Genomic DNA, 447,282 nt, shown 5'->3' on the forward strand with positions numbered 1-447,282 from the left:
AAAAAAGACCGGCCGCGCTTCGTTCAGGGAAAGGTGATCAGCCCTTCTCCATCGCATTTTCGATCAGGGTCGCCGTGCGGCTGGGGCCCAGGTCGTGGGCGACGGCGCTGCGGAACTGGCCGTCCGGCCCCATCAGATAGACGGTCAGGCCGTGATTCATGGTGTAGCCCTCGCCCTCGCCGACCTTCTGATAGAAGGCGCGGTACTCCCTGGCGACCTGGGCCACCTGTTCCGGCGTGCCGGTCAGGCCGATGACGCCATCCGGGAAGCCGTCCGAGGACAGATAGTCCTTCAGCATCTGCGGCGTGTCGCGCTCGGGGTCGATGCTGATGAAGACGATCTGCAGATCCCTGGCCTTGTCGCCCATCCGCTCCTGCACGGCGTTCAGCACGCCAAGCGTCGTGGGGCAGTAATCGGGGCAGTAGGTGAAGCCGAAGAAGACCAGGCTCCACTTGCCTTCCAGAATTGACTGATCGACGACCTGGCCGTCCTGATCGGTCAGGGTGAAGGGACCGCCGACCAGAGGCTGGCCCGTCGCGGCGTCCGTCGTCTGGGCCGCCTGCTGGCGACCGCCGACCACCACCATGGTGATCAGGCCCAGCGCCAGGGCGATGACCGCGCAGGCGGCGGCGAACAGGATCACGGGACGGCGGGGCATGGCGTCTCCTCGGCGGAAGGGTCATTCGGCAGGCGCGACACGGCGAACCGTGCAGCCGCCCTGCGCCCGGTCTATAGAAGAGGGGTGAGCCCTACAGAAGCCCCCATTCCGCCGCACGTCCAGCCGCCCGCCTCGCCGCACCTCCTGGCCCTAGCGGGAGGCGAGCTGGCCGGCCTGCCGGAGCTGCCTCGACGCGGACGCGGCCTGTCGCTGCGCACCCTGATCGTGCTGCGCTGGCTGGCGGTGATCGGCCAGACCTCGGCGATCCTGACGGCCTATTTCGCCCTGCATTTCCCTCTGCCCCTGTGGGAATGCCTGACCGTGATCGGCGCCGGCGTGGCGATGAACCTGGCCACCATGGCGCGGGCGCGGCGCATCGACGGCAGTCTGCCGGACGGGCCGAGAACCGCCGCCCAGCTCGGCTTCGACATCCTGCAGCTGGCCACCCTGCTGGCCCTGACCGGGGGGCTGGCCAACCCCTTCTGCCTGCTGCTGGTGGCGCCGGTGACCATCGCGGCGGCCGCCCTGCCTGCGCGCCAGGCGGTGATCCTGGGCGTCATGGCCCTGATCGCCGTGGGCTTCCTGTTCTCCTGGTCCCTGCCCTTGCCGTGGCGGCTGCACGAACATCTGGAGCTGCCGGGCCTCTATCGTCTGGGGCTGGGACTGGCGCTGGTGACGGGGGTGCTGTTCACCGCCGGCTACGCCTGGAAGGTGGCCGCCGACGCCGACAAGCTGGAGCTGGCCCTCGCCACCACCCAGGACGTTCTGCAGCGCGAGCAGAGACTGGCGGCCCTGGGCGGCCTGGCCGCCGCCGCCGCCCATGAACTGGGCACGCCGCTGGCCACCATCCAGGTCGTCGCCAAGGAGATGCTGCGCGACGCTCCCGCCGACAGTCCGGCCGCCGAGGACGCCGCCCTGATCCTGCAACAAGCGGAACGCTGCCGGGCCATTCTCAAGCAGCTGTCGGCCCAGCCCGAAGAGGGCGACCCCCTGTTCGCCGACATCGACCTGAAGGCCCTGCTGGAAGAGGTGGCCGAGCCGCACCGGGGCTTCGACCTGGACTTCGAGATCGCCGTCAAGGCGCCGCCCGGACACCCCGTGCCGCGGGTCCGCCGCCTGCCCGAGATCGTCCACGGCCTGTCCACCCTGGTCGAGAACGCCGCCGACTTCGCCGCCCGCAAGGTGCGGCTGACCGCCGTGGTCGACGCCGGCTGGATCGAGATCGACATCCTGGACGACGGCCCCGGCTTCGCCTCCGAGATTCTGCCGCGCCTGGGCGAGCCCTATGTGACCAGCCGCCCCCAGGCCAAGGCCCGCCGCGCCCTGGCCGCCCAGATCGCCGCCGCCTCGCGCCCCGCCCGGCGCGGCCGCCGCGCGGCGCCGCCCCCGATCACCGCCCCCATCGCCCCCAGCCAGGGCGGCATGGGCCTGGGCTTCTTCATCGCCCGCACGCTGCTGGAACGCACCGGCGCCAAGGTCTCGGTCGGGTCCGGAGACGGCGAGAAGGGCCAGCCCAAGGGCGCCCGCGTCTCCATCCGCTGGCCGCGACAGGCGCTGGAGGCGCCGGTTTCCGCCATGGAGTCCGGTGGAACCTGATGTCGCAGCCTTCGGCTTCGCCCTTGACCCTGCGCCCATGACGCACGACCTGAACCGCAGGAGAACCGCATGTCCGACCTCGAACCCCAAGTCGCCGCTCAAGTCGCCGCCCTCGACGACAAATCCCTGTTGCTGCTGGATGACGACCAGGCGCTGCGCACCCGTCTGGGGCGGGCGCTGGAATCCCGCGGGTTCGCCGTCACCGTCGCCGGCTCGGTGGCCGAGGCGAACGACGCCCTGCGCCAGGCGGTCCCGGCCTTCGCCGTGCTGGACATGCGGCTGGAGGACGGCAACGGCCTGAAGGTGGTCGAGATGATCCGCGAGCGGCGCGAGGACGCCCGCATCGTCATGCTGACCGGCTACGGCGCCATCGCCACGGCCGTCGCGGCGGTCAAGGCCGGGGCCGTCGACTATCTCCAGAAGCCCGCCGACGCCGACGACGTGGTCAAGGCCCTGCTGTCCACCGGCGAGGCGCCCGAGCCGCCGGAAAACCCCATGTCGGCCGACCGGGTGCGCTGGGAGCATATCCAGCGCGTCTATGAGCTGTGCGACCACAACGTCTCCGAGACGGCCCGTCGCCTGGGCATGCACCGCCGCACCCTGCAACGCATCCTGGCCAAACGCGCGCCGCGATAGGCTGCGCCTATCGCTTCATTGTGGGGCGCTATGCTCGCGACGCGGTCGCTCGCGACTTGAGCGCATTGTTCTTCTCCTTCTCCCCTTGTGAAAGAAGGCGCTACTCCCGCATCGTCCGGAGCGCGCCCAGGCGGGCGAAGGCTAGGGTCAGGGCCTTGCGGCGCGCCGGGGCGAGGGGCGTCGTCGGCGCCTCGCGCACCACCGCCCCGCCGAAGCCGTCAGCGACGATCAGACCCGGTTCGTCGGGCAGGACGCCCTCAGGAAACTCCGGCGCCACGGCGAAATAGAAGGCGTCGCAGAAGGGGCCGTACTCATGCCACTTCCGGTCGACGCGATAGTCGTCGATCCCCGACTTCACCTCGCAGATGACGATGTCCCCCTTCGGCCCCAGGGCCATGACGTCGGCGCGCCGTCCATTGGGCAGGCAGACCTCCAGCAGGGGCGCATACCCCATGTCCGCCATCAGCCGGGCGGCCCCGCGCGTGACGGACAGGGTCGTTTCGGGGCGGCTGAAGACCAGTTCGAGGTGAAGCGCGGCGGCGGGCATTCGCCTTTATGTTCCGCCTATGTTCCTATCGCAAGCGCTGCCGGTTCAGACGCCACTGATCCCGCGTCTGGCCCCACAGATTGACGGCGTGCTCATGGAAGGGCGGCGGCATGACGGCCGGTCCGCGATTGGTCGAGCCCAGCCGTTCCGCCACCTTCTCCGACGCCCGGTTGTCCGGGTCGATGCAATGGATGACGTCCGCCCAGTCCAGCACGTCGCAGGCGTAGTCCATGGTCGCGACGGCGGCCTCGATCGCATAGCCCTTGCCCGTGGCGTCGGGGTGCAGGCTCCAGCCCACCTCGCGGCCCGGCCAATCATAGGGATGCAGCGGCCCGATGCGGCCCATCCACAGGCCGGTCGCCTTTTCGATCACCGAAAACATGCCCTCGCCATGCAAGGCCCACATGCCCGCGACCGAGGCGATGGTCCGCCAGACCTGATGCTTCGACTGCGGCCCGCCGATGAAACGCGTCGTGTCCGGGTCGGCCTGAAACTCGGCCCAGCGTGGAAAATCATCCAGCGTCGGCGGACGCAGGAACAGACGCTCGGTCTCCAGCGTCGGACCGAGAGGCGAAGCAGGGCGTTCGATCACAACAGATACTCGCGTTCCAGGGTGTAGACGCTGCCGTCGCCGGTCAGGACGCTGGAATAGAGGCCGAAGCGATCCACGCGGATCGGCGGCGACTTCAACAGGTTGTGCCCCGCGATCCAGGCGCCGATACGGTCCGGGTTCGCCTGGGGCTTCAGATAGGCCAGGGTGACGTGCGGGCGGTATTCGCGCTTTTCAGGCGGGACGCCCGCCCGTTCGCCCGCCGCGCGGCAACGCCCGGCCAGGACGTTCAGCGGCTCCGACCGGTCCAGCCCGGCCCACAGGGTGTGGCTGCGATGGGCGTCGCCGAAGGCGCCGACGCCGTTCAGGGTGACTTCGAACGCCCCTCCGCCCTCGGCGCGGGTCAGTTCCGACGCCAGATCGTCGGCCGTGCGCTCGGACGCCTCGCCATAGAAGGCCAGGGTGACGTGCAGGGCGTCCAGTGGCCGCCAGCGGGCGCCCGGCAGGCCGGACTGGCGCCGCGCCAGGGTCTCGGCGACGTCCTCGGGAATGGCGATGGCGGTGAACAGGCGCAACATGCGACCCTTGGTAGCGGGCGGAACCGGCGGCCGGAAGTCCGGTTTTTCTTGCATGGACGTCTCCGCGTCCCGATATTTGAGCCACGGGTCGGGATATTTCCGGCCACATGGGAGACTTCTTTCGCGATGAGCGATTTCAACAACGGCTATGCGCGCCCGCTTCCGCAGTCGGCGGACATGTCCGTCGACGCCGGCCTGCGCGCCTTCATGCTGGGCGTCTACAACAAGCTGGCGATCGGCCTGGTCGTCGCCGGCGCCCTGGCCTACGTCACCGGCAACGTTCCTGCGGTGCAGCAACTGCTGTTCGCCCGCATGCCGGACGGTCGCGTCGGCCTGACCATGCTGGGCATGATCATCCAGTTCTCGCCGCTGGTCATGCTGTTCGGCTCCATGTTCTTCATGAAGAACCCGACGGCACGGGGCGTGAATATGCTCTACTGGGCCGTGGTCGCCACCATCGGCGCCGGTCTGGGCGTGCTGTTCCTGCGCTATACGGGCGGTTCGCTGGCCTCGACCTTCTTCGTCACGGCCGCCGCCTTCGCGGGTCTGAGCCTGGTCGGCTACACGACCAAGAAGGACCTGAGCGGCATGGGCACCTTCCTGATCATGGGCGTGATCGGCCTGATCATCGCCTCGATCGTCAACATGTTCATGCAATCGGGCGTGATGTATCTGGTGATCTCGGGCGCGGGCGTGCTGATCTTCTCGGGTCTGATCGCCTATGACACCCAGCGCCTGAAGATGACCTACTACGCGCTCGGCGGCGACAAGAACGCCATGGGCGTGGCCACGGGCTTCGGCGCCCTGAGCCTGTTCATCAACTTCATCAACCTGTTCCAGTTCCTGCTGGCCTTCATGGGCAGCCGCGAATAGGGGCTTTCCAGGTGCGCGACGGCCGTGACGCGGTCACGGCCGGCTTGAGCGCTGGGCCTCAAGCAGCTCGAAGGGCGGCAGGCCAAGAAAAAACGAGGCTCCGACGGCGACGTCGGGGCCTTTTTCTTTGCCTCAATGACGACCGGCAAACCCGGCGCCGCCCTACTCCACCACCGTGAAGCGCCGGCTGTCGAAGACGCGCAGCACCTGGGCGAGGTCGCGGCCGCGCTTCAGCACATGGCCGCCCTCGCCGATCACCGCCCACTGCCCCTGTTTCAGGCGCAGCGCCGGGCGCTTCTCGATGCGGTAGAGCGGCGCGTCGCCGTGGCGACGAAAGACGGCGAACTCGGCGTGGTCCCTGCCTCCGGCCATGGCGTAGTCCCGCCATTCGCCCGCCGCCACCATCCGTCCATAGATCCGCAGCATCTGGTCCAGCTCGCGGCGGTCGAAGAAGACCGGCCCCGACGGGGAAGCGCCTTGCGGCTGCGCGTTCGAACTGTCGACGTCGAAGCTCATGGCTTCAACTTAGGCCGCCTGCGGAGAAACGCCAGCTTCGCAGATTGAGCCCGAGCCGAGGTCTGGGCGCTTGTCACCCGCCGCGCGCCCGTCCAAAAGGCGGATCAAGTTCTAGATACGGAGACGAACCCATGGCGACGAGCGAAGGCTGGGACATGCCCACCGGAGACCTCATGAAGGGCAAGAAGGGCCTGATCATGGGGGTGGCCAACTCCAACTCCATCGCCTGGGGCATCGCCTCGCAGCTGGCCGCCCAGGGCGCCGAGCTGGCCTTCACCTATCTGGGCGAGGGTCTTGAGCGCCGCGTGCGCCCGCTGGCCGAAAGCGTCGGCGCCAAGCTGCTGATCCAGGCCGACGTCACCGACGACGCCTCCATGGACGCCGCCTTCGCCGAGCTGGAGAAGGAATTCGGCACGATCGACTTCGTCGTCCACTCGGTGGCCTTCGCCAACAAGGACGAGCTGAAGGGCTCCTTCGTCGACAACACCACCCGCGACAGCTTCCTGCTGGCCATGAACATCTCGGCCTTCAGCTTCGTCGACGTGGCCAAGCGCTCGGCCAAGCTGATGCCCAACGGCGGCTCGATGATCACCCTGACCTACCTCGGGTCCGAGCGGGTCATTCCGAACTACAACACCATGGGCGTGGCCAAGGCCGCCCTGGAAGCGGCGACCCGCTACATCGCGCGCGACCTGGGGCCGAAGGGCATCCGCGTCAACGCCATCTCGGCAGGCGCCATGCGCACCCTGTCGCTGGCGGGCATTTCGGGCGGGCGCGGCCTGCACTCCAAGTCGGCGCAGTTCTCGCTGATCAAGGAAGAGACCTCGATGGAAGGCGTCGCCGGCGCCGCCCTGTGGCTGTGCTCGGACCTGGGCCGCTCGACGACGGGCGAGGTCGTCCACGTCGACGCCGGTTTCCACGCCGTCGGCCTGCCGGACGACATGGAAGGCTGAGTCCTCAGCGGACCGCAGCGCCCCGGCAGCAGGCCTCGATGTTATTGCCGTCGGGGTCCAGCACGAAGGCCCCGTAATAGTCCCCGGCCCCTTCGCGGGGGCCGGGCGCGCCGTTGTCGCGGCCGCCCGCCGCCAGGGCGGCCCGATGGAAGGCCTCGACCATGGCCTTGTCCCGCGCGACGAAGGCGACGTGCATCTGGTTCAACCCAGCGCGCGAACCCTCGACCCAATAGGACGGCCGCGTGGTCCCGATCCACAGATAGGGAATGGGCTGTTCGGCGCTGTGGCCGAACAGGAAGGACTCCGGCGAATTGCTGGCGGTCTGCAGACCCAGAGCCTCCGCCACGGCGTCATAGAAGCGGCGGGCCGCCGTCAGGTCCGAAACGATGATCCCGGTGTGGTCCAACATGACGACTCAAACGACGCCAGCACGGCGCCGTTCCCCTTTGCGAAGCGTTGCGGCGCAGCCTAAGCCATAGGGCATGAGCTCGTCCCGCCTGCCGCCTTCTCCCAGCATTGTGGCCGCCAGCTTCTCGGCCGCCGCCGTGGCGACCGTCGTCGGCTTCGGCGGCACGGTCGCCCTGGTGGTGCAGGCCGGCCAGGCCATGGGGGCGACGCCCGCCCAGATCATCTCCATGGTCACCGCCCTGTGCCTGGGCATCGGCCTGCCCGGCGCGGTGCTGAGCTGGCGGCTGAAGATGCCGGTCGTGCTGGCCTGGTCGACGCCGGGCGCGGCCCTGCTGGCCGCCTCGACGCTCGGCCTCGGCTGGTCGACGGCCGTCGGCGCCTTCGTGATCGCCGGGCTGATGATGGTGCTGACCGGCTTGGTCCCCGCTCTGGGGCGGCTGGCCGAGCGCATTCCGGCGGCCGTCGCCTCGGCCATGCTGGCGGGGGTGCTGCTGCCCTTCTGCCTCAAGCTGTTCCTGGTGTTTCCGACCGATCTGACGCTGGCGGCGGGCCTGCTGCTGGTCTTTCTGGTCATGCGCAGGCTGGCGCCCGCCTGGTCCCTGCCCGCCGTTCTGGTCGCCGCCTTCGCCGTCCTGGCGCTGCGCGGCCAGGTCGCCCTGCCCGAAGGCGCCGGCCTGTTCGGCGCCCTGTCGCCGGTCATGCCCGCCTTCGACTGGAAGGCGGCGGTCAGTCTGGCCCTGCCGCTGTATCTGGTGACGCTGGCGTCGCAGAACCTGCCCGGTCTGGTGGTGCTGAGGGCCGCCGGCTACGCCCCGCCCGCCGGAAAGCTGATCTTCTGGGGCGGGCTGACCAGCACGCTTCTGGCCCCCTTCGGAGCGCACGGCGTCAATCTGGCCGCCATCACCGCCGCCATCTGCACCGGGCCTGACGCCCACCCCGACGCCGCCAGACGCTGGACCGTGGGGGTGATCTATGGCCTGTTCTATCTGGTCGTCGCCCTGTTCGCGGCGCCGCTGGCGGGTCTGTTCATCGCCATGCCGACCGGCGCGCTTGCCGCCATTACCGGCCTGGCCCTGATCGCGCCCCTGACCGGATCGCTGGGCGCCATGATGGTCGAGGTCAAGGATCGCGAGGCCGCCGTCCTGACCTTCGCCGCCACGGCGTCGGGCGTGGCCCTGTTCGGGGTCGGTTCGGCCTTCTGGGGCCTGGCGGTCGGCTTCCTGGCCCTGGCGGCGCGGCGCTGGATTCCCTCGCGCGGCTGAGCCGCTTCGCCGCCTTTTACATTTCGCGCCCTTTACGGCCCGAGCGGGGCCGTGGCAGCCTCCGTTCTGGCCGACTGGCGGCCGTCAGAGCGAGGCGATCATGGCGCACAAGTTCGAAGTCTATCAGGACAAGGCGGGCGAGTTCCGCGTCCGATTCAAGTACAACTCCGAGATCATCTTCTCGACCGAAGGCTATTCCGACAAGTCCGGCGCCAAGCGCGCCATCGAGTCGATCAAGAAATACGTGCCGGACGCTCCGACCGAAGAGATCTGAGCCTGCGCGGGGGTGCGGCGCATCGCCCGCCCCCGCAACTCTCGCCTTACGGCCGCGCCGGGATGTTCAGACCCCGCTGCACGGCCGGGCGCGCTAGGCCGCGCGCCAGCCAGGCCGCGACGTGCGTGAAGTCGGCGTAGCCGACCAGTTCGCCCGCGCCATAGTGTTCGACCAGATTGCGCACCCAACCCAGAATGGCGATGTCGGCGATGGTGTAGTCGTCGCCCATGATCCAGGCGCGATCTTTCAGCCGCCCTTCCAGCACGCCCAGCAGACGTCGTGATTCCGCGACGTAGCGATCGCGCGGGCGTTTGTCCTCGAACTCGCGGCCCGCATATTTGTGGAAGAAGCCGACCTGGCCGAACATCGGGCCGATGGCCGCCATCTGGAAGAAGACCCACTGCAGGGTCTCATAGCGCGCCGCCGGATCGGTCGGCAGGAACCGCCCCGCCTTTTCGGCCAGATAGACCAGGATGGAGCCGGATTCGAACAGGGGCAGCGGCTTCCCGCCGGGCCCGTCCGGATCGATAATGGCCGGGATCTTGCCGTTGGGATTCAGCGACAGGAACTCCGGCGTCCAGGTCTCGTCCTTGCTGATGTCGACCAGATGGACCTCATAGGGCAGGCCCAGCTCCTCCAGCAGGATGGAGACTTTCACCCCATTGGGAGTCGGCAGGGAATAGAGCTGAAGCCGATCTGGATGCTGCGGCGGAAACTGGCGGGTGACGGGAAAGGCGGACAGATCGGCCATGGAGCGCTCCAACAAGAGGTGTCCCGCTCATGTTGGAGGCGTCGCCGCCATCCGCAACCGCCCATGCGGCGAATGTCCGTGCGTCAGTCTTCGTCGCGTTCGCTGACTTCGGTCGGGCGGACGATGCGCAGCCAGCCCTCGCTGATGTGCAGCTCGGGCGCCGCCTCGCGGGTGAAGGGCAGGTACCAGGTCGGACCGCCCTCGGCCGGGGCGATCTCCAGCATGTCGTCGGCGCCGAAGTTCTGGACCGACTTCACCTTGCCCAGCACCACGTCGGCCGGATCGCGCCCCTCCAGACCGATCAGGTCGGTCAGGTAGAACTCGTCTTCGTCAGGCTCAGGCAAGGCGTCGCGGGTGACGAACAGCTTCTGGCCGCGTCGGGCGTCGGCCTCTTCCTTCGTCGCGATCTCCTTGACCCGCGCCACCACCCCGGCCTTGTCCGGTCGCGCCGAAAGCAGGGTCAGCACCGGCTTGCCGTCGGCGCCGAGCAGCGGCGAATAGCCGACCAGGGCCATGGCGTCGGCGGTATAGGCGCTGATCCGCACCTCGCCCTTCACGCCGAAGGCGCCGCCGATCTGGCCGACCAGAATCAGTCTGTCTTCGCTGCTCATGGCCGGGCTCCGTTTGCCGATGCGATGGGTCCAGATAGCAGAAAAGCAGCGCCCCGGAAGGACGCTGCTTTCCCGTCTCAACCGGCCGGGGCCGGATGAACAATAAGGCTTAGGCCTGCTCTTCGGTCGCCTCGGCGGCGACTTCAGCAGCGGGGGCTTCTTCAGCCGGAGCTTCTTCCACGGCCGGAGCGGCGGCGGCGGCGGCGGCGGCTTCAGCGGCCTCGGCCTTGGCGGCGGCTTCGGCTTCCAGGCGGTCGGCTTCGCGCTGGGCGCGCTCGGCGGCGCGTTCCTGGGCCTTCTTGCCCGGCTCGGCCTTCTTGGGGTTGTTGCCCTGGACCCACTTGACCTTCTGGCCCAGGGTCTCGTCCTGCGACAGGAAGCGAGCGACGCGGTCGGTCGGCTGGGCGCCCTTGGCCAGCCATTCGCCGATGCGCTCGACCTTCAGGACGACGCGCGGCTGGGCGCTGTCCTTCGGCAGCATCGGGTTGTAGCTGCCGACGCGCTCGATGAACTTGCCGTCGCGCGGGCTGTGCGAGTCAGCGATGACGATGTGGTAGTAGGGGCGCTTCTTGGCACCGCCGCGGGCCAGACGAATCTTCAGCATTTTCAGTCTCTTTCTAGAAGGTCGTTATTTCTTTTTGGGGAAGCCCGGCAGACCCGGAAGGCCCCCCGGAAGTTGTCCGCCGCCCAGGCCCGCAAGGCGGTCCTGAATGGCTTTCATTTCATCGGCCGAAGGTTCCGGCATCTTGCCGCCGCCCAGGGCCTTCAGGCGGTTCATGTCGGGACCGCCCCCGAGTCCACCAGCCCCCATGCCGGGCAGGCCGCCCATCATGGAGGCCATCTTCTGCAGGTTCTTGCCGCCGCCCTTGGACAGCGACTTGACCATGTCGGCCATCTGCCGGTGCTGTTTCAGCAGGCGGTTGATGTCCTGAACCTCGACGCCTGCGCCCTTGGCCACGCGCTTCTTGCGGCTGGCGTTCAGCAGGTCCGGCTTCTTGCGCTCGGCCTTGGTCATGGAGTTGATGACGGCCAGCTGACGGTCGATCATCTTGTCCGAGACGTTGTTCTCGGCCATCTGGTTCTTCAGCTTGGCCACGCCGGGCAACAGGCCCATGATGCCCTGAAGACCGCCCATCTTCTTCATCTGGTTCAGTTGGCCCGCCAGATCGTCCAGATCGAACTGACCCTTGGCCAGCTTGCGGGCCATCTTCTCGGCCTTGGCCTGGTCCAGCTCGCCCGCGGCCTTCTCGACCAGGGCGACGATGTCCCCCTGCCCCAGGATGCGGCCGGCGACGCGGCGGGCGTCGAAGACGTCCAGCGCATCGACCTTTTCGCCCGCGCCCAGATATTTGATCGGCAGGCCGGTGACGGCCCGCATCGACAGCATGGCGCCGCCGCGCCCGTCGCCGTCGGCGCGGGTCAGGATCAGGCCGGTCAGCGGCAGGCGCTCGTGGAAGGCGCTAGCGGTGCGCACCGCGTCCTGACCCGTCAGGCTGTCGGCGACCAGCAGGGTCTCAACCGGTTTGGCGATCTGGGCGACCTCGGCCACCTCATTCATCAGCCCTTCGTCCAGGGTGATGCGGCCGGCGGTGTCGAGGATCAGGACGTCGAAGCCCTGCAGCTTGGCCGACTGAAGCGCGCGGCGGGTGATCTGGACCGCGCTCTCGCCCGCCACGATGGGCAGGGTCGCGACCTCGATCTGCTGGCCCAGGGTCGCCAGCTGCTCCATGGCCGCCGGACGACGCGTGTCCAGCGAGGCCATCATGACCTTCTTCTTGTCGAACTTCGACAGACGCAGGGCCAGCTTGGCCGAGGTCGTCGTCTTGCCCGAGCCCTGCAGACCGGCCATCAGCACGACGGCGGGCGGGGTCGCATTGGTGTTCAGCGGAACAGGCTCTTCGCCGCCCAGCATGTCGACCAGGCCGTCATAGACGATCTTGACCACCTGATCGGCGGGCTTGACCGCGCGGATGACTTCTTCGCCGGTCGCAGCCGTCTTGGCGCGAGCGATGAAGTCCTTGACCACCGGCAAGGCGACGTCGGCCTCGAGCAGGGCGACGCGGACCTCGCGCAGGGCCTCCTCGACATCCTTTTCGGACAGGGCGCCGCGGCCGGTGATCCGGTCGAAGACGCCTGTCAGCCGCTCGTTCAGAGCCTCGAACATTCAAACCCTTTCATGCGCCTGGGCCTTCGCCTCCGTGAGAAACGCCCATAGACGGCGACCTCTGCGAACGATCACGTCGACAGAGGCCCTCTCCCGCCTCGTCCTGAAGAAAATCAGGGGTCGTGCGGGTGGAGGCGCAGGTTCAATTGCGCCGGAAGTCGCGGCTTATGGCGGAAAAGCAAGGCGATGTCGACTCCGTTTCTCCGTCGAAACGCCACCACACAAAGGGTTTCTGCGTTGCCCCATGGACTGGCGCGCTCGGATTCCGCTGATACGGTTCCGCTTCCGGCCTCCCCGCTGAGAGACATCCATGACCCAGACTTCCGAATTTCCTCACGACCGCCTCCGCGCGGAGGTCCGGCTTCTGGGCGCCTTGCTGGGCGAGGTGATCCGCGACGAGGGCGGACAGGCTCTCTACGACCGCATCGAAGCGGTGCGCCAGGCGTCGGTCGCCTATCACCGCGACCCGGCCTCGGACGACGCCTCTGAGCTGGAGCGTCTGCTGGGCGAGCTGTCGCTGGATCAGGCCATCGGCCTGACGCACGGTTTCGCCGCCTTCTCCCTGCTGGCCAATGTCGCCGAGGACCGAGCAGGCAAGCGCCGCGCCCAGGCGCAGGCCGAGGCCGGCCAACGGGCCGACACGCCCGAGGGCGTGCTCAAGCGTCTGGCCGACGCGGGCGTCGGTCTGGACGCCGTGCGCGACCTGCTGGCCCAGGCCCTGATTTCGCCGGTGCTGACCGCCCATCCGTCCGAGGTGCGCCGCAAGAGCGTGCTGGACCGCACGGCGACGGTCGGCGAACTGCTGGACGGCTGCGACCGCGACGGCGTGGCCTGCGACCCGGAGGCGCTAAAGGCGGCCCTGCGCCGCCAGATCGTCATCCTGTGGGCCACGCGGCTGACCCGCGCCTCGGCCCTGGTGGTGCAGGACGAAATCGACACCGTGGTCGACTGGCTGCAGCGCATCTTCCTGCACGTCGCCCCGGCCCAGTTGGCCGAGTGGCGCAAGCTGCTGGACGCGCCGGACCTGGCGCCCTTCCTGCGCATCGGCTCCTGGGTCGGCGGCGACCGCGACGGCAACCCCAACGTCGACGCCGACACCTTGCGCGCCGCCTTCCGCAGCCAGGCCCGCGCCGCGCTCGGCTTCTATCTGGACGAGGTGCACGCCCTGGGCGCCGAGCTTAGCCTGTCCATCGACCTGACCCGCGTCACCCCGGAACTAGCCGCATTAGCGCAAGGGTCCGGCGACGCCTCCATCCAGCGCGCGGACGAGCCCTATCGCCTGGCGCTCAGCCAGATCTACGCCCGCCTGTCGGCGGCATATCCCGCCCTGACCGACGAGCCGGCGCCTCGCCCCGCCCGCTTCGACGCCCCGGCCTATGACGGCCCCGACGCCTTCCGCGCCGATCTGAACATCCTGCACGACAGTCTGGTGCGGACCCACGGCGCCGTCTTCGCCGACGACCGGCTGGCGCGGCTGATCACGGCGGCGGACGTATTCGGCTTCCACATGGCGACGTTGGACCTGCGCCAGAACTCGGACGTGCATCAGCGCGTGGTCGCCGACCTGCTGAAGGTCGCGGGCGTCTGCCCCGACTACGCCGCCCTGGACGAGGCCGAACGGCTGGCCGTGCTGGCGCGCGAACTGTCCAGCCCCCGCCCCCTGTTCTCGCCCTACGCCGACTATGCGGCCGAGACGCTGAAGGAGCGCGCCATCCTTGAGGCCGCCGCCGAGGCCCTTTCGACCTTCGGCCCGCAGGCGATCCGCACCCACATCGTGTCCAAGACCGACGCCGCCTCGGACATGCTCGAGGTCTATCTGCTGCTCAAGGAAGTCGGCCTCTACGACCCCGCCAAGCCTTCCGCCTGCCCCATCCAGGCCGCGCCCCTGTTCGAGACCATCGACGACCTGCGCGCCGCCCGCGCCACGCTGGAGCGCGTCCTCGCCGAGCCTTCCGCCCGCGCCGTGGCCGAGGCGCGCGGGGTGCAGGAGGTGATGATCGGCTATTCCGACTCAAACAAGGACGGCTCCTACCTGACCTCGGGCTGGGAGCTGCACGAGGCCTCGCGCGCCCTGCTGGACGTCACGCGCGCCGCAGGGGTGCGGCTGCAGCTGTTCCACGGGCGGGGCGGCGCTGTGGGGCGTGGCGGCGGATCCAGCTTCTCGGCCGTGCTGGGCCAGCCCGCCGGCACCGTCGCGGGCCGCATCCGCGTCACCGAACAGGGCGAGGTCATCGCCAACAAGTACGGCGAACCGGAGGTGGCCCAGCGCAACCTCGACGCCCTGACCTGCGGGACGCTTCTGGCCTCTCTCGGGCCGCAGTCCGACGCGGGTTACAGCGCCCAGCACGGCGAGACGGCCGCGCGCCTGTCGGCCGCCTCGATGCAGGCCTATCGCGCCCTAGTCTATGACACGCCCGGCTTCGTCGACTATTTCCGCGCCGCCACTCCGATCGCCGAGATCGCCGACCTGAAGATCGGCTCGCGCCCGGCCAGCCGCACCGCCTCGCCCGCCATCGAGGACCTGCGCGCCATTCCCTGGGTGTTCAGCTGGTCGCAGTCGCGGGTCATGCTGCCCGGCTGGTACGGCTTCGGCGCGGCGGTCCAGGGCGAGGACCCCGCCGAGCTGCGCGCCATGGCTGAGACCTGGCCCTTCTTCCGCACCGTGGTGCAGAACATGGAGATGGTGATGGCCAAGGCCGACATGGCCATCGCCCGCCGCTACGCCGGCCTGGTCCCCGACCCCGCCCTGGCCGAACGCATCTACGCCGCCATCCGCGCCGAGTGGGACCGCACCGTGGCCGCCGTCCTGTCGATCACCGGCCAGGACGCCCTGCTGGGCGGGCAGCCCGAGCTCAGCCGCCTGATCCGCCAGCGGATGCCCTATGTCGAGCCGTTGAACCATGTGCAGATCGAGCTAATCCGCCGCCGCCGGGCGGGCGACGACGACCCGCGCGTCAGCAACGGCATCCTCCTGGCCATCAACGGCGTGGCGGCGGGCCTTCGAAACAGCGGCTGATCACAGCCACCGCGTCCGCTTGAAGGTGATGTAGAGACCGATGCAGATGGCGACGATCAAGGCCAGCACGGCCGGATAGCCATAGGTCCAGCGCAGCTCGGGCATGTGCTCGAAATTCATGCCGTAGATGCCCGCCACCGCCGTCGGCGTGGCCAGGATGGCGGCCCAGGCGGCCAGCTTGCGGGTGATGACGCCTTGGCGCTGCTGCTCCAGCAGGTTCGACACCTCGAACACCGAGGCCAGGATGTCGCGCAGGGCCGCCGCCCGGCTGGCGACGCGACGCACATGGTCGGCCACATCGCGGAAATAGGGCCGCACCTCGCGGTCGATGCAGGGCAGGTCCAGCGACTGCAGCTTGACGCAGACCTCCTCCATCGGCCCCAGAACCCGGCTGAATTTCACCAGTTCGCGGCGCAGCTGGAACAGGCGGGTGATGTCGTCACGCGCCAGGAAGCTGTCCAGCGCGACCTGCTCCATCTCCAGCACCTTGTCCTCAACGGCGTCGATGATCGGGATGTAGCCGTCGACGATGAAGTCCAGCACCCCGTGCAAGATGAAGTCCGGCCCGTGCTTCAGCTGATGCGGCGAGGCCTCCAGCTGGGCGCGCAACTGGGTGTGGGCGCGCGCCGATCCGTGGCGGATGGTGATGACGTAGTTGGGTCCGACGAAGACGTGGGTCTCGCCGTACAGGATGCGGTCGCCCTTGGCCTGGGCCGTGCGGGCGACGATGAACAGCTCGGAGCCATAGACTTCCAGCTTGGGGATCTGATGCGCCGTCAGGGCGTCCTCGACCGCCAGGGGGTGCAGATGGAAGCGTCGGACCAGGACGTCGAACTCCTCGTCCGACGGCTCATGCAGGCCGATCCAGAGATACTCCCCCTCGCCCAGGGCCAGGCCCTGATCCGTCAGCGGCGCCGCGCGCACCCGCTTGCCGTCCTTGTAGACATAGGAGGCGACGACGCTCATGGGCTCTCCTTCCTGGTGGGCCGCGATCAGAAGGCTCCGCCTTGGCTGCTTCGCGCCGCCCTTCGGGTCTCAACCCGACGCGGCCCGTGACACTTCCAAGCCTTAGCATGGACGCGGTCGCCGTCGAGGCCTCCCCCTCCTTCGTCATCCTCGGGTCAAGCCCCGGCAACGAAAAGGGCTCGGCAAGTCACCCCGCCGAGCCCCTTCCAGCTTTATCACCTAACGGGCCTCAAGCAGCCCGAAGGGCGGTAGGCCCACTTAAGAAGTCGGGAAGCCACGCACCTTCAGCAGGGCCGCCACGTCCGGGTTGCGGCCGCGGAACTGGCGATAGGCGTCGCCGCGATCCGTGGTGTTGCCCGGCGCCAGCATGATCGACTTGAAGCGGCCGGCGATATCGGGATTGAAGACGTCGCCCGACTCCTCGAAGTAGGCCCAGGTGTCGGCGTCCATCGTCTCCGACCACAGGTAGGAATAGTAGCCGGCCGAATAGGCGTCGGAGGTGAACAGGTGGTTGAACTGCGGCAGGCGGTGCCGCATCACCATCTCCTTGGGCATGCCGAAGCGCGCCAGCGAAGCCTTTTCGAAGCCGTCGATGTCGGTCGGCGGCGTCGCCTGGGTGTGCAGGTCCATGTCGACTAGGGCCGACGACAGATAGCTGACGGTCGCATAGCCCTGGTTGAAGGTCTGCGACGCCTCGATCTTGTCGACCAGGGCCTGCGGCATCGGCTGGCCCGTCTCGACGTGCTTCATGTAGCCGTCCAGGATCGGCCGGGTCAGCACCCAGTGCTCGTGCACCTGAGACGGATATTCCACGAAGTCGCGCGGCGTGTTGCCGAACGACGGATAGGTCACGTTCGAGCTGAAATAGTGCAGGGCGTGGCCGAACTCGTGGAACAGGGTCTCGGCGTCGTCCAGCGAGATCAGCAGGGGCTGGCCTTCGGGCGCCTTGACGAAGTTGTTGTTGTTCGAGGCCAGGATCGGCTGGGCCCCCGTCAGGGCCGAGAACGACCGATAGGTGGTCATCCAGGCGCCCGAGCGCTTGCCCGGACGGGCGAAGTCGTCGGCGTAGTAGAGGCCGATCAGCTTGCCGGTGGCCTTGTCGGTGACCTCATAGGTGGTCACGTCCGGCTCGAAGGTCGAGACTTGGCCCTTGGGCAGTTGCTTGAAGACGAAGCCGTACAGGCGCTCGGCCATGTAGAAGGAGGCCGCGCGCACGGCGTGCAGCTCGAAATAGGGCTTCAGCTCGTTCTGATCGAGGTCGTACTTCGCCTTACGGACCTTCTCGGCGAAATACAGATAGTCCCACGGCTCGATGTCGTGGCCGGCGATCGCCTTCATGTCGGCGACTTCCTCGGCGACGCGGGCCTTGGCCGGGGCCCAGACGCGCTGCATCAGGTCCATGGCTGCGGCCGGGGTCTTGGCCATGGTGTCCTGCATCCGCCATTCGGCGTGGTTCTTGAACCCCAGCAGCTTGGCGCGCTGGTCGCGCAGGGCGACGATGCGGACGATGGTCGCCTTGGTGTCGTTGGCGTCGCCGTTGTCGCCGCGCATGACGAATTTGCGCCAGACCTGTTCGCGCAGGGCGCGGTCGTCGGCGAAGGTCAGGAACGGATCGACGCTGGAGCGGGTGTTGAGGATGGCCCAGCCCTGGACATTGCGCGAACGCGCCGCGGCGGCTGCGGCGGCCTTGTTCGAGTCCGGCAGTCCCTTCAGGCCGGCTTCGTCCGCGATCACCGTCCAGGTGTTCTCGTCGGCCACGACCTTCTGGCCGAAGCTGGTGAAGGCGTTGGACAGTTCGGTGTTGATGCGGCCCAGTTCGGCCTTGCCTGCGGCGTCCAGGGCGGCGCCGTTGCGCACGAAGCGGTCGCGGCTGCGCTCGGCGAGACGCGTCTGCTGGGCGTTCAGGCCGTCGTTGTCGGCGCCGTCGGCCACAGCCTTGATGCGCTGGAACAGCTTGTCGTTGAAGGTGATCTCGTCGGACGCCGCCGACAGGATCGGCGACAGCTCGGTCTCGAGCACGTCCCACTCGTCGCCGCCGATGTTCGACGTCATGACGCTGAAGATGTTCATCGCGCGATCCAGAGGCTCGCCGACCAGCTCCATCGCCGCCAGGGTGTTGGCGAAGGTCGGGGCCTCGGGGTTGTTTGCGATCGCGGCCACGTCGGCGCGTTGCAGCTCGATGCCTTCCAGGATGGCTTCGCGCATCTTGGGCGCCGTCACCTTGTCCCACGGCGGCACGCCGTCATAGGGGCCGGTCCAGGGCTGCAGCAGTTCGGCGCGCGGCGCGCTGGCCGGCAGGACCGCGCGGGCGATGCGGGCCTCATCGGCGGTCGTCAGGGCGGCGACGGCGCCGCTCACGGCGTTCTCCACGGCCCCGGCCGAGGCGCAGCCCGACAGGGCGAAGAGGCTCGCGCCCCCGATGAGAAGATGGCGTCTGTGCATCCAGGTCTCCCAACCATTGCTGTTTCGCACGTCCTTCGGCGCAAGGGCCTCTGACGTCGCATAAATCCGGTTTAGTCCTAAGTATTGGACGACGAAACCCCGCGAGGCTAAAGGCCGCTGCATGGCGATAGGCGTTTTCGACTCCGGCGTGGGGGGCCTGACGGTCCACCGCGAACTCACGACCCGCTTTCCGACGCGGGACTTCATCTATCTGGGCGATCAGGCCCACGCCCCTTACGGCGGGCGCGGCGGCGAGGACATCGTCGCGCTGACCCGCGCCGGGTGCGAGCGCCTGTTCGAGGCCGGCGCCTCGGTGGTGATCCTGGCCTGCAACACCGCCTCGGCCATCGCCCTTCGCCGCCTGCAGCAGACCTGGATTCCGGGGATGCGCGAAAAACTGGGCCGGCCGGTCAACATCCTGGGCATCATCGTCCCCACCATCGAGGCCGCCACCGGCCTGCCCTGGTCGTTCGAGGCCGAGCGCGAAAGCCGCCTGGAGGGCGAGAAGAAGGAGGCGATCGACATCACCGGCGTCTTCTGCACCGCCGCCACCGCCATGAGCCGCGTCTATGAGATCGAGATCGACAAGCGCCGCGACGACCTGGCCGTCTTCACCGAAGCCTGCCCCGGCCTGGCGGGCCTGATCGAACTGGGCGCTCCGGCCGAAGAGCTGAAGGTGGTGGTCGACGACCACGTCGACGCCCTGCGCCGCCGCATCGGCCGCCACCCGGACAAGGCCATCCTGGGCTGCACCCACTATGAGATCGTGGCCGACCTGTTCGCCCAGGCCCTGCCGCCCGGCGTCCAGGTCATCAGCCAGCCCGCCGCCGTGGCCGATTCGCTGGAGCGTTATTTCGACCGCCATCCGGAATACGACCTGGGCGCGTCGGCGCGCCGCGACTTCCTGACCACCGGAACGCCCGGTCCGCAGTCGGACCTGGTCGCCCAGTTCTGGGGCGCGCCCCTGACGTTCGATCAGGCCTAGCCGCAACTCGGTCGCCATAGGGAGCGAGACCTACGGCTCCGCCCGCGCCCCGGTCCGACGCTGGCCGAAAGTCGGCGCCCGCTCCTTCTGCTGCGCCCAATAGGCCGGACCGTCGTCAGGCTTGAACATGGTGCGCGGCACGCCGTTGCCGTCCACCACGGCGAAGGTGTTGGTCGACGCCTGATAGAAGAGGGTGTCCCCGTTCGGCCGTTTGACCGTTTCGGTCCCGCGCGGCGCGTTGTCGGTGAAGGCCCTCACCTTCTGCAGATAGTCGTCGGCCGACCGGGCTCCGAAGGCCGCGCCGTTCCGTTCATACAGGCGCTGCACCTTGGCGTCGGCGGTCTCGCGGCGGTTGGCGGTGACCGTCGGCCTGGCCGGCTCGGGCGGCGAGACGTCGGCCTCTGCCGACGCCGCCGTCGCTGACAGGCCGACCGGCTCGGCCGCGCCCCTCTCCCGCGTCTCGACCGCCGAGCCGCCGTTGTCGCATCCGACCAGAACCACAACCGTCGCGGCCAGCGCCGCCGTCACTCGCATCCGCATGAAAATTCCTCCCGAACACCCAGAGAACACAGTTAGGCACAAGATTTTTGTTCCGACAATGTTCCATTTACATCGCCGTCAGCGAGGCGGCTTTGTCTCGACGCCGTCACGCGGCGCGGCTACAGATTCCGCCATGACCGCACTCTCGCTTTCCGGCCGCAAGGTCCTGCTGATCATCGGCGGCGGCATCGCCGCCTATAAGGCGCTGGAGCTGATCCGCCTGCTCAGGAAGGCGGACGCCGAGGTGATGACCGTCCTGACCAAGGCCGGCGCCGAGTTCGTCACCCCCATGTCCTTGGCGGCCCTGACCGGCCACCCGGTGCGGCAGGACCTGTTCATGCCGGAAGACGAGACCGCCATGGGCCATATCGAGCTGTCGCGCTGGGCCGACCTGGTGGTGGTGGCGCCCGCCACGGCCGGGCTGATCGCCAAGGCGGCCAACGGCATGGCCGACGACCTGGCGTCGACCACGCTTCTGGCCACGGACAAGAAGGTGCTGCTGGCCCCGGCGATGAACGTGCGGATGTGGCTGCATCCCGCCGTCCAGGCCAATGTCGAGCGGCTGAAGGGTTTCGACGGCTTTCACGGCATGGCCGTGGTCGGGCCGGACGACGGGATCATGGCCTGCGGCGAGTTCGGGCCGGGCCGCATGGCCGAGCCGCCGATCATCCTCGACGCGATCACGCGCCTTCTGGCCGGCCCCGACGGACGCCCGCTGACAGGCCGGACCGCCGTCGTCACCGCCGGGCCGACGTTCGAGCCGATCGACCCGGTGCGCGGCCTGACCAACCGCTCCAGCGGCAAGCAGGGCTACGCCGTCGCCGCCGCCCTGGCTGATCTGGGGGCCAAGGTGACCCTGATCTCCGGCCCCGTGGCGCTGGATGCGCCGGTCGGCGTCAACCGCGTCTGGGTCGAGGCCGCCACCGAGATGAAGGCCGCCGTCGAGGCGCATCTTCCCGCCGACATCGCCGTGATGAGCGCCGCCGTGGCCGACTGGCGCGTCGACGGCGTGGCCTCGGGCAAGATCAAGAAGGCGCCGGGCGGCCCGCCGTCCCTGGCCCTGATCGAGAACCCCGACATCCTGGCCGGCGTCTCCGCCCCCGGTCCGCGCCGCCCTAAACTGGTGGTCGGCTTCGCCGCCGAGACCAGCGACCTGGAAGCGAACGCCCGCGCCAAGCTGTCGAAGAAGGGCTGCGACTGGATCATCGGCAATGACGTCTCGGACGAGGTCTTCGGCTCGGACGGCAACGCCGTGACCCTGTTCACCCAGGGCGGCGCCGAACCCTGGCCCCGCCAGTCCAAGACCGAGGTGGCGCGCAAGCTGGCCCTGCGCATCGCCGATCACTTCAAGGCTTAAGAGAGACCCTCCCCGTCATGACCACCGTCCGCGTCGAACGCCTGCCCCACGCCGAAGGCCTGCCCCTGCCGGCCTATGAGACTCCCGGCTCGGCCGGCATGGACCTGCGCGCCGCCATCGCCGAGGGCGAGAGCGTGGTGCTGGAGCCCGGCCAGCGCCGGCTGATCCCTACGGGGCTGAAGATCGCCCTGGAGCCCGGCTATGAGGCCCAGGTGCGTCCGCGCTCGGGCCTGGCGCTGAAACACGGCATCTCGGCGCCCAATTCGCCGGGCACCATCGACAGCGACTATCGCGGCGAGGTCGGGGTCATCCTGATCAACCACGGCGAGCTGCCGTTCGAGATCAAGCGGGGCGACCGCATCGCTCAAATGGTCATCGCCCGCTACGAGCAGGCCCGCATGGTCGAGGTCGAGGCCGTGGACGAAACCACGCGCGGCGCCGGGGGATTCGGCTCAACCGGACGTTGATGAAACCATCACTTTCGCACCTGTAGATAATCATCTAGCGTCGCCGTCATGAACACGCTGGACCAGCTCGTCTATTGCAGCCGCTCGCGACTGGCCCCGGACGACGGACGGGCTGCGGTTCTCGACATCGTGCATGTCGCGGCGTTCCTGAACGCGCGCAACGGCATCACAGGCGCGCTGACCTTGCAGGACGGAGTGTTCGTCCAGCTTCTCGAAGGCTCGCCCAGCGCGCTGGACATCCTCATGCTGCATCTGCATTTCGACGAGCGGCATGAGGACATCGAGATCGTGGCGCGCGGCCGCATCGAGCGACGCGCCTTCCCCGCCTGGGGCATGACGGCTCCAACGCCAGGCCCATGCGGCGTGCTCAGCCGCCTGATCGCGGAGCGGTCCGACGACCTGACCGCCTGGCGCGGCGCCATGAGCGCCCTGCTGGCCGAACCGGCCTGACAGCGCTCAAATCACGCTCAGCAGCGAGCCGCCGCGCGGCGAGCGATAGCGCTGGGGCGCGCAAGCGCCCCCAGCATCATGCCTGACGGAAGCCCAGCACGTCCTGCATGTCGTAGAGGCCCGGGCGACGGTTGCGCACCCAGGCGGCGGCGGCCACGGCGCCCTTGGCGAACAGGCTGCGGTCCATGGCGGAATGCGACAGGGTCAGCATCTCGTCTTCCGAAGCGAACATGACGGTGTGCTCGCCGATCACCCCGCCGGCGCGCAGGGAGGCGAAACCGATCTTGCCCGGCTCCCGGGCGCCGGTGATGCCGTCATAGGGGGCGCTGCGCACCTCCTCCAGATCGCGGCCCCGACCGTTGGCGGCCGCCTCGCCCAGCATCAGGGCCGTGCCCGAGGGAGCGTCGACCTTGCGCCGGTGATGGGTCTCCAGCACCTCGATGTCCCAGTCGCGGGCGTCCAGCCGCAGGGCTGCGTGCTCGACCAGGCCGATCAGGATGTTCACCCCCAGCGAGAAGTTGCCGCTCATGACGATGGCGATCCTGTCGGCCGCCGCCTCGATCTCGGCCTCCTGCTCCGGCGTCAGGCCGGTGGAGCCGATGACCAGGGCCGGCCCGCCCGCCTCGGCGCAGGCGCGCGCCAGAGCCACCGAGGCCTCGGGCGTCGAGAAGTCGATGATGACGTCGCACAGCTTCAGGTCGACGGTCTCGCCGCGATCGAAACGGGCGGCGACCACCACGTCCTCGCGGGCGTCCAGGACTTGCGAAACGGCGCGGCCCATGCGGCCCCGGGCGCCGGAGATGCCGGCGTGGAAGATGTCGCTCACGCGGTCTCTTTCGGATTATCGGCGTCGCCGCCCAGGATGTCGGCCCAGAAACGCTTAGCCTTGCCGGCGAAGCTGGTGTTGCGCGGGGTCTGGGTCTCGCCCAGCGACGCCGCCAGTTCGGTCAGCAGCTCCTTCTGGCGCGCGGTCAGTTCGGTCGGCGTCTCGACGAACAGTTCGACCACCAGGTCGCCGCGACCGCGACCGTTCAGGTGCGGCATGCCCTTGCCCTTGATGCGGACGGTCTTGCCGGTCTGGGCGCCGGCGGGCACCTCGACCGGGGCCTTGCACTTTCCGTCGCAGGCGTCGGAGATCAGGCAGGGGGCGTCCACGACGCCGCCCAGGGCCGCCACCGTCATCGGCACCGGCACCGTGACCAGCAGGTCCAGGTTGTCGCGTTCGAACAGCTCATGGGGCTGCACCGACAGGAAGACATAGAGGTCGCCGCGCGGCCCGCCGCGCTGTCCCGCCTCGCCCTCGCCCGACAGGCGGATGCGCGAACCGTCGTCGACGCCCGCCGGAACCTTGAGGCTGAGCTTGCGGGTCTTGCGGACCTGGCCGTGGCCCCGGCAGGTGGTGCAGGGGTCGGCGATCATCTCGCCCGAGCCGCCGCAGCGGGGGCAGGTGCGCTCGACCTGGAAGAAGCCGTTGGCCTGGCGCACGCGCCCGGCGCCGCCGCAGGTGTTGCAGATGGTCGGCTTGGTGCCCGCCTTGGCGCCCGAGCCGTCGCAGACCTCGCAGGACATCAGGGTCGGGATGGCGATCTCGACCTCGGCGCCCTGATAGGCCTGCTCCAGGGTGATCTCGAGATCGTAGCGCAGGTCCGAGCCGCGGCGCGGCCCGTGGTTCTGGCGTCCGCCGCCCCCCCGGCCGCCGAAGGCGTCGCCGAAGGCGTCGCCGAAGACCTGGGAGAAGATGTCGTTGATGTCGTGGAAACCGGCGCCGCCCTGGCCGAAGGGATTGCCCCCGCCCGCGCCGCCGCCGTTCACGCCCGCATGGCCGAAACGATCATAGGCCGCGCGCTTCTGATCGTCGGACAGGACGGTATAGGCCTCGGAGATCTCCTTGAAACGGGCCACGGACTCTTCGGAGCCGCCGTTGCGGTCCGGGTGGTGCTCCATCGCCAGCTTGCGATAGGCGCTCTTGAGCGCGGCCGCATCGACCGTCCGCTCGACCCCCAGAATCTCGTAATAGTCACGTTGCGCCATCAGGCGTTCGTCCTCTTACTTCCCGCCGCTTCAGGCCTCTCTTGCAGCGGAGGCGCTCCGTTCGCGGATGACCGACGGCCTGCCTGATGACATGGGCGCCCGGTCGAATGATGCAAGTTTCATGAAACGGCCCCGCCTGCCGTCTGGCAAGCGGGGCCGAACATCCGTCCGACGCCGGTTCAGGCGTCCTTCTTCTCGTCCGTGTCCGAGACTTCCTCGAACTCGGCGTCGACCACGCCGTCGTCGGCCGGTTGGCCTTCGGCGCCGTCGGCGTCGCCCTGCTGGGCGGCGTACATCGCCTCGCCCAGCTTCATCGAAGCCTGAGCCAGGTTGTTGGTCTTCTCGCGGATGGCCTCGGGCTCCGTGCCTTCACGGGCCGACTTCAGGTCGTCCAGAGCCGACTGGATAGTCGTCTTGGTCGCCTCGTCGATCTTGTCGCCGTGCTCGGACAAGGCCTTCTCGGTCGAGTGGATCAGGCTGTCGGCGCCGTTCTGGGCCTCGACCAGTTCCTTGCGGGCCTTGTCGGCCGCGGCGTTGGCCTCGGCTTCCTTGACCATCTTGTCGATATCCGCGTCCGACAGGCCGCCGTTGGCCTGAATGCGGATCGACTGCTCCTTGTTGGTCGCCTTGTCCTTGGCGGTGACGTGGACGATGCCGTTGGCGTCGATGTCGAAGGCGACCTCGATCTGCGGCATGCCGCGCGGCGCCGGCGGAATGCCCATCAGGTCGAACTGACCCAGGACCTTGTTGTCGGCGGCCATCGGGCGCTCGCCCTGGAAGACGCGGATCGTCACGGCCGACTGATTGTCGTCAGCGGTCGAGAAGGTCTGGGCCTTCTTGGTCGGGATGGTGGTGTTGCGCTCGATCAGCGGGGTGAACACGCCGCCCAGGGTCTCGATGCCCAGGGTCAGCGGGGTCACGTCCAGAAGCAGCACGTCCTTGACGTCGCCTTGCAGCACGCCCGCCTGAACGGCGGCGCCCAGGGCCACGACCTCGTCCGGGTTCACGCCCTTGTGCGGCTCCTTGCCGAAGAATTTCTTCACGGCTTCCTGCACGGCGGGCATGCGGGTCATGCCGCCGACCAGGACCACTTCATCGATGTCCGCCGCCTTCAGGCCGGCGTCGGCCAGGGCCTTCTTGCACGGCTCGATGGTGCGGGCGACCAGGTCCTCGACCAGGGCTTCCAGCTTGGCGCGCGACAGCTTGATGTTCAGGTGCAGCGGGCCCGACTGGTTCATGGTGATGAACGGCAGGTTGACCTCGTACTGGGTCGTCGAGGACAGCTCCTTCTTGGCCTTTTCGGCCTCTTCCTTCAGGCGCTGCAGGGCCAGCTTGTCCTGGCGCAGGTCGACGCCCTGCTCCTTCTTGAACTCGTCGGCCAGGTAGTCGACCAGACGCAGGTCGAAGTCCTCGCCGCCCAGGAAGGTGTCGCCGTTGGTCGACTTCACCTCGAAGACGCCGTCGCCGATCTCCAGGATGGAGACGTCGAAGGTGCCGCCGCCCAGGTCATAGACGGCGATCTTCTGACCGTCGTTCTTCTCCAGGCCATAGGCCAGGGCCGCCGCGGTCGGCTCGTTGATGATGCGCAGGACTTCCAGACCGGCGATCTTGCCGGCGTCCTTGGTCGCCTGACGCTGGGCGTCGTTGAAATAGGCGGGAACGGTGATGACGGCCTGGGTGACCTTGTCGCCCAGATAGGCCTCGGCGGCCTCCTTCATCTTGCCCAGGGTGAAGGCCGAGACCTGCTGGGGCGAATAGTCCTTGCCGTGGGCCTGGACCCAGGCGTCGCCGGTCGGACCCTTGACGATCTCGAAGGGCACCATGCCCTTGTCCTTGGCCACCACCGGGTCGTCATAGTTGCGGCCGATCAGGCGCTTGATGGCGAAGAAGGTGTTGGCGGGGTTGGTCACCGCCTGACGGCGCGCCGGCTGGCCGACGAGGATTTCGCCGCCGTCCTGAATGGCGACCACCGACGGGGTGGTGCGGGCGCCTTCGGCGTTTTCGATGACCTTGGGGTTCTTGCCGTCCATGACGGCGACGCACGAGTTGGTCGTGCCGAGGTCGATGCCGATGATCTTGGCCATGGGCTTGTCTTTTTCACTCCTTGCGGCGGGCGATGCGGCGGCCTCGTAACATCAAGCGCCGCGCGTGACCGCCCCCAGTTGGGCTTTTGAGATTGTGCCTCGCCGGACGACGCCCGGTTCGGCGGTGGATGGGGTCGGCGGACAAACCCCTAACGAAAAGGGGGTTATCGCCGGATTGGCTCGGATATGGGAAAGACCGCAGGGGCTGCAAGGCCTTCCGCCCGGTTCCGCACCGATTCCGCGCCTTATGGCGGACAAGACGGCGCGGCGCCGCTAAATTCGGCCGATGTTCCCGCCAAACGATCCGCAAGCGTCCAAAGAAAGACCGAGGGAAGCGCCGACGGCCCTGCCCGGCTTTCGCCTGTGGCCCGGCCTGCTGGACGGCGCAGAACAGGCCGCATTGCTGGCCGAGGTGCGGCAAGGGCTGGAGACGGCGCCCCTCTATCGCCCGCTCACCCCGGGCGGGCGGCCCTTTTCGGTGCGGATGAGCAACTTCGGCGCCCTGGGCTGGGTGTCGGACCGTCAGGGCTATCGCTACCAGCCGACCCACCCGGCGACCGGCGCGCCGTGGCCCGCCATTCCGGCCCGCTTGTTGAGCCTGTGGGACGCCCTGACCGGCTGGCCGAGCCCGCCCGACGCCTGCCTGATCAACCTCTATCAGGGCGAGGCGAAGATGGGCCTGCATCAGGACAGGGACGAGCGCGACCTGACGGCGCCCGTGCTGTCGATCTCCCTGGGCGACACGGCGGTGTTCCGCATCGGCCCGGCCGAAGGCGGCGCGACCGCCAGCGTGCGCCTGGCCTCCGGCGACGTCTGCGCCCTGACCGGCCCGGCGCGGCTGGCGCGCCACGGGATCGACCGGCTGCTGACCGGTTCGTCGCGGCTGCTGCCCGGCGGCGGGCGGGTCAACCTGACGCTGCGGGTCGCGGGCTGACGAGGGCCGGTTGGCCGGAAAGACTCGACGGGACGGGGAAAGCCGAGGCACTGTCGTCGCTTCCACAGCGCCGACCCGGAGACCCGAGATGACCCTGATCACCCGGCCCGAGGGCCTGAGCCTCGACCAGATCGCCCCCAGCCGCCGTAACCTGGGCGTGGCGACGGCGGGCGGGCTGTTCTTCGCCGCCTACGCCCCCGCCGCCCTCAGCCAGTCGGCCCAGCCCATCGCCACCGACGCGGCGGGCCTGATCGCGCAGGATGCTGCCTATCCGGCGCCCGACGGCTTCGCCCTGCCCGCCTATGTCGCCCGGCCCGAAGGCGCCGGCCCCTTCCCCATCGTCATCGTCGTGTCCGAGATCTTCGGCGTGCACGAATACATCCGCGACGTCTGCCGCCGTCTGGCCAAGGCGGGTTATGCGGCGATCGCGCCCGCCTTCTTCGTCCGCGTCCAGGATCCCGCCCCGCTCAGCGACATGCAGGCGATCCAGCGCATCGTCGCCGCCGCCGGCTACGACCAGGTGATGGGCGACATCGGCGCTACGCTGGACTGGATCGGCGCCCAGTCCTGGGCCAAGGCCGACAAGGTCGGGATCACCGGCTTCTGCTGGGGCGGCAAGGTGGTGTGGCAGGCCATGGCCCGCTTCCCGACGCTGGCCGCCGGGGTCGCCTGGTACGGCCGCCTGTCCCCCGCCGCCAACGCCACCGAAGAACAGAAGACGGCGGGCCGCCCCTGGCCCATCGACCTGGCGGGCGAACTGAAGGCGCCGGTGCTGGGTCTTTACGGCGGCCAGGACGGCGGCATTCCCAATGATACGGTCAAGGCGATGACCGACGCCCTGGCCGCGGCGGGCCGTACCGACAGCCAGATCATCCTCTATGACGACGCCCCGCACGGCTTCCACGCCGACTATCGCGCCTCCTACCGCGAGGCGGACGCGAAGGACGGCTGGCGGCGGCTGCTCGAACTGTTCGGCTTGAGATTGAAGAGCTGACCTCTCCACCCGCTCACCCCGGCGGACGCCGGGGCCCCGTCCTTTGGCCGCAATCGCGGTGCGGGAAGCTCTCACTGGATCCCGGCGCCCGCCGGGATGAGCGGTCATATAGGCCAATAGAAAACGGCCCGACGCGTCTGCGCCGGGCCGTCGTCGTTTCAGCGCGCGAAAGCCTCAGGCCTTGGCGTCGAAATTCCCGCCGGTCGTGCTGGGGTCGGCATAGGCGCCGCCGGCCGCCGGGCCCGAGCCCTTGGCCGCGACCACCACCATGGCCGCGCGCACGGTGCGGCCGAACAGGGCGTAGCCCGGCTGCAGCGTCTGGATGACGGCGCCGCCCGGCACGGTGTCCGACGGCTGCTCCATCATCGCCTGATGCAGGTGCGGGTCGAAGGGGTCGCCCGGCGCCGGATCGACGCGGGTCAGGCCGTTGGCCTCGAAGGCCGACAGCAGGGACTTCTGCGTCAGCTCCAGCCCCGTGACCATGGCCGCCGCCGGACCGTCCGCATCCTTAGGCGCCGCCGCGAGGCCGCGCTCCAGGGTGTCGGCCACGCCCAGAAGATCCTTGGCGAAGCGCTGGATAGCGTAGGCGCGGGCGTCATTCTGCTGCGTCTCGGCGCGGCGCTTGACGTTCTCGGCCTCGGCCACGGCCCGCAGGGCGCGGTCCTTCCACTGGTCGCGCTCGGCGATCAGGGCGTCGACGACGGCGTTTTCATCGCCTTCAGGCGCACCCTCGCCCTCGTGGATGTCCTGCTCGAGTTGGTCCCGGGTCTCGTCGTTGATGTCGTTCACGTCTCTTGTCCGTCCAGAATCCGGCCCAGCACCCGGGCGGTATAGTCCACCAACGGTATGACACGGGCGTAGTTCAACCGCGCGGGCCCGATGACGCCGATGGCGCCCAGCACCCGCTGCCGGCCCGACATATAGGGCGCCGCGATCACGGCGGAACCCGAAAGCGAAAAGAGTCGCGTTTCCGCGCCGATATAGATGCGCACGCCCTGGGCCGCGCCGACGTCGTCCAGCAGGCCGATCAGCTGTTCCTTCTGCTCCAGATCGTCGAACAGGACGCGCACCCGCTCCAGATCCTCGGCCGCGCGGGCGTCCTGCAACAGATTGCCGCGCCCGCGCACGATCAGGTTGCGATCGTGACCCGCGCCGCCCGCGCCTCCGCTCCAGGCCGCCAACCCGTCCTCGACCAGGCGCGCCGCAGCGGCGTCCAGATCGCGCCGTGCGGCCTCCATCTCGGCCCTCATCTCGTGCCGGGCCTCGGCCAGCGGACGCCCTTTCAGCCGGGCGCTGAGGAAGTTCGACGCCTCCTGCAGGGTCGAGGGCGTCACGCCGGGCGCCAGGTTCATCAGCCGGTTCTCGACCACCCCGTCGTCGGCGACCAGCACCGCCAGCGCCTGCCCCCCGCCTAGAGCCACGAACTCGACATGACGCACCCCCGCCTCGCGCACCGGGCTGGCGACGATGCCCGCCCCGCCCGCCAGACCCGACAGCAGGGACGAGGCGGCATCCAGCGCCTCCTCCACGTTGCGGCCGCCGCCCTTGGCGCCCAGCACCGCCAGACGGGCGTCGATCTCGCGCCGCTCCTCCTGACCGATGTCGCCGACTTCCAGCAGACCGTCCACGAACAGCCTCAGCCCCGCATGGGTCGGCGCCCGCCCGGCCGAGGCGTGCGGCGAGGCCAGCAGGCCGGCCTGCGTCAGCGCCTGCATGGTGTTGCGGATCGAGGCGGGCGACAGGTCCAGGCCCGCGCGCGACAGGGTATGCGACCCCACCGGCTCGCCCGTCTCCAGATAGGTCTCGACCACCCGGCGGAAGATGTCGCGCGCCCGCGCATCCAGCGTCGCCAGGCCGGGCGAGGGATGCAGCAGGCTCATGCCCCCGCCCTCCGCGCCGCCCAGTCCGCGCGGGTCAGGCGATGGACCAGGCAATCGTCCGTCCCGTTGAAGACACGCCGCCCCTCCGGCCGGAAGCCCAGTCGCTGATAGAAGCGATGGGCCTGGGCATTGGAGTTGAGCGGATCGATCACCACCGCCTCGACCAGCGGCCGAGCGAAACAGGCGTCCAGCGCCAGGGTCATCATCTGCGTGCCATGACCCCGGTTCAGGGCGTCGGCCTCGCCGATCCAGATATCGAGGGCGCGCAGGTTCGGCTCGATCTCGCCCCAGTAGCCGTTGGGTTCGCCCGCCGGGTCGATGTCCAGCATGGCCCCGATCGGACGGCCGTCGACCTCGGCGATGAAGTAGCTGAAGACGTCGGACTGCGCAGCCAGCTCCTCGTCCCAGTCGGCCGCCTCATGATGGTCGGGGTCGTCGGTCAGGCAAGCGACGACATGCGGCGCCCTATCCCAGTGCATCATGATCGCGGCGTCGGCGGCCACGGCCGGACGAAGACGCACGACAGACAGGTCAGGGCGGGACAGGCTCATGGTTTCAGGATAAGCACGCGCCATCCCGCTTCCAAGGAATTCCCATGCGCCCGTCCGAACGCACCCCTGAACAACTTCGCACCGTCACGCTGGAAACCGGCGTCAACCGCTACGCCGAGGGCTCCTGCCTGGTCTCCTTCGGCCACACCAAGGTGCTGGTGACGGCCTCGATCGAGGAGAAGGTGCCGGGCTGGATGCGCAACAGCGGCCAGGGCTGGGTCACCGCCGAATACGGCATGCTGCCCCGCGCCACCCACACGCGCGGCCGCCGCGAAGCCGCCGCCGGCAAGCAGTCGGGCCGCACCCAGGAAATCCAGCGCCTGATAGGCCGCTCCTTGCGCGCCGTGGTCGACCTGAAGGCGCTGGGCGAGCGTCAGGTGCTGATCGACTGCGACGTGATCCAGGCCGACGGCGGCACGCGCACCGCCTCCATCACCGGCGCCTGGGTGGCCATGGCCAGCGCCCTCAACTACCTCAAGGACGAGGGCGTGCTGACGACCGACCCTATCCTGGATCAGGTGGCCGCCGTGTCGTGCGGCGTGTTCAACGACCTGCCGGTGCTGGACCTCGACTATGAGGAAGACTCCACCGCCGAGGCCGATTCCAACTTCGTCCTGACCGGCGCGGGCCAGATCGTCGAGATCCAGGCCACCGGCGAGAAGCGCGGCTTCAGCCGGGCCGAGTTCGACCGTCTGTTCGAACTGGCGGAAATCGGCTGCACCGAACTGTTCGCCCTGCAGCGCGCCGCCGTCGAGGCCGCCCGCCGATAAGGCTTTTCGCGGAGCCGGATCGGGACCATCGTCGTTGCATAGGCGAACCCCGATCCGGAGCCCCGCATGACCCGACCGCCCTTTCTGGCCTGCCTGATCCTCGGCGGCCTGATCGCCGCCTGCCAGCCGCGCCCTGAGCCGGCGGCGTCAGCACCGGCCTCCACGCCATCGCCTTCTCCGGCCCGCGAGCCCGAGGCCCGCCTGCCCGAAGGCCCGGACATGGCGCCTCAGCCCGTTCCGCTCGACGAACGCCCCTGCCGCGAGACCCTGGGTGAAACAGCCTCCGCCCGTCTGGTCCAGCGCTGCATCGCCGTCAGCCCTGCGACACGCCCGCCCTGCAACGCCGCCAACCCCTGCGACCTGATTCAGGGCGAGATCGATCGCAGTTGCGCGATGTGGACCCGCGACGGCGAAACCCCGCCGAAAGAGTGCAAGGGCTGATCTTCTCCCTCCCCTTCATGGGGAGGGTGGTCGAAGCGAAGACCGGGTGGGGAGGGCTTGGCGACCCTAGCCCAGCGCCTGAATAGCCTCGCCACCCCCACCCGGCTTCGGCCTGACGGCCTCAGCCACCCTCCCCGTGAAGGGGAGGGAGAAGGACGCGCTCAAGCAGCGCGCGACCACGTCACGAGCGATAGCGCACAAAAAAGACCCCGGCGGATCGCTCCGCCGGGGCCTTCTTCATTTCAGCGACGACGCCGAGGCTTAGTCGCGACGGCGACGGCCGCGGTCGCCGCCGTTGCGGTCGCCCTTGGGACGGCCGCCGGTGTCTTCCGACAGCGGGGCTTCACCGCGTTCAGCGCGCTCGGCGTTGATCTTGTCGGTGATGTCCTCGCCGGTTTCCTGATCGACGACCTTCATCGACAGCTTGGTCTTGCCGCGATCGTCGAAGCCCAGGAACTTGACCTTGACCTCCTGGCCTTCCGACAGGACGTCGGCCGGATTGGCGACGCGTTCCAGAGCGATCTGGGACACGTGGACCAGGCCGTCCTTGGCGCCGAAGAAGTTCACGAAGGCGCCGAAGTCGACGACCTTCACGACCTTGCCGGTGTAGATGGTGCCGACTTCCGGCTCCGAAGCGATGGACTGGATCCAGGCCTTGGCGGCTTCGATCTTTTCCTGCTCGTTGGCGGCGATCTTGATGGTGCCGTCGTCGCCGATGTCGACCTTGGCGCCGGTCTTCTCGACGATTTCGCGGATGACCTTGCCGCCCGAACCGATCACTTCACGGATCTTGTCGACCGCGATCTTGATGGATTCGATCTTGGGCGCGAACTCGCCCAGTTCGGCGCGCGGGGCCTCCATCGCCTTCGACATTTCGTCGAGGATGTGCAGACGACCGGCCGAAGCCTGCGTCAGGGCCTGCTGCATGATCTCCTTGGTGATGCCGGCGACCTTGATGTCCATCTGAAGGCTGGTGATGCCTTCCGACGTGCCGGCGACCTTGAAGTCCATGTCGCCCAGGTGATCTTCGTCGCCCAGGATGTCCGACAGGATGGCGAACTCGCCCGACGGCTCCAGAATCAGACCCATGGCGATGCCCGACACCGGACGGACCAGCGGCACGCCGGCGTCCATCAGGGCCAGCGACGAACCGCAGACCGTGGCCATCGAGGACGAGCCGTTCGACTCGGTGATCTCCGACACCAGACGGATGGTGTAGGGGAAGTCCTCGCGGGTCGGCAGCATCGGACGGATGGCGCGCCAGGCCAGCTTGCCGTGACCGATTTCGCGACGGCCCGGCGAGCCCATGCGGCCCGCTTCACCGACCGAATAGGGCGGGAAGTTGTAGTGCAGCAGGAAGGACTCTTTGTAGGTCCCGGTCAGGCTGTCGATGTACTGCTCGTCCTCGCCGGTGCCCAGGGTGGCGACGACCAGGGCCTGGGTCTCGCCGCGCGTGAACAGCGACGAACCGTGGGTGCGCGGCAGGACGCCGACTTCCGAGACGATGGCGCGGACCTTGTCCAGGGCGCGGCCGTCGACGCGGTGGCTGTTCTCGATGATGTCGCGACGCAGAACGTCGGCTTCGCATTCCTTGAACGCAGCCGAGAACTTGGACGAGTCGACGCCGTCCGGCTTCTCGTCGGTCTTCACCAGAGCTTCGGCGGCCTTCTTCTTGGCGGCGTCGACGCCCGAGCGGCGCTCATACTTGCCCGGATGGGCGTAGGCGGCCTTGATCTCTTCGCCGACCAGCGACTTGATCGAGGCGACCACGTCCGAGTGGTCTTCGGCCTGGAAGTCGAACGGCTCCTTGGCGGCGTGTTCGGCCAGGTCGATGATGGCGTCGATGACCGGCTGCATGCCCGCGTGCGCGAACATCAGGGCCTCGAGCATCTTCTCTTCCGACAGCTCCTTGGCTTCGGATTCGACCATCATCAGGGCGTCCTGCGTGCCCGCGACGACCAGGTCCAGGGCGCTTTCGCCCATCTGGTCGATGGCCGGGTTCAGCACCAGCTCGCCGTCGATCAGGCCGACGCGCGCGGCGCCGATCGGGCCCATGAAGGGCACGCCCGAGATGGTCAGGGCGGCCGAGGCGGCGACCATGCCCAGGATGTCGGGATCGTTCTCAAGGTCGTGCTGCAGCACGGTGACGATGACCTGGGTCTCGTTCTTGAAGCCCTTGACGAACAGGGGGCGGATCGGGCGGTCGATCAGGCGGGAGACCAGGGTCTCCTTCTCGGTCGGACGGCCTTCACGCTTGAAGTAGCCGCCCGGGATCTTGCCGGCGGCGAACGTCTTCTCTTGGTAGTTGACGGTCAGCGGGAAGAAATCCAGACCCGGCTTGGGCTGGCGGCCATAGACGACGGTCGCCAGGACCACGGTCTCGCCGTAGGTCGCCAGCACGGCGCCGTCAGCCTGACGGGCGATGCGGCCGGTTTCCAGCGTCAGCGGGCGTCCGGCCCACTCGATCGTCTTGCGTTTGATGTCGAACATTATTCTTCTTTCGTCTCCCGCGGGCGTATTCCCGTCGGGGGTGTGCGGAGCGGCAGGCCGTTCAGTCCTGCGGTCCCCATGAGCCAGGTCGCATCATCGCGTCCGGGCGGGTGATTGAGGACCGAATTTCAGGCCCTCGCGTCGGTTGCGCCGGTAAGACCCGCGGCGCACGGGAAAGCATAGTCTAGGAGCGGAACGAGGCGCGGACGTGTCCGCCCGCGCCTCGTGGAATTATCCGATCCGCAACCGGGCGCGCCTTAGCGACGCAGGCCCAGCTTGGCGATCAGCGCCTGATAGCGGGCGCTGTCGGTCTTGTTCAGGTGGTCCAGAAGGCGACGACGCTGCGAAACCTGCTTCAGCAGGCCACGACGCGAGTGGTTGTCCTTCTTGTGGGTCTTGAAGTGCTCGGTCAGGTTGGCGATGCGTTCCGTCAGGATCGCGACCTGCACTTCAGCCGAACCGGTGTCGCCCGTCGAGCGAGCGTTGTCGGCGATGACTTCAGCTTTACGTTCAGCCGTAATCGACATCGAGAGTCCTTTCTTGCCCTATCGCTCGCCTCGCGGAGGCTCGCTGTTTGAGGGCGTTGGGTGTCCTGTCGGCAAACTGGAAAGTTTGCTTCAGGGGAGGTTGAAAACACGATCGGGTTCAAGCCGACCGGCCCTGAGATTGCCGAGCGCGACCAGGGTTCCGCCCTCGAAGACCGAAACCAGCCGCGAGCCGGCGGTGAGGCGGGCCTTGAGCATTTCAATCTGTCGGGGGAGCAGAACGATCGGCCGTCCCTGCCTCAGAGAGAGGGCGTCCTGATCCGTCACGGCCAACTCCGGGATGTCGTCCAGAGCGGTCGAAACGGGCAGCAAGCCCTCAAAGGCGGCGCCCTTATGCGCCAACTCTTCCAGAAAATCCAGCGTTACGGCGTTGTCGACCGAGAACGGCCCCACCCGCTCGCGCCGCAGGTCCGAGACATGGCCCTCGGCGCCCAGCATGATCGCCAGGTCGCGCGCCAGGGATCGGACATAGACGCCCTTGCCCGTCCGCATCGTGATCTCGACGTGATCGGCATCGGGCGCGGCCGTCACCGCCGCCTCATGAATGGTCACACGGCGCGACTGAAGCTCGACCTCGACCCCCGCCCGCGCCAGATCATAGGCGCGCTCGCCGTTGACGCGCACGGCGGAAAACGCAGGCGGCGTCTGGTCGATCTCGCCGACGAAGGACGGCAGGGCCGCCGTCACCGCCTCGACCGAAGGCCGCACGTCCGAGCGGGCGATGATCTCGCCTTCGCGGTCGATGCTGTCGGTCGAAATGCCCCAGTGGATGGTGAAGCGATAGGCCTTCTGCGCCTCCATCATGAAGGGCACCGTCTTGGTCGCCTCGCCCAGCGCGATGGGCAGTATGCCCGAGGCCAGCGGATCCAGCGTCCCCGCATGGCCCGCCTTCTGGGCGTTGAACAGGCGACGAATCTTCGTCACCGCCTCGGTCGAGCCCATCTCATAGGGCTTGTCCAGACACACCCAGCCGTTGACGAGATCGCCCTTCTTGCGTCGCGCCATAGGATCAGTCTTCGCCCTGGTCGTCAGCGTGTTCGATGTCGGCGCGCACGCGTGGATCGTTGAACAGACGGTCCATGTGGCTGGCCGTGTCGAAGCTCTCGTCGTGGCGGAATTTCAGGTCCGGCGTGAACTTCATGTCGATGCGGCGGCCCAGCTGACCGCGCAGGAATTTGGCGTGTTCGTTCAGCGCCTTGATGATGGCGCTCTCCTGCCCGGCCGTCTCGGCCGCCTCGACGCCGGCGCCTAGCGGCTCGACGAAACAGGTCGCGTGGCGCAGGTCCGGGCTCATCCGCACCTCGGTCACGGTGACGGAGACGCCGACCAGGGCCTCGTCATGAATCTCGTGCTCGCGCATCACGTCGACCAGGGCGTGGCGGATCAGTTCGCCGGCGCGCAGCTGGCGCTGCGACGGCCCCAGCGGGCCGCTGGCGTTGCGAGTGTGTTGCTTGCGGGCCATCTCGGGCTCCTCCTGCTCGCGCCGCCGGGGATCGGACGCCGGCTCTGAAACGCGAAGGGGCGGGGTCTAGTCGCCTGCGTCGTTCAAGTCCAGTTCCGCCGCACTCTGTTCCGCCTGCCGAGCCGCCCGCATCACCGCGCCCGAGGTGAGGCTGCGGACTATCGGCATGGGCAGGCCGCCTGCGTTCAGCACCTCGGCCGTCCAGTGGTTGCACAGATGCCCGACCCAGAAGGTCTCGTGGCTGGCGTAGAAAACGGCGTCATCGCCGTCCCTCTGCGCCGAAACCACAGCCCGCTCCCCGTCATCCAGCCGCAACGACGCCGCGACCCGCGCCCGCAAGGCGACGAAGCCTTCCGGCGACAGGGCCAGCGTCGCCCTCTCTGTCTCGGGCGACAGCGCCGGATCGACCGGATCGGGGTCCAGCATCACCACGGAGGGGTTGCCGCCCGGCCTGAAGAAGGCCCGCGCTCCGTCGGGCAGCCGCCCGCTGATCGGCCCCTGTTCGACATAGAAGACCGCGTCGCCCCAGCCGATCCGCACCCAGTCGCCGGGCGGCAGGGCGCGCACCGCGCGCGCCAGCGCATCGTCCCCGGCCGCCAGCGCCGCGCGCGGGGCCGCGAGGTCGGTGTGAAAGCCGTTGTCGAGCAGATGGAGCACGATCGCCCCCTGCCCTTGCTGCGGCGGAAACAACGTCGGATCGCCCGCTCGTTGTGCGGTCCACAGACCCGCCAGCAAGCCGACCAGGACGGCAAGGCTCCAGCGGATCAGCACCCCGCCCTGCCCGCTTAGTTGTTTCCGAAGGCGGCGGGAACGTCGCGCGCGGGCGAGGAGCCCTGCATCGTCGCCCATTCGCCGCGATAGCTGTAGTTCAGGCTGACGCAGTGGCGGTATTGGCCGTCGGCCCAGCGCCCGACCGTCTCGATCGTCAAGGGATGGCCCGCGCGCACCCGTCCGACCACGATCCAGGCCTCGTCGGAGCCGGGGCACAGGGCGCGCGACAGGGCGCGGCCGTCGCCGTCGGCCGTGATGCTGTAGACGCCGCCGTCCGCCGCGCCCTGAGGCAGGGCGCGCCGCACCTGATCGGGACCGCCCCGCTCGAACCGCGCCGAGCCGCGCGAGGTGGAGGAGAAGAGGTTCTTCACCGAGGTCGCGCCGAACCAGCCGCGCTCCACCTCCAGCGTCACGCCACGCGTCAGGGCCTGGGTGGCGCGATCGCTGGCGTCGAAGGACAGGAAGCGCGTGTCCGCCAGGGCGGGCGTGGCCGCGCTGGAGGCCACGAAGGCGATCAGGAGCAGAGACAGTCCAGGACGTGACATTGGCGGCCTTTTCTTCGACGCCCCCCGACGCGACGCCCGACTCCTAAAGCCAACCGCGCGCCAGATGAAGCCTTCAATGCGATCCGGCGGACGGCGAGGCGCCCGCACCCTCCGGGCCTGTGTCTGGCGAGGCGGACGCCGATCCGGCATGATGTTCGCCTAGACGCCGGCGGCGCATCCGGCGTCTGCTCCCCCCTCCTTCATGATCCGAGAGCCGTGTTCAAAGACCCCTTCGACATCGACAACTACGCCCAGGACCCGGACCACTATCTCGCCGTGCCCTTCGTTCCGACCGAGGAGGACACCGTGGCGGCCATGCTGGCCCTGGCGGGCGTCGGACCGAAGGATCGGCTCTATGATCTGGGCTGCGGCGACGGCCGCATCGTCATCGCCGCCGCGCGCGACCGCGACGCCCACGGCATCGGCGTCGACATCGACCCCATGCGGATCGCCGACGCCATGGAGTACGCCGGCTGGGCCGGAGTCGAACACATGGTCGACTTCATCGAGGAAGACCTGTTCAGCGTCGATGTCCGCGAGGCCACTGTGGTCAGCCTCTATCTGCTGCAATCGATCAACGTCGAACTGCGCCCGCGTCTGCTCAGCCAGCTGAAGCCCGGCGCCCGCATCGTCTCCCACGCCTTCGACATGGGCGACTGGCCGGCGGATGAAAAGATCAGGGTCGCCGACGGCTACATCTACAAATGGACGGTTCCGGCTCCGGTCGCCGGGCGCTGGGACTGGACCCGCGCCGACGGAACGACCTGCCGGTTTGAGCTGGAGCAGACCTATCAGCAGGTCACGGGCCGGGCATGGCTGGGCGAGGTTGAGGTCAGCCTCGTCGCCGCCGACCTGACCGGCGAAAGGCTGGAGATTGAGCTTCAGGCCGACGACGCGGCGCCGGTGCGGCGCTTCATCCTGACCTTCGCCGACGGCGCGTTGAAGTCAGTTGTCGAGGACTGATCTTACCCTCCCGCTCATCCCGGCGGACGCCGGGATCCAGTGATAGCCTCACACTCCGCACTCGCCATATTCTTCGGCAGCCCGCGCGCCCGTCGCCAAAGAACTGGGTCCCGGCGTCCGCCGGGATGAGCGGGATTAAGAAACAGCGCGCGCCCACCAAATACAAAGGGCGCGGCTTCTCTCGAAACCGCGCCCTTCATGTTTCAGGCCATGAGGCTCAGGCGTCCTAGTCCAGGGTGCGCTTGATCTCTTCGACGGTGAAGCACTCGATGTAGTCGCCTTCCTTGATGTCCTGGAAGCCGGCGAACTGCATGCCGCATTCCTGACCCGAAGGCACTTCGTTGACCTCGTCCTTGAAGCGCTTGAGCGTGTTGAGCACGCCCAGCTCCAGCACCACCACGTCGTCGCGGATGATGCGGACGCGCGCGCCCTTGCGGACCACGCCCTCGGTGACGCGGCAGCCCGCGACCCGGCCGACCTTGGTGATGTCGAACGTCTGCAGCACCTTGGCGTTGCCCAGGAAGGTTTCGCGCTGGAGCGGCGCCAGCATGCCCGAAAGCACGCCCTTAATGTCGTCCAGCAGGTCGTAAATGATCGAGTAGTAGCGGATCTCGACGCCTTCACGCTCAGCCAGTTCGCGCGCCTGCTTCGACGCACGGACGTTGAAGCCCAGGATCGGCGCCCCGGCCGACTTGGCCAGGTTGACGTCGCTCTCGGTGATGCCGCCGGCGCCGTGCATGACCACGCGGGCCCGCACTTCGTCGTTGCCCATCTTCTCCAGCGAGGTGGTGATGGCCTCGGCCGTACCCTGCACGTCCGACTTGATGAGGACCGGCAGCTCGCTGATCTTCTTCGACCCGAGCTTGGCCATCATGTCGGCCAGCGACAGGCTGCCGCCGGAGACCTGACCCTTTTCACGCTTCACGCGCTGACGGTATTCGGTCAGTTCGCGAGCGCGGGCCTCGCTCTCCACCACGGCGAAGACGTCGCCCGGCGTCGGAGCTTCCGACAGGCCCAGGATCTCGACCGGCACCGAAGGACCGGCTTCGCTCAGCTGGGCGTTGCGCTCGTCCAGCAGGGCGCGCGCCTTGCCCCAGGCGGAGCCGGCCACGACGATGTCGCCGCGCTTCAGCGTGCCGCGCTTGACCAGGACGGTCGCGACCGGGCCGCGGCCCTTGTCCAGCTGGGCCTCGATCACCACGCCCTCGGCCGAGCGATCGGCGTTGGCGCGCAGGTCCATGACTTCCGCCTGCAGCAGGATGGCGTCGGTCAGGCCGGTCAGGTTGATCTTCTCCTTGGCCGACAGCTCGATGATCTGCGTGTCGCCGCCCAGGGATTCCGCGATCACCTCATACTGCAGCAGTTCGTTGACGACCTTCTGCGGGTTGGCGTCGGGCTTATCGACCTTGTTGACCGCCACGATGATCGGCGAACCGGCCGCCTTGGCGTGCTGGATGGCCTCGACCGTCTGCGGCATGACGCCGTCGTCGGCCGCCACCACCAGGACGACGATGTCGGTGACGTTGGCGCCGCGCGCCCGCATCGCCGAGAAGGCCGCGTGGCCCGGCGTGTCCAGGAAGGTGATGCGCTGACCGTCGGCCAGGCGCACCTGATAGGCGCCGATGTGCTGGGTGATGCCGCCGGCTTCGCCCGCCGCCACGTCCGTGGTGCGCAGGGCGTCCAGCAGCGAGGTCTTGCCGTGGTCGACGTGGCCCATGATGGCCACGACCGGGGCGCGCAGCTCGCCGGAATCGGCGTCGTCGGCCTCGGCGATGAAGCCTTCCTCGACGTCGGATTCGGACACGCGCTTGACCGCCATGCCGTATTCCTCGGCCACCAGTTCGGCGGTGTCGGAATCGATCACGTCGTTGATCTTCATCATCAGGCCCTGACGCATCAGGAACTTGATGATGTCGACGCCGCGCACGGCCATGCGGTTGGCCAGTTCGCCGACGGTGATGGTGTCGGGAATGACCACCTCACGCGGACGGTTGGGCGTTTCGGTCGAGCCGCCGCGGCGCTTTTCCTTCTCGCGTTCGCGAGCGCGGCGCACCGAGGCCAGCGAGCGCATGCGCTCGACGGCGTCCTCGTCGCCTCCCGCCACCGAGTGGATGGTCAGGCGGCCTTCGCGGCGCTTGGGCTCGCCGCGCGTGCGGCTGACGGCCTTGCCCGGCGCATTGTCGGCGAAACGCTTGTCGCGGTCGTCCTCGCGACCGCCCGGACGGGCGAAGCCGCCGCCGGCGCGGCTGGGACGGGCCACCTCGGGCTGGGCCGGGGGCTGGTTGGGGGCCGGACGCGCGCCGGGACGGGCCGCGCCGGGCGCGCCGGTGCGGGCGCCGGGGGCCGGACGCGGATTCAGCGCCGAATAGCGGACGGTCTGGGCCGGACGCGCGGGACGTTCGCCGCCCTCGCGGCCGCCTTCGCGCGGCGCCTGTTCACGCGTCTGCGGACGCTCGCCGCCGCCCATGGCCTGTTCGCGGGCCGAACGGCCGCCGAAGGCCGGACGCTCCAGCGGCGCGCGGCCGGTCGGGATCTTGGGCGCGCGCTGGCCGAAGTTGACGGCGGGACGCTTGGGCGCGGCCGGAGCGGCGGGCTTGGCCGGCTCGGGCTTGGCCTCGACCTTGGGGGCCTCGGCCTTGGGCGCTTCAGCCTTCGGCGCTTCGACCTTGGGCGCGGCCGGCTTGGCCGGCGCAGGCGCCGGAGCGACGGCGCTCAGCTTGGCGGCCTCGACGCGCGCAGCCTCGGCCGCAGCCTTGGCGGCGGCGGCTTCAGCGGCGGCCTTGGCGGCGGCGGCCTCGACGGCGGCGGCCTGTTCGCGCTCGGCGGCCTTGGCGGCGACAGCCTTGCGTTCGCGCTCGGCGGCCTGCTGGGTCGCCAGGGCGATGGCGCGGCGACGGGCCTCCTGCTCCTCGGCCGACAGGCCTCCGCCCGCCGGCTGACGCGGCACGGCCGAACGCGGCGCTCCGCCTTCAGGGCGCGGACGCGCGACATCGAAGCCCTGCGGGCGCTGATGCCCGCCCTGGGGGCCGGCGCGGCGCTTGGTCTCGACGACGACGGTCTTGGAGCGGCCGTGGCTGAAGCTCTGTTTCACCGTGCCGGTCGAGACCGAACCCGTCGCGCGCGGCTTCAGGCTCAGCGGAGCGCGCGGCCCCGTCTGCGAAGGCGCGTTGGCAGGAGTCTTGCCGTCGTTGGAATTGTTGTTTTCGTCGCTCATCCGGTCGCTTTACTCAGGGCGGAGAATTCCGCCTTCGTCTCTCTCAATCACCCATAGCAGAATGCGGCCCCGCCTCCGTTGTTTCGGAAACAGGCCCGCAGCCGCTCAAACCCTAAGGCTCTCCTTCCGGAGCCACGCTCCGGTCGTCCTCTGCGCCGTGTTCGGGCCCCGCCCGGTTCCAGCTCTGGGGACAGAGAGGTCGAAATCCCGCCAGCCGCTGAACCTCCAGAGTCCAGCGATCGGCCCGCCCGCCTTGCAGCAGGACGGCGTGTATCGCATTTTCCAGCCCAAGGGCCAAACTCAAATCGTCCGCGCTGAAAGCCCCGCAGATTTCGGGGGCGGGCGAGGCATGTCTGGAGAGGGCCAGAAGCTTGCCGCGCCCGTCGGCCGAGCCGTCGGCGGCTTCGATCAGCCATGCGGCGCGGCCGCTGCGGATCGCCGCAGCGCATTTCTCGAAGCCAGAGATAAGCACGCCTTCGCGCCGGGCAAGGCCCAGCTGGTCCAGACAGCGCCGAACCAGCAGGTTTTCGACCAGATCGGGCAGGTCGGCGGCGGGCTTCAGCGGCGCCTTGGCTGCGCGGGCGAACAGGTTCTTCTTGATCGCCGCCTCCAGCGAGGCGCGATCGGCCGACACCCACAGGCCCCGACCCGGCAGCTTGCGCGCCAGGTCGGGAACCACCGCGCCGTCCAGGCCGGCCACGAAACGGATCAGGCGAGATTCATCGAGGGCCTGGCGCGACGCCAGGTCCTGACGATCCCTATCGATCAACGTCTCGGACGACCTCATGGACGGCTGCGGCTCCCATCACATGTCGCGGGACTGGTCGTCGAGGTCGTCCGAAGCGACCTCCGCGTCAGCCTCGGCGACGGCCTCTTCCTGGCCTTCGCCTTCGCCCTCGCCCTCGCCCTCATACGCCTCTTCCTCGACGTATTCCGGCTGGGGCAGTTCCGAAGCGTCGATCCAGCCGGCGGCCACGCGGGCCTGCAGGATCAGCATTTCGGCGTCTTCCTGGCTCAGGTTGAAGCTTTCCAGCACGCCCGGAACCTTGACCCGCTCGCCGCCGCGCACTTCGTAGCCGCCGCGGATCTCGTCGGTGGCCAGGTCGGCCAGGTCCTCGACCGTCTTCACCCCGCCTTCGCCCAGGGCGACGGCGATGGCGGCGGTCACGCCCGGCACGTCCAGAACACCGTCCTCGACGCCCAGGGCCACGCGCTTGGCGTCCAGTTCAGCGGCCTGACGCTCCAGGTGCTCGCGAGCACGGGTCTGCAGCTCTTCGGCGGTGTCCTCGTCGAAGCCTTCGATCTCGGAAATCTCATAGGGCTCGACGAAGGCCAGGTCCTCGACCGTGGCGAAGCCTTCGGTGACCAGCAGCTGGGCGATGGTCTCGTCCACGTCCAGGGCTTCCTGGAACAGGGAAGTGCGCTCGGCGAACTCGCGCTGACGGCGCTCGGAGTCCTGGGCTTCGGTGATGATGTCGATCTGCCAACCGGTCAGCTGCGAGGCCAGGCGGACGTTCTGGCCGCGACGGCCGATGGCCAGCGACAGCTGTTCATCGGGCACCACCACCTCGACGCGGTCGGCCTCTTCGTCCAGCACCACCTTGGAGACTTCGGCCGGAGCCAGGGCGTTGACGATGAAGGTCGGCTCGTCCTCGTTCCACTGGATGATGTCGATCTTCTCGCCCTGCAGCTCGGCGACGACCGCCTGCACGCGCGAGCCGCGCATGCCGACGCAGGCGCCGACCGGATCGATCGAGGAGTCGTTCGACAGCACGGCCATCTTGGCGCGCGAACCGGCGTCGCGGGCGGCGGCGCGGATCTCGATCACGCCGTCGTAGACCTCCGGCACTTCCTGGGCGAACAGCTTGGCCATGAAGCCGGGGTGGGCGCGCGACAGCATGACCTGCGGGCCCTTGGCCTCCGGGCGCACGTCATAGATGTAGGTGCGGACGCGGTCGCCGATGTTGAACACCTCGCGCGGGATCGACTGATCGCGGCGCATGATGCCTTCGCCACGGCCCAGGTCGACGATGGTGTTACCGTATTCGACCCGCTTGACCGTGCCGTTGACGATCTCGCCGACGCGGTCCTTGAACTCTTCGTACTGGTTGGCGCGCTCGGCCTCGCGGACCTTTCCGGTCACGACCTGGCGAGCCATCTGGGTCTGGACGCGGCCGAACTCGAACGGCGGCAGGACCTCGACGTACTCCTTGCCGACCTCGGCCTCGGGGTCGCGCTTCAGGGCGTCGCGCAGACGCACCATGGCGCTGTCGTTGAACTCTTCCAGCTCGTCTTCCGGCTGCCAGTCATCGGCGACGATGGTGACGTGGCGGGTCAGGCTCAGCTCGCCGGTCTTGTGGTCGATCTTGGCGCGGATGTCGTGGTGCGCGCCATAGCGCGACTTGGCGCCCTTCTGGATCGCTTCCTCGATCGCCTCGATGACGATCTCCCGGTCGATGCTCTTCTCGCGCGCGACAGCGTCGGCGATGGAGAGCAGTTCCAGGCGGTTGGCGGAGATTCCGGTCACGGCCATCAGGCGTCGTCCTTGGTGGAGTCTGGGTTGGATTGTTCGATATCCGGCGCGCCCCCAGACGTATCTTGGGGCAGGCCGTCGTCTTCGGGTTCGCCGCGCGCCGCGCGCAGGGCGGCGCCGCGCTTCAGCAGTTCGTCGGTCAGCACCAGCTTGGCGTCAGCCAGCCAGGCGAAGGGGATCAGGGCGGTCTCGTCCTCGCCCTCCAGATCGATGGCGACGTCCTCGCCCTCGGTTCCGGCCAGCAGGCCCTTGAAGCGCTTGCGGCCCTCGACCATGCGGTCGGTCTCGAGGCGCGCCTCAAGCCCCTCGAACAGGTCGAAGTCGATCAGGCGCGTCAGCGGCCGGTCGATGCCGGGCGAAGAGACTTCCAGCAGATACTCGCCCGCGATCGGGTCGGCGGCGTCCAGCACCTCGGACACGGCGCGCGACAGGCGGGCGCATTCCTCGACCGAGATGTCGTGGTCGACCTGGCGCTCGGCCATGATCTGCAGCCGACGCCGCAGCGTCCCGCCCATCAGGCGCACGCGCACGACCGCCAGCCCCAGGCTCTCGGCCACGGGGTCGATCAGCTCCAGCAGAGCGCGGTCTTCGGCGGTCTTGGCCCGCAAGCGGATACTCCAGAAAACAAAAGCGACGGTCCGTCCGGACCGCCGCTTGAAACGACGCCGTTGGACGCCGGTCTAACGATGTGAGCGGTCATATAGGCGAAAGCGGGGGCCGTGTCAGCCCCCTGCCGACACCCTCGCCGTTCGCCGCCTCGACAGCCAGCGATAAAGCGCCCCTACAGCGAACCCCGCCAGTATAATGCAGGCCGGCGCGGCCCAGCCGTCCATCCCCAGCGCGTCCTTGCCGGCTTCGACAACTTTCCAGGGCGCGAAAAAGCCCAGCGCTTCCAGTCCCAGCGCCGCCGCCCCCAGCGAAGCCGCTACATAGGCCGACGCCGCCAGAGCGCCCGCTACGCTCCACGCAGTCACCGACGCCGTCGACAGGAAGCGCTCAGCCAAAATGCAGCCGAAGCTCCCGAACAGGAGTGATGGGATGAGGCCGTAAAACAGCACAAACATCCAGACGAACGGCGACAACATCACCAATGTATCCGGGACGCCCGCCAGACGCCCCGCCAGGCCGTAAAAGATCGCCGACAACACTGGAGCGAGCACGACGCAGAGCAGAAGCTGGGGCCAGTGGGGATCAGCCGTTCCAGACACTGACCGCCCCTCGCCCATCGCTTTAACTCCGCACGAACTCGAGGAAGATCGGCGTCGTGTCGCCCAGCTTCTTTTCCTCATAGCGGGTGACGACGTGGTCTTCGGGCGCGGCGAACCAGTCGGCGCCCATCTCGATGCGCGTCAGCCCCGGCGTGCGCGCCAGCCGCTCCAGCGCCCAGTCGGCGTAGTCCAGCCAGTCGGTGACGAAGCGCACCCGGCCGCCCGGCTTCAGCAGGCGGGCGATCTCCACCGCCGTCTCGTCCTGCAGGAAGCGGCGCTTGTTGTGGCGCGCCTTGTGCCAGGGGTCGGGGAACAGGATCATCACCCGGTCCAGCGAAGCGTCCGGCAGGGCCGCCATCACCGCGCGGGCGTCGTCGGCGTGCAGGCGCACGTTCTCAAGCCCGCCCTCCTCGACGTGACGCAGGGCCGAGGCCACGCCGTTCAGAAAGGGCTCGCAGCCGATCATCACCGCCTCGGGATGACGCGCCGCCTGGGCCGCCAGATGCTCGCCGCCGCCGAAGCCGATCTCCAGCCACGCCGCTTTCGCTTCCGGCATCAGGGCCAGCGGGTCGATCGGCCCCTTGGCCGGATCCGGCACGGCGATGCGCGGCATCAGGGTGTCGAACAGGGCCGCCTGCTTCGCCTTGATCGGCCGCGACTTGATGCGTCCGAAGGAGCGCAGCGGGCCATGCGCCCTAGCCCACTCGGGGCGGTCGGCGTCGGACGGCTTGGGGTCGGTCTCGTCGGTCATGGCGCGCGCTCTAGCGGCTTAAGCCCGCGCACGCAAAGCCCATGCCTGCCGAAAGCTCAACCCCAGGGGCCGCGTGGCGGCGCAGCGGGCGCGTCGTCGGTCGTCGGCACGCTGGTCCCCCGGATCGGCGCGGCCGAAGGCGCAGGCGCGACGAAGGCCGGCGCCGGACGCACGCGCCCGCCCATGCCCATCCGGGCGCCCAACTCCATCAGGGCGCGAACGCGGTTGCCGGTGGCCGGGTGGGTCGAGAACAGGTTGTCCGCCCCCTTCCCGTTCAGCGGATTGATGATGAACATATGGGCCGTGGCCGGGTTGCGCTCGGCCGGGGCGTTCACCGCGCCGCGCGCATAGGCCTCGATCTTCTGCAGGGCCGAAGCCAGGGCCTGCGGGTCGTTGGCGATCTCGGCCCCGACGCGGTCGGCCTCGTATTCACGGGCGCGGCTGATGGCCATCTGCACCAGACCCGCCGCCATCGGCGCCAGCAGCATCAGGGCGATGGTCCCGATCATGCCGCCCGGCCGTTCGCGATCATCGCCGCCGCCGAAGAACAGGGCGAAATTGGCCAGCATGGCGATGGCGCCCGCCACCGTCGCCGTGACCGTCATGGTCAGGGTGTCGCGGTTCTTCACATGGGCCAGTTCATGCGCCATCACGCCGCGGATCTCGTCGCGCGTCAGCATGTCCAGCAGGCCCGTCGTCGCCGCCACGGCCGCGTTCTGGGGATTGCGCCCCGTGGCGAAGGCGTTCGGCTGATCGTTCGGGATGATGGTGATGTTGGGCTGCGGCAGGCCCGCATCCTGCGCCATCTGCCTCACATCGGCGACATAGGCGCGCACCACGGCGTTGGGGTGGGTCTCGTCCACCGGCTGGGCGCGGTACATCTTCAGGACGATCTTGTCCGCGTTCCAATAGGAAAACAGATTCATCCCCGCCGCCACGACCAGGGCGACGGCCATGCCGGTCGCGCCGCCGATCAGATAGCCGATCCCCATGAACAGGGCGGTCATCACGGCCAGCAGGGCGAAGGTCTTCAGATGGTTCATGCGGGCGTTCGGACGAGCTAACGGGCTTCAGGGGGTGGCGTGTTCGGCCTGAACGTCTATTTGAGCCGCAGTATCCCCGCTCTCAAGGCAGGCGACCTGTGACCGAACAGCCCACCCCCCCGATCGAATCCTCCTCTGAGGAAGTCTTCAACACGGACGTGCCCCACGCCACGCCCGCGCGCCCGCTGAGCGAAGCCGCCCGCCGCGCCCTGCTGGAAGCGGCCCAGCGCCGCGCCGCTGAGGCGGCCGACGCCCTTCCCCATGAGGTCGGCGGCCGCAAGGGTCCCGAGCCGACCCGCTTCGGCGACTGGGAGAAGAAGGGCCTGGCGGTGGACTTTTAAGGCGCTATCGCTCGCCGCGCGGCGGCTCGCTGCTTGAGCTTCACTAGGTCGCTATCGCTCGCCGCGCGGCGGCTCGCTGCTTGAGCTTCACTAGGTCGCTATCGCTCGCCGCTCGGCGGCTCGCTGCTTGAGCTTGATCGGCGCCATCGCTGGGCGTGCGGCGGCGCTCTTCCCGCTCCGGTTCCCTTGATGGGAGAATAATGAACGCTCCGGCGAGATCCGCATTAACCTTTGCGGCCGAAACAAGGAGCGCAGCCATGAAGGCTCTATTCTACGCCGCCGCCGGCGCGGCGGTCCTCATCGCCGGCGCCGCCGAGGCCCATCAGGCCGGCGCCCGTTACAACGCCGCCGCCGGCTACGCCCGCGGTCCCGTGGTGCAGAGCCGCGCCCAGACTTGGTACAGCGACACCGGCTGGCAGGGCGGCTACGGCCCGATCGAGAGCTACGGCTATGGTTACGGCTACGGCGGCGCCGGGGTTCGCCCGCCGGTCGTGATCGCCCCGTCGCAACCGCCGATCCAGCACGGCGGCTACGCCTATTCCGGCGTCACCCGCTCCATGCCCTTCGGCTATCCGGTCGACGGCTACGGCCGCTACCCCTGGGCCCGCTACGGCTATGGCGGCTACGGCGGCCAGTACAGCGGCGGTCAGTACGGCGGCGGCTATCAGCAAGGCTATTATCAGAGCGGTTACGGCCAGGACTGCGGCCGCTGCGGCCCCCCGCCCCAACCCGTGCATTACCGCTCCGAGCCGATCTACGTCAGCCAGCCGCCGGTCTATGTCTCGCAGCCGCCCGTCTACGTGGAATCGCCGCCGGTCTATGTGCAGCCGGCCCCCGTCTACGTCGAACCGGCCCGCGTGCATGTTTCGCCGCCGCCGGTCCATGTCGCGCCCGCCGACGTGCGCGTCGCCCCGGCCCAGATCGAGGTCGCTCGCCCTGACGTCTATGTCGAGCCGCCGCGCGTCGAAACGGCCCCGCCGGTGGTCAATTTCGAGCAGGGCTACTACGCCGTGCCGCCTGCGCCGCCGCCTCCGCCGTCGCCCACCAAACGGCCCTACCGCCAGGAACGCGGCGAACGCGGCTGATACGACAAGGGCGGTGCCTCCGGACGCCGCCCTTTCTGTTTCACGTGAAGCACGATCCCTTGCGGATCAGGAGCTTGCTCTCAAATCAGGGCGATCTCCTGCGTGATCGCCTGGGCCGCCGCGCGCGGATCGGCGACAGCCGTGATCGGTCGACCGATGACCAGATGGGTGGCGCCGGCTTCCAGAGCGCCGGCCGGGGTCGCCGCGCGCGCCTGATCGTCCATCGCCGCCCCCGCGGGCCGCACGCCCGGCGTCACGATCAGAAAATCCTCGCGCCCCGCCGCCCGGGCGATCGCACGCGCCCCGCCCGCTTCATGCGGGCTGGAGACCACGCCGTGAATTCCCGCCTCCAGCGCCTGACGCACCCGCTGCTCCACCAGCTTCCCCGCCGACAGGCTGTGGTCGTCCGCCTTCAGATCGTCGTCGGTCAGGCTGGTCAGGACGGTGACGCCCAGGATCTTCAGGTCCGATCCCGCCGCGCCGCGCGCCGCCGCCGCCATCACCTGGGGCCGGGCGTGGACGGTCAGCAGGTCGCAGCCCGCATTCGCCAGCACCGCCGTCGCCTTCTCCACCGTCGCGCCGATGTCGTGCAGCTTCCAGTCCAGGAACACCTGGGCGCCCGACGCCTTCAGCTCGCGCGCCAGCCCCATGCCGTCCGAGGCGAACAACTGCAGCCCGACCTTGTAGAAGCCGACCGCATCGCCGATCCGTTCGACCAGGGCGCGCGCATCATCGGTCGTCGGCACGTCCAGGGCGCAGATGACGCGCGGGTCGAAGGGGCGATTGGCCAGGTCAACAGAATGGGCTTCGGACATTTCCGGCTCTCGGCGGCTTGCAGGCGCGCGCGGATGCCCCGATAGGTGGGGCGAGGTGTCGCGGTCGCGCGGCGGGTTTTCAGGGCAAGGGGAAGCAATGAACGCGGTCGATCTGGGGGTCAACCTGTTCGTGGCGCTGTTCGCCCTGCTGGACCCCATCGGCAACGTGCCGATTTTCGCAGCGGCCACGGCGGGCGCCTCCCTGCGCCAGCGGATTTCGGTCTCGGCCATGATCTGCCTGTTCGCCGTCGTCTTCCTCGGCTTTTTCTTCTTCACCGGCCTGGGGCTGCTGCAGTTCTTCGGCATTTCGCTCGCCGCCTTCCGCATCGCCGGCGGCATCCTGCTGCTGCTGCTGGGCCTCGACATGGCGCGCGAGGACTTCCTCGCTATCTTCGCCGACGCCGACGCCGCGACGGACGCCAAGGATGTTCGCGGCTACGCCAAGCGCCGCTTCAAGCGGCTGATCGTGCCCTTCGCCATTCCCCTGATGATCGGCCCAGGCGCCATCTCCGCCATCATCATCCAGGCGGGCGAGGCGGCCAAGCTGGGTCTGGCCGGCACCGTGGCCTCCCTGATCGCCATGGGGGCCGCCTGCGTCGTGACCTTCCTGTGCTTCTCGGCCACCGGCCCGATCAGCCGCCTGCTGGGCGACGTCGGCATGGCCATCGTGGTGCGGGTGCTGGGCCTGATCCTGTGCGCCCTGGCGATCCAGTTCATCCTGATGGGTCTGGGCGAGGCCCTGCCGGGGATGTTCAGCGCGGGCGTCACCACCCCCTACCCCTCCGGCGGGCACTAACCCTCAGAGGCGGTCCAGCCGCCTGGCGTGGCCGCCCACCATCTTCAGCGCCAGGGCGTCAGGCAGCAGCCCGCCCAATGCCGCCAGGACGTTGTTGGCGACGCCCGGCGTCACGCGCGGCCGGTTCGCCTCGACCGCGTCCCAGCCGATGCGGGCCACACGGTCGGCGTCCATCCACATCCATTTGGGATAGGCGGCCGAGACCTGCGCGCGCGAGCCGTTGACGTCGTGGAATTCGGTGTAGGTGTAGCCGGGGCACAGGGCGGTGACGTTCACCCCCGTCCCCTGCGTCTCCAGCCACAGCCCCTGCGACGCCTTGATCAGGAAACTCTTGATCGGGCCGTACAGGGTGTCGCCGCCCGTCGCCGGCATCTGCCCCGCCAGGGAGGCCACGTTCAGCACACGGCCCCAGCCGCGCGCGACCATGTCCGGCAGCGCCAGACGCGACAGCTCGACCGGCGCGGTCAGCATGACCCGGATCATGGCGGCGTGGTCGGCCGGATCGGTGGCGAGGAAGCCGGTGGTGCGGCTGAAGCCGGCGTTGTTGACCAGACCGTCGACGCGCAGGCCGCGCGCCGCGATCGCTTCGAACAATCGCGCAGGCGCATTCGGCTCGGCCAGATCGGCGGCGACAGCGGTCGCATCGACGCCGTGCGCAGCGGCCAGATCCTCGGCCAGGGCCTGGAGCGGCCCCTCGCGGCGGGCGGTCAGGATCAGGTCATAACCTCGCGCCGCGCAGACGCGCGCCAGGGCCGCGCCGATGCCGGCCGAGGCCCCGGTGATCAGAATGGTGCGGCGCCCCTCCCCCAAGGCCGCCTCGTCAGGCCGCGTCGGCGTTGGGACAGGCCGGATGCGGCGCAAAGGCCCGCAGCACCTCGGGGTCCTCTTCCAGCAGGTCGGCGATGGTGATCTTCGACAGGGCCGCGCCCGCCGCCTGATCGGCCGCCGTCAGGGCCTTGGCCACCTGGCGCGGAATATGTTCGCCGACCGGGCAGCCCTTGGCCCCGGCGGGCGGCGATCCCAGATGGGCGCAGCCGTTCACCGCCCTCAGCACCTCGTCCAGGCAGATGGTTTCGGGCCGCCGCAGCAGCCACGACCCGCCGGACGCGCCAGGACGCGTCGCGATCAGGCCCGCCTTGGCCAGCAGGGCGGTCACCCGGCGGATCACCACCGGATTGGTCGGCACCGAGGCGGCCAGGACGGCGCTCGGCTCGGCCTCGGTCGCCGCATAGGCGCCCTTGTGGGCCAGGTAGGCCAGGGCGTGGGCGGCGACGGGAAAACGTTGGCTGTCAGACATCAGGGTTCATGCTCCAGACCGATAGGTAGGCCTTCCGCACCCGTTTCACAAATCAATCCGCAACAAAAACTGTTTTATTAAGACTCCGCTCAGGCGCCCGCCTTCCGCGCAAAGCCCCAGGCGGCGTCCGAAAGCGGGCCGACCTGGGCCGCCATGGCCCGTGCATGGGCGCTGGCGGCGGTCCCGTCGCGCACCCGTCCGGCGATGCCCTGACAGATGGCCGCCAGCCGGAACAGGTTGTAGGCGAACAGCCAGTTCAGGTTCGTCGGCGCCGCCGTTCCGGTCTTCTGCGCATAGCGTTCGACCGTCTCCGCGACCGAGGGGATTCCCAGAGCCTCCAGGTCCGCTCCGGCCAGGCCGTTGCGCAGGGACGCCGGAATGACCCAGGCGATCAGCAGATAGGAGAAGTCCGCCATCGGGTCGCCCAGGGTCGACAGCTCCCAGTCCAGCACCGCGCGCACCTTCGCCTCGGCCGGATCGAGGATCAGATTGTCGAGGCGGAAGTCCCCGTGCACGATCCGCGTCGGCCCCTCCGGCGGCAGGCTCTCGGGCAGGAAGGCGATCAGCCGGTCCATGGCCCCGATCGGTTCGATCTCCGAGGCGCGATACTGCTTGGTCCAGCGCCCGACCTGACGGGCGAAGTAATTCCCCGCCTTGCCGTAGTCCGCCAGGCCGACGGCGTCGGGCTCCAGTCGATGCAGGGCCGCCAGCGTATCGACCTGGGCGTCATAGATGGCGCGGCGCTCCGGCGGGGTCAGACCCGGCAGCTTCAGGTCCCAGAAGATGCGGCCCTCGACCTTCTCCATGACGTAGAAGATGGAGCCGATGACGCCATCGTCCGTGCACAGAGCATAGGGCCGCGCGACCGGAAAACCCTGGGCGTGCAGGGCCGAGATCACCGCGAACTCCCGATCCACGGCGTGGGCGCTGGCCAGCAGCGCGCCCGGCGGCTTGCGGCGCAGCACATAGGTCCGGCCCGGCGTGGTCAGCTCATAGGTCGGGTTGGACTGGCCGCCCTTGAACTGGCGGATGGTCAGCGGCCCGGCGTAGCCCTCGACGTTCGCCGCCAGCCAAGCGTCCAGCGCCGCCTCGTCCAGCCGATGACGGTCGTCCACCTCGCGCGTGCCCGAAAAGGCCGCCTGAGCGTCCAATGTCTGAGCGTCCATGGCCTCGGTCATTCCCCCTCCTCCGGCTGGGCGGCGATGATGGCGGCCCGGACCGCGCCGCGCCAGCCCTTGAGCAGCCGCGCCCGCTCCTCGCCCCCCATGCGCGGGGTCCAGACGGCGGGCGCCTCGGCCGGGGCGGTCCACAGGGCCTCGGTCAGACCCACGCCGTAGGCCGCCAGCCGCGCCGCCCCCATGGCCGTCATCTCCTGGAAAGCCGGGCGTTCGACCTCGACCTCGCAGATGTCGGCGACGAATTGCATGGCGAAGGCGTTGGCGGTGACGCCGCCGTCGACCTTCAGCCGTTTCAGCGGCGGCGCCCCGTCCTTCGTCAGGGCGTCCAGCAGGTCGCGGGTCTGATAGGCCAGACTCTCCAGCGCAGCGCGAACCATGTGCGCCGGGCCGCTGTCGCGGGTCAGGCCGACGACGGTTCCGCGCGCCTCCGGCTCCCACCAGGGCGCGCCGAGGCCGGTGAAACCGGGGACCAGATAGACCCCGCCGTTGTCCGTCAACGACTGGGCCACGGCCTCGGACTGACGCGAATCCGACAGCACCTTCAGCCCGTCGCGCAGCCACTGGATCGCCGACCCGGCCGAGAAGATGGACCCCTCCAGCGCATAGGCCGCCTCACCGCCTGCCGCATAGCCGAGCGTTCCCAGCAGCCGCGAGGTCGAGGCCACCGGCGCCCCCCCGACATTGGCGACCAGAAAGGCGCCCGTGCCATAGGTGATCTTGGCGTCCCCCGCCGTCAGGGCGCCGTGGCCGACCAGCGCCGCGTGCTGATCCCCCGCCGAGCCGTGAATGGGCAGGGCGCGCCCGAACAGCGACGGATCGGCCTCGCCCAGCAGGGCGTCGCAGTCGCGGATCTCCGGCAGGGCCTGCATCGGCACGCCGAACAGGTCGCACAAATCCTGCCGCCACACGCGCGTCGTCAGGTCCATCAGGCTGGTGCGGCTGGCGTTGGTGGCGTCGGTGACGTGGCTGTTCCCGCCGGTCAGCTTCCAGATCAGCCAGGCGTCGATCGTGCCCAGCTTGACCTCGCCCCGCCCCGCCCGCTCTCGCGCGCCGGGCACGGCGTCCAGCAACCAGGCGTATTTCGACGCCGAGAAATAGGGGTCGAGGATCAGGCCCGTCGCCGCCTGCACCGCCGCCTCATGCCCCTCTGCCGCCAGCTTGCCCGTCGCCTCGGCCGTGCGCCGGTCCTGCCAGACGATAGCGCGGTGCAAGGGCTCGCCCGTCGCCGCGTCCCAGATCACCGAAGTCTCGCGCTGGTTGGTGATGCCGATGGCGGCGAAACGGCCGACGCCGCCCGCCTTGCGCACCACCTCGCGACAGGTCTGCAGCGTCGCGCGCCAGATCTCGGCCGCGTCATGCTCGACCCAGCCCGACTGCGGAAAATGCTGCGCCAGCTCGATCTGGCTGACGGCGACCGCATGAAAGGCCCCCTCGGGCGAGACTTCAAACGCCATCGCCCGCGTCGAGGTCGTGCCCTGGTCGATGGCGAGGATCATATTTGCTTGCATGATGTGAGTTATGCAGAGCCTGCGCCGCGACGTAAGAGGGAAGCCATGCATACGCCCAGCTTTGAAGGCGTCGTCGACGCCGCCCGCCAGATCGCCCCCGCCGCCGTCCGCACGCCGCTGATCGAGCATCCGGCCCTGAACGAAGCCATCGGCGGCCGCGTCCTGATGAAGGCCGAAACCTTTCAGGTCGCGGGCGCCTTCAAGTTCCGCGGCGCCTACAACCGCGTCAGCCGCCTGACCGAGGAAGAGAAGACGCGCGGCGTCGTGGCCTATTCCTCCGGCAACCACGCGCAGGGGGTGGCGGCCGCCGCCAAGGCTGTCGGCACGCCCGCCGTCATCGTCATGCCGTCCGACAGCCCGGCGGTAAAGGTCGAGGGCGTGCGCGCCTTCGGCGGCGAGGTCCGCTTCTACGACCGCTGGACCGAGAGCCGCGAGGCCATCGGCGCCGAGATCGCGGCCGAGCGCGGCTCGGTGCTGGTCCCGCCGTTCGACGATCCCTTCATCATCGAAGGCCAGGGCACAGTCGGGCTGGAGATGCTGGAGCAGGCGGGCGTGCCGATGGATCAGCTGTTGTGCGGCGCCTCCGGCGGCGGGCTGATCGCCGGGATCAATCTGGTCATGGCCGAACAGAGCCCCGACACCCGCGTCATCGTGGTCGAGCCCGACGCCTTCGACGACACCCGCCGCTCGCTGGAGGCGGGCCAGCGCACCGCCCATCCGCAGGGGTCGCCGTCGATCTGCGACGCCCTGATGGCGCCCATGCCGGGCGAACTGACCTGGCCGATCAACCGGCGCCTGGCGGGCGCGGCGACCGTCACCGACGCCGAGGTGGCCGAGGCCATGCGCTTCGCCTTCCGCTGGCTGAAGCTGGTCATCGAACCGGGCGGCGCCGTGTCCCTGGCGGCGCTGCTCTCGGGCAAGGTCGAGGCCAGAGGCCTGAGCACCGGCATCGTCCTGTCGGGCGGCAACGTCGACCCCGGCCTGTTCAGCGCGATCATCGAGGGACGCTTCGAGGGGTAGGCCTTGCCTCCGCCCCCTCCCCGCGCAAGGCTGGCGCAAACGGGAGGGCGTCACATGACCAAGGCCAGCGAACTTCAATCCCTGATCGGTCAGGAGGTCGGCGTCAGCCGCTGGTTCGCGCTGGACCAGGCGCGCATCGACGCCTTCGCCAGCCTGACCGAGGACGAGCAGTTCATCCACGTCGATCCCGAGCGCGCCAAGGCGACGCCCTTCGGAGGGACCATTGCGCACGGCTTCCTGACCCTCAGCCTCGCCTCGGCGATGAGCATGGATGCGGTCGCCCCGCTGGACGATCTGGTCATGGGGGTGAACTACGGCTTCGACCGGCTGCGTTTCCTCGCCCCGGCGTCATCGGGATCGCGCGTGCGGGGCCGCTTCAAACTGCTGTCGGCCGAGGACAAGGGGGACGGCCGCTGGCTGCTGAAGCACGAACTGACCGTCGAGATCGAAGGCGGCGACAAACCCGCCCTGATCGCCGAATGGCTGACGATGCAGGTGGTGAAGGCCTAACCTTCCCGCTCATCCCGGCGGACGCCGGGATCCAGTCCTTTGGCCTCAAGCGCCGCGCTTGCCGTTCTCACTGGGCCCCGGCGTCCGCCGGGATGAGCGGAAACGCATGGGCCTTATTCCCCCAGACACCTCAGCGCCACTTCCAGATTGCGCAGGCCGTCTTCGCCGCTGACCGCCGCCGTCTCGCCGGTGCGGATGGCGTGGATGAAGGCCTCATGCTCCTTCTTGAGCGGTTCGGCGGGCCAGGCGTTGAGCATCCGCGTCGAATAGGAGCCGTCCGGCTGCTGGCCGAAGAATTCCGTCACCTGGCGGGTGATCAGATCGGCGACGATGAAGCGGCTCTTGGTCGCCACCTGCAGGACGCGGGTCTTGTAGGGCGTGACCCAGTTGGTGGTGATGTGGGCGATCACCCCATTGTCCATGCGGAACTGCAGCAGGGCCGAATCCTCGCGTGAGGCGTGGGTGTGGCCCAGCAGGGACTGGACCTCGGTCATCTCGGAGCCTGTCAGGTGGCGGATGATGTCGATGTCGTGCACCGCCAAGTCGATGACCACCCCGACCTCGCCCATGCGCGGCGGGAAGGGGCCGACGCGGGTGATCTGGATGGAGATGATCTCATCGCCGTCGATGGCGCGCTTGACCGTCTCGACCGCCGGGTTGAAGCGCTCGACATGGCCGACCATCAGCACGCGGTCATTGGCCTTGGCCGCATCGATCATGGCCTGGGCGTCGGCCAGCGTGGCCGCGATCGGCTTCTCCACCAGCACATGGACGCCCGCGTTCAGCAGGGCCACGCCCAGTTCGGCGTGATAGCGGTTCGGCGTGGCGATGACGGCGGCGTCCAGACCGGCGGCCACGAAGGCCTCGGCCGTCGTCACGGCGGTCGCGCCATAGGCGGCGGCCACGCCCTCGGCCGTCACGGCGTCGGGATCGAAGACGGTCGTCAGCTCCACATCGCGCAGCTCGGCCAGAACGCGAGCGTGGTTGCGGCCCATGACGCCGGCGCCCGCGACGCCGATCTTGAGGGGGGTCTGTTGGGGCATGGGGTCAGGCCTTGAAGCTGGCGACGGCGGCGATGATGCGTTCTTGAGTCTGGGCGTCCAGATCCGCATGCATCGGCAGGCTGACGACCACGTCCTTCAACCGCTCGGTGACAGGCAGGCCGCCCGCCCCGCGCGGATAGTGCTCATAGGCGGGCTGCAGGTGCAGCGGGATCGGATAATAGACCGCCGTCGGCACGCCCTGATCCTTCAGGTGCGCGGCCAGACCATCGCGATCTGAATGCTCGACCGTGTACTGCGCCCAGTTGGAGACATTGCCCGCCAGAACGTCCGGAACCTTGGCGACGTGGGGACGAAGGTCCTCATTGTAGCGGGCGGCGGCGGCGTTGCGCCACTCGATCTCCTGGGCGAAGACCTTCAGCTTCTCGATCAGGACGGCGGCCTGGATGGTGTCCAGACGGCTGTTCAGGCCGATGCGCATGTTCAGATATTTGGGGTCGTGGTCGAAGGTGCGGTCTTTCAGATCGACGCCAACCGCCTTGCCGTGAACGCGGATGGAATCCATCAGCTGGGCGAGTTCGTCGTCGTTCGTCAGCACCGCCCCGCCGTCGCCGTAGCAGCCCAGAGGCTTGGCCGGGAAGAAGCTGGTGGTGGTCACATCGGCCCATTTGAGCGGATGTTGGCCGTCGATGGTGCAGCCGAAGCCCTGCGCCGAATCCGAGATCAACTTCAGGCCGTGTTTGTCGCAGATCGCCTTGATGGCTGGATAGTCGGCGGGCTGGCCGAACAGGTCGACGGCGATGACCACGCGCGGGGTCAGGCGGCCCTCGGCCTTGATCCCTTCGATGGCGCGCTCCAGCGCGGCCGGATCCATGTTGTAGGTGTCCGCGTCCACATCGACGAAGACCGGCTCGGCGTCGAACCAGGGCACCACCTCGGCCGTGGCGGCGAAGGTGAAGCTGGGGACGAAGACGGCGTCGCCGCGCCCGATCCCCCAGACCATCAGCGGCAGGGCCAGGGCGTCGGTGCCGTTGGCGCAGCCCAGGGCGTGCTTGGCCTTGCCGAAGGCGGCCAGGTCGGCCTCGAACTGGCGCACCTGCGGGCCCATGACCCAGGCGCCGCCGACGACGGCCTCCTGAACGGCGGCCTCGATCTTGCCGCCGAGGCGCAGGCGCTGGGCCTGAAGGTCGATGAAGGGGATGGTCATTGCGATGTCGCTCTCTCGATGGGGCCGGCGCGGGCGGAAGTCCAAGGCTCCGGGGCGCGGACGCGAAGGCGGGTCGTCTGTGTCAGTCTGCGTCCTACCAAAGCGGCGGGGTTCTGAACAAACCCCCCTGAGTCACTTCGCGTTGCCGGATGCAACGAAAACCATGACTTGGCAAACACGGCGACCCTGCCTAAGCCCGGACCGTCATGACCTTGCTGAATGCACAATCCCGGGTCCGCGACTGGCTGTTCCGCCAGGCCCTGCCGCTATGGGGGACGGCGGGCGTCGACGCCGAAGGCCGCTTCTATGAAAAGCTGGATTTCGACGGTCGGCCGGTCACCGGCCTGCCGCGCCGCACGCGGGTCCAGGCGCGGCAGGTCTATGTCTTCGCCGAAGCGGCGTCGCTCGGCTGGGCCGAAGGCGAGGCCCTGGCCCGGCGCGGGCTCGAGGTCCTGATCCGCGACAATCAGCGCGAGGACGGCCTTTGGGTTCGCACGACCGATGACGCGGGCGCCGTTCTGGACCCGACGCCGGACCTCTATGACCTGGCCTTCGTCCTGTTCGGGCTGGCGGCCGCCCATCGCGTGCTGAACGACGAACGCGCCCTGCCCCTGGCCCTTGCGACCCTGGCGGCGACGGAAGGCAGCCTGGCCGATCCTGTCCACGGCGGCTGGCAGGAGGCCCTCCCGCCGGTCCTGCCCCGACGCCAGAACCCGCACATGCACCTGCTGGAGGCCCTGCTGTTCTGGCAAGCGACCGCCCCGAACCCTGTCTGGGAAGACGCCGCGCGACGCATTCTGGACCTGTTCGCCACGCGTTTCTTCGACGCCCGCTTCGGCGTCCTCGGCGAATATTTCGCCGCCGATTGGTCCGTCGCCCCCAGCGCCTTGGGCGAGGTGACCGAACCGGGCCACCATATGGAGTGGGTCTGGCTTCTGGATCAGGCCCGCCGCCTGGGCCTGCCCGGACATGCCGACAGGGCCGATGTCCTGTTCCGCGTCGCCCTGGAGCGAGGCTTCGACGCCGAGGGCCACGCCGTGCGCGAGATCGGACGGGAGGCGGGACTTCTGGACTCCGGCCGCCGCCTGTGGTGCCAGACCGAGACCCTGCGCGCCTTGCGGCTGCGCGGCGAGGTCGAACGCGCCGACGCCCTGCTGGACGGCGTCTTCGCCACCTATCTGGCCACGACCACGCCCGGCCTGTGGGTCGACACCTACGACGCTGACGGACGCTCTCAGGACGCCGCCGTCCCCGCCTCGACCTTCTACCACCTGATGACGGCCTTCTCGGCCCTGCTGACCGAAACGGCATGACCCCGCGTCCCGCCGCCTTCCTCGACCGCGACGGCGTGCTGATCGTCGACAGCGGCTATCCGCACCGGCCCGATCAACTGGTGCTGATCCCCGGCGCCGCCGAGGCGGTGAAGCGGCTGAACGACGCCGGCTACATGACCGTCATCGTCACCAATCAGTCGGGCGTGGCGCGCGGCATGTTCAGCGAAGAGACCATGCACGACTTCAACCGCCTGCTGGTCGAGCGCCTGGCCGAAGGCGGCGGGCGCATCGACGCCGTCTACGCCTGCCCCTTCCATTCCGAGGCCGCAGACGCGCGCTATCGGCATCCGGACCATCCCGACCGCAAACCCAATCCCGGCATGTTGCTGAAGGCCGCCGCCGAGCACGGCCTGGACCTGGGCCGGTCCCTGATGATCGGCGACCAGCCGTCGGACATGGAGGCCGCGCGGCGGGCGGGCGCGACGGGCCACCGCTTCACCGACGGCGATCTGGATCAATTCGTGCGCGATCTGCTGCCGAGCTGATCGCTATTCTTCATCCGATGAATTAACGTCAGCCGAAACGGAGCTGTTCGGAGACGCCTCATGCCGATGACCACCCCGCTGGCCGACCGCCATGTCGAGCGGCGCTGGACCTCGCCGGACGGCCTGAGCCTCTACGCCCGCGACTACGCCCCGGCCGAGGGCCCGGCGCGCCTGCCCGTCATCGCCATCCACGGCCTGACGCGCAACAGCGCCGATTTCGGCGTCATCGCCGGCCTCATCGCCCACAGCGGCCGCCGCGTCCTGGCCGTCGACGTGCGCGGGCGCGGCCGGTCGGACCGGGCGCCCGACCCCATGACCTATACGCCGGACGTCTATGCGAAGGACGTCGTGGCGCTGATGGAGCAGGCGGGGATCGAGAAGGCGATCTTCCTCGGCACCTCCATGGGCGGGCTGATCACCCTGGCGCTGACGGCGCTGAAGCCCAAGGCCATCGCCGCCGCCATCCTGAACGACGTCGGCCCCGAAGTCGCGGCCGAGGGTCTGGCCCGCATCGCCGCCTATACCGGCCAGCCGGTCGTGATCGAGAGCTGGGACGATGCGACGGCCTACGCCCGACGCATCAATGAGGCGGCCTTCCCCCATTATTCGGACGCCGACTGGGCCGCCTTCGCCCGCCGCATCTTCCGCGAGGGGACCGAAGGGGCGCCGGTGCTGGATTACGACCCCGATATCTCGGCGCCGATCAAGGCGGCCGGATTCAAGGCCCTGGTCCCCAATCTGTGGCCCTCGTTCCGGGCGCTGGCGCGCCGGAAGCCAACGTTGCTGGTGCGCGGCGGAACCTCGGACCTGCTCAGCCCCGCCATCGCCGACAAGATGAGGAAGGCCGCCCCCGCCATGGCCTATGCCGAGGTCCCCGGCGTCGGGCACGCGCCCATGCTGGACGAACCCGAAGCGCGGTCGGCCATCTTCGAATTCCTGGCGGGGGTGGGCTGAGGCGCGGGCAACCGAACCTCAAGCGGAGGCAGCGCTCGGTAGGCCCTCTAAATCATGCCTTCTTCACGAACTCCGTGCGCAGGACCAGTCCGCGCACCTTTTCGACATTGGCTTCGATTTCTTCGGGATCGCCGGTCAGGCGGATGTTCTTGACCATTGTGCCGCGCTTCAGCGTCACCCCGCCCGAGCCCTTGACCTTCAGGTCCTTGATCAAGGTCACGCTGTCGCCGTCCGACAGGATGTTGCCGTTGGTATCCTTGGTGACGTCGTCGCTCATGATCGGTCCTGTCTGAAATGGAGAGAGGGCCGCCGCATCCGCGACGGCCCGTCCCCCATGGGCCTATTCGCCCTGACGCGCCTGGGCAAGGGCGATGCGCGCCTGAAGGTGCTCATCCTGGGCCGTGGCGGCGGAAATGGCGTTGAAACGCTCGATGTCGAGACCCGAATTCTGGATGGCGGCGGCCATCTGGGCCTGCTGCTCCTCATTCGGCTGTGCGCCGTTCAGGGCGCGGGCGATGCCCGAGATCTCGGCCATGGCGACCGCGAACTGACCGGCTTCCGCATCGGTGACGCCGGCGCCGACCGAACCCGGCGCGGACGGGGCGGCGCCGGCCACGGCGGCGCGCGCCTGCAGCACCGGATCGGCCGAGACGGCGGCCGAAATGGCGTTGAAGCGCTCGACGGCCAGGCCCGAGTTCTGCACGGCGCCGGCCATCTGGGCCTGCTGCTCCTCGGTGGGCGTTCCGTTCTGGACGGAGGCGGCCACGCTCTGGACCGTCTTCATGGCGGCGGCGAACTGGGCCAGTTCGGCGTCGGTGGGATCCCCGGCTGCGGCTGGCGCGGCGGCGGGCGCCGGTTCAGCGGTGTCCTGCGCCAGAGCGGGCGCGGCGGTCAGAAACAGGGCGGCCAGAATGGCGGTCGGGGCGGCGGCCGTTGCAAAACGCATGGCGTATCCTTCTTCAATCCCGAACGCTCAGCCCAAGGCTGACCCGGACAGGTCCGGGCTCTCCCGCACGACCGGGGTGTGTCAGGCTCACAGGGGGCGGGGAGAAGAAAACGCTACCCCGTCGGGTGCGGATGCGTAAACCCCAGACCCGTCGTTTCAACCATCAGGGGTATTGGCCTCCAGTTCGTCCAGCCACACCCGCGCCGAGGAATCCGACGGCGCCCGCCAGTCGCCGCGCGGCGACAGCGACCCGCCCGTCACCACCTTCGGCCCATTCGGCACGGCCGAGCGCTTGAACTGGCTGGTCTGGAAGAAGCGGATCAGGAACTTCCGCAACCACCCCTTGATGGTGGGCAGGTCATAGGCGACGCGTTCCGCCTGCGGCAGGCCCTGCGGCCAGCTTCCCGTCGCTGCATCGCCCCAGGCCTGATGCGCCAGATAGGCCACCTTCGACGGCTTCAGGCCGAAGCGGCTGATGTAGAACAGGAAGAAGTCGTTCAACGCATAGGGGCCGACGATGCTCTGCGTCGACTGGATCGCCCCGTCGGCGCCCGCCGGCACCAGCTCGGGCGAAATCTCCGTCGCCAGAATGGCGTGCAGCGTCGGAACCGCCGCCTCCCCCACCAGGCCGCGCTCGGCCACCCAGCGGATCAGATGCTGGATCAGGGTTTTCGCTACCCCGCCGTTGACGTTGTAGTGGCTCATGTGGTCGCCGACGCCATAGGTGCACCAGCCCAGCGCCAGTTCCGACAGGTCGCCGGTGCCGAGCACGAAGCCGTGGTTCTGATTGGCCAGACGGAACAGATAATCGGTGCGCAGGCCCGCCTGGACGTTCTCGAAGGTGATGTCATGCACCGGCTGGCCGTCCGCGAACGGATGGCCGATGTCGCGCAGCATCTGTTCGGCGGCGGGGCGGATGTCGATCTCGGCCCCCGTCACCCCCAGCGCCGTCATCAGCGCCCAGGCGTTGGATTTGGTGCCGTCGGAGGTGGCGAACCCCGGCATGGTGAAGGCCAGGATGCCGCTGCGCGGCAGCTCCAGCCGATCGAAGGCGCGGCAGGCCACCAGCAAAGCCTGGGTCGAATCCAGCCCGCCCGAGACGCCGATCACCAGCGTCTTCGACCCTGTCGCCGTCATCCGCCGCATCAGGCCCTGAACCTGGATATTGAAGGCCTCGAAGCAATCCTGATCCAGACGCGCGGCGTCGTCCGGCACGAAGGGGAAGCGGTCCAGCGGACGGATCAGGGCGTCGGTCGGCCCCTCCCCCGCCTCGAACGGGACCACCGTCGCGGCCTCGCCTTCCAGACGGGCGCAGTCGGCGAAGGTGCCGTTGCGCAACCGGTCCAGACCGATGCGATCCACGTCCACGTCTGCGATCGTCAGATGGCTGTGCAGGGCGAAGCGCTCGCCCTCGGCCAGCCGCGCGCCCAGCTCGTGGATCGTCGCCTGGCCGTCCCAGGCCAGGTCCGTGGTGCTTTCGCCCCAACCCGAGGCGGCGAAGACATAGGCCGACAAGGTGCGCGCCGACTGGCTGGCGCACAGCAAGGCGCGCTCGTCCGCCTTGCCGATGACGATGTTGGAGGCCGACAGGTTGCACAGGATGCGCGCCCCCGCGAGCGCCGCCCGCGTCGACGGCGGCTGCGGCGCCCAGAAGTCCTCGCAGATCTCGACCGCGAAGACGAAGCCGGGGCGGTTCGTCGCCTCGAAGATCAGGCCCGGCGCGAAATCGACGCTCGTACCGTTCAGGACGACAGCGTCCTCGCTGCGGCTGGCGGCGGGCGCGAACCAGCGCTTCTCATAATACTCGCGATAGTTGGGCAGATAGGTCTTCGGGACCACGCCCAGCACCTCGCCCCCGCCCAGCACCACGGCGCAGTTGAACAGGGCGTCGCCGTTGCGGATCGGCGCGCCGATCACGGCGATCACGCCCGCCTCGTCCGCCACCTCGGCCAGATGCGCGATCTGGCGCTCGACCTCCTCCAGCAGGGCCGCCTGCATGTGCAGGTCGTCGATGGCGTAGGCGCTCAACGACAGTTCGGGGAAGACCAGCAGGTCCGCGCCCGCCTCGCCCGCCTGACGGATCAGTCGTTCGTGCTCCTCGGCGTTGGCGGCCGGGTCGGCGACATGAACCACCGAGGTCGCGGCGGCGACGCGCACGAAGCCGTGGGCGCGCGGGGCGTGGAAGGGATGCGTCTTCGCCATCAATATTTCCGCTCATCCCGGCGGACGCCGGGATCCAGTGAGAGCCGCAGGCACTGACCCTACAGCCTACGGGATCAATATAGGGTTGCGCGATGAAGCCAAAGCATTGGATCCCGGCGTCCGCCGGGATGAGCGGGTGAAATGATCGCACGTGACCTGAGAACCGCCGTCGGCTAAGGCTCACCCCATGAGCGATACGCCCAAAAAAGGCTGGTTCCAGCGGCTGAGCCAAGGCCTGTCCCGGTCTTCGAAACAGATGACCGATCAGGTCGTCTCGACCTTCGTCAAGGAGCCCCTCTCGGAAGAGGCGCTGGAGCGGCTGGAGGAGCATCTGATCGAGAGCGATCTGGGCCCCGCCGCCTCGGCCCGCATCGTCGAGCGGTTCCGATCCTTACGTTTCGGCAAGACCTCCGACGAGCGCGAGGTCAAGGAGGCCCTGGCCGAAGCCGTGGCCGCCGAACTGATCCCGCGCCAGGCGACCTTCGATCCGCTGTCGGGGCCGAAGCCCTACGTCGTCCTGTTCGTCGGGGTGAACGGCTCGGGCAAGACGACGACGCTGGGCAAGATCGCCTCGGACCTGACGGCCAAGGGCGCCAAGGTGATGATCGTCGCCGGCGACACCTTCCGCGCCGCCGCCCGCGAACAGCTCAAGGTCTGGGCCGACCGCGCCGGCGCCCATTTCGAGAGCCGCCGCGACGGCGCCGACGCCGCGGGGCTCGCCTTCGACGCCTTCACCAAGGCGAAGGAAGAAGGCTTCGACGTCGTGCTGATCGATACGGCCGGGCGGCTGCAGAACAAGTCGACCCTAATGGACGAACTGCTGAAGATCGTGCGCGTGCTGAAGAAGGTCGATGCGGACGCCCCGCACGAGACCCTGCTGGTGCTGGACGCCACCGTCGGCCGCAACGCGCTGGAGCAGGAAAAGATCTTCGGCCGCACCGCCTATGTCTCGGGCGTGGTGATGACCAAGCTGGACGGCACCGCGCGCGGCGGCGTCCTGGTGCCCGTGGCCCAGGCCTCGGACGCCCCGATCAAGCTGATCGGCGTCGGCGAGGGGGTCGAGGACCTGCAACCCTTCGACGCCCGCGCGTTTTCCCGATCCCTGGTCGGGCTTGAGGACTGATCCATGACTGAAGCGACCGAAACCAAGCGCCCGCAGTGGATTCGTCAGGCCGTCGACTTCGGCGCCCTGGTCGCCTTCATGGCCGCCTATTTCATCACCCGCGACATGATCAAGGCGACCTGGGTTCTGGTCATCGCCTCGATGATCGCCCTGGCGGTGGGCTTCATTCTGGAGCGCCGCCTGGCGCCCATGCCGCTGATCACCGGCGGCTTCGCCCTGGTGTTCGGAATCCTGACCATCGTCACCGACGACGACCTGTTCGTGAAGCTGAAGCTGACGGTGCAGAACGGGCTGCTGGCCGCCGTCCTGCTGGGCTCGCTGCCGCTGAAGAGATACCCGTTCAAGGCCCTGCTGGGCTCGGCCATCAAGGTGACAGACGAGGCCTGGCGCAAGCTGACCTTCCGCTACGGCCTCTACTTCCTGGCCGTCGCCATCGCCAACGAAGTGTTCCGCAGCCCGACCGCCGTCACCGCCATCTGGTCGGCCCTGAACCTGGGGACGCCCGATCCCAACGGCGTCTGGACGGCCTTCCGCGGCGTGCTGTGGATCGCGGCCTCCATCTTCGGCCTGTCGCAGGTGCCGCTGATCCTGAAGAACATGACCAAGGACGAGGAACGCGGCCCCGTCTCCCCCGACACGGGCCTTTAGGCCGCCCCGCCTCCCACCGTCATCCTCGGGCTTGACCCGAGGATCGGATTGTCCGCCTGCGCGACGTCGGAAAGCCAAAGCGCGCTGCTACGCTCGATCCTCGGGTCAAGCCCGAGGATGACGGAGGCATGGAGGAGCCCGGTCATCCAATTCCGGGCCTCAAGCAGCGCGAACGCGCGGTAGGCCCACTTAAATGTCTTCAAACCGTCAGCGTTTGCGTCGTCAAAGCGTTAAGCCGGACTGTTAGCTGTCGCAGCATCATCCGGCCACGGCCGGTATCGGGCTGTTCGGGAACGAAGACGATGATCAAGTCGGGCAAGCAGGCGAAGATCAAGGGCGGGCTGGCGGAATCGCCCAGCCACCTCATGCACCGGGCGCTGCAGCTGGCGCTGGACATCTACGCCGAGGAAGCCGGGCCGGACGGCCTGACCCAGCGTCAGTTCGCCGTGCTGGAGGCCGTGGCCGCCCGCTCAGGCCTGACGCAGACCGACCTGGTCAAGGCCACCGGCATCGACCGCTCCACTCTGGCCGACCTGGTGGCGCGCATGACGACCAAGGGTCTGCTGGAGCGCGAGCGTTCGACGCTGGACGCGCGCGCCAAGGCCGTTCGCCTGTCGCCCGCGGGCGAGGCCGCCCTGCTGGCCGCCCGCCCGCGCGTCGAGGCCGCCGACAAGCGGATCATGGGCCTGCTGCCCAAGTCCAAGCGCGACAGCTTCCTGGACCTTTTGTGCAGCCTGTCCGACGCCGCCGACGCCGCCCCCGAACAGGCCCGCGCCGAAATCAAGGCGGCGAAGAAGGCCGCCAAGGAAGCCAAGAAGGCGGAGAAGGCCGCTCGCAAGGGCGACGCCAAGGCCGACGGACGCGGCAAGAAGAAGAAAAAGAGCACGACCGAAGCCGTTTCGGATCAACCGCAGACCGACGATGCAGCCGATGCCGTCGTGGTCCCGCTGAAAGGCGCAACTGAAGGCTGACCCCTTCCTATCCCGCCCGGCGTCCGCCGGGATGAGCGGGTATTGAGGGCTGTCGCCTAAACCCGAATGTCGAGCAGGGAGCCGGGGCGTTGCAGGCGCGATGTCGGCGTCGCCTGTTCGACCGGCGCAGAAACCGCTGCAACCAGACGCGCCGCCTCCTCGGACGCAACCGGCGCCGCCAGCCCCATGGCTTGGCGGAAGAAGGCCGACTGAGCCGTTCTCAGGGCGTGGGCCGCACCGCCCGCCGAGGGCGGAAAGGCCGGCCGCTCGGACGAAATGGCGGACATGGCATGAGGATGCCCGCGCTTCGTCTAGATATGGTTAACGCATGATTCACCCTGTTTCGGGCGATCGCCTCAGCGCGCGGGGGCGTTCAGAGCGTCGGTCAGCGTCTTCAGGTCGGCGTCGGTCAGCACCGGCCCCGACGACTTGGCCACGATGGTTCCGAAGGCGTCGACGGCGAAGCTTTCCGGCACGCCCGACACGCCCAGGTCCAGCCCGGCCCGGCCCTCGCGATCCACCAGCACCAGACGATAGGGGTCGCCCAGCTCCTGCAGGAAGGCGTCGGTGGCGACCGGATCGTCCTTGTAGGCCACGCCGACCACCGCGACGCCCTGTTCCTTCAGCTTCATCAGCTGCGGATGCTCCAGACGACACGGCGCGCACCAGCTGGCGAAGACATTGACGATCATCGGCTTGCCCACGCCCGCCGTCTTCAGGTCCAGAAGGTCGGCGCTCGCCTTGCCATCGACCAGAATGGGCAGGACCGTCGTTTCCGGGATCGGCTGGCCGACCAGGGCGTCGGGGCGATAGGTCGGCCCGGCGGCGGGATCACCCGCCATCCGGCCCATCTGGGTCATCAGAAAGACCGCCAGGGCGACCAGGACCACAATGGGAAGAAGAGCCAGCCAGCGCTTCATTTGCGCGCGGCCTCCAGCCGGGCCAACTCGCGCTTCCAGCGGCGGGCCGCGATCAGGGCGCGGGCCGACAGGGCGGCCAGGACCACGGCGCTGATCCCCCAGGCGGGCCAGACGAAGGCGCCGTAGGGGCTCATGTCCAGATCAAGCACGAGGAAACTCCATCAGGCTTCCAGCGCCGCGCGGGCGCGAAGGGTCAGAACGCGGCGGCGCCGCACCTCGGTGCGGATCGACGTCAGCCAAATCGCCCCGAACAGCACCGCATAGGCCGCCATCATGGTCAGCAGCGCGGGCAGGAAGACCGGATCGACGCTGGTCCCGCCGGAGCGCAGCAGGGAGGCGGGCTGGTGCAGGGTGTTCCACCAGTCGACCGAGAACTTGACGATCGGCAGGTTGATCAGGCCGACCAGACCCAGCACCGCCGCCGCCCGCGCCGCCTTGGCTTCGTCGTCGATCGAGGCGCGCAGGGCCATGTAGCCGAGGTAGAAGAGGAACAGCACCAGCACGCTGGTCAGGCGCGCGTCCCACACCCACCACGTCCCCCACATGGGCTGGCCCCACAGGGAGCCGGTGACGAGCGCCAGGGCCGTGAAGGCCGCGCCCGGCACCGCCGCCGCCCGCGCCGCCGCATCGGCCAGCGGGTGGCGGAACACCAGGGCGAAGAAGCTGGACACGCCCAGCGCCCCATAGGCCATCAGGCCCAGGCTGGCGGCCGGAACGTGGATGAACATGATGCGGACGGTGTCGCCCTGCTGATAATCGGCGGGCGCGGTGAAGCTGAACCAGGTCCCCGCCAGCAGCAGGCCGAGCGCGCAGATCCACAGCACCGGGACCAGGGGGCCGGTGAAGCGCATGAAGCGGTCGGGATTGGCGAGGCCGAACATGGTCCGCCGATTACGCGGCCCAGCGCCCCACGGCAAGCGGGCGCGGCGTCCGACCCTTTGTCGCGGCTCTTCTCTTTCTTTCCGTCATCCTCGGGCTTGTCCCGAGGACCCAGTGCGGAGCCATCCCTGTCGGTGAACCGCTTTCACGCCTACGCTGGAGCAACCTGTCGTCCCGCATGGCCGGACCATGGGCCCTCGGGACAAGCCCGAGGGTGACGATGTTGGAGCCCCGCGCCTCCTAAAGGCTCAGACCGTGCCGGGCGGCCAGGTCCTTCAGTCCGACCATCGGGCGCGGACCCCAGTGGCCTATGACCTCCGACGCCGCCAGCGAGCCCAGCGCCCCGGCCTGGGCCAGGCTGAGGCCGCGCGACAGGCCCAGCAGCACGCCCGCCGCGTACTGATCGCCGGCGCCGGTGGTGTCGACGACCTTCTCGACGGGATAGGCTTCGACCTCGACCCGCTCGGCTCCACGGAACAGCACCGAACCGGCGGCGCCGCGCGTTACGGCCGCCACCTCGACGATGCGGCCCAGGTGGGCGGCGCCGTAGTCGAAATTCTCGGTCTCGAACAGGGCGTGCAGCTCGGCCTCATTGGCCAGGACGATGTCGGCCGAGGTCTCGATGAACTCCAGCAGCTCGGCGCGCCAGCGATGCACGACGAAGCTGTCCGACAGGGTGATGGCGACCTTGCGACCCGCCGCATGGGCGGCGGCGGCGGCGGCCTCGAAGGCGGCGCGGGCCGGAGCCGGATCGAACAGATAGCCTTCCAGATAGACGATGGCGCTGTCGCCGATGACGGCGGCGTCGACGTCCGCCGTAGTCAGCTGGTTGGCGGCGCCCAGGAAGGTGCACATGGTGCGCTGGCCGTCCGGCGTGACGTTGATCAGGCAACGGCCGGTGCCGAAACCCTTGCCGGCGCCGTCGTCCAGCGCGGAGGTGTCGAAGTGGACGCCGACGGCGCGGATGTCGTGGCTGAAGACCTCGCCCAGCGTATCCTTGGCCACCTTGCCGATATAGGCCGCGCGGCCGCCGAACGAGCCGACGCCCGCCACGGTGTTGCCCGCCGAACCGCCGGACGCCTCGACCCCCGCCGCCATGGCGTCATACAGGGCCGCGCTCTGATCCTCGTCGACCAGTTGCATCGAGCCGGGAACCAGGCCCTTGGCCTCCAGGAAGGCCGGTTCGCACGGCGCCAGGACGTCGACGATGGCGTTGCCCAGGGCGCAGACGTCGAAGCGGGCGTTTTGGGCGAAGGCGGGCAGGGTTTGGGTCATCCGCGCCCCATAGCGGGGCAGACGGCCGCGCGCCAGACTTCAGACCTTCGCCGCGAGTGAAAACCGGCCTAAAGCCGTCGGACCTGTTGCAGACGGCCCTCGTCGGGCCTTTCGGAGCCGCGCCATGACCGACGTCGCCGTCCTGACCCCCGATCCGGCCGACCCCACCTATTCGACCCTGTGGCCCGGCGTGCTGGACCGGCTGGGCGAGGCGCTGGCGACGGCGGGGATCACGGCCCGCCCCACCCCATGGACCGACCATGTCGAGAACGCCCGCGCCCTGATGGACTATCCGCTGGTCCTGCCCCTGCTGGTTTGGGGCTATCATCAGGATCACGACCGCTGGCTCCAGGCCTGCACGACCTGGGCCGAGGCGGGCGCGCCCCTGGCCAACCCGGCCGAGACCCTGCGCTGGAACGCCGACAAGCGCTATCTGGCCCGCCTGTCGGAAAAGGGCGTCGCCGTCCCGCAGACGATCTTCGCCGACCACGTCGATGCTGCGGTTCTGGAAGCCGCCTTCGCCGCGACCGGCGCCGAGGCCCTGATCGTCAAGCCGACCGTCTCGGGCGGCGCCTGGCGCACCCTGCGGGTGACGGCGGGCGATCCGCTGGACATGGCCCTGGCCAACGCCCCCGTCGGCGGCACGATGATCCAGCCCTACCTCAAGGCCATCGAGACGGAGGGCGAGACCTCCCTGCTCTATTTCGGCGGCGAGCTGAGCCATGTGGTGAACAAGCGCCCCGGCGCGGCAGGGGAGTTCCGCATCCAGACCCAGTACGGCGGCCGCTATCAGGCGCTGGACGTCGCGCCGCAGGGCGCGCTGGATCTGGCCGAACGCACCCTGGCCGCCATCGGCGAGGACCTGCTCTACGCCCGCATCGACATGACGCTGAACGCCGACGGCGACTGGGTGCTGATGGAGGCGGAACTGATCGAGCCGGACTTCTACCTGGCCGCCGCGCCGGACGCCCGCGCCCGCTTCGGCCAGGCGGTGCGGGCCCGACTGGAGCGCTAGGCGCCCGCTCGCTCCTTCTCTCCTTCGTCATCCTCTGGCCGAGCGAAGCTCGGACCAGGGGAGGCGCCGAAGGCGACCTTCCCGCGAGCGTCGCTTCTGCCTCTTTCGCGCTCACGCGCGCCGCTGGGCCCACCGGTCTCGCTCCGCTCGCCGGAGGATGACGAAAGAGGAAGAAGGCGCCGTCACACCCCCATGAAGCTGGCGCGCGACGGGCACAGGTCGGAGATCACGCAGGCGCCGCATTTCGGTCGCTGCGCCAGGCAGGTATAGCGGCCGTGCAAAATCAGCCAGTGGTGCGCCTTGGGCAGCCAGGCCTCGGGCACCACCTGGTGCAGTTGCGCCTCCACCTTGTCCGGCGTCGCCGCATTGGCCAGCCCCAGCCGATGCGAGACGCGGAAGACGTGGGTGTCTACCGCAATGGCCGGCTCTATCCCCAGTTCGTTCAGCACCACGCTGGCGGTCTTGCGCCCCACGCCGGGCAGGGCCTGCAGATCGGCGCGGTTCAGCGGCACCTCGCCGCCGTGCTTATCAACCAGCATCCGCGCGGCGGCGATGACGTTCTTCGCCTTGGTGCGATAGAGGCCGATGGAGGCGATCAGGGGGATCAGCCCCTCCTCGCCCAGGGCCAGCATCTTCTGCGGCGTGTCGGCGATGGCGAACAGGGCCTTGGTCGCCTTGTTGACCCCTACGTCCGTGGCCTGGGCCGACAGGGCGACCGCCACCACCAGGGTGTAGGGATTGACGAAGTCCAGCTCGGTCTTCGGATCGGGCATGACGCCCGACAGACGGACGAAGATCTCCTCCACCCGGTCCTCGTCCGGCGGCCAGCGGATGATCGCGCCCACGGGCGCCGTCTTCGGCTGACGCGAGCGCTTGCCTGGGGGTGGAGTCAGAGCGGCCTTCTGAACGGCCTTCTTCTGGCGGGAGGCGGATTTCAACGGAGCCATGCCTCCGCTTCGCCTTCCGCGGGCGCGTCGTCAACGGGGGACGATCAGCTTGACGCCAGGGCCGCCTTCGCACAAGCCCGGACTGAGGGACAGGGGAAGACGGCCATGATCCAGTTTTCGCGCGCGCTGATAGGGGCGGTCTTTTTGGCGACAGCCGCGTCGGCGTCGGCTCAGACGCCCCCTGTCGACAATCGGATCATCGCCTATCATGGCGCGGTCCTGATCGACGGCACGGGCGCTGCGCCGCGTAACGAAACCACCATCCTCGTCCAGGGCGAGCGCATCCTGGCGATCCAGCCGGACGCCGACGCCACGCCTCAGGGGGCCGAACGGATCGATGTCTCCGGCCTTCATGTTCTGCCGGGTCTGATCGACAGCCATGTGCATATCGCCACGCCGCCGAACGCAGAGGAGGCGCACGCCCACATGCGGCGCTGGCTCTACTCAGGCGTCACCGCCGTGCGCGGCATGGCCGACGACCTGCGCTCCGTCGGCGAATTGGCGCGCCAGGCGCGGGTGGGAGAGGTTCCGTCGCCCGACATCTATTACGCAGCCCTCATGGCGGGCGAAGGCTTCTTCAACGACCCGCGCACCCAGGCGGTGACGGCGGGCGAGATTCCCGGCCAGACGCCCTGGATGCAGGCGATCACCACCGAGACGGACCTGCCCCTAGCCGTCGCCATGGCGCGCGGAACCTCAGCGTCCGGGATCAAGATCTACGCCGACCTGCCGGCCGAACGCATCGCCGCGGTCACGGCCGAAGCCCATCGCCAGGGCGTTCCGGTGTGGACCCACGCCATGGTCTATCCGGCGACGCCGCAGGACGTGATCGACGCCCGCCCCGACGTCATGTCCCACGCCTGCATCCTGGCCCATCAGGCTCAGGCGCCGGCCGACCGTCCCCAGAGCTACGCCAGCCGCACGCCGATCGACCGCGCTCCCTTCCTGAACGGCGACAATCCCGTAGTGCAGGGCCTGCTGAACCAGATGCGCGACAAGGGGATCATCCTGGACGCCACCGTCTGGGTCTACGCCGATCAGGATCGCGCCGTCGCCTACCGGCCGGGGGCCCGCCAGCCCATCTGCTCCGGCCCCATGGTCTTCGCCCTGACCCGACAGGCCTATCGCACCGGCGTCGCCATCGCCGCCGGCACGGACGGCGAGACGCCGGACGTCGATCCCTGGCCCGCCCTGCTTGAGGAGATGGAGTTGCTGCAGAACGCCGTCGGCATGACGCCGGGCGATGTCATCGTCGCCGCCACCGCCACCGCCGCCCGCGCTCTGAATCAGGAGGCCGATATGGGGACGCTGGCGCCGGGCAAGCTGGCCAATATGATCTTCGTGGCCGGCGACCCGTCCGCCGACGTGGCCAATCTGCGCCGCCTGGTCCTCACGGTGAAACGGGGGCGGCGTTTCGACCGCGCCGATTTCACCCCGGCTCAGGATTAGGCTCCCAACCTGCGACCTTTTTACGCAGTTCGCCCTTGTATTCTGGACATCGCCGTCCATTTTACGCCCCGAAATCGAAGCGAGCTGTCTCCTCCATGGCCCTCCCCGCCCCGCTCAAGAAGCGCCTGCCCCTGATCGTCGCCGGCGTGGTCGGCGTGGGCCTCATCGTCGGGGGGCTCGTCTGGTGGCAGGGCAAGCAGCGCTGGGAGGGCACCGACAACGCCTTCGTCCAGGCCGACACCGTGGCCGTCAGTCCGCGCATCGGCGGCGAGGTGGTCGAAGTCCTGGTCAAGGACAACCAGCGCGTCGAGGCGGGCCAGGTTCTGGTCCGACTGGATGATGCGGACGCCCGCGCCGCCCTGGCCCAGGCCGAAGCCAATCTGGCGGCCCTGACCGCCGCCGTGGCCAATGTCGACGCCCGCGCCCAGCAGGAGCAGGCCACCATCGCCGCCCGCGCCGCCGCCGTGACCCAGGCCCAGGCCCAAGCGAACCTGGCCCGCGCCGAGGTCGACCGCTACGGCAAGCTGGCCGATCAGGGCTGGGTGTCGCAGCAGCGCATCGAGACCCAGCGCGCCACGGCCGAAACCGCCCGCGCCTCGGTCGCCCAGGCCCAGGCCGACCTGACCGCCCAACAGCGCACCGCCGCCGTCCTCGGCTCGACGCGCGAACAGAGCGTGGCCGCCGTCGAACAGGCCCGCGCCCTGGTCGATCAGGCCAGACTGACCTTGGACCGCACCCTGATCCGCGCCCCCGTGGCCGGCGTCGTCGGCGCGCGCGGCGTGCGCATCGGACAGGTGGTGCAGGCAGGCGGCCCCCTGATGTCGGTGGTGCCGCTGCAGGACGTCTATGTCGTCGCCAACTTCAAGGAGACCCAGGTCGGACGGATGCGGCTGGGCCAGGAGGTCGAGATCAAGGCCGACGCCTTCCCCGGCCGGTCGCTGCACGGCCGTATCGACAGCTTCGCCCCCGCCACCGGCTCGGAATTCGCCCTGATCCCGGTCGAGAACGCCACCGGCAACTTCACCAAGATCACCCAGCGCGTGCCCGTTCGCATCGTCGTCCAGCGCGACGCCTCGGGCCGCCCCATCGTCCTGCGGCCCGGCCTGTCGGTCGAGGTCAAGGTCGACCTGAAGAGCCAGGGCGGCGCCGCCTTCGCCGAGGCCCATCCGGGCGAGACGGCCCTGGCTATGGCCGCCAATGCGAGCCTCGCCCGGTGACGGACGCCGCGGCTCCCCCCGCGCCAGCCTCTGCGGCGGGGCCCGCCGCCCCCGCGATCAACTGGACCGCCCTGCTGCTCGGCTTCGCCGGCATGGTCATCGGCCAGTTCATGGCCATTCTCGACATCCAGATCGTCGCCGCCTCCCTGCCGCAGATTCAGGCGGGCGTCGGCGCCTCGGCCGATGAGATCAGCTGGATCCAGACCGCCTATCTGATCCCCGAGGTCGTGATGATCCCCCTGTCGGGCTATCTGTCGCGGCTGTGGGGGACGCGGATCGTCTTCATGGCCTCCTGCACCGGCTTCCTGATCATGAGCGTGATGGTCGGGCTGTCGTCGTCGATCGAGATGATGATCCTGTTCCGCGCCCTTCAGGGGTTCGTCGGCGGAGCCATGATCCCCACCGTCTTCGCCGTCGCCTTCACCGCCTTTCCGCCCGAGCGGCGCGTGACCGCCAGCGTCATCATGGGGCTGATCGTCACCCTGGCCCCGACCGTCGGCCCGACCCTGGGCGGCCATCTGACCGAGCAGTTGAGCTGGCACTGGCTGTTCTTCATCAACGTCTTCCCCGGCGTGATCGTCCTGTTCCTGGTCGGGCGCTACGCCCATTTCGACAAGGGCGACGCCAGCCTGGCCAAGGGGTTCGACTGGTGGGGCCTGGGCCTGATGGCCGCCTTCCTGATGAGCCTGCAGTTCGTGCTGGAGGAAGGCGCCAAGGAAAACTGGTTCGAGGACGACAACATCCTGCTGCTCAGCGTCATCGCCGCGATCTGCGGCCCGGCCTTCATCTGGCGCTCGCTGACCTACCGCAATCCGATCGTGGAGCTGCGCGCCTTCGGCAACCGCAACTTCGTGGTGGGGGTGCTGATGACCTTCATCGTCGGCGCGGCCCTGTTCGGCGGCACCTTCCTGTTGCCGCTGTTTCTCGGCCGGGTGCGCGAGTATTCGGCGGCCGAGGTCGGCACCACCATGATCGTGTCGGGCCTGGCCATGTTCGCCACAGCCCCCTTTGCCGGGCGGCTGGTGCGGCTGGTCGACGCCCGCATCCTGATGTTCGTCGGCTTCATCCTGGCGGCCTGGGGCATGTGGGACGCCCGCCTCGTCACCGACGAATGGGGATTCTGGGAGTTCGCCGGCGTCCAGGCCATGCGCGGCTGCGGCGTCATGATCGCCATGATCGCCTCGCAGCAGGTGACGATGGCCACCCTGCCGCCGCACATGGTCAAGAACGCCTCGGGCCTGGTCAACCTGGCCCGCAACGTCGGCGGCGCCTTCGGCCTGGCCACGCTGAACACCGCCCTGACCCACAACACCGCCCTGCACATGGTCGAACTGACCAGCGCCATCGACCAGACCCATCAGGGGATGCGCGCCATGATCGCCGGCCTGACCGAGCGCTTCTCGGGTTCGATCGACCCCCAGGCCTCCGCGATGAAGGCCGTGTACGGCCTGTTGCAGAAGCAGGCGACGACGATGGCCTTCGGCGACGCCTTCGCCCTGCTGGCCGTCGGCTGCGCCTGCGCGGCCTTCCTGACCCTGTTGTCCCAACCGGTGAAGAGCGTCCCTTCGCCCGAAGCCTCCGAGATTCACTGATGCCCCGCGCCCTCGGCCAGATCGACGAATACAAGAGCCGCGCCATCCTGCGCGCCGCCGCCGAACTGTTCAGGGAGAAGGGAGCCAAGGTCTCCATGGCCGAGGTCGCGCGGCGCGCCGGCGTGTCCAAACAGACCCTCTACAACCGCTACCCGACCAAGACGGCCATCGCCCGCGACCTGGCGGCGCAACGCTCCGAGGAGACCGTCGCCCCGCTCGCCTCGAACCTGGATGTCGAAACCGCCCTGGCGGCCCTGGCCGAGACCCTGATCCGTCGCGTCTGCATCGAGGGCCGCGGCGTCGCCCTGCGCGGCATGGCCCTGGCCTCGCCCGAGTCCCCCGAGCTGGCGCGCGCCGTCTATGACGCCGGTCCCGGCCAGAACCTGCGCCGCCTGGCCGTCTGGCTGGAGGAGCAGGACCGCCTGGGCCGCCTGTCCGCGCCCGATCCCGTCGCCGCCGCCGAGATGTTCACCGGCATGGTTCTGGGCCACGGCCACCTGCGCTCGGTCCTGGGCCTGCCCCATCCCGCGATCGACGACATCCCCGCCCGCGCCCGCGAGGCCGCCCGGCGTTTCGTTCGCGCCTTCGCGCCGGAATAGACGCGCGCCCAAGTTGGCCCTGGGGGCGGATCAGCGTAAAGCCGCCCCCCAATCCCCTCACCTTCCGTCCGCCGGAGCTTTTCCATGCTGATCCACCTGTCGTCCTGGCCCGAGATCGACGCGCGCCTGAAGTCCGGCGCCCTGCTGTCCAAGACGGTGATCGTGCCGATCGGCTCGAACGAACAGCATGGACCGACCGGCCTGCTGGGCACCGACTGGCTGTGCCCCGAGATCATCGCCCACGCGGCGGAGAAGGGCGACGACAGCCTGGTGGTCACGCCGACCTTCAACATCGGCATGGCCCAGCACCACCTGGCGTTTCCCGGCACCATCACCCTGCGCCCGTCGACCTTCATGGCGGTGATCGCCGACTGGGTGTCGTCGCTGACGCGCCACGGCTTCGAGCGCATCTATTTCCTCAACGGCCACGGCGGCAACGTCGCCACCATCGAGGCCGCCTTCGCCGAGATCTACGCCGACTGGTCCTTCACGCCCGAGCCCTGGGCCGAGCGCCCGCCCTTCGTGCTGAAGCTGCGCAACTGGTGGGATCTGCCGGGTGTGCAGAAGCTGTGCGAGGACATCTTCCCGACGGGCCACGGCAGCCACGCCACCCCGTCCGAGATCGCCGTGACCCAGGCCGGCTATCCCGACCGGATCAAGACCGCCGCCTATGAGCCGAAGATCGCCCCCTTCGGCCCGATCCGCGACGCCAACGACTATCGCGCCCGCTTCCCCGACGGCCGCATCGGCTCGGACCCGGCCCAGGCCACCCCGGAAAAGGGCCAGCGCATCATCGACGCCACCGTTCCGGCCCTGATCCGCGACCTGACCGACTTCGCGCAAGAAGTCTTGCCGGTCGCCTGAAACCAGCCCAGGGTCTGCATATGAGCCCCATGCAGAAGACGGCCCGCAGCGCCCTGCGCAACGCCCAGGCCGGTCAGGAACTGGCCCAGGCCTCGGCCGCCGTCATCTCGCGGCGGTTCGAGATCATGGGCGAGGCTCTGGCCGATCCCCTGCGCGCCGACCACGCCGAACTGAGCCGCATGGGCGCGGAGAAGGTCGAGGCCATGACGGCCTCGGCCGGGGCCGCCTGCGCCGGCGCGCTGGACCTGGCCGAACGCGCCGGGCGTCTGGCCGCGCGCGAGGGGGCAGAGGCCGCCGACTGCCTAACCAAACTGGCCCGCGCCGACACGCCCTTCGCCTTCGCCGCCGCCCAGACGGACTGGGCCATGGGCGCCTGGAGCCGGGCGATGCACGACGGCTGGTCCTTCTACGGCGCGGCGCTGAAGGCGCAGGGGCGCGCCCTGGCCCCCGTCCACGCCACGGCCACGGCCAATGCGCGACGCCTGAAGCGCTGACCTCGCGCGGGCGTGATGGAACGCCCGGCGCTGTCGCCGGATTGCCTTTGCATCCATGCGGAGGAGATCACCATGGCCGAGAAAGACCCCAAAGACCCCCACCCCGGCATGATGGGCGACGGCACCGAGGAGCAGAACCTCAACCAGCCCGGCGACCCCTCCAAGCGGATCACCGAGGAAGAGGTCGACGAAGCCTTCACCAAGGATCCCAAGCTAGTCCCGAAGGAATAGGGCTCTAGCGTCCCTTCTGCCCTTACGCCGTGCGGATGACCCCGCCCCTGGCCTCGACCGGCCAGGGCGTCAGCTTGCCGCCCGCGCAAGGTCCGGCGACGCAGGCGCCCGACAGGGGCTCGAACGCCGCCCCGTGCCAACCGCACAGGATCAGAGACCCGTCCGGCGTCAGATAGCGGTCCAGCTCCACCGCAATGGGAAACCCCGCGTGCGGACAGCGATCCACCCAGCCCGCGACCTGACCGTCCTTCTTCACCACGAAGCCGTGGAAGAAGGCCTCGCCGATCTGCAGCACGAAGCCGCGCGAGCCGGGATCAGCGATGTCCGCCTCCAGACACAGGGCCACGTTCGGCGGCGTCTTCCAGACCCGTTTGCGCTCCTGGGTTTCGGCCGCCGGACTCTCTTCGGTCACTATTCGCGCTCGGGCTTCAGCGGACGGCTCATCAGGCTCTCGATCGCCTGATCCACCGTCAACTCGCCCGCCAGCACCGCCGCCGTCGCCTCGCAGATCGGCGTGTCGACGCCCAGCTTGCGCGTCAGTTCGCGCACGGCCGGCGCGCTCTCATAGCCCTCGGCCACCGAGCGCTTGCCTTCCAGCGCCTGCTCGACGCTGAGGCCCTGACCCAGGGCCAGACCCAGGCTCATGTTGCGCGACTGCGGGCTGGAGCAGGTCAGCACCAGATCGCCCAGGCCGCATAGGCCCGCCACCGTCTCGGCCTTGCCGCCCAGGGCCGTGGCCACGCGGACGATCTCGGCGAAACCGCGGGTGATGACCGCGGCGTGGGCGCTGCGGCCCAGCTCGCGCCCCTCGACGATGCCGCAGGCGATGGCCAGCACATTCTTCAGCGCCCCGCCCGTCTCCGCCCCGATCAGGTCGTCGGCGTAGTAGGGCCGGAAGACCGGCCCCGACAGGGCGCCCGCCAGGGCCTCGGCCATGGCCGCGTCGGCGCAGGCCAGGGTCACGGCGCTGGGCAGGCCGCGCGCCACCTCGGCGGCGAAGCTCGGCCCCGACAGCACGGCGGCCGTGGCCGAGGGAATCGCCTCGGCCAGCACATCGGTCATCAGCTTCAGCGAGCCGCGCTCGATGCCCTTGGAGCACAGGATGATGGGCAGGCCCGGCCGGGCGTAGGGCGCGAAGGCCTGCAACGTCGCGCGCATGTGCTGGGCGGGCGGCACGGCCAGGATCAGGTCGCAGTCGGCCAGGTCCGCCAAGTCCGAGGTAACGTTGATGGCCGAATCCAGCTCGACGCCGGGCAGGAAGGCGTCGTTCATCCGACGCGCGCGGATGCTCTCGATCACCTCGGGCTCACGCGCCTGCAGGACGACGGCCAGACCCGCCGCCGCCGCGCTCTGCGCCAGGGCCGTGCCCCAGGCGCCGCCGCCAATTACGCCTGCCGTATGGAATTCCATGTCTTCTCCGGTCCCCCGACCCCCGCCGAGAGCCAGGCCGCTTTAAGCCTTGGCGCCCTTGCGGCCCGTTTTCTTGTGCACAGGATCAACGCTGGCGCGCGTCTCGTCCAGAGGCCATCGCGGCCGGGCGGCGACATCGATGTCGGAGGTCAGGCCTTTTTCCAGCCGTTCGGCCCCCGCCAGGGCGATCATCGCCGCATTGTCGGTGCAATAGGCCATCGGCGGCGCCAGGAAGGCGAAGCCGTGCTTCGTCGCCAGATCCTCCAGCGTCCGCCGGATCGTCTTGTTGGCTGCCACGCCTCCAGCCACCACAAAGAGGCGATGCTCATGCGCCTCGGCGTAATCCTTCATCGCCCGCTCGGACCGTTCGGCCAGCTGGCGCGCGATCGCCTTCTGCGCCGCATCGGCCAGATCGGCCCGATCCTGCTCCGTCTCGCAGGTCTGGGCCAGTCGCGACGCCGCCGTCTTCAGCCCCGAGAAGGAGAAGTCGCAATCCTTCCGCCCCAACAATGCTCTCGGCAGATCAAAGCGCGACCCGTCTCCGCTCGCCGCCAGCTTCTCCAGCGCAGGTCCGCCCGGATAGCCCAGGCCCATAGCCTTGGCGATCTTGTCGAAAGCCTCGCCCGCCGCGTCGTCGATGGTCGTGCCCAACCGGCTCATGTCGCCGATGCCGCGCACCTCCAGCAGCTGGCAGTGCCCGCCCGAGACCAGCAGCAGCAGGAAGGGATAGGTCGTCTCCGCCCCCAGCCGCGCCGACACCGCATGGCCTTCCAGATGGTTGACCGCGATCAGCGGCAGCCCCCGCGCCAGCGCCGCCGCCTTGCCGTAGGACAGGCCCACCATGACCCCGCCGACCAGGCCCGGCCCCGCCGTCGCCGCCACGCCGTCCAGCGCGCTCCAGTCCAGCCCGGCCTCGGCGATGGCCCGGCGCGTCACGCCGTCGATCATCTCCACATGGCTGCGGGCGGCGATTTCCGGCACCACCCCGCCATAGGCCGCATGATCGTCGATCTGGCTGTGGATGACGCTGGACAGCACCTCGGCGCCAGCCGCCGACAGTCGCACCACCGAGGCAGCGGTCTCGTCGCAGCTGGTCTCGAGCCCCAGCACGGTCAAACCGTCCGACCGGCGTTCGGTTGCCCCGTCCGTCGCCCTGCTATAGTCCGCGTCCATCTTCATTGGGCGGAGTTAGCGACCCGCCCCCTCTTTCGCAACGGCGACCCGACTTGACTGAACCCCTTCTGCGCATCGGTACGCGGCGTTCGCGCCTGGCCCTGGCCCAGTCCGGCATGATGCAGCGCGCCATCGGCCGCGCCCTGGGCGTGCCCGACGCCGAGGTCGAAACCCTTGTTCCTCTGGTCGAGATCGTCACCACCGGCGACCGCATCCAGGACCGCCGCCTGCTGGAAGTCGGCGGCAAGGCCCTGTTCACCAAGGAGATCGAGGAAGCCCTGCTGGACGGCCGCGTCGACGTCGCCGTCCACTCGATGAAGGACGTCCCCGCCGAACAGCCCCCCGGTCTGGCCATCGCCGCCGTGCCGGAGCGCGAAGACCCCCGCGACGCCTTCATCAGCGACCATTACGCCACCTTCGCCGACCTGCCGCAGGGCGCCCGCTTCGGCACCGCCTCCCTGCGTCGTCAGGCGCAGGCGCTGGCCCTGCGTCCCGACCTGAACATCGAAATGCTGCGCGGCAACGTCGACACCCGGCTGAAGCGGCTGCGCGACGGCGACTTCGACGCCATCCTGCTGGCCTGTTCGGGCCTCAACCGTCTCGGCCTCGGCGAGGTCATCCGTCAGCGCCTGCCGCTGGACGCCTTCCTGCCCGCGCCGGGTCAGGGCGCCCTGGCCCTGCAGACGCGCGAGGGCGACGTCGACGCCTCCTGGACCCGCGCCCTGAACCACGCCCCCACCGCCCTCGCCGTCGCCGCCGAGCGCGGGGCCATGGCGGCGCTGGAAGGCTCCTGCCGCACCGCCATCGGCGCCTACGCCCACATTGAGGGCGATCGTCTGCACCTCAGCACCGAAATGCTCAGCCCTGACGGGTCGGGCCGCTGGACCCGCACGGGCGACATCCCAGCAGACGCCGATGCCGCAGACGCCCGCGCCTTGGGCCTCGATCTCGGCGGTCAGGTCCAGGCCGTCGCCGGCGACCAGAAGATCGCGCTCTAGGGCCATGACGCCGATCCGCCGCGTCTGGGTCACGCGCGCCGAGCCGGGCGCCGCCCGCACGGCGGACCGGCTGACGGCGCTGGGCTTCACCCCGCTCGTCGCGCCCCTGTTGACGCTGGCGCCCCTGCCCGGCGCCCTCGACGCCGCCCCTTCGCCCGACGCCGTCGCCGTCCTCGCCCTGACCAGCCCCAACGGCGTCGAAGCCTTCGCCCCACTGATCCCGCGCTTTCGCGACCACCCCGTCTTCGCCGTCGGCGACGCCACGGCCGAGGCCGCCCGCGCGGCGGGCTTCGCCGACGTCCGCTCGGCCTCCGGCGACATTCACGCCCTGGCCCGCCTGATCGCCGCCGAAGCCCCGCCGGGCCCCCTGCTGGCCCCCGGCGCGCGCGAACCGGCGGGCGACCTGCCCGCCCTGCTGCCGGACCGCCCGGTCCAGCGCCTGCCCGTCTACGCCGCCGTCGAGACTCACGCGCCCGCGCCCGAGCCCTTCGACGCCGTCATACTCCACTCGCCCCGCGCCGCCCGCGCGCTGAGCGCCGATCTGCCGCGCGCCGCCTCATCCGGCCGCATCGCCATCTGCATCTCCGAAGCCGCCGCCACGCCCCTGCATCCGTTCGATTTCGCCGAAATCCGCATCGCCGCCGCCCCCGACGAACCGGCGATGCTATCGGCTCTTGGCAAGCCCGCCGCGCCCGTATAAAGAGCCCTCCTCGCTCGCTCGCGCCTTTTCGCGTGAACGACGCCGGGGCCGCTTTAGCTCAGCTGGTAGAGCACCTCATTCGTAATGAGGGGGTCGCGTGTTCGAGTCACGCAAGCGGCACCACCTTTCCAGAGTAGCGCTAGACAGGAAGCCGTGCCGGGATGGGCGGAAAGGCACGTCCGCTTGGGACCTACATGGGTCCCGAACGGGAAGCCGTTCGCCAGCGTGAGCGATAACAACGCTGCCGGCGGGCCTCAGCTATTCTGCTGGTTCTTCAAGGGGCCCGGATCGCTCCCGGGCACGCCGGAAGATTTCCAAGGCAAGATGCTCATGGGCTGCCGAGCGAAATTCCTTGTCGGTCATCACTCGCGAGAAAATCTCCTCGTTTCCCTCCATCCGGTCGATGAACAACTCGTCGAGCATCCGCTCCAGATAGGCAGAAAAGTTGGCGAGGTTGTTGGCTCGGGCGGCCTCCACGATCTTCTCATCGCCTTCCGCGGTGGCCCGGATCTGATCGAAGAAGAGCTGATCGGCCTCGGTGAAATCAGTGCCGAACCGCTCATTCAGTTTGGCGACCAAGGTGGACAGGGACACGCCCTCTTCCTTGAGGCCGCCAGTGCCGACATCGGTGGGCCCCTTCAATGGGTCAGCCTCGCCATAGCCAAGGTCGATTGAGCCGTCGGTCATCTGCTGCAGCCGGAAGAACCGCAGCGCCACTTCATCGTCCAGGGCGAAAGCCTGACCGTCGCCGGGGGGCGGCAGTTTGGCGATCAGATTGCGGACGAAGGCGTAGAGTTTCTCAAGCTCGCTGTCCTGATAGGGGATGATCTGGGAGAGAAAGGCGTAGAGGTTTCGATACGCCGTGAGCTGGCTTCGGAACTCGTCCTGCTCAACGTCCGTCCGCTCCTTGAATCGTTCAACAACGGCGTCGAGGACGGCGTTCATCAGGCGATGGTCGCTGGCGGAGTGGTCGCGCTTTCCGCGATACCAGACCTCGGCGAAGGCGTTGATGTCGTCGGGGGCGAAGAACGCCCATTCCAGTAGCTTGTGCTGCAACTCCGACAAGCGATGCGGGTCAGCATTTTCGCCGATGGGCGTAGCCTCATAGTAGGGCTTGAACGCCTTGTAGATGTCTGCCTCTTCGTTGGCGAAATCGAGCACGAAAGTTCGCGCCTTGCCCGGGGCCATGCGGTTCAATCGGCTGAGGGTCTGGACCGCCTGAACGCCCGCCAGCTTCTTGACGACATACATCGTCTGCAACAGCGGCTGATCAAAGCCGGTCTGGTATTTCTCGGCGACCAAAAGCACCCGGTAGTCGTCACGCTCGAAGGCCTCGGGCAGTTCGCTTTCGGCGAGTCCATCATTCATCGAGACTTCGGTGTAGGACGCGCCCGGATCGTCCGGATCCTCCACCGCGCCGGAAAAGGCGACCAACGAACGTATCCCGCTATAGCCCTGGGCCTTGATGTAGCGGTCAAAGGCCAGCTTGTACTTGACGGCCGCGAGCCGGGAGCCGGTGACCACCATGGCCTTGGCCCGTCCGCCCAGCTCATGCATGACGTAGAGCCGGAAATGCTCGACGATCACCGAGACCACCTGCTCGATGTTGACCGGGTGGAGTTCCAGATACCGGGTCAGCGCCTTGGCGGCCTTCTTGCGGGGCACCTCGGGGTCGTTCTCGACCTGTTTGATCAACCCGAAGAACCGCTTGTAGGTTGTGTAGTTGGCCAGCACGTCCATGATGAAGCCCTCCTCGATGGCTTGCTTCATGGTGTATTCGTGGAACGGCGAGGCGCCTGAGGGGCCGGGCTCGTCGAACAGGACCTTGGTCTTGAACTTCGGGGTGGCGGTAAAGGCGAAGAAGCTCAGATTGGGCTGCCGGGCGCGTTTCAGGGCGTCACGCAGCACCTTGGCCTTTGCGTCGTCGGAGAGGCTGTCATCCTCTTCATCGGACATCTGCGCCGCGATGGCGGCTTCGATGCCGTCCTTGTTCAACATGCCCCTAAGGGCGGTGGCTGTCTCCCCGCTCTGGGAGGAATGGGCCTCGTCCACGATGACAGCGAACCGCTTGCCCGCCGTGTCGATCTTCACGCCTGCGCCCTTGGCCTCCAGCGTCGACAGGGCCTGAGCGATGAAGGGGAATTTCTGGATGGTGGTGATGACCACCGGGGTCCCGTTCGACAGGGCACGGGCCAGCTGTTGCGTGTTCTCGTCGATCTTCTCGACCACGCCGGTCTTGTGCTCGAATTGGTAGATCGTGTTCTGAAGCTGCTGGTCCAGGACACGTCGATCGGTCACCACGACCACCGAGTGAAACACCTTCTGGTCGTCTGCGTCGTGCAGACTGGCCAGCCGGTGCGCCAACCACGCGATGGAGTTGGACTTACCCGATCCCGCCGAATGCTGGATCAGATAGTTCCGCCCGGAGCCATGGGCCCCGGCGTGGGCGATCAGCTTCCGCACCACATCGAGCTGGTGGTAGCGTGGGAAGATCATCGTCTCCTTCTTGATCGTCCGCACGCCCTTGTCGGTCTTGACCTGCCGCTCCTTGACCTCGAGGTGCATAAAGCGTTGCAGGATGTCGATCAGGCTGTCGGCCTGCAGCACCTCGTCCCAGAGGTAGTGGGTCTTCCAGTTGCCCTCGACCGGCGGATTTCCCGCGCCGTGATTGTGGCCCTGGTTGAAAGGCAGGAAGACCGTCTCCTTGCCCTTGAGGCGGGTGGTCATCCACACCTCGTCTGTATCCAGGGCGAAGTGGACCAGAGCGCGCTTCTTGAAGGCGAACAGCAGGTCGCGCTCGTCTCGGTCGTTCTGGTACTGCGCCACGGCGTCGGCGGCCCGCTGGCCGGTCAGTGGGTTTTTCAGCTCCGCCGTTGCTACGGGTAGGCCGTTCAGGCTGAGCGTGACGTCGATAATGCAGCGTCGGCTCTTGCCATCCGGTCGCCTGAGGGCCGAAGTGAAGGCCACCTGACGGGCGATGGTCAGACGGTTTTTCGCGTAGGCTTCTGCGGCCGCCGGATTCATGCCGGAGTTCGGGCGGAAGTACGCCAGTCGGAATGTCTTGCCGTAGCATTTGAACCCATGACGCAGGACGTTCAGCGTCCCCTTGACCTCCAGCTCCTTGGCGAGGCTGTCCAACACCGTCGCCGGGGTCTTGGCCCCCAGAAGGACTTGGAGTTGGCCCCATTTCGGGCCTTGCGTGTCCTGCAGGAAGCCGATGACGTCGTCGGGGAATAAGGCCAGCGCCTCGTCATAGGCGGCGGGACCGCGCTTCTGATAGCCGCCCGCACCGATCAACCCAACTTCAATGGCGGTCTCGAAATCGCGCTCTGTGTGCCCGGACATGGATCAGATCTCCTGCACAGAGGTGTTGGCCAGCGCCGCTATGGGCTGACCATCGACTTCGTCGAAATGGTAGTAGCGGATTGAGGGATCGGCGTTGAGTTGCCGGTTAGCGTCTAGGTACGCCCCGGGGTTGTCGTTCTCGGCGAACACAAACTTTCGGAGTCTGATCTTGCGTGTGTCGCCCGTGTATTGCTCAACGGTCTGCTTGAGAATTCGGACCCAGCAGGCCCCGGCACGGAGTTGAGGGACGATCTTCTCGGCGGCCAAGCTCTTGGACTTGAACTCGATGCAGTCGGCGTGGAAAGCGCGCCCGCTCGTATAGAAGACCACAAAATCGCACCGCTTCGACCACGGCTTTGAGTTATCATCGAGGAAATGGAACAGAGGCGGCTTGGATTTTTTGCGCTGCAGCTCGACCTGATCATGGTCCAGTTTGAACGCAAGCCCCTGACCGGGGATCTGCAACCGGATTCGGCGCGTCCTAGCGCGGGTTGCGGCAGCCGGGAAGTATTTCTCTGACAGGATTATCTCACCGCCGATCCCATCATGTGTGACGTAGCGGTCGTTCACATAGGCCCGGAGGTGCCCGAAGTAGGTCGGTGCATCCAATGTCATCGCAAACCTTCGAGCTGACCCGTGACCGCCGAGGTGATCGCGGCGGCCCGATACTCGCTGAGGAGCTCGATGCTGCGGCGGACAGTCTCAAGCACGCCCGCCTCGCGCTGGTCGTGCCCCCTCAGCGCGGTCGCAATGTCTCTTTGTTCGCTAGCCGGGGGCCTGAGTGCGATGAGCGACTTCGTGCCGTCCTGATTGAGGATCGGGAGCGTGTTTCCATTCGCTGCAACGCGAACCTCTTCCCGAAGGGCGTGCAGGAAATACGCAAGATAATAGGGGTCATTCTCCGGCTCGAGATCAATGACATTGATTTGTTGGTTGGCCGATCCGGGGACGACGGCAACACCAACTTTTCCGAGCGTTGCTCCAACGCAGACCATCAACACGCTACCAGCAGCGAAGAGAGTGGATGCTCCGTCTTCGAGGGCCTCGTGCACGATCTTGCGAACTGAGTCCGTGAGCTCCACACCCGTCCCGAAATCGCCGGGCGTGTACCAGTTGATTTCGCCGTCAGTGAAGTAATCGGCACCGGCCGATGATGGCGTCCTGCCCGTGGAAACCTTGCGCGCCAAGCGTCGCAGGGGCAGCACCTCCCAGTGCGCCGGGATGTCTCCGAGGCAGTCGATGCCGGAGGGCTTCATGGGGGCGGCGGGGTTCAGGCCCTTCGTGACGGCGCGCGTGATGAGGGCCTGACGCTTTTCGGCCAACCGGTCCAGAAGTGCGCGCTTCTTGTCGATCAGCCCGTCGATCTGGGCCGTCTTCTCATCCAGAAACCGCGCGATCTGCCGCTGGGCCTCCGGGGGCGGCAAATCCAGCTCGAGATTTTCAAGCTGATGTGTCGAAATGGCCTGGAATGTGCTGCCTGTTGAGATTGCCGACAGGAACGGTTTGGCGTTTTCAAGGGCATAGCCGAGGAACGAGTGGTCGACGTCCCGCGGCGAAATCGCAGCCAGCCCACGACCTATACAGTAGCTCTGATCGGCTAGGTTAAGCGTTCCGACGGGCGCACGGACCGATATGAGCCACGAGCCGGCTGGAGCGATCTTCGGCGGCGTAGAACAAAAGCTCTTCGAGACCGGATACTTCTTACCAAACTCGGCGCTGCCTTGAAGAAATGGCAGCCCGTCCGGCACGCTTGTTACACCCGAAGATTCGGGCGACTGACCCGCAATGACTTGAGCGACATGCTTCAGGCGGACAGCCATCAGGCCACCAGCCCCTTCAATTGCCGCGCGATCTCCCCCTCCAGCGCAGTGATATCAGTCTCGATCTGCGCCAGTGTGCGGGGCGGCTTGTAGACATAGAAGTGCCGGTTAATCGGGATTTCATAGCCCACCTTGGTCTTGTCATAGTCTACCCAGGCGTCCGGCACATGTGGCAGCACTTCGCGCGCCATATAGGCGTCGATGGCGCCCCGGAAGGTCGCAACCAGTCTGTCGTTTGGCTTGTCCGGCCCGAACTCGATCGGCAGCGGCAGGGTGGCGTCTTCGGGTAAGGGGATGTTTTCGGTGTCGCGTAGTTCGCTGTCCGGCTCCGGCCGACCCTTGCTATCCCGGCAAATCTCAGCGGCGATGTCGCGCTCGCCGAGCGCGGCGAAGATCGCCTTCTTGATCGAGGCTGCGATCTTGAGATCCGCCTCCTTTGCGGCGCGGGTCAGGTCGGCGTCAAACGCCTCGCGGTCCAGATAGCGGCCATTTCCCTCCAGCGTGGTCAGCATGGCGCGGATCGCAGCTTGCTGGGCCTCACCGTCCTCAATCTCTCGCGCCGCCGCCTTATCGTCTTTGCGCTTTTTCGAGCTCGCCAGATTGGCGAAGGCGGACTGATCGTCCAGCCGTGTGATCCGTTCCGGCGTCGCCTCAAAGTTCATTCTCAGGGGCCGCTCGACCGTCACCTTCAGGAAGCCGAACTCCCGGTTCTCGAAGATGCGCGAGACGATACGGGTTTCCTTTTCTCCAGTCTTGAGGTCGACAACCACCTCGGCTTCCTGACCATCCTCGAAGCCGTCATAGATTTTTGTCAGCTCCGCGATCTGGGCATCGGTGATGCGGTGGCGCTTGTTGTTGAGGCTTGGCGTCTGCCGATCTCTGAAGCGGGTGCCGTCGATCAGTTGAATCTTGCCGCGGCGGTGAGGCTGCTTTCTGTTAGTGACCAGCCAGACGTAGGTGAGGATGCCGGTGTTGTAGAACAGCTGGTCCGGGAGGGCGACAATGGCGTCCACCCAGTCGTTTTCGATGATCCACCGCCGGATGTTCGACGGCCCCGACCCGGCGTCACCCGAGAACAGTGGCGAGCCGTTGAAGACGATGGCGATCTTGGAGCCGACGGCATCCTCATCCCCCTCCTGGTAGGGATGCATCTTCGAGATCATGTGCTGGAGGAACAGCAACGAGCCGTCGTTGATCGCCGGCAGGCCGGCGCCGAAACGGCCGGAGAAACCCAGTTCCTTGTGCTCTTTCTCCACGACCGACTTCTGGTCCTTCCACTCCACGCCGAAGGGCGGATTGGCCATCAGGTAGTGGAAGCGTCGCCCTCCGAACCCGTCCTCGGTTAGGGTGTCCGCATCAACGATGCTGCTCGTGTCTTCGTCCTTGATAAGCATGTCCGCGCAGCAGATCGCCCAGGACTCGTCGTTGTATTCCTGGCCGAACAGAGCGAGGTTCGCGTCCGTGTTCTGGTCGAGAATGAACTTTTCCGATTCCGAAAGCATGCCGCCGGTGCCGCAGGTCGGGTCGTAGATCGTCCGAAAGATGCCCGGCGTATAGACGTCCTGTTCCCCAGTGTAGATCAGGTTCGCCATCAGGCGGATGACCTCGCGTGGGGTGAAGTGGTCGCCGGCCTCTTCATTGGCCTGTTCGTTGAAGCGCATCACCAGATGCTCGAACAGGTAGCCCATCTGCAGGTTGTCGATCCGGTCCGGATGCAGGTCGACGCCGGCCATCGCTTTCACGATGGTGAAAAGCCTGTTGCTGGCGTCCAGCTTCTCGATCTGGTCGGTGAACTTGAACCGCTCGAAGATGGCGCGCGCCGTCGGCGAGAAGCCGTTGATATAGGCGACGAGGTTCGGCGCGATGTTCTCCGGATCGCCCAGGAGGCGTTCGAAGGTGAACGGACTGGTGTTGTAGAGTGGGTGCTTCCGCGTCGGGTCGGCCGCACGGCCCAGAAGCCGGTCCATCGCGTTCTCAGGCGTGTTTGCCGCCGTGAGCCGCTCGTACTCCTTGAGCACCGCCGCCTTGGTCGGCTCGAGAACGCAGTCCAGTCGGCGGAGCACGACGATCGGCAACATGACCAGCCGGTACTGCGGCGGACGATAGGGGCCACGCAGGCGATTGGCGATCTCCCAGATGTGGGATTTCAGATCGTTATGCGCCTGTACGTTCATGATCGTGCCGCCCCCGGCGCCCGCGTGTGCCGTACCCACGGTAGAATCCAGAGGGAGGATGGGGTCAAGAGCGTCGGGGAAAAGATGGCACCGCGAATCCTGTCTATTTCGAACGGCCTTATCAGCCCTTAGGATTGATGAAATCCAGGAGCAGTTTCGCCGGATCGTAGCCGAGAGCCTCCGCTACCTGACAGAACTCGATCACGTCCAGGCGTCGCTCACCACGCTCCACCTTCGACACGAAGCTCTGAGGCTTCCCCAGCCGCTCCGCGAGTTCGACCTGAGTGATGCCGGCCGTCTTCCGCACGGAGGCGATGAAGGCGATGAACTCCTGATGCCGCTGCGTGAAAATCGATGACGGCAACGCGCGCCCCTGACAGGTGAGGCGCTTCCGCTAAATCCTAAATCGGGATATCCCAGATTCGGTTATTACGGTCTGGGGAGGCCGCTGCTGTCCACGCAGGAGCAATGCATTCAAGAACACAGCCTGATGCCGAGCCTAGCGCAAAGCTCGGCATCTTATATGATGTGCAAATACCGGCGCATCTCACACACATCATGAGATCGTATTAGATGAACAACACCACCATTCGTATCGGGCTGGCGGTCGTGGCTGCTTTCTACGTGATCGTCACGAGCCTGTTTCTACAAGCCTACATCCCGCTGCATCGGTTTTACGCCAGCGTGGAAGCGACATCGCTGCCTGACGATCCGAAATCCAGAAATCAGCAACTGCAAGACACCCTGAGCTATCCCGCCAACGAGGTGAAAGTCCGCAAGTATAGCTCCATCCTTCTCTGGGGCACGGTGGGTATCGCGACCTTCGGCGGCGTCTTCGTCGCAACTCGCCAACGTCGACGCGCCGACACCGCTCTGACCGCCAAGGGAGACGCTCAATGAAGCGTCTCGTCCATGTCGCCTTCGCCGTCGGTGCTCTGGCCATCAGCGGCTGTGCGTCAGCGCCCGCACGGACGCCCGGTTCCTACGTCAGCCAAAGCGAACCCGTGTTCCTGATCACCGAGGCTCAGGCCGACCAGATCTTGGTGGACGCCATGAACACAGAGTTCGGCAATAGCCCGATCGTGCGCGTCGAATACCCCAACAGGGGGTATCAGGCGACGATCAAGTTCCTGTTCGACAGCCACCAGATCGTCGCCACCATGGTTCCGTCCAGGGGCCGGTCAGGCGATGGCGCGGTGCACGACGGCTACGCCTTCAACGTCACGCACAGCGGGACCATGCCCCTCTCGGGCATGTCGCGATCCAAGCGTCTGAAGGAGCGGCTTTCTCAGGCCGCTTCGGCCCTGTCACCGAGTGTTCCGGCGGCAAGGTAAACCAGCGGGCCCATTGGCCTGAAGGCTGCCTCCGCCTCCCTTCGTTCCGAGGGGCAGGAAGTCGTGGCTCTTCATCGCCTTTGAGCCCGTTCACTGCGCTCCCCCGAGGGCGCGTCAAACCTCATCGACACCGACCCCCGTGGCCTTCCGCTGCGGGGGTTTTTCTTTACCCTGGAAAGGACTCCCCTTTGCTCACACTAAATGATCGCGACGCGGTCACAGCCGCCCTGACCGACCCGACCCTGGACGCCGACCTGCGCGCCCTGATCGGCCTCCGGGTCTACCAGGTGGACACCGATCGCAGGCGTCCCCTCAAGGACATCCTGCAGATCGTCGTCGTCCAGCCCGGCGATCCGGCCGAGGTCATCCATGACGCCGTCGGCTATCCGATCTGCTGGGACCAGGCCGAGCAGCCCGGCTGGGAGTGGTTCAACGACCACGGCTCATGGTTCGAGCTGGCCTACGTCCTGACCGACGACTTCGGGATGCTGGTTTTCGTGCCGGACCATCCCGAGACGAACGACACCCTCCGCTTCAACTGCCTTGGCGTCGCTGATCGACCACCGGCTGCTGACAAGACCTGAACCCCCGCCGCCGACAGGCGAACCGACAATCCATCCGACCCGAGCTCTCCGGCACTTCGCCCGAGGGCTTTTTTCGTGCCCGAAGGACACCTTCCCTATGCTCTGCCTGAACACCCTTGCCGAGGTGGCGAGCGCCCTGAGCGATCCCGACCTCGATCCCGACCTGCGTCGTCTGCTGGCCCTTCGGGGCTGGCGCTTCTATGGCCACCGCGAACACCATCCCGACACTCGCCTGATCGTCATCCACGGCGGCGACACGCCGGACGTCATCAACACCGCCCTTGGATTCGTCTTCACCGGCGACGGTGCGGGCGATCGTCCCTTCGATTGGGTGAAAGACCACGGCTTCTGGTTTGAGGTCGTCGTCACCCCTCCCTTCGGTCCGCCCGTCCGGCTGTTCGTCGAAAACGGTCCAGGCACCGAACTGGGCGTGCACTACAGATGCCTTGCCTACTTCTGGAACGAGGAGGCTTGCTGCTGATGGCGAAGAAGCTGCTCGCCTTCCTTATCCTCTGCATGGCCTTGGCGTTGGTTCGTGCCCTGCTGATGGTGCTGGCCGTCGTCCTGCTGGTGGCGTTGGTCCACGCGTTTGTCGCGCGACCTCGGGAGACGATGGTGTTTCTGGGCACCTTGATCCTGTCGAGCCTCGCGGTCGCCCAGCCCCTCGCCTTCATCGCTGCTTTCACGGTGATAGGCGTAGCTATCATTCTCGCGAAGCGAAGACGTAAGACTCAGCCGCTTCATATCTCCTGCAAACCAGCCGGGAAATAAGATCAGGATACGGACGGCTTTGAAGCCAAATTCAGGGCCGTTCGCGCCATTCTTCGAAAACGCCACAACATCCTGATTACACGTCTCTTTTTCTGCCGCCCGCGATCCCGTTGATTTAACCCTTTTTACCACATCCCGTGGAAGGGCTCTGCGAAGATCTATGACCGAGCCAAATCCCAATGAAAATGACATTGAAAAAAGGAGCTCCCCGCCGACCGATGACGGCGCACCACCCATCAGTCCACCAGGACCGAATGTAGCCGATCCAGGCTCCCATCCGGACAAACCGACTATCCGTGTTTCACCGGGTGAGATGCACCTGAACTGTTCCGATGCCGAGAAGGTGCTAGCCGACACCGGCGTTTACTACACCAGCGGAAGCGGCCTGCTGCGGATCGTCAAAAAGGCTGGCGGCGGGATCACAACCGAACTGGTGAATGAGCAGACCCTGAGAACCTTCCTCTCCGCATCCATCAACTGGGAACGGAAGGGACGGGACAACCTCTGGCTTCGCTGCGACCCGCCTCAAGGCGTAGTCAAAGCGCTGCTGTTCGGCCAGGATCGTCACCACCTCCAGCCGTTGAACGGGATAGCCCGTCAGCCCTACTTCGGCGAGGACGGCACTTTGATAACCCGACCGGGCTATGATCCTGGAACGGGTGTGTATGGCGCTTTCGATCCGTCCGATTATCGCGGGTTGGAGAACGCCAGCGACTATGCCGAACCCGCGATGGACTATCTGAACCATCTCCTGGATGAGTTCGAATTCGAGACGGATGCGGACCGATCCGCTGCACTGTCAGCGATATTCACCGCCGTGGTCCGTCCCGCCCTGTCCGTCGCTCCGGCGTTCAACATCACGGCGACAACGTCTGGCAGCGGCAAAAGCTATCTGGCGGACATCATGGCGCTGTTCGCCGGTCCAGATGAGCCTTACCGAGTCAGCTATCCGACAGGGGCCGACGAAGCAGGCAAGCTGATCGTCACTGTGCTGAACGAGAAACCAGCTGCAGTCGTCTTTGACGATATGCAGACCAACTGGAAGCCGTTCGGTGCGATCAACCGCATGCTGACCAGTCCCACCACGACGGAACGTATGTTGGGCACCAACCGCAGCGCTACAGTCCCTACACGGGCGCTGTTTCTCGGCACGGGCAACAACATCGAACCTGAGCGCGATCTCAGGCGGCGGGTGGTTTCGATACGTCTCGCTCCTCGTCATGAAGCTCCAGCCCTTCGGTCGTTTCGCAACGATCCGGTGGGCGACATGAAGAGCCACCGAGCCCGAGCAGTAGCCTGCGTCCTGACCATCATCTCGGCGTTCCGCGCAGCGGGCGAGCCGATGGCGGCATGTTCTCCGGTCGGCACATACGATGAATGGTCGCGTCTGTGCCGACAGCCCTTGATCTGGATGGGACTGCCCGACCCGGCTCAAAGCCTGATCGATCAAGTCTCGCATGACCCTGACCGGCAGGCGCTGGCCGCTCTGTTGGAGGTTTGGTTCGATATCTTCGGCACCAAATCTGTGACCGTTCGCCAGATTATCGCCAAGGCTGAAGAAAACCCCGCCTTGATGGAGGCCCTTGAGGACCTTCCCATCATGGACGGTCGGTACATCAACCGGGGCAAGCTTGGTTGGTTTCTCAGCAAGAACCGAGGTCGAAGGGCTGACCAGCTTCGCATTGAGCCTGGTGACAGCTCCGAACGACGCTCCTGGAGAATAGCTGTCGGATAGCGGCGCCCCTCCATCGCCGCATCGGACCCGGCGGGGGCCGACCGAAAGGGGAAAAGGGGGAGTCGCCCCTTCCCCTCTTTTGACCCGGCCTCCGCCACCCGAACGGCAGTGAGCGTAGCCCGCCTGGGCTCGCTGCGGGCCTTCCCATGGCCCGGCCATCCCCGCCCCTGACGCGCCGCCCCAGCGGTCGCCTCCGGGGCCTCGCGGGCCTGACCCGCTCCAGACCCCCTCAACCCAACCCAACCGACCGCCCTCCGGGGCGGCCCGACGGCGCTCGTCCGCCGCCCATCAAACAAGCACGGAGACTACCTATGCCTAGAGTCAATCTGACATCTTCCTTTGTTGCATCCGCTGGCTGCGAAGTCGGCAAGGGCAAGACAGAATGGTTCGACCTGAGTGTGACCGGATTCACCCTGGAATGCCGCTCCACGGGCGGCAGAACCTATTATCTGCGCTACTTCGACAGCACCGGTCGGCAACGCCAGTTCAAGATCGGCCGGTATGAAGATCTGACCTTCGCGGCGGCCAAGAAGCGGGCGCTGCAGTTGCGGTCGGAGGTCGTCATGGGCGGCGACCCCAGCGCGAAGAAGGCCGAGGCTAAGTCAATCCCACTGTACAGCGAGATCGCCGCAAGCCATCTAGCCTACGCCAAGCTCCATCTGAAGTCGTGGGCCAGCACCGAAATGATGCTGAGGGTCCACATCGTGCCGAAGTGGGGCAAGGTCCGGGTGACCGACATCACCCGGCAGGGCGTCGCCCAATGGCTCGCGGACAAGCGCGCGTCCGGCCTGTCGCCAGCCAGCGTCGAAAAGTGCCGCGTATTGCTCGGGCGCTCCTTCGAGCTAGCAGCCCAGGATGACGTGCCGGGCTGTCACAAGAACCCCACCCGTGGCGTTCCCCGAAAGCCGCTGAACAATGCTAGGAATAGATTCCTAACCGCAGAAGAATCGGCCCGCCTTAAGGTGGCTGTCGCAGCGTCCAAGAATCCTCAGCTGCAACACATCGTCGGCCTGCTGCTTTTGACCGGCGCCCGGATGCGTGAGCTTCTCGACGCTCGTTGGGAGCATGTCGATGTGGAGCGTCGGCAGTGGTACATTCCAACCAGCAAGACTGGGCGTTCACGTCACGTCCCGCTGTCCACCCCGGCGCTGGCGATCATCGCGGCCCTGCCCCGCTTCAAGGGCTGTCCGTGGCTGGTGCCGAACACCGACACCCGGAAGCCATTCGTGTCGATCAAGCACGGATGGCAGATGGCGATCAAAGCGGCGAACCTGCCGGGCCTACGGATCCATGACCTGAGGCACAGCGCCGCCAGTTTCATGGTCAACAGCGGTGTTGATCTGTTCGCCGTCGGCAAGGTGCTGGGTCACGCCAGCTATCAATCGACCCAGCGCTATTCACACCTCGCACAGGACACCCTGCTGAAGGCTGTGGAGGCTGGCGCAGCGAAGCATACGACCATCGACTGAACACGCCCTACACCCTCGCCCTACGCCCGGCTTCTAGCTGGAGCGTGGGGCGGGGGCTTTTATTTTTTGTTCGTCGGCTTGAACAGATGACCCCGCCAATGCGCCTGTATTGCCGATACAGGGCTAGAGCGTGCATACAAAGGATGGACTTGGGAGGGCCAGCGTGCAGCCATTTACGCGATCGATCATCAACTTGTTCGACGGGAAGAAGCGGTACCTGGTCCCGCTTTATCAGCGGCAATACGCTTGGAAACCTGACCCTCAGCTCAAGCTCCTTTGGGAGGATATCGAGCGAGCGGTTGATCGGCTCAATAGCGATCGCTCGTCCCTTACACCACACTTCATGGGCGCCATCGTGATCGCCCAGATTAAGACCTTCGGAAAGCAGGTCCAGGCGTACGAGGTGATTGACGGGCAGCAACGACTGACGACCTTTCAGCTCTTGCTGTCCGCTCTGCGCGATGTCGCGGCGGCGCACGGCTCGTCCTACGCGGAAGAAATCCAAAAATACCTGCTTAACGACGGGGTGATGGAGAACCCGGCGGCGGAGCGCTTCAAACTCTGGCCATCGCTCACGGATCGCCGCGCCTTTTTGCACATTGTCGATCCGGCAACCGATTTGGATGCTGTCACCCCAAAGCCGGTTGATGAGGATGGCTTCGTTCGGAGGGCCGCGTCCGCGCACGCCTACTTTAAAGATCGGATTGAAACTCATGTGGGATTGGCAGCCGAGTTTGATGAGCACCGCCTAGAGCTGCTTTTCGAGGCCCTAAAAGAGGGCCTAGCTATCGTTTCCATCGAGCTGGAGGGAGGCGATGACCCACAAACGATCTTCGAGACCTTGAACAGTCGCGGTGTGGATCTCACCCCCGGCGACCTACTCCGGAACTACATCTTCCAACGAGCCAAGGGACTTGGCCAAGCGGACGCGTCGCTCGTTGTAGACAAGCTCTACGAAAAGCACTGGCTTCCGCTTGATCGAGCATTCTGGAGCCAAGTGGAATCACGCGGGAGGCAGTCGAGGGCGCGCCTTGACTGGATGCTCACCGATCACCTCTCAATGCATGTCGGCGACTTGGTATCCGTCGAAAATCTTTTCGAGAGCTACCGGCGATGGATCATCCAGAAATCGCCTTTCGGCTCGGTCGCCGAAGAACTACAATCAATCTCGACCACCGCTGAAATCGAGCGGCGGCTTTTTGAGCAGGTCAAGGGCGATCCCCTTGGCGACTTTGGACGCTTCGCCCACGCCTTCGACGTTTCAACGGCGATGCCCTTGGTCGTGTATTTGTGTGCAAACGCCGAGAGCCCGGCTGAGCTTTCCCGGGGACTTGCCGTTCTGGAGAGCTACATTCTCCGGCGGGATATCTGTGGGCTGACGACCAAAAACTACAATCGTTTGTTCGTGGGGATCATCGACCGGCTTCGTCTGACAGAAGGCAATCAGGTTGACGCTCTCGTCACCTACCTGTCCGGACGGCAGTCCGAAACGGATCGCTGGCCAGACGACACCGAGTGGCAACAAGGTTGGCTAGGCCGCGACCAGTACAAAGGACCGCGCCAGCCAAGGCTCCGCTACATTCTTGAAGCGCTGGAGCTAAGAAAGAGGTCCGCTCGAAACGAGGATATCGATATCAAGTCAACGCTGACGATCGAGCACATTATGCCGCAAGCGTGGCAGACATCTTGGCCTCTCATCGGGATCGAACACCTGGACCAATTCGATCCGGAACGGCTCGCCCGCGAGGTGGCCAGACAGAGCGCTGTGAACAAACTGGGTAACCTCACGCTACTCACCAGCGCGCTGAATTCGACCGTGTCGAACGGCCCCTTCGCGGTGAAGATGCCGGCGGTGCGGTCTCATTCCAGTTTGGCACTCAATCGCGAGTTGGCCGCGTACGACGTCTGGAATGAGGACAGCATTGCGGCGAGAGGCGCCGACCTTTTCAAACAAGCGCGGGAAATCTGGCTCGCCCCTGACCGTGAAGATGGTCTCAGCAGCGCGTCTCCCGCCTGGGGTGATGTCGCAGCTTATCGGTCAGGTCTGCCCGTGAGTGGCACGGTCTGCCGCTTCACGTATGCCGGCAAGCAATACACGGGCGTGATCGAGAACGGTGCTTTGACCATCGACGGTGTGACCGGCCGGCACACCTCGTTTTCTGCCGCGTCGCGCGCGGTCACGAAGACCAGCCGCAATGGCTGGAATGATTGGCACCTGCTGCTTTCAGGCGATTGGGTGTTGGCAGACCACTGGCGGCGGAAGCCGGACGCCGCCGCTGCGCACCCTGAAACCACTGCTGCAATTGGCTGAGCGAGGGGCAAGCGATGCGATTGACTGTCGTTGACGGCAAAGCAGAGCGCGCCTCCTTGCAGCGTGGGTTAGAGACGCAGGTTAAGGGCGCTCTTCAAAGCCAAGGGCAGCGCAACATCGGCTATCCAGGGGGAAACCAGAACGCCGAGATGTTCAGCAATGGCGCTGGGCAGCTTTGGGCGGCATTCGCCAATCTGCCGGATGCAAGCATCCCGAGACGCTGGAACGCCTTCGGCGTTTACAACATCGAAAGTCGCTCTCAGCAGATCACCGTTGAGATCAACATCCCGATTGAAGAGGCGTCAGGACAGATCGCGGGGTTCTTTGCGAGGGATCACGAAACTGGGCACGTCTATCTCATGCATGATGGCGGCATCGGCGGGGGCAAGGCGGGTGTGGGCAAAGAGGCCTTCCTGGCCCGGTCCAAGATCACGCTGGAAGAAGCTCTCCGCTCTGATGGTCGTGTGCGCGAGGGCATCATCATCGGACGCGTGGACACACCCGACTTGCCATCCAGAATCTGGAGCTTCGTTCAGCAGGTGAGCGAATTCAAAGCCGCTGTGCGCAGCGGAGAATTCGATACCGCCGCCGCTTTGGCCGATGTCGACGAGTGGGACGACTTCAAGGACGAACCCACGGGAAGGCGTCGAGGCACGCGCTCATCGACAATCGATTATGTCACGTATCACGGCGATGTCGTACGCGCCCTCCGAGACAAACGGCAGGCAACCTGCGCCGATGACGAGCGCGTCCTGAACAGTCGTCTGATCGACCTATACGTGAGATGCGGAGCGGTGCTAACGGAAGTGTACGAGGTTAAAACCAGCGTGGATCGGCAATCGATCTACACTGCGATCGGGCAGTTAATGACCCACGGCCCCGCCGATGGGGGGAGTATCAAGCGCGTCCTTGCTCTTCCCCCAGGCCAACTCGCAGCGGACCTTGAACACGCCCTAGACACCCTAAACATCATCGTTCAACGCTTTGACGTGGTCGGCGGAAAATCCCCGCGCGTGACGCTCATTTAGGGGGCGCGCTGTAGGTCTGGCCGGGGTCGAAATTTTTGACTTTTCCAAGCTAACGCGCGCTAACTAGGAAACGCCCTTGGGGCGCACTCGGTCCACTTTGGGAGGTGGCTGGGAAAGCCGTAAACGGCCCCGCCCAAGACTATCAGGAAGCCATGCTGGCACTGGATTTCACCGCCGCGCTAGAGTGAATTTCGTAATGAGGGGGTCAGGTGTTCGAGTCACCTAAGCGGCACCACTTCTCCTTACGTTTGTTTCGATCACGCCGACGCCCGGCCTCGCATGGGCGTCAGGCCGCCAGGGCGTGGATGGGCGCAGCCGTCGCCAGATCGGACGGGGCGAAACTGCCGACCTCGTGGTTACCGCGATAGAGGTCGATGCGCTCCAGGCGCGGCCAGTCGCGCGCGACCTCGGTCAGGCCGCGCACGGCCTCGACCTCTGTGGCGCCCGGCAGGACGCACAGCTCGGGCGTGATCGCCTCGGGCGTGTGGATCAGACAATAGAAGACGTCCATGGGCGCGCTCCCAACCTTCAGTCGCCGTCCCCTTGCCGAAGACTGATGACAGGGAAGCGGTTGGAAGTGCGACGCTTTGGAGAAATCGAAGCCGGGCCGGCAACAGCCTAGCTGGCGAAGAACTGCTGGGTGCCGTGGGCCTCGATGGCGGCGGCCAGGCGGCCCAGGGCGTGGATATAGGCCGCCGTGCGCAGGGTGACGCCCTTGTCCTCGGCGATGGCCCAGACGGCGTCGCCCTCGGTCTCGATGATGGTCTTGAGGCGCGACTGGACCTCGTCCAGCGTCCAGTAGAAGCCCTGGCGGTTCTGGACCCATTCGAAATAGGACACCGTCACCCCGCCCGCATTGGCCAGGATGTCGGGCAGGACCACCACGCCCTTGTCGGCCAGGATGCGGTCGCCCTCGGGCGTGATCGGACCATTGGCCAGCTCCAGCACCACCTTCGCCCGCACCGAGGCGGCGTTGCCGTCATGGATCATGTCTTCCATGGCCGAGGGGGCCAGGACATCGCAGTCGACGGCGATCAGCTCTTCAGGCGGTATGGCCTTGCCGCCGTGGTCGGCCTGGACCACCGAGCGGCCGGCCGCCTTGGCCGCCAGCAAGGCGTCCAGATCCAGGCCGGAGGCGGCGTGGACGGCGCCGCCGGAATCCGACACGGCCACGATCTTCGCGCCGATGCTGCGGAACAGGCGCGCCACGTGCTGGCCGGCGTTGCCGAAGCCCTGAACGGCCACGCGCAGACCCTCGGCCGGCAGCCCCAGCCGCTCGGTCAGGTGACAGGTCAGATAGAAACCGCCGCGCGCCGTGGCGTCCTCGCGCCCGACCGAGCCGCCCAGGGCGATCGGCTTGCCCGTGATGACGGCGGGCGCGGCCTCGCCCTGGATGGAGGCGTATTCATCGGCCATCCAGCCCATGATCATGGCGTTGGTGTAGACGTCGGGCGCCGGGATGTCGCGATCCGGGCCGATGATGCCGGCGAAGGCCTGGACATAGGCGCGCGACAGCCGCTCCAGCTCGGCCTTGGACAGGCTCTTGGGATCGACCTGAACCGCCCCCTTGCCGCCGCCGTACGGCAGGTTGGTCACGGCGCACTTGACCGTCATCCAGAAGGCCAGGGTCTCGACCTCCTCGGCGGTCGAGGCCGGGTGGAAGCGGATGCCGCCCTTGGTCGGTCCGCGCGTGTCGTCATAGCGGCAGCGCCAGGCGAGGAAGGATTTGCGCGACCCGTCGTCCATCCGGATCAGCAGCCGGACCTTCATCGTCTCGCGCGGATATTTCAGCTTCTCCAGAACATCGCTATCGATCTGCACGTGGCGGGCGGCCTCGTCGAGACGGGTCAGGGCCGCGTCAAGGATGTTTGGATTCGGCATTATTGTTCCAAATGTCTAGGCATTGACCCGGGAGCCAGGGCGGAAACCGGTTCATTTTTCGGGGAAGAGTGGATTTTGCTGCCACACGGAATGCTGCAACGCAAGAGTCAGGGTGCGACTGCGAAGACATCGAAGAGCGCAGGAGGAGCTCCGGCCGACCCCATTCCCGCGACACAAGCCGCCTTGCACGTATAAGCATATCTTTATATGTCTGGCCGCGTTGTCGTCACGCAGGAGCCTGTCTTGGCCCGTTCGTCGTTCCTCTTCACCTCCGAGAGCGTTTCGGAAGGCCACCCCGACAAGGTCGCCGATCAGATTTCGGACGCCATCGTCGACCTGTTCCTGTCCAAGGACCCCGAGGCGCGGGTGGCCTGTGAAACCCTGACGACGACCAATCTGGTGGTGCTGGCCGGCGAAATCCGCGGCAAGGGCATCATGGATGTCGAAGGTAACTGGGCCCCCGGCGTCGAACGGGAGATCGAGGATACGGTGCGCGGCGTCGTTCGCGACATCGGCTACGAGCAGGACGGTTTCCACTGGAAGACGCTGGAGTTCCAGAACCACCTGCACCCGCAGTCGGCCCACATCGCCCAGGGCGTCGACGCCGGCGAGGACAAGGACGAGGGCGCGGGCGACCAGGGCATCATGTTCGGCTACGCCTCGAACGAGACGCCGGAGTTGATGCCGGCCACCCTGGCCTACAGCCACAATATCCTGAAGGCCCTGGCCGAAGCTCGCCATTCGGGCAAGGAGCCCGGCCTTGAGCCTGACGCCAAGAGCCAGGTGACCCTGCACTACGAAGACGGCCGCCCGGTGCGCGCGACCTCCATCGTCGTCTCGACCCAACACAAGGCCAACCTGAGCCAGGGCCAGGTCGCGGCCATCGTGAAGCCCTATGTCGAGCAGGTGCTGCCGCAAGGCTTCATCACCGCCGAGACCGAGTGGCACATCAACCCGACCGGCACCTTCGTCATCGGCGGGCCGGACGGCGACGCCGGCCTGACCGGGCGCAAGATCATCGTCGACACCTACGGCGGCGCGGCCCCGCACGGCGGCGGCGCCTTCTCGGGCAAGGACCCGACCAAGGTCGACCGTTCAGCCGCCTATGCCTGCCGCTACCTGGCCAAGAACGTCGTCGCAGCGGGCCTGGCCGACCGCTGCACCATCCAGATCAGCTACGCCATCGGCGTGTCCAAGCCCCTGTCGGTCCACGTCGACCTGCACGGCACGGGCAAGATCGACGAGGCGGTGCTGGAGCGCGAACTGCCCAGGCTGATCGGCGGCGCCTCGCCGCGCGCCATCCGCGAGCACCTGGGCCTGAACAAGCCCATCTATCGACGCAGCGCCGCCTATGGCCATTTCGGCCGCACGCCGGACGCCGACGGCGGCTTCTCCTGGGAGAAGACCGACCTGGTCGACCAGCTCAAGGCTCTGGCCGCCTGACCTCCTTAAGCGGCTGATAACACAGCTCGAAACGGGGGCGTCGCGGATCTGTTCGCGGCGCCCTCGACGCGTTCGGGAGGCGACGCCTCCATCGCGCCCTCAATCGCACACTTGCATCGCGGCGCGTCTGGTCCTTTAAGCGCGCCAAACCGCCTCCCCCGCCTTCCGACATGGCTCCTGAAAGGACTCCCCGACCGATGAGCAAGCCCGCCCCCAAGAAAGTCGTCCTCGCCTATTCGGGCGGGCTGGACACGTCGATCATCCTGAAGTGGCTTCAGGAGGAATATAACGCCGAGGTGGTGACCTTCACCGCCGACCTGGGTCAGGGCGAGGAGCTCGCCCCCGCCAAGGAGAAGGCGCTGAAGCTGGGCATCAAGCCCGAGAACATCTTCATCGACGACCTGCGCGAAGAATTCGTGCGCGACTTCGTCTTCCCGATGTTCCGCGCCAACACCGTCTATGAAGGCCAGTATCTGCTGGGCACCTCGATCGCCCGCCCGCTGATCTCCAAGCGCCAGATCGAGATCGCGCGTCAGGTCGGCGCCGACGCCGTCTGTCACGGGGCCACCGGCAAGGGCAACGACCAGGTCCGCTTCGAGCTGGGCTACTACGCCCTTGAGCCCGACATCCGCGTCATCGCCCCCTGGCGCGAGTGGGACTTCAAGTCCCGCGAGGCCCTGCTGGACTTCGCCGAAAAGCACCAGATCCCCATCTCCAAGGACAAGCGCGGCGAGGCCCCCTTCTCGGTCGACGCCAACCTTCTGCACTCCTCGTCCGAGGGCAAGGTTCTGGAGGACCCGGCCGTCGAGGCGCCCGAGTTCGTGCACCAGCGCACCATCTCGCCGGAAGCCGCGCCCGACACGCCGACCGTCATCACCATCACCTATGAAAAGGGCGATCCGGTCGCCATCGACGGCGAGGCCCTGTCGCCCGCCGCCCTGCTGACGAAGCTGAACCAGCTGGGCCACGACAACGGCATCGGCCGTCTGGACCTGGTCGAGAACCGCTTCATCGGCATGAAGTCGCGCGGCGTCTATGAGACCCCCGGCGGCACGATCATGCTGGCGGCGCACCGCGGCATGGAGTCGATCACCCTGGATCGCGGCGCCATGCACCTGAAGGACGAGCTGATGCCGAAATACGCCTCGCTCATCTACAACGGCTTCTGGTTCAGCCCCGAGCGCGAGATGCTGCAGGCCGCCATCGACCACAGCCAGCAGAAGGTCTCGGGCGTTGTCCGCGTGAAGCTCTACAAGGGCAACGTCACCGTCATCGGCCGCGAGAGCCCCAACAGCCTCTACGACCAGGACCTGGTGACCTTCGAGGAAGGCGTCCAGGCCTACGACCACAAGGACGCCGAGGGCTTCATCAAGCTGAACGCCCTGCGCCTGCGCGTCCTGGCCAAGCGGGACGGCCAGAAGGGCTAAAACGCCCTCCTGAAACCCAAGCCTACCGGGGCCGGGCGATTCTCAGGATCGCCCGGCTTCTGTCATCCGTGACCCAGATGGAGCCGTCCGGCGCCGTCGCCATCGTCACCGGCGAGCCGCGCGGATGGCGCCCGGCGACCTTGTCCCAACCGGGCGTCAGCACCTTGCCGTTCACGCTGGGCGCCCCCGCCGGATAGGACAGCGACCCGCGCGGATAGACGGCGTAGCGCCCGCCGATGTCGGTCAGGGGGCGGCCCGCCTCGTCCGTCTCGACCGCCACGATGCGCCCGGCGGTGCGGCGGAAGCCGTGCCAGGTCATCAGCAACCGTCCCTGCAACTCGGGGAACATCGCCCCGTCGTAATAGATCAGGTCCAGCGGCGCGGCGTGCGGCGGCAGCAGGGCGATCGGCCGTTCGCGCTCGTTGCAGCGCGCCTGACGCGCGGGCCAGCCCGGCAGGGGCGTGGTCAGATCGACGCAATAAGGCCAGCCGTAATGGCGCCCCTGCGTCAGCACGTTGATCTCGTCATAGGGATGATCCGGCGTCTCCAGATCGACCGAGTTCTCGGCCTGAAGCACCGTGCCCGACGGGTGCCGCACCAGGGCGATGGAGTTCCTCAAGCCTGAGGCGAAGACGGTGCTGTCTTCCGCCCAGCGGCCGTTCCCCAGATAGGCGTGGCGACGCACCTGCGCCGTCGCCGCATCTTCCACGCAGGCGCCGTCCGCATCCGTCTTCAGCTTGCCCGCCGCGTCGAGGCAGCGGTCGCTGGGCGCCCCGACATTGACCAGCAGGTCGCCGTTTCCGTCGAAGACGAAGCTGGACAGGGGGTGGCGGTTGTCGTGCAGCCGGTTGTCCGGCAGGTCGCCGATGACGGTGCGGACGCTGGCCTGCGCATCGGCGGCGTCAGGGTCCAGCGTCAGGATGCGGTTCATCTCGGACACATAGATGCGCCCGTCCGGCCCGCGCTTGACCGTGTGCGGCATGGACAGGCCGCTCGCCAGCCGTCGCCAGCGCGCCGCGCCGTCCTGCGCAAACGACAGGCGCCACACCGCCCCCTTGCCCGCCTCCCACGCCCCCAGATCGGTGACCAGCCAGTCGCCGTCCTCCAGCGGCGTCAGGCCGCGCGGCATCCGCGGCCCGTCCCGCCCCGCCCCCTGCCACACCAGCCCGAGACAGTAGCCCGGCGCCATGCGCACCCCGGTCGCGGGGCGGCCGTCGCAATCGCCCTGAACCGCATAGGCCCGCCCTCCCGCCTGGGCCCGCGCCTCGCCCGGCGTCAGGCCGGTCGATAGAGCCAGGGCGCCGACACAGGCGGCGGCGACGACGGAAACAGCGGAAAGGTTCGATTTCATCGGTCCATGCTGACGCTTGCGCTCGGCCCATGGCAAGGCCAACCTGCGGCCATCTCCGGTCGACCGGCCGGCGTATCCTTCTTGACGGCGTCAGCCGTCGCCAGCCGGAGTTCTCCGTTGAACCGTCTTTCCCTCGCCGCCGCCGCGGCGGCGACCCTGTTCGCCGCCCCCGCCTTCGCCGCCGTCCAGGACCCGCCCCCGCCCGCTCCGGCGGTCACCGACCAGGCGCCCGTCTCGCCTGAGGAAGCCGCCTTCCAGGTCAAAGGCGAGGCCTTCGAGGCCGAGACGGCGCGCATGGGCGCCGAGCTGGAGACGATCATGGACGACGCCAGCCTGGACGCCGCGACCAAGAAGGCCCGCACCGACGCGGTCTTGACCCAGTATGAGCCCAAGTTCGCCGCCTTCGCGGACGAGTACGGCGCCTTCCTGCGCGTCATGGCCGAGAAGCCCGAGAACGCAGAGAAGAAGGCCGACATCCTAGCCGCCGCAGACGCCGCCCCGGCCGCGCTGCGCGGCGTGCCGGGCCAGCTCCGCACCGCCATCGAGGCCGCCCTGGCCGCTCCGCCGGCCCCGCCCGCCGTCGACTGAGGCCGCGACGGGATCGCGCCTTACCGCGATTTCACTTGAGCCGAACCCTCCTTCGGCGGACCCTGCGCGGCGTCCGTCGAAGGAGCTTCGCCATGATCCGCGCCCTGCCGCTCGCCTCCCTCCCGCTCGCCTCTCTGTCCCTGGCCGCCGCCCTGGCCCTACTGCCGGTCTCGGCCGCCGTGGCCGAGGCGCAGAAGACCCCCGCCGAGACCCGCCTTGAATCCGCCGCCGCCGTCTTCGAGCAGAAGATGGAGGAGTTCGGCGCCCGCGCCGAGCGCATCCAGGACGATCCGGAGCTGAGCGAGACCCAGAAGGGCCTGCGGATCGCGGCCCTGTGGTCCGACTATCAACCTCACGTCGCCGACTTCACCGCCGAGGCCACGCGCCAGGCGAGCCAGATCGCCGAGGCGGCCCTGGCCGAGATCGACATCGACGCCATCGTCCGCGAGGCGATAGCCGGGGTCGAACCCATGGTTCACGGTCTGGCGGCCAACGGCGCCTGGGCCCAGGCCGATCCCGAACAGATGGTCACCTACGGCCTGGTGGCCCAGTACGGCATGGATCAGGCCCTGGACGCCGTCGACGAAGTGCAGGCCGCCCTGGCTGAAACGCCTGTTCCGCCCGCCCCGCCGGCCCCGCCCGTCGAAAGCTGAGGCCGCCGGCCAGCGACGGCTTGACGCAGCCCGCCGCGCGCCCGAAAGGGCCTTATGGCCACGCTACCTGTCGACCCGCATCTGTATCTGGCGTTTCTCGGCGTCATGGCCGTGATGGCGGTGACGCCCGGCCCCGCCAACATCTTCGCCGTCGCCACGGGGATGGAGAAGGGCAAGGCCGCCGCCCTGACCGCCGTCCTGGGCATGAACTCCGCCACCCTGGTGTGGTTCGGCGCCGCCGCCCTGGGCCTGGGCGCCCTGGTGATCGCCTTCCCCCAGGTCTTTCGCGTCATCGCCGTCCTGGGCGCCCTCTATGTCGCCTGGCTGGGGATCAAGGCCCTGCGCGGCGCCTTCGCCACCGCCGCCGAACCGGCCCATATCGAGGTCAAGCGGGGGCGCAGCGCCCTGATCGACGGTTTCATGGTCCAGATCGCCAATCCCAAGGCCATTCTCTTCTTCACCGCCGTCCTGCCGCCCTTCCTGGACATCAACCGTCCCCTGGCGCCGCAGCTGGCGCTGTTCGCCGTGACCACCGTCGGCATGGACGGCCTGTCGATGTGCGGCTACGGCCTGGGCGGGGCGGCCCTGGCGCGACAGATGACCGCGCCGCGTTTCCGCAAGGGTTTCGGCATTGTGGTTGGATGCCTTCTGCTCCTGGCCGCCGTCCTCATCGTCTCGCGTCTGTGATCCGCCGGGAATGGGCGATCGGGAACTTGACCATTCACCCCTCGTTCAGACCGACGGGCGTTCAATGAACGCTCAAGGAGAAACTTCCATGATCAAGCTTCGCAAAACCCCGGCGCTGATCGCCCTGGCGGGCGTCCTCGCCCTGGGCGCCTGTGCGACGGCCACGCCGTATCAGCCGGCCGGCGTCAACGGCCAGCGCGGCGGCTACGCCGAGCAGCGCCTCGAGGCCAACCGCTACGCCGTCAGCTTCTCGGGCAACTCCGTCACCTCGCGCGACCAGGTCGAGATGTCGCTTCTGCTGCGCGCGGCCGAGCTGACGGTCGAGAACGGCTATGACTGGTTCGCCACCGTGACCCGCGCCACCGACCGCGACACGCGGTTCTACACGACGCCGGACCCCTTCTACTACGACCGCTACGGCCCCTATTGGGGTCCGTCCTGGCGCTTCTACCAGCGCGGCTACTGGAGCATGTGGGACCCTTACTGGGGTCGGGACCGCGACATCCGCCAGGTCGATCGCTATGAGGCCACGGCCGAGATCATCATGGGCCGCGGCTCCAAGCCCGCCGGCGACATGAACGCCTTCGACGCCCGGGAGGTCATCAACAACATCGGCCCCCGCGTCATCCGCCCGGCGTCTTGAAAAAGGGGCCGCTAACGCTCGCGACGCGGTCGCTCGCTGCTTGAGCGGCCCTGGTGAGAGCCGCTGCTCCGGCGATCCAGGCTGACACGACAACGCCCGCTTCCGACGACGGAGGCGGGCGTTTCCGCATTCAGCCCCTTCGCGTCAGCCGATGCGCGGGTTCTTCAGGCGGCGCTTGTTCGCATGGGTCGCCGGCGCCGTGCCCAGGGCCTCGGGCACCTCGCCCTTGAAGTAGAAGCGCTGCCACGCCTCCTTGGCCGCGTCGGGATCGCCCGAGGCCAGCCGGGTGTTGAAGTCGGTGCGCGAACGGTTCCAGGCTTCGAACTGGTCCCTCATGCCGGGGTTGGACTCCAGCGAGCGGATCACCGGCTCGAACTGCTCCACCTTGCGATGCTCGACCGGCAGGATGAAGCAGAAGGGCTCGCCCTTCTCGAACTTCACCCGTCCCGGCCGGGTGAAGATCCAGTTCATGGTGAAGGGGAAGGGCAGCCAGTCCGTCTCGATCAAGCCCGCCAGCGGCTGGATGCCGTCCTTGACGTGGTTGGGCGAGCCCTGCGCGATCAATCCCCAGCCCGGCGGCGTGCGGAACAGATACTGCGGGTGCATGGTCAGCACCCCACGCGAGAAGTGCGAGCTGACGAAGTGGTCCATCTCCGGCTGGTGCCGGTCCGGCGTGATCTTGATGTCGTGCTGCGACGGCCCGCCGTTCCACTCGGCCGTGAAGCCGAACGGGCACAGGATCTCCCACCCCGTGGTGTTGGCCATGGTCAGCGGCAGGCAGCGATAGGGGTGGCGGCTGGCGAAGGCGTCCATCCAGTTGCGCGACTGGCGCCCCGGCACCAGGTCGCACGGACGCGCATTCATCGGATAGCATTCCAGTTCCAAGACGCGGCTCCCAAGCTTGACGAACAGAGGGGTGATGACGAGGGTCTGCCCCTCCCCTATCGCCCCCGCCGCCCGCCCGACAAGACCGAGATGCCCTCCAAAATCGCCGCCGCCGCCGAAACCCCGACTTCGCCCTCGCCCGATCCCGCTTACGACCGCGCCCGCCTGCTGGCCTGGATGGCCGAGCACGGCGTCGCCCAGACCACCCACGACCACCCCGCCGTCTTCCGCGTCGAGGAGGGACTGGACCTCAAGGCCGCCCTGCCGGGCCTGCACACCAAGAACCTCTTCCTCAAGGACAAGAAGGGCCGGCTGTGGCTGATCTCGGCCGCACAGGACACGGTCATCGACCTGAAGCGCGCCCACCGCGCCATGGGCTCGGACCGCCTGTCCTTCGGCAATGAGACCCTGTTGTGGGAGACCCTGGGCGTCCGTCCTGGCTCGGTCACGGCCCTGGGCCTGATCAACGACCAAGAGCGCCGCGTGACCTTCGTCCTGGACCGCCGCCTGTGGGAGGCGGCGGTCGTCAACTTCCACCCCCTGGCCAACACCGCCACCACCGCTCTAGATCAGGCTGACTTCCGTCGCGTGCTGACGTTGCTGGACCGGGAGCCGATCGTGGTGGACTTCAACGCTCTGGACTGATCTTCCCTAGAACGATATGAACCATATACGAATCGTATATGGAGCAGCCCCACATGGGCATCGTCAACATCGAGGACGAACTGCACGAACAGCTGCGCCGCGCCAGCAAGGTCTCGTGCCGCTCGATCAACGCCCAGGCCGCCTTCTGGATCAGGATCGGCATGCTGGGGGAGCTGAACCCCGGCTTGACCTTTCAGGAGCTGGCCGCGCGCGAGCTGAAGGCGGCGGGCGTCTCCGCGCCCGACTTCGCCTCCGATCAGGCCGCCGCGTGACCAAGACCCCGGCCGAGATCGAACTGATGGCCGAATCCGGCCGCCTGCTGGCCTCGGTCTTCACCTGGCTGGACGGCCTGCCGATGGCGGGCATGAACACCCTGGAGATCAACGACCGGGTCGAGGCCTTCATCGTCGACAACCTGGCGGCGCGTCCCGCCAGCAAGGGACAGTACGGCTACGGCTTCGTGCTGAACGTCTCGCCCAACCACGTCGTCTGCCACGGCGTGCCCTCGCGCGACGACGTGCTGAAGGACGGCGACATCGTCAACCTGGACATCACCCTGGAGAAGAACGGCTTCATCGCCGACTCCAGCAAGACCTATCTGATCGGCCCGGTCGCCGGTCCCGCCCGCCGCCTGGTCCAGACGACCTATGAGGCCATGTGGAAGGGCATCCGCGCCGTGCGCCCCGGCGCCACCCTGGGCGACGTCGGCCACGCCATCGAACGCCATGCGACGCGGCGCGGCTATTCCATCGTGCGCGACTTCTGCGGCCACGGCATCGGCCGCGAGATGCACGAGGCGCCGCAGGTGCTGCACTTCGGCCGCCCCGGCGCGGGCCTGACCCTGCGCGAAGGCATGGTCTTCACCATAGAGCCGATGCTGAACCAGGGCCGCCGCACCATCCGCACCGAGGATGACGGCTGGACCGTGGTCACGGCCGACGGCAAGCTGTCGGCCCAGTTCGAACACACCGTCGCCGTCACCCGCGACGGCGTCCACGTCCTGACCCTTCGCCCCGACGAGCGACGCCTGGTCGCCTAACCCGCGCTCGACACGGAAAGCTCTGTTTCCGCACTGTTTCTCGGGAGCGGCGAGGCGTAAGATCAACGTTCGATCATACGCCGCGTACAAGGCGGTTCCATCGCGTCAGGCCCTGGAAGGGGACGGTGCATGAGACTGTTCTGGAAAGCCTTCGCCGTTGGCGGAGCGGGCTTGGTGCTGGCCGGGCCGATGACCGCCCTCCCCACGTCCGACGCCGCAACGACGCTGCGCCTCGAGCGCCTGTTCGGCGGCGTCTGCGGGCCGGGTCCAGGCGGCGGCGCCCTGGCCCGCAGCCTGCTGGTCGCCTCGGCCGTCGCCGCGCCCGCCAGCCAGGCGCAAACCATCCCCCTCTATCCCGATTTGACGGCTTCGCCGTTCAAGGCGAGCACCGACGACGCCGTCGCCCAGGCCTATTTCAGCCAGGGACTGACGCTGGCCTACGGCTTCAACCACGCCGGGGCCGTGCGCTCCTTCCGCGAGGCGCAGAGCCGTGATCCCGAATGCGCCGCCTGCTGGTGGGGCGAGGCCATGGCCCTGGGCCCCAACATCAACGCGCCGATGGACGAACGCGACCGGGCGGCGGCGCTCAGGGCCCTGAAACGCGCTCTGGTCCTCAGCCACCGGGCCGCGCCGCACGAGCAGGCGCTGATCGACGCCCTGGGCCTGCGCTACTCCGACGATCCGACGGCTGACCGCGCCGCCCTGGACGCCGCCTACGCCGACGCCATGCTGGTCGCCGCGCGCCGCTTTCCCGACAACGACGACGTCGCCGTCCTCGCCGCCGAGGCGGCGATGGACACCACGCCCTGGAACTATTGGGAGGCCGACCAGCGCACCCCCGTCGGCCGCATCGGCGAGGCGATCCGCCTGATCGAGACAGTCCTGGACCGCAGTCCCGCCCACCCGCAGGCGGCCCACCTCTACATCCATCTGATGGAGGCCGCCGATCCCGTGCGAGCCGAGGCGGCGGCCGACCGCATGACCGCCTCCCGCCCCGCCAGCGCAGGCCATCTGGTGCATATGCCCGGCCACATCTACGTGCGGCGCGGGCGCTACGCCGATTCCATCCGCCTGAACGTCGCGGCGGCGCGGGCGGACGAGGCCTTCATCCGCGACACCAACGACGAGAGTCTCGTCCGCTACGGCTATTATCCGCACAACATCCACTTCATCGTCGCCTCGGCCCAGATGGCCGGCGACATGGACACCGCCCTGCGCGAAGCGCGGCGTCTGCGCACCGTGCTGGACCCGGCGACCTCGGCCCGCATCGCCTGGGTCCAGGTCATTGACGCCGCCCCCTATCAGGCCCTGGCCCAGTTCGCCGAGCCTCGCGCCGTCCTGGCCGCGCCCGCGCCCGACGCCCGCCTGCCCTACGCCGCCGCCATGCGCCACTACGCCCGCGCCGTCGCCTACGCCCAGTTGCGCGGCCAACAGGGCTTCGACCATGAACTGGCCGCCCTGAGCGCGCTGAAAACCTCTCCCGCCTTCGCCGACATGGTCGCCCAGGGCGTGCCCGCCCCCGATCTTCTGACCCTGGCCGAGGCCGTGGCGCACGGACGCATGGCCATGGCGCGCGGCCGCCCCGCCCAGGCGGCGGAGCATTATCGCCGCGCCGCCGATCTGGAGGCCGCCCTGCCCTATATGGAGCCCGCCTTCTGGTACTATCCGGTGCATCAGTCGCTGGGCGCGGCCCTGTATCAGGCCGGCCGCCCGGATCTGGCCGCCGACGCCTTCCGCCTGGCCCTGGCCCAGACCCCGAACAACGGCTGGGCGCTCTACGGCCTGGCCCGCGCCGAGGCCGCCCAGGGCCGCGCCGACGAAGCCGCCGCCGCCGACCAGGCCCTCAGGACCGCCTGGCTGGGCGACGCTCGCTGGCTGCGGATGGACCGGCTGTAGGGGCGCTACGCCCTGTTCTGACGCACCGCCCCGCTATGGCATGACGCAGCCGCCTCTCATTCTTCCTTCTCCCCTTGCGGGAGAAGGTGGCCCGTCAGGGCCGGATGAGGAGTCTTGCGCCAGCCGATGAGAGCGATGAGGCAGAACGTCAGAAACCCCTCATCCGTCTCGCTCCGCGAGCCACCTTCTCCCACAAGGGGAGAAGGATGCTGGAGCGCCATCCACTCCTACCCAAGGAGGAAATTTCAGACGATTCAGACGAATTGGACTCTGTTTTTTCCGCTGCGCCCGCTTTCGCCTGCGGCAAGGCGCGCTTTCGGCTTGATGCGCACGCATCCCGACGCCATCTGATCCGTTACCTTCCTTCGACCCCCATGCGGACCCGACCATGACCTTCGCCGACCCGTCCCTGACCACCCCGCCCGACCTGATCAAGGACGGGACGGACGCCACCTTCATGCAGGACGTGGTCGAGGCCTCGAAACATCAACCGGTCATCGTGGACTTCTGGGCCACCTGGTGCGGGCCGTGCCGTACGCTGGGCCCAGCGCTGGAGAAGGCCGTGCGCGCCGCCAAGGGGGCGGTGAAGATGGTCAAGATCGACGTCGACGCCAACCCGGCCTATGCGGGCCAGCTGCGGGTGCAGTCGATCCCGACCGTCTACGCCTTCGTCAACGGCCAGCCGGTCGACGGCTTCCAGGGCGCGGTGCCCGAGAGCCAGATCAAGGCCTTCATCGACAAGCTGACCGGCGGCGAAGGGGTCAACACCGATGTCGAGCAACTGCTGTCTCTGGGCGAGGAATCCCTGAGTCTCAACGACCTGGGCGGCGCCGCCCAGGCCTTCGCCCACGTCCTGACGATGGAGCCGGACAACCAGAAGGCCATCGCCGGCATGGCCCGCGTCTATCTGGCCGAGGGCGACGCCGAACAGGCGGCCCAGACCATCGCCATGGCCCCGGCCGATTCCACCGAGCCGACGGTTCAGGCCGTACGCGCCCAACTGTCCCTTGCCTCGGCCGCGCCTGCCGGCGCGAGCGCCGAACTCGAAGCGCGGCTGACCGCGAACAAGAACGACCACGAGGCCCGCTTCGACCTGGCCCAGGCCCTGGCCTCGGCGGGCGATCTGAAGGGAGCCGTCGACCACCTGCTGACCATCGTCCAGGCCGACCGCGAGTGGAACGAACAGGCCGCCCGCAAGCAGCTGCTGACCGTGTTCGAGGCCGCCGGCCCCGCCAGCGAAGTCGCCCGCGACGGCCGACGACGCCTGTCCTCCCTCCTGTTTTCCTGACGGCGCGATCATGGCTCAGGGCTACGTCAAGGCCAGCGAACTTCCCCAGGTGATCCCGGTCTTCCCCTTGCCGGGGTCCATCCTTCTGGCGCGAGGCCAGCTGCCGCTGAACGTGTTCGAGCCGCGCTATCTGAACATGGTGGACGACGCCATGGCGGGCGACCGGATGATCGGCCTGATCCAGCCGGTCGGCCCCGCCGGGGTGAACCCGCCCCTCACCCGCGTCGGCTGCGCCGGGCGGATCACCAGCTTCGCCGAGACTTCCGACGGCCGCTATCTGATCACCCTGACCGGGGTGTGCCGCTTCGCCGTGGCCACTGAGATGCAGGTGCGCACCCCCTATCGCCAGGTGCGGGCCGACTTCCTGCCCTACGAGGCCGATCTGCGCGCGCCCGACCCCGACGAGGCCTTCGACCGCGAGCCCTTCCTGTCGGCCCTGGCGCCCTATCTGGCCGGGCGCGGGCTGGACATCGACTGGGACACGGCCCGCGCGGCCCCGCAGGAGGCCCTGGTCAACAGCCTGGCCATGGCCCTGCCCTTCGAGCCGCCCGAGAAACAGGCCCTGCTGGAGGCCCTCAGCCTGACCGACCGCGAGGCCGCCCTGACCGCCCTTCTCCGCATCGAGGCCGTCGCCCCCGACGACGACGAGCCCGGCCCGGCGATGCAGTAGTCTCAGCACGTTCGACGCGATAAACACACGGCTAACAGAATGGGGCGCCCGGCGCCCTCAAGCAGCGAGCCGCCGCGCGGCGAGCGATAGGGCACTTAAAATCATGAGCGACGCCTTCAACACCCCCGTCTCGGTCGACCCTCGCCTGCTGGAGGTGCTGGTCTGCCCGGTCACGCGCGGCCGCCTGACCTATGACCGCGAGCGCAACGAACTCGTCTCGGCGGGCGCCAAGCTGGCCTTCCCCATCCGCGACGGCGTGCCGATCATGCTGGCCGAAGACGCCCGCCCGCTGGACTGAGACGCCGCTACGCGGCGAGCAGCAGAACGCCGACAACAGCCCTCAAGCAGTGAGCGCCCGCGGCGCGAGCGATAGGGCCTCTTTAAAGCGCCTCGCCTCGCAAGAGGCGGGGCAAATCCCCCGTCGCCCCGCCCGCCTCGTGCATGAAGGCGCGCCGCAGGGGGGCGATGCGGTTGACCGCCGCCATGCCCAGATCACGGGCCAGCCGCACCGGGGCGATGTCGTTGGAGAACAGGCGCACGAAGCCGTCGAAGCCCGCCGCCAGCGCCGCCGTGTCGAACCGGCGCCAGCGGGCGTAACGCTCCAGCACCAGCTCCGAGCCGATGTCCTCGCCGATGCGGGCGGCCTCGGTCAGCACCTCGGACAGGGCGGCGACGTCCTTCAGGCCCATGTTCAGCCCTTGCCCCGCCACCGGGTGCACCCCGTGGGCGGCGTCGCCGATGATGGCCATGCGCGGCGCGGTCAGCCCCTCGGCCAACTGCAGCGACAGCGGATAGACGAAGCGCGGCCCCTCGATCGTCAGCCCGCCCAGGAAGTCGCCGAACCGCCGCGTCAGATGGGCGTGGAAGGCCTCGTCCGAGGCCGACCGCAGGGCCTCGCCCCGGCGGCTGCTCTCGGTCCAGACCAGATTGGCCCGGTTCTCCGTCAGCGGCAGGATGGCGAAGGGGCCGTCCGGCAGGAAATACTCATGGGCGACGTTGCCGTGCGGCTTCTCCATGCGGACCGTGCAGACCACGCCGCTTTGTTGATAGGTCCAGCCGAAGACGTCGATGCCCGCCGCGCGGCGCACGGTCGAGTTGCGGCCCTCGGCCCCGATCACCAGCGGCGCCGACAGGGTCGAGCCGTCCTTCAGCGTCACCGTCGCCCGACCCGGCCCGACGGCCACATCGGCCACGGCGGCGGGGGCGCGGACCTCCAGTCCCTGAGCCTTGACCAGCTCCGCCAGGGCCGCCCGCAGGCGGCGGTTCTCGACCATATAGCCCAGCGGTTCGCCGCCGTTGCGATCGCCGATCTCGTCCGCATCGAAACGGATATAGGATGCCGAGGGCTTGCGGCTGGCGGCGCCGGGGCGGCGGCCGTCCGTCACCAGAATGCGGTCCATCCGACAGGCGTGCGGCTCCAGCGCCTCGCCCAGTCCCAGAGCCTTCAACATGCGGAAGTTGGCGTAGGAGACGGCCGTCGCCCGCCCGTCGAAGGTCGGCGCCAGCTGGGCGATGAACGGCTGGGGGTCCACCATGACGGGGCGCAGGCCGCCCTGCGCCGCCGCCAGCGCAAAGGTCGCCCCGACCAGCCCCGCGCCGGCGATGATGATGTCGTAGTCGTCCGATCCGCTCATGCTGTCGTTCTAGGCCCCTATCGCGCGTCACGCCACCACAAGCCCGCCTGCCTGATGGGACATAAGGGCTCATCCCCGCTCGCAAAGACCGGGCTGGTAAATGCCGCTTTAACCTTATGCGAGGCACTAAGGGGCGGAGTCTCGCTTTCAGTTCCATTTCTGGGGGTCCGCCTTCATGTCCGTCGCCCTCGCGCTCGGCCAACGCGTCTGGAGCACCGTCCGCATCGTCTGGGCGGCGCCCTTCGCCGTGCGGTTCAGGGGGGTGCTGCAGGCCATGCTGGCCGCCCTTCTGCTGGTGGCCCTGATCTCGTGGAACCCGGCGGACCCCAGCTGGAACGCCGCATCGGCCCAGGCGCCGACCAACTGGCTGGGCGGCGCGGGCGCGACCTTCGCCGATCTGATCATGCAGTCGCTGGGACTGGCGGCCTGGCCCGCCGTCCTGCTGCTGATCGCCTTCGGATTGGCGGTGGCGATCGGCGACGCCCTGCAGCACCGGCTGCAGCCGACGCCGTTCAAGATCTTCTGCGCCGTCGCGGGCGTGCTGTTGTTGTCGGCAGCCCTGTCGGCCCCGGCGGCGCCTGCCAGATGGCCGCTGGCGGCGGGCCTGGGCGGGCTGTGGGGCGACGCCGTCACCGGCCTGGCCGCCAACGGCCTGGGCGCGCTGAAGGTCCCCGGCGCGCGCATCATCCTGAGCCTGCTGTTCCTGGCGCTGGCGCTGTGGAGCCTGGCCTATACCGTGGGCCTGCGCCTGCGCGACTTCACCGACACCGCCGGCTGGGCCGCCCAGAAGGGCGCCGAGGCCCGCGCCGCCCGCCCTGCCAAGGCCGCCAAACCGGGCAAGGCCCCGCGCGCCGTCGCCGAGGCCGCCGCTCCGGCCCGCAAGCCGCGCCATCGCCTGCCCGAGGCCGACGAGATGGAGGCCGACGGCCCGCTCGCCTCAACCGCCCAGGCCGCTCCGGCTCCCGCCGTCGACGCCCATGATGATGCGGACGCTGACGCGCCCGACGCCTACACCCCGCCGTGGGAGGACGCGACCCCCGCCCCCATCGCCCCGCCCTCGGCCCGCCCCAGCCGCCCGGCCGAGCCCAAGGTGGCCGCGGTCAAGGCGCCCAAGCCCGTCCGCAGCGACGCCGATCAGCAGGCTTTCGATTTCGCGGGCGAAGGCGGCTTCGAACTGCCGCCGCTGGGCATTCTGGCCAAGCCCGCCCAGCGCGGCGGCGCCGTCGACGAGGAATCGCTGAAGGCCAACGCCAAGATGCTGGAGGGCGTGCTTCAGGAATTCGGCGTGCGCGGCCAGATCGACCAGATCCGTCCCGGCCCCGTCGTCACCCTGTATGAATTGGTGCCCGCGCCCGGCGTGAAGCACGGTCGCGTCGTGGCGCTGGCGGACGACATCGCCCGCTCCATGTCGGCCCGCGCCTGCCGCATCAGCGTGGTTCAGGGCCGCAACGCCATCGGCATCGAACTGCCCAACGCCAAGCGCGAGACCGTCTTCCTGCGCGACCTGCTGGCGTCGGGCGAGTACGACAAGAAGAGCCATCTGCTGCCGCTGGCGCTGGGAGAAACCATCGGCGGCGAGCCTTACGTCGCTGATCTGGCGCGGATGCCCCACCTGCTGATCGCGGGCACCACCGGCTCGGGCAAGTCGGTCGGGGTCAACGCCATGATCCTGTCGATCCTGTATCGCCATTCGCCCGCCGAGTGCCGCTTCATCATGATCGACCCCAAGATGCTGGAGCTGTCGGTCTATGACGGCATTCCGCACCTGCTGGCGCCGGTCGTGACCGATCCCAAGAAGGCGGTCGTGGCCCTGAAGTGGACCGTGCGCGAGATGGAGGACCGCTATCGCCGGATGTCCAAGCTCGGCGTCCGCAACGTCGCCAGCTACAATGAGCGCGCCCGCGAGGCCCAGGAAAAGGGCGAGCATTTCGAGCGCACCGTCCAAACCGGCTTCGACGAACAGGGCCGCCCCGTCTACGAGAGCGAGAAGATCCGCCCCGAGCCCATGCCCTATCTGGTCGTGGTCATGGACGAGATGGCCGATTTGATGCTGGTGGCGGGCAAGGACGTCGAAGGCGCCGTCCAGCGTCTGGCCCAGATGGCCCGCGCGGCGGGCATCCATCTCATCATGGCCACGCAGCGCCCGTCGGTGGACGTCATCACCGGCACCATCAAGGCCAACTTCCCGACCCGGATCTCCTTCCAGGTCACGTCGAAGATCGACAGCCGCACCATTCTGGGCGAACAGGGCGGCGAGCAGCTGCTGGGTCAGGGCGACATGCTCTATATGGCGGGCGGCGGACGCATCACCCGCCTGCACGGCCCCTTCGTCGGCGACCAGGAGGTCGAAGAGGTCTGCAAGCATCTGCGCGCCCAGGCCGAGCCGGAATACCTCGACCTGATCACCGACGAACCGGACGGAGACAGCGACGGCGCCATGGGCGATGAAGGCGGCGGCACCGGGGACGACCTGTATGACCGCGCCGTGGCCGTGGTCACGCGCGACCGCAAGGCCTCGACCTCCTACGTCCAGCGCCGCCTGCAGATCGGCTACAACCGCGCCGCCACCCTGATCGAACGCATGGAGCAGGAAGGCGTCGTCAGCCCGGCCAACCACGCCGGCAAGCGCGAAGTGCTGGCCGGACCGCCGCCCATGGTTTGATCGGCTTGGCGGCCAAAACGGCAGCTTTGCCGCCGGGCGCTATCGCTCGCCGCGCGGCGGCTCGCTGCTTCAGCGCCAATCGCGCGCGACGGGGAACAACACGCCTCGGCCGACACTTAAACGCCTCACGTCCTCAAGCAGCGAGCGACCGCGTCGCGAGCGCTAGGACACTAAACAATGAACGCCGCTTCATCGGAGCGCCGGAATATGGTCAGGCTGGCGTCATCAGCCCGCCGGATGAAGTCGTCACCCTGGCCGGGTCGAAAACCGTTCAGAACGGGAGAAGAAAAGACATGAGCATTTCCCGCCGCGCCTTCGGCCTCGGCTCCGCCGCCCTGGTGGCGCTCGCCGCCGCCCCCGCCGCCGTCCTGGCGCAAGCCGGGCTGTCCGCCGAAGATCAGGCCGTGCTGCGCCAAGCCCAGACCTATCTGACGGCCATGACCACGGCCCAGGGGACCTTCGTCGAGACCGGGCCGAACAATCAGCGCCGCACCGGCCGCTATTATCTGCAGCGCCCCGGCAAGATGCGGTTCGAATACACCGAACCGGCTGGCCTGCTGGTGGTGGCCGACGGCAATAACGTCAGCCGCTGGGATCCCCGGCTGAACGTCTTCCGGCAGGCCCCGCTGGGCCAGACGCCGCTATCGACCTTCCTGGCGCGCGAGGTCCGTCTGGACCAGGGCGTGAAGATCGACCGGGTGACGCGCATGGACTCCGGCGCCTTCGCCATCACCGCCCGCGACGCGCGCCGTCCGAACGAGGGCTCAGTCATCCTGGCCTTCGCCGGCTCGCCCGTGCGGCTGCAGGAATGGACCATCACCGACGCGCAAGGATCGCGCACCCGGGTGCAGCTGACCACGCTGGAGCCCGCGCCCGGCCTGGCCGCCAGCCTGTTCCAGCTGCGCGATCCGACCCGGCGCAACCGACGCAACTGATCCCGGCGGCGCCTCGACCGCCGCTCATAATTACAAATATGACAGTTTGACCTTTTTTGTTGCCCGTGACACTTTGGGCACAGGACGGCGGCGGCCGTCCCGCCCGCCACGGATTCATCCCCGCCTGGCGGCGAGAGAGACGAACTTCATGCGCCCGGACCTCGCTCCGGGCGCCTTTTTATTAAGGCGACGACCTTGCACGACCGTCGGCTTAGACCCCGCGACGGCAAGCTGCTAAGCCCGGTCGCATGAGCCTTCGCATCGTCACCTGGAACATCAACTCGGTCCGCCTGCGCATCGATCAGGTCGCCCGTTTCGTCGCCGAACACGCCCCGGACGTCCTGTGCCTGCAGGAGATCAAATGCACCGAGGACCAGTTCCCGCGTCAGGCCTTCATCGACATGGGCCTGCCCCACTTGCGCGTCGGCGGCCAGAAGGGCTGGCACGGGGTGGCGATCGCCAGCCGCCTGCCCATCGTTGACAGCCCCAGGCTGGACGTCTGTCGCGAGGGCCACGCCCGCTGCGTCTCGGCCGTGGTCGAAGGGGTGGAGGTTCAGAACTTCTACATCCCGGCGGGCGGCGACCTGCCCGACCGCGAACTGAACCCCAAGTTCGACCACAAGATGGACTTCTATGAACGGCTGACCGCCGAGATGAAGACCCGCGACCGTCAGAGGCCCCTGGTCCTGGCCGGCGACTTCAACATCGCGCCCGGCGAGAACGACGTCTGGAACCACCGCTTCATGTCCAAGGTGGTCAGCCACACCCCCGGCGAGGTCGAGACCCTGTATCGGCTCCAGGACGCCGGCGGTTTCACTGATGTGGTGCGCGACCAGATCCCCGATCCGACCAAGCTGGCCAGCTGGTGGAGCTATCGCGCCAAGGACTTCCGCAAGTCGAACCGGGGCCTGCGCCTGGACCACCTGTGGACCTCGCCCGGCCTGACGCCCGCCGTGGTCAGGGGCAGCGCCCGAATTCTGGACACGGTGCGCGAATGGGAGCGACCCAGCGACCACGCCCCGGTCGTGATGGATCTGGACGTCTGACGCGGCGTCAGAACGGGAAGAAGATCGGGATGGCCACCATGGCCGCCGCCCAGGTGATCAGGTTCAGCGGCGTGCCGACGCGGACGAAGTCCATGTAGCTGTAACCGGCCATCTGATAGACGAGGACGTTGGTCTGATAGCCGAAGGGCGTGGCGAAGGCGGCCGAGGCGGCCATCATCACCGCCACCAGGAAAGGCCGCGGATCGACGCCCAGGCTCTCGGCCAGGGCGACGGCGATCGGCGTCACCAGCACCGCCACCGTGGCGTTGGACAGAAGCTCGGTCGCGAAAAGGGTCACGCCGTAGAGCACGATCAGGGCGCCCAGCGGCCCGAACGGGCGGATCACTTCGATCAACAGGCCCGCGCCCTGCGCCGCCAGCCCCGTCACCTCGATGGCCGTGCCGACCACCACCATGCCCGCGATCAACAGCAAGATGTCCGGCTTCAGGCCCGAATAGGCCTCTTCCGGCGTCAGCACGCCCAGCAGGATCAGGGCCACCGCCCCGGCGAAGGCCGCCGCCGCGATCGGGGCGATCCCCAGGCCCGCCGCCGCCACCACCAGGACGAAGACCGCCAGGGCGATCAGCGCCCGCTTCCACTGCAGGGGACGGTCGGCCGAGGCGTAGAGGTCCACGTCGCCCAGATGGGCGTCGCCCGTGCCGTCACGCTGGCTGCGGCTTTCGCCCAACTGGGCGAGGGACGGCAGGGAGAAGGGCAGACGCCACCGGCGCGACGTCTTCGCCGCCTGAGCTTCCGCCTCGAGACGTTCGCGTTCGGCCTCGGCTTCTTCCTCGGCGCAGGCCGCGCGACCCAGCTGCCGGGCGCCGACGAAATAGAGCCACAGACCGCCGACCAGGGCAATGACCAGGCCCACAGGGGTGATCTCGAACAGACTGAACACCGGCTGACCAGCGTTGCGCGCCATGTCGTTGACCAGAAGGTTGGTCGAGGTGCCGATCAGGGTCAGCAGGCCCCCCATGACCGTCACATGGCTGAGCGGCATCAGGAATCGTTTGGGCGAGAGCTTCAGCGACCGGGCCATGTCGCGCACCACCGGGGCGGCCAGCACCACCACCGGCGTATTGTTCAGGAAGCCGCCGACCGAGCCGCACAGGCCGATCACCACCCAGATGCCCGTGGCGCCGAAGCGCCGACACAGCCCCGTCGCCTTGCGGATCATCAGGCCCAGCAGGCCCGACAGTTCGATGGCGTAGGCGATGACGAACAACCCGGCCAGGGCGATGACCGCCGGACTGGCGAAGGCGCTCTGAACCTCGACCGGGCGCACCACGCCGAACAGCAGCAAGGCCGCCGCGCCGCTGAGCGCGACCACGTCGGAACGCATCCGGCCGTGGATCATCACCCCGACCACGGCGACCAGGACGATGAGAGCGATGATCTGGTCCAGCGTCACCCGCGCAAGACCCCCTTTTTCAGCCCAGCCTCGACCGCGATCACGGGTCAGATCACGGGTCGGGGCGTCAACCAGCGTTTCCCGTGTTAGGCTGGTTCCATGTCGATCACAACGACCCGTCTCGCCGCGCCGCTCGCCCTGGCGGCGGCCCTGCCGTTTCTGACATGGTGTCAGCGGCCGCCGGAGCCTGCCGCGCCTGCGAATCCGGCCCCGCCGCCGACGGTCGTGCTGGATTCCACGCTGAACCGAGCCGCCCTTCTGGCCGCACTGACCGAGGCTGGAACGGCCTTGGCCGACGGACAGACGCGCTATGCGGCCCTGACCGGCCGCACCGTGTCGGTGCGCCTGCCCTTCGGCTGCGGCGGCGAGACGAACGTCGTCGGAGAGGCGGGCGGCCTGCCCCGCCTCGCCCGCAATGAAGACGGCAGCCTGACCTTGACGGTCACGCCGGAAGATCTGAGCGCGTCGGCGCTGGTCCCCGCGACCCGCGAAGGGGCGGTCGACAAATGGGAGGCGGTCGAGGGCTTCTGGATCGCCCGGCCATGGAGCAGCCTGGACGTCTGCCCGACGTCAGCGGCTCAGCCCGCCCCCGCGCCTGATCTCGCGCCTTCGCCGGCTCAAACTGCGGACAAGACGCCCGCCGAGGGCAAGACGTTGGAGGCCAGGACTGTTGAGACCGTCGCGTCGCCGCCAGTCGTCCAGCCGGAGCGCAGCGCCGGTCTGGCCGCCGTGTTCGAAACGGGCGGCTCTCGCCTGGGCCGCCGTCAGGGCCAGGCCTATGTCCATGTCATTCGGGGAGAGAAGGGCGTCGCTCCGACGTCGGCGCCGGGCGGCTACGCCCTGCGGCTGGAAGGTCGGCTGACCGCCTTCGCGGACGGCAAGGCCGTCCATTGCGTCCAGAAGGACGCCGAAAGCCGTCCGGTCTGCGTCGCCGCGCTGCGGCTGGACCGACTGGCCTTCGAGGATGGGGCCACGGGCGCCCTTCTCAGCGAATGGCGCCCGCGTTGACTTAAGCTCAGGCCGCGCCCAGCAGCTTGGCGCCGGCCAGCACGCCCAGCAGGATCAGGGTGACGCTGCCGGTGAAGACCACGATGCCTTCGAACGAGAAGCTCGAGGCGCGGGGATGCACGAGTTTCATGACTTGCTTCCTTTCGGCTAGGGAGTTCCGAACGGTCTCAAGATAGGAAGCGCAGCCGCTGGAAACAAACCACGGTTAGGCCGCGTCGAGTGACCTCAGGTCAACTGATCCGCTTCTGCGTCCCGATCTGGCCGCGATTCGGCCACGATCCAGTTGAGGAAGCGACGCAGCTTGGGTTCGTCCGCCCGTTCCGGCAGAACCACCGCCCAATAGGCCAGGTTGTTGGTCAGGGCGTGGTCGACCGGCTGGATCAGGCGCCCTTCGCGCAGGTCGTCCGCCGCCAGGGGCGCCGAGGTGAGGGCCACGCCGCGCCCCGACAGGGCCGCCTCCAGCGCCAGGTGGCTATGGCTGAAGTGCGGACCGCGCAGGTGGTTCACGCGCGGATCATCGACGCCGGCGCTCTCGAACCAGGCCTTCCAGCCCATGCGGTCGGCGTAGGGCATGTCATGCCAGGTCTCGTGGATCAGGACCACGTCCAGCAGATCGGAGGGCTGGTTCAACCGCCGGGCGGCGGCGAAGGACGGGGCGCAGACCGGGATCAGCCGCTCATTGATCAACCGCCGCGCCGTCTGGCCCGGATAAGGACCTTCGCCGTAACGCAGCGCCACGTCCGCCTCGCCGTTCGACAGGTCGGCGAGACGGTCCTCGGCGAAGACGATCAGGTCGAGATCGGGGTTCTCCTCGCTGAAGCGATGCAGGCGCGGCGACAGCCACTTGCTGGCGAGGGACGGCAGGGCGGTGATCCGCAGCTGGCGCGAGCGTCCGGGGCGGACGGCCTCCAACGCGCTTTCCAGTCGTTCGAAGGCGTCGGCCACGCCCTGGGCCAGGCGCTTGCCGTCGGCGGTCAGCCGCACCGAGCGGTTGAAACGGTCGAACAGGCGCAGGCCCAGCCGCATCTCCAGCGCCTTCACATGGCGGCTGACGGCGCCGGGGGTGACGCCCAGCTCCTCGGCCGCCTCGCGGAAGCTGCTGAGGCGAGCCGCTGCGTCGAACGCCCGAAGCGCCACCAGCGGCGGGGTCGGGCGACGCTCGCTCATCCGGGGGTCAGGGCTGGAGTCGGTAGCCGCCGGCGTCAGTCAGCAGCAGCCGCGCCTGGCCCGGCTCGGCCTCGATCTTCTGACGCAGGCGATAGATGTGGGTCTCGAGCGTGTGGGTGGTGACCCCGGCGTTGTAGCCCCAGACCTCGGTCAGCAGCTCTTCGCGCGAGACCGGCTTGGCCCCGGCGCGATAGAGATACTTCAGGATGTTGGTTTCCTTCTCGGTCAACCGGACCTTCTTGCCCTTGTCGTCGACCATCAGCTTGGAGGCCGGGCGGAACTCATAGGGGCCGACCTGGAAGACGGCGTCCTCGGACTGTTCGTGACTGCGCAGGTGGGCGCGGATGCGCGCCAGCAGGACCGCGAAGCGGAAGGGCTTGGTGACGTAGTCGTTGGCGCCGGAGTCGAGCCCGAGGATGGCGTCCGAATCCGACGACTGCGCCGTCAGCATGATGACCGGAGTGGACACGCCCGCCTTGCGGATCAGGCGACAGGCCTCGCGGCCGTCCATGTCGGGCAGGTCGACGTCCAGAAGGATGAGGTCGGCCCGCGCCTCCTTGGCCTGACGAACGCCGTCGGTCGCCGTCGCGGCCTGGGCCGGACGGAATTCCTCGTGAAGCGCCAACTGCTCGGCCAAGGCCTCCCGCAGGTCGTCGTCGTCATCGATGATCAGAATGGTCTTGGGCGTGCGCATGGTTTCTTTAGAATGGCGAGGCTTGGGCCGAACGCCAAGGGCGCCGGGCGCGATATTGCGTCCTAAGAGGTCGCAGGAACCATATTTCGTTCCCCGAACAGCGCTGAACCGACCCGAACATGGGTCGCGCCCGCCTCGATCGCCGTCAGATAGTCGCCGCTCATGCCCATCGACAGGACGCTCAACCCGTTGCGTGCGGCGATTGCGGCCAGCAAGGCGAAGTGCGGCGCCGGATCTTCATCGGCCGGGGGAATGCACATCAACCCCTCGACCGTCAGACCGTGGACGTCGCGCGCGGCGGCGATCAGGGCGTCGGCGTTTTCCGGCGAAACGCCCGCCTTCTGCGGCTCGGCGCCCGTATTGACCTGAACCAGCAGGCGGGGGCGGCGCCCCGTCCTGCGCACGGCGGCGGCGAGAGCGGCCGCCAGACGTTCGCGGTCCAGGGTCTCGATGACGTCGAACAGTTCGACCGCCTCCTGCGCCTTATTGGTCTGCAGGGGGCCGATCAGGCGCAGCTCCAGGTCCGGCAGGGCGGCGCGGCGGTCTTCCCAGTGCGCCCTCGCCTCCTGAACCCGGTTCTCGCCGAACACCCGCTGGCCGGTTGCGAGGGCGGCTTCCAGAGCGGCGTCGCCTTGCGTCTTGGACACCGCCGTCAGCACCACCGAAGCAGGGTCGCGGCCCGCCGTCAGGGCTGCATCATGGATGCGGCGACGCACCTCGGCAAAGCGGTCGGCGATGGACGAAGCGGCGAAAGCGGGCGTAGTGGCGGTCATGATCCTGTCCGAACTCATGGCCGAGGACGCGCGCACGCTGTGGGACGCCGCTCAGGCCCTGTCCCAGTCTGTAGCCCTCACGGCGGCGCCTGTCAGCCCGCGCCCCCTGCCGCCCCTGCTGTTCTTCACCGATCCGGCGCGGACGCCCCGCCCGTGGGAGACGGCGGCGCGGTTGCCGGCCGGCGCGGGGGTCGTGTATCGCGCCTTCGGCGCCGCCGATGCGGTCGAGACCGGGCTTCGACTGCGCGAGGCGACGCGGGCGGCGGGCGTCCTGCTGCTGGTCGGACTGGACGCCGCCTTGGCTGAACAGGTGGGGGCTGACGGCGTGCACCTGCCCGAGCGCGCCCTGTCGTCGGCCTACGCCCTGTCGGGACGGCGCCCGGACTGGCTGCTGACGGGCGCGGCCCATTCGGAAGCGGCTGTGCGCGGCGCGCGCGACCTGCACGCCCTGGTGCTGTCGCCGGTCTTTCCCGCAGGCGGCGCCTCGGCGGCCAAACCCGCGCTGGGAGTGAAGGCCTTCTCCGCCCTGGCGGCCCTGGCCCCCTGCCCGGTCTACGCCTTGGGCGGCGTCACGGCGCGCAACGTCCAAGCTCTCGGCGAATCAGGCGCGTGCGGCCTGGCCGGCGTGGAGGCGATCCAGACGGCGTTCACCTCTCGCTGAGAGAGGCGATCGGGATCAGAATTTGAAGATGGTCTCGAGACGCACGCGCGGGGCGGCGCGGCGATCGGCGGCGCTCTCGGGGGCGCGGGCCGGGTCGACTTCGGGAGAAGCCAGATTGGCGGCGGCGCCGACCCGCAGGCGCGGGCTGAGGCGGTAGTAGGCCCCGGCCTCGACATCGCCCCAGTCGGCTTCGCGGCCGACGGGCTGGTTCAGGTTGAAGTTCAGGCCCCAGCGGCCGTTCTCGTTCCAACGCAGGCCGCGGCGCTGGCCGGCCGCCGGAGTGCTGGGCGACTGGGCGGCGACGTCGGTCAGGCTGACGGCGGGAGCGCGGCCGCGCGTCTGGGCGGCGGCGTCAGTCGTCATCCCGGCCAAGGCCAGGGCGCCCACGCTTGCAGCGATGACGGCGACGAAACGCATTTCACCCACCCTATGGACCGCTCGTCTTCTGCGGCGATCCTTGTTGACGACCTCAGAGCGCGTCTGAACGAGCCGCGTCTGATCTGGGGATAAGATATGGACTGCATTCCTACGGTCAACGCAACGTAGCCCTATGGCAGAGGTTCCAGGCGACTCCGGCGCGGGCTGTGGCGCCCTTGTCACGCCAAAGGGCGAGACAGAGGCCCTTATCGGTCGCCTCTCATGCGGGATCGCCTTGTCATCGCCCCTTTTCGCCGTGTTATAGAGCGTTGCTGACGCGTGCGAGCGTGGGCGTCGTCAGGCGACGTCCTCTCCTACGTTCGTCAAACCCTTTACGGAGATCACGGAATGGCTCTTGTTCGCGGCGCTGCGTTCGCCCTGATCGCCTCGGGCCTGCTGCTCGGGGGCTGCTCCAGCCTTCCGTTCGGCGGGTCGAAGGCCAAGGCGCCCACCATGGAGGCCCAGCTGGGCATCGGCGTGAACGCCTATCTGTGGCGCGCCACCCTGGACACCCTGTCCTTCATGCCCCTGGACAGCGCCGACCCGTGGGGCGGCGTGGTGAACTATGACTGGTACGTCAATCCGCAGGCGCCGAACGAGCGCTTCAAGGCGACCGTCTTCATCCTGGACCGCCGTCTGCGCGCCGACGCCCTGAACGTCGCCATCACCAAGGAAGTCAAGGACGCCGCCGGCGCCTGGGTTTCCGCTCCGGTCGCGGCCCAGACCGAAACCGATCTGGAGAACGCCATCCTGACCAAGGCGCGCCAGCTCAACCTCGCCAACGCGGCCCGTCGCTAAGACAAAGCCGCTAAGACCGGCCGCCTAACCTCTTTCGTCTCAATGCGTCCTCAGGCCCGCCTCAAGCTTCGCGCCTGAGGCGCCGCCTCAGGATACGCCGTGGCCCGTTACGAGCCTAAGACCGCCGAACCCCGCCAGCAGGCCCGATGGGCCGCGGCCGACGCCTTTTCGGTGTCCAACGCCGACACCGGCCGCCCGAAATATTACGTCCTGGAGATGTTCCCCTATCCGTCGGGCAACATCCACATGGGCCACGCCCGCAACTATGTGATGGGCGACGTGGTGGCGCGCTGGAAACGGGCGCAGGGGTTCGACGTCCTGCACCCGATGGGCTGGGACGCCTTCGGCATGCCCGCCGAGAACGCGGCCATGGAGCGCGGCGTCCATCCCGGCGACTGGACCTGGTCCAACATCGCGACGATGCGCGACCAGCTGAAGCTGCTGGGCCTGTCGCTGGACTGGAGCCGCGAGTTCGCCACCTGCGACCCCGAATACTATGGCAAGCAGCAGGCCTGGTTCCTGGAGCTGTTCAAGCGCGGCCTGGTCTATCGCAAGGACGGCGTGGTCAACTGGGATCCGGTCGACAACACCGTCCTGGCCAATGAGCAGGTCATCGACGGGCGCGGCTGGCGCTCGGGCGCCGTGGTCGAGAAGCGCAAGCTGAATCAGTGGTTCCTGCGTATTACTCAGTATGCGGACGACCTGATCGACGGTCTGGCCGAACTGGAAGGCCGTTGGCCCGAGAAGGTCCGCCTGATGCAGGAAAACTGGATCGGCCGGTCCAAGGGTCTGCAAATGAAATGGGCTTGGTCGGGCGCCGCCCCGGCCGGTTTCGACGACGGGCTGGAGATTTACACCACCCGCCCGGACACCCTGTTCGGCGCCAGCTTCATGGGCCTGGCCCCCGATCATCCGATCTCGAAGCAACTGGCCGAGGCCGACCCCAAGGTCGCCGCCTTCGTCGCCGAATGCCGCAAGGGCGGCGCCAGTCAGGCCGACATCGAACAGGCCGAGAAGATCGGCTGGGACACGGGGCTGAAGGTCATTCATCCCTTCACCGGCGCCGAAGTCTCGGTGTGGATCGCCAACTTCATTCTGTCCGACTACGGAACGGGCGCCATCTTCGCCTGCCCGGCGCATGACCAGCGCGACCTGGACTTCGCCCGCAAATACGACCTGCCGGTGATCCCCGTCGTCCGCCCCGAAGGCGCGCGCGACGACTTCGCCGTGGCGGACGAGGCCTATACCGGCCCCGGCTCCATCTTCCATTCCGACTTCCTGAACGGCCTGGACATCGAGACCGCCAAGGCCGAGGCCATCCGCCGCATCGAGGCCGCCGGAACAGGCGAAGGCGCGACCATCTATCGCCTGCGCGACTGGGGCGTCAGCCGCCAACGCTACTGGGGCTGCCCCATCCCGGTCATCCACTGCGAGGCCTGCGGCGTCGTGCCGGTCCCGGCCGATCAGCTGCCAGTCGAACTGCCCAAGGACGTCACCTTCGACGTGCCCGGCAACCCGCTGGACCGTCACCCGACCTGGAAGCACGTCAACTGTCCGTCGTGCGGCGCCGCCGCCCGGCGTGAGACGGACACGCTGGACACCTTCGTGGACAGCTCCTGGTATTTCGCCCGCTTCGCCGACCCCAAAGCCGCCGAGCCGATCAACAAGGCCGCCGCCGCCAAATGGCTCCCGGTGGACCAATACATCGGCGGCGTGGAACACGCGGTCCTTCACCTGCTCTACGCCCGCTTCATCACCCGCGCCCTGTCGGACGCTGGCCTGATGGACGTGAAGGAGCCCTTCGCGGGCCTGTTCACCCAGGGCATGGTGGTCCACGAGACCTATTTCGACGGCCATGAAGACAGCGGCAAGCCGCGCTGGGTCGAACCGTCCGACGTGCGCATCGAGACCGTGGACGGCCAGCGTGTCGCCACCCGCCTGTCCACCGGCGCCGCCGTCACGATCGGCGACATCGAAAAGATGTCCAAGTCCAAGAAGAACGTGGTCGCGCCCCAGGACATCATCGCCGCCTATGGCGTGGACGCCGGACGCCTGTTCATCCTGTCCGACAGCCCGCCCGAGCGTGACATTCAGTGGTCGACCGGCGGGGTCGAGGGCGCCGCCCGCTTCGTCCAGCGCGTCTGGGGCGAGTACGCCGCCTTTGACGCCGCCGCGCCCGCCAACGCCGATGCGGACGCCGTCCTGATCCGTGAGACGCACAAGGCCGTCAAGGCCGTCAGCGAGGGCGTCGAGCACTTCCGCTTCAACTCGGCCGTGGCCAAGCTCTACGCCTTCCTGGCGACCATCCGTCAGCACGACAAGGCGGGCGCCGAGGCGAGGAAGACCGCCCTGGCCGCCCTGGCCCGGCTGATGGCGCCCTTCACCCCGCACCTGGCCGAGGAATGCTGGACCCAACTGGGCGAGGCCGGAATGGTGCTGGACGCGCCCTGGCCCGTCTTTGACGCCGCCCTGGCCGCCGACGACCAGGTCACCCTGCCCGTCCAGATCGGCGGCAAGCGTCGCGGCGAGGTCGTCCTGCCGCGCGGGTCGGACAATGCGGCGGTCGAGGCCGCCGCCCTCGCCAATCCGACGGTTCAGGCCTACCTTGCCGCCAACAACCTCAGCATCCGCAAGGTGATCGTGGTGCCCGACCGTATCGTCAATCTGGTGGCCGGCTGATGCGTCGGCTGGCCCTGCTCGGCGTCCTGGCGGGCGCAAGCCTGCTGTCCGCCTGCGGCTTCACGCCCATGTATGGCGACAGCGGGGTCAGCAGCGGCCTGTCGCGCATCGCCGTGACGACGCCCGACGATCGCCTCGGCTACCGCCTGCGCGAGCAGCTTGAGGACGCCTTCGGCCGCGACGCCGCGCAAGCGCCGCTCTATCGCCTGACGACCGAGGTCGAGCACAAGCGCCGCCCCCTGGGCCGCCGCATCGACGACACGGCCAGCCGCTATGAGCTGACGGTCAGGGCCGCCTGGTCGCTGACCCCGGTGGCGGGCGGCGAACCCCTCAAGGGCGTCCAGACGACCACGGTGACCTACGCCTCTGCGGACCAGCCCTACGCCGCCATCGCCGCCCAGCAGGACGGCGAGGACCGCGCCGCCGCCGACCTGGCCCGCCTGATCCGCCTGGACATGATGCGCGTCCTGGCGGGACGCTGAAGGCCGCCGCATGATCCTGTCCAAGCGGCCCGACGTCGACCGCTTCCTGAAGGCGCCGGACCCCGCCGTCCGCGCCGCCGTCATCCACGGCAAGGACCGTTCGGGCGTGACCGAGCGCGCCCTGACGCTGTGCCGAACGATCACGCCGGACCTGAACAATCCCTTCAACGTCACCCTGCTGACCGAAGCCGACATCGACGGCGACGCCGTGCGGCTGGAAGAGGCTTTGACGGCGCTCAGCATGATCGGCGGGCGACGCCTGGTGCGCATCCGGATGTCGGACGGCAAAGCGGGCGTGGACAAGACCGTGGCCGCCGCCCTGACGGCGCACGCCGAGGGCGCCTACAACCCCGACGCCATGCTGGTCGTCGAGGCCGGGGCGCTCGGTCGTGAATCCGCCCTGCGCAAGGCTGCGGAAAAGGCCCAGGGCGCGGTCGCCATCGCCTGCTATGAGGATGAGGTCGGCGACGTCGCCCGCATGACGCGCGAGGCCCTGGGCGCCGACAAGGTGGGCCTGAGCTCGGACGCCCTGGACCGGTTCGTCGCCCGCCTGCCCCGCGAGCGCGGCCTGATGCGCCAGGAGATCGAGCGGCTGATCCTCTACATCGGCCCCGGATCCGGCCGCACCATCGATGTCGAGGAGTTGGACGCCCACCTGGGGGTCGAGCCCGACGCCTCCCTGTCCGACGCCGCGCTACAGGCGTTCGGCGGCCGCCCCGGCCCCGCTCAGGCTGGCCTGCGCCGCGCCCTGGCCGAGGGCGAGAGCGCCGTCATGGCGGTCCGCATGGCCTCGCTTCACCTTGGAAAGCTGCGCCGGATCAACGTCCTGCAGGCCAATGGCGCGGGCGCCAAGGAGGCCGCCAAGGCCGCCGGCGTCTTCTGGAAGCAGGAGGCCGAAATGCTGCGTCAGGCGCGCGGGTGGCGGCTGGAGCTGCTCGACGAGGTGCAGGACAGCGTCAACACCGCCGACGTCATGACCAAGACCACGGGCATGCCCGAGGCCCTGATCGCCGAACGCCTGCTGCTGGAGATCGCCGCGCGCGCCAAACGCATGGGGCTTTGACGCGGCCGCTCGCCTACGCTCATCCCCGCTTGGACGCACGGCGAAAGGCCGGCTTGTTCAGGGCGGCGGCCTGACGCTGCATCGAGGTTTCGGTCGTACGTCCTCCGACAGCACCGCCGAACCCGGCGCCGTTCGAGCTCTTCGCCTGCTTCGCCGCCAGGGCGCGCTTGAGCGCTTCAGACGCGCTCGCCTTCTCAGATTTCTCGGTCATGGGCCGCATCCTAGCAGGAAGCGCCAGGAAAGGGGCCTCCAACGCCTGCATCAGTCCGTCGCCTCTAGGGTCCATAGGGGCTGACGATCACGCCAAACACGCGGTATTGACAGAAACGTATATAGAGGTTTTCTATGGCGAGGATCGGTCCTCGATCATCGATCGGGTCGTCCGGCGCGCTCCCACCTGCTGGCGTGTCGGCCCCGCTCTCATCCCCGACTTGCCCGTCCCGGTTCGGTCCTGGACGGGCTTTTTCGTTTCAGCCCCTCATCAGGCGGCGGCACAGGTCGTCGAGTTGTTCCAGCGTGCCGTATCGAACGGTGATCTCGCCCTTTCCGCCCTTGTCGGCCAGAGACACCTTCAAGCCCAAGGCGTCCGACAGGTCCTGTTCCAGAGCGGCGATGTCGGCAGCGCCTTCGCCCCCCGCTCCTGCCCTAACCTTGGGCGCCTTCGGTCCCTCGGCGGCGCGACGGGCCAGAGCCTCGGTCTGACGCACGTTCAGGCCCTTTGAGATCACCTCCTGCGCCAACTGTTCGGCATTCGGCGCAGTGATCAGGGCGCGGGCATGACCTGCCGACAATTCGCCGCGCACCACATGCTCGCGCACCGCCTCGGGCAGTTGCAGCAGGCGAAGGGTGTTGGCGACATGGCTGCGGCTCTTGCCCACCACCCCGGCCAGGGCGTCCTGGGTGCGGCCGAAGCGCTCCATCAGCACGGCGTAGGCGTTGGCCTCCTCCATCGGATTCAGGTCCGCGCGCTGGACGTTCTCGATGACGCCGACCTCCAGCACCTCGATGTCGTCCATCTCGCGCACGACGATCGGCACCTGGGTCAGGCGGGCCGCCTGAGCCGCCCGCCAGCGACGCTCGCCGGCGATGATCTGCCATTGCCCCGGTTGGCCCGGCTGGGTGCGGACCAGAATGGGCTGCAGCACCCCCTTGTCGCGGATCGACGCCGTCAGTTCGTCCAGATCGGTCTGGGCGAAGATCTTGCGCGGCTGGTCCGGATTGGGCTTCAGCGCCTCGATCGGGGCGCGCTGAACGCCAGCCGGCGCGGGACCGGTCGCATCGACAGCGACGGGATCCTGCGCATTTTCTCCCAGAAGCGCCGAGAGACCCCGGCCCAGACCACGCTGACGTTCAGACAAGATGCTGTTTCCGCTGCTTTACAAGTTGGATCAGGCGGCCAGGGCCTGACGACGCTGGCGCTCGCGCGCCACCAGTTCGCGGGCCAGCTTCAGATAGGCCTGGCTGCCCGCACATTTCAGATCATAGATGAGGGCCGGCTTGCCGAACGACGGCGCCTCGGACACTCGGACGTTACGGGGGATGACGCTGTCATAGACCTTGTCCCCGAAGTGGGCGCGCACGTCGGCCGCCACCTGGCCCGACAGGGCGTTGCGACGGTCGTACATGGTCAGCACCAGGCCCTGAATATCCAGCGCCGGATTCAGGCTCTGACGCACCATCTCGATCGTCCGCATCAGCTGCGTCAGGCCCTCCAGGGCGAAGAATTCGCACTGCAGCGGCACCAGAACCGCATCCGCCGCCGCCATGGCGTTTAGCGTCAGCAGGTTCAGCGACGGCGGGCAGTCGATCAACACATAGTCATACCGGGAATGACCGTTGCCGCCCTGCTTCGCCAGGGCGTCGCGCAGACGATAGGAACGGCGATCCGACTGGCTCAGTTCAATCTCGACTCCTGACATGTCGGGATCGGCGGCGACGATAAACAGGCCAGGCACGGCGGTCTCGATCGCCGCCTCATCCACCGGGCGGCCGTCGACGATGACGTCATAGATGGTCACCCGCCGTGTTTCACGTGGAACACCCAGCCCCGTGGAGGCGTTGCCCTGCGGGTCCATATCGACGATCAGCACCTTCTCGCCGATCGCCGCCAGGGCCGTGCCCAGATTGATGGCGGTCGTGGTCTTGCCCACCCCGCCCTTCTGGTTCGAGACCGCCAGGACGCGGGTTTCATGAGCGCGGGGCGGCTTTACGGACTCAACGGACACGGCGAAGGCTCCCCAGTGAAACGATGCGGCCGCGCGGATCGCTGCGCGAGACCGTAAGCTCGGCCTCAAACTGCCAGACCCGACGGGCCTCTTTCAACTCAGCCTCGGCCTTCTCTCCCTTGAGGAACAGGCCTTTTGCACCGCGTTGGAAGTAGGGTTGTGCATAACCCAGAAGCTTCTCCATCGCCGCCACCGCGCGCGCCGTGACGATATCGACCGTGATCGCCTGCTCCTCGGCCCGCCCATTGACGACCGTGGCGGGCAGATCCAGCGCATCGACGATGGTCTGAAGAAAACGACAGCGCTTGCCCAGGCTGTCGACCAGCCAGACATGGGCGCCGGGCCGGCCCTTCAGAAGGATGGCCAGAACGACGCCGGGAAACCCCGCCCCTGCCCCCAGATCGGCCCAGGTCTTCGCTTCCGGCGCAAGGTCCAGCAACTGGGCGCTGTCCCAGGCGTGACGGTTCCAGAAGTCTGGAAGCGTGTCGGGACCGACCAGGTTCATCACCGCATTGGCCTCGGTCAGCATGGCCAGAAAGGTCTTCAGGTCGGCGATGTTGGCGTCGTTGGCGCCGGTCTGGGCGCGGAAAGTCTGAATGGCGTCCGACATCAGGCGACGACCGCCGACAGGTCGGCCGCCACGCCCTTGACCTTCTTCACATGCGCCAGAAGCGCCGTCAGGGCGCCCGGCGTCATGCCTTCAATCCGCCCCGCCTGGCCCAGGGTCAGCGGGCGGATCATGGCCAGCTTCTCGCGCACCTCGTTCGACAGGGCGCCGATGGCCGCGTAGTCGAGGTCGGCCGGCAAGGCCAGCCCCTCCTCCCGCCGCAGCGCCTCCGCGTCCTGGGCCTGGCGGTCCAGATAGCCCGCGTAGACGGCGTCGATCTCGACCTGTTCGCGCACGGCGGCCGGCCAGTCGACGATCTCGGGGCGGATGGCGACGAAGTGATCCAAGGACACATCGGGGAAGGCGAGCAGATCGCGGATCGAACGACGCTGCCCGTCGGCGTTGACGGTAATGCCGAGCGCCCCCGCCTCCTTGGGCGTGAACTGTGTTTCACGTGAAACACGGTTCGCCCGGTCCAACCGATCGGCCTTGTCCAGCCATACCTTGGCGCGGTCTGCGCCCACGATGCCCGCCTCGATGCCGATGGGCGTCAGGCGCTGATCCGCATTGTCGGCGCGCAGGGTCAGCCGATACTCGGCCCGACTAGTGAACATGCGATAGGGTTCGGTCACGCCCCGCGTCACCAGATCATCGATCATCACCCCGATATAAGCCTGATCCCGGCCAAGGACCAGCGGGGCCGACCCCGCCGCCGCGCGGGCGGCGTTGAGCCCGGCGATCAGGCCTTGCGCCCCCGCCTCTTCATAGCCGGTCGTGCCGTTGATCTGGCCCGCCAGGTACAGGCCGGGCCGCTTCTTGACCTCCAGCGCGGGCGTCAGCTCGCGCGGGTCGACATAGTCGTACTCGATGGCGTAGCCGAAGCGGAACACCTCGACCGCTTCCAGCCCCGGCATGGTTTTGAGGAAGGCCATCTGGGTCGTGTCGGATACCGAGGTCGAGATGCCGTTCGGATAGACGCTGGGATCATCCAGCCCTTCCGGTTCCAGGAAGACCTGGTGGCTGGTCTTGTCGGCGAAGCGGACCACCTTGTCCTCGATGGAGGGGCAATAGCGCGGCCCCCGGCCCGAAAGCCGTCCGCCATAGACAGCGCTTTCGCCGAGGTTGTCGGCGATGATGCGGTGCGTCTCTTCCGTCGTGTGGGTGACGCCGCAGGCGATTTGCGGCACGTCGATGCGATCGGTCAGGAAGCTGAAGGGCACGGGCTGGTCGTCCGCCGCCTGCATCTCCAGCCGCTCCCAAGCGATGGTGCGTCCGTCCAGACGGGCGGGCGTGCCGGTCTTCAGTCGGCCCATCATCAGGTCGGCGGCGTGCAGATCACCGGCCAATCCGGTCGAAGGGTCTTCGCCATAGCGCCCCGCCGGAATCCGCAGATCGCCGCGATGGATGACGCCGTTAAGGAAGGTGCCGGTCGTCAGCACCACGGCGCCGGCGCGGATCGTCTCCCCTGCCCCTGTCGTCACGCCGACCACGCGGTCGCCGTTCAGGATCAAGCCCTCGGCCGTGCCCGCCATCAGGGTCAAGTTGGCATAATCCGCCAGTTCGGCCTGCATGGCCTCGCGATACAGGCCTCGGTCGATCTGGCTGCGCGGGCCGCGCACAGCGGCGCCCTTGGATCGATTCAACATGCGGAACTGGATGCCCGACACGTCCGCCAGCCGCCCCATGACGCCGTCCAGGGCGTCGATCTCGCGCACAAGATGCCCCTTGCCCAGGCCGCCGATGGCCGGGTTGCAGCTCATCTCGCCGATGGTCTCCAGCTTCTGGGTCAGAAGCAGGGTGCGCGCGCCTGCGCGCGCCGCGGCGGTCGCCGCCTCGCAACCGGCGTGACCGCCGCCGATGACGACGACGTCGAAGGTGTGGTCGGGGGTCGAACTCATGGCGTCCACATAGTCCATTCGAGCCGGAATCGCCACCGGCCCCACAACGGTTGTTTCACGTGAAACGGGCGAAAGCCGGGCCTATTTGCCGATGCAGAAGGAAGAAAAGACCTCGCCCAGAACGTCCTCCACCCCTATGGCTCCGGTGACGCGGGCCAGGGCGTCAGCGGCGCGGCGTAGGTCGTCCCCCGCCATCTCCGGCGCCAAATCGAGCGCGCGGCGCCCCGCCTCGACAGCGGCCAAGGCCTCTGCCAGGCGGCGACGATGCCGCTCGCGCGTCACCGCCGGGAAGTCGGCGCCCGACAGGTCACGCGCCAGGCGGGCCGCGATCCAGTCGTGCAGTTCGGCCAGCCCCTGCCCTGTCGTCGTGCTCACGCTCAGGGCCTCGAGAGCGGGCGCGACCGCCACGGCGCCGAGGTCGGCCTTGTTCAGCACCTGAAGATCGGACGGGCGGACGAAGACAGAGGCCGGGTCCTCAGCCCCCTCGGTCGAAGGGGAGCGGACCCACAGGCGCAGGTCTGCGCCCTCCGCGCGCAGGCGGGCGCGGCGAATGCCCTCGGCTTCGACCGGATCGTCGCTGTCGCGCAGGCCCGCCGTGTCCGACAAGGTGACGGCGTAGCCGCCGATCATGATGTCCGCGTCCAGCACGTCGCGCGTCGTCCCGGCGATGGGGGTGACGATGGCGGCTTCACGCGCGACCAAGGCGTTGAACAGGGAAGACTTGCCCGCATTCGTCTCGCCGATCAGAACGATGCGATAGCCTTCGCGCACCCGTCGCCCGCGATCAGAATCGGCCAGGGCCGCGCGCAGGTCTCCAGCCAGAGCGTCCAGCACCGGTCCGGCGGTGCGCGCCAGATTGTCGGGCACTTCCTCGTCGGGAAAGTCGATCTCGGCCTCGACCAGGGACAGGGCCTTCAGCAGGTCGCGGCGAAATCCGGCGTAGGCGGCTGACAGGGCGCCGTCCAGCTGGCCCAGGGCCTGAGACTTCTGGGCTTCTGTTTCGGCGTCAATCAGATCGGCGACGGCCTCGGCCTGGGCCAGATCCATGCGGCCGTTCTGGAAGGCGCGACGGGTGAACTCGCCGGGCTCGGCCGGACGCAGGCCCAGAGCGATCAGGACGGTGCTGGCCGCTTCCACCACGGCGCGACCGCCATGCAGATGCAGTTCGGCCGAATCCTCGCCCGTGTAGGAGCGCGGAGCGACAAAGCGCAGCACCAGAGCCTCGTCGATCAGACGGCCTTCGTGGCGCAGGCTGCGCACCGAGGCCAGGCGCGGGGTCAGCCCCCCTGCCCCCAGCGCCGTCAGCGCCGACTCCGTGGCCGCCCCGGACAGGCGCAGCACCGCGATGGCACCCCGCCCCGGCGGGGTGGCGAGGGCGAAGATGGTGTCGCTCACGTCGTCAGGCCCACGTCGTCAGATTCAGGGCTTGGCCGCGCCCGTGACGGCGGCTTCCATCAGGCGGCGGAACTGGTCCTGGGCCTGAACGCCGAAGCTGGTCCAGGTCTTCATCAGTTCGTCGGGCTGCATGGCGGCCATGTTGGCGTCCATCCGCTTCTGCATCTCAGCGACCAGATGATCGTTAAGCGGCGTCACATCCGGCAGGCCCAGGAAGGCGCGGGCCTCGGCCGGGGTGCAGTCGATCTCGATGTTCAGCTTCATGACGTTCGCCTTTCAGACCGGGGCGTGTTTCACGTGAAACAGCCCTCAAGCAGCCGCCCGCCGCGCGGGCGGCGCAAGGGCCAGTATCAGGTGTTCATCGACTGGAAGAAGTCCGCGTTGTTCTTGGACTGGCGCAGCTTGTCGAGCAGGAACTCGATCGCGTCCTGCGGACCCATCGGGTTGAGGATACGGCGCAGGACATAGGTCTTGGCCAGTTGATCCTTCGGCGTGATGAGGTCTTCCTTGCGGGTACCGGACTTGAGCACGTCGATGGCCGGGAAGATGCGCTTGTCGGCGACCTTGCGGTCCAGCACGATTTCCGAGTTGCCGGTGCCCTTGAACTCTTCGAAGATCACCTCGTCCATGCGGCTGCCGGTGTCGATCAGGGCCGTGGCGATGATGGTCAGCGAGCCGCCCTGCTCCACATTACGCGCGGCGCCGAAGAAGCGCTTCGGACGTTGCAGGGCGTTGGCGTCGACGCCGCCGGTCAGCACCTTGCCCGACGACGGAACGGTGGCGTTGTAGGCGCGGCCCAGGCGGGTGATGGAGTCCAGCAGGATCACCACGTCCTTCTTGTGCTCGACCAGGCGCTTGGCCTTTTCGATCACCATTTCGGCGACGGCGACGTGGCGCGAGGCGGGCTCGTCGAAGGTCGAGGCGACGACCTCGCCCTTCACCGTGCGCTGCATGTCGGTGACTTCTTCGGGGCGTTCGTCGATCAGCAGGACGATCAGGAAGACTTCCGGGTGGTTGCGCTCGATCGACTTGGCGATGTTCTGCAGCATGACCGTCTTACCGACGCGCGGCGGGGCGACGATCAGGCAGCGCTGGCCCTTGCCGAGCGGGGCGACGATGTCGATGACCCGGCCCGAACGGTCCTTCAGCGTCGGGTCCTGGATTTCCATGTGCAGCCGCTCTTCGGGATAGAGCGGCGTCAGGTTGTCGAACAGGACCTTGGTCTTGACCATCTCCGGATCTTCGAAGTTGATCGTGTCGACCTTGAGCAGGGCGAAATAGCGCTCGCCCTCACGCGGGCCGCGCACGGCGCCGTGCACCGTGTCGCCCGAGCGCAGGCCGAAGCGGCGGATCTGCGACGGCGAGACATAGACGTCGTCCGGACCCGGCAGGTAGTTGGCGTCGGGGCTGCGCAGGAAGCCGAAGCCGTCCGGCAGGATCTCCAGCACGCCCGAGGCGATGATCTCGACCTCTTCGTCGGCCAGGGTCTTGAGGATGGCGAACAGCAGGTCCTGCTTGCGCAGATTGCCGGCGTTCTCGATGTCCAGACCCTCGGCGAAGGCGACCAGGTCTTCCGGCGTCTTCTCGTTCAGTTCCTGAAGCGTGATGCGGCCGTTGGGGACGATGGGTTCGCCGTCGTCGTCCTCATCGTCGTCCTCGGCCGTGGTGTCGACGCCGTGATCGTCGTCTTCAGCGACGGGCGCGACGACGGTTTCTTCCGGCGCGGCTTCCTCGACCGGCGCAGCGGCGCGGCTGCCGCCCAGGCTCAGGGTGCGACGCGGCCGCTCGACAGGCGTTTCCGCCGTATTTTCAGGGACTTCGGTTTCCGGCGTCTCAGGCGTATCGGTCATGATGGCGTGCTCGTTCGCGCACCCGAACGCCGCGGGGCGCCCAGGAGCAGAAGGTCGTCGATGGTTTCAGCCGCAGGGGCTGCGAGGGAGGGCGACGGTCTCCCGCAGGTTCGAACCGGCAGGCGTCGCGAAAAGAGAGGGACCGCACTGCACGGATCGGCCGCACGGTTCACCGTAGCGGAACCACGAAAGACCCGCGCGGGTCAAGGCCCCTCAAGCAGCGCGCGCCCCGTCGCTCGCGTCAGGACTTCTAAAATGTCCACTCCATCGTCACCGACAACACCATGATGATGGCCAGGACGAAGGGAATCTCATTGGTCATCCGCCAGAAACGCCCCGAATATTTCGACGTGCCGGCCGCGATCTTCTTGCGCTGCCCAGCCAGGAAGCCGTGCCAAGCCGCCAACAAGAATACGCCGATCAGCTTGGTCACCATCCACGGCTGATGGGCGAAGGACCAGTCGGCGCCGTCGCCGCTGCGCAGCCACAGCAGCCAGCCGCCGAAGACGAAGGCCAGGATCATCGCCGGATTGATGATGATGCGCAGCAGACGCGTCTGCCAGACCCGCAACAGGGCCTGCATCTCGCCGCGCAGGGGTTCGGGCTTGGCGTTCTGCTCGGCGTCATAGGCGAACAGACGCGGGAGGAAGAGCATTCCGGCCATCCAGGCGATCACCGCCAGAATGTGCAGCCCGCGGGCCAGGTTGTAATAGTCCATGTCGCTCCCCTCAAGCCGCCCTGGAGACCTTTGAACAGCCAGACGGACAGGCTTTCAAGTGGGCGCATGGTCCGCCCTGAGAAGCCCCCTGCGGCGCGATTCCCGGCGTCTCCAGCGCCCGCTCGACCGCTTGGGCCAGGGCGGTGATGAAGACCGGGTCGGCGCTGACCGTCGGCGCGCGCAAATAAGGGGCGCAACCGACCTTGTGCGCCAGTTCGCCGTATTCCATGTCCAGTTCGACCAGGGTCTCGATGTGTTCAGAGACGAAGGCGATGGGCACGACGACGGCGCCCACGCCGTCCCGGCCCGCCTGCTCGATGGCGTCCGGCGTGGCCGGTCCCAGCCATTTCAGCGGCCCGACCCGGCTCTGATAGCAGATGGCCCAATCGGTCAGGCTCATGTGCTCGACCACGGCGGCCACGGTGGCCTCGACCTGAGCCTGATAAGGATCGCCGGCGGCGACCAGCTTCTCAGGGATGCCGTGGGCCGAGAACAGCACGCGAACCGGCTTTCCTTCGGCCTTATCAAGCGTTTGCCTGATAAGACGCGCCTGGGCCTCGATCAGCCCCTCAGCGTCCGGATAGCAGCAGACGACGTGGGTCTCGCCGGGGCCGTCGTAGCACTCGGTCCACTTCTTCAGCGAGGAGGCCGTCGTGGTGGTCGAGAACTGCGGATAGAGGGGCAGAAGGACGATCTTGTCCGGCTGGAACGCCTTGACCCCCGCCGCCGTCTCTTCCGTCAGCGGATGCCAGTAGCGCATGGCGATGAAGACGCGGCTGTCGTCGCCCGGCGCGGAGTCGGCCAGGGCGCGCGACAGGGCTTCGGCCTGCTTCTGCGTCTCGGGCAGCAGGGGAGAGCCGCCGCCCATCAGGGCGTAGTTGGCCTGGGCCGAGGTCTCGCGACGGCTGGAGATCAGCTTCGCCAGCGGCGTACGCACGATCCCCGGCAGGCCGATGATGGCCGGGTCGTTGAACAGGTTGAACAGGAAGGGTTTGACCGCTTCGGGGCGATCAGGACCGCCCAGATTGGTCAGAACGACCGCCACGCGCCGGTTGGGTCGTCCCTCGGGGTTTGTGGCGGTCCGGGTCATTGGGCGCCGATCCGCTTCAGCACCTGTTCGACATGGGCGATCGGAACGTCCGGCAGGATGCCGTGGCCCAGATTGAAGATCCACGGCCCCTGGCCCCAGGCCTCCATCAGCTGGTCGACGCGGCGGTCCAGGGCGTCGCCGCCCGCACGCAGCAGCAGGGGGTCCAGCGCGCCCTGGATGGGCTTGATGGCCTGGACGCGCTGGCCGACCTCCAGAGGACAGGCGGTGTCCAGCGCCACGCCCTGAACGTCGCATTCGCGCGCATAGCGTTCAGCCAGGGCCGCCGAGCCCCTCGGGAAGCCGATCAGAGGCACGGTGACCCCCAGTTCGCGGGCGCGGGCGACCAGCTTCTGATGCGGCTTGAGCACCAGGGTTTCGAACAGATCGTCGGGCAGGCCCTCGGCCCAGCTCTCGAAGATCTTCAGGACCTGGGCGCCGGCGTCCTGCTGCATCTTCAGATAGTGGGCGGTGGCTTCCACCAGCACGTCCAGCAGACCGTAGACGATCTCGGGCTGGGTGTAGGCGTAGGTGCGCGCCAGACCGCGCTCGCCCTTGCCCATGGTGCGGTGTTCGCCGTCCAGCATATAGGTGGCCACGGTCCACGGCGCCCCGGCGAAACCGATCAGGGCGCGTTCAGGCTCCAGTTCCGCTCGCACCAGGCTGAGCGTCTGGCCCACGGCCTTGAGCGCTTCTCCAGCCTGCTGAGCCTTGTCGGCCATCGACTGCACCGACGGCAGGGCGCCCAGACGCGGCCCCTCCCCCGCCTCGAACCACACCTTCTGGCCCAGGGCGCCGGGGATCAGCAGGATGTCGGCGAAGACGATGGCGGCGTCGAAGCCGAAACGGCGCATCGGCTGCAACGTCGCCTCCGCCGCCATCTCAGGGTTCAGACAGAAGGCGATGAAGTCCGGCGCCTTGGCTCGCAGCTCGCGGTATTCCGGCAGGTAGCGCCCGGCCTGACGCATGAACCATACGGGCGGGCGAGAAAGGGTTCGGCCCTGGAGAGCCTGGATTAGAAGGGGCGTGCTCATGTCTCGGCCTTTAGGATGCACACCCTCAAGCCTCAATCCCTATTCAGATTTAAGAATTGAAAGAATTAGAGGTTGGAAGCAGGGCCGGGGAGCGCGGGGATAAGTGTCGGCAGTCCCGGTTCGACTCCCTTTTGTCCCCTGTCGGCGACGGAGAAATCCGGGCGTTTACAAGGCGGGGTGTGAGTCATGGGGATAAGCCGTGAAACACCCGCGGGACTCGGCTTCCTCTCTGGGCGCCGTTGTGGGTGAATCCACGGGCGCCGTTGTTGGACAAATTGTCCGACCCCCAGAACGGGATGAATCTCCGGCGCCCAGGCGGACGACTCCGGCGCCGATCCCGCCAACGGCGCCCGCGATCCCCGCTCGCGACCGGCGGCGGGGCTTGCTAGAGGATTCGGCGCCCGGTCTTTCACGAACGGCGCCCCGGCTTTTCAACAGGGCGCGGGGATGGTCTGACCGGTTCGGAGAAGGAGACGCCGTCCTCATGAGCCCCGCCCGCCCTCCCGGCGCCTCGCGCCTGGCCACCTATTTTCACGTCCACCTGGTGTCGGACTCGACCGGCGAGACGCTGAACGCCATGGCCAAGGCGGTGATCGCCCGCTTCGACGGCGTCATTCCGATCGAGCACATCTACGCCCTGGTGCGGTCGACCAAGCAGATGGATCGCGTGCTTGAAGAGGTGGCGGCGGCCCCCGGCGTGGTGCTGCACACCCTCGTCGATCGGGACCTGCGCGAGCAGCTGGAGGAAGGCTGCCGTCGGCTGCAGATGCCGCAGATCGGGGCGCTGGACCCGCTGGTGGGGGCCTTGTCGCGTTATCTGGGGGCGGATGTTTCGGCGCGGGTCGGGGCGCAGCACGCCCTGGATACGGGCTATTTCAACCGCATGAGCGCGCTCGACTACGCCATCGCCCATGACGACGGCCAGGGCACGCTGGAGCAGCTGGAGGCGGCGGACGTGGTGCTGTGCGGCGTCAGCCGCACCTCCAAGACGCCGACCTGCATCTATCTGGCGCATCGAGGCATTCGCGCGGCCAATGTGCCCCTGGTGCCTGGTCAGGAGGACGGCGAGCGGCTGACCGGGCTGAAGAATCCCCTCGTCGTCGGCCTGACCGTGTCGCCCGATCGGCTGGTGCAGATCCGCCGCAACCGGCTGGACGGGCTCAATGCGGGCCACGCCTCGGCCTATGTCGATCATGACGCCGTGCGCGAAGAGACCATCAAGGCCCGACGCGCCTTCGAGCGGCGCGGCTGGCCGACCATCGATGTGACGCGCCGCTCGGTCGAGGAGACGGCGGCCGCCATCATCAACCTTTTGAGCGAGCGGCGCAGCCGCAAGCTGGGAGCCCCGATGTGACGACGACCGAAGGCGAACGCCTGATCCTGGCCTCCAAGAGCGCCGCGCGCCGCGCCATGCTGAGCGATGCGGGCGTGCCCTTCGTCGTCCAGGTCGCCGATGTGGACGAGGACGCGCTGAAGACGCCGGGCGTCGATCCGGTCGAGCTGGCGGTCGAGCTGGCGCGGGCCAAGGCCCTGGCGGTGTCGCGCCATGACGCCGACGCCTGGGTGTTGGGCGCCGACCAGACCCTGGCCTTCGACGGCGGTCTGGTGTCCAAGGCGGCGACGCTGGACGCCGCGCGCGAACGGCTGTCGGTCATGCGCGGCCGCACGCATCAGCTTCATTCGGGCGCCGCCCTGGCCCGCAACGGCCAGGTCGTCTGGTCCGGCGTCGATACGGTCGAGATGAAGATTCGGGACTTCTCCGATGCCTTCCTCGACGCCTATCTGGCGGCGGAGGGCGAGGCGCTGCTGTCCTGCGTCGGCTCCTACCGGCTCGAGGGGCTGGGCGCGCAGCTGTTCGAGGCGGTGGAAGGCGACTATTTCACGGTCCTGGGCCTGCCGCTGTGGCCGGTCCTGGCCGAACTGCGTCGCGCGGGGGTGATCGCATCATGAACGGCAAGCCTGTCGGTCGCATCACCGGCGCCGCCCTGCTGGGCGGCATCGTCGGATATCCGGTCAGCCATTCGCTCAGCCCGGTGATCCACAACGCCTGGCTGGAGGCGGGCGGGATCGACGCCGCCTACGCCGCCTTCGCGCCCCGGGATGCGGCGGGGTTCGAGGCTTTGGTGGCGGCGGGCCGCGCGGGGCTGATCGCCGGCGTCAACGTCACGGCGCCGTTCAAGGAACAGGCCTTCGCCCTGGCCGATGAAGCAGGGGCGGCGGCGCGCCTGACCGGCTCGGCCAACATCCTGGTCTTCGAAGAGGGCCGGGTGCGGGCCGAGAGCGCCGACGGCGCGGGCGTGCTCTACGCCCTGGCGGAACAGGCGCCGGGGCTGAAGCTGAACGGCGCCTCCGTCGTCATCCTGGGCGCGGGGGGCGCGGCGCGGGCGGGCGCGGGCGCCCTGATCGAGGCGGGCGCCGCCCTGTCCATCCTGAACCGCACGCGCGAGCGGGCCGAGGCCCTGGCCGCCGACCTGGGCCCGGCCGTTTCGGTCGCCCCGGACGCCGGCGTGCTGAAAGACGCCGATCTGGTCATCAACGCCTTGAGCGTGGCGCCGGACATCGCGCTGGAAACGCTCAAGCCGTCGGCGGTGGTCATGGACATGACCTACAAGCCCGTCGTCACGCCCCTGCTGGCGGCGGCGCGGGCGCGCGGCCTGACCGCCGTGGACGGTCTGGCCATGCTGATCGGCCAGGCGACGCCGTCATTCGAGGCCATCTTCCGCCGCCCGCCGCCGCTCCTGGACCTGCGCGCCCTGCTTCTGGCGCATCTCGGAGAAGCGGTTTGATCGTCCTCGGCCTGACCGGCTCCATCGGCATGGGCAAGTCGACCACGGCGCGGATGTTCGCTGACGAAGGCGCCGTGGTGTGGGACGCCGACGCCGCCGTTCATCGCCTCTACGCCCCCGGCGGCGCGGCGGTCGCTCCGTTGGCGCAGGCCTTTTCCGGCGTGGTCGTGGACGGGGCTGTGGATCGGTCGCGTCTGGCCGAAGCCCTGGGTCGCGACGAGGCCGCCTTCCAGCGGCTGGAGGCCATCGTCCATCCGCTGGTCGCGGCTGACCGGGCCGAGACCTTGAAGACGGCGGCCGCGCAGGGCGCCCGGCTGGCGGTCGTGGACATCCCCCTTTTGTTCGAGACCGGCGGCGAGGCTTTCGTCGACGCCGTGGTCGTGGTCACGGCGGACGTCGAGGTTCAGGCCCAGCGCGTCCTGGCCCGCCCCGGCATGACGCGCGAACGGTTCGAAGCCATCCTGGCGCGCCAGACGCCGGACGCCGAAAAGCGCGCGCGCGCCGACTTCCTGATCGACACAGGCCACGGCCTGGAGGCAGCGCGCGACCAGGTGCGCGCGGTCGTGAAGACCGTTCTGTCGCCGGACTGGCGATCGCCAACGAGCGCCGCCGGAGCATGACGCCGCCCGGGGTCCCTTCCGTCTGGAAGCTGATGAAGCTGACCCTCCGAGGGGATTGGCGGCTCGGTCTGGCGAGCCGTGGACAGCGACGGCCGCACGAGCGTGGTCAAACGTCTGAGCCCGCAGGCGGCGCCGGACGCGCCCCAGGCCCTGGCCTGGCTGCGTTGGCGTGACGGAGCCGGCGCGATCCGCCTTCTAGGCGCGGAGGGGGATTGGCAATGGCTTGAGGACGCCGGCCGCCGCACCCTGACCTCGGTGCTGGACGTCGAGGGCGACGCCGCCGCGACCCGCATCGCCGCCGATGTGCTGGGCGCGCTTCACGCGCCTTCGGATCGCCCGGCCGGGGGCCTCCAGACCATGGAGGACCGTTTCGCGGCGTTGAGGCTTGAGGCCGACAATCAGGGCGGCTTGTTCGGCGAGGCCGCAGGCCTTGCAGCGAGCCTGATGTCGGAAGGCGCGTCGATCCGGCCGCTGCACGGCGATCTTCATCACGACAACATCCTGCACGGCCCACGCGGCTGGCTGGCGATCGATCCGCACGGCGTCCTGGGCGATCCGGCCTATGATGCGGCCAATCTGCTCTACAATCCTGTGGAGCGGCAGGATCTTCGAACCGATCCCGAGCGGGCGCAGCGTCTGGCCCGGACCCTGGCGCCGGCGGTCGGACGGCCGGCACAGGCGATCCTGGCCTGGGGATTCTGTCACGCCTGCCTCTCCGCCGCCTGGCATCTGGAGGATGAGAACCGCGAGGAGGCGGCGCGCAGTCTGGAGGTCGCTCAGGCCATCCGTCGGACCCTGGAGGTCTGAGGCTTTCGTTCAGGGCCGAACCCCGGCATTAAGGGACATGGCCCGCGAAATCGTTCTCGACACTGAAACCACCGGCTTCGATCCCAAGACCGGCGACCGGCTGATCGAGGTGGGCTGCATCGAGATCGAGGACCTGCTGCCGACGGGGCGGACCTTCCATCGCTTCATCAACCCGGAGCGGTTGATCCCTCCGGACGCCATCAAGGTGCACGGCATCACCGACGACAAGGTGAAGGATGCGCCCAAATTCCATGAGGTCGTCGATGATCTGATGGAGTTCCTGGGGGACGCGCCCCTGATCGCGCACAACGCCAACTTCGACCGCAACTTCATCGACTTCGAGATCGGCCGCATCGGTCGCAAGCCGCCGCCGCAGGACCGCTGGATCGATACCCTGGCCCTGGCCCAGAAGCGGTTTCCGGGCATGGCCAACTCGTTGGACGCCCTGTGCAAACGCTACAAGATCAGCCTGGTCGAGCGCACCCTGCACGGCGCCCTGATCGACGCCCGTCTGCTGGCCGAAGTCTATCTGGAGCTGCGCGGCGGCAAGGAGCGGGCGCTGGACCTGACCTCGACGCGCAGCGGTGCGACGGAGACGGCGGAGCGCGCGGCCTACGGCGCCCGGCCGCGCCCCCTCCCCGCCCTGGTCACGGAACAGGAAGAGGCTGCGCACCTGGCCTTCCTCAAGGCGACGCTCAAGGACTTCAGCCTGTGGGCGGGCTATGGGGTGACGGTCGAGATCGAGGCTGAAGAAGCCGCCTGATCGGCGGGGCCCGCCAGGACGGGCTTCATCAGGATATAGGTCCCGGCCCTGGCCTGATGGGCGTCGATCTGGGGGACCAGGCGCCGGAAGTGCTCGCTGGCGCAATGGGCGTCGAGCGCCGCCTGGTCGGGCCATTCCTCGATGAAGATGAAATGGCCGGGCTGTTTGCGATCCTCGAACAGATCATAGGCGCGGCACAGCGGCTCCTGCCGCGTCAGCTGCACCAGTTCGGCGTAGAGAGGCCGCACCGTCTCGACATGTTCGGGCTTGATGAAGTCCTCGGCGATGACCTTGAGCACGGACCCTCCAGCGCAAGAAAAAGGGGCGTCCGACTAGACGCCCCTCTCTCATAGATAGTCGCTCAAGCAGCGAGGCGCCGCGCGCCTCGCGTTAGCGACCCTTTTTTATGCCTGGCCGGTCTCGGCCGGGGCGCCCGCGATCTGCTGCTGACGGGCGACATAGATGGCGGCGAAGTCGATCGGGTCGACCATGAAGGGCGGGTAGAAGCCGCCGTCGGCGGTGGCCTGGGCGATGATCTGGCGCGCGAAGGGGAAGAGGTAGCGCGGGCATTCGATCAGCAGCAGGGGCTCGATGTCCTGGGGCTGGACGCCCTGCAGGGCGAACAGGCCGCCGTAGAGCAGTTCCACGTGAAACACCGGGGTCTTGTCGTCGGCCGTGGCCTTGATCGACAGCTTCAGATCGATTTCGAACAGACCGTCGGGGCGGCCCTGGGCGTTCATTTCGACGCCCATGTCGATGGCCGGCTTGCCGTCGATGCGCAGGCTGTCCGGCGCCTTGGGGTTCTCGAACGACAGGTCGCGGACGTACTGGGCCAGGATACGGAAGCCGGGGCCTTGCGGCTGGGCTTGGTCGGGCGTCTGGCCGTTGGCGTCGGCGGGCGGCGTGGCGTCGGTCATGAGTCTGGAAACCGTCTTGCAGAAATGGAGGCGTCCCGCTCCCTCCGGAGGCGGGCGTGAAGGGCGGCGGTAGCATGGCGGGACCCTGTGTCGCAACGTCGAGACCGGCGTTCGTCCCTCGCTTCGCCTTGCGTCCGCCCGGATCGACCCCTAATCACGTTGTACGACCTGCCTTTTCGCCTCTCGGGGGAAACCCCGAGGCGTTTCCCGCCCGGGAAGATGAGGCCTGACTAGCCGAGGAACCCACCGTGCCGGTGACCTTTCAGATCGTGATCTTCGCCGTCATCGCGGCGGTGCTGCTGTTCCAGCTCTATAATGTGCTGGGCAAGAAGGTCGGCCGTCAGCCCGAGGACAACCCCAAGCCCGCTCCGGTTCCGGCCGCTCCGGCAGGGGCGCCCGAGGCCCCGCGCGGACCTGTCGTCGATCCCGCCCTGACGGCGGCGATCGCCGGGCTGAAGGCGCGCGAGCCGAACTTCGACCCGCACCGCTTCCTGGAGGGCGCGCGCCAGGCCTATGAGACCATCGTGCGCGCCTACGCCAAGGGCGACCGCGACGCCTTGCGTCCCTTGTTGACCGACAAGGTCATGGGCTCGTTCGAGGCTGGGATCGCGGCGCGCGAAGCCCGGGGCGACACGGAGGGCGCCGAATTGGTCCATCCGCCGCGCGCCGATCTTGAGTCGGCGACGGCCGAGGGCGACCGCGCCCTGGCCAAGGTGCGCTTCCTGGCCGAGGTGCGCGGCTCGCTCACGCCTTCGGGCGGCGAGACGGTGACCGAGGAGCGGCGCACCGCAGAGATCTGGACCTTCGAGCGCCGTCTGGGCGCGTCCGACCCCAACTGGGCCCTGGCCCGCGTCGAGCCGGCGACCGCCTGATGACGGCTCGGTCCGCGCCCCTCGATCAGACGGGCGCGACCCGTCTCCTTACGGCTCCGCTTGGACGACTGGGCGGTCTGTCCGGCGTCCTGGCCCTGTCCCTGCTGGCTGCGGCCTGCGCCTCGACCCCGCGCCCGGTTCCCACGCCGGGCCCCGGACCTGCGCCGACCGTCCCGCCGCCCGTGTCCCCGCCTGTATCGCCGCCCGCAGTCGGCGAGCTCAGCCTGGCCGCCCTGCCCGGCTGGTCCGAAGAGGATCACCTGGCCGCCCTGCGCGCCTACGCCGCCGGCTGCGGTCCGTCGCGCATTGCCGTCGAAACCTGTCGCGACGCGCGCGCCCTGGCCGCCCGGGCCAATCCCAGCGATGCGCGCGCCTTCCTTGAAAGCCGCTTCACGGCGACCGAAGTCCGCACCGACGACGGCGGGCGCGGCCTGCTGACCGCCTATTTCGCGCCCGAGTATCCGGCCCGTCGCGTTCCGGACGCGGAGTTCGACGCCCCGGTCCTCAGCCGCCCGGCCAATCTGGCCGGCGTCGGCGATCGCGCCGCCATCGAGGCGGGCTCGGCTCAGTCCTCCGTCCTGGCCTGGATGAAGGCCGAGGACCTCTTCTTCCTGCAGATTCAAGGTTCGGGAACCCTGACCTTCCCGGACGGCGCCCGTCTGAGGGCCGCCTACGCCGCCGACAACGGGGCCAAATTCGTCGGCATCGCCCGGCCGATGGCGGAACAGGGTCTGCTGCCGCGCGACGGGACCTCGGGCGAGGCCATCCGCGGCTGGCTGTCCGCCCATCGCGGGGCCGAGGCGCGTCGGGTGATGGCGCTGAACCCCCGCTACATCTTCTTCACCACCAGCGCCGACGACGGAAACGAGGCGACGGGGGCGGCGGGGGTGCCTTTGCCTGCGCGCCGGTCGGTCGCGGTGGACCCCTCGCGCTGGACCTACGGCGAGGCGGCCTGGATCGAGGCGGACGGCGGCAATCTGCGCGGCGCGCGCGCCAGCTATCGCGGTCTGGTCATGACGCTCGATACCGGCTCGGCGATCCGCGGCCCCGTGCGCGCCGATCTCTACATCGGCCGAGGCGACGCAGCGGGGCATGAGGCGGGGGCGGTGCGCCACCCCTTGCGGATGTGGCGCCTTGTCCCGCGCGGCTGACTGATCAGTCGCGGACGCGGACGACGCTGTTGTTGGCGCCGCTCAGGCTCTGGCGGGGCTCGCCGGACGAACGCCAGCGCACGGCCTGACCGCTGCCCGAGACATCCAGCACGGCGTTCGGCGACAGGGTGATGGTGACGAAGTTGTTCGCGCCGGACAGTTCCAGACCCGAACAGACGCCGGTGAAGGTCAAGGCGTGGCCCGTGCCCTGAACCTCGACGCGTCGACCTTCGCAGGGGATGGTCCGTATGTGGCCCATGCCCGCGACCTCTATGAGCTCAGGACCGATGTCTACCGCGCCGATCTGGGTCGGCAGGAAGGCAAGAGCCGTAACGACGATGGAGGCGACAGGCGAAATCAGCATGGGCGGGAATCCAGACGGTCAGGTTGAAGGCCGAGCTCAAATGCGCTGAAGCTTGACCGGGTTCCCGGAGGCTGGACCTGATGGCGCCCGGCCTATCGTTTTTTCAGACTGCCCAGCACGCCTCGCAGCAGTTCGCGGGTGATGGTCGAGCCGGCGGTTCGCAGCACCGACTTGGTCAGAGCCTCCATCGGCGTTTGCCGGTTGGACGAGGCGCGCGGGCGCGGCGCGGCCGGCGCGCGGGACGCAGCGGTCGAACGGGCGGCTTTTTCCGCCGCCTTGGCCTCAGCCGCCGCCGTGGCGGTCTCGGCTTCGATGCGGTCGGCCTGGGCGCGGCGGGCCTTCAGCACCTCTTCGGCCGACTCGCGGTTGACCGCCGTGTCATAGACGCCGCGCACCGGGCTGGCGGCCATGGTCGCGGCGCGTTCGGCCTCGGTCGCCGGGCCGAGGCGCGAGTCGGGCGGACGGATCTTGGTCTGGGCCACCACGGTCGGCGCGCCCTTCTCGTCCAGGGTCGACACCAGGGCCTCGCCCACGCCCAGGGCCTGGATGGCCTCTGCCGTGTCGAAGGCGGGGTTGGCGCGGAAACTCTGGGCGGCGGCGCGCAATCCCTTCTGCTCGGCAGGGGTGTAGGCGCGCAACGCGTGCTGCACCCGGTTGCCCAGCTGGGCCAGGACGCTGTCGGGAATGTCGGCCGGGTTCTGGGTGACGAAATAGACGCCGACGCCCTTGGAGCGGATCAGGCGCACCACCTGCTCGACCTTCTCCAGCAGGCCCCTGGGCGCGTCGTTGAACAGCAGGTGGGCCTCGTCGAAGAAGAAGACCAGGCGCGGCTTCTCCGGGTCGCCGATCTCGGGCAGTTGCTCGAACAGCTCGGACAGCAGCCACAGCAGGAAGGCGGCGTAAAGGCGCGGGCTGTTCATCAGCCGCGTGGCGTCCAGCACGTTCACCTGGCCCCGGCCGTCCAGGGCGGTGCGCATCATGTCCTCCAGACGCAGGGCCGGTTCGCCGAAGAAGGCCTTGCCGCCCTGCTGCTCCAGCTGAAGCAGGGCCCGCTGGATGGCGGCGATGGAGGTGGGCGAGACGTTGCCGACCTCGCGGCCGATGGTCTGGGCGTTTTCGCCGACATAGGCCAGCAGGGCGCGCAGATCCTCCAGGTCCAGCAGCAGCAGGCCCTCCTTGTCGGCGACGTGGAAGGCGACGGTCAGCACTCCTTCCTGCACGTCGTTCAACTCCAGCATCCGGGCCAGCAGGACCGGACCGACATCGGAGACCGTGGCCCGGATCGGGTGCCCCTTCTGGCCGTACAGGTCCCAGAAGACGACGGGCGCCGACTTGCCGTTCAGGGTCAGGCCCATCTTGCCCGCGCGCTCGGCGAACTTCTCCACGCCGCCATCCTGACTGATGCCGGACAGGTCGCCCTTCACATCGGCGCAGAAGACGGGGACGCCCGCCTCGGAAAATCCCTGGGCCATGATCTGAAGGGTCACGGTCTTGCCCGTTCCGGTGGCGCCGGCGACGACGCCGTGGCGATTGGCCCGGTTCAGCAAGAGGCGCTCGGGCGCGCCCTCGAAGGACTGGCCGAGAAACAGGGCGGGGGCGTCGGTCATGAAGCGGGTCTCCTGCGTGCTCCGCCATGCTTAATCCACCACGCCGTCGCCGCAAGGCGGAACCTCGGCGGTTTACAGCGATTGACGCGGTTCCCGGCCACGACGACAGTTCCGCCATGAAGCTTCCGATCACCGTCAGTCATTCCTCCCCGGCCACGAATGCGGTGGTGCTGATCGCCGTCGTGGCGGCGGGCGCGGCCCTCTATTGGCTCAGGGACATCCTGACGCCTCTGGCCATGGCCCTGTTCCTGATGATCATGATCGACGGGGTGAAGCGCGCCATCGAGCGTCGCACCCCCGTTCCGCCGCGCTTCGCGGGGGCGGCCGCCCTGATCGTGGTGGTGCTGGGCTTCATGCTGTCCATCTGGATCATCGTCGACGGGGCGGCGGGCTTCTTCACCGACGCCTCGGGCGTGGCGGGCAGCATCGGCCCGCGCATCGACCAGATCAGCCGGGACGTCTCGGCCCTGGTCGGGGTCAGCGACCCGCCCACCCTGCAGGACATGATCGCCGGCATCGACGTGCGCGGCTGGCTGACCACGACGGCCTTCCAGGTGCAGGGGGCCGCCACCGGCGCCTTCTTCGTCATGATCTACCTGGGCTTCCTGCTGGCCTCACAGGCGGGCTTCCGCAAGAAGATGGTCGGCATGTTCCCTGAACGCGGCCCGCGCCAGGAGGCGCTGGAGGTGTTCGAGCGCGTGCGCGGCGGGGTCGAGGGCTATCTGTGGGTCCAGGCCGTGACGGGGGCCATGATCTGCGCCGTGGCCTGGGTGCTGATGCGGGCGGTGGGGCTTCAGAACGCCGAGTTCTGGACTTTCGTCATCTTCATCGTCGGCTTCATTCCGGTGCTGGGCGGGGCCGTGGCCGGTTGCGCCCCGCCCCTGTTCGCCCTGGTCCAGTTCGAGAGCTACTGGCCCGCCCTGATCCTGTTCGTGGGCCTGCAGACCCTGCTGTTCCTGGTCGGCAATCTGGTCCAGCCGCGGATGCAGGGCGACAATCAGAACATCGACCCCATCGTGGTGCTGCTGGCCCTGGCCTTCTGGGGCAAGCTGTGGGGCGTGGCGGGGATGTTCCTGTCGACGCCGCTGGCGGTGATGGCCATGGCCATCCTGGCCGAGTTCAAGGGCTCGCGCTGGATCGCGGTCCTGCTGTCGGGCGACGGCGAACCCTACGCCGCCAAGCGGCCGGGCAAGGTCAAGGACAAGGAGGCGGAAGAAGGCGCCGCCCAGAAACCTTCCGTCTGGGGACGATCATCCTGGCTTCGCCGTATCCGGGGCCGCGACGTCCCGCCGCAGACATAGAACTCGAAAATTTTCTCTTCTTGTCCTTGAACTGCCGCAATCGACGCCTATTTCACCCTCACACGACGACGTGGTCCTCCCCTCCCCCTCCCGGACCGCGACGTCCCAGGCCGGCGCTTCCCCTCCCCCTCCTGAGCGCCGGACCGAGCAGGCCGTCGGACTCCGTTCGACGGCCTTGTTCGTTTCAGGACCTGTTTTCGGATTGAAGCTTAAGCTGCTTCTGTCCGATCACGGCGGAATTGGGGCTTTTGTTTCTCGGTTCGACGGCGACCAGGGCCAAAACCGTCCACAACTGGGCCTCTGGCGCAACATGGTGCGCTGCACACCGAAATTCCCTGTGTTTCAGGGCCTCGACGGCCTAGCCGTTCTCGCCGGGAGCGCTAAGGTGCGGCTGTTTTCCCCAGCGGTTTTCCACCGCGCCGTTCGAGACCTGAGTCATGTCCGCTGCTTCGCGCATCGTTCCCGCCGTTCCCGCCGACCTGGGAGCGCTGGAGGCGGCCTATGCGCGGATTGCGGCGCCGCCGGGCGCGGCGGAGAAGACTCTGCTGGCTCAGGCCTTCGACGACTATTCCGCCGATGAGACGCCTGAACTCGGCGGCGACGACCTGGCCGTCGTGCTGGCCGGCGCCTGGCGCGGCGCCGAGGCGCGCAAGGCGGGCGAGCCTGCCCGCATCACCGTCGGCCCGCTGGCCGACGCCGCCGGCGTCAACACCGGCTATGACCAGATCCTGATCCTGCAGGACGACGGGCCGTTCCTGGTCGACAGCGTCCTGGTCGCCCTGGCCGAGGCGGGGGTCACCGTTCGGGCCCTGTTCCACCCGATCGTCGAGATCGAGGCGGGCCGTCGCGACTCCCTGATCATCGTCGTCATCGATCCCCTGCCGCAGGAGCGTCGTGACGCCCTGGGCGAGGGTCTGGCGACCGCCATGGCCGATGTCCGCGCCGCCGTGCGCGATCACGGCGCCATGGTTCAGGCCATGCGCGAGGCCGTCCAGCGTCTGGAGGCCGCGCCGCCGAAGGGCGTGGACCCCGAAGTGCTGAAGGAGAATCTCGAGTTCCTTCGCTGGGCCAAGAGCGACCATTTCGTCTTCCTGGGCGCCCGCGACTACGACTATCCGCGCGACGCGTCCGGTTCGTATGAGGCCGAGGCGCCGCTGAACCAGTCCAGCGACGGTCTGGGCGTTCTCAGCGATCCCGAACGCCGCGTGCTGCGCCGCGCCTCCGAACCGGCCGTCCTGACCGCCGCCATGCAGCGCCAGCTGGGCGAAAGCGATCCGGTCACCGTGGCCAAGGCCAATATGCGCTCGCGGGTCCACCGGCGGGCCTACATGGATTATGTCGGGGTCAAACGCTACGACGCCGACGGCAAGCCGACCGGAGAGACCCGCTTCGTCGGCCTGTTCACCGCCGAGGCCTATGACAAGATGGCCAAGGAGGTGCCGCTGATCCGGCGCAAGGTGGCCAATGCGCTGGAACGCGCGGGCAAGACGCCGGGCAGCCATAATCACAAGCGCCTGAAGAACATTCTCGAGAACTACCCCCGCGACGAGCTGTTCCAGATCGGCGAGGATGAGCTGCTGGATACGGCGCTGGGCGTCCTGCACCTGTATGATCGTCCGCGCATCCGCCTGTTCACGCGCCGCGATCCGTTCGACCGCTTCGTCTCTGTGTTGTGCTTCATCCCCCGCGAGCGTTTCGACGCGGGCCTGCGCCAGCGCATCGGCGGCATTCTGGCCAAGGCCTGGGGCGGCCGCGTCTCGGCCTGGTATCCGCAGCTGAGCGACCAGCCGCTGACGCGCGTCCACTACATCATCGGCGTGACGCCGGGCGAGCACCCCGTGCCCGACCTGAAGGCCCTGGAGGCCGAGGTGGCCGAGGCCGGACGCAGCTGGATCGACCGCTTCGAGCGCGCCCTGCGCCTGGCCGGGGTGGACGAAGCCGCCGTCGGCCCGACCAGCGCCCGCTGGGCCGAGGGTTTCGGCGTCGCCTTCCGCGACCGCTACGACGCGGCCGAGGCCGTGGCCGACCTGGAGCAGTTCGATCGCCTGAACGACGGTTCGGCGGCCGACGGCGTCCATGCCGAGCCGGTGGCGGTGCGCGCCTTCCGCACGGCCGATGAGACCAATCTGCAGTTCCGCTTCAAGCTGTATCGCCGCGGGTCGGCCGTGCCGCTGTCCGACGTGCTGCCGATCCTGGCCGACATGGGTCTGAAGACGCTCGAGGAATCCGACCACGTCGTGCGGACGATCGGCCAGGAGCCGATCTACATCCACGACTTCCTGCTGGAAGACCCGCGCGGCGCCGACCTGGTCTTCGCCGACCTCAAGACCCCGTTCGAGGAGGCTTTCAAGGCCGTGTGGAACGGCCGTACCGAGAGCGACGGCTTCAACCGCCTGGTGCTGGAGCTGGGCGTCGACTGGCGCGAGGCGGCCCTGATCCGCACCCTGGCGCGTTACCGTCAGCAGACGGGTCTGGACCCCTCCCAGTCGGTTCAGGAAGCGGCCCTGCGCGAATACCCCGACGCAGCGCGCGCCATTCTGGCCCTGTTCAAGGCCAAGTTCGACCCGGCCCATGGCGGTTCGGTCGCCGAGCGCGAAGCGGCCGTGGCTGAACTGGACGCGACGATCGAGACCCTGCTGCAGGACGTGAAGAGCCTGGATCACGACCGCGCCCTGCGCCGGATCTCGGCCTTGATCGACGGGATCAAGCGCACCAACTTCTATCAGGTCGACGCCGAGGGGAATCCGAAGGCCCACATCTCGATCAAGATCGCGGCCCAGGAACTGGCCGACCTGCCCCTGCCCAAGCCCTTCCGCGAAATCTTCGTCTGGGCGCCGTACGTCGAAGGCACGCATCTGCGCTTCGGCCCGGTGGCGCGCGGCGGTCTGCGCTGGTCGGACCGTCGTGACGATTTCCGCACCGAGGTCCTGGGTCTGGTGAAGGCCCAGCAGGTCAAGAACTCGGTCATCGTGCCGGTCGGCTCCAAGGGCGGCTTCTATCCCAAGCAATTGCCGGTCGGCGGCACGCGCGAGGAGACGCAGGCCGAGGCCATCCGCGCCTACAAGACCTTCCTGTCCGGGATGCTGGACATCACCGACAACATCGTCGGCGACGGCGCGCCGGTGCGTCCGGCGAATGTCGTGGCCTGGGAAGGCGACGACCCCTATCTGGTCGTGGCCGCAGACAAGGGCACGGCGACCTTCTCGGACATCGCCAACGGGGTGAGCCAGTCCTACGGCTTCTGGCTGGACGACGCCTTCGCCTCGGGCGGTTCGGCCGGTTACGACCACAAGGAGATGGGCATCACCGCGCGCGGCGCCTGGGAGGCGGTCAAGCGCCACTTCCGCGAAGTCGGCAAGGACATCCAGACCGAGCCCTTCACCGTGGTCGGCGTCGGCGACATGTCCGGCGACGTCTTCGGCAACGGCATGCTGCTGTCGCAGGCGACCAAGGTGGTGGCCGCCTTCGATCACCGCGACATCTTCATCGACCCGAACCCGGACGTGGCGAAGTCGTGGGCCGAGCGCAAGCGCCTGTTCGAGACGCCGCGCACCAGCTGGCAGGACTATGACAAAAGCCTGATCTCGGAAGGCGGCGGCGTCTTCTCGCGCTCGGCCAAGTCGATCGCCCTGACGCCTCAGATCAAGGAACTGCTGGACATCGAGGCCGACACCGTCGACCCGGTCACCCTGATGCAGGCCATCCTCAAGGCCCGCGCCGAACTGCTCTACTTCGGCGGCATCGGCACCTACATCAAGGGCTCCGGCGAGACCAACCTGCAGGTCGGCGACAAGGCGAACGACGCCATCCGCATTAACGGCGGCGAGGTTCGCGCCCAGATCATCGGCGAAGGCGCCAACCTGGGCATGACCCAGCTGGGCCGCATCGAGGCGGCGCGCGTCGGCGTGCGGCTGAACACCGACGCCATCGACAACTCGGCCGGCGTGGACTCCTCCGACCAGGAGGTGAACATCAAGATCCTGCTGGGCGGCGCCATCGCCTCGGGCCATCTGAAGGCCGAGGATCGCAACGCCCTGCTGAAGTCGATGACGGACGAGGTGGCGCATAACGTCCTGCGTCACAACTACGACCAGACGCTGGCCCTGACCCTGCAACAGGCCGAAGGGGCGAACGCCCTGGACGCCCAGCAGGCCTTCATGCAGCACCTGGTTTCGATCGGTAAGCTGAACCGGGCGGTCGAATACCTGCCCGACGACGCCCGCATGGCCGAGATGAAGCTGCAGGGCCAGGCCCTGTCGCGGCCGGAGCTGGCGGTTCTGACCGCCTATTCCAAGCTCGAACTGTTCGATGAGATCGTCGCCTCGGCCGCGCCGGACGACGCCTTCTTCGAGCGGATGCTGGTCGACTACTTCCCGACGCCGCTCGCCCAGTTCGAGAGCGACATGAAGGGCCACCGCCTGCGTCGCGACATCATCGCCACCGTGCTGTCGAACGAGATCGTCAACATGGCCGGACCGACCTTCGCCGACCGCCTGCGCGCGGCGGCCGAGTGCGACACCGCCGCCATGGTCACGGCCTTCGAGACGGCGCGTCACGTCTTCCGCCTCGACGAGGCCTGGAAGGCGGTGTCGGCCCTGGACCTGAAGATTCCGGCTGAGGCCCAGACGGCCCTCTATCAGGAGATCGCCCTGGTCCTGCGTCGCCAGACCTTCTGGCTGGCGCGTCGCGCGGCGCGCACCGAGACGACGGTCGGCGGCATGATCGCCGCCTACCAGCCCGCCGCCGACGCCCTGCGCGCCGCCGGCCCCGAAGTGCTGTCGCGTTATGAGCACGCCCGCTACGAAGGCCGGGTCCAGACCTTCATCGGTCTGGGCGCGCCGGAAGAACTGGCGCGCGACATCGCCATGCTGCGTCCGATGGTGGCCACGGCCGACATCGGCGACCTGGCCGGCGAACTGGGCTGGGACGCTCCGGCCATGGCCCGCGTCTATCACCAGGTCGGCGCCGCCTTCGACTTCGATCGCCTGCGCGTGGCGGCCGGGTCGGTGCCGTCGGGCGATCACTTTGATCGCCTGGCCGTGCGTCGCCTGATCCAGGACCTGATGACCGAGCAGCAGCAGCTGACCCGCGCCGTGGCCAAGGCCTCGGCCGAGGCGGCCGGCGCCGGCGAGGACAGCGCGGAACAGGCGGTCGACGCCTGGATCGGCGCCCGCATGGATCAGGTCGAGGCCCTGCGCGGCTCGGTCGACGAGATCGAGACCTCGGGCTCCGGCTGGACCTTCGCCAAGCTGACCATCGCCAACGGCGCGATCCGCGAGGTGTTGGCTTCAGCTTCTTAAGCAGAGTGACGCCGGGCGAAAGCCCGCCGTCACGCGCTATCGCTCGCCGCGCGGCGGCTCGCTGCTTGAGCGCTTCTTGGATCGCGATCATTCGTCGCGACAAATCAGGGCCCGTCCGTTTCGTCGTCTGGCGAGGCGGGCGGGCCTTGGCGTTTGGGGCGGGGTCGGTTTAGGTGGCGCCTGCTGTTCAGTGAACCGGAGGGCCCATGCCCAGGAAGTTCCTCGTCGTCGTCGACGACAGTCCCGAGCTGGGCGCCGCCCTGGCCTACGCCTCGCGCCGCGCCCGTTCGACCGGGGGCCATGTGGTCCTGCTGCGCGCCCTGCCCGGCGGATCGGACGAGCACTGGTCGGGCGTCCGCGACGAAATCCGCCGCCAGCAGCGCGAAGAGGCGGAAGGCCTGCTGGCCCGGCTGGGCGAGAAGGTCGCCGAGACCTCGGGCGCCCCGCCCGTCTATCTGATCGAGGAAGGCGACCCCCAGGCCGCTATCCGCAAGGCCGTGGGCGACGATCCCGACATCAAGATCCTGATCCTGGCGGCCGGGGCCAATGGACGCGGCCCGGGCCCCCTGGTGTCGGCGGTGTTGAAACAGGGCGCCGCCCTGACCGGCCGCAAGCTGCCCGTCACCATTGTTCCCGGCGAACTGACCGAGGACGAGATTCTGGATCTGGCTTGATCCAAGGGGCGCTATCGCTGGCTGCGCGGCGGCTCGCTGCTTGAGCGCCCACTTGAACCGGGCCGCGGCAGGGCGCATCTGAGGCTCATGTTCATCCAGACCGAAGCCACGCCCAATCCCAACGCGCTCAAATTCCTGCCGGGCCGCGACGTCGCCCCGCAGGCCGTGTTGGAGTATCGCACCATCGACGAGGCGGCTGCCTCGCCTCTGGCCGAGGCCCTTTTCGAACTGGAAGGGGTCGAGGGGGTCTTCTTCGGCGCCGACTACGTCTCGGTCACCCGCGCGGCGCAGGGCCCCGACTGGAGCGAGATGAAGGCGCCGATCCTGTCGGTCATCATGGATCATTTCGTCTCTGGCGCGCCCCTGGTTCGAGCCGGTGAAGCCGTGAGCGAGGACGCCGGCGAGGACACGGAGATCGTCGCCGAGATCAAGGGCCTGCTCGACACCCGCATCCGTCCGGCGGTGGCCCAGGACGGCGGCGACATCCTGTTCGACCATTTCGACGAGGGAACCGGCGTGCTGCGCCTGCGGATGCGCGGCGCCTGCGCGGGCTGCCCCTCCTCCTCCGCGACCCTGAAGGCCGGGGTCGAGCAGATGATGCGCCACTACGTTCCCGAAGTGACCAGCGTCGAACAGGTGCTGTAAGCGCCGCACTGTTTCACATGAAACACTCGTCGGACGGCGCGCCCTCGGGCATGATGGCGTCATGAGCGGTTCGGACGAGACATCCCAGGCTCGCGCCTTGGGCGAGGCCCTGGCGGCGCTGCGGCGTGAACGCGGCTTGAGCCAGGCCGAGGCGGGCGCAAGGATCGGCATGACCAGCCAGGGCTGGGGCCTGTATGAGGCGGGCAAACGCTCCAGCCTGTTCCGTCCCGACGTCCAGCGCCGCCTGACCGGCGCCCTGGATGCAACGCCCGAGGCGCTGGTCCTGCAGATGGGCGGCGAGCCGGCTTCGCCTGAAGCCCTTCCCGCCACTCGACTTTCAGCCCGCGGCCGCGTCTTCGACGGCGCGCCCGTTCAGGCCCGTCGGCTGCGGCTGGAGACGGACGAGCTGGCGCCCTGGGCGTCGGCCGGAACGGTGCTGGAGTATGTGCCGGGGCGTTGGCCCCGGCGGGGCCAGGGCTGCGTCATCCAGATCGACGACGGCGCCCAGAGGGTTCGCCTCTATGATCGCGCCGACGACGCCGAAGTCGTGGTTCTCGGCGCAGGCGGTCTGGACCGGACGGAGCGGATCGCGCGTTCACGCATCCAGTCGATGTCGGCTGTGACCGGGCGCTTTGACGATGAATGAAACAAAATAGTTGCATCGCGCGGTCGTTCATGAAACTCTCTGGTTGAAAGCGGAGGGGTCATGTCGCGTCGCAGCCATCATATCGATCAGGCCGTCGGCCTGCGCATCGCCGCCCGGCGCTCCGCCCTCGGCTGGTCCCAGTCCGTCCTGGCGCGAGAACTGGGAGTCAGCTTCCAGCAGGTCCAGAAGTATGAGACGGGCGTCAATCGCGTCTCCGCCTCGCGTCTGCATCAGGCGGCGATGGCTATGGGCTGCTCGGTGGGTGACTTCTTCCCAGCGCGACCTGAGACCGAGGGCGAGGCGGAGCTGCTGCACCCGGTTCTGACCAGCGCCGAAGGGCGAGGTCTGGCCGAGGCCTTCGCGCGGATTCCCGACGCCGGCGCGCGTCGCGCCCTGACCCGCGTCGCCCAGGCCATGGCGGCGGCCTGACGGTCTTCGGCGTCGAAGCGGTCGCATCCGCGCCGGTTTCGCATTAGGGACAGGGCCATGAAGATCATGGTCATCGACACGGCGCTGGGCGCCTGCGCCGTCGGAGTGTTCGAGGGCGAAGCGGGCGACGCCCAGCTCCAGCCCCTGGGCCTGCGCGTCGAGCTGATGACCAAGGGCCATCAGGAGCGACTGGGCGGACTGGCGCGCGATGCGGCGGCGGAGGCGGGCGGTTTCGACGGGATGGCGCGCATCGGGGTGACGGTGGGGCCGGGCTCATTCACCGGCCTGCGTGTCGGCCTGGCCTTCGCCCTGGGGTTGGGCGCGGCGCTGGATCGGCCGGTGGTCGGAATCTCCACCCTGGACGCTCTGGCGGCCTCGGTCCCGTCCGAGGGCCTGGTCGCCGCCGTCATCGACGCCCGCCGGGGCCAGGTCTATGCGCGTCTGTTCCGCGACGGCGTGGCGCTCGGCGAAGCGGAGGCGCTGTCCCTCGAGGCGGCGCGCGACCGCATTCAGGCTGAAACCGGGAACGCGCGGCCGATCCTGGTCGGCAGCGGGGCCGAGGTGCTGGCCGAGGCCTTCCCCGAACTGGCGAGCGCCGCCCTGCATCCCCTGCCCGCTCCCGCGCCCGAGGCGCTGGCGGCCCTCGCCCTGGCCGCCGATCCGACGACCGCCTCGCCGCAGCCGCTCTATCTGCGCGCACCCGACGCCACGCCGCCCAGCCGTCTGCCGGGCCAGCCGCGTCAGCCCGCCGCGTGAGCGACCCGATCTTCCCGGCGGTCGATCCTGCTCGCCTCGCCGCGATCCACGCCGAGGCGTTCGCGGCGGCCTGGGACCAGGCGGTGCTGTCCGAACTCCTGGCCTCGCCGGGCGTATTCGCCGTGGCCGAGGAGGGCGGCTTCATCCTGATCCGCGTCGTGGTCGACGAAGCCGAGATTCTGACCCTGGCGGTGCGGCCCTCGGCGCGGCGCGCGGGGCTGGGGGCGCGACTGGTCGAGGCGGCGGTGGTGCGCGCCGCCGCCCTGGGCGCCGAACGGATGTTCCTGGAAGTCGCCGAGGGCAACGGCGCCGCCCGCGCCCTGTACGCCCGAAGCGGCTTCGTCGAGATGGGGCGGCGACGCGGCTATTATTCGCATGCGGACGGACGCCGAGAGGATGCGCTGACCTTGGTCCTGAACTTTTCTCGATAGCTTCCATAAGGCGACGGTCCATCCTATCTTCGCCGCCATGGACCGGATCGAAAAACTCTGCGCCGAGCGCGGCATGCGCATGACCGAGCAACGTCGGGTGATCGCCCGCGTCCTGTCGAATGCCGAGGACCACCCCGATGTGGAGGAGCTGTATCGCCGCGCTTCGGCGATCGATCCGCACATCTCCATCGCCACCGTCTATCGCACCGTGCGCCTGTTCGAAGAGGCGGGCGTGGTCGAGAAGCACGACTTCGGCGACGGCCGCAGCCGCTATGAAGAGGCCGGCGACGACCACCACGACCACCTGATCGACACCAAGACGGGCGAGGTCATCGAATTCTTCGACGCCGAGATCGAGCGCCTCAAGACCGAGATCGCCCGCAAGCTCGGCTATGAGCTGGTCGGTCACAAGCTGGAGCTGTACGGCCACGTCATCCCCGGCGCCGAGCCGGTGGAGCGGGAGGGGCTGATCTACAAGCGCCGCCCCCGCGAAGAGGCCGAAGACTGACCTCGGCCGTCGGCCCCAGACCCTGCCGACGCTTGCCGTCGTCGGTTTCGGCGATCATAAGCCGGACATGACCGATACGCTCGAAAAGCCTGTCCCGGCCCCTGTCCTGGGCCACGGCGTCGCGCCCGAAGGCGAGGCGCCGCCCAAGCGCCTGTTCATCAAGACCTACGGGTGCCAGATGAACGTCTACGATTCCGAACGCATGGCTGACGTTCTGCGGCCGCTGGGCTATGCGCCGACGGACACGCCCGAAGGCGCCGACTTCGTCATTCTGAACACCTGCCATATCCGCGAGAAGGCGGCCGAGAAGGTCTATTCCGAACTCGGCAAGCTGCGGCAGATGAAGGAGGAGAAGGCGGCGGCGGGCGACGGCGGCATGACCATCGCCGTGGCCGGCTGCGTCGCCCAGGCCGAGGGCGAGGAGATCATGAAGCGCCAGCCGGCGGTCGATCTGGTGGTCGGGCCGCAGGCCTATCACCAGCTGCCGGAGTTGCTGACCCGCACCGCGCGGGCGCGCGGCGAGCGCATCGGCGCCGATTTCGCCCCGAATGAAAAGTTCGACGCCCTGCCCGCCACGCGCGGGACCGAGGGCGTCACCGCCTTCCTGACGGTGCAGGAAGGCTGCGACAAGTTCTGCACCTTCTGCGTCGTGCCCTATACGCGCGGCGCCGAGTGGTCGCGCCCGGTCGCAGCGGTGCTGGACGAGGCGCGGGCGCTGACCGACCGGGGCGTGCGCGAAGTCACCCTGCTGGGCCAGAACGTCAACGCCTATGACGGCGAGGGGCCGGACGGAAAGCCCTTTACGCTGGCGAAGCTGGCCTACGCCCTGGCCGACATCCCCGGCATCGAGCGCATCCGCTATACGACCAGCCACCCGAACGACATGTCGGACGATCTGATCGCGGCGCACGGCGATCTGGACGCCCTGATGCCCTATCTGCACCTGCCGGTTCAGTCGGGCTCGGATCGCATCCTGCGGCTGATGAACCGCAAGCACGGGCGTCAGAAGTATTTCGACCTGATCGCCCGCATCCGCGCGGCGCGGCCGGACATGGCGCTGTCGGGCGACTTCATCGTCGGCTTCCCCGGCGAGACGGATCGCGATTTCGAGGACACGATGGACCTGGTGCGGCGGGTGAACTACGCCAGCGCCTTCTCCTTCATGTATTCGCCGCGCCCCGGCACGCCTGCGGCGACCATGGCGGCCCAGGTTCCGGACGAGGTCGCCAAGGCGCGCCTGCACGCCCTTCAGGCCCTGCTGACCGAGCAGCAGGTCGTCTTCAACCAGTCTCTGGCTGGGCGCGTCCTGCCGGTGCTGTTCGAGAAGAAGGGTCGTCACGGCGCCCAGGCCATCGGCCGCTCGCCCTATCTGCAATCGGTCCACGTCGAGGACGCGGATCAACTGATCGGCCGGATCGTTCCGGTCGAGATCATCAGCGGCCAGCAGAACAGCCTGACCGGCCGCCTGATCCAGACGAACTGACGCCTGTTCCGCCACGCGCCGTGCGTGGGACAGGAACACGCAATCATGTCCCCCAAGCAGCCGCGCGCCGCGCGCGAGGCGATAGGGACGCTTAAAGGAGACCTCATGGCGCGAGAGTCCGAGTTCCTGTCCCTCAGCGATGCGGCGCTGCGCGCGGTCATCGGGCCGCAGAGCCGTCACCTGGCTCTGATCGAGGACGCCTTCAAGGTGCTGGTCGAGACGCCGGGCGGCGGGGTGTCGATCAACGGCTCCACGCGGGATCGGGCGCAGGCGCGCCGCGTCATCGAGGCCCTGTCGAACCGGGCCGAGGCGGGCGCCGAGATCACCGAGGCCGACGTCCGCACCGCCCTGGGCGCCGCCGTCACCCAGCCGCGCGCTGAGCCCGCAGGTCGCACCACGGGCCGCAGCGTGCCGGAGGGCGCCGCCCTGCCCGTCGGCCGTCGCGGCGCCATCGCCCCCAAGACGGCGTCGCAGGCGCGCTATCTGGAGATGCTGGGCCGCTGCGAGCTGACCTTCGGCGTCGGCCCGGCGGGCACGGGCAAGACCTTCCTCGCGGCGGCCTACGGCGCCTCCCTGCTGAAACGGGGGCAGGTGGACCGGCTGGTCATCACCCGCCCGGCGGTTGAGGCCGGCGAGAAGCTGGGCTTCCTGCCCGGCGATCTGAACGAGAAGGTCGACCCCTATCTGGCCCCGATCTGGGAGTCGCTGAACGACATCCTGGGCGTCGACGATGTGCGCCGCCGCCGTGAGAAGGGCGAGATCGAAGCCGCCCCCATCGCCTTCATGCGCGGCCGCACGCTCAGCCACGCCTTCATCATCGTCGATGAGGCGCAGAACACCTCGCGGATGCAGATGAAGATGGTGCTGACCCGTCTGGGCGAGGGCGCGCGCATGGTGGTGACGGGTGATCCGTCGCAGGTCGATCTGCTGAACCCACGCGATTCCGGCCTGGCCCACGCCCTGCGCATCCTCAAGGACGTGGAGGGCGTCGGCGTGCAGCAGTTCAAGTCCGAGGACGTGGTGCGTCACGCCATGGTCGAGCGCATCGTGCGCGCCTATGACAGCGACGCCGCGCGCAGCCGCCCCTTCCCCGACCTTGAGGACGACGCCTGATGATCGAGGTCGAGATCGACAGCGAGGCCTGGACTGAGGCCCTGCCCGAGACGGCGGCGATCGCCGAGCGCGCCGCCCTCGCGGCCCTGGGAACGGTCGAGGGCGATGTGGTCGTGCTGTTGGCTGACGACGCGGCGGTGCAGGACCTGAACGCGCGTTTCCGCGACAAGGACCGGCCGACGAACGTGCTGTCCTTTCCGGCCGCCGAGAGCGCCTTTCCGCATCTGGGGGACGTGGTGCTGGGCTACGCCTATTGCGCGGCGGAGGCGCAGGCGCAGGGCAAGACCCTGTCGGATCATCTGAGCCATCTGGTCGTCCACGGCGTCCTGCACCTGCTGGGCCGCGACCACGAGGACGACGCCGAGGCCGAGGAGATGGAGGCCGAGGAGCGCGAGATCCTGGGCGAATTGGGTGTCGCCGATCCCTATGCAGCCGAGCATGAGGGCGCCGCGTGAGCGGGGCGCTCGCCGCCCGTTTCGCGGGCCTGCTGAACCATCGCTGGGGCCGGATCGGCTTGGCGCTGCTGGCCGGGGCGGGCGCCGCCCTGGTCCATCCGCCGTTCGGCTTCCTGCCGGGACTGCTGGGCTATCCGTTGCTGCTGTTGCTGGCGGATCGGGCAGAGGGGATGAAAGGGGGCTTCTGGGTCGGCTGGCTGGCGGGGTTCGCCTATTTCTTCATCGGCTGCTGGTGGGTGGCCGAAGCCTTTCTGGTCAATCCGGCGCAGGCATGGATGGCGCCGTTTGCGGCCAGCCTGCTGCCGGCGGGCATGGGGCTGTTCTGGGGGCTGGCGACCGTGGCCTATCGCTGGCTCCGGCCGGCCGGGGCGCGGCGCGTCCTGCTGTTCGCCGCCCTGTTCGCCCTGCTGGAGTGGACGCGCGGCCATGTGCTGACCGGCTTTCCGTGGAATCCGGCGGGCGCAGGCTGGGCGGCCGGATCGGCCATGTCGCAGTTCGCCTCGGTCGTCGGGGTTTATGGGCTGGGCCTGATCACGGTGGCGGCGGTCAGCGCCTTCGCGCCCCTGGCCGATGCCGGGCCGCGACGCCCGCGCCTGATCGCGGCGGGGCTGGGGGCGCTGACGCTGACCGGTCTGTTCGCTTTCGGGACGGTGCGCCTGACCTCGGCGCGGCTGGTGGAGACGCCGACCATGGTGCGGCTGGTCCAGGCCGATATCCCGCAGGACTACAAATGGAGCCCCGAGGCTTACCAGGCCATTCTGGGCCGCTATCTGGAGCTGACGGCGCGTCCGGGCGACGCTCTGCCTGACGTGGTGATCTGGCCTGAAGGCGCCCTGCCGACGACGGCCAACGACCTGTTCGCCTCCTCGGACGCCCAGGCGGTGGCGGGGGCCCTGCAGACGGGCCAGACCCTGCTCGCGGGATTGAGCCGGGGCGAGCCGGACCCGAGCGCCGAGACGGGCGCCCGCTATTACAACAGCCTGTTCGCCCTGCATGATGAAGGCGCGGCGGGCCTGCGTATCGGTCAGATCTACGACAAGCACCGGCTGGTGCCGTTCGGCGAATACCTGCCGATGGGCGACCTGATGAGTCGGATCGGCGTGCGCAGCCTGGTGCACGTCCCTGCCGACTTCAGCGCCGGACCGACCCCTGCGCCGATCAGCCTGGTCAACGCTCCGCCGGTGCAGCCGCTGATCTGCTACGAAGCCCTCTATCCCGGCTTCACGCCCGCGACGGCGGCAACGCGCCCGGCGTGGGTCGTCAACGTCTCCAACGACGCCTGGTTCGGCCGGACGTCAGGTCCGCGCCAGCATCTGAACCTGGCCTCCTATCGCGCGCTGGAGACGGGCCTGCCGGTGGCGCGGGCGACGCCTACGGGCGTCTCGGCCATGATCGATCCGTGGGGCCGCATCGTCGAGGGCAAGCGGCTGGACCCCGGCCAGGCGGGCGTCATCGACGTGCGTCTGCCGCAACCGGCTCCGCCGACCGTTTACGGCCGCTGGGGCGATCTGGGGTTCGCCGTCCTGTTGGTTATAATGCTGATCGCGGGGCGAGGCCGCGCTGGAAAAGCGAGGCTGGGTCGTTAAGCCTATCGGGGGGCGTCGTTCCCGCGGCGCCCCTGAGACGCGAATTGACATGACATCGGCCCGGCGACGGCGGCATGTCGACAAGAAAAACGGGGAAGAGGGCAGGACATGGTCAGGGGTTCCGGGACAGAAGGTCCCCATCTGGTGGATCGGCATGTGGGGCGGCGCGTGTGCGAGAAACGCATCGCCCTGGGCTACAACCAGACCGATCTGGGCCAGGCGCTGGGAGTCACCTTCCAGCAGGTGCAGAAGTACGAGAAGGGCGCCAACCGGATCTCCGCGTCCAAGCTGTGGGACATCGCCCGCTTCTTCCGCGTGGACATCGGCTACTTCTTCGAGGGTCTGACCGGGACGGCGCAGCCCGGCATGGCCGAGGGCGAGGCCGAGCCCTTCGTTCACGACTTCCCCGCCACCCGCCAGACCATCGAGATCGGCCGCCTGGCCCCGCGCCTGTCGTCGCGCCAGCAGAAGCTGGTGGTCGACCTGATGCGAGAACTGGTTGAGGAAGGCGAAGCCGAACCCGCCGCCTGAGCCGAGGCTGACGAAACCGGGACAAAGAAAAAGGCGCGGAGCGATCCGCGCCTTTTCCTGTCTTGGACCTCGTTCGAGATCAGGCGGTCAGCGCCGTCTCCGAGGCGACGATGCGGCTGGCGGCGTGGACCACGGCGCCGATGCGCAGGGCGGCCTGGATCTGCAGGGCCGGGACGGCGTGCTTGCGCAGTTCGCCCTCGTGGGCGTCCAGGCAGGCGCCGCAGCCGTTGATGGCCGAGACGGCGGTGGACCACAGCTCGAAGTCCAGCTTCTCGACTCCCGGATTGGCGATGATGTTCATCCGCAGCTTGGCCGGCAGGGTCGTGTATTCCGGGTTCTTCATCAGGTGCAGCGAGCGGTAGTAGATGTTGTTCATGCCCATGATGGCGGCGGCGGCCTTGGCGGCGGTCATCGCTTCGGGCGACAGGACCGTCGCGGCCTGGGCCTCGATCAGCTTGACCACGGGGGCGACGCCGATGGCGTGGGCCGAGGCCAGGAAGCAGCCCCACTTCTGCTGGTCGTTCAGCACGGTCTCATTGGCGAGCGAGGACAGGTTCAGCGAGATGTCCTTGCCATAGGCCGGGATCAGATCGCGAAGGGCGTCGATGGACATTTTCGTGTTCCTTTCAGGAAGCGACGCTTCAAAGAAGCGGCTATCGTTCGCGACGCGGTCGCTTACTTCTTGAGCCGCCTTTTTGAGCCGCATTGCGTGATGGGCGCTCAAGCCGCGAGGCTCCGCGAGCCGAGCATAGCGCCCAAATAAAATCATCAGGCATGAAAAAGGCGGCGACAGTCGCCCGCCGCCGCCTCTTTCGAGGGGCGGCCCGGACCCTACTCACGCGGTCCGGGCCTGTCTGGGCCAATACTTACGCGGCCAGAGTGTCGCCGCCGACCGGGCGGTTGCAAGCGCACAGCTCGTCGGTCTGCAGAGCGTCGACGACACGCAGGGTGTCTTCCGGCGAACGGCCGACGTTCAGGTTGGTCACATAGACGTGCTGGATGACGTTGTGCGGGTCGACGACGAAGGTCGCGCGCAGGGCCACGCCTTCTTCTTCGTCCAGCACGCCCAGGGCGCGGGCCAGCTTGCCGCCGTTGTCGGCGAACTGCCAGATCGGCAGCTTGTTCAGGTCGGCGTGGTCACGACGCCAGGCCAGCTTGGTGAACTCGTTGTCGGTCGAACCGCCCAGAACCACGGTGTCGCGGTCCTCGAAGTCCTTGCCCAGCTTGGCGAAGGCGGCGATTTCGGTCGGGCAGACGAAGGTGAAGTCCTTCGGGTAGAAGAAGATGACCTTCCACTTGCCCTCGAAGCTGTCCTGCGTGACCGGCTCGAAGGCCGAGGCGCCGTTTTCCTCGTGGCTGTTGAAGCCCGGCTTCACGCCGATAATTTTGAAATCAGGCAGTTTTTGACCGACGCCGAGCATCGCGCTTCTCCTAGATGCAGAAAAAATGGACCGCCGGAACGCGGGGAGCGCGAACCGTCGAGGCCATGAGATGGGCCTTGGCGCTGCTTAAGTCAAATCGATCATTTTGCTTTCACAAATAGATTTAACTTATCGTGCTGGGCGAGTTATAAGAACGGCCGATAGCGTCTGCATCAGACATAGGCGGCGCCTATGTCGCCTCCTCTCTCGAATGCGCGAAACATGTCCGTTCTGCCGACCCTGCGTCAGCTCCAGTATCTGAAACTTCTGGCCGAGCACGGCTCCTTCAGCCGCGCGGCCGAGGCCGCTCACGTCAGCCAGCCCGCCCTGTCGTCCGGGGTGCAGGAGCTGGAACGGGTGCTGGGCGCCGCCGTGGTCGAACGGACGCGCGGGGCGGTGATCCTGACGGCCGTCGGCGCCGAGGCGGTGCGGCGGGCCGAGGATGTTCTGGCCCGCGCCGAGGATCTGGTCGAGGCCGCCCAGAACGCGGGCAAGCCCCTGTCGGGCCGGTTCCGCCTGGGCATCATTCCCACGGTGGCCCCGTTCCTGCTGCCTCAGGCCCTGCCGGGCGCGCGGGATCTCTATCCCGGCCTGCGGCTGTTCCTGCGCGAGGATCTGACGCCGCGCCTGATCGCCGGGCTGAAAGCGGGTCAGCTGGACGCCGCCGTCATCGCCCTGCCCTATGACGCGCCGGGCATCGATCACGCCCGCATCGGCGACGATGAGATCCTAGCGGCGGCGCCGGCCGGTCACGCCCTGGCGGGGTCCGGGCCGATCCCCGAAGGGGCCCTGAAGGCTGAGGACCTGATCCTGCTCGAAGACGGCCACTGCCTGCGCGACCAGGCCCTGGCCGCAGTCAAGATCGACGCGCCGCGCGGCGAGGACGTCTTCGCCGCCACCACCCTGCCGACTCTGGTGCAGATGGTCTCCTCGGGCCTTGGGGTCAGCTTCCTGCCGCAGATGGCGGTGCGGGCGGGTCTGGCCGATCATCCCGGGGTGGTGGTGCGGCCTATTTCCGAAGACGCCCCGCGCCGCGAGATCGTCGTCGCCTGGCGGGCGGGCTCGAGCCGCGCCGCCGAGGCGCGCCTGCTGGCCGAGGCGTTGAAGCTGGACTGAGCGAGCCGGATCAGCCGAACAGGCGGCTGTCCCACCAGACCGGCGTCTCCAGCCCCGGCTTGATGCGGGCGAAGTCAGGGTGAGCGGTGTTGAAGACGAAGTTGCGCTCCATCCGCGCCACGACCGAGGGCGTGATCAACAGGGCTGAGCGGCCTTCCGCGTGCCAGGCGCGGCCGAAGGCGCGGGCCGCCGCCCCGCCCGGCTCGGCCCAGCCGGGAACCAGGTCCGGGTTGACGACCTCGTAGGAGACGCCCGCCGGAATGTGGATCTCCACATGATGCTGGCCCAGCGGCAGTTCGCCGCCGAAGTGGACCAGCTTCTCCAGCATGGCGGTCGAATAGTGTTCGGCGGCGTAAATCACCCTCTGACCCGCCTCGTGCCACCGGCCCGAGGCCAGGCGCGAGCCGCCGTCGCTCCAGATAGGGTGCTCCCCGCGCGGATCGCCGATGCGGAATCCCTTGAGCGCGTCGTCCAGCCGACGGTGCATGCCGGACCTAGACCGCGAAGCCGGCGTCGGCGCGGCGCACCAGATTGATCACCGCCTCGGCTCCCGCTGAACTGGACTGGGCCATGGCCAGGGGGGTGCGGCCGTTCAGCAGCTGGTGCGGGCGGTTCAGGAAGCGGACCACGGCGGCGCTGTCGCCGCGATAGGCGCGGCCTACGGCGTCGACCACGCGGCCGACCTCGTACAGACGCTCGCTCATCTCGCGCGACAGGGGCTTGCGGCTGGTGCGGGCGCGCCGCAGCGTGGCCTCCGGAATGATCTGGCCGACCACGCGCGGCATGCCGATGACCTGGCCCAGGGCGGCGGCGGCGGCGGGCTTCAGCCCCTGGGACACGCGTTCAGCCAGGGCCACGTCGTCCAGCGCCTCATTGTCGTTCAGGCCCAGCAGCTTGCCGATCCGCGCCGCGTCGCTGGCGGGCAGGGTCTCGGGCGAGGCGTAGAGGTCGAGGGCGGTCATGGCGGCGGCTTTCGTCATATGACGACAATATGGGCGTCAAACGGCGAGGCGGCAAGAGCTTCGCTTCTCCTGCTCATCCTGGCGCCAAGAAAAAAGGCCGGCGGATCGCTCCGCCGGCCTTCATTCTGGTTGGTCTAACGCGCTTTCGCGCTGCTTGAGACCCTCCTACTTCTCGTCGCCGCGCGCCAGGTTGCGCAGGACGTAGGGCATGACGCCGCCGGCCTTGAAGTAGTCCAGCTCCGTCTGGTTATCGATGCGGCAGCGGACCGGGAAGCGGGCCATCTTGCCGTCCGACGGGCGGAACAGCTCGACCCACAGGTCCTGACGCGGCTTCAGCTTGCCGATGTTGGCGTCGGTCAGGCCGCGGATGGTGACGATCTCTTCGCCCGTCAGGCCCAGCTTCTGCCAGCCGTCTTCCTTGAACTGCAGCGGGACGACGCCCATGCCGACCAGGTTCGAGCGGTGGATGCGCTCATAGCTTTCGGCGATGACGGCGCGGACGCCCAGCAGGCGCGTGCCCTTGGCCGCCCAGTCGCGCGACGAGCCGGTACCGTATTCCTTGCCGGCGAAGACCACCAGCGGACGGCCTTCCGACTGATAGCGCATGGCCGCATCGTAGATCGACATCGTCTCTTCCGAGGGGAAGTGCTTGGTGACGCCGCCCTCGATGTCGGGAGTGATGCGGTTGCGGATGCGGATGTTGGCGAAGGTGCCGCGCATCATGACTTCGTGGTTGCCGCGGCGGGCGCCGTAGCTGTTGAAGTCCAGGGCGTCGACGCCGTGGTTGGTCAGGTACTGACCGGCGGGCGAGGCCTTCTTGATCGAACCGGCCGGGCTGATGTGGTCGGTGGTGATCGAGTCGCCGAAGATGCCCAGGATGCGCGCCTCGACGATGTCCGTGACCGGAGCAGGCTCCATGGTCAGGCCCTCGAAGTAGGGCGGGTTCTGGACGTAGGTCGAGGTGTCTTCCCACTCATAGGTCTGACCGCCGGTGACGGCGATCGCCTGCCAGTGCTCGTCGCCCTTGAAGACGTCGGCGTAGCGCTTGGCGAACATCTTGGGCGTGACCGACTTCTTCTGGATGGCGGCGATCTCCTGCGAGGTCGGCCACACGTCCTTCAGGAAGACGTCATTGCCCTTCTTGTCCTGGCCGATCGGCTCCTTGGTGATGTCGATGCGCATCGAACCGGCCAGGGCGTAGGCGACCACCAGCGGCGGCGAGGCCAGGTAGTTGGCCTGGACGTCGGGGTTCACGCGCCCTTCGAAGTTGCGGTTGCCAGACAGGACCGAGGCGGCGACGATTCCGTTGTCGTTGATCGACTTGGAGACCGCCGGGTCCAGCGGGCCCGAGTTGCCGATGCAGGTGGTGCAGCCGTAGCCGACCAGGTTGAAGCCCAGGGCGTCCAGATCCTTCTGCAAGCCGGCGTCGGTCAGATAGTCGGTGACGACCTGCGAACCGGGGGCCAGGGAGGTCTTCACCCAGGGCTTGGGCTTCAGGCCGAGCGCGTGGGCCTTGCGCGCCACCAGGCCGGCGGCGATCAGCACGCTCGGGTTGGAGGTGTTGGTGCACGAGGTGATGGCGGCGATGACGACGTCGCCGTCGCCCAGGTCGAATTTCTCACCCTCGACGGCGACGCGGGCTGCGTCGGTCGGGCGCGAGAACACGTCGGCCAGGGCGGTCTCGAAGGCCGGGGCGGCGGTGGTCAGCTCGACGCGGTCCTGCGGGCGCTTGGGACCGGCCAGCGACGGCACGACCGTCGAGATATCCAGCTCCAGAACGTCGGTGAAGATCGGATCTTCCGAGGTTTCGTCGATCCACAGGCCCTGCGCCTTGGCGTAGGCTTCGACCAGGGCGACGCGCGGCTTTTCACGGCCGGTGGCGGTCAGATAGTCGATGGTGGCCTGAGACACCGGGAAGAAGCCGCAGGTGGCGCCGTATTCCGGGGCCATGTTGGCGATGGTGGCCTGGTCCTCGATGGTCATGCCGGCGATGGCGTCGCCGAAGAATTCCACGAACTTGCCGACCACGCCCTTCTTGCGCAGCATCTGGGTGACGGTCAGCACCAGGTCGGTGGCCGTGGCGCCTTCCGGCAGCTTGCCCGTCAGCTTGAAGCCGACGACTTCGGGGATCAGCATCGGGATCGGCTGGCCCAGCATGGCGGCCTCGGCCTCGATGCCGCCGACGCCCCAGCCCAGGACGGCCAGGCCGTTGATCATGGTGGTGTGGCTGTCGGTGCCGACGACGGTGTCGGGATAGGCGACGGTCTTGCGGCCTTCCTCGGCGGTCCAGACGGTCTGGGCCAGGTGCTCCAGGTTGACCTGGTGGCAGATGCCGGTGCCGGGCGGCACGACGCGGAAGTTGTTGAAGGCCGACGAGCCCCAGCGCAGGAAGTTGTAGCGCTCGATGTTGCGCTCATACTCGCGCTCGACGTTCTGGCCGAAGGCGGCGGCGTTGCCGAAGTGGTCGACCATGACCGAGTGGTCGATGACCAGGTCGACGGGGACCAGCGGGTTGATCTTCTTGGCGTCGGCGCCGAGCTTGTCCATGGCGTCGCGCATGGCGGCCAGGTCGACCACGGCCGGAACGCCGGTGAAATCCTGCATCAGCACGCGGGCCGGACGGAAGGCGATCTCGTGCTCGACGGCGCCCTTGTTCTCGATCCAGGCGGCGACGGCCTTCAGGTCGTCCTCGGTGACGGAAACCCCGTCTTCGTTGCGCAGCAGGTTCTCCAGCAGCACCTTCATCGAGCGCGGCAGGCGGGAAATCCCGGCCAGACCGGCTTCCTCGGCGGCGGGAAGGCTGTAATAGGCGTATTTCTTGCGCCCGACCGCGAGGTCCTGGCGGGTCTTGAGGCTGTCAATCGACGGCATGGAGAAGAGTCCTCTGACTAACGCCGCCCGACAATTCGGTTGCGCCTTCGCGCGCTGGACGTCGGGGCGCACAGGTCCCCGGCGCGCGCGGCGAAAGCCTGCTGCGGCGCTTGCGCATATAGTCCCGCGCGCGAGGGCCGTCCATGTATCCACACCCGTGACGTGGACATTGAGAGAGACTCGCAAGTGCTGACCCGTCTGGAGATAGAGGGCCTGACCCTGTCGCGCGGCGAGCGGCGTCTGTTCGCTGGTCTCTCCTTCGCCCTGGCGGCGGGCGAGGCGGCGGCCCTGACAGGGGCCAACGGGGCGGGCAAGACCAGCCTGCTGCGGGCCGTGGCGGGCTTCATCCGGCCGGACGCCGGCGCGGTGGTTTTTCACGACGCGACCGGCCGGGTCGAGGCGGAGACGGCGCGTCGCTCGGCGCTGCATCTGCTGGGCCATCACGAGGGTTTGAAGCCGCAGCGCACCGCGCGTCAGGAGCTGGGCTTTCAGGTCGAATGGCTGGGCGGTTCGACCGCCGCCCTTGATGCGGCGGTCGCCCGATTGAAGCTGGCGCCCCTGCTGGACCTGGAGACGCGCAAGCTGTCGGCGGGGCAGAGGCGGCGTCTGTCGCTGGCGCGTCTGGTCGCGGCCCCGCGCGCCCTGTGGCTGCTGGACGAACCGCTGGCGCCGCTCGACGAGGCTTGGCGCAGTGTCGCCGCCGAGCTGATGGCCGAACATCTGGCGGGCGGCGGCATGATCCTGGCCGCTGTGCACGATCCCCTGCCCGTCCCGGCGCGGTCGCTGGATCTGGGAGGCGTTCGGTGAAGGCTGTCCGCGCCCTGTTCGCGCGCGAGCTGTCGCTGGCCTGGGGCGGCGGCGGCGGGCCGTTGCTGGCCTGCGGCTTCCTGTTGTGCCTGACGGCCATCCTGCCGCTGGCGGCGGGCGGCGACCCGCGCGTCCTCGCCCCTGCGGCTTCGGGGGCCAGCTGGATGGCGCTGGCGCTGGCTTCGCTGCTGTCGCTGGAGCGGATGTTCGAGCGCGATCTGGAGGACGGAGCGCTGGATCTGCTGGCGACCGGTCCCCTGCCGCTGGAGGCGGTGGTCGGGATCAAGGCCTTGGCGCAGTGGCTGGCGACGGGGCTGCCGCTGGCGGTCGCCGCGCCGGTCGCGGCTTTGGCGCTGGGTCAGCCGCCGGAGCTGATCGGCCTGACGGGCGCTTCGGCGGCGCTGGGCGGTCTGGGCTTCGCCCTTACCGGAGCCCTGGGCGCCGCCCTGGCCCTGGGCGCTCGGCGCGGCGGCCTGCTGATCGCTGTGGTCGTGCTGCCGCTGTTCATTCCGCCGGTGGTGTTCGGAGCCGGCGCCCTGACCCGCGCCGCCGCCGGCCAGAGCCCGGCCTCGGCCCTGGCCCTGCTGGGCGCCTATGTCCTGTTCGCCCTGGTGATCGCGCCCGTAGCCGGGGCTGCGGCCGTCAGGAACGCGCAGGGTTAGCGCCCCTTCAGCGTCACATACAGCGCGCCGTCCCCGCCGTGACGACGGTGGGCGGGGGCGAAGCCCGAGACCACGCCGCGCAGATGCGGTCCGGTCAGCCATTCGTGGACCGAGGCGCGGATGACGCCGCCGCCTCGCCGGCCCTGCCCGGTGATGACCAGCACCGAGCGCAGGCCGCGCATCTGGCAGCCGATCAGGAAGCCGCGCAGTTGATCCTCGGCCTCGAAGCGGCCGAAGCCGTGCAGGTCGATGCGCGCCTCGATGGGATCGCGCTCGCGCGACAAGCGGCGCTGGCGGCGCGGCTCCAATTCTTCCGGCGCGGGGCGAGGACGGGGCGCGACGGTTTTTGGCGAGAGCGGGGGCGATGCGGCGACGCGCCCGGCCGAGGCGGGGGTCAGGGCCGTCGCGCGCTTCTTGCCCGCCGCGCCGCGTTGAGGCGGCGCCGTATGAGCGAGCGCCTCATCGGCTTGGGGCAGAACGGCGCCGGGCGTCACGCGGGCGGCCTTGCGATGGGCGGGCGGCGTCACCGTGGCGGTCACCCTGCCCCAGATGCGCCTGTCGTCATCGGTTGTCGCGGATGCGGCTTTCGGCCCCTTTCCGGAAGGGGGGCGGGCCACGCTCAGTCCTCGTCGTCGAAGGCGGCCGACGGGCCGGGCTCATGGGCCAGCAGATCGCCGGGCTGGCAGTCCAGCTCGCGACACAGGGCGTCCAGGGTGGTGAAGCGCACGGCGCGCGCCTTACCTGTCTTGAGGATGGACAGGTTGGCGACGGTCACGCCGACGCGGTCGGCGAGTTCCGTCAGCGACATGCGGCGCTGGGCGAGGATGCGGTCGAGCTGGACGCGGATGGCCATGGGTTGAGCTTTAGCGTTTCTCGTTCAGATCGTCAGTTCGGATTCGCGGCGAAGGCGCGCGCCTTCGCGGAAGACCTCGGCCAGGACGAAGACGACCAGCACGGAAAAGACGGGGGTGAGCAGGTCGCTGATCCCCTGCGGCTCCATGACGCCCGGCGCCAGACGCGAGGCGACCAGCCCCTGCACCAGCCAGACGCCCCCGGTCACGACGGCCAGGATCAGGCCCACATGGCGCAGGCGGCGCACGTTGTCGGGCTGGAACGGATCGCCCAGGGTCAAGGTGCGGAAGATCTTGCGCAGATGGCGCAGGATGATCAGGAAGCCGCCGAAATAGGCGGTCAGGGCGCCCAGGGCGAACAGCAGCAGCGGACGCGTCAGAGGCATCTCGCGGCCGTCGGCGCCGTCCGAGACGGTCACGTTCAGATTGTCGATCGGGATGAAGATGGAGGCGACCCACAGAAGAAGCAGCAGGCCGGTGACGAGGATCATCACCACATAGGCGGCGTCCAGCGCGATCTTCAGCAGGCTGGCGACGGAGCCGGGACCGATGGTTCTCAGGTTCGGCGTCCGCAAGGAGGAGGCGCGAAGCGGGGTCTGGGCGGGCAGCCGGTTCGGTTTCCGCAATCGCGTCATCGGGCGTCTCAGGCCGGGAAGGGAGGCGCCGTCGCCGCGGCGGGTCCGGCCGACCCGCGCGCGGCTCTATTCTTTGCGGCGTTCATGGCGATCGTCAAAGTCCCCCTCCGATCCCGCAGGATCAGAAACCCTGGATGATCAGGGCGATCGCCGCGACCGGCAGGGCGGCCAGCAGGAAGGCGTTGCCCAGGCTGTGGGCCAGACGGTCCATAAGGTTGGTCTTTCGCATGGCTTGCATATCAGTCTCTCCGTCAATGCACGTTTTTTGTGCATATTTGTTGTACCGCTGGGTCATTGTTGCGAGATGTTTCTCTCGCTTGAACGGTGCGGCCTCCGTTCTTGAGAATGAAGATAGGTCATGCCCTGCAGAAAGCCAACTTACATATCGTTTAACGATGTTACCATTTCGCAATGGATCCGACGGGAGTAAGGTCGCGTCATGAATCTCAAGCTGATCAAGGGGATGCGGCTCGTCGCCGCCACCCACAATCCGGGCAAGGCGCGCGAGATCGAAGCGCTGCTGGATGGACATTACCGGATCGTCACGGCGGGAGAGCTGAATCTGCCCGAGCCGGAGGAAACGGAGAGCACCTTCGCCGGCAACGCCATGCTCAAGGCGCGCCATGCGGCCCAGGTTTCGGGAGAGGTCGCCCTGGCCGACGATTCCGGTCTGTCGGCAGCCGCGCTGGACGGGGCGCCGGGGATCTATTCCGCGCGCTGGGCGGGCCCGGACAAGGATTTCGCCCTGGCCATGAAGAAGGTCGAGGAGCGGCTGGAGGAAACCGGTTCGCGCGATCGGTCGGCCTGGTTCACCTCGGCCCTGGCGGTGGCCTGGCCGGACGGTCCCTGCGTGGTGGTCGAGGGTCGGGTGGACGGCCAGCTGGTCTTCCCGCCGCGCGGCGACGGCGGTCATGGTTACGATCCCGTCTTCCAGCCCGAGGGCTCAGACAAGACCTTCGCCGAGATGGACGCCGCCGAAAAGGACGCCGTCAGCCATCGCGGCCGGGCCTTCGACAAACTCAAGGCGGCGCTGATGGATTGATCGTGGTCCTTCTCCCCTTGTGGGAGAAGGCGGCTGCCGAAGGCAGACGGATGAGGGGGCTGTCGGCTCCAGATTCTACGAAGGCCCCCATGCTCAACCCGCCCCCTCATGCGAGCGGCTCCGCCGCCCAGCTTCTCCCCCGAGGGGAGAAGGGCGCCGTCGCCCTCTATGTCCACTGGCCCTATTGCGCGCGCATCTGCCCCTATTGCGACTTCAACGTCGTGCGGGACCGGGGCCGGGTCGAGGAACAGGTCGGGCTGGCGCGGGCGATCCTGAACGACCTGGAGGCCCAGGCGGCCCTGGTCGGGCCGCGCGCCCTGGCCTCCATCTTCTTCGGCGGCGGCACGCCCTCCCTGATGCCGCCCGAGGCCGTCGCGGCGGTGGTGGAGCGCGCGCGCGCCCTGTTCCCGCCGACGGGCGATATTGAGATCAGTCTGGAGGCCAATCCGACCGACGCCGAGGCCGGGCGCTACGCCGCCCTGGCGCAGGCCGGGATCAACCGCCTGTCCATGGGGGTGCAGTCGTTCGACGACGCGGCGCTCGAATTCCTCGGCCGCGATCATTCGGCCGCCGAGGCGCGTCGCGCCATCGGCCTGGCGGGCCGCGTCTTTCCGCGCCTGTCGATCGACCTGATCTACGCCCGGCCGGGCCAGAGCGTCGCCGACTGGCAGGCGGAACTGGCGACTGCGCTTGATCTGGGGTTCGAGCACGTCTCCCCCTATCAGCTGACGATAGAGGGGACGACGGCGTTCGGGCGGGCCGTGGCGCGCGGGGCCTGGTCGCCGCCCGACGAGGACCTGGCCGCTGAACTCTATGAAGCGACGCAGGCGACGCTCGAGGCGGCCGGGTTCGAGGCCTATGAAGTGTCCAACCACGCCAAGGACGTCGCCGCGCGCTCCAGCCACAATCTGCATGTCTGGCGCGGCGGGGATTACCTCGGCCTCGGCCCCGGCGCCCACGGGCGGATGACCCTGGACGGCGTGCGCACGGCTACCGTGGCCCGTCGCCGGATCGCGGACTATGTGCAGGGCGTCGGCGCCGGATCACCCTGGGCCGAGCGAGAGGCTCTGAGCCTACAGGACGCTGCCGAGGAGAAGGTTCTTCTGGGCCTGCGGACGGTCGAGGGGGTGTCGCTGGCGACGTTGGCGGTTCTGGAGCGCTCTCTGGCATCCGGACCTCTCGCCGAACTGATCGCCGGTGGATTCCTGGAGCCGACAGGGGACCGTGTTCGCGCCACTGTCCGCGGGCGCCCCCTGCTGGACGCTGTGCTCAAGGCGTTATTGGTATGATCGGTCGACAGGCCTGTCGAGCCGATGAGGGTGGCGTTGGGCTGATTTCACTCTAGAACGATGGTATGGAAGACTCATCACTACCTAAGCGTCCGGCTCGTGTCCGCGCCGACGCGATCAAACCGTTTCGTTGCAAAAACTTGATAGCGGTGATCGAAGACCCGGCCGATGTGAAGAACATTGGAACCGTGATCCGCAACGTGAACGCCCTGGGTGTTGAGAAGGTCTATGTTGTGGACCCACGCCGCTCGCTGCCAGACGACTGGCAGGAGTTGCGTGGCGACAAGGCCATATCAAAAATCTCGGTGTCTGCTGTGAAGTGGACGTTCGTGAAGCGTTTCGACAGCACCGATGAATGCTTCGACTACCTTGAAGCCAAGGGCTTTGTTTCGATCGTCACATCCCCGCATGTGAAGGGCAAGACGAGCATGTTCCTGGATGAGGGCGACTATTCCGTTCACGCCAAGCTTGCGGTCTGGTTCGGCAGTGAAAACACCGGGATCAGCGAGCGGGCGATTGAACGAAGCCAGATGTGTGTCAGCGTTCCCATGTTCGGGATGATCGAGAGTCTCAATCTCGGCACCAGTTCAGGCATTGTCCTGTATGAGGTCACGAAACAGCGCCGTGAATATCAAAGCCGATACAGGTTCCGTAACCGCAGGGGCGAACGTCAAACGCCGTTGCCAACCGTGATGACGTCGGGCGAACAGGCGACTCCACGGGAATGAGCGGCAGGCGACAAACGATATCGGCGCTGAACCACTCGACCCCTGATGTGCGGACTGGCAGGGTCCGGCCGATGTCAGACGCCCCGCTTTTTCCGCCGACCGCCCCGCCCGCACGCCCCGTTTCGCCGGGCCTCTATCTGGTGGCGACGCCGATCGGAAATCTGCGCGACATGACGCTGAGGGCGCTGGACGTGCTGGCGGCGGCCGACCTGGTGCTGGCCGAGGATACGCGGGTGACGGCCAAGCTGATGACCGCCTATGGGCTGAAGGCCAGGCTGGAGCGCTGCGACGACCACGCCTCGACCCGCGCGGCCGAGATCGCGCTCGAGAGGCTGAAGGCGGGCGAGGTGGTGGCCCTGGTGTCCGACGCGGGCACGCCCCTGGTGTCCGACCCCGGCTATGTGGTGGCGCGCGCGGCGGCGGCCGAGGGCCTGCCGATCCATCCTGTGCCCGGCCCGTCCAGCCTGCTGGCGGCGCTGTGCATCGCCGGGCTGCCCGCCGACCGGGTGCTGTTCGCGGGCTTCTTGCCGCCCAGGTCGGCGGCGCGCCGCACGGCGCTGGAGGAACTGCGGCCCGGTCGTCAGACCCTGGTCTTCTTTGAGAGCGGGCCGCGCCTGCGCGATAGCCTGGCCGACATGGCCGAGGTGCTGGGGCCGCGCCCGGCCGCCGTCGCCCGTGAACTGACCAAGCTCTATGAGGAATGCGTGCGGGGCACGCTGTCGGAGCTCGCCGCCGATCCGCGCCTGGACGCGCCCAAGGGCGAAATCGTGGTGGTAGTCGGCCCCGGCGAGGCCGAGACGGCCAGCGCCGCCGACGCCGACGCCGCCCTGTCCGAGGCTCTGACCCGCCTGCCGCCCGGCGAGGCGGCGGCCGAGGTGTCCAAGGCGCTGAACCTGCCCAGGAAGCCGCTTTACAAGCGCGCGCTGGAGCTGAAGGGCCGGTGAGCCCGGCCCTGCGGCCGCATCCGCCGCCGAGGAAGCCCAAGGCCGGCTGGCGCCGACAGCTGGGCGGACGGTCGCATCGCCAGGGGCATGACGCCGAATGGATCGCGGCCCTGTGGCTGATGCTCAAGGGCTATCAGGTGCTGGCCTTCCGCCTGAGAGGTCGGCGCGGCGAGATCGACATCCTGGCGCGGCGCGGGCGCGTTCTGGCCGCTGTTGAGGTCAAGCGCCGTGCGACGCTCGAGGCCGCGACGCTGGCCCTGGGGGCGGATCAGCACCAGCGCCTGATCCGCGCGGCCGAGGCGGCGGCGCGCGGACGGCCGGCCCTGGCGGGTCTGGACCTGAGAATCGACATGGTGGCGCTGGCCCCCGGACGCTTTCCGCGTCATCTTCGCGGCGTGATCTCCACGGGAGCGGACCGGTCTTGACGCGCGAGGAAGCAGAAGCGGTGCTGGCGCAGGCGGGACAGGGGCCGGACGAGGCCTTTCCCCTGCTGGATTGCGCCATCGCCTGCGCCATCCACGACTATCCGTTCCGCGACGCCGACGGCGTGCGCATTCTGGCCGATCACGCCGCCCAACGGCTCAAGGAGCGCGCGGCCAATGAAAGCCCCGACGACGCCCTGACCGAGGCCCTGGCCGGCGACCTGCGGTTGAACGGCGACCTACTGAACTACGACCATCCGGCCAACACCGACGTCATCGACGTGGCCGAACGGCGGCGCGGCCTGTCGGCGGTTCTGGTCATCTTCTATCTGGATGCGGCGCGGCGAGCCGGGCTGACGGCGGCGCCGGTCGATTTTCCCGGCCACGTCCTGCTGCGGGTCGAGACGCCCGAGGGGCCGGTGGCGCTGGACCCGTTCAGCCAGGGGCGGCTGGTCCTGCCGTCGGAGCTGACGCGCCGCGCGCTGCTGGCCGGGCTGACGCCGCACGTGGCCGACCGGCTCGACCTGTTGATGGCGCCGGTCAGCGAGCGCCAGACCTTGATCCGCCTGCAGAACATCCTGTTCACCCGGGCTCTTCAGGCCCGCGACTATGAGGGGGCCGAACGTTCGGCCCTGCGCCGCGCCCTGCTGGACCCCGAGGATCACCGCCCCTGGCTGGACGTCGCCGCCGCCCGCGAGAAGCAGGGCGCCCTGACCGGCGCCATGCAGGCCCTGTCGCGCGCCCGCACCCTGGGCGAGCCGATCGCTGCCTGCGACGCCCGCCTGGACCGGGTGCGGATGCGGTTGAACTGAAGCGCGGCCTTGCGGCAGGCAGGTCCGAGCCTCAAGTAGGCACTGACGGCGTTTCGACGTTCAAGCAGCGCGCGCCTGCGGGGCGAGCGTTAGCGCCACTAAAACCAGCTCAAACAGCGAGCGCCCGCGGCGCGAGCGATAGCGCCACAAAGAAGGACTCCCCATGCTCAAGGTCGCCATCCAGATGGACCCGCTCGAGGCGGTCAACGTCGAGTCGGACACCACCTTCCTGATGGCCCTGACCGGGCAGGCGCGCGGCCACAAGCTGTGGGTCTATGACTTCCGCACCCTGGCGCTGGAGGACGGCCGCCTTTTCTGCCGCGCCCGTCCGGTGACGGTGCAGCGCAAGCAGGGCGACCACGCCGACTTCGGTCCCGAGCAGCGCCTGGACCTGGCCGAGGACGTCGACGTCATCCTGATGCGTCAGGACCCGCCCTTCGACATGGCCTATGTCACCGCCACCTATCTGCTGGAGCGGGTGCATCCCCAGACCCTGGTGGTCAACAACCCGGCCGAGGTGCGCTCGGCGCCCGAGAAGCTGATCGCCACCCTCTTCCCCGGCCTGCAGCCGCCGACCCTGGTGTCGTCTGACCCGGAGGCCCTGGTCGATTTCCATCGCCGCCATGGGGATGTGGTGCTCAAGCCCCTGCACGGCGCGGCCGGTTCGGGCGTGGTGCGGCTGAAGGCCGACGATCCCAACCTGGAGGCCCTGATCGAGATTCACGCCGAGGCCTCGCGCGATCCTCTGGTGATCCAGAAATTCATCCCGGCGGTCTCGGCGGGCGACAAGCGCATCATCCTGGTCGACGGCGAGCCGGTCGGCGCCATTAACCGCATCCCCGCCAAGGACCAGGTGCGCTCCAACCTGCGCGTCGGCGGCACGGCCGCGCCGGTCGAACTGACGCCGCGCGATCTGGAGATCTGCGCCGCCATCGGCCCCTATCTCAAGGAACGCGGCCTGATCTTCGTCGGCATCGACGTGATCGGCGACTATCTGACAGAGATCAACGTGACCTCCCCCACCGGCGCCCAGCAGCTGCTGAAGTTCGCCGGGATCGATGCGACCGAGCGCATGTGGGAAGTCATCGAGCAAAGGAAGGGCGCGGCCGCCTGAAGACGCGCTTCACGGGAGGGAACCTTAATGACTGCACTGAACAAGGCCGGGGCGCTGGTCGTCCTGGCGCTGGCGATCGCCTGCCCGGCGGGCGCCCAGGAGGCATCGCCGAATGCGGAGCCGAAACGCCCGTCGCTGGAGGTCCTGGAGCGGATCATCGAGACCCGTACGCCGCAGACCCGGATCGAGACGCCGGATCACGACCGCATCAGTGCGCGGCGCATCGACATCGTCGACGCCGACGGGACCATCCGCATGACCCTGTCGGGCGCGACCCCGCCGCCGATCATCGACGGCATTCAATATAAGCGCGCCTTCAACGTCGCCGGTCTGATCCTTTACGACGACAAGGGCAGCGAGCGCGGCGGTTTCGGCACGGCTGACGTCGAGGGCGGCATGGCCGTTCTGGCGCTCGACCATCCGGCGATGGATGCGGTCGGCTGGCGTGTGTCGCCCGACGGCTCGGTCAGCTTCGTCTTCAACCAGGCGCCGCCGCTGGTGCGCGAACCGGGCCTGGGCGGGGCGCTGGTTCCGGGCGTGCAGACGCCGACGCGGATGCGTCTGTCGCTGGCCGCCGATGGCACGCCCGCCGTCGCCCTGTCGGACAGGAACGACAAGCCGCGCCTGCGCCTGACCGTGACCGAGGAAGGCTTCGGCGCCATCCAGTTCCTGAACGCCGAGGGGCAGGTGATCCATACGATCGCGCCGGAAGCCGACCTGCCGACGAACTGACCGAACAACGCTCTTGCAGTGTTGATTAGTTCGTGATTTGTTCTCTCGACTGCGGGAGGGAACGGCATGGTCGCGCGGGTGGTGACGGTGGCTTTCGACGGCGTCGATGCGCGTCGGGTCGATGTGGAGGTGCAGCAGGTCGGTTCGCCCGCCGGCGCCTTCGCCATCGTCGGCCTGCCGGACAAGGCGGTGGCCGAAAGCCGTGAACGGGTGCGCGGCGCCTTTGCGGGCATCGGCCTGGCGCTGCCGGCCAAGAAGGTGATCGCCAACCTGGCCCCCGCCGATCTGCCCAAGGAAGGCAGTCATTTCGACCTGCCCATCGCCCTGGCCCTGCTGGCCTCCATGGGGGTGATCGGGCCGGACGCCCTGGACGGCTGGGCGGCGGTAGGCGAACTAGGTCTGGACGGACAGATCGCGGCGGTCGGCGGAACCCTGCCTGCCGCCATGGCGGTGAACGCCATGGGCCTGGGCCTGATCTGCCCCGAGGCCAACGGGCCCGAGGCGGCCTGGGCGGGCGAGGCGCGACTGCTGGCGCCGCGCTCCCTGATCGGCCTGATCAATCATTTTCGGGGAACCCAGGTGCTGCGCCCGCCTCAGCCGGGGCCGGTGATCGAGGGACGCGCCGTGCCCGACCTGCGCGAGGTCAAGGGACAGGAGGGGGCCAAGCGGGCGCTCGAGATCGCCGCCGCCGGGGGCCACAACCTATTGTTCGTCGGTCCGCCGGGATCGGGCAAGTCGATGATGGCGGCGCGTCTGCCGGGCCTGCTGCCGCCGCTGACGCCGATGGAGCGGCTTGAGACGTCGATGGTCTGGTCGGTGGCCGGATTGATCGAGCGCGGGGCCCTGACGCGCGAGCGGCCGTTTCGGGTGCCTCATCATTCGGCCTCCATGGCGGCCCTGACCGGAGGCGGGCTCAAGGCCAAGCCGGGCGAGGCCTCTCTGGCGCACAACGGCGTGCTGTTCCTTGATGAATTGCCCGAATATTCGCCCCAGGCGCTGGACAGCCTGCGTCAGCCGCTGGAGACGGGCGAGATCGTGGTGGCGCGCGCCAACGCCCATGTGCGCTATCCGGCGCGGTTCCAACTGGTGGCGGCGATGAACCCCTGCCGTTGCGGCGTGGGCGGGCCGGGGCGCGGCGCCTGCGGCAAGGCTCCGCGCTGCCAGAAGGATTATCAGAACCGCATCTCCGGCCCGATGTTCGACCGCATCGACCTGACGGTGGAGACGCCGGCGGTGACGGCAGCCGACATGATCCTGCCCGCTCCGGCCGAAGGCACGGCCGAGGCCGCCGCCCGCGTGGCCGCCGCCATGCAGATGCAGGAAAATCGCCTGGCCGAGGCCGGGTTGACGGGAATGCAGGCGCTTAACGCCCGCGCCTCGGGCGAGGCGCTGGAGCGGTTCGCCGCGCCCGATCAGGCGGGGCGCGCCCTGCTGATGAAGGCTGGAGAGGCCGGGGACCTGACCGCCCGCGGCTGGACGCGGACCCTGCGTCTGGCTCGCACCATCGCCGATCTGGACGGGGCCGACGGCGTGCTGCGCCGCCATGTGGCCGAAGCCTTGATGTACCGGCGCAGCACGGTCGGGGCCCATGAGGACTTCGACCGTCAGGCCAGCCGGCGGATTCTGTTTCCTGTTCGCGAGACAGGGCCGGGACAAACGCCGTTCGTTTGGAATTAACACCTCGGTCCTAGGCTACCGCTATGGGACAGACGCGCCGCAGACCTTCGTCGCAGACCGAACTCTTCCCGGCCGCGCCCGCCGCCGCCGTGGATGGAAGCTCGCCCGAACAGCAGTTCCTGCGGCTGATGAGTCACGAGATGCGCACGCCCCTGAACGGGGTGATCGGCATGTTGGGCCTGCTGTCGCGAACGCGTCTGGATGGGGCGCAGCGCGCCTATGCCGAGGCGGCGCAGAAGTCGGCGGAGCATCTGCTGGGCCTGGTCAATGATCTGCTGGATTACGCCCGGCTCGAAGCCGAGACGCTGGAGTTCGACCCGGCCCCTGTCGACCTGGAGGGATTGGTGCGGGGCGTGGCCGAACTGCTGAGCCCGCGCGCCCACGACAAGGGATTGGAGATCGTCTGGTCGGTGGCGGCCGAGGCTCCGGACGTCATCGCCGACGAGGGCCGTCTGCGCCAGATCCTGTTCAACCTGGCAGGAAACGCCGTGAAATTCACCGACCGGGGCGGGGTCCGCCTGGCGGTCGAGCTCATCGGCGAACGCCTTGGATCGCGCACGCGTCTGGCCTTCATCGTCGACGACACCGGCCCCGGCGTGCCGGAGGAAGCGCGGGGGCGCATCTTCGAGGAGTTCGGCCACGCCGACGCCTCCGACGCCGCCCGGTTCGACGGCGCCGGACTGGGCCTGGCGGTCGTGCGGCGGCTGGCGCGCGCCATGGGCGGAACCGCGGTGGTCGAGGATCGCCCGGACGGCGCCGGCGCCCGCTTCCGTTTCGAGGCCGAGTTTCCCGTGGCGGACGAGGTTGAAGCGCGTGCGCGGCCCCTGGCGGGGCTGGCCGTGGCCATCCGCACGCCGGATCCCTTCGTGCGCCGTGCGGCCGCCGATCAGATCGAGGCCTCGGGCGGCCGGGTCGCGCGCCAGGCCGGGGTGACTCTCATCGATCATGCGGGCGCCGAAGACGGGGCGCTGGCGGTCCGGCCCAGCCAGGGCCAGGCCATCATCCTGCTGCGCCCGTCCGAACGGGATCTGATCAGCCGCTATCGGGCGGCGGGCTTCTGCGGCTATCTGATCAAGCCGATGCGCCGGGCGTCCCTGGCTGAGCGCGCCCTGGCGGCGGCCGCGCCGCGCCGGGGCCTGCCCGCGCCGCCGGTCCGGCCGGGCGACGACGACCGGGTGGCCCATGTGGCCTTCAAGGGCGTGCGCGTCCTGTTGGTCGAGGACAATCCGGTCGGCGCCCTTCTGGCGAGGACGCTGCTGCGGCGCGAGGGTTGCGTGGTCCAGACCGCCGCCGACGGCCAGGAGGCGCTAGACGCCCTGAAGGCGGCGCGCTTTGACCTGGTTTTCATGGACATGCGGATGCCGCGCCTAGACGGGCCGAGCGCGGCGCGCGCGCTGCGGGCGCGCGGGGACCAGACGCCGATCATCGCCCTGACCGCCAACGCCTTCGCGGAGGACCGCGCGGCCTGCCTCGAGGCCGGGATGGACGATCACCTGGCCAAGCCGCTGGAGGCGGACGCCCTGCGCGTCGCCCTAGCGCGCTGGACGAACGCCGCCAACCGCGCCAAGGTCGCGGCGTCCTAACCGCCAGTAGTCCGTCGTCCGTAACGCCCGGCGGCGCCTCCGCCGGAGCCATGCATGACTGATTCCAAGACGCCCGCTTCGGCCGCCCGAGGCCTGGGGGGGCTCGCCGTCTATGGCGAACGGCGGCCGATGGCCATGCTGCTGCTGGGGTTTGCGGCGGGTCTGCCCAATCTGCTGATCTATGACACCCTGTCGGCCTGGTTGCGCGACGCGGGCGTGACGCTGGAGATGATCGGCTTCTTCGCCCTGGCCACCCTGACCTATGCGTTGAAGTTCGTCTGGGCGCCCCTGTTGGACCGCACCAATATTCCGGGCCTGACGCGCTGGCTGGGACACCGGCGCTCGTGGATGCTGGCGACGCAGGTCGTCATCATCGCCGGCCTGTGGCTGATCTCGGGCTCCAATCCGCAGACGTCCCTCGGCGCCGTGGCGGCCTTCGCGGTTATGGTGGGCTTTTTCGGCGCCACCCAGGACATCGCCATCGACGCCTGGCGCATCGAGGCCGTCGACGACAGCCGCCAGGGCGCCATGGCGGCCGCCTATCAGCTGGGCTACCGGGTCGCTCAGATCGTCGCGGGCTTCGTGCCCCTGGCCTTGGCGCAGTTCTACAACTGGAACCTGTCCTACGCGATCATGGCCGCCCTGATGGGCGTCGGCGTGATGGGCGTTCTGCTCGCCCCGCGCGAGAAGCAGCACGTCGTGCGCGCCATTCCGGTATCCGACATTCCCTCGCGACCCGTGGCGGAGAAGGCCGAATGGGTCCTGCGCCTCGGCCTCATCTTTGTCTCGGCGGTTCTGATCGGGACCGGCCTGACCGACAAGATCGACGCCTTCGCCTGGGCTTTCGGCGCCATCCTGCCCCAGGAGATCCTGGGCGCTCTGACAGCGGGTCTTGTCGAGAGCGGCGGCGTCGGCGTGCTGATCCAGTTCGGCTGGATCGTCCTGGGCTTCGGCCTGCTGTTCTTCGCCTGCGCGCCGGTGCCGGGCTGGCGTACGCGCCCGGGCGCCTATCTAGCAGGCTCGTTCGGCGCGCCGTTGAAGGACTTCTTCGTGCGTTTCGGCCGGCTCGCCGGCCCGATCCTGGCGCTGATCTGCCTCTATCGTCTGGCGGACTTCGTGCTGAACATCATGAACCCCTTCTACATCGACCTGGGGTTCAGCCTGATCGAGATCGGCGAGGTGCGGAAGCTGTTCGGCGTGATCGCCATGTCGCTGGGCGTCTTCATCGGCGGCTGGTCGGTCGCCCGTTTCGGCTTGATCCGCACCATGGTGGTCGGCGCCTTCATGAGCCCGGTGTCGAACCTGGTCTTCGCCTGGCTGGCCACCCAGGGCCATGATCTGACCGCCCTCTTCGTCGCCATCGGGGTGGACAACCTGGCCACAGGATACGCCGGCACGGCCTTGATCGCCTATATGTCCAGTCTGACGTCGATCGGTTTCACGGCGACCCAGTACGCCCTGTTCAGTTCGCTGTACGCCCTGCCGGGCAAGCTCATCGCGTCCCAGTCCGGCAAGATCGTGGAGGCGTCCGCGCGAGCGGCGGACGCAGGAGGGCCGCTGGGCGCGCTGAAAGGACTGTTCCACGCCCTGCCGCCGGAATCTCTTGTCGTCGGGGCCGCCAAGAGCGGGGTCACGCCCGCTGGACTGGGGGCGGGCTATGTCACCTTCTTCCTCTATTCGACAGTGATCGGCGTGTTCGCCATTATTCTGGCCTTCTACGTCGCGCCGCGTCATGCGCGCCTGATCGCCGAGCAGAAGAAGGCGGCGGCCTCGGAAGACGCTCTGTCCTGAAACGCAAAGAGGCGGCCCGAAGGCCGCCTCTCGACGTTGTTGCGATGGGCCGGCGGTCAGTCCTCGACCTCGACCCCTTCGGCGTAGGCGGCGAAGGTGGCCGCCGTCATGATCTCGCTGACCGAGGCGCCCAGGGGCACGATCTGGACCGATTTCTCCAGACCCACCAGCAGCGGACCGATCACCGTGGCGCCGCCCAGAGCCTGGACCAGTCGGGTCGAGATGGCGGCGGAGTGGATGGCCGGCATGACCAGGACGTTGGCGTCGCCGGTCAGGCGCATGAAGGGGTAGTTGGCGCGAGCGTCGGAGTTGAGCGCCAGGGCCGGCGGCATCTCGCCTTCATATTCGAAATCGAGATCCATGCCGTCGAGGATGCGGATGGCTTCGCGCACCTTCTCGCCGCGGTTGCCCGGCGGATCGCCGAAGGTCGAATAGCTGAGGAAGGCGACGCGCGGCTTGCGGCCCAGGGTCTTGACCGTGGCGGCGGCCTTGACCGCGATCTCGGCCAGTTCGGCCGCGTCGGGCAGTTCGTGGATCGAGGTGTCGGCCACGAACAGGGTGCGCCCCTTGGCCAGCAGGATCGACAGACCGATCATGCGGTCCGTGACGTCGAGGACGCGGCGGACTTCCTTCAGGGCCATGTTGAAGTTGCGGGTCACGCCGGTGACCATGCAGTCCGCCTCGCCGCGCGCGACCATGGCGGCGGCGAAATAGTTGCGGTCCTGATTGATCATGCGCTGGACGTCGCGACGCAGATAGCCGCGACGCTGCAGGCGGGCGTAGAGCCAGTCGACGTATTCGGCGTTTCGGTCCGACACGCGGGCGTTCATGATCTGAATGCCCAGCTCATCGAAGCTCAGGCCGGCCTCGGCGGCGTTCTGGCGGATCAGCTCCTCGCGGCCGACCAGGATGGGCGTGCCGAGATCGGCCTGCTTGAAGGCCCAGGCGGCGCGGATGACCGACTGCTCCTCGCCCTCGGCGAAGACGACGCGCTGTTTCGGACCCGAGCGCACGCTGGCCTGGATCTTCTGCATCAGGGCGGCCGACGGATCGACCCGCTGGCGCAGGCTGATGCGATAGGCGTCCATGTCCTCGATCGGCTTGCGCGCCACGCCGGTCTCCATCGCCGTCTGGGCGATGAAGGGCGGGATGTACCAGATCAGGCGCGGGTCGAACGGGGTCGGAATGATGTATTCCGGGCCGAATTTCAGCTTGCGGCCGCGATAGGCGGCGGCGACCTCGTCCGGCACGTCCTCGCGGGCCAGCGCCGCCAGGGCGTGGGCGCAGGCGATCTTCATCTCGTGATTGATCTGGCGTGCGCGCACGTCCAGCGCGCCCCGGAACAGATAGGGGAAGGCCAGGACGTTGTTGATCTGGTTCACATAGTCCGAGCGGCCCGTCGCCATGATGGCGTCCGAACGCACCGACTTGACGTCTTCCGGGGTGATCTCCGGGTCGGGGTTGGCCATGGCGAAGATGATCGGATTGGGCGCCATGGAGGCGACCATCTCCTTGGTGATCGCGCCCTTGGCCGACAGGCCCAGCACGACGTCGGCGCCGACCATGGCCTCGGCCAGGGTGCGCAGGGGCGTGTCGGTGGCGTGCGCGGCCTGCCATTGGGAGACGTTGTCGCGGCCCTTGTAGATGACGCCCTGGCGATCGCAGATGACCGTGTTCTCGGCCTTGACGCCGGCGGCCTTCATCAGGGCGATGGACGACAGGCCCGCCGCCCCGGCGCCCGACAGGACGACCTTGAGGTCTTCCAGCTTCTTGCCGACGATGTGGGCCGCGTTGATCAGGCCGGCGGTCGAGATGATGGCCGTGCCGTGCTGGTCGTCATGGAAGACGGGAATGTCCAGCAGGTCCTGCAGCTGGGCTTCGATCTCGAAGCATTCAGGGGACTTGATGTCCTCCAGATTGATGCCGCCCCAGGTGTCGCCGATGTTCTTGACCACGGTGACGAACTCGTCCGGGTCGATGGTCTTCACCTCGACGTCGAAGCTGTCGACGTCGGCGAAGCGCTTGAACAGGACCGACTTGCCTTCCATCACTGGCTTGGAGGCCATGTGACCCAGGTGACCCAGGCCCAGGATGGCGGTGCCGTTCGAGATGACGGCGACCATGTTCCCCTTGGAGGTGTAGTCGTAGGCCTTGTCCGGGTCCTCCGCGATGGCCAGGACCGGCACGGCCACGCCCGGCGAATAGGCCAGCGACAGGTCGCGCTGGGTCGCCATCGGCTTGGTCGGGGCCATGGAGATCTTGCCCGGCGTCGGATCGCTGTGGAACTCCAGAGCGTCGTCGTCGGAGAAGGTCTGTTTATCGGTCAATTCGGGCATTTCGATCTCGGGAAGAGGCAGGCGCATTTCGTTCCTAGATCGTGGGACCTTCGCCGACAACCGCTGACGCCGGGTCAAGGGCGATTGCGTGGTTTCTCCGTCACGCCACGGGCAGGAATCCGGTTCCTTCGATCTCGACAGGGCCGGTCATGAAGACGTGGTTCGACGCTTCGTCCCAGTTGATGGTCAGTTCGCCGCCGTCGACGATCACCGTCGCTCGGCGATCGGTCAGTCCGCGCCGCGCCGTGGCCACCAGGGCGGCGCAGGCGCCGGTGCCGCACGCCAGGGTCAGGCCCGCCCCGCGCTCCCACACCCGCAACCGGATGCGGTCGCGATCCAGGACGTCGGCGAAGCCGACGTTGACCCCCTCGGGGAACAGGGGGTGGCGTTCGACCAGGGAGCCGGAGCCGCGCACGAAGGCGTCGTCCTGCTGGTCGGTGAAGAAGACGACGTGGGGGTTGCCCATCGACACCGCGCCCGGCGTATGCAGCACGGGCGCGTCGATCGGTCCGACCTGAAGCTCGATCCCGCGCGTGTCCATTTCTTCGGCCAGCGGCACTTCGGACCAGTCGAGACGCGGCGCCCCCATATCGACCGTTACTTCATGGATGGCCGCGGTCGTCGACCCTTCGGGATCTCCCGACCCGGCGCGGCCTGGAAGAGAGGATGAGGCGCGACGCGCGATGGTGGGGCCGCCGAGGGTGTCGATGACCACCTCTTCCTTGTCGGTCGCCTCCAACATCAGCCAGCCGACGCAGCGCAGGGCGTTGCCGCAGGTCTCGACCATGGAGCCGTCAGCGTTCCATACCCGCATGAAGGCGTCGGCCGTCTCGGACGGCTCGATGCCGATCAACTGGTCGAAGCCGCCCAGGCCCGCCGCCGGATCGGCCAGGGCGCGCACCTGGTCTGCGGTCGGGTGAAAGGGCTCTTCGAAGGCCTGGACGACGATGAAGGCGTTTCCGGCGCCGTTCATGCGGATGTAGGGTCGGGCGGGCTGGCTCATGACGCCCTTCATATAGGATTTTTCGCCGGTTCATGTATCGCTGACGACGATGACGTCTGATCATAGCGAAACCGCCAAACCCGACGGGCTGCGGCTGAGGGCGCGCCTGCGCTACCTCTATCACGGCGCCCAGCCGGCGGCGGTGAAGTTCCGCCTGATGGTGATCATCGTCGACCTGATCATCATCGGCTTCTTCCTGGCCGCGCCGATCCTGAAGGAGGCGGGCTGGGTCTTCTATGTCGCCGACTACTTCATCGCCGCCATTCTGGGCCTGGACCTGGCGGCGCGGGCCTATGCCTATTCCGACATCCGCGACTGGCTGAAGAAGCCCATCGTCTGGGTCGACCTGTTCGTGCTGGCGACCCTGCTGTTCCCGGCCTGGCTGGCGAATTTCGGCTTCCTGCGGCTGCTGCGGTTCTGGAGCCTGCTGAACAGCGACCTGTTCTGGCGCACCATCGGCCGCCGGTTCGACGACACCCGCGTCGAGGAGATCACCCGCGCCCTGGCCGCCCTGGTCACCTTCGTCTTTGTGACGACCGGCTTCGTCTACGCCTATTTCCGGGGCAAGGCCGAGCACATCAACGGCTATCTGGACGCCCTGTACTTCACCGTCGCCACCCTGACGACGACGGGCTTCGGGGACATCACCCTGCCGGGCAACTGGGGGCGGGTCATCTCCATCGTCGTCATGCTGGTGGGCATCACCCTTTTCATCCGTCTGGCCCAGACGCTGATCCGGCCGCACAAGGTGAAGTTCCCCTGCCCCACCTGCGGGCTGCAGAAGCACGATCCCGACGCCGTGCACTGCAAGGCCTGCGGTCAGATCCTGTGCATCCCGGACGACGGCGATTGAGCCGCAGCCTGCGGCGAAAGATTACAAGCCCGTAAGATTACAGGCGCTTGCCCCTCGCCGCCGCCCTCGCCAAGGTGCCGCGCGAAACATTCGTCCGTTGGGGGACATCCATGATCATCCGCTCGGTGGCGTCCGTCGCCGCCCTTCTTCTCGCCGCCGGAGCCGTACCCGTCGCCATGGCCCAGACCACCGTTTCCACAAGCGCCGCCTCGACGGCTCCAGGCTTCGCGACCAGCGATGCGACCGACCCCTATCTGTGGCTGGAGGAGGTCGAGGGCGACCGCGCCATGGAATGGGTCAAGGCGCACAACGAGACCTCCCTGGGGACGCTGCAGGGCGACCCACGCTATGAGACCCTCCATCAACAGGCGCTGGACCTGGTGCAGTCGCGCGACCGCATCCCCTCGCCCGGTTTCACTCACGACGGCCACGTCGACAACTTCTGGCAGGACGCCGACCATGTGCGCGGCATCTGGCGGCGCACGACGCTGGCGTCCTATCGCACCGATGCGCCGCAGTGGGAGACGATCCTGGACATCGACGCCCTGTCGGCGGCCGAGGGCGCCAACTGGGTCTACAAGGGCGCGACCTGCCTGGCGCCGGAGGAGCGCTACTGCCTGATCTCCCTGTCGAACGGCGGCAAGGATGCGGTGACGATCCGCGAGTTCGACAGCGTCACGAAAACCTTCGTCGAAGGCGGGATTTCGCTGCCAGAATCCAAGGGCGGCGCCAGCTGGATCGACAAGGATACGCTGCTGATCTCGCGCGATTTCGGCGAAGGGTCGCTGACGGACTCTGGCTATCCGCGCACCGTGCGTCTGATGAAGCGCGGCCAGAGCGTCGATCAAGCGGTCGAGGTCTTCGCCGGTCAACAGACCGACGTCTCGGTTTCGGGCTACACCCTGCGCGATGCGGACGGCGCGGTTCAGGCAGTGCTGCTGAACCGGGGGATCAACTTCTACGAAAGCGAGACCTGGCGCTTGAACGCCGACGGCTCGACCACCAAGCTGGAGCTGCCGCTTAAGTCCAACATCAACGCCCTTGTCGCCGGCCAGCTGGTGGTGACGACGGATCAGGACTGGACCGCGCCCTCGGGTCAGGAATTCAGGACCGGCGACGTCATCGCCTGGAACCTGCAGGCTTGGCTGGCTGATCCGAAGACCCCCGCCCGTCTGGTGATCCGCCCCGGCGAGCGCGAGGCGATCGAGGGGCTCAACGCCACCCGCAACAAGCTGGTCGTGGCCCTTTACGAGAACGTGCGCGGCTCGGTCTATGTCTATGACCCGGCCGACTGGAGCCGCACGCGCCTGGACCTGCCGCAGAACGTCTCGGTCGGCGTCGGCTCGGCGTCGGAGCGCGACGATCAGGTTTTCGTCAGCGTCACCGGCTATCTGAATCCGTCCAGCCTCTATCTGGCCGATGCGGCGACCGGCGCGGTCGCCCTGACCAAGGCCCTGCCGGACAAGTTCGACGCCAGCGGCATGCGCGTCGATCAGTTCGAGGCGCGCAGCGCCGACGGGACGATGATCCCCTATTTCGTCGTCCACAAGGACGCCATGGCGATGGACGGCTCGAACCCGACGCTGCTGTACGGCTACGGCGGCTTCCAGTCGTCGCTGCTGCCCGGCTATTCGCCGACGGTGGGCAAGCTGTGGCTGGAGCGGGGCGGGGTCTATGTCATCGCCAACACCCGCGGCGGCGGCGAGTTCGGACCGAAGTGGCACCAGGCGGCCCAGCAGGAGAACCGCCAGCGCGCGCATGAAGACTTCCAGGCCGTGGCCCAGGACCTGATCACGCGCGGGATCACCTCGCAGCCGCACCTGGGGATCATGGGCGGCTCGCAGGGCGGACTGTTCATGGGCGCCATGCTGACCCAGCGCCCGGACCTGATCAACGCGGCGGTCATCCAGGTGCCGCTGTTCGACATGCTGCGCTTCCACAAGCTGCTGGCCGGCGCGTCCTGGATGGGCGAATACGGCGACCCGGACATCCCCGAACAGCGCGCCTGGATCGAGCAGTATTCACCCTATCAGCGTCTGGCGGCGGGCCAGCCCTACCCCGAGGTCTTCATCCACACCTCGACCAAGGACGACCGCGTCCACCCCGGCCACGCTCGCAAGGCGGCGGCGCGGATGGAGGAACTGGGCTATCCGGTGCTCTTCTATGAAAACACCGACGGCGGCCACGCGGCCGGCGCCAATCTGCGCGAGACGGCCCGCCGCATCGCGCTGGAATACACCTATCTGACCCGGCGGCTGATGGATCAGCCGGCGCAGCCCTGATCGCATGGAGCCTGAGAGCATGATGAAGTCCCTGTTCTTGTCCGTCGCCCTGCCCGCCCTGGTGCTGGCCGCCGCGCCCGCCCTGGCCGAGGGGGCGGCGGCCGACCCGGTCGCCGCGTCCGCGACCACGCCGCCGCCGCACTTCCCGCGCGACCTGTCGCCCGAGGGGGTCAAGGCCGCCGACGACCATCTGGCGCTGGAAGAGGTGGACGGGGCCGAGGCGCGCGCCTTCGTCGCCGCCGAGAATGAAAAGTCGCTGGCCGCCCTGACCGGCGACCGTCGCTATGAGCCGTTCCGCCAGCAGGCCGAGGCCATTCTGACGGCCACCGACCGCATCCCCGGCGTCAGCTTCCTGGGCGAAGGCCTGGGCAATTTCTGGCAGGACGCCGCCAATCCGAAGGGCGTCTGGCGTCGCACGACGCTGGACTCCTATCGCACCGCCCAGCCCCAGTGGGAGACGCTGCTGGACATCGACGCCCTGGCCAAGGCCGAGGGCAAGGACTGGGTGTTCAAGGGCGCTGACTGCCTGGCGCCGGACGAGACCCGCTGCCTGATCAATCTGTCGGACGGCGGCATGGACGCCGTGACGGTGCGCGAGTTCGACCTGACCACCAAGACCTTCGTGGACGGCGGCTTCGTCATCCCCGAGGGCAAGCACCGCATCAGCTGGCTGGATCGCGACACCCTGCTGATCGCCACCGACTTCGGTCCCGGCAGCCTGACGGAGTCGGGCTATCCCTACATCGTCAAATCCCTGACGCGCGGCCATCCGCTGGAGCACGCGACCGAGGTCTATCGCGGCCAGCAGGGCGACGGCGGCTACGGCGTCTCGCCCACGGTCTTCCGCGACAAGGCGGGCGCGGTCGAGGCCGTGCTGTTCAGCCGCCCGCTGGACACCTTCCGCTCGGAAATCTGGGCCCTGGGAGCCGACGGCAAGCCGTATAGGTTGAACCTGCCCGAGCGCGTGGGCGTCCAGGGCGTCCTGGGCGGGAAACTGGTCTTCTCGCTGGAACAGGCCTGGAGCTTCGACGGTCAGGACTACGCCGCCGGTTCGTTGGTCGCCCTGCCGCTGGGCGTGCTGGGCGACGTACGCCAGAGCATCCGCATCGACGCGAAGTCCGCGACCATCTTCGCGCCCGGCCCGCGTCAGTCGCTACAAAACGTCCGCGTGTTCGAAGACAGCATCGTCGCCGTGATCGCCGATAACGTCGTCGGCACGCTGAAGCGCTTCGCCCCGACCGCCGAGGGCTGGACTGCGACCGAACTCGCGGTGCCGGCCAACAGCGCCGTGGGTCTGGGCGACAGCTCCAAGGCCAAGGGTCAGGTCTTCGTTTCGACCCAGGGCTTCCTGACCCCGCCGACCCTCAGCCTGGCGGACGTCTCGACCGCCGCCCTGACCGAGCTGAAATCGGCCCCGGCCAAGTTCGACGCCTCGACCCATGTGGTCGAGCAGTTCGAGGCGACCTCGACCGACGGGACCAAGATCCCTTACTTCGTCACCCGGCCGAAGGACCTGGCGATGGACGGGACCGGCCCGACCATCCTGTTCGGCTACGGCGGCTTCCAGGCCAGCTTCCCACCTGCCTACAAGCATGAGATGGGCAAGCTGTGGCTCGAGAACGGCGGCGTCTTCGTCCAGGCCAACATCCGCGGCGGCGGCGAATTCGGTCCGCAGTGGCACCAGGCGGCCCTGCGCGAGAACCGCCAGCGCGCCTTCGACGACTTCGCCGCCGTGGCCCGTGACCTGGAGCAGCGCCGCATCACCAGCCCGCGCCATCTGGGCATCTACGGCCGCTCCAACGGCGGGGTGCTGACCTCGGTGTCCATCACCCAGCACCCGGAACTGTTCAACGCGGCGGTCATCGAGAGCCCCCTGATCGACATGCTGCGTTATCAGGAGTTGCCGGCGGGCGCATCGTGGATGGGCGAATACGGCGATCCGCGCATTCCGGGCGACGCCGAATTCATCGCCCGCTACTCGGCCTATCAGCAGCTGAGGCCCGAGGTGAAATACCCGCGCGTCTACATCACGACGAACACGCGCGACGATCGGGTCCACCCCGGCCACGCCCGCAAGTTCGCGGCGCGTCTGGGAGATCAGGGCCACGATCACCTCTATTTCGAGGACACGGCGGGCGGTCACTCCAATGACGCCGATCCGGTCGCCAACGCCCGCCGCTGGGCCCGCCACTACGTCTACCTCAGTCAGCAACTGATGGACTGAAGCAGCGCTCGTCGCGCCCGACGCGCCGCTCACGCATTTATGAGCGGCGTTATCGGGTCGAAGAGATAGGATCGCCGCCATGATGGCACGGGGCCTGTTCAGGTACGGGATGACGGCGGCGGCCGCAGGCTTGGGCTTGCTGGTCGCCGCCGCTGCGCCGTCGCGCGAGCGCGACGCTCCGGTCCAGCCGGTCGTGGTCGAACTGTTCACCGCCCAGGGCTGCGCCGGCTGTCCCGACGCCAACCGCACGGTCGAGACGGTGGCGGAGAATCCGGGCGTGATCGTCCTGACCTACGGCGTCGACTACTGGGACTATCTGGGCTGGTCCGACACCTTCGCCCGGCCCGAGTTCGCCGAGCGCCAGCGCGCCTATCGCCAGGCGTTGAAGCTGCGGAACGTCTCGACGCCTCAGGTGGTGATCGACGGGCGGCGTCATGTCTCCGGCGCCCGCCCGCCCGAGTTGAAGGCCGCCGTCGAGGCCGAGGCGCGTGACCGGGGCTGGCCGCCCGAGATCGAATTCCGCGAGACGGGCGATCGCGTCGGCGTGGGCTCGGGTCGTCCGCCGGAAGGCGGCGCCGAGGTCGTCGCCGTCGTCTATCAACCGGGGCAGCAGACGGTCGAGGTCAAGGGCGGCGACAACCGCGGCCGAGCCGTGACCCACGTCAATGTGGTGCGCGAGGTGCGCCGTCTGGGCGACTGGAACGGGCGACCGGTGCTGTTCCCCCTGCCTCAGGACACGGGGATCGATGAAGGGGTGGTGGTGCTGCTTCAGGCCAAGGACGACCGTCGCATCCTGTCGTCCGCAGCGCGCCCGGAACCGGGGCGCGATTGAACCGCTGACGGAAAAGGTCTAAAGGCCCGCCGCTCTTGATGGGCGCGCGCCTCCTCGCGCGACCCGGAGAAAACATTGCATGGTCGGGGACACGCCCCGCGGCGACGCCGCGCCAACCGCCAACGCCTCCTCTCCCGCGAACGCCCAGATTCCGCCTGACGGCGGATCCCAGGGCCAGGGCGGCAAGGCCGGCCGTCGCGCCCTGATCCTGGGCGCCATCGGCGTGGTGTTCGGCGACATCGGCACCAGCCCCATCTACGCCCTGCGCGAGGCCATCGGCCACGCCCAGAAGGGCGTCGAGGGCGACCTGGCCGTTATCGGCGTGGTGTCGCTGGCCTTCTGGGCGCTGATGGTGGTGGTGACGTTCAAATACGTCATGTTCCTGATGCGGGCCGACAACAAGGGCGAAGGCGGCACCCTGTCGCTGATGGCCCTGGCCCAGCACGCCATCGGGCGACGCAGCGCCTGGCTGTTCATCCTGGGCGTCTGCGGCGCGGCCCTGTTCTACAGCGACGGCGTCATCACCCCGGCCATTTCCGTGCTGTCGGCCATCGAGGGCCTGCAGGAGGCGCCGGGCCTGAACGGGCGCCTCGACCCCTTCATCGTGCCCCTGGCGGCGGGGATCCTCATCGCCCTGTTCCTGGTGCAGTCGCGCGGCACGGCCGGATTGGCCAGGTTCTTCGGCCCCATCACCCTGGTCTGGTTCCTGTCTCTGGGCCTGATGGGGGTGGCGCACATCTTCGACGACCTGTCGATCCTGAAGGCCCTGTCGCCCTATTACGGCATCAAGCTGCTGATCGCCGACGGCTTCCTCGGCTTCGTCATCCTGGGCAGCGTCTTCCTGGCCGTCACCGGCGCCGAGGCGCTGTATGCGGACATGGGCCATTTCGGCAAGTCGCCGATCCGCCAGGGCTGGTTGTTCATCGTCCTGCCCTGTCTGACCCTGAACTACCTGGGTCAGGGCGCCTTCCTGCTGTCGCACCCCGGCGCGGCTGACAACCCGTTCTGGAACATGGTGCCGCAACTGGTCTATTGGCCCATGCTGATCCTGGCCACGGCGGCCACGGTGATCGCCAGCCAGGCGGTCATCACAGGGGCCTTCTCGGTGACGCAGCAGGCGGTCCAGCTCGGCCTGCTGCCGCGACTGGACATCCGCAACACCTCCGAGACCCAGGCGGGCCAGATCTATGTGCCTGCGATCAACAGCCTGCTGATGGTGGGGGTGCTGTTCGTCCTGGTGACCTTCCAGTCCTCGCACAATCTGACGGCGGCCTATGGGGTGGCGGTGACCGGCACCATGATGGTCAACACCCTGATGTCCTTCACCGTGGTGCGGCACAAGTGGAAGTGGCCGATGTGGGCCGTGCTGCTGACGCTGGTGCCGTTCGGCTTCATCGACGCGGTCTTCCTGACCTCGAACCTGCTGAAGATTCCCGCCGGGGCGTGGATGCCGCTGGTGCTGGGCGGCGGTCTGGTCATGCTGATGTGGACCTGGGTGCGCGGCACGCAGATCCTGACCGACAAGACGCGCAAGGACAGCCTGCCGCTGACCGATCTGATCGAGATGTTGCGCGCCCGCCCGCCGCACCGGGCGCCGGGCACGGCCATCTTCCTGACCTCGGACGCCGATGTCGCGCCGGTGGCGCTGATGCACAACCTCAAGCACAACAAGGTGCTGCATGAGAAGAACATCATCCTGACCGTGCACACCTCCGACCGGCCGCGCGTGCCGGACCTCCAGCGGGTGGCGGTCGAGCCGATCAGCGACGATTTCAAGCGCCTGACCCTGACCTTTGGCTATATGGAGACGCCGAACGTGCCGCGCGCGCTCGGCCTGTGCCGCAAGCAGGGGCTGAAGTTCGACATCATGTCGACCAGCTTCTTCCTGGGCCGCCGTTCCGTCGTTCCCACCGCCCGCCAGGGCATGCCTCTTTGGCAGGACAAGCTGTTTATCTTCCTGATGCGTAACGCCGCCAACCCGACCGACTTCTTCCGCATTCCGCCCGGCCGCGTGGTCGAACTCGGCACCCAGGTGTCGGTGTGAGCGGGGGCGCCCCCAAGGGCAAAAGCTCCGCCGCGCGCGGCCGCCGCATCGCCGAGAAGGCGCGCGGCCCGCGTCGCGAACCGGCGCCGCGCCCGGCCGCAGACGACCCCCACGCCGACATCGGCGTCGAGGCGCGCCTGGTCGCCGGCCTGCTGCTGAACGCGGCGCTGGAGAAGCGCACCGGTCTGGACGAGGCCCTGTCCCAATCGCCAGCGCGCGACCTGCCGCCTCAGGATCGCGCCTTCGCCCGCGCTGTGGCCATGGCGGCCCTGCGCCGTCTGGGCGAGATCGACCAGATCCTCGAGCGCCGCCTGCAGAAGGCGCCGCCGCTGGCCGTCATGACCATCCTGCGCATCGCCCTGGCCCAGACCCTGGTGCTGGAGACGCCCGCCTTCGCCGCGGTGTCGACAGCGGTGAAGCTGGCCGAGCGCGATCCCAAGACGCGCCCCTACAAGAATCTGGTCAACGCCGTGCTGCGCGGCGTCGGCCGCGACGGGCCGGGCCTGACGACGGCGGAAGCCAATCTGCCCGACTGGCTGGCCCAGCGCTGGAAGGCGACCTATGGCGAGGCAGCCCTGATCGGCCTGGCCCTGGCTACGCGCGAGGAACCGGCGACCGACCTGACGGCCAAGCCCGGCGTCGACCCGGCCGAACTGGCCGCGGCGGTCGAGGGCGAGGCCCTGCCCGGCGGCACGGTCCGCACCGGCAAGCGCGGCGACGTCGCGTCCTGGCCCGGCTTCGAGGCGGGCGACTGGTGGGTGCAGGATGCGGCGGCCGCCGTCCCGGCGCGCCTGCTGGCGGTCAAGGCGGGCGAGACGGCGCTGGACCTGTGCGCCGCGCCGGGCGGCAAGACGCTGCAACTGGCCGCCGCCGGAGCCGAAGTTGTCGCGCTGGACCGGTCCGAGGCGCGCCTTAAGCGCCTGCGCCAGAATTTCGAGCGCATGAACCTCAAGGCCGAGGTTGTCGCCGTCCCGGCCGAAGACTGGGAAGACGACCGCGCCTTCGACGCCGTCCTGCTGGACGCGCCGTGCACGGCCACCGGCACCTATCGCCGCAACCCCGAGGTTCTGCGCGCCACCCGTCCCGCTGATGTGGCCAAGCTGGCCGACGTTCAGCACCGCCTGCTGGACGCCGCCGCCGAGAAGGTGAAGCCGGGCGGCCGTCTGGTCTATTGCGTCTGCTCGCTGGAGCGCGAAGAGGGCGAGACGCAGGTGATCGCCTTCCTGCGCCGCAATCCGGCCTTCCGCACCGTCGCCGCCGTTCCCGCCGAGGTCGGCGCCCCGGAAGAGGCCCTGACCGCCGAAGGCTGGCTGCGCATCCTGCCGTCGCAATGGGCGGAAAAGGGCGGTCTGGACGGCTTCTTCGCAGCGAAGCTGGAACGGATCGCCTAGCTGAGCTGAAGACCGAACCAGCCGTCGCGGCTGGAGACCGTCATCGGCAGGCCGAACAGGTCGGTCAGGGCGGCGTCGGTCAGCATGTCGGCCTTGGCGCCGTCGCGGGCGACGCGGCTGTCCTTCATCATGATGACGCGGTCGATCTCGGGCAGGATCTCCTCGATGTGGTGCGTCACCAGGATCAGGGTGGCGCCGCCCTGCGCCAGCGGACGAAGGCTGTCCAGGAACAGGCGGCGCGTCGCCGGGTCCAGCCCGCCGCACGGCTCGTCCAGCAGGATGGCGTCGGGCTGGTGAGCCAGGGCGCGGGCGATCAGCACCCTGCGCGCCTCGCCCGACGACAGGGTGGCCATCGAGCGGCCGATCAGATGCTCGACCCCCATGCGGTGCAGGGCCTCGGCGGCAGCGTCGCGCATGGCCGGCGTGATCGTTTCGCGCCGCCAGACCCCGCGCGAGGCGAAGAAGCCTGAGACGACCGCGTCCATCACCTCCAGCGCATCCTCGCCGGTCAGGTCCGACTGGGCGGCGGGCGAGACGAAGCCGAGGCGGCGGCGCAGGGAAAAGACGTCCCAGGGGCTCTGGCCGAACACCTCGACCCGCGCGCCATGCACCGGATAGAGCTGGTGCAGTATCAGCTTGACCAGCGTCGATTTGCCCGACCCGTTGCGGCCCAGAATGGCCGTGTGTTCGCCCGCCGCGAGGGTCAGGCTGATGTCGTCCAGAATGCGGCGCTCGGCGCGCACGACGCTGGCGTTCTCGATGTGCAGCAGCGGTGGGATGGAGGTCGCGGCCGCTTCAGTCATCGTCATCTTCGATGGCGTGAATCTGGTCGTCGTCCAGGCCCAGGTGGTGGCCGATCTCGTGGATCAGGACGTGGGCGATGATCTCGGCCAGGCCGACGTCGCCGCGCTCGCACCATTCGTCGAGGATCGGACGGCGATAGAGGAAGACGCGCGACGGCTCGGGCGCCGGACCCATGGCGTCGCGTTCGCCGATGTGGACGCCTGAATAGAGGCCGGTCAGTTCGAACGGGTCCTCGATCTCCAGATCGCGCAGGGTCTCCTCGTCGGCGAAGTCGTCGATGCGGATGACGACCTCCCCGGCCGCCTGGCGAAACAGATCGGGCAATCCGGCGAAGGCCTCCTCGGCCAGGCGGGCGAAATCATCGAGCGAAGGGGCGAGTTGGTCGGTCCAGGGCGTGGTCATGGCAAGGGATATCGCCCGCGCCGGGGCCAGTCGCAATCAGGGACGCGGCCGCGCGTGCATGGGCCGCATCGCAATTCGCCCAATCAGAGTATGGTAAACGCCGAATCGGCCTGTCCTGACGGGCGGCTGACGCTTGGATCGGAATTTCTGGGGAAGGCATGGCCGAGGCGGATCTCGCGGCCGACATCGCCTTTGCGGCCACGGCGGGGGCGGCGGGGCTGGCGCTGGCGGTCAGCGTCTGGGCCTGGCGCCTGCGCGCCCGGCTGGTCGCGCGCGAGATGGAGGTCGAGCAGAGCCTCGCCGGCGCCCAGGTCCAGGCGACCACGGGCGCCACGGCGTTGATGGCGTTCGACGACGTGCGCCTGGGCCTCGACCCGGACGGTGAGATCGAGAGCGTCTTCGGCGCCCCGGACATGCTGGCGGCCCTGGCGCCGGGCCGGGATGCGGCGGGGGCCGCCGAGGCGGTCCTGTCGACCCTGAGGCAATCCCACACCGGCCGCATGGAGGCGCTCGTCAACGCGGGCGAGGCGTTCGAGACCCTGCTGGAGACCCCGGACGGCGCCTGGGCCGTCGAAGGGCGGGCGCACGGCGGCGGGACCTGGTTGCGGCTGTCGCGCCTGGGCGGACCGGACAAGGGCGGCGAGGCCGGCCCCGGCGCCCTGGCCGAGCAGTCCCCGGCCCCCACCTGGGTGGTGGACGGGGCGGGCCACCTGATCTGGGCCAACAGCGCCTGGCTGCTGGAGACGGGCGCCGAGACGCTGGACGAGGCGCGTAGCCGGACCCTCAGCTTCGATCGGGGCGCCGACGCCGTGGTGGCTGAGGCCTTGCGCCTGAACGCGCGTCAGGAAGGCTTCCGCTGGACCACGGCGGGCGGGCGTCGCCGGGCGTGGAAGATCCTGGCCGAGCCGCTGGCCGGCGGGCGGGGCGCCGTGATCGCCTTCGCCATCGAGATGACCGAGGCCGAGGAGACGCGCGACACCCTGCGCCGCCACGTCGAGGCCCATGACGAGACGCTGAACCATCTGGCCGACGCCGTGGCCATCTTCGGCCCGTCTAAGCGGCTGGCCTTCCACAACACTGCCTTCCAGTCGTTGTTCGGGGTCGACCCGGCGTGGCTGGACGAGCGTCCGACCCACGCCGAACTGCTGGACCGGCTACGCCAGAAGCGTCTGCTGCCCGAAGTCGTCGACTATGCGGCGTGGAAGGCCGAAGAGCTGGACTTCTACGGCGCCGCCCAGGCCTCGCCGGACGACAGCTGGTCCCTGCCCGACGGGCGGACGCTGCGGGTGGTGCGCCAGCCGCACCCGCTGGGCGGCATTCTGCTGATCTTCTCGGACATCACCGGCGAGCTGCAATTGCGCAGCCGCTACAACGCCCAGATTCAGGTCCAGCGCGCGACGCTGGACAAGCTGAACGACGCCGTGGCCGTGTTCGGCTCGGACGGGCGGCTGCGGCTGCATAACGAAGCCTTTGAGAGTTTCTGGGGCGTTCCCGGCGAGCGGCTGATGGAGGCGGGCGACTTCGACGCCGTGGCCGCCTTGTGCCGTCCGGTTCTGCCCGACGCCGCCCTGTGGCTGGGGTTGAAGGCGCGGGTGGCCGACCCCGATCCGGAAAGCCGCGTGGCCATTTCGGGCGAGGGCCGCACCGAGGACGGCCGCATCGCCGCCTGGCAGACGCGCCCCCTGCCCGACGGCGCCACCCTGGTCGCCTTCTTCGACGTGACGGCCCGGCGTGAGCTGGAACAGGCCCTGGCCGCCAAGGAGGCCGCCCTGGCCGAGAGCCAGGCCCTGAAGCGCGAGTTCGTCGGCAGCGTCTCCTATGAGTTGCGCACGCCGCTGACGACCATCGTCGGCTATTCCGAACTGCTGGAGGCCATGGGCGACCTGCCCGAGCGCAGCCGTCAGCACGCGGGCGCCATCCGCGTGGCGGCCAGCCATCTGGCCCGCTCCATCGACGACGTGCTGGACATGGCCCAGATCGACGCGGGCGAGATGGAGCTGACCCTGGGCGACGTGCGGGTCTGCGACCTGCTGGACGAGGCGGCGGAAAAGATCCGGGCCAAGGTCGAGGGCCGCGGCGCGACGCTGCACATGGCCTGCCCGACCGGGCTGAAGCCGATCCGCGCCGACGCTCGCCGCATCGCACAGGCGGTCGATCACCTGCTCGAGAACGCCTGTCGCGCCGTGTCCGAAGGCGGCGCCGTCAGCCTGACCGCCGAGGCCGGACCGGGCGAGGTCCGCATCCGCGTCGAGGACACCGGCCGGGGCATCCCCTATCACCTGCAGGCCCACGTCTTCGACCGCTTCGTGCGGCGCGAGCGCGGCGGTCCGGGCGTGGCGCTGGCCCTGGTCAAGGCGTTGGTCGAACTGCACGGCGGCTGGGCCGAGGTCCAGTCCGAACCGGGCAAGGGCGCGGCCTTCATCCTGCACCTGCCGGTCGAGGCCACGGCGCCGACCGCCGCGCCGGAACTGCTGCTGGGCTGATCTGAACCCTCCAGTCGTGCTAGAGGGCGTGTCCAAGCCTTCCAGGACGTCTTCATGGCCGACACGACCCGCCCCCTGCTCAAGACCGCCGTCATCTATGATTTCGACGGCACCCTGGCCCGGGGAAACATGCAGGAGGTCAGCTTCATCCCCTCGATCGGGATGACGCCGGCCCAGTTCTGGAACGAGACCGTCCGTCCCCGGACCATCGCCTCGGACGGCGACGGCATCCTGATGTACATGCAGATGATGCTGCTGGCCGCGCGCGAACAGGGCGCGCCGGTGACGCGCCAGACGCTGCGCGACCACGGCCGCGACGTGGCCCTGTTCGAGGGCCTGCGCGACCGCTCCTGGTTCGACCGGATGAACGCCTTCGGCGCCCAGTTCGGGCTGGAGATCGAGCACTACATCATCTCGGCGGGCCTGACCGAGATGATCGAGGGCTGCCCCATCGCCGAGGCCTTCACCCACGTCTTCGCCTCGAAATACACCTATGACGAGGACGACGTGGCCGTCTGGCCCGCCGTGGGCGTCAACTACACGACCAAGACCCAGTATCTGTTCCGCATCAACAAGGGGGTGCACAACCACTGGGAGGACGAGCGCATCAATCGCTTCATCCCGGACGAGGAGCGCCCCATCCCCTTCGACCGGATGATCTTCCTGGGCGACGGCGACACCGATGTGCCGACCATGAAGATGATGCACACCAAGGGCGGCTTCTCCATCGCCGTCTACGACCCCGACAGCACCCCGCGCGACCATGACAAGATCCACCGCCTGATCTCGGAGGACCGGGTCAACTTCGTCGCGGCGGGCGACTATCGCGAAGGCTCGCCCGTCGACTTGATCGTCAAGGGCCTGATCGGCCGCATCGCCGTCAACTACGGCCGGATGCCGGCGGACTGAGGCGCCGGTCGGCGTCCAGCTGAAACACGAGGTCGGCGCGAACCCCGCCGGCCAGCATATGGCGGGTGATGCGCTCGAAATGCTGGATGAAGACGGCCAGTTCCGCGCGTCTGGCGGGCGGCAGTTCGGCGGGCGGCAGGCCCACCAGCCCCGCCTCCTGCTCGCAGCGCCAGTCCAGCACGGCGTCGAAAGATGGCGCCTTGAGGAACAGCATCGCGTCGAAGCGGGCGAAGACTTCGGCGTAGGGCCCGGCCAGGGCGGCGTTGACGGCGCGCCGCCATCTCCCTTCGCCGTCCTGCTCGGCTTCCAGAGTGTTGATCGGTGCGGTGAGTTCGGCCTCGGCCTGCGGCGTCGCGCCCAGGCACCAGCCGTCGACCAGCACCGCCGAGGGGCGGCCCGCAAACACAGGCCAGTCCGTTCTGGGCGCGCGATCATCGGCCAGTTTGTCGAAGGCGGGAAGCGGCGTGCGGCTGTCGGCGCCGGCGGCGCGCAGGGCGGCTAGGGCGCGCTCCAGCAGCGCAAGATCATGCGTCCCTGGCGGACCGCGTACGGCGAACAGGGGATGGGCCTCGCGGGCCAGGGCCTGGCGCTCAGCCTTTGTCAGATAGACGTCGTCCAGCGACAGATGCGCCGCGCCCAGCCGGGCGGCGGCGGCGCGCGCCAGGGTGGTCTTGCCGCAGCCCTGCGCTCCGGCGATCCCGATAACAGGAATGTGGCCCGGCCGCGCATGGGCCGCCGCCAGGGACCCGACGGCGACCAGCAGCCGGGCGTCGATCATCTCAGTGCTGGCTTTCCGGCAGGCGCACGATCAGGCCGTCCAGATCGTCGGTGACGCGGATCTGGCAGGACAGGCGGCTGTTCGACTCGACGTTCTCGGCGAAGTCCAGCATGGACTCCTCCATGGCTGAGGCGCGGCCCGTCTCGGCGGCGAAGTTCTCGTCGACATAGACATGGCAGGTGGCGCAGGCGCAGGCGCCGCCGCAATCGGCGTCGATGCCCGGTACATTGTTGCGGATCGCGCCTTCCATGACGGACAGGCCTTTCTTGACTTCGACCGTGTGCTCGGTTCCGTCGTGTTCAATGTAGGTGATCTTGGGCATGGAAGCGGTCTTAACTCTGGATGCCGGCTTGGCAAGCCTTGCTACGCGGCGGCCAAGGAAAACCCCCGGAACCAGGCGGTTCCGGGGGCCCTTCTTTTCGTCCTGATCGGCTGGATCAGGCGGCCGTCTTCTTGCGCGACGGCGAGACCATCAGCTTCTTGGTCTCGGCGATCGCCTTGGCCGGGTTCAGCCCCTTGGGGCAGACCTGGGCGCAGTTCATGATCGTGTGGCAGCGATACAGCTTGAAGGGGTCTTCAAGGTCGTCGAGACGCTTCTGGGTGGCGTCGTCGCGGCTGTCAGCGATCCAGCGGTAGGACTGCAGCAGGGCCGCCGGGCCGAGGTATTCTTCCTGGTTCCACCAGTAGCTCGGGCACGAGGTCGAGCAGCAGGCGCACAGGATGCACTCGTACAGGCCGTCCAGCTTCTCGCGGTCTTCCGGCGACTGCAGGCGCTCCTTCTCCGGGTCCGGCAGGTCGGACTGGAGGTAGGGCTGGATGGAGTCGTACTGGGCGTAGAACAGCGACAAGTCCGTCACCAGGTCCTTGACCACCGGCTGGTGGGGCAGGGGGGCGATGGTGATGTTGTGCGACGAGCACTCGGCCCAGCCCTTGGTGCAGGCCAGGGCGTTGCGGCCGTCGATGTTCATCGAGCACGAGCCGCAGATGCCTTCGCGGCACGAGCGACGGAACGACAGGGTCGGGTCGATCTCGTTCTTGATGTGGAGCAGGGCGTCCAGAAGCATCGGGCCGTGATCGTCGGTCGAGACCTCATAGACGTCCCAGCGCGGATCGGCGTCCACTTCGGGATCATAGCGATAGACCTTGTAGGTCTTGACGTTCTTCGCGCCGGCCGGGGCCTTGTGCACCTTGCCGGTGGTCGGCTTGGAGCCGCGCGGGAGGTTGAGCTGAACCATCTGCAATCCTCCTTAGTACACCCGAGCCCGGGGCTCGATGTAGGAGACCTCGTCGGTCATCGTGTATTTGTGCACCGGGCGGTAATCGATCTGGACCCCTTCGCCCGGACGCTTCCACGCCAGGGTGTGCTTCATCCAGTTTTCGTCGTCGCGGTCGGGGAAGTCCTCGCGGGCGTGGGCGCCGCGCGATTCCGTGCGGTTCAGCGCGCCTTCGATGGTGACCAGGGCCTGCGAGATCAGGTTGTCGTATTCCAGCGTCTCGACCAGGTCGGTGTTCCAGATCAGGCCGCGATCCGTGGTCTTGATGTCGGCGCCGGCGGCCTCGATCGAGCGCAGCTTCTGCACGCCCTCTTCAAGGGTCTTGCCGGTGCGGAACACGGCGGCGTCGGCCTGCATGGCCCGCTGCATGTCCAGACGCAGGTGCGACGTCGGGGTCGAGCCCGAGGCGTTGCGGAAGCGGTCCAGGCGCGCGATGTGCGCATCGGTCTGGGCCTTGGAAGCGGACGGCACGGCCGAGTTCTTGTCCACGACCTCGCCGCAGCGCAGGCCGACGGCGCGGCCGAACACCACCAGGTCGGTCAGGGAGTTGGAGCCCAGACGGTTGGCGCCGTGCACCGAGACGCAGCCCGCCTCGCCTACGGCCATCAGGCCGGGCACCACGCTGTCGGGGTTGCCGTCGCGCAGCGTCAGCACCTCGCCGTGATAGTTCGTCGGGATGCCGCCCATGTTGTAGTGGACGGTCGGAATGACCGGGATCGGCTCCTTGGTCACATCGACGCCGGCGAAGATCTTGGCGCTTTCCGAGATGCCCGGCAGGCGCGCGTGCAGCACCGCCGGATCGAGGTGATCCAGGTGCAGGAAGATGTGGTCCTTGTTCGGACCCACGCCGCGGCCTTCGCGGATTTCGATGGTCATGGAGCGGCTGACCATGTCGCGCGGGGCCAGGTCCTTCACGGTCGGCGCATAGCGCTCCATGAAGCGCTCGCCTTCCGAGTTGGTCAGGTAGCCGCCTTCACCGCGGGCGCCTTCAGTGATCAGGCAGCCGGCGCCGTAGATGCCGGTCGGGTGGAACTGCACGAACTCCATGTCCTGCAGCGGCAGGCCGGCGCGCAGCACCATGGCGTTGCCGTCGCCGGTGCAGGTGTGGGCCGAGGTGGCCGAGAAATAGGCGCGGCCGTAACCGCCGGTGGCCAGCACCACCATCTTGGCGCGGAACTGGTGAAGTTGGCCGGTGTCGAGCTGCAGCGCGGTGACGCCGGTGCAGGCGCCGTCCTGCATGATCAGGTCCAGGGCGAAATACTCGACGAAGAACTTCACCTCGCGACGGACCGACTGGCCGTACAGGGTGTGCAGGATGGCGTGGCCGGTGCGGTCGGCGGCGGCGCAGGTGCGCTGCACCGGGCCTTCGCCGAAGTTGCGGGTCATGCCGCCGAAGGCGCGCTGGTAGATCTTGCCTTCGTCGGTGCGGCTGAAGGGCACGCCCCAGTGTTCCAGCTCATAGACGGCCTGAGGCGCGTTGCGGACCAGGTATTCGATGGCGTCTTGGTCGCCCAGCCAGTCCGACCCCTTGACGGTGTCGTACATGTGCCACTGCCAGGAGTCCTCGCCCATGTTGCCGAGCGAGGCGGAGATGCCCCCTTGCGCCGCCACGGTGTGCGAGCGGGTCGGGAAGACCTTGGTGACGCAGGCGACCTTCAGGCCCTGCTGGGCGGCGCCGAGGGCGGCGCGCAGGCCAGAACCGCCGGCGCCGACGACGACGACGTCGTATTCGTGATCGATAAGCTCGTATGCAGCCATGGCGGGGTCAGACTCCGGCCGGCAGCGGGGCCGAGCCCAGCGCCAGACGCACGATGAAGAAGACGCTGGCGGCCGCCAGCACGAAGAAGACCAGGTTCGAGACCAGAACCAGTCCAGAGCGGGAAGAGGCGGGGACGTAGTCCTCGATGATCACCTTCCAGGCTAGGCTGGCGAACAGGCAGAAGACCACCGCCGTCACGGCCAGAAGGCCGGCGTTCAGCGTGCTGCCGAACCAGGCGATGACCGCGCTGTAGTCGGCGCCAGCCAGGGTGAGGCCCGACGACAGGACCCACAGGCCCAGCGGCATCAGGGCCAGAAGGGCCAGCTTCTCGAGTTTCCATTCCCCGGCGCCGAGACGCTCGGAGATTTTCACATTGTTCTTGAACTTGGGCGCGGCGCTCACAGCGAAACCTTTCCAGCAGCGAACAGCACGACCCAGAACAGGACGGCCAGGACGATCGGGCCCCAGACGGCGATCTGCGCCAGCAGATTGGCCGACTTGATGGTCAGCCCACGACCGGTGTCGTTGATCAGGTGGCGCGCGCCGTTCAGCAGGAAGGAGAACAGCACCCAGGTCAGGCCGAACCAGATGAACAGGCCGAACGGCGAGCCCGAGAAGGCGGCGACCGAGGCGAAGGCGTCCGGGCCGGAAGCCGTGGCGGCGACCCAGCCCAGCAGCAGGATCGCGCCCACGCTGGCCGCGCCGATGGTGACGCGGAACAGGATCGACGCGACCATGGTCATGTGCCAGCGCCAGATATCGGTGAAGGGCGACATCGGTGCGACGTGCCCGTTGGGGTGACGGACGTAGCGGCCCGTCCGGTCGCCAGTTTCGCCCGCAGCCGTGGGAGTGTTCGACATGCGAATGATTCTCAAAAAACCCGAGGAATTTCAGGGCCGGATTGCAGTGCAACAGGCTTTAGTGACGCAGACGGGGGGGTGTCAACGAAGGGGGCCGATTCCGACGAAAGTCGGCCCTCCGTCCTAGAGTCAAAAGGCCGCGATGTGCGCCAGGGCGGGATCGCGTGTTTCCGGCGCGCACGGAACCGCCCCCGGACGTCCCCAGACCGGATCGGGCCACAGGGGGTCGTCGCGCCGACGGCCGACGACATGGATATGAAGCTGGGCTGTGACATTGCCCAGGGCGGCGACGTTCAGCTTGTCGATGGGAGCCTCGCGCAGGGCGCCCAGTTCGCGCACCAGGGCGCCGGCGCGGACGATCTCCTCGCTCAGAAGGGCGCGCTGCTCGGGCGACAGGTCCTCCAGCTCGACCGCGCCGGGGACGCGGGGCAGCAGGATCAGCCAGGGAAAGCGGGCGTCGTCCTGGAACCGCACCTGGCACAGGGGCCAGTCGGCGGCGAAGACGGAGGCGGCCTCGAAGGCGGGATCGGCGGTGAAGCTCATGCGGCGTCCTGATCGGCGAGAAGGCGCAGGCGATAGGCGTTCATCGCCGTCTCGGCCAGGCGTTGGGTCAGGCGCCAGTTGACCACGGCCCCGATCGGCGCGCCGACCAGGGGCAGCAGCTGGGCCAGCTTCGCCACGTCGATGTAGTCGCGGTACTCCAGCTGGAACTTGCGCCAGTCGAAGGCCTTCAGGGCGTCAGGATCATTCGGCGCGCGCATGGCGGCCTCCAGCGCAGCCAGGGCCTCGGGGCGATGCCGGGCGCTGGAGAAGGCCAGCTGGAAGATGCGCAGGACGATCACCCGCTCCTTCAGGTCGCGGCCGGAATAGCCGTAGAGGGCGGCGATCTCGAACAGCATCTTGACCTTGATCGCCATCAGAGCCGGAAAGTCCGCCGCCGCCATCAGGAAGCCCCCGGCGCCCGCCACCCCGCCCTCGACGCTGGCGGTGGTGCGATACAGCTCGACGCGCGTGCGAACCCTGGCCTCGCGCTCCTGTAGGGCGCCTTCGGTCAGGGGGCGGGCGGTGGTCCACTCCGATCCGGCCAGCAGGCCGCGCGTCATCTGCTGCACGGCGCCGGTCACGATCTCGTGCACGCGCTCGGGAATGACGCGGTTGATGCGGTCCTGGGTCGCGCGGGTGGTCTTGTCCCACAGGCCGGGCCGTTTCAGCTGGCGGTCGCGCCAGGCCAGGGCCTCGGCCAGGGCGCGCGCCTCATAGGCGGCGTCCGTCATCGGGGGAGCGTCCGTGGGTTTGGCCATGGCCGCAGCCTCGCAGGCCTCGACGAAAGGCGCAACGCGGAACGCTTGCCGCGATCTGCCGACAGGTCTAGACCGCCGTTCCAGCGACTACCGTTTCGCACACGCAATATCGACTGGAGAGACCTGAATGGCTCGCGCGAAGATCGCCCTCATCGGCGCCGGAATGATCGGCGGAACCCTGGCCCACGTGGCCGCGCGCGAAGCGCTGGGCGACGTCATCCTGTTCGACATCGCCGAAGGCACCCCCCAGGGCAAGGCTCTGGACATCGCCGAAGCCTCGGCCGTCTTCGGTCAGGACGTGGCCCTGAAGGGCGCCAACGACTACGCCGACATCGCGGGCGCCGACGTCTGCATCGTCACCGCCGGCGTGCCGCGCAAGCCGGGCATGAGCCGCGACGACCTGATCGGCATCAACCTCAAAGTCATGAAGGCCGTCGGCGAGGGCATCAAGCAGCACGCCCCCAACGCCTTCGTCATCTGCATCACCAACCCGCTCGACGCCATGGTCTGGGCCCTGCAGAAATTCTCGGGCCTGCCCAAGGAGAAGGTCATCGGCATGGCCGGCGTGCTGGACTCGGCCCGCTTCGCCTACTTCCTGGCTGAAAAGACCGGCGTCTCGGTGCAGGACATCCACGCCTGGACCCTGGGCGGTCACGGCGACGACATGGTGCCGATGGTGCGCCACTCGACCGTCGGCGGCCTGCCGCTGCCGGACGCGGTCGCTGCGGGCTTCCTGTCGCAGGCCGATCTGGACGCCATCGTCGAGCGCACCCGCAAGGGCGGCGGCGAGATCGTGGCCCTGCTGAAGACCGGATCGGCCTTCTACGCCCCGGCCGAGAGCGCGATTGCGATGGCCAAGTCCTACCTGCTGGACCAGAAGCGCGTCCTGCCGTGCGCCGTGTGGCTGTCGGGCGAATACGGCCTGTCGGACCTCTACGTCGGCGTCCCGGCCCTGATCGGCGCCGCCGGCGTCGAGAAGGTCATTGAGTTCACCACCAACGACGACGAAAAGGCGATGTTCGCCAAGTCGGTCGCCTCGGTCCAGGGCCTGATCCAGGCCTGTAAGGACATTGAACCTTCCTTGGCTTAAGGGCGCTAACGCGAGCCGCGCGGCGGCTCGCTGCTTGAGCGCTTAGGCGTCTAAATTGGAAAGGGCCGCATCTTCGGGGGCGGCCCTTTTTCATGCGCCATTTCTGGCAACCGCTCATCCCGGCGGACGCCGGGAACCAGTGCTTTGGCCGCCAATGCGGCGTTGGCTAACAAGCGCTCTAAAATGCGGTGCGCGAGGTTCGTACTGGATCCCGGCGTCCGCCGGGATGAGCGGAAAGGAGTTTACGCCGCCTCGGCTTCCTCACGCTGCTCCAGCCAGGCCTCGCTCTGCATCTCGTTGAAGCGCGACACCGTCCGCTCGAACTCGAAGGCGCCGACGCCCTCGGTGTAGAGCGCCTCGGGCGCGGCCTCAGCCAGGACGACCAGCCGGGTCTTGGCCTCGTAAAGCGCGTCGACCAGCGTCACAAGGCGGCGCGCCTCGTGGTGGTTGGCCGGGCTGAGCAGGGGCACGTCGGCCAGGAACAGGGTGTGGAAGCGCCGCGCGACGGCGAGATAGTCCTGCGGTCCCAGCGGACGGCCGCACAGCTCGTTGAAGGTCGCGCGCGCCATGGCGCCGACCGTGCGCTCCAGCTTCACCTCACGGCCCAGCACCGGCAGGGCGATGGGCTCCTCCGGCTCGCCGCCCTTGAGGTCGGACCACAGGGTCTCGAAGCCCTGCCGCGCCTCGGCGTCCAGCGGCGAAAACCAGACCCTGGCCCCGGCCATGCGGTCCAGGCGGAAGTCCCGGGCGCCCGCCGTCTCGACCACGTCGCAACGTTGGCGGATGATGTCGATGAAGGGCAGGAAGAGCTGGCGGTTGATGCCGTTCTTGTAGAGGTCTTCGGGCGCGCGGTTCGAGGTGACGGCCAGCACCACCTTCTTTTCGAACAGGGCCTCGAACAGCCGACCCAGGATCATGGCGTCGGCGATGTCCGTCACCTGCAACTCGTCGAAGCACAGCAGACGCGCCTCAGAGGCGATCAGGGCGGCGATCGGCGGGATGGGATCGTCCCCCTTGGCGGTTCCGAACACGGCCTTGCGGCTGCGCGGGGTTCCGTCGCGCCACTGCTTCACCAGGTCGTGGATGCGCGCCATGAAGGCGTGGAAGTGGGCGCGGACCTTCTTCTGCTCGGGCGTCGAGGAGTAGAAGAGGTCCATCAGCATGGACTTGCCGCGTCCGGGCGGGCCCCAGATGTAGATGCCCCTGACCTCGGGCAGGGCGCCGAACAGCCCCTTCTTCGACAGGTCGGTCTCCAGCCGCTCAAGCGCGCCGATCAGGGCGGCCTGGGCCGGTTCGGGCGTGATCACGCCCTCTTCCACGCGGATGTCGTAGGCGTTGCGGATGCGGGAGGTCATGGCCAGCAGATAGCTCCCCGATGGGGCCGGGGGAAGGCGTTCGCGGATTCCGGCGCCGAATTGGAGGATTCTGGTTGCTTCGCGGCTGCGAAGGACCCAAATGCAGAAGCGTTTCTCCCAAACGCCCCCGAACAAAGGATGATTTCATCATGGGCTATCGCGTCGCCGTCGTAGGCGCCACAGGCAATGTCGGCCGGGAAATCCTGGCCATCCTCGAGGAAGTGAACTTCCCCGTCGAGAAAATGCACGCGATCGCCTCTCGAAAATCCAAAGGCGTCGAGGTCTCCTTCGGCGACAGCACCATCAAGTGCGAGGACATCGAGCAGTTCGACTTCTCGAGCGTCGACCTGGTGCTGATGAGCGCCGGCGGCGGCGTGTCGCGCGAATGGTCCGAGAAGATCGGCAGGGCCGGTCCCATCGTCATCGACAACTCCTCGGCCTTCCGCATGGACCCGGACGTGCCGCTGATCGTGCCGGAAGTGAACCCGGACGCCGCCAAGCTGGCGACCAGGAAGAACATCGTCGCCAACCCCAACTGCTCGACCGCCCAGCTGGTGGTGGCGCTGAAGCCGCTGCATGACGCGGCCAAGATCAAGCGCGTCGTCGTCTCGACCTACCAGTCCGTCTCGGGCGCCGGGAAGGAAGGCATGGACGAGCTGTGGAACCAGACCAAGGCCATCTACGGCCTGGGCGACGCCACGCCGAAGAAATTCCCCAAGCAGATCGCCTTCAACGTCATCCCCTACATCGGCGCCTTCAACGAGGACGGCTACACCGATGAAGAAGCCAAGATGTGGGACGAGACGCACAAGATGATCGACCCGTCGATCAAGCTGACCGTCACCTGCGTGCGCGTGCCGGTCTTCGTGGGCCACTCCGAAGCCGTGACGGTCGAGTTCGACCGTCCGATCGCCCCGGACGAAGCCCGCGAGATCCTGCGCGAGGCGCCGGGCGTCCTGGTCGTCGATAAGCAGGAACACGACGGCTACATCACTCCGGTCGACGCCGCGGGCGAACATGCCGTCTATGTCAGCCGCATCCGCAAGGACCCGACTGTCGAGCACGGTCTGTCCTTCTGGGTGGTGTCGGACAACCTGCGCAAGGGCGCGGCCCTGAACGCCGTGCAGATCGCCCAGCTGCTGGACGAGACCGGCGTCATCTCGCCCAAGAGCGGCTATCGCACTTTGACTGTGTAAGCAGAGGTCCCTCACGCTTCGCGCGCGGCGCGAGGCTGCTTGAGGGGCGTCATATGTGTTGAACCCCCGCCGCGTCGGCGATGCGGCGGGGGTCGAAAGGTACCAGAGTGAGCGCCTCCCCTGCTCCCGCCTCCGAAGCCCGCGCCGCCTTGGCGGCGGGCGTGTTCTGCTACCTGATCTGGGGGTTCGTGCCCCTGGTGTTCCAGCAGATGGGCCATCAGGGGGCGGACGCCTGGGAGATCATGGGGCACCGGGCCGTCTGGGGCCTGGTCTGGGCCGCGCTGCTGGTCATGCTGTCGCGCCAGTGGACGCAGGTCATGGCCGTGCTGCGCCAGCCCAGGGTGCTGGGCTGGCTGGCCCTGTCCGCGGTGTTGATCGCGGGGAACTGGACCACCTACATCATCGCGGTGAACGACGGGCGGACCCTCGACGCCTCGCTCGGCTACTACCTCAATCCGCTGCTGAACATGGCGGCGGGGGCGTGGCTGTTCCGTGAGAAGATCGACTGGGCCGGAAAGATCGCCATGGCGCTGGCGGCGGTCGGAGTGCTGCTGCAGACCATAGCCCTCGGGCACGCGCCCTGGGTCTCGATCATCTTGGCCCTGACCTTTGCGGCCTACGGCATCATCAGGAAGCGCGTCTCGGTCGACGCCCAGACGGGGCTGTTCCTGGAGTGTCTGCTGCTGGCCCTGCCGGGTCTGATCTGGCTGATTCACATCGAAAGCACGGGCGCGGGTCATTTCACCGCCTCGCCTTCGGCGACCCTGTGGCTGTTGTTCGCCGGACCGGCCACGGTCATTCCCCTGGCCCTGTTCGCCTGGGCGGCGCGGCGGATGCCCCTGTCGAGCATGGGCTTTCTGCAGTTCCTGGCGCCGACCATCGTCTTCATCATCGGCGCCTTGCAGGGCGAGGCCCTGGGGCCGCTGCGCATCGCCTCCTTCGTCTTCATCTGGGTCGCCGTGGCCGTCTTCGCCGTCGGCGCCGTGCTCAAGGTGCGTCGCGCGGCGCATACGGCCGAGACCATCGTCGCGCCCGAACCCGGCCTGCTGGACGATCCCGCCGAGGATCGAATGGACGCCATCGGCGAGAAACCTTCGACTTCGCGTTGAGGTCGAAGGCCGTCCCGTCCTAAAGAGAAGGCGATGATGATCCGCTCCCGCCTGCTCTCCGCCCTCGCCGTATCCGCCTTGATCGCGGGGGGGACCTCGGCCTGCGCTCAAAGCAGCAGCGTCATGGGCGGCGGCGATGAAGTGATCCGCACCGCGCGCGTGGGCGCCTCGCGAGACGCCGCCCCGGCTCCCGTCGAAGGCGCGCCGGCGCCCGTCGCCGCGCCGCCGACCACGGCCGAAACCTTCGACGCGGTCAGCGACGCCCTGGACGCCGCCGCCGCCGCCTGGACCTCGGGTCAGGTGGACGCGGTCATGGCCACCTATGTCCACGACGAGCCGTTGCTGGTCTTCCTGGGCGACACGCCCCTGAAGGGGCCGGACAGCGTGCGCGCGGCCCTGGACGCCCGCGCCACCGAGCCCGGCGGCCTGGGCGCCCTGTCCTATGAATGGTTCGAAACCCTGCAGTTCGACGTCAATACGGCGGTGGTCTCGGGCCGGGCGGTGATGACGCGCGACGGCAAGACCCATCGCGGCCTGTTCACCCGCATCCTGCGTCGCACGGTCGACGGCTGGCTGATCGTCCACGACCAACTGGCCTGGGGACCGGAGGCCTAAAGCGCCCCGTAAAGCGCTTCGATCAACCTCAAGGCGCGCGGATCGCCGATCAGGTGCGGCGACTGGCGCGTCATGACATAGGCGGCCGAGACGCCCGCCGCCTGATCCGCGAAGACCATCGACCCGCCCCAGCCGCAGTGGCCGACCGCCTCGGGATTGGGACCGAAGATGTTCAGGCCCTGATTGCGGGTGAAGCCCGCCGCCCAGCTCATGTCGAAGGGCAGCACCCGGTCCGGTCCGTGGATGCGCTCGCGCGTGGCCTGGGCCAGGGTCTCGTCCGACAGCACCGCCAGGTGGTCCAGAGTCCCGCCGGTGGCGACGATGGACATCATTCGCGCCAGATCCTTGGCCGTGGCGTGCAGATTGGCCGACGGAATCTCCGCCGTCCGCCATTCAGCCGAGCCGCGCCCGCCGGGGGCCGAGCCGCGATCCAGGAAGGCGGCCTTCTTGATCGCGTCGATGGCGCCGAGGTCCGGCGCGGCGGCGGGTTTGCGCAGTTGGGCGACTCGGCCATGTTCGGCTTCGGGCAGGCCGATCCATAGGTCCAGGTCGAACGGCTGGGCGAAGTCTTCGCGCAGGGCCGTCCCCATCGTCCGCCCGTCGACAATGCGGAACAGCTCGCCCGCCAGATAGCCGATGGTGATGGGATGATAGCCGGACGCCGTCCCCGGCGCCCACAGCGGCGTCTGGGCCGCCAGCTTGTCCAGCACCGCCTGACGGTCGAACCAGATCTCGGGCTCGGCCCCGCCGTCGAAGCCCGGCAGGCCGGACTGGTGGCTCATCAACTGGCCGACGGTCAGCTGATCCTTGCCCGCGGCGCCGAAGGCGAGCCAGTGGTCGGCGACCCGGTCCTCATAGGACAGCAGCCCCTTGTCCACGCAGCGCGCGATCATCAGGGCCATCACCGCCTTGCCGGTCGAGAAGACCGGGACCAGCGTGTCCTCGGCGAACGGCTTGGTCCCCGCCAGATCGGCCGAGCCGGCCCACAGGTCCGCGACCACCTCGCCGTCGATGGTCACGCTGAAACGCGCGGCCAGCTCGTTCAGCCCTTCAGGTGCGTCGGTGAAGTTGGCGGCGAAGGCGTCCTTCACCGCATTGAAACGCGGCGGGCAGACGCCGTGGAGGTCGGGGAGGCTGGTCATGGATGCGGTCTAGCGCCTTGGCGGCTTCACGTCACTTGCAGCCGATTACTGGCGCGCCGACGCCGAGGCGTTTCGCGCGCCTTCGAACTCGTCGCCCGGCTTCCACGCGGGCCAGTCGCGCGAATTGGCCAGGTCGCGGCCGACTTCATACAGCAGCTGAACGTCGGCGGCGGCGGCGTCCATTGTCCATTCCGGCGTCCATTCGTCCGAAGGCTGATGATAGCGATTGGCGACGTAGTCCCGGCTGGCTTCGTTGTGGCCGGTGAAGCCTGCGGCGGCGAACAGGGCGGGCACGCCCTTCCTCGCCAGCGGGAAGTGGTCCGAGCGATAGAAGGCCCCCGCGTGCGGCGCCGGGTCGGGGATCAGGCGGCGCCCCTCGCGTTCGGCCAGCACCGCCAGCCGGTCGTCCAGATCGTTCTTGCCCGCGCCGATGACGACGATGTTCGGGTCGATCTCGGTCCCCGGCAGCAGGCTGTCCATATTGATGTTGGCGACGGTCGTCTCCAGCGGCCAGACCGGGTTGGCGGCATAGTATTCGGCGCCCAGCAGGCCGGTTTCCTCGGCCGCCCAGCTGATGAAGACGGTCGAGCGTTCGGGGCGCGGCCCCTCGGCGAACAGGCGGGCGATTTCCATGACGCCCGCGACGCCCGTCGCATTGTCGACGGCGCCGTTATAGATGTCGTCGCCGTTCTTGGGCGTGGCGCGGCCATAGGCGTCCCAGTGGGCGCCGAACATCACCGTCTCGTTCGGGTATTTGGTTCCGGGCAGGCGGCCGATGACGTTGCGCGTTTCGACCCGGTCGGCCTTCTGGCCGAAGTCGATGGACATGGTCACGCCGTCCAGCGCCACGGGGCGGAAGTCGGGGGTCCGCGCCTGATCCTTCAGGGCGGCGAAGTCCAGCCCGGCGTCTTGGAACAGCTGTTCGGCGATCGCGCCCTGAATCCAGCCCTGCGCCGCCACGCGCTCCTTGTCGGGATCGGCGCGGACGATGTCGAACTTGGGCGCGGTCGAGGAATTCTCCAGCGTCGACCAGGGATAGCCCGCGCCCGGAGTGTCGTGGATGACCAGAACGCCCGCCGCGCCGTGCGCCGCCGCCACCTGGAACTTATAGGTCCAGCGGCCATAGAAGGTCATGGCCTGGCCATCGAACTTGCCGTTGACCGGATGACCTTCGGGCGCGGCGAAGTCGGGGTCGTTGACCAGCACCAGCATGATCTTGCCGGTCAGATCGACGCCCTTGTAGTCGTCCCACCCACGCTCGGGCGCGTCCACGCCATAGCCGACGAAGACCAGAGGCGCATCGGTCAGGGTGATGCGTTCAACCGGCCGGTCGGAGGATACGATGACGTCCGTGGCGCGCTGCAGTTCGGTCGTGCGGCCGTTGGCGGAAACGCTGATGGCGGCGGGGCCGTCCTGGCTGGTGCGGCTGACCTGGGCGACCTGCACCCACGATCCGTTCGGGCCGCCGGGTTCGAGACCGAGCGCCTGGAACTGCTGCGACAACCACTCAATGGTGCGGTCTTCGCCGGGCGTGACCGGGGCGCGACCTTCGAACTCATCAGACGCCAGAACGCGGGTGGCTTCGTTCAGTCGGGCCGGGTCGATGCGACCGGTCTGGGCGAGCGCAGAGGTCGAACACATCAGGGCGGCGATCAGGCCGACGGCGGCGGAACGGGCGAGGGTCATGGGCAAGCTCGGCGTTTGGACGATTTGCGCCACGCTGCCCCCTGAGGCCGCCGCTGTCGACCCCGAAAGCCTCAGCGCTCGTCCAGCCAGACGCGTACGCCCTCAGCCGCGACGACGCCCGAGGCGAAGGCGGCTTGGAGCAGATAGCCGCCGGTCGGCGCCTCCCAGTCCAGCATCTCGCCCGCCGCAAAGACGCCGGGCCGTTCCTGCAGCATCAGCCGTTCGTCCACGGAGTCCAGCGCGACGCCCCCGGCCGAGGAGATGGCGCGGCTCAGGCCCTGCACGCCAGTCAGGGTCAGGGCGACGCCCTTGATCCGGGCGGCCAGTTCGGCGGGTTCTGCGGGCAGGGAGCCGCCTTCGCGCAGCAGGGCGACGGCTGTTGAGTCGAGCCGCGCCGCCTTGCGTAGCCAGTTCGACAGGCTGTCCTTGCCGCGTGGTTTCGACAGGCGCTGGGTCAGGGCCTCGACGCTCAGATCGGGCCGTAGGTCGAGCGTCAGCGCGGTCGATCCGTTGTGCTCCACCGCCTCGCGCAGCCCGGCCGACAAGGCGTAGACGCCGCCGCCCTCGATCCCGTAGGCGGCGATCATGGCTTCGCCGCGCACGGTGCGGTCGCCGTGCGTCAGGGAGACCCCTTTCAGCGGCGTTCCGGCGAAACGGTCGCGGAAGATCGGCGACCACGCGACATCAAAGCCGACATTAGCGGGACGGAAGGCGGCCACTTCGGCGCCCGCCTCTTCTAGCGCCGGAACCCATGCGGCATTCGAGCCCAGCTTGGCCCAGCTGGCGCCGCCGAGGGCCAGGATGACGGCGTCCGGGCCCTCGAACCGCTGGCCGTCGGGCGTATCGAACGTCAGGGCGCCGTCCCGCCAGCCGGTCCAGCACGAGCGGGTGCGGACCTCGACGCCCAGCCCTTCCAGCCGCGCCAGCCAGGCGCGCAACAGAGGCGAGGCCTTCATCGCCTTGGGGAACACCCGGCCGGACGAACCGACAAAGGTCGGCTGGCCCAGCCCCTCGACCCATGCGATCAGAGCGGCGGGCGAAAAGGCGTCCAGCCATCCCTTGATGCGACCCTGCGCGGCGGCGTCATAGCGGTTCAGGAACGGCTCGAGCGACTCCGAATGGGTCAGGTTCAGCCCGCCGCGCCCGGCCATCAGCAGCTTGCGCGCGACCGAGGGCATCCGCTCATGCACGACGACGCGCAGACCCGCCTGCGCCAGACGTTCGGCGGCCATCAGCCCGGCGGGACCGGCGCCGATCACGGCGACTGTGGAGGGGGAGCGCGTCATCGACGCCTTCCTAGCCGGAATGGCCGTCGCGGCCTATGCTGGCGGACATGAGCGTCGCCTTTACACGGGAAGAAGATCTGGAAGCCACGGCGGCGGACCTGCCCGACCGACCGATCTCGCCCCACCCGAACCTCGTCACGCCGCAGGGACTGGCCCAGATCGAGGCCGAGTTGGCGGCCGCGCGCGCGGCCTATACGGCGGCTCAGGCGGCGGGCTCCATCGAGGCCGATCGCACCGCCATGGCGCGGGCGACGCGCGACCTGCGCTACTGGTCGGCGCGGCGGGGCACGGCCCAGCTGGTCGAGGCGCCGCCGGACGGCAAGGTGCGCTTCGGCGACACGGTGACGATCGAGCGCGAGGACGGGCGCACTCAGTCCTGGCGCATCGTCGGCGAGGACGAGGCCGACCCGACCCAAGGCAGCGTCAGCCACGTCTCGCCTCTGGCCCGCGCCCTGATGGGCAGGCGCGAGGGGGATGAGGCGACGGTCGCGGGCCAGTCGGTCGAGATCGTCGCCATCAAGGAAGGCTGAGAAGCGTGAAGGCTGGGGGCGGCTTCAGTAGCCGCCCGTTCCCTTCTCCTTCGCCACCGGCTGGAAGTCGCGCACGAAGCGCTCCAGCAGGCGCACGCTGTAGCCCGCTGAACCGGCCGGTTTCACGTCGTTGGCGGCGCCGAAGGCCATGTTGGCGATGTCCAGGTGCGCCCAGGGCGTCTCCGGCCGTGCGAAATAGCCGATGAAGTGGGCGCCGGTGCCCGCCCCGGCGCCGCCCTCGCCCGAGTTCTTGATGTCGGCGATGGTCGAAGAGGTCGCCCGCACATAGTTGGGATGCAACGGCAGACGCCAGAGGGTTTCGCCGGTGGCGTCTCCAGCGGCCTTCAACTGATCGGACAGGGCGTCGTGGCGGCTGAACAGGCCCGCATAGTCGCCGCCCAACGCGCCGCCGACCGCGCCGGTCAGGGTCGCCACGTCGACGATGGCGGCCGGGTTCAGCGTCGTGTCGGCCCAGACCACGGCGTCGGCCAGAACCAGACGGCCTTCGGCGTCGGTCGAGATGATCTCGATGGTCTTCCCGTTCATGGCGGTCAGGACGTCGGCCGGGCGGATGCCGCCACCGTCGGGCATGTTCTCGGCCAGGGCGGCGACGGCGACCACGTCCACCGGCGCGCCGCCCTTGGCCAGGGCCAGGACCGCGCCGACGACGCTGGCGGCGCCGGACATGTCCATCTTCATATTGCCCATGCCCGAGCCGGGCTTCAGCGAGAGGCCGCCCGAATCGAAGGTGATGCCCTTGCCCAGCAGGGCGATCGGGCCGTCGCTGGACGCGCCCTGGCCGCGATAGCGCACGGCCAGAAGGCGCGGCGGGCGGCTGGAGCCCTGGCCGACGCCCAGCAGGGCGCCCATGCCCAGACGCTGCATGGCGGGCACGTCCAGTTCGGTGATCTCGATCCCCGGCACGCCGGCGAAGGCGGCGCGGGCGCGTTCGACGAAGCTTTCGGGATAGACGACGTTGGCCGGCTCGTTGGACACGTCGCGGGTCCAGGCCATGGCTTCGACCAGGGCCGCGCCGCGACGATAGTGCGCCTGGGCGTTCGCGGCGTCATCGGCCACAACGGTCAGGGCGCCGGGCGCCGCGCGGTCGCGACCGGTGGTGACATACAGGTCCGAGCGGTAGTGGCCGATGCCCAGCCCCGTCGCCAGTTCAGAGGCCATATCCGCCGACAGGCCCGAGGTCAGGGCGGTCAGGACGCCCGGCTGGCTGTTCAGCACGCGGCCCGCGACGATTCCGGCGGTCTGGACGTCTGCGGCCTTGGGCGCTTCGCCCAGACCGACGATCAGGATGCGGTCCCAGCCGCCGACGCCGTGCAGGCTCAGGGTCTGGCGCGCCTTGTAGTCGAAGCGCGCGGCGCTCAGGGCTGCGGCGATCGCCTGACGCGTTCCGGCGTCCAGAGCCGATCCGCGCGCGGCCAGATCAGCTTCCGAGGTCAGCGGCAGGACGAGGGAGCCCGATGGCGAAGCGGCGGCGGCGAAGGTCACGGCGCGCGCCTGTGCGGGCGCAGCGCGCGCGGGCCAGTCGGCGCGCTCGGCGGTCGGCGCCGCGCGGCGCGCTTGGGCCTCAGCCGGAACGGCGACGCTCAGGCCGGCGGCGGCGATCAGCGCGGCGGCGGCGAAGGACGGAATACGGGTGGTGCGGCGCATCGATCAGGGCCCCCTCTGTGACGATGAAGGCGCCTTTATGGGCGGTCGTATCGCGCCGGGGCAACTGTCCCGCTGGCTGAAGGGAACCGGGCGCGACGCCTTGTCGCGCTTGTCGCGCGCTTGGGGTCGCGCCCGGCGGAACGGCGGCCGTCAGCAGGCCGCCCGACGCGGGGGCGCCGGGCAGGGTCGGGCCCTGAGGCGGACTTCGCCGGTCTCTCGGCGTGAAAGGCGGCGCGCGTCGAGCAGGGCGCCGATCCAGCCCCACGCGGGTTCCTTATGAGTGCGGTAGATGTGGTCCATGACTTCGTCCTCCTTTCTGAGAAGGTCAGGATGGCGCATGGTGCGCCGGGTCACAAACGAGACGATGACGCCGATTCATAAGGCTAACTTATGTCTGATCCTCTTTCCCGTATTCCGGTCGACGCCCTTCGCGTGTTCGAGGCGGCGGCGCGCTTGCTCAGCTTCACCCGCGCGGCTGAGGCTCTCGGCATGAGCCAGGCGGCGGTCAGCTGGCGCATCCGCGACCTGGAGCAACGGCTCGAGCGGCCCCTGTTCACGCGCGGCACGCGGCAGGTGGCCCTGACGCCCGAGGGCGAGCGACTGGCTACAGCCGCGACCGAGGCGATGACCTTGCTGAGGCGGGCGGTGGCCGAGGTGGTTGAGGCGGACCAGGGCGTATTGGCCGTCACGACGCTGCAGACCATGGCGACCCAATGGTTGGCGACGCGGCTGGGTGCGTTCCAGTTGGCCAATCCCGACCTGGCCGTGCGGGTCGACACCAGTTCCATACTGTCCAATCTGGGCGCGGACGGGCTGGACGTGGCCTTGCGCTTCGGCTCGGGCCGGTGGCCGGGACTGGAAAGCCGCTTTCTGATGCCGGCCGTCTTCACGCCGGTTTGCACCCCGGCCCTGCGCGACCGGCTGGAGCTGAAGTCGCCTGCCGATCTGAAGCGCGCCCATCTGATCGGAGAGCCCCGCGAATGGGCCGCATGGTTCGCCGCCGCCGGCGTGGCGCCCGCTGACGCCGGAGCGCCGCCCAGGCTGACCGCCGACAATCAGGCGATGGAGGTGGCGGCGGCTCTGGGCGATCAGGGCGTGGCCCTGGGCTCGCCCATCCTTTACGGCCGCGAGCTGGAGCGCGGCCTGCTGGTCCGGCCGTTCCATCAGACCGTCGCCCTGGCCGAGGGTTATTGGCTCTGTTACCCGTCGGGCCGCCGCCTGGTCCCCAAGATCGCCCGCTTCCGTGACTGGATTCTGGACACGGCCCGCGCCGACCCGGCGGTGGTCGAAGGCGCACGGCTGGCGGGACGCGAGGTGGGTGAGGCGGGAACCTAGCGTAAAAGAAAGGGCGGGACCTTTCGATCCCGCCCCTCCGTCGTCTGAGCTTTGAGAAGCCGGACTTCCTTAGAAGTCCATGCCGCCCATACCGCCCATGCCGCCCATGTCGGGGGCGCCGCCGGCCGAAGCCTTCTTCGGCGCATCGGCGATGGCGGCTTCGGTCGTGATCATGATGCCCGCGACCGAACCGGCCGAGGCCAGAGCCGAGCGGACGACCTTGGCCGGGTCGATGACGCCCATTTCCACCAGGTCGCCATACTGTTCCGTCTGGGCGTTGAAGCCGAACTCGGCCTTGGCCGATTCCAGCACCTTGCCGACCACGATCGAGCCTTCGACGCCCGAGTTTTCCGAGATCTGACGGATCGGAGCCTGCAGGGCGCGGCGGACGATGTTGACGCCGGCGTTCTGATCGGCGTTGTCGCCCTTCAGACCGTCCAGCACCTTGGAGGCCTTCAGCAGGGCCACGCCGCCGCCCGGGACGATGCCTTCATCGGCAGCAGCACGGGTTGCGTTCAGGGCGTCGTCGACGCGGTCCTTCTTTTCCTTCACTTCGACTTCGGTCGAGCCGCCGACGCGCAGGACGGCGACGCCGCCGGCCAGCTTGGCCAGACGCTCTTGCAGCTTTTCCTTGTCGTAGTCGGAGGTGGTGTCTTCGATCTGACGCTTAATCTGGCCGACGCGGGCCTCGATGCCGTCCTTCTCGCCCGAACCTTCAACGATGGTGGTGTCGTCCTTGGTGATCTGGACCTTCTTGGCCTTGCCCAGCATGTCGAGCGCGACCGTTTCCAGCTTGATGCCGAGGTCTTCAGAGATGACCTGGCCGCCCGTCAGGATGGCGATGTCTTCCAGCATGGCCTTGCGGCGATCGCCGAAGCCCGGAGCCTTGACGGCGGCGACGCGCAGGCCGCCGCGCAGCTTGTTGACCACCAGGGTGGCCAGGGCTTCGCCTTCGATGTCCTCGGCGATGATCAGCAGGGGACGGCCCGACTGAACCACGGCTTCCAGCACCGGCAGCATGGGCTGCAGCGAGGTCAGCTTCTTCTCGTGGAGCAGGATGAGCGGCTCTTCGAGGGAGACCTCCATCTTGTCCGGGTTGGTGATGAAATAGGGCGACAGGTAGCCGCGGTCGAATTGCATGCCTTCGACGATGTCGACGGTGGTTTCGGCGGTCTTGGCTTCTTCAACCGTGATGACGCCTTCGTTGCCGACCTTGGCCATGGCCTGGGCGATCAGGTCGCCGATTTCAGCGTCGCCGTTGGCCGAGATGGTGCCGACCTGGGCGATTTCCGAGTTGTTGGAGACCGGCTTGGAGTTCGACTTGATCTCTTCCAGCACCGCTTCGACAGCCTTGTCGATGCCGCGCTTCAGGTCCATCGGGTTCATGCCGGCGGCCACGGCCTTCAGGCCTTCCTGAACGATGGCCTGGGCCAGGACGGTGGCGGTGGTGGTGCCGTCGCCCGCCTTGTCGTTCGCCTTGGAAGCGACTTCGCGGATCATCTGGGCGCCCATGTTCTCGAAGGCGTCTTCCAGCTCGATTTCCTTGGCCACCGAGACGCCGTCCTTGGTCGAGCGCGGGGCGCCGAAGGACTTCTGGATCACGACGTTGCGGCCCTTCGGACCTAGGGTCACCTTGACGGCGTCAGCCAGGACGTTGACGCCCTTCAGCATCTTGTCGCGAGCGTCGGTGTTGAACTTTACGATTTTAGCGGCCATGTGGGCTGCTCCTATCTATAAGATTTTACGTTAGAATTCCGGAAACCCAGGACGCGTCTTACGACAGCACGCCCAGGACGTCGGATTCCTTCATGATGATCAGGTCTTCACCGTCGATCTTCACTTCGCTGCCCGACCACTTGCCGAACAGGACGCGGTCGCCGGCCTTCAGCTCCAGGGCGACGAACTTGCCGTCTTCGTCACGGACGCCGGGGCCCACGGCGACGACTTCGCCTTCCTGGGGCTTTTCCTTGGCCGTATCGGGGATGATGATCCCGCCCTTGGTCTTGGATTCTTCTTCAACGCGCTTGACCAGCACGCGGTCGCCGAGCGGACGAAACGCCATCTGAGTAACTCCCGTTAGGATGTTGGTTCCAGCCCTCGGAGCCCACGACTTTGGCAGTCGCCCTCCCCGAGTGCTAACGACCGGGGAGTTAGGCAGGGGGGCGGGGGGCGTCAAGGGCGAGGCGGACCGAAATTCGGCGCCTTGATGAAGCGAAAATGAACGGGCGCCCCCGGGGTCGTTCAGACAGGCTTCGCTAAAAAGGGGACAACGGATCAACCGGCTTTCGAAAGGAGCCCGCCATGAAGACCCTGTTCAAGATCGGCGCCGGCGCTATCGCCCCTGCTCTGGTTGTGACGATGCTGGCCACGACTCCGGCCGCGGCCCAGAACTATCGCGACCGCGATCGCGACAATACCGGCCGTGACGCCGTCCTTGGCGCTGTCGTCGGCGGCGTGGCCGGCGCCCTGATCGGCCAGGGCGACGGACGTTATGTCGCGGGCGGCGCCCTGGCGGGTGCGGCCCTCGGCGCGGCCTCGTCCTCGAGCAACGACGACTGCAGCTATTACCGCGGCGGTCGCTGCTACCGGAACCAGGGCCACTGGGAGCGCGAACACGGCATCAACAGCCGCGACGGCTATTACAACGGCCGTTACGAGCGCAACAACGGCCGCTATTACCGCGACGGTCGTTACTGGCGGAACCACGGCGAGTGGCGCAGCTATCAGAACCGCCGCGACCGCGACTACCGCTATGATCGTCGCTGGTAGGCGAATGGCGAGATGAAGAAAGGCCCGGTTTCGCGACCGGGCCTTTTTTTCGTCGCCTGAGAATCGGGCGCCTACGCCGTCAATCGTCGCAGCAGGTCGGCTGTCGAAGGGTCGAGGTCAGAGGAAGGCGCGCCGGCTTCGACGTCCTTGAGCACGGCCTTGGCCAGGGCCTTGCCGAGCTCCACCCCCCATTGATCGAAACTGTTGATGTCCCACAGGACGCCTTCGACGAAGGTCTTGTGCTCATAAAGGGCGATCAGGGCGCCGAGGGAACGGGGCGTCAGCGCTTCCATCAGGATGGCCGTCGACGGGCGGTCGCCGGGGAAGGTCTTGTGCGGAGCCAGACGGTCGGCCTCGGCCTCGGATGCGCCCGAGGCGAGCAGTTCGGCGCGAGCCTGGCCCTCGGTCTTGCCCTGCATCAGGGCCTGGGCCTGGGCCAGGGCGTTGGCCCAAAGGGGCGTCGCGGTCGCGTCCTCGCAGGTGCGGCCGACGATGACGAAGTCGAGGGGAACGACCTGCGGTCCCTGATGCAACTGCTGGAAGAAGGCGTGCTGGCCGTTGGAGCCGGGTTCGCCGAAAACGACGGGACAGGTCTGGCGACCGACGGGCGAGCCGTCGCGGCGCACCCGCTTGCCGTTCGATTCCATCTCCAACTGCTGCAGGAAGGCGGGCAGGCGACGCAGGGCGTGGGCGTAGGGCGCGACGCTGCGCGCCGGGCGGTTCAGGCCGTCCACATTGTAAATGTCGGCCAGAGCCAGGAGCACCGGCCCGTTCCTCTCCAGCGGCGCCTCGAGGAAATGCCGGTCCAGTGCGGCGGCGCCGTCGAGGAATTCCTGGAACGCCTCCCAGCCCAGACCGATGACGCAGGACAGGCTGACCGCCGACCACAGGGAATAGCGGCCGCCGACCCAGTCCCTGAAGGCGAAGGTGCGGCCGCATCCGAAGGCCGTCGCGTTGTCCGGCGCGGCGGTCACGCCGATGAAATGTCTGGCCATCCCTTCGGCGGGCAGGGCGGCGGCCAGCCACGCCTTGGCGGCCTCGGCGTTGGTCAGGGTTTCCTGGGTGGTGAAGGTCTTGGAGACGACGACGACCAGGGTCGTCTCGGGCTCCAGTCCGATCAGGGCCTCGGCCATGTCGCGCGGATCGATGTTGGCGACGAAGCGCAGGTCGATGGCCGGATCAAGCGGGCGCAGGGCGTCCCAGATCAGTCGAGGACCCAGATCGGAGCCGCCGATGCCGATATGGAGCACCGTCCGGATGGCGCGCCCGGTCGCGCCTGTCTCATTTCCGGACCGCACCGCTTCGGCATAGGTCTTCATTTCGGCGCGAACGGCCTCGACCTCGGCCGAGACCGGCTCGCCCAAGGCGTGGAAGTCCGCGCCGTTCGCCGCGCGCAGGGCCGGGTGCAGCACTGCACGGCCCTCGGTCAGATTGACGGCCTCGCCGTTGAACAGGGCCGCGCGGCGGCTCTCCACGTCGCAGGCGCGCGCCAGGGCCAGGGCCGCGTCCAGGCCGGGGCGGGTCCAGCTCTGCTTCGACAGGTCGATATGCAGGCCGGCCGCCTCCAGCGTCAGCCGCGCCAGACGATCCGGGTCGGCGGCGAACTGATCCTGGATGCGGGCGCCGGCGTCCCGGCGGGCGGCGGCTTCGAGTTCGGCCCAGGCGGCGGCGTGCGGCATCATCGTCTCCCCATGGCGGTTCGGTGCGGTTGGCCCGACGCTTGCAGGCTCTGGTGTACGGCTCAGGCCGAGAAGAGTTCAATCCAGGATCGGGTCAACAAGGGTTTCCTTCGGAAGCGCCGCGGCCCGCTCCCTTGTGAAAGGCACGCCATGTCCTGCGGAATAGCCCTCGCTGTCGCCCTGATGCTGGCCGATCCCGCCGTCGCCGAAGCGGCGGCCCTGCCGCCGGTGGCGCCCGCCGCGCCGGTCTCGGTGGCCCAGGAGCCCCTGTTCGCCGATCTGGTCGCCCGGTCGGGCGCCCTGAAGTCGATCGTCGACGGCTGGATGGCCTCGGGCGAGGCGGACCGGGCCGGCTTCTTCACCGGCGCGGCCTATGCGGCGTTCAAGACCCAGGCGACGGATCTGGCCCAGCGCGACATGCAGGGGCATCTGATCCTCAAGGAACGCGGCACGGATAACGACCTGAAGTGCATCCTGCGCGGCATTTCGGAAGACATCCCGGTCAAGGTCGCGGCGGTGGAGACGGCGCCCGACGCGGCTGCGCGCAAGCTGGCGCTCGACGAGCTGTCCTATCTGCTGAACGACAACGTCGAGGTCATCACCTCGCCCCCTCAGCCCGCGGCGTAGCCGCCAACTGAGGCCTGATACTGTTCTTGGGCCTGCCGCGCTTTGCGCGACTTGGGGCCCGATTAGGGGGAGGTTCGTTTCCGCGAGGAATCCTCAACCCTCGACGGTCTCGGGGTACTTGATGGCGCAGCCGTAGGGCGCGGCGTAGGCGGTCTGGACCGCGCGGCCGGCCTTGGCGTCGGCCATGGCGGCGCGAACGAAGTTGTTGGCCCCGTCCAGATCTTCCACCTTGTTGGTCGGCCGATCGTCGATGCCGCCGACGTAGATCAGCCGCCCTTCGGGATCGATGATCCGCATGTCGGGCGTGGTCTTGGCGTCGTAGCGCTTGCCCACCTCGCCGGTCGGATCCAGCAACAGATGGGTGAAGGCGGCCTGGTGCTTGGCCTTCCAGGCTTGCGCCTCCTCCCCCTCGACGAAGCCCTGGGTTCCCGGCGACGAGGAGATGATGGTCAGCCAGACCACGCCGTCGGCGGTCGCCTCGCGCTGCAGGGCCTGCATGGCCCCGCTGTAGTGTTTCTTCACAAAGGGACAGCCTTCGTTGGTCCATTCCAGAACGACCGTCTTGCCGCGGAAGTCGGCCAGCGATCGCTGATGGCCCTCGGCGTCGACCAGGGTGAAGGCGGGGGCCGTTTCGCCGGGGGCTGGCGCTTCGATCGCCTCGGGGGCGACAGCGGCGGTCTCGGACCGCTCCGGCGATGCGGCGGGTTGCTGCTGGCAGGCGGCGAGCAGCAGAAGAGAGGCGGAGGCGGCGGTCAGCAGGCGGAACATGGCGGTCTCCTTGGGATGAAAAGTCAGCGGTCGGCGGCGTCCTTCAGGGCGTCGACGACGACGCCCTCGGTCAGCAATTGCGGCAGGATGCGCGGCTCGGCCCGGCCCGGCGCATAGACGAGGTAGAGGGGCACGCCCGAGCGGCCGTGGTGTTGCAGCTCGGCGGTGATGGCGTCGTCGCGGCGCGTCCAGTCGCCGACCAGATAGACGGCGTTCGCCTGTTCCAGCGCCTCAGTCGTGCGGGTCGAGGACAGGGCGGCGCCCTCGTTGAGCTTGCAGGTCACGCACCAGTCGGCGGTGAAGTTGACCAGGACGGGCCGTCCTTCGGCCAGGGCGGCCTTCACCGCCTGGTCGGACCAGGGCTGGGAGGGCAGGCGGGTCGAGGCGCTGTCGCCGTCCGACGCGGCGGGCGCGGCCTTTCCGGCCAGGACGCCGAAGCCCAGGGCCGCGATCAGGGCCAGGACGGCGGCGATCCCCGCAGCCCGACCCTTGCCCGGCGCGGCGGCCTGGAAGCGGCCGTAGAGCCAGAGCGCCAGGGCCAGCATCAGTCCGGCGCCGAACAGTAGAGCTAGGGCGTCGGCGGTCTGGCGGCCATAGACCCAGGCCAGCCACAGGGCGGCGCCGTACATGGGGAAGGCCAGCAGATTGCGCAGCGTCTCCATCCACGGGCCAGGCTTGGGCAGACGGGCCAGCAGGCGCGGATTGAGGCTGATCAGCACATAGGGCAGGGCCAGGCCCAGCCCCAGCATCAGGAAGACCGCCAGGGCCATGGGCCAGGGCATGAACAGGGCCGCGCCGAGCGCAAAGGCCATGAAGGGGGCGGTGCACGGCGCGGCGACGACCACGGCCAGCACGCCGGTGAAGAAGGCGCCCGCCGCGCCGGGCAGGCGCGCCAGCGGGCCGTGTCCGGCGCCTTGCAGGCCTGCGCCGACGTGGAAGACGCCCGACAGATTCAGCGCCACCGCCAGCATCAGCAGGGCCAGGGCGGCCACAACGCCCGGCGACTGTAGCTGGAAGCCCCATCCCAGGGTCTGACCGCCCGCCCGCAGGGCCAGCAGCGCCCCGGCCAGGACGAGGAAGGTCGCCAGCACCCCGGCCAGGAAGGCCAGGCCGTCGCGACGGGCTTCGACCGGTTCATGGGCGGCGCGGCTGAGCGAGGCGGCCTTCATCGCCAGTATGGGGAAGACGCAGGGCATCAGATTCAGGATCAGCCCGCCCAGCAGGGCGAACAACGCCGCCTTGCCGAAGTCGGCGAACCCGGTCGGCGCGGTCGCTGCGGCCTGAACGCCCTCGCCGTCGCCGATGGCGCCCTCGTCCGCGACGCCGGCCAGGGCCGCCCCGGGTTCGGCCGTGATCTCCCAGGCGCCCAGATCGGTCGACAGGACGCCGCCGATCGGCCCGTTCAGCCCGTTGGTCGTCAGGCCGCGCCCGGCGGGGACGCTGACGGTCAGGCCTTGCGGGCCGCGTTCGCCGGACTGGCCGGCCGCGTGGTCGATCACCCCGCCTTCGAACGGATAGAAATAGGCCCATTTCGGCGCGGCGCCGGTCAGCGGGCCCCCGACGGCCGTCAGGGTCAGCCTGCCGTCGACCAGGGCGGCGCGGGCCTCGATCCCGGCGGGCCGCGGGGCGTCGGCGACGACGTCCTGGATCGCCTGGCCGAAGCGGGCGTCCAGCGGCGCGGCGTGGTCGCGCACCGGCAGATCGAGCGCCAGGTCGAGGTCGTCGGGCACGCACATCTCGTCGCTGCAGACGTAGAAATGGGCGGTGACGCGCAGGGGCAGGCTCCGGCCGGGCTGGGCGTCGGCGGGAATCTCGATCGGCACGGGCAGGAAGACCGTGCCCGAATAGCCGTAGTTCATCAGGCTCTGCAGCCGTTGGCGCTCGGGCAGGGGCCACAGGATGTCGCCTGGCTTCAGGCCGGTCGGCAGGGCCCAGGTCAGGGTTGTCGGGCCGCCGGAATCGCCCTGGTTGCGCCAATAGGTGTGCCAGCCGGGCTCAATCTTCTGGCGGATGGCGACGACAGCCGTCGAGCCTGGGGTCGCCCAGGCTCCCATGGGGACGAGTTCGGCCTCGATCCTTTCGGTGCGCTGGGGACCAGGCGCGACGGCCTCTCCTCTGGCGGGCGCGGCGCCGGCGGCCAGGGCCTCGCGCAGGGCGGCCTCGGACGGGGACGCGGACGCCGTCGCCGGCAGGGCGAGGACGAACCAGGTCAGGAGAAGAAGCAGGATGCGCAAGGGCGACGCCGGAAGCAGAACCAGGGGAAAGGCGCGACCTTAGACCCTCAGGCCCCGCCTAGCCACGCCCCGCGACGGCGGGCCGCAGCCGGCGGTCTGGCGGGGTCAGCGCGGGGCGGCGACCTCGATCAGCACCTCGGTGCGGCGACGCAGAGGGTCGTTGACGCCGCCGACGAGCGCGCCCTCGGCCCCGGCCGCTTCTATGTCGAACGCCGGGGCGGGCAGGCCGGCGCCCGCCAGCGCCTCGGCGACGGCGCGGGCCCGTTGTTCGGAAATGGTCAGGTTGGCGGCGGCCGTGCCGCTGCGGGCGTCGGCCAGGCCGGTGACCTTGACGTGCTTGATCTGGCAGCCCTGAAGCTGGGTCGCGGTCATGCCGATGGCCTGGCGGGCGGCGTCGGTCAGGGTGGCGCGGTCGGGCGTGAAATAGACTTCGAACCGCTTGTCGGCGCAGGCGGCCGGGTCGCTGACCAGGTCGCTGCGCTTCTTGTAGCCGCCGGTGGCGGCGCACCCGGCCACGGTCAGGCCGACGGTCAGCAGAACGACAGCGGAAATGAGCTTCATGTCAGGCCCCTCGCGCGCGCCGTGCGGCTCGCGCGCCCTCCAGCAAAAAGGGCGACCCGCGCCATGCGGATCGCCCTTTCAGACTGTCCCGAAAACGCTTCGGGCGCCAGAGGCTAGACGCCGGGATCAGTAACGGCGTTGGCCGTTCTCCCAGTAGCACTCGGACTGGCGGTTATCGTAGCAGTAGTAGTAGCGCCCCTGGTTGTCGCGGTAGCGCTGCTGGTTGTTGCGGTCCTGGTTCGAGCCGCGGATGGCGCCGGCCGCACCGCCCGCCAGGGCGCCGATGGCCGCGCCCGTGGCTGCGTTGCCGCCGCCGACGTTGTTGCCGATGATGGCGCCGGCCACGGCGCCCAGGCCCGCGCCGACGGCGCCTTGACGGACGGTTTCGTTCGAGCCGTAGCCGCCGCCGTAGTACGGGTCGCTGGCGCAGGCGGTCACCAGAAGTCCGGCGCCGGCGATGGCGATGATCGCCTTGTTCATGGTTCTGTCCTTCATCCCTTAGGGGGCACCCCTGAAGCTTCGATAACGCAGCCCGAAGAGGGCGGTTCCGAGGCAAAACGCTCGAAGCTTCACTTTAAATTCCAGCGCGTGGCCGCGAGCGCGGAACTGGCCGACCGCGCAGACGTTCGCCGCCCATGACAGCCGACACGCAGAACGACGCTCCGAATTTCCTGAGCCTCCTGGACCCCGCCGCCGCCTCTCAGGATGAGACGCCGCGACCGTTGACGGAGGCGGTCCGACTGGAACGGGTCATCATCCTGGTCAATCCGCTGTCGGGCGGCGTGGGGGCGCAGGCGGCCGACGAGGCCGCCGCTCTTCTGGCCGTCTATCCGCTTCAGGCCGAAGTGGTCGTGCTGGAGGGGGCGCGGATCCCGGATCAGATCGGCGAGGCGCTGGAGGCGCGTCCGGACGTCCTGTTCATCCTGGCGGGCGACGGGACGGCGCGATCGGTGGCCGCCCGCGTCGGGTCCGACGGGCCGCTGATCGCACCCCTGCCCGGCGGCACCATGAACATGCTGCCCAAGGCGCTTTACGGCACGGGGGATTGGAAGAAGGCGCTGCGCCTCGCGCTGGAGGAAGGCGCCCCCCTGGCCGTGGCCGGCGGCGAGGTCGAGGGCGAGGCCTTCTACTGCGCGGCCATCCTGGGCTCGCCCGCCCTGTGGGCTCCGGCGCGCGAGGCCATCCGCGAAGGCAAGTTGAAGATGGCCTGGACCTACGCCCGCCGCGCGCTGAAGAAGGCCTTTTCCGGCCGGGTGCGCTATGCGCTGGACGGTAGCGAGCGGGAGAAGGCTGAGGCCCTGGTGCTGATCAGCCCGTTGATCTCCAAGGCGATGGACAAGTGCGACGGGCTGGAGGCGGCGGCCATGAACACCGCCGACGCGGCTCAGGCCTTCCGCCTGGCCGCGCACGCCCTGTTCGACGACTGGCGCCAGGATCCGACCGTCACCACCCGAGGCGCCCGCAGGATCGAGGTGGAGGCCCGGTCGCGCATTCCCGCCGTGATCGACGGCGAGCCGATGCTGCTGGGCCGCGAGGCGGCGGTGCGGTATCTGCCGCGCGCCTTCATGGCCCTGGCGCCCAAGCCGCCCGCCGGCGAGGACAGCGTCTAGTGGGTCTGGTCCTCCAGTTTTCGGACGTTCATTTCGGATGCGAGCATGAACACGCGGTGGCCGCCGCAGCCGACTACGCCCATGCCGCCGGGGCCGATCTGATCCTGATCACCGGCGACATCACCCAGAGAGGCTATCCGCGCGAATTTGCGGCGGCCGGCGACTGGATCCGCGGCCTTCCCGAGCCGGTCTTCGTCACCGTGGGCAATCATGACGTGCCCTATTGGGACGTGATGGCGCGGCTGTTCTGGCCGTGGCGGGCCTTCGAACAGGCGACCGGCCATCCGGCCCATGATCACGAGTTCCGCCACGACGCCCTGATGGTGCGGGGCGTCACGACGGCGCGCGGCTGGCAGGCCCGTCCCAACTGGTCCAAGGGCGTCATCGACCTGGATCAGACGCGCCGCGCGGCGGAGGCTCTGCGCCAGGCGCCCGACGGCGCGCTTCGCATACTGGCCTGCCACCATCCCCTGGTCGAGATGATCGGCGCGCCCATGACGGGCGAGGTCAAGCGCGGAGAGCGCGCGGCGCGCATCTTCGCCGAGGCGGGCGTCGACTTGGTCGTCACCGGCCATGTCCATGTGCCCTTCGCCCTGCCGATTGGGGTCGGGGACGAATGCTCCTATGCCGTCGGCTGCGGGACCCTGTCGCATCGCGAGCGGGGGGCGCCGCCCAGCTTCAACCGCATCGAATGGGACGCCGAGACGGTGACGGTGTCGGCCGTGGCCTGGGACGGACATCGGTTCGCCGATCACCAGACCTGGCGGCTGCCGCGTCGCCGCGCCTGAGGGTTTCAGATCATGAAAAAGGGCCGCGACGGCTTGGTCGCGGCCCTGATTTCAATGCGTCCGGCTCCGCTAGATGCGCGGCCCGCCGCGCCCTCTCAGGCCGCCCACCAGCAGGGAGACGACGAACAGGATGACGGCGATGATGGCGATGAATTTGGCGATCTCAAACGACATGCCCGAGATGCCGCCGAAGCCGAGAACGGCCGCGACCAAGGCTATGATAAAGAAAATGATGGCCCAGCGAAGCATAGGCGATACCCTCCGTAAGGTGTTGACAGGAGCGGGCTTTCGACCCCTCCCGTCGACAACGCCGCTTGCCTGAACCAACGCGTCGGAGACTTGGCCGTTCCTTTAGCGTCGACGGCGTCCTCTGCTTTTTTCAGTAAAGGCGGCCGCGACCATGGTGGCCAGGGCCGGATTGCGCAGGAAGATGAAACCGCCGGCCAGGGCCGCTGCGGCGCCCAGGATCGGACGCTGCTGGAACAGGTGCAGGGCGCGGGCGCCCAGGCCTTCCGGCTCCTCGTCTTCCTCATCCTCATCATCGCCGCGCGCGCGGCGCACGAAGACCAGGGCGACGATGGCCGCGATCAGGGCGAACAACAGGGCGGTCAGGGCGGCCGCGATCACGGGCGGCACGACCAGCAGCAGCAGATAATAGACCGTCGCCCCCAGGGCGACCATGGCCACGAAGGCCGCGCCGGCGGCGACGAAGGTCGCCACCGCGCGGTTGATGAGCCCCCGCCCGAGCATCAGCGCCGACGCCCGGCCAGCAGCAGACCCAGGACGACGCCGACGCCGAGTGCAATGGCGGTCGACTGGATCGGGCGTTCCTGCACCCGCTCGACGACATAGCGCTGCGCCTCGTCGAATTTCTCGGCGGCGTCATCGTAATATTCACGGCCGCGCACCTTGGCGGTGTCGTAATAGCCGCGCGCCTTCTCGCGCAGTTCGTCGCCCTGTTCGCGCAGGCGGGCTTCGGCCTCGGAGGCCTTTTCCTTCAGGCGCTGGGTTTCCTCGCGGGCGCCGGCCTTGAGGTCCTCCTTCAGGGTCTTGAGATCGTTCTTGATGTCTTCACGAGCCTTGGACGTGGCCATGATGCGCGCTCCGCTCCTTGTGTAAGCTTGACGATTAAATAGAGAAGCCCTGTCCGAAACGCCACACCGACGATCAAGGTTCCTGCAATGCAGCATGGGGCGCCGTGCGGCGAAAATCCGATCTGGCGCGCCGTTCACGGCGCTTCTAGAACAGGGTCATGACCCAATGGCTGTTCCCGCCCGCCCAGACGCCGTCCCTGCTGATCGACGGTGATTCTCGCCGTCTGCCTGTGCGCCGCATCCTGTGCGTGGGCCAGAATTACGCCGCCCATGCCCGGGAGATGGGCGCCGATCCCGACAAGCCCGCGCCCTTCTTCTTCGCCAAGCCGGCCGACGCCCTGGTCGTCGATGGGAGCGACCCGGCCTATCCCTCGGCGACGCAGAACCTGCATTACGAGGTCGAACTGGTCGTAGCCCTGGGCGCAGACGCCAGGCCGGTCGGCTGGGCCGTCGGCATCGATCTGACGCGGCGCGATCTTCAGGCCGAGGCGAAGGCCAAGGGCCGGCCGTGGGAGGCTGGCAAGGCGTTCGATCAGTCCGCGCCCTGCGGCGCGCTCAGCCTGACGCCGCCCGCCGCCGACGCCGCCATCGAGCTGAGCGTCAACGGGGCGGTCCGCCAGTCGGGCCGCTTGTCGGACATGATCTGGGACGTCGACGGCGTCCTGTCCAAGGCGGCGGAGCTGTGGGCGCTCCAGCCCGGCGACCTGATCTTCACCGGCACGCCCGAGGGCGTCGGCCCGCTGAATCCCGGCGATCGGGTCGAGGCGGTCATCGCGGGCCTGCCGCCGCTCAGCTTCACGGTGCGCTCATGATCCTGCACGGCTACTGGCGCTCGGGCACCAGCTATCGCACCCGCATCGCCCTCAATCTGAAGGGGGTCGAATATCGGCAGGCGGCGCTGGACCTGCGCACGGGCGCGCAGAAATCCGAAGCCTACCTCCGGCTCAATCCGCAGGGCCTGGTCCCGGCGCTGGAGACGGATGACGGCCTGGTGCTGACCCAGAGTCCGGCCATTCTGGAGTGGCTGGAGGAGACCCGTCCCGAGCCGCCCCTGCTGCCGCGCGACGCGGCGGGCCGCGCCCAGGTGCGGGCCATGGCGGCGCTGATCGGCTGTGACATCCATCCGCTCAACAATCTGCGGGTGCTGAAGGCGGTGCGCGGTCTGGGCGCCGATCAGTCGGGCGTCGACGCCTGGGCCGGTCAATGGATCATCGACGGCTTCACGGCGCTGGAGGCTCTGGTCGTACGTCACGGCGAGGGCTGGTGCTTCGGCGCGACGCCGAGCCTGCCGGACTGTTACCTGATGCCGCAGCTCTATTCGGCGCGGCGGTTCAATGTCGATCTGGCGGCCTTCCCGCGCCTGCTGGAGATCGAGGCGCGGGCCGAGGCCCACCCCGCCTTCATCGCCGCCGTGCCGGAAAACCAGCCGGATGCGGATTAAGCTTCTTCGTTCACCAACGACCTTGATTTCGGTCAATCTCCCTTAAGCTTTGACGGCGAAAGTGGCGGCGTGAGATTCGCCGTTCCGCCCTCTCCGGCCGACAAACTCGCCATCGCCCTGGTGGTCGAGCCTGATCGGTCCCGTCCGCTGCCGCCCGGCCAGCGGGAAGAGGCGACGCGTCACCTGCTGCAGACTGCGGGCGACGCCGGGATCGGCCTGGTCGCCACCCGGCCCGAGGGCGACGTCGAGCGGATGCTGGGTCAGGCCTGGCCCTTCCCTTCGCCCTTCCGCGTCACCGTCCGCACCGTGCCCCTGGCCGATGGTCTGGACCGGGTCGAGGCGCGCGCCCGCCGCTCGCTCGAGCGCATGGGCCTGCCGCGCGGCGACGCCGTCCTGGTGCAGAACGCCGCCGATCTGGCGGGCGCCGAGGGCCGCGCCCTGTGGGATCGCCTGCAGGCGCTGAAGGATCGCGGGATTTTCCGCAAGGTCGGCTTCATCGCCACGGTCGAGGACGGCCCCGGCCTGCTGGCCCGCCGGTTCCAGCCGGACGTGGTGCAACTGACCTGCAATATCCTGGATCAGCGCGCGGCGCGCGCGGGCGTCATCGCCGATCTGGCGAGCGAGGGCGTCGAGGTTCATCTGGCCTCGGTCTTCGCCCAGGGGTTGCTGTTCGCCAACCGCGACAGCCTGCCGCCCGAACTGGCGGCCCACGGCATGGCCCTGTCGCGCACGCGTCGCCGTCTGGCCGAGGCGCGCGTCGATCCGATGCAGGCGGCCCTGGCCTACGCCCTGACCCTGCCGGGCGTCGCTTCGGTCATCGCCAGCGTGGCGTCATCAGCCGAACTGCGCGCCATCATCGCCGCCTCCCACGCCCCGCGCCCCGACATCGACTGGGACGCCCTGGCCCTGGACGAGACGCCCGCCGCCCTGGCCTCGCGCCCGCGTCTGCGGCTGGTCAGCGCGGCCTGATCCACAAAGCTGTCCACAGGTCGCCTTTCGCCTGTGCATGAGGAACACCGCCCGCGCTTGAGGCCGCCGCCCCGATCCGCCACCCTGCGGGCCAGATGAACGCGCCGCTTTCCCACCCGCCCAAAACCGACCTCAAGCCGGACGCCGGAACCACGCCGGTCATGGCCCAGTATCTGTCGGTCAAGGCCGGCCAGCCGGACGCCATGCTGTTCTTCCGCATGGGCGACTTCTACGAACTGTTCTTCGAGGACGCCCAGAAGGCGGCGGCGGCGCTGGGCATCGCCCTGACCAAGCGGGGCAAGCATCAGGGCGAGGACATCCCCATGGCCGGGGTGCCGGTCCACGCCATGGACGGCTATCTGGCGCGGCTGATCCGTCAGGGCTTCAAGGTCGCCGTCTGCGAACAGCTGGAAGACCCGGCCGAGGCCAAGAAGCGCGGCTCCAAGGCCGTGGTTCACCGCGACATCGTGCGGGTGGTGACGCCCGGCACCCTGACCGAGGACACGCTGCTGGACGCGCGCGGCGCCAACCGGCTGGCGGCCGTGGCGATCCGCAAGGGCCGGGCCGCTGTGGCGGTGGTCGAGCTGTCGGCGGGCGTGGTGGATTCGGTCGCCTGCGACCTGTCTGATCTGGGCGCGGCGCTGGCGGCGTTCCGTCCGTCCGAAGTGCTGGTCCCCGACCGCCTGTTCTCGGACGAGACGATGAAGGGGGCGCTGGACGGCTCGGGCGGCGTGGTTCAGGCCATGCCTCAGGCCCTGGCCGAGCCGGTCGGGGCGAAGGATCGGGTCCAGCGGCTTTACGGCGTCTCGGCGCTGGACGGCTTCGGCGCCTTTGAAGAGGCTGAGATTTCGGCCCTGGGCCTGATCGCCGCCTATCTGGAGACGACGCAGGCGGGGAAGATTCCCGCCCTGACCCCGCCGCGCCGTTCGGGCGAGAGCGGCTTCCTCGCTATCGACCCGGCGACCCGCCTCAGCTTAGAGATCGACCGCACTCAGCGTGGAGAACGCGACGGCTCCTTGCTGCACGCCATCGACCGCACCGTGACCTCGGGCGGGGCGCGGGCGCTGGCCGAGCGCGTCTCGCGCCCCTTGCGCGATCCGGCGGCGATCAACGCCGGTCTGGATGCGGTCGAGTGGCTGCTGGAGCGGCGCACCCTACGGCGCGACCTGCGGGAGTCTTTGCGCGCTTCAGCCGACGTGGCGCGGGCGACCTCGCGTCTGGCGCTGGGGCGCGGCGGGCCGCGCGATCTGGCGGCGATCCGTTCGGGCCTGAAGACGGCGCAGGGCCTCAGCGCCCTGTTCGCCGCCTCGGCCAATGATCCGCTGGCCGGGCCGCCCGCGCGGGTGACGGCTTGCCTCGACCAACTGGCGCTTGAGGGCGACCTGTCGCATCTGCTGGCCGAACTGACCGACGGCCTGATGGACGAGCCGCCGCACCTGGCGCGCGACGGCGGCTATGTGAATCTCGGCCACCGGCCCGAACTGGACGCCGCCCGCACCCTGCGCGACGACAGCCGCAAGGTCATCGCCGAACTAGAAGCCAAGGCCGTCGCCGACAGCGGGATCGCCTTCAAGATCCGCCACAACGCCGTCCTCGGCTACTTCCTCGAAACCAGCGCCAAGGCGGCCGAGTCCCTGTTGCGCGCCGGACCCGACAGCCCCTTCATCCACCGCCAGACCCTAGCCAATCAGGTGCGCTTCACCACCGTCGAACTGTCGGAACTGGACGCCAAAATCAGCCAGGCCGGGCACCGCGCCCTGGCCATCGAGGCCGAGACCTTCGAGGGCTGGCGGCGCGAAGTGGCGCGTCTGGCCGGGCCGCTTCAGGGCGTGGCCGAGGCGCTTGCCGAACTGGATGCTCACGCCGCCTTGGCCGAATGGGCCGAAGAGGTCGGCGCCGTGCGCCCCAGCGTCGACGACAGCCTGTGCTTCGCCGTCGAGGCGGGCCGCCATCCCGTGGTCGAGGCGGCGGTGAAGGCGCAGGGCCTGCCCTACACCCCCAACAACTGCGCGCTGGCGGGCGACGGCGTCGGGGCCTCGCGCTTGTCGATCGTCACCGGCCCGAACATGGCGGGTAAGTCGACCTTCCTGCGCCAGAACGCCCTTCTGGTGGTGCTGGCGCAGGCGGGGGCCTTCGTCCCGGCGCGGTCGATGCGGCTGGGCGTGGTCGACAGGCTGTTCAGTCGCGTCGGCGCGGGCGACGATCTGGCGCGCGGCCGCTCCACCTTCATGATGGAGATGGTCGAGACGGCCGCCATCCTGACCCAGGCGACGGGGCGCAGCTTCGTCGTTCTGGACGAGATCGGGCGCGGCACCGCCACCTATGACGGTCTGGCCATCGCCTGGGCCACGGCCGAGGCCCTGCACGAGACCAACCGCGCCCGGACCCTGTTCGCCACCCATTATCATGAGCTGGCCCAGCTCGAGGAACGGCTCGACCACGTCTGCAACCTGTCGATGAAGGCGAGGGAGTGGAACGGCGAACTGGTCTTCCTGCACGAGGCGGCGCCGGGCGCGGCGGATCGGTCCTACGGCGTGCAGGTGGCGCGTCTGGCCGGGGTGCCGACAGCGGTCGTCGGCCGCGCGCGCGAAGTGCTGGAGCGGCTGGAGAATGAGAAGACGGCGACTGCGCGTCTGGACGACCTGCCGCTGTTCGCGGCGGCCGAACCGCCCCCGCCGCCGATGAAGTCCATGCTGGACGAGGCCGTCGCCGCCATCGATCCCGACGACCTGACCCCGCGCGAGGCGCTGGAGGCCCTTTATCGGTTGAAAAATCTGGCGAAGACCTAAATCACCGCTCATCCCGGCGGACGCCGGGATCCAGTCCTTTGGCCCCAAATGCGTGTTTGGAGGCGGAGCGCCTTTTCAGGCGCTGAGCCTGAAGCTCTTACTGGATCCCGGCGTCCGCCGGGATGAGCGGGAGTGAGGGAGCGTGCTATGTTCCTTCCGTGACCGTCCCGCCTCCGCTCCCGTCCGCCGTTCTCGACGCCGCTTCGGCGCCGGACCCGCGCGCCGCCGTCACCGCCGCCTTGCGCGAAAGTTTCGACGCCGATCGCGCCCGCGCCGCACGCCGGGCCGAGAGCGCCACCGACGGGGCCGAGGCCGCGCGTCTCTACGCCGAGGCCGCGGACGCCCTGCTGACCACCCTGTGGCGGTTCGCGACCGAACAGGTGCATCCGGCTCTGGACGAGCGGCTGACCCTGCTGGCCGTCGGCGGCTATGGGCGCGGGGTGCTGGCGCCGTTTTCGGACCTCGACCTGTTGTTCCTGCGGCCGGGACAGGCGATCAGCCCGCGCGCACAGGCGGTGGTCGAGTTCGTCCACTATGTCCTGTGGGATCTGGGGCTGAAGGTCGGTTCGGCCTTTCGCTCCATCGGTGAGACGCTGGCGTTGGCGCGCGACGACATGACCGTGCGCACCACCCTGCTGGAGGCGCGGGTCCTGGCGGGGGACGTCGGGCTCGGCGAGGGCCTGCTGAAGCGGTTCCGCAGCGCGGTCAGCCGCGCTGATCCGCGCCCTTTCATCGCCGCCAAGATGGCTGAGCGCGACGTGCGGCTGCAGAAGACCGGCGCGGTCCGCTACCGCGTCGAGCCCAACATCAAGGACGGCAAGGGCGGGCTTCGCGACCTCAACACCCTGTTCTGGATCGCTCGCTCCCTGGCGCCGGACAGCGACCGGGGACAGGCGGCGCTCGAGGGCCTGCTGACCGCGCGCGAGATGCGCAGCTTCCGCGAGGCGATCGGCTTCCTGTGGCGGGTCCGCATCCTGCTGCACCTCAGCGCCGGTCGAGCCGAGGAGAAGCTGACCTTCGACTTCCAGCCCGAGATCGCCCGGCGCATGGGATGGCGCGGGCGCGGCGACGAACTGGCGGTCGAGCGCTTCATGCGCCGCTATTTCCAGGTGGCGCGCGAGGTCGGCGCCCTGACCCGCGCCGTCTCGGCCCAGCTGGAGGCCCGCCAGCAGAAGAAGGCCGAAGGTCTGGCGCGCGGCCTGTCGCGGCTGATCCGGCGCCGTCGCATCAAGCTGGCTTTCGACGGTCTGGCGGTGGAGGAGGGGCGACTGACAGTGACGGGTGCGAACGTGTTCGCCCGCGATCCGGTGCGGCTGCTGCTGCTGTTCGTCGAGGCGGATCGGCTGGACCTGGACCTGCACCCCGACGCCTTCGCCGCCGTGATCCGTTCGCTGACGCTGGTGACGCCCGCCCTGCGCCGCGATCCGCGCGCGGCCGAGGCCTTCCTGACGGTGCTGGCGCATGGCCAACGGCCCTATCGCGTCCTGTCGATCATGAATGAGACGGGCTTTCTCGGCCGTTTCCTGCCCGAGTGGGGGCGGATCGTCGGCCAGACCCAGTTCAACATGTATCACGCCTATACGGTGGACGAGCACACCCTGCAGGCGGTCGGGATCATCAACGACATCGCGCGCGGCAAGCTGGAGGGGGACCATCCGGCCTCGACGGGCGTCATCCACCGCATCGCCGACATCGAAGCCCTGATGCTGGCCATGCTGCTGCACGACGTGGGCAAGGGCGGCGACCGGGGCCAGTTGGAGGACGGCGCCATCGCCGCGCGCCGGGCGTGCGAACGGCTGGGGGTCGACCCGCGTCGGATCGAGCTGGTCGTCTGGCTGGTGCGCCATCACCTGCTGATGAGCGACTACGCCCAGAAGCGCGACGTGTCCGACCCCTCGACCGTGCGCGCCTTCGCCGAGGCCGTGGGCGACCCGGAGCGCCTGCGGATGCTGATGGTGCTGACCGTGGCCGACATCCGCGCCGTGGGGCCGGGCGTGTGGAACGGCTGGAAGGGGCAGTTGATGCGCGCCCTGTTCGAGGCGACCGAGGCCCTGTTCCGGGGCGACGCCGTGACGCGCGAAGACCCCCTGGCCGATCACCCGGCGCTGGTCGAGCGAGCGCGGCGCGAAGGGGCGGCGGTCGAGGCCCTGCCCGCCGAGGGGCCGCTGGAATCGACCGCCCGTGTGGCCGTGGCGGCGCGCGACCGATCCGGCCTGTTCGCCGATCTGGCGGCGACGCTGTCGATGGCGGGCGCCGATGTGGTGGGCGCGCGGCTGGCCACGGCCGTGGACGGCATGGCGCTGGACGTGTTCGAGATCCAGGACGGGGCAGGCGAGCCCTATGGCGGGCGTGAGCCGCGCCGACTGGCCATTCTGGTCAAGGCGATGGAGCGGGCGGTGCTGAAGGGGGCGCGGACCTCGGCGCTGGAGGCGCCGCGCGTCAGCGCCCGCCGCGCCGTGTTCGAGGTGCGGCCCGTGGTGCGGATCGACGCTGATACGGGAACCAGCGCCGTGGTGATCGAGGTGTCGGGCGCAGACCGTCCCGGTCTGCTGGCCGATCTGGCGCGGACCATTTCGGCGCATGGTTACTCGACCCGCTCCGCCCACGTCGCCAGCTTCGGCGAGCGGGCGGTGGACGGCTTCTACATCACCGACGCCGACGGCCGGAAACCGAAGAGCAAGTCGAAGCTGGAGGCGCTGAAGGCCGATCTGCTGGAGGTGCTGGACCGGACGCTCCAGGGCCCGGCGGGGCGGCGCATCATCCCTGTGCGCGCCAGCGTGCGCGACGTCTCGGATCTGGAAGGCGCTCTGGGCCGCTCGCCCGTATCCAGCGGCTCGCAGGCGCGCTAAGGCGTTTCGGACCGAGCGCAGGAACAGCCGTGAACGACAAGACCGATCCCATCGAACCGGCCGCGCCGATCCCGGCCGCAAACGCCACGGTCGAGCCGGTGGTCCAGCCGCCCGCCTCCGCCGCGACGGCCAAGCCCAAGGCCGGCGGCGTGGCCCGGTCCTCGGCCATCTTCAGCGCCATGACCCTGCTCAGCCGGCTGGCCGGGTTCGCGCGCGACCTGGTCATCACGGCGGCGCTGGGCGCCTCGGCGGGACCGGCGGCCGACGCCTATTATACGGCGCTGAACTTCCCCAATCTGTTCCGGCGCATCTTCGCCGAAGGGGCCTTCGCCGCCGCCTTCGTGCCCGCCTACGCCAAGACGCTGAAGAGCGAAGGCGAGGCGACCGCGGACAAGGTGGCGACCGACGCCCTGGCCGCCGTGGCCGCCGTCACCGTGGCCCTGACCCTCGTCGCCCAACTGGCCATGCCGTGGCTGATGACCGTCATCAATATCGGCTTCCTGGACGATCCGGCGCGCTTCAAGCTGGCGGTGATCCTGACCCAGATCACCATGCCCTATCTGCCCTGCATGGCGATCGCCTCCCTGCTCAGCGGCGTCTTGAACGCACGGGGGCGCTTCATCGTCTCCGGCGCCTATCCGATCCTGTTGAACCTGATCATGCTGGCCGCCGTCATCCCGGTGAAGGGCGACCAGATCGAGGCCGCCTACGCCGCCTCCTGGGCCGTGTTGGTCGCGGGCGTGGCCCAGGCGGGCCTGTGCTGGTGGGCGGCGCGCAAGGCGGGGGCGAACATCCGCCTCAGCCTGCCGAGGATGACCCCGGCGGTGAAGGCCATCATCATCACCGCCATCCCGGCCGCCATCGGCAACAGCGCGACCCAGATCAACGTCTTCATCTCCGGCAACCTGTCCAGCTTCGTCGACGGCGGCCGCACCTGGCTGGCGACGGCGGACCGGCTGTATCAGCTGCCGCTGGGCCTGGTCGGGGTGGCGATCGGCATCGCTCTTCTGCCCAAGTTGTCCTCAGCGGTGGCGTCCGAGGACAAGGGCCAGCAGCAGGCCTCGATGGACGAGGCGCTGATCCTGTCCATGGCCCTGACCCTGCCGGCGGCGGCGGCTCTGATGGCCATGCCCTACTTCCTGATCGACGCCCTGTTCACGCGCGGCGCCTTCCTGCAGGTGGACGCCGTCAACACGGCCCAGGCCCTGCTGCATTTCGGCTGGGGCGTGCCCGCCTTCGTCCTGATCCGCATCCTGGCGCCCGCCTTCTTTGCGCGGGGCGATACGCGGCGGCCCATGGTGTTCGCCCTGATCTCGGTGGCGGTGAACGCCGTCCTGGCCATCGGCCTGTTCAGCGCCGGCATGGGGGTGTCGGGCATTGCGGCGGCGGTCAGCGCCTCGGCCTGGACCAATGTGCTGCTACTGGGCGCGACCCTGTGGCGGCGCGATCACTACCGGCCGAGCCCGCGCGCGGTCTGGCGCCTTGGCCGCATCGCCCTGGCCAGCGCGGGCCTGGCGGCGGTGGTCGGCGTCGCGTCGTGGGCGCGGCCGATGCTGCAGGCGCCGGTCGCGGACCTTCTGGCCTTGGCGGGTTCGACCCACGGCGCCAAGGAGATCACCCTGTTGCTGGTCGTGGCCTCGGGCGGTCTGGCCTATGTCGTCCTGGCCTTCCTGACCCGGGCCGTGACCGTGGCCGAGGTCAAGGGCCTGGTCCGGCGGGCGCGGTGAGCTTGCCCTTCGCGCTGCGAACCGATAAGCGCGAGGGCATGGCGCTTTCGGGACGATTTCTCGCTCACGGACGATGGCGCGGCTGATCCGCCGCTCCGCGCTTCCGCACGTCCCCCTTTCGCACGCGAAAACGTGCGCCGACACTCGCCTTTCGATTTCCGAGATCCGCTATCATGACTGACCAGACTCCGGCTCAATACACCGGTCCGCGCCGCATCCTGTCCGGCATCCAGGCTTCCGGCGCCCTGCACCTGGGCAACTACCTGGGCGCGCTGAAACGCTTCACCGAACTGCAGGAGACGGGCGCGCCCCTGTTCGTCTTCGTCGCCGACATGCACGCCATCACCGTCTGGCAGGAGCCGGAGAAGCTGGCCGCCCAGACGCGCGAGATCGCGGCGGCCTATTTGGCCTCGGGTCTCGACCCCGCCAAGGCCGTCATCTTCCCGCAGTCGGCCGTGCCTGCCCACGCCGAGCTGGCCTGGATCTTCAACTGCGTCGGTCGCCTGGGCTGGCTGGACCGGATGACCCAGTTCAAGGAGAAGTCAGGCAAGCACAAGGAACGCTCCAGCGTGGGTCTGTATACCTATCCGGTGCTGCAGGCGGCGGACATCCTGCTCTACAAGGCGACCGAGGTGCCGGTCGGCGAGGACCAGAAGCAGCATCTGGAGCTGACCCGCGACATCGCCCAGAAGTTCAACAACGACTTCGGTACGCCGGGCTACTTCCCCCTGCCCGAGCCTCTGATCCAGGGCCCGGCGACACGGGTCATGTCTCTGCGCGACGGCGCGGCCAAGATGTCCAAGTCCGATCCGTCGGACCTGTCGCGCATCAATCTGACCGACGACGCCGACGCCATCGCCAACAAGATCAAGAAGGCCAAGACCGATCCCGAGCCGTTGCCGGAGACGGTCGAGGGTCTGGAAGGCCGCGCAGAGGCCAAGAACCTGGTCGCCATCTACGCCGCCCTGGCTGACACCACGCGCGAGGCGGTGCTGGCCGAGTTCGCGGGTCAGGGTTTCGGCGCCTTCAAGCCGAAGCTGGCTGAACTGGCCGTGTCCTCGATGGCGAACGTCACCGCCGAGATGCGCCGCCTGATGAACGACCCGGCCGAGATCGACCGCGCCCTGGCCGCCGGCGCCGAAAAGGCCCGCGAAGTCGCCGAGCCGACTATCGCCGAGGTCAAGAAGATCGTCGGCTTCTGGCAGGGCTGAGCCGAATGGCGCACCCGCTGGATCGTCCGATCTGGAACGCCCTGACGTCTGCGCGTCAGGCGTCCCTGGCCGTAGGGACGGGCGGGGCGTTGCGGCTGGCGCCGGGTTACGGTGTCTTCGTCGCCAGCGTCGATCAGGCGCCGGAAAGCCTGGCGGCCGTCGCGGCGCTGGAGCAGCCCGAGGGGCTGCTGGCCACGGTCGAGGCGGAGCGCACGCCCATCCCGCCGGGCCTGACGGTGCTGAAGGAGGCGGTGCTGACGCAGATGGTTCTGGTCGATCTGGCTCCGGCCAAGGCGCGCGACATCGCTATAGAGCCCCTGACCGAAGCCGACGCCCCGGCCATGCTGGCGCTGGCGACCCTGACCGAGCCGGGGCCCTTCTTCGACAAGACGCACCGACTGGGCGACTTCTTCGGGGTCAAGCAGGACGGGCGGCTGTTGGCCATGGCGGGCGAGCGGCTCAAGCCGGACGGCTTCACCGAGGTCTCGGGCGTCTGCGCCCATCCCGACGCGCGGGGGCGGGGTTACGCCGGGGCGCTGATGCGGGCGGTGATCGCGCGCATCCTGGCGCGCGGCGAGACGGCCTTCCTGCATTCCTATGCGGACAACGCCGGGGCCATCGCCCTGTATCACTCGCTGGGCTTCACCATCCGGGCGCAGATGCAGATGCGGATGCTGACCCAAGGCGATCTGGCCCAAGGCGATCTGGCGAAACCCGCAGAGGGCGCCTAGCTTAGCTTCGACCCTTTGTTTCGGAGCCTGTCATGAGCCAGCACGTCGCCGTCGTCGAATGGAACCGGGGCGATCAGCCCTTCAGCGACAACAAATACGGTCGCGGCCATGACTGGCGCTTCGACGGCGGCGCTGTGGTGCGGGGATCGTCTGCGCCTTCGCCCATGATCCCGCCGCCCCTGTCGGAAGAGGCGGCGGTAGACCCGGAAGAAGCCCTGGTCGCCGCCCTGTCCAGCTGCCACATGCTGTTTTTCCTGGCCTACGCCCGCAAGGACGGCTTCGTGGTCGATTCCTATCGCGACGAGGCCGAAGGAACCCTGGGCAAGGACGAGCGCGGCAAGATGTCGATCACCGCGGTGGTGCTGCGCCCCGCCGTGACCTGGTCGGGCGACAAGCAGCCGGATGCGGCGGCCATCGCCGACCTGCATCACCGCGCCCATGACGTCTGCTACATCGCCAACTCGGTTCGCGCCGAGGTGAAGATCGAGCCGCGCTGAAATCCTCAGGCCGTCTCCTCTTCGATCAGGGAGCGGAAGGCGGCGTGGGCGGCGGTCATGCCGTCCGTCGTCGCCAGGGTGATGTTGCCCGCCGGCCGCGCCAGGTCGCCGGCGGCGAAAACGCCCGGTTGAGTGGTCTGTTGCTGGGCGTCGACCTTGACGATGCGGCCCATGGGGGTGTCGGTCATCTCGCAGCCCAGGCGTTCGGCGAAGCCGCCGGACTGCCGCACATGGGCGCCGACGAAGACGGCCTTCAGCGGGATGAAACGGCCGTCCGTCAGCCGCGCCCCGGTCAGGGTCGGCGCCTCGCCTTCCAGACGTTCGACGGGCGTCGGCTCGATGGTCACGCCGCGTCGCGCCAGCACGCGCGCGTCGTCTTCGCTCAGGCGCGCCGGGTCGATGAACAGCACGGCCTGGCCCCATTCGGCGACGACGCTGGCATACTGGACCGCATGGTCGCCGCGCCCCAGGACGCCGATCGGCCCGCCGCCGACCTCATAGCCGTGACACCAGGGGCAATGCAGGGCGGTGCGTCCCCAACGCTCCTTCACGCCGGGCAGATCGGGCAGGACGTCCTCGACCCCGTGGGCCAGGATCAGACGACGGCCCATGGTGCGGCTGCCGTCGGCGAAGGCGACCGAAAAGCCGCCGTCGATGCGCGTCGCGTCCACCGCCTCGGCCATGCGGAAGGCGGCGGTGGGATAGGCCGCGACCTGGGCGCGGGCGGCGGCGGCGATCTCCGACCCCGGACGGCCGTCGTTGCTCAGCACCCCGTGCGCGCGGGCGGCGAAACGGTTCCGGGGGCGGCCGTCGTCGATGACCAGGACGCGGCGGCGCGCCCGCACCAGTTGCAGGGCGGCGGACAGACCCGCGTAGGAGCCGCCGATGACGACGGCGTCATGGGGCATCGGGTTTTCGCTGGTGCGCATGGAGCAGGTCTCTCTTGGGATGGGCGGCCAGCCGGCACGAGAAGTCCGCCGCCAGATCAGCCAGGGTGATGGAGTCCAGCCGCGCGGCCAGCAGGGCGCGCGCGGCGGCGTAGGTGTCGGACAAGGCGTCGTTGACGGCGGCCTCGATCAGGCAGCCTTCGGCCTCGACCGGCGGCGACTCGGGCAGCAGGCCGGGCTCGCCCAGGGCGGCGTGGACCTGGCCGAGGGTGACGGCCTCCAGCGGGCGCGCCAGTCGCCAGCCGCCGCCGTGGCCTTTTTCAGATACGACCAGCCCCTGTTCACGCAGGCCCGCCATGGTGCGGCGGACCACGACCGGATTGGTCGACAGACAGGTCGCCAGCATGTCCGAGGTCATCGGTAGGCCGCAGCGCTGTTCGTGCTCGGCCATGTGCAGCAGGGCGTGAAGAATGTTGGAGAGGCGGGAGTCTCTTTTCATGTAACTTCAATTGTTACGTGAAAAGGCGCGCGTCAAGGCGGGGTCCAGAGATTATTTTCAGCAGACTATTTTCAGACGTGGGGCGCGCTGTCCTTCAGGAAGGCGCTGAAGCGACGCAGCGCCTCTTCGGTCAGTTCCGGATGGTGGCGCATGGGGCCGTTGTTGGTCGGCTCGTCAAAGGCGTGGGTGCCGTCGGCGACCCAGCTTTCGACCTCTGAGCCGCAGTTGCGGATCATGGCGTTGACCCGCTCGGCGTTGCGGACGGTGGTCAGGTGATCGCGTTTGGCCGTCAGCGCCAGGACGCGCGGGCAATGGCGCCAGGGCTTCATTCGATTGAAGGCCCAGGGGCCGATGTAGGGATAGGCCAGCCAGACGGCCTTGACGCCGGACAGGTCGACGGCTGCGGGATCGGCCACGCCCATGCGGCCCGGCTCGGGCGTCTCGCTCATCATCTCCATGATGGCCCAGCCGCCGTGGCTCCACCCGCCTAGCGCCAGTTGCGAGGCGTCGACGTCAGGGCGTTGCGAGACGCCATGGATGGCCGCCAGGACGTCGCCAGCGCGCTCATAGCCGCGAAAGGCCAGGCCGGTGCAGACGGCGATCAGGGTGAAGTTTCGGCCCCATCCGCGCGACGCATAGGAATCGACGATGAAGGCGCGCCAGCCCGCCGCCTTCGCCGCCTCGGCGTAGCGCGGCAGATGGGCCCGCAGACCGCCGCAGCCGTGGAACAGAAGGACCGCCGGACGGGCCTTGTCGTCGTCCGGTCCGACGACGTGAACATGGGGCTCTAGCTGGGCCCAGCGGGCGGCGACGGTGTCCATCGGCGCAGCTTAATCCGTCTCTCCGCCGAAGAAAGAGGTCTTGCGCTTTCGATATATCGATATATCTGTTTGCGAGTTCGATATATCTAAGTGAGAGAGAAGAGACGCAGATGAGAGGATTCAAGGGAATCGGAATGCGCGGCTGCGGCATGGGCCACGGTTTTGCGCGCGGGCACGGCGGCCCTTTTCGGTCGATGCGGCCGGAAGGGCGACGCATGGGCGAGGGCCGGATGCGGGGCGAGGGCCACGGCCGTCGCGGCGGCGGCCGCATGTTCGAGCACGGCGCCCTGCGCTGGGTGCTGTTGTCGCTGATCGCGGACAAGCCCAGTCACGGCTATGAACTGATCAAGGCCATCGAGGCCCGGATGGGCGGAACCTACACGCCCAGCCCCGGCGTCATCTACCCCAGCCTGACCCTGCTGGAGGACATGGGCGCCCTGAGCGTCGTCGCCGAGGGCGGCAAGAAGCGTTACGCCGTCACCGATGAAGGCCGTCGCCTGCTGGGCGAGAACGCCGAGGCCCTGGCTCACGCCGAGCGCAAGATGAAGGTCTTGCGCGGCCGCGCCGATCGTCCGGCCCGCATCGCCCAGGCCATTGAGGCCTTCCGCGCGGCGACCCATGAGCGTCTGAGCCAGGAGCCGCCGCTCAGCGAGGCTCAGGTCGAGGCCATCGCCGACCTGATCGAGGCCGCGGCCGAAAAGGTGAGACAGGCATGAACGACGCCCTGCTGAGACAACCGCGCCGCGTGCGGCACGAGCTGAAGTTCCGCCGCGCGCGCGTGGAGGCGGTGGAGCAGCTGACCCCCGTGCTGAAACGGATCGTCCTGACGGGCGAGGAGTTGGAGGGCTTCTTCAGCCCCGGCTTCGACGACCACGTGAAGATCTTCCCCGCGCCGCGCGGCGAGCCCTTGGTGCTGCCGACGCTGGGGCCGGACGGACCGGTGTTTCCCGAGCCCCGGCCCGTGGCGCGCGACTACACGCCGCGTGTTTTCGACGCCGCCAATCGTCGGCTGATCATCGACTTCGCCGTCGGCCACGGCGGCCCGGCGACGGCCTGGGCCGAAGATGCGCGACCGGGCGACGAACTGGGTCTGGGCGGGCCGCGCGGCTCCTTCCTGATCCCGACCAGCTTCGCCGAGCATCTTCTGGTCGGCGACGAGGCGGCCATCCCCGCCATCGCGCGCCGTCTGGAGGAACTGCCGGAAAGCGCGCGCGCCATCGCCTGCATCGAGGTCAACGACGCAGGCGGAGAGCTGGACCTGCCCAGTCCGGCGAACGTCGAGATCGTCTGGGTGCATCGCAAGGGCGGCCCGCGCGGCCGCGCCGAGGCCCTGACGGCGGCGGCGGTCGCGGCGGCGAAACAAATCGACCCGGCCGACGCCTATGTCTGGGTCGCCTGCGAATCCTCGGTCGCCCGCTCGATGCGCGCGGCCCTGTTGGCCGTCCGGCCGTTCAACCCGAAATGGATGAAGGTCGCGGGCTACTGGCGCCTGGGCCGGGCCGGCTCGCACGAGGTGATCGAGGACTGAGGCCCGACCGGGCCTTGGCCAAAAGAAAGGGCGCTGCCGATGACCGGCGGCGCCCTTTCTGCGCTCAAGCAGCGAGCCGCCGCGCGGCTCGCGTTAGCGCTCTTCATGCCTAGTGCCGGAAGACGCGAACGCCCGTGAAGGCCATGGCGATGCCGCGTTCGTCGGCGGCGGCGATGACTTCCTCGTCGCGGATCGAACCGCCCGGCTGGATCACCGCCGTGGCCCCGGCGGCGACCGCTTCCAGCAGGCCGTCGGCGAAGGGGAAGAAGGCTTCGGAGGCGCAGGCCGAACCCTCGGCGAGCGAATGGGCCAGACCCTTGGCTTCTCCCGCTTCCTTGGCGCGGATGGCGGCGATGCGGGCGCTGTCGCGACGGTTCATCTGGCCGGCGCCGATGCCTGCGGTCTGACCGTCCTTGGCGTAGACGATGGCGTTGGACTTGACGTGCTTGGCCACGGTGAAGGCGAACAGCATATCCTGGATCTCGGTCGGCGTCGGCTGACGGCGCGTGACGATCTTCAGGTCTTCGGGCTTGATCAGCGAGCGGTCGCGCGACTGCACCAGGAAGCCGCCGGCGACCGAGCGGAACACCTCGCCCGGACCGTGCGGGTCGGGCAGGCCGTCCGTGATCAGCAGGCGCAGGTTCTTCTTGGCGGCGAAGACGGCCTTGGCTTCGTCGTCGGCGCCCGGCGCGATGACGACCTCGGTGAAGATGCCGGTGATGGCGCGGGCGTCGTCGCCGTTCAGCGGGCGGTTGACGGCGATGACGCCGCCGAAGGCCGACACGGCGTCGCATTCCAGCGCGCGGGCGTAGGCTTCCGACAGATCCTTGCCGACGGCCACGCCGCAGGGGTTGGCGTGCTTGACGATGACGCAGGCCGGGGCCTCGAACTCGGCCACCAGTTCATAGGCGGCGTCGGCGTCGGCGATGTTGTTGTAGCCCAGCTCCTTGCCCTGGATCTGGGTGGCGTAGGCCACGCCCGGGCGCTTCTCGCCGGTGCGGTAGAAGGCGCCGGTCTGGTGCGGGTTCTCGCCGTAGCGCAGGGTCTGGGCCAGCGAACCGGCGATCGACTTGCGCGCCGGGGCGGCGTCGTCCAGCTGAGCGGCGAACCATGATGAAACGGCGGCGTCATAGGCGGCGGTGCGGGCGAAGGCTCGGGCGGCCAACTGCTTGCGCAGGGCCAGGGTGGTCGAGCCGTCGGCCTTCAGCGCTTCGACGATCAGGCCGATGCTGATCGAGTCGACGGCGACGGCGACGTGACCGTGGTTCTTGGAGCCCGAACGGATCATGGCTGGGCCGCCGATGTCGATGTTCTCGATGGCCGCTTCAAAGCCGCCGCCCTCCTCGACCGTCTTCTCGAACGGATAGAGGTCGATCCAGACGATATCGATGGCGCCGATATTGTGCTCTGTCATGGCGGCGGCGTGGGTCGGGGCGTTGCGCACGCCGAGCAGGCCGCCGTGGACGACAGGGTGCAGGGTCTTGACCCGGCCGTCCATCATTTCCGGGAAGCCGGTCAGATCGGCCACGTCCTTGACCGGCAGGCCGAAGCCCGCGATCGCCGCCTTGGTGCCGCCGGTGGAGACCAGCTCGACGCCCAGCCCCGCCAGGGTGCGCGCGGCGTCTTCCAGCCCCGCCTTGTCCGACAGGGAGATCAGGGCGCGGACGGGTTTGATCGCGTCCGGGGCGGGCGGAAAGTCGGGAGCGGCGGGCATGGGCGGCGTCCGTTTACGGCTGGGGCGGGGAGATGGCGGGGCCTCTAGCACCAACGGGGCGCGGCGTCAGCCCTTGGGGCGCTCTTGCTCTCTCCACTCGCCGTCATCCTCGGGCTTGACCCGAGGATCGAGTTGTCCGCCACTCGACCTTCCATGAACGAGCGCCGCCCCTTCATGGCGACCTGTATTCTGGCCAGCCGCCCGCTCGGCGTCCTCTACGTCGGCATGACGTCGAACCTGTACGAGCGCATTCGCTAGCACCGAGAGGACGGCGTCGAAGGCTTCGCTCACCGCTACGGCTGCAAGACCCTGGTCTGGTATGAGATGCACGGCTTCGTCACGGAGGCGATCCGGCGCGAGAAGGCGTTGAAGGCCTGGAACCGGACATGGACGCTCGAACTGGTCGAGAAGGCCAACCCGCAGTGGCAAGACCGTTATCCCAGCCTGTGCGGACTGGCGCCCGATCCTCGGGTCAAGCCCGAGGATGACGGAGAGGGGGAAGGAAGCGTCAGCGCCTTCCTCCGCCGCCTCGACGGCGCTTAGCTCGGATCGCCGCTCGCGCCGGCGGGGCTCAGCTTCCAGCGGACCTTGGTCTCGGCGTCGGTGCGGGCCGAGCCGCGCACGACGATCTGGAGGCTGCGGCGGGTCAGGCCTTCGTCGATGTGGACAGCGGGCTCGATGGCTACATCGGGGCCGTCGCTGCGGAACCACCAGCCGCGCCCGGACGGGCCGCGCAGCAGGATGGAGCGGCGGTCGCGGGCCAGCGAGGCCTGAACGCCCGGCTCGAGCTGGAAGCGCAGGGCGTAGGGGGCGGCGATGGCGCGGGTCGCTTCGGGACGGCCTTCGGGCGGATGCAGCCGCTCCTCGGCGCGCAGTTCGTCCAGCCTCTGATCGATATAGAGACGACGCTGGTGCATCAGGCCGTACAGCGGCATCCAGCCGTCGTGTTCGACCTCCAGCCAGACGGCGCCGTCGCCTTCCTGGTGCTGGCGCGTGACATGAAGGGCGGGGCCGACGAGACGCGGGCCCAGCAACTCGCCCTTCCAGCCCGACAGGGGTTCGCCCAGCGGCTGTTCGCCCAGGGTCAGGGTCGAGGCGCCGGGCGTCAGGCGCAGGGCCTGGCGGTCCAGGGCGCGCGGGGTCCATCCGGCCGAGGTGAACAGGCGATCGCGGCCGCAGACGACCTCCAGCGCGGCGGGCTGGCCGCAGGCGGCGGCCGACCAGGCGTTGCGGGCCGGGGCCTCGACATCGATCATGACGGTCAGCAGCGGGCTGGAGACGCGTAACAGGCCGCCGACGAGGCCGCCGGCCGGGGCGGCGGGCGCATCGTCATGGGCGCGGGCGGCGGCGATGCGTTCCGGCGTCGAGGGGCCGCCGCCCTGGAAGACGGCCAGGCGGCGGTCGGGCAGGGTCTGGAGGCGCAGGGCCAGGGTCAGGCGCGAGATGGCCTCGGCCACCGGCTCGGGCGTCACCTCCGACAGCTGGGCCAGGGCGTCGTCCAGCGTCAGCAGGTCGAGCAGCAGCTCCAGCCCCATCTCCGGCGCGCGCGAGGCGTGGGCGCCGTCGGGGGCGACGGTGGCGGCCAGGGCGCCGGGCAGACGTTTCAGAGCCTTGTTGCGGATGGCGGCGCCGGCCTTGCCGGTCAGGGCGCAGCCGGCGACGGCGGCGGCGGTCAGGCGCTCGGCGCGGCCCATGATCCCGCCGGGCGGGCGCAGCAGCTGGCGCGCCTGGTGGGCCAGGATGTCCGTCAGTTGCAGGCGCTCGACCTCGGTCGCCACGCCCGCCAGCCGCCGTCCGGCGCAGGCCAGATGATAGACGCGGCGGGCCAGGATGTCGGGATCCCAGGAGAAGGGCGACCAGCGGCTGAACACCTCGCGCCAGGCCAGGGTCATGGCCAGGGCCTCGCGCGCGCCGCGATCGCCCTGGGCCATCATGGCGGGCAGCCAGGCGAAGCCGTGCAGTTCGACCGCGAAGGCGCGGCTGGGGGTGGGACTGTTCCACAGCTCCAGCGGGGTCTCGGCGTCCAGGCTGAGGCCCGCCAGCGTCAGCTTGCCCGACAGCAGGGGGCGCGGCGTCTCCTCGGGCAGGGGGCGGAAATCGCGCGGACTGACGGCGAAGCCCTCGGCCGTGGGACCGCCTAGGGTCAGGCCGTAGCCGGGCAGGCCGTAAAGCTCGATCCACGCTTGGCGCGCGGCCAGTCCCTTGGCGACCGAGGCCCAAAGGCGCGGGTCGGGCCGGGCGCCCGAGGCGGCGCGCACGGGGGTCCGCAGGGGCGCGCCCTTCAGACCGGGGATGTGCCCCTCGGCCAGGGGGACGTCGCTGTCGCGCGGGGCGAAGGGGCCGAGGGGACTCACGCGGCGGCGGCCTTCAGGGCCTGAATGTTGGCGGCGTAGGCGTCCGGTCCGCCCTTGAAGACGAAGGAGCCCGCGACCAGGGCGTCGGCTCCGGCGGCGACGCAGGCTCCGGCGTTGGCGGCGACCACGCCGCCGTCGACCTGAAGATGGGCCTTGGACCCGGCGCGGTCGAGGATGGCGCGGGCGCGCTCGATCTTCCTCAGCGAGGTCTCGATGAATTTCTGACCGCCGAAGCCGGGATTGACCGACATGATCAGCACCAGGTCCACCATCTCCACGGTCTCCTCCAGCACGATCAGCGGCGTGCCCGGGTTGAAGACGAGGCCGGCCTTGGCGCCCAGCTGACGAATCTGACCCAGCGTGCGGTGGACGTGCGGGCCGCTTTCGGGGTGGACGCTCATGATGTCGGCGCCCGCCGCGCGATAGGCCTCCAGCCAGTTGTCGACCGGAGCGACCATCAGGTGCACGTCGAACGGCAGGCTGGTGTGCGGGCGCAGGGCCTTCACCACGTCCGGGCCGATGGTCAGGTTGGGCACGAAATGGCCGTCCATGACGTCGACGTGAATCCAGTCGGCGCCGGCCGTCTCCAGCGCGCGGATCTCCTCGCCCAGCTTGGAGAAGTCGCTGGCCAGGATGGAGGGGCAGATCAGCGGGGCGGTCGCGGTCGTCTGGGTCATGACTGTGCGACTTACGGCCCTCGGCGGCGAGGGGCAAGCCGGGCCGCTGACGCAGTTGCCGAGGGAGGCGTCCATTCGCGCTTCGCGAACGGTCGGCGGTGGTCGTTGGCGAAGGCGCCGCGGTCGAGGGCGCAAGGGCGCTGGCGAGGCGCAGCCGGTCGACGCAAGGACGGCGGCGAACCGCTTCACCCGTCCCCGAAAGGACCTCGTCATGATCCGCCTGCTCGCCGCCGCCGCCGTCCTCGCCTTCGCCGTTCCGGCGTCCGCCCAGCCTTCGGGCCATCGCTTGACCTTCACCTTCGAGATCGGGGCGGAGACGGGGGCGGTCATGGTCGCCCTCTATGCCGATGAGGCGGCCTATGAAACCGGCGCGCCCAGCCGCGTGGCCCGGGTCGATGTGGCGGCGGGCGACCGCGCCGCCGTGTTCGAGAACCTGCCCGCCGGCGCCTACGGGATGAAGGCGTTCCACGACGTCAACGCCAACGGAAAGATGGACGTGAATCCCTTCGGCATGCCGACCGAGCCCTTCGCCTTCTCCAACAACGCGGTCGGCAACATGGGCCCGGCCAAGTGGGAGCGCGCCCGTTTCGATGTCTCGGGCGTCACGGCCCAGACCATCCGCATCCGCTAGGTCCAGAAAGCCAGGAGACGTTGTCATGATCCCGACCCGCCGCACCCTGTTCATGGGCGCCGCCGCCCTTTCCGGCGCCCTGGCCGCCGCCCGCGTGCTGACGCCCGACGTGGCGCGCGCGGCCCAGGCCCTGGCCGCCGCATCCGACTGGTCTCTGGCCACCGCCGACGTCGAGGGCGATATCGCGCCGCGCACCCTGCGCCTGGCGCACGGTCGAGCGCCCGAGGGGTTGTCAGGCAGCCTCTACCGCAACGGTCCGGCCAAGTTCCGGCGGCCGGGCGGCTCGTCCCAGCACTGGTTCGACGGCGACGGCCTGATCCGCCGCTGGCGTATTCAGGACGGTCAGGCGACCTTGGCCGCCCGCTTCGCCGACACACGCAAGCGCCGGCAGGAGAGTGAGGTCGGGGCCATGCTGATGCCCGGCTTCGGCACTGTCGGCGATCCGCGCGCCCACATCGGCTCGGCCGACGACGCCAGCCCGGCCAACACCTCGGTGCACAAGGTCGGCGGCAGGCTTTGGGCCCTGTGGGAGGCCGGCTCGCCGCTGGCCATGGATCCCGAGACCCTGGCGACAGAAGACTTCGTCACCCTGCGTCCCGACCTGAAGAACATGCCCTTCCTGGCCCATCCGCGCATCGAACCGGACGGCCGCATCTGGAATCTGGGCGTGAACGGCGAACAGGCCATGGTGTGGCGCCTGGCGGCGGACGGGTCGCTGGAGGACGCCGAGGTGATCGCCCTGCCGCGCGCCAGCTACATCCACGACTTCAGCGCCACGGCCCGTCATCTGGTCATCGTGCTGCAGCCCTGGGTCCATGTCCGCAACGTGGCGCCGATGTCGGCGGGCTTCGACTGGACGCCCGAGGCGGGAACCCAGGTGCTGGTGGTGGACAAGGCCGACCTGTCGCAGCGACGGCTCTATGACCTGCCGCCCTTCGGCTTCTTCCACGTCGGCGACGGCTGGGACGAGACGGACGGCACGATCCGCTTCGACCTGTGCGCGCACAGGGACATGGACTTCGCCGCGCGCGGCGCCCAGGAGGTGCTGAACGGCGTGCCCCTGGGCGGAGAACCGGCCGAACTGGCCATGGTCGTGCTGTCGCCGAACGGGCGCGGGCGGCTGGAGCGGACCGGCGTGGTCGGCGAGTTTCCGCGCAGCGATCCGCGTCGCGCCGGTCTGGCGCGCCGCTTCAGCCTGCACACCACGGGCGAGCGCGCCGATCGGCCCCTGGCCTCGGCGGTCGCCGTCACCGACTGGTCGTCGGGGCGCACCCGGTCCTTCGACTTCGGCCCGGATCATGTGACGGACGAGATGGTCTATGTCCCCAAGCCCGGCGGGACGCACGAGGCCGACGCCTGGCTGGTCGGCCCGACCATCAATCTGAAGGCGGGGGTCAGCGAACTGCACGTCCTGGACCTGATGCACGTCGAGGACGGCCCGGTCGCCACCTGGCGCGCCGATGTGGCCCTGCCGGCGGCCTTCCACGGAAACTGGGCGTGAAAGCCACACCCGGCCTTGTCCTCATCGCCGTCCGTCGACGGGCGGTTGACCCCCGCCGTCGAACGGGCCAAGACCCCTGCGCCGCCCAGATGCCTATCGTGGGGCGGCGTCTTTTTGGAAACCCTCAGATGAACCCCGAAGACCGAAGTCCGTCTTCAACTTCTTCGACGCTCTGAGGACGCTTCGCTTCCGCGCGAGGGTGTCCTCGCGAAAGGAAGCGACTTATGCTGAACGCCTATGACTGGCGCGCCGATCGGCTCGTGCGCCTGGATACGGCCGTGGAACACGGCCCCGCCTGCTGGATCGACCTCGTCTCCCCGACCGCCGAGGAGGCGGCCGCGCTGGAGACCCTGACCGGCATCGATCTTCCCAGCCGGGACGAGATGGACGACGTCGAACCGTCCGCCCGCCTTTACGCCGAGGACGGCGGCGTCTTCATGATCGCCGCCGTGGCCACGGATCTGGAGACCCATGATCCGGTCAAGACGCCGGTGAGCTTCATTCTCAAGGGCGGGCGGCTGGTGACGGTGCGCTATGGCCAGCCGCGCGCCTTTCCCGTCTTCATCGCCCACGCCACCAACAAGCCGGGCGAGAGGCTGGCGACCGGCGAGAGCATCATGCTGGGGCTGATCGAAGCCATCATCGATCGCTATGCCGACGCCCTGGAGGCCAAGGGGGTCGAACTGGAGGGCATTTCGCGGCTGATCTTCCGCAAGCGCGATCCTCGCGCCATGGAAAGCCACAACCTGCAGTCGGTGATCCAGGACATCGGTCGGGCCGGGGACTTCCTGGCCCTGATCCGCGAGAGCCTGTCCAGCCTGCAACGCCTGCTGGCCTATCACGCGGCGCTGTCGGCCTCCCGCGCGCCCGGCAAGGCCGACCGCGAAGCGCGCCAGACCCTGCGTCTTATGCAGCGTGATGCGGCGGCGCTGAGCGAGCTCAGCATCTCGATGTCGTCCAAGGTGACCTTCCTGATGGACGCCACCCTGGGGCTGATCAACCTGGAGCAGAACCAGATCATCAAGATCTTTTCGGTCGCCGCCGTGGCCCTGCTGCCGCCGACGCTGATCGCCTCCATCTACGGCATGAACTTCGATGTCATGCCGGAGCTGCACTGGCGTTACGGCTATCCGGCGGCGGTCGGCGCCATGGTGCTGTCGGCGGCCCTGCCGTATTTCTACTTCCGCAAGAAGCGCTGGCTGTAGGGGCTCACCACCAGCCCGCGTCGCGCAGGGCCTTGGCGTAGCGGCGGCTGACGGGGACGACCAGTCCCCCGTCCAGCGTCAGGGCGGCGCGGCCGTCGCCGCGCGCGACCGAGGCCACGGCGTCACGGGCCGCCCACCAGCTGCGATGGGTCTGGGCGCCCTCCAGCCCTTCCAGTTCCGCCAGGGCGTCCGACAGGCGCATCAGGATCAGGTCCGAGCCCCTGTCCGTGTGCAGGCGCAGATAGTGATCCTCGGCCTGGACGGCGATCAGGCGCCCGCCGCGCAGTTTCGAGGGCAGGCGGTCCAGGAAGCGGGCGGGCGCGTCGCCCGGCGCGGCGGCGTGGGTCTCGACGGGCTGCTTGCGGCCCAGAAAGACGTTGAGGGCGCTCAGTACGGCGGTGATCAGGGCCACGGGCGGGAAGAAGTGGACCAGGTCGTCGGCGTGGCGCAGCCGCCCCTCGAACATCAGGCCGGTCAGGGCCCAGACCATGAGGGTCAACGGTCCCGTGATGACCAGGGTCAGGGCGGCGACGCCCAGCCACGGGCGCGCGTCCACGTCGATGAACCGTTCGACCAGCAGGCTGCACAGGTGCCCCCACAGGCCGCCGACGACGAGCACGGGCATCCAATAGGCCAGACGCTGCGCCAGCGGCGCGCCGTTGGAGCCGAAGGCGCCGCCGAGCGCCAGGAAGACGCCCGCCCCTACAGCGACCGCCAGGCCGCGCAGGAAGTCGCGCGCCTTGGAGCCTGGCGAGAAATCCAGTCGAGGCGTCACGCGCGCGTCGGACCGCAGACGGCGCGGAAGCCGGCGGCGGCGAACCGCACCATGTAGTCGCAGGCGCTGTCCAGATCGCCCGAGCGGCACAGCCCGCCCGACAGGCGGTCCAGACGCCCGGTCTCGCCCAGCGTCAGGGTCAGGGCCCCCGACAGATTGTGATAGGCCCAGTAGAGGTCGGCCTCGTCCGCCTCGGGCATGATGCGCTTGACCAGTTCCAGCAGGCGACGGATCGCCGGGTCGAAATAGCGGGCCATGGTCTCGCCGCCGAAGGCCGGGTTGGCGTTGGTCTGGGCCACCAGGGCGGCGTAGTGCTTCCACCCCGGACCGCCCTTCAGCGACCACTGGAACGGCGGGCGCAGGAAGGCCTCGAACAACCCCTCCAGCGTCATGGTCTCGCCCGCCGCCTCCGCGTAGCGGTCGACCGCGGCGACGCGCTCGGCGTTCCACACCTCGGCGCGGCGGTTGAAGACGGCGTCGAACAGCTCCTTCTTGGCCCCGAAATAATAGTGAACCAGGGCCGTATCCACGCCCGCCTCGCGCGCCACCTCGCGGATGGTGACGCCATAGAAGCCATGCTTGGAGAACAGGTCTTCGGCCGCGTTCAGGATGGCCTCGCGCGTCTCCCCGGCGACGGCCGCCTTGGACTTCTTGGGGCGCCCGCGTCGCGCCGGGGCGGCGGGCGGGGCTGGAATCTGGGGCGGCGGCAGGTCGCTCTTCGTCATGGCCGGAAGCTAGTCGCGCTTCGGGGGTTAGTGCAACGGCGCCACAGGGCGGGCTCTTCCGTGACGGAAATCAGGCTTGGCCGTTTGACAGGCGGCCGAAACCCGGTCACCTATGCTGAAAATCATTGAACGCTGAATAAAAAGCGTCGATCGGGCCGGAAACAAGATTGGGATGCACATGAACAGACTCGTGAAGACCGCCCTGCTGGCGGGCGCCGCATTCGGCGCAATGGCCTCGGCCGCTCAGGCGCAGGACGTGACGACGCAGGAGGCTGCGGCCCAGGTCGAAGACATCATCGTCACCGCCCGCCGCACCGAGGAGTCGGCCCAGAAGACGCCGCTGGCCCTGACGGCCTTCAGCGGCGAGACGCTGGAGCGCACCGGAGCTCAACAGGTCACCGATCTGCAGGGCGCGGTGCCGAACCTGAACCTGGTCCAGGGCCGGGGCTCGTCGAACGCGACCAACATCTACATCCGCGGCGTGGGCCAGCCCGACGCGCTGCAGACCTTCGATCCGGCGGTCGGGGTCTATGTCGACGACGTCTATTATTCGCGTATTCGCGGCACCCAGTTCGACCTGCTGGATCTGGAGCGCGTCGAGATTCTGCGCGGCCCGCAGGGTACGCTGTACGGCAAGAACACCATCGGCGGCGCCATGAAACTGGTGTCGCGCCGCCCGGACCAGGAGTTCCGCGCCCGCGCCTCGGCCGCCTATGGCGACTATGACCTGGTTGAAGTCCAGGGCGCCGTGTCCGGCCCCGTGACCGACAACCTGGCCCTGGGCCTGTCGGCTCTGCATTCGGAGCGCGGCGGCTATGTCACCGATCCGGCCACGGGCGCCGAATACAACGACAAGAACTCGACCGCCGTGCGCGCCAGCCTGGCCTGGGATCCGGCGTCGAACTTCCGCATCGACCTGAACGCCGACTACGCCAAGGATGACGCGGGCATGACGGTCGGTCAGGCCCAGAACGATCTGACGGACCTGTTGAAGACCACGGTGTTGCGCCCCGTGCCGAACCCGGTTCCGGAATATAATTTCAAGACCCGTACGACGCCGGGCCTGCCGAACGAGACGCGGCTGGAGACCTGGGGCACGGCGCTGCGCGCGACCTGGGATCTGTCCGACGCCCTGTCGCTGAAGTCGATCACCGCCTATCGCGGCCTGAACACCGACGACTACATCGACTTCGACGCCACGGAACTGGAGATCGCCGACGCCCTGGTGGCCGTGGATCAGACCCAGTTCAGCCAGGAGCTGCAGCTGACCTATACCGGCGATCGTCTGAACGCGGTCGCGGGCCTGTACTACCTGAAGGAAGACGTCGACTCCCATCAGGAGAGCTACAACGACGCTCTGCTGGGACCGGCGTTCGGCAACTCCGGCTTCCTGCGCACCATCGACGACACCCTGGAGACGACCTCCAAGGCCGTCTACGGCAACCTCAGCTATGACGTGACCGACAAGCTGCGCCTGTCGGCGGGCGTCCGCTATACCGAGGAAGAGAAGGACTACTGGCGCACGACGTCGACCTTCTACAGCCTGCTGCCAGCGTTCAACGCGACCTATGTCTTCGCGCCGGACGTGGGCAAGTACGACGACACTTCGATCATGCTGTCGGCCGATTATCTGTTGTCCGACGACGCCATGGTCTATGCGCGTTATTCGCAGGGCTTCAAGTCGGGCGGCTTCAACGGCCGCGCCAACTCCCCGACCGAGGCGACCGAGTACCAGCCGGAAACGGCGGACTCGTTCGAAGTCGGCGCCAAGACCTCGTTCTGGGATCGTCGCGCCCGCCTGAACCTGGCGGCCTTCATGACCAAGTATGAAGACTTCCAGGCTCGCGTCGCCGGTCTCGACACGGACCCGGTGACGGGTCTGCCCGCCCCGGTTCTGTCGGTGCTGAACGCCGGTCAGCTGGACATCTTCGGCTTCGAGCTGGAAGGCGTTCTGGTCCCGATCCGCGGTCTGACGCTGGACGCCCAGGTCGGCTTCCTCGAAGCCGACTACAAGGAGTTCAAGGACGACCGCTTCACCAACTTCGGCGGCAGCCGCGCCTTCCAGGACCCGGCCTTCTCGCCCAAGTGGACCCTGCGGTTCGGCGGCCAGTACGAATGGTTCCTGTCGGGCGGCTCCTCGGTGACCGTCGGCGGCGCGGCCAAGTTCCGCTCGAAGATGGCCCTGGCGGTCGACAACACCTACGAGAACACGGCGACCGAAATCCCCGGCATGTATCAGGACGACTACTGGCTGTACGACGCCCGCGTCGTCTGGTCGGACGCGTCGGACCGCTACTCGGTCGGCCTGTATGGCCAGAACCTGTCGGACGAGGTCTACAAGACCGACGCTCAGGAGTTCTCGTCCATCGGCAACATCCGCACCGCCTATTACGGCGCGCCGCGGACCTGGATGATCAAGGTTTCGGCCAAGTATTGATGCTGCAAGCCTGAGCGCAGCGTACTGGGCGGCGGTTCGTTGGAGCCGCCGCCCTTCTTTTTTCGTGGCGCGCGGCCGTCGGGCCGCTACCGTCGCCGCAGCAGCCAGTCGGGGAAGGCCCATGAATCAGATCGAGGCCGCAAAGGCCCAGGCGGGAACGGTCGAGGCGCAAACCGCCTCGCCGGGCTATCGCTACTATGTGCTGGGGATCCTGATCCTCATCTACATGCTGAACTTCCTGGATCGGCAGATCATCGGCATTCTGGCCGCGCCGCTGAAGGCCGAGTTCAACCTCAGCGACAGCCAGTTCGGCCTGCTGGGCGGGCTGGCCTTCGCCCTGCTCTATTCCACCCTGGCCATCCCGATCGCCTGGCTGGCCGACCGGTTCAGTCGGGTGTGGATCATGACCGGCGCCCTGACGCTGTGGTCGGGCTTCACCGCCCTGTGCGGCCTGGCGGGCGGCTTCGGCTCCCTATTCCTGTGCCGGATGGGCGTGGGCATCGGCGAGGCGGGCGGCGTGGCCCCGGCCTATTCCCTGATCGCCGACTACTTCCCCAAGTCGCAGCGGGCGCGGGCCCTGGCGGCCTACGCCTTCGGCATTCCGCTGGGCATGGCGGCGGGCACCCTGGTCGGCGGCCTGCTGGCGGCGACCTACGGCTGGCGCACGGCCTTCATCGTGGTCGGCGTCCTGGGCGTGCTGGTCGCGCCTGTCCTGCGCCTGACGGTCAAGGATCCCAAGCGCGGAGGGTTGGACATCGAGCCGGCCGCCGCCGCAGCCGCCCCCGTCGAAACGCCGAAAGCCCCGCCCTTCAAGGCGGTGGTGCGCACCCTGGCCCCCAAGCCCAGTTTCTGGCTGCTGGCGTTCGGCGCGGCGTCGTCCTCCGTGTGCGGCTATGGCGTGGCCGCCTGGCTGCCCAGCTTCTTCATGCGCAGCTTCGGCCTGACCCTGTCGCAGACGGCCTGGTACTACTCCGCCATCGTCCTGGTCGGCGGGGTGGCGGGCATCTGGCTGGGCGGCGCCATGGCCGATCGGCTGGGCAGGAAATCCAAGGGCGCCTATCCGCTGACGCCGGCGATCGCCTTCCTGATTTCGGTGCCGTGCTTCATCCTGGCGATGAATTCAGGCGCGGTGGTGGGCGCGGTCATGCCGGGCTCGGACCCCAACGGCTTCGCGGCCCTGGCCCTGGCCTTCCTGATCTTCCTGATCCCGACGGGACTGAACCTGACCTGGCTGGGGCCGATCACGGCGGCGGTGCAGCACCTGGCCAGCCCGACCATGCGGACCACGGCCTCGGCCCTGTTCCTGCTGATCAACAACCTGCTGGGGATCGCCGTCGGCATCTACTACTTCGGCTGGATGAGCGACATGCTGCGGCCGACCTTCGGCGAGGAGAGCCTGCGTTGGGCCATCTATACGGGCATGGGCTTCTACCTGCTGTCCTCGGCCCTGCTGTTCGGCGCCTCGCGCACGCTCCAGAAGGACTGGGTCGACTAACGGCTCCTAGAACAGCCCTGGGCGGCGGTCCGGCGAGGCCCGCCGCCCGGCATAAGAAAATCCTCATGAGGCCATAAGACGACAGGCGGTTGCGCTGGCGAAGGCGCGACGCCTATAAGCGCGGCCAAAGTTTCCACAAACCTCCCTAAACGGCGCGGATCAGACATGAACATTCACGAGTATCAGGCCAAGCAGGTCCTCAAGGGCTACGGCGCCCCGGTCGCGGACGGCGTCGCCATCACCTCGGCCGACCAGGCCGAAGCCGCCGCCAAGCAGCTGCCTGGCCCGCTCTATGTCGTGAAGTCGCAGATCCACGCCGGCGGCCGCGGCAAGGGCAAGTTCAAGGAACTGGGCGCCGACGCCAAGGGCGGCGTGCGTCTGGCCTTCTCGATCGAGGAAGCCGTCGCCCACGCCAAGGAAATGCTGGGCAACACCCTGGTCACCGCCCAGACGGGCGAGGCCGGCAAGCAGGTCAACCGCCTGTACATCGAAGACGGCGCCGACATCGCCCGTGAGCTGTACTGCTCGCTGCTGGTCGACCGTTCGGTCGGTCAGACGGCCTTCGTCGTCTCGACCGAAGGCGGCATGGACATCGAGGAAGTGGCCCACGCCACCCCGGAAAAGATCCACACTATCGCCATCAACCCGGAAGCCGGTGTCACCGCCGAGAACGTCGCCGCCATCAATGCGGCGCTGGAGCTGACCGGTTCGGCCGCCGAAGACGGCAAGTCGCTGTTCCCGATCCTGTACAAGGCCTTCGTCGAGAAGGACATGGACATGCTCGAGATCAACCCGCTGATCGTCATGGAGAACGGCCACCTGCGCGTTCTGGACGCCAAGGTCAGCTTCGACGGCAACGCCCTGTACCGCCACGAAGACATCCGCGCCCTGCGCGATGAGACCGAAGAAGACGCCAAGGAGATCGAGGCCTCGAAGTGGGACCTCGCCTATGTGGCCCTCGACGGCAACATCGGCTGCATGGTCAACGGCGCCGGCCTGGCCATGGCGACGATGGACATCATCAAGCTGTACGGCAAGGAGCCGGCCAACTTCTGCGACGTCGGCGGCGGCGCCGGCAAGGACAAGGTCGCGGCGGCCTTCAAGATCATCACCGCCGACCCGAAGGTCGAGGGCATCCTCGTCAACATCTTCGGCGGCATCATGAAGTGCGACGTCATCGCCGAGGGCGTCGTGGCCGCGGTGAAGGAAGTGGGCCTGAAGGTGCCGCTGGTCGTGCGTCTGGAAGGCACGAACGCCGAGCTGGGCAAGAAGATCCTGAACGAGTCGGGCCTGACCATCCAGGCCGCCGACGACCTGGACGACGCCGCCCAGAAGATCGTCGCGGCGGTCGCCTAAGCGCCGCTACCGCCCAGCAGACACACAGAATTCAGAGCACAGACACATGTCCATCCTCGTCAACAAAGACACCAAGATCCTGGTTCAGGGCCTGACCGGCAAGACCGGCGGCTTCCACACCGAACAGGCGCTGGCCTATTACAACACCAAGATGGTCGGCGGCGTGCACCCGACCAAGGGCGGCCAGACCTGGACCGGCTCGCACGGCGAAACCCTGCCCATCTTCGCCTCGGTCGCCGAAGGCAAGGAGCGCACCGGCGCCGACGCCACGGTCATCTACGTCCCGCCGGCAGGCGCGGCCGACGCCATCATCGAGGCCATCGACGCCGAGATTCCCTTCATCACCTGCATCACCGAAGGCATTCCGGTGCAGGACATGGTGCGCGTCAAGGCGCGTCTGGACCGTTCGAACTCGCGCCTGCTGGGCCCGAACTGCCCCGGCGTCCTGACCCCGGAAGAGTGCAAGATCGGCATCATGCCGGGCAACATCTTCAAGAAGGGCAATGTCGGCATCGTCTCGCGTTCGGGCACCCTCACCTATGAAGCCGTGTTCCAGACCACCAACGAAGGCCTGGGCCAGACCACGGCCGTCGGCATCGGCGGCGACCCGGTCAAGGGCACCGAGTTCATCGACGTGCTGGAGATGTTCCTGGCCGACGACGCCACCGAGTCCATCATCATGATCGGCGAAATCGGCGGCGCGGCTGAAGAAGACGCCGCCCAGTTCCTGATCGACGAAGCCAAGAAGGGCCGCAAGAAGCCGATGGCCGGCTTCATCGCGGGCCGTACGGCGCCGAAGGGCCGCACCATGGGCCATGCCGGCGCCGTCGTCTCGGGCGGCAAGGGCGATGCGGAATCCAAGATCGCCGCCATGGAGGCTGCGGGCATCCGCGTGTCGCCGTCGCCGGCGCGCCTGGGCACGACTCTGGTGGAAGTGCTGAAGGGCTAAATCCTTCAGCGCACGCTGCGCGTGCGGGCGCTATCGCTCGCCGCGCGGCGGCTCGCTGCTTCAGCGCCTTTTTGAGAGGCGCGGCGCTATGCTCGCGACGCGGTCGCTCGCGGCTTGAGCGCCGGATTCACCTAAGGGCGGGTGCGGCGTCGGCGGGGCGGCGGATTAGACCAAAGTCTAACCTATCCGCGTTCCGGGGACGTTTTTCGCGCCGTGTGACCTTTTGTAACGCCTCCGGAATCGTCCGGGGGCGTTTTTTCTTGCTGATTCGACCAAATTCCACCCGCTCCGCCTCCCTTCGGTCATGACCAGTAAGGAAACAGGGCCTATATGAACGGCGCTGCTCTCCGCGCGGCTGTGCGCGGGCGGTTGTAAAGGGACGATTGAAAGAAAAATGGCGGACGATGCGGGTCGGCTGAACCAGGTCTTTGCCGAGACCTCCTTCCTCTATGGCGCGAACGCCGCCTTCATTGAGGACCTGCACGAAAAATGGGCTTCGGACCCCGGCTCGGTGTCGGGGGAGTGGCGCGCCTTCTTCGATCAGCTGAAGGACAACGCCGACCTGGTGAAGCAGTCGGCCGCCGCCGGCTCCTGGGGCCGTTCGGGCGCGACCGAGCCGACCGAGGAAACCGCCGTGTTCGACGGCCGCTGGCCGGCCCCCAAGGTCGACCCCAAGGCCGCCGGCAAGCCCGGCCCGCGTCCGGCCGCTCCGGTGGCTGACGCCTCAGGCGCCGTTTCAGCCGCCGACGTGCGCGCCGCCGCCCACGATTCCATCCGCGCCCTGATGCTGATCCGCGCCTATCGCGTGCGCGGCCACCTGCAGGCCAACCTCGACCCGCTGGGCATCGAGCCGCCGATCCAGAACCCGGAGCTGACGCCCGAGTTCTACGGCTTCACCGCCGCCGACATGGATCGCCCGATCTTCCTGGACGGCGTCCTGGGCCTGGAGACCGGCTCGGTCCGTCAGGTGCTGGAGATCCTCAAGCGCACCTACTGCGGCAACATCGGCGTGCAGTTCATGCACATCGCCGAGCCTGAAGAGAAGGCCTGGCTGCAGCAGCGTTTCGAAGGCCCGGACAAGTTCGAGCAGAACGCCTTCACCAAGGAAGGCAAGCTGGCCATCTTCAAGAAGCTGGCCGAGGCGGAAGGCTTCGAGCGCTTCCTGCACAAGCGCTTCCCCGGCACCAAGCGCTTCGGCCTGGACGGCGGCGAGGCCATGGTTCCTGCGCTGGAGCAGGTCATCAAGCGCGGCGGCGCCCTGGGCGTCGACGAAATCGTTCTGGGCATGGCGCACCGCGGCCGCCTGAACGTCCTCGCGGCCGTCATGGGCAAGCCCTACAAGGCCATCTTCCACGAGTTCCAGGGCGGATCTTCCGTCCCTTCGGACATCGAGGGCTCGGGCGACGTCAAATACCACATGGGCGCCTCGTCGGACCGTGAGTTCGACGGCCACAGCGTCCACCTGTCGCTGACCGCCAACCCGTCGCACCTCGAGATCGTCAACCCGGTTGTCCTCGGCAAGTCGCGCGCCAAACAGGCCTTCGACATCCGCGAGGCCGAGGTCAACGTCGGCAAGCCGGACGTCGAATGGGTGCTGGACCGCTCCAAGGTCGCCCCCCTGCTGATCCACGGCGACGCGGCCTTCGCCGGCCAGGGCGTCGTGGCCGAGTGCTTCGCCCTGATGGGGCTGAAGGGCTACCGCACCGGCGGCACCCTGCACTTCGTCATCAACAACCAGATCGGCTTCACCACCAGCCCGCGCAACTCGCGCTCGTCGCCCTATCCGTCGGATGTGGCTCTGATGGTCCAGGCGCCGATCTTCCACGTCAACGGCGACGATCCCGAAGCGGTCGTCTTCGCCGCCAAGGTGGCCACTGAATACCGCCAGAAGTTCCACAAGGACGTGGTGGTGGACATGTTCTGCTACCGCCGCTTCGGCCACAACGAAGGCGACGACCCGACCTTCACCCAGCCGCTGATGTACGCGAAGATCAAGAGCCAGCCTTCGACGCTGGAGATCTACGCCAAGCGCCTGATCGGCGAGGGCGTCATCACCCAGGCCGAGGTCGACGCCGAGATCGCCCGCTTCGAGGCCTATCTCGACGCCGAGTTCGAGGCCGGAAAGACCTTTGAAGCCAAGAAGGCCGACTGGCTGGACGGCGAGTGGAAGGGCCTGGGCGCCGAAAACACCGATGACGCCGCGCAGCGCGGCGACACCGCCGTCCCGGCCGACAAGCTCAAGGACTTCGGCCACCGCCTGACGACCATCCCGAACAGCGTCGACGTCCACAAGACGCTGAAGCGCGTCATCGACGGCCGTCGCGAGGCGGTGTCGAGCGGCCAGAACATCGACTGGGCCACGGCCGAGAGCCTGGCCTTCGCCAGCCTGCTGGACGAGGGCTACAACGTCCGTCTGTCGGGTCAGGACTCGGTGCGCGGCACCTTCTCGCAGCGTCACTCGGGCGTCACCGATCAGACGACCGAACAGCGCTACTTCCCGCTGAACAACCTGCGTGAAGGCCAGGCCCATTTCGAGGTCATCGACTCGGCCCTGTCGGAAGAGGCGGTGCTGGGCTTCGAGTACGGCTATTCGCTGGCTGATCCGAACACCCTGACCATGTGGGAAGGCCAGTTCGGCGACTTCGTGAACGGCGCCCAGGTGGTGATCGACCAGTTCATCTCCTCAGGCGAGCGCAAATGGCTGCGGATGAGCGGCCTCGTGATGCTTCTGCCGCACGGCTATGAAGGCCAGGGCCCCGAGCACTCCTCGGCGCGCCTTGAGCGCTTCCTGCAGCAGTGCGCCGAGAACAACATGCAGGTCGCCAACTGCACGACGCCGGCCAACTACTTCCACATCCTGCGTCGCCAGTTGCACCGCTCGTTCCGCAAGCCGCTGATCCTGATGACGCCCAAGTCGCTGCTGCGTCACAAGAAGGCCGTCTCGACCCTGGCCGACATGGCCGAGGGTTCGTCCTTCCACCGCGTGCTGCGCGACGACGCCCAGCTGCGTCCGGACGTGGCGGGCGTCACGCTCAAGGCCGACAAGGACATCCGCAAGGTCATCGTCTGCTCGGGCAAGGTCTATTACGACCTGCTGGACGCCCGCGAGAAGGCGGGCGTCAACGACATCTATATCCTGCGTCTGGAACAGTTCTATCCGTGGCCGATCAAGTCGATCTCGGCGGAACTGGCGCGCTTCCCCAACGCTGACCTGGTGTGGTGCCAGGAAGAGCCGAAGAACATGGGCGGCTGGACCTTCGTCGATCCGTGGATCGAGCTGACGCTCGAGAAGATGGACGTGAAGGCCAAGCGCGCGCGCTACGTCGGTCGTCCGGCTTCGGCCTCGACCGCTGCGGGCCTGATGAGCCGCCACCTGAAGGAACTCGAGACCTTCCTCGCCGAGGCCATGGCCTGACCGCCGCGCCTGACCTAAAAGACAAGCAAAGTTCAGACACGAAAAGACACTGAAGATGGCCGATATCCTGACCCCCGCCCTCGGTGAATCCGTCGCCGAAGCCTCCATCGCCAAGTGGACCAAGAAGGTCGGCGACGCCGTGAAGAAAGACGAAGTCCTGGTTGAGCTGGAAACCGACAAGGTCTCGCTGGAAGTCGTGGCGCCCGCCGACGGCGTGCTGTCGGCGATCAACGCCGGTGAAGGCGACACCGTCGTCCCCGGCACGGTGCTGGGCGCCGTGACCGAAGGCGGCGCGGCCGCCGCCTCTGCCCCGGCGGCTGCTGCTGCGCCCGCCGCCGCTCCGGCCGCTGCTCCGGCCGCTTCGGGCGGCGCTGCGGTCGACATCGCCGTGCCGACCATGGGCGAGAGCGTCGCCGAAGGTTCGATCGGAACCTGGCTGAAGAAGTCGGGCGACACCGTCGCCAAGGACGAGCTGCTGGTCGAGATCGAGACCGACAAGGTGGCCGTGGAAGTCTCGGCCCCGGCCGCGGGCGTCCTGACCATCATCGCCGCTGACGGCGACACCGTGACCCCCGGTCAGGTGATCGGTTCGGTCGCCGCCTCGGGCGCCGCTGCTGCGGCTGCTCCGGCCCCGGCCGCCGCTCCGGCCAACACGGCTTCGGCGCAGGCTCCGGCTTCGGCTCACCTGTCGCCCGCCGTTCAGCGCGTCGTGTCCGAGAACAACCTGAATCCGGCCTCGCTGTCGGCCTCGGGTCCGAAGGGCAACATCACCAAGGCCGACGCCATCGCCGCCATCGGCTCTGCCGCCCCGGCTGCGCCCGCCGCTGCTGCTCCGGCTGCTCCGCGCGCCGACCAGCCGCGTGAAGAGCGGGTGAAGATGACGCGCCTGCGTCAGACCATCGCCCGCCGCCTGAAGGAATCCCAGAACACGGCCGCCCAGCTGACCACCTTCAACGAGGTGGACATGACCAACGTCATGGCCCTGCGCGCCCAGTACAAGGAAGCCTTCGAGAAGCGCCACGGCGTGAAGCTGGGCTTCATGTCCTTCTTCACCAAGGCCGTGGTTCAGGCCCTGCATGAAATCCCGGCCGTCAATGCCGAGATCGACGGCACGGACATCATCTACAAGAACCACTACGACATCGGCATCGCCGTCGGCACCGACAAGGGCCTGGTGGTTCCGGTGCTGCGCGACGCCGACGTCCTGTCGCTGGCCGGCATCGAGAAGGGCATCGGCGCCCTGGGCAAGGCCGCCCGTGACGGCGCCCTGACCATGGACCAGATGCAGGGCGGCACCTTCACCATCACCAACGGCGGCACCTACGGCTCGCTGATGTCGACGCCGATCCTGAACGCGCCGCAGTCGGGCATCCTGGGCATGCACAACATCGTGCAGCGCCCGATGGCCATCAACGGCGAGGTCAAGATCCGTCCGATGATGTACCTGGCCCTCAGCTACGATCACCGCATCGTCGACGGCAAGGAAGCCGTGACCTTCCTGGTCCGCATCAAGGAACTGCTGGAAGACCCCGCGCGCGCCCTGCTGGACCTGTAAGTCCGCGCACCGCGAACGATTGACGACGGCGGGATTTTCGGATCTCGCCGTTTTCAATTGCGCGTCCCGCAGGCGTGCTAGGCTGGCGCCATGAGCCTGGTCGAGATCGCCCGCTATCAAGACGTCTATGAGGCCGATCTGGCGGCCGCCTTCCTGGCGTCGCACGACATCGAGGTGTCCGTGACCGAGCGGTTCCAGACCACGGTCGATCCCCTGATGCAGCGCGCTCTCGGCATCCGTCTGATGGGGCGGGCGGATCAGGCGGCGCAGGCGCGCGACCTGCTGGCGCGCGCCAGGACCGGCGAATTCGCGACCGATGAAGGCGATGATCTGGACGGACCGGATTCGACGGTTCGCGCGGCGTCGCGAGGGCTGGCCCTGTTCGCCGTCGCGACCGGCGCGGGCTTTGTCGGCACAAGCATGCCGCGTCGCTTCGGCGCCTTTCAGTGGGCGGGCCTGGCGATCCTGGGCGTGGTGGTGCTGCTGTCGCTGGTCCTGTGGCTGGTCGGGGTGTTCAGCGCCTAGAGGCCGACGTCCCAGACGCCCGCGTCGCGCATCCGGCACTCGCGGGCCTCGGCGGCGCGCCCGCCCATGTCTTGGGCCATGCCGCGAATGGCGTCGGACACCGTGGTCTTGTGCAGGCCCGGCGTGACGGCGTGGATGAAGGCGCAGCCCGCCAGGCGCAGCAGCTTGAAGCCGAAGCGCGATGAAGCGGCCAAATGCTCGACATAGGTCTCGTCGACCTCGCGCGGATGATCGCGGAACAGGCGGTTGAAAGCGTTCGACATGACGACAGCCTAGCGTGCTCGCGCCGGTCCCTCTACCCGGCGGCCGCATTCTGGCTTAAACCCGCCGCAGCAACAGGGGACGCTTCGTCACGCCGCTTCAATCCCGCGTGAGCCCCTTACTCAGACGCACAAGGACGACCGATGGCCGACGGCAAGACCCCTTCCGCCCAAACCTTCCGCTGGGACGACCCGTTCGACCTGACGGGGCGCCTGACGGACGAGGAGCGGATGGTTCAGGATGCGGCGCGGTCCTATGCGCGCGAGGCCCTGCTGCCGCGCGTGGTCGCCGCCTTCCGCGACGAGGTCTTCGATCGCGCCATCATGACCGAGATGGGCGAGATGGGCTTCCTCGGCGCCATGCTGCCCGAGCAGTACGGCGGCTCCGAAGCGTCGCACGTCGCCTACGGCCTGATCGCCCGCGAGGTCGAGGCGATCGACAGCGGCTATCGTTCGGCCATGTCGGTGCAGTCGTCGCTGGCCATGTATCCGATCTACGCCTTCGGTTCGGACGAGCAGAAGGCGAAGTTCCTGCCCAAGATGGCGGCGGGCGAACTGGTCGGCTGCTTCGGCCTGACCGAGGCCGACGGCGGGTCGGACCCGGCCTCGATGAAGACCACGGCGGTCGCGGTCGACGGCGGCTATCGTCTGAACGGCGGCAAATACTGGATCACCAACTCGCCGATCGCCGACCTGGCCATCGTCTGGGCCAAGCTTGACGGCGTGATCCGCGGCTTCATCGTCGAGCGCGACTTCGACGGCTTCACCACGGGCAAGATCGGCGACAAGCTCAGCTTGCGCGCCTCGGTGACGGGCGACATCGGCCTGAACGACGTCTTCGTGCCGGAAGCCAACATCCTGCCGGGCGTGCAGGGGCTGCGCGGGCCGTTCTCCTGCCTGAACAAGGCGCGCTTCGGCATCGCCTGGGGCGCGATGGGCGCGGCCGAGTTCTGCTTTCACGCCAGCCGCGACTATGTGGCCGAGCGCACCCTGTTCGGCCGTCCGCTGTCGTCGCGCCAGCTGGTGCAGAAGAAGCTGGCCGACATGCAGACCGAGATCTTCCTGGGCTTCGAGGGCGCCTACGCCCTGGGCCGCCTGCTGGACACCGGCGCTTGGGTTCCCGAGGCCATCAGCCTGATGAAGCGCAACAACTGCGGCAAGGCCCTGGCCGTCGCGCGCGAGGCCCGCGACATGCACGGCGGGGCCGGGATCACCGGCGAACTGCACGTCATGCGCCACGCCATGAACCTGGAGACGGTCAACACCTATGAGGGCGCGCACGACGTTCACGCCCTGATCCTGGGCCGCGCCATCACCGGCGAAGCCGCCTTCTGAGACAAGCGTTGCAGAAAACGCGCGACGCGACGATCCTTTGCCGTTGTCGCGCGTTTGTCTCGCCTGCGGGGCGGCGATGCTCGCCAGTCTGTCGGCCGAGAACGGTCGACGCGTGAAGGAAACGGGAATGACCAAACACAGCCTGCTGGCCGGCGCCGCCCTGGCGATCTTCAGCTTCAGCGGCATGGCCCAGGCTGCGGCCGCGGCCGTCCAGTCGCCGGTCGCGGCCATGCCCTATGACGCCCGGCGCGGCGTCTTCACCTTCGCCGCCGGCCTGGAGGAAAGCCTGCCCGCCGTGGTCCAGGTGACGACCCTGGGCCAGTCGCGCGGTCCCAGCTCGGAAAACAATCCCAAGCCCTCGCAGGGCGGGTCGGGCGTCATCATCGACGCGCGCGAAGGCATCATCGTCACCAACCACCACGTCATCGAGAACGGCCAGAAGTTCACGGTCGACCTGATCGACGGACGGCTGTTCGACGCCACCCTGATCGGCGCCGACAAGGCGACCGACATCGCCGTGCTGAAGATCGACGCCACGGGCTTGTCGCAGGTGGCGACGGTGGATTCCGACACCCTGCGCAGCGGCGACCTGGCTTTCGCCGTCGGCTATCCCCTGGGTCTGGACCAGACCCTGACCATGGGCGTCATCTCGGGTCTGAACCGCTCGGGCATGGGCGACGCCATCGAGGACTACATCCAGACCGACGCGGCGGTGAACTCGGGCAACTCGGGCGGGCCGCTGCTGGACAGCCGGGGGCGGTTGATCGGCATCAACACCGCCATCCTGTCGGGCGGTTTCGGCGGCGGCAACGACGGCATCGCCTTCGCCGTGCCGACGCGCATCATGATGTTCGTGGTCGACCAGCTGCGCGCCACCGGCGAGGTCAAGCGCGGCCGCGTCGGCCTGGGCCTCGGCTCCCTGACGGCCGAGCGCGCGCGCGAGGTCGGGCTGAACATCGTGCGCGGCGCCGTGGTCTATGACGTCGAGCCGGGCTCGGCGGGCGAGAAGGCGGGGCTGAAGCCCGGCGACGTGCTGACGCGCATCCAGGACCGCCCGGTGGCCAACGCAGGTTCGGTTCAGGCCACGGTCGGCATCGCCCGCGCCGGAACCCAGATGCCGGTCGTCTATCTGCGCGACGGCCGTGAGGCCTCGACCCGGCTGACGGTCGAGCCGTCCGATCCGGCGCCGGTGCGCCTGGGCGCCCAGGCGGCCATGGCGCGGGGTCTGACGATGCGCAATCCGGCCTCGGGCGGGGGCGTCCAGATCGCCGTGGTCGAGGCGGGATCGTCCGCCGCCGCGGCGGGTTTCCAGGCCGGCGACGTGGTGGTCCAGGCGAACGGCGCCGAGATCGCCGACATGAAGGATCTGGCCCAGCGCGTGCAGGCCGCGGGCGAGGCGGTCGTGCCGATCATCGTGCTGCGCGACAACGAGCGGGTCGAGATCGACCTGCCGGCCTGATCCGCGCTGTCTGAAGCTCTACGCATCGCCCGCGTGACCCGGCGTCGCGCGGGCGAAGTCTTGTGCGTCTGGCGGGAAGCGGACAGCAAAACGCCCGCGCTGCCGGGTGGAGGGGGAGGAGGGGCAGGCGCGGGCGTCGCTTGGAGGAAGCATCGGCCCGCCAGAGCCCTTTACGCGGAAAAATCCAGGGGGCTGGGGGGGCTGTTCAGGATCCGGGACTTTTCCGAACTCCGACAGGCCGATGATGCATGTGTGCGCGCCCTTCCGGGCGGGCGAAGGACCGAATGGGGGCGTTTTCGTGTCGCTTCGGATTTTCCCGATCGGTGAAGCTTAGACCTTTGACAGGATCAAGGTGGCGTTGGTGCCGCCGAAGCCGAAGCTGTTGGACATGACGTGCTTCAGTTCGCCGTCGTGGCGCTGACGCAGGATCGGCATGCCCTCGAATTCGGGGTCCAGGGTCTCGATGTGGGCGCTCTCGGCCGCGAAGCCGTGCTTCATCATCAACAGGCAGTAGATGGCTTCCTGCGCGCCCGCCGCGCCCAGCGAGTGGCCCGTCAGCGACTTGGTCGAGGAGATCATCGGCATGGCGTCGCCGAAGACGTTGCGCACCGCGCCCATCTCCTTGCTGTCGCCGACCGGCGTCGAGGTGCCGTGCGGGTTCAGGTAGTCGATCTTGGGATTGCCGGCCATCTCCAGCGCGATCTTCATGCAGCGCTCGGCGCCCTCGCCCGAGGGGGCCACCATGTCGTAGCCGTCCGAGTTGGCGCCGTAGCCGGTGACTTCGGCGTAGATGGTCGCGCCGCGCGCCACGGCGCGCTCGTATTCTTCCAGCACGACGATGCCCGCGCCGCCGGCGATGACGAAACCGTCGCGCGTCGTGTCATAGGCGCGGCTGGCCTTGTCGGGCGTGTCGTTGAAGTTGGAGGACATGGCGCCCATGGCGTCGAACATGTTCGACATGGACCAGTCGATGTCCTCGCAGCCGCCGGCGAAGACCACGTCCTGCTTGCCCCAGGCGATCTGCTCGGCGGCCGCGCCGATGCAGTGGGCGCTGGTCGCGCAGGCCGAGCTGATCGAATAGTTGACGCCCTTCAGCTCGAACCAGGTGGCCAGGACGGCCGAGGGGCCGGACGCCATGGCCTTGGGCACGGCGAAGGGGCCGACGCGCTTGGGCGAGCCCTTTTCAACCGTGGTGGCGGCGGCCTGCAGGATCACCTGGGTCGAGGGCCCGCCCTCGCCGACGATCAGGCCGATGCGCGGGTCCTTGATCTCTTCGGCGGACAGGCCGCTGTCCTTCAGCGCCTCTTCAAAGGCGATGTGCGCCCAGGCCGTGCCGTTGGCCAGGAAGCGAGCGGCGCGGCGATCGACCAGAGGCGCCCAGTCCTCGGCCGTATGGCCCAGGGCCGGCGGCGCCCAGACCTGGGAGCGGAAGCCGTATTTGGCGTGGTCGGCGGCGTGCTGGACGCCTGATTTGGCGTCGCGGAGCGAGGCCGCGACCTGATCCTGGCCGGTGCCGATGGAAGAGACGATGCCCAGGCCGGTGACGACGACACGCCGCATGGTGTTTCCAATCCTACAAAGTCTTCGGGCGCCGCGTTGGCCGCAGCTATCCCATCAAGTGGGGTCAGGCGGCGCTCGGTTCCACCGTGGCCGCGCCGCCGAACAGGCCGACGCGCATGTCCTGACAGGTGTAGATGACCTCGCCGTCGGCCTCGAGCACGCCGTCGGCGATGCCCATGACCAGCTTGCGATTGATGACGCGCTTCAGGTGAACCTTATAGACCACCTTCTTGACGTCCGGCGTCACCTGGCCGGTGAATTTGACCTCGCCGACGCCCAGGGCGCGGCCCTTGCCCGGTCCGCCGATCCAGCCGAGGTAGAAGCCGACCAGCTGCCACATGGCGTCCAGGCCCAGGCAGCCCGGCATGACCGGATCGCCGATGAAGTGGCACTGGAAGAACCAGAGGTCGGGGTTGATGTCGAGTTCGGCCTCGACATAGCCCTTGCCGTAGTCGCCGCCGTCGGCGGAGATGGTCTTGATCCGGTCGAACATCAGCATGGGCGGCGCCGGCAGCTGGGCGTTGCCCGGACCGAACAGCTCGCCCCGGCCCGAGGCCAGCAGGCCTTCGTGATCGAACGACGACGGATATTGCGACTGGCTCAAGGGAAATCGGCTCCGAAAGGTGTTGCTGGCGGGTTACACGACCCGGAGGCCGCGCTCAACCATGCCGTCACTATATGAGATCAGGAGGCGCGGCCGGTTCCGGCCGGGCGGGCGGCGTTGCACAGGGCGCGCTCCTGGGCGCCGAAGACCGCCCTCTGCTGCACCCAGCCGCGCAGCTTGCGCGCCCGCACCCGGCACCAGCCGTCCTCGCATTCGTCCAGGGGGATCAGGGCGTGCGGCGACAGAAGGGCGCGGATGGAAGCGGTCTCGGACCGACCTGACCGGATCGGCACGGCCTCGTCCGAGCGGTTGAAGACGCTGCGGCGGCCCGAGGCGACGGTGCGGTGGATCCAGGCCACGGAGCCGTCGGGATCGCAGATCTTCCGCCACTCGCGGGTTTCGGCGATCACCTGAACGGGCAGGCCGGCGGCGCGATATTCCCACAGGATGCGATAGTCGAGGCCTGGCCCCTGACGCGCCCGCACCTGCGACGACTTGAGAGTCACCCAGCGCGGCACCTCCAGCCCCGTGGGGGTCGGGCGGCCGTCCGGCATGGTGGCGCCCGCCGACAGCAGAACCCCGGTCGTCAGGACGGCGGCGAGGGCCGCGACGCGAGGCGCCCTTTTGAACCTGACCGCAGCTTTGCTAGACACCGAATATCGACCCGTTCCGAACGGGCGCCGCCCGTGGAAAACCCAGGTCCCCTATGTCCGCTCGCAAGCTTAAGGTCGTATTAACCAGACGCCTGCCTGACGCGGTTGAAACGCGGATGCGGGAACTTTTCGACGCCGAGCTGAACCTGACTGACCGGCCGATGTCGCGCGACGAACTGGCCGCCGCCCTGCAGCGGGCCGAGGTGTTGGCGCCCACCATCACCGATCATCTGGACGCCGAACTGATCGCAGGGGCGGGCGAGCAGCTGAAGATGATCGCCAACTTCGGCGCGGGCGTGGATCACATCGACATCGACGCCGCCGTGGGGCGAGGAATCATCGTCACCAATACGCCGGGCGTTCTGACCGAGGACACGGCCGACCTGACCATGAGCCTGATCCTGGCCGTCAGCCGCCGCGTCGTCGAGGGCGCGGCTGTCGTCGCTGCGGGCCAGTTCGAGGGTTGGAGCCCGACATGGATGTGCGGGCGCAAGCTGTGGGGCAAGCGTCTGGGCATCGTCGGCATGGGCCGCATCGGCCAGGCGCTGGCTCGCCGCGCCAGGGCCTTCGGGATGCAGGTCCACTATCACAACCGCAAGCCCGTCCCAGACATGATCGCCGAGGAGCTGGGCGCGACCTGGTGGGACGACCTGGACCAGATGCTGGCGCGGATGGACGTCATTTCGCTCAACTGTCCGGCGACGAAGGAAACGCATCACCTGCTGTCGGCCGAACGTCTGGCCCGGCTTCAGCCGCACGCCATCGTGGTCAACACGGCGCGCGGCGAACTGATCGACGAGGCGGCTCTGGTCGAGGCGCTGGATCGCCGCGCCCTGTTCGGCGTCGGCCTGGACGTGTTCGAGAACGAGCCGAAGGTCCACCCCGGTCTGATCGGCCGTCCGAATGTGGTGCTGCTGCCCCACCTCGGTTCCGCCACCATCGAGGCGCGTCAGGACATGGGCGACCGGGTGATCGCCAACATCATGACCTGGCAGAACGGGCACCGCCCGCCCGACCGCGTCATCCCGGCGATGCTCTAGGCGTGAGCTGACCCGCAGACTGGACAGGCGGGATCGGCGGCGATCTTCACGACGCGGCTGCTTCCGGCCAGGCCGTCGTAGAGCATCAGGCGGCCGGTCAGCGGCTCGCCCGCGCCGGTGATCAGCTTGATCGCTTCCAGAGCCGCCATGGCGCCGATGACGCCGGCCAGGGCGCCGACCACGCCGACGCGGGCGCAGGTCTCGGCGTCGGGCGGAATCTCGGGCACCAGGCACTGATAGCAGGGGCGCCCTTCGAACACCGACACCTGCCCCGACCAGCGGCCAAGCGCGCCGGACACCAGCGGCTTGCCCGCCGCCACGCAGGCGGCGTTGACGGCCAGTCGCGTCTCGAAGTCATCGGTGCCGTCCAGGGCTAGGTCGAAGCCCTGCATCAGGGCCGCTGCGCTGTCGGGCGTGACGCGCTGGTTGAAGGTCTGGACCGTGACGTGCGGATTGAGGGCGTTCAGCCGTTCGGCGCCGGCCTCGACCTTGGATCGTCCGGCGTCCTCGGTGGTGAAGGCGATCTGGCGTTGCAGGTTCGACAGGGCGACCGTGTCGTCGTCGACCAGACCCAGCGTCCCCACCCCGGCGGCGGCCAGATAGAGGGCGGCCGGATTGCCGACCCCGCCCATGCCGACGATCAGGACGCGGGCGCGCTTCAGCGCCTGCTGGCCGGGGCCGCCGACCTCGGACAGCACCAGCTGGCGGGCGTAGCGTTCGACCTCTTCATCGGAGAAGCGAACCGGAGCGGAAGGGGCGGAAGACTGGGTCACGCCGACTGTCTAGCGCAGTCGCGCGGGTGCGTCAGGCCGGAACGGGCGCGGCCTCCACGCCCAGGGCCAGCAGGGCCTCGGCGCGGGCGGGACTGAGCCGGTCCAGGGAGTCGCCGTCCAACAGTCGAGCCCCCTCCGACGTCAGCTCGGCCAGGATCATGGGCCAGTCGCCGAACCGACGGCCCGGTATGGCGACATCAGACAGCAGGCGCAGGTTCTCATGGCGCGGATCGACGCGCAGCCGGTCCATCCGCCGGTCGACATCGGCCCGACGGCCCTCGATGAGCTGCAGGAATCGGCCGTCGTGGCGCATCAGGACGCTGCTCAGACCGTCGCGACGGTTGTTGCGCTCGGACGCGCCGAGAATCTCGGCCAGGATCAGAAGGCTGGTCGCCGCGCCGCCGACGGCGTCGCTGACATAGATGGCGCGGTGCAGAGGCAAGGCAACTCGAAACAGAAAACGCAGCGCCCTCCTCGGGAGAGCGAGGCGGCGGATCGGCAAGGGCGGTCCACCTTTCATGGCGCGATTAAGAATTATTTATGGTTAAGCTTTTCGTGTGACGGCGCATTGCGACACCGCCTGATCTTGCGGCGGACGGCGGGCTTCGCCATGTCAGCGGCCATGAACACGAGCGCCTCCAACTTTCCCGACTGGCACGGCACCACCATCCTGGCGGTGCGCAAGAACGGCCGCACCGTCATCGCCGGCGACGGCCAGGTCTCCATGGGGCCGACCATCGTCAAGGGCGCGGCGCGCAAGGTGCGCACCCTGGCGAACGGCAAGGTTCTGGCGGGCTTCGCCGGGGCCACGGCCGACGCCTTGACCCTGATCGAGCGGTTGGAAGCCAAGCTGGAGCAGTATCCGGACCAGTTGGCGCGCGCCTGCGTCGAACTGGCCAAGGACTGGCGGACCGACCGCTATCTGCGCCGTCTTGAGGCCATGCTGCTGGTCGCCGACAAGGACACCATTCTGACGGTGACGGGCGTCGGCGACGTGCTGGAGCCGGAATACGGCGTGGCCGCCGTCGGCTCGGGCGGCAACTACGCCCTGGCCGCCGCCCGCGCCCTGATCGACGAGAACACCGAACTGGACGCCGAACAGATCGCCCGCAAGGCCATGAAGATCGCCGCCGACATCTGCGTCTACACCAACGGCAATTTAACCATCGAAAGCCTGTGAAGGCGCTCAAGTAGCGAGCCGCCGCGCGGCGAACGATAGCGCCGCACACAGGCGCTTCTGGAAAAAAGAATGACCGACCTGTCTCCCCGTGAAATCGTCTCCGAGCTGGACCGCTTCATCGTCGGCCAGGACGACGCCAAGCGCGCCGTGGCCGTGGCTCTGCGCAATCGCTGGCGCCGCAAGCGCGTGCCCGAGGATCTGCGCGACGAGGTCACGCCCAAGAACATCCTGATGATCGGCCCGACGGGCGTCGGCAAGACCGAGATCGCCCGGCGTCTGGCCAGGCTGGCCGGCTCGCCCTTCCTCAAGGTCGAGGCGACCAAGTTCACCGAGGTCGGCTACGTCGGCCGCGACGTCGATCAGATCATGCGCGACCTGGTCGAGAGCGCCCTGGTCATGGTGCGCGACCGGCGCCGGGCGGGCGTCAAGGCCCGCGCCGAGGGCCAGGCCGAGGACCGCATCCTCGACGCCCTGGTCGGCCCCGGTTCGCAGCCCGCCACGCGCGAGGCCTTCCGCAAGAAGCTGCGCGCGGGCGAACTGGACGACAAGGAGATCGAGATCGCCCTGGCCGATACGACCTCGCCTCTGCAGGGGCTGGACATGCCGGGCGGCGGCAACGTCGGCCTGCTGAACCTGTCGGAGATGCTGGGCAAGATGGGCGGCGGCCGCACCAAGACGGTCAAGCTGAACGTGCGCGACGCCGTGGCGCCCCTCGTCACCGAGGAGAGCGACAAGCTGCTGGATCAGGAAAGCCTGACGAAGGAGGCCCTGCTGCTGGCCGAGAACGAGGGCATCGTCTTCCTGGACGAGATCGACAAGGTGGCCGCGCGTCAGGATCGCGGCGGCGGGGCCGACGTCTCGCGCGAAGGGGTGCAGCGCGACCTGCTGCCCCTGATCGAGGGCACGACCGTCTCGACCAAATACGGGCCGGTGAAGACCGACCATGTATTGTTCATCGCCTCGGGCGCTTTCCACGTCGCCAAGCCGTCGGACCTGTTGCCGGAACTGCAGGGCCGCCTGCCGATCCGGGTCGAGCTGAAGGCCCTGACCCGCGACGACTTCAAACGCATCCTGACCGAGCCGGAGGCCAATCTGATCCGTCAGAACCAGGCCCTGCTGGCGACCGAAGGGGTCGAGCTGGTCTTCACCGACGACGCGGTCGAGGCCATGGCCGACGCCGCCGTGGCCGCCAACTCCACCGTCGAGAACATCGGCGCGCGCCGTCTTCAGACGGTGATGGAGCGGGTGCTGGAAGAGACCAGCTTCAAGGCCTCGGACCTGTCCGGCCAGACCCTGACGTTCGACGGCGACAAGGTGCGCGAGAAGGTCGGTGATCTGGCGAAGAACGTGGACCTGAGCCGGTTCATTCTGTGAGGCCCCTCTCCCGCGAGCTTTCATCTTTCCGTCATCCTCGGGCTTGACCCGAGGATCGGATTGTCCGCCAGCGTAACGGCGGCCAGGAAGAGCGTGCCCCGACGCTCGACCCTCGGGTCAAGCCCGAGAATGACGGCGTGTACGACGTGTGCGGAGGTGGTGCGTGCAGTCAGCCCCGCATCGCCTCCACCGCCTCGACCAGTCGCTCCAGTTCCGCCGGGCTCGACAGCCGGTGATCGCCGCCTTCGATCAGGTCGAGGCGCAGGTCGCCGCCGCTCAGGCGCTCGGCCAGTTCGACCTGATGGCGCCACGGCACCACGTCGTCGGCGCGGCCCTGAAGCACATGAACCGGCGCCGTGATGTCGATCCGGCCGTCCAGCAGCAGCCAGTCGCGCGCCTCCTCGAACATCCGCCGGGTCAGGACGTAGGAGCCCAGCCCTTCCTCGGTGATGACCGTCTCGCCTTCGCGCAGGATCGCCTGACGTTCGTGGTCGACCAGACCCGGCCACATCAGCTTTTCGGTGAAGTCCTGCGCCGGATTGACCAGCACCACGCCCTTGACCTGTTCCGGCCGCGCCAGCGTCGCTAGCAGCGCCACCCAGCCGCCCATCGATGATCCGACCGGAACCACCGGGCCCTCAAGACTGTCGATCAGGGCGACGGCGTCCTCGCGCCAGCGGCCGATGGTGGCCTGTTTCCAGTCGCCGCTCGACACGCCGTGGGCGAAGTGATCGTAGCGCACATAGTTCCAGCCGCGCTCGCGGGCGGCGGCGTCCAGAGCCAGGGCCTTGGTCCCCTCCATGTCCGAGCGGAAGCCGCCGATCCAGATGACCGTCGGGCCGTCGCCCTTGACCGCCTTGAAGGCCAGCGTCTCGCCGTCGGGGCGGATCAGGGTCTGGACGTCGGACATGGGAAACTCCTCGGACTGTCATTCCTCGCGGAATGGCTTTAGCAGAGACGACGATTGTTCACAGAGGCCGCGAGGCGCCCGCTTGTCTGCACCCAAAGCCCTGTTCGTCAGCTCCAACCGGATCGGCGACTGCGTCATCTCCTCCGGCGTGATCCGCGAGATCGCGCGCCAACTGCCGGGCGTTCAGATCACCGTCGCCTGCGGCCGCCCGCCCGCCCCCTTCTTTCGCTCCGCGCCGAACGTCGAGCGCGTCATCATCCTCGACAAGAAGAAGGCCGCCGGACACTGGATCGACCTGTGGAAGCAGGTGCGGGGGACGCAGTGGGACATGGGCGTGGACATCCGCGGCTCGGCCCTGGCGTATCTGATCCCGGCGAAGCGGCGCATCGTCTACAACCGTCGCTGGGAGACCGGCCTGCGCAAGGTCGAGATGGTCTCGCGCCTGATGGGCTCGCCTTCGCCTCTGGACCCGGAAATCTTTCTTGACGATCAGGCCCGCGCCGAGGCGGCCTCCGTTATCGACCCGCAACTGGCAGGCGGCGCCGGTCCCGGCCCGATCATCGCCCTGGCGCCGATCGCGCACCAGCCGGGCAAGTCCTGGCCTGCTGACCGCTGGGGTCAACTGGTCGAGAAGCTGAAGGCCGAGCCGCGCTTCGACGGCTGGCGCTTCATGCCGGTCGGCGGTCCCGGCGACCGGCCGCCCGCGACCCCGGCGCTGGAGGCGGCGGGACCGCGGGCCATCGACTGCGTAGGCAAGGGCGATATCCTGTGCTCGGCCGCCGCCATCGACCGGGCGACCCTGTTCGTCGGCAACGACTCCGGCCTGATGCACGTCTCGGCGGCGTTGGGCCGGCCGACGCTGGGCCTGTTCGGCCCGACCGAGTGGTGGCTGTATGGCCCGTGGGGGCCGAGGACGCGCACGGCGGCGTCCAATGAGACGCGCGGTCAGTTCGCCCCGATCGAGGATTTGAGCGTCGATCACGTGTTCGAGGCGGTGCTGAGCCTGCACGACGCCTATGTCGCTGAAGGGGCCGTAAAGGCCTGAAGACCCGAAATCCCTTGAAACATCGGCCTTGCGTCGCCATATTCCGGCCGCTTGGAACACAGCGGCGGCATCGCGCGCTGAGCCATGCAGACAATTTTCGCCTATCTTCTGATCACATAAGGAAACGACGCCCATTCGCCGTCCAATGCAAGCGCCGCCCGTAAAGGACGGGCCGCCCATCAACCAGGATATCCGCGCCGCCCGCGTTCTGCTCATCGACCAGAATGGGGAAAAACAGGGCGTCATGCCCTTGTCCGCCGCGCTGGAGGCCGCCGAGGAGGCGGGCCTGGACCTGGTTCAGATCGTCGCCAACGCCGAAACGCCGGTGTGCAAGATTCTGGACTACGGCAAGCATCGTTTCCAGGAACAGAAGAAGAAGGCTGAGGCGCGCAAGCGTCAGAAGGTCGTCGAGCTGAAGGAAATCAAGCTTCGGCCGAACATCGACAGCCACGACTACGATGTGAAGGCCAAGGCCATGCATCGCTTCTTCGACGACGGCGACAAGGTCAAGGTGACCATCCGCTTCCGCGGCCGTGAAATGGCTCACCCGGAACTGGGCATGAAGCTGATGAACAAGGTTCAGGCCGACTTCGAGGAAGAAGCCAAGGTCGAGTTCGCGCCCAAGATGGAAGGCCGCCAGATGATCATGATCCTGGCCCCCCGCTGATCGTGACCATCATTGCGTGATTAAGAGCCCCGTTCGAAAGAACGGGGTTTTTTATTGTTGTCTTGCGCAGGTGGAACATGCGATTCTGATCGGGCGTGGAGCGTGATCGGGGAGCATGATGCTGGGAAGGAGAATGGGCGCGATTGTTTTCGCGCTTGCTGCGGCAGCCGGCGCCTTGGTTGCGGGCGGGCCGGGCGAAGCGATGGCCGAAACTCCACCTCTTGAGGCGTACGGGGCATCACCGGCGATCGACTATATCGAGTTGTCTCCGAGCGGGGAGTTGATCGCGCGGATCGTGGTCGTGGACGAAACGCGCGCCATCGCGGTCACGCGAATCAAGACAGGCGAGCACCTTCTCGCTGCCCCGATCGGCCAAGCCAAGGTGCGCGATCTGCGCTGGATCGGCGAAGGACGAGTGCTGATCGTCTCCTCTGAGACGCAAGCGATTCCACAACTGGGCGTGCCCCGATCCGAGCTGTTCTTCGGCATGATCCTCGATCTGGAGACCAAGGCGCTCGTCCATGTGTTGAAGCGGACGCCGGGCGTGCTGGCTACGCTTTACGGAGGCGCCGCGGTTCGCAGTACGGCGCAAGGCGACGCCCTGTTTGCGCGGGGCGTCAACGTGGTCAACGGCCAGATCGATCTGCACAGAATCGATCTGGATACGGGTCGGGGGCGCTCGGTCGTCTCCATGGACCGCAACACCGACGACTATGTGATGGATGGCCAGGGCGAGGTCATCGCCCTGGCGCAATATGTCGAGCGTAGCGGACGCTGGTCGTTGCGCCTGCCCGAGAGGCGGCGTTTTCGCGAGGTCTGGATGGTCGACGCGCCGGTCGACAAGCCATTGCTGCACGGCATGGGGCGTAACCCGCGCTCGATCATCGTGGGGGCGGATCGACCTGAGCTCAGTTCTGCAAGCGCTGATTCCGAAACCGGAAATGTGCTGTTTGAAGTCAATGTAGACACGGGAGAATGGACGCCGCTGCCGTTCGATCGTCATCCCGATTTTCTTCTCCACCACCCGCAGACCCGCTTGCTGATCGGCGGCGGCCGCGTTGAGGGGGAGGGAGTTCGCTATGAGTTCAGCGACCCCGCAGCGGCGCGACAGTGGCGCTCCATCGAGCGCGCCTTCCCCGGCCAGGCTCCACGTCTTGTCTCCTGGAGTGATGACCTCAAGTCGATCTTGGTCTTCATCGACAGTGGCGAATCCGGCCTCTATCGGCTGGTGGACTTTGAGCGGGGCGTCGCGGACGTGGTGGGGGAGTCCTATCCGACTATCTTGGCTGAGCACGTCGGTGCGGTTCGTCCGATCCGCTATGCAGCGGCAGATGGACTGGAGATCCACGGTTACCTGACTTTGCCGCCTGGCGTGGATAAACCACAGGGCTTGCCTTTGGTCGTGCTGGCGCACGGAGGGCCGGCGGCGCGGGATGTCGCTGGTTTCGACTATTGGGCCCAGGCCATGGCCTCGCGGGGCTATGCGGTTCTACAGGCCAATTTCAGGGGATCGACCGGATATGGCCGGGCCTTCCTCGAGGCAGGCTACGGCGAGTGGGGGCGCAAGATGCAGACGGACCTGTCCGACGGCGTGCGTTGGCTGGCTTCGGAAGGCGTCATCGACCCTGCTCGAGTCTGCATCGTCGGGGCCAGCTACGGCGGCTACGCCGCCATGGCCGGGTTGACGCTCGACAAGGGGGTCTATCGTTGCGGCGTGGCCGTCAGCGGCGTGTCCGACCTGCGGCGGATGGTCAACTGGGAGGTGCGCCAGCAGGGGCAGGCGAACAGTCAAGTCGTGCGGTACTGGAACCGTTTCATGGGCGCCGCCCGCCTGAACGACCGGGCGCTCGACGCCCTGTCTCCGGCAAGGCTGGCCGACGCGGTAGACAGTCCGCTGCTGCTGATCCACGGCAAGGACGACACCGTCGTTCCGATCGAACAGAGCCGCGTCATGGCGGACGCCATGCGCCGCGCCGGCAAACCCGTTGAACTGGTCGAGTTGAAGGGCGAGGATCACTGGATGTCGCGCGCCGACACTCGTCTGCAAATGCTGCGTGAGACGGTCCGCTTCCTGGAGCTTCACAATCCGATTGAATGATCGCGCGGGCGGGCGCTTTCCGACACGAAGGTGGCGCGCTAAGGCGGAAGCATGACCGTGTTCCCGTCTTCTCAGCCTCAGGTCCAGGCGCCGACCCTGGCGGTTCTGTTCGCCGTGGTCTTCATCAATCTGGTCGGTTTCGGCCTAGTGGTGCCGCTGCTGCCGTTCTTCGCTCAGAGCCTTCAGGCCGAGCCGTGGCAGATCACCCTGATGTTCTCGGCCTATTCCCTGGGCCAGTTCTTCGCCGAACCCTTCTGGGGGCGGCTGTCGGATCGGATCGGGCGCAAGCCGGTGCTGCTGGCCACGCTGGCGGCCAACGCTCTGGGCTATCTGCTGCTGGCCTTCGCGCCGAACATCTGGGCGGCGGTGCTGGTGCGATTGTTCACCGGTCTGGGCGCGGGCAATATCTCGACGGTCCAGGGCTATATCGCCGACGTCACACCGCCCGAGCGCCGGGCCGGACGGATGGGGATGATCGGCGCCGCCTTCGGCCTGGGCTTCATTGTCGGGCCGGGCCTCGGCGGCCTGCTCGCCCAGCCGCAGATGGGCCATGTCGGCTATCAGTTGCCGATCTTCGCCGCCTCGGGCGCAGCGGTGCTGGCGGCGCTGGGGGTGATGCTCTTCCTGCGCGAGAGCCGAGCCAAGGCTGATCCCGCCGCGCCCCGCCCCGCCTTCCTGTCCGGCCTGCAGTTCGCCCGCGCCGACGAAGTGGTGTCGCGCGTCCTGGTGGTCAGCCTGATCTATCTGGCCGGGTTCTCGGCCATGGAGGCGTCTTTCGGTCTGTGGGCCGAAAGCCGCTACGCCTGGACCGCGCGCGAGGTGGGCCTCAGCTTCATGATCGTGGGGCTGGTCTCGGCCTTGAATCAGGGGCTGGTGGCCGGGCGGCTGGCGAGGCGCTTCGGCGAGGCGCGGGTGCTGGCGGCGGGGATGCTGTTGTTCGGCGCGTCGCTGATCCTGCAGGTGGCGGCCCCGCCGGCGTGGTTTCCGGCGACGCAGATCGACCTGGGTCTGTTCGTCATCCCTGTATCGGCCGGTTGGATCATTCCCATCGTCATGGGGATCGGCGCCTGCGGCATGTCTCTGGCCATGCCCAACATCTCGGCCCTGATCAGCCGGGCGTCGCCGCCGGACCGGCAGGGCGCCATGCTGGGGCTGAACATGGCGACGGGATCGATGGCCCGCATCGTCGGCCCCATGGTCGCGGGCGTCCTCTATTCCGCCATTGGATCGGACTGGCCCTTCCTGGTGGGGGCGGCGTTGACGGTTCCGGCGGCGATGATGGCGATCAACGCCGGACGCGCCGCACGCCGCCGCGAGGCCCAGGCCTGAGACACCGCGCGGCGACTCTTCTTGCCTCCGGCTCCCGTTTGGCGTAGAAGCCGCGCCTTCGCGTACCGGACCGCCGGGCGAACAGGCATGCCTGGGCGGTCTTAAATCGGTCATCTGACCTTGGGGCTCAAGTCGCCCGAAGGGCGGTAGACCCCTCAATAAAGAGAGTGAAAATGCCGAAGCTGAAGACGAAGTCGGGCGCCAAGAAGCGCTTCAAATTCACCGCGACGGGCAAGGTCAAGGCTGGCGTGGCCGGCAAGCGCCACCGCCTGATCAGCCACAACTCGAAGTACATCCGCCAGAACCGCGGCACTTCGGTCATGGCCGACGCCGACGCCAAGAAGATCAAGTCCTACATGCCGTACGCCTGATCGGCGCGCTGCATCACTGATCCTCTCCGCTAATCGAATTTGAACTCAGCCTCTCATGCAGTGAGCCGCCGCGCGGCGAACGCTAGAGGCTAAAACAGCAAAAGTCCCTCAAGCAGCGAGGCCCCGCGGGCCGAGCGGTAGGGACTTCCCGAAGGGAAAACCAAAATGGCTCGCGTCACCCGGGGCGTTACGTCCCACGCCAAGCACAAGAAAGTCCTGAAGCAGGCCAAGGGCTTCTACGGCCGCCGCAAGAACACCATCCGCGCCGCCAAGGCTGCGGTGGATCGCGCCGGTCAGTACGCCTACCGCGACCGTCGCAACAAGAAGCGCTCGTTCCGCGCCCTGTGGATCCAGCGCATCAACGCCGCGGCCCGCACCGAAGGCTTCACCTACTCGCAGTTCATGCACGGCCTGAACAAGGCGGGCATCGAGCTGGACCGCAAGGTTCTGGCCGCCATCGCCGCCGATGAAGCCGGCTTCAAGGGCATCGCCGACAAGGTTCGCGCGGCCCTGGCCTAAGCCTTTCTCCCACACGGGACGAAGCAAAAGCCCTCCGGTTCGCGCCGGGGGGCTTTTTGCTTTCGATCCTAACGGCTAGACGAACCCCCATGACCGATCTCGCTCAACTGGAACTGGACCTCATCAACGCCATCGGCTCGGCCGAGAGCGTGGCGGGTCTGGAGGACATCCGCGTCGCCGCCCTCGGCAAGTCCGGCTCGATCTCGGGCCTGCTGAAAGGCATGGGGGCGCTGAGCCCGGATGAGCGCCGCGAGCGCGGCCCCGTCATCAACGGCCTGCGCGACCGGGTGTCGTCGGCCCTGACCGCCCGCAAGGCCGAGCTGGAGGCCGCCGAGCTGGACGCCCGCCTGCTGGCCGAGCGCGTCGATCTGACCCTGCCCAGCCGCCCGCGCCGCAAGGGCGGGGTGCATCCGACCATGCAGGTCATGGACGAGATGGTCGCCGTCTTCGCCGACATGGGCTTCTCGGTCGCCGAAGGGCCGGACATCGAGGACGACTTCCACAACTTCACGGCGCTGAACTTCCCGCCCAAGCATCCGGCGCGGGAGATGCACGACACCTTCTTCCTGAAGCCCGACCCGGAAACGGGCGAGCGCAAGGTGCTGCGCACCCACACCAGCCCGGTGCAGGTCCGCACCATGATGTCGCAGAAGCCGCCGATCCGCATCATCGCGCCCGGCCGCACCTTCCGTAAGGATTCCGACGCGACCCACACGCCGATGTTCCACCAGATCGAGGGTCTGGTGATCGATCGCGACATCCACATGGGCCACCTGAAGACGACGCTGGAGACCTTCATCGCCCGCTTCTTCGAACTGGACGATGTTCACGCCCGCTTCCGCCCGCACCACTTCCCCTTCACCGAGCCCTCGGCCGAGATGGACATCCGCTGCGACCGTTCCGGCGGGAAGCTGACCCTGAACGAGGGCGAGGACTGGCTGGAGATCCTGGGCTGCGGCATGGTGCACCCGAACGTGCTGCGCAACTGCGGCATCGACCCGGACGAGTACCAGGGCTTCGCCTTCGGCATGGGCGTCGACCGCCTGGCCATGCTGAAATACGGCGTGCCGGACCTGCGCCCCATGTTCGAGGCCGATACGCGCTGGCTGGCGCACTACGGCTTCTCCGCCTTCGCCGCGCCGAACCCGGCGTCGGGCCTCAGCTGAACTGGAATACGCCTATGACCGACCAGACCACGATGTCGCCCGAAGAAAAGCTGGGTCGCGAGATCGTCGCCCGCACCACGTTCGAGAAGGAAGCCGTCTGGCTGCCGTCTCTGGCCGTGCATCACATGAACGCCGGACAGGTCTTCATCGACGGCAAGATCTTCACTGAATGCCTGATCGAAGGCCCGGCGGTCATGGCGATCATGAACGGCACGACCTTCGACGGCTGTAACATGGGCGTGGCCGAGGACCCGCGCACCCTGTTGCTGGACCCGCGCGGCTCCATGATTGCCGGGGCGATCGGCATGTCCAACTGCCGTTTCGTGCGCTGCCGCTTCGTGCAGGTGGCCTTCACCGGAGCCAAGGAGGCGCTGGACGACATGGAGCAGGGCCTGTTGAGCGCGCGCGCCGAGGCGAGAACTCAGGCGCAAACGAAGGGATGAGGTCTGCAGGCGCCGGGAGCGGCGCCGCCGGCCCCCCTTCTGGTTTTTGAAAGATCACCCCAATGACTGACACCACCATCACCCTCGAAGCGCTCGGCCTCGGCCCCACCTATGTCGGCAAGAACGTGTGGCTGCCGCAGCTGTTCATGGAGGCGGCGCGCGCCGGCCTGCCCGCCATTGAGAACCGTCGTTTCGAGAACTGCCTGATAGAGGGGCCCGCCGTCCTGCTGCCGTTGGAAGGCTGTAATTTCGACGGCTGCAACATGGGCGACGCCAAGGGGGATCCGCGCAACCTGATGCTCACCCCCCTGGGGCCGCAGCGCGTCACCGGGCCGATCCCGTTCCGGAATTGCCAGTTCATCAACTGCAACTTCCTGGGCGTCGGCTTCACCGGTCCGTCCGACTTCATCGACAACATGGTGGCGGTCCTGTCCCAGTCGGGAACGGCCCAATGAAGTTCACGCTTTCCTGGCTGAAGTCCCACCTCGACACCGAGGCTGAGGTCGATCAGGTCGCCGAGGCCATGACCATGGCCGGGCTTGAGGTCGAGGAGGTCCACGACCCGATCGCCGCACTGGCCCCCTTCACCGTGGCGAAGATCGTCTCGGCCGAGCGTCACCCGAACGCCGACCGGCTGCAGGTCTGTCAGGTCGAGACGGTGGACGGAATGAAGGAGATCGTCTGCGGCGCCCCGAACGCGCGCGCGGGCCTGACCACCATCTACGCTCCCATCGGCGCCTATGTGCCCGGCCTGGGCGTGACCCTGGTCGAGAAGCCGGTGCGTGGGGTGGTGTCCAACGGCATGCTGTGCTCGGCCTCCGAGCTCGAGTTGTCGGATGAGAGCGACGGCATCCTGGAACTGGCCGACGACCTGCAGGTGGGCGAGCCCGCCGCCGGCGTCTTCGGCGCCGAGCCGGTCATCGATTTCGAGGTGACGCCGAACCGTCCCGACTGGCTGGGCGTGGCGGGCATCGCACGCGACCTGGCGGCTGCGGGCCTCGGCAAGCTGACGACGCTGGAGATCGTTCCCGTCGCGGGGTCTTTCGACTCTCCGGTGTCGGTGACGCTGGAGGCGCCCGAACTGTGCCCGGTCTTCGCCGGTCGCGTGATCCGGGGCGTCAGAAACGGCCCGTCGCCGGAGTGGCTGCAGCAGCGTCTGACGGCCATCGGCCTGCGTCCGATCAACCGCCTCGTCGATATCACCAACCTGATTTCCTACGACCGCGCGCGGCCGCTGCATGTCTATGATCTGGCGACCCTGTCGGGCGAAGGGATCGTGGTTCGGGCCGGTCGCGGCGAAGCCGACAGCCTGGTCGCCCTGGACGGCAAGACCTATGCGCCGGGCGCCGCCGACTGCGTCATCGCCGACGCCGAGGGCCAGCGCGCCATCGGCCTGGGCGGCGTTATGGGCGGCGTCTCGACCGGCTGTTCGGACGAGACGGTCGACGTCTTCGTCGAGAGCGCCTGGTTCGACCCTATCGCCACGGCCCAGACGGGCCGCTCGCTGGGGATCAATTCGGACGCCCAGTATCGTTTCGCGCGCGGCGTCGACACGGCCTCGGTCGTGCCGGGGCTGGAGCTGGCGACGCAGTTGATCCTGGACCTGTGCGGCGGCGAGCCGTCGATGGTCACGGTGGCGGGCCAGGCCCCGGCCGCGCCCGCGGCCTTCGCCTTCGACCCGGCCTATGTGAAGCGGCTGTCGGGCATGGACCTGAGCGACGACCGAATCTTCGAGATCCTGTTCGCCCTGGGCTTCACCGTCATGCGCGGCTCGCCCTGGTCGGTGACGCCGCCGTCCTGGCGCCGCGACATCGAGGGGCGGGCGGATCTGGTCGAGGAAGTCGCCCGCATCGAGGGCTACGCCGCCTTGCCCGACGCGCCCCTGCCGCCGGTCGCCCCGGCGCCGGGCGGGGTTCTGAGCCCGCGTCAGGCGCGCGTGCGCACGGCCCGACGCGCCCTGGCGGCCCTGGGTTATGCCGAGGCCGTCACCTGGTCCTTCACCAAGCAGTCGATCGCGACCCTGTTCGGCGGCGGCGACGAGCGTCTGGTGCTGGAGAACCCCATTGCAGCCGATCTGGACTGCATGCGGCCCTCGGTCCTGCCGAACCTGATCCAGGCGGCGGCGCGCAACGCCGCGCGCGGCCACGCCGACGTCGCCCTGTTCGAGATCGGTCCCATCTATCTGGACGACCAGCCGACCGGCCAGCGCACCGTCATCGCCGGCCTGATCGCGCCGCACGCCGACCGCCACTGGGGCGGGGCGGGGGAAGACCCCCTGTTCGCGCTGAAGGGCGACCTTCTGGCCGTGCTGGAAGAGATCGGCGCCCCGGTCGCCTCCCTGCAGCTGGCGCAGGGCTCGAACCGTGACTGGTGGCACCCCGGCCGTTCGGCCCGGCTGCAGCTGGGACCCAAGAACGTCATCGTCGAGTTCGGCGCCCTGCACCCGCGCGTGCTGAAGGCGCTGGACGCGGACGGCCCCATGCTGGCGTTCGAGATCGTGCTGGATTCCGTGCCCGAGCCCCGCGGTAAGGGCGGTAAGGCGCGTGGCGCGGCGGATCTGCCGAACCTCATGCCCCTGACCCGCGACTTCGCCTTCCTGATGGACGAGGCCAAGGCCGTGGGCGATTTGACCCGCGCCGTGGCGGACGCCGACAAGGCGCTGATCGCCGACGTTCGCGTCTTCGACGTCTATCGCGGCCAGGGCGTGCCCGAAGGCCAGAAGTCGGTGGCGATCGAGGTCGAGATCCAGCCCCGCGCCGCCACCCTGGCCGAGGCGGAGATCGAGGCCTTGATGGCCAAGGTCAAGGCCGCCGCCGCCAAGGCGGGCGGAACCTTGCGAGCCTGACAGCAGAAATCCGGCGGCCTGAAGCCCAGGCCGCCGGAACTTCTGCGGCCAAGCAATCTTCGGTTAACCTTAAAGCCCCAAGGCTGCCGTAAAAGGCAGGGACGGTAGGCCAAGCCCGCGACGACGGGCGGACCGTCCTTAGCCGGGAGCCTCGACCATGCACCGCCGTCAACTGATCCGCACCAGCCTCGGCCTCGCCGCCGCCGGCGCCCTGCCCGCCGGTCTCGGCGCCTGCGCCAGCCGCCCGCCGGCCGACCCCAACTATCCGATCGCCTCGGACAACACGGCCCAGGCCTATACCTTCGATGAACTGGTCGCCGCTGGGTCGCGCGAACTGGGCATTGCGGCCGAGGCCGTGGGCGGCGCCATCGAGCGCATCTTCGCCGAACAGGGCGACCGCCCGACCGCCTATATCGCCGGCGAGGAAGGCGCGGGCGCCGTCGTCGCCGGCCTGCGCTATGGTCGCGGCGCCCTGCACATGAAGGACCTGTCGGCCTCGCAGGAGGTGTTCTGGCAGGGAGCCTCCATCGGCTGGGACTGGGGCGGCAACGCCAGCCGGGTCTTCACCCTGGTCTACGGCCTCTACCACCCTGACATGCTCTATCGCCGCTACCCGGGCGTCGAGGGCTCGGCCTATCTGGTCGCCGGTCTGGGCGTGAATTATCAGCGCGCGGACGGCATCGTCCTGGCTCCGATCCGCACCGGGGTCGGCGTGCGTCTGGGCGCCAATGTCGGCACCATGAGCTACAGCCGCCAGCGCAACATCCTGCCTTTCTGAGTTAAGGGCGCTAACGCTCGCCGCGCGGCGGCTCGTTGCTTGAGCGCGGGTGAGCGTGGACAGGAGGCGCGTCGATTTCAGTCGACGCGCCTTTCGCATGTCAGGGGGCCTTCTCGGCGAGGACGGCCTCCAGCCCTTGGCGGTAGGACGGGTAGCGTGGACGCCAGCCCAGTTCGGCCTTGGCGCGGGCGTTGGAGACGCGCTTGGAGTCCAGATAGAAGCGGCGCATGGCCTCGCTGACCTCGGGGTCGGTCCAGTCGACCTCGGGCGGGCGCGGCAGACCCAGGCGCTCGGCGGCCCAGGCGGTGACGACGTCGGCAGGCGTAGGCTCGTCGTCGGTCAGGTTGTAGACGCCGCCGGGACGCGGCTGGGCCATGGAGGCGAACAGGCCAGAGACGATGTCGTCCACATGGATGCGGTTGAACACCTGGCCGGGCTTTTTCACCAGGCGGGCGGTTCCGGCGCGCAGGCGATCGAGGACGCTGCGGCCGGGGCCGTAGAAGCCGGGCAGGCGGAAGACCTGAAGCGTCAGCCCCATGCCCTGGGCGCGGTCCAGCCAGTCGCGCTCGACCCTGGCGCGGCGGGCGCCCTCAAGCGTGGCGGCGTTCAGCGGATCGCCCTCGAAGGCCCAGCCGCCTGCGCGATCGCCGTAGACGGCGGTGGAGGAGACATAGCCGATCCAATCGGGCCAGGCGTCAGCGGCCAGGGGCGTCAGGGCGCGCAGGGCGGGACAGCCGTGGACGTCCGGCGGCGTGGTGATCAGCACGGCCTGTGCGGCGGCCAGAGCCTCGCTCAGGGCCTTGGCGTCGGCCGGATCGACCGGCGTGATCCCCTGCGCCGCCAGCGACTGACGGGTCTGCGGATCGCGCGAGGTGGCGAAGGCTCGGCCGCCGCGCCGCAGGGCTTCGCGGGCCGCCGCCTGTCCCAGATAGCCGCCGCCGAACACCAGCAGGGACGGGGCGGCGGCGGGTTCGGTCATCGGGCTTCAGTCTCTCAGGCGGACAGGACGCGGGCGGGCGAGGCGGCGGAGCCCTCGGTCTCGGCGCGCAGGGCGTCGGCCCGGCCGGCGTTCCAGGCGGTGACGCAGGGAATCTTGGTCCGGTCGGCGCGATCGGCGTAGCGGCGGGCGATGTCGGTCACATCGGCCATGAGGCCCTCGGCCAGGGTGATCGGCTTCAGCCCCAGTTCGCGGAACTGATCGTTGGCGACGACCAGTTCGTTCTCGTCGGCCTCCTGACGCGGGTTGGCGACGTTGTGCACCTGCGCGCCCGTCATCTCGGCCACCATCTGCGCCAGGTCGCGAACGCGGCGGCTCTCGGTCATCTGGTTGAGGATCTTGACCCGGTCGCCGCGCTTGGGCGGGTTGTTCAGCGCCAGCTCGACGCAGCGCACCGTGTCCTGAATGTGGATGAAGGCCCGCGTCTGGCCGCCCGAGCCGTGCACGGTCAGCGGATAGCCGACCGCCGCCTGCATCAGGAAGCGGTTCAGCACCGTGCCGTAGTCGCCGTCATAGTCGAAGCGGTTGATCAGACGCTCGTCCTGCTTGGTCTCCTCGGTCTGGGCGCCCCAGACGATGCCCTGGTGCAGGTCGGTGATCCGCAAGGCGTCGTTCTTGGCGTAGAACTGGAACAGCAGGGCGTCCTGCGTCTTGGTCATGTGGTAGATGCTGCCGGGGTTCGGCGGGAACAGGATCTCCTGCTCGGTCGGGCCGTGGTCGGTCTCCACCGTGACCTTCAGATAGCCCTCGGGGATGCGCAGGCCCGCCGTCGTGTAACCGTAGACCCCCATGGTTCCCAGGTGGGCCAGGTGCACGTCCCGCCCGCTCTCGACGATGGCGGCCAGCAGATGGTTGGTGGCGTTCAGATTGTTGTCGACGGTGTAGAGCTTGTGCCGCGCCGACTTCATCGAATAGGGGGCGGCGCGCTGTTCGGCGAAGTGGACGACGCTGTCGGGCGCCCAGTCGCGGATCAGGGCGACCAGGCGGTCGAACTCCTTGCCGACCGTCAGATTGACGAAGTCGATGGCGCGGCCCGAGACCTCCTTCCACGCGGCGATGCGCTCGCCCATGGTGCGGATCGGGGTCAGGGAGCGAATCTCCAGCTCATTGTCGATGTTGCGGCGGCTGAGGTTGTCGACGATCAACACATCCCAGCCGCGCGCCGAGAGGTGCAGGGCCGTGGGCCAGCCGCAGAAGCCGTCGCCGCCCAGAATCATCACGCGCATCAGTCGAACCTCGTTTTCAGCACTCTATCCTGCCTAGCCGAACGCGCGAGGGGGCGAAAGCGTGGCGCTTGGCTGCGACGAAAGCGACGCAGGATGGAAAAACAGAGTCCAATTCGTCTGAAATCGGAGGGCGTCCTTTCCGGAACCCGGCAGGATGGGCCGGAGACGAGATCAGGCGGGCCTGGCGCGTCGTCGCGGCGCATCAAGCTTGAAACCATGACCTTTTCCGCGGCGGGCGATCACAACAGGCGAGGCCGGCCAGCCGGGATCAGACCGGATCGGCGCTGAGCGCCATGAGGATCAGCGGATAGGGGCGCCCGGCGTCGTCGGTCTCGGCGCGGCCCACGGCCTGAAAGCCAAGGCGCTCGTAGAAGGCGCGGGCGCCGGGGTTGTCCTCATTGACGCTGAGACGCCGGGCGCCCAGCGACAGGGCGTGATCGACCAGCCGACGCCCTATGCCGGAGCGGTGCAGGCGAGGGTCCACGAACAGGGCCGCCAGTTCATCGTCGGACAGGCCGAGAAAGGCGACGGGCGCCCCGTCGTGTTCCCAGGCCCAAAGGTTCGGATCGCCGCTGCCCAGCCAGGCGGAGACGTCGGCCTCGATGGCGTCGATCGCTTCGGGCGTCAGAAAGTGGTGCGTCGCCTCGACCGCGCGGCGCCAGACGGCGGTCAGGGCAGGCGCGTCGGCGGGGACGGCAGGGCGGATCAAAGCAGGCTTTCGATCGCGGCGCGGGCGGCGTCGCCCAGGTCGGGGCGTTTCAGGGCCAGGGCGACGTTGGCGCGCAGCAGGCCGATCTTGTCCCCGCAGTCGTGGGTCACGCCTTCATATTCATAGGCGGTGAAGGTCTGCGACTGCATCAGGCGGGCCATGGCGTCGGTCAGCTGGATTTCGCCGCCGGCGCCGCGCTCCTGCGTCTCCAGCAGATCGAAAATCTCCGGCTGCAGGATGTAACGGCCCGAGATCGACATGGTCGAAGGGGCCGTGCCCTGGGCGGGCTTTTCAACCATGCCCTTCATGCCGTAGCGGCGGCCGTCATGGGAGGCGGGGTCGATGATGCCGTATTTGTGCGTGTCGGCTTCGGGCACGGCCTCGACCCCGATGACGTTGCCGCCGACCTCGGCGTAGACCTCGGCCAGCTGTTTCAGGGCGCCGGGTTGCGAATCCACGATGACGTCCGGCAGGATGACGGCGAAGGGTTCATGGCCGATGATGTCGCGGGCGCACCAGACGGCGTGACCCAGGCCCTTGGGCTGCATCTGGCGCGTGAAGCTCATCTCGCCGGCCTGGGCCAGCTCGGCGTTCATGATCTCCAGAATCTCGGTCTTGCCCTTGGCCAGGAGCTGGGCCTCGAGCTCGATCTGGTGGTCGAAATAGTCCTCGATCGCCTGTTTGGCGCGGCCGGTGACGAAGACGATGTGCTCGATTCCCGCCTCGCGCGCCTCTTCCACGATGTAGGAGAGAATCGGCCGGTCGACGACGTTCAGCAGCTCCTTGGGCGTGGTCTTGGTGCCGGGCAGAACCCGCGTGCCGAGACCGGCCACGGGCAGGACCGCCTTGCGCAGGCGGGCGGGAGAGGTCGTCATGGATCGTCCTGATCAGCCTTGGGGCGCCTGTCATAGGCGTAATTCGTGAAGCTTCCAAACGCCCCCGGACGGTTCGGGTTCGCCCTATTCCACCGTCACCGACTTGGCCAGGTTGCGCGGTTGGTCGACGTCGGTCCCTTTCTGGACGGCGGTGTAATAGGCCAGAAGCTGCATCGGCACGGCGTAGACCAGGGGCGAGATCAGGGCCGGGCAGTCCGGGGCATGGACGCGGCGGATGCCAGCGCCGTGCGGGTCGGGCGCCTTTTCCGGGGCGATCATGATGACCGGGCCGCCGCGCGCGGCCACTTCCTGCAGGTTGGAGGCGGTCTTCTCGAAGAGGTCGTCCAGCGGGGCCAGCGCCACCGTCGGGGTCGCTTCGTCGATCAGGGCGATGGGGCCGTGCTTCAGTTCGCCCGCGGCGTAGCCCTCGGCGTGGATATAGCTGATCTCCTTCAGCTTCAGCGCGCCTTCCATGGCCAGCGGGAACATCGGTCCGCGGCCCAGGAAGAGGACGTCCCGCGCCTTGGCCAGGTCGACGGTCAGGGCGTGGATGCCCGCGTCCATCTGCAGGGCCTCGGCGATCAGGCGCGGGGCCTCGAACAGGGCCTTGACCAATTCGGCTTCCTGAACGGCGTCGATCCTGCCGCGCGCCACGCCCGCCGCGACGGCCAGCGACAGCAGGGCGGCGACCTGGGCGGTGAAGGCCTTGGTCGAGGCGACGCCGATTTCCGGCCCGGCGTGGGTCGGCCACAGGACTTCGGCCTCGCGCGCCATCGACGAGGTGTGGACGTTGACCACGGCGGCGGTCTTCAGCCCCTGCGCCTTGCACCAGGTCAGGCTGGCCAGGGTGTCGGCGGTCTCGCCGGACTGGCTGACGGCGACGGCCAGCGTCCCCTTGCTCACCGCCGGATGGCGATAGCGGAACTCCGAGGCGATCTCGACGTCGCAGGGCAGGCCCGCATAGCGTTCGAAGGCGTACTTGCCGATCTGACCGGCGTAGAAGGCGGTGCCGCAGGCGACGATCTGGATGCGTTCGATCGCGGCGAAGTCGACGGCCTGGACCTTGGCCTTGCCGGAGACCAGGTCGAGGTATTCCGACAGGGTATGCTGGACGCTGTCGGGCTGTTCGTGGATCTCTTTTTCCATGAAATGGCGGTACTCGCCCTTCTCGACCAGGGCCGAGGAGGCGGAGACCTGGACCACGGCGCGATCGGCCGGACGGCCCGAGGCGTCGAACATGCGCGCGCCGGTGCGGGTCACGGCGACGTAGTCGCCTTCCTCCAGATAGGAGATCTTCTGGGTGAAGGGCCCGACGGCCAGGGCGTCAGAGCCCAGGTACATCTCGCCCTCGCCCCAGCCGACGACCAGGGGGCTGCCGCGCCGGGCGCCCAGGATCAGCTCATCGTCGCCCTCGATCAGCACGGCCAGGGCGTAGGCGCCGGTCAGGCGATCCAGCGTGGCCTTGAAGGCGTCCAGCGGCGTCATCCCGGCCGCCAGCTTGTGGTCCAGCAGGTGGGCGACGACCTCGGTGTCGGTCTGGCTTTCAAAGATGCGGCCCTCGGCCTCCATCTCGGCCTTCAGCTCGGCGAAATTCTCGATGATGCCGTTGTGGACCAGGCAGACGCGCCCCGCTTTGTGCGGGTGGGCGTTGGTCGTCGTCGGCGCGCCGTGGGTGGCCCAGCGAGTGTGGCCGATGCCGACGGTTCCGGCGACCGGGTCGGCGGCCAGAACGGCCTCCAGCTCGCGGATCTTGCCCTTGGCGCGGCGGCGCTGAACGCCTTCGCCGTTCTGGACGGCGATGCCCGCCGAGTCGTAGCCGCGGTACTCCAGCCGCTTCAGGCTGTCGATCAGGCGAGGGACGACGGGGCCGGTTCCGGTGACGCCGATGATGCCGCACATGAGGTCTGCTCCGATCGGGACGCGACAGCCGCTTTTTGCGCACGGTCGCGGAATTGAGGTAAGCGAGAGGGTTCAGCCTCCGCCCTTGATCTCCGCTCTAGGAAATCGCGGGGACGGCGACATCAAAAAATGGGTTTCGGAAGGTTTCTTTGCAATTCCGGGGCCGCCAGCGAAGGACCGCGCCCTTGGGCGAGAGAAAATACTTCGGCACCGACGGCATCCGCGGCCGGGCCAACACCCATCCGATGACGGCCGAGGTGGCGCTGCGCGTCGGCCTGGCCGCCGGACGTCTGTTCCGCACCGACGACGACCGGCGCCACCTGGTGGTGATCGGCAAGGACACCCGCCTGTCCGGCTATATGATCGAGCCGGCCCTGGTGGCCGGCCTGGCCTCGGTCGGCATGGACGTGCGGACGTTCGGGCCGCTGCCGACGCCCGGCGTGGCCATGATGACGCGCTCGATGCGCGCCGATCTGGGCATCATGATCTCGGCGTCGCACAACGACTATGCGGACAACGGCATCAAGCTGTTCGGGCCGGACGGCTACAAGCTGTCGGACGAGATCGAGCTGAAGATCGAGGCCATGATGGACGAGGCCCTGGATCAGGACCTGGCGCCGTCGAACAAGCTGGGCCGGGTCAAGCGCATCGACGACGCCCCGCCGCGCTACATCGAGATCGCCAAGCAGGCCTTCCCCAAGCGGCTGAGCCTCAAGGGACTGCGCATCGCCATCGACTGCGCCAACGGCGCGGGCTACCGCGTGGCGCCGACCACCCTTTATGAGCTGGGGGCCGAGGTCTTTCCCGTCGGGGTGGAGCCGAACGGCCTGAACATCAACGCCGAGTGCGGTTCGACCCATCCGGCCACGGTGTCGGAGGCCGTGAAACGCTATCGCTGCGACATCGGCATCGCGCTGGACGGCGACGCCGACCGGGTCATCATCTGCGACGAGAAGGGCCATGTGGTCGACGGCGACCAGATCATGGCCCTGATCGGCCTGGACTGGGCCAAGCGCGGGCGGCTGAACGGCAAGGGCGTGGTCGCCACCGTCATGTCCAACCTGGGGCTGGAGCGCCGCCTGAAGGCCGAGGGCCTGACGCTGGAGCGCACCAAGGTCGGCGACCGCTACGTCATGGAGCGGATGCGTGAGGGCGGCTTCAACCTCGGCGGCGAACAGTCGGGCCACATCATCCTGAAGGACCACGCCACGACCGGCGACGGCCTGATGGCGGCGCTGCAGGTGCTGGCCGTCCTGGTCGAGGCCGGGGCGCCGATGAGCGAGCTGGCGCGCCAGTTCGAGCCGGTGCCGCAACTGCTTCAGAACGTCCGCTACACGGCCGGCAAGCCGCTGGAGGACGAGAAGGTCAAGGCCGCCATGGCCGAGGCCGAGGCGGCCCTGAACGGCGCGGGCCGCCTTCTGGTCCGACCCTCGGGCACGGAGAAGCTGATCCGCGTCATGGCGGAGGGCGACGACGAGGCTCTGGTCAAGCGCGTCGTCAACGACGTCGCCGAGGCGGTGAAGGCGGCGGGCTGATCGCCCGCCGCTCGCGCCGTCAGACGGCGGACAGGGCCTGATCCAGGTCGGCCCACAGGTCCTCGACGTTCTCGATGCCGACCGACAGGCGCACCAGATTGTCGCCGATGCCGCTGCGCGCCTTGGCCTCGGGAGTGTAGTCCGAATGGGTCATGCTGGACGGGTGGGACGCCAAGCTCTCGGCGCCGCCCAGGCTGACGGCCAGTTTGAACAGGCGAAGCGCGTTCAGCATGCGGAAGGCTTCCGCCTCGCCGCCCGGCAGCTCCAGCGAGAAGGTCGAGCCTGATCCCTTGCACTGGGCCTTGAAGATCGCCTGCTGGGCGGGCGAGGCGTCGGGACCGCCGGCGGTCAGGACGGCGCTCACGCGCGGATCGGCGCGCAGCCGCTCGGCCAGGATCAGGGCGTTGTCCTGCGCCCGCTCCATGCGGATGTGCAGGGTCTCCAGGCTGCGCAGCAGCAGCCATGCCGTGTGCGGATCGGCGGTCGTGCCGCAGATGGTCCGCATCTCGCCGACGCGGGCCATGATGTCCGCCCCGCCCATGCAGCCGCCCGCGATCAAGTCCGAATGGCCGCCGACGTATTTGGTCAGGGAATAGAGGACGAGGTCCGCGCCCAGCTCCAGCGGGCTCTGCCACAGGGGCCCGAGGAAGGTGTTGTCGACGGCGATGGCGGGCGGTTCTGCCTGATCGAGGGCCTTCGCGCTGGACACGGCGCGAGCGATGTCGACCAACTGGTTGGTGGGGTTGGCCGGGGTCTCCAGATAGACGGCGGCCAGGCGTCCGCCGGTTGCCCTGGCCTCGGCGGCGGCGGTCATGGCGGCGTCCAGGGCGTCGGCGCCCTCGGCGGCGGGGACGCTGATCGCCTTGACGCCGTAGCGGGGCAGGATGCGGTCGAACAGGTATTCGGTGCCGCCATAGGCCGGGGCCGTATAGAGGATGACGTCGCCGGGCCGCACCAGCGCCAGCATGGCGGTCGAGATGGCGGCCATGCCGCTGGAGAAGACCAGCGCCTTGTCCGCCTTGTCCCAGACGGCGAGGCGGTCTTCGAGGATCTCCAGGTTTGGGTTGTTGATGCGCGAATAGATCAGGCCGAGGGCCTCGTCCGGGTCGCGCTGGCGCAGGCCATAGGCGACTTCGAAGAAGCGCTTGCCGTCTTCGGCCGACTTGAAGACGAAGGTCGAGGCCTGGAACAGCGGCGCCTTGATCGCGCCCTCCGACAGGGCCGGATCATAGCCGTAGCCCATCATCAGGGTTTCAGGCGCGAGGGTGCGGTCGCCCAGGACACGTGTGCGGTGGCGGTTCATTTTTTTGTTTCCTCTCCTGGCGCGGTGATAGCCGACCACGGAAAGACCCGCCAGCAGCTAGACTGTGGAGGTCGGGGCCTGAAGGATGGAAGTTTCGACTAAAGACGGCCGGCCACGATCAGGCGGTCAGGATGCGGGCCAGCGCCTCGATCCTCTGGCGGATGTCCGGCACGGCGATGGTCTCCCAGAAGGCGGCGCGGGCGGGCGGGCCGAGGGCGAACAGGGCGAGATCGGCGGCGCCGTCGGCGTGGAGGACGCGGCCTTCGGCGTCGAGGTCGAGGCCCAGGTCGGCCGCGTCGATCCGAGCGCGGCCTTCGGCGATCAGGGCGGCGGTCAGGGGCGCGCGGGCGGCGTCGTGGCCGGGGCCGGTGCAGTCGATCAGCCAGGCGGCTGACAGGGTTTGGGCCTCTCCATTCCGTATACGGATGGTCAGACGTGCGCCCTGGTCGTCCGTCGTGATCGTCTGGGCGCGACCTGGGATAACGGTCAGTCGGCTTTCCGCTTTCAGCGCCTCCAGAGCTTCGGCGATTTCGGGCGCGATGCGATGGCGCCGCACGTCCCACCAGGGCCGCAGATGGCGCAGGAAGCGGGCGCGTTCGGCGCTCGAAACGGCGCGCCACAGCGTGGCGGTGATGGGGCGATAGCCTTCCATGACGCGGCGCCAGCCGTGGTCGCGCGCCAGTCGACGCGCCGAAGCCAGGCGACGCGACAGGGCGCCTGTCAGAGCCTCCGGCGGCAGGTCGACGGGCGCGTCGTGATGGGCGCCGTGGGCCAGGGGCAGCAGGCCGCGCCGCGACACGACCGTCGCCCGGCCGCGCCAGCCTTTGGCCTGAAGCGCCAGGACGACGTCCACCATGGTCAGGCCCGAGCCGAGGATCAGGACGTCCTCGTCAGGCCCGATCGCGGCCAGGGCGTCGGGCCGCCACGGATCTGCGATGCGGCGGGGACCGTCGTTCTCGACGGCGGGGCGCGGCGGGGGATTGCCGGTGGCCAGCACCAGGGCGCGGCCGGAGATGCGGGCGCCGTCGGCCAGGACGACGGTCTCGCCCTCGATGCGGACGGCTTCGCCCCTGATGCGACGGATCAGGCCGGGATAGGCGGCCTCGGTCCGGGTCAGGCGGTCCTGCACATAGAGGCCGTAGAGGCGACGTGGGGCGAAGCCGTTCGGATCGGCGTAGGTCGGGGCTTGGACCGCCAGCCAGTCGGTGAAGTCGGCGGGCCGGTCAGGACGGGCGCTCATCCGTTCGGCGCGAACGTTGAGGCGGTGGTCGTCCAGGGGCGTGGAATAGGCGACGCCGAGACCGACCTGTTCGTCGCGCTCGATCAGGATTGAGGCCTGCCCCATCTCGGCCAGGCGCGCGGCCAGCATGGCGCCGGAGAATCCACCGCCGACGATGATCACGGGTAGGGAGGCGGCGGCGTCGTTCATTGAACGAGCATCGTCCACGACGCCGCCGCCGGTCAAACCGGAATCAGATTTCCTGGTTGAAGGCGCCGATTTCCGGGTGGGCGGCCAGGCGGGGCTTCACTTCCTTGCGGAACAGGTCGCGCATGTCGTCGGCGGAGCGCATGCTCTCGACCACCACCACCAGCTCGGGCTTGTTGCTCGAGGCGCGGACCAGCACCCAGGAGCCGTCCTCCAGATGGACGCGCACGCCGTTGACGGTGATGGCCTCGACGATCTTGCGGCCGAGGATTTCTCCGCCGGACGCCGCCAGGTCCTCGTATTCCTTCACGATCTTCGCCAGCACGTCATATTTCAGTTCGTCGTCGCAGTGCGGCGACATGGTCAGGCTGGTCCAGGCGTCGGGCAGGGCGGATTTCAGCTCCGACAGCGACTTGCCGGGGTTGCGGTCCAGCATGGCCAGGACGGCGCCCGCCGCCACCAGGCCGTCGTCATAGCCGTGGCCCAGATCGCCCGACAGGAAGAAGTGGCCCGACTTCTCGAACCCGGCCAGGGCGCCCAGTTCGGCGGTCTTGCGCTTGATGTAGGAGTGGCCGGTCTTCCAGTAGACGGTGGTCGCGCCGTTGGCCTTGAGCACTTCGTCGGTCTTGTAGAGGCCGGTCGACTTCACATCGACGACGAAGGTGGCGTTCGGATGGAGGGTCGACAGATCGCGGGCCAACATCAGGCCGATCTTGTCGGCGAAGATCTCCTCGCCCGTGTCGTCGACCACGCCGCAGCGGTCGCCGTCGCCGTCGAAGCCCAGGGCCAGGTCGGCGCCCGTCTCCTTCACCCTGGCGGCCATCTGCACCAGCATGGCGTGATCTTCCGGGTTCGGATTGTATTTGGGGAAGGTGTAGTCGAGGTCCGTGTCCATCTCGATCACCTCGGCGCCCATCAGACGCAGAATCTCGGGGGCGAAGGCGCCGGCCGTGCCGTTGCCGCAGGCGGCCACCACCTTCAGCGGGCGGGACAGCTTCACCTTGGACGCCACGTCCTTGATGTAGGTCTCGCGGAAGCCCTCGATGCGCTCCAGCTTGCCGCCGGGGCGGGCGACGCCCTGACCGTTCAGGACGATCTCCTTCAGGCGGCCCATCTCGTCGGGGCCGAAGGTCAGGGGGGCCTGGGCGCCCATCTTCACGCCGGTCCAGCCGTTCTCATTGTGGCTGGCCGTGACCATGGCCACGCAGGGGCAGTCCAGCGCGAACTGGCCGTAGTAGGCCATGGGCGACAGGGCCAGGCCGATGTCCAGCACCTCCATGCCGCCTTCCAGCAGGCCCAGGATCAGCGCCTGTTTCACCGACAGGGAATAACCGCGGAAGTCATGGCCGACGGCGATCTTGGGCGTCTGACCGATCTCGTGGACATAGGTGGCCAGACCCAGGCCCAGGGCCTGGATGCCCAGCAGGTTGATCTCTTTTTCGAGAATCCAGCGGGCGTCGTATTCGCGAAAGCCGGTCGGCTTGACCAGGGGCAGGGTTTCATATTCCGCAGTGTTGGGGCGGATGTCCTGACGGGGCTTTTGCATAGGTCTTCCTAGATGGGCCGCTGGAGAGAGCGGGGCCGCAGTATGGCTTCGGCGTATAGCCTTCCCCCGCTCGCGAGGCCACAACGCCTGACCGGCGTTATCGCTGCGCCGCGCGGGGCGTACGTCTCAACAAGCGGCGAAACCTTGACCGCCCCCGCGTCGGGGGCCTAGCGAGAAACCCAGATACGGATGCTCCCGGAGACTTTGATGACCCGCCTGATCCTGCTGCGCCACGGCCAGAGCCAATGGAACCTGGAGAACCGCTTCACCGGCTGGGTCGACGTCGACCTGACGGCGGAGGGCGAGGCCCAGGCGCGGCGCGGCGGCGAGCTGATCGCCGAGGCGGGCTTCAAGCCTGCGGTCATGTTCACCTCGGTTCTGAAGCGCGCCAAGCGCACCGGCGCCCTGGCGCTGGATTCCGCCGGGCTGAAGAATGTGCCGGTCATCGAGGACTGGCGCCTGAACGAGCGCCACTACGGGGGCCTGACCGGACTGGACAAGGCCGAGACCGCCGCCAAGCACGGCGAGGACCAGGTCAAGGTCTGGCGCCGCAGCTATGACGTGCCGCCGCCGCCGTTGGCGCCGGGCGGCGAGTTCGATTTCGCTTCAGACCCCCGCTACGCCGGCAAGGAGATCCCGGACACCGAAAGCCTGAAGACCACGCTGGATCGGGTGCAGCCCTATTGGGACGCGGAGATCGCTCCCCGCCTGAAGGCGGGCCAGGACGTGCTGATCGCCGCCCACGGCAACTCCCTGCGCGCCATCGTCAAACTGCTGTTCGCCGTGCCGGACGACAGGATCGTCGATGTCGAGATTCCGACCGGCAATCCGCTGGAGATCGATCTGGACGCAGACCTGAAGCCGGTCGCCGCCCGCTATCTGGACGAGGGGCGGGCGCAGGCCCTGCCGCAAATCGCGTGAGCGGGGAAGCGCAGGACGCCGTCTTCATGCGGCGGGCCATCGACCTGGCCCTAAACCGCATGGGCGAGACCTGGCCCAATCCGGCGGTCGGCTGCGTCCTGGTCAAGGACGGAGCCGTGCTGGCCGAGGCCGCGACGGCGCCGGGCGGACGCCCCCACGCCGAGGAACAGGCCGTGCCCGAGGCGGGCGAGGCCGTGAAGGGCGCGACCGCCTATGTGACGCTGGAGCCGTGCGGCGCCCGCTCGTCGGGACGCAAGTCCTGCGCCCACTTCCTGGCTGAGGCCGGGGTCGAGCGGGTGGTGATCGCGGCCCTGGACCCGTCGCCCTTCGCCTCGGGCCGGGGCACGGAGCGGCTGCGCCAGTCGGGCCTGACGGTCGAGACGGGCCTGCTGGGCGATGAAGCCGCCGTGTTGTGCGAGGGCTTCCTGCACCGGCTGGAGACGGGCCGACCGATGGTGCGCGTCAGCGTCGACGGGGCGGGCTTCGACGGGCGCTTCGCCGCCTCGCCGCGCGCCGATCTGACGACCGAACTGAACCGGCTGGGCGAGGCGGGCTACACCCGTCTGTGGACCCAGGAGGGCGAGCTGGCCGAGGCCCTGCGCGAACAGGGCCTGCTGACGGAATAGGGCGGCCTGCGGCGGGGCGGAGGCGACGGGAGAAACCGCTGTTTCCGCAAAGCTTCCTTAATCCGCCGTAAGCCATGATCGGCCCCATGAGCGAGGCCGCAGAACCCGTCCGCAGAACGCTGACCCAGGAGGAGGTCGACGCCGTCTGCCTGAAGCACGACCGTCTGTGGCAGGCGCGGCCGGGCGGGGCGCGGGCGGTCTTCGCCTGGATGGACCTGTCAGGCGTGAACTTGCGCGGCCGCAACCTGGCCGATGCCGACTTCACCGCCGCCTGCCTGATCGGCTGCGACCTGACGGGCGCCAAGCTGGACAATGCCAACTTCTTCGGCGCGGACATGCAGGACGTGACCCTGATCGACGCCAGCCTGCGCCGGGCCGATCTGCGCGGGGCCTGCCTGCGCGGCGCGGACCTGTCGGGCGCCGACCTGTTCGAGGCCGACCTGCGCGAAGGGACCATCGCCGCCAAGGACGCCAAGCTGGGCTTCCGCGTCGTCGAAGCCCGCAAGCGCGCCGACACCCAGGCGCAGGGCGCCGTGCTGGCGGGCGCCAATCTGCAGCGCTCGCGCATGACGGGCGTCATCGCGGTGGCCGCCGACTTCACCGACGCCGTCATGAAGGACTGCAAGCTGGTCCGGGCCAATCTGAAACAGGCCAGCTTCCGCGGCGCCGACTTGGCCGGGGCCGACCTATCGGGCGCCGATCTGTCGGGGGCGGACCTCAGCGACGCCATCCTGGTCGGGGTCAAGGCGTCCATGTGGCGGACCGACGGGGCCAATATGGACGGAGCCCTGGTCGACGACCGTCCGGCGGGCGAGCCGGTCAGCCAGATGCCCGCCGCCGAGATGCTGCGCGAGCACGCCCAGTGGTGCGAGACGGGCGGGGGTGAGGGCCAACCCTCGGTGTTCGACGGGGTCGATCTGCGGCCGCTGGAGTCCATTCGCGGACTGAACTTGACGGCTTTGTCGGCCAAGGGGGCGGTCTTCTACGGCCTGGACATGGAGGGGGTGCAGCTTCAGGGCGCGCAGCTTGAAGGCGCGGACCTGCGGTCGGCCAATCTGCGCCGGGCCGACCTGCGCGGGGCGCGGCTGACGCGGGCGCGGCTGAACGGGGCGGATCTGCGCGAGGCCCAGCTGGGGCCGCTGATGCTGGCGGCGGACCGTTTGCTGCCCGCCGACCTGACCGGGGCGATCCTGCGCGGCGCGGACTTGACCGGCGCCGATCTGCGCCGGGCCGTGCTGGTCGAGGCGGACCTCAGCCGGTCCATCCTGCACGGCGCCCAGACCAAACAGGCGGACTTCACCGGCGCCCAGACCGGCGGCGCGCGCGGGCTGGACCCGGCGGACCTGCACGCGGCCTAGAGCGCGACGCACGACAACGCCGTCTCCGCATCAAGCATAGGCAAGAAGTTTTCTGAATCCGCTCGTCCCGGCGGACGCCGGGATCCAGTGCTTTGGCTTTAGATCGCGTGGGTCAAAAGATAGGGCTTTGCGCTGCGCTCTCACTGGATCCCGGCATCCGCCGGGATGAGCGGCAGCAAAGGTCATCGCCGAAATTTGGTGGGTGTTTCCGAACAAAAAAAGGGGCGACGCGAACGCCGCCCCTTCGACTGTTCAGTCAGGCGAGACGCCTTTAGGCCGCCTTCTTGGCCTTGGGTTCGATCTTGCCCTCGATCAGGGGCGAGCCGGTGGCGATCTCAATGCTGCGGGGCTTGAGAGCCTCGGGCAGTTCACGCTTCAGCTCGACGGTCAGCAGGCCGTTGGCCAGGGCCGCGCCCTTGACCACCACATAGTCGGCCAGCTGGAAGCGGCGCTCGAAGTCGCGCTCGGCCAGGCCGCGATGCAGATAGGTCTTCTGGGGCGCGCCGTCGTCGTTGGCCGCCTTCTTGCCGGTGACGGTCAGCAGGTTTTCCTTCGCCTCGATGTTCAGCTCATCGGCCGAGAAGCCGGCGACGGCGATCTCGATGCGATAGGCGTCCTCGCCGGTCGTCTCGATGTTGTAGGGGGGCCAGCCGTTCTCCTGGCTTGAGCGCGCGGCGCTTTCCAGCTGACGGGCCAGGCGGTCGAAACCGACGGCGGAACGGTACAGCGGCGAGAAATCATAGGTACGCATGGGTCATCCTTCTGACATTCAGCAAGGTTGAGCCGTCCGGCGATTTGGCCCCGGACAGCGGAGGGTTTCAGCCCCGGCGGTCCGAAATCGGCCCCGTCAGGTCTGGAGAGCCCGGGATCGGCGCTCTCGGATGAAGAGGTAGGAGGCCGTTTTTCCGGCGCAAGGGGCGCGCGAATTCGTCGCTCGCCGCATCGGCGCCTTGTGGTCGCCGCGAAGCGCCGTATGGGTTTTACATTCGTCGTCCAGGATCGACCGGAGCCCTTCATGCGACCTCTCGCCCTCAGCGCCGTCGCGGCGTGTCTGCTCGCCTCGCCCGTCTTCGCCCAATCGGGGGCCCCGGACGCCCCTCGCCTGCCCCATCGGCAAGGACTGTCGATGGAGATGCCGAGTTTCTCCGAGGATGCGGCGCTTGAGGCGGCCGTGGCCGCGGCGACCCGGCCCGAGGCGGACCGCGCCCGCGACGGCGACCGTCATCCGTTCGAGACCCTGACCTTCTGGGGGCTTCAGCCCGGCCTGACCGTGGTCGAGATCGAGCCGGGCCGCGCCGGCTGGTGGCGCAACATCCTGGAGCCCTATGCCGCGGCGACCGGCGGCCGGTACGTCCCGGTCAACCGCCCGACCGAGGGCATGGGCGTCGCGGACGGAACGGCGGACATGGTCGTGGTGGCCCGCGCCTTCCACAACTGGTCGCGCGACGGCCGGGCCGAACCCTATCTGGCGGCCTTCTTCACGGCGCTGAAGCCCGGCGGCGTGCTGGCGGTCGAACAGCACCGCGCGGCCGAGGGGCTGAATGTGACGGAGACGGCGCCCAACGGCTATGTGCCCGAAAGCTGGGTCATCCACGCCGCCCGCCGCGCGGGCTTCGAGCTGGAGGCCCGCAGCGAACTGAACGCCAACCCCAGGGATGACCGCGCTCACCCCTTCGGCGTGTGGACGCTCAAGCCCACGCGCACCTCCGAACGCGACGGCCGCGCCCTGACGCCGGACGAGCGTGCGGCCCTGGACGCCATCGGCGAAAGCGATCGCATGACCCTGCGTTTCCGCAAGCCCTACGCCGCCGACTGAAGCGCCTAGATGACAATGCAGTGCGTGGTTTTGACCCTGGCGCAGAAGCGCCTTAAGCCCGAAACGCAAACACCCGGCGGCGAGAGGAAGCGCGCATGACAGAACGATCGACGCGGCGATCCGTCCTGGCCGGCGCCAGCGCCCTGGCCCTGGTCGCGCCCCTGTTCGGCCTGGCCGCCTGCGGTCGCAAGGATGAGGCGCCGACGCCCAGCGCCCCCGAAGCGCCCAAGGGGCCGCCGGAAGGTTCGCTGGAATGGGCGGTCGCGGGTTCATGGCGCTCGGCGGACGACAAGACGCGGGACGCCTGGCGCCATCCGGTCGAGACCCTGCGTTTCTTCGGCCTGCAGCCGAAGATGACGGTGATCGACTTCTGGCCCGGCAGCGGCTGGTATGCGGAAATCCTGGCGCCCTATCTGAATCGGGGCGGCGGCGCGCTCTATCTGGCGGGCTTCTTCGAGGGGCCGAACGCCGACCCGGCCCAGGTCGCCATCAACAACGCCCTGAAGGCCCGCATCCTGGCGGACAAGAAGCTGTACGGCCCGGTCCAGTTCACCGCCTTCGGCGCCGGTTCGCCGCCGGTGGCGCCGGCGGGAACGGCCGACATGGTGCTGTTCATGCGCTACATCCACGCCTGGATGGCGGCGGGGATCGCGGAAAAGGCCTTCGCCGACGCCTTCGCCGCCCTGCGTCCCGGCGGGGTGCTGGGGATCGAACAGCACCGCCTGCAGCCGGACGAGGATCAGGACCCGGCGGCGGCCAACGGTTATGTGCAGGAAGCCTTCGTCCGCCAGTTGGCCGAAGAGGCCGGCTTCGTCTTCGTCGAGGCGTCCGAGATCAACGCCAATCCGGCCGACACCAAGGACCACCCCTTCGGCGTCGAGACCCTGCCGCCGCGTCGCCTGACGGCGCCGATGGGCCAGCCCGCCGATCCCGAATTCGACCGGACCAAGTATGACGCCATCGGCGAAAGCGACCGCATGACGCTGAAGTTCAGGAAGCCCGAGTGAGCCGTCCCGCCGCCTTCGCCGCCCATGCGCCCCTGATGGGGGTGCCCGGCGCCGCCTGCCCGCCGGGCGGAGAGGGCGACTGGTTCCGGGGCGCCGGAGGCCTGCGCCTGCGCGCCGCCTTCTGGACGCCCTCGACCCTGCAGGCGAAGACGCCGCGCGGGACGGTGGTGCTGAGCCCCGGCCGCACCGAGCCGATCGAGAAGTATTTCGAGTTGATCGGCAACTTCCTGGCGCGGGGTTTCTGCGTTCTGGCTCACGACTGGCGCGGCCAGGGGCTGTCGGCGCGGCTGCTGCCGGACCGGCTGCGCGGCCACGCCCGGGCGGTCGAGGAATTCCTGGACGACTACGCCCGCCTGCTGGACGCCTATGAGGCGCGAGCGCCCAAGCCCTGGATCATGGTCGGCCACTCCATGGGCGGCTGTCTGAACCTGTTGACGCTGGAGGGCGGGGAGACGCGGTTCGCCGGCGCGGTCCTGTCCAGCCCCATGCTGCGCATCAAGACCGGCAAGCGGTCGATGTGGACCGTCAAGCTGGCGGTGCGCTGGGCGCTGCGTCACGGCAAGGCCGGCGACTATGTGCTGGACGACGCGGACGACCCCTTCGACCACACCTTCGAGGAAGACGGCCTGACGTCGGATCAGGCGCGCTACGACCTGTGGCGTCAGCAGCTCTACGCCTGTCCGCACCTGGCCATCGGCGGCCCGACCTGGGGGTGGCTGGCCTTCGCCCTGGACGCGGGCGAGCGGGCGCTGAAACCGCGAGCCCTGAAGAGCGTGAAGATTCCGGTCTGCGTGGTCCAGGCGGCCGAGGACGACAAGGTCTGGAAACAGACCAACCGCTGGGCGGCGCGCCGCATGGGCCGGGGCCGCTATGTCGAGGTTCCGACCGCCAAACATGAGGTCGTCATGGAGGTCGACGACCTGCGCGGGATCTTCCTGCATGAGTTCGACGCCCTGGCCGACTATGTGGCGCCCGGCGCCGAGGCGAAGTCCGGCGCTTCGCCCGCAGCGCGGACGGTCGAACCCGCCTGAGCCGTCAGGCGCCGCCGAGCAGGGGCCGGGCCTGGGCCGTCAGCCGCGCGTCGCCGACCGCCAGGACGCGGCCGTCGGCTTCGTTCGGCGCGTCGCCGCGCCAGTCGGTGAACCGTCCGCCCGCCGCCTCGACCAGGGGTTTGAGCGCCGACCAGTCCCAGACCTTCAGCTCGCTTTCGGCCACCAGATCGATGCGCCCGGCCGCGACCATGGCGTAGGCGTAGGCGTCGCAGCCCAGCCGGGCCAGCCGCGCTGCGGCGCGCAGACGGTCCCAGGCCGCGCGGTCGGCGCCGAGGAAGATCTCCGGGTCGGTGGTGGCGATCAGGGCCTGGCTCAGATCGGGGCAGGCGCGGGTCTTCAGCGGGGTTTCGCCGCCGCCCTTCAGCAGGCGCGCGCCGGATGGGCCGCCCAGGAAGACTTCGCCCAGATAGGGTTGGCCGACGGCCCCGATCATGGGCGCGGCCTCGTGGCGCAGGGCGATCAGGGTGGTCCACAGAGGCAGGCCGGCGATAAAGGCGCGGGTGCCGTCGATGGGGTCCAGAACCCAGACGTGATCGGCGTCGGGTCGGTCCTCGCCATACTCCTCGCCGATGACGCCGTGCTCGGGATAGCGGGCGGCGATCATCCGGCGGATGGCGGCCTCGGCGGCGCGGTCCGCCTCCGTGACGGGGTCGAAGGCGCCGGGGGAGCCCTTGTCCTCCTGGGCGAACTCGCCCCGGAAGAAGGGCAGGGCGACGCGGGCCGCCTCATGCGACAGTTCGACGGCGAAGGTTTCCAGTTCGGTCATGCCCCGGCCATACACCGCCGGGGGCGCGGCGGCCCAGAGGTCATTGAACCGAACAGGCGATCAGGCGGCGGCGGCCAGGGGTTCTCCGGGGCGGGGCTGGCCGTTGTCGGGGCTTTCCCCGGCGCCGTCGTAGAAATAGCTGACCGGCGTCTGCAGCGCCTCGGCCAGCTCCCACAGGCGGGCGGCCGAGATGCGGTTGGCGCCGCACTCGTACTTCTGAATCTGCTGGAACCTGATGCCGACGCGATCGCCCAACTGCTGCTGGGTCAGGCCCAGCAGGCGGCGACGGCGGCGCAGGCGACGACCCAGGTGCAGGTCGATCTCGGCGGGCATGACGACACTCCTGTCTTCCTCGGCCTGTGCCGGATCGGCACGGACAGAGGGGGCCGCCGCAAGCCGCGTGCCGTTTTCGCCCCAAGGCGAGGGACGCAACCCGACGCCCGCCCGCGCATTAACGGCCAAGGCAGTCAGCCTTCAGGAAGGGAAGAGAAGCATGGGTGGATTTGGATTTATCGCCTGGATCATCATCGGCATCGTCGCCGGATGGCTGGCGGAGAAGATCATGAAGCGGGATCACGGCCTGCTCACCAATCTGATTGTCGGCGTGGTCGGCGCCCTGATCGGCGGGTTCCTGGCCAACAATCTGCTGGGCGTGGACGCCGCGGGCAATTGGATCGTCGGCATCATTGTCGCCACCATCGGCGCCGTGGTCCTGCTGTTCCTGCTCGGTCTGGTGAAGCGGCGGACCTGATCGACCGTTTCATCGCACAAGAAAAAAAGGGGCGGCCCGTCGGGCCGCCCCTTTTGCCGTCGAACCAGACGATTTAGTGAGGTTCGTCGCCGTTCGGTTCGTCGCTGGTCGGCTCATCGGCCGGCGGGGCGTCGGCCGGCGGCGTGTCCATCGCGTCCGGGGTCGGCTCAGCCGTGTCCGAAGCGATCGGGGGAGCCGACTGGATGTCCGAGGCGCTGGCGTCGACGACGATGTCGGCGCCGTCCTGACGGATGCCGGCCAGCGGCACCGGACGGACCTGGCCGTCGGCGGTGCGGACGGTCAGCTCCTGACCGGCGGCGCCGTTCTGGACGCCGACCAGCTTGCCGATCTCGGTCCCGTCGCTGCTCTTGACGGTCGCGCCCGGCGTCAGGGTCAGGCTCTGGGGTTGAGCCGCGGCCGCCTCAGCGGGAGCCGGTTCGGGCGTCTGCGGCGTCGTGGCGTCCTGGGCGAAGGCAGGGGCGGCGATGAGGAAGGCGCCGGCGATGCCGGTCAGCAGGGCGGTCTTGCGGATCATGAGAAACTCCTGGAAGGGCGAGCCCGGCGCTCGCGAAAAAATGAACCCTTGTGAAGGCCGATGGTTTCCCCTGCCCTGAAATGACCTTTTACTCGCCCCAAACGACCGATTCCTGCTCATCGGAGAGCGATTGACCAAACCGGGTGCAAAACACGACCCCTGGCGGATCACGCGTCGTCTGGCCGGACTGGTCTATGAGCTGACGCCGCAGATGTTCGCGGTCGCCACCTTCCTGCTGGGCGGGGCGATGCTGCTGTCGGCGGTGACCCCGGCCTTCAATGACCGGCTCAACGCCTTGGGGCGGTTCTATCCGCCGTTGCTGATCGATCTGTCCCACTTCGCCGCCAGCGTGACGGGCTTCATCCTGCTGCTGATCTCGGCGGGGCTGTGGCGGCGGCGGCGCGGGGCCTACTATGCGGCCTTGGCGGTCCTGCTGGTCGGCGCGGTCTTCTCGCTGCTGAAGGGGCTGGATTGGATGCAGGCCATCGAGATGAGCCTGGCGGCGGCCCTGCTGGCGCCGTGCCGCTCGGCCTTCAATCGCCGCTCGCGCTTGGGGGAGCCGCTGCGGCCGGGCTGGCTGCTGATGCTGGCGGCGGCGGTGGCGGCCATGCTGTGGCTGGGCTTCTTCGCCTATCGCGACACGGCCTACACCGACGAGCTCTGGTGGACCTTTCTGGTCGACAAGCAGGCCTCGGGCTTCCTGCGCGCCGGGGCGGTGCTGGCCTTGCTGACCCTGGCGGTGGCGGTGCGTTCCCTGCTGACCGCGCCCGGCGCGCGCAGCCATGGGCCGGCGGCTGCGGCGGACGTCGAGCGGGCGCGCCAGGCGCTGGAGATCGCCGAGGTCGCCGCGCCCGAGGCGGGCCTGGCCCTGCTGGGCGACAAGGCCCTGCTGTTCAGTCCGTCGGGCCGCAGCTTCATCGCCTATCGCGTGCGGGGGCGTCGCTGGATCGCCATGAGCGAACCCGCCGGGCTGAGGGAGGAGCGGCTGGAGCTTCTGTGGTCCTTCGCCCAGCTGGCCGACAGCTACGGCGGAGCGGCGGTTTTCTATTCCGTGGGCGAGGGACTGTTGGCCGACCTGGCGACACTTGGCATGGCCGTGCGCAAGGTCGGCGAAGCGGCCGTGATCGACGCCGCTCATTTCACGACCGAGGGCAAGGGCAAGCAGAGCCTGCGCACCGCCGTGAACCGGGCCGAGCGCGAGGGCGCCGGCTTCGAGGTGGCGCCGCCGGGCTCGGCGCGGTCGCTGGAGGCTGAATTGCGCGCCGTGTCCGACGCCTGGCTGAGGCATCACAACGGGTCCGAGAAGGCCTTTTCGCTCGGCCGGTTCGACATCGACTATCTGGACCGACAGGCGCTGGCGCTGGTGCGCGAGAACGGCCGCGTCGTCGCCTTCGCCAACCTGTTGATCGGCGCGGGCGGGCGCGAGGCGATGATCGACCTGATGCGCCATGATCCGGAGGGGCCGCACGGCGTGATGGACTATCTGTTCACCCGCACGGCGCAGTGGGCGCGGGACCAGGGCATGGAGCGGCTGGACCTGGGCATGGCGCCCCTGTCGGGCCTTGAGGACCGCCGCATGGCCCCGGTCTTCGCCCGCGTCGGCGCCCTGGTGTTCGAGGAAGGCGGCGCCGTCTACGGCTTCCAGGGCCTGCGCGCCTACAAGGCCAAGTTCGGCCCCGACTGGCGGCCGAAATTCATCGCCGCGCCGCCGACCACGCCCCTGCCCCTGGCCTTGCTGGACGTCGCCCTGTTGACCAGCGGCGGCTGGCCGGGGCTGCTGGGCCTGAAGAGGTAGCCTCGGCGCACAAAAAAGGCGGCCCGCCGCGGGCCGCCTTCCTCGTTTGGACAGAACGCCGGATCAGTCGGCGCGGACGCGCTTCTTGCGGAAGGAGGGGTTCAGGACCTCCTTGCGCAGGCGGATCGACTTGGGCGTGACCTCGACCAGTTCGTCTTCCTCGATATAGGCGATGGCCTGTTCCAGGCTCATCTTGCGCGGCGGGGTCAGGCGCACGGCTTCGTCCTTGCCCGAGGCGCGGACGTTGGTCAGCTGCTTGCCCTTGATCGGGTTGACGTCCAGGTCGTCGGAACGGCTGTTCTCGCCGATGATCATGCCCTGGTAGGTCTTTTCGCCGGCGCCGACGAACATGACGCCGCGATCCTCCAGATTCCACAGGGCGAAAGCCGCCGTGTCGCCGTCCGAGTTGGAGACCAGCACGCCCTTCAGGCGGCCCTCGATGGCGCCCTTGTGGCCTTCGTAGTGGGAGAAGACGCGGTTCAGCACGCCCGAGCCGCGCGTGTCGGTCAGGAACTCGCCCTGATAGCCGATCAGCGAGCGCGACGGGCACTTCAGCTGGATGCGGGTCTTGCCGGCGCCCGAGGGGCCCATGTCGGTCAGTTCGGCCTTGCGGGCCGACAGCTTCTCGATGACCACGCCCGAGAATTCGTCGTCGACGTCGATGACCACGTCCTCGATCGGCTCCTGACGCTCGCCGTTCTCGCCGGTCTGATAGACCACGCGCGGGCGGCTGATCGACAGTTCGAAGCCTTCGCGGCGCATGTTCTCGATCAGAACGCCCAGCTGCAGTTCGCCGCGACCGGCGACCTCATAGGCGTCCGAGCCCGGCGTCTCGGTGATGCGGATGGCGACGTTGGCCTCGGCTTCCTTCAGCAGGCGGTCGCGGATGACGCGCGACTGCACCTTGTCGCCTTCGCGGCCGGCCAGCGGGCTGTCGTTCACGCCGACGGTCATGGAGATGGTCGGCGGATCGATCGGCAGGGCGTCCAGCGGCTCGGTGACGTCCATGGCGCACAGGGTGTCGGCCACGGTGGCCTTGGACATGCCGGCGATGGCGACGATGTCGCCCGCTTCCGAGCCCTCGTCCAGCGGCTGGCGCTTCAGGCCGCGGAAGGCCAGGACCTTGGTGATGCGGCCCTGTTCGATGGTCTTGCCATCGCGCGACAGGGCCTTGATGGCCATGCCCGGAACCGCCTTGCCCGAGTGGATGCGGCCGGTCAGCAGGCGGCCCAGGAAGGGGTCGCTTTCGATCAGGACGTTCAGGATCTTGAACGGCTCATTGACGCGCGCCTGGGCGGCGGGGGGCGGGACGTGATCCACGATCAGGTCATACAGCGGGTGCAGGTTCTCGCTCGGCTGGGCCAGGTCCAGCGTCGCCCAGCCCGAACGGCCCGAGGCGTAGATGACCGGGAAGTCCAGCTGCTCGTCCGTGGCGCCCAGGGCGGCGAACAGGTCGAAGGTCTCGTTCAGCACGCGGTCCGGGTCGGCGTGGGCGCGGTCGACCTTGTTGATGCACAGGATGGGGCGCAGGCCCATCTTCAGCGCCTTGGTCAGCACGAACTTGGTCTGGGGCATGACGCCCTCTTCGGCGTCGACCAGCAGGACGCAGCCGTCCACCATGCCCAGGATGCGCTCGACCTCGCCGCCGAAGTCGGCGTGGCCCGGCGTGTCGATGATGTTGATGCGGGTCTCGCCGGCCTTGCCGTTCCACAGGATCGATGTGCATTTGGCCAGGATGGTGATGCCGCGCTCGCGCTCCTGATCGCCGGAGTCCATGGCGCGCTCGGTCGTCGCCTCATTGGCGCGGAACAGGCCGGACTGGGCCAGCAGGGCGTCCACCATGGTCGTCTTGCCGTGGTCGACGTGGGCGATGATAGCGACGTTACGAAGGTTCATGTCGGGCTCGGGCGGACTGTGTTCGGTCACGGATGGGCCGCGCCGCTGCAAGAAGATTGCAGAAAAGGGAAGGGTTCGGCGCGCCTCTTACAGGGATGCGGGCCAAAACGCCAGTCCGGTGCGCGTTCGACTGATCAACCCAGCGGCATGACGGCCAGCACCCCCACGGCCAGCGTGCCGATGAGCAGGGCCGACAGGGCGGCGACGGCGGCCACGCGCGGTCCGGCCCGCAGCACGGCGCGCGGATCGACCATCAGCCCCAGCGCCGCCATGGCGATCAGCGTCAGGGCCGAGACCGAGACCTGCAGCGGCGGCAGGATCGCTTCCGGCAGCCAGCCCAGCGACCGCACGGCCATCAGGGCCAGGAAGACGAGGATGAACCAGGGCGCCATCTGATGCAGCTTCGGCCCGCGCCCGCCTTCGGCCTGTTTCGAGCGCATCAGGCCCAGGATCAGGCAGACGGGACCCAGCATCAGCACGCGCACCAGCTTGACCACGGCGCCCGTCTGGACGGCGGCCAGGCCGGCGGGCGCGGCGGCGGCCAGCACCTGCGGCACGGCGTAGACGGTCAGGCCCGCCAGCACCCCGACCCGCGTGGCGTCATAGCCCATCATGGCGCCGACGACCGGAACCAGCAGCACCACGGCGATGCCCAGAACGGCGGTGAAGCCGATGGCGGCGGCCACGTCCTGGCCCTCGGCCTCGATGACCGGGGCCACGGCGGCGATGGCCGAGTTGCCGCAGATGGCGTTGCCGCAGGCGACCAGCAGGGCCATGGCGTGCGGCAGGCCGAACGCCCGCCCCAGCGCGTAGCCGCCAAGGATGGCCACGGCGACGACGCCGACGATGGTCAGCAGCAGCCAGGGCCCCAGCGCCGCCACCGCCGCGCCCGAGACCGTAGCGCCCAGCAGGGCCACGGCGACTTCCAGCAGGGTCTTGGCGCTGAAGGCGACGCCCGGCGTCCACAGCGACGACGGCGTCCAGACCAGGCGCAGTCCGGCCCCGATCAGGATGGCCAGGACCAGGCCCTCGATCCACGGATGCTCGAACAGTCGGGTCTCGACGATCTGCAGCCCATAGGCGACGGCGCCGATGGCGGCGGACAGGGCGACGCCGGGCAGGAGGCGGGCCAGGCCCGTCAGGCGGCGAGAGGGAGCGGCATGGTCGAGAGCGACGGTCATGCGGTCCTTATCCGCTCCGTCATCTGATCGATCCAACGCGTAGTTATGGACTTAACAATCGATTTGATTAATCAATAAGCCATGACGCTGGAACAGCTCCGCATCTTCGTCGCCGTGGCCGAGCGCCTGCACATGACGCGGGCGGCCGAGGCGCTGCATCTGACCCAGTCGGCGGTCAGCGCGGCGGTCAATGCGCTGGAGACGCGGCACGGGGCGCGGCTGTTCGACCGGGTCGGGCGCGGCCTGGCGCTGAACGCGGCGGGGACGGCCTTTCTGCCGGAAGCCAGGGCGGTGCTGGCGCGGACCGAGGCGGCCGAGCGGCTGCTGGACGAACTGGCGGGGCTGAAACGCGGGTCGGTGCGGCTGTTCGCCAGTCAGACCATCGCCGCCTACTGGCTGCCCCCGCGCATGGCCGCCTTCGCCCAGAGCCATCCGGGCGTGGAGCTGCATCTGTCGATCGGCAACACCCATCAGGTGGTCGAGGCCGTGCTGGCGGGCGAGGCGGAACTGGGCCTGATCGAAGGCGCCGAGGACGCGCCCCGGCTGGAGCGGACGCGGATCGGCGCCGACCGGCTGATCGTGGTGGCGGCGCCGGGGCATCCGCTGGCGGAGCGGGAACAGCCTCTGGCCGCGTCGGATCTGAAGGCTCTGGACTGGGCCTTGCGCGAGGCGGGCTCGGGCACCCGCAGCGAGTTCGAGGCGGCCCTGCCGCGCGGCATGGCCGCGTCGGACCTGAAGACGGCGCTGGTGCTGCCGTCCAATGAGGCGATCCTGACGGCGGTGGCGGCCAGCGCCGGGGACGGCGGCGGGCTGGTCACGGCGATCTCGGAATTGGCCGCCCGGCCCCTGATCGAGGCGGGGCGGCTGGTCCGCCTGCCGCTCGAACTGCCCGAGCGGCCCTTCTATCGGCTGCGCCACCGCGAGCGCAGCGCCAGTCGGGCGGCGGAGGCCTTCGCCGCCGCCCTCTAGTTCGTCTTAGACCTTGGCCGCGCGGCGACGCACCCAGGCGTAAAGGGCGTAGGTCAGGACGGCGAAGGCGATCAGACCGGCCCACATGGCGGGCCAGCCGCTGTCGGCGGGCAGCAGGGCGAAGGGCGCTTCATTCTTCGTGCCGACGATGACGGCGGCGGTGAAGACGCCGAACAGGCTCTCGCCCACGATCAGGCCGGACGCCAGCAGCACGCCCATGCGGCGGGCCACGTCGGCGTAGCGGGTCGACTTGACCGCCCGGTCGTACAGCCAGCCGCAGACGGCGCCGACGACCAGCATGGTGGTGACGGCGGCGGGCAGATAGACGCCGATCCCGGCGGCCAGCGGCGGCAGCTTGATCCGGTCGTTGGTCGTGCGGCGCAGGATGACGTCGAGGATGATGACCAGGACGCCGACCACGGCGCCGATGCCGATCAGATCCCAGCGCAGATCGCCCGAGATGACGCCCTTGGCCAGGGCCGAGATCAGGGTCGCCTGAGGCGCCGCCAGGGTCTGCGAGCCCTGGACGATGGCGGGCGGGCCGCCTTCGAAGCCGAAGGCCTGGTTCATCATGTCCAGCACGAAGGGGATGACCAGGGCGCCGGCCACCACGCCGACCAGCAGCGCCGTCTGCTGACGCCAGGGCGTGGCCTCGACCAGCTGGCCGGTCTTGAGGTCCTGCAGGTTGTCGTTGGCGATCACGGCCACGGCGAAGACCACGGCGGTGACGATCAGGGCGAAGGCGACGATGGACGGATCGGCCGGAACCCCGGCGATGGCCAGCACGCCCAGCATCAGCAGGGAGGCGATGATGATGGCCAGGATGCCGACGCCCGACACCGGGCTGTTCGACGACCCGATCAGCCCGGCCATGTAGCCGCAGATGGCGGCCACGGCGAAGCCGATGACGACGACATAGACCAGGCCGCCGATCACCAGCAGCGGGGCCGATCCGGCCAGGGCGGTGCCCTGGGCCACCACGGCCAGCAGGACGGCGATGCCGACCAGGGCGGCGACCGAGATCAGACCGACCAGTTTGATGGGCATGTCCTGCTCGGCCAGCTCCAGCGTCTCGCCATGGGCGCGGCGCGCCTGGGCGGAGATGGCCGAGGCCAGGCCGGCGGCCAGGGGTTTGGCCAGCTTGGCCAGGGTCCACAGGGCGGCGACGCCGATGACCCCGGCGCCGATGAAGCGGACCTCCTGGGCCCAGACGCTCATGGCCAGGCCCTCGGCGCCGGCTTCGGCCGCCGTCGTGGCGGCGATGGAGGGCACGCCGTGGGCGACGGCCCAGGCGGCGAACTCGGGGGAGGTCAGGATGGGCACGAAGATCAGCCAGGCCAGGACCAGGCCGAACAACTGGGTCAGGCCGACCGCCAGCCCGATCAGGTGACCGGCGCCCAGCAGGGCGAACTGCATGGAGAAGCCGACCCCGGTCGCCCCGCCGCCCAGCGCCGCGGGCAGGCGCAGGAAGGCGGCGGTCTCGGCTGCGAACACCCGGGCGGCGGCCAGGAAGCCGAACAGGGCCGAAGCGATCGCTCCGCCGATGACGACGAACAGGCCGGAACGGTTCTCGCGCACCGCCTCCTCGGTCTGGTCCGCGCCGGGCGAACCGACCTTCAGCACCTCGGCGGCGGCGACGCCCTCGGGGTAGGGCAGGCCGCCCTGAACGACCAGGGTGCGGCGCAGGGGAATGGAGAAGGTCACCCCCAGCACCCCGCCCAGGACGCAGATCATCACCGACTCCCAGAAGGGGAAGTTCATCCACCAGCCGATCATCACCAGACCGGGCAGGACGAAGATGATGGCGCTCATCGAGCCGCCGACCGAGGCGACGGTCTGGACCGTCATGTTCTCCCAGATGGTCGAACCGCGGAACGCCCGCAGCAGGGCCATGGAGATGACCGCCGCCGGAATGGCCGAGGCGAAGGTCAGGCCGACCTTCAGCCCCAGATAGGTATTGGCCGCCGTGAAGACCGCCGCCAGCAGACACCCCAGGATCAGGGCGCGGATGGTCAGTTCTATGCGTTTGCCGGTTCCGGCGGGGGTGTCCGTCATGCGGGAGCCTCGTGAATGTGCGGCGAGGCTAAGCCTGAAAGCCGGGCTGTGACAACGGGGCGCAGGCTAGTTCAGGACGCGCCGGGAATCCGGCACGTCCAGACTGAAGGCCGGAATGGCGGCTTCGAACATCCGACCTTCGGCGTCCTGCATGAAATAGGCGCCGACCATGGAGCCCGAGGGCGTCGTCAACGGACAGCCCGAGGCGTAGGCGTAGCTGTCGCCCGGCTCGATCAGCGGCTGCTCGCCGACCACGCCGGGACCGCGCACCTCCTCGACCCGGCCCAGGGCGTCGGTGATGGTCCAGCGCCGGGCCACCAGCTGCACCGGGCCGCCGCTCAGATTGACGATCTCGACCTGATAGGCCCAGACCCAGCGCCCCTCGGCCGGGTCTGACTGGCCCGCCAGGTAGGAGGGGCGGACGCGAACGACGACGCCTTCGGTCTCGGCGGAGTAGGCAGGAGCGGAGTGCATGCGCTATATGCAGCCCGCCGTACGCGGGGTTCAAGCGTCTGTCGTCGCCGACAAGCTACACAGACGAGAAAATCCGTGTGAGAACAGGACGGCATGACCAGCTTTCAGATTCCCGCCCGCGCCGGCATCCTTCCCTTCCAGGGCATTGAGACCCTGATCGCGGCGGGCGCCATCGCCTCCGACACCCCGTTCGACGTCGATCAGGTCCAGCCCGCCAGCCTGGACCTGCGCCTGTCGGATCAGGCCTGGCGCGTGCGCGCCTCCTTCCTGCCCGGTCAGCGCAAGGTCGAGGCGCGCATCGCCGACGTCGCCATGCACGCCATCGACCTGTCGGGCGGCTATGTGATGGAGAAGGGGTGCGTCTATATCGCCCGCCTGCAGGAGCGCCTCAGCCTGCCCAAGGGGCTGAACGCCCGCGCCAATCCGAAGAGCTCGACCGGCCGCGTCGACGTCTTCGTGCGCCTGTTGACCGATCAGGGCGGCAGCTTCGACGATGTGGACGAGGGCTATGACGGCCCGCTGTATCTCGAGATCGCGCCCCAGACCTTCTCCATCCTGGTCAAGCCGGGCACGCGGCTGAACCAGCTGCGCCTCAAGGCGGGCGAGCCGCCCAAGCTGGAGACCCGCAGCGTCGGCGTCGACCTGCGCGCGGGCGACAACGGCGTCGTCGGCTATCGCGGCCGCCGTCACGCGGGCGTGGTCAACATGGACCACATCGACGGCCATGACCCGCGCGACTTCTGGGAGCCGCTGACCCTGCGCCGGGGCGAACTGCTGCTGGATCCGGGCGAGTTCTACATCCTGGCCTCGTCGGACGATGTGGAGATTCCGGTCGATCAGGCCGCCGAGATGACCCCGATCGACCCCTCGGTCGGCGAGTTCCGCGTCCACTACGCCGGCTTCTTCGACCCCGGCTTCGGCACGGACGAGGCGCACGGCGCCGGCTCCAAGGGCGTGCTGGAGGTCCGCACCCACGACACCCCCTTCCTGCTGGAGCACGGCCAGATCGTCGCCCGACTGGTCTATGAGCCGCTGACCGAGCGGCCCTCGCGCCTCTACGGCGAGGGCGGCAGCCACTACCAGAGCCAGGGGCTCAAGCTGTCGAAACACTTCCGCCCCTGGGGCTGATCTCATCCTTCTCCCCTTGTGGGAGAAGGTGGGCGCCGAAGGCGCGCGGATGAGGGGTGTGAGCGCTGCGGTCAGCCGATCGCGGCGCTTTTTTTATGCGCCGCACGACGAGCGACGCCGCCGCCACCCCTCATCCGTCATGCTTCGCATGCCACCTTCTCCCACAAGGGGAGAAGGGTCGTTCTGAGCGCATCAGGTCAGCTTGTTCGCCTTCCTCAGACTGGGGAAGACCCTGGCCCAGACCCCGGTCGCGGCCAGGGCGCCGAAGCCGCCAAACACCGCCGCCCCGATCGGGCCGAGCAGGCGCACCATGACGCCGGAATAGGCCTCGCCCAGCTCGTTGGAGGCGCCGATGAACAGCATGGACACCGACGACACCCGCCCGCGCATGTGATCGGGCGTGGCCAGCTGGATCAGGGTCTGGCGGATGTTGACGCTGATCATGTCCGCCGCTCCGCCCAGGAACAGCACCGCCCCTGACAGCCAGACGCTCTTGGACAGGCCGAAGATCAGGGTGCAGACGCCGAACACGGCCACCGCCCCGAACATCCACCGCCCGCCGTGACGCACGATGGGGAAGCGGCTGAGGTAGAGGGCCATGATCAGCGCCCCCACCCCGAACGAGGCCCGCAGCAGGCCGAAGCCGATCGCGCCGACATGCAGGATGTCGCGCGCGAAGATCGGCGTCAGCAGCGCCACCCCGGCCAGCAGGACGACGACCAGGTCCAGGGAGATGGCGCCCAGGACGATCTTGGTCTTCCAGACATAGGCGAGGCCTTCCCTGACCTGCTGCACCGGGCCCAGTTTGGATGGATCGACCTGGGGCTTGCCTCGGGTGCGGATCAGCAGGAAGCAGGCGACCGCCACCAGGAACAGCCCCAGGGCCGAGGCGTAGGCCAGGGGCACCGACAGGCCGACGATGACCCCGCCCAGGGCCGGTCCGGCGATGGCGCCGGTCTGGAAGGCGATGGACTGGGCGGCGATGGCGGGCGGCAGGGCCTTGCGTCCCACCACCATCGGCAGGAAGGCCTGGCTGGCCGGGGCCAGGAAGGCGCGCGCCGCGCCGAAGACGGCGGCGACCGCCAGCAGGCCCCACAGGGGCGGCGAGCCGTGCAGCGCCATCATCAGGAAGGCGCTCGCGCACATCCCCTCGACGATGATCGACAGGGTGACGGTGTGCTTGCGGTCGTGTCGGTCGGCCATGGCCCCGGCCGGCAGGGTGAAGGCCAGCAGCGGCAGGAACTGGCACAGGCCCACCAGCCCCAGATAGAGGCTGGCCTGTTCGATCGGATGATCGCGCCGGGCGATCTCATAGACCTGCCACAGCAGGGCCGAGGACTGGATCTGGATGCCCAGAACCGCCACCATCCGGCCCAGCCACAGCAGGCGGAAGTCGCCGATGCCCCAGGGACTGGACGGGCCGCCGTCATGAGAGGAACCGGGCGGCGGTCCAGGCGGCAGCGGCGGCTGGGGCGGAACCGTCGGGGCGGAATCGATGCTTTCGGTCGTCACGGTCGTGGTGCGTCTTCAAACAAGGGGCGCTGTCGCGGCCGTCGGGCCTTCTCGCGGATGCGGGATATGCCTAAAGCAATAGCCTCATGAACGCCGCATCACATTCCGTCATCGATCCTGTCGACCTGACCCGCGACCTGATCCGCATCCCCTCCGTCACCCCCGCCGACGAAGGGGCGATGGACGTGTTGGAGCGCGCCCTGACCGGCCTGGGCTTCACCTGCCGCCGCATGGTGTTCGAGGGGCCGAGCGGCGTGGGCCACGACGCCCGGATCGAGAACCTCTACGCCCGGCGCGGGACCGCCTCGCCCAACCTCTGCTTCGCCGGCCACACCGACGTGGTGCCGATCGGCGATCTGAAAGCCTGGAGCGCCGGACCGTTCGAGGGCGAGACCCGCGACGGCGTCCTCTATGGCCGGGGCGCCGTGGACATGAAGGGCGGCGTCGCCGCCTGGGTCGCCGCCGTCTCGCACGTCCTCGCCCAAGGCGAGATCGAGGGCTCCCTGTCCTTCCTGATCACCGGCGACGAGGAAGGCCCGGCCCTGCACGGCACCAAGCGGGTGGTCCAGACCCTGGCCGCCGAGGGCGAGGTCATCGACGCCTGCGTGGTCGGGGAACCCTCCTCGGCCCACCACCTGGGCGACATGATCAAGGTCGGGCGGCGCGGCTCGCTGAACACCTGGATCACCGTCCACGGCAAACAGGGCCACGTCGCCTATCCCGACCGCGCCGCCAATCCGGCCCCGGTCATCGCTCGCCTGCTGGCCCGGCTTGACGCTCACGTCCTCGACGAGGGCTACCCCGAGTTCCCGCCGTCGAACCTTGAGATCACCACCATCGACGTGGGCAATCCGGCGACCAACATCATCCCGGCCGAAGCGAAGGCGCGGCTCAATATCCGCTTCAACCCGACCCACACCGGCGACGGTCTGATCGACTGGCTGAACCGCGAGGCGGGCGCGCTTCAGGCCGAGACCGGCCTGCAGATCGAGCTGGAGCACATGTGCTCGGGCGAAGCCTTCCTGACCGAGCCGGGCGTCTTCGTCACGGCGGTGCAGGACGCCGTCGAGGCGACGCTGGGCCGCCGCCCTGAGGCCTCGACCACCGGCGGCACCTCGGACGCCCGCTTCATCCGCGCCCTGTGTCCGGTGCTGGAGCTGGGTCTGGTCGGCCAGACCATGCACCAGGTCGACGAGCGCGTGCCCGAGGCCGACCTGCGCGCCCTGAGCGACGCCTATGAACGCGTCATCACGACAGTGCTGGAGCGTCTGAAGCCCTGATCCGCCGGGTCATGTCACAGCCCGACGGTCTGTCTCGTCATGGAGGGACGCGCACTCAAGCCACAGGAGCCACGACATGACACCGCGCATCGCCAACCCCGCCAAGGCCGCCCCCGACGTCTATCAGGCGATGGTGCGGCTGGAGCAGGCCGTCGCCGCCAGCGGCCTGGAGCATAGCCTTCTGGAACTGCTGAAGATCCGCGTCTCGCAGATCAACGGCTGCGCCTATTGCCTGCACATGCACACCGCCGACGCCCGCAGGGCGGGTGAGAGCGAGGTGCGTCTGCATCTGCTCGCCGCATGGCGGGAATCCTCGCTGTTCAGCCCGCGCGAACGCGCCGCCCTGACCTGGGCCGAGAGCCTGACGCGCATCGAACAGTCCCAGGCGTCGGATGCGGACTATGCCGTGTTCAAGGCCGAGTTCAGTGAAGCCGAGCAGGTGAAGCTGGCCTTCGCTATCGGGGCGATCAACGTCTGGAACCGGCTCGCCGTCGGCTTCCGCTCGGCCCATCCGGCAGGCCCGGCGCGTGTCGCGGCCTGATCCCTCGACCGAAGTCTTCGAGGCGCATCGGCCCCGGCTGACGCGCCTCGCCTACCGCATGCTCGGCTCCCTGGCCGAGGCGGAAGACGTGACGCAGGAGGCCTGGCTCCGATGGAGCCGGGTCGACCCGGCCGAGATTCGCGAGCCCGGCGCCTGGTTGACGCGCACCACCACCCGCCTGGCGCTGGACCTGCTGAAATCCGCCCGCGTGCGGCGCGAGACCTATGTCGGCGCCTGGCTGCCCGAGCCGCTGATCACCGGGCCGGAGGCGGACGCCGAGGTCTTCGCCGATGATCTGACCCTGTCCCTGATGACCGCCATGGAGCGGCTGTCGCCCCTGGAGCGCGCCGCCTTCCTTCTTCATGACGTGTTCGATGTCGGCTTCGACGAGGTGGCGACGACGCTGGAGCGCGATCCCGCTTCGGTGCGGCAACTGGCCAGCCGCGCCCGCCGCCATATCCGGGAGGCCCGCCCCCGCTACGCCGTGGAGCCGCAAGAGGGCGAACGCATCGCCCGCGCCTTCTTCGACGCGGCGCGATCCGGCGACATGGCCGCCCTCGGCGCCCTTCTGGTGGACGAGGCGACGCTGAAGTCGGACGGCGGGGGCAAGGTGATCGCCTTCCACAACGCCATTCAGGGCGCGTCGAAGCTGTTGCGGCTCTACGCCGGCCTGCACCGCAAATACGGTCAGGAAGGTTCGGAAATGCTCCGTCCCGTCTGGATCGACGGCCTGCCCGGCTACATCAGCCTGGAGCGCGGCCGCATCCTGCAGACGACGGCCCTGACCATCGTCGACGGCCGGGTGGTCGAGGTCTTCATCACGCGGAATCCGGACAAGCTGGCGCGCATCGCCGCGCTTCTGGATCGGAACTCGCCGCCGGCGTCGACCTAGCGGCAGGCGTCGACCCATTCGGCGTCGGTCAGCGCGGCCATCCGCTCAGGGGCGATGCGGACGGCCGAATGGATGGCGCCGGCCGCCGGGATCACCACGTCCCAGGCCTTCAGCGAGGCGTCGCAATAGACCGGCAGGGGCGTCGCCAGGCCGAAGGGGCAGACGCCGCCGACAGGGTGGCCGGTCACGCCCTCGACCTCTGAGAGGTCCAGCATCCTGATCTTGCCGCCGAAGGCCGCCTTGGCCTTGGCGTTGTCCAGCCGCGCGTCGCCCGCCGTGACCAGAAGGACGACGCGGTCGCCTGCGCGCAGGGACAGGGTCTTGGCGATCTGGCCCGGTTCGACGCCGTGGGCGGCGGCCGCCTCGGCCACCGTGGCGGTGCTGACGTCCAGTTCGATGACGGCGACGTCGGGCGCCTTTTGCGCGAAGAAGGCGCGGACGCTGTCCAGGCTCACGGCTTTTGCGCCGCTTCCAGCCGGGCGATGCGGCGGTCCATGTCGGCGACCTGCTCCTTCAGCCGCTGCGCCTCGGACGCCATGTCGACCGGCGTGCCGTCGTCATAGGTCAGCTGCGCCCCCTTCTCGATCAGGTCGAGGCGATACAGGGCGGTGACGCGGGTCGCCTTGAACCGCTCCAGCTCGCTTTCCGGGGAGATGACGCGGGCCATGTCAGCGCGCCGCCACGACGACGACTTCGACGAGGTAATTGGGCGTGGCCAGCTTCGCCTCGCAGGTGGCGCGGGCGGGCGGGTGGGCCGGATCGACCCAGGCGTCCCAGACGGCGTTCATCGCCTCGAAATCGGCGATGTCGGCCAACCAGACCTGGGCCGACAGGATCTTCGTCTTGTCGCTGCCGCATTCGGCCAGGATCGCCTCGACCTCGGCCAGGGCGGTGCGCGTCTGGGCGGCGACGTCCTCGCCCGGCTCGCCGACCTGTCCGGCCAGGTAGACGGTCTGGCCGTGGATCACGGCCTGGCTCATGCGGTTGTCGGGCTGGATGCGGGTGATCATGACGGCTCCTTGCACTGAGGCCCGGACTTAACGCGGCGGGGCGGCTGCTCCAAGGACAAAGGCCGGACGCCGCGCCGTCTTCCTAAACGCGAAAAGCCGTGTCACAGGAAGCGCCATGGAAACGATCCGCATCGAGAACCGCATCGGCGTGCGCGCCACGGCCGAACGCCTCTGGGAAGTGCTGACGGACTTCGGCGGCTGGAACCGCTGGAATCCGCATGAGGTCGAGGTCGAGGGCGCCCTGGGCTTCGGCGCGCCGATCAGCCTGACGGAACGCCTGCCGGACCTGGGCGAACGGCAGGTGCAGGCGAGGCTGGGCGAATGGGAGCCCAACGCCCAGCTGGTCTGGATCGAGCGTCGCGGCTTCCTGTTCCGCACCCTGCGCTACTATGAGATCGAGGAGCTGGAGCGGGGAGCCTGCATCGTGTCGCACGGCACGGTCTTCACCGGCCTGCGCGCCGAACTGTTCCACGACAAGCACCGCCCTCGCATCCGCCCGGCCTATCAGGCCATCAGCGAGGCCCTGAAGCGGACCGCCGAGGAAGGCTGAGGTCCCGGACGGCTGCGTCAGCGACGGCTCAGCCGCCCTTCATCATGTCCTGGATGTTGATGATGGCCGGACCCAGGATGACCACGAACAGCACCGGCAGGAAGAACAGGATCATCGGCACGGTCAGCTTGGCGGGCAGGGCGGCGGCCTTCTTCTCGGCGGCGGCCAGGCGCAGGTCGCGATTCTCCTTGGCCATGACGCGCAGGGCCGACCCCAGCGGCGTGCCGTAGGTCTCGGCCTGGGTCATGGCGGTGGCCACGGCCTTGATGCCCGGATGCTGGGTCCGCTTGGCCATGCCCTCATAGGCCATGCGCCGGTCCGGCAGATAGCTGAGCTCGGCCGAGAGCAGGGACAACTCCTCGGCCAGTTCGATCGACTGGCCGCCGACCTCCTGGCTGACCTTCTGGATGGCCGCCTCGATCGACATGCCGGACTCCACGCAGATCAGCAGCAGGTCGAGCGAGTCCGGGAAGGCCGCCACGATCGAGGCCCGCCGCTTGTCGATCAGGTTCTTCAGATAGATGTTCGGCGCATAGAAGCCGACGCCCGCCGCCCCGACCACGAAGGCGATCAGGGTGGTCAGGGGCAGGTCCGGCTTGACGACGCCGAACAGATAGAAGGCCGTCAGCGCCATCAGGATGAAGGGGGTGGCGAAGCGGAAGAAGTAGAAGGTGTTCAGCGGCCTCGGCCCGCGGAAGCCCGCCTGGATCATGTTGTCGGCGACCTTGGGGTCTTCCAGCAGCTTCATCAGGTTCAGCCGGGCGACCACACGGCTGCGGAAGCTGTCGTCGGTCTGGCGCAGGCTGGCGCCTTCGCCGCCCGCCGCGCCGCCGCGCATGGCCTGGCGCGAACGGCGCCGCAGTTCCTCGCGGCGCTCGGCCACCGCCTTCATCCGCTTGTCCAGGCGCGGCCCGCCGTCGACGAAGGAGGACAGAAGCGTCAGCACGCTGGCGAAGACGGCCACGCCCACCCCGATGCTGAGCAGGTTCTGCGGGTCGGTGATGAAGCGCATGAAGCCGTTCACGGTCGTCGCTCCCTCGTCAGAACTTGAAGTTGATCATGCGCTTCATCACGAAGACGCCGATCGCCATCCACAGGCCCGCGCCCATCAGCATGACCTGGCCGCGGATGTCGGTGAACATCAGCAGCATGTAGCTGGGGCTCGAGAGCATCACGAGGATCATCACCGCCGGAGGCAGGGAGGCGATGATGCCGGCCGAGGCGATGGCCTCGGACGACAGGGCCTTGATCTTCTCGACCATCATTCTTCGGGCCCGCAGCACCGAGGTCAGGTTGCCCAGGGCCTCGGCCAGGTTGCCGCCCGACTTCTGCTGGATGGCGATGACGATGGCGAAGAATTTCAGCTCCGGCGTCGGGATGCGCTCATACATCTTGTCCAGGGCCTGGGCGAGCGTCAGCCCCACCCCCATGCCCTCGACCAGCAGGCGGAACTCCCCGGCCAGGGGCTCGGGACTCTCGCGGGCGATGATCTTGAAACAGTCGTGCACCGGCAGGCCGGTCTTGATGCCGCGCACCAGGATGTCGACCGCATCGGCGAAGGCCAGGGAGAATTTCTTCATCCGCGCCTTGGCCTTGAAGCCGACGATCCAGCGCGGCAGGCCCAGGCCTGCGGCCACGCCGCCGCCCAGGACGATGAGGATGTTGGCCCCCAGCACGAAGGCCAGAAACGCCCCGACCAGGCCCGCGACCACGCTGATGATGACGAAGGTCCGCATCGACAGGGTCAGGCCCGCCTGCTTCAGCTTGGCCGCCATGGTCAGGCGCGCCTTGCGCTCGCGCCGATCGACCTCCTGAAGCTGCTGCAGGATCTGTTTGCGCCGGGCCTCGGGCGTATTGGCCGCAGCGGCGCGCTTGGCGCTCGCGGCCGCCTCGGCCCGAACCCCGCCCATGGTCTTGGCGCGCTTGACCGCCTGGCCCGAGGAATCGTCGCCGCCGACCAGAACCCAGCCGACGCCGCCGATGGTGATGAAGGCCAGGACCGCCGCCAGGATGGGAAGCAGCATCGCCCTACTCCGCCGCGTCCAGGGCTTCGGCCAGTTCGCGTTCCAGCCCGTAGTAGCGGGCGCGGTCCCAGAAGCGCGGACGAGCGATGCCGGTCGAGCGGTGACGCCCGGTGATCTTGCCGTGCGCGTCCTCGCCGGTGATGTCGTAGACGAACAGGTCCTGGGTGACGATGACGTCGCCTTCCAGCCCCACCACTTCGGTGATGTGGGTGATGCGCCGGCTGCCGTCGCGCAGGCGCGCGGCCTGGACAATGACGTCGATGGAGCCGACGATCATCTCGCGGATGGTCTTGGACGGCAGGCCGTAGCCGCCCATGGTGATCATGGATTCCAGACGGCTGATCGCCTCACGCGGGCTGTTGGCGTGCAGGGTGCCCATCGAACCGTCGTGGCCGGTGTTCATGGCCTGCAGCAGGTCGAAAGCCTCAGGACCGCGCACCTCGCCGACGATGATGCGTTCGGGGCGCATCCGCAGGCAGTTCTTGACCAGGTCGCGCATGGTGATCTGGCCCTGGCCCTCCAGGTTCGGCGGGCGGGTCTCCAGACGCACGACGTGCGGCTGCTGCAACTGCAGCTCGGCGGCGTCCTCGCAAGTGATGACGCGCTCGGTCGGGTCGATGAAGGCCGTGAGGGTGTTCAGCAGGGTGGTCTTGCCCGAACCCGTGCCGCCCGAGATGACCAGATTGCATCGCGCCGCGCCGATGACGCCCAGCACCCGCGCGCCCTCGGGACTGATGGAGGCGAACTCCACCAGGTTGCGCATCGTCAGCTTGTCCTTCTTGAACTTGCGGATCGTCAGCGTCGGACCGTCGATGGCCAGCGGTGGGGCGATGACGTTGACGCGGCTGCCGTCGGGCAGGCGGGCGTCGCAGATCGGAGAGCTTTCGTCGACGCGGCGGCCGACCTGGGACACGATCCGCTGGCAGATGTTCATCAACTGGCCGTTGTCGCGGAAGCGGACATTGGTCAGTTGCACCTTGCCGCCGACCTCGATGAAGACCCGGCCTGCGCCGTTGACCATGATGTCGGCGATGTCGTCGCGCGCCAGCAGCGGCTCCAGCGGACCATAGCCGAGGACGTCGTTCAGGATGTCCTGGACCAGGTGCTCCTGCTCGGCCACCGACATGGAGACGTTCTTGATCGCCACCAGTTCGGAGACGATGTCGCGGATTTCCTCGGACGCCGCCTTCTGGTCCAGCTGCGCCAGCTGGGCCAGGTCGATGGTGTTCATCAGGGCGTTGAAGATGGTGGTCTTCGTCGCGTGATAATAGTCGCTCTGCTCGCGCACGATCTCGGCGACGGCCTGGGCCTTCTTGAGCTGCTCCAGACCCGGCGTGGCGCGGGGACCGGCCGCCGGAGCTGCGCCTGGCGCGCCGGTCGGGGCGGGCTCGGGCTTGCGGCCCAGCAGTCCGTCCAGGGCGTCCAGCCGGTCGCTGCGCGGAGCGGCGGCAGGCGGCGGCGTCAGAGGGTCCAGGTCGTCGGCGGAGAAGCCGTCGACCGGCTCGGGCGCGGGACGCGGCTGCGCTTCCGGCGCGACGGCTGGGGCGGGCCGCGGCGCGGCGGGAGCGAGGCCCGGTTGTGCTGTCCGCTTGCCGAACACGACCTCAGGACTTCTTGCTGAACAGGGAGCCGAGCAGGGAGCCGCTTCCCTTGGCGGCCGGCCTGGGCCGGCCCGCCGCGCGCGCGGACGCGGCCGGCAGTTCGCGGCGCGAGACGATCTGGGCCAGGGTCTCGAAGGCCTCGGCCGCCTTGGTCCTGGCGGCGGCGTCGACGATCATCTGGCCGTTGTTGGCGGCCGCGCCGAACACCTTGGCGTCGAAGGGGATGCTGAGGCTGGGATGGACGCCCAGGGCCGCGCCGAAATCCTTGGCCGGAATCTCGGGCCGACCCGGCATCCCCACCTGGTTCAGAACCAGGCGCGGCGGGGCGTCGTTGGGACGGCCCTGCTTGATCAGGTCGATCATGTTCTTGGCGTTGCGCAGCGAGGCCAGGTCCGGGGTCGCCACCACCACCACCTCGTCCGCCGCAATCAGCGCCCGGCGCATCCAGCCCGACCACAGGTGCGGCAGGTCCAGCACCACGAAAGGCGCCGTGGCGCGGATGCGGGTGGTGACCTCCTCGAAGGCCTCGGCGCCGATGTCCCAGTCGGTCTCCAGGGTGGCGGGCGCCGCGAACAGGCTCAGCTTGTCGGTGCAGCGGACCATCATCCGGTCCAGCAGGGTGGCGTCCAGGCGATCGGGCTGACTGAGGGCGTCGGCCACTCCGTTCAGCGGGTCCTGATTGAAGTCCAGCCCCGCCGTGCCGAACGGCAGATCATAGTCGACGATGACGGTGTTGACGCCGATCCGCTCGCTCATGGCGTAGGCGGTGTTGTGCGCCACGGCCGAGGCCCCGGCCCCGCCGCGCGCGCCGACGAAGGCGATGGTGCGGCCGACGAAGGGCTGGGCCGGGTCGGCGAACAGGCCCCCGATGGCGGCGATCAGCTGCAGCGGCTGGACCGGCGCCACCAGATATTCACTGACGCCGCGCCGCATCAGTTCGCGGAACAGCAGGATGTCGTTGGTCGCGCCGATGATGACGACCTTGGTGCCCGCGTCGCAGACCTGGGCCAACTGGTCGATCTCGGCCAGCAGGTCCTGCGGCGCCTTCAGGCTCTCGACGATGATCAGGGGCGGCGTCGGCTCGGCCTGATAGGCCTCGATCGCCGCCTGAACGCCGCCGAGGCGGATCTGGGTCGTGGCGCGCGCCATGCGGCGGTCCTGGCCTGCGCGCTCGGCGGCGGCGGCCGTGTCCTGACGCTCGGCGAAGATGTGCACGCCGATGCGGGGGATCGACACCTCGACCGAGGCCGGGCCGCCCAGCGTCAGGGCCGTCGACGGCTCCAGCGCGGGCAGGGCCGCCACCACGGGCTCGGCGGCGGCAGGGGCGGACACGGGCGGTTGCGACCGAATGGCCGTCTCGGTCTCGTCGCGCATCCGCCCGACCGGATCAAAGGCGTCCGCCGCCCGGTCCAGGGCCGCAGGCGCGACGTTCGGCGCGGGGTGCAGGTCCATGAAGTCGTCGTCGAGATCGAACCCGTCGAGGGCGTCGAAATCCTGTGTCGGGAAGGGCTTGGGCGCGGACGTCATTGCACCGCCTGCGAAATCTTGGTCTGCGAGATCAGCGCCTCGCGCTGGGCGGCGGTCTGCGCGCCCTCGCGATAGGCGTCGAACACCACGGAGCGACGGCCCGCGTCGGCCGGCGTCATGGCGCGCGGGGCGACGATGTCGCGCGGATCGGCGATCTGGGCGGCCAGGTTGGCGGTGACGGCGCACCCGAAGTTGGAGGCCGATTGATTGTCGCCGGTGCGGCCCAGATTGCCCCATTGGGCTCCACACTGCGGCACGACCGCCTGCACGGTCTCGAAGCCGACCAGGACCGGCGCCCTCGGATCCGGCGCGGCGTAGCCGACCAGCTGGATGCGCTCGCCGGGCACGCCCGCCGCCTCGAACGCCGCCTTGACGTTCCAGGCCGCCTGGGCCGCCGCCGGATCGCCGCCCGCCGGGGCCTCGATGACCAGAACGGGCGCCCCTTCCATGGCGAAACGGCCGACCAGGGCGTCCAGGGCGGCGCGCTGATTGGCCGACAGGCCGGTCTCGTGCACCGCCAGGGCGATGCGGTCCAGGCCCGGCTCGACCTGAAGCGAGAAGCGCGAGGTCGGGGTCAGCGGCGGCTCGCCGCCCAGGCTGGCCGGGCCGCCCACGCAGGCCGACAGCGTCAGGCTCAGGCCCAGAACGGCGGAGATGGAGGCGGTGCGGATCATGGCGCTCACTCGATCACATAGCCGACAGGACCGCGCCAGCCGGCGCCGGGCTGGGCCGCCGGGGCGGGCGAGCCGTAGACCTGGTTCAGCTGGCCGAAGAAGATGGTCTGGGCGTCCTGGGCGATGCGCAGGCCGTCGGCGGGCGTCTGCATCCGCCCCGGCGACGTCGGGTTGACGATATAGGGTTCGACGATGACCACCAGTTCGGTCTCGCCCATCACATAGTCGCGCGACCTGAACAGCTGGCCCAGCACCGGCAGGTTGGTCATGCCCGGCAGGGCGTCGATCGCCTGGCGCGTCGATTCCTGCAGCAGGCCCGCGATCATCATCGACCCGCCCGAGGGCAGTTCGATGGTGTTCTCGCTGCGCCGCACGCTCAGGCCCGGCAGGGTGATGGAGGACGGCGTGCCCGCGCCGATGGTAAGGCCCCCGTTGGGCGTCAGCTCCGACACCTCGACCTTGACCTGCAGGCTGATGCGTCCTTCCGACAGGACCACCGGCCGGAACGACAGACCGACGCCGTAGGGCTTGTATTCGACCGTGACCTGGCCTTCGCGATCACGTCCGGCGGGGACGGGGAACTCGCCCCCGGCCAGGAAGCTGGCCGCCTCGCCGTTGACCGAGGTCAGGTTGGGCTCGGCCAGCGTCCGCACCAGGCCGACGCGCTCGAAGGCCTTGAGCATGGCCTCGCCCTTGTTCAGCCCGTCCGAACCGGGGCCGGTTCCGGGCTGGGCCGTGTCCCAGTTGGCGGGGTCGCCGGGGCTGCCGTCGACCGTGACCGGGCACATGGAGCCCTCGGGCCAGCCGGGACCGCAGGGCACCTGCATCTGGAAATTCTTGGTGGTGTCGCGCGCGATCCCGCCCGCCAGCCCGCCCAGGAAGGAGCCGTTCACGCCCCAGGTGGCGCTGTTGCCCAACAGCCATTGGGTGTCGCCGACCCGGCCGATCACCGCCTGGGTGTCGAAGCCGAGCTGTTTGATGGCGTTGCGCTGCACCTCGACCACGCGCACCTTCAGCGTCACCTGGTCCGAGCCGGCGACGGCGATCATGTTCATGACCTTTTCAGGGGCGCTGACGAAGGCGCGCGCCACCTGGGCGGCGCGGTCGGCCTCGGCCGGGCTGGCGGCCACGCCGGTCAGGATGATGCTGTCGTTGACCGCCTCGGCGCGCAGGTTGGAGCCCGGCGCCACGCGCGCCAGCGTGTCCTGAAGCGCGCTGACCCCTGCATCGACGCGAACGCGCAGGGCCAGGATGGTGCGGCCGCCCGCATCCAGGAAGACGGCGTCCGTCTCGCCCCCCGCCAGGCCGATCATGGTGATCCGCCGGGGCGAATGCAGCATGGCCTCGGCCACGGTGGGATTGGAGATGATGACGTCGCGCGCATCGGTCGGCAGGTCGACGGCGAAGGAGGTCCCGCGCGGCAGATTGACCAGCTGGGGGGCCGAGCCTGCGGTGATCGCCGCGCGCGTCTGGGCCCTGGCGCCTTCCGACGCCGCCGAACCGCCCAGGGCGATCAGAGCGGCGCAGGCGGCGAAGGCGAAACGATTCATGCCCGATAGCCTCGTCCTCATGGCGTCGTCACCGTCTCGACCTGGCCCTCGCGATAGATTTTCACGACCGAACCGCCGCTCGCCGCGCGAGCGCCTCGAACCGCGCCCGGCACATGGCCCGACGGCCCGGCCGTATCGGCGTAGGAGCGCAGCACCAGCGACAGGTCGCCTTCGGACTTGGCCAGGGCCAGGACCTCGGCGTCGCGGCCGGTCAGCTCCAGGGTGGCGGTGGCGCCGACCACCGCCTTCTCGTCCTCGGCGGCGCGGGTGCTCTGGTCGATGGCCAGGACCTTGACGTTGCGCATCACGGTGGCGGCCGAGTATCGCGTTCCGCCGTCGTCGCCCGAGCCCTTGACCTCGCGCGTCAGCAGGACGTCCACCCGGTCGCCAGGCAGGATGAAGCCGCCCGCAGCGGTCTCGACCGTGACGCGGATCGCCATGGCCCGCATCCCCGGCTCCAGATAGGCGGCCATGTAGCCGCTGTCCCCGGCGCGCACGATCTTGCGCGCCACCAGGGGCTCTCCGGCTAGGACGGTTTCGCGCACCACGGCGCCGATGTAGTCGCCCTTGGCCCCCGGCGTGTTCAGTTCGGCGACGGCCTTCATGGCGCGCTCCACCGTGGCGCTCTTGCCGTCAGCGGCGGCGTTCTCGGCGGCTGCGCCTTCCGCCTTGGGCGCTGGCGGCGGACCGTCGGTGATGAAAAGAGGGTTGAGTTCGTCGACCGGCCAGTCCTTCCAGCTCAGGTCGGCCTCGGTCAGGCGTCGGCCCGGCTCCAGATCCCGCGCGGCGACCAGCACCCGAGCCATGGGCCGCGTCTCGACGGCGGCCGATGCGGTCGCTGTCGGCTGTCCCGACGATCCCATGGCGCGCACGACCAGGGCCAGGCCGATGGCTGCAAGGGCTGCAACGCAGATGACGGCGATCTTGGCGGGTTTCATCCAGTCTCTCCGGCAGACGCGATCGCGCGAACCCGGATGATCCGCCCCCTGCCTGTCAGGGATAATGGCTTGTCATGGTTAACGCGCCCCTAAGCTCGGCGCTTTAACGAACAGCGTCATCAACCCGCGATGAAGGCGGTCATCAAGGGGCTGGACGGATAGGCGAGCAAGGCGCCGATGGCGATGGCGACGCCATAGGGGATGTCGCCCTTGGGCTGCATCAACCGCGTGATCCAGCCGGGGCCGGTTACCGCGAAGACCTGCAAATGGCGTCGTGCAGTCATTAGAAGTATGCAAAATCCACCGCCGGCTAGCGCCGTATAAAGCAGAAACGGCAAGCTGCCTGATAACCCCATCCAGAGGATGGAAGCGGCCATCAGCTTGGCGTCTCCTCCACCGATCCAATTCAAGGCGAACATGCCTGCTCCCATCAGCAAGGCTGCGATCGCCACGCCAGAAGAGATGACTACGATATCGAGAGACAGGCCAAATATTAGCGCTGCTGGAAAAAATCCAAGAATCAAAAGTCCTGAAATCCAGTTCGGGATCTTCATTGTCGTCAGATCGTAAAGTGCAGCGATAATGGCCAGTGCTGGCAATATGACGAGACAGAGAGCTAATGGTTCTATCATGATTGGAATAAATATTATTTCTAGGTTGCTTCTTTCCCGAAAAAAAGAAGCCGAGATTTTTACCCTCGGCTTCTTCCATTGACTTCGATTTTTTGGTTAGGCGGCAGACTCGGACGTCATTTTCGCTTCAATATCTTCGAAGGTGCCCTTGAGCTTCCCGCCCAATGAGCCCACAGCCACGATGATCGCCACTGCGATCAGAGCGGCGATCAGGCCGTATTCAATGGCGGTGGCGCCGGATTCGTCTTTAGCGAAGCGCGAGATGAAGTTGCGCATGTCTTGTCTTCCTTTGTTCAGTAACGAGCTGATGACCCACTATCAGGGTCTTCGGTTTTGCCCGCTTGACCCCCGTTTGCATGGCGACAATGCGTCAGCGCCTCTTAAGAGCGAGTAAAATCTAGCCGATGGACAGAAGAATTGATGGTTACTGCGCCGTTTACTGAAATTCGTGTTTCATTTCGACGCCGGTCCCGAATTTCAGGGTTTCTTGACCTTTGAGCGTCAGCTTCGCGTCCGGCGCTCGCGCGCGCCCGTTCTGACGCTCTCGGAGGTCTCGCCATGCGCCCTGCTGCTCTTTTCGTCGGCCTGGCCGCGACGCTCGCCCTCGCCATGCCGGCTTCGGCGCAGGACCGGCCGCTCGACGTCAAGCTGGATCAGGCCACGCGGGTGCAGCTTCGCGCACCGGCCGGTTCGGTCATCGTGGCCAATCCGCGCATCGCCGACGTCGCCGTGACCGACGCGCGCACCCTGTTCATCACGGGCAAGAGCTACGGCCTGACCGAGATCATCGCCGTCGACGCCCTGGGCCGCCCGCTGTTCCAGCGTCAGGTTTCGGTCAGTCCCGGCGAGACTGGCTCGGTGCGCGTCTGGCGCGGGGGCGAGGCGGTCGAGGTCGCCTGCGGGACTCGTTGCGCGCCCGCCGCGCGCCCGTCCACGGCGCCCTGAATCCCATGCGACGGGGGCTGGGTTTGATGCGAGGTCGGCGACGCCGTGAGGGCTCCACCGCCGTGGAGTTCGCCCTCGTGGCCTTCCCCTTCTTCGTCCTGTTGTTCGGCATACTGGAGATCGGCCTGATGCTCCTGGTCGACGCCCTGGCCGAAACCGCCGTCTCCGACGCCGGCCGACAGATTCGCACCGGTCTGGCCCAGGAACAGGAGCTCGAAGCCGAAGACATCAAGGCGCGCCTGTGCGCCAACATGGGCGTCTTCTCGCGCGATTGCCCCGGCCGCGCCTTCATCGACATCCGGGTGGTTGACGGCTTCTCGACGCCGCCGGACGCAGACCCGTTTAAAACGGGGGCCTTCGACCCTGGCGTCCTGACCTATCAGCCCGGCGGTCCCGGCGATCGGGTGCTGGTGCGTGTCTGGTACGAACATCCCATCGTCACCCCTTTCATCGCTCAGGCCGTGTCGCGCACCGCCGATCGTCGCGTGATGCTGACCACCACCCTGGCCTTCCGCAACGAGCCCTACAAATGAGACGCGCCGCGAACATCGGATTGTTGCGCCGCCTGTTGCGGGACCGGCGCGGCGTCTCTGCGGTCGAGTTCGCCCTGATCGCGCCGGTGATGATCACCATCTATTTCGGCCTGGTCGAGTTCAGTCAGGGCTATATGGCCGAGCGTCGCGCCAGCCACGCCGCCTCCATGGTCGCGGACCTGGTGGCCCAGTCCGGCGGCACCAATATCCGGGACCTTGAGAGCACCTTCATGATCGGGGACATGATCATGCGCCCCTTCTCTTCGACGCCGCTGTCCATCCGCGTCTCGAGCGTCACCGTCGATGCACGCGGCGTCGCCACGGTCGAATGGAGCCGCGCCAAGAGCGCCAAAGACCCAAAGGGCGGCGACATCATGCCCGCCCGCAAGCCGGGCGACCCCATCACCGATCTGCCGCCCGACCTGATCACGGACGGCGAGACCGTGATCCTGGGCGAGACGAACTACGGCTACGTGTCCGCCTTCGGCCAGATGATACCAGGCGGCATCGCCTTCAAGCGCAGCTACTATCTGCGCCCGCGCACCACCGACCGGATCGCTTGCGCCGACTGCCCCGTCTGACTGGGCGGCCCTAGCCGACGAGGGCCTCCTTGAGCGCGCGGAACTTGGCCTCGGTCTCCAGCCGTTCGGCGCGCGGGTCGCTGTCGGCGACGATCCCCGCCCCGGCCAGGGCGCGCCAGCCCCAGCCGAGCGACGTCTGCTCAAAGGCCGCCGTGCGGATCAGGACGGAGGCGGTCAGTCGCGCCTCCTCGCCCAGCCCCCAGCCGAACAGGGAGCCGCACCACGGTCCGCGCGGCGGCTCATGGCCTGCGATCACCTTCATGGCCTGATGCTTGGGCGCGCCGGTGATGGAGCCGGGCGGGAAGGCGGCCTCCATTACTTCGGCCGCACCGACGCCGTCCGCCGCCTGAGCGCTGACGGTCGAGACCAGATGGTGCACCGTCGGATGGCTCTCCAGTTCGAACAGGCGCTCGACCTGAACCGAGCCGGGCCGGGCCGCCTGCGCCACGTCGTTGCGCATCAGATCGACGATCATCAGGTTCTCGGCCCGGTCCTTGGCGCTGGCGATCAGTTCCGCGGCCAGGGCCGCGTCCCGGACCGGGTCGGGATCTCTTGCGCGGGTGCCCTTGATCGGTCGGGTCTCGATGCGGCCGCTGGCGCTGTCAAAGGTCAGGAACAGTTCGGGCGAGTTGGACGCCAGCGCCCTTCGGCCCAGGCGCCAGAAGGCGCCGTAGGCCGTGCCCCGCTCCGCCGATAGCCGGAGGAAGACGTCGAAGGGATCGCGCCCCGGTTTCAGCGTTCCGGTCCAGGCGCGGGCGATATTGGCCTGGAACAGCTCGCCCGCGCCGATACGAGTGATCACGTCGGCGACCGCCGCCTCATAGGCCGCGCCCGAGCCTTCCTCGACCGCGCGATCGCACGGCGGCGGGGGCGGCGCGACCGACGCCGCCGTCTCCAGCCATCCAGCCGCCCGACGGACCTGAAGACGCGCCGCCTCAGCGTCGATCCCGCGTCCGATGGTCTGCACCCGCCGCTCGCGATGGTCGAAGGCCAGCAGGGCCGGATAGCGGGCCAGCATCAGGTCAGGCCAACCGCCCCCGCGTTCGCCGGTCGCGGGCCGCGCCCCGGCGTCATAGCTCATCAGCCCGACGACGCCGCCGCCCGCATAGGCCGGATCGCGCAGGCGCTTAAACAAGGTCCCGTCGTCGACCCGCCCGACGAAGGTCTGGTCCGGCTCGCAGGCGACGAAGGACCAGCGCCCGCCGTGCGCGTCCGGATCTCCGGCGCCGGCCAGCAAGGCCAGGGCGCCCTCGCGCCGGCTCAGCCCCGCCGCCGTCGCCAGGGGCTCGCGCCAGGGATGCGTCTCGACAAGGCGCGCGGGCAGGGCGTTCACGGCGCCAGCCGCGCCCGGATGCGGTCGGCCAGGGGCGCGTCCACGCCCAGCACATGCTGCAGGTAGCCGCCGACCGAACCGCTGTGCGCCGCGATGGCCCGATAGGCTTCGTTCAGATAGGCCGCCTCGACGCCCAGGAAGGCGACCACGGCCCCGTGCGACGCGGTGCGGCCGGTCATGGCCGTCAGGCGACGGGCCATCTCTTCAGCCCTGCCCTCCAGGTTCACGGCCCTGTTGGTCTCCAGATAATCCGCCATCAGGTCGTCCTGCGCCACGCCCAGCAGGCTGTGGGTCAGGGCCGCCAGCAGGCCGGTCCGGTCCTTGCCCGCCGCGCAGTGGATCAGCACCGCCCCCTCGGCCTCGCCCAGCAGACGGAAGTAGCGACCGAACAGATCGACATGGGCCGCCTCGAACGGCAGGCGGCGATAGGTCTCGGTCATGAAGGTTCGGCCGGACGCCTCGGTCAGGTCGGCGGTCTTCAGAAAGGTCAGGTGCGGCGCCTCGCCCCCGTCGTCATGATCGCTTTCGATCAGAGTCCCGGCCCAGCCGGGCGGGCGGCGAGACGGCTGGGCGCGTCGCTCGCTGGGACGGCGCAGGTCGACCACGGCGGCCAGCTTCAGCGCCGCCAGCCGCGCCACGTCGGCGTCGGTCGCCCGCGCCTGGTGCGCCGCGCGATACAGCCGCCCGCGCGCCAGCAGGCGGTCGTCCACGGCGTAGCCGCCGTAGTCGCGGAAATTGTCGATGGCCTCGAACGGCGAAAGGCGGTCGCTCATGACCGCCTTTCTTAGACTGTTCGACGGGGGGCGCCAGTCCAGGCTAGCGCCCCGCCACCAGGGCCGACATGGCGTCCAGATAGGCGAGGAAGGCGTCGCGGCCCGTCTCGGTCATGCTGGCCCGCGTCAGGGGTTTGCGGCCCTGGAAGCTCTTGGACACGGCGACGAATCCCGCCTCCTCCAGCTTTCGCAAATGCACGGACAGATTGCCGTCCGTCGTCTGCAGTCGAGCCTTGAGCTCGCCGAAGTCGGCGCTCTCCACACCGGCCAGACAGGCCATGATCCCCAGGCGCACCCGGCCGTGGATCACCTCGTCGATGCGGCCGATGTCGAAGTTCGAGGTCTCGTCCTCGACGTTCATCTCAGCCCGCCTTCTTCGTTGCGCCGCGCACCAGGATCAGTCCGGGCGCGAGGGCGACGGCGATCAGCAGGACCAGATAGACCGGATAGATGAGCAGGGGATCGCCCAGTCCGGCAAGCACCACGGCGCCGGCGTAGGAGATCAGGCCCACGACGTTGAGCCAGGCCTTGCGGCTGATGGCGGCCACCACCATCCAGGCCGAACCGTAGGCGCCCATGACCACCGTCGGCATCAGGGCCATCACGCCCCAGTCGCCGGTGCGCCAGCCGAAGACCATCAGAGCCGTCCAGGTGACGAAGATGCCGTAGCCGATGGCCGACCAGGCCGCGCCGACCGACCGGTTCATGGCGCTGGCGCCGCCGCAGGCGCTTTCGATGCGGCGGATGAGCACGATCAGGGCGATCACGAATACTGCGGCCGCGCCCAGCCACAGCGACAGGCTTTCCCAGCCGCCGTTGGGGATACGGCCCAGCACCATCATCCACTGGCCGACCGTGGCGGCCCCGAAGATTACGGCGGCGGCGACCAGCACCGATCCGCCCAGAAGCGGCGCTCGCCGTCCCTCCTGGGCGAGGGCCTTCATATAGGCGATGTCGTCGTGAACGGATTGAACCTGGTCGCGGGTCATGGCGTCTCTCCCTGCCTGTCGTGCAGAAGGTGAGCCAAGAACTTTATGATGTAAAGTTCTTTCTTAAGGGTGGACGCAAGGCCTCTCCCTCCCCTTTATGGGGAGGGTGGCTGAGGCCGCAGGCCGAAGTCGGGTGGGGGGCGGCGAGGCCAATCGAGCGCTGCGCCCAGGATCACCCGGCCCTCCCCACCCGGTCTTCGCTTCGCTGCGACCACCCTCCCCATGAAGGGGAGGGAGAAGCCGCGCTCAAGCAGCGCGCGACCGCGTCACGAGCGATAGCGCCCTTATCTGAAAGGCGGCTCGTCGAAGGCGCGCAGCTTGCGCGAGTGCAGGCGGGTTCCCTCGGCGCGCAGCAGGTCCACGGCCTGGATGCCGATCTGCAGGTGCTCGGAGATCGAGCCTTCGTAGAAGCGGTTGGCCTGGCCCGGCAGCTTGATCTCGCCGTGCAGCGGCTTGTCCGAGACGCATAGCAGCGTCCCGTAGGGCACGCGGAAGCGATAGCCCTGCGCCGCGATAGTGGCGCTTTCCATGTCGATGGCGACGGCGCGGCTCTGGTTGAAGCGCAGGGCCGACTTGGAATAGCGCAGCTCCCAATTGCGGTCGTCGGTGGTGACCACGGTGCCGGTGCGCAGGCGCTTCTTCACCTCTTCGCCCGGCGCGCCCGAGACCTGTTTGGTCGCGTCATAGAGGGCGCGCTGCACCTCGGCTATGTTGGGGATCGGAATGTCGGCGGGCAGGACGGCGTCCAGCACATGGTCGTCGCGCAGATAGGCGTGGGCCAGGACGTAGTCGCCGATGGTCTGGCTGCCGCGCAGGCCGCCGCAGTGGCCGATCATCATCCAGGCGTGCGGCCGCATGACCGCCAGGTGGTCGCAGATGGTCTTGGCGTTGGACGGGCCGACGCCGATGTTGACTAGGGTGATGCCCTGACCGTCCGGCCGCGTCAGGTGATAGGCGGGCATCTGATGCTTGCGCCAGGCGGCGTCCATGATGGCCGCTTCCGGGTCGTCGGTGGCGCGCGTCACGACCACGCCCCCGGCGCAAGACAGGCTCTCATACGGGCTGTCGGGATCGGCGATCTGGGCCGTCGCCCAGCGCACGAACTCGTCGACGTAGCGGTGGTAGTTGGTGAAGAGGATGAAGCTCTGCACGTCCTCGACCGGCGTGCCGGTGTAGTGCCGCAGCCGCGCCAGGGAGAAGTCGGTCCGCAGGGCGTCGAACTGGGCCAGCGGATGCTCCTCGCCCGGCTCCCACAGACCGTCGGAGACTTCGTCGCCGATATGGGCCAGTTCGGTGGTCGGGAACCAGCGGGCGATGGCCGCCGTCATGGTGCGGTCCAGCACCACGTCCGAGCCGTCCAGCACATAGGGGAAGGGGATCTCCTGATCCGACCGCTCGACGGCGAAGGTCGCCCCATACTCCGTCGCGAGCAGGGTCAGCTGATCCAGCAGATAGGTGCGGAACAGGTCGGGCCGGGTGATGGTGGTCGTATAGACGCCGGGCCAGGACAGGCGGCCATAGGCGCGGGTCTCGAGGTTCTGCGGGCGGTCGCCGTACCAGGTCACCGTCAGGCGGGGGTAGGCGAACAGGCCTTGCGCGCGCGCCTCGGGGTCGGCGCGTTCGCCGGTCGCCAGGAAGGTCTTTACGGCCTGGCGCAGGTTGGCGACGGATTGATTGTAGAGGGTTTCGAGGCGGTCCAGCGCCGCCTGGGGGGTCATCTTGTCTGTCATGGCTTCCTCTAGCGGAAAACCGTGACCTTGGCGAGACGGGGGAAACACGCCGACATGACAGTTGACCTCCGAGGGTTAGCTCAACGCCTCGCGCAGGAAGGCGACGGCCTTCGTCAGATCGTCCGCCGCCCCGCGCCAGACCGGCGCCGCGCCTTTCGCCCCCTCGTAGGCCGAAGGATCGGTGAACGTCGCATCCGGCTTGTCGGGCGCGCCGAGGGCGGCCGCCGCACACACCGCTCCGGGCGCTCCGGCCGCCGCCAGATAGCGTCGGTCCAGCGCCAGCATCAGGGCCGCGCGACCGCCTTCGCCCAGGCCCAGAACGCCGATCCGTCCGGCGTCTCCGCCCAGATCCTCGGCCCGCCGCGCCGCCCAGGCGACGGCTGACGCTCCATCGGCGATGAAGGACGGATAGGGGCTGCCCGGCGCCGCCCGCCGGTCGGCCAGAACCATGATGAAGCCTCGCTCGGCCAGGTCGCGCGCCGTTCGTTCATCCGCCGCCTGGGGGGCTCCGTCCGGCAGCAGGATCAGGATAGGCGAACCGTTCGCCCGCGCCTGACGATAGAGGCGCAACGTCTGACGCGGATCGGCGCCATAGGCCGCGCGCGCCGTACGCCAGCCCGGCGGCCCGAGCGGAACGGGCGCCGATCCGCCCTCGCCGATCAGCGGCGCGCAGGCCGCCGTCGCCACCGTCGCCAGCAGCGGCGCCAGAAGTCCTCGCCTCGTCATGCCGTCTCCCCCGGAAATCAAAGGGGCGCGGCCCTGTCGAACCGCGCCCCGAAATCAGGTCGAACCTTACCGGGCCAGATGCTTGTCCAGCCAGCCGAAGACCTCATTGTGCCATTGCAGGCTGTTGGCCGGCTTCAGCACCCAGTGGTTCTCGTCGGGGAAGAAGACCAGGCGGCTCTCGATCCCGCGCCGTTGCAGGGCGGTGAAGGTCGACAGGCCCTGCGAGGTGGGGATGCGGAAGTCGAGATCGCCCTGAACCACCAGCATCGGGTCGCGCCAGTTCTGGACGTGATTGGCCGGGTTGAACTTCTGATAGCCCTCCGGGTTTTCCCACGGCGTGCCGCCGTATTCCCACTCGGTGAACCACAGCTCCTCGGTGCCGTAGCCCATGCCGAAGGTGTCGAAGACGCCGTCGTGGTTGACCAGGCATTTGAACTCGTCCGCCCAGTTGCCCGCGATCCAGTTGATCATATAGCCGCCGTAGGAGGCGCCGAGCGCGCAGGCGTTCTGGCCGTCCAGGAAGTCATACTTCGACTGGGCGAAGGCCCAGCCCTTCTGCAGGTCTTCCAGCGGGCGGTCGCCCCAGTGCTGGCTGATGGCGTCGGTGAATTCCTGGCCGTAGCCGGTCGAGCCGTGGAAATCGATCATCACCACCGCATAGCCCGCGCCCGCATAGGTGCCGGGGTTCCAGCGGTAGGACCAGGAGTTGCCGAACGAGCCCTGCGGCCCGCCGTGGATTAGGAAGGCGACCGGATACTTCTGACCCTCGACGTAGTTGGCGGGCTTGATGACGTAGCCGTGGACCGTCTCGTCGTTCCAGCCGGGGAAGCTGAACTGCTCGGCCTCGCCGAAGGCCTTGGTCGTCAGCTGCGGGTTCACATCGGTCAGGCGACGCGGCATTTCGCGGCCGCGATAGGTCTTGAAGAACAGGTCGCTGGGCGAGGTCAGGGTGTCGACCGCCATGACGAAGCCCGAGGGCGTCTGCTGGAAGGCGCCGACGTGGCCTTCGCCCGTCAGCGGCGTCACCACGCCGTTGCGCGCGTCGATGGCGAACAGGCGGGTCTGACCGACATCGCCCGCGGTGGCGTAGAGGGTGTTTCCGTCCTTCGACCATTGCAGCGTATCCGCCGAACGGTCCCAGTTGGCCGCGATCTGGCGCGTCTGGCCGGTGGCGACGTCGCGCAGGAAGATCGAGAACTTGTCCGCTTCAAAGCCCGGACGGGCCATGGCGCGGTAGGCCAGGGTCTGACCGTCCGGCGAGAAGACCGGGCCGGTGTCCCAGGCCGGGTTGGCCTCGGTCAGATTGGTCAGTTGGCCTGGCGCCGATACGGCGACGCTGTAGAGGTCGAAGTTCGTGCTCCACGGCTCGCTGTTCCCGGCCTTGCGCGCCGAGAAGACCAGCGACTGCCCGTCAGGGGCAAAGGTGAACTCGCTCTCGTCGCCGAACGGCTTGGACGGGGTGTCGCCGTCAAAGCCTTTCGTGACCCAGACCGGCTCGCCGCCCGCCTTGCCGTCGGCGCCGATCGACTGGACGAACAGGTGGTTCTGGGTGTGGTCGTTCCACGTATCCCAGTGACGCACGAACATGCGGTCATAGACCTGGCCGGTCGACTTACGCTCGGCCTCTGTCTTGCTGCGCGCGACCGAGGCGTTCAGGTCCGCCGCATCCGGGTAGACGGCCAGCGACACGGCGACCGCATCGCCCGCTGTGTTGATGCGATAGGCGTTGACGTCGGTCGGCAGGGCCGTGACCTGCGTCGCCGTCGCGCCCTTGTCGGCCGAGACCCAGACCTGGCTGGAGCCCGAACGGCCCGACAGGAAATACAGCTTGCCGCCGGCGCCCCAGCGGGCGGTGTTGGCGCCGCCTTCGGAGATGGCCAGCTTCTGCGGCTGAGCCTCGCCCTTCAGGCCCAGGATGTAGAGGGCGCTGGAGCGCTTGTTGGCCGCCACGTCGGTCTGGGTCAGCGAATAGACCACCCACTCGCCGTCCGGCGACACCTGGGGGTCGCCCAGCCGGTTGGCCGAGATCATGTCCTGATAGGTGAAGGCGGCGCGGGTCTGGGTCGTCGCTGGGGCCGTCGCTGCGGCCGGAGCGGCGAGCGCCCCCTCGGCCAGGGCCGGCAGGGCCGAGGCGGTCAGCAGGGCGGCGGCGCTGAGGCCGGACAGGAGATGGGGCAGGCGGCGCATTCAGGCGCTCCTATGCGGATGTGAAGTCTGGCCGAAGGCCTAACACCGCCGCGCGCCGCCCGCAAAGCCTCCTGTTTAAGGGGCCGTTTGCTGACCTTCCTTCGTCCAGTCGGCCGTCCAGTCCAGAATTTCCTGCTGCCACTCGACCCAGGTTTGCGGCTTGAGCACCCAGTGGTTCTCGTCCGGCACATGGACGAAGCGGCTGGGAATGTTCAGCCGCTGCAGGGCCGAGAAGGTCGCCAGCCCCTGCTCCATCGGCACCCGGAAGTCCTTGGAGCCGTGCAGCACCAGCATCGGCTTCTTCCAGTCGCCGGCGTAGGTCTCGGGGTTGTGCGCGTCATAGACGGCCTTGCGGTCCCAGGTCGCGCCGCCGAACTCATGGATAAAGGTCGAGATGTCCATGGCGTTCATCAGCTGCGGCACGTCGAATACGCCCGCGTGGTTGACCAGGCAGCGCCACGGCTCGTTCCACTTGCCCGCGATCATATTGACCATATAGCCGCCGTAGGAGGCGCCCAGCGCGCAAGCGCGTTCGCCGTCGATCCAGGGATTGGCCGCCAGCGCCGCCTGCCAGCCCTTCTGCAGATCTTCCAGCGGACGATCGCCCCAGTGGTCGTTGATGGCGTCGGTGAAGGCCTGGCCGTAGCCCGGCGAGCCATGGAAGTTGACCATCACCACCGCATAGCCCGCCGCTGTATAGACCTGCGGATTCCAGCGGTAGGACCAGCTCTCGGTCCAGGGCGACTTGGGCCCGCCATGGATCAGATAGACGGCCGGATATTGGCGGCCCTCGACGAAGCCCGCGGGCTTGAACACCCAGCCGTGCGCCGTCTCGTCGTTCCAGCCGGGGAAACGGATCTCCTCGGGACGGGGCAGATCGATGCGGGCCAGCAGCTCGGCGTTGTGCTGCGTCGCCTGACGGGCGGTCTGGCCGTTGCGGGCGATGAAGATCTGCGTCGGGGCGGTGAAGCTCTCATGGGCGTAGGCCAGAACGCCGCCGACCTCGTCGAAATCGCCGACCGAGCCGATGTCGGTCAGGGCCTTCACCGACCCGGTGCGAGCGTCGATCTCGAACAGGCGGTTCTGGCCTTCATCGGCGGCCGTGACGTAAAGCGCCCGACCGTCCGAACGCCAGGTCAGGCCGCTGGGGCCGCGATCCCAACGGGTCAGGGCGCGGGCGTTCGCGCCATCGGCGTCAGCGACCATGACCACCGACTGATCGCCGCCGACGTTCTCGCGCGGGGCGGCCAGCCAGGCCAGGCGCCGTCCGTCGGGCGACAGGGCGGGCGCGCCGTCCGGCCCCGAATGGTCCGGGGTCAGGTTGACGGCGGGGCCGCCGTCCAGGCTCAGGCGATACAGGTCGCTGTTGTTGGTGAAGGGGGCGCGGTCGCCCTGTATCCGCGTCGAATAGATCAGGGTCCGCCCGTCGCGCGCGAGCGTCAGCCCGCCTTCGCCCACGCCGACGTCCGCATCCAGTCCGGCGGTCAGATCTCGCGGCGCGCCCTCGGCGAAGCCCGAGCCGTTCAGCGGTTGCAGGAAGAGATGGCTCTGGCGTCCGTCAGCCCAGCGGTCGAACACCCGCAGCGGCATCCGGTCATAGACCTGCTGGGTCGACTTGGCCCGCTCGGCCAATCGGTCCCTGGTGCAGTCCAGGGTCTCGCAATCCGTATAGACCGACACGCCCAGCACCAGGGCCTTGCCGTCCGGCGTGAAGCGGAAGCCCGACACGGAGACCGGAAGCGTCGTCGCCTGCGCCGCCGCCAGACCCTCGCGGTCCGCGCGCCACACCTGGTTCGATCCGCCGCGCGACGACAGGAAATAGATCGACTGCCCGTCCGGCGCCCAGCGCGCGCTCGAGACGCCGCCGTCGGAGATCGGCAGGCGACGCGGCGCCGTCGCGCCGTCGACGTCGGCGATCCACAGGCCGGTCTGGTTCTTGTTGCCGGCCCAGTCCGTGGTGGTCACGGCGTAGATGACGCGGCGTCCGTCGGGCGAGACGCGCGGATCGCCGACCCGCTCCATCGTCGCCAGATCCTTCAGACCGAGACGATCGGACGCCGGGGCTTGGGCTGAAGTCGCAGCCGCGACCGGCGTTTCCTGCGCCAGCGTCGGCGTCGCCGCCAGGCCGCCCGCCAGCAACAGCATCTGGACGGCCGCCGCCGTCATCCAGTGTGATCGGGTCATTACGCTACACTCCCCCCAAAGAATGGTCAGGCTTCCTGCATAGGGGGCCGTTCCCGCTTCGCCAAGCGGGATGGCGCTTGCCCGCCGCCGCCGCCTCGGCGACAAGCAGGCGATGAGTCCGGCTCTTCACATCGTCGACGTGCTGATCGCCGAGCGCGCGCCCCGGCTGACGGGATCGGCCGCCTGGCCCCTGGCGCGGCCCGCCCTCTACGGCCTGCTCGACTACGCCAAGGCGCGACGCATGGCCGACGCCATCGGCCCCATGGCGGGGCGCCAGGCGCTGGACTATGTCTCGGACCTGCTGGAGTTGACCGTGCGGACGGCGCATCTGGATCGCCTGCCCGCCTCGGGCCGCTGTCTGGTGGTGTGCAACCATCCGACCGGCATCGCCGACGGCCTGGCCGTGCATGACGCCCTGCGCACGGTGCGAAACGACCTGATCTATTTCGCCAACGCCGACGCCCTGCGCGTCTCGCCGCGCCTGTCGGAGACCGTCGTTCCCGTCGAATGGGTCACGGCCAAGCGCACGCGCGAGAAGACCCGCGTCACCCTTCAGGCCGCGAAAGAGGCGTTCGAGGCCGAACGCTGCGTCGTCATGTTCCCGGCCGGGCGCCTGGCCCGCGTCGGTGCGGACGGCCTGCTGACCGACCCCGAATGGGCCGCCACCGCCGCCTCCCTGGCCCGCAAATACGAGGCGCCGGTGATCCCGATCCACGTAGCAGGCCCGACCAGCCGCCTGTTCCACCTGTTCGACAAGGTGTCGCAGGAACTACGCGACATCACCCTCTTCCACGAACTGCTGAACAAGAAGGGCCGCGCCTTCGACCTGATCGTCGGCCGCCCCATCGCACCGCTGGCGCTGGACGTCGACGCCCAGGCGGCCACCCTGAAACTGAAAACCTTCGTCGAGCGGACCCTGGCCGCCGATCCTGACGCGACCTTCGCCTGATGCCCTCCGCATGACGACTTTCGATCTTCCCGACGCCGACGCCACCACCCGCCTCGGCGAAGCCATCGCCTCCCTGCTGGCGCCGGGCGAGGCCGTTCTGCTCTACGGCCCGCTGGGCATGGGCAAGTCGACCCTGGCGCGCGGCCTGATCCGCGCCCTGACGCGCCCCGATGAGGACGTGCCGTCGCCGACCTTCACCCTGGTCCAGTTCTATGAGAGCGACCCGCCCATCGCCCACTTCGACCTCTATCGCCTCAGCCGGCCCGAAGAAGCCTTCGAGGTCGGACTGGACGAGGCGCTGGACGAGGGCTGCGCCCTGATCGAATGGCCCGAACGGTTGGGTGACGATCCTGGCCGGATGCTCGGCCCCGACCGGCTGACGATCGAAATCTCGGAACCCGCCCCTCAAGCAGCCGCCCTCCGCGAGGGCGGCGATAGGGGCCTCTCTGGAAGAGTTGCGACCGCAACTGGCGCAGGGTCGTGGGAAGCCAAACTGAAGGAACTCCATGTCTGACCGCGAAGCCCTCCGTCTCGACTTCCTGCGCTCGGCCGGGCTGGCCGAGGCCGTCCGAGCGCCCCTGCCCGGCGACGCCTCGACGCGGCGTTACGAGCGGCTGACGACGGCCTCGGGCGCCTCCCTGATGCTGATGGATCAGGCCCCCGCCGCCGAGAGCCGGCCCTGCGATCCGTCGTGGACGCCGCAGCAGCGCCACGCGCATGGCTGGAACGCCGTCGCCCGCCTGTCGGCCGGACGCATCGAGGCCTTCGCCGCCGTCGCCGTCCATCTGAAGTCGCTCGGCCTGTCCGCGCCCGCGATCGTCGCCGTCGATGCCCCGAACGGTCTGGCCGTGATCGAGGATTTCGGCGACGCCCTGTTCGCTCGCGTCATCGAGGACGGCGCCGATCCGGCCCCCCTGTATCGCGCCGCCGTCGAGGCCCTAGCCGTCCTGCACGCCGCCCCGATGCCCGGTATCCTGACCGGCCCGGCTGGCGACTGGCCGCTGCTGACCTATGACCAGACGGCGCTGCAGGGCGGGGCCGACCTGTTCGTCGACTGGCTGCCGAAACTGATCCCGACCCTCAGCTTCGACGAGGCCGCCGTCGCCGAATGGCGCGCCGCCTGGGCCCCGATCACCGTTGCGGGCGAGGCGGGCGCGACCGTAATGGCCCACCGAGACTATCACGCGGAGAACCTGATCCGGCTGGACGGCAGGACCGGCGCCGCCTCGGTCGGGATGATCGACTTCCAGGATGCGGTGAAGGCCCACCCGTCATGGGATCTGCACTCCCTGCTGCAGGACGCCCGCCGCGACGTGGCGCCCGAGCTGGAGGCCCTAGCGCTCGACCACTATTTCACCCTGCGCCCCGAGGCCGACCGCGAGGCCTTCATGGCGTCCTACGCCGGTCTGGCCGCCCTGAATGAGGCGCGGATTCTCGGCATCTTCGCCCGCCTGATCGCCCGCGACGGCAAGCCCCGCTACGCCGCATTCATGCCGCGCATGTGGGCACACCTGAACGCCAATCTGCAGGCGCCGGGCCTCGACGCCGTCGCCGCCTGGATGGACCGCCATGTGCCGGAGGATCTGCGTCGATGACCGCCCCCAAGACCGCCATGGTTCTCGCCGCCGGGCTCGGCACGCGGATGCGCCCTCTGACCGACGACCGGCCCAAGGCTCTGGTCGAGGTCGGCGGCAAGGCGCTGATCGACCATGTGCTCGACCGGCTGGCCGAGGCGGGCGTGACCGACGCCGTGGTCAACGTCCACTGGTTTGCCGACCGTCTGGAAAGCCATCTGGCCGCCCGCATGCGTCCAGCCATCACCATCTCCGACGAGCGCGCCGAACTGCTGGAAACCGGCGGCGGCCTGAAGAAGGCCCGCCCCCTGCTGGGCGACGGCGCCGTCTTCGTCGCCAATATCGACAGCGTCTGGATCGACCGGGGCGATGCTCTGGGCGACCTGATCCGCCTGTGGAATCCCGCGCGCATGGACGCCGCCCTGCTGCTGGCCCGGCGCGAAGGCTCCATCGGCTTCGAGGGCGGCGGCGACTTCTTCCTCGGCGACGACGGCGCCCTGACCTTCCGGGGCGAGGCCGCCAGCGCGCCCTACGCCTATATGGGCGTCCACATCACCCGGCCTGATTACGCCGACCACGGCCCCGACGGTCCCTTCTCGCTCAGCCCCCTGTGGCGCGCCTCGGCCGCCGAGGGTCGCCTGTTCGGCTGCGTGCTCGACGGCGACTGGATGCACGTCGGCGACCCGCAGGCGCGTGACGAGGCCGAAGCGCGTCTGAAGGCGGAGACCTGATCATGACGGGGGGGCGCTTCGATCCGTTCGCCGGAAGCGGGCCGCGCTGGCGCGCCGTGCCCGCCTGGCGGCCCTTCCTCGAAGACCTGGCCGCGGGGGTGCTGGATTGGCTGGGCGACGCCCCGCCCGAGACCCTGACCGACGCCACCATCCTGCTGCCCAACCGCCGCGCCGCCCGCGCCTTTTCCTTCGCCCTGGGCAAGCTGGCGGGCGAGCGCCCCGTTTTGCTGCCTCAGGTCCGCCCGCTCGGCGATCTGGAAGAGGACGAGCCGCCCTTCGCGCCCGGCGAACTGGGGCTGGACCTGCCGCCCGCCATCGCCCCTTTGACGCGCCGCTTCGAGATGGCGCGGATGATCGCCGAGGAGTTCGAGCCGGGGATGAAGCCCCTGCGCGCCCTCGAAATGGCCGATGCGCTGGGCGCCTTCCTCGATTCCTGCCAGCTCGAAGCCGTGCCCGACCTGTCGCGTATCGCGACCCTGGCCGAACAGGATCTGGCCGAGCACTGGCGCGAGAGCGCCCGCTTCCTCGGCCTCGCCGTCGAGGCCTGGCCGAAACGGCTGGAGGCGCTGGGGCTGGTCGACCCCGCCTGGCGCCGCGCGACCCTGCTGCGCCGTCTGGCCGAGGCCTGGGACGCCCGCCCTCCGCAGGCCCCGGTCATCGCCGCAGGGTCTACCGGCACCGTCCCCGCCGCCGCCGACGTGCTGAAGGCCGTGGCGAAAGCGCCGCAGGGCGTGGTCGTCCTGCCCGGCCTCGACCTCGATCTGGCCGTCGACGCCTGGGACCGCATCGACGACCAACACCCCCAGGCCGCGCTGAAGGCCCTGCTGACCCGCGCCGAAGTCACGCGCGAGGCCGTCCAGCCCTGGTTCGAGCCGCCGCTCGACCCCGCCGTCGAGGCGCGCGGTCTGGCCCGCCAGCGCCTGATCAACGAAGCCCTTCGCCCCGCCGAGGCCACCGACGACTGGCGCCGCGAGATCAAGGCCTTGCGCGCCCGCTCGGCCGAGGCCGGCCGCGCCGCCGACCCCATCGCCGAGGGCCTGTCGGGTCTGACTGTCCTGTCCGTCCGCGCCGAGGACGAGGCGGCGACCGCCGTCGCCCTGATGATGCGCGAAAGCCTTGAACAGCGCGCCCCCGACGGCCGCCCCATCACCTGCGCCCTGGTGACGCCGGACCTGCAGTTGTCGCGCCGGGTCGAGGCGCGGCTGGCGCGCTGGGGCATTGTCGCCGACTCCTCGACCGGCCAGCCGCTGTCGCGGATGACGGCGGGGGTGCTGGTCGACCTCGGCGCCCGTTTCCTGGCCGAGCCGCTGAAGCCGCAGACCCTGTTGGCCCTGCTGAAGCACCCGCTGGTCCGCCTTGACCTGGGCGAGACGTCGCTCAACGACGCCGCCGAAGCGCTTGAGGAGCACGCCCTGCGCGGCCCTCGCCCGCGCCGCTGGTCCCAGCTTCACGAACGCCTGCTGAAGGCGGCCGAGCCCCGGCGCGGCGGCCTGCCGCTGGCCGACTGGAAGCTGGCCCGTCTGAAAGGCGCGCAGACCCTCGCCGACCGGCTGGAGGCGTTGGCGACCGCCCGCCCCTGTCCGCCGGACGAGGCCGCCGGCACCCTGACTGCCCTGATCGAGGCGCTGGCGGGTCAGAACGCCTGGGCCGGGCCGGACGGCGAGGCCGCGGCGTCCCTGCTGTCGGCCCTGATCGAGGGCGGCGGCCCGCTGGGCCAGACCACGCCCGCCGAGTTCGCCGATCTGATCGCCGCCTTGCTGGCCGAGACCACAGTCCGCACCGGCGGCGCCACCCATTCGTCCCTTCGCATCCTCGGCGCCATCGAGGCGCGGCTGGCGCGGGCCGACCGCATGATCCTGGCCGGGCTGGAGGAAGGCGTCTGGCCCAACGCCGCCCCGGTCGATCCCTTCCTGTCGCGACCGATGCGCGCCGCCCTGCCCCTGCCCGCGCCCGAGCGGCGTCTGGGCCAGACGGCGCAGGACTTTGTTCAGGCCGCCTGCGCCGACGAAGCCGTCCTGGTCCACTGCGAACGGCGCGGCGGCCAGCCCGCCGTGCGCTCGCGCTGGCTGTGGCGGCTGGAGATGCTGACGCGCGGCGCAAACGCGCCCGACACCCCGGTCAGCCTCAGCGCCCCCGAGGGCGTCGCCGACTGGACCCGCGCCCTCGACGCCCCGCCGCCCGGCCCGGCCCGGCTGGCCCCGCGCCCGGCGCCCACGCCCCCGGTCGAGCGCCGCCCGCGCAGCCTCTATGTCACCGGGGTCGAGCGCTGGGTCCGCGACCCCTACGCCCTCTACGCCCGCCGCCTGCTGAACCTGGAGCCGATGGAGCGCCCCGGCGCCTCGGCCGAGGCCCTGGCGCGCGGCAACGCGGTGCACAAGGCCATCGAGCGCCTGACCGAGGACTGGCCCGACCTGCTGCCCGACGATCTAGACGCGGTGATCGAGCGCCTGCTGCTGGAGGAGCTGGGCGCCCACGGCTTCGAGGACGCCGCCATGGCCCGCGAGGCGCCCTTGGCCCGGAACGCCGCCCGCTGGCTGGCCGGGTTCGAGACCGAGCGCCGCGCGCGCGGCGTGGCCCTGCTGATCGAACAGCAGGGCGCGCTGACCTTCGACGCGCCCGGCGGCCCCTTCACCGTCAAGGCCTACGCCGACCGCATCGAGGTCGGCGCCCTGTCCGCCGCCGTCATGGACTTCAAGACCGGCCAGGTTCCGAGCGCCAAACAGATCAAGGCGGGCTTCGCACCGCAGTTGACCCTGACCGGCGCCATCCTGGCCGCCGGCGGCTTCAAGGACACGAACGGCCCCGTCCCGCCGGAAGAACTGACCTACGTCCGCGTCGTCGGCCGCAAGAAGGCGGGCGAAGTCGCCGTGCGCGCCGCCGGGCCGGAAGCGCAAATCCTGTCCGACGCCGCTCTGCAAGGCCTGATGGCCCGCGTCGCCGAATTCGACCGGCCGGAGACGCCCTACCTCTCGTGGGCCGCGCCTCATCTGATGGGCAGCTACAGCCCCTACAACCTGCTGGCCCGCGTCTGGGAATGGCACGTCATCGGCGGCGGCGAAGAAGGAGAGGCGGAATGAACCTCCACGTCCGGGACGGCCTCAACCCCCAGACCCGCGCCGCCGATCCGGCCCGCTCGGTCTTCGTCACCGCCAACGCCGGATCGGGCAAGACCACCACCCTGGTCAGCCGGGTGGCGCGCCTGCTGCTGGGCGGCGCCGCGCCCTCGGCCATCCTGTGCGTGACCTACACCAAGGCCGCCGCCGCCGAGATGCAGGCGCGCCTGTTCGAGACTCTGGGCAAGTGGGCCGTCATGGACGACGGCGAACTGTCGGCCGAACTGGCCAAGCTCGACGACAGCGACCCCGGCGCCCTCAACCCCGCCCGCCTGTCCGAGGCCCGTCGCCTGTTCGCCCGCGCCCTGGAGACGCCCGGCGGGCTGAAGATCCAGACCATCCACGCCTTCTGCGAAAAGCTGCTGCGCCGCTTCCCCATCGAGGCGGGCGTGTCGCCGCGCTTCACCGTGCTGGAGAACGAGGCGGCGATCGCCCTGTCTCACGCCGTGCGCGAAGACCTGGCCCGGGCTGCTCTGGCCGACGCCGAAGGGCCGGTCGGCGAGGCCTACAGCCATTTCGCGGTCGAGCTGGACTGGGGCCGCTTCCAGGATCTGCTGGCCCTGATCGAGGCCAAGCACGCCGAGCTGACCGACTATGTCGCCCGCGTCGCCGACGGCCGCGCGCCGGGCCCCTACGTCCTGACCGGCGCCGATCCGAAAGCGACGCCCGAGGACATCGAGGCCGACTTCCTGCGCTGGCTGGACCGGGGCGAGGTCCGGCGCATGGCCGAGCTGATGGCCACCGGCTCCAAGACCGACAAGGACCGCGCGGCCGAACTGATCCACGCCCTCGACCACGACTGGAGCTTCCACGGCCTGGGCGTCGTCTTCCTGACCGGGTCCGGCTCGCCCCGCAAGTCGATGGCGACCAAACAGGCGCCGCCCGACGCCGCAGGCTGGCTTGCCGATCTTCAGGACAAGTTTCTGGCCGCCCGAGACCAGTTGCGCGCCGCCAAGGTCGCCGACGACACCATCAAGCTGCTGACCCTCGCCAACGCCCACGCCGCCCTCTATGAGGCGGCCAAGACGGCGGACGGCGCGCTCGACTTCTCGGATCTGGTCGCCCGCACGGTCGAACTGCTGACCGTTCGCTCGACCGCCGCCTGGGTGCTGTACAAGCTGGACGGCGGCGTCGATCACGTCCTGATCGACGAGGCGCAGGACACCGCCCCCGAACAGTGGGCCATCATGCGCGCCCTGACCGGCGAGTTCTTCACCGTCGAGGGGACCGACCGCACCGTCTTCGCCGTCGGCGATGAGAAGCAGTCCATCTACTCCTTCCAGGGCGCCCGGCCCGAGCGGCTGCGGCAGGAGGCGCAGGTCTATGACGGCCTGATCACGGGAGCAGGCGGGGCCTTCGAGGGCGTGCCGCTGGAGACTTCCTACCGCTCGACCGAGGCGGTGCTGAAGTTCGTGGATGAAGTCTTCGCCACGCCCGAACGCGCCCGCGCCCTGGTCGGCGAGACGGGCGAGATTCCGCACCACACCGCCGCCCGCCTGGGCCAACCCGGCGCCGTCGAACTGTGGCCCCTGTTCGTCGACGAGGCCCCGCCCGAACGCGACGCCTGGACCGATCCCGTCGATCAGGAAGGGACCGCCAGCGCCCGCAAACGCATGGCCCAAACGCTCGCCCTCGAAATCAAGCGCCAGGTCGAAACCGGCGCCGTCGTCTTCGACAAGGGCGGCGCCGCACGCCCCTGCGGCTACGGCGACTTCCTGATCCTGGTCCGCCGCCGCGACGCGACCTTCGAGGAGATTATCCGCGCCCTGAAGGCGGAGGGCGCGCCGGTGGCGGGCGCCGACCGGCTGAAGTTGTCGCAGCACATTGTCTTTGACGACCTGAAGGCGCTCGCCCGCTTCGCCCTCTTCCCCGGCGACGACCTGACGGTCGCCGAGGTGCTGCGCGGCCCCTTCTGCGACGTGGACGAGGACAGCCTGTTCGACCTGGCGGGCCGCGAGAAGCGCGACGGCCTGTGGCGCGAACTGAAGCGCCGGGCGGACGAGCGACCGGAGTGGGGCGGGGCGCTGGACCTGCTGCGCGCGGCGCGGAGCGCCCGCGATCTCGATCCCTTCGGCTTCTTCTCCCGCCTGCTGAATCGGATGGACGCGACCGGCATTTCAGGCCGCGCCCGCATCCTGACCCGTCTGGGGCGCGAGGCCGAGGAAGCCGTCGACGAGACCCTCAATCAGGTGCTGGCCGCCGAGGGACGCGGCGGGACCGACCTGGAGACCTGCCTCGCCCTGCTGGAAGCCGCCGATGTCGAGGTGAAGCGCGAACTGGAAGGCCCGCGCGGCGAGGTCCGCGTCATGACCGTTCACGGCGCCAAGGGGCTGGAGGCGCCGGTCGTCATCCTGCCCGACACGACGATGAAGGCGAAGGCGCAGGGGCCGTCCCTGATGCCCGTCCCGCTTGAGGACGGCGCCGAGGCATGGCTGATGTGCCCCGGCTCGTCGAAGGAGAACTGCCCCGCCTCGGCCGACGCCCGCGCGGCCCGCGAGGCGCGGGTCGGCGACGAATCCTTACGCCTGCTCTACGTCGCCCTGACCCGCGCGCGGGACCGGGTGATCGTCATGGGACGCGGCTCCAAACGCGCGCCCGAGGCCGGGGACTGGTGGTCGGTGATCGAGGAGACCTTCGACCGACTGGGCGATCAGGTGCGCGAACTGGACGGCGGCGTCCGCCGTTATGGCGCCGATTCTGACAGCCTACCCGCCGCTGTCGCCACGGCTGAAACCCGGCCCGAGGCCCCCGCCTGGGCGCGGATCAATCCGCCGCGCGACGCCGCCGCCCGCTTCGCCTCGCCGTCGCAGATGCAGGAGCAGAAGCGCATCCCGGCGCCGTCGCCGCTGGCGCGGGGCGAAGGCCCCGGCGCCGGGCTGGGCCGCTTCCGGCGCGGCGACCTGATCCACCGCCTGCTGGAGCGCCTGCCGGACCTGCCCTCGCCCGACCGTCCCGACGCCGCCCGCCGGATGCTGGCGCGGGAGCGCGACCTGACCGAGGATCAGCGCGCCGAGATGATCGCCGCCGCCTTCGGCGTTCTGGACGACGCCCGCTTCGCCCCCGTCTTCGGCCCCGGCAGCCGCGCCGAGGTCGCCCTGACCGGGACCGCGCCCGACCTGCCGTCCGGCGTGTCCATCTCGGGCCGCATCGACCGGCTGGTGGTCACGCCCGAGCGGGTTCTGGTGGTCGACTTCAAGTCCAACCGTCCCGCTCCCGATCACGTCGAAGACGCCGATCCGGCTTATGTGCTGCAGATGGCGATCTACGCTGCCGTCCTGCGCCGTCTCTATCCCGACCGCGCGGTCGAGGCGGCCCTGGTCTGGACCGATGGGCCGAAGTTGATGGCCGTGCCGCAGGGCCTGATGGACGCCGCTCTCGAAAATGCGCGTTGATTTGTCGAGGATTCGCACCCACATCTGTGCCTGAACGCCGAGGATTCAATTCGGCGCGCCACTAAACGCGCTCAAGCAGCGAGCGACCGCGTCGCGAGCGTAGCGCACCAAAGGAGAGCCATTCATGGCGACTGTGAAAGTCACCGACGACAGCTTCGACGCCGACGTCCTGAAATCCTCGACCCCCGTCCTGGTGGACTTCTGGGCCGAGTGGTGCGGCCCCTGCAAACAGATCGGTCCGGCGCTGGAGCAGATCGCCGACGAACTGGCGGGCAAGGTCACGGTCGCCAAGGTCAACATCGACGACAGCCCCATGGTCCCGTCGAGGATGGGCGTGAAGGGCATCCCGACCCTGATGCTGTTCAAAGGCGGCCAGATGACTTCGATGAAGGTCGGCGCCATGCCCAAGGGCAAGATCGTCGAATGGCTGGCCGAAGCCGGCGTGAAGGCGGACTGACACGACATTCTCCCTCCCCTTCATGGGGAGGGTGGCTGAGCCCGCAGGGCGAAGTCGGGTGGGGGCGGCGTTTCGAAAGAGGCGCCGCCTTTTTCTTTGCTGTACTTGCGTTAAGTGGGGGCGGCCGATCTCAATCTCCGCTCATCCCCGCGGAGGCGGGGACCCAGTAAGAGTGCAGAACGACAAGCCTCTTCATTGATCGCAGCGCCTTGAAGCCAAAGCACTGGGTCCCCGCCTCCGCGGGGATGAGCGGGGCGGAGGAAATCGCACCAACACTCAACGCGAATTCAGCCTTTCTTTGCCCGCTTCGCCCAAGGCCCTCCCCACCCGGCCGCTTCGCGACCACCCTCCCCATGAAGGGGAGGGAGCGGCGGCGCGCTAGCTTCAGACCGGCCAGGTCTCGCGGCCGGCGCCCAGCACCTCGCCCGCCAGATACAGCGAGCCGCAGATGACCACCCGCCCGGCGCCCAGGGCCAGGGCGCGCTCCAGCGCCGCGTCCACCGATCCCGCCGCCATGGCGCCGAAGCCGCGTCCCTGGGCGACGGCGGCCAAAGCCTCCGGCTCGGCGGCCGTCCCCTCGAAGCCGACGGTGAAGACCTGGGCGTCGACGCCCTTCAGCGCCTCGAAGAAGCCGCCGGCGTCCTTGTTGGCCAGCATGCCGACGATCAGGGCTGTGGGGCGCGGCGCGCGCGCCTGGCGGTCGGCCAGGGCGCGGGCCAGGGCGCGGGCGGCGTGCGGGTTGTGCCCGCCGTCCAGCCACAGTTCGGCGTCGGCCTTCTGAGCCTTGTCGGCATAGGGGCCGGCGGTCAGCCGCTGCATCCGCGCAGGCCAGCGCACGGCCTTCAGCCCCTCGGCGATGGCGGCTTCGGGCAGGTCCAGCTCCAGCGCGGCGGCGATGGCGACGCCGGCATTGTCGAACTGGTGCGCGCCGGACAGGGCGGGCGCGGGCAGGTCGAGGAACCGCTCCTGATCCTGATAGACGAGGCCGCCGCGTTCGGCCCAGGCGTCGAAGTCGACGCCCATGACGGTCAGGGGCGAGCCGACCTCGGCCGCGCGCCGCGCGATCACGGCCATGGCCGCCTCGGACTGGCGCGCCACGACGCCGCGCGCGCCCGCTTTCAATATGCCCGCCTTCTCGCCCGCCACGCCCTCGAGGGTCGTGCCCAGGAACTCGGCGTGGTCCAGATCGACGGGGGTGATGACGCTGAGCAGGGGCCGGGCGATGACGTTGGTGGCGTCCAGCACGCCGCCGAGGCCCACCTCGATGACCGCCAGGTCCGCAGGGGTCTCGCTCATGGCCAGAAAGCCCGCCGCCGTGGTGCTCTCGAACACGGTGGCCTGCCCGCCCGTTTCGGTCATCGCCGCCTCGACCCGGTCGAGGATGGCGTTCAGAGCGTCATCGGTGATCAGCGTCCCGGCCAGGCGGATACGCTCGTTGAAGCGCACTAGATGCGGCGAGGTGTAGGCGTGGACGCGCAGGCCCGCAGCCTCGGCGACGGCGCGGATCAGGGCGACCGTCGAGCCCTTGCCGTTCGTGCCCGCGACATGGACGACCGGCGGCAGCTTGTCCTGCGGATTCCCGAGCGCCTCGCACAGGGCCCGCATCCGATCCAGCGACAGGTCGATGCGCTGGGGATGCCGGGCGCGCAGGCGTTCCGAAATCGGGTCCATGGAAAGAGCCTGCGGTTAGGCAGCCTTCTTCTGGGCCGCGCCGCTCATCAGCATGGACAGGATCAGGCCCAGCGTCGTCGGCAGGTCGCCGCGCGACACCACCTTGTCGACCATGCCCTTGTCCTTGAGGTATTCGGCGCGCTGGAAGCCCGGCGGCAGTTTCTCGCGGATGGTGGTCTCGATCACGCGCGGGCCGGCGAAGCCGATCAGGGCGCCCGGCTCGGCCAGATGAACGTCGCCCAGCATGGCGTAGGAAGCCGTGACGCCCCCCGTGGTCGGGTCGGTCAGCACCACGACGTAGGGCAGCTTGGCCGCCTTCACTTCCTGAACGGCCAGGGTGGTGCGGGCCATCTGCATCAGGCTGAGGGCGCCTTCCTGCATCCGCGCCCCGCCGGCGGCGGTGTAGCAGACGAAGGGAACATTGCGCTTCACCGCCTCGCGCGCGGCGGCGATGAAGGCCTCGCCCGCCGCCATGCCCAGCGACCCGCCCATGAAGGTGAAGTCCTGCACGATGACCACGGCGGGGGCGCCGCCGATGCGGCCGTAGCCGATGGCCATGGTGTCCTTGCGGCCCGCCGCCTTGCGCGCCGCCGACAGGCGGTCGCGATACGGTTTGCCGTCCGAGAACTTCAGCGGATCTTCCGGCACGTCGGGCGTGTCGATCGCCTCATACAGGCCGTCGTCGAAGGTGGCCTTCAGGCGGGTCGGGGCGTTGATCCGCATGTGACGGCCTGACGGCGTGACCCACAGGGCCGCCTCCAGGTCCGAGCGGAACAGCATCTCGCCCGTGTCCGGGTCCTTGACCCACAGATTGTCCGGGGTGTCGCGCGGGCTGACGATCTTGCGCACGCCCGGCGCGAAACGCGACAGCCAGCCGCCGCGTGCCTTGTTCTCGGGATTCTTATCGACCATGGGCGGGGCCTTTAAACGGTTTCCGTCACGGAAGCACTAGCGCGGGCGCCATGAACCGCATCAGCCAGGGCCTTCACCTTGGCCAGAACGCGCGGCGCGGCGGGTTCGTTCGCCTCGAGAGCGGCGGCGACCTCGTCCACGAAGACCGAGCCGGCCACCACGGCGTCGGCGACGCGGGCGATCTCGGCGGCGCGTTCGGGCGTCCTGACGCCGAAGCCGACGGCGACGGGCAGGCCGGCCGCGCGACGGACGCGCGCGACGGCGGGCGCCACCTCGGCGGCCACGGCCTCCTTCACTCCGGTCACCCCGGCGACGGAGACATAGTAGACGAAGCCCGACGTGCCCTCGGCGATGACCTTCAGCCGGTCGTCGTCGGACGTCGGCGTGGCCAGGCGGATCAGGGAGACCTCGGCCGCGTCCAGGGCGGCGGCCAGCGGCCCGGCCTCTTCCGGCGGACAGTCGACGACGATGATGCCGTCCACCCCGGCCTCGGCCGCATCGCGGGCGAAGACCTCATAGCCGTAGGATTCCACCGGGTTCAGATAGCCCATCAGGATCAGCGGCGTGTCCTGATCGCCCTTGCGGAAATCGGCCACGAGATCGAGCGTGCCGCGCAGGGTCATCCCCGCCTTCAGCCCGCGCAGGGCGGCGCGCTGGATCGGCGGCCCCTCGGCCATCGGGTCCGAGAAGGCCAGGCCCAGCTCGATCAGGTCGGCTCCGGCGGCGGGCAGGCCCTTGAGGATCTCCAGCGCCTCATCCCGGCTGGGATCGCCGGTCATGACATAGGGGACCAGACCGGCCCGGTTCTCGGCCTTCAGCTTGGCGAAGCGGGCGTCGATGCGTGTGGTCGTCACTGAGTCGCTCCTCCCGAAGGCGTCGGCGCCGGAGTCTCGGGCGTCGCGGCGCAGACATCACCGGGAATGACGGCGAAGCCCAGGTAGCCCGGAGCGGACGCCTCGGCGGGCTTGGACACGTCATAGAAGGCGACCATCTGCAGGCCGTCGCAGCCGCCGCCGTCGCGGCGGCGCACGAAGATGACGCGGTTGTCGTCGCCGTCCGCCGCCAGCCAGTTCAGGGTGGAGAGGTGCTCCGTATAGGCGTCCGCCAGGGCGCCGATCTGATCCAGTTGGGCCGTCACGCAGAAGGCCGGACTGCGCAGCAGGCCGCCGCAGTCGGCCGCTTCCGTCGCCGGCGGCAGGACCGGCATTCCCGTGGCCGCCGGACCAGGCGGGATGGCCGGGGCCGCCTGAACCGGCGCCTGGGGCGCTGGAGCGGCCGTGTTCTGCGCCAGGGTCAGGGTCGGAGAGAGGGCCGCGATGGCGGCGGCGATCAGCAGGGTCTTCATCATCACAGCTCCACGTCCAGATGCTTGGCTACAGTGTTGATGTCCTTGTCGCCCCGGCCCGACAGGACGATCACCAGATCGCCGTCCTTGCCGATCTGTCTGGCGACGTCGCCGGCGCGCGCCAGGGCGTGCGAGGACTCCAGCGCCGGGATGATGCCTTCCAGCCTGCACAGGGTCTGGAACGCGTCCAGCGCCTCATGGTCTGTGGCCGACAGATATTCGCCCCGGCCCAGATCGTGCAGCCAGGCGTGCTCCGGCCCGATGCCCGGATAGTCGAGCCCGGCCGAGATGGAGTGGCCTTCCAGAATCTGGCCGTCGGCGTCCTGCAGCAGATAGGTGCGGTTGCCGTGCAGCACGCCCGAGCGCCCGCCCTTCAGGCTGGCGGCGTGGTCGGGGGTGTCCAGGCCGAGGCCCGCCGCCTCCACCCCGATCAGACGCACGGCCTCGTCCTGGATGAAGGGATGCATGGCGCCGATGGCGTTCGATCCGCCGCCGATGCAGGCCATGACCGCGTCGGGCAGGCGGCCGATCTGACGCTGAGCCTGGGCCTTGATCTCCTTGCCGATCACCGACTGGAAGTCGCGCACCATGGCCGGGTAGGGGGCCGGGCCCGCCGCCGTGCCGATGATGTAATAGGTGTCGGCGACATTGGTGACCCAGTCGCGCATCGCCTCGTTCATGGCGTCCTTAAGCGTCGCCGCCCCTGCCGTCACCGCCGAGACCTCGGCGCCCAGCAGCTTCATGCGGAAGACGTTCGGCTGCTGCCGGGCCACGTCGACGGCGCCCATGTAGACGGTGCAGGGCAGGCCGAAGCGGGCGCAGACGGTGGCCGAGGCGACCCCATGCTGACCGGCGCCGGTCTCGGCGATGATGCGCGTCTTGCCCATGCGGCGGGCCAGCAGGATCTGGCCCATGCAGTTGTTGATCTTGTGCGCGCCCGTGTGGTTCAGGTCCTCGCGCTTCAGCCAGATCTTGGCGCCGCCGAAATGCTCGGTCAGCCGCTCGGCGAAATAGAGCGGGCTGGCGCGGCCGACATAGTGCTCCAGATAGCCGTCCAGTTCGGCCTGGAAGCCGGGGTCCGCCTTGGCCGCCTTATAGGCCGCATCCAGCTCGTGGATCAGCGGCATCAGGGTTTCGGGCACGAAGCGGCCGCCATAGGGGCCGAAGCGGCCTTCGGCGTCAGGCCAGGCGTAGGAATTCGATAGGGCGTTCACAGTCTGGGGCACAACGAAAGTCTTCAGGGAGGAAGGCGACGAAATCAGGACCGCGATGCGGCGTCCAGAAAAGCTTTGATCAGGGCCCGGTCCTTAACACCCGGCGCGCTTTCAACGCCAGAGGAGACATCGACCATCGGCGCCCCGGAAATCCGCACCGCCTCGGAAACATTTTGCGGGTCCAGCCCGCCTGCGAGGAACCAGCTTGCCGGAAGCGCCCGGTTTTGCATCAACCTCCAGTCGAACGAGACCCCCACGCCGCCGGGCAGGTCGGCGCCTTTCGGCGGCCTGGCGTCGAACAGCAGATGATCGGCGACGCCGGTCCAATCGGCGACATCGGCGAAATCCGCCTCGTCCCGGATCGGCAGGACCTTGATGACCCCAGCCCCCGTCAGCCGCCGCGCCTCCGCCGCGCGCTGCGGCGTCTCATGACCATGCAGCTGGATGAAGTCGGGCCGCAGGATCAGGGCGACTTCGCTCAACAGGGCGTCGTCGGGGTCGACCAGGACGGCGACCACCTTCGCCTTTCCGCGCGCCCGGTCGAACAGGGTGGCGGCGTGCAGCGGCGGGATGTGGCGCGGGCTCTTGGGAAACACCACCGCCCCGACAAAGGCCGCCCCGCCGTCCAGCGCCGCATCCAACGTATCCGGCGTCGTCAGGCCGCAGATCTTGGTGAGTGTCATGAGACAGGCAGGTGCGCGACTGCGGAGGGCAGGTCAAGCGCCGCACTTGCCCTCCCTTACCCCTCGTCATCCTCCGGCAAGCCGCGCAAGCGGCGCAGACCGGGGGACCCAGCGGCGCGCGTAAGCGCGAAAGAAGCGGGCGTAGCGCTTGCCGTAAACATCGCCTCCGGCGCCGCTGGGTCCCCCGGTCGTCGCTGCGCTCCGCCGGAGGATGACGAAAGAGTAGTTCAGGCGAAGATCGAAGCGATCTCATCTTCGGTCAGCAGCCGCCATTCGCCAGGCGCCAGCTCATCGGGCAGCGCCAGCCTGCCCAGCCGCTCGCGATGCAGGGCCTCGACGTGATTGCCGACCGCCGCGAACATGCGGCGCACCTGGTGATAGCGGCCCTCCGTCACCGTCAACCGCGCCTCCGTCGGCGAGATCACCTCCAGCACGGCGGGCGCCAGCGGCTTGTCCTCGCCCTCCAGCACCAGCTCGCCCGAGGCGAACAGCGCCTCTTCCGTCCCGTTCAGCGGCTGCGCCAGCGTCGCGCGATAGACCTTGGCCACATGGCGCTTGGGGCTGATCACCCGGTGCAGCAGGTCGCCGTCGTCGGTCAGCAGCAGCAGGCCGCTCGTCTGCTTGTCCAGCCGCCCGATGGTCGAGATCGCCGGATCGCGCCGTCGCCAGCGGTCGGGCAGGACGTCATAGACCAGCGCCCCGTCCTCCTTGTGCGAGCAGGTCATGCCCAGCGGCTTGTTCAAAAGGATGACGAGGCCGGGTACGGGGTCCAGCGGCTCGCCGTCGATCTCCATGCGCATCGGCAGATCGGGCGTCACCGGAATGCGCTTCGACACATCGGTCAGATCGGCGCCGTCCAGCACGACGCCGCCCGCCTTGCCCAGCCGCGCCATCTCGGCCCGCGAGCCGTAGCCCATCGAGCCCAGCAGCTTGTCCACGCGGGACGTTGGAATCTTCTTGCTCATGCCCTATCGCCCTTCGGGCTGCTTGAGGGCGGGATCACTTCACCGCCTCGAAAATCTTGTAGCCGCCCTGATCCACGACCATCCGCGCCCGCTTGAAGGCGGCGTCCAGTTCGGCCTCATAGGGCAGATGGCGGTTGGCGACGATCCAGGCGGTCCCGCCCTTCCTGAGCATCTCGGCCGCCTTGCGGATGAAGGCCTGCCCCAGCCGTCGGTCCTCGGCCCCGCCGTCGTGGAAGGGCGGATTGCTGACGATGAAATCCAGGTCGCCCGCCGCGCCCAGCGTCCGCACATCGGCCCAGTCGAAGCCGGCGCGCGCATCCTCGACGTTGCGCTTCGCCGCCTCGACTGCGCGCCGGTCGATGTCGACCAGCCTTAGCGCAGTCACGGGGGGCGAGCGCAGAACCACCGTCGACAGCGCCCCGAAGCCGCAGCCCAGATCGGCGCCCGCCCCCTTCAGCGGCGGCAGGACTTCGGCCAACAGGGCTGTGCCCGGATCGATCCGGTCCCAGGCGAAGACGCCCGGCTGCGACCAGGCGTCGAGCCCCGGAACCACGCGCGGCGCGCCCGCCTCGATCGCTGCGTCCAGCCCCTCGACGGTCTCGGGGCGGATGACGACGCAGCGGCGATGGTGGGCCTTGGCCGTCTCGATAACCTCCAGCCCGAACGCCTTCAGCTCCTTGCCCAGGCGCGAGCCGCCCTTGTCCTTGGGCGCCATGACGTCCAACCGACCGCCGGGCTTCAGCGCCTTCAGCGCCAGGGCCAGCGTATAGCGCCGCTCCACCGCGCCCGGCGGGGCGTAGAGCATCGCCCCGTCAGCCGATCCGGGCGCGACCGTCTCCAGCGCCGTCGAGCCGGGGATCAGAGGCGAGGTCTGGGTCGCCGTCGTGGGCGGATCGAACACCGCGGGCGGGCGGCCGTAGAGAAGCATGGTCATGACGCTGCCCTTATCCCTTCTCCCCTTGCGGGAGAAGGTGGCAGCCCTCGGGCTTGACCCGAGGGCTGACGGATGAGGGGTCGCTCGCCCCTTAAGGACAGCCGCTGCATTCTGCGTCCCGAAACCCCTCATCCGAGCGCCTTCGGCGCCCACCTTCTCCCACAAGGGGAGAAGGACGCGGTTGGAGAAGGGATCACATCGTGACACCCCCGACCGAATACGGCACAACGGCCGCCATGTTGGACTTCCCCCCGCCCGCTGACTTCTCGCCCACACTGGACGAGGCGCGGACCCTGCTGGAGCGGGTGTGGGGCCATGCCGATTTTCGCGGGCTTCAGGCCTCGGTGATCGAGGAGGTCCTGGCCGGGCGCGACGTGCTGGCCGTGCTGCCGACCGGCGGCGGCAAGAGCGTCTGCTATCAGGTGCCCGCCATCCTGCGCGAGGGCGTGGGCCTGGTCGTCTCGCCGCTGATCGCCCTGATGACCGACCAGGTCGAGGCGCTGAAACAGCAGGGCGTGGCCGCCGCCCGGCTCGATTCCGGCCTGACGATGGACGAGCGTTCCGCCGTCTGGCGCGCGGCGCGCTCGGGCGAACTGGACCTGCTGTATGTCTCGCCGGAAGGACTGGCGTCGGGGTCCATGCTGGAGCGTCTGGCCGAACTGCCCATCAGCCTGATCGCCATCGACGAGGCCCACTGCGTCTCACAGTGGGGCCACGACTTCCGCCCCGATTACCGCACCCTGGGGCGCCTCGCGGAAATCTTCCCGCGCACGCCGCGCATCGCCGTCACCGCCACCGCCGACGCCCGCACGCGCGACGACATCCTGGCTTCGCTGAAGCTGGGCGAGGCCCGCGTCTTCGTCGACAGCTTCGCCCGCCCGAACCTGCAGCTGACTGCCGAGCGCAAGGTCAACGGCTCGCGCGCCCGCACCGACGCGCGCGTGGTCGAACTGGTGCGCGAACGGCGCGGCCGCTCGGGCGTGGTCTATTGCGGCAGCCGCGACGGGTGCGAGCGGGTGGCGGATGCGCTGCGCGACGCGGGGACCAACGCCATCGCCTATCACGCCGGGTTCGACGCCCGCGAGCGCGACCGGCGACTGGAGCGCTTCCTGGCCGAGGACGGGACCGTCATGGTCGCCACCATCGCCTTCGGCATGGGGGTGGACAAGCCGGACGTGCGCTTCGTCATCCACGCCGATCCGCCCGGCAGCCTCGAGGCCTACTGGCAGGAGATCGGCCGCGCCGGACGCGACGGCGAACCGGCTGAAGGCATCACCCTTTACGGCCCGTCGGACATCGCCTGGTCGTTGCGCCGTCTCGACAGCCGCCCGATGGCCGAGGAGGTCAAGCAGGTCCAGACCCGCAAGGTGCGCCAGCTGTTCGCCATGCTGGACGGCGCGACCTGTCGCCCGCAGTCCGTGCGTCGCTATTTCGGCGAGCAGGACGCCGAGCCGTGCGGCGTCTGCGACGTCTGTGGCGATCCGCCCGCCACCGTCGACGCCCTGATCCCGGCGCAGAAGGCCCTGGCGGCGGTGCATCGTCTGGGCGAGCGCTTCGGCCGCACGCGCGTCATCGACCACCTGCTGGGCAAGACCAAGGACGTCCAGCCGTGGGAGGCGGGGCTGTCGACCTGGGGCGTCGGCGCCGACCTGTCGCTGGTCGGCTGGCGCGACGTCATCGACCATCTGATGTTCGAGGGCCTGCTGGTCGAGGATCCCAACGACGGCAAGCCCCTGATCCGGCTGGGCGACCCTCAGGCCGTGCGTGGCGTCTATCGTGGCGAGCGCGAGGTGCGGGTGCGTCAGGCGCCGATCCGGGCCGCGGCCCTGGACAGGCCGCGCCGCAACGCCGGGCGCAATCTGGCGGTCGAGGGGTTGGACGCCGACGTGCGCGCCCGCTTCGAGGCCCTGCGCGCCTGGCGCCGCGAGCGCGCCGTCGAACAGCGCGTGCCGCCCTATGTCATCTTCCAGGACAAGACCCTGGTCGAGATCGCCCTGCAGGAGCCGCGCGGCCTGGATCAGCTGGCCGTCATTCCCGGCGTCGGCGCGGGCAAGCTGGAGCGTTACGGCCCGGCCGTGCTGGAGGCGCTGGAGGCCGTCGCCTGACGGTCGCCATGACCAAAACTTAACTGGCGCGCCGTTCCTCCCCCTGTCACCCCTTGGCTGACAGGGACGAGAGGATGCTCATGAACCGGATGTTGGCGGCGGGCGTCGCCTGCCTGGCGATGGCGGGCGCAGTGCAGGCGCAAGAGGCTTCAAACGGAGCGCCAGCGCCGATGGAGCAGCCGCGCGACTGGTCGGCCGCCCTGGTTCAGGACGCGACCGGCCTGCACGACATCATGATCGACAGCCATCCGGGCGTGCATGACCGGCTCAACCCCCAGTTCCGCGACCGTCTGGACCAGGGCTTGGCGACGGCGTTGGAGCGGGCGAAGACCACGACCGACGCGGGCGGCTGGTGGTGGGCGCTGCGCGCCTATGTCGCCAGCTTCGAGGACGGCCACGTCCAGATCAGCCTGGCCCAGAGGGATTTCGGCTTCCCGACCCGCTGGCCCGGCTTCCTGACCGTCTATCGCGGCGCCGATCAGGTGGTGGTCGATCGCGACGAGGCCGACGCCGACGTGCCGCCGCTGGGCGCTCGGCTGATCGACTGCGACGGGGTGGACGCCGCCGCTCTGGCCGAACAGCGCATCGGCCAGTTCCGGGGGCGCTGGTTCCTGGAGGCGATCAGGACGCGTTTGGGCGACTGGATGTTCCTGAGTGCGGAAAACCCGTGGCAGACCGAGATGAAGGCCTGCCGGTTCGAGACCGACGGCGCGACCACGACCTACGCCCTCGACTGGCGCGCCGCGCCCGATGATCTGAGCGATCGCCGCGCCCGGTTGATGCAGAGCGCCAGGCCCGACTTCGCCCTGAAGCATTTCGACGACGGCGGCTTCTGGATCTCGACCCCCACGTTCAACGGCGACCCCGCCAGCGAGGCCCACGCCGAACTGACATCCCTGATCGCCGACATGAAGACCAAGCAGGACGCCCTGCGCGACGCCCCCTATGTGGTGCTGGACCTGCGGGGCAACGGCGGCGGCTCCTCGCACTGGAGCCAGCTGATGGCCCAGGTCCTGTGGGGCGACGACTGGATGGCTGCGCACCCCGAGCCGGCGATCGAATCCGTCGATTGGCGCGCCTCGGACGGCAATATCGCGGAAATCTCCGCCTTCCTGGACAAGCTGCGCGCCACGAACAGCCAGCCGGAGCTGATCGCCTGGGCCGAGGACGCCGTCGACGGCATGAAGGCGGCCCGGGCCGCCGGCGAGATCTATTGGCGCAGCGCCAATGACGAGGAGTCGGCCGACGCCGCCCCGTCGCCGCCCACGCCGCAATTGATGAAGGGCCGGGTCTATGTCCTGACCGATTCCAGCTGCGGCTCGGCCTGCCTGGACGCGGTCGACCTGTGGAAGACCGTGGGCGCCGTCCAGGTCGGACGCGAGACCTCGGCCGACACCGTCTACATGGAGATCCGCCAAGCGTCTCTGCCCAGCGGGCTGGCCGAAATCGCCGTGCCCATGAAGGTCTATCGCGGTCGCGCGCGCGGCAACAACGAACCGCAGCGGCCCCAGTATGTCATCGAAGGCGACATGAGCGACGACGCGGCCCTGCTGGCCTCGATCCGTCGGCTCCAGCCGAACTGAGGCCTCAGCGCAGGAAGCGATCGACCGCCGCCTGAAACTGCCGCGGGCGATCGATCATGACCATGTGCTCTGCGCCTTCGACCCGTTCGAAGGCGGCCGGGCGGGGCAGGGAGCGGTAGCCCGCGCGGAACAGGTCGTCGACGTGGCTGCGCGGGCTGCGGTCGTCCGGGCTCCAGCCGTAGACGACGGTGACCGGCGCCTCGATCAGCGGCAGACGCGAGCGCAGGTCCGTGGTCATCACCTCATACAGGCCCTGGGCCAGGACGCGGCGGTCGCCGCCCTGCCAGCCGAGGCCGCCCAGCACATTGTCGGCGGCGCCGCCCAGCTCCAGTCCCATGGAGGCGGCCTGGGTCCGCAGCGCCTGGTCGCCCAGCAGCATCAGGCCCTGATAGGCGATGCGGGCCAGGGGCTCGACGTCGGCGGCGGTCGATCCGGGGCTGATCAGCGACGGGAAGAAGGGCGAGGCGTCCACCACCATGACCTTGCCGATGCGGTCGCCGGCGTCGGCGGCGACCCGCAGGGCCACCTGGCCGCCCATGGAGTGGCCGATCAGGGCCGGGCGTCGAAGGCCCTGCTCCTCGATGTAGCGGCGGATTTCGGCGGCGACGGGCGCGCTGACCAGACCCTCGGCGTTGCCGCCGGGCGCCGTCTCGCCGAAGCCGCGCACCGTTACCAGATGCACCCGATAGCGGCCTTCCAAAGCCGCCGCCGTGCGCGCCCACACCGCCGAGGTCGAGGCCAGACCGGGGATGAGCACCACGTCCGGCCCCTGGCCTTTCGTCTCGACCAGGATGCGCGAGGACTGGAACAGCGTCGGCGCCGGCGCCGGGGCGGCCGTCGGGCGCGCCGCCTGGGCGGCGGAGACGCTTTGCGCCGGCGCGCTTGACGGGATGATCGTCAGAACGGCGGAGAGAAGGGCGAAACAGAGCGATTGGCGCATGGCGTCAGCCTGCCCGTGGATAACGGCGAAACCTCGACCGGGCCGGGCCCGTGGCGGGACCATTGTGTTTTCGTCTTAACAGGAGTGAAATCCCCCTGTTCCTGGGGAGGATGAGATGAAACCAACTGTCATCACCATTGTCGCCGCCGTCGTCGCTCTGGCGGCATCGCCCGCCCTGGCCGAAAGCTGGCACGTCGTTTCGCGCAGCTCGGCCACGGTCTTCATGCTGGACGTGGACTCCATCACCGAGGCGAGCGGCGCGCGAACGGCCGTTCTGGCGCGCGTTCCGGCGTCCGGTCCGGTCGACGACCTGTCCTATTCCGCCGGCGAGATCACCATCCGCTGCAGCGCCAACCAGTCCAAGCCGGGCGTGGAGGTGCTTTACGGCCCCGACGGCGCGGAGCAGGAGCGCATCGACGACGGCTACGACTTCGACGCCATCGCTCGGAACTCGCTGGATTCCTACATCAAGGACATGCTGTGCGACGACCAGCGCGGCACGCTCGTCTACCCGTCCGTCCGCGCCTTCATCGAAGCCGGACGTCCTCGGGCGGACTGAGCCGCCGTCGAAGCGCCCTTGCCGGGGCGCAGCCGGGCGTCTATCGCCTAGCCGCAGGGGCGCGCGCCCCTGTCCGGGCGATCCCTTGCTCCATCCTCAACGCCTGAGGCGGCGTCCAGGCGGCCGGATCCGTAGTGTAAACAGTCAGAGTCGCCGCCTTGCCCCATCCGACGTCGGCCGTCGTCACGTCGTCCATCGCTCCCGAGCCGTCGGTCGACCCGCAGAGCCTGGAGCGTCTGCGCGCCCTGCTCCACGATCAGGCCGACGCCATGGTGGCGGCCTTCTATCAGGTGCTGCTCGACGATCCCGAGGCCCAGGCCTTCCTGCACCACTCCATCGTCCAGGAGCGGCTCAGCCCGTCCCTGCGCAACTGGCTGATCGACCTGTTCGCACCTGAACAGGACGTCGAGGGCGAGGCCTTCATCGCCCGCCAGACCAAGATCGGCGAGGTCCACGCCCGCATCAAGATTCCCATGCATCTGGTCATGGCCGGGGCGGCGGTGCTGAAGGCGCGGCTGGCCGATGATCTTGCGGCGGACCCGGCGGCCTTTGATCTGTTGCGCCTGGTCGATCGGCGCATCGATCACGCCCTTCGCCTGATGAGCCAGTCCTATGAGAAGGGCGCCAGCAACCGGGCGCGCCTGGACGAGGCCTACCGCCTCTTTTCTCTGGATCAGGACATCCACTTCGAGCGGGAGAGCCAGCGCGCCGGCCTGATGGAGTGGAGCCAGAAGACCCTGTTCCGCATCCTCGCCTCGGGCGGGGTCGACGGGGCGGGCGCCCTGGGGGCCTCGCCCTTCGGCCTGTGGATCCGGCATCGGGCCGACTTCCTCTTCGACGGCTCGCCGCACCTGGCGCGGCTGAACGCGACGATGGAACGGATCGACGGCGCGCTCTTGCCTCGCTTCACGCCCGGCGCGGCCCCGGCCGAGCTGGCCGCCCCCCTGAAGGCGCTGGAGGCCGCCGTCGAGGAGGTCGCCTTCCTGCTGAACGAGATGTTCCAGGGGCTGGCGGGCATGGAGGGCGGTCGCGACCCGCTGACCCGCGCCCTGAACCGGCTCTTCCTGTCATCGATCCTGAGCCGTGAGATCGGTTTCGCCAACACCAACCACACGCCGCTGTCGGTGCTGCTGCTGGACGTCGACCACTTCAAGCGGATCAACGACACGCACGGCCATCCGGTCGGCGACGAGGTGCTGCGCCAGGTGGCCGAGGCCGTGACCGAGAACGTCCGCCCCAGCGACTTCGTCTTCCGTTACGGCGGGGAGGAATTCCTGATCGTCCTGGTCGAGACCCATCTGCACCAGGCTGCGACCATCGCCGAGCGCATGCGTCTGGCCCTGGCGGCCAAGCCGATCACGGCGGCTGGCCTGGCGCCCTTCAACGTCACGGCGTCGATCGGCGTCGCCGAGCATCGCGGCCATCCGGATGAGAACTATCTGGTCAAGGCGGCCGACGACGCCCTCTATCGCGCCAAACAGAACGGTCGCAACCGCGTCGAGCAGGACCGCCGCAGCGCCTGACGGCCCCGCGACGGCTGTCGCAAAGGCGCTTCCCTTCGCTTGAAAAACGGAGTTATCATCCGTGGCGGGCAGGGGGACGCAATGTCGGAATTTGACGCGCTTTTCGCCTTCTACGCCCTGCTGCTCGGGCTGGCGGTCGCCAATGTCGCGACCGCCTTCGCGGAGATGTACAAGGTGCGCGGCCGGGTCGTCATCGGCTGGACGGTCCCGCTGCTGGGCGCCGTCGTCCTGACCGCAGCCTGCCAGCAATGGCTGTCCCTGTTCCGCGCCCAGGCGGATATGAAGCTGGGCCCCGGCGAGCTTCTCATCTGCCTGGCGATGGCCCTGCCCTACATCTTCATCAGCCAGGTCATCCGGCCCCGTCACGACGAAACCTCGTCGCTCGAGGCCTATTACGCCGAGCATCGCCGGATCCTGGCCGGGGCCTTGCTGGTCCCCGTGCTCGCCAGCAGCGTCGTCAACGTCATCTATGCGGTGGCGCTGAACGACGGCTTCGTCCCCGCCGCGCTCGGCTTCCTGATCTACCAGGGCGTCCGCTACGCCTGCATCATTCCGATGCTGATCTGGCCGAACGTCGCCGTGCAGCGAGCGGGACTGGTCGTCCTGCTCGCCCACACGGTCTTGATGATGTTCTAGGCGTCAGGCGTCAGGCGTCAGGCGTCGACGGCGGCGTCCAGGGCGTTGTCCTGGATGAACTCGCGGCGCGGTTCGACCACGTCGCCCATCAGCTTGGCGAACAGGTCGTCGGCGTCGTCGCCGTGCTCGACCTTGACCTGCAGCAGGGTGCGGGCGTTGGCGTCCAGCGTCGTCTCCCACAGCTGTTCCGGGTTCATCTCGCCCAGACCCTTGTAGCGCTGAATGGCGATGCCCTTCTTGCCCGCATCCAGCACGGCCGCCAGCAGGTCCAGCGGGCCGCGAATGGTCGTGGTCTTGTCCTTGCGGCGATAGACGGCCGGCGCCGAGAACAGGCCGTCGAAGGCGGCGGCGCGCTCGGCCAGACGACGAGCGTCCAGCGAACGGCCCAGCACCTCGTCCAGCACGATTGTCTCGCTGACGGCGCGGCGCACGCGGTTGAAGGCCACCCCGCCCTGGGCGGCCGGTTCGCCGCTCCACGGACCGTCGCCTTCCTCGGCGTAGAGGTTCAGCCGCTCGGCCGCGCGCGCGGCGCGTTCGGCCAGTTCGCCGGCGTTCTCGTCGAACAGGCCCGCCAGGGCGCCCTGTTCGATGGCGAAGGCCGGGGCGCGGGCGGCCAGACGGTCGACCAGGGCCTTGAACGCCTTGGCCTCGCGGACCAGTTCCTGCAGATCCATGCTGGCGCGCACCTCGCCCGAGGCCAACTCCAGCGTCGCCTCGGCGCTGCCTTCCTCGATCAGATAGGCGTCCATCTCCGCCTGATCCTTGATGTAGCGGTGCTGCTTGCCCTTGGAGACCTTATAGAGCGGCGGCTGGGCGATGTAGACGTGGCCGCGCTCGATCAGCTCCGGCATCTGACGATAGAAGAAGGTCAGCAGCAGGGTGCGGATGTGGGCGCCGTCGACGTCGGCGTCCGCCATCAGGATGATCTTGTGATAGCGCAGCTTGTCCGCGTCGAAATCGTCGCGGCCGATGCCCGTGCCCAGCGCCAGGATCAGGGTGCCGATGGTGTCGGACGACAGCATCCGGTCGAACCGCGCCCGCTCGACGTTCAGGATCTTGCCGCGCAGGGGCAGGACGGCCTGGTTCTCGCGGTTGCGCGCCTGCTTGGCCGAGCCGCCGGCCGAGTCGCCCTCGACGATGAACAGTTCGGACTTGGCCGGATCGCGTTCCTGACAGTCCGCCAGCTTGCCGGGCAGGGAGGAGATCTCCAGCGCCGACTTGCGACGGGTCAGGTCGCGCGCCTTGCGGGCGGCCTCACGGGCCGACGCCGCCTCGATGATCTTGGAGACGACCAGCTTGGCCTCGACCGGGTGTTCCTCGAACCAGGTCGACAGGCCTTCGGTGCACAGGCTTTCGACGGCCGGCCGCACCTCGGACGAGACCAGCTTGTCCTTGGTCTGGCTGGAGAATTTCGGGTCCGGCACCTTGACCGACAGGACGCAGGTCAGGCCCTCGCGCGCATCTTCGCCCGAGATGGAGACCTTCTCCTTCTTGGCCAGCCCTGAGCTTTCGATATAGGCGCCCATGACGCGCGTCAGGCTGGTGCGGAAGGCCGAAAGGTGGGTGCCGCCGTCCCTCTGGTTGATGTTGTTGGTGAAGCACAACATCGTCTCGTGGTAGGAATCGTTCCACCACATGGCCAGGTCCAGCTCGATGCCGTCCTTCTGGCCGCGGATGACGATGACGTCCTTCAGGATCGGCGTCTTGGACTTGTCCAGGTGGCGCACGAAGGCTTCGACCCCGCCCTCATAGTGCAGCAGGATCTCGACCGGTTCCGGCCCGCGCCTGTCGCTCAGCTTGATGACCACGCCCGAGTTCAGGAAGGCCATTTCGCGCAGACGGTGTTCCAGCGTCTTCAAGTCGAAGTCGATGTGGCTGAAGGTGTCGATCGACGGATAGAAGGTGACCTCAGTGCCGGTCAGCAGACGGCCCTTGTCCTCGCGCATCGGCGCATCGCCGATGACGGCCAGCGATCGCACCGTCTCGCCGCGCTCGAAGCGCACGCTGTGCTTCTTGCCCTCGCGATAGATGACCAGTTCGAGCCAGTCCGACAGGGCGTTGACCACCGAGACGCCCACGCCGTGCAGGCCGCCGGACACCTTGTAGGAGTTCTGGTCGAACTTACCGCCCGCGTGCAGCTGGGTCATGATGACCTCGGCCGCCGAAATGCCTTCCTCGGCGTGGGTCGCCACCGGAATGCCGCGTCCGTTGTCGGTCACGGTGACCGAGCCGTCCTCGTTCAGGGTGACGGTCACCAGATCGGCGTGCCCGGCCAGGGCCTCGTCGATGGCGTTGTCCACCACCTCATAGACCATGTGGTGCAGGCCCGAGCCGTCGTCCGTATCGCCGATATACATGCCGGGGCGCTTGCGCACCGCGTCCAGGCCTTTGAGAACCTTGATGGAATCGGCGCCGTACTCGGGCGAGGGAGCAGTCTGTTCGGTCATGAAAACGTCGGCTCAGGGTCCGCGGGCGGACAGGGAAGAGGCGACGCGAAAGCCGCCCGTTTCAGGACCGCAAATCAGCGCGCCCCGAAGTCTCAGATATATAGGAAATTCGACGGAAAAAGCGAGCCTTTAAGCCCTATGCCGACAGCCCGCCGCCTTCCACCGCCACGAACTGCGCGCGGCCTTCCAGGGCGGCGAACAGCGGCCGCTCCGTCCCGGTCATGAAGGCCTGAAGCCTCAGCGCCTCGATCTCGTCGAACAGGGCGGCGCGGCGGGCTTCGTCCAGGTGGGCGGGCGCTTCGTCCAGCAGCAGAACGGGCCGCGCAGGCTGATCCGCCAGCCGCGCCACCTGGGCCAGGATCAGGTTCAGCACTAGGGCCTTCTGCTCGCCGGACGAGCCTTCGGCGGCGGGGCGGTTTTTCTCGCGGTGCAGGGCCGTCAGGTCCGAGCGGTGCGGCCCGAACAGGCTGCGCCCGGCCGCCGCGTCGCGGGCGCGGGCGCGCATCAGGCCTTCGCCCAGCGCTTCGACGATGTCGGCCTCGTCCGCGCCCGCCGCCGCCATCTCCTCGGCCGGACCGGCCAGTCCCAGATCGGCCTGTGGGAAGGGGCGGTCGGCGCGGGCGTCGATCCCGGCCTGAAGCGCCCTCAACGCCCCGGCGCGCGCCATCGCCGCCCGGGCGCCGCTCTCGGCCAGCCGCGCCTCCAGCGCATCCAGCCACAGGGGATCGGCGGGACGAGTCTCGTCGGTCAGCAGGCGCAACCGCTCGCGCAGGGCCTTGTCATAGGTCGAGACGACGGCCGCGTGATCGGGATGGGCGGCGAAGACCAGGCGGTCGAAGAACCGCAGCCGCTCGGCCCGCGCGTCCGAGAACAGCCGGTCCTGCTCCGGCGTGGCCCAGACCGGGCGGAGGTGGTCCAGCAGCCGCCCCGGCGGCGCCGTCTCGCCGTCGATGCGCACGATGCGCCGGGCCGAGGGGCCCATGGTCTGGACGCCGGTGCCCAGGCGCACTTCGTCGCCGTCGGCGGCCTGCAGCGTCGTCGCCACGGCCCAGGGCCGCCCGACCGTCTCGCCCGGCTCGCGCCGTCCCATCTCGGCCGCCGTGGCCCCGCGCAGCCCCTTGCCGGGGGTCAGCAGGCTGATCGCCTCCAGAAGGTTGGTCTTGCCCGCCCCGTTCGGCCCATGCAGCACCACCGTCCCGCCGGAAACCGGCAGGGTCGCGCTCGCATAGGAGCGGAAGTCGGTGAGGGCGAGGGAGGTTACGCTCAATCTATCCGCTCATCCCGGCGGATGCCGGGACCCAGTGCTTTGGCCGCAAGCGGCGCGGTTCAAAGGAGCGTCTCGAACAGATCGGCCCATTCTGGGTTCATACGCTCGATCAGGTCCAGCTTCCACTCGCGCCGCCATTCCTTGATGCGGCGTTCGCGAACAAAGGCCGCCGCTCGAGAGTCGTGAACTTCGTACCAGACCAGTCGCGAAACATCGTATTTCGCCGTGAAGCCGCCGCGCAATTTCTCGCGATGTTCCACGATCCGCTTCAGCAGGTCGTCAGTCGAGCCTGTGTAGAGCGTGCCGTTAGGGCGGCTGGCCAGAATGTAGACGTAGAACATCCGACCGACCGCTCCCGGCTCTCACTGGGTTCCGGCGTCCGCCGGGATGAGCGGAAGAGGGGGCAGCACCGGCTAGCCCTACACCCGCAGCGGCATCAGCACGTACTGCACGCCCACGTCGGCCGGATCCAGCACCAGCGTCGGGCTGGCCGGGTCGGCGAACTTGAAGTGGGCCGTTTCGCCGGTGATCTGGCCGGCGACGTCCAGCAGGTAGCGGGCGTTGAAGCCGATCTCGAACGGTTCGTCGGAATAGCCGATCTCGACCTCTTCCTCGGCCTGACCGGCTTCCATGTTGCGGACGGTCAGCTTCACCCGGTCGTTGTCGAAGGCCAGCTTCACCGAGCGGCTCTTTTCGGCCGAGATGGTGGCCACGCGGTCGACAGCCTTGGCGAACAGGGCGTTGTCGATGTCGGCCTGCTTGTCGTTGCCCTTGGGGATGACGCGCAGATAGTCGGGGAAGGCGCCGTCGATGACCTTGGAGGTCAGGCTGGCCTGGCCGAACTCGAAGCGGATCTTCTGGGCCGAGACCTGGACCTCGACCGGGCCGGCGCCGTCGTCCAGCAGGCGGCGGACCTGGTCCACCGTCTTGCGCGGCACGATGACGCCGGGGCCGCCCGCCGCGCCTTCCGGCGCCGGGGTCTCGGCCAGGGCCAGGCGATGGCCGTCGGTGGCCACGGCGCGCAGCAGCGGAATGCCGCCGTCGGCCACCGTGTGCAGATAGAGGCCGTTCAGATAGTAGCGCGTCTCTTCGGTCGAGACGGCGAAGCGCGTCTTGTCGATCAGACGCGCCAGATCGTCCTTGGGCAGGGTGTAGCGCGCGCCCGAGGCCTCGGTCGACATGACCGGGAAGTCGCCCGCCGGCAGGACCGGCAGGTTGAAGCGCGAACGGCCCGCCGCCACCACCAGACGCGGATCGTCGCCCGAATAGGTCAGCGACACCTCGGCGCCGTCCGGCAGCTTGCGCACGATTTCATACAGGGTGTGGGCCGGGGCCGTGATCTGGCCCTCGACGTTCACCTGGGCCTCGGCCTCGTCGACCATTTCCATGTCCAGGTCGGTGGCGGCGAACGACAGGCGGTCGCGCCCGGCGCTCAGCAACACGTTGGACAGGATCGGAATGGTGTTGCGACGCTCGACCACGCTCTGGACGTGCCCCAGGGCCCGAAGAAGCGCGGAACGTTCGATGGTCAGCTGCATATGGTCTCGCCCGGTCGCGACTCCGCCGAAGCAGCGTCGCCTTAAATATGGGCGGGAACACTAGCGCATTGAGCGAAAGGGGCAACGGGCAGAGGCGTCTCTACGCCGTCTGCCCCCGATTTCCACAGGCGATCGCCCTTAAATCCGCTCATCCCGGCCTTCGCCGGGATGAGCGGGCTAGGGACTTACCCGCGCAGTTTACGCGTCAGGGCCTCGACGTCGCGGGCGATCTGGTCGTCCTTGGGCATCAGCTCCTCGATCTTGCGGACCCCGTGCAGGACGGTGGTGTGGTCGCGCCCGCCGAAGCGGCGGCCGATGTCGGGATAGGAGCGGGTGGTGTGCTGCTTGCACAGATACATGGCGATCTGGCGCGGGCGGGCGATGGCGCGGGTGCGACGCTCGCTCAGCAGGTCGGCCTGTTTCAGGTTGAAGTGCTCGGCCACCGTCTTCTGGATCTCGTCCACGGTGATGCGGCGCTCGGGCCCCGTGCGCAGGGCGGCGCCCAGCAGGGATTGAACCTCATCGACCGTCAGGGCCGACAGGCGGCTTCCGGCGACGGCGGCCAGGGTGTTCACGGCGCCTTCCAGTTCGCGCATCGAGCCGGGGGTGCGATCGATCAGATGCTCCAGCACATCGGCGCGCGCCTCGCCCGAGACGACGCCCAGCTGGGCCAGGGCGTTCAGACGCGACTGGGCGACGGCGACCTTCAGGTCGCGATCCGCCGCCTCGACCGGGCAGGTCAGGCCGGCGGCCAGGTGGCTGCGCAGGCGCGGCTCGACGTCGGTCAGGGCCATGGGCGCGCGGTCGGCCGACAGGACGATGCGCTTGCCGTCCTCGATCAGGGCCGTGAGGGTGTTCAGCAGTTCTTCCTGGGTCGAGGTCTTGCCGCCGACGAACTGGACGTCGTCCAGCAGCAGCATGTCGGCCGAGCGCAGGCTCTCCTTGAAGGCGGCGGTCGAGCGGTCCTGCATGGCGCGCACGAAAGTCGACAGGAAGCGCTCGGCGGTCAGATAGACCACCTTGGCGTCCGGACGCAGGCGCTGGGCCTCCCAGGCGATGGCGTTCAGCAGGTGGGTCTTGCCGTAGCCGTAGGGGCCGCAGAAGAAGACGGGGTTGAAGTGGCCGTCGGCCCAGGTCGCCACCTGTTTGGCGATGGCCAGGGCGAAGGCGTTGCCGTGGCCCTCGACGAAGCTGTCGAAGGTCAGACGCTCCTGCAGGCCTGCGGCCCGCACGGCGCGGGCGCCGTCGGTGGCCGGAGCGAAGGCGGGCGCGGCAGGCGAGGCGGCCGGGGCGGCGCTGATCGAGGCCAGACGCGGCGCGACGCCCGAGGCGGCGGCCGGCGGGACCGAACCCATCTCGGCGCGGCAGCGCACGTCCAGGCGGCGGGCCAGGCCGTCCAGACCCAGCCACAGCTCGTTCATCCGGCGCAGGGCGTTCTTGCGCACCCAGTCGCGCGCATAGGCTGTCGGCGTCACCAGGATCAGATTGCCCTGTGAGTCCACGCGCACCGCAGACGGCGCGATATAGCTGCTGAAGGGTCCGTCCCCGATCTCAGCCTTCAGGCGGTCCGCCGCCTCGGTCCAGATACGGTTGGGATCCGTCATTCCCGCCATCGCCGCGCCCCCGATCATTCAGAACACCCGCCACAAGAGTTATCACCGACGAACGCCCTTCGAGATGTCGGGTCCAGGGACGACTTCTCTCGTCTCGCGAAGCAGGCTTCGCAAGCGGGGTCGTACTCGCAGACAGACATCTCGCGCCAAGGGAAACCATTGATTTCCCTCGTCTTCATCCAGAAAGGACGGAAGTGCGTTACCCCCTCAACTTACCCCCGGAGCGGCGGAGATCAACGCTGATTCGAGTCGAGATTCGCACTTAAATTGATTGACTCCGGCAAACCTCGACAGGGCTTGGGAAAATGGCGATTTCGCCTCATTCCAGAACCGGAATCGTCAAGCGCCACTTAGGCGCAGACAGCAAGACGGCGAGGGAGCTTGCGCTTCCTCGCCGTTGAATTTCTTACATTCTTTTACGAAATGCCTGTTACAGGCCTTCCGTAGCCGTCGCATTGCGCCGTTTGACGAAGCCGTGAAGACCCGTCCGAGCGCCCCTGCGAAATCAGGCGGCCGACAGCTTCTTCAGCTGGGCGGCCAGACGGCTGACCTTGCGCGAGCCGGTGTTCTTGTGAACCACGCCCTTGGACACGGCGCGCATCAGTTCCGACTGGGCGGTGATGAACGCGGCCTTGGCGGTCTCCACGTCGCCGCCCGTGACGGCTTCCTGGAACTTGCGCAGGTAGGTGCGAACGCGGGTGCGGCGGGCCTTGTTCACTTCGGTCCGCGCTTCGATCTTGCGGATCGCCTTGCGGGCGCCTGCATTGTTGGCCATCGGGTAAAAACCTTCGAACGAAAACGCCGTAGACCCACGTCCACGGCGAGAAAATCTCAAGAGCGCGCGGCTATAGCGGAAACCCCCCGGACGGTCAACGCGATCCGGCGGGAATTGAGTCGGGGCCGGGGTTTGCGCCCCATATGATCCGGCCCCGACAGGATTCAGCGTCCGGTGAAAGCGGGCTTCCGCTTCTCGACGAAGGCGGCCATGCCCTCCTTCTGATCGTCGAAGGCGAACAGGGAGTGGAACAGCCGGCGCTCGAACACCACGCCCTGCGCCAGGGTCGTTTCGAAGGCGGCGTTGACCAGCTCCTTGTTGGCCATGACGGCCAGGATCGACTGTCCGGCGATCTTGGCGGCGGCGGCGCGCGCCTCGTCCAGCAGGGCGTCGGCGGCGACGACGCGCGACACCAGACCCGAACGCTCCGCCTCGGCCGCGTCCATCATCCGGCCGGTCAGGCACATGTCCATCGCCTTGGCCTTGCCCACGGCGCGGGTCAGGCGCTGCGAGCCGCCGATGCCGGGGGCCACGCCCAGGTTGATCTCGGGCTGGCCGAACCTGGCCGTCTCGGATGCGATGATGAAGTCGCACAGCATGGCCAGCTCGCAGCCGCCGCCCAGGGCATAGCCCGACACCGCTGCGATGATCGGCTTGCGGAACCCGGCCACCCGGTCGTGGGCGCGGGCGAAGAAGTTGCCGCGATACATGTCGGCATAGGCCTGATCCGCCATCTCCTTGATGTCGGCGCCGGCCGCAAAGGCCTTCACCGAGCCGGTCAGGACCACGCAGCGTACGCTGTCGTCGTCAGCCACACTCTCCAGGAAGTCGCCCAGTTCTCCGGTCAGGGTCGTGTTCAGCGCGTTCAGCGCCTCGGGCCGGTTCAGGGTGACGACCGCATAGCCGTCGGCGTGCCGTTCAATCAGCAGGGTGGAATAGGCGTCGGCCATGGGGCGCTCCTCATCTGTCTTCGCGGGCAGGTCTAGCCGCTCGGGCGGCCTGCGCAAACACCCGGCTAGCGCTTCTGGCAGACAGGGCAGAAGAAGGTCGAGCGCCCGCCCTGCACGATGCGTTTCACCACGCCGCGACAGTCCTCAGTGCGGCACGGCTCATGCTCGCGCCCATAGACGTCGAAGCGGTGCTGGAAATAGCCCTGGCCGCCCTCGACGTTGGCGAAGTCCTTCAACGTCGACCCGCCCGCCGCGATGGCGTCGTGCAGGACGTTGCGGACCTCGAGCGCCAGCCGCTCCAGTCGGGGGCGGCTGACCTCGCCCGCCGCCGTCAGGGGCGAGATGCGCGCGCGATACAGGGCCTCGCATACATAGATGTTGCCCAGGCCGGCCACGATGCTCTGGTCCAGCAGGCTGACCTTGATGTTCTGCGCCTTGCCCGCGAAGGCTTCGGCCAGATGCGCGCCCGAAAAGGCGTTGCCCAGAGGCTCGGGTCCCAGCTTGGCGAACCAGGCGTGCCCCTCGACCGCCTCGGTGGGGATCAGGCCCATGAAACCGAAGCGCCGGGCGTCGGCGTAGCCCAGCCGGGTCAGCACCCCGTCCCGATCAGCCGTCAGGCTCATGTGCTCATGCTTGCCGACGACGGGGGCGGCCGTCTCGAACGCGCCGGGGGCGACACCCTCCAGGGTGAAGCGCCCGGTCATCCCTAAGTGCGTGATCCAGGTCTCGCCGGTGGACAGGGGAAACAGCAGGTATTTCGCCCGCCGCTCCAGCCGCAGCACGGATGCGCCCTCCAGCCGCTCGACGAAGCGCTCGGGAAAGGGGAAGCGCAGGTCCGGTCGGTTCTGGCGCGGCGCCGTCAGGCGCGCGCCCTCCAGCACCGGCTGCAGGCCGCGACGCACGGTTTCGACTTCGGGAAGTTCAGGCATGGCGCAAATCTAGCCTGTCACGCCTCTCGCCGCATCTCCCGTCTACGCCGGGCGTCCGGCTCGCTCGCAGGGCCGAGGTCCTGAACGGCGGCGGACGGCGAGATGCGCAATGGGCGAAAAGCAAAAAGCCCCCGCCGAAGGCGAGGGCCTGGATGGGACTGCGTCAACCCGGAGAACCGCAGTCCCGCCCCGGAGCCCGCCGGAAACCGGCGGGGCGGACGGCGGCCCCTCTAGGGACCGTTCGTGTCGGCCGTGGGGCCGAAAGTCGACGAGGCGGCGGCCCCTGCTCAAGCAGCGAGCCGCCGCGCGGCAAGCGCTAGCAGGCTCAGAGCTCAAGCAGCGAGCGACCGCGTCGCGAGCGATAGCGGACTTAGATGTACCGCCGCAGGCTGCGGGCCAGGTCGGACGAGGCGTCCTTGCCGGCGCTCTTGCGGACCTGGGGCTGGTAGGCGACGCGGGCGTGCTCGACGCAGTAGACGCCTTCCGAGGCGCGGCGGCCGCAGAAGCTGAACTCGCTGGTCGAGGGGTCGCCGATCGGCCATTTGCACATGTGGGCGCCCAGCGTCAGCACGGTGGCGGTGCCGGCCAGTTCGGGCGCGGGAGCCGGAGCGGGCGTCTGGGGCGCGGCGGCGACGGGGCGCGGCGCGGCGGCCTCGATGCGGCGCGGCGCCGAGGGGGCCTGCGTCGGCGCGGCCGGGGCGGCGGCGCGCGGACGAGCTGGGCGGAAGGTGGTGCGCGCGGGCTGCGACGGGGCGGCCCGGCCCGACAGGCCCAGGCGGTGCACCTTGCCGATCACGGCGTTGCGGGTCACGCCGCCGCCCAGGGCCTTGGCGATCTGGCTCGCTGACTGGCCTTCCAGCCACAGCTTCTTCAGCGCGCCGACGCGGTCTTCGGTCCAGCCTGGGTTCATGTCGCCCTCCTGCGGAGTCGGATTCAACATCTTGTGCCGGAGTCCGAATTTCGGCCCCTCATCACGCCTCTAATCGTAAATCACCTCTTAAAACACGCAATATGTGGGAATTCACCTGTCCACAGAAACTATATCTAGTATGGTTAATGTCTCGATTTGACTCAATTTCTTGGTCGTCATCCACAGGCCCCACGCCTTGCGAAACCGGCTTGGCTGTCGCATCTGAGGCCGCATGACGCACCTGACCGCCGGTTCCGACGCCTCTTCCGCCCCTCACGGCCTGCCCCAGCCCCGTCGCTATGACGGGATCAACTGGGTGGGCCTGCGCACCCTCTACCTGAAGGAGCTCCGCCGCTTCTGGAAGGTGGGCGCCCAGACGGTGGCGGCGCCGGTGGTGACGACCCTGCTCTACATGATGGTCTTCGTGGTGGCGCTGAAGGGGGCGCGGCCGCCGCTGCACGGCACGCCCTTCGCCGAGTTCGTGGCGCCGGGCCTGATCATGATGGCCATCCTTCAGAACGCCTTCGCCAACGCCTCCTCCAGCCTGATCCAGGCCAAGATCATGGGCACGGCGACCGATTTCCTGACCGCGCCGCTCAGCCCGCTGGAGCTGACGATCGGCTTCACCCTGGGCGCGGCGACGCGCGGGGTGGCGGTCGGCCTGGTGACGGCGATCTGCGTCATGCCCTTCGCCAGGCTGGGTCTGGCCAACATCGCCCTGATCGTCTGGTTCGGCCTGATCGCCTCCCTGCTGATGGGCATGGTCGGGGTGCTGGCGGGCCTGTGGTCCGAGAAGTTCGATCATCTGTCGGCGGTGCAGAACTTCGTGGTCATGCCGATGACCTTCCTGTCGGGCACCTTCTATCTGATCGACAGCCTGCCCGAGCCCTTCGCCAGCATCAGCAAGTTCAACCCCTTCTTTTATCTGATCGACGGTTTCCGGGCGGGCTTCATCGGCCACGCCGAGGGCAGTCTGGCGATCGGCGTGGTCATGAGCGCCGTGCTGACCGTGGTCCTGGGCGCCGCCTGCTGGCTGGTCTTCCGTTCGGGCTGGCGGCTGAAGAGCTGACGTTTTAATCAAGGCGTCGAGCGCGGGGCGAGGGGCCTTCGCGAAAGGGGCCTCGCCATGTCGTTTCGTCTTCGTCTGAATGCCGTCGCCAGCGGCGTCTGCCTGGCCGCCGTCTGCCTGACGGCCGCGCCGTCGCTCGCTCAGAACCGCGCCGCCGATCTGCGCGAACAGGTCGGCGCCTACGTCAAGCCGTCCAACGCCGAGCGTCTGGAGGTGCTGCTGGGCCAGCTTCGGGCCGAGGGCTTCGCCCCGACGGTCGAGACCTTCGAAGGCGGCGGCCGCGCCGGTCCGATGCAGGGCTCAAACGTCGTCGTCACCCTCGGCGAGGGCGAGAAGGAAATCTTGCTCACCGCCCACTATGACGCGGTGAAACTGCGCGACGGAACGATGGCGGACGGGCTAGTCGACAACGCCGGCTCTGTCGTCGCCCTGATCGAGGCGGCCAAGATCCTGCGCGAGGCGCCGCTGTCGCACCGCGTCCGCATCATCTTCTTCGACCAGGAAGAGCTGGGCCTGATCGGCGCCAAGAAGTGGATCGAGGCGCACGGGATCGCCGATGTCGCGGCCGTGGTGAACTCGGACGTCGCCGCCTATGGCGACACCATGATGTACGGCCAGAACAACGGGGCGCAGTCGGCCTTCGTCACCCGCGCGGTGCAGGAGCTGTGCGCCGAGCGCGCCCAGCAATGCGTCGGCTTCCCCGAATATCCGCCGTCGGACGACCGCGCCTTCTCGGCCGCCGGCGCGCCGGTCGTCTCCCTGGGCTTCCAGGACGAGGTCGGGGCCCATCAGATGTGGCTGGCCTTCAACGGCGGCGAGACCAACGGCCTGGCCGAGGGCTTCGTCCCGCAGGTCTTCCGCCTCATCCATTCCAAGGACGACGCGATCGAGGCGGTCGAGGGCCACACGATCGACTTGGCGGGCCGGACCTATGCGGCCCTGATCGTGAAGCTGGACGCGCAACTGCGCTGAATTCGCGCCCCGCGTGGTGTTGACTAAGCCGGAATAGCGCCCGACAAGTTCGTCGCCCTTTTCCAAAGCGGTCCCGTCGCAGACGCGCCGGGACCGTCTCGCTTTATGGAGTCTGCCAAGTGTCCGGTCATCTGATGGGTGTCTACAATCGCGCGCCGCTGGAAGTGGAGCGCGGCCAGGGCGTCCGCCTGTGGTCCACGGACGGCACGGAGTACCTGGACTGCGTCTCGGGCATCTCGACCAACGCCCTGGGCCACGCCCACCCCAAGCTGGTGCAGGCGGTCAAGGATCAGGCCGAGAAGCTGTGGCACGTCTCCAACATCTTCCGGATTCCGGGGCAGGACGCCCTGGCCGATGATCTGTGCGCCAAGTCCTTCGCCGACGTCGTCTTCTTCACCAACTCGGGCACCGAGGCCGTTGAATGCGCCCTGAAGACGGCGCGCAAATTCCACGTCGCCAACGGCCAGCCTGAGCGGATCGACATCTACGGCTTCGACGGCTCGTTCCACGGCCGCACCTATGGCGCCATCAACGCCGCCGCCAACCCCAGCTACACCGAGGGCTTCGGGCCCAAGATGGAGGGCTTCCATCAGCTGAAGTGGGGCGACAAGGACGCCCTGACGGCGGCGTTCGAGAATCCGACCACGGCGGCGATCATCCTGGAGCCGGTCCAGGGCGAGGGAGGCTGCCGCGCCACGCCGGACGCCGATCTGCGCTGGATGCGCGAGATGGCCGACAAGTACGGCGTCCTGATCATCTTCGACGAGGTTCAGTGCGGCATGGGTCGCACCGGCAAGCTGTGGGCCCACGAGTGGGCGGGTATGACGCCGGACATCATGGCCGTCGCCAAGGCCCTGGGCGGCGGCTTCCCCGTCGGCGCCTGCCTGGCCACGGCGGAAGCGGCCAAGGGCATGACGGTCGGCGTCCACGGCTCGACCTTCGGCGGCAACCCGCTGGCCATGGCGGTCGGCAAGGCCGCCTTCGCCGAGGTGTCGTCCGACGCCATCCTGAACAACGTCAACGAAGTCGCCGGCTATCTGAAGCAGCAACTTCATGGTCTGCAGGAGCGCTTCCCCGACGTGATCGTCGAGGTGCGCGGCAAGGGTCTTCTGCTGGGCGTCAAACTGGTTCCGAACAACCGCGAGTTCATGGGCTGGGCCCGCGACGAGGCCAGGCTGCTGGTCGCCGGCGGCGGCGACAACCTGGTCCGCATCCTGCCGCCGCTGAACATCACGCTCGAAGAGGCCCGCGAGGCCGTCGAGAAATTCGAGAAGGCCTGCGAGTTCGCTCGCGCCAAGGTCGCGGGCTGACGCTGTGTCTCCCTCCCCTTCATGGGGAGGGTGGGCGAGCCCGTCAGGGCGAGGCCGGGTGGGGACGCTTTCTTCTACCTCCAGACTTCCGCAGGGCCGCCCCCACCCGGTCCCTGCGGGACCACCCTCCCCATGAAGGGGAGGGAGAAGGCTTGGTCATGGTTCGTCACTTCCTCGACATCCACCGCCTGGACGCCGCCGATCTGCGCGCCATCCTGGACGACGCCCACGCCCGCAAACGCGCCCGAAAAGGCTGGCCCCAGGGCCGCGCCGACGCCGACGCGCCGGGCAAGGACCGCGTCCTGGCCATGATCTTCGAGAAGAACTCGACCCGCACCCGCTTCAGCTTCGACGCGGCGATCCGCCAGCTGGGCGGCGCCTCCATCATCGCCACCGCCTCGGACATGCAACTGGGCCGGGGCGAGCCGGTCGAGGACACGGCCCGCGTCCTGTCGCGCATGGTCGACGCCGTGATGATCCGCGCCAACGACCATGAGGACGTCGAGCGCTTCGCACGCGTCTCCACGGTGCCGGTGGTCAACGGCCTGACCGACCGTAGCCACCCGTGCCAGATCCTGGCCGACCTGATGACCATCGAGGAGCATCGCGGCCCGATCGAGGGCAAGACGATCGCCTGGATCGGCGACGGCAACAACGTCTGCCACAGCTTCATGCACGCCGCGCCCAAGTTCGGCTTCCACCTGCACGTCGCCTGTCCGGCGGAATACCATCCCGACCTGCGCGATCTGGAAAAGGGCGGCGCTCACGTCCACCTGACCAGCGACCCGCGCGAGGCGGTCAAGGGCGCCGACGTCGTCGTCACCGACACCTGGGTCTCCATGGGCGACCAGGACTATGAGGCCCGCTTGGCGGCCTTCGAGCCCTACAGCGTCGATGAGGCTCTGATGGCCGAGGCGGCCGAGGACGCCGTCTTCCTCCACTGCCTGCCCGCTCACCGCGGCGAGGAGGTGACGGACGCCGTCATCGACGGCCCGCAGTCGCTGATCTGGGACGAGGCCGAGAACCGCCTGCACGCCCAGAAGGCGGTCCTGGCCTGGTGCTTCGGGGCGTTCTAAGTCGCCCTGACGCGCTTCGCGCTGCTTGAGGGCGAGTGAGGCGCAGGCCTCGCCGCCTAGAAGGGCGCGGCGCCCGGCAGCGGCCGCCCGCTGACTTCGGCGAGCAGGTGGATCAGCAGGAAGAAGACCAGGGCGGCGGCCAGCAACATGATGAAACGCCAGGGCATCATCCGCGGGCCGCGCGTGATGTCTGTCGGTCGCGACCCGCGCCATCCGGCGAAGACGACGACCGCCACGGAGGCGACCAGCAGGATCAGGGTGAGCACAGCGTCCATGAAGGCGCCAGTTGGGACATCGGCGGGCGCGTTGCAAGCGCCTGGACCCCGGCTTTCGCCAGCGTGGCCGTATTTCTTGATGCGGGGTTAATCTAAACGCGGCATTAACCATGTTGGGCGCATCAGCGCCCGGTCGGCTGCCGTCGGCGCCTCGCCGCGAGGCGCCACATCTAGCGGTTAACGACACGTTTACACGCTTTATCTGGAAGGATACCGTTCGCGCCATGGGTCGGGAGGCGAATCAGTGACCGCAGCGGCGCCGTGGAGCGTGAAGGGCATCGATCCGAAGGCGCGCGAGATCGCCAAGGATCTGGCGCGACGCTCGGGCATGACCCTGGGCGAGTGGCTGAACTCCATGATCATGGATGAGCCGGACGAGGACGACGGCGTCGCCACCCTGCCGCGCCGGTCGCCCATTCCCGATCCCTATGACCGCCGCAGCCGCTCGCGCCGTCTGGACGACGTCTATGGCGAGGATGGACGCGGGCGCGAGGGGCCGGGGCACCATGAGAATCTGCGGCGCCATGAGAACCTGGGCAGAATGGGCGCCTCGCTTGAGGTGATCGCCGAGCGTCTGGAGGCGGCCGAGCGCCGCTCGACCCTGGCCATCCAGGGCATCGATCAGGCCGTGGCCGGCCTGGTGCGTCGTCTGGAGACGCAGGACGAGGCCGAGGCGGCCAAGGCCCGCCGGATCGACGACATCGCCGAGGAGCTGCGCGAGGGCCACCGCCGCCTGCGCCGTCTGGAGCAGGACGCCGGGACCGAGGCGCGTGAAGGGCTGGACAAGCTGGACGCGGCCCTGACCGCCGTCTCCACCCGCCTTTACGAGATGGACGAGCGTCAGCGCGCCGGCGTCAGCGAACTGCGCGACCGTATCGAAGCCGTTGAAAAGGCGGCCGGGCCGGGCGCCGGAACGAACCTGCTGTCGCAGGTCGGGGTGCGTCTGGACGACGCCCAGTCGCGCACCTCCGAGGCGCTGAAGGGCCTGGAGCGGTCGTTCGCGGCCCTGGATCTGCGGATGCGCGACGCGGAACGCCGCATCGAGCCGGACCATGCGCGCGAAGCCTCGCGCTTCGAGAAACTGGCCGAGAGCCTGACGCGGCAGGTGGAATCCAGCCGCACCGAGATGATCCGCCGCCTCGACGCGGTCGAGACCGAGGGACGCGTCGACCGCATCGAGCGCGCCTTGGCCGCCATCGGCGATCAGGCCCGCGCCGCCGAGCAGCGCTCGGCCTCCGCCGTCGAAGGCATGGGCCGCGAGATCATGCGCATCGCCCGCAACCTCAACGGTCGGCTGGAGACGGTCGAAGCCGGCGGCGCCGGTCCGTCCGACGCCCGCGTCGCCGCGCTGGAGCAGAAGCTGGAGCGCGATCTGGCGCGTCACGCCGAAGCCGTGGATCAGCGTCTGACCCAGGCCGACGACCAGCACGCCCTGGCGCTGGAGCGGCTGGGCGGCGAGATCGCCCGCATCTCGGACCGCCTGAGCGAACGCATCGCCCAGTCCGAGCGTCGCTCGGCCCAGGCACTGGACGACATCGGCCGCCGCCTGTCGGAAAGCACCGACAAGATGCACCAGCGCCACGAGCGCGCCTCGGGCGATCTGGCCGAACGGATGCGCCAGAGCGAGGAGCGCACGGCGCGCCTGCTGGCCGACGCGCGCGACAGCATGGAGCAGCGCGCCGATCGCGACGTCCGTCGCGCCCCGCCGCTGGAAAGCCCTGACCCCGCGCCCTGGACTCCGGCGGAAACCGCCGGGGGCGACTGGCGGGCGACGGCCTTCGCCGATCCGATCGACGACTGGAGCGCCGAGCCCCTGACGGGCGCCGTCGCTGCGCCGGGACAGCCGTTCGCCTCGGGCGCCGGGAGCGTCTTCGGCGATCCGCTGGACGCCGAACTGCTGGACGCCGGGCCGACGACGGCGCCCTTCGGCCGGATCGCGGACGACGCCTGGCCGCACGCCGCTCCGGCGGCTGCGTCCTCGGCCGATGACGATCTGTTCGGCGGCGCCGACGTCAGCGACATCCTGAACGCCGCAGCCGATCTGGACGCCGAGCGCCCGCTCGAACTGGACCGCGTCGGCGACGACGACGGCTTCTCGGCCGATCTGGATTTCGTCTCTCCGCACGCCTCGGCGCAGGAGCCGACCGCGAGCTCGACGCGCGACGTGCTGGAGGCCGCCCGCGCGGCCATGACGCCGGAAGAGGATGCGGCCCCGCGTCAGGCCTTCGGCCTGGCCAAGCGCGGCGGCAAGTCCAAGCTTCAGGAGCGGCTGGACAAGCAGGCCGGCCGTCAGAGCTCGACCATGCGCACCGCCCTGGGGGCCATGGCGGTGGCGGCTCTGGGCGTGGTCGGCGGCTACGCCACCTTGCAGGTCGTGGGCGGTTCGGGTCTGAGCCTGCCGGGCGGCTTCGCCCTGGCGCCGACCCCGACGACCGGCGCGGCGCCGGCCGAGACGGCGACGCCGATCGCCGCCCTGGCGCTGGACGCCTCCCCGACCGACGCCGTGCCGTCGCCCGACGCGGCGGCGACCGAGGGCGCAGGCCTGTTCGCCCGCGCCGTGCAGATGCTGGATAACGGCGACGACGGCGGCCTGGAGCCCCTGACCCGCGCCGCCAACCTGGGCTACGCCCCGGCGCAGCTGCGTCTGGCCAGCCTGTATCAGGACGGCGCCGCAGGTCTGACGGCGGACGAGGCCGAGGCCCGCGCCTGGGCCCGTCGCGCGGCCGAGGCGGGCGACGCCAAGGCCATGCATTTCTACGCCATGCAGCTGTATGACGGCGTCGGCGGCGCGCGGAACCGCGCCGACGCCCTGGCCTGGCTGACCAAGGCCGCCGGCGCCGGCCGCGTCGACAGCCAGTACAACGTCGCCCAGCTGCTGGAGAAGGGCGACGAGGGCGTGGCCCCCAATCGGGTCGAGGCGTTCAAGTGGTACATGATCGCGGCGCGTCGCGGCGACCAGCAGGCGCTGGCCTCGGTTCAGCGCATGACGTCGGGCCTGTCTGTCGTCGACCGCCGCAAGGCGCGTGAGGCGGCCGACGCCTTCACCGTCGAGCCCGTCGCCTGATCGGCGACGCCCGCGTGCAACCGGGGGTGGCGGTTCGCCGCAGGGGCGGCTAAGACCGAAGGCCTAGTCGCCTTTCCGGCGCTGATTGCCTGTCCTTCCAGCCGAAGGCGCGTGCCGTGGATATTTACCTGCCGATCGCCGAAGTCTCGGTGAACTGGCCGCTCCTGGTCATGCTGGGAGCGCTGGTTGGATTCGTGTCGGGTCTGTTCGGCATCGGCGGCGGATTCCTGATGGCGCCGGTGCTGGTTTTCCTGGGCATCCCTCCGACGGTGGCGGTGGCCAGCCAGGCCAGCCACGTCGTCGCCTCCTCGACCTCGGGCGTCATCCGCTATTCCGGCATGAAGGCGGTCGACTACCGCATCGGCGGCATCATGGCGGTGGGCGGCGCCCTGGGCGCGCTCGTGGGCGTCGAGCTGTTCCGCTACCTGCGCCTGTTGGGTCAGGCCGATCTGGTGGTAGCCCTGTCCTATCTGCTGTTCCTCGGCTCGATCGGCTGCATGATGCTGTACGAGAGCCTGACGCAGATCCTGCATCGTGTCCGGGGCGAGACCCCGCCGCGCAAGGAGCGCCGTCGCCCCATGTGGCTGTACGGCCTGCCGTTCAGGATGCGTTTTCCGCGCTCGGGCCTCTACATCAGCGCCATTCCGCCGTTCGGCCTGGGCGTGTTCGCAGGCATCCTGTCGGCCATCATGGGGGTGGGCGGCGGCTTCATCCTGGTGCCGGCCATGCTCTATGTCCTGCGGATGAAGGCCAGCGTGGTGGTCGGCACCAGCCTGTTCCAGATCATCATCACCACCGCCATCACCACCGTCCTTCAGGCCGGGCGCAACCAGACGGTGGACATCGTCCTGTCGACCATCCTGCTGCTGGGCGGAGTGGTCGGGGCGCAGTACGGCGCGCGCCTGTCGGGGCGTTTCCGGGCCGAAGAGATGCGCGCGGCCCTGGGGTTGATCGTGTTGCTGGTCGGCATCCAGATGGGGCTGGAGCTTTTCGTGCGGCCCAGTGATCTGTTCCTGCTGGCGCCGGGGGTGGCGGACTGATGTTCCAGGTCCTGCCGCCAGAACCGCCGCCCCAGGCTGCGGCCCCCGAGATCATCATCGAGCGCTCGGCCGCCACGAACGAGGAGGTGCGGGTCGCCGCCGCCCTGACCGACGCGCGGGTCGATGTGGATTCCGGCTTCCGGGGGGCGTCCATCGTCCTCTACGGCGCCGTGTTCAACCCGACCGACACGCCCGCTGACGTGGTGGTGGTGGTGCGCGGTCCCGACGCCCCGGTGCGCCTGGTCAAGAAGACGCGCAACATGGGGGTCTGGCTGAACAGCCGCCCGGTGCTGTTCGAGGGCGCGCCGGGCTTCTACATGACCGCCTCGACGCGGCCGCTGAGCGACATCGCCGACTTCGGCCAGCTGCGCCGCCTGGGCGTGGGCGTCGATCACCTGCGTATCGACGCGCCGGAAGAGGCGCGCACCGTCACCCGCTACGGCGTGCGCGACGTGGTCGTCAGCCGTCTGGGCGAGGACTATCTGGACTGGCGCCGCGCCGTCATCCGGCTGAAGGAGGCGGCGGCCCTCTACGACACCGATCCCAAGGGGGTGGAGTTCGTCGACCGGGGCCTGTTCCGCGCCGAGGTCAAGCTGCCCGCCGTGGCTCCGACGGGGAAGTATTACGCCGAGGTCTGGCTTTTCCAGGAGGGGGCGCCGGTGTCGGTGTCCAACCTGACCCTGACCGTCGAGAAGGTGGGGCTGGAGCGCGACATCTATGAGTTCGCCCACAACCGCCCGTGGAGCTACGGCGTGCTCTGCGTGATCCTGGCGGCGATGACCGGCTATGCGGCGTCGCGGGTGTTCCGGAGTCGTTAGTGTCGCTATCGCTCGCCGCGCGGCGGCTCGCTGCTTGAGCGACGCATCTCCCTTCCCCTCGCAAGGGAGGGCTTTGAGAGCGGCAACAAAAAAGGGCGGCCCGCGAAGGCCGCCCTTTCCGTTCAGTCTGTGGCTGCGCCTCAGGCCGCCTTCTTCTCCGGCGCGAAGCGGCCGTAGAAGGTTTCGTTCTTGGCGGCCATGTCGCGCAGAAGCTGCGGAACCTTGAAGCGGTCGCCGTATTTGGCGGCCAGTTCGTCGGCCTTGGCCACGAAAGCCTTCAGGCCAGTCTGGTCCATGAAGGTGATGGGGCCGCCGGTCCAGGGCGCGAAGCCCCAGCCCAGGATGGCGCCCAGGTCGCCCTCGCGCGGGTCGTCGATGACGCCCTCTTCCCAGCAACGGGCCACTTCCACCGCCTGGCGGTACAGCAGGCGGGTTTTCAGTTCATCGACGGCGGCCAGGGCCTCGGGGCTTTCGCCGAAGGCCTCGCCCTTGGTGGTCGGGGCCAGGTCGTAGAGGCCCGGCCAGATGACCTTGGGCTTCTGGTCATAGTCGTAGAAGCCCTTGCCGTTCTTGCGGCCGTAGCGGCCCTGCTCGACCATGGTGGCGACGATCTGCTCGCCCTCGTTGGCGACGTACTTGTCGCCCAGATCCTCGCGGGTCTGTTTGGCGATCTTGTACGACAGGTCAAGCGCCACGTCGTCGTGCATCTCCAGCGGGCCGCGCGGCATGCCGGTCATGCGGCCGACGTTGTCGATCAGCACGGGCGAATAGCCCTCTTCCAGCATGGCCATGCCTTCCATCAGGAAGGTGGAGAAGCAGCGCGAGGTGTAGAAGCCGCGGCTGTCGTTGACGACGATCGGCGTCTTCCTGATCTTCAGGACATAGTCCAGCGCCTTGGCCAGGGCCGCGTCGCCGGTCTTCTCGCCCATGATGATCTCGACCAGCATCATCTTGTCGACGGGCGAGAAGAAGTGGATGCCGATGAAGTCTTCCGGCCGCACGCTGGCCTCGGCCAGACCCGAGATGGGCAGGGTCGAGGTGTTGGAGCCGAACACGGCGCCCTCAGCCAGTTGGGCCTCGGCGCGCTTGGTGACGTCGGCCTTGATCTCGCGGTTCTCGAACACGGCCTCGATGACCAGGTCCGACCCCTTGATCAGGTCATAGTCCGTCGTCGCCGTGACCAGGGCCAGGGTGGCATCATACTTCTCCTGCGTCATCTGACCGCGCGACAGGCGCTTCTTCAGCAGTTCCTCGACGTGGGCCTTGCCCTTGTCGGCGGCGTCCTGCGTCTGGTCGATCAGCACGGTCTCGATGCCGGCCATGACCTGAACATAGGCGATGCCCGCGCCCATCATGCCGGCGCCCAGGACGCTGACCTTCTTCGGATCGGACTTGGGCACGGCCGCCGGACGTACGGCGCCCTTGTCCAACTCCTGCTTGGACAGGAACAGGCTGCGGATCATGGCCTGAGCCTGCGGCGTCATCAGGGTCTTGATGAAGTAGCGCGTCTCGATGCGCAGGCCCGCCTCGATCGGCACCTGCACGCCTTCATAGACGGCCTTCATCATGTTCAGCACGGCGGGATAGTTGCCGTAGGACTGCTTGCGCAGGATGGCGTTGCCCATGATGAAGACCTGGGCGCCCGCCGGGTGGTAGGGGCCGCCGCCGGGGATCTTGAACTTGGGATCGTCCCAGGGCTGGACGGCCTTGCCGCCCCCCTTGATCCAGACCTTGGCGGCCTCGACCGACTGGCCCTTTTCGACGACCTCGTGGACGACGCCGGCCCCCTTGGCGTCGTTCGGACGCCAGGACTTGCCCTCGGCCATCTGCATCAGAGCGTTCTGCACCCCGATCAGGCGCGTCAGGCGCTGGGTGCCGCCGCCGCCGGGGAAGAGGCCGACCTTGATCTCGGGCAGGCCCAGCTGGATCTTCGGGTCGTTCTCGACGACGCGATAGTGGCAGGCCAGGGTGAACTCCAGCCCGCCGCCCAGCGCCAGGCCGTTGATGGCCGCCGCCACCGGCTTGCCGGAGGTCTCCAGCGCGCGGAAGGCGCCGTTCAGCGCCCAGCCGGTGTCGAACGCCTTCTGCAGGTCGCCGCCGCCGGCCAGCATCCCTGCGGCCATGTCGCCCAGGTCTGCGCCGGCGCAGAAGCCGGTCGTCTTGCCCGAGGTGAGGACCACGCCCTTGATGGCGTCGTCGGTCTTGATCTTCTCGACCAGGGCCGGGATCTCGGCGATGACGGCCGAGGTCAGGGTGTTCATCGAACGGCCCGGCACGTCGAAGGTGACGAGCGCGACGCCGTCGGCGTCGATGTCGATCTTGAAGTTTTCCATCGTCATATGCTCCCGGATCAGACGCGTTCGATGACGGTGGCGGTGCCCATGCCGCCGCCGATGCACAGGGTGGCCAGGGCCGTCGACTTGTCCGAGCGCTCCAGCTCGTCCAGCACCGTGCCCAGGATCATGGCGCCGGTGGCGCCCAGCGGGTGGCCCATGGCGATGGCGCCGCCGCAGACGTTGATCTTGTCGTGCGGGATGTCGAGCGCCTGCATGTAGCGCAGCACCACGGCCGCGAAGGCCTCGTTCAGTTCATACAGGTCGATGTCGCCGGGCTGCATGCCCAGCTTGCCCAGCAGCTTGCGGGTCACGGGCTCGGGGCCCGTCAGCATGATCGACGGCTCAGAACCGATCGAGGCGCCGCCCAGGATCTTCGCGCGCGGCTTCAGGCCCAGGGCCTCGCCCATCTCCTTGGAGCCGACCAGCACGCCCGCCGCGCCGTCGACGATGCCGGACGAGTTGCCGGGGGTGTGGACGTGGTTGACGCTGGCGACCTCGGGGTAGCGCTGGCCGATCACGGCGTCGAAACCCATGCCGCCCATCATGACGAAGGAGGGGTTCAGCCCGCCCAGGATCTGCATGTCCGTGTTCGGACGAATGGTCTCGTCGTGGTCCAGCTGGGTCAGGCCGAGCTGGTTCTTGACCGCGATCACCGACTTGTCGAAGCGGCGCTCGGCCCAGGAGCGGGCGGCGCGCTTGTGGCTTTCGACGGAATAGGCGTCCACGTCGTCGCGGCTGAAGCCGTATTTGGTGGCGATCATGTCGGCCGAGACGCCCTGGGGCACGAAATAGGTCGGGAAGGCCGAGGACGGGTCGGTCGGCCAGGCGCCGCCGTCCGAGCCCATCGGCACGCGGCTCATGGCTTCCACGCCGCCGCCGACGGCCATGCCCGCCTCGCCCGACTTCACCTTGGCGGCCGCCACGTTCACGGCTTCCAGGCCCGAGGCGCAGAAGCGGTTGATCTGAAAGCCCGCGGTCGCCTGGTCCCAACCCGCCGCCAGGACGGCGGTGCGGGCGATGTCGGCGCCCTGCTCGCCGACCGGCGAGACGCAGCCCAGGATCACGTCGTCGACCTTGGTGGTGTCCAGGCCGTTCCGATCGCGCAGCGCCTCCAGCACCTGGCTGGCCAGGCTCAGCGCCGTGATCTCGTGCAGGCTGCCGTCCTTCTTGCCCTTGCCGCGCGGGGTGCGCACGGCGTCGTAGATGTAGGCGTCGGCCATGAGGCGTCTCTCTCTTGTTGTGTCCCTATCGTTCGCTGCGCGGCAGCGAACTGCATGAGGGACGGGTTCTTGGTGTCCCTGTCGCTCGGCGCGCGGCGCCTCGCTGCATGAGGGACGGTTGGCGTCTTGGTTGGGAGGCGGTGGGCGGACGGATCCGATCATCGCGTCTGGAATTGAAACTCAGGCCGTTAGAAAGCCGACGTTTACGTCAACGTCAAGTAACAAGGCGCGTGAGGTCGCCGGATGTGAAAAGGGCGGGCCGTTGTGCGCGGCCCGCCCCGTCTTCTCAGTCTCAGCGGCGCGCCAGCCGCACCAGCTTGCCGTTCTCCTCGTCCGTCACGACCCAGACGGCGCCGTCAGGCCCGACCGCCACGTCGCGGATGCGTTCGCCCAGCCCAGTCAGCAGGCGCTCCTCGCCGACCACGCGGCCGTCCTGCAGCACCAGACGAACTAAGTGCTTGCCGCCCAGGCCGCCGATTAGGGCGTTCCCCTTCCAACCGGGGAACATGGCGCCCTCATAGAAGACCATGCCGCCCGGCGCGATCACCGGGTCCCAGTAGTAGACGGGCTGGACCGTCCCTTCCCGGGTCGTCGTCGCGTCGGGAATGGCGTCGCCGCTGTATTCGATGCCGTAGGCCGCGCCGGGCCAGCCGAAATTGGCGCCTGCCTTCTCCAGGTTCAGCTCGTCGCCGCCGCGCGTGCCGTGTTCGATGCTCCAGATCGCGCCGGTTTCCGGCTGGACGGCGATGCCCTGCGGGTTGCGATGGCCGTAGGACCAGATCTCGGGCAGGGCGCCTTCGCGGCCGACGAAGGGGTTGTCGGACGGGACCGAGCCGTCGGCGTTGATGCGGATGACCTTGCCGTGGTGCGAGGCCAGGCTCTGGGCTGTCGGCCGCATCGGCTTGTCGGAGCGCTCGCCGACGGTGACGTACAGCTTGCCGTCCGGGCCGAAGACCAGGGAGGAGCCGAAATGCTTGTCCCCGTCATAGGTGTCCTTGACCTGGAAGACGACCTGCACGTTCTCGACTCGGCTCAGGTCGTCCGACAGGCGGCCGCGCGCCACAGCCGTGCCGTTGCCGCCGTTCCGCGGCTGGGCGTACGACCAGTAGATCGTCCGGTCCTCGGCGAAGGTCGGGCTCAGGATCACGTCCAGCAGGCCGCCCTGGCCGCGCGCCGCTACGGCGGGCAGGCCGCTGATCGGGGCGCCGATCTGGCCCTGCGCGCTGACGACGCGCATACGGCCGGGACGTTCGGTCACCAGCCATTGGCCGTCCGGCAGCAGGGCCAGGCCCCAGGGATGCTCCAGCCCTTCCGCCACGACGGCGTGCTGCATGGCGACGGCGGTGCTGACCGAGGGCGCGCGGGTCTGGCCTTCGGCGGCCGGCTTCTGGTCGGGATTGTTCGGCGGACGGGTTTCGACCGGGGCGCCCGTGGCGGCGGGCGCTTGTCCCTCGTCCTGTCCATTGGCTCCGCAGGCGGCGAGAACCAGGGCGGCGGCGGAAACGGCGAAGAGGGCGGGACGCATGGCGGCTCCTGAACAGCGTGGCGTGGAAGGGGGCAGGATGCAGCCACATCGCGCTTTACGCGAGCCGAAAGGCGCCGCGACCGATGGTCCCGCACGAAATCCCTGTCGAAGCGGCTTGAACCGGACGAAAGGCGGCGATATACGCACCCCTCTCGCGCCCAAGGGTCCTTCAAGGACTCGCGCGAAACTCCCGTGCGGGGTTGGGTAGCTCAGATGGTTAGAGCGGTGGATTCATAACCCACAGGTCGGCGGTTCGATCCCGCCTCCAACCACCACGGATTTTCTCGGAGATCTTCAGAAGACCGCCCGCGCCTCATCCCTGAGGGATGCGCGAGGCGCCGCCGGTGATCTTGCAGACGTAGTCGGTCTGCGGACGGCCGGTCTGGAGGCCGGTGGGCGAGAGGATGCCGCCGCGGTCGCGGCACTCGGCGTCCAGCTGGTCCATTTCCTGCTGATAGGTCGGCAGGGGGCGGCCCGAGGCGCAGGCGGCGAGCGCCAGCGGGGCGACGATGACGGCGGCGAGGAACAGGGGGGCGCGCATGATGGTCTCCTTCAGCCGGTGAAACGAGCCGTGAGACGGAATGATCCCTCTGAACCCGCCTCGGAGCAAGGCCAAGCTATAGGCGTCCGGATCAGCCGGCCAGCACGGTCAGGTGTTCCAGCAGGATCTTCAGGCCCAGGGCGATCAGGGCGACGCCGCCGATCAGTTCGACGATCTTGCCCAGGCGCACGCCCACGGCCTTGCCCACCAGCAGGCCCAGCGTCGCCAGGGCGAAGGTGGTGAAGCCGATACAGGCGGCGATCAACCAGATGTTGGCCTCCAGCAGGGCCAGGCCGACCCCGACCGCGCCCGCGTCGATCGACGTTCCCACGGCGGTGGCGACCAGGGCCACAAGGCCGCGCGACGCCGGCTTGGCGTCCTCCTCCGCCTCATCCCGCTGCAGCGCTTCCCAGATCATCTTCAGGCCTACGGCGCCCAGCAGGCCGAAGGCGATCCAGTGGTCGATGGCCTGGACGAAGTCGGCGGCGGCCACGCCCAGGGCGAAGCCGATCAGGGGGGTGATCGCCTCGATCACGCCGAACACCAGGCCTGAACGCAGGGCCTGGGGCACGGTGGGGCGATGCTGCGCCCCGCGCCCGATGGCGGCGGCGAAGGCGTCGGCGGACATGCTGACGGACAGGATGGCGATGGCGACGGGGGACATCATGGGGAAAACGCACTCAGCCGGACGCATGACAGCACGCTCCATCCACGGGCCGGCCCCGTCGATGCAGCATGCTGGTCTCGCTAGGCGGAGGTGATCCGCTGGCCGCGCCATGCCCGCAGGCAAGTGTGTTGACGCGACCCCGGCTGGGATATGCCGGAAGCTACTCCCCAACGGCCGCCCCTCTAACGCCTCGTTCCGAGTCTATCAACCCGCACATGGCCAAAGGCGACAAGACGCCCCATCTGTGCTAGACGCCGCCGCTTCATCCTTCGCCGCAGGACATCCGCCCTTGAGCATTTCGCTCGATCTCACGCGCGCCAGCGCCCCCATTCAGGGCATGGCGAAGACGCCCGTCAACCTCAGCGGTCTGACGCGCGACGAACTGCGCCAGGCCCTGATCGACGCCGGAATCTGCCCGCCGGAGAAGGCCCGGATGCGCGCCTCCCAGGCGTGGCGCTGGATTCACCACTACGGCGTGACTGACTTCGCCCTGATGAGCGACGTGGCCAAGGACACCCGCGCCAAGCTGGCCGAGGCCTTCACCCTGGCCCGCCCCGAGATCGTCGAGCGCCAGGTGTCCAAGGACGGCACCCGCAAATGGCTGATCCGCACGGCGCCGGGCATCGAGATCGAGACCGTCTACATTCCCGACGTGGGCCGGGCCGGCGCCCTATGCGTCTCGTCCCAGGTCGGCTGCACCCTGAACTGCACCTTCTGCCACACCGGTACGCAGAAGCTGGTCCGCAACCTGACGACGGCCGAGATCGTGGCCCAGGTCCAGGTGGCCCGCGATGATCTGGACGAGTGGCCCTCGCCCAAGGAAGACCGCCGCCTGTCCAACATCGTCTTCATGGGCATGGGCGAGCCGCTCTACAATCTGGACCACGTCGCCAACGCCATCGACATCATCTCCGACAACGAAGGCATCGCCCTGTCGCGTCGCCGCATCACCGTGTCGACCTCGGGCGTCGTGCCGCAGCTGAACGCCCTGGGCGAGCGCACGGCGGCCATGCTGGCCATCAGCCTGCACGCCACCAACGATCCCCTGCGCGACCGACTGGTGCCGCTGAACAAGAAGTATCCGCTGGACCAGCTGATGGCCGCCATCCGCGCCTATCCCGGCCTGTCCAACGCGCGCCGGGTGACGTTCGAATACGTCATGCTGAAGGGCGTCAACGACAGTCCGGCCGAGGCGCGCGCCCTGATCAAGCTGATCGAGGGCATTCCGTCCAAGGTCAACCTGATCCCGTTCAACCCCTGGCCCGGCACGGATTATCAGTGCTCGGACTGGAAGACGATCGAGACCTTCGCCGCCATCCTGAACAAGGCCGGTTACGCCAGCCCCATCCGCACCCCGCGCGGCCGAGACATCCTGGCCGCCTGCGGTCAGCTGAAGTCCGAGAGCGAGAAGCTGAGGGCCTCGGCGCGCCTGAAGGCCGAGCGCGAAGAAGCCGACGCGGCTTAAAGCGGCTTTCGCATCATTTCGCGATAGGTCAGGCCTCCGATCGCTCCGGCGAGCGGTAATGCGACTGCGAACATCATGCCCGTCAGCCCGAGTGCATGGCTCAGAAGACTCGCGCCGCCCAGTGTGGCCAGCAATCCTCCGGCTAAGGCCGCCGGCCAGGCGCGGTCGAGCTTCAGACGAGTCAGCGCCCATGCCGAAGGCGCGCCCAGCACAGCCGCTCCCACAAGGAAGCAAGGCAGGGCCAGCATCAGGGAGATGGGGACGATAAAGGCGGCAAATGCGGCTGATCCTTCGCCTGTGATGAAGGTGTTGATGATCGCCAGCGCCAACCACTGCAGGGCGACCGTCAGGGCGCCGAAGATAGATGTGGCCAGAACAGCGAATACCCATCGCGTGAAAACGGCGGCCGTCATGAGGCGACCTCTTCCAGATCCTCGATGCGGGCGGCCATCGTTTCCGGCGTTCGCACGTTCCAGGCCAGGCTCAGCCGCTCCAGAAGCTGGATGAAGCGGAAGCCCCAGTCGCTCTGGCCGGGGTAGAGGCCGATGCGGGCCGAGCCGGGGAAGGCGTGGTGATTGTTATGCCAGGCCTCGCCCATGGTCGGGATGGCGGCCCAGGGCACGTCGTAAGCCTGAACGCCTGCTTCATGCACCAGCCAGGTCTGCGGGCCGCGTCGATGGGCTAGATGGCCGACGAACCAGTGGCCGATTACGCTGACCGACACCCGCGCGCATACGCCCCAGACCACGAAGCCCCAGCCGCCGATCAGCCACAGCACGGCCGCGACCGGCGCCTGTTGCAGCATCCAGGTGCGTTCCAGAAAACGATAGAAGGGATCGCGCCCTATGCGCCCCAGATCGAAGACGGGCGGTCGATCCAATTCCAGGCGGCAATGCATCTGCCAGACGGCGTCGACCGCCATCGGGCGGCGGTGGGCCAGGTAGTCGTGGCACGCCGCCTGACGCTGGGCCCAGTCGCGAAGGTCGTGGGTGCGGATCATCCAGAACGGCCCGCTCATGCCCACCAGGGTCCCGAACCACACCAGGGTCTGCTCCAGCCACAGCGGACAGTCGAAGCTGCCGTGGATCAGGCGGCGATGGAACCCCACGGAGTGTCCCAACAGCAGGGTGCTCCCCGTCGCGAGGACGAAAATCGCCAGGGCGCCGAGGCTGAAGGTCGCCGCGCCGAAGCCAAGCGTCGTCGCCAGCATGGCGCCGTTCCACAGTGAATGAAGCGGGTCCCATCGCACCTTGCCCGCGACAGCGTCGCAGCCGGGCGTCTCGATCAGGCTGTTCACGGCGGAGGGATCCGGCTCGGTCATGGCGACGCCTCACATAGATGATTAAGAAGTAACTTAACTACTAAATCGATGGAGCTGGCAAGCTCTTAGCAAATCGCTTAAATACCTTCTCATGCAGCGCGTGTTCGAAGCCCTCTCCAGCCCGGTCCGGCGCAAGATTCTGGCCTATCTGACCCATGCCGAAATGACGGCGGGTGAGATCGCGGCCAAGTTCGAGATCTCCAAGCCTGCGGTCTCCCAGCATCTGTCGGTGCTGGAGACGGCTGGCCTGGTGCAGAGCGAGAAGCGCGGTCAGTTCGTGCACTACAGCCTGGTGCGCGATCACCTGGCCAACACCCTGAACAGCTATGTGCAGGAGGTTTGTCCCGTCTCCAGGCCGCTGAAGCAGGACAGCGCCGAGGTCGCCCGTGCGCGCCGTGACGCGGAAACATAGGCCCGCCGACCGTCCGGTCGGACGCTTTGTCCGCCGACTGTGGCGCGGGCGCCCTAGCGGAAGCGCCGAGCTTTCGGGCAAGGGTGTTTTGGTTTCGTTCCCCTTCAGGCTGGGAGGCTAGGGTTCGTCGTCATGGAGACCTCGTCGTTGCCGGGCGTTCTGTCGACTCCTGAACTCCAGGCGTTCGCGACGGGCTTTCCGATCCTGATGCTGCACCTGGCGGTGACGTTCGGCCTGCTGGCGGCGGGGGCGGCGGTCTACGCCCTGCTGACGCCGTGGCGCGAGATCGCCCTGATCCGCCAGGGGAATCCGGCCGCCGCCGTGGCCTTCGCCGGGGTGCTGGTCGGCCTGGCCATTCCGCTGGCGGTGTCCCTGTCGGTGTCGACCTCGATCCGCGACATCGCCATCTGGGGCGTGGCGACGGTGGTGCTGCAACTGCTGGCCTTCCGCGTCGTCGACTTCCTGCTGCACGGCCTGCCGCAACGCATAGAGAAGGGCGAGACCTCCGCCGCCGTGGTCCTGGCCGGGGCCAAGCTGTCGACCGCCCTGATCCTGGCGGCCGCCCTGACGGGTTGAGGGGGCGGCCTTGCGCTTTCCCCACCTTCCCGACTGGACCATCTACGCCGCCGTCATCGGCGTGATCCTGATCGCCTCCCTGAACCGGGGCGAGCGCGCCGATGCGCCGCACGACCTGCCTGAAGATGAAACGGCGGGGCCTCTGCTGGGCCCCATCACGCCCTTCGATCCGTCCGTCACGGTCGACACCTCGGACGAGCATGAGCCGGTGTCGGGCACCGCCTTCTCCATCGCCGGGGACGGCCGCTGGATCACCGCACGCCATGTGGTCGAGGGCTGCCGCAAGCCCGCCCTGGTGATCGACAAGACCCGCGCCCTGGCCGCCGACGTGCGCCTGGCCGCGCGGGCGGACGTGGCCCTGTTGCTGACCGATGGCGGGCCGCCCGCCCTGCCGATCGCGCCCCAGGCGCCGCTCTACAAGGGCCAGCGCGCCTTCCACCCCGGCTTCCCTCAGGGCCAGCCGGGCGAGGTGGCCTCGCGCCTGATCGGCCGCGAGACGCTGAAGATTCGCGGCCACCGCTCCTATGACGAGCCGGTGCTGGCCTGGGCCGAGGCCGGACGCACGCGAGGGCTGAAGGGCACGCTGTCGGGCCTGTCGGGCGCGCCTGTGCTGGACCGTCGCGGGCGGGTGCTGGGCGTGACCATCGCCGAGTCGCCTCGGCGCGGCCGCATCTACACCACGGCGCCCGACACGTTCGTGCCCACGGTCGGCGCCCAGCAGCGCGCCGATGAAGCCGCCCTGGGCCAGGCCGTGACGACCCAGAACTACGGCGCCGTCTCCGACCGCCTGCGTCAGGATCTGCGCGTCGCCCAGGTGGTCTGCCTGACGACGTGATCCAGGCGACCAGACCGGCGTGGCCGGAACGAGAAACGCCTCCCCATGCGATGGGGAGGCGTTCTGGTTTTTACTTCAGCGAGGCGCTGTCCAGGTTCAGTTCGGTCAGCGGGATGACCTCGACGTCGGGGTATTTCGCCCGCAGGCCGTCGATGAACTTCGAGGCGTCGCCGACCACGACCAGGCTGGCCCGGTCGGTCGGCAGATGCTCGGCGAAGGCCGCTTCGACCTGCTGCGGCGTGACCGCGCGGACGCGCCCGGCGTAGTCGGCCAGATCGCTCATCGGCAGGTCGTAGAGGGCCAGGTTGGCGACCAGGCCGCCCAGGCCGTCGACCGTCTCCAGCGAGCGGCCGAAGGCGCCGATCAGGGTGGCGCGGCGCGGAGCCAGTTCGGTCTCGGTGGCCGGGGCGTCGCCCAGCTTGCCGATCTCGGCCAGCATCAGCTCGACCACCTCGGTCGCCGACTCGTTCTTGGTCTGGGTCGAGGCGGTGAAGACGCCCGTTTCGGCCCGCGCGCCCAGCGACGATCCGGCGCCGTAGGACAGGCCCTTCTCGATGCGGATCTTCTGGTTCAGCCGCGAGGAATAGCCGCCGCCCAGCAGGGTGTTGCCGACCGTCAGCGGGAAGAAGTCGGCGTCGGTGCGGCTGACGCCGCGGATGGCGGCGACGACCGCCGCCTGACCGGCGCCCGGCTGATCGATGACGACGACGCGCGGCGCCAGGGCCTGGCCCGCCTTGTCGATAGCGGTCGGGGCGGGGCCGGCGTCGCGCCAGTCGCCGAAGGCTTCATCCGCCAGCGCGCGGGCCTCGGCCGGGGTCACGTCGCCCGAGAAGACCAGGGTCGCCTGCGACGGGCGGAAGCGGTCGGAGTGGAACACCGCCACATCGTCGCGCGTCAGGGCGGGGATGCTGTTCACCGTGCCCGAGCCCGGCGCGCCATAGGGAGCGTCGCCGTAGATCACGCGGCCCACCGACTGGGAGGCGATGGAGCCGGGCTGGCTGAGGGCGACGCGCAGACCGTCCAGGGTCTGGGACTGCTGACGCTCCAGCTCTTCGGCGGCGAAGGCCGGATTGCGCACCAGGTCGGCCATCAGGGTCAGGGTCCGGCCGAACACGTCCTTGGGCGCATTGGCGTAGACATTGGTGAAGTCGGCGCCCGCGCCTGCGCCGATGCTGGCGCCCAGCTGTTCGATGGCGGTGGCGATATCCGGGGCCGCCTTGGTCGTCGTGCCCTGGGTCAGCAGGGCGGCGGTCATGGAGGCGACGCCCGGCTTGCCTGCCGGATCATGGGCCGAACCGGCGTTGAAGTTCAGCCGCGCCGAAACCAGCGGCAGGCCCTGCGTCGGGGCGACCAGGACGCGCAGGCCGTTGTCCAGACGGAAGTCGGCGATGGCCGGGGTGGCGGGCGACACCTCAGGCCCCGGCTGGGGCAGTCGGGCGCGCTCGGCTTCCGGCAGCAGGACGGCGACCGGACCGGCCGGGGCCAGGGACGCGACCGTGACGGGGGCGTCGACGTTCTTCTTCTGCTCGCTGGGCGCATTGGCGTCGTCGGCGGGCAGGTAGTTGATGGTGATCTGGCGCTCCGGCGTCAGATAGCGGCGGGCCACGCGCTGCACGTCGGCGGCGGTGACGGCCTGAATCTCGGCGATCTCGCGGTCGGCGGCGGTCGCGTCGCCGGTCATGATCAGGGCCATGCCCAGGGTGGTGGCGCGGTCGTCGATGCTTTCACGCCCGCGCAGGGCGTCGGCGACCAACTCGTTCTTGGCCTCGGCCAGTTCGGCGGCGGTGACGGGCTCGTCGCGCAGGCGCGCGATCTCGGCCTCCAGCGCGGCCTTGCCGGTCTCGACCGTCTCGCCGCCCGCCATGATGGCGTAGGCGGCCAGATTGCCCGCCTGCTGGGCGAAGTCGGGGTTGGAGCCGGCCGAGGCGGCGATCTGCTTGTCATAGACCAGCGAACGGTACAGGCGGCTGCTCTCGCCGGTTGACAGGATGCCGTCCAGCACCGTCAAGGCCGCGCGGTCGGCGTCCTTGTAGGCCACGGTGTTCCAGGCCAGGGCGACGGCGGGCAGGGGCACGTTCGGCGCATAGTAGGTGGCGGTGCGCGGGCCGGTCGGCTCGGGCTCCTTCACATCATTGGCGGGCATGGGCGTCGACGGACGCTTCAGCGGGGCGAAATATTCGTCGACCCAGCCGTCCAGCTGCGCCTGATCGAAATTGCCCGCCACGATCAGCATGGCGTTGTCCGGCCGGTAGTAGGTGGCGTGGAAACGCAGCACGTCGTCCAGGGTCGCGGCGTCCAGCTCCTCGATCGAGCCGATGCCGGGGCGGCGATAGGGATGGTCCTGATAGATGGTCTCGGGCGTGAACAGGCCGAACAGACGGCCGTAGGGGCTGGCCAGAATCCGCTGGCGGTATTCCTCCTTCACCACGTCGCGTTCGGAGGCGAAATTGGCCTCGTCGACGACCAGCGAGCCCATGCGGTCCGCCTCGGCGAACAGGATGCGCTGCAGGTGGTTGGCCGGTACGACCTCGTAATAGGCGGTCACGTCGTCGGCGGTGAAGGCGTTGTTGAAGCCGCCGACGTCCTCGGTCAGACGGTCGAACGTCTCGGACGGCATGTTCTTCGTCGCCTTGAACAGCAGGTGTTCGAACAGGTGGGCGAAGCCCGAACGGCCCGCCGGATCGTCCTTCGACCCCACGCGATACCAGACCTGCACCGTGACGTTGGAGGTCGAGGCGTCGCGCGCCGTATAGACTTCCATGCCGTTGGCCAGCACCCGCTTGGTGAAGCCCAGCGGCGGCACTTCGACCCCGCCCTGGACGGCGGTTGCAGAAGCGGGCGGGGCCTTGGCCCAGGCAGGGGCGGCGGCGGGCAGGCCGACCAGCAGCGCCGAGGCGCAGGCGGTCAGGATCAGGCGATTCTTCATGAGGGGCGGCTTTCCAACGCCCGCAGTCGAAGAAACGGGCGTCGAAAGCCTAGCAGGGCGAAGAGCCGCCGCGCACCTTACGGAGATGTAATGAAGCCGACCCTCTATTCACCGCTCATCCCCGCGGAGGCGGGGACCCAGTGCTTTGGTTTCAAGCGAGGCGGCCTAGATTCTGGCGCTTGATCCGCGCTCGGCGTGCGTGGCTCTTACTGGGTCCCCGCCTCCGCGGGGATGAACGGAATTCGGAGGTTACCGCCCGAACACCTCGACGCCGACGCCGCCGTCGGTCGCCAGCCAGGCGCGCTTCATGCCCTGGCTGTTGTAGGGCTGGGCGATGTTGCCTTCGCGATCCAAGGCGATCAGGCCGCCGTCGCCGCCCAGGGCGCCGATGCGGTCGATGGTCGCCTGGGACGCTTCGGCCAGCGTCTGACCGGCGGCGACGCCGAAGGCCGTGCGCGCGGCGGCGGCGATGCGGATGAAATACTCGCCCTGGCCGGTGCAGGAGACGGCGGCGTGCTCGTCGGCCCAGGTTCCGGCGGCGGGGATGGGGGTGTCGCCGACGCGGCCCGGCATCTTGCCGAACACGCCCGCCGTCGAGGTCGCGGCGGCCAGACGGCCCTGGCTGTCCAGCACGCAGCAGCCGACGGTGCCGTGGCTCAGGCCGCTGGGCGGATGATTGTCCTCGCCCTTGCCGGCGCGGGTGTACCAGGCCTCGGGATCTTCGACGCGCGCCAGACCCTGTTCGGCGGCGAAGCGGGCGGCGCCGTTCCCGGCCAGCATGACGTGGGGGGTGCGATCCATCACCGCGCGGGCGGCGACGACCGGGTTGCGGAAGCCCTGCAGGGCGGCGACGGCCCCGGCCTTGCCGGTGAAGCCGTCCATGAGGCTGGCGTCCAGCTCATAGTCGCCCGCCAGATTGGGCGAGGCGCCGCGACCGGCGACATAGAGGCCGGAATCCTCCAGCATGACGACCGCCTCGACGGCTGCGTCCAGGGCCGAGGCCCCGGCGTCCAGCCGCGCCTTCATCGCCTCGACGACCTCGCGCATGTGCACGACCTCGGCGTCGTAGTTGCGCTCGCGCCGGGCGCCGGCGCCGCCGTGAAGGATGAGGGCGGGTTTCGCCATGATCGTCTCCTCAGAACCCATTCGGCCTCTTTGCATCGGGCCGCAGGCTGATTAGCGTCGCCGGCGTGTCGGCGCCATGGCCGATGGGGGATAGCTGAAAAGAGTTCCTATGCGCGCAGTCCTGTCCAAGGCCCCCGGCGGCCCGGAATCGCTCGTCGTCGAGGAGGTCATGGACCCCACGCCCGGTCCGGGCGAGGTGGTGATCGAGGTCAAGGCAGTGGGCGTCAACTATCCCGACGCCCTGATCATCGCCGACAAATACCAGTTCAAGCCCGAGCGTCCCTTCGCGCCGGGGGCCGAGGTCGCGGGCGTGGTCGACGCCGTCGGCGAGGGGGTGAAGGGCGTGTTCCGGGGCGACCGCGTCGTCGCCGTGCCCGGCTGGGGCGGCATGGTCGAGCGGTTGAAGGTCAAGGCCGACAGCCTGATCCCGATCCCCGACGGTATGGACTATGAGACCGCCGCCGCCTTCATCATGACCTACGGCACCAGCTACTACGCCCTGAAGGACCGGGCGCAGCTGCAGCCGGGCGAGACCCTGCTGGTGCTGGGCGCGGCGGGCGGCGTCGGCGCCGCCGCCGTCGAACTGGGCAAGGCGATGGGCGCGCGCGTGGTTGCCGCCGCCTCGACCAACGACAAGGTTGAGTTCGCTCTGGAGCTGGGCGCAGACAACGGCCTGATCTACCCCTCCGGTCCGATGGACAAGGCGGCTCAGAAGGAACTGTCGGGCGAGTTCAAGCTGTCGACCGGCCGCGACGGGGCGGACGTTGTCTTCGACGGCGTCGGCGGCGACTACGCCGAACCGGCCCTGCGGGCCATGGACTGGAACGGCCGCTATCTGGTGGTCGGCTTCCCGGCGGGGATTCCGTCGCTGCCGCTGAACCTGACCTTGCTGAAGTCGGTGTCGGTGGTCGGCGTCTTCTGGGGCGCGGCCGTCGCCCGCGATCCCAAGGCCCACGCCGCCAACATGGCCGAACTGATGCAGCTCTACGCCGAGGGCAAGATCAAGCCGCGCGTCAGCCGCACCTTCCCTCTGGAACGCGCCCATGAGGCCATCCAGGCCCTCAGCGACCGCACGGCCGTCGGCAAGATCGTGGTGAAGGTGGAGGACTAGGTCTAGCCCTCTTCTTCCCGCAGCCGCTTCAGCGCCTGCGCCGCCTGATCGTGGTGGCGGGGTTTCAGGTGGGCGCCCAGGGTCGCCAGCACCGCCGCGATCACCGCTGCGTCGTCGGTGAAGCCGATGCCGACGAAGACGTCGGGAATGGCGTCCACGGGCATGACGAAATAGGCCAGGGCCCCCAGGATCAGCCCCTTGGCCGCCAGCGGGGTCTTGGGGTCCTGGGCGGCGTACCAGGCGGCGACCGCCTGCTGGGCGAAGGGGATGCGGGCGGCGGTGCGCCGCATCTTGGGCCAGAAGCCCTTGCGCACGCGCATCTCGTTCACCTTCTGCACGGCGGGAACCAGGGCCTTTTCAGGATTGATGGCGTCATCGGGCGACACCCCGTTGGTCTTTGCGGTCATGGCCGCTAAATCCTCGCACGAGCACTCGGTTCAATCGAATATAGGACGACTTTCATGAAACTCGACGCTTCGATCGCAGCGGTGGTGACGGGCGGGGCTTCGGGCCTCGGCGAAGGCACGGCGCGCGCCCTGGCGGCCAAGGGCGTCAAGGTCGCCCTGTTCGACCTGAACGAAGAGCGCGGCGAGGTCATCGCCCAGGAGATCGGCGGCGTCTTCTGCAAGGTGGACGTGACCTCGGACGAGAGCGTCGCCGCCGGCTTCGCCAAGGCCCGCGCCGCCCACGGCCAGGAGCGCCTGACCGTCAACTGCGCCGGCATCGCCACCGGCCAGAAGACCGTCAGCCGCAAGCGCGACACCGGCGAACTGCGCGCCCATGACATGGCGTCCTTCGAACGCACGGTCTCGATCAACCTGTTCGGCACCTTCCGCGTCCTGTCGCAGTCGGCGCTCGGCATGGTAGCGCTGGAGCCGATGGCCGACGGCGAGCGCGGCCTAATCGTCAACACCGCCTCGGTCGCGGCCCAGGACGGCCAGATCGGCCAGGCCGCCTATTCGGCGTCCAAGGGCGGCGTCTACGCCATGACCCTGCCGGTGGCCCGCGACCTGGCCCAGGAAGGGGTGCGGGTGAACACCATCCTGCCCGGCATCATGTGGACGCCGATGATGGCCGGCATGGACCAGAAGGTTCAGGACAGTCTGGCCGCCGCCATCCCCTTCCCCAGCCGCCTCGGCACGCCCGCCGACTACGCCGCCCTGGCCCTGCACCTGGCCGAGAACGTCTACATCAACGGCGAGTGCATCCGCCTGGACGGCGCTATTCGTCTCGCCCCTCGCTGACACGGGGCGCGGCGAGGCCGCTATCGCTCGCCGCGCGGCGGCTCGCTGCTTGAGCGGGTTGGGCGGCAATGTGGCGGCGGCGGTGCTTTGAAGCGGTCTCCGGGGCGCCCTTGCGGGCGTTTCGGGGGCCGTTTTCGTGTGAAGTTTCAGGGCTGTTCGAAAAAAATCGGCGGATTGGCCGAAAAACGAAAAAGGGGCTTGCGCGATCCGAAGTCGGTCCGCTATACGCCCCTTCCTCGACGGGGAGCAGCACATCGCTCCCAACGGAGTGCGGGCGTAGCTCAGGGGTAGAGCATCACCTTGCCAAGGTGAGGGTCGGGCGTTCGAATCGCCTCGCCCGCTCCAGTCGAGTATGAAATCCGGGGCCAGCGGGAAACCGCCGGCCCCGATTTTCTTTCGGCGATCATTGATCTTTCCAGCGCCCTGGTTGACGTTGACATCCTCTGAAAGGGGGCGCCGGTGAATCTTGAGAATATCCCCGTCCATTTGATCAAGCTGGGCGTGGCGGGTTTTGTTCTGAGCGCCATCGGTTTGAGCGCCTGGGGGTTCAGATTGCTTCGCCGCGTGCGCCCAGGTGAAATCCGGGGATCGTCTCAAGTTTTTGGCGTTGGCGTTGTCAGCATAGCCTTCGGTTCTTTCATTCTGTCGTTGGGTGCATTCGGGAGCGACTTGTCCGCGCACGGGCAGTTGGCGTCGTGGCTTGCTCTCGTCGTGTGTTTCGTTGGGTTCGGCGTGCTGCTGGTCGGGACTCAGATAGGGGTGCTGGCCCGCTTCGACGAGTTCGGAGTGTCTGTACGTTGGATCACGGGACGCGTGGAGCGGATGGCATGGTCTGATTTCCGTCGCGTTAGACAGGGCGGCGTCTTTTGGTCTGGCGCCGTATTTGAACGACGGCAGGGAAGATCCTTTCTGCTGTCTAGTGATGCAGGCGGCGCATACGCCTTAATGCTGGCGGCTCAGGCGGCGGGAGTGGCGGGGACGGAGGCCTTCAATCTCACCCCTCCAGATGACGCGATCATTAGCAATCACGGCTGATGGGTGGCTGCCGGCCCGAAGTCTAGAGCGCCTACAGCCCCAGCGCTGCGCGGATGTCCCGCCAGTCGACGTATTTGAAGTTCTGGGTTCCGGTGTCGTTGACGTCGTCCTGGATCACCACCAGGCCCTCGGGGAAGGGGCCGACCGGACCGCCCAGAGCGGCCAGGCCGTCGGTGCCCGTCACCCCGTCGACCGTCCCGTCCACGACCACGAAGCGGCCCTCGTATTGCGGCGTAGCGCCGTCGATGCGCCAGACGGGGAAGGTCGAGTCGCCCTGGCTGGAGGCGATCAGATAGCGCGCCTCCCCGTCGGTCAGCGTCGTCAGCCCCTCGGCGTCGGCGACCAGCACGCCCGGCGCGACCGGCTGGACCAGGGTGCGCGTCCCGCCCGAGGCCGGGTCGAGGCTGTAGCGCCACAGGCCGACGTTCTCCTCATTGACGTACAGGGCGTCGGTCGCCGGATCGGCGGCGCAGCCTTCGGAGATGGAGCCGATCTCGGCGCGGCGGACCAGTTGCGCGGAGGGGCGGCCGTCGGGTCCGGCGGCGACGACGAACTGGCGCAGTTCGCCTTCATGGCCGACCAGTATGGCGTGGACCTCCTCGCCGCGTCGGGCGAGGCAGAAGCCGTAGGGCTCGACCACGTCGGTCGTGATGAAGCCCCAGTAGCGCACCTTGTTGTCGCCGGTCCCGGCCGGGTCGAACAGATAGAGGGCGATGCCCATGCGGCCCGGCGTGCGGTCGCTGGCTCCGATCAGCAGCTGCGGGCGGCCGTCGACGTTCAGGCCCTCGGCCACATCGACGTTGTTCAGCAGCCCCTCGGGCATGAACTGCAGGATCGCCCCGTCGAAGCCGTAGACGTAGAGGCCGGCCTTCTTGTCGGTGCCGACGACGAAGCCGGGGGTCTGGACCCCCTCGACGGTCACGGGGGTTTTGGAGGCCCAGACGGCGGGGTCGTCGGCCGCGTCGTCGCCGACCGTGCCGACCGAGGGCGTCTCCAGCACGGCGCGCACGGGCGCGCCCTGGCCGACGACGCCGTCGCCCTCGCCTTGGAAGTCGACTTCATGTCCGGCGCAGGCGGCCAGCAGCAGGGCGGGGATCAGAAGGCCGGCGAGCATGGCGGGGCGCGAGCGCCGGGGCGGGATGGCGGGCATGGCGGGGCTTTCGGTCCGGGTTGGTCTATCCGCCCGAAACACGCGCGCGAAGGCCCGGTCAACGGCGTCCCTGCGACGCTTTGGCGATGGTTCGACAACGGATGATCCGAACGGGGATCAACTGTCGCGATCCCGTGTTCCGCTCGCAGATTCCTTTTCGTGAAATCGTCGCGGCCGCGTCGCCGGGACGTATTAGCCATCCCGCCGGAACCGGGCCGCCAGAAGCGGCGCCGGCCTTCGGGGATATGGACATGAAGCTCGGACTTCTTCTCAGCGCGGCGAGCCTGCCGCTGGTTTTCGCCGTGGCCGCCCAGGCGGCCGATGTGGCGGTTGACGCGGCTCCGGCCGTCGCGGCCGCTCCGGCGGGCGACGGCCTGATCGGCCGTGTCGTCAACGCCGACGGCTCGCCCCTGCCGGGCGCCGAGATCATCGACCGCGCCAGCGGCCGCCGCGCCGTCAGCAACAGCCAGGGCGAGTTCAACCTGGGCGGCGTTTCGGGTCAGGTGACGCTGGAGGCCCGCTACATCGGCCTGCCGACCGCGACCCAGACCGTCGCCGCCGCGCCGGGCCGCCTGACTTCGGTCACCGTCATGATGGGTTCGGGCGATGCGGTCGCCGTCGCCGACGTCATCGTCAACGGCGTCATCACCGAGGGCGTGGCCCGCTCGCTGAACCAGCAGAAGAACGCCGACGGCGTAATCAACGTCCTGTCGGCCGACGCCATCGGCCGCTACCCCGACCCGAACGTGGCGGAATCCCTGCAGCGCGTGCCGGGCATCGCCATCCAGCGCGACCAGGGCGAGGGCCGCTACATCAACGTGCGCGGCGCGCCGTCGGCCTTCACCGCCGTGTCGGTGGACGGGGTGACGGTTCCGGCCGTCGATCCGGGCACGCGCGCGGTCGACCTGGACACCCTGCCCAGCGACATCGTCTCCAACATCGAGATCTCCAAGACCCTGCTGCCGAGCCAGGACGCCGACTCCATCGCCGGCGCCGTCAACATCAAGACCCGCTCGCCCTTCGACCAGCGCCGCCTGGCCGTCAGCGGCTATGCGGGCGGCAGCTACAACGACTACGGCGGCGAGGACATCCGCGCGGGCGCCACGGCGTCGAACGTCTTCGGCGCAGACCAGACCTTCGGCGGCCTGCTGTCCTACTCCTACTCCAAGACCAACCGCCGTCCCGACAACGTCGAATCCGGCTGGACCAAGATGGAGACGCCGGAAGGCGGCGAGGTCTTCGCCCTCGAGGAAACCCTGTTCAAGGACTACGACACCGAGCGCACGCGCCAGTCGCTCAGCGGCTCGCTGGAGTTCCGCCCCTCGGAGTCCCTGCGGGCCTGGGTCCGCGGCTCGTTCGCCCAGTTCGAGGACGACGAATACCGCAACCAGCTGCTGCTGACCTATGACGAGGAGAATCTTCAGGCCGGCGCGACCGACCGCAAGGCGACCTTCGACGAGGTGACGGTCGAGCGCCAGCTGCGTCACCGCACCCAGAAGAACGAGATCATGACCCTGACGGCGGGAGGGGAGCGTATCTTCAGCAATGGCGCGGTGTGGGACGCCAGCCTGTCCTGGGCCGGCAGCGAGCAGACCTACCCGAACCGCAACGAACTGCTGTTCGAGTTGAACAGCGCTCCGACCGTCAGCTACGACTTCACGGGCAGCCACTACGAGCCGACCTATTCGATCTTCGCCGACGGCGATCACCTGGATCAGTCGGATTATAAGTACGCTCAGACGGACTTCCGCTCCTCCACCACGACCCAGGAGGAATACGCCTTCCAGACCAATTTCGAGCTGCCCTCGATCATCGGCGGCCGCGAGGTGACGTGGAAGTTCGGCGGCAAGTTCCGTTCGCGCGACGTCTCGGCCGACGAAGAACGCAGCCGCATCAAACAGGCGCCCGCCCAGGCCTACGCCGACCTGATGACGGACACGGAGTCGCGCAACTACGGCTATCTGCTGGGGCACAAGTTCAACAACGGTCTGGTCGACGGCTACTTCGGTCAGGTGCGGCCCCAGGCGACGCGGCGCGATGAAGACTCCATCGCTGCCGATTACACGGCTCAGGAAGACATCTTGTCGGCCTACGCCCAAGGCCGCCTGGACATCGGTGCGACCAACATCATCTTCGGCCTGCGCGTCGAGAACACCAAGTTCGAGGGCGAGGCCGCCAGCCTGTTCACCAAGGATGGCGTTGAGTCTCAAGAGGTGGCGCGGGTCGATCGCGATGACACCGAGTTCTTCCCCAACCTGACGATCCGTCACAGCTTCTCGGACAATCTGATCGGCCGCTTCGCCCTGACGCGCTCGATCTCGCGCCCCGAGTTCAGTCAGATCGTTCCGCGCCGTATCGAGCAGACCGAAAGCTCTAAGAAGACGGCCTCGTATGAGATCGGCAATCCGGACCTGCAGCCGACGCTGTCGAACAACGTCGATTTTGGGCTGGAATACTACTTCGCCTCCCTGGGCGTGGTGTCGGCCAACGCCTTCTACAAGGACCTGACCGACTATCGCTACATCCTCAAGTACGAGGACAAGGTGACGATCGACGGGACCGAGTTCGACGCCGAGTTCGAGACCCCGATCAACGCCCCGAACGGCCACCTGATGGGTCTGGAGCTGAACTGGCAACAGAAGTTCAGCTTCCTGCCGGGCTGGGCCTCGGGCTTCGGCGTCTTCGCCAACTACACCTGGACCGACGCCGAGATCGAAACGGCCCAGGCCTACGCCGGCCGCAACAAATTTACGCTGCCGGGCCAGTCGGAGAACAACTACAATCTGGCGCTCTTCTACGAGATGGCCGGCTTCAGCGCCCGCCTCAGCTACACCAAGCGCAGCGACTATCTGGAAGAGATCAACGCCGACGATCCCGACTTCGACCTGTTCGTCGAGGGCCGCGAGCAGCTGGACTTCACCGCCTCCTACGACTTCGGCAACGGGATCGAGGTGTTCGGCGAGGCCAAGAACCTGACCGACTCGGCGGGCGTCAAATACTACGGCTCGCGCGAGCGGACCTATGAGTACGAGAAGTTCGGCTACAACGTCTTCATGGGCGTTCGCTTCAAATACTGACCGGTCCATAGAGGCTGAAAATGGAAGGCCGGGCGGCGACGCCCGGCCTTTTGCTTTCGTCGGCATGGCCCCCGGAGCGATCCGCGCCTATATGGACCGTGGCGGTTGACCCCGCCGGGGTCGGCGCTAGTGTCCGCGCCGCTTCATTTTCAGCGCCTGAACGATCAGAGGACCTCATGGCCGACGCCGCTTCCCAGACCTACGACGTGGTGATCATCGGCGGCGGGCCGGGCGGCTACAACGCCGCCATCCGCGCCGGACAACTGGGGCTGAAGACCGCCCTGGTGGAAAAGCGCGCGACGCTGGGCGGCACCTGCCTGAACGTCGGCTGCATGCCGTCCAAGGCCCTGCTGCACGCCTCGGAGCTGTATGAGGCCGCCAACGTCGAATTCGCCGGCATCGGCATCGAGGTGAAGCCCAAGCTGGACCTGGCCCAGATGCACAAGGCCAAGGACGACAGCGTCGAGGCCCTGACCAAGGGCATCGAGTTCCTGATGAAGAAGAACAAGGTCGACGTGGTGAAGGGCTTCGGCCGCATCGCCGGCGCCGGCAAGGTCGAGGTCGAAGCCGAGGGCGGCGCCAAGACCACGCTGGAAACCAAGAACATCGTCATCGCCACCGGCTCCGAGCCGACCCCGCTGCCGGGCGTCGATTTCGAGGACGGCAAGGTCATCGACAGCACTGGCGCCCTGTTCCTGCCCAAGGTGCCCAAGCATCTGATCGTCATCGGCGCGGGCGTCATCGGCCTCGAGCTCGGCTCGGTCTGGCGTCGTCTGGGCGCCCAGGTCACGGTCGTCGAATTCCTCGACAAGGTCGGCGCGGGCATGGACGGCGAAGTCGCCACCGCCTTCCAGCGCGGCCTGACCAAGCAGGGCATGACCTTCCGCATGGGCACGAAGGTCACGGGCGCCAAGACGTCCAAGGACGGCGTTGAGCTGACCCTCGAACCCGCCAAGGGCGGCGAGGCGGAGACGCTGAAGGGCGACGTGGTTCTGGTCGCCATTGGCCGCCGTCCCTACACCGAAGGTCTGGGGCTGGAGACGGTTGGCGTCACGCCGGATCAGCGCGGCTTCATCGCCAACGACCACTTCAAGACCTCGGCGCCGGGCGTCTGGGTCATCGGCGACGTGACGCACGGCCCGATGCTGGCTCACAAGGCCGAGGAAGACGCCGTGGCCGTGATCGAGCTGATCGCGGGCAAGCCGGGCCACGTCGACTACGACCTGGTGCCGTCGGTCATCTACACCGGCCCGGAAGTGGCCTGGGTCGGCAAGACCGAAGAGGCGCTGAAGGCGGCGGGCGTCAACTACAAGAAGGGCAAGTTCCCCTTCGCCGCCAACAGCCGCGCCAAGATCAACCACGAGACCGAGGGCTTCGTGAAGGTCCTGGCCGACGCCGCAACCGACAAGGTTCTGGGCGTTCACATCTATGGCCCGCAGGCGGGCGAGCTGATCGGCGAGGCCTGCATGACCATGGCCTTCGGCGGCGCTTCGGAAGACGTGGCCCGCACCTGCCACCCGCACCCGACCCGCTCGGAAGCCTTCCGTCAGGCCGCCATGGGCGTCGAAGGCTGGACGATGCAGGCTTAAGAGCCTCACCGTCTTTCAGACTGCGATCAGAACGGCGCGCTCCGCACAGGGCGCGCCGTTTTTCGTTGCTGAAACTTAACTTGCTGGCCTTGGCGGCCGTCTTCAGTTTCACCGCGAAACGATGGGAGCAAGGGTGAAGCGATGCGTTTGGCGATTGGAATGGCGGCGGCGGCCTGGGCGGTGATCGGTTCTGTCGCCTCGGCGCAGGACTATCGACCCACGTTTCACCCTGACCAGTTGAAAGGCCCTCCGGCAGGCGCGTTCAATGAGGTTCTGGTGCTGGGCTCGCCGCACCTGTCCGACCTGCCCGACAGCTTCCGCGCCGAACAGCTTCAGCCTCTGCTGACGCGGCTGGAGGCTTGGCGGCCGACCGCCATCGCCGTCGAAAACCTGTCCGGCCTGCAGTGCGACTTCATGCGGCGCTATCCGTCGCGTTATGCGGAATCGGTCGAGGCCTTCTGCTATGACCCGTCCGCCGCCGGCCGGGCGCTGGGTATGGATGTGCCGGCGGCCAATGCCGAGGTCGAGCGTTTGCTGGAGGCCTGGCCCAAGGCGCCGACGGCGGCCGATCGGCGACGTCTGGCGGCTCTCTTCCTCGCAGCGGGAGAGCCGGGTTCCGCCTCGGTGCAATGGCTGCGTCTGCCCGCTGCTGAGCGGGTGGCGGGCGACAGCCTGACGGCGGAAATGGCGGCGGCCCTGGACCGCCGGATGACCCGAAAGAACGAGGTCGACCTGGTCGCGGCCGTACTGGCGGCGCGGCTGGGGCATGAGCGCCTGTGGGCGGTTGATGATCACACGGCGGACTCCGCGACCCCGCTTGACGAGGAAGAGGCGCAGGCCAAGGCGATCATGGCGGCGTGGGACAATCCCTATGTCCAGGCGCGCAAGGACGCAGACCAGCGGCTGTATGCCGACCTGGAGCACCCGAATGGCGTGCTGAACATCTATCGCGACTACAACACGCCGGACACGCAGATGGTCGTCTATCGCTCGGATTTCGGCGCGACCCATGTAGAGCCGTCGCCCGAGGCGTTCGGGCGCCGCTATCTCGGCTATTGGGAGACCCGCAACCTGCGCATGGTCGCCAATATGCGCGATGTGCTGGGGCGCTATCCGGGCACGCGGATGCTGACCATCGTCGGCGCCTCGCACAAGGGCTACTACGAAGCCTATCTGAATCAGATGCACGACGTGCGGCTGGTCAGCTCGGATGAGGTGCTGCGCTAGTTTCCGTCCCTCGCCCGCGACTTTGGTCGACGGGCCTCGCAATCGGCCGCGCCTGCGCCCATGTCAGCGGCGAAAGCTTCATGAGGCAGGGGAGAACAGCATGGACCTTCAACTCACCGGTAAGCGCGCCCTGATCTGCGGCGGCTCCAGCGGTCTCGGCCGCGCGGTGGCGACGGCTCTTGTGGCCGAGGGCGCGCATGTGGCTCTCCTGTCGCGCGATGCGGTCAAGCTGCAGGCCGTGGCCGATGACCTGAACGCCATGGGGCCGGGCCGGGCGGTCATCGCCCCGGCCGACCTGGCCGATCACGAGGCCCTGCTGAAGGCGGTGGACATCGCCGAGGCGGGTCTGGGCGGGCCGATCCAGATCCTGCTGAACAACACGGGCGGGCCGCCGCCCTCGGGCGTGGCGGGGCTGGACCCGGCGCTGTGGCGCGAGCAGTTCGAGGCCATGGTACTGTCGGTCTTCCGCCTGACCGACCGGGTCATGCCGGGAATGCGGTCGATGGGCTGGGGGCGGGTGCTGAACGTCGCCTCGACCAGCGTGATCGAGCCGATCGGGACGCTGGGCGTGTCCAACACCCTGCGCGCCTCGGTGGCGGCATGGGCCAAGACGCTGTCGGGCGAGGTCGCGGCCAACGGGGTGACGGTCAACACCCTGCTGCCGGGCCGCATTGACACGCCGCGCATCGAACGGCTGGACGCCGCCCGCGCCGCCGCCACGGGCGTCGAACCTTCGGAGGCCCGTGCGGAATCGGTCAAGACGATCCCGGCCGGTCGCATCGGCGCGACAGAGGAATTCGGCGCCGTGGCCGCCTTCCTGGCCAGTCCGCTGGCGGGCTATGTCACCGGCTCGCTGATCCGGGTGGACGGCGGAGCGGTCAGGGCGATCTGAGGCCGGGAACGGCGGCGGGCCGCCGCACCAGGCCGCCCAGGGTCACGGCCCCGCGCCCATAATCCAGCGTCACCTGGCTGAACCGGGTCAGGATGTCCGCGCCCAGCAACAGGGCGGGGCGTTCGATCAGGTTCAGGATGCGAAAGGCGTGCAGATCGCCGAACAGCAGGGGCGTCGGCCCCAGATCGCGCCGCGCCAGCCTTAGATCAGCCAGTTCGCCGGACCGCACCAACAGGGATTGGCCGATCACGCCATAGACGCGCAGCAAGGGGCGCTCGACCCGGCCCAGTCGCGAATCCAGCGCCCGCATCAGCGCGCGATTGCCGATCGAATACTGGGCGCCGCTGTCGATGAAGGCGACGGCCGGAACGCCGTCGGCGGCGACCTGGGTCAGGATCAACTGGCTGAAGCGCCCCGAGCGGACATCGGTGATGTCCTGGCCCACGCGGCTGGCCCGCCCGCCGAAGGACAGGCCGCGCCGCACGACGTCCGCGCCCGAGGCCGCCAGCATGACGCGCCGCCGCCGCAGGTCCAGCGTCAGGCGAAAGCGCGACAGCACGTCCAGCCCCAGAAGGCCGTCGGCGCCCAGCAGCCCAGAGGGAAAGACCGGCAGGACCAGGTCGGCGAAACGCCGCCCGGAAAAGGCCAGATGCGGCAGGCGCACGGTCGGCGTCATCTGGGCGGCGGTGATGCCGTGCACCAGGACGGGCGGGCCGGGGGAAAGGTCCAGCGCTTGCGCCAGCCGGTCCGAGACCGCGCTGCGTTCCGCGCCCGTGTCGATGACGAACAGCGCCTTGCGCCCGTCCAGATCGACCTCGACCCCGATGCGCGTCAGAAGGTTCGTCAGCAGACGCGCCTCGGCGTCGGGCGGAGGCGCCGGACCCGCCGCTTCCTGCGCCCAGGCCGGGCCTGCTAGAAGAAACCCTGTCTGGGCCAGCAGGCTCAAGGCCATGCGACGGCTGGGGGCGAGGTAATCGGTCTCAGGAACGAGAATCGGCCTGCGCACGCGCGTGAACTCCCGTTCCGCGATCGATCCCCAAGGAGGAAACTGGCGCCTTTTCGCTGCGCTGAACAGTCCGCCTTCAGACGGTCACCCGCGCGGGTGGGCCTGGGCGTAGGCTGCCAGCAGGCGGGCGGCGTCGACCTGGGTGTATTTCTGCGTCGTCGACAGGCTGGCGTGGCCCAGCAGTTCCTGAATCGAGCGCAGGTCGGCGCCGGCGCCCAGCAGGTGGGTGGCGAAACTGTGCCTCAGCGCGTGGGGCGTGGCCGAGGCGGGCAGGCCGAGGCGCCCGCGCAGCCGCTGCACCGTCGCCTGCACATGGCGGGCGCTCAGGGGACCGCCGCGCCGCGCCCGGAACAGGGCCTGATCGGCGTCGATGACGAAGGGCTGCAGCGCCAGATAGGCGTCCGTCGCCTCGCGCACCTGCGGCAGGACGGGGACCATGCGCGTCTTGTCGCCCTTGCCGGTGATGCGAAGGCTGTCGGGCAGGGGCGCGTCCGACCGCTTCAGCGACAGAGCCTCCGAAATCCGCAGGCCGCAACCGTATAGCAGGGTCAGGACGGCGCGGTCGCGTGCGGCCTCCCACGGCTCCATGTCGGGATCGGCTTCGGGTTCATGCAGCAGGCCCTTGGCCTGATCCTCGCTGACGGGGCGGGGCAGGGAGGCCTTGACCTTGGGGCCGCGCACGAGCGCCAGTTGCGGCGTCGCCACGCCCAGACGCCGGTCGAGGAAGGCGTGAAAGCCCCGGATGGCGGCTAAGGTCTGACTGAGCGAGCGGGCGTTGAGCGGGCGATCCCCGCTGCGGCGCTCGGCCAGATGGGCGCGCGCCTCGGCCGCCGTGACGGACCCCAGGTCCGCCGCGCTCTGCGGCTCGCCGCGATGGCGCTCCAGAAAGGCCAGATACAGCCGCCCGATGTGGCCATAGGCCTCCAGCGTGCGCGGCGACAGGCGGCGCTCATGGGCCAGATGCTCCAGCCAGGCGGCCAGTGCGTCCTGCGCGCTCAGGCTTCCAGCGGCCATCGCTCGGCCATGCGTTCGACCACGCGGGCGACGAAGGCCACCAGTTCGCAGCCCATGGCGGGGGTGAAGCCGTCGTCCTCGCCCGAGCCGAAGGCGCACAGGGCGGCGCGGGGCGCAGCCTCGCCCGGCGCGCGCAACGTCATCCGCACCAGGGCGACCGAGGCGACCTCGCCCTCGGACGGGCCGAACAGGCTGAGGCCGGTGAAGTTGGGGCCGAGCCAGTGCAGGCCGTCCTCGCCCAGCAGGGCGTCGACGCGGCCCGGCTCCAGCGCTTTCCAGCCGAAGGGGACGGCGCCCGGCTTCTCGATCGCCACGGCGGCGCCCGCCAGACCGAAACGGCCTTGCGCCACGGCGTCCAGCTGCCGCGCCAGTTCGGCGTGGGTGCGGGCTTCCATCAGGTCCAGGGCGGCGACGTGGGTCTGGGTCTGGGCGGCGAAGTTGGCGCGGGCGATCTCTTCGATCAGCTTGCGCGCCCCGGCCTCGCGCTGGGCGACGGCCTCCAGCCGCGCCAGGGCGGCGCGGCCGAAGTCGACGACGTTGCGGCCGGTGGCGGCCAGGCCCAGCTCTTCCAGCAGGGCGCGATCATCCAGCAGGTGTTCGGCGTGATCGCCCAGCCAGGCGCGCACTTCGGGCCAGTGCAGGCCTGGCGCCGCCGGGTCGGTGGAGAGGTCCAGGGAAGTGCTCAAGCGGACCTCTCATCGGGTCTAAATTACAGAATCGACTGACCGGTCTTGCCCCAGTCCGCCAGAAACGCATCCAACCCCTTGTCGGTTAACGGGTGCTTGACCAAGGCCTTGAAAACGTCGGCCGGAATGGTCGAGGCGTCGGCGCCGGCCAGGGCGGCGGCGGTCACATGGTCCGCATTGCGCACCGAGGCGGCCAGGATTTCCGTGCCGAAGTCGTGGATGTCGTAAAGGGTGCGGATGTCTTCCAGCAGGCCCACGCCGTCGGCGCCGACATCGTCCAGACGACCGACGAAGGGCGAGATGAAGGTCGCGCCCGCCTTGGCCGCCAGCATGGCCTGGGCCGCCGAGAAGCACAGGGTGACATTGGTCTTGATCCCCTTGTCGGCGAAGGCGCGGGTGGCGCGCAGGCCGTCCCACGTCAGCGGCAGCTTGACCACGACGTTGGGGGCGATGGAGGCCAGTTTGTCGCCCTCCTTGACCATGGTCTCGAAATCGGTGGCCACGGCCTCGGCCGAGATCGGCCCCTCGACCAGGGCGCAGATTTCGGCGATGACCTCGGCGATGTTGCGACCCGACTTGGCGATCAGGCTAGGATTGGTGGTGACGCCGTCCACCATTCCGGTGGGCAGCAGGTCCTTGATGACGGCGACGTCGGCGGTGTCGAGGAAGAGTTTCATGAGACCAGTTTTAGCGCCGAGTTGTGACGGAAGCGACCGTCTTTCGCGGACAGGGATATTTCAGACTCCGTGACCAAAAAAACAGAGTCCAATTCGTCTGAATCGTCTGAAATCGCTTCGCCGGGCGTGGCGAAGGGCGGCGATCATGGCAGGGCGCGACGTCGGTATCGGACGTCGGCGTTGCGGGCGTGCGAGGGCGCACGGTGAAGGTCGCCTCCGTCCTCATCCCCCTGCCCGTGCCGGAAGCCTTCGACTATGCGGTTCCCGAGGCGCTGGCGGTCGCGCGCGGCGATCAGGTCGCCGTGCCGCTGGGGCCGCGCCTGATCCGGGGCGTGGTGGCCGAGGTGTTCGAGACGACCGGCTCCAATCGCAAGCTCAAGGCGGTCGAGCAGGTGCTGGACGATCCGCGCCTGCCGGAACGGACGCTGGACTTCGTCGAATGGGCGGCGCGCTGGACGCTGAGCCCGCCGGGCGAGATGGCGGCGACGGCGCTGAAGGGCCTGCGCGCGCCCCGGCCCCGGCCCGAGCGGCGGGTGAAGCGCGTCGAGGGGCGCAGTCCCGCTCGCCCGACCGCGGCGCGCACGGCGGTGCTGGAGGCGCTGGGCGCGCGGGCCATGTCCGGCCCCGATCTGGCGCGGGCGGCGGGCGTCTCGTCCGGCGTGGTCAAGGGACTGGTCGACGAAGGCGTGCTGGAGGCGTTCGAGGTCGAGGCTGTCGCCGCCTTCGATGCGCCCGATCCCGACCATGCGCCTGCGACGCTGAACCCCGATCAGGCGGCGTCTGCGGCCGCGATCGCGCAGGCCGTGGCGGCGGGCGGCTTCGCGCCCTTCCTGCTGGACGGGGTGACGGGCTCGGGCAAGACCGAGGCTTATCTGGAGGCGGCGGCGCGGGCGCTGCGGGCCGATCCGACGGCGCAGGTGCTGATCCTGCTGCCCGAGATCGCCCTGACCCAGGCGGTGATCGAGCGCATCACCGCCCGCTTCGGCGTCGCTCCGGCCGAATGGCATTCCGGCGTCGCCCCGCCGCGCCGTCGACAGGCGTGGGAGGCGGTGGTCGCCGGGCGCTGCAACATCGTGGTCGGCGCGCGCTCGGCCCTGTTCCTGCCCTACGCCAACCTGCGCCTGATCGTGGTGGACGAGGAGCACGACGGCTCGTTCAAGCAGGAGGAGGGGCTGGTCTATCACGGCCGCGACCTGGCCGTGGCGCGGGCGCGGATCGAGAGGGCGGCGGTGGTGCTGGCTTCGGCCACCCCGTCGCTGGAGACGCTGTGGAACGCCCATCAGGGGCGGTATCGCTGGCTGAAGCTGGCGGCGCGACATGGGGCGGCGGTCCTGCCCGAGATCGGCCTGATCGATTTGCGCGAATGTCCGCCCGACCCGCAGACCTGGCTGTCGCAGCCCTTGCGCGAAGCCATCGGCGAGACCCTGGCGCGGGGCGAACAGAGCCTGCTGTTTCTCAACCGCCGCGGTTATGCCCCGGTGGTGCTGTGTCGCGTCTGCGGGCACCGGCTGACGGCGCCGGATACGGATTCCTGGCTGGTCGAGCATCGCTACACCGGGCGGCTGGTCTGTCACCTGACCGGCTTCTCCATGCCCAAGCCAAAGGCCTGCCCGTCATGCGGGGCCGAGGACTCCCTGGTCCCGGTCGGGCCGGGGGTCGAGCGGGTCGAGGAGGAGGTGCGCCAGCTCTTCCCTCAGGCGCGCACCGCCGTCTTCAGCTCCGACACCGTGCCGGACGGCAAGTCGGCCCGCGCCCTCATACAATCCATGGCCGACGGCGAGATCGACATCCTGGTCGCCACCCAGGCTGCGGCGAAAGGCCACAACTTCCCGCGTCTGACCCTGGTCGGAGTGGTCGATGCGGACTTAGGGCTTCGCGGCGGAGACCTGCGCGCGGCCGAGCGCACCTATCAGCTGCTGGCCCAGGCCACGGGCCGGGCGGGGCGGGCGGACAAGCCGGGCCGCGCCCTGCTGCAGACCTGGACGCCCGAGCATCCGGTGCTTCAGGCCCTGGCGGCGGGCGACCGCGACGCCTTCGTCGAGGCCGAGATGGCCGAGCGCGAGGCCGCCTCCCTGCCGCCGCACGGTCGTCTGGCGGCGCTGATCCTGTCCAGCGAGAACGCCATGGCGGTCGAGAAGGTCGCCCGCGATCTGGCCGAGGCCATCCCCAACGCCGAACGGCTGGAGGTCTACGGCCCCGCCGACGCGCCCCTGGCGCTGGTGCGCGGGCGGCGGCGCAAGCGGCTGCTTGTGCGGGCCGATCGAGATGTGAACCTGCAGGCCTTCCTGCGCGCCTGGCTGGCGCGGGTGAAGGTTCCTGCCTCGGTGCGGCTGACCGTGGACGTGGATCCCTATAGTTTCTTGTAGGGCGCTATCGCTCGCCGCGCGGCGGCTCGCTGCTTGAGCGCAGACCGTCCCTTCCGCTCACCCCGGCGGACGCCGGGGCCCAGTGAGAGCTGCGCGCGTCTGGGGCCAAAGGACTGGATCCCGGCGTCCGCCGGGATGAACGGGAAGAAGGGGCCTACCTCGGCCCGGTCAGCCGGATTTCGAACAGGCTGGGCCAGTTCTTGCCGGTGACGAACAGGCGGCGGTTCTGCGCGTCCCAGGCGATGCCGTTCAGCACGTCGTCAACCGGGTCCTTCACCTGATCCCTGGGCAGTAGGCCGCTGAGGTCGATGACGCCGACCACCCGGCCGGACTCAGGGTCGATGCGGAGGATGTAGTCGGTCTGCCAGACATTGGCCCAGACCTCGCCGTCGATCCATTCCAGCTCATTCAACTGACGCACCGGGCGGCCGTTCAGGGTGACGGAGACGCGGCCGGTCTCGGCCTGGGTGTCGGGGTCGAGAAAGCGCAGGGCCGCCGATCCGTCGGACAGGATCAGGCGCGTGCCGTCGTGCGTCAGTCCCCAGCCTTCGCCTGTGTAGCTGAAGCGGGAGACGGGCTTCAGGTCGTCCGCGCTCCAGATGAAGCCGACGCCGTTGATCCAGGACAGGGAGAAGACGCGGCCGTCCTTCTCGGTCAGGCCCTCGCCGAAATATTGAGAATCGAGCTCGCGCTTCTGCAGCACGACGCCGTCCTCCAGCCGCACGCGGCGCACGCTGGAAGGATCGCGGCCGGTGCTCTCGATCAGCACGCCGTCGCGGATGACCAGCCCTTGGGTGAAGGCGGTCGGGTCGTGGGGGAAGGTCCGCACCACCTCATAGCCGTAGACCGGAACCCGGGCGGGCGCGGGCTGAGCGGAGGGGGAAGCGGGGGCCGGTCCCGGCGTCTGCGCCGCCGCCGACGCGGGAAGCGCCAGCAGAAGCACCGCCAGGGCCGGCCCGATACGCACGTCTAGACGCCGGGCTCGGCGGTTTCGGCCTTGTTGAGGGCGGCCTTGGCGGCTTCCTCGGCCTGGTTCTTTCTGATCTGGGCGTTGCGCGACCACATGTTCAGGCCCTCGACCAAGGCCGAGAAGGCCATGGCGGCGTAGATATAGCCCTTGGGCACGTGGACGCCGAAGCCGTCGGCGATCAGCACGGCGCCGATCATCAGCAGGAAGCCCAGGGCCAGCATGACCACGGTCGGGTTCTTGTCGATGAAGTTCGCCAGCGGGTCGGCGGCCAGCAGCATGACGGTCACGGCGATGATGACGGCGACCATCATGATCGGCACGTGATCGGTCATGCCCACGGCGGTCAGGATGGAGTCGACCGAGAACACCAGGTCCAGCAGGATGATCTGGACGATGGCGGCGCCGACGTTGTTGATGACGACGTCCTTCTTGTCCTTCTCCAGCATGTCGTTCGACGGGGTGACGTCGACGGCGTGGTGGATTTCCTTGGTGGCCTTCCAGACCAGGAAGAGGCCGCCGGCGATCAGGATCAGGTCGCGCCAGGAGAAGGCGGTGTCGAAGGTCTCGCCGTGGAAGCCCAGGTCGAACACCGGCGTGGTCAGGCCGACGATCCAGCCGATGGTGGCCAGCAGGCCCAGGCGCATGATCAGGGCCAGGCCGATGCCGATGCGGCGCGTGCGCTGGCGGTGTTCGGGCGGCAGCTTGTTCGACAGGATCGAGATGAAGATCAGGTTGTCGATCCCCAGCACCACCTCCATGACGACCAGGGTCACGAGGGCCGCCCAGGCGGCGGGATCGGTCAGCAGCGGGGTTATGCTTTCAAGCATCGGGGTTCCTGATGGAGGTTAGGATTTTTCGGTAACGGGAGCGTGAGCGCGCATCAAGCGCCCAGCCGCGTCGTCATCGTCGCAGGCTCTTCTGATCGCTCCAGCTTGGCCGGTCCATCTTAGACCAAAGAGAGCGCGGGTGCGGCGTTATCGTTCCGCGCCCCTTGGTTGCGGGTTTCCGCCTTGCATGGTATCAGCCGCGCGGCTTTAGCGAAGGGCGTATCGAAAGATGCGTCCCCAGCGTGCTTTCTACAAGCATTTCAGGCCCTTGGCTGGCGCGGGCGACTGCGGCCGGTCTTGATCCAAACGCTTCAGACGCGGACCAAATATAAGTGGCGGACGAATTCAGGACGACGGAAGTCGGCGGACGGTATGCACAGGCGCTGTTCGACCTGGCGGATGAGACGGGGGCGCTGGACGCCGTGCGCGCCGATCTGGCTTCGCTCAAGGCGGCCTGGATCGACAGCGCCGACCTGCGCCGTCTGGCGACCTCGCCGCTGATCTCTTCGGACGATCAGGCCAAGGGTCTGGCGGCCATCGCCGACAAGGCCAAGTTCAAGGCGACGACGCGCAACTTCCTCGGGTTGCTGGGCCAGAACGGCCGCGCGGCCGACCTGCCGGGCGTGATCGCTGCCTTCGAGGCGCTGTACGCCAGGAAGACGGGCGTCGTGGCCGCCGAGGTGGTCTCGGCCGTGGCCCTGAGCGCCGCCCAGACCAAGAAGATCCAGGCCGAGCTGCGCGCCGCCCTGGGCCGCGACCCCGAGCTGACCGCCCGCGTCGATCCGTCGATCCTGGGCGGCCTCAAGGTCAAGGTGGGCTCGAAGCTGTTCGACGCCTCGCTGAAGACCAAGCTCGACCAGATGACCTTTGCGCTGAAGCGCGCCTAAGCCCCGAATTTCAGATCAAGCCGGGCCGACGGGCCCGCACCGAAGACGAAAGCCGAAAGAGCCCATCATGGATATCCGCGCCGCCGAAATCTCGGCCATCCTCAAGTCGCAGATCGCCAACTTCGGCGTGGAAGCCGACGTCTCGGACGTCGGCCAGGTGCTGTCGGTCGGCGACGGCATCGCGCGCATCCACGGCCTCGACAACGTTCAGGCCGGTGAAATGGTCGAGTTCACCAAGGCCGGCGTGAAGGGCATGGCCCTGAACCTGGAACGCGACAACGTCGGCGCCGTGATCTTCGGCGCGGACGCCGCCATCGCCGAGGGCGACGACGTGCGCCGCCTGGGCGAGATCGTGGACGTGCCGGTCGGCAAGGGCCTGCTGGGCCGCGTCGTCAACCCGCTGGGCGAGCCGATCGACGGCAAGGGCCCGATCCAGTTCACCGAGCGTCGCCGCGTCGACGTGAAGGCCCCCGGCATCATCCCGCGCAAGTCGGTGCACGAGCCGATGCAGACGGGCATGAAGGCCATCGACACCCTGATCCCGGTCGGCCGCGGCCAGCGCGAGCTGATCATCGGCGACCGTCAGGTCGGCAAGACCGCCGTCGCCATCGACACCATCCTGAACCAGAAGACGGTCAACAAGTCGGACGACGAGTCGGCCAAGCTCTACTGCATCTACGTCGCCATCGGTCAGAAGCGCTCGACCGTGGCCCAGATCGTCAAGACCCTCGAAGAGTCGGGCGCGCTGGAATACACCATCGTCGTCGCCGCCACGGCGTCGGAGCCGGCCCCGCTGCAGTTCCTGGCCCCGTTCGCCGGCACCGCCATGGGCGAGTATTTCCGCGACAACGGCATGCACGGCCTGATCATCTATGACGACCTGTCCAAGCAGGCCGTGGCCTACCGCCAGATGTCGCTGCTGCTGCGCCGTCCGCCGGGCCGTGAAGCCTATCCGGGCGACGTCTTCTACCTGCACTCCCGTCTGCTGGAGCGTTCGGCCAAGCTGAACGAGGATTACGGCTCGGGCTCGCTGACCGCCCTGCCGATCATCGAGACCCAGGCCAACGACGTGTCGGCCTACATCCCGACCAACGTGATCTCGATCACCGACGGCCAGATCTTCCTGGAATCGGACCTGTTCTATCAGGGCATCCGTCCGGCCGTGAACGTCGGCATCTCGGTGTCGCGCGTCGGCTCCTCGGCCCAGATCAAGGCGATGAAACAGGTCGCCGGTTCGATCAAGGGCGAGCTGGCCCAGTATCGTGAAATGGCCGCCTTCGCGAAGTTCGGCTCGGACCTGGACGTCTCGACCCAGCGCCTGCTGGCGCGCGGCGCCCGCCTGACCGAGCTGCTGAAGCAGCCGCAGTACTCGCCGCTGGCGGTCGAAGAGCAGGTCGTGTCGATCTACGCCGGCACGCGCGGCTACCTGGACGCCATCGCCGTTTCGGACGTCGGCCGCTTCGAGAGCGAACTGCTGGCCCGCATCCACGCCAACCACGCCTCGCTGCTGGACGGCATCCGCACCAAGAAGGCCCTGACGCCCGAGCTGGAAGCCGAGCTGAAGGACATCCTGGCGGCCTTCGCCAAGACCTTCGCCTGATCGTTCGGCCCTGTAGTCAAAGGAAGAGCAGAGCCGGATGGCTAGCCTCAAGGAAATGCGCGATCGGATCGGAAGCGTCAAAGCGACGCAGAAGATCACGAAAGCCATGCAGATGGTCGCGGCGGCCAAGCTGAAGCGCGCCCAGGAGCAGGCGGAGAACGCCCGCCCCTATGCGACGCGGATGGCCTCGGTCATCGCCAACCTGGCGGCCGGCGTCGGCGACGACGGCCCGCGCCTGATGACCGGAACCGGCGCCGACCAGAAGCACCTGGTCGTCGTCGCCACGGCCGACAAGGGTCTGGCGGGCGGGTTCTCGACCAACGTCATCCGCGCCGCGCGGGACCACATCAACAGCCTGATCGCCAACGGCAAGACGGTCGAGATCGTCGCCGTCGGCCGCAAGTCGCGCGACCAGCTGACCCGCCTGTTCGGCGACAAGGTCGTCAGGACCTTCGAGCTGAGCGAGCACAAGACGGTGGGCCTACACGCGGCCCAGCCGATCGCCGAACTGCTGGCCGAGAAGTTCGAGGCGGACGAGGCCGACAAGGTCACCCTCTTCTACAGCCAGTTCAAGTCGGTGATCTCCCAGGTCCCGTCGTCGCGTCAGCTGGCCCCGGACGAAGTCGACGCCGACGCCTCGTCGGACGCCGGCGCGCTCTATGAGTACGAGCCGTCGGAAGAGGACATCCTCGAGACCCTGCTGCCGCGCAACCTGACGACGCAGATCCTGGCCGCTCTGCTGGAGAACCAGGCCGGCTTCTTCGGCGCCCAGATGGCCGCGATGGACAACGCCACGCGCAACGCGGGCGATCTCATCAGCGCCCTGACGCTGCAGTACAACCGTTCCCGCCAGGCTCAGATCACCACCGAGCTGATCGAGATCATCGCCGGCGCTGAAGCGCTCTGATCCCGACACAGCTGACATTCGACACGGACAAGCACCGATGACCGACACCACCGCCCCGAAGAAACCCGCCGCCAAAAAGCCGGCCGCTCCCAAGAAGGCCGCCGCTCCGAAGGCCGCCGCCGCCGTCACGGCCCAGGGCAAGATCGCCCAGGTCATCGGCGCCGTCGTCGACGTTGAGTTCGACGGCCATCTGCCGGGCATCCTGAACGCTCTGGAAACCCAGAACGTCGACCAGAAAACGGGCGAGCCCTTCACCCTGGTCCTGGAAGTCGCCCAGCACCTGGGTGAGAACATGGTCCGCACCATCGCCATGGACACGACCGAAGGTCTGACGCGCGGCCAGGCCGTCGTCGACACCGGCAAGTCGATCATGGCGCCGGTCGGCCCCGGCACCCTCGGCCGCATCATGAACGTCGTCGGCCAGCCGATCGACGAAGCCGGTCCGATCAAGACCACCGAGTTCCGACCGATCCACCGCGAGGCGCCTTCGTTCGAAGAGCAGTCGACCTCGTCGGAAATCCTGGTCACGGGCATCAAGGTCATCGACCTGATCTGCCCCTACACCAAGGGCGGCAAGACCGGCCTGTTCGGCGGCGCCGGCGTCGGCAAGACCGTGACCATGCAGGAACTGATCAACAACATCGCCAAGGCTTACGGCGGTTATTCGGTTCTGGCCGGCGTGGGCGAACGCACCCGCGAAGGCAACGACCTGTATCACGAGATGATCGAGTCGAACGTGAACGTCGCCGGCGGCGGCGAAGGCTCCAAGTGCGCCCTGGTCTACGGCCAGATGAACGAGCCCCCCGGCGCCCGCGCCCGCGTGGCCCTGACCGGCCTGGCCCAGGCCGAATACTTCCGCGATGAAGAGGGCAAGGACGTCCTGCTGTTCATCGACAACATCTTCCGCTTCACGCAAGCCGGTTCGGAAATGTCGGCTCTGCTGGGCCGCATCCCCTCGGCCGTGGGCTATCAGCCGACGCTGGCCACCGAGATGGGCAACCTGCAGGAGCGCATCACCTCGACCAAGAAGGGCTCGATCACCTCGATCCAGGCCATCTACGTCCCGGCCGACGACTTGACCGACCCGGCGCCCGCCGCCTCGTTCGCCCACCTGGACGCGACGACGGTTCTGAACCGCGACATCGCCGCCCAGGCCATCTTCCCGGCCGTGGACCCGCTGGACTCCACCTCGCGGATCATGGACCCGCTGGTGATCGGCGAGGAGCACTACACCGTCGCCCGTCGCGTTCAGGAAATCCTGCAGCAGTACAAGGCGCTGAAGGACATCATCGCCATCCTGGGCATGGACGAGCTGTCGGAAGACGACAAGCTGGTCGTGTCGCGCGCCCGCAAGATCCAGCGCTTCCTGTCGCAGCCCTTCTTCGTGGCCGAACAGTTCACCGGCTCGCCGGGCAAGTTCGTCGAGCTGGCCGACACCATCCGCTCGTTCAAGGCCATCTGCGACGGCGAATACGACCACCTGCCGGAAGCCGCCTTCTACATGGTCGGCGCCATCGAAGAGGCCGTCGAAAAGGCCGCCAAGATGGCTGCGGAAGCCTAAGCCATGGCCGGTAAGCTGAACTTCTCCCTCGTCGCCCCGGAACGCGAAGTCTTCGCCGGTTCGGTCGATCAGGTCGATGCGCCGGGCGTCGAGGGCGACTTCGGCGTCCTGCCGGGCCACGCGCCCTTCATGACCACCCTGCGCGAAGGCGTGGTGACGGTCTATGACGGCGCCCAGCGCCGCCGCTTCGAGGTCAAGGGCGGCTTCGCCGACGTCAACGGCGAAGGCCTGACCATCCTGGCCGAAGAGGCTTCGGAGCTGACCGCGAACTGAGGTTCGCACGGCTGAAACGATTGAAGGCCCCTCGCTTGCGGCGAGGGGCCTTTTTCGTGCGTCTTATGATGCGCAGCCTTCCTTTACTCCGCCATCACTCCCTGCTCCGCCGTCATCGTCGGGCTTGACCCGAGGATCCAGTGCGGGACGCGCTCCACCTGGCCAGGTTTCGCACACGGACGGCTGGATCCTCGGGTCAAGCCCGAGGATGACGGGAGAGGCATCAGAAGGGCGATGGCGGGCGCCTAGAGAGGCGTCAGAGCGTCAGGCGGCCCATTCCCCAAACGCCCGCACCACCTGCTCATAGACCGGGCGCTTGAACGGCACGATCAGGCCGGGCGCCTCTTCCAGTCGCCCCCAGCGCCAGGCGTCGAATTCGGGCTCGCCGTGGCCGTTCAGGTCGATCTCATCCTCCCCGCCGGTGAGGCGAAAGGCGAACCACTGCTGGCGTTGCCCCTTCAGCCCCTTCCAACTCTTCGGGCTCGGCAGGCCTGCGGGAAAGTCATAGGGAATCCACTCGGTCGTGCGGCCCAGAAGGGCGATGGAGCGCACGCCCGTCTCTTCATGCAGTTCGCGGCGGGCGGCGGCTTCCAGGTCTTCGCCGTCGTCGACGCCGCCTTGCGGGAACTGCCAGTTCCACGGCTCGGGCGTGTCGGCGCGGCGGCCGAACCAGACCTGGCCGGCCGGGTTGAACAGGACGACCCCGACGTTGGGGCGATAGAGGGACAGATCGATGGTCATGTCCTTCGCATACGCCGCCGTCTCGACGCGGGCTAGGCGTCAACGTCCGGGAAAGGCCGCCCGGCTAGGGTGGCGTCATGGACAGACGTCAACTGATCGCCCTGGCTCTGAACGGCGCGGCTCTCGGCGGCCTCGCGGCGGCCGGCGCCGCTCATGCCTCTGCGGAGAAGAGCGGGGGCGGCAAGGGCGGCTATCTGTCCATGCCGACCGCTACGGCCACGGTTCTGCGCCGCGACGGGCGACGCGGCGTGTTGACGGTCGAGACGGGTCTCGACATCGCCGACGGCGCCTTGATGGAGCGGGCGCGCCTGTCCCAGCCGCGTCTCAGCGCCGCCTACAATGAGATCGCCCGCATCGCCGCCGAGCGGCTGCTGCCGGACGCGCCGCCGAACGTCGAATGGCTGGCGGTCGCCCTGCAACACGCCACCGACGCCATTCTGGGCAGGCCGGGGGCGAAACTTCTGCTCGGCACGGTGATGGCGGCCTGAGGCGGTAACCGCTGACGTTCCTACATATCCGCCCCCCCACACACATGCCGTCATCCTCGGGCTTGACCCGAGGATCCAGCGCAGGGCGCGCTCGACCTCGCCTATGTCGTGCAGGCGGATGACTGGATCCTCGGGTCAAGCCCGAGGATGACGGCGTGGGGAAGGCAGCGGGAAGAAGAGCAGGAGGAGCGGGAGAGGCAGGAGCGGCGGGCGAGGGGGCGTCGCGACGCCCGCGCCTCAGTCCTGCGTCGGATCGGGGCGGCTCGTGTCGCCGTAGGTCATGGCCAGGAAGACGTCTTCCAGATCCGGGTCCTCGGTGGCGATGTCCTTGATGGTCACGCCCGCCGCGCGGACGGCGGCCAGCACCTGCTCGACGCTGGATTCGCCCGTGCGATAGGTGACGACGAAGGCGCCGTTGGCGCGCGGGGCGACGATGAAGCCGTTCAGGGCGGGCAGGGTCTCGGGCGCCGTCTCGGGCGTCACCACCACATTGCGGGTGTCCAGCCGCTTCAAGAGCTGTTCGGTCGGCTCGCAGGCCACGACCTCGCCGCGGTTGATGATGGCGATGGTGTCGCACAGCTCCTGCGCCTCTTCGAGGTAGTGGGTGGTCAGGATCACCGTCACCCCCTCCTCGTTGATCTTGCGGACATAGTCCCACAGCTGGCGGCGCAGCTCGACGTCCACGCCCGCCGTCGGCTCGTCCAGGATCAGCACCGGCGGATTGTGCACCAGGGCCTTGGCCACCATCAGGCGCCGCTTCATGCCGCCGGACAGGGCGCGGACATAGGCGTTGGCCTTGTCGGACAGGCCGAGCGCCGCCAGCAGCTCGTCCGAGCGGCGCTCATTGGCGGGCACGCCATAGAAGCCGGCCTGCACCTCCAGCGCCTCGCGCGGGGTGAAGAAGACGTCGGCGACGATCTCCTGCGGCACCACGCCCAGGGCCGAGCGGGCGTCGCGCGCCTCATGGTCGATGTCGCGGTCCCAGATGCGGACCGTGCCCTCGGACTTGTTCACCACCCCGGCGATGATGTTGATCAGGGTCGACTTTCCCGCGCCGTTCGGCCCCAGAAGGCCGAACATGGAGCCGCGCGGCACCGTCAGGTCGACCCCGCGCAGGGCCGTCTTCGGCGGCGACTTGCGCGAGCCCTTGTAGGTCTTCTTCAGCCCCCTGACCTCGATGGCGTTGACGGGCAGGCGAGGCGTTTGTGTCATGGCGCGGACTTCAACTCAGGCAGGTGTCGGGGAGGCGGGGCCGGACGGCATAGGTAGGGGGCCGAGGGCCGTTCGCCAAGCGTCTCAGGGCGCCGAACTGGACAAGTCTGCGAGACGATATGTCAAAGTCGCTTGACGACCGTATCGGTTGTGTCTAGCGTGCTTGTCAGAAAGACAACTTCCCTTGGATAAGGACACGCCATGACCGCCGCCGTCTCCCCCCGCAAGCCCCTGACCCGCACCCGCCTGATCGGCTTCATCGCCATGGGGTTCTGCGTCGTCGGCTATGCCGGCTTCACCCTGGCCCTGCTGGCGGGCAAGCTTGAGTATCTGCCCATGGCCCAGGCGGCGGTCATCGCCGCGGTCGCCGCCGTGGTCGGCGAGATCGGCCTGTGGGTCGGCGCGGGGTGCCTGGGCTTGACCCTGTTCAAGAAGCGCAAGGCCCTGTTCGATCGGGTGATGGGCCGCAAGGCGCCGGCCTCGGACGTTTGACCTGACGGTCCGGTCCGCCTAGGAACGGCGCAAAGCCTTTCCAGACCGGACCGGATCATGCCTCCCCGCCATCTCGAAGCCGTCATTCCTCCGCCCGAAGAGATCGTGGTCTCGACCAAGCGCGTCGCCTGCGACGGCGGCGGCGGGGCCCTGGGCCACCCGCTGGTCTACATGGACATGGGCGAGGACGACTTCATCGAGTGCGGCTACTGCGACCGCCGCTTCGTGCTGTCGGCCCATCCGCACCCCGAGAGCGAATATCTCGATCCGGCGGCCCGCCCGCCCGAGGCGCACTGAGTCCGGTCATGCGTTATCTGCACGCCATGGTTCGGGTGAAGGATCTGGACGCCTCGATGCGTTTCTACCGCGACCTGCTGGGTCTGGAGGAGACGCGCCGCGCCGACTATGAGGCCGGCCGCTTCACCCTGGTCTATCTGGCCGCGCCCGCCGACAAGGCCCGCGCCGAGGCCGAGAAGTCGCCCGAGGTCGAGCTGACCTACAACTGGGACGATCAGGACTACGACGGCGGCCGCAACTTCGGCCACCTGGCCTTTCAGGTCGACGACATCTACGCCGCCTGTCAGCGCCTGATGGACGGCGGCGTGGTCGTCAACCGCCCGCCGCGCGACGGCCACATGGCCTTCGTCCGTTCGCCGGACGGCATCTCGATCGAGCTGCTGCAGGCGGGCGAGCGCCTGGCCCCGGCCGAGCCCTGGGCCTCCATGCCGAACGTGGGGGCCTGGTGAGCGTTTCGGCGCGGCTGATCCTGGGTCTGGCGGTCCTGAGCCTGGGCGCCTGCGCCTCGGTGACGGAGACCAATCCGGCGCGGACGGCCACCGACATGCTGCTGGTCAACCGCGCCGCCGACCGGGCGGTCGAAGGCCTGACCCTGCCGATCCCGCAGGGCGCGCGCGTCTTCGTCGACGAGACCTATTTCCAGGCCGAGAACGCCCGCTATGCGCTGAGCGCCATCCGCGCCGCCCTGTCGGAGGCGGGCTACGCCATCGTGCGCGAGCGCGGCGAGGCCGACGCCATCTTCGAGGTGCGCGCCGGCGCCCTGTCGCTGGACCAGCTGCGCCGGGTGGTCGGCATCCCCGACATGCGGGTGCCCATCAATGAGAGCCTGAACGTTGTCTCCCTGCCGGAGCTGTCGCTCTACTCCAACCGCGACCGGATGGGCGTGGCCGAGTTCTCGGGCTTCCTCTACGACGCCCGCACGGGGATGCCGCTGGGCGCCGTCACGCCGATGATCGGCCAGTACAAGATCCGCAGCCACAAGGCCTTCATGATGATCACCTGGGGCCAGCAGCTGGCCCAGCCGGGCGAGCGTGATCCGGGTTCGAGCTGGAAGGAATTCTAGCGCGAGCGCTCGCTCCGCTCGCGGAGCGAGACAGCCGCTTCGGACCGTGTTAGGGCGCAGGTGAGCATAAGGCGTTGGCCGCGCTCATCCGTTCGCCGCCGCCGCAAGAGACGCCCTTGTCCTTCTTCCACGCCGGTCCTGCGCCGAAAGGCTCCGGTCTTCGCCGAGGCGCCCTGCGCGACGGGCTGGATCTGGCGCCGGGCATGAAGGTCGGCCTGTTCGGCGGCTCGTTCAATCCGGCCCACGACGGCCACGCCCATGTGGCGGCCACCGCCATGCAGCGGCTGGACCTGGACCGGGTGGTCTGGCTGGTCTCGCCGCAGAATCCGCTGAAGTCTGGACACGAGACCGCGCCCCTGGCCGAACGCATGGCCTCGGCGCGCGCCGTGGCGGCGAGCGTCGGCCCGGCCATGATCGTCTCGGACTTCGAAACGCGCGCGGGCACGCGCTGGACCGTCGACACCCTGCGCGCCATCGTCGCCCGCCATCCGGGCGTGCATTTCATCTGGCTGATGGGATCGGACAATCTGGCGGGCTTCCACCGCTGGAGGGGCTGGACCGACATCATGCGGCTGATGCCGGTGGCGGTGATCGCCCGGCCGGGCAGTCTGCTGGACAGCCGTACGGCCCCGGCGGCGGCGCGCTTCGCCCGCTATCGCATTCCCGCCGCCCAGGCGGGTCTGTTGCCCAATCTCGAGGCGCCGGCCTGGACCTATCTGACCGCGCCGCTGAATCACCGCTCCTCCACCGCCATCCGGGCCACGCGCGCGGCGGGGTGAAGAGTCGTTGCAGGCCGGGTGACCTTTCATGCCGGGCGTGCTAGACTGGAGTTTTAGTAATCGCCTCGGAGCCCTCCGCTGACCCCCTCGACCGCGCATGATGCGCAAGACGCCGTTTCGAACGCGGCGCACGAAATGGACCTGATGGATTCCGTCCATTCCGAAGACGGTCAGGCCGAGGACGGCCCCAGTAGCGACGAGCGCCAGCCCCTGCCGGTCGGCGCGACCGAGCTGGAGCAGGCCATCCTCGCCAAACTCGACGAAGACAAGGCCCAGGACATCGTCCTGATCGACCTTCGCGGCAAGAGCCCCATGTCTGACGCCATGATCGTGGCCTCGGGCCGCTCGCACCGCCACGTCGGCGCCGTCGCCGACCACCTGCTGCGCCTGTTCAAGGAGCAGGGGCTGGGCAAGGTGAAGGTCGAAGGCCTGCCGCATTGCGACTGGGTGCTGCTGGATGCGGGCGACGTCATCGTCCACCTGTTCCGCCCGGAAGTGCGCACCTTCTACAACATCGAGAAGATCTGGGCGGTCGACAGCGCCCACCGCGGCGGCCCTGTCCGCGGCTGATCCTTCCTCTGACGGCGGGCTGACCTCATGAAGCTGGCGATCGCGGCCATCGGCAAGCCGGGCCGCGGTCCCGAGGCCGCCCTGGCCGACGACTACGCCCGGCGCGCCACCCTGTCGGGGCGGGCGCTGGGTCTGGGTCCCCTCGAACTCATCGACCTTGAGCCGAAGAAGCCCGGCAAGGCGCCGGAGGCGGAGCTGCTGCTCGCCGCCGCCGAAGGCGCGCATCTGATCGCCTGCGACGAGCGGGGGCGGACCTATTCCTCGCGCGCCTTCGCCGACCACGTGGCCGCCCTGCGCGATCAGGGGGAACGGCGGCTGGTCTTCGTCATCGGCGGCGCCGACGGCCTGGACGAGAGCGTGCGCCGCGCCGCCCGTTCGACCCTGGCCTTCGGGCCGCAGACCTGGCCCCACGCCCTGGCGCGCGCCATGCTGGCCGAGCAGCTGTATCGGGCCGTGACCATCCTGGCCGGTTCGCCCTATCATCGCGACTGATGCGATCCGGGGCCGTTCTTCTTCTGACCTCCTCCAGCCTGCTGCTGGCCCTGGCCGGGCCGGCGGCCAGCCAGCGCGCGACCCAACCGAACGCCGAGCTGACCCGGCTTCAGGCCGAGTATCGCGACGAGACGGCCCGCGCCCGCCGCCTGCGCGCCGAGGCCGCCGCCGCCGCCGAGGAGATCGTCGACCTGGACCGCCAGCTGCGCGAGCTGCGCCGCGCCGAGGCCGAGGACGACGTGCAGATGGAGGCCCAGCGCGCCCGTCTGAAGGAACTGGGCGATCGCGAGGCCGCCCTGCTCGCCGCCCTGTCCCGCGAACGCGCGGCGCAGGGGCGGCTGCTGTCCGCCCTGCAGATGATGAGCCGCAAGCCGCCGCCGCCCCTGCTGATCCCGGCGGACCAGGCGGTGGACACGGTGCGCGCCTCCATCCTGATCCGCGCCATCACGCCCGACCTGCAGAAACGCGCCGAGACCCTGGTCGAGCGCCAGGCCGAGATCGGCCGCATCCGTCGTCTGGCCGCCCTGTCCAGCGAGCGCCTGTTCACCGTTGAAAGCGCCCAGAACGACCGCCGCGCCGAGATCGAGGGGCTGACGGCGCGCAAGACCGCCCTGCGTTCGGTCCTGCGGGCGGAGGCGGCGCGGGCCGAACGCGCGACCAAGGCGCTGGAGGCCCGTATTCGCGACCTGGGCGGCCAGACGCCCCAGATCGCCGAAGCGCCCGAAGAGGCTCCGGCGGCCCGCCTGCCCGCAGGCCGCAGCCGCCTGACGCCGCCCATCGCAGGGACGCCCTCGCAACGCTTCGGCGGCCGCTCCGCCGGATGGAGCTGGCGCTCCAGCCATGAGGCGGTCGGCGCGCCTGCGGCGGGCCGCGTCGCCTACGCCGGCCCCCTGAAGGAATGGGGCGAGGTGGTGATCCTCGACCTCGGCCCCGGCTGGCGCGCCGTGATCGCGGGCCTTGACCGGTTGGAGGTCGAGACCGGCCAGCGCGTGTCCGACGGCCAGACCCTGGGCCGCACCGGCGAGGACGGCGAGGCCTATTTCGAACTGCGCCGCCAGGAACGGCCCATCGATCCCGCCCCCTGGCTGCAGTAGCGGGCCAACCGCGCGAAATTCCTTTCAAATCGGCGCGGACGCTGTTTGTATCGGCGCAACTGTCGTGCGCGCCGTCGTGGCGCCTGCGCCGCCCTGGACGACCGGAGCCGAAAGCGGATCCGATGGAAAGAGACCGAATGCGTAAACTGCTTCTCGTGGGTGCCGCCGCCCTGGCGCTGGGCGGATCGGCGGCGGCCGTGGCCAGCCAGACCCCGCGCAACGAGACCTTCCGCATGCTCGAGATGTTCGGCGACGTGCTGGGCATCGTCGAGCAGGCCTACGTCGTTCCGGTCGACAACAAGAAGCTGATCGAGGCCGCCCTTCAGGGCATGATGACGGCGCTCGACCCCCACTCCAACTACCTGCCCGCCAAGGGGTTCGACGACCTGCGCGAGCGGACCTCGGGCGAATATTCCGGCGTCGGCCTGACCATCACCTCCGAAGGCGGTCTGGTGAAGGTCATCTCGCCGATGGACGACAGCCCGGCCGGTCGCGCCGGGGTTCAGGCGGGCGACGTCATCAGCGCCGTCAACGGCCAGAACGCAGCGGGCCTCAGCGTGTCCGAGGTCTCGGACAAGCTGCGCGGCGCCACCGGCACCAGCGTCACCATCACCTTCCTGCGCGACGGCGAGGAGCCGCGCGAGGTCGTGC

At 68.7% G+C, this 447,282-nt stretch carries 430 protein-coding genes, 3 tRNA genes, 1 pseudogene and 1 riboswitch (1 of these 435 cut by a window edge); of the genes and pseudogenes, 227 read left to right on the plus strand and 207 right to left on the minus strand.

Annotated features, from left to right (window positions below):
• Positions 1–37: 37 nt before the first annotated feature.
• Positions 38–658, minus strand: coding sequence for an SCO family protein (locus ACWIDZ_RS06070; protein ID WP_453988259.1), 621 nt, complete (start codon positions 656–658; stop codon positions 38–40).
• Between the two features lie 84 nt (positions 659–742).
• Here ACWIDZ_RS06070 and ACWIDZ_RS06075 point away from each other — a divergent pair, with 84 nt between their 5' ends.
• A complete protein-coding gene (locus ACWIDZ_RS06075) occupies positions 743–2,254 on the plus strand; it encodes an ActS/PrrB/RegB family redox-sensitive histidine kinase (RefSeq protein ID WP_453988258.1) in 1,512 nt (503 codons plus the stop codon).
• A gap of 69 nt (positions 2,255–2,323) precedes the next feature.
• Positions 2,324–2,890, plus strand: a complete 567-nt coding sequence (locus tag ACWIDZ_RS06080; protein WP_291780060.1) for an ActR/PrrA/RegA family redox response regulator transcription factor — start codon at positions 2,324–2,326, stop codon at positions 2,888–2,890.
• A gap of 100 nt (positions 2,891–2,990) precedes the next feature.
• On the opposite strand, the gene mmcB is transcribed toward ACWIDZ_RS06080, so the two are convergent.
• The 3 genes from mmcB to thpR are packed head-to-tail and all read right to left on the minus strand — an operon-like array spanning position 2,991 to position 4,565.
• Complete coding sequence (gene mmcB, locus ACWIDZ_RS06085; protein WP_453988256.1) at positions 2,991–3,437, minus strand: DNA repair putative endonuclease MmcB; 447 nt, start codon at positions 3,435–3,437, stop codon at positions 2,991–2,993.
• Positions 3,438–3,462: 25 nt separating this feature from the next.
• The gene (locus tag ACWIDZ_RS06090; RefSeq protein ID WP_291780065.1) at positions 3,463–4,029 is read right to left on the minus strand and encodes a GNAT family N-acetyltransferase; all 567 of its coding nucleotides are present in this window, start codon (positions 4,027–4,029) and stop codon (positions 3,463–3,465) included.
• Positions 4,026–4,565, minus strand: coding sequence for an RNA 2',3'-cyclic phosphodiesterase (thpR, locus tag ACWIDZ_RS06095; RefSeq protein WP_338578655.1), 540 nt, complete (start codon positions 4,563–4,565; stop codon positions 4,026–4,028). Before thpR ends, ACWIDZ_RS06090 begins: the two co-directional genes overlap by 4 nt.
• 126 nt (positions 4,566–4,691) lie before the next feature.
• Here thpR and ACWIDZ_RS06100 point away from each other — a divergent pair, with 126 nt between their 5' ends.
• Complete coding sequence (locus tag ACWIDZ_RS06100; protein ID WP_346485503.1) at positions 4,692–5,438, plus strand: Bax inhibitor-1/YccA family protein; 747 nt, start codon at positions 4,692–4,694, stop codon at positions 5,436–5,438.
• Positions 5,439–5,600: 162 nt separating this feature from the next.
• Here ACWIDZ_RS06100 and ACWIDZ_RS06105 read toward each other — a convergent pair whose 3' ends face one another.
• Complete coding sequence (locus tag ACWIDZ_RS06105; RefSeq protein ID WP_291780072.1) at positions 5,601–5,954, minus strand: DUF2794 domain-containing protein; 354 nt, start codon at positions 5,952–5,954, stop codon at positions 5,601–5,603.
• Between the two features lie 155 nt (positions 5,955–6,109).
• Between ACWIDZ_RS06105 and ACWIDZ_RS06110 the strand changes: the two genes are divergently transcribed.
• Positions 6,110–6,907, plus strand: a complete 798-nt coding sequence (locus ACWIDZ_RS06110; RefSeq protein WP_291781187.1) for an enoyl-ACP reductase FabI — start codon at positions 6,110–6,112, stop codon at positions 6,905–6,907.
• A gap of 4 nt (positions 6,908–6,911) precedes the next feature.
• Here ACWIDZ_RS06110 and ACWIDZ_RS06115 read toward each other — a convergent pair whose 3' ends face one another.
• Positions 6,912–7,316, minus strand: coding sequence for a VOC family protein (locus ACWIDZ_RS06115; protein ID WP_338577657.1), 405 nt, complete (start codon positions 7,314–7,316; stop codon positions 6,912–6,914).
• 73 nt (positions 7,317–7,389) lie between these two features.
• Between ACWIDZ_RS06115 and ACWIDZ_RS06120 the strand changes: the two genes are divergently transcribed.
• Both ACWIDZ_RS06120 and ACWIDZ_RS06125 read left to right on the plus strand, forming a co-directional pair.
• Positions 7,390–8,577, plus strand: coding sequence for a benzoate/H(+) symporter BenE family transporter (locus ACWIDZ_RS06120; protein WP_453988255.1), 1,188 nt, complete (start codon positions 7,390–7,392; stop codon positions 8,575–8,577).
• A 100-nt stretch (positions 8,578–8,677) separates the two neighbouring features.
• The gene (locus ACWIDZ_RS06125; RefSeq protein ID WP_286952237.1) at positions 8,678–8,851 is read left to right on the plus strand and encodes a YegP family protein; all 174 of its coding nucleotides are present in this window, start codon (positions 8,678–8,680) and stop codon (positions 8,849–8,851) included.
• A 46-nt stretch (positions 8,852–8,897) separates the two neighbouring features.
• Here the strand turns inward: ACWIDZ_RS06125 and ACWIDZ_RS06130 are convergent, their stop codons facing one another.
• From ACWIDZ_RS06130 to ffh, 4 genes are all read right to left on the minus strand, one after another.
• Positions 8,898–9,602 (minus strand): glutathione S-transferase N-terminal domain-containing protein, encoded by a 705-nt coding sequence (locus ACWIDZ_RS06130; RefSeq protein ID WP_453988254.1) that lies wholly within the window; start codon positions 9,600–9,602, stop codon positions 8,898–8,900.
• Positions 9,603–9,685: 83 nt separating this feature from the next.
• On the minus strand, positions 9,686–10,213 hold the full coding sequence (rimM, locus tag ACWIDZ_RS06135) for a ribosome maturation factor RimM (RefSeq protein WP_453988253.1): 528 nt from the start codon (positions 10,211–10,213) through the stop codon (positions 9,686–9,688).
• A gap of 109 nt (positions 10,214–10,322) precedes the next feature.
• Complete coding sequence (gene rpsP, locus ACWIDZ_RS06140) at positions 10,323–10,817, minus strand: 30S ribosomal protein S16 (RefSeq protein WP_291780095.1); 495 nt, start codon at positions 10,815–10,817, stop codon at positions 10,323–10,325.
• Positions 10,818–10,841: 24 nt separating this feature from the next.
• The gene (gene ffh, locus ACWIDZ_RS06145) at positions 10,842–12,377 is read right to left on the minus strand and encodes a signal recognition particle protein (protein ID WP_453988252.1); all 1,536 of its coding nucleotides are present in this window, start codon (positions 12,375–12,377) and stop codon (positions 10,842–10,844) included.
• Positions 12,378–12,687: 310 nt separating this feature from the next.
• Between ffh and ppc the strand changes: the two genes are divergently transcribed.
• Positions 12,688–15,393 carry a phosphoenolpyruvate carboxylase gene (gene ppc / locus ACWIDZ_RS06150; protein ID WP_453988251.1) on the plus strand — a complete coding sequence of 902 codons (2,706 nt, stop codon included), beginning with the start codon at positions 12,688–12,690 and terminating at the stop codon, positions 15,391–15,393.
• Here the strand turns inward: ppc and ACWIDZ_RS06155 are convergent, their stop codons facing one another.
• Together ACWIDZ_RS06155 and ACWIDZ_RS06160 are read right to left on the minus strand one after the other, a co-directional pair.
• Positions 15,394–16,359, minus strand: a complete 966-nt coding sequence (locus tag ACWIDZ_RS06155) for a magnesium and cobalt transport protein CorA (RefSeq protein ID WP_346485490.1) — start codon at positions 16,357–16,359, stop codon at positions 15,394–15,396.
• Between the two features lie 258 nt (positions 16,360–16,617).
• A complete protein-coding gene (locus tag ACWIDZ_RS06160) occupies positions 16,618–18,801 on the minus strand; it encodes a M3 family metallopeptidase (protein WP_453988250.1) in 2,184 nt (727 codons plus the stop codon).
• 121 nt (positions 18,802–18,922) lie between these two features.
• Here ACWIDZ_RS06160 and ACWIDZ_RS06165 point away from each other — a divergent pair, with 121 nt between their 5' ends.
• Positions 18,923–19,786 carry a glutamate racemase gene (locus ACWIDZ_RS06165; RefSeq protein ID WP_312219277.1) on the plus strand — a complete coding sequence of 288 codons (864 nt, stop codon included), beginning with the start codon at positions 18,923–18,925 and terminating at the stop codon, positions 19,784–19,786.
• Positions 19,787–19,816: 30 nt separating this feature from the next.
• On the opposite strand, the gene ACWIDZ_RS06170 is transcribed toward ACWIDZ_RS06165, so the two are convergent.
• Positions 19,817–20,326 carry an S-type pyocin family protein gene (locus tag ACWIDZ_RS06170; protein WP_453988248.1) on the minus strand — a complete coding sequence of 170 codons (510 nt, stop codon included), beginning with the start codon at positions 20,324–20,326 and terminating at the stop codon, positions 19,817–19,819.
• 133 nt (positions 20,327–20,459) lie between these two features.
• Here ACWIDZ_RS06170 and coaBC point away from each other — a divergent pair, with 133 nt between their 5' ends.
• The 3 genes from coaBC to ACWIDZ_RS06185 are packed head-to-tail and all read left to right on the plus strand — an operon-like array spanning position 20,460 to position 22,600.
• The gene (gene coaBC / locus ACWIDZ_RS06175) at positions 20,460–21,683 is read left to right on the plus strand and encodes a bifunctional phosphopantothenoylcysteine decarboxylase/phosphopantothenate--cysteine ligase CoaBC (RefSeq protein ID WP_453988247.1); all 1,224 of its coding nucleotides are present in this window, start codon (positions 20,460–20,462) and stop codon (positions 21,681–21,683) included.
• Positions 21,684–21,700: 17 nt separating this feature from the next.
• The gene (gene dut / locus ACWIDZ_RS06180) at positions 21,701–22,150 is read left to right on the plus strand and encodes a dUTP diphosphatase (RefSeq protein ID WP_291780119.1); all 450 of its coding nucleotides are present in this window, start codon (positions 21,701–21,703) and stop codon (positions 22,148–22,150) included.
• 48 nt (positions 22,151–22,198) lie between these two features.
• Positions 22,199–22,600: a BLUF domain-containing protein gene (locus ACWIDZ_RS06185; protein WP_453988245.1), complete on the plus strand. Its 402-nt coding sequence runs from the start codon at positions 22,199–22,201 to the stop codon at positions 22,598–22,600.
• Between the two features lie 76 nt (positions 22,601–22,676).
• Here ACWIDZ_RS06185 and dapB read toward each other — a convergent pair whose 3' ends face one another.
• The 3 genes from dapB to dnaK all read right to left on the minus strand — a co-directional run bounded on the left by dapB (position 22,677) and on the right by dnaK (position 26,715).
• Complete coding sequence (gene dapB / locus ACWIDZ_RS06190; RefSeq protein WP_453988244.1) at positions 22,677–23,426, minus strand: 4-hydroxy-tetrahydrodipicolinate reductase; 750 nt, start codon at positions 23,424–23,426, stop codon at positions 22,677–22,679.
• Positions 23,423–24,631: a molecular chaperone DnaJ gene (gene dnaJ / locus ACWIDZ_RS06195; RefSeq protein ID WP_291780128.1), complete on the minus strand. Its 1,209-nt coding sequence runs from the start codon at positions 24,629–24,631 to the stop codon at positions 23,423–23,425. Before dnaJ ends, dapB begins: the two co-directional genes overlap by 4 nt.
• A gap of 179 nt (positions 24,632–24,810) precedes the next feature.
• Positions 24,811–26,715: a molecular chaperone DnaK gene (gene dnaK, locus ACWIDZ_RS06200; protein WP_453988243.1), complete on the minus strand. Its 1,905-nt coding sequence runs from the start codon at positions 26,713–26,715 to the stop codon at positions 24,811–24,813.
• 286 nt (positions 26,716–27,001) lie between these two features.
• On the opposite strand from dnaK, the gene ACWIDZ_RS06205 reads away from it, so the two are divergent.
• Positions 27,002–27,649, plus strand: a complete 648-nt coding sequence (locus tag ACWIDZ_RS06205; protein ID WP_291780135.1) for an alpha-ketoglutarate-dependent dioxygenase AlkB — start codon at positions 27,002–27,004, stop codon at positions 27,647–27,649.
• A gap of 88 nt (positions 27,650–27,737) precedes the next feature.
• Positions 27,738–28,643, plus strand: coding sequence for a dienelactone hydrolase family protein (locus ACWIDZ_RS06210; protein WP_453988242.1), 906 nt, complete (start codon positions 27,738–27,740; stop codon positions 28,641–28,643).
• A 174-nt stretch (positions 28,644–28,817) separates the two neighbouring features.
• On the opposite strand, the gene grpE is transcribed toward ACWIDZ_RS06210, so the two are convergent.
• The 3 genes from grpE to ACWIDZ_RS06225 are packed head-to-tail and all read right to left on the minus strand — an operon-like array spanning position 28,818 to position 31,074.
• Positions 28,818–29,432 carry a nucleotide exchange factor GrpE gene (gene grpE / locus ACWIDZ_RS06215; RefSeq protein WP_410705971.1) on the minus strand — a complete coding sequence of 205 codons (615 nt, stop codon included), beginning with the start codon at positions 29,430–29,432 and terminating at the stop codon, positions 28,818–28,820.
• Positions 29,429–30,523, minus strand: a complete 1,095-nt coding sequence (hrcA, locus tag ACWIDZ_RS06220; protein ID WP_453988241.1) for a heat-inducible transcriptional repressor HrcA — start codon at positions 30,521–30,523, stop codon at positions 29,429–29,431. Before hrcA ends, grpE begins: the two co-directional genes overlap by 4 nt.
• Positions 30,520–31,074, minus strand: coding sequence for a GNAT family N-acetyltransferase (locus ACWIDZ_RS06225; RefSeq protein ID WP_453988240.1), 555 nt, complete (start codon positions 31,072–31,074; stop codon positions 30,520–30,522). Before ACWIDZ_RS06225 ends, hrcA begins: the two co-directional genes overlap by 4 nt.
• Before the next feature lie 44 nt (positions 31,075–31,118).
• Here ACWIDZ_RS06225 and rph point away from each other — a divergent pair, with 44 nt between their 5' ends.
• Together rph and ACWIDZ_RS06235 are read left to right on the plus strand one after the other, a co-directional pair.
• On the plus strand, positions 31,119–31,844 hold the full coding sequence (gene rph / locus ACWIDZ_RS06230) for a ribonuclease PH (RefSeq protein ID WP_253120809.1): 726 nt from the start codon (positions 31,119–31,121) through the stop codon (positions 31,842–31,844).
• A 66-nt stretch (positions 31,845–31,910) separates the two neighbouring features.
• Entirely contained in the window at positions 31,911–32,285 is a 375-nt protein-coding gene (locus ACWIDZ_RS06235; RefSeq protein WP_453988239.1) for a hypothetical protein, read from the plus strand.
• A gap of 261 nt (positions 32,286–32,546) precedes the next feature.
• Here ACWIDZ_RS06235 and pnp read toward each other — a convergent pair whose 3' ends face one another.
• From pnp to ACWIDZ_RS06265, 6 genes are all read right to left on the minus strand, one after another.
• Positions 32,547–34,775: a polyribonucleotide nucleotidyltransferase gene (gene pnp / locus ACWIDZ_RS06240; RefSeq protein WP_338577640.1), complete on the minus strand. Its 2,229-nt coding sequence runs from the start codon at positions 34,773–34,775 to the stop codon at positions 32,547–32,549.
• A 257-nt stretch (positions 34,776–35,032) separates the two neighbouring features.
• Positions 35,033–35,302 (minus strand): 30S ribosomal protein S15, encoded by a 270-nt coding sequence (gene rpsO, locus ACWIDZ_RS06245; protein ID WP_024354282.1) that lies wholly within the window; start codon positions 35,300–35,302, stop codon positions 35,033–35,035.
• 90 nt (positions 35,303–35,392) lie between these two features.
• Positions 35,393–36,325 (minus strand): tRNA pseudouridine(55) synthase TruB, encoded by a 933-nt coding sequence (gene truB / locus ACWIDZ_RS06250; RefSeq protein WP_453988238.1) that lies wholly within the window; start codon positions 36,323–36,325, stop codon positions 35,393–35,395.
• A gap of 4 nt (positions 36,326–36,329) precedes the next feature.
• On the minus strand, positions 36,330–36,782 hold the full coding sequence (gene rbfA, locus ACWIDZ_RS06255) for a 30S ribosome-binding factor RbfA (RefSeq protein WP_291780164.1): 453 nt from the start codon (positions 36,780–36,782) through the stop codon (positions 36,330–36,332).
• Between the two features lie 66 nt (positions 36,783–36,848).
• Entirely contained in the window at positions 36,849–37,553 is a 705-nt protein-coding gene (locus tag ACWIDZ_RS06260; protein WP_453988237.1) for a DUF2459 domain-containing protein, read from the minus strand.
• 14 nt (positions 37,554–37,567) lie between these two features.
• Entirely contained in the window at positions 37,568–38,098 is a 531-nt protein-coding gene (locus ACWIDZ_RS06265) for a hypothetical protein (RefSeq protein WP_291780170.1), read from the minus strand.
• Positions 38,099–38,314: 216 nt separating this feature from the next.
• Between ACWIDZ_RS06265 and ACWIDZ_RS06270 the strand changes: the two genes are divergently transcribed.
• Positions 38,315–39,061 carry an SAM-dependent methyltransferase gene (locus ACWIDZ_RS06270; protein WP_453988236.1) on the plus strand — a complete coding sequence of 249 codons (747 nt, stop codon included), beginning with the start codon at positions 38,315–38,317 and terminating at the stop codon, positions 39,059–39,061.
• Positions 39,062–39,287: 226 nt separating this feature from the next.
• Here ACWIDZ_RS06270 and infB read toward each other — a convergent pair whose 3' ends face one another.
• The 7 genes from infB to htpX form a co-directional block, all read right to left on the minus strand.
• On the minus strand, positions 39,288–42,275 hold the full coding sequence (gene infB / locus ACWIDZ_RS06275) for a translation initiation factor IF-2 (RefSeq protein WP_453988235.1): 2,988 nt from the start codon (positions 42,273–42,275) through the stop codon (positions 39,288–39,290).
• Positions 42,276–42,387: 112 nt separating this feature from the next.
• Positions 42,388–43,062, minus strand: a complete 675-nt coding sequence (locus tag ACWIDZ_RS06280; RefSeq protein ID WP_453988234.1) for an RNA-binding protein — start codon at positions 43,060–43,062, stop codon at positions 42,388–42,390.
• A gap of 18 nt (positions 43,063–43,080) precedes the next feature.
• Positions 43,081–44,808, minus strand: coding sequence for a transcription termination factor NusA (gene nusA / locus ACWIDZ_RS06285; protein ID WP_453988233.1), 1,728 nt, complete (start codon positions 44,806–44,808; stop codon positions 43,081–43,083).
• The gene (gene rimP / locus ACWIDZ_RS06290; RefSeq protein WP_346519175.1) at positions 44,808–45,416 is read right to left on the minus strand and encodes a ribosome maturation factor RimP; all 609 of its coding nucleotides are present in this window, start codon (positions 45,414–45,416) and stop codon (positions 44,808–44,810) included. The genes nusA and rimP overlap by 1 nt, the downstream gene beginning before the upstream one ends.
• 114 nt (positions 45,417–45,530) lie before the next feature.
• Positions 45,531–46,016 (minus strand): hypothetical protein, encoded by a 486-nt coding sequence (locus ACWIDZ_RS06295; RefSeq protein ID WP_453988232.1) that lies wholly within the window; start codon positions 46,014–46,016, stop codon positions 45,531–45,533.
• A gap of 22 nt (positions 46,017–46,038) precedes the next feature.
• Positions 46,039–46,767, minus strand: coding sequence for a tRNA (guanosine(46)-N7)-methyltransferase TrmB (trmB, locus tag ACWIDZ_RS06300; RefSeq protein ID WP_453988231.1), 729 nt, complete (start codon positions 46,765–46,767; stop codon positions 46,039–46,041).
• 56 nt (positions 46,768–46,823) lie between these two features.
• Positions 46,824–47,810 (minus strand): zinc metalloprotease HtpX, encoded by a 987-nt coding sequence (htpX, locus tag ACWIDZ_RS06305; protein WP_453988230.1) that lies wholly within the window; start codon positions 47,808–47,810, stop codon positions 46,824–46,826.
• Between the two features lie 98 nt (positions 47,811–47,908).
• Here htpX and ACWIDZ_RS06310 point away from each other — a divergent pair, with 98 nt between their 5' ends.
• Together ACWIDZ_RS06310 and ACWIDZ_RS06315 are read left to right on the plus strand one after the other, a co-directional pair.
• Positions 47,909–48,151: a DUF1674 domain-containing protein gene (locus ACWIDZ_RS06310; RefSeq protein WP_453988229.1), complete on the plus strand. Its 243-nt coding sequence runs from the start codon at positions 47,909–47,911 to the stop codon at positions 48,149–48,151.
• A 257-nt stretch (positions 48,152–48,408) separates the two neighbouring features.
• Positions 48,409–49,236, plus strand: coding sequence for a hypothetical protein (locus ACWIDZ_RS06315; RefSeq protein WP_453988228.1), 828 nt, complete (start codon positions 48,409–48,411; stop codon positions 49,234–49,236).
• 80 nt (positions 49,237–49,316) lie between these two features.
• On the opposite strand, the gene pyrF is transcribed toward ACWIDZ_RS06315, so the two are convergent.
• Complete coding sequence (pyrF, locus tag ACWIDZ_RS06320; RefSeq protein WP_453988227.1) at positions 49,317–50,051, minus strand: orotidine-5'-phosphate decarboxylase; 735 nt, start codon at positions 50,049–50,051, stop codon at positions 49,317–49,319.
• Between the two features lie 97 nt (positions 50,052–50,148).
• On the opposite strand from pyrF, the gene ACWIDZ_RS06325 reads away from it, so the two are divergent.
• Complete coding sequence (locus tag ACWIDZ_RS06325; protein ID WP_291780206.1) at positions 50,149–50,847, plus strand: MarC family protein; 699 nt, start codon at positions 50,149–50,151, stop codon at positions 50,845–50,847.
• A gap of 3 nt (positions 50,848–50,850) precedes the next feature.
• On the opposite strand, the gene ACWIDZ_RS06330 is transcribed toward ACWIDZ_RS06325, so the two are convergent.
• The 4 genes from ACWIDZ_RS06330 to glpK form a co-directional block, all read right to left on the minus strand.
• Positions 50,851–51,657: an SDR family NAD(P)-dependent oxidoreductase gene (locus ACWIDZ_RS06330; protein ID WP_453988226.1), complete on the minus strand. Its 807-nt coding sequence runs from the start codon at positions 51,655–51,657 to the stop codon at positions 50,851–50,853.
• A 10-nt stretch (positions 51,658–51,667) separates the two neighbouring features.
• Positions 51,668–52,144 (minus strand): Rrf2 family transcriptional regulator, encoded by a 477-nt coding sequence (locus ACWIDZ_RS06335; RefSeq protein WP_291780212.1) that lies wholly within the window; start codon positions 52,142–52,144, stop codon positions 51,668–51,670.
• Between the two features lie 89 nt (positions 52,145–52,233).
• Complete coding sequence (locus ACWIDZ_RS06340) at positions 52,234–53,322, minus strand: phosphotransferase family protein (protein WP_453988225.1); 1,089 nt, start codon at positions 53,320–53,322, stop codon at positions 52,234–52,236.
• Positions 53,319–54,818 carry a glycerol kinase GlpK gene (gene glpK, locus ACWIDZ_RS06345; RefSeq protein WP_453988224.1) on the minus strand — a complete coding sequence of 500 codons (1,500 nt, stop codon included), beginning with the start codon at positions 54,816–54,818 and terminating at the stop codon, positions 53,319–53,321. Before glpK ends, ACWIDZ_RS06340 begins: the two co-directional genes overlap by 4 nt.
• A gap of 57 nt (positions 54,819–54,875) precedes the next feature.
• Here glpK and ACWIDZ_RS06350 point away from each other — a divergent pair, with 57 nt between their 5' ends.
• A complete protein-coding gene (locus ACWIDZ_RS06350; protein WP_453988223.1) occupies positions 54,876–55,850 on the plus strand; it encodes a threonine ammonia-lyase in 975 nt (324 codons plus the stop codon).
• Between the two features lie 54 nt (positions 55,851–55,904).
• Positions 55,905–56,360 carry a MaoC family dehydratase gene (locus ACWIDZ_RS06355; RefSeq protein ID WP_453988222.1) on the plus strand — a complete coding sequence of 152 codons (456 nt, stop codon included), beginning with the start codon at positions 55,905–55,907 and terminating at the stop codon, positions 56,358–56,360.
• Between the two features lie 113 nt (positions 56,361–56,473).
• Here the strand turns inward: ACWIDZ_RS06355 and ACWIDZ_RS06360 are convergent, their stop codons facing one another.
• Entirely contained in the window at positions 56,474–57,403 is a 930-nt protein-coding gene (locus tag ACWIDZ_RS06360) for a Gfo/Idh/MocA family oxidoreductase (RefSeq protein WP_453988221.1), read from the minus strand.
• A gap of 4 nt (positions 57,404–57,407) precedes the next feature.
• Complete coding sequence (locus tag ACWIDZ_RS06365; protein WP_453988220.1) at positions 57,408–58,568, minus strand: DegT/DnrJ/EryC1/StrS family aminotransferase; 1,161 nt, start codon at positions 58,566–58,568, stop codon at positions 57,408–57,410.
• A 206-nt stretch (positions 58,569–58,774) separates the two neighbouring features.
• On the opposite strand from ACWIDZ_RS06365, the gene ACWIDZ_RS06370 reads away from it, so the two are divergent.
• From ACWIDZ_RS06370 to ACWIDZ_RS06380, 3 genes are read left to right on the plus strand one after another with little or no spacing between them, the layout of a single operon-like run.
• Entirely contained in the window at positions 58,775–59,881 is a 1,107-nt protein-coding gene (locus tag ACWIDZ_RS06370) for an AGE family epimerase/isomerase (RefSeq protein ID WP_453988219.1), read from the plus strand.
• Positions 59,878–60,387, plus strand: a complete 510-nt coding sequence (locus ACWIDZ_RS06375) for a D-glycero-alpha-D-manno-heptose-1,7-bisphosphate 7-phosphatase (RefSeq protein ID WP_453988218.1) — start codon at positions 59,878–59,880, stop codon at positions 60,385–60,387. Before ACWIDZ_RS06370 ends, ACWIDZ_RS06375 begins: the two co-directional genes overlap by 4 nt.
• A 60-nt stretch (positions 60,388–60,447) precedes the next feature.
• Complete coding sequence (locus tag ACWIDZ_RS06380) at positions 60,448–61,341, plus strand: alpha/beta fold hydrolase (RefSeq protein WP_453988217.1); 894 nt, start codon at positions 60,448–60,450, stop codon at positions 61,339–61,341.
• A gap of 52 nt (positions 61,342–61,393) precedes the next feature.
• On the opposite strand, the gene ACWIDZ_RS06385 is transcribed toward ACWIDZ_RS06380, so the two are convergent.
• The 3 genes from ACWIDZ_RS06385 to ACWIDZ_RS06395 form a co-directional block, all read right to left on the minus strand.
• Positions 61,394–61,618 carry an alkylphosphonate utilization protein gene (locus tag ACWIDZ_RS06385; protein WP_024354307.1) on the minus strand — a complete coding sequence of 75 codons (225 nt, stop codon included), beginning with the start codon at positions 61,616–61,618 and terminating at the stop codon, positions 61,394–61,396.
• A 63-nt stretch (positions 61,619–61,681) separates the two neighbouring features.
• Positions 61,682–62,287: a DUF4168 domain-containing protein gene (locus ACWIDZ_RS06390; protein ID WP_453988216.1), complete on the minus strand. Its 606-nt coding sequence runs from the start codon at positions 62,285–62,287 to the stop codon at positions 61,682–61,684.
• A 156-nt stretch (positions 62,288–62,443) separates the two neighbouring features.
• Positions 62,444–64,489 carry an NAD(+) synthase gene (locus ACWIDZ_RS06395; RefSeq protein ID WP_453988215.1) on the minus strand — a complete coding sequence of 682 codons (2,046 nt, stop codon included), beginning with the start codon at positions 64,487–64,489 and terminating at the stop codon, positions 62,444–62,446.
• A gap of 187 nt (positions 64,490–64,676) precedes the next feature.
• On the opposite strand from ACWIDZ_RS06395, the gene ftsY reads away from it, so the two are divergent.
• From ftsY to ACWIDZ_RS06410, 3 genes are all read left to right on the plus strand, one after another.
• Positions 64,677–65,612: a signal recognition particle-docking protein FtsY gene (gene ftsY, locus ACWIDZ_RS06400; RefSeq protein ID WP_343829957.1), complete on the plus strand. Its 936-nt coding sequence runs from the start codon at positions 64,677–64,679 to the stop codon at positions 65,610–65,612.
• A gap of 3 nt (positions 65,613–65,615) precedes the next feature.
• Positions 65,616–66,260, plus strand: a complete 645-nt coding sequence (locus ACWIDZ_RS06405; RefSeq protein ID WP_453988214.1) for an inner membrane-spanning protein YciB — start codon at positions 65,616–65,618, stop codon at positions 66,258–66,260.
• A gap of 302 nt (positions 66,261–66,562) precedes the next feature.
• Positions 66,563–67,231 carry a MarR family winged helix-turn-helix transcriptional regulator gene (locus tag ACWIDZ_RS06410; protein WP_453988212.1) on the plus strand — a complete coding sequence of 223 codons (669 nt, stop codon included), beginning with the start codon at positions 66,563–66,565 and terminating at the stop codon, positions 67,229–67,231.
• Positions 67,232–67,287: 56 nt separating this feature from the next.
• Here the strand turns inward: ACWIDZ_RS06410 and ACWIDZ_RS06415 are convergent, their stop codons facing one another.
• The 5 genes from ACWIDZ_RS06415 to ACWIDZ_RS06435 form a co-directional block, all read right to left on the minus strand.
• Positions 67,288–67,518 (minus strand): hypothetical protein, encoded by a 231-nt coding sequence (locus ACWIDZ_RS06415; protein WP_453988211.1) that lies wholly within the window; start codon positions 67,516–67,518, stop codon positions 67,288–67,290.
• Between the two features lie 69 nt (positions 67,519–67,587).
• Positions 67,588–68,151 carry a DsbE family thiol:disulfide interchange protein gene (locus tag ACWIDZ_RS06420; RefSeq protein ID WP_343829961.1) on the minus strand — a complete coding sequence of 188 codons (564 nt, stop codon included), beginning with the start codon at positions 68,149–68,151 and terminating at the stop codon, positions 67,588–67,590.
• Positions 68,148–68,300, minus strand: a complete 153-nt coding sequence (gene ccmD / locus ACWIDZ_RS06425; RefSeq protein ID WP_003166605.1) for a heme exporter protein CcmD — start codon at positions 68,298–68,300, stop codon at positions 68,148–68,150. Before ccmD ends, ACWIDZ_RS06420 begins: the two co-directional genes overlap by 4 nt.
• A gap of 12 nt (positions 68,301–68,312) precedes the next feature.
• Entirely contained in the window at positions 68,313–69,032 is a 720-nt protein-coding gene (gene ccmC / locus ACWIDZ_RS06430) for a heme ABC transporter permease CcmC (RefSeq protein ID WP_291780279.1), read from the minus strand.
• A 238-nt stretch (positions 69,033–69,270) separates the two neighbouring features.
• Positions 69,271–70,305: an adenosine kinase gene (locus ACWIDZ_RS06435; protein ID WP_453988210.1), complete on the minus strand. Its 1,035-nt coding sequence runs from the start codon at positions 70,303–70,305 to the stop codon at positions 69,271–69,273.
• Between the two features lie 124 nt (positions 70,306–70,429).
• Between ACWIDZ_RS06435 and ACWIDZ_RS06440 the strand changes: the two genes are divergently transcribed.
• Positions 70,430–71,320 carry an ATP-grasp domain-containing protein gene (locus ACWIDZ_RS06440; protein ID WP_312220131.1) on the plus strand — a complete coding sequence of 297 codons (891 nt, stop codon included), beginning with the start codon at positions 70,430–70,432 and terminating at the stop codon, positions 71,318–71,320.
• 182 nt (positions 71,321–71,502) lie between these two features.
• Here ACWIDZ_RS06440 and nth read toward each other — a convergent pair whose 3' ends face one another.
• On the minus strand, positions 71,503–72,267 hold the full coding sequence (gene nth, locus ACWIDZ_RS06445) for an endonuclease III (protein ID WP_453988209.1): 765 nt from the start codon (positions 72,265–72,267) through the stop codon (positions 71,503–71,505).
• Between the two features lie 105 nt (positions 72,268–72,372).
• Here nth and ACWIDZ_RS06450 point away from each other — a divergent pair, with 105 nt between their 5' ends.
• The 7 genes from ACWIDZ_RS06450 (at position 72,373) to ACWIDZ_RS06480 (ending at position 78,713) form a co-directional block, all read left to right on the plus strand.
• Entirely contained in the window at positions 72,373–73,716 is a 1,344-nt protein-coding gene (locus ACWIDZ_RS06450; protein WP_453988208.1) for an amidohydrolase family protein, read from the plus strand.
• A 95-nt stretch (positions 73,717–73,811) separates the two neighbouring features.
• Positions 73,812–74,933: an HlyD family secretion protein gene (locus tag ACWIDZ_RS06455; RefSeq protein ID WP_346519198.1), complete on the plus strand. Its 1,122-nt coding sequence runs from the start codon at positions 73,812–73,814 to the stop codon at positions 74,931–74,933.
• Positions 74,930–76,525, plus strand: coding sequence for a DHA2 family efflux MFS transporter permease subunit (locus ACWIDZ_RS06460; RefSeq protein ID WP_346485418.1), 1,596 nt, complete (start codon positions 74,930–74,932; stop codon positions 76,523–76,525). Before ACWIDZ_RS06455 ends, ACWIDZ_RS06460 begins: the two co-directional genes overlap by 4 nt.
• Complete coding sequence (locus ACWIDZ_RS06465) at positions 76,525–77,124, plus strand: TetR/AcrR family transcriptional regulator (RefSeq protein ID WP_291780292.1); 600 nt, start codon at positions 76,525–76,527, stop codon at positions 77,122–77,124. Before ACWIDZ_RS06460 ends, ACWIDZ_RS06465 begins: the two co-directional genes overlap by 1 nt.
• A gap of 84 nt (positions 77,125–77,208) precedes the next feature.
• On the plus strand, positions 77,209–77,988 hold the full coding sequence (locus ACWIDZ_RS06470) for a creatininase family protein (protein WP_453988207.1): 780 nt from the start codon (positions 77,209–77,211) through the stop codon (positions 77,986–77,988).
• 29 nt (positions 77,989–78,017) lie between these two features.
• The gene (locus ACWIDZ_RS06475; RefSeq protein ID WP_291780298.1) at positions 78,018–78,482 is read left to right on the plus strand and encodes a phasin family protein; all 465 of its coding nucleotides are present in this window, start codon (positions 78,018–78,020) and stop codon (positions 78,480–78,482) included.
• Positions 78,483–78,554: 72 nt separating this feature from the next.
• Positions 78,555–78,713: a hypothetical protein gene (locus ACWIDZ_RS06480; protein WP_223850640.1), complete on the plus strand. Its 159-nt coding sequence runs from the start codon at positions 78,555–78,557 to the stop codon at positions 78,711–78,713.
• 22 nt (positions 78,714–78,735) lie between these two features.
• Here the strand turns inward: ACWIDZ_RS06480 and ACWIDZ_RS06485 are convergent, their stop codons facing one another.
• The 3 genes from ACWIDZ_RS06485 to tsaD are packed head-to-tail and all read right to left on the minus strand — an operon-like array spanning position 78,736 to position 81,302.
• Entirely contained in the window at positions 78,736–79,125 is a 390-nt protein-coding gene (locus ACWIDZ_RS06485) for a Rieske (2Fe-2S) protein (RefSeq protein ID WP_343829971.1), read from the minus strand.
• Positions 79,125–80,123 (minus strand): NAD(P)H-dependent glycerol-3-phosphate dehydrogenase, encoded by a 999-nt coding sequence (locus ACWIDZ_RS06490; RefSeq protein WP_453988206.1) that lies wholly within the window; start codon positions 80,121–80,123, stop codon positions 79,125–79,127. Before ACWIDZ_RS06490 ends, ACWIDZ_RS06485 begins: the two co-directional genes overlap by 1 nt.
• Positions 80,124–80,165: 42 nt before the next feature.
• Positions 80,166–81,302, minus strand: coding sequence for a tRNA (adenosine(37)-N6)-threonylcarbamoyltransferase complex transferase subunit TsaD (tsaD, locus tag ACWIDZ_RS06495; protein WP_453988205.1), 1,137 nt, complete (start codon positions 81,300–81,302; stop codon positions 80,166–80,168).
• 47 nt (positions 81,303–81,349) lie between these two features.
• On the opposite strand from tsaD, the gene hemC reads away from it, so the two are divergent.
• The 3 genes from hemC (at position 81,350) to ACWIDZ_RS06510 (ending at position 83,117) form a co-directional block, all read left to right on the plus strand.
• Positions 81,350–82,294 carry a hydroxymethylbilane synthase gene (gene hemC / locus ACWIDZ_RS06500; RefSeq protein WP_453988204.1) on the plus strand — a complete coding sequence of 315 codons (945 nt, stop codon included), beginning with the start codon at positions 81,350–81,352 and terminating at the stop codon, positions 82,292–82,294.
• A gap of 4 nt (positions 82,295–82,298) precedes the next feature.
• Positions 82,299–82,994, plus strand: coding sequence for a uroporphyrinogen-III synthase (locus ACWIDZ_RS06505; RefSeq protein WP_453988202.1), 696 nt, complete (start codon positions 82,299–82,301; stop codon positions 82,992–82,994).
• A gap of 47 nt (positions 82,995–83,041) precedes the next feature.
• Positions 83,042–83,117 (plus strand) — tRNA-Thr (locus ACWIDZ_RS06510).
• Positions 83,118–83,252: 135 nt separating this feature from the next.
• On the opposite strand, the gene ACWIDZ_RS06515 is transcribed toward ACWIDZ_RS06510, so the two are convergent.
• From ACWIDZ_RS06515 to ACWIDZ_RS06535, 5 genes are all read right to left on the minus strand, one after another.
• Entirely contained in the window at positions 83,253–86,132 is a 2,880-nt protein-coding gene (locus ACWIDZ_RS06515; protein ID WP_453988201.1) for a type I restriction endonuclease subunit R, read from the minus strand.
• A gap of 210 nt (positions 86,133–86,342) precedes the next feature.
• Positions 86,343–86,954 carry a hypothetical protein gene (locus ACWIDZ_RS06520; RefSeq protein WP_453988200.1) on the minus strand — a complete coding sequence of 204 codons (612 nt, stop codon included), beginning with the start codon at positions 86,952–86,954 and terminating at the stop codon, positions 86,343–86,345.
• On the minus strand, positions 86,951–88,159 hold the full coding sequence (locus ACWIDZ_RS06525) for a restriction endonuclease subunit S (protein ID WP_453988199.1): 1,209 nt from the start codon (positions 88,157–88,159) through the stop codon (positions 86,951–86,953). Before ACWIDZ_RS06525 ends, ACWIDZ_RS06520 begins: the two co-directional genes overlap by 4 nt.
• Positions 88,159–90,372, minus strand: a complete 2,214-nt coding sequence (locus ACWIDZ_RS06530; protein ID WP_453988198.1) for a type I restriction-modification system subunit M — start codon at positions 90,370–90,372, stop codon at positions 88,159–88,161. The genes ACWIDZ_RS06525 and ACWIDZ_RS06530 overlap by 1 nt, the downstream gene beginning before the upstream one ends.
• An 82-nt stretch (positions 90,373–90,454) precedes the next feature.
• Entirely contained in the window at positions 90,455–90,697 is a 243-nt protein-coding gene (locus tag ACWIDZ_RS06535; protein WP_453988197.1) for a helix-turn-helix domain-containing protein, read from the minus strand.
• A 209-nt stretch (positions 90,698–90,906) separates the two neighbouring features.
• On the opposite strand from ACWIDZ_RS06535, the gene ACWIDZ_RS06540 reads away from it, so the two are divergent.
• The 9 genes from ACWIDZ_RS06540 to ACWIDZ_RS06580 all read left to right on the plus strand — a co-directional run bounded on the left by ACWIDZ_RS06540 (position 90,907) and on the right by ACWIDZ_RS06580 (position 99,565).
• Positions 90,907–91,233: a hypothetical protein gene (locus tag ACWIDZ_RS06540; protein ID WP_453988196.1), complete on the plus strand. Its 327-nt coding sequence runs from the start codon at positions 90,907–90,909 to the stop codon at positions 91,231–91,233.
• Complete coding sequence (locus tag ACWIDZ_RS06545) at positions 91,230–91,667, plus strand: hypothetical protein (RefSeq protein WP_453988195.1); 438 nt, start codon at positions 91,230–91,232, stop codon at positions 91,665–91,667. The genes ACWIDZ_RS06540 and ACWIDZ_RS06545 overlap by 4 nt, the downstream gene beginning before the upstream one ends.
• A gap of 188 nt (positions 91,668–91,855) precedes the next feature.
• Positions 91,856–92,251 carry a hypothetical protein gene (locus tag ACWIDZ_RS06550; protein ID WP_453988194.1) on the plus strand — a complete coding sequence of 132 codons (396 nt, stop codon included), beginning with the start codon at positions 91,856–91,858 and terminating at the stop codon, positions 92,249–92,251.
• A gap of 97 nt (positions 92,252–92,348) precedes the next feature.
• Entirely contained in the window at positions 92,349–92,732 is a 384-nt protein-coding gene (locus tag ACWIDZ_RS06555; protein WP_453988193.1) for a hypothetical protein, read from the plus strand.
• Complete coding sequence (locus ACWIDZ_RS06560) at positions 92,732–93,022, plus strand: hypothetical protein (RefSeq protein ID WP_453988192.1); 291 nt, start codon at positions 92,732–92,734, stop codon at positions 93,020–93,022. The genes ACWIDZ_RS06555 and ACWIDZ_RS06560 overlap by 1 nt, the downstream gene beginning before the upstream one ends.
• Before the next feature lie 160 nt (positions 93,023–93,182).
• A complete protein-coding gene (locus ACWIDZ_RS06565) occupies positions 93,183–94,757 on the plus strand; it encodes a hypothetical protein (protein WP_453988191.1) in 1,575 nt (524 codons plus the stop codon).
• Between the two features lie 311 nt (positions 94,758–95,068).
• On the plus strand, positions 95,069–96,226 hold the full coding sequence (locus tag ACWIDZ_RS06570; RefSeq protein ID WP_453988190.1) for a tyrosine-type recombinase/integrase: 1,158 nt from the start codon (positions 95,069–95,071) through the stop codon (positions 96,224–96,226).
• Between the two features lie 163 nt (positions 96,227–96,389).
• Complete coding sequence (locus tag ACWIDZ_RS06575; protein ID WP_453988189.1) at positions 96,390–98,537, plus strand: DUF262 domain-containing protein; 2,148 nt, start codon at positions 96,390–96,392, stop codon at positions 98,535–98,537.
• 14 nt (positions 98,538–98,551) lie between these two features.
• Positions 98,552–99,565: a hypothetical protein gene (locus ACWIDZ_RS06580; RefSeq protein ID WP_453988188.1), complete on the plus strand. Its 1,014-nt coding sequence runs from the start codon at positions 98,552–98,554 to the stop codon at positions 99,563–99,565.
• Between the two features lie 286 nt (positions 99,566–99,851).
• Here ACWIDZ_RS06580 and ACWIDZ_RS06585 read toward each other — a convergent pair whose 3' ends face one another.
• Positions 99,852–100,076 (minus strand): oxidoreductase, encoded by a 225-nt coding sequence (locus ACWIDZ_RS06585; protein ID WP_453988187.1) that lies wholly within the window; start codon positions 100,074–100,076, stop codon positions 99,852–99,854.
• A gap of 107 nt (positions 100,077–100,183) precedes the next feature.
• Positions 100,184–101,446, minus strand: a complete 1,263-nt coding sequence (locus ACWIDZ_RS06590; protein WP_453988186.1) for a Glu/Leu/Phe/Val family dehydrogenase — start codon at positions 101,444–101,446, stop codon at positions 100,184–100,186.
• A 243-nt stretch (positions 101,447–101,689) separates the two neighbouring features.
• Between ACWIDZ_RS06590 and metK the strand changes: the two genes are divergently transcribed.
• Positions 101,690–102,889: a methionine adenosyltransferase gene (metK, locus tag ACWIDZ_RS06595; protein WP_453988185.1), complete on the plus strand. Its 1,200-nt coding sequence runs from the start codon at positions 101,690–101,692 to the stop codon at positions 102,887–102,889.
• Between the two features lie 197 nt (positions 102,890–103,086).
• On the plus strand, positions 103,087–104,316 hold the full coding sequence (locus ACWIDZ_RS06600; protein WP_343829978.1) for an argininosuccinate synthase: 1,230 nt from the start codon (positions 103,087–103,089) through the stop codon (positions 104,314–104,316).
• Between the two features lie 22 nt (positions 104,317–104,338).
• Here ACWIDZ_RS06600 and ACWIDZ_RS06605 read toward each other — a convergent pair whose 3' ends face one another.
• A complete protein-coding gene (locus tag ACWIDZ_RS06605; RefSeq protein WP_453988184.1) occupies positions 104,339–105,667 on the minus strand; it encodes a PQQ-dependent sugar dehydrogenase in 1,329 nt (442 codons plus the stop codon).
• A 117-nt stretch (positions 105,668–105,784) separates the two neighbouring features.
• On the opposite strand from ACWIDZ_RS06605, the gene ACWIDZ_RS06610 reads away from it, so the two are divergent.
• The 4 genes from ACWIDZ_RS06610 to ACWIDZ_RS06625 all read left to right on the plus strand — a co-directional run bounded on the left by ACWIDZ_RS06610 (position 105,785) and on the right by ACWIDZ_RS06625 (position 108,238).
• Positions 105,785–106,255, plus strand: coding sequence for a translation initiation factor IF-2 (locus ACWIDZ_RS06610; protein ID WP_291780340.1), 471 nt, complete (start codon positions 105,785–105,787; stop codon positions 106,253–106,255).
• 92 nt (positions 106,256–106,347) lie between these two features.
• On the plus strand, positions 106,348–106,908 hold the full coding sequence (locus ACWIDZ_RS06615; protein ID WP_291780342.1) for a hypothetical protein: 561 nt from the start codon (positions 106,348–106,350) through the stop codon (positions 106,906–106,908).
• 54 nt (positions 106,909–106,962) lie between these two features.
• On the plus strand, positions 106,963–107,595 hold the full coding sequence (locus ACWIDZ_RS06620; RefSeq protein WP_312219695.1) for a LysE family translocator: 633 nt from the start codon (positions 106,963–106,965) through the stop codon (positions 107,593–107,595).
• An 88-nt stretch (positions 107,596–107,683) separates the two neighbouring features.
• Positions 107,684–108,238: a CC0125/CC1285 family lipoprotein gene (locus tag ACWIDZ_RS06625; RefSeq protein WP_343829982.1), complete on the plus strand. Its 555-nt coding sequence runs from the start codon at positions 107,684–107,686 to the stop codon at positions 108,236–108,238.
• A 144-nt stretch (positions 108,239–108,382) separates the two neighbouring features.
• Here ACWIDZ_RS06625 and ACWIDZ_RS06630 read toward each other — a convergent pair whose 3' ends face one another.
• Positions 108,383–109,123, minus strand: coding sequence for a DUF6065 family protein (locus ACWIDZ_RS06630; protein ID WP_453988183.1), 741 nt, complete (start codon positions 109,121–109,123; stop codon positions 108,383–108,385).
• Positions 109,124–109,213: 90 nt separating this feature from the next.
• Here ACWIDZ_RS06630 and ACWIDZ_RS06635 point away from each other — a divergent pair, with 90 nt between their 5' ends.
• The 7 genes from ACWIDZ_RS06635 (at position 109,214) to ACWIDZ_RS06665 (ending at position 114,959) form a co-directional block, all read left to right on the plus strand.
• Positions 109,214–109,768: a prolyl-tRNA synthetase associated domain-containing protein gene (locus ACWIDZ_RS06635; protein ID WP_453988181.1), complete on the plus strand. Its 555-nt coding sequence runs from the start codon at positions 109,214–109,216 to the stop codon at positions 109,766–109,768.
• 53 nt (positions 109,769–109,821) lie between these two features.
• Positions 109,822–110,040 (plus strand): ParD-like family protein, encoded by a 219-nt coding sequence (locus tag ACWIDZ_RS06640; RefSeq protein ID WP_291780360.1) that lies wholly within the window; start codon positions 109,822–109,824, stop codon positions 110,038–110,040.
• A complete protein-coding gene (map, locus tag ACWIDZ_RS06645; protein ID WP_453988180.1) occupies positions 110,037–110,807 on the plus strand; it encodes a type I methionyl aminopeptidase in 771 nt (256 codons plus the stop codon). Before ACWIDZ_RS06640 ends, map begins: the two co-directional genes overlap by 4 nt.
• A gap of 129 nt (positions 110,808–110,936) precedes the next feature.
• Positions 110,937–112,703: a tetratricopeptide repeat protein gene (locus ACWIDZ_RS06650; protein WP_453988179.1), complete on the plus strand. Its 1,767-nt coding sequence runs from the start codon at positions 110,937–110,939 to the stop codon at positions 112,701–112,703.
• A 388-nt stretch (positions 112,704–113,091) separates the two neighbouring features.
• Positions 113,092–113,991, plus strand: a complete 900-nt coding sequence (gene trxA, locus ACWIDZ_RS06655; RefSeq protein ID WP_453988178.1) for a thioredoxin — start codon at positions 113,092–113,094, stop codon at positions 113,989–113,991.
• Between the two features lie 10 nt (positions 113,992–114,001).
• Positions 114,002–114,661: an LON peptidase substrate-binding domain-containing protein gene (locus tag ACWIDZ_RS06660; RefSeq protein ID WP_312220805.1), complete on the plus strand. Its 660-nt coding sequence runs from the start codon at positions 114,002–114,004 to the stop codon at positions 114,659–114,661.
• A gap of 103 nt (positions 114,662–114,764) precedes the next feature.
• Positions 114,765–114,959 carry a Trm112 family protein gene (locus ACWIDZ_RS06665; RefSeq protein WP_003166576.1) on the plus strand — a complete coding sequence of 65 codons (195 nt, stop codon included), beginning with the start codon at positions 114,765–114,767 and terminating at the stop codon, positions 114,957–114,959.
• Positions 114,960–115,041: 82 nt separating this feature from the next.
• Here ACWIDZ_RS06665 and ACWIDZ_RS06670 read toward each other — a convergent pair whose 3' ends face one another.
• The gene (locus tag ACWIDZ_RS06670; RefSeq protein ID WP_453988177.1) at positions 115,042–116,295 is read right to left on the minus strand and encodes a UbiH/UbiF/VisC/COQ6 family ubiquinone biosynthesis hydroxylase; all 1,254 of its coding nucleotides are present in this window, start codon (positions 116,293–116,295) and stop codon (positions 115,042–115,044) included.
• A 175-nt stretch (positions 116,296–116,470) separates the two neighbouring features.
• Between ACWIDZ_RS06670 and ACWIDZ_RS06675 the strand changes: the two genes are divergently transcribed.
• The 3 genes from ACWIDZ_RS06675 (at position 116,471) to xth (ending at position 120,938) form a co-directional block, all read left to right on the plus strand.
• On the plus strand, positions 116,471–118,957 hold the full coding sequence (locus ACWIDZ_RS06675; RefSeq protein WP_453988176.1) for a DNA translocase FtsK 4TM domain-containing protein: 2,487 nt from the start codon (positions 116,471–116,473) through the stop codon (positions 118,955–118,957).
• A 293-nt stretch (positions 118,958–119,250) separates the two neighbouring features.
• Positions 119,251–119,892: a LolA family protein gene (locus ACWIDZ_RS06680; protein ID WP_291780380.1), complete on the plus strand. Its 642-nt coding sequence runs from the start codon at positions 119,251–119,253 to the stop codon at positions 119,890–119,892.
• Between the two features lie 248 nt (positions 119,893–120,140).
• On the plus strand, positions 120,141–120,938 hold the full coding sequence (gene xth / locus ACWIDZ_RS06685; protein WP_291780383.1) for an exodeoxyribonuclease III: 798 nt from the start codon (positions 120,141–120,143) through the stop codon (positions 120,936–120,938).
• 7 nt (positions 120,939–120,945) lie between these two features.
• On the opposite strand, the gene ACWIDZ_RS06690 is transcribed toward xth, so the two are convergent.
• On the minus strand, positions 120,946–122,352 hold the full coding sequence (locus ACWIDZ_RS06690) for an SLC13 family permease (protein ID WP_291780386.1): 1,407 nt from the start codon (positions 122,350–122,352) through the stop codon (positions 120,946–120,948).
• Between the two features lie 99 nt (positions 122,353–122,451).
• On the opposite strand from ACWIDZ_RS06690, the gene ACWIDZ_RS06695 reads away from it, so the two are divergent.
• Positions 122,452–123,360 carry a hypothetical protein gene (locus ACWIDZ_RS06695; RefSeq protein ID WP_453988175.1) on the plus strand — a complete coding sequence of 303 codons (909 nt, stop codon included), beginning with the start codon at positions 122,452–122,454 and terminating at the stop codon, positions 123,358–123,360.
• Positions 123,361–123,367: 7 nt separating this feature from the next.
• Here ACWIDZ_RS06695 and ACWIDZ_RS06700 read toward each other — a convergent pair whose 3' ends face one another.
• The 4 genes from ACWIDZ_RS06700 to ACWIDZ_RS06715 form a co-directional block, all read right to left on the minus strand.
• A complete protein-coding gene (locus tag ACWIDZ_RS06700) occupies positions 123,368–123,490 on the minus strand; it encodes a hypothetical protein (RefSeq protein WP_256375772.1) in 123 nt (40 codons plus the stop codon).
• Between the two features lie 95 nt (positions 123,491–123,585).
• The gene (gene gcvA / locus ACWIDZ_RS06705) at positions 123,586–124,527 is read right to left on the minus strand and encodes a transcriptional regulator GcvA (protein WP_338577538.1); all 942 of its coding nucleotides are present in this window, start codon (positions 124,525–124,527) and stop codon (positions 123,586–123,588) included.
• 7 nt (positions 124,528–124,534) lie between these two features.
• Positions 124,535–125,221, minus strand: coding sequence for a response regulator transcription factor (locus tag ACWIDZ_RS06710; RefSeq protein WP_121481813.1), 687 nt, complete (start codon positions 125,219–125,221; stop codon positions 124,535–124,537).
• Between the two features lie 62 nt (positions 125,222–125,283).
• Entirely contained in the window at positions 125,284–125,994 is a 711-nt protein-coding gene (locus ACWIDZ_RS06715; protein WP_453988174.1) for a YggS family pyridoxal phosphate-dependent enzyme, read from the minus strand.
• Here ACWIDZ_RS06715 and ACWIDZ_RS06720 point away from each other — a divergent pair.
• Positions 125,993–126,655 (plus strand): thiamine phosphate synthase, encoded by a 663-nt coding sequence (locus tag ACWIDZ_RS06720; RefSeq protein WP_453988173.1) that lies wholly within the window; start codon positions 125,993–125,995, stop codon positions 126,653–126,655. The genes ACWIDZ_RS06715 and ACWIDZ_RS06720 overlap by 2 nt on opposite strands.
• 15 nt (positions 126,656–126,670) lie before the next feature.
• Here ACWIDZ_RS06720 and ACWIDZ_RS06725 read toward each other — a convergent pair whose 3' ends face one another.
• Complete coding sequence (locus tag ACWIDZ_RS06725; RefSeq protein WP_088410783.1) at positions 126,671–127,072, minus strand: NtrZ family periplasmic regulatory protein; 402 nt, start codon at positions 127,070–127,072, stop codon at positions 126,671–126,673.
• A 348-nt stretch (positions 127,073–127,420) separates the two neighbouring features.
• Between ACWIDZ_RS06725 and ACWIDZ_RS06730 the strand changes: the two genes are divergently transcribed.
• The 4 genes from ACWIDZ_RS06730 to holA all read left to right on the plus strand — a co-directional run bounded on the left by ACWIDZ_RS06730 (position 127,421) and on the right by holA (position 132,094).
• Positions 127,421–127,870 carry a DUF3576 domain-containing protein gene (locus ACWIDZ_RS06730; protein ID WP_088410782.1) on the plus strand — a complete coding sequence of 150 codons (450 nt, stop codon included), beginning with the start codon at positions 127,421–127,423 and terminating at the stop codon, positions 127,868–127,870.
• Positions 127,871–127,969: 99 nt separating this feature from the next.
• On the plus strand, positions 127,970–130,549 hold the full coding sequence (gene leuS, locus ACWIDZ_RS06735) for a leucine--tRNA ligase (RefSeq protein WP_453988172.1): 2,580 nt from the start codon (positions 127,970–127,972) through the stop codon (positions 130,547–130,549).
• On the plus strand, positions 130,549–131,031 hold the full coding sequence (gene lptE / locus ACWIDZ_RS06740) for an LPS assembly lipoprotein LptE (RefSeq protein ID WP_291780418.1): 483 nt from the start codon (positions 130,549–130,551) through the stop codon (positions 131,029–131,031). Before leuS ends, lptE begins: the two co-directional genes overlap by 1 nt.
• 10 nt (positions 131,032–131,041) lie before the next feature.
• Positions 131,042–132,094 (plus strand): DNA polymerase III subunit delta, encoded by a 1,053-nt coding sequence (holA, locus tag ACWIDZ_RS06745; RefSeq protein WP_453988171.1) that lies wholly within the window; start codon positions 131,042–131,044, stop codon positions 132,092–132,094.
• 19 nt (positions 132,095–132,113) lie between these two features.
• Here the strand turns inward: holA and ACWIDZ_RS06750 are convergent, their stop codons facing one another.
• From ACWIDZ_RS06750 to hemE, 11 genes are all read right to left on the minus strand, one after another.
• A complete protein-coding gene (locus tag ACWIDZ_RS06750) occupies positions 132,114–132,305 on the minus strand; it encodes a hypothetical protein (RefSeq protein ID WP_291780425.1) in 192 nt (63 codons plus the stop codon).
• Positions 132,306–132,564: 259 nt separating this feature from the next.
• Positions 132,565–133,407 (minus strand): ParB/RepB/Spo0J family partition protein, encoded by an 843-nt coding sequence (locus ACWIDZ_RS06755; protein ID WP_453988287.1) that lies wholly within the window; start codon positions 133,405–133,407, stop codon positions 132,565–132,567.
• 75 nt (positions 133,408–133,482) lie between these two features.
• Complete coding sequence (locus tag ACWIDZ_RS06760) at positions 133,483–134,319, minus strand: ParA family protein (protein WP_291780431.1); 837 nt, start codon at positions 134,317–134,319, stop codon at positions 133,483–133,485.
• Entirely contained in the window at positions 134,309–134,929 is a 621-nt protein-coding gene (rsmG, locus tag ACWIDZ_RS06765) for a 16S rRNA (guanine(527)-N(7))-methyltransferase RsmG (protein WP_346485358.1), read from the minus strand. The genes ACWIDZ_RS06760 and rsmG overlap by 11 nt, the downstream gene beginning before the upstream one ends.
• Positions 134,929–136,842, minus strand: coding sequence for a tRNA uridine-5-carboxymethylaminomethyl(34) synthesis enzyme MnmG (gene mnmG, locus ACWIDZ_RS06770; RefSeq protein WP_453988286.1), 1,914 nt, complete (start codon positions 136,840–136,842; stop codon positions 134,929–134,931). Before mnmG ends, rsmG begins: the two co-directional genes overlap by 1 nt.
• Positions 136,843–136,905: 63 nt before the next feature.
• Positions 136,906–138,219, minus strand: a complete 1,314-nt coding sequence (mnmE, locus tag ACWIDZ_RS06775; RefSeq protein ID WP_453988170.1) for a tRNA uridine-5-carboxymethylaminomethyl(34) synthesis GTPase MnmE — start codon at positions 138,217–138,219, stop codon at positions 136,906–136,908.
• Positions 138,220–138,243: 24 nt separating this feature from the next.
• Positions 138,244–138,483 carry a DUF6489 family protein gene (locus ACWIDZ_RS06780; RefSeq protein ID WP_003166554.1) on the minus strand — a complete coding sequence of 80 codons (240 nt, stop codon included), beginning with the start codon at positions 138,481–138,483 and terminating at the stop codon, positions 138,244–138,246.
• Positions 138,484–138,569: 86 nt separating this feature from the next.
• A complete protein-coding gene (gene rho / locus ACWIDZ_RS06785; RefSeq protein WP_343830002.1) occupies positions 138,570–140,069 on the minus strand; it encodes a transcription termination factor Rho in 1,500 nt (499 codons plus the stop codon).
• 250 nt (positions 140,070–140,319) lie between these two features.
• Entirely contained in the window at positions 140,320–140,787 is a 468-nt protein-coding gene (locus ACWIDZ_RS06790) for a CopD family protein (protein WP_291780444.1), read from the minus strand.
• A 10-nt stretch (positions 140,788–140,797) separates the two neighbouring features.
• A complete protein-coding gene (hemH, locus tag ACWIDZ_RS06795) occupies positions 140,798–141,877 on the minus strand; it encodes a ferrochelatase (RefSeq protein ID WP_453988169.1) in 1,080 nt (359 codons plus the stop codon).
• Positions 141,874–142,908 carry a uroporphyrinogen decarboxylase gene (gene hemE, locus ACWIDZ_RS06800; protein ID WP_343830005.1) on the minus strand — a complete coding sequence of 345 codons (1,035 nt, stop codon included), beginning with the start codon at positions 142,906–142,908 and terminating at the stop codon, positions 141,874–141,876. The genes hemH and hemE overlap by 4 nt, the downstream gene beginning before the upstream one ends.
• 484 nt (positions 142,909–143,392) lie before the next feature.
• Between hemE and ACWIDZ_RS06805 the strand changes: the two genes are divergently transcribed.
• The 6 genes from ACWIDZ_RS06805 to dnaQ are packed head-to-tail and all read left to right on the plus strand — an operon-like array spanning position 143,393 to position 147,884.
• A complete protein-coding gene (locus tag ACWIDZ_RS06805; protein WP_291780450.1) occupies positions 143,393–144,262 on the plus strand; it encodes a pyruvate, water dikinase regulatory protein in 870 nt (289 codons plus the stop codon).
• Positions 144,259–144,858: a Maf family protein gene (locus ACWIDZ_RS06810; RefSeq protein WP_453988168.1), complete on the plus strand. Its 600-nt coding sequence runs from the start codon at positions 144,259–144,261 to the stop codon at positions 144,856–144,858. Before ACWIDZ_RS06805 ends, ACWIDZ_RS06810 begins: the two co-directional genes overlap by 4 nt.
• Positions 144,855–145,694, plus strand: a complete 840-nt coding sequence (locus ACWIDZ_RS06815) for a shikimate dehydrogenase family protein (protein WP_453988167.1) — start codon at positions 144,855–144,857, stop codon at positions 145,692–145,694. The genes ACWIDZ_RS06810 and ACWIDZ_RS06815 overlap by 4 nt, the downstream gene beginning before the upstream one ends.
• Entirely contained in the window at positions 145,691–146,314 is a 624-nt protein-coding gene (gene coaE, locus ACWIDZ_RS06820) for a dephospho-CoA kinase (protein ID WP_453988166.1), read from the plus strand. Before ACWIDZ_RS06815 ends, coaE begins: the two co-directional genes overlap by 4 nt.
• A 54-nt stretch (positions 146,315–146,368) precedes the next feature.
• Positions 146,369–147,121, plus strand: coding sequence for an aminoglycoside phosphotransferase family protein (locus tag ACWIDZ_RS06825; protein ID WP_453988285.1), 753 nt, complete (start codon positions 146,369–146,371; stop codon positions 147,119–147,121).
• 37 nt (positions 147,122–147,158) lie between these two features.
• Positions 147,159–147,884, plus strand: coding sequence for a DNA polymerase III subunit epsilon (dnaQ, locus tag ACWIDZ_RS06830; RefSeq protein ID WP_453988165.1), 726 nt, complete (start codon positions 147,159–147,161; stop codon positions 147,882–147,884).
• Here the strand turns inward: dnaQ and ACWIDZ_RS06835 are convergent.
• Positions 147,842–148,183, minus strand: coding sequence for a putative quinol monooxygenase (locus tag ACWIDZ_RS06835; protein WP_453988164.1), 342 nt, complete (start codon positions 148,181–148,183; stop codon positions 147,842–147,844). The two genes, dnaQ and ACWIDZ_RS06835, sit on opposite strands and share 43 nt — an antisense overlap.
• Positions 148,184–148,288: 105 nt before the next feature.
• Positions 148,289–148,801, minus strand: a complete 513-nt coding sequence (gene secB / locus ACWIDZ_RS06840; protein WP_453988163.1) for a protein-export chaperone SecB — start codon at positions 148,799–148,801, stop codon at positions 148,289–148,291.
• Positions 148,802–149,055: 254 nt separating this feature from the next.
• On the opposite strand from secB, the gene timA reads away from it, so the two are divergent.
• Positions 149,056–149,673: a TIM44-related membrane protein TimA gene (gene timA, locus ACWIDZ_RS06845; RefSeq protein WP_291781205.1), complete on the plus strand. Its 618-nt coding sequence runs from the start codon at positions 149,056–149,058 to the stop codon at positions 149,671–149,673.
• The gene (locus tag ACWIDZ_RS06850; RefSeq protein ID WP_453988162.1) at positions 149,673–150,824 is read left to right on the plus strand and encodes an MltA domain-containing protein; all 1,152 of its coding nucleotides are present in this window, start codon (positions 149,673–149,675) and stop codon (positions 150,822–150,824) included. The genes timA and ACWIDZ_RS06850 overlap by 1 nt, the downstream gene beginning before the upstream one ends.
• A 4-nt stretch (positions 150,825–150,828) precedes the next feature.
• On the opposite strand, the gene ACWIDZ_RS06855 is transcribed toward ACWIDZ_RS06850, so the two are convergent.
• A complete protein-coding gene (locus tag ACWIDZ_RS06855; RefSeq protein ID WP_452111913.1) occupies positions 150,829–151,188 on the minus strand; it encodes a DUF3060 domain-containing protein in 360 nt (119 codons plus the stop codon).
• 92 nt (positions 151,189–151,280) lie between these two features.
• On the minus strand, positions 151,281–152,795 hold the full coding sequence (locus ACWIDZ_RS06860) for a helicase HerA-like domain-containing protein (RefSeq protein WP_338577492.1): 1,515 nt from the start codon (positions 152,793–152,795) through the stop codon (positions 151,281–151,283).
• A gap of 116 nt (positions 152,796–152,911) precedes the next feature.
• On the opposite strand from ACWIDZ_RS06860, the gene ACWIDZ_RS06865 reads away from it, so the two are divergent.
• From ACWIDZ_RS06865 to ACWIDZ_RS06930, 14 genes are all read left to right on the plus strand, one after another.
• Positions 152,912–154,096, plus strand: a complete 1,185-nt coding sequence (locus ACWIDZ_RS06865) for an AI-2E family transporter (protein WP_453988161.1) — start codon at positions 152,912–152,914, stop codon at positions 154,094–154,096.
• Between the two features lie 437 nt (positions 154,097–154,533).
• Positions 154,534–159,396 (plus strand): NAD-glutamate dehydrogenase, encoded by a 4,863-nt coding sequence (locus ACWIDZ_RS06870; RefSeq protein WP_453988160.1) that lies wholly within the window; start codon positions 154,534–154,536, stop codon positions 159,394–159,396.
• Positions 159,397–159,602: 206 nt separating this feature from the next.
• On the plus strand, positions 159,603–160,070 hold the full coding sequence (locus ACWIDZ_RS06875) for a universal stress protein (protein ID WP_312220218.1): 468 nt from the start codon (positions 159,603–159,605) through the stop codon (positions 160,068–160,070).
• An 87-nt stretch (positions 160,071–160,157) separates the two neighbouring features.
• A complete protein-coding gene (locus ACWIDZ_RS06880) occupies positions 160,158–160,715 on the plus strand; it encodes a NifU family protein (protein WP_453988159.1) in 558 nt (185 codons plus the stop codon).
• Positions 160,716–160,776: 61 nt separating this feature from the next.
• Complete coding sequence (locus tag ACWIDZ_RS06885; RefSeq protein WP_453988158.1) at positions 160,777–161,361, plus strand: helix-turn-helix domain-containing protein; 585 nt, start codon at positions 160,777–160,779, stop codon at positions 161,359–161,361.
• Positions 161,362–161,421: 60 nt separating this feature from the next.
• Positions 161,422–161,790 carry a helix-turn-helix domain-containing protein gene (locus ACWIDZ_RS06890; RefSeq protein ID WP_338577484.1) on the plus strand — a complete coding sequence of 123 codons (369 nt, stop codon included), beginning with the start codon at positions 161,422–161,424 and terminating at the stop codon, positions 161,788–161,790.
• A gap of 57 nt (positions 161,791–161,847) precedes the next feature.
• Entirely contained in the window at positions 161,848–162,546 is a 699-nt protein-coding gene (gene tsaB, locus ACWIDZ_RS06895; protein WP_453988157.1) for a tRNA (adenosine(37)-N6)-threonylcarbamoyltransferase complex dimerization subunit type 1 TsaB, read from the plus strand.
• A complete protein-coding gene (gene rimI, locus ACWIDZ_RS06900) occupies positions 162,543–162,977 on the plus strand; it encodes a ribosomal protein S18-alanine N-acetyltransferase (RefSeq protein WP_453988156.1) in 435 nt (144 codons plus the stop codon). The genes tsaB and rimI overlap by 4 nt, the downstream gene beginning before the upstream one ends.
• A gap of 37 nt (positions 162,978–163,014) precedes the next feature.
• Positions 163,015–163,485 (plus strand): Fur family transcriptional regulator, encoded by a 471-nt coding sequence (locus ACWIDZ_RS06905; protein ID WP_291780508.1) that lies wholly within the window; start codon positions 163,015–163,017, stop codon positions 163,483–163,485.
• Between the two features lie 67 nt (positions 163,486–163,552).
• The gene (miaB, locus tag ACWIDZ_RS06910; protein ID WP_453988155.1) at positions 163,553–164,968 is read left to right on the plus strand and encodes a tRNA (N6-isopentenyl adenosine(37)-C2)-methylthiotransferase MiaB; all 1,416 of its coding nucleotides are present in this window, start codon (positions 163,553–163,555) and stop codon (positions 164,966–164,968) included.
• Positions 164,969–165,073: 105 nt separating this feature from the next.
• The gene (locus tag ACWIDZ_RS06915; protein ID WP_291780513.1) at positions 165,074–166,081 is read left to right on the plus strand and encodes a PhoH family protein; all 1,008 of its coding nucleotides are present in this window, start codon (positions 165,074–165,076) and stop codon (positions 166,079–166,081) included.
• The gene (gene ybeY, locus ACWIDZ_RS06920; protein ID WP_453988154.1) at positions 166,081–166,536 is read left to right on the plus strand and encodes an rRNA maturation RNase YbeY; all 456 of its coding nucleotides are present in this window, start codon (positions 166,081–166,083) and stop codon (positions 166,534–166,536) included. The genes ACWIDZ_RS06915 and ybeY overlap by 1 nt, the downstream gene beginning before the upstream one ends.
• Entirely contained in the window at positions 166,533–168,122 is a 1,590-nt protein-coding gene (lnt, locus tag ACWIDZ_RS06925) for an apolipoprotein N-acyltransferase (protein ID WP_453988153.1), read from the plus strand. The genes ybeY and lnt overlap by 4 nt, the downstream gene beginning before the upstream one ends.
• 108 nt (positions 168,123–168,230) lie before the next feature.
• Complete coding sequence (locus ACWIDZ_RS06930; RefSeq protein WP_291780517.1) at positions 168,231–168,653, plus strand: helix-turn-helix domain-containing protein; 423 nt, start codon at positions 168,231–168,233, stop codon at positions 168,651–168,653.
• A 79-nt stretch (positions 168,654–168,732) separates the two neighbouring features.
• Here the strand turns inward: ACWIDZ_RS06930 and ACWIDZ_RS06935 are convergent, their stop codons facing one another.
• Both ACWIDZ_RS06935 and ACWIDZ_RS06940 read right to left on the minus strand, forming a co-directional pair.
• Positions 168,733–169,266, minus strand: a complete 534-nt coding sequence (locus ACWIDZ_RS06935) for a carboxymuconolactone decarboxylase family protein (RefSeq protein WP_291780519.1) — start codon at positions 169,264–169,266, stop codon at positions 168,733–168,735.
• Between the two features lie 253 nt (positions 169,267–169,519).
• A complete protein-coding gene (locus ACWIDZ_RS06940) occupies positions 169,520–170,074 on the minus strand; it encodes a peroxiredoxin (RefSeq protein WP_291780521.1) in 555 nt (184 codons plus the stop codon).
• Positions 170,075–170,296: 222 nt separating this feature from the next.
• Here ACWIDZ_RS06940 and ACWIDZ_RS06945 point away from each other — a divergent pair, with 222 nt between their 5' ends.
• Positions 170,297–171,190: a LysR substrate-binding domain-containing protein gene (locus ACWIDZ_RS06945; protein WP_453988152.1), complete on the plus strand. Its 894-nt coding sequence runs from the start codon at positions 170,297–170,299 to the stop codon at positions 171,188–171,190.
• A gap of 10 nt (positions 171,191–171,200) precedes the next feature.
• On the opposite strand, the gene ACWIDZ_RS06950 is transcribed toward ACWIDZ_RS06945, so the two are convergent.
• From ACWIDZ_RS06950 to acnA, 3 genes are all read right to left on the minus strand, one after another.
• Positions 171,201–171,677, minus strand: a complete 477-nt coding sequence (locus tag ACWIDZ_RS06950) for an RES family NAD+ phosphorylase (protein ID WP_453988151.1) — start codon at positions 171,675–171,677, stop codon at positions 171,201–171,203.
• A 7-nt stretch (positions 171,678–171,684) separates the two neighbouring features.
• Positions 171,685–172,152 (minus strand): antitoxin Xre/MbcA/ParS toxin-binding domain-containing protein, encoded by a 468-nt coding sequence (locus tag ACWIDZ_RS06955; RefSeq protein ID WP_291780527.1) that lies wholly within the window; start codon positions 172,150–172,152, stop codon positions 171,685–171,687.
• 165 nt (positions 172,153–172,317) lie between these two features.
• A complete protein-coding gene (gene acnA, locus ACWIDZ_RS06960; protein ID WP_338577469.1) occupies positions 172,318–175,023 on the minus strand; it encodes an aconitate hydratase AcnA in 2,706 nt (901 codons plus the stop codon).
• Between the two features lie 186 nt (positions 175,024–175,209).
• Between acnA and ccmA the strand changes: the two genes are divergently transcribed.
• Together ccmA and ccmB are read left to right on the plus strand one after the other, a co-directional pair.
• Positions 175,210–175,830, plus strand: a complete 621-nt coding sequence (gene ccmA, locus ACWIDZ_RS06965; protein ID WP_453988149.1) for a heme ABC exporter ATP-binding protein CcmA — start codon at positions 175,210–175,212, stop codon at positions 175,828–175,830.
• Positions 175,827–176,492, plus strand: coding sequence for a heme exporter protein CcmB (gene ccmB / locus ACWIDZ_RS06970; RefSeq protein ID WP_453988148.1), 666 nt, complete (start codon positions 175,827–175,829; stop codon positions 176,490–176,492). The genes ccmA and ccmB overlap by 4 nt, the downstream gene beginning before the upstream one ends.
• Here ccmB and ACWIDZ_RS06975 read toward each other — a convergent pair.
• From ACWIDZ_RS06975 to ACWIDZ_RS06985, 3 genes are all read right to left on the minus strand, one after another.
• Positions 176,489–177,031, minus strand: coding sequence for a Smr/MutS family protein (locus tag ACWIDZ_RS06975; RefSeq protein WP_453988147.1), 543 nt, complete (start codon positions 177,029–177,031; stop codon positions 176,489–176,491). The genes ccmB and ACWIDZ_RS06975 overlap by 4 nt on opposite strands.
• Before the next feature lie 80 nt (positions 177,032–177,111).
• The gene (locus tag ACWIDZ_RS06980; protein ID WP_291780541.1) at positions 177,112–177,345 is read right to left on the minus strand and encodes a helix-turn-helix domain-containing protein; all 234 of its coding nucleotides are present in this window, start codon (positions 177,343–177,345) and stop codon (positions 177,112–177,114) included.
• A 24-nt stretch (positions 177,346–177,369) separates the two neighbouring features.
• Positions 177,370–177,978 carry a DUF2975 domain-containing protein gene (locus ACWIDZ_RS06985; RefSeq protein WP_312219961.1) on the minus strand — a complete coding sequence of 203 codons (609 nt, stop codon included), beginning with the start codon at positions 177,976–177,978 and terminating at the stop codon, positions 177,370–177,372.
• A 439-nt stretch (positions 177,979–178,417) separates the two neighbouring features.
• Here ACWIDZ_RS06985 and rdgB point away from each other — a divergent pair, with 439 nt between their 5' ends.
• The 11 genes from rdgB (at position 178,418) to ACWIDZ_RS07040 (ending at position 190,112) form a co-directional block, all read left to right on the plus strand.
• Positions 178,418–179,020 (plus strand): RdgB/HAM1 family non-canonical purine NTP pyrophosphatase, encoded by a 603-nt coding sequence (gene rdgB / locus ACWIDZ_RS06990; protein ID WP_312219960.1) that lies wholly within the window; start codon positions 178,418–178,420, stop codon positions 179,018–179,020.
• Positions 179,021–179,109: 89 nt separating this feature from the next.
• On the plus strand, positions 179,110–180,309 hold the full coding sequence (gene hemW / locus ACWIDZ_RS06995; RefSeq protein ID WP_453988144.1) for a radical SAM family heme chaperone HemW: 1,200 nt from the start codon (positions 179,110–179,112) through the stop codon (positions 180,307–180,309).
• 65 nt (positions 180,310–180,374) lie between these two features.
• Positions 180,375–181,037: a TrmH family RNA methyltransferase gene (locus ACWIDZ_RS07000; protein WP_453988143.1), complete on the plus strand. Its 663-nt coding sequence runs from the start codon at positions 180,375–180,377 to the stop codon at positions 181,035–181,037.
• Between the two features lie 71 nt (positions 181,038–181,108).
• Complete coding sequence (rsmI, locus tag ACWIDZ_RS07005) at positions 181,109–181,981, plus strand: 16S rRNA (cytidine(1402)-2'-O)-methyltransferase (protein WP_453988142.1); 873 nt, start codon at positions 181,109–181,111, stop codon at positions 181,979–181,981.
• A complete protein-coding gene (locus ACWIDZ_RS07010) occupies positions 181,978–182,406 on the plus strand; it encodes a YraN family protein (RefSeq protein WP_453988141.1) in 429 nt (142 codons plus the stop codon). Before rsmI ends, ACWIDZ_RS07010 begins: the two co-directional genes overlap by 4 nt.
• Positions 182,403–183,215, plus strand: coding sequence for a SirB1 family protein (locus ACWIDZ_RS07015; RefSeq protein WP_338577455.1), 813 nt, complete (start codon positions 182,403–182,405; stop codon positions 183,213–183,215). The genes ACWIDZ_RS07010 and ACWIDZ_RS07015 overlap by 4 nt, the downstream gene beginning before the upstream one ends.
• A gap of 163 nt (positions 183,216–183,378) precedes the next feature.
• A complete protein-coding gene (gshB, locus tag ACWIDZ_RS07020; protein ID WP_291780558.1) occupies positions 183,379–184,329 on the plus strand; it encodes a glutathione synthase in 951 nt (316 codons plus the stop codon).
• Positions 184,330–184,356: 27 nt separating this feature from the next.
• Positions 184,357–185,061, plus strand: coding sequence for a hypothetical protein (locus ACWIDZ_RS07025; RefSeq protein ID WP_312219954.1), 705 nt, complete (start codon positions 184,357–184,359; stop codon positions 185,059–185,061).
• Between the two features lie 66 nt (positions 185,062–185,127).
• A complete protein-coding gene (locus ACWIDZ_RS07030) occupies positions 185,128–186,738 on the plus strand; it encodes a YifB family Mg chelatase-like AAA ATPase (protein WP_453988140.1) in 1,611 nt (536 codons plus the stop codon).
• A 23-nt stretch (positions 186,739–186,761) separates the two neighbouring features.
• A complete protein-coding gene (locus tag ACWIDZ_RS07035) occupies positions 186,762–188,321 on the plus strand; it encodes a response regulator (protein WP_453988139.1) in 1,560 nt (519 codons plus the stop codon).
• Between the two features lie 54 nt (positions 188,322–188,375).
• Positions 188,376–190,112 (plus strand): AmpG family muropeptide MFS transporter, encoded by a 1,737-nt coding sequence (locus ACWIDZ_RS07040; RefSeq protein WP_453988138.1) that lies wholly within the window; start codon positions 188,376–188,378, stop codon positions 190,110–190,112.
• Positions 190,113–190,168: 56 nt separating this feature from the next.
• On the opposite strand, the gene ACWIDZ_RS07045 is transcribed toward ACWIDZ_RS07040, so the two are convergent.
• On the minus strand, positions 190,169–192,448 hold the full coding sequence (locus ACWIDZ_RS07045; protein ID WP_312219667.1) for an NADP-dependent malic enzyme: 2,280 nt from the start codon (positions 192,446–192,448) through the stop codon (positions 190,169–190,171).
• Positions 192,449–192,548: 100 nt separating this feature from the next.
• On the minus strand, positions 192,549–193,451 hold the full coding sequence (dapF, locus tag ACWIDZ_RS07050; protein ID WP_453988137.1) for a diaminopimelate epimerase: 903 nt from the start codon (positions 193,449–193,451) through the stop codon (positions 192,549–192,551).
• Positions 193,452–193,500: 49 nt separating this feature from the next.
• Here dapF and ACWIDZ_RS07055 point away from each other — a divergent pair, with 49 nt between their 5' ends.
• The 6 genes from ACWIDZ_RS07055 to ACWIDZ_RS07080 all read left to right on the plus strand — a co-directional run bounded on the left by ACWIDZ_RS07055 (position 193,501) and on the right by ACWIDZ_RS07080 (position 203,077).
• A complete protein-coding gene (locus tag ACWIDZ_RS07055) occupies positions 193,501–194,304 on the plus strand; it encodes a potassium channel family protein (protein WP_312219663.1) in 804 nt (267 codons plus the stop codon).
• Positions 194,305–194,414: 110 nt separating this feature from the next.
• A complete protein-coding gene (locus ACWIDZ_RS07060; protein ID WP_453988136.1) occupies positions 194,415–196,586 on the plus strand; it encodes a prolyl oligopeptidase family serine peptidase in 2,172 nt (723 codons plus the stop codon).
• Between the two features lie 19 nt (positions 196,587–196,605).
• The gene (locus ACWIDZ_RS07065; protein WP_453988135.1) at positions 196,606–198,810 is read left to right on the plus strand and encodes a prolyl oligopeptidase family serine peptidase; all 2,205 of its coding nucleotides are present in this window, start codon (positions 196,606–196,608) and stop codon (positions 198,808–198,810) included.
• Between the two features lie 79 nt (positions 198,811–198,889).
• Positions 198,890–199,642, plus strand: coding sequence for a DUF1223 domain-containing protein (locus ACWIDZ_RS07070; protein WP_346519309.1), 753 nt, complete (start codon positions 198,890–198,892; stop codon positions 199,640–199,642).
• Positions 199,643–199,721: 79 nt separating this feature from the next.
• Positions 199,722–201,686, plus strand: coding sequence for a potassium transporter Kup (locus ACWIDZ_RS07075; protein WP_453988134.1), 1,965 nt, complete (start codon positions 199,722–199,724; stop codon positions 201,684–201,686).
• The gene (locus ACWIDZ_RS07080) at positions 201,683–203,077 is read left to right on the plus strand and encodes an RsmB/NOP family class I SAM-dependent RNA methyltransferase (protein WP_453988133.1); all 1,395 of its coding nucleotides are present in this window, start codon (positions 201,683–201,685) and stop codon (positions 203,075–203,077) included. Before ACWIDZ_RS07075 ends, ACWIDZ_RS07080 begins: the two co-directional genes overlap by 4 nt.
• Here ACWIDZ_RS07080 and ACWIDZ_RS07085 read toward each other — a convergent pair.
• Both ACWIDZ_RS07085 and ACWIDZ_RS07090 read right to left on the minus strand, forming a co-directional pair.
• Positions 203,074–203,880, minus strand: a complete 807-nt coding sequence (locus ACWIDZ_RS07085; RefSeq protein WP_453988132.1) for an ABC transporter ATP-binding protein — start codon at positions 203,878–203,880, stop codon at positions 203,074–203,076. The two genes, ACWIDZ_RS07080 and ACWIDZ_RS07085, sit on opposite strands and share 4 nt — an antisense overlap.
• Positions 203,873–204,283, minus strand: coding sequence for a metallopeptidase family protein (locus ACWIDZ_RS07090; RefSeq protein ID WP_312221047.1), 411 nt, complete (start codon positions 204,281–204,283; stop codon positions 203,873–203,875). Before ACWIDZ_RS07090 ends, ACWIDZ_RS07085 begins: the two co-directional genes overlap by 8 nt.
• A 158-nt stretch (positions 204,284–204,441) precedes the next feature.
• Between ACWIDZ_RS07090 and ACWIDZ_RS07095 the strand changes: the two genes are divergently transcribed.
• Together ACWIDZ_RS07095 and ACWIDZ_RS07100 are read left to right on the plus strand one after the other, a co-directional pair.
• A complete protein-coding gene (locus ACWIDZ_RS07095; RefSeq protein ID WP_453988131.1) occupies positions 204,442–206,766 on the plus strand; it encodes an ATP-binding protein in 2,325 nt (774 codons plus the stop codon).
• Positions 206,767–206,820: 54 nt separating this feature from the next.
• Entirely contained in the window at positions 206,821–207,675 is an 855-nt protein-coding gene (locus ACWIDZ_RS07100) for an HAD family hydrolase (RefSeq protein WP_453988130.1), read from the plus strand.
• Here ACWIDZ_RS07100 and ACWIDZ_RS07105 read toward each other — a convergent pair.
• The 8 genes from ACWIDZ_RS07105 to ACWIDZ_RS07140 all read right to left on the minus strand — a co-directional run bounded on the left by ACWIDZ_RS07105 (position 207,647) and on the right by ACWIDZ_RS07140 (position 213,647).
• The gene (locus tag ACWIDZ_RS07105; protein WP_453988129.1) at positions 207,647–208,453 is read right to left on the minus strand and encodes a kinase; all 807 of its coding nucleotides are present in this window, start codon (positions 208,451–208,453) and stop codon (positions 207,647–207,649) included. The two genes, ACWIDZ_RS07100 and ACWIDZ_RS07105, sit on opposite strands and share 29 nt — an antisense overlap.
• 1 nt (position 208,454) lies before the next feature.
• Positions 208,455–208,775, minus strand: a complete 321-nt coding sequence (locus ACWIDZ_RS07110; protein WP_453988128.1) for a 2Fe-2S iron-sulfur cluster-binding protein — start codon at positions 208,773–208,775, stop codon at positions 208,455–208,457.
• Between the two features lie 115 nt (positions 208,776–208,890).
• Positions 208,891–209,688 (minus strand): succinate dehydrogenase iron-sulfur subunit, encoded by a 798-nt coding sequence (locus ACWIDZ_RS07115; RefSeq protein ID WP_346519322.1) that lies wholly within the window; start codon positions 209,686–209,688, stop codon positions 208,891–208,893.
• Positions 209,689–209,700: 12 nt separating this feature from the next.
• On the minus strand, positions 209,701–211,485 hold the full coding sequence (sdhA, locus tag ACWIDZ_RS07120; protein WP_291780612.1) for a succinate dehydrogenase flavoprotein subunit: 1,785 nt from the start codon (positions 211,483–211,485) through the stop codon (positions 209,701–209,703).
• Between the two features lie 7 nt (positions 211,486–211,492).
• Positions 211,493–211,888 (minus strand): succinate dehydrogenase, hydrophobic membrane anchor protein, encoded by a 396-nt coding sequence (locus ACWIDZ_RS07125; protein WP_453988127.1) that lies wholly within the window; start codon positions 211,886–211,888, stop codon positions 211,493–211,495.
• Positions 211,885–212,262 carry a succinate dehydrogenase, cytochrome b556 subunit gene (gene sdhC, locus ACWIDZ_RS07130; protein ID WP_291781214.1) on the minus strand — a complete coding sequence of 126 codons (378 nt, stop codon included), beginning with the start codon at positions 212,260–212,262 and terminating at the stop codon, positions 211,885–211,887. Before sdhC ends, ACWIDZ_RS07125 begins: the two co-directional genes overlap by 4 nt.
• Positions 212,263–212,475: 213 nt before the next feature.
• A complete protein-coding gene (locus ACWIDZ_RS07135; protein ID WP_453988126.1) occupies positions 212,476–212,889 on the minus strand; it encodes an HIT domain-containing protein in 414 nt (137 codons plus the stop codon).
• Positions 212,886–213,647: an EcsC family protein gene (locus ACWIDZ_RS07140; protein ID WP_453988125.1), complete on the minus strand. Its 762-nt coding sequence runs from the start codon at positions 213,645–213,647 to the stop codon at positions 212,886–212,888. Before ACWIDZ_RS07140 ends, ACWIDZ_RS07135 begins: the two co-directional genes overlap by 4 nt.
• A gap of 127 nt (positions 213,648–213,774) precedes the next feature.
• On the opposite strand from ACWIDZ_RS07140, the gene mdh reads away from it, so the two are divergent.
• A complete protein-coding gene (mdh, locus tag ACWIDZ_RS07145) occupies positions 213,775–214,737 on the plus strand; it encodes a malate dehydrogenase (protein ID WP_087141327.1) in 963 nt (320 codons plus the stop codon).
• 242 nt (positions 214,738–214,979) lie between these two features.
• Here the strand turns inward: mdh and zapE are convergent, their stop codons facing one another.
• On the minus strand, positions 214,980–216,092 hold the full coding sequence (gene zapE, locus ACWIDZ_RS07150) for a cell division protein ZapE (RefSeq protein ID WP_453988124.1): 1,113 nt from the start codon (positions 216,090–216,092) through the stop codon (positions 214,980–214,982).
• A gap of 149 nt (positions 216,093–216,241) precedes the next feature.
• Between zapE and ACWIDZ_RS07155 the strand changes: the two genes are divergently transcribed.
• The 3 genes from ACWIDZ_RS07155 (at position 216,242) to ACWIDZ_RS07165 (ending at position 219,012) form a co-directional block, all read left to right on the plus strand.
• Positions 216,242–217,288 carry an aspartate-semialdehyde dehydrogenase gene (locus tag ACWIDZ_RS07155; RefSeq protein ID WP_453988123.1) on the plus strand — a complete coding sequence of 349 codons (1,047 nt, stop codon included), beginning with the start codon at positions 216,242–216,244 and terminating at the stop codon, positions 217,286–217,288.
• A 107-nt stretch (positions 217,289–217,395) separates the two neighbouring features.
• Positions 217,396–218,397, plus strand: a complete 1,002-nt coding sequence (gene rarD, locus ACWIDZ_RS07160) for an EamA family transporter RarD (RefSeq protein ID WP_453988122.1) — start codon at positions 217,396–217,398, stop codon at positions 218,395–218,397.
• Between the two features lie 33 nt (positions 218,398–218,430).
• The gene (locus ACWIDZ_RS07165; RefSeq protein ID WP_453988121.1) at positions 218,431–219,012 is read left to right on the plus strand and encodes a YybH family protein; all 582 of its coding nucleotides are present in this window, start codon (positions 218,431–218,433) and stop codon (positions 219,010–219,012) included.
• Here the strand turns inward: ACWIDZ_RS07165 and ACWIDZ_RS07170 are convergent.
• The 3 genes from ACWIDZ_RS07170 to ACWIDZ_RS07180 all read right to left on the minus strand — a co-directional run bounded on the left by ACWIDZ_RS07170 (position 219,009) and on the right by ACWIDZ_RS07180 (position 223,126).
• Positions 219,009–220,154 (minus strand): serine hydrolase domain-containing protein, encoded by a 1,146-nt coding sequence (locus ACWIDZ_RS07170; protein WP_453988120.1) that lies wholly within the window; start codon positions 220,152–220,154, stop codon positions 219,009–219,011. The genes ACWIDZ_RS07165 and ACWIDZ_RS07170 overlap by 4 nt on opposite strands.
• A gap of 45 nt (positions 220,155–220,199) precedes the next feature.
• On the minus strand, positions 220,200–221,840 hold the full coding sequence (locus ACWIDZ_RS07175) for a M28 family peptidase (protein WP_453988119.1): 1,641 nt from the start codon (positions 221,838–221,840) through the stop codon (positions 220,200–220,202).
• A 71-nt stretch (positions 221,841–221,911) separates the two neighbouring features.
• Complete coding sequence (locus ACWIDZ_RS07180; RefSeq protein ID WP_346485293.1) at positions 221,912–223,126, minus strand: BaiN/RdsA family NAD(P)/FAD-dependent oxidoreductase; 1,215 nt, start codon at positions 223,124–223,126, stop codon at positions 221,912–221,914.
• A 47-nt stretch (positions 223,127–223,173) separates the two neighbouring features.
• Between ACWIDZ_RS07180 and greA the strand changes: the two genes are divergently transcribed.
• Entirely contained in the window at positions 223,174–223,656 is a 483-nt protein-coding gene (gene greA / locus ACWIDZ_RS07185; protein ID WP_291780642.1) for a transcription elongation factor GreA, read from the plus strand.
• Positions 223,657–223,680: 24 nt separating this feature from the next.
• Here the strand turns inward: greA and ACWIDZ_RS07190 are convergent, their stop codons facing one another.
• Positions 223,681–225,321 (minus strand): leucyl aminopeptidase family protein, encoded by a 1,641-nt coding sequence (locus tag ACWIDZ_RS07190; RefSeq protein WP_453988118.1) that lies wholly within the window; start codon positions 225,319–225,321, stop codon positions 223,681–223,683.
• A gap of 390 nt (positions 225,322–225,711) precedes the next feature.
• Between ACWIDZ_RS07190 and ACWIDZ_RS07195 the strand changes: the two genes are divergently transcribed.
• Positions 225,712–226,656 carry a LysR substrate-binding domain-containing protein gene (locus ACWIDZ_RS07195; protein ID WP_453988116.1) on the plus strand — a complete coding sequence of 315 codons (945 nt, stop codon included), beginning with the start codon at positions 225,712–225,714 and terminating at the stop codon, positions 226,654–226,656.
• Between the two features lie 69 nt (positions 226,657–226,725).
• On the opposite strand, the gene groL is transcribed toward ACWIDZ_RS07195, so the two are convergent.
• Entirely contained in the window at positions 226,726–228,372 is a 1,647-nt protein-coding gene (groL, locus tag ACWIDZ_RS07200; protein ID WP_453988115.1) for a chaperonin GroEL, read from the minus strand.
• Positions 228,373–228,430: 58 nt separating this feature from the next.
• Positions 228,431–228,718, minus strand: a complete 288-nt coding sequence (gene groES / locus ACWIDZ_RS07205; RefSeq protein WP_003166488.1) for a co-chaperone GroES — start codon at positions 228,716–228,718, stop codon at positions 228,431–228,433.
• A gap of 239 nt (positions 228,719–228,957) precedes the next feature.
• On the opposite strand from groES, the gene ACWIDZ_RS07210 reads away from it, so the two are divergent.
• Positions 228,958–229,425: a hypothetical protein gene (locus ACWIDZ_RS07210; RefSeq protein WP_291780661.1), complete on the plus strand. Its 468-nt coding sequence runs from the start codon at positions 228,958–228,960 to the stop codon at positions 229,423–229,425.
• A gap of 71 nt (positions 229,426–229,496) precedes the next feature.
• Here the strand turns inward: ACWIDZ_RS07210 and pgi are convergent, their stop codons facing one another.
• Positions 229,497–231,107, minus strand: coding sequence for a glucose-6-phosphate isomerase (pgi, locus tag ACWIDZ_RS07215; protein ID WP_453988114.1), 1,611 nt, complete (start codon positions 231,105–231,107; stop codon positions 229,497–229,499).
• A 147-nt stretch (positions 231,108–231,254) separates the two neighbouring features.
• Here pgi and ACWIDZ_RS07220 point away from each other — a divergent pair, with 147 nt between their 5' ends.
• Positions 231,255–231,731, plus strand: coding sequence for a hypothetical protein (locus ACWIDZ_RS07220; protein WP_338577403.1), 477 nt, complete (start codon positions 231,255–231,257; stop codon positions 231,729–231,731).
• Between the two features lie 93 nt (positions 231,732–231,824).
• On the opposite strand, the gene ACWIDZ_RS07225 is transcribed toward ACWIDZ_RS07220, so the two are convergent.
• From ACWIDZ_RS07225 to ACWIDZ_RS07240, 4 genes are all read right to left on the minus strand, one after another.
• Complete coding sequence (locus tag ACWIDZ_RS07225) at positions 231,825–232,499, minus strand: thioredoxin family protein (RefSeq protein ID WP_453988113.1); 675 nt, start codon at positions 232,497–232,499, stop codon at positions 231,825–231,827.
• A gap of 23 nt (positions 232,500–232,522) precedes the next feature.
• Positions 232,523–234,733 carry a protein-disulfide reductase DsbD family protein gene (locus ACWIDZ_RS07230; protein ID WP_453988112.1) on the minus strand — a complete coding sequence of 737 codons (2,211 nt, stop codon included), beginning with the start codon at positions 234,731–234,733 and terminating at the stop codon, positions 232,523–232,525.
• A gap of 105 nt (positions 234,734–234,838) precedes the next feature.
• Positions 234,839–235,294: an OmpA family protein gene (locus ACWIDZ_RS07235; protein ID WP_343830061.1), complete on the minus strand. Its 456-nt coding sequence runs from the start codon at positions 235,292–235,294 to the stop codon at positions 234,839–234,841.
• A 126-nt stretch (positions 235,295–235,420) separates the two neighbouring features.
• Positions 235,421–235,774, minus strand: coding sequence for a YMGG-like glycine zipper-containing protein (locus ACWIDZ_RS07240; RefSeq protein ID WP_291780676.1), 354 nt, complete (start codon positions 235,772–235,774; stop codon positions 235,421–235,423).
• 155 nt (positions 235,775–235,929) lie between these two features.
• On the opposite strand from ACWIDZ_RS07240, the gene ACWIDZ_RS07245 reads away from it, so the two are divergent.
• Together ACWIDZ_RS07245 and ACWIDZ_RS07250 are read left to right on the plus strand one after the other, a co-directional pair.
• On the plus strand, positions 235,930–236,904 hold the full coding sequence (locus tag ACWIDZ_RS07245) for a diacylglycerol/lipid kinase family protein (RefSeq protein ID WP_453988111.1): 975 nt from the start codon (positions 235,930–235,932) through the stop codon (positions 236,902–236,904).
• Positions 236,904–237,692 (plus strand): metallophosphoesterase family protein, encoded by a 789-nt coding sequence (locus ACWIDZ_RS07250; protein ID WP_291780682.1) that lies wholly within the window; start codon positions 236,904–236,906, stop codon positions 237,690–237,692. Before ACWIDZ_RS07245 ends, ACWIDZ_RS07250 begins: the two co-directional genes overlap by 1 nt.
• A 69-nt stretch (positions 237,693–237,761) precedes the next feature.
• Here the strand turns inward: ACWIDZ_RS07250 and ACWIDZ_RS07255 are convergent, their stop codons facing one another.
• The 3 genes from ACWIDZ_RS07255 to ACWIDZ_RS07265 all read right to left on the minus strand — a co-directional run bounded on the left by ACWIDZ_RS07255 (position 237,762) and on the right by ACWIDZ_RS07265 (position 238,786).
• On the minus strand, positions 237,762–237,941 hold the full coding sequence (locus tag ACWIDZ_RS07255) for a DUF1328 domain-containing protein (protein WP_003166483.1): 180 nt from the start codon (positions 237,939–237,941) through the stop codon (positions 237,762–237,764).
• 102 nt (positions 237,942–238,043) lie between these two features.
• On the minus strand, positions 238,044–238,442 hold the full coding sequence (locus ACWIDZ_RS07260) for a hypothetical protein (RefSeq protein ID WP_346485282.1): 399 nt from the start codon (positions 238,440–238,442) through the stop codon (positions 238,044–238,046).
• Complete coding sequence (locus ACWIDZ_RS07265; protein ID WP_291780689.1) at positions 238,442–238,786, minus strand: glycine zipper domain-containing protein; 345 nt, start codon at positions 238,784–238,786, stop codon at positions 238,442–238,444. The genes ACWIDZ_RS07260 and ACWIDZ_RS07265 overlap by 1 nt, the downstream gene beginning before the upstream one ends.
• A 158-nt stretch (positions 238,787–238,944) precedes the next feature.
• Between ACWIDZ_RS07265 and ACWIDZ_RS07270 the strand changes: the two genes are divergently transcribed.
• From ACWIDZ_RS07270 to ACWIDZ_RS07310, 9 genes are all read left to right on the plus strand, one after another.
• Positions 238,945–239,598, plus strand: a complete 654-nt coding sequence (locus ACWIDZ_RS07270) for a fumarylacetoacetate hydrolase family protein (RefSeq protein WP_453988110.1) — start codon at positions 238,945–238,947, stop codon at positions 239,596–239,598.
• A complete protein-coding gene (gene maiA, locus ACWIDZ_RS07275) occupies positions 239,595–240,227 on the plus strand; it encodes a maleylacetoacetate isomerase (RefSeq protein WP_453988108.1) in 633 nt (210 codons plus the stop codon). The genes ACWIDZ_RS07270 and maiA overlap by 4 nt, the downstream gene beginning before the upstream one ends.
• Positions 240,228–240,296: 69 nt before the next feature.
• A complete protein-coding gene (locus tag ACWIDZ_RS07280; RefSeq protein WP_346485279.1) occupies positions 240,297–241,196 on the plus strand; it encodes an aldo/keto reductase in 900 nt (299 codons plus the stop codon).
• A gap of 95 nt (positions 241,197–241,291) precedes the next feature.
• On the plus strand, positions 241,292–243,985 hold the full coding sequence (mutS, locus tag ACWIDZ_RS07285; RefSeq protein WP_453988107.1) for a DNA mismatch repair protein MutS: 2,694 nt from the start codon (positions 241,292–241,294) through the stop codon (positions 243,983–243,985).
• Between the two features lie 158 nt (positions 243,986–244,143).
• Complete coding sequence (gene glnD / locus ACWIDZ_RS07290; protein WP_453988106.1) at positions 244,144–246,834, plus strand: [protein-PII] uridylyltransferase; 2,691 nt, start codon at positions 244,144–244,146, stop codon at positions 246,832–246,834.
• A gap of 29 nt (positions 246,835–246,863) precedes the next feature.
• Positions 246,864–248,561 carry a murein biosynthesis integral membrane protein MurJ gene (gene murJ, locus ACWIDZ_RS07295; protein ID WP_453988105.1) on the plus strand — a complete coding sequence of 566 codons (1,698 nt, stop codon included), beginning with the start codon at positions 246,864–246,866 and terminating at the stop codon, positions 248,559–248,561.
• A 173-nt stretch (positions 248,562–248,734) separates the two neighbouring features.
• Positions 248,735–249,772 carry a tryptophan--tRNA ligase gene (gene trpS / locus ACWIDZ_RS07300; RefSeq protein WP_338577377.1) on the plus strand — a complete coding sequence of 346 codons (1,038 nt, stop codon included), beginning with the start codon at positions 248,735–248,737 and terminating at the stop codon, positions 249,770–249,772.
• A 5-nt stretch (positions 249,773–249,777) separates the two neighbouring features.
• Positions 249,778–250,503 (plus strand): GNAT family N-acetyltransferase, encoded by a 726-nt coding sequence (locus ACWIDZ_RS07305; RefSeq protein WP_453988104.1) that lies wholly within the window; start codon positions 249,778–249,780, stop codon positions 250,501–250,503.
• Between the two features lie 32 nt (positions 250,504–250,535).
• On the plus strand, positions 250,536–251,000 hold the full coding sequence (locus tag ACWIDZ_RS07310) for an OsmC family protein (RefSeq protein WP_346485272.1): 465 nt from the start codon (positions 250,536–250,538) through the stop codon (positions 250,998–251,000).
• A 5-nt stretch (positions 251,001–251,005) separates the two neighbouring features.
• Here the strand turns inward: ACWIDZ_RS07310 and ACWIDZ_RS07315 are convergent, their stop codons facing one another.
• The 3 genes from ACWIDZ_RS07315 to ACWIDZ_RS07325 all read right to left on the minus strand — a co-directional run bounded on the left by ACWIDZ_RS07315 (position 251,006) and on the right by ACWIDZ_RS07325 (position 253,207).
• On the minus strand, positions 251,006–251,929 hold the full coding sequence (locus ACWIDZ_RS07315; protein ID WP_453988103.1) for an NAD(P)/FAD-dependent oxidoreductase: 924 nt from the start codon (positions 251,927–251,929) through the stop codon (positions 251,006–251,008).
• On the minus strand, positions 251,898–252,386 hold the full coding sequence (locus ACWIDZ_RS07320) for an Rrf2 family transcriptional regulator (protein WP_453988102.1): 489 nt from the start codon (positions 252,384–252,386) through the stop codon (positions 251,898–251,900). The genes ACWIDZ_RS07315 and ACWIDZ_RS07320 overlap by 32 nt, the downstream gene beginning before the upstream one ends.
• A gap of 71 nt (positions 252,387–252,457) precedes the next feature.
• Positions 252,458–253,207 carry a dienelactone hydrolase family protein gene (locus ACWIDZ_RS07325; protein WP_453988101.1) on the minus strand — a complete coding sequence of 250 codons (750 nt, stop codon included), beginning with the start codon at positions 253,205–253,207 and terminating at the stop codon, positions 252,458–252,460.
• 110 nt (positions 253,208–253,317) lie between these two features.
• Between ACWIDZ_RS07325 and ACWIDZ_RS07330 the strand changes: the two genes are divergently transcribed.
• Positions 253,318–253,923, plus strand: a complete 606-nt coding sequence (locus ACWIDZ_RS07330; protein ID WP_453988100.1) for a PadR family transcriptional regulator — start codon at positions 253,318–253,320, stop codon at positions 253,921–253,923.
• Complete coding sequence (locus tag ACWIDZ_RS07335; RefSeq protein WP_453988099.1) at positions 253,920–254,735, plus strand: siderophore-interacting protein; 816 nt, start codon at positions 253,920–253,922, stop codon at positions 254,733–254,735. Before ACWIDZ_RS07330 ends, ACWIDZ_RS07335 begins: the two co-directional genes overlap by 4 nt.
• Before the next feature lie 109 nt (positions 254,736–254,844).
• Here ACWIDZ_RS07335 and purH read toward each other — a convergent pair whose 3' ends face one another.
• The gene (purH, locus tag ACWIDZ_RS07340; RefSeq protein ID WP_453988098.1) at positions 254,845–256,449 is read right to left on the minus strand and encodes a bifunctional phosphoribosylaminoimidazolecarboxamide formyltransferase/IMP cyclohydrolase; all 1,605 of its coding nucleotides are present in this window, start codon (positions 256,447–256,449) and stop codon (positions 254,845–254,847) included.
• Between the two features lie 324 nt (positions 256,450–256,773).
• On the opposite strand from purH, the gene ACWIDZ_RS07345 reads away from it, so the two are divergent.
• Complete coding sequence (locus tag ACWIDZ_RS07345; protein WP_453988097.1) at positions 256,774–256,992, plus strand: hypothetical protein; 219 nt, start codon at positions 256,774–256,776, stop codon at positions 256,990–256,992.
• Here ACWIDZ_RS07345 and ACWIDZ_RS07350 read toward each other — a convergent pair.
• Positions 256,989–258,803, minus strand: a complete 1,815-nt coding sequence (locus ACWIDZ_RS07350; protein WP_453988096.1) for a heparinase II/III family protein — start codon at positions 258,801–258,803, stop codon at positions 256,989–256,991. The genes ACWIDZ_RS07345 and ACWIDZ_RS07350 overlap by 4 nt on opposite strands.
• Complete coding sequence (gene rpe, locus ACWIDZ_RS07355; protein WP_453988095.1) at positions 258,800–259,480, minus strand: ribulose-phosphate 3-epimerase; 681 nt, start codon at positions 259,478–259,480, stop codon at positions 258,800–258,802. The genes ACWIDZ_RS07350 and rpe overlap by 4 nt, the downstream gene beginning before the upstream one ends.
• 211 nt (positions 259,481–259,691) lie before the next feature.
• On the opposite strand from rpe, the gene ACWIDZ_RS07360 reads away from it, so the two are divergent.
• The 3 genes from ACWIDZ_RS07360 (at position 259,692) to ACWIDZ_RS07370 (ending at position 262,817) form a co-directional block, all read left to right on the plus strand.
• Positions 259,692–260,111, plus strand: a complete 420-nt coding sequence (locus ACWIDZ_RS07360) for a DUF2141 domain-containing protein (protein WP_453988094.1) — start codon at positions 259,692–259,694, stop codon at positions 260,109–260,111.
• Positions 260,112–260,136: 25 nt separating this feature from the next.
• Complete coding sequence (locus ACWIDZ_RS07365; protein ID WP_453988093.1) at positions 260,137–261,612, plus strand: carotenoid oxygenase family protein; 1,476 nt, start codon at positions 260,137–260,139, stop codon at positions 261,610–261,612.
• A gap of 224 nt (positions 261,613–261,836) precedes the next feature.
• Entirely contained in the window at positions 261,837–262,817 is a 981-nt protein-coding gene (locus ACWIDZ_RS07370; protein ID WP_312219917.1) for a magnesium transporter CorA family protein, read from the plus strand.
• Between the two features lie 4 nt (positions 262,818–262,821).
• Here the strand turns inward: ACWIDZ_RS07370 and ACWIDZ_RS07375 are convergent, their stop codons facing one another.
• Both ACWIDZ_RS07375 and ACWIDZ_RS07380 read right to left on the minus strand, forming a co-directional pair.
• Positions 262,822–263,592, minus strand: a complete 771-nt coding sequence (locus tag ACWIDZ_RS07375; protein WP_453988092.1) for a LytTR family DNA-binding domain-containing protein — start codon at positions 263,590–263,592, stop codon at positions 262,822–262,824.
• Positions 263,589–264,317 carry a TetR/AcrR family transcriptional regulator gene (locus tag ACWIDZ_RS07380; RefSeq protein WP_453988091.1) on the minus strand — a complete coding sequence of 243 codons (729 nt, stop codon included), beginning with the start codon at positions 264,315–264,317 and terminating at the stop codon, positions 263,589–263,591. The genes ACWIDZ_RS07375 and ACWIDZ_RS07380 overlap by 4 nt, the downstream gene beginning before the upstream one ends.
• A gap of 178 nt (positions 264,318–264,495) precedes the next feature.
• On the opposite strand from ACWIDZ_RS07380, the gene ACWIDZ_RS07385 reads away from it, so the two are divergent.
• From ACWIDZ_RS07385 to ACWIDZ_RS07415, 7 genes are all read left to right on the plus strand, one after another.
• Positions 264,496–266,754, plus strand: a complete 2,259-nt coding sequence (locus ACWIDZ_RS07385) for a TonB-dependent receptor (protein ID WP_343830084.1) — start codon at positions 264,496–264,498, stop codon at positions 266,752–266,754.
• Positions 266,755–266,875: 121 nt separating this feature from the next.
• A complete protein-coding gene (locus tag ACWIDZ_RS07390) occupies positions 266,876–268,249 on the plus strand; it encodes a spinster family MFS transporter (RefSeq protein ID WP_453988090.1) in 1,374 nt (457 codons plus the stop codon).
• Between the two features lie 165 nt (positions 268,250–268,414).
• Positions 268,415–269,605 (plus strand): ADP-forming succinate--CoA ligase subunit beta, encoded by a 1,191-nt coding sequence (sucC, locus tag ACWIDZ_RS07395; RefSeq protein ID WP_291780767.1) that lies wholly within the window; start codon positions 268,415–268,417, stop codon positions 269,603–269,605.
• Between the two features lie 46 nt (positions 269,606–269,651).
• Positions 269,652–270,554: a succinate--CoA ligase subunit alpha gene (gene sucD / locus ACWIDZ_RS07400; RefSeq protein ID WP_291780771.1), complete on the plus strand. Its 903-nt coding sequence runs from the start codon at positions 269,652–269,654 to the stop codon at positions 270,552–270,554.
• Between the two features lie 394 nt (positions 270,555–270,948).
• Positions 270,949–273,969, plus strand: coding sequence for a 2-oxoglutarate dehydrogenase E1 component (locus tag ACWIDZ_RS07405; RefSeq protein ID WP_338577349.1), 3,021 nt, complete (start codon positions 270,949–270,951; stop codon positions 273,967–273,969).
• 55 nt (positions 273,970–274,024) lie between these two features.
• Complete coding sequence (gene odhB, locus ACWIDZ_RS07410; protein ID WP_453988089.1) at positions 274,025–275,524, plus strand: 2-oxoglutarate dehydrogenase complex dihydrolipoyllysine-residue succinyltransferase; 1,500 nt, start codon at positions 274,025–274,027, stop codon at positions 275,522–275,524.
• 90 nt (positions 275,525–275,614) lie between these two features.
• Positions 275,615–276,049, plus strand: coding sequence for a hypothetical protein (locus tag ACWIDZ_RS07415; protein ID WP_453988088.1), 435 nt, complete (start codon positions 275,615–275,617; stop codon positions 276,047–276,049).
• Here ACWIDZ_RS07415 and ACWIDZ_RS07420 read toward each other — a convergent pair.
• Positions 276,046–276,312, minus strand: coding sequence for a DUF6356 family protein (locus tag ACWIDZ_RS07420; protein ID WP_453988087.1), 267 nt, complete (start codon positions 276,310–276,312; stop codon positions 276,046–276,048). The genes ACWIDZ_RS07415 and ACWIDZ_RS07420 overlap by 4 nt on opposite strands.
• A gap of 141 nt (positions 276,313–276,453) precedes the next feature.
• Between ACWIDZ_RS07420 and ACWIDZ_RS07425 the strand changes: the two genes are divergently transcribed.
• Positions 276,454–277,644 (plus strand): acyl-CoA dehydrogenase, encoded by a 1,191-nt coding sequence (locus ACWIDZ_RS07425; RefSeq protein ID WP_453988086.1) that lies wholly within the window; start codon positions 276,454–276,456, stop codon positions 277,642–277,644.
• Positions 277,645–277,771: 127 nt separating this feature from the next.
• Positions 277,772–279,103: a trypsin-like peptidase domain-containing protein gene (locus ACWIDZ_RS07430; protein WP_453988085.1), complete on the plus strand. Its 1,332-nt coding sequence runs from the start codon at positions 277,772–277,774 to the stop codon at positions 279,101–279,103.
• A 330-nt stretch (positions 279,104–279,433) separates the two neighbouring features.
• Here ACWIDZ_RS07430 and fabB read toward each other — a convergent pair whose 3' ends face one another.
• From fabB to ACWIDZ_RS07445, 3 genes are all read right to left on the minus strand, one after another.
• Entirely contained in the window at positions 279,434–280,663 is a 1,230-nt protein-coding gene (gene fabB, locus ACWIDZ_RS07435; RefSeq protein WP_338577338.1) for a beta-ketoacyl-ACP synthase I, read from the minus strand.
• 64 nt (positions 280,664–280,727) lie between these two features.
• Positions 280,728–281,267, minus strand: coding sequence for a 3-hydroxyacyl-[acyl-carrier-protein] dehydratase FabA (fabA, locus tag ACWIDZ_RS07440; protein WP_291780798.1), 540 nt, complete (start codon positions 281,265–281,267; stop codon positions 280,728–280,730).
• Positions 281,268–281,347: 80 nt separating this feature from the next.
• Positions 281,348–281,920: an SH3 domain-containing protein gene (locus ACWIDZ_RS07445; RefSeq protein ID WP_338577336.1), complete on the minus strand. Its 573-nt coding sequence runs from the start codon at positions 281,918–281,920 to the stop codon at positions 281,348–281,350.
• A gap of 53 nt (positions 281,921–281,973) precedes the next feature.
• Here ACWIDZ_RS07445 and ACWIDZ_RS07450 point away from each other — a divergent pair, with 53 nt between their 5' ends.
• Positions 281,974–282,960: a 2-hydroxyacid dehydrogenase gene (locus tag ACWIDZ_RS07450; RefSeq protein ID WP_453988083.1), complete on the plus strand. Its 987-nt coding sequence runs from the start codon at positions 281,974–281,976 to the stop codon at positions 282,958–282,960.
• Here ACWIDZ_RS07450 and ACWIDZ_RS07455 read toward each other — a convergent pair.
• Together ACWIDZ_RS07455 and ACWIDZ_RS07460 are read right to left on the minus strand one after the other, a co-directional pair.
• A complete protein-coding gene (locus ACWIDZ_RS07455) occupies positions 282,957–283,733 on the minus strand; it encodes a HesA/MoeB/ThiF family protein (protein WP_453988082.1) in 777 nt (258 codons plus the stop codon). The genes ACWIDZ_RS07450 and ACWIDZ_RS07455 overlap by 4 nt on opposite strands.
• Before the next feature lie 31 nt (positions 283,734–283,764).
• Positions 283,765–284,175 (minus strand): BLUF domain-containing protein, encoded by a 411-nt coding sequence (locus ACWIDZ_RS07460; RefSeq protein ID WP_453988081.1) that lies wholly within the window; start codon positions 284,173–284,175, stop codon positions 283,765–283,767.
• A gap of 168 nt (positions 284,176–284,343) precedes the next feature.
• On the opposite strand from ACWIDZ_RS07460, the gene hslV reads away from it, so the two are divergent.
• Positions 284,344–284,913: an ATP-dependent protease subunit HslV gene (hslV, locus tag ACWIDZ_RS07465; RefSeq protein ID WP_291780815.1), complete on the plus strand. Its 570-nt coding sequence runs from the start codon at positions 284,344–284,346 to the stop codon at positions 284,911–284,913.
• A 69-nt stretch (positions 284,914–284,982) separates the two neighbouring features.
• A complete protein-coding gene (gene hslU / locus ACWIDZ_RS07470; RefSeq protein WP_343830094.1) occupies positions 284,983–286,287 on the plus strand; it encodes an ATP-dependent protease ATPase subunit HslU in 1,305 nt (434 codons plus the stop codon).
• A 169-nt stretch (positions 286,288–286,456) separates the two neighbouring features.
• On the opposite strand, the gene ACWIDZ_RS07475 is transcribed toward hslU, so the two are convergent.
• Positions 286,457–287,197, minus strand: coding sequence for an alpha/beta fold hydrolase (locus ACWIDZ_RS07475; RefSeq protein WP_453988079.1), 741 nt, complete (start codon positions 287,195–287,197; stop codon positions 286,457–286,459).
• A gap of 82 nt (positions 287,198–287,279) precedes the next feature.
• On the opposite strand from ACWIDZ_RS07475, the gene ACWIDZ_RS07480 reads away from it, so the two are divergent.
• The 11 genes from ACWIDZ_RS07480 (at position 287,280) to ACWIDZ_RS07530 (ending at position 298,458) form a co-directional block, all read left to right on the plus strand.
• On the plus strand, positions 287,280–288,242 hold the full coding sequence (locus ACWIDZ_RS07480; RefSeq protein WP_453988078.1) for a glycosyltransferase family 9 protein: 963 nt from the start codon (positions 287,280–287,282) through the stop codon (positions 288,240–288,242).
• A gap of 145 nt (positions 288,243–288,387) precedes the next feature.
• Positions 288,388–288,909 (plus strand): translation initiation factor IF-3, encoded by a 522-nt coding sequence (gene infC, locus ACWIDZ_RS07485; protein WP_343830097.1) that lies wholly within the window; start codon positions 288,388–288,390, stop codon positions 288,907–288,909.
• Positions 288,910–289,042: 133 nt separating this feature from the next.
• A complete protein-coding gene (locus ACWIDZ_RS07490) occupies positions 289,043–291,007 on the plus strand; it encodes an alpha/beta hydrolase family protein (protein WP_454071107.1) in 1,965 nt (654 codons plus the stop codon).
• A 51-nt stretch (positions 291,008–291,058) separates the two neighbouring features.
• Positions 291,059–292,336, plus strand: a complete 1,278-nt coding sequence (locus ACWIDZ_RS07495) for an MFS transporter (protein WP_343830099.1) — start codon at positions 291,059–291,061, stop codon at positions 292,334–292,336.
• Between the two features lie 173 nt (positions 292,337–292,509).
• Positions 292,510–292,707 carry a 50S ribosomal protein L35 gene (rpmI, locus tag ACWIDZ_RS07500; RefSeq protein WP_003166435.1) on the plus strand — a complete coding sequence of 66 codons (198 nt, stop codon included), beginning with the start codon at positions 292,510–292,512 and terminating at the stop codon, positions 292,705–292,707.
• 165 nt (positions 292,708–292,872) lie between these two features.
• The gene (rplT, locus tag ACWIDZ_RS07505) at positions 292,873–293,226 is read left to right on the plus strand and encodes a 50S ribosomal protein L20 (RefSeq protein ID WP_003166434.1); all 354 of its coding nucleotides are present in this window, start codon (positions 292,873–292,875) and stop codon (positions 293,224–293,226) included.
• 89 nt (positions 293,227–293,315) lie between these two features.
• Positions 293,316–294,392: a phenylalanine--tRNA ligase subunit alpha gene (gene pheS / locus ACWIDZ_RS07510; protein ID WP_312219223.1), complete on the plus strand. Its 1,077-nt coding sequence runs from the start codon at positions 293,316–293,318 to the stop codon at positions 294,390–294,392.
• A 14-nt stretch (positions 294,393–294,406) separates the two neighbouring features.
• Positions 294,407–294,835, plus strand: coding sequence for a hypothetical protein (locus tag ACWIDZ_RS07515; protein ID WP_453988076.1), 429 nt, complete (start codon positions 294,407–294,409; stop codon positions 294,833–294,835).
• Positions 294,836–294,897: 62 nt separating this feature from the next.
• Positions 294,898–295,290: a pentapeptide repeat-containing protein gene (locus ACWIDZ_RS07520; protein ID WP_453988075.1), complete on the plus strand. Its 393-nt coding sequence runs from the start codon at positions 294,898–294,900 to the stop codon at positions 295,288–295,290.
• Positions 295,287–297,680 (plus strand): phenylalanine--tRNA ligase subunit beta, encoded by a 2,394-nt coding sequence (pheT, locus tag ACWIDZ_RS07525; protein ID WP_453988074.1) that lies wholly within the window; start codon positions 295,287–295,289, stop codon positions 297,678–297,680. The genes ACWIDZ_RS07520 and pheT overlap by 4 nt, the downstream gene beginning before the upstream one ends.
• A gap of 157 nt (positions 297,681–297,837) precedes the next feature.
• Positions 297,838–298,458: a DUF1134 domain-containing protein gene (locus ACWIDZ_RS07530; RefSeq protein WP_291780848.1), complete on the plus strand. Its 621-nt coding sequence runs from the start codon at positions 297,838–297,840 to the stop codon at positions 298,456–298,458.
• Positions 298,459–298,558: 100 nt separating this feature from the next.
• Here ACWIDZ_RS07530 and ACWIDZ_RS07535 read toward each other — a convergent pair whose 3' ends face one another.
• The 5 genes from ACWIDZ_RS07535 to glmS all read right to left on the minus strand — a co-directional run bounded on the left by ACWIDZ_RS07535 (position 298,559) and on the right by glmS (position 304,164).
• A complete protein-coding gene (locus tag ACWIDZ_RS07535) occupies positions 298,559–299,437 on the minus strand; it encodes an SDR family NAD(P)-dependent oxidoreductase (RefSeq protein ID WP_453988073.1) in 879 nt (292 codons plus the stop codon).
• 14 nt (positions 299,438–299,451) lie between these two features.
• Complete coding sequence (locus ACWIDZ_RS07540; protein WP_453988072.1) at positions 299,452–300,681, minus strand: NAD-dependent epimerase/dehydratase family protein; 1,230 nt, start codon at positions 300,679–300,681, stop codon at positions 299,452–299,454.
• A 268-nt stretch (positions 300,682–300,949) separates the two neighbouring features.
• Positions 300,950–301,390, minus strand: coding sequence for a GNAT family N-acetyltransferase (locus tag ACWIDZ_RS07545; protein ID WP_453988071.1), 441 nt, complete (start codon positions 301,388–301,390; stop codon positions 300,950–300,952).
• Entirely contained in the window at positions 301,387–302,265 is an 879-nt protein-coding gene (gene galU / locus ACWIDZ_RS07550; protein ID WP_453988070.1) for a UTP--glucose-1-phosphate uridylyltransferase GalU, read from the minus strand. The genes ACWIDZ_RS07545 and galU overlap by 4 nt, the downstream gene beginning before the upstream one ends.
• Positions 302,266–302,349: 84 nt before the next feature.
• Positions 302,350–304,164, minus strand: coding sequence for a glutamine--fructose-6-phosphate transaminase (isomerizing) (glmS, locus tag ACWIDZ_RS07555; protein WP_453988068.1), 1,815 nt, complete (start codon positions 304,162–304,164; stop codon positions 302,350–302,352).
• Between the two features lie 185 nt (positions 304,165–304,349).
• Here glmS and glmM point away from each other — a divergent pair, with 185 nt between their 5' ends.
• Positions 304,350–305,699 (plus strand): phosphoglucosamine mutase, encoded by a 1,350-nt coding sequence (glmM, locus tag ACWIDZ_RS07560; RefSeq protein WP_453988067.1) that lies wholly within the window; start codon positions 304,350–304,352, stop codon positions 305,697–305,699.
• A gap of 19 nt (positions 305,700–305,718) precedes the next feature.
• Here glmM and ACWIDZ_RS07565 read toward each other — a convergent pair whose 3' ends face one another.
• From ACWIDZ_RS07565 to ACWIDZ_RS07575, 3 genes are all read right to left on the minus strand, one after another.
• Positions 305,719–307,002 (minus strand): cystathionine gamma-synthase family protein, encoded by a 1,284-nt coding sequence (locus tag ACWIDZ_RS07565; protein WP_453988066.1) that lies wholly within the window; start codon positions 307,000–307,002, stop codon positions 305,719–305,721.
• A gap of 118 nt (positions 307,003–307,120) precedes the next feature.
• Positions 307,121–308,431, minus strand: coding sequence for an FAD/NAD(P)-binding protein (locus tag ACWIDZ_RS07570; RefSeq protein ID WP_453988065.1), 1,311 nt, complete (start codon positions 308,429–308,431; stop codon positions 307,121–307,123).
• A gap of 43 nt (positions 308,432–308,474) precedes the next feature.
• The gene (locus ACWIDZ_RS07575; protein WP_453988064.1) at positions 308,475–309,974 is read right to left on the minus strand and encodes a phosphomannomutase/phosphoglucomutase; all 1,500 of its coding nucleotides are present in this window, start codon (positions 309,972–309,974) and stop codon (positions 308,475–308,477) included.
• 207 nt (positions 309,975–310,181) lie between these two features.
• Between ACWIDZ_RS07575 and gpmA the strand changes: the two genes are divergently transcribed.
• The 3 genes from gpmA to ACWIDZ_RS07590 all read left to right on the plus strand — a co-directional run bounded on the left by gpmA (position 310,182) and on the right by ACWIDZ_RS07590 (position 312,879).
• Complete coding sequence (gpmA, locus tag ACWIDZ_RS07580; RefSeq protein ID WP_453988063.1) at positions 310,182–310,895, plus strand: 2,3-diphosphoglycerate-dependent phosphoglycerate mutase; 714 nt, start codon at positions 310,182–310,184, stop codon at positions 310,893–310,895.
• The gene (locus ACWIDZ_RS07585) at positions 310,892–311,521 is read left to right on the plus strand and encodes a bifunctional diaminohydroxyphosphoribosylaminopyrimidine deaminase/5-amino-6-(5-phosphoribosylamino)uracil reductase RibD (RefSeq protein ID WP_346519453.1); all 630 of its coding nucleotides are present in this window, start codon (positions 310,892–310,894) and stop codon (positions 311,519–311,521) included. The genes gpmA and ACWIDZ_RS07585 overlap by 4 nt, the downstream gene beginning before the upstream one ends.
• 86 nt (positions 311,522–311,607) lie before the next feature.
• Positions 311,608–312,879 carry a pentapeptide repeat-containing protein gene (locus ACWIDZ_RS07590; protein WP_453988062.1) on the plus strand — a complete coding sequence of 424 codons (1,272 nt, stop codon included), beginning with the start codon at positions 311,608–311,610 and terminating at the stop codon, positions 312,877–312,879.
• Between the two features lie 271 nt (positions 312,880–313,150).
• On the opposite strand, the gene ACWIDZ_RS07595 is transcribed toward ACWIDZ_RS07590, so the two are convergent.
• Positions 313,151–313,630 (minus strand): Hsp20 family protein, encoded by a 480-nt coding sequence (locus tag ACWIDZ_RS07595; RefSeq protein WP_346519457.1) that lies wholly within the window; start codon positions 313,628–313,630, stop codon positions 313,151–313,153.
• A 264-nt stretch (positions 313,631–313,894) separates the two neighbouring features.
• On the opposite strand from ACWIDZ_RS07595, the gene ACWIDZ_RS07600 reads away from it, so the two are divergent.
• The 3 genes from ACWIDZ_RS07600 to ACWIDZ_RS07610 all read left to right on the plus strand — a co-directional run bounded on the left by ACWIDZ_RS07600 (position 313,895) and on the right by ACWIDZ_RS07610 (position 316,733).
• Positions 313,895–314,695: a class I SAM-dependent methyltransferase gene (locus tag ACWIDZ_RS07600; RefSeq protein ID WP_453988061.1), complete on the plus strand. Its 801-nt coding sequence runs from the start codon at positions 313,895–313,897 to the stop codon at positions 314,693–314,695.
• 95 nt (positions 314,696–314,790) lie between these two features.
• Complete coding sequence (locus tag ACWIDZ_RS07605) at positions 314,791–315,702, plus strand: class I SAM-dependent methyltransferase (protein WP_346485199.1); 912 nt, start codon at positions 314,791–314,793, stop codon at positions 315,700–315,702.
• Positions 315,699–316,733, plus strand: a complete 1,035-nt coding sequence (locus ACWIDZ_RS07610) for an alpha/beta hydrolase (RefSeq protein ID WP_312221089.1) — start codon at positions 315,699–315,701, stop codon at positions 316,731–316,733. The genes ACWIDZ_RS07605 and ACWIDZ_RS07610 overlap by 4 nt, the downstream gene beginning before the upstream one ends.
• A 4-nt stretch (positions 316,734–316,737) precedes the next feature.
• Here the strand turns inward: ACWIDZ_RS07610 and hisN are convergent, their stop codons facing one another.
• Both hisN and ACWIDZ_RS07620 read right to left on the minus strand, forming a co-directional pair.
• Positions 316,738–317,520: a histidinol-phosphatase gene (gene hisN, locus ACWIDZ_RS07615; RefSeq protein WP_346485195.1), complete on the minus strand. Its 783-nt coding sequence runs from the start codon at positions 317,518–317,520 to the stop codon at positions 316,738–316,740.
• Positions 317,521–317,631: 111 nt separating this feature from the next.
• A pseudogene (locus ACWIDZ_RS07620) lies at positions 317,632–317,853 on the minus strand (helix-turn-helix domain-containing protein); the annotation flags it as partial.
• Between the two features lie 160 nt (positions 317,854–318,013).
• Between ACWIDZ_RS07620 and ACWIDZ_RS07625 the strand changes: the two are divergent.
• On the plus strand, positions 318,014–318,271 hold the full coding sequence (locus ACWIDZ_RS07625; RefSeq protein ID WP_003168780.1) for a GlsB/YeaQ/YmgE family stress response membrane protein: 258 nt from the start codon (positions 318,014–318,016) through the stop codon (positions 318,269–318,271).
• 73 nt (positions 318,272–318,344) lie between these two features.
• Here ACWIDZ_RS07625 and ACWIDZ_RS07630 read toward each other — a convergent pair whose 3' ends face one another.
• Complete coding sequence (locus ACWIDZ_RS07630) at positions 318,345–318,806, minus strand: superoxide dismutase (protein WP_312221019.1); 462 nt, start codon at positions 318,804–318,806, stop codon at positions 318,345–318,347.
• A gap of 130 nt (positions 318,807–318,936) precedes the next feature.
• Between ACWIDZ_RS07630 and ACWIDZ_RS07635 the strand changes: the two genes are divergently transcribed.
• Entirely contained in the window at positions 318,937–320,601 is a 1,665-nt protein-coding gene (locus tag ACWIDZ_RS07635; protein ID WP_343830119.1) for a GNAT family N-acetyltransferase, read from the plus strand.
• 63 nt (positions 320,602–320,664) lie between these two features.
• Here ACWIDZ_RS07635 and typA read toward each other — a convergent pair whose 3' ends face one another.
• Together typA and ACWIDZ_RS07645 are read right to left on the minus strand one after the other, a co-directional pair.
• Positions 320,665–322,497, minus strand: a complete 1,833-nt coding sequence (gene typA, locus ACWIDZ_RS07640) for a translational GTPase TypA (RefSeq protein ID WP_291780900.1) — start codon at positions 322,495–322,497, stop codon at positions 320,665–320,667.
• A gap of 134 nt (positions 322,498–322,631) precedes the next feature.
• A complete protein-coding gene (locus tag ACWIDZ_RS07645; RefSeq protein WP_453988059.1) occupies positions 322,632–323,678 on the minus strand; it encodes a YeiH family protein in 1,047 nt (348 codons plus the stop codon).
• Between the two features lie 81 nt (positions 323,679–323,759).
• Between ACWIDZ_RS07645 and ACWIDZ_RS07650 the strand changes: the two genes are divergently transcribed.
• The gene (locus ACWIDZ_RS07650; RefSeq protein WP_453988058.1) at positions 323,760–324,647 is read left to right on the plus strand and encodes a LysR substrate-binding domain-containing protein; all 888 of its coding nucleotides are present in this window, start codon (positions 323,760–323,762) and stop codon (positions 324,645–324,647) included.
• A 6-nt stretch (positions 324,648–324,653) separates the two neighbouring features.
• Here ACWIDZ_RS07650 and ACWIDZ_RS07655 read toward each other — a convergent pair whose 3' ends face one another.
• Positions 324,654–326,702: an OPT family oligopeptide transporter gene (locus ACWIDZ_RS07655; RefSeq protein ID WP_453988057.1), complete on the minus strand. Its 2,049-nt coding sequence runs from the start codon at positions 326,700–326,702 to the stop codon at positions 324,654–324,656.
• Between the two features lie 66 nt (positions 326,703–326,768).
• The gene (gene apaG, locus ACWIDZ_RS07660; RefSeq protein WP_291780909.1) at positions 326,769–327,176 is read right to left on the minus strand and encodes a Co2+/Mg2+ efflux protein ApaG; all 408 of its coding nucleotides are present in this window, start codon (positions 327,174–327,176) and stop codon (positions 326,769–326,771) included.
• A 93-nt stretch (positions 327,177–327,269) separates the two neighbouring features.
• On the opposite strand from apaG, the gene ACWIDZ_RS07665 reads away from it, so the two are divergent.
• Positions 327,270–328,304: a 2'-deoxycytidine 5'-triphosphate deaminase gene (locus ACWIDZ_RS07665; RefSeq protein ID WP_452112344.1), complete on the plus strand. Its 1,035-nt coding sequence runs from the start codon at positions 327,270–327,272 to the stop codon at positions 328,302–328,304.
• A gap of 192 nt (positions 328,305–328,496) precedes the next feature.
• On the opposite strand, the gene ACWIDZ_RS07670 is transcribed toward ACWIDZ_RS07665, so the two are convergent.
• Positions 328,497–329,765, minus strand: a complete 1,269-nt coding sequence (locus ACWIDZ_RS07670) for an MFS transporter (RefSeq protein ID WP_453988284.1) — start codon at positions 329,763–329,765, stop codon at positions 328,497–328,499.
• A gap of 137 nt (positions 329,766–329,902) precedes the next feature.
• On the opposite strand from ACWIDZ_RS07670, the gene dapE reads away from it, so the two are divergent.
• The 3 genes from dapE (at position 329,903) to ACWIDZ_RS07685 (ending at position 332,529) form a co-directional block, all read left to right on the plus strand.
• Positions 329,903–331,096 (plus strand): succinyl-diaminopimelate desuccinylase, encoded by a 1,194-nt coding sequence (dapE, locus tag ACWIDZ_RS07675; RefSeq protein ID WP_453988056.1) that lies wholly within the window; start codon positions 329,903–329,905, stop codon positions 331,094–331,096.
• A 76-nt stretch (positions 331,097–331,172) separates the two neighbouring features.
• The gene (locus tag ACWIDZ_RS07680; RefSeq protein WP_291780921.1) at positions 331,173–331,637 is read left to right on the plus strand and encodes a carboxymuconolactone decarboxylase family protein; all 465 of its coding nucleotides are present in this window, start codon (positions 331,173–331,175) and stop codon (positions 331,635–331,637) included.
• A complete protein-coding gene (locus ACWIDZ_RS07685) occupies positions 331,624–332,529 on the plus strand; it encodes a sigma-70 family RNA polymerase sigma factor (protein WP_453988055.1) in 906 nt (301 codons plus the stop codon). Before ACWIDZ_RS07680 ends, ACWIDZ_RS07685 begins: the two co-directional genes overlap by 14 nt.
• Here the strand turns inward: ACWIDZ_RS07685 and ACWIDZ_RS07690 are convergent.
• The 3 genes from ACWIDZ_RS07690 to ACWIDZ_RS07700 are packed head-to-tail and all read right to left on the minus strand — an operon-like array spanning position 332,526 to position 333,539.
• Positions 332,526–332,984: a YbaK/EbsC family protein gene (locus ACWIDZ_RS07690; protein ID WP_338577298.1), complete on the minus strand. Its 459-nt coding sequence runs from the start codon at positions 332,982–332,984 to the stop codon at positions 332,526–332,528. The genes ACWIDZ_RS07685 and ACWIDZ_RS07690 overlap by 4 nt on opposite strands.
• Positions 332,981–333,196, minus strand: coding sequence for a hypothetical protein (locus tag ACWIDZ_RS07695; protein WP_346485181.1), 216 nt, complete (start codon positions 333,194–333,196; stop codon positions 332,981–332,983). The genes ACWIDZ_RS07690 and ACWIDZ_RS07695 overlap by 4 nt, the downstream gene beginning before the upstream one ends.
• A 1-nt stretch (position 333,197) precedes the next feature.
• Positions 333,198–333,539: a RidA family protein gene (locus tag ACWIDZ_RS07700; RefSeq protein WP_453988053.1), complete on the minus strand. Its 342-nt coding sequence runs from the start codon at positions 333,537–333,539 to the stop codon at positions 333,198–333,200.
• A 115-nt stretch (positions 333,540–333,654) separates the two neighbouring features.
• On the opposite strand from ACWIDZ_RS07700, the gene ACWIDZ_RS07705 reads away from it, so the two are divergent.
• On the plus strand, positions 333,655–334,089 hold the full coding sequence (locus ACWIDZ_RS07705) for an SRPBCC domain-containing protein (protein WP_291780938.1): 435 nt from the start codon (positions 333,655–333,657) through the stop codon (positions 334,087–334,089).
• Between the two features lie 28 nt (positions 334,090–334,117).
• On the opposite strand, the gene ACWIDZ_RS07710 is transcribed toward ACWIDZ_RS07705, so the two are convergent.
• From ACWIDZ_RS07710 to ACWIDZ_RS07750, 9 genes are all read right to left on the minus strand, one after another.
• Positions 334,118–335,113 carry a type II secretion system F family protein gene (locus ACWIDZ_RS07710; RefSeq protein ID WP_343830131.1) on the minus strand — a complete coding sequence of 332 codons (996 nt, stop codon included), beginning with the start codon at positions 335,111–335,113 and terminating at the stop codon, positions 334,118–334,120.
• Between the two features lie 16 nt (positions 335,114–335,129).
• Positions 335,130–336,113, minus strand: coding sequence for a type II secretion system F family protein (locus ACWIDZ_RS07715; RefSeq protein WP_453988052.1), 984 nt, complete (start codon positions 336,111–336,113; stop codon positions 335,130–335,132).
• A gap of 4 nt (positions 336,114–336,117) precedes the next feature.
• Positions 336,118–337,713 (minus strand): CpaF family protein, encoded by a 1,596-nt coding sequence (locus tag ACWIDZ_RS07720; protein WP_453988051.1) that lies wholly within the window; start codon positions 337,711–337,713, stop codon positions 336,118–336,120.
• 4 nt (positions 337,714–337,717) lie between these two features.
• A complete protein-coding gene (locus ACWIDZ_RS07725) occupies positions 337,718–339,241 on the minus strand; it encodes an AAA family ATPase (RefSeq protein ID WP_453988049.1) in 1,524 nt (507 codons plus the stop codon).
• On the minus strand, positions 339,238–339,915 hold the full coding sequence (locus ACWIDZ_RS07730) for a CpaD family pilus assembly protein (RefSeq protein WP_338577293.1): 678 nt from the start codon (positions 339,913–339,915) through the stop codon (positions 339,238–339,240). Before ACWIDZ_RS07730 ends, ACWIDZ_RS07725 begins: the two co-directional genes overlap by 4 nt.
• Before the next feature lie 5 nt (positions 339,916–339,920).
• Positions 339,921–341,465 (minus strand): type II and III secretion system protein family protein, encoded by a 1,545-nt coding sequence (locus ACWIDZ_RS07735; RefSeq protein ID WP_453988048.1) that lies wholly within the window; start codon positions 341,463–341,465, stop codon positions 339,921–339,923.
• Positions 341,466–341,482: 17 nt separating this feature from the next.
• The gene (cpaB, locus tag ACWIDZ_RS07740; protein WP_453988046.1) at positions 341,483–342,403 is read right to left on the minus strand and encodes a Flp pilus assembly protein CpaB; all 921 of its coding nucleotides are present in this window, start codon (positions 342,401–342,403) and stop codon (positions 341,483–341,485) included.
• 119 nt (positions 342,404–342,522) lie between these two features.
• Positions 342,523–343,035 (minus strand): A24 family peptidase, encoded by a 513-nt coding sequence (locus ACWIDZ_RS07745; RefSeq protein ID WP_453988044.1) that lies wholly within the window; start codon positions 343,033–343,035, stop codon positions 342,523–342,525.
• A gap of 96 nt (positions 343,036–343,131) precedes the next feature.
• On the minus strand, positions 343,132–343,311 hold the full coding sequence (locus ACWIDZ_RS07750; RefSeq protein WP_453988043.1) for a Flp family type IVb pilin: 180 nt from the start codon (positions 343,309–343,311) through the stop codon (positions 343,132–343,134).
• Positions 343,312–343,593: 282 nt separating this feature from the next.
• Here ACWIDZ_RS07750 and ACWIDZ_RS07755 point away from each other — a divergent pair, with 282 nt between their 5' ends.
• The 3 genes from ACWIDZ_RS07755 (at position 343,594) to ACWIDZ_RS07765 (ending at position 345,094) form a co-directional block, all read left to right on the plus strand.
• Positions 343,594–343,980 carry a pilus assembly protein N-terminal domain-containing protein gene (locus tag ACWIDZ_RS07755; RefSeq protein ID WP_453988042.1) on the plus strand — a complete coding sequence of 129 codons (387 nt, stop codon included), beginning with the start codon at positions 343,594–343,596 and terminating at the stop codon, positions 343,978–343,980.
• 62 nt (positions 343,981–344,042) lie between these two features.
• A complete protein-coding gene (locus ACWIDZ_RS07760; RefSeq protein ID WP_453988041.1) occupies positions 344,043–344,513 on the plus strand; it encodes a TadE/TadG family type IV pilus assembly protein in 471 nt (156 codons plus the stop codon).
• A complete protein-coding gene (locus ACWIDZ_RS07765; protein ID WP_453988040.1) occupies positions 344,510–345,094 on the plus strand; it encodes a TadE/TadG family type IV pilus assembly protein in 585 nt (194 codons plus the stop codon). Before ACWIDZ_RS07760 ends, ACWIDZ_RS07765 begins: the two co-directional genes overlap by 4 nt.
• A 10-nt stretch (positions 345,095–345,104) precedes the next feature.
• Here the strand turns inward: ACWIDZ_RS07765 and ACWIDZ_RS07770 are convergent, their stop codons facing one another.
• From ACWIDZ_RS07770 to ACWIDZ_RS07805, 8 genes are all read right to left on the minus strand, one after another.
• On the minus strand, positions 345,105–346,175 hold the full coding sequence (locus ACWIDZ_RS07770; RefSeq protein ID WP_454071109.1) for an anthranilate synthase component I family protein: 1,071 nt from the start codon (positions 346,173–346,175) through the stop codon (positions 345,105–345,107).
• A gap of 248 nt (positions 346,176–346,423) precedes the next feature.
• Positions 346,424–347,200 (minus strand): tyrosine-protein phosphatase, encoded by a 777-nt coding sequence (locus ACWIDZ_RS07775; RefSeq protein WP_453988038.1) that lies wholly within the window; start codon positions 347,198–347,200, stop codon positions 346,424–346,426.
• Between the two features lie 43 nt (positions 347,201–347,243).
• Complete coding sequence (locus ACWIDZ_RS07780) at positions 347,244–347,561, minus strand: winged helix-turn-helix domain-containing protein (RefSeq protein ID WP_343830144.1); 318 nt, start codon at positions 347,559–347,561, stop codon at positions 347,244–347,246.
• A 1-nt stretch (position 347,562) separates the two neighbouring features.
• A complete protein-coding gene (locus ACWIDZ_RS07785; RefSeq protein WP_338577286.1) occupies positions 347,563–348,189 on the minus strand; it encodes a hypothetical protein in 627 nt (208 codons plus the stop codon).
• A 284-nt stretch (positions 348,190–348,473) separates the two neighbouring features.
• Positions 348,474–349,919, minus strand: coding sequence for an AMP nucleosidase (locus tag ACWIDZ_RS07790; RefSeq protein WP_453988037.1), 1,446 nt, complete (start codon positions 349,917–349,919; stop codon positions 348,474–348,476).
• A 75-nt stretch (positions 349,920–349,994) separates the two neighbouring features.
• Positions 349,995–350,645 carry an alpha/beta hydrolase gene (locus ACWIDZ_RS07795; protein WP_453988036.1) on the minus strand — a complete coding sequence of 217 codons (651 nt, stop codon included), beginning with the start codon at positions 350,643–350,645 and terminating at the stop codon, positions 349,995–349,997.
• A 66-nt stretch (positions 350,646–350,711) separates the two neighbouring features.
• The gene (locus tag ACWIDZ_RS07800; protein WP_453988035.1) at positions 350,712–352,832 is read right to left on the minus strand and encodes a prolyl oligopeptidase family serine peptidase; all 2,121 of its coding nucleotides are present in this window, start codon (positions 352,830–352,832) and stop codon (positions 350,712–350,714) included.
• Positions 352,833–352,907: 75 nt separating this feature from the next.
• The gene (locus ACWIDZ_RS07805; protein WP_453988034.1) at positions 352,908–355,016 is read right to left on the minus strand and encodes a dipeptidyl-peptidase 5; all 2,109 of its coding nucleotides are present in this window, start codon (positions 355,014–355,016) and stop codon (positions 352,908–352,910) included.
• A gap of 70 nt (positions 355,017–355,086) precedes the next feature.
• Between ACWIDZ_RS07805 and ACWIDZ_RS07810 the strand changes: the two genes are divergently transcribed.
• From ACWIDZ_RS07810 to trxA (ACWIDZ_RS07840), 7 genes are all read left to right on the plus strand, one after another.
• Entirely contained in the window at positions 355,087–355,965 is an 879-nt protein-coding gene (locus ACWIDZ_RS07810; protein ID WP_453988033.1) for a GNAT family N-acetyltransferase, read from the plus strand.
• Between the two features lie 10 nt (positions 355,966–355,975).
• Positions 355,976–356,479 carry a tRNA (adenosine(37)-N6)-threonylcarbamoyltransferase complex ATPase subunit type 1 TsaE gene (gene tsaE / locus ACWIDZ_RS07815; protein ID WP_453988032.1) on the plus strand — a complete coding sequence of 168 codons (504 nt, stop codon included), beginning with the start codon at positions 355,976–355,978 and terminating at the stop codon, positions 356,477–356,479.
• Positions 356,472–357,560, plus strand: a complete 1,089-nt coding sequence (amgK, locus tag ACWIDZ_RS07820; protein ID WP_453988031.1) for an N-acetylmuramate/N-acetylglucosamine kinase AmgK — start codon at positions 356,472–356,474, stop codon at positions 357,558–357,560. Before tsaE ends, amgK begins: the two co-directional genes overlap by 8 nt.
• Positions 357,557–358,270 (plus strand): N-acetylmuramate alpha-1-phosphate uridylyltransferase MurU, encoded by a 714-nt coding sequence (murU, locus tag ACWIDZ_RS07825; protein ID WP_453988030.1) that lies wholly within the window; start codon positions 357,557–357,559, stop codon positions 358,268–358,270. Before amgK ends, murU begins: the two co-directional genes overlap by 4 nt.
• Positions 358,271–358,272: 2 nt before the next feature.
• Positions 358,273–361,347, plus strand: coding sequence for a double-strand break repair protein AddB (gene addB, locus ACWIDZ_RS07830; protein ID WP_453988029.1), 3,075 nt, complete (start codon positions 358,273–358,275; stop codon positions 361,345–361,347).
• Positions 361,344–364,775, plus strand: coding sequence for a double-strand break repair helicase AddA (addA, locus tag ACWIDZ_RS07835; RefSeq protein ID WP_453988028.1), 3,432 nt, complete (start codon positions 361,344–361,346; stop codon positions 364,773–364,775). The genes addB and addA overlap by 4 nt, the downstream gene beginning before the upstream one ends.
• Positions 364,776–364,899: 124 nt before the next feature.
• Positions 364,900–365,232, plus strand: a complete 333-nt coding sequence (trxA, locus tag ACWIDZ_RS07840; protein ID WP_453988026.1) for a thioredoxin — start codon at positions 364,900–364,902, stop codon at positions 365,230–365,232.
• Between the two features lie 384 nt (positions 365,233–365,616).
• Here trxA (ACWIDZ_RS07840) and ACWIDZ_RS07845 read toward each other — a convergent pair whose 3' ends face one another.
• The 8 genes from ACWIDZ_RS07845 to ACWIDZ_RS07880 all read right to left on the minus strand — a co-directional run bounded on the left by ACWIDZ_RS07845 (position 365,617) and on the right by ACWIDZ_RS07880 (position 372,956).
• Entirely contained in the window at positions 365,617–366,903 is a 1,287-nt protein-coding gene (locus tag ACWIDZ_RS07845) for a bifunctional folylpolyglutamate synthase/dihydrofolate synthase (protein WP_453988025.1), read from the minus strand.
• 15 nt (positions 366,904–366,918) lie between these two features.
• Positions 366,919–367,815 carry an acetyl-CoA carboxylase carboxyltransferase subunit beta gene (locus tag ACWIDZ_RS07850; RefSeq protein WP_312220894.1) on the minus strand — a complete coding sequence of 299 codons (897 nt, stop codon included), beginning with the start codon at positions 367,813–367,815 and terminating at the stop codon, positions 366,919–366,921.
• Positions 367,816–367,826: 11 nt separating this feature from the next.
• Positions 367,827–368,669, minus strand: coding sequence for a tryptophan synthase subunit alpha (gene trpA / locus ACWIDZ_RS07855; protein WP_453988024.1), 843 nt, complete (start codon positions 368,667–368,669; stop codon positions 367,827–367,829).
• A complete protein-coding gene (locus ACWIDZ_RS07860; protein WP_453988023.1) occupies positions 368,666–369,163 on the minus strand; it encodes a hypothetical protein in 498 nt (165 codons plus the stop codon). The genes trpA and ACWIDZ_RS07860 overlap by 4 nt, the downstream gene beginning before the upstream one ends.
• A complete protein-coding gene (trpB, locus tag ACWIDZ_RS07865; RefSeq protein ID WP_453988022.1) occupies positions 369,163–370,386 on the minus strand; it encodes a tryptophan synthase subunit beta in 1,224 nt (407 codons plus the stop codon). The genes ACWIDZ_RS07860 and trpB overlap by 1 nt, the downstream gene beginning before the upstream one ends.
• Positions 370,387–370,418: 32 nt before the next feature.
• The gene (locus ACWIDZ_RS07870) at positions 370,419–371,057 is read right to left on the minus strand and encodes a phosphoribosylanthranilate isomerase (protein ID WP_453988020.1); all 639 of its coding nucleotides are present in this window, start codon (positions 371,055–371,057) and stop codon (positions 370,419–370,421) included.
• Between the two features lie 227 nt (positions 371,058–371,284).
• Positions 371,285–372,022 (minus strand): 16S rRNA pseudouridine(516) synthase, encoded by a 738-nt coding sequence (locus ACWIDZ_RS07875; RefSeq protein WP_453988019.1) that lies wholly within the window; start codon positions 372,020–372,022, stop codon positions 371,285–371,287.
• Positions 372,023–372,056: 34 nt separating this feature from the next.
• Positions 372,057–372,956 (minus strand): class I SAM-dependent methyltransferase, encoded by a 900-nt coding sequence (locus tag ACWIDZ_RS07880; RefSeq protein WP_453988018.1) that lies wholly within the window; start codon positions 372,954–372,956, stop codon positions 372,057–372,059.
• 236 nt (positions 372,957–373,192) lie between these two features.
• Between ACWIDZ_RS07880 and recQ the strand changes: the two genes are divergently transcribed.
• Entirely contained in the window at positions 373,193–375,061 is a 1,869-nt protein-coding gene (recQ, locus tag ACWIDZ_RS07885; protein WP_453988283.1) for a DNA helicase RecQ, read from the plus strand.
• A gap of 80 nt (positions 375,062–375,141) precedes the next feature.
• Positions 375,142–376,644 carry a S41 family peptidase gene (locus ACWIDZ_RS07890; RefSeq protein ID WP_453988016.1) on the plus strand — a complete coding sequence of 501 codons (1,503 nt, stop codon included), beginning with the start codon at positions 375,142–375,144 and terminating at the stop codon, positions 376,642–376,644.
• A 4-nt stretch (positions 376,645–376,648) separates the two neighbouring features.
• On the opposite strand, the gene ACWIDZ_RS07895 is transcribed toward ACWIDZ_RS07890, so the two are convergent.
• The gene (locus ACWIDZ_RS07895) at positions 376,649–377,584 is read right to left on the minus strand and encodes an alpha/beta fold hydrolase (protein ID WP_338577269.1); all 936 of its coding nucleotides are present in this window, start codon (positions 377,582–377,584) and stop codon (positions 376,649–376,651) included.
• Between the two features lie 115 nt (positions 377,585–377,699).
• Here ACWIDZ_RS07895 and ACWIDZ_RS07900 point away from each other — a divergent pair, with 115 nt between their 5' ends.
• The 3 genes from ACWIDZ_RS07900 (at position 377,700) to ACWIDZ_RS07910 (ending at position 380,302) form a co-directional block, all read left to right on the plus strand.
• The gene (locus ACWIDZ_RS07900; RefSeq protein ID WP_312220638.1) at positions 377,700–378,143 is read left to right on the plus strand and encodes a hypothetical protein; all 444 of its coding nucleotides are present in this window, start codon (positions 377,700–377,702) and stop codon (positions 378,141–378,143) included.
• Positions 378,144–378,301: 158 nt separating this feature from the next.
• Entirely contained in the window at positions 378,302–379,666 is a 1,365-nt protein-coding gene (locus ACWIDZ_RS07905; protein ID WP_453988015.1) for a diguanylate cyclase, read from the plus strand.
• A gap of 81 nt (positions 379,667–379,747) precedes the next feature.
• Positions 379,748–380,302, plus strand: coding sequence for a hypothetical protein (locus ACWIDZ_RS07910; protein ID WP_453988014.1), 555 nt, complete (start codon positions 379,748–379,750; stop codon positions 380,300–380,302).
• A gap of 17 nt (positions 380,303–380,319) precedes the next feature.
• On the opposite strand, the gene gyrB is transcribed toward ACWIDZ_RS07910, so the two are convergent.
• The 9 genes from gyrB to gcrA all read right to left on the minus strand — a co-directional run bounded on the left by gyrB (position 380,320) and on the right by gcrA (position 390,731).
• The gene (gyrB, locus tag ACWIDZ_RS07915) at positions 380,320–382,749 is read right to left on the minus strand and encodes a DNA topoisomerase (ATP-hydrolyzing) subunit B (RefSeq protein WP_291781061.1); all 2,430 of its coding nucleotides are present in this window, start codon (positions 382,747–382,749) and stop codon (positions 380,320–380,322) included.
• Positions 382,750–382,885: 136 nt separating this feature from the next.
• The gene (gene recF, locus ACWIDZ_RS07920; protein ID WP_453988013.1) at positions 382,886–384,016 is read right to left on the minus strand and encodes a DNA replication/repair protein RecF; all 1,131 of its coding nucleotides are present in this window, start codon (positions 384,014–384,016) and stop codon (positions 382,886–382,888) included.
• Positions 384,017–384,075: 59 nt separating this feature from the next.
• Positions 384,076–384,357: a GIY-YIG nuclease family protein gene (locus ACWIDZ_RS07925; protein WP_452112306.1), complete on the minus strand. Its 282-nt coding sequence runs from the start codon at positions 384,355–384,357 to the stop codon at positions 384,076–384,078.
• A gap of 78 nt (positions 384,358–384,435) precedes the next feature.
• The gene (gene dnaN / locus ACWIDZ_RS07930; RefSeq protein ID WP_312220873.1) at positions 384,436–385,554 is read right to left on the minus strand and encodes a DNA polymerase III subunit beta; all 1,119 of its coding nucleotides are present in this window, start codon (positions 385,552–385,554) and stop codon (positions 384,436–384,438) included.
• A gap of 185 nt (positions 385,555–385,739) precedes the next feature.
• Complete coding sequence (dnaA, locus tag ACWIDZ_RS07935) at positions 385,740–387,158, minus strand: chromosomal replication initiator protein DnaA (protein WP_338577264.1); 1,419 nt, start codon at positions 387,156–387,158, stop codon at positions 385,740–385,742.
• A gap of 514 nt (positions 387,159–387,672) precedes the next feature.
• Entirely contained in the window at positions 387,673–387,942 is a 270-nt protein-coding gene (gene rpsT, locus ACWIDZ_RS07940) for a 30S ribosomal protein S20 (protein WP_024355020.1), read from the minus strand.
• Positions 387,943–388,106: 164 nt separating this feature from the next.
• A complete protein-coding gene (locus ACWIDZ_RS07945; RefSeq protein ID WP_312220818.1) occupies positions 388,107–388,892 on the minus strand; it encodes an enoyl-CoA hydratase in 786 nt (261 codons plus the stop codon).
• Between the two features lie 65 nt (positions 388,893–388,957).
• On the minus strand, positions 388,958–389,821 hold the full coding sequence (gene mutM / locus ACWIDZ_RS07950; RefSeq protein WP_453988012.1) for a bifunctional DNA-formamidopyrimidine glycosylase/DNA-(apurinic or apyrimidinic site) lyase: 864 nt from the start codon (positions 389,819–389,821) through the stop codon (positions 388,958–388,960).
• A gap of 370 nt (positions 389,822–390,191) precedes the next feature.
• Complete coding sequence (gcrA, locus tag ACWIDZ_RS07955) at positions 390,192–390,731, minus strand: cell cycle sigma 70 cofactor GcrA (RefSeq protein WP_343830185.1); 540 nt, start codon at positions 390,729–390,731, stop codon at positions 390,192–390,194.
• A 232-nt stretch (positions 390,732–390,963) separates the two neighbouring features.
• Here gcrA and ACWIDZ_RS07960 point away from each other — a divergent pair, with 232 nt between their 5' ends.
• The 4 genes from ACWIDZ_RS07960 (at position 390,964) to argF (ending at position 395,158) form a co-directional block, all read left to right on the plus strand.
• Positions 390,964–391,800, plus strand: a complete 837-nt coding sequence (locus tag ACWIDZ_RS07960; protein WP_453988011.1) for an ABC transporter permease — start codon at positions 390,964–390,966, stop codon at positions 391,798–391,800.
• A 57-nt stretch (positions 391,801–391,857) separates the two neighbouring features.
• Positions 391,858–392,772 (plus strand): M20/M25/M40 family metallo-hydrolase, encoded by a 915-nt coding sequence (locus ACWIDZ_RS07965; protein ID WP_453988010.1) that lies wholly within the window; start codon positions 391,858–391,860, stop codon positions 392,770–392,772.
• A gap of 134 nt (positions 392,773–392,906) precedes the next feature.
• A complete protein-coding gene (locus ACWIDZ_RS07970; RefSeq protein ID WP_453988282.1) occupies positions 392,907–394,082 on the plus strand; it encodes an acetylornithine transaminase in 1,176 nt (391 codons plus the stop codon).
• Positions 394,083–394,240: 158 nt separating this feature from the next.
• Complete coding sequence (gene argF / locus ACWIDZ_RS07975; protein WP_453988009.1) at positions 394,241–395,158, plus strand: ornithine carbamoyltransferase; 918 nt, start codon at positions 394,241–394,243, stop codon at positions 395,156–395,158.
• 56 nt (positions 395,159–395,214) lie between these two features.
• On the opposite strand, the gene ACWIDZ_RS07980 is transcribed toward argF, so the two are convergent.
• The gene (locus tag ACWIDZ_RS07980; protein WP_291781099.1) at positions 395,215–395,433 is read right to left on the minus strand and encodes a hypothetical protein; all 219 of its coding nucleotides are present in this window, start codon (positions 395,431–395,433) and stop codon (positions 395,215–395,217) included.
• A 244-nt stretch (positions 395,434–395,677) separates the two neighbouring features.
• On the opposite strand from ACWIDZ_RS07980, the gene ACWIDZ_RS07985 reads away from it, so the two are divergent.
• The 3 genes from ACWIDZ_RS07985 (at position 395,678) to ACWIDZ_RS07995 (ending at position 400,355) form a co-directional block, all read left to right on the plus strand.
• A complete protein-coding gene (locus ACWIDZ_RS07985) occupies positions 395,678–398,497 on the plus strand; it encodes an SEL1-like repeat protein (protein ID WP_453988006.1) in 2,820 nt (939 codons plus the stop codon).
• A 116-nt stretch (positions 398,498–398,613) separates the two neighbouring features.
• Complete coding sequence (locus ACWIDZ_RS07990; RefSeq protein WP_312218899.1) at positions 398,614–399,537, plus strand: sulfite exporter TauE/SafE family protein; 924 nt, start codon at positions 398,614–398,616, stop codon at positions 399,535–399,537.
• Entirely contained in the window at positions 399,537–400,355 is an 819-nt protein-coding gene (locus ACWIDZ_RS07995; protein WP_291781110.1) for a TIGR02186 family protein, read from the plus strand. Before ACWIDZ_RS07990 ends, ACWIDZ_RS07995 begins: the two co-directional genes overlap by 1 nt.
• A 140-nt stretch (positions 400,356–400,495) precedes the next feature.
• Here the strand turns inward: ACWIDZ_RS07995 and ACWIDZ_RS08000 are convergent, their stop codons facing one another.
• The 3 genes from ACWIDZ_RS08000 to ACWIDZ_RS08010 all read right to left on the minus strand — a co-directional run bounded on the left by ACWIDZ_RS08000 (position 400,496) and on the right by ACWIDZ_RS08010 (position 405,436).
• Positions 400,496–402,688, minus strand: a complete 2,193-nt coding sequence (locus tag ACWIDZ_RS08000) for a 3-hydroxyacyl-CoA dehydrogenase NAD-binding domain-containing protein (RefSeq protein ID WP_453988281.1) — start codon at positions 402,686–402,688, stop codon at positions 400,496–400,498.
• 17 nt (positions 402,689–402,705) lie between these two features.
• A complete protein-coding gene (locus ACWIDZ_RS08005) occupies positions 402,706–403,911 on the minus strand; it encodes an acetyl-CoA C-acetyltransferase (protein ID WP_453988004.1) in 1,206 nt (401 codons plus the stop codon).
• A 292-nt stretch (positions 403,912–404,203) separates the two neighbouring features.
• Positions 404,204–405,436: a PQQ-dependent sugar dehydrogenase gene (locus ACWIDZ_RS08010; protein ID WP_453988002.1), complete on the minus strand. Its 1,233-nt coding sequence runs from the start codon at positions 405,434–405,436 to the stop codon at positions 404,204–404,206.
• 198 nt (positions 405,437–405,634) lie between these two features.
• Here ACWIDZ_RS08010 and ACWIDZ_RS08015 point away from each other — a divergent pair.
• Positions 405,635–405,711, plus strand: a tRNA-Met gene (locus ACWIDZ_RS08015).
• 38 nt (positions 405,712–405,749) lie between these two features.
• On the opposite strand, the gene ACWIDZ_RS08020 is transcribed toward ACWIDZ_RS08015, so the two are convergent.
• Both ACWIDZ_RS08020 and ACWIDZ_RS08025 read right to left on the minus strand, forming a co-directional pair.
• Positions 405,750–405,977, minus strand: coding sequence for a hypothetical protein (locus ACWIDZ_RS08020; RefSeq protein WP_453988000.1), 228 nt, complete (start codon positions 405,975–405,977; stop codon positions 405,750–405,752).
• Positions 405,978–406,068: 91 nt separating this feature from the next.
• The gene (locus ACWIDZ_RS08025; protein WP_453987998.1) at positions 406,069–406,644 is read right to left on the minus strand and encodes a manganese efflux pump MntP; all 576 of its coding nucleotides are present in this window, start codon (positions 406,642–406,644) and stop codon (positions 406,069–406,071) included.
• A gap of 6 nt (positions 406,645–406,650) precedes the next feature.
• A riboswitch (yybP-ykoY riboswitch) is annotated at positions 406,651–406,815 on the minus strand.
• A gap of 118 nt (positions 406,816–406,933) precedes the next feature.
• Between ACWIDZ_RS08025 and rlmN the strand changes: the two genes are divergently transcribed.
• Positions 406,934–408,109, plus strand: a complete 1,176-nt coding sequence (rlmN, locus tag ACWIDZ_RS08030; RefSeq protein WP_453987996.1) for a 23S rRNA (adenine(2503)-C(2))-methyltransferase RlmN — start codon at positions 406,934–406,936, stop codon at positions 408,107–408,109.
• Here the strand turns inward: rlmN and ACWIDZ_RS08035 are convergent.
• Complete coding sequence (locus ACWIDZ_RS08035) at positions 408,106–408,522, minus strand: hypothetical protein (protein ID WP_291781127.1); 417 nt, start codon at positions 408,520–408,522, stop codon at positions 408,106–408,108. The genes rlmN and ACWIDZ_RS08035 overlap by 4 nt on opposite strands.
• Positions 408,519–409,430, minus strand: a complete 912-nt coding sequence (locus ACWIDZ_RS08040) for an acyl-CoA desaturase (protein ID WP_453987994.1) — start codon at positions 409,428–409,430, stop codon at positions 408,519–408,521. The genes ACWIDZ_RS08035 and ACWIDZ_RS08040 overlap by 4 nt, the downstream gene beginning before the upstream one ends.
• 91 nt (positions 409,431–409,521) lie before the next feature.
• Between ACWIDZ_RS08040 and ACWIDZ_RS08045 the strand changes: the two genes are divergently transcribed.
• The 3 genes from ACWIDZ_RS08045 (at position 409,522) to ACWIDZ_RS08055 (ending at position 411,253) form a co-directional block, all read left to right on the plus strand.
• Complete coding sequence (locus ACWIDZ_RS08045; protein ID WP_291781135.1) at positions 409,522–409,842, plus strand: metalloregulator ArsR/SmtB family transcription factor; 321 nt, start codon at positions 409,522–409,524, stop codon at positions 409,840–409,842.
• 132 nt (positions 409,843–409,974) lie between these two features.
• Complete coding sequence (locus tag ACWIDZ_RS08050; RefSeq protein ID WP_286951707.1) at positions 409,975–410,418, plus strand: DUF350 domain-containing protein; 444 nt, start codon at positions 409,975–409,977, stop codon at positions 410,416–410,418.
• A gap of 10 nt (positions 410,419–410,428) precedes the next feature.
• Entirely contained in the window at positions 410,429–411,253 is an 825-nt protein-coding gene (locus ACWIDZ_RS08055; RefSeq protein WP_291781144.1) for a S1 family peptidase, read from the plus strand.
• A 70-nt stretch (positions 411,254–411,323) separates the two neighbouring features.
• Here ACWIDZ_RS08055 and ACWIDZ_RS08060 read toward each other — a convergent pair whose 3' ends face one another.
• Both ACWIDZ_RS08060 and ACWIDZ_RS08065 read right to left on the minus strand, forming a co-directional pair.
• The gene (locus tag ACWIDZ_RS08060) at positions 411,324–414,179 is read right to left on the minus strand and encodes a M16 family metallopeptidase (protein ID WP_453987991.1); all 2,856 of its coding nucleotides are present in this window, start codon (positions 414,177–414,179) and stop codon (positions 411,324–411,326) included.
• A gap of 249 nt (positions 414,180–414,428) precedes the next feature.
• Positions 414,429–415,304: an isoaspartyl peptidase/L-asparaginase family protein gene (locus tag ACWIDZ_RS08065; RefSeq protein ID WP_453987989.1), complete on the minus strand. Its 876-nt coding sequence runs from the start codon at positions 415,302–415,304 to the stop codon at positions 414,429–414,431.
• A 109-nt stretch (positions 415,305–415,413) separates the two neighbouring features.
• Here ACWIDZ_RS08065 and ACWIDZ_RS08070 point away from each other — a divergent pair, with 109 nt between their 5' ends.
• Positions 415,414–416,415, plus strand: a complete 1,002-nt coding sequence (locus ACWIDZ_RS08070; protein WP_453987988.1) for an NADPH:quinone oxidoreductase family protein — start codon at positions 415,414–415,416, stop codon at positions 416,413–416,415.
• Positions 416,416–416,417: 2 nt separating this feature from the next.
• Here ACWIDZ_RS08070 and ACWIDZ_RS08075 read toward each other — a convergent pair whose 3' ends face one another.
• Positions 416,418–416,822 carry a YkvA family protein gene (locus tag ACWIDZ_RS08075; protein ID WP_453987986.1) on the minus strand — a complete coding sequence of 135 codons (405 nt, stop codon included), beginning with the start codon at positions 416,820–416,822 and terminating at the stop codon, positions 416,418–416,420.
• 54 nt (positions 416,823–416,876) lie between these two features.
• Between ACWIDZ_RS08075 and ACWIDZ_RS08080 the strand changes: the two genes are divergently transcribed.
• From ACWIDZ_RS08080 to ACWIDZ_RS08090, 3 genes are all read left to right on the plus strand, one after another.
• Positions 416,877–417,659, plus strand: a complete 783-nt coding sequence (locus ACWIDZ_RS08080) for an SDR family NAD(P)-dependent oxidoreductase (protein WP_346485096.1) — start codon at positions 416,877–416,879, stop codon at positions 417,657–417,659.
• Between the two features lie 270 nt (positions 417,660–417,929).
• Positions 417,930–418,004, plus strand: a tRNA-Gly gene (locus ACWIDZ_RS08085).
• Positions 418,005–418,118: 114 nt separating this feature from the next.
• Entirely contained in the window at positions 418,119–418,694 is a 576-nt protein-coding gene (locus tag ACWIDZ_RS08090; protein WP_453987984.1) for a hypothetical protein, read from the plus strand.
• Positions 418,695–418,725: 31 nt separating this feature from the next.
• On the opposite strand, the gene ACWIDZ_RS08095 is transcribed toward ACWIDZ_RS08090, so the two are convergent.
• On the minus strand, positions 418,726–419,844 hold the full coding sequence (locus ACWIDZ_RS08095; RefSeq protein WP_453987982.1) for a phytase: 1,119 nt from the start codon (positions 419,842–419,844) through the stop codon (positions 418,726–418,728).
• A gap of 251 nt (positions 419,845–420,095) precedes the next feature.
• Between ACWIDZ_RS08095 and ACWIDZ_RS08100 the strand changes: the two genes are divergently transcribed.
• From ACWIDZ_RS08100 to ACWIDZ_RS08115, 4 genes are all read left to right on the plus strand, one after another.
• On the plus strand, positions 420,096–422,921 hold the full coding sequence (locus tag ACWIDZ_RS08100) for a TonB-dependent receptor (RefSeq protein ID WP_453987980.1): 2,826 nt from the start codon (positions 420,096–420,098) through the stop codon (positions 422,919–422,921).
• 176 nt (positions 422,922–423,097) lie between these two features.
• Positions 423,098–424,510 carry a dihydrolipoyl dehydrogenase gene (lpdA, locus tag ACWIDZ_RS08105; protein WP_453987978.1) on the plus strand — a complete coding sequence of 471 codons (1,413 nt, stop codon included), beginning with the start codon at positions 423,098–423,100 and terminating at the stop codon, positions 424,508–424,510.
• A gap of 141 nt (positions 424,511–424,651) precedes the next feature.
• Complete coding sequence (locus tag ACWIDZ_RS08110) at positions 424,652–425,737, plus strand: DUF5694 domain-containing protein (RefSeq protein ID WP_453987976.1); 1,086 nt, start codon at positions 424,652–424,654, stop codon at positions 425,735–425,737.
• A 100-nt stretch (positions 425,738–425,837) separates the two neighbouring features.
• Positions 425,838–426,629 (plus strand): SDR family oxidoreductase, encoded by a 792-nt coding sequence (locus ACWIDZ_RS08115; protein WP_453987974.1) that lies wholly within the window; start codon positions 425,838–425,840, stop codon positions 426,627–426,629.
• Here ACWIDZ_RS08115 and ACWIDZ_RS08120 read toward each other — a convergent pair.
• From ACWIDZ_RS08120 to fsa, 4 genes are all read right to left on the minus strand, one after another.
• Complete coding sequence (locus tag ACWIDZ_RS08120) at positions 426,616–427,635, minus strand: pepsin/retropepsin-like aspartic protease family protein (RefSeq protein WP_346485088.1); 1,020 nt, start codon at positions 427,633–427,635, stop codon at positions 426,616–426,618. The two genes, ACWIDZ_RS08115 and ACWIDZ_RS08120, sit on opposite strands and share 14 nt — an antisense overlap.
• A gap of 84 nt (positions 427,636–427,719) precedes the next feature.
• Positions 427,720–428,649, minus strand: a complete 930-nt coding sequence (locus tag ACWIDZ_RS08125; protein ID WP_453987972.1) for a tyrosine recombinase XerC — start codon at positions 428,647–428,649, stop codon at positions 427,720–427,722.
• Positions 428,631–429,335 (minus strand): DUF484 family protein, encoded by a 705-nt coding sequence (locus ACWIDZ_RS08130; RefSeq protein WP_452112291.1) that lies wholly within the window; start codon positions 429,333–429,335, stop codon positions 428,631–428,633. Before ACWIDZ_RS08130 ends, ACWIDZ_RS08125 begins: the two co-directional genes overlap by 19 nt.
• Positions 429,336–429,358: 23 nt before the next feature.
• Positions 429,359–430,012, minus strand: a complete 654-nt coding sequence (gene fsa, locus ACWIDZ_RS08135) for a fructose-6-phosphate aldolase (protein ID WP_119412556.1) — start codon at positions 430,010–430,012, stop codon at positions 429,359–429,361.
• Between the two features lie 203 nt (positions 430,013–430,215).
• Between fsa and ACWIDZ_RS08140 the strand changes: the two genes are divergently transcribed.
• The gene (locus tag ACWIDZ_RS08140; protein WP_453987969.1) at positions 430,216–432,378 is read left to right on the plus strand and encodes a primosomal protein N'; all 2,163 of its coding nucleotides are present in this window, start codon (positions 430,216–430,218) and stop codon (positions 432,376–432,378) included.
• 154 nt (positions 432,379–432,532) lie between these two features.
• Here ACWIDZ_RS08140 and ACWIDZ_RS08145 read toward each other — a convergent pair whose 3' ends face one another.
• The gene (locus ACWIDZ_RS08145; RefSeq protein WP_453987967.1) at positions 432,533–433,345 is read right to left on the minus strand and encodes a glutaminyl-peptide cyclotransferase; all 813 of its coding nucleotides are present in this window, start codon (positions 433,343–433,345) and stop codon (positions 432,533–432,535) included.
• Positions 433,346–433,347: 2 nt separating this feature from the next.
• Positions 433,348–434,175 (minus strand): TerC family protein, encoded by an 828-nt coding sequence (locus ACWIDZ_RS08150; protein WP_291782620.1) that lies wholly within the window; start codon positions 434,173–434,175, stop codon positions 433,348–433,350.
• Between the two features lie 332 nt (positions 434,176–434,507).
• Between ACWIDZ_RS08150 and ACWIDZ_RS08155 the strand changes: the two genes are divergently transcribed.
• The 5 genes from ACWIDZ_RS08155 to ACWIDZ_RS08175 all read left to right on the plus strand — a co-directional run bounded on the left by ACWIDZ_RS08155 (position 434,508) and on the right by ACWIDZ_RS08175 (position 439,403).
• Positions 434,508–435,062, plus strand: coding sequence for a F0F1 ATP synthase subunit delta (locus ACWIDZ_RS08155; protein ID WP_453987965.1), 555 nt, complete (start codon positions 434,508–434,510; stop codon positions 435,060–435,062).
• A 67-nt stretch (positions 435,063–435,129) separates the two neighbouring features.
• Positions 435,130–436,662 (plus strand): F0F1 ATP synthase subunit alpha, encoded by a 1,533-nt coding sequence (atpA, locus tag ACWIDZ_RS08160; protein ID WP_291782628.1) that lies wholly within the window; start codon positions 435,130–435,132, stop codon positions 436,660–436,662.
• A 37-nt stretch (positions 436,663–436,699) separates the two neighbouring features.
• A complete protein-coding gene (locus ACWIDZ_RS08165) occupies positions 436,700–437,569 on the plus strand; it encodes a F0F1 ATP synthase subunit gamma (protein ID WP_453987963.1) in 870 nt (289 codons plus the stop codon).
• A gap of 37 nt (positions 437,570–437,606) precedes the next feature.
• Positions 437,607–439,130, plus strand: coding sequence for a F0F1 ATP synthase subunit beta (atpD, locus tag ACWIDZ_RS08170; RefSeq protein WP_453987961.1), 1,524 nt, complete (start codon positions 437,607–437,609; stop codon positions 439,128–439,130).
• Positions 439,131–439,133: 3 nt separating this feature from the next.
• Entirely contained in the window at positions 439,134–439,403 is a 270-nt protein-coding gene (locus ACWIDZ_RS08175) for an ATP synthase F1 subunit epsilon (RefSeq protein ID WP_003167474.1), read from the plus strand.
• Positions 439,404–439,667: 264 nt separating this feature from the next.
• Here ACWIDZ_RS08175 and ACWIDZ_RS08180 read toward each other — a convergent pair whose 3' ends face one another.
• Complete coding sequence (locus tag ACWIDZ_RS08180) at positions 439,668–440,144, minus strand: RNA pyrophosphohydrolase (RefSeq protein WP_453987960.1); 477 nt, start codon at positions 440,142–440,144, stop codon at positions 439,668–439,670.
• 77 nt (positions 440,145–440,221) lie between these two features.
• Between ACWIDZ_RS08180 and ACWIDZ_RS08185 the strand changes: the two genes are divergently transcribed.
• Positions 440,222–440,632, plus strand: a complete 411-nt coding sequence (locus ACWIDZ_RS08185) for a Tat pathway signal protein (RefSeq protein WP_312219564.1) — start codon at positions 440,222–440,224, stop codon at positions 440,630–440,632.
• Between the two features lie 237 nt (positions 440,633–440,869).
• Here the strand turns inward: ACWIDZ_RS08185 and ACWIDZ_RS08190 are convergent, their stop codons facing one another.
• Complete coding sequence (locus ACWIDZ_RS08190; RefSeq protein ID WP_312219563.1) at positions 440,870–441,844, minus strand: ABC transporter ATP-binding protein; 975 nt, start codon at positions 441,842–441,844, stop codon at positions 440,870–440,872.
• A 201-nt stretch (positions 441,845–442,045) separates the two neighbouring features.
• On the opposite strand from ACWIDZ_RS08190, the gene ACWIDZ_RS08195 reads away from it, so the two are divergent.
• The 9 genes from ACWIDZ_RS08195 to ACWIDZ_RS08235 form a co-directional block, all read left to right on the plus strand.
• Positions 442,046–442,336 carry a hypothetical protein gene (locus ACWIDZ_RS08195; RefSeq protein WP_453987957.1) on the plus strand — a complete coding sequence of 97 codons (291 nt, stop codon included), beginning with the start codon at positions 442,046–442,048 and terminating at the stop codon, positions 442,334–442,336.
• A 57-nt stretch (positions 442,337–442,393) separates the two neighbouring features.
• Positions 442,394–442,633 carry a zinc-finger domain-containing protein gene (locus tag ACWIDZ_RS08200; protein WP_040346318.1) on the plus strand — a complete coding sequence of 80 codons (240 nt, stop codon included), beginning with the start codon at positions 442,394–442,396 and terminating at the stop codon, positions 442,631–442,633.
• An 8-nt stretch (positions 442,634–442,641) separates the two neighbouring features.
• Positions 442,642–443,082, plus strand: coding sequence for a VOC family protein (locus tag ACWIDZ_RS08205; RefSeq protein ID WP_312219560.1), 441 nt, complete (start codon positions 442,642–442,644; stop codon positions 443,080–443,082).
• A complete protein-coding gene (locus ACWIDZ_RS08210) occupies positions 443,079–443,696 on the plus strand; it encodes a DUF6655 family protein (RefSeq protein WP_125900381.1) in 618 nt (205 codons plus the stop codon). Before ACWIDZ_RS08205 ends, ACWIDZ_RS08210 begins: the two co-directional genes overlap by 4 nt.
• 116 nt (positions 443,697–443,812) lie before the next feature.
• Positions 443,813–444,475 carry a nicotinate-nucleotide adenylyltransferase gene (locus ACWIDZ_RS08215; RefSeq protein WP_453987954.1) on the plus strand — a complete coding sequence of 221 codons (663 nt, stop codon included), beginning with the start codon at positions 443,813–443,815 and terminating at the stop codon, positions 444,473–444,475.
• A gap of 135 nt (positions 444,476–444,610) precedes the next feature.
• Complete coding sequence (gene rsfS / locus ACWIDZ_RS08220) at positions 444,611–445,045, plus strand: ribosome silencing factor (RefSeq protein WP_291782663.1); 435 nt, start codon at positions 444,611–444,613, stop codon at positions 445,043–445,045.
• A 27-nt stretch (positions 445,046–445,072) separates the two neighbouring features.
• On the plus strand, positions 445,073–445,537 hold the full coding sequence (gene rlmH / locus ACWIDZ_RS08225) for a 23S rRNA (pseudouridine(1915)-N(3))-methyltransferase RlmH (protein ID WP_453987952.1): 465 nt from the start codon (positions 445,073–445,075) through the stop codon (positions 445,535–445,537).
• Positions 445,537–446,631, plus strand: coding sequence for a murein hydrolase activator EnvC family protein (locus tag ACWIDZ_RS08230; RefSeq protein ID WP_453987950.1), 1,095 nt, complete (start codon positions 445,537–445,539; stop codon positions 446,629–446,631). Before rlmH ends, ACWIDZ_RS08230 begins: the two co-directional genes overlap by 1 nt.
• A gap of 137 nt (positions 446,632–446,768) precedes the next feature.
• Positions 446,769–447,282, plus strand: partial view of a S41 family peptidase gene (locus ACWIDZ_RS08235; RefSeq protein ID WP_453987949.1) — the 5' end (the start) only. It continues 908 nt past the right edge of the window; 514 of the gene's 1,422 nt are visible here — the first part of the coding sequence; its start codon is at positions 446,769–446,771; its stop codon lies off the right edge, out of view.

This window comes from Brevundimonas sp. NPDC055311 (genome assembly GCF_053645695.1).

Coding starts and splice junctions, on each gene's coding strand:
- rpe (WP_453988095.1), bottom strand. CDS start 259,480: ATGACCCAGACGACCGCGACCGCCCCGCTGATCTGCCCCTCCATCCTG.
- ACWIDZ_RS07605 (WP_346485199.1), top strand. CDS start 314,791: ATGACAGAACGATCGACGCGGCGATCCGTCCTGGCCGGCGCCAGCGCC.
- ACWIDZ_RS06620 (WP_312219695.1), top strand. CDS start 106,963: ATGGCCACGCTACCTGTCGACCCGCATCTGTATCTGGCGTTTCTCGGC.
- mdh (WP_087141327.1), top strand. CDS start 213,775: ATGGCTCGCGCGAAGATCGCCCTCATCGGCGCCGGAATGATCGGCGGA.
- ACWIDZ_RS06160 (WP_453988250.1), bottom strand. CDS start 18,801: ATGCACAGACGCCATCTTCTCATCGGGGGCGCGAGCCTCTTCGCCCTG.
- typA (WP_291780900.1), bottom strand. CDS start 322,497: ATGAACCTTCGTAACGTCGCTATCATCGCCCACGTCGACCACGGCAAG.
- ACWIDZ_RS07705 (WP_291780938.1), top strand. CDS start 333,655: ATGGAAACGATCCGCATCGAGAACCGCATCGGCGTGCGCGCCACGGCC.
- murU (WP_453988030.1), top strand. CDS start 357,557: ATGACCGCCCCCAAGACCGCCATGGTTCTCGCCGCCGGGCTCGGCACG.
- ACWIDZ_RS07595 (WP_346519457.1), bottom strand. CDS start 313,630: ATGCGTACCTATGATTTCTCGCCGCTGTACCGTTCCGCCGTCGGTTTC.
- ACWIDZ_RS07170 (WP_453988120.1), bottom strand. CDS start 220,154: ATGACCAGCCTCCCCGACCTCCACGGCGTCTGCCCGCCGCGTTTCAAT.
- ppc (WP_453988251.1), top strand. CDS start 12,688: ATGACCCAGACTTCCGAATTTCCTCACGACCGCCTCCGCGCGGAGGTC.
- ACWIDZ_RS07965 (WP_453988010.1), top strand. CDS start 391,858: ATGTCGTTTCGTCTTCGTCTGAATGCCGTCGCCAGCGGCGTCTGCCTG.
- ACWIDZ_RS07110 (WP_453988128.1), bottom strand. CDS start 208,775: ATGCCCAAGATCACCTACATTGAACACGACGGAACCGAGCACACGGTC.
- maiA (WP_453988108.1), top strand. CDS start 239,595: ATGATCCTGCACGGCTACTGGCGCTCGGGCACCAGCTATCGCACCCGC.
- ACWIDZ_RS06100 (WP_346485503.1), top strand. CDS start 4,692: ATGAGCGATTTCAACAACGGCTATGCGCGCCCGCTTCCGCAGTCGGCG.
- xth (WP_291780383.1), top strand. CDS start 120,141: ATGAGCCTTCGCATCGTCACCTGGAACATCAACTCGGTCCGCCTGCGC.
- ACWIDZ_RS06980 (WP_291780541.1), bottom strand. CDS start 177,345: ATGGCCATCCGCGTCCAGCTCGACCGCATCCTCGCCCAGCGCCGCATG.
- ACWIDZ_RS07090 (WP_312221047.1), bottom strand. CDS start 204,283: ATGACCACGCCCTGGACCGACCAACTCGCCCCTTCGCTCGATGATTTC.
- ACWIDZ_RS07945 (WP_312220818.1), bottom strand. CDS start 388,892: ATGGCCGACGCCTATTCCACCCTGCTGATTGAACGGCACGCCGACGGC.
- ACWIDZ_RS07220 (WP_338577403.1), top strand. CDS start 231,255: ATGTCCTGCGGAATAGCCCTCGCTGTCGCCCTGATGCTGGCCGATCCC.
- ACWIDZ_RS06885 (WP_453988158.1), top strand. CDS start 160,777: ATGAGCGGTTCGGACGAGACATCCCAGGCTCGCGCCTTGGGCGAGGCC.
- ACWIDZ_RS07235 (WP_343830061.1), bottom strand. CDS start 235,294: ATGAAGCTCATTTCCGCTGTCGTTCTGCTGACCGTCGGCCTGACCGTG.
- ACWIDZ_RS06475 (WP_291780298.1), top strand. CDS start 78,018: ATGCAGAAGACGGCCCGCAGCGCCCTGCGCAACGCCCAGGCCGGTCAG.
- ACWIDZ_RS07810 (WP_453988033.1), top strand. CDS start 355,087: ATGGCGCTTGCCCGCCGCCGCCGCCTCGGCGACAAGCAGGCGATGAGT.
- trxA (WP_453988178.1), top strand. CDS start 113,092: ATGACCTTCGCCGACCCGTCCCTGACCACCCCGCCCGACCTGATCAAG.
- ACWIDZ_RS07715 (WP_453988052.1), bottom strand. CDS start 336,113: ATGCTGCTTCCCATCCTGGCGGCGGTCCTGGCCTTCATCACCATCGGC.
- ACWIDZ_RS06935 (WP_291780519.1), bottom strand. CDS start 169,266: ATGTCCATCGACGCCCTTCGCGATCTGATCCCGGCCTATGGCAAGGAC.
- ACWIDZ_RS06490 (WP_453988206.1), bottom strand. CDS start 80,123: ATGGAATTCCATACGGCAGGCGTAATTGGCGGCGGCGCCTGGGGCACG.
- ACWIDZ_RS07765 (WP_453988040.1), top strand. CDS start 344,510: ATGAGACGCGCCGCGAACATCGGATTGTTGCGCCGCCTGTTGCGGGAC.
- ACWIDZ_RS07770 (WP_454071109.1), bottom strand. CDS start 346,175: ATGAGCTATGACGCCGGGGCGCGGCCCGCGACCGGCGAACGCGGGGGC.
- ACWIDZ_RS08190 (WP_312219563.1), bottom strand. CDS start 441,844: ATGACACAAACGCCTCGCCTGCCCGTCAACGCCATCGAGGTCAGGGGG.
- infB (WP_453988235.1), bottom strand. CDS start 42,275: ATGAGCGACGAAAACAACAATTCCAACGACGGCAAGACTCCTGCCAAC.
- ACWIDZ_RS06700 (WP_256375772.1), bottom strand. CDS start 123,490: ATGAAACTCGTGCATCCCCGCGCCTCGAGCTTCTCGTTCGAAGGCATC.
- ACWIDZ_RS07735 (WP_453988048.1), bottom strand. CDS start 341,465: ATGAATCGTTTCGCCTTCGCCGCCTGCGCCGCTCTGATCGCCCTGGGC.
- pnp (WP_338577640.1), bottom strand. CDS start 34,775: ATGTTCGACATCAAACGCAAGACGATCGAGTGGGCCGGACGCCCGCTG.
- ACWIDZ_RS06350 (WP_453988223.1), top strand. CDS start 54,876: ATGCATACGCCCAGCTTTGAAGGCGTCGTCGACGCCGCCCGCCAGATC.
- ACWIDZ_RS07135 (WP_453988126.1), bottom strand. CDS start 212,889: ATGAGCTTCACCGCCGATCCCGCCTTCGAGGCCGCCTCCGTCTTCGCC.
- ACWIDZ_RS06855 (WP_452111913.1), bottom strand. CDS start 151,188: ATGCTGATTTCGCCTGTCGCCTCCATCGTCGTTACGGCTCTTGCCTTC.
- ACWIDZ_RS06890 (WP_338577484.1), top strand. CDS start 161,422: ATGTCGCGTCGCAGCCATCATATCGATCAGGCCGTCGGCCTGCGCATC.
- ACWIDZ_RS06435 (WP_453988210.1), bottom strand. CDS start 70,305: ATGACCCAAACCCTGCCCGCCTTCGCCCAAAACGCCCGCTTCGACGTC.
- ACWIDZ_RS07415 (WP_453988088.1), top strand. CDS start 275,615: ATGAGCCTGGTCGAGATCGCCCGCTATCAAGACGTCTATGAGGCCGAT.
- ACWIDZ_RS06905 (WP_291780508.1), top strand. CDS start 163,015: ATGGACCGGATCGAAAAACTCTGCGCCGAGCGCGGCATGCGCATGACC.
- ACWIDZ_RS06410 (WP_453988212.1), top strand. CDS start 66,563: ATGATCAAGTCGGGCAAGCAGGCGAAGATCAAGGGCGGGCTGGCGGAA.
- gyrB (WP_291781061.1), bottom strand. CDS start 382,749: ATGACCGAACAGACTGCTCCCTCGCCCGAGTACGGCGCCGATTCCATC.
- ACWIDZ_RS07095 (WP_453988131.1), top strand. CDS start 204,442: ATGGCCGAGGCGGATCTCGCGGCCGACATCGCCTTTGCGGCCACGGCG.
- ACWIDZ_RS06405 (WP_453988214.1), top strand. CDS start 65,616: ATGACTGAAGCGACCGAAACCAAGCGCCCGCAGTGGATTCGTCAGGCC.
- mutS (WP_453988107.1), top strand. CDS start 241,292: ATGAACGCGCCGCTTTCCCACCCGCCCAAAACCGACCTCAAGCCGGAC.
- ACWIDZ_RS07725 (WP_453988049.1), bottom strand. CDS start 339,241: ATGACGTCCGCGCCCAAGCCCTTCCCGACACAGGATTTCGACGCCCTC.
- pheS (WP_312219223.1), top strand. CDS start 293,316: ATGACCGATCTCGCTCAACTGGAACTGGACCTCATCAACGCCATCGGC.
- hemH (WP_453988169.1), bottom strand. CDS start 141,877: ATGACCCGGACCGCCACAAACCCCGAGGGACGACCCAACCGGCGCGTG.
- ACWIDZ_RS07475 (WP_453988079.1), bottom strand. CDS start 287,197: ATGTCCGACGTCCAGACCCTGATCCGCCCCGACGGCGAGACGCTGGCC.
- ACWIDZ_RS07960 (WP_453988011.1), top strand. CDS start 390,964: ATGACGCACCTGACCGCCGGTTCCGACGCCTCTTCCGCCCCTCACGGC.
- ACWIDZ_RS07325 (WP_453988101.1), bottom strand. CDS start 253,207: ATGGACACCGTCGCCGCCCGCTGGGCCCAGCTAGAGCCCCATGTTCAC.
- ACWIDZ_RS07655 (WP_453988057.1), bottom strand. CDS start 326,702: ATGACGGACACCCCCGCCGGAACCGGCAAACGCATAGAACTGACCATC.
- ACWIDZ_RS07745 (WP_453988044.1), bottom strand. CDS start 343,035: ATGATAGAACCATTAGCTCTCTGTCTCGTCATATTGCCAGCACTGGCC.
- rpsP (WP_291780095.1), bottom strand. CDS start 10,817: ATGCTGAAGATTCGTCTGGCCCGCGGCGGTGCCAAGAAGCGCCCCTAC.
- ACWIDZ_RS07750 (WP_453988043.1), bottom strand. CDS start 343,311: ATGCGCAACTTCATCTCGCGCTTCGCTAAAGACGAATCCGGCGCCACC.
- ACWIDZ_RS07385 (WP_343830084.1), top strand. CDS start 264,496: ATGAACAGACTCGTGAAGACCGCCCTGCTGGCGGGCGCCGCATTCGGC.
- ffh (WP_453988252.1), bottom strand. CDS start 12,377: ATGTTCGAGGCTCTGAACGAGCGGCTGACAGGCGTCTTCGACCGGATC.
- thpR (WP_338578655.1), bottom strand. CDS start 4,565: ATGTTGCGCCTGTTCACCGCCATCGCCATTCCCGAGGACGTCGCCGAG.
- rpsO (WP_024354282.1), bottom strand. CDS start 35,302: ATGTCGATTACGGCTGAACGTAAAGCTGAAGTCATCGCCGACAACGCT.
- ACWIDZ_RS07860 (WP_453988023.1), bottom strand. CDS start 369,163: ATGATGAAGACCCTGCTGATCGCCGCCGCCATCGCGGCCCTCTCTCCG.
- ACWIDZ_RS07755 (WP_453988042.1), top strand. CDS start 343,594: ATGCGCCCTGCTGCTCTTTTCGTCGGCCTGGCCGCGACGCTCGCCCTC.
- ACWIDZ_RS08205 (WP_312219560.1), top strand. CDS start 442,642: ATGCGTTATCTGCACGCCATGGTTCGGGTGAAGGATCTGGACGCCTCG.
- ACWIDZ_RS08020 (WP_453988000.1), bottom strand. CDS start 405,977: ATGCGCGCCCCCCTGTTCCTCGCCGCCGTCATCGTCGCCCCGCTGGCG.
- ACWIDZ_RS06520 (WP_453988200.1), bottom strand. CDS start 86,954: ATGACATTGGATGCACCGACCTACTTCGGGCACCTCCGGGCCTATGTG.
- ACWIDZ_RS07700 (WP_453988053.1), bottom strand. CDS start 333,539: ATGATCACCCGCATCCAGCCCGACAACCGCATGAGCCAGGCCGTGATC.
- ACWIDZ_RS07925 (WP_452112306.1), bottom strand. CDS start 384,357: ATGTTCTACGTCTACATTCTGGCCAGCCGCCCTAACGGCACGCTCTAC.
- ACWIDZ_RS06265 (WP_291780170.1), bottom strand. CDS start 38,098: ATGTCACGTCCTGGACTGTCTCTGCTCCTGATCGCCTTCGTGGCCTCC.
- ACWIDZ_RS06715 (WP_453988174.1), bottom strand. CDS start 125,994: ATGACCGCCACTACGCCCGCTTTCGCCGCTTCGTCCATCGCCGACCGC.
- ACWIDZ_RS06710 (WP_121481813.1), bottom strand. CDS start 125,221: ATGCGCACGCCCAAGACCATTCTGATCATCGATGACGACGACGACCTG.
- ACWIDZ_RS07035 (WP_453988139.1), top strand. CDS start 186,762: ATGGGACAGACGCGCCGCAGACCTTCGTCGCAGACCGAACTCTTCCCG.
- ACWIDZ_RS06590 (WP_453988186.1), bottom strand. CDS start 101,446: ATGCCGAATCCAAACATCCTTGACGCGGCCCTGACCCGTCTCGACGAG.
- ACWIDZ_RS07315 (WP_453988103.1), bottom strand. CDS start 251,929: ATGCGCACCAGCGAAAACCCGATGCCCCATGACGCCGTCGTCATCGGC.
- ACWIDZ_RS07565 (WP_453988066.1), bottom strand. CDS start 307,002: ATGAACCGCCACCGCACACGTGTCCTGGGCGACCGCACCCTCGCGCCT.
- ACWIDZ_RS07055 (WP_312219663.1), top strand. CDS start 193,501: ATGACGTCTGATCATAGCGAAACCGCCAAACCCGACGGGCTGCGGCTG.
- pheT (WP_453988074.1), top strand. CDS start 295,287: ATGAAGTTCACGCTTTCCTGGCTGAAGTCCCACCTCGACACCGAGGCT.
- ACWIDZ_RS07310 (WP_346485272.1), top strand. CDS start 250,536: ATGAGCCAGCACGTCGCCGTCGTCGAATGGAACCGGGGCGATCAGCCC.
- ACWIDZ_RS07335 (WP_453988099.1), top strand. CDS start 253,920: ATGAACGACGCCCTGCTGAGACAACCGCGCCGCGTGCGGCACGAGCTG.
- ACWIDZ_RS07425 (WP_453988086.1), top strand. CDS start 276,454: ATGGCCGACGGCAAGACCCCTTCCGCCCAAACCTTCCGCTGGGACGAC.
- ACWIDZ_RS07270 (WP_453988110.1), top strand. CDS start 238,945: ATGACCCAATGGCTGTTCCCGCCCGCCCAGACGCCGTCCCTGCTGATC.
- ACWIDZ_RS07175 (WP_453988119.1), bottom strand. CDS start 221,840: ATGACCCTCGCCCGTTCCGCCGCCGTCGGCCTGATCGCCGCCCTGATG.
- ACWIDZ_RS07625 (WP_003168780.1), top strand. CDS start 318,014: ATGGGTGGATTTGGATTTATCGCCTGGATCATCATCGGCATCGTCGCC.
- infC (WP_343830097.1), top strand. CDS start 288,388: ATGCAAGCGCCGCCCGTAAAGGACGGGCCGCCCATCAACCAGGATATC.
- ACWIDZ_RS06670 (WP_453988177.1), bottom strand. CDS start 116,295: ATGAGCGGATCGGACGACTACGACATCATCATCGCCGGCGCGGGGCTG.
- ACWIDZ_RS07590 (WP_453988062.1), top strand. CDS start 311,608: ATGAGCGAGGCCGCAGAACCCGTCCGCAGAACGCTGACCCAGGAGGAG.
- ACWIDZ_RS06165 (WP_312219277.1), top strand. CDS start 18,923: ATGGCGATAGGCGTTTTCGACTCCGGCGTGGGGGGCCTGACGGTCCAC.
- ACWIDZ_RS06125 (WP_286952237.1), top strand. CDS start 8,678: ATGGCGCACAAGTTCGAAGTCTATCAGGACAAGGCGGGCGAGTTCCGC.
- rph (WP_253120809.1), top strand. CDS start 31,119: ATGCGCCCGTCCGAACGCACCCCTGAACAACTTCGCACCGTCACGCTG.
- ACWIDZ_RS07370 (WP_312219917.1), top strand. CDS start 261,837: ATGCTGAACGCCTATGACTGGCGCGCCGATCGGCTCGTGCGCCTGGAT.
- hemW (WP_453988144.1), top strand. CDS start 179,110: ATGCTCAACCCGCCCCCTCATGCGAGCGGCTCCGCCGCCCAGCTTCTC.
- fsa (WP_119412556.1), bottom strand. CDS start 430,012: ATGAAACTCTTCCTCGACACCGCCGACGTCGCCGTCATCAAGGACCTG.
- ACWIDZ_RS07775 (WP_453988038.1), bottom strand. CDS start 347,200: ATGAGCGACCGCCTTTCGCCGTTCGAGGCCATCGACAATTTCCGCGAC.
- ACWIDZ_RS07730 (WP_338577293.1), bottom strand. CDS start 339,915: ATGATCCGCACCGCCTCCATCTCCGCCGTTCTGGGCCTGAGCCTGACG.
- ACWIDZ_RS06640 (WP_291780360.1), top strand. CDS start 109,822: ATGGGCATCGTCAACATCGAGGACGAACTGCACGAACAGCTGCGCCGC.
- ACWIDZ_RS08100 (WP_453987980.1), top strand. CDS start 420,096: ATGAAGCTCGGACTTCTTCTCAGCGCGGCGAGCCTGCCGCTGGTTTTC.
- ftsY (WP_343829957.1), top strand. CDS start 64,677: ATGAGCGATACGCCCAAAAAAGGCTGGTTCCAGCGGCTGAGCCAAGGC.
- ACWIDZ_RS07060 (WP_453988136.1), top strand. CDS start 194,415: ATGATCATCCGCTCGGTGGCGTCCGTCGCCGCCCTTCTTCTCGCCGCC.
- ACWIDZ_RS06940 (WP_291780521.1), bottom strand. CDS start 170,074: ATGCTCGGCGTCGGTCAAAAACTGCCTGATTTCAAAATTATCGGCGTG.
- ACWIDZ_RS06660 (WP_312220805.1), top strand. CDS start 114,002: ATGGCTCAGGGCTACGTCAAGGCCAGCGAACTTCCCCAGGTGATCCCG.
- ACWIDZ_RS06325 (WP_291780206.1), top strand. CDS start 50,149: ATGAACGCGGTCGATCTGGGGGTCAACCTGTTCGTGGCGCTGTTCGCC.
- ACWIDZ_RS06355 (WP_453988222.1), top strand. CDS start 55,905: ATGACCAAGGCCAGCGAACTTCAATCCCTGATCGGTCAGGAGGTCGGC.
- pgi (WP_453988114.1), bottom strand. CDS start 231,107: ATGATGCCGCACGCCGCCGCCTGGGCCGAACTCGAAGCCGCCGCCCGC.
- ACWIDZ_RS06950 (WP_453988151.1), bottom strand. CDS start 171,677: ATGCACCGTCGGCTGGACGACGCGCTCAAGGGATTCCGCATCGGCGAT.
- ACWIDZ_RS07180 (WP_346485293.1), bottom strand. CDS start 223,126: ATGACGCGCTCCCCCTCCACAGTCGCCGTGATCGGCGCCGGTCCCGCC.
- ACWIDZ_RS07260 (WP_346485282.1), bottom strand. CDS start 238,442: ATGCTCGGGCGGGGGCTCATCAACCGCGCGGTGGCGACCTTCGTCGCC.
- ACWIDZ_RS06105 (WP_291780072.1), bottom strand. CDS start 5,954: ATGAGCTTCGACGTCGACAGTTCGAACGCGCAGCCGCAAGGCGCTTCC.
- ACWIDZ_RS06370 (WP_453988219.1), top strand. CDS start 58,775: ATGACCTTGCTGAATGCACAATCCCGGGTCCGCGACTGGCTGTTCCGC.
- ACWIDZ_RS08000 (WP_453988281.1), bottom strand. CDS start 402,688: ATGGAAAACTTCAAGATCGACATCGACGCCGACGGCGTCGCGCTCGTC.
- ACWIDZ_RS08180 (WP_453987960.1), bottom strand. CDS start 440,144: ATGACCATCGATCTGTCCCTCTATCGCCCCAACGTCGGGGTCGTCCTG.
- lptE (WP_291780418.1), top strand. CDS start 130,549: ATGCGTCGGCTGGCCCTGCTCGGCGTCCTGGCGGGCGCAAGCCTGCTG.
- ACWIDZ_RS07795 (WP_453988036.1), bottom strand. CDS start 350,645: ATGACGAGGCGAGGACTTCTGGCGCCGCTGCTGGCGACGGTGGCGACG.
- ACWIDZ_RS06875 (WP_312220218.1), top strand. CDS start 159,603: ATGCCCAGGAAGTTCCTCGTCGTCGTCGACGACAGTCCCGAGCTGGGC.
- ACWIDZ_RS06415 (WP_453988211.1), bottom strand. CDS start 67,518: ATGTCCGCCATTTCGTCCGAGCGGCCGGCCTTTCCGCCCTCGGCGGGC.
- ybeY (WP_453988154.1), top strand. CDS start 166,081: ATGATCGAGGTCGAGATCGACAGCGAGGCCTGGACTGAGGCCCTGCCC.
- ACWIDZ_RS06730 (WP_088410782.1), top strand. CDS start 127,421: ATGGCTCTTGTTCGCGGCGCTGCGTTCGCCCTGATCGCCTCGGGCCTG.
- ACWIDZ_RS06235 (WP_453988239.1), top strand. CDS start 31,911: ATGACCCGACCGCCCTTTCTGGCCTGCCTGATCCTCGGCGGCCTGATC.
- sdhA (WP_291780612.1), bottom strand. CDS start 211,485: ATGGCTGCATACGAGCTTATCGATCACGAATACGACGTCGTCGTCGTC.
- holA (WP_453988171.1), top strand. CDS start 131,042: ATGATCCTGTCCAAGCGGCCCGACGTCGACCGCTTCCTGAAGGCGCCG.
- ACWIDZ_RS07240 (WP_291780676.1), bottom strand. CDS start 235,774: ATGAACAAGGCGATCATCGCCATCGCCGGCGCCGGACTTCTGGTGACC.
- sucD (WP_291780771.1), top strand. CDS start 269,652: ATGTCCATCCTCGTCAACAAAGACACCAAGATCCTGGTTCAGGGCCTG.
- ACWIDZ_RS06565 (WP_453988191.1), top strand. CDS start 93,183: ATGACCGAGCCAAATCCCAATGAAAATGACATTGAAAAAAGGAGCTCC.
- ACWIDZ_RS06380 (WP_453988217.1), top strand. CDS start 60,448: ATGCCGATGACCACCCCGCTGGCCGACCGCCATGTCGAGCGGCGCTGG.
- ACWIDZ_RS06450 (WP_453988208.1), top strand. CDS start 72,373: ATGATCCAGTTTTCGCGCGCGCTGATAGGGGCGGTCTTTTTGGCGACA.
- ACWIDZ_RS07040 (WP_453988138.1), top strand. CDS start 188,376: ATGACTGATTCCAAGACGCCCGCTTCGGCCGCCCGAGGCCTGGGGGGG.
- ACWIDZ_RS06870 (WP_453988160.1), top strand. CDS start 154,534: ATGTCCGCTGCTTCGCGCATCGTTCCCGCCGTTCCCGCCGACCTGGGA.
- ACWIDZ_RS08075 (WP_453987986.1), bottom strand. CDS start 416,822: ATGACCGCAAAGACCAACGGGGTGTCGCCCGATGACGCCATCAATCCT.
- ACWIDZ_RS08175 (WP_003167474.1), top strand. CDS start 439,134: ATGGCCGGTAAGCTGAACTTCTCCCTCGTCGCCCCGGAACGCGAAGTC.
- rsmG (WP_346485358.1), bottom strand. CDS start 134,929: ATGTCGGACGCCATTCAGACTTTCCGCGCCCAGACCGGCGCCAACGAC.
- acnA (WP_338577469.1), bottom strand. CDS start 175,023: ATGCCGTCGATTGACAGCCTCAAGACCCGCCAGGACCTCGCGGTCGGG.
- miaB (WP_453988155.1), top strand. CDS start 163,553: ATGACCGATACGCTCGAAAAGCCTGTCCCGGCCCCTGTCCTGGGCCAC.
- ACWIDZ_RS06600 (WP_343829978.1), top strand. CDS start 103,087: ATGAGCAAGCCCGCCCCCAAGAAAGTCGTCCTCGCCTATTCGGGCGGG.
- ACWIDZ_RS07540 (WP_453988072.1), bottom strand. CDS start 300,681: ATGCGCGTGATGATTCTGGGCGGCGACGGCTTCTGCGGCTGGCCCACG.
- glpK (WP_453988224.1), bottom strand. CDS start 54,818: ATGATCCTCGCCATCGACCAGGGCACGACCTCGACGCGGGCGATGGCG.
- ACWIDZ_RS07430 (WP_453988085.1), top strand. CDS start 277,772: ATGACCAAACACAGCCTGCTGGCCGGCGCCGCCCTGGCGATCTTCAGC.
- ACWIDZ_RS06385 (WP_024354307.1), bottom strand. CDS start 61,618: ATGAGCGACGACGTCACCAAGGATACCAACGGCAACATCCTGTCGGAC.
- ACWIDZ_RS06720 (WP_453988173.1), top strand. CDS start 125,993: ATGATCCTGTCCGAACTCATGGCCGAGGACGCGCGCACGCTGTGGGAC.
- ACWIDZ_RS06375 (WP_453988218.1), top strand. CDS start 59,878: ATGACCCCGCGTCCCGCCGCCTTCCTCGACCGCGACGGCGTGCTGATC.
- dapF (WP_453988137.1), bottom strand. CDS start 193,451: ATGAGCCAGCCCGCCCGACCCTACATCCGCATGAACGGCGCCGGAAAC.
- ACWIDZ_RS08115 (WP_453987974.1), top strand. CDS start 425,838: ATGGACCTTCAACTCACCGGTAAGCGCGCCCTGATCTGCGGCGGCTCC.
- ACWIDZ_RS07515 (WP_453988076.1), top strand. CDS start 294,407: ATGACCGACCAGACCACGATGTCGCCCGAAGAAAAGCTGGGTCGCGAG.
- ACWIDZ_RS06155 (WP_346485490.1), bottom strand. CDS start 16,359: ATGAGCGTCGTCGCCTCCTATGTCTACAAGGACGGCAAGCGGGTGCGC.
- ACWIDZ_RS06985 (WP_312219961.1), bottom strand. CDS start 177,978: ATGACGCGATTGCGGAAACCGAACCGGCTGCCCGCCCAGACCCCGCTT.
- tsaB (WP_453988157.1), top strand. CDS start 161,848: ATGAAGATCATGGTCATCGACACGGCGCTGGGCGCCTGCGCCGTCGGA.
- rsmI (WP_453988142.1), top strand. CDS start 181,109: ATGTCAGACGCCCCGCTTTTTCCGCCGACCGCCCCGCCCGCACGCCCC.
- lpdA (WP_453987978.1), top strand. CDS start 423,098: ATGGCCGACGCCGCTTCCCAGACCTACGACGTGGTGATCATCGGCGGC.
- hrcA (WP_453988241.1), bottom strand. CDS start 30,523: ATGAGCCTGCTGCATCCCTCGCCCGGCCTGGCGACGCTGGATGCGCGG.
- ACWIDZ_RS06665 (WP_003166576.1), top strand. CDS start 114,765: ATGAGCGACGCCTTCAACACCCCCGTCTCGGTCGACCCTCGCCTGCTG.
- ACWIDZ_RS06805 (WP_291780450.1), top strand. CDS start 143,393: ATGAGCCCCGCCCGCCCTCCCGGCGCCTCGCGCCTGGCCACCTATTTT.
- ACWIDZ_RS08035 (WP_291781127.1), bottom strand. CDS start 408,522: ATGACGGCCGCCGTTTTCACGCGATGGGTATTCGCTGTTCTGGCCACA.
- ACWIDZ_RS07390 (WP_453988090.1), top strand. CDS start 266,876: ATGAATCAGATCGAGGCCGCAAAGGCCCAGGCGGGAACGGTCGAGGCG.
- tsaE (WP_453988032.1), top strand. CDS start 355,976: ATGACGACTTTCGATCTTCCCGACGCCGACGCCACCACCCGCCTCGGC.
- ACWIDZ_RS07650 (WP_453988058.1), top strand. CDS start 323,760: ATGACGCTGGAACAGCTCCGCATCTTCGTCGCCGTGGCCGAGCGCCTG.
- ACWIDZ_RS07530 (WP_291780848.1), top strand. CDS start 297,838: ATGCACCGCCGTCAACTGATCCGCACCAGCCTCGGCCTCGCCGCCGCC.
- rdgB (WP_312219960.1), top strand. CDS start 178,418: ATGAATCTCAAGCTGATCAAGGGGATGCGGCTCGTCGCCGCCACCCAC.
- ACWIDZ_RS06340 (WP_453988225.1), bottom strand. CDS start 53,322: ATGACCGAGGCCATGGACGCTCAGACATTGGACGCTCAGGCGGCCTTT.
- ACWIDZ_RS07075 (WP_453988134.1), top strand. CDS start 199,722: ATGGTCGGGGACACGCCCCGCGGCGACGCCGCGCCAACCGCCAACGCC.
- rimM (WP_453988253.1), bottom strand. CDS start 10,213: ATGAGCAGCGAAGACAGACTGATTCTGGTCGGCCAGATCGGCGGCGCC.
- ACWIDZ_RS06210 (WP_453988242.1), top strand. CDS start 27,738: ATGACCCTGATCACCCGGCCCGAGGGCCTGAGCCTCGACCAGATCGCC.
- ACWIDZ_RS07025 (WP_312219954.1), top strand. CDS start 184,357: ATGACTGCACTGAACAAGGCCGGGGCGCTGGTCGTCCTGGCGCTGGCG.
- ACWIDZ_RS07265 (WP_291780689.1), bottom strand. CDS start 238,786: ATGGCCACGTCCAAGGCTCGTGAAGACATCAAGAACGATCTCAAGACC.
- ACWIDZ_RS07140 (WP_453988125.1), bottom strand. CDS start 213,647: ATGGCCAAACCCACGGACGCTCCCCCGATGACGGACGCCGCCTATGAG.
- ACWIDZ_RS07845 (WP_453988025.1), bottom strand. CDS start 366,903: ATGGACCCGATTTCGGAACGCCTGCGCGCCCGGCATCCCCAGCGCATC.
- ACWIDZ_RS07450 (WP_453988083.1), top strand. CDS start 281,974: ATGTCCGCTCGCAAGCTTAAGGTCGTATTAACCAGACGCCTGCCTGAC.
- ACWIDZ_RS08150 (WP_291782620.1), bottom strand. CDS start 434,175: ATGCTTGAAAGCATAACCCCGCTGCTGACCGATCCCGCCGCCTGGGCG.
- ACWIDZ_RS06365 (WP_453988220.1), bottom strand. CDS start 58,568: ATGACCATCCCCTTCATCGACCTTCAGGCCCAGCGCCTGCGCCTCGGC.
- dnaA (WP_338577264.1), bottom strand. CDS start 387,158: ATGACGGATCCCAACCGTATCTGGACCGAGGCGGCGGACCGCCTGAAG.
- trpS (WP_338577377.1), top strand. CDS start 248,735: ATGACTGACCAGACTCCGGCTCAATACACCGGTCCGCGCCGCATCCTG.
- ACWIDZ_RS06070 (WP_453988259.1), bottom strand. CDS start 658: ATGCCCCGCCGTCCCGTGATCCTGTTCGCCGCCGCCTGCGCGGTCATC.
- ACWIDZ_RS06635 (WP_453988181.1), top strand. CDS start 109,214: ATGCCCTCCAAAATCGCCGCCGCCGCCGAAACCCCGACTTCGCCCTCG.
- ACWIDZ_RS07360 (WP_453988094.1), top strand. CDS start 259,692: ATGATCCGCCTGCTCGCCGCCGCCGCCGTCCTCGCCTTCGCCGTTCCG.
- tsaD (WP_453988205.1), bottom strand. CDS start 81,302: ATGAAGATGGACGCGGACTATAGCAGGGCGACGGACGGGGCAACCGAA.
- ACWIDZ_RS08050 (WP_286951707.1), top strand. CDS start 409,975: ATGGAGACCTCGTCGTTGCCGGGCGTTCTGTCGACTCCTGAACTCCAG.
- ACWIDZ_RS07195 (WP_453988116.1), top strand. CDS start 225,712: ATGTCTGATCCTCTTTCCCGTATTCCGGTCGACGCCCTTCGCGTGTTC.
- atpD (WP_453987961.1), top strand. CDS start 437,607: ATGACCGACACCACCGCCCCGAAGAAACCCGCCGCCAAAAAGCCGGCC.
- ACWIDZ_RS06185 (WP_453988245.1), top strand. CDS start 22,199: ATGAACACGCTGGACCAGCTCGTCTATTGCAGCCGCTCGCGACTGGCC.
- ACWIDZ_RS06850 (WP_453988162.1), top strand. CDS start 149,673: ATGACGGCTCGGTCCGCGCCCCTCGATCAGACGGGCGCGACCCGTCTC.
- ACWIDZ_RS07100 (WP_453988130.1), top strand. CDS start 206,821: ATGGCCGACACGACCCGCCCCCTGCTCAAGACCGCCGTCATCTATGAT.
- ACWIDZ_RS06570 (WP_453988190.1), top strand. CDS start 95,069: ATGCCTAGAGTCAATCTGACATCTTCCTTTGTTGCATCCGCTGGCTGC.
- mnmG (WP_453988286.1), bottom strand. CDS start 136,842: ATGGACTATGTGGACGCCATGAGTTCGACCCCCGACCACACCTTCGAC.
- ACWIDZ_RS08065 (WP_453987989.1), bottom strand. CDS start 415,304: ATGGCGAAACCCGCCCTCATCCTTCACGGCGGCGCCGGCGCCCGGCGC.
- secB (WP_453988163.1), bottom strand. CDS start 148,801: ATGACCGACGCCACGCCGCCCGCCGACGCCAACGGCCAGACGCCCGAC.
- ACWIDZ_RS07995 (WP_291781110.1), top strand. CDS start 399,537: ATGTTCCAGGTCCTGCCGCCAGAACCGCCGCCCCAGGCTGCGGCCCCC.
- ACWIDZ_RS06560 (WP_453988192.1), top strand. CDS start 92,732: ATGGCGAAGAAGCTGCTCGCCTTCCTTATCCTCTGCATGGCCTTGGCG.
- ACWIDZ_RS06115 (WP_338577657.1), bottom strand. CDS start 7,316: ATGTTGGACCACACCGGGATCATCGTTTCGGACCTGACGGCGGCCCGC.
- ACWIDZ_RS06280 (WP_453988234.1), bottom strand. CDS start 43,062: ATGAGGTCGTCCGAGACGTTGATCGATAGGGATCGTCAGGACCTGGCG.
- ACWIDZ_RS07695 (WP_346485181.1), bottom strand. CDS start 333,196: ATGGCCCGCGTCATCTCCCCGGAAAGCGAGCTGGAGCGGTTCAAGGCG.
- ACWIDZ_RS06120 (WP_453988255.1), top strand. CDS start 7,390: ATGAGCTCGTCCCGCCTGCCGCCTTCTCCCAGCATTGTGGCCGCCAGC.
- hslU (WP_343830094.1), top strand. CDS start 284,983: ATGACCGACCTGTCTCCCCGTGAAATCGTCTCCGAGCTGGACCGCTTC.
- ACWIDZ_RS07115 (WP_346519322.1), bottom strand. CDS start 209,688: ATGGTTCAGCTCAACCTCCCGCGCGGCTCCAAGCCGACCACCGGCAAG.
- gshB (WP_291780558.1), top strand. CDS start 183,379: ATGCTCAAGGTCGCCATCCAGATGGACCCGCTCGAGGCGGTCAACGTC.
- ACWIDZ_RS06725 (WP_088410783.1), bottom strand. CDS start 127,072: ATGCGTTTCGTCGCCGTCATCGCTGCAAGCGTGGGCGCCCTGGCCTTG.
- ACWIDZ_RS07225 (WP_453988113.1), bottom strand. CDS start 232,499: ATGTTCCGCCTGCTGACCGCCGCCTCCGCCTCTCTTCTGCTGCTCGCC.
- dnaN (WP_312220873.1), bottom strand. CDS start 385,554: ATGCAGCTGACCATCGAACGTTCCGCGCTTCTTCGGGCCCTGGGGCAC.
- ACWIDZ_RS08230 (WP_453987950.1), top strand. CDS start 445,537: ATGCGATCCGGGGCCGTTCTTCTTCTGACCTCCTCCAGCCTGCTGCTG.
- ACWIDZ_RS07780 (WP_343830144.1), bottom strand. CDS start 347,561: ATGAACGTCGAGGACGAGACCTCGAACTTCGACATCGGCCGCATCGAC.
- ACWIDZ_RS07570 (WP_453988065.1), bottom strand. CDS start 308,431: ATGAACGACGCCGCCGCCTCCCTACCCGTGATCATCGTCGGCGGTGGA.
- ACWIDZ_RS06780 (WP_003166554.1), bottom strand. CDS start 138,483: ATGAAGCTGAACATCGAGATCGACTGCACCCCGGCCGAGGCCCGCGCC.
- ACWIDZ_RS07900 (WP_312220638.1), top strand. CDS start 377,700: ATGAAACCAACTGTCATCACCATTGTCGCCGCCGTCGTCGCTCTGGCG.
- ACWIDZ_RS07045 (WP_312219667.1), bottom strand. CDS start 192,448: ATGCCCGAATTGACCGATAAACAGACCTTCTCCGACGACGACGCTCTG.
- rsfS (WP_291782663.1), top strand. CDS start 444,611: ATGGACCTGATGGATTCCGTCCATTCCGAAGACGGTCAGGCCGAGGAC.
- hisN (WP_346485195.1), bottom strand. CDS start 317,520: ATGACCGAACTGGAAACCTTCGCCGTCGAACTGTCGCATGAGGCGGCC.
- gcrA (WP_343830185.1), bottom strand. CDS start 390,731: ATGAACCCAGGCTGGACCGAAGACCGCGTCGGCGCGCTGAAGAAGCTG.
- ACWIDZ_RS07345 (WP_453988097.1), top strand. CDS start 256,774: ATGCACGGCTTCGTCACGGAGGCGATCCGGCGCGAGAAGGCGTTGAAG.
- nth (WP_453988209.1), bottom strand. CDS start 72,267: ATGGCTCCGTTGAAATCCGCCTCCCGCCAGAAGAAGGCCGTTCAGAAG.
- ACWIDZ_RS07085 (WP_453988132.1), bottom strand. CDS start 203,880: ATGACTGAAGCGGCCGCGACCTCCATCCCACCGCTGCTGCACATCGAG.
- ACWIDZ_RS06865 (WP_453988161.1), top strand. CDS start 152,912: ATGAAGCTTCCGATCACCGTCAGTCATTCCTCCCCGGCCACGAATGCG.
- ACWIDZ_RS07665 (WP_452112344.1), top strand. CDS start 327,270: ATGACCAGCTTTCAGATTCCCGCCCGCGCCGGCATCCTTCCCTTCCAG.
- ACWIDZ_RS06540 (WP_453988196.1), top strand. CDS start 90,907: ATGAACAACACCACCATTCGTATCGGGCTGGCGGTCGTGGCTGCTTTC.
- atpA (WP_291782628.1), top strand. CDS start 435,130: ATGGATATCCGCGCCGCCGAAATCTCGGCCATCCTCAAGTCGCAGATC.
- ACWIDZ_RS07910 (WP_453988014.1), top strand. CDS start 379,748: ATGTCGGAATTTGACGCGCTTTTCGCCTTCTACGCCCTGCTGCTCGGG.
- ACWIDZ_RS06420 (WP_343829961.1), bottom strand. CDS start 68,151: ATGAAGCGCTGGCTGGCTCTTCTTCCCATTGTGGTCCTGGTCGCCCTG.
- groES (WP_003166488.1), bottom strand. CDS start 228,718: ATGGCGTTTCGTCCGCTCGGCGACCGCGTGCTGGTCAAGCGCGTTGAA.
- ACWIDZ_RS08005 (WP_453988004.1), bottom strand. CDS start 403,911: ATGGCCGACGCCTACATCTACGACGCCGTGCGCACCCCGCGCGGCAAG.
- rpsT (WP_024355020.1), bottom strand. CDS start 387,942: ATGGCCAACAATGCAGGCGCCCGCAAGGCGATCCGCAAGATCGAAGCG.
- ACWIDZ_RS07645 (WP_453988059.1), bottom strand. CDS start 323,678: ATGACCGTCGCTCTCGACCATGCCGCTCCCTCTCGCCGCCTGACGGGC.
- ACWIDZ_RS08095 (WP_453987982.1), bottom strand. CDS start 419,844: ATGCCCGCCATCCCGCCCCGGCGCTCGCGCCCCGCCATGCTCGCCGGC.
- greA (WP_291780642.1), top strand. CDS start 223,174: ATGAGCGTCGCCTTTACACGGGAAGAAGATCTGGAAGCCACGGCGGCG.
- fabB (WP_338577338.1), bottom strand. CDS start 280,663: ATGCGGCGTGTCGTCGTCACCGGCCTGGGCATCGTCTCTTCCATCGGC.
- trxA (WP_453988026.1), top strand. CDS start 364,900: ATGGCGACTGTGAAAGTCACCGACGACAGCTTCGACGCCGACGTCCTG.
- rplT (WP_003166434.1), top strand. CDS start 292,873: ATGGCTCGCGTCACCCGGGGCGTTACGTCCCACGCCAAGCACAAGAAA.
- ACWIDZ_RS08040 (WP_453987994.1), bottom strand. CDS start 409,430: ATGACCGAGCCGGATCCCTCCGCCGTGAACAGCCTGATCGAGACGCCC.
- truB (WP_453988238.1), bottom strand. CDS start 36,325: ATGGCGCGACGCAAGAAGGGCGATCTCGTCAACGGCTGGGTGTGTCTG.
- ACWIDZ_RS07155 (WP_453988123.1), top strand. CDS start 216,242: ATGGGCTATCGCGTCGCCGTCGTAGGCGCCACAGGCAATGTCGGCCGG.
- ACWIDZ_RS06930 (WP_291780517.1), top strand. CDS start 168,231: ATGGTCAGGGGTTCCGGGACAGAAGGTCCCCATCTGGTGGATCGGCAT.
- ACWIDZ_RS07680 (WP_291780921.1), top strand. CDS start 331,173: ATGACACCGCGCATCGCCAACCCCGCCAAGGCCGCCCCCGACGTCTAT.
- argF (WP_453988009.1), top strand. CDS start 394,241: ATGGTTCGTCACTTCCTCGACATCCACCGCCTGGACGCCGCCGATCTG.
- ACWIDZ_RS06525 (WP_453988199.1), bottom strand. CDS start 88,159: ATGGCTGTCCGCCTGAAGCATGTCGCTCAAGTCATTGCGGGTCAGTCG.
- ACWIDZ_RS06555 (WP_453988193.1), top strand. CDS start 92,349: ATGCTCTGCCTGAACACCCTTGCCGAGGTGGCGAGCGCCCTGAGCGAT.
- ACWIDZ_RS07870 (WP_453988020.1), bottom strand. CDS start 371,057: ATGACACTCACCAAGATCTGCGGCCTGACGACGCCGGATACGTTGGAT.
- rlmH (WP_453987952.1), top strand. CDS start 445,073: ATGAAGCTGGCGATCGCGGCCATCGGCAAGCCGGGCCGCGGTCCCGAG.
- ACWIDZ_RS06390 (WP_453988216.1), bottom strand. CDS start 62,287: ATGCGTTTTGCAACGGCCGCCGCCCCGACCGCCATTCTGGCCGCCCTG.
- trmB (WP_453988231.1), bottom strand. CDS start 46,767: ATGACCGACGAGACCGACCCCAAGCCGTCCGACGCCGACCGCCCCGAG.
- ACWIDZ_RS06170 (WP_453988248.1), bottom strand. CDS start 20,326: ATGCGGATGCGAGTGACGGCGGCGCTGGCCGCGACGGTTGTGGTTCTG.
- ACWIDZ_RS06360 (WP_453988221.1), bottom strand. CDS start 57,403: ATGCCCCAACAGACCCCCCTCAAGATCGGCGTCGCGGGCGCCGGCGTC.
- odhB (WP_453988089.1), top strand. CDS start 274,025: ATGGCCGATATCCTGACCCCCGCCCTCGGTGAATCCGTCGCCGAAGCC.
- ACWIDZ_RS06945 (WP_453988152.1), top strand. CDS start 170,297: ATGTCCGTTCTGCCGACCCTGCGTCAGCTCCAGTATCTGAAACTTCTG.
- ACWIDZ_RS06615 (WP_291780342.1), top strand. CDS start 106,348: ATGATCCGCGCCCTGCCGCTCGCCTCCCTCCCGCTCGCCTCTCTGTCC.
- gcvA (WP_338577538.1), bottom strand. CDS start 124,527: ATGAGCGAGCGTCGCCCGACCCCGCCGCTGGTGGCGCTTCGGGCGTTC.
- mutM (WP_453988012.1), bottom strand. CDS start 389,821: ATGCCTGAACTTCCCGAAGTCGAAACCGTGCGTCGCGGCCTGCAGCCG.
- ACWIDZ_RS06225 (WP_453988240.1), bottom strand. CDS start 31,074: ATGAGCCTGTCCCGCCCTGACCTGTCTGTCGTGCGTCTTCGTCCGGCC.
- ACWIDZ_RS06455 (WP_346519198.1), top strand. CDS start 73,812: ATGGCCCTCCCCGCCCCGCTCAAGAAGCGCCTGCCCCTGATCGTCGCC.
- ACWIDZ_RS07630 (WP_312221019.1), bottom strand. CDS start 318,806: ATGATCCGCAAGACCGCCCTGCTGACCGGCATCGCCGGCGCCTTCCTC.
- hslV (WP_291780815.1), top strand. CDS start 284,344: ATGTCAGCGGCCATGAACACGAGCGCCTCCAACTTTCCCGACTGGCAC.
- mmcB (WP_453988256.1), bottom strand. CDS start 3,437: ATGCCCGCCGCCGCGCTTCACCTCGAACTGGTCTTCAGCCGCCCCGAA.
- ACWIDZ_RS07330 (WP_453988100.1), top strand. CDS start 253,318: ATGAGAGGATTCAAGGGAATCGGAATGCGCGGCTGCGGCATGGGCCAC.
- dapE (WP_453988056.1), top strand. CDS start 329,903: ATGAACGCCGCATCACATTCCGTCATCGATCCTGTCGACCTGACCCGC.
- ACWIDZ_RS08045 (WP_291781135.1), top strand. CDS start 409,522: ATGCAGCGCGTGTTCGAAGCCCTCTCCAGCCCGGTCCGGCGCAAGATT.
- groL (WP_453988115.1), bottom strand. CDS start 228,372: ATGGCCGCTAAAATCGTAAAGTTCAACACCGACGCTCGCGACAAGATG.
- glmS (WP_453988068.1), bottom strand. CDS start 304,164: ATGTGCGGCATCATCGGCGTCACCGGAACCGGCCCCGTCGTCCCTCGC.
- ACWIDZ_RS06470 (WP_453988207.1), top strand. CDS start 77,209: ATGCTGATCCACCTGTCGTCCTGGCCCGAGATCGACGCGCGCCTGAAG.
- ACWIDZ_RS07490 (WP_454071107.1), top strand. CDS start 289,043: ATGGGCGCGATTGTTTTCGCGCTTGCTGCGGCAGCCGGCGCCTTGGTT.
- ACWIDZ_RS06335 (WP_291780212.1), bottom strand. CDS start 52,144: ATGTCTGACAGCCAACGTTTTCCCGTCGCCGCCCACGCCCTGGCCTAC.
- rpmI (WP_003166435.1), top strand. CDS start 292,510: ATGCCGAAGCTGAAGACGAAGTCGGGCGCCAAGAAGCGCTTCAAATTC.
- dnaK (WP_453988243.1), bottom strand. CDS start 26,715: ATGGCCAAGATCATCGGCATCGACCTCGGCACGACCAACTCGTGCGTC.
- sucC (WP_291780767.1), top strand. CDS start 268,415: ATGAACATTCACGAGTATCAGGCCAAGCAGGTCCTCAAGGGCTACGGC.
- rho (WP_343830002.1), bottom strand. CDS start 140,069: ATGACCGATACGCCTGAGACGCCGGAAACCGAAGTCCCTGAAAATACG.
- zapE (WP_453988124.1), bottom strand. CDS start 216,092: ATGACCTCCCGCATCCGCAACGCCTACGACATCCGCGTGGAAGAGGGC.
- ACWIDZ_RS06080 (WP_291780060.1), top strand. CDS start 2,324: ATGTCCGACCTCGAACCCCAAGTCGCCGCTCAAGTCGCCGCCCTCGAC.
- dut (WP_291780119.1), top strand. CDS start 21,701: ATGACCACCGTCCGCGTCGAACGCCTGCCCCACGCCGAAGGCCTGCCC.
- ACWIDZ_RS06315 (WP_453988228.1), top strand. CDS start 48,409: ATGAAGGCTCTATTCTACGCCGCCGCCGGCGCGGCGGTCCTCATCGCC.
- ACWIDZ_RS08025 (WP_453987998.1), bottom strand. CDS start 406,644: ATGATGTCCCCCGTCGCCATCGCCATCCTGTCCGTCAGCATGTCCGCC.
- ACWIDZ_RS08060 (WP_453987991.1), bottom strand. CDS start 414,179: ATGAAGAATCGCCTGATCCTGACCGCCTGCGCCTCGGCGCTGCTGGTC.
- ACWIDZ_RS08070 (WP_453987988.1), top strand. CDS start 415,414: ATGCGCGCAGTCCTGTCCAAGGCCCCCGGCGGCCCGGAATCGCTCGTC.
- ACWIDZ_RS06110 (WP_291781187.1), top strand. CDS start 6,110: ATGCCCACCGGAGACCTCATGAAGGGCAAGAAGGGCCTGATCATGGGG.
- dnaJ (WP_291780128.1), bottom strand. CDS start 24,631: ATGGCGCAACGTGACTATTACGAGATTCTGGGGGTCGAGCGGACGGTC.
- ACWIDZ_RS06480 (WP_223850640.1), top strand. CDS start 78,555: ATGGCCGAGAAAGACCCCAAAGACCCCCACCCCGGCATGATGGGCGAC.
- ACWIDZ_RS08080 (WP_346485096.1), top strand. CDS start 416,877: ATGAAACTCGACGCTTCGATCGCAGCGGTGGTGACGGGCGGGGCTTCG.
- ACWIDZ_RS06860 (WP_338577492.1), bottom strand. CDS start 152,795: ATGACCGACGCCCCCGCCCTGTTTCTCGGCCAGTCCTTCGAGGGCGCG.
- apaG (WP_291780909.1), bottom strand. CDS start 327,176: ATGCACTCCGCTCCTGCCTACTCCGCCGAGACCGAAGGCGTCGTCGTT.
- ACWIDZ_RS06440 (WP_312220131.1), top strand. CDS start 70,430: ATGACCGACGTCGCCGTCCTGACCCCCGATCCGGCCGACCCCACCTAT.
- ACWIDZ_RS07980 (WP_291781099.1), bottom strand. CDS start 395,433: ATGGACGCTGTGCTCACCCTGATCCTGCTGGTCGCCTCCGTGGCGGTC.
- ACWIDZ_RS07800 (WP_453988035.1), bottom strand. CDS start 352,832: ATGCGCCGCCTGCCCCATCTCCTGTCCGGCCTCAGCGCCGCCGCCCTG.
- ACWIDZ_RS07305 (WP_453988104.1), top strand. CDS start 249,778: ATGGCGCACCCGCTGGATCGTCCGATCTGGAACGCCCTGACGTCTGCG.
- ACWIDZ_RS08125 (WP_453987972.1), bottom strand. CDS start 428,649: ATGGCCGCTGGAAGCCTGAGCGCGCAGGACGCACTGGCCGCCTGGCTG.
- ACWIDZ_RS07785 (WP_338577286.1), bottom strand. CDS start 348,189: ATGACCCGCGACCAGGTTCAATCCGTTCACGACGACATCGCCTATATG.
- ACWIDZ_RS07880 (WP_453988018.1), bottom strand. CDS start 372,956: ATGACCATGCTTCTCTACGGCCGCCCGCCCGCGGTGTTCGATCCGCCC.
- ACWIDZ_RS06585 (WP_453988187.1), bottom strand. CDS start 100,076: ATGGACGTCTTCTATTGTCTGATCCACACGCCCGAGGCGATCACGCCC.
- ACWIDZ_RS07520 (WP_453988075.1), top strand. CDS start 294,898: ATGACTGACACCACCATCACCCTCGAAGCGCTCGGCCTCGGCCCCACC.
- ACWIDZ_RS06815 (WP_453988167.1), top strand. CDS start 144,855: ATGAACGGCAAGCCTGTCGGTCGCATCACCGGCGCCGCCCTGCTGGGC.
- ACWIDZ_RS06695 (WP_453988175.1), top strand. CDS start 122,452: ATGTCGATCACAACGACCCGTCTCGCCGCGCCGCTCGCCCTGGCGGCG.
- amgK (WP_453988031.1), top strand. CDS start 356,472: ATGTCTGACCGCGAAGCCCTCCGTCTCGACTTCCTGCGCTCGGCCGGG.
- ACWIDZ_RS06130 (WP_453988254.1), bottom strand. CDS start 9,602: ATGGCCGATCTGTCCGCCTTTCCCGTCACCCGCCAGTTTCCGCCGCAG.
- ACWIDZ_RS07600 (WP_453988061.1), top strand. CDS start 313,895: ATGCGACCTCTCGCCCTCAGCGCCGTCGCGGCGTGTCTGCTCGCCTCG.
- ACWIDZ_RS07895 (WP_338577269.1), bottom strand. CDS start 377,584: ATGCGCCAATCGCTCTGTTTCGCCCTTCTCTCCGCCGTTCTGACGATC.
- ACWIDZ_RS06955 (WP_291780527.1), bottom strand. CDS start 172,152: ATGACCGCCCTCGACCTCTACGCCTCGCCCGAGACCCTGCCCGCCAGC.
- ACWIDZ_RS06465 (WP_291780292.1), top strand. CDS start 76,525: ATGCCCCGCGCCCTCGGCCAGATCGACGAATACAAGAGCCGCGCCATC.
- ACWIDZ_RS06790 (WP_291780444.1), bottom strand. CDS start 140,787: ATGGACTATTACAACCTGGCCCGCGGGCTGCACATTCTGGCGGTGATC.
- rbfA (WP_291780164.1), bottom strand. CDS start 36,782: ATGGCCCGCAAGCAACACACTCGCAACGCCAGCGGCCCGCTGGGGCCG.
- addB (WP_453988029.1), top strand. CDS start 358,273: ATGACGGGGGGGCGCTTCGATCCGTTCGCCGGAAGCGGGCCGCGCTGG.
- hemE (WP_343830005.1), bottom strand. CDS start 142,908: ATGAGCACGCCCCTTCTAATCCAGGCTCTCCAGGGCCGAACCCTTTCT.
- ACWIDZ_RS07255 (WP_003166483.1), bottom strand. CDS start 237,941: ATGCTTCGCTGGGCCATCATTTTCTTTATCATAGCCTTGGTCGCGGCC.
- ACWIDZ_RS06680 (WP_291780380.1), top strand. CDS start 119,251: ATGAGCATTTCCCGCCGCGCCTTCGGCCTCGGCTCCGCCGCCCTGGTG.
- galU (WP_453988070.1), bottom strand. CDS start 302,265: ATGACGACCTCTCCCGCCCGCCTGCGCAAGGCGGTCCTGCCCGTGGCC.
- ACWIDZ_RS07000 (WP_453988143.1), top strand. CDS start 180,375: ATGGAAGACTCATCACTACCTAAGCGTCCGGCTCGTGTCCGCGCCGAC.
- ACWIDZ_RS07210 (WP_291780661.1), top strand. CDS start 228,958: ATGAAGACCCTGTTCAAGATCGGCGCCGGCGCTATCGCCCCTGCTCTG.
- ACWIDZ_RS07420 (WP_453988087.1), bottom strand. CDS start 276,312: ATGTCGAACGCTTTCAACCGCCTGTTCCGCGATCATCCGCGCGAGGTC.
- ACWIDZ_RS06580 (WP_453988188.1), top strand. CDS start 98,552: ATGCGATTGACTGTCGTTGACGGCAAAGCAGAGCGCGCCTCCTTGCAG.
- ACWIDZ_RS06650 (WP_453988179.1), top strand. CDS start 110,937: ATGAGACTGTTCTGGAAAGCCTTCGCCGTTGGCGGAGCGGGCTTGGTG.
- ACWIDZ_RS07190 (WP_453988118.1), bottom strand. CDS start 225,321: ATGCGCCGCACCACCCGTATTCCGTCCTTCGCCGCCGCCGCGCTGATC.
- ACWIDZ_RS07380 (WP_453988091.1), bottom strand. CDS start 264,317: ATGACGAAGAGCGACCTGCCGCCGCCCCAGATTCCAGCCCCGCCCGCC.
- pyrF (WP_453988227.1), bottom strand. CDS start 50,051: ATGTCCGAAGCCCATTCTGTTGACCTGGCCAATCGCCCCTTCGACCCG.
- ACWIDZ_RS08165 (WP_453987963.1), top strand. CDS start 436,700: ATGGCTAGCCTCAAGGAAATGCGCGATCGGATCGGAAGCGTCAAAGCG.
- ACWIDZ_RS06205 (WP_291780135.1), top strand. CDS start 27,002: ATGTTCCCGCCAAACGATCCGCAAGCGTCCAAAGAAAGACCGAGGGAA.
- ACWIDZ_RS07245 (WP_453988111.1), top strand. CDS start 235,930: ATGACAGCCGACACGCAGAACGACGCTCCGAATTTCCTGAGCCTCCTG.
- recQ (WP_453988283.1), top strand. CDS start 373,193: ATGTTGGACTTCCCCCCGCCCGCTGACTTCTCGCCCACACTGGACGAG.
- htpX (WP_453988230.1), bottom strand. CDS start 47,810: ATGAACCATCTGAAGACCTTCGCCCTGCTGGCCGTGATGACCGCCCTG.
- ACWIDZ_RS07890 (WP_453988016.1), top strand. CDS start 375,142: ATGAACCGGATGTTGGCGGCGGGCGTCGCCTGCCTGGCGATGGCGGGC.
- ACWIDZ_RS06675 (WP_453988176.1), top strand. CDS start 116,471: ATGTCCGTCGCCCTCGCGCTCGGCCAACGCGTCTGGAGCACCGTCCGC.
- ACWIDZ_RS07405 (WP_338577349.1), top strand. CDS start 270,949: ATGGCGGACGATGCGGGTCGGCTGAACCAGGTCTTTGCCGAGACCTCC.
- ACWIDZ_RS06625 (WP_343829982.1), top strand. CDS start 107,684: ATGATCAAGCTTCGCAAAACCCCGGCGCTGATCGCCCTGGCGGGCGTC.
- addA (WP_453988028.1), top strand. CDS start 361,344: ATGAACCTCCACGTCCGGGACGGCCTCAACCCCCAGACCCGCGCCGCC.
- ACWIDZ_RS07850 (WP_312220894.1), bottom strand. CDS start 367,815: ATGGTCGATAAGAATCCCGAGAACAAGGCACGCGGCGGCTGGCTGTCG.
- ACWIDZ_RS07065 (WP_453988135.1), top strand. CDS start 196,606: ATGATGAAGTCCCTGTTCTTGTCCGTCGCCCTGCCCGCCCTGGTGCTG.
- ACWIDZ_RS07970 (WP_453988282.1), top strand. CDS start 392,907: ATGGGTGTCTACAATCGCGCGCCGCTGGAAGTGGAGCGCGGCCAGGGC.
- sdhC (WP_291781214.1), bottom strand. CDS start 212,262: ATGTCGCCCTTCACCGATATCTGGCGCTGGCACATGACCATGGTCGCG.
- ACWIDZ_RS07535 (WP_453988073.1), bottom strand. CDS start 299,437: ATGACCGAACCCGCCGCCGCCCCGTCCCTGCTGGTGTTCGGCGGCGGC.
- ACWIDZ_RS07030 (WP_453988140.1), top strand. CDS start 185,128: ATGGTCGCGCGGGTGGTGACGGTGGCTTTCGACGGCGTCGATGCGCGT.
- ACWIDZ_RS06505 (WP_453988202.1), top strand. CDS start 82,299: ATGACGCCGATCCGCCGCGTCTGGGTCACGCGCGCCGAGCCGGGCGCC.
- ACWIDZ_RS08010 (WP_453988002.1), bottom strand. CDS start 405,436: ATGCGTCCCGCCCTCTTCGCCGTTTCCGCCGCCGCCCTGGTTCTCGCC.
- ACWIDZ_RS08185 (WP_312219564.1), top strand. CDS start 440,222: ATGGACAGACGTCAACTGATCGCCCTGGCTCTGAACGGCGCGGCTCTC.
- ACWIDZ_RS07165 (WP_453988121.1), top strand. CDS start 218,431: ATGATGATCCGCTCCCGCCTGCTCTCCGCCCTCGCCGTATCCGCCTTG.
- ACWIDZ_RS06750 (WP_291780425.1), bottom strand. CDS start 132,305: ATGACCGAGAAATCTGAGAAGGCGAGCGCGTCTGAAGCGCTCAAGCGC.
- ACWIDZ_RS07320 (WP_453988102.1), bottom strand. CDS start 252,386: ATGAAAAGAGACTCCCGCCTCTCCAACATTCTTCACGCCCTGCTGCAC.
- ACWIDZ_RS07805 (WP_453988034.1), bottom strand. CDS start 355,016: ATGACCCGATCACACTGGATGACGGCGGCGGCCGTCCAGATGCTGTTG.
- nusA (WP_453988233.1), bottom strand. CDS start 44,808: ATGGCCGTGACCGGAATCTCCGCCAACCGCCTGGAACTGCTCTCCATC.
- ACWIDZ_RS07105 (WP_453988129.1), bottom strand. CDS start 208,453: ATGATCGACGCCCGGCTGCTGGTCGCCGTCGGGTCCCTGGCGGCGGCC.
- ACWIDZ_RS08195 (WP_453987957.1), top strand. CDS start 442,046: ATGACCGCCGCCGTCTCCCCCCGCAAGCCCCTGACCCGCACCCGCCTG.
- ACWIDZ_RS07575 (WP_453988064.1), bottom strand. CDS start 309,974: ATGCAAAAGCCCCGTCAGGACATCCGCCCCAACACTGCGGAATATGAA.
- purH (WP_453988098.1), bottom strand. CDS start 256,449: ATGCCCGCCGCTCCCGACTTTCCGCCCGCCCCGGACGCGATCAAACCC.
- coaBC (WP_453988247.1), top strand. CDS start 20,460: ATGACCGCACTCTCGCTTTCCGGCCGCAAGGTCCTGCTGATCATCGGC.
- dnaQ (WP_453988165.1), top strand. CDS start 147,159: ATGGCCCGCGAAATCGTTCTCGACACTGAAACCACCGGCTTCGATCCC.
- ACWIDZ_RS07070 (WP_346519309.1), top strand. CDS start 198,890: ATGATGGCACGGGGCCTGTTCAGGTACGGGATGACGGCGGCGGCCGCA.
- ACWIDZ_RS07875 (WP_453988019.1), bottom strand. CDS start 372,022: ATGAGCAAGAAGATTCCAACGTCCCGCGTGGACAAGCTGCTGGGCTCG.
- ACWIDZ_RS07790 (WP_453988037.1), bottom strand. CDS start 349,919: ATGACAGACAAGATGACCCCCCAGGCGGCGCTGGACCGCCTCGAAACC.
- ACWIDZ_RS06545 (WP_453988195.1), top strand. CDS start 91,230: ATGAAGCGTCTCGTCCATGTCGCCTTCGCCGTCGGTGCTCTGGCCATC.
- cpaB (WP_453988046.1), bottom strand. CDS start 342,403: ATGAAACCCGCCAAGATCGCCGTCATCTGCGTTGCAGCCCTTGCAGCC.
- ccmC (WP_291780279.1), bottom strand. CDS start 69,032: ATGTTCGGCCTCGCCAATCCCGACCGCTTCATGCGCTTCACCGGCCCC.
- ACWIDZ_RS06915 (WP_291780513.1), top strand. CDS start 165,074: ATGGCGCGAGAGTCCGAGTTCCTGTCCCTCAGCGATGCGGCGCTGCGC.
- ACWIDZ_RS06395 (WP_453988215.1), bottom strand. CDS start 64,489: ATGGCGAAGACGCATCCCTTCCACGCCCCGCGCGCCCACGGCTTCGTG.
- ACWIDZ_RS07365 (WP_453988093.1), top strand. CDS start 260,137: ATGATCCCGACCCGCCGCACCCTGTTCATGGGCGCCGCCGCCCTTTCC.
- gpmA (WP_453988063.1), top strand. CDS start 310,182: ATGACCCGCCTGATCCTGCTGCGCCACGGCCAGAGCCAATGGAACCTG.
- ACWIDZ_RS07495 (WP_343830099.1), top strand. CDS start 291,059: ATGACCGTGTTCCCGTCTTCTCAGCCTCAGGTCCAGGCGCCGACCCTG.
- ACWIDZ_RS08110 (WP_453987976.1), top strand. CDS start 424,652: ATGCGTTTGGCGATTGGAATGGCGGCGGCGGCCTGGGCGGTGATCGGT.
- ACWIDZ_RS06880 (WP_453988159.1), top strand. CDS start 160,158: ATGTTCATCCAGACCGAAGCCACGCCCAATCCCAACGCGCTCAAATTC.
- ACWIDZ_RS06605 (WP_453988184.1), bottom strand. CDS start 105,667: ATGAAATCGAACCTTTCCGCTGTTTCCGTCGTCGCCGCCGCCTGTGTC.
- ACWIDZ_RS08200 (WP_040346318.1), top strand. CDS start 442,394: ATGCCTCCCCGCCATCTCGAAGCCGTCATTCCTCCGCCCGAAGAGATC.